373 protein-coding genes, 1 tRNA gene, 3 rRNA genes, 1 other RNA gene and 3 pseudogenes (2 of these 381 only partly in view) are annotated in these 461,373 nt (G+C 69.7%); 148 read left to right on the top strand and 233 right to left on the bottom strand.

Annotated features, from left to right (window positions below):
- Positions 1 to 536 carry the 5' portion of a N,N-dimethylformamidase beta subunit family domain-containing protein gene (locus PZE19_RS23695; RefSeq protein WP_277863076.1) on the bottom strand. Its footprint begins 943 nt before the window's first position, so 536 of the gene's 1,479 nt are visible here — the first part of the coding sequence; it begins with the start codon at positions 534 to 536; its stop codon lies beyond the left edge, outside the window.
- Positions 537 to 1,127: 591 nt separating this feature from the next.
- Here PZE19_RS23695 and PZE19_RS23690 point away from each other — a divergent pair.
- Positions 1,128 to 5,048, top strand: coding sequence for a beta strand repeat-containing protein (locus PZE19_RS23690; protein WP_277863075.1), 3,921 nt, complete (start codon positions 1,128 to 1,130; stop codon positions 5,046 to 5,048).
- Between the two features lie 84 nt (positions 5,049 to 5,132).
- On the opposite strand, the gene PZE19_RS23685 is transcribed toward PZE19_RS23690, so the two are convergent.
- On the bottom strand, positions 5,133 to 5,942 hold the full coding sequence (locus PZE19_RS23685; RefSeq protein WP_277863074.1) for an esterase/lipase family protein: 810 nt from the start codon (positions 5,940 to 5,942) through the stop codon (positions 5,133 to 5,135).
- A 370-nt stretch (positions 5,943 to 6,312) separates the two neighbouring features.
- On the opposite strand from PZE19_RS23685, the gene PZE19_RS23680 reads away from it, so the two are divergent.
- Entirely contained in the window at positions 6,313 to 8,364 is a 2,052-nt protein-coding gene (locus tag PZE19_RS23680; protein WP_277864386.1) for an RNA polymerase sigma factor, read from the top strand.
- Between the two features lie 15 nt (positions 8,365 to 8,379).
- Here PZE19_RS23680 and PZE19_RS23675 read toward each other — a convergent pair whose 3' ends face one another.
- The 4 genes from PZE19_RS23675 to PZE19_RS23660 form a co-directional block, all read right to left on the bottom strand.
- Positions 8,380 to 9,501, bottom strand: a complete 1,122-nt coding sequence (locus tag PZE19_RS23675) for a glycosyltransferase family 4 protein (protein ID WP_277864385.1) — start codon at positions 9,499 to 9,501, stop codon at positions 8,380 to 8,382.
- Between the two features lie 37 nt (positions 9,502 to 9,538).
- Positions 9,539 to 9,808, bottom strand: a complete 270-nt coding sequence (locus tag PZE19_RS23670) for a hypothetical protein (RefSeq protein ID WP_277863073.1) — start codon at positions 9,806 to 9,808, stop codon at positions 9,539 to 9,541.
- Between the two features lie 102 nt (positions 9,809 to 9,910).
- A complete protein-coding gene (locus PZE19_RS23665) occupies positions 9,911 to 11,149 on the bottom strand; it encodes a carboxypeptidase-like regulatory domain-containing protein (protein ID WP_277863072.1) in 1,239 nt (412 codons plus the stop codon).
- 203 nt (positions 11,150 to 11,352) lie between these two features.
- Positions 11,353 to 12,654, bottom strand: coding sequence for a glycosyltransferase family 4 protein (locus PZE19_RS23660; RefSeq protein ID WP_277863071.1), 1,302 nt, complete (start codon positions 12,652 to 12,654; stop codon positions 11,353 to 11,355).
- Between the two features lie 391 nt (positions 12,655 to 13,045).
- On the opposite strand from PZE19_RS23660, the gene PZE19_RS23655 reads away from it, so the two are divergent.
- On the top strand, positions 13,046 to 14,962 hold the full coding sequence (locus PZE19_RS23655; RefSeq protein ID WP_277863070.1) for a hypothetical protein: 1,917 nt from the start codon (positions 13,046 to 13,048) through the stop codon (positions 14,960 to 14,962).
- Positions 14,963 to 14,989: 27 nt separating this feature from the next.
- On the opposite strand, the gene PZE19_RS23650 is transcribed toward PZE19_RS23655, so the two are convergent.
- The 4 genes from PZE19_RS23650 to PZE19_RS23635 all read right to left on the bottom strand — a co-directional run bounded on the left by PZE19_RS23650 (position 14,990) and on the right by PZE19_RS23635 (position 18,733).
- On the bottom strand, positions 14,990 to 16,381 hold the full coding sequence (locus PZE19_RS23650) for a Mov34/MPN/PAD-1 family protein (RefSeq protein WP_277863069.1): 1,392 nt from the start codon (positions 16,379 to 16,381) through the stop codon (positions 14,990 to 14,992).
- Complete coding sequence (locus PZE19_RS23645; RefSeq protein ID WP_277863068.1) at positions 16,378 to 17,577, bottom strand: ThiF family adenylyltransferase; 1,200 nt, start codon at positions 17,575 to 17,577, stop codon at positions 16,378 to 16,380. Before PZE19_RS23645 ends, PZE19_RS23650 begins: the two co-directional genes overlap by 4 nt.
- A 34-nt stretch (positions 17,578 to 17,611) precedes the next feature.
- On the bottom strand, positions 17,612 to 18,373 hold the full coding sequence (locus tag PZE19_RS23640; RefSeq protein WP_277863067.1) for a ubiquitin-conjugating enzyme E2: 762 nt from the start codon (positions 18,371 to 18,373) through the stop codon (positions 17,612 to 17,614).
- A gap of 66 nt (positions 18,374 to 18,439) precedes the next feature.
- Positions 18,440 to 18,733, bottom strand: a complete 294-nt coding sequence (locus tag PZE19_RS23635; RefSeq protein WP_277863066.1) for an EsaB/YukD family protein — start codon at positions 18,731 to 18,733, stop codon at positions 18,440 to 18,442.
- Positions 18,734 to 19,105: 372 nt separating this feature from the next.
- Here PZE19_RS23635 and PZE19_RS23630 point away from each other — a divergent pair, with 372 nt between their 5' ends.
- Positions 19,106 to 20,053: an NAD-dependent epimerase/dehydratase family protein gene (locus tag PZE19_RS23630; RefSeq protein ID WP_277863065.1), complete on the top strand. Its 948-nt coding sequence runs from the start codon at positions 19,106 to 19,108 to the stop codon at positions 20,051 to 20,053.
- 90 nt (positions 20,054 to 20,143) lie between these two features.
- Positions 20,144 to 20,695: an inorganic diphosphatase gene (locus tag PZE19_RS23625; protein ID WP_277863064.1), complete on the top strand. Its 552-nt coding sequence runs from the start codon at positions 20,144 to 20,146 to the stop codon at positions 20,693 to 20,695.
- Between the two features lie 326 nt (positions 20,696 to 21,021).
- Here the strand turns inward: PZE19_RS23625 and PZE19_RS23620 are convergent, their stop codons facing one another.
- The 3 genes from PZE19_RS23620 to PZE19_RS23610 form a co-directional block, all read right to left on the bottom strand.
- The gene (locus PZE19_RS23620; RefSeq protein ID WP_277863063.1) at positions 21,022 to 21,903 is read right to left on the bottom strand and encodes an alpha/beta fold hydrolase; all 882 of its coding nucleotides are present in this window, start codon (positions 21,901 to 21,903) and stop codon (positions 21,022 to 21,024) included.
- A gap of 124 nt (positions 21,904 to 22,027) precedes the next feature.
- Positions 22,028 to 22,843: a glycerophosphodiester phosphodiesterase gene (locus tag PZE19_RS23615; RefSeq protein ID WP_277863062.1), complete on the bottom strand. Its 816-nt coding sequence runs from the start codon at positions 22,841 to 22,843 to the stop codon at positions 22,028 to 22,030.
- 112 nt (positions 22,844 to 22,955) lie between these two features.
- Positions 22,956 to 24,188 (bottom strand): FG-GAP repeat domain-containing protein, encoded by a 1,233-nt coding sequence (locus PZE19_RS23610; RefSeq protein WP_277863061.1) that lies wholly within the window; start codon positions 24,186 to 24,188, stop codon positions 22,956 to 22,958.
- Positions 24,189 to 24,376: 188 nt separating this feature from the next.
- Between PZE19_RS23610 and PZE19_RS23605 the strand changes: the two genes are divergently transcribed.
- A complete protein-coding gene (locus tag PZE19_RS23605; RefSeq protein WP_277863060.1) occupies positions 24,377 to 24,820 on the top strand; it encodes a hypothetical protein in 444 nt (147 codons plus the stop codon).
- A 313-nt stretch (positions 24,821 to 25,133) separates the two neighbouring features.
- Positions 25,134 to 25,499, top strand: coding sequence for a hypothetical protein (locus PZE19_RS23600; protein ID WP_277863059.1), 366 nt, complete (start codon positions 25,134 to 25,136; stop codon positions 25,497 to 25,499).
- 38 nt (positions 25,500 to 25,537) lie between these two features.
- On the opposite strand, the gene PZE19_RS23595 is transcribed toward PZE19_RS23600, so the two are convergent.
- Positions 25,538 to 26,380, bottom strand: a complete 843-nt coding sequence (locus PZE19_RS23595) for a S1 family peptidase (RefSeq protein ID WP_277863058.1) — start codon at positions 26,378 to 26,380, stop codon at positions 25,538 to 25,540.
- A 339-nt stretch (positions 26,381 to 26,719) separates the two neighbouring features.
- Here PZE19_RS23595 and PZE19_RS23590 point away from each other — a divergent pair, with 339 nt between their 5' ends.
- A complete protein-coding gene (locus tag PZE19_RS23590) occupies positions 26,720 to 27,187 on the top strand; it encodes a hypothetical protein (protein ID WP_277863057.1) in 468 nt (155 codons plus the stop codon).
- Between the two features lie 51 nt (positions 27,188 to 27,238).
- Here the strand turns inward: PZE19_RS23590 and PZE19_RS23585 are convergent, their stop codons facing one another.
- Positions 27,239 to 28,648 (bottom strand): amidohydrolase family protein, encoded by a 1,410-nt coding sequence (locus PZE19_RS23585; RefSeq protein WP_277863056.1) that lies wholly within the window; start codon positions 28,646 to 28,648, stop codon positions 27,239 to 27,241.
- A gap of 193 nt (positions 28,649 to 28,841) precedes the next feature.
- Here PZE19_RS23585 and PZE19_RS23580 point away from each other — a divergent pair, with 193 nt between their 5' ends.
- Entirely contained in the window at positions 28,842 to 30,089 is a 1,248-nt protein-coding gene (locus PZE19_RS23580; RefSeq protein WP_277863055.1) for a TolB family protein, read from the top strand.
- Between the two features lie 121 nt (positions 30,090 to 30,210).
- On the opposite strand, the gene PZE19_RS23575 is transcribed toward PZE19_RS23580, so the two are convergent.
- The 9 genes from PZE19_RS23575 to PZE19_RS23535 all read right to left on the bottom strand — a co-directional run bounded on the left by PZE19_RS23575 (position 30,211) and on the right by PZE19_RS23535 (position 39,490).
- Entirely contained in the window at positions 30,211 to 30,765 is a 555-nt protein-coding gene (locus PZE19_RS23575) for a hypothetical protein (protein WP_277863054.1), read from the bottom strand.
- 230 nt (positions 30,766 to 30,995) lie between these two features.
- Complete coding sequence (locus PZE19_RS23570) at positions 30,996 to 32,663, bottom strand: hypothetical protein (protein ID WP_277863053.1); 1,668 nt, start codon at positions 32,661 to 32,663, stop codon at positions 30,996 to 30,998.
- A gap of 381 nt (positions 32,664 to 33,044) precedes the next feature.
- Positions 33,045 to 33,461 carry a hypothetical protein gene (locus PZE19_RS23565; RefSeq protein ID WP_277863052.1) on the bottom strand — a complete coding sequence of 139 codons (417 nt, stop codon included), beginning with the start codon at positions 33,459 to 33,461 and terminating at the stop codon, positions 33,045 to 33,047.
- A gap of 29 nt (positions 33,462 to 33,490) precedes the next feature.
- A complete protein-coding gene (locus PZE19_RS23560) occupies positions 33,491 to 34,294 on the bottom strand; it encodes an inositol monophosphatase family protein (protein ID WP_277863051.1) in 804 nt (267 codons plus the stop codon).
- 79 nt (positions 34,295 to 34,373) lie between these two features.
- Positions 34,374 to 35,954, bottom strand: coding sequence for a hypothetical protein (locus tag PZE19_RS23555; RefSeq protein ID WP_277863050.1), 1,581 nt, complete (start codon positions 35,952 to 35,954; stop codon positions 34,374 to 34,376).
- 102 nt (positions 35,955 to 36,056) lie between these two features.
- The gene (locus PZE19_RS23550; RefSeq protein WP_277863049.1) at positions 36,057 to 37,265 is read right to left on the bottom strand and encodes a S8 family peptidase; all 1,209 of its coding nucleotides are present in this window, start codon (positions 37,263 to 37,265) and stop codon (positions 36,057 to 36,059) included.
- 222 nt (positions 37,266 to 37,487) lie between these two features.
- Positions 37,488 to 38,462 (bottom strand): ComEC/Rec2 family competence protein, encoded by a 975-nt coding sequence (locus PZE19_RS23545; RefSeq protein WP_277863048.1) that lies wholly within the window; start codon positions 38,460 to 38,462, stop codon positions 37,488 to 37,490.
- Entirely contained in the window at positions 38,459 to 38,704 is a 246-nt protein-coding gene (locus PZE19_RS23540) for a DUF3006 domain-containing protein (protein WP_277863047.1), read from the bottom strand. Before PZE19_RS23540 ends, PZE19_RS23545 begins: the two co-directional genes overlap by 4 nt.
- Positions 38,705 to 38,731: 27 nt before the next feature.
- Entirely contained in the window at positions 38,732 to 39,490 is a 759-nt protein-coding gene (locus PZE19_RS23535; protein WP_277863046.1) for a hypothetical protein, read from the bottom strand.
- 377 nt (positions 39,491 to 39,867) lie between these two features.
- On the opposite strand from PZE19_RS23535, the gene PZE19_RS23530 reads away from it, so the two are divergent.
- Positions 39,868 to 40,854, top strand: a complete 987-nt coding sequence (locus PZE19_RS23530; protein ID WP_277863045.1) for an alpha/beta hydrolase — start codon at positions 39,868 to 39,870, stop codon at positions 40,852 to 40,854.
- 210 nt (positions 40,855 to 41,064) lie between these two features.
- Here the strand turns inward: PZE19_RS23530 and PZE19_RS23525 are convergent, their stop codons facing one another.
- The 12 genes from PZE19_RS23525 to PZE19_RS23470 form a co-directional block, all read right to left on the bottom strand.
- Positions 41,065 to 41,451 carry a PilZ domain-containing protein gene (locus PZE19_RS23525; protein WP_277863044.1) on the bottom strand — a complete coding sequence of 129 codons (387 nt, stop codon included), beginning with the start codon at positions 41,449 to 41,451 and terminating at the stop codon, positions 41,065 to 41,067.
- A gap of 142 nt (positions 41,452 to 41,593) precedes the next feature.
- Positions 41,594 to 42,601: a 2-hydroxyacid dehydrogenase gene (locus PZE19_RS23520; protein WP_277863043.1), complete on the bottom strand. Its 1,008-nt coding sequence runs from the start codon at positions 42,599 to 42,601 to the stop codon at positions 41,594 to 41,596.
- Positions 42,602 to 42,647: 46 nt separating this feature from the next.
- A complete protein-coding gene (locus tag PZE19_RS23515; RefSeq protein ID WP_277863042.1) occupies positions 42,648 to 43,019 on the bottom strand; it encodes a response regulator in 372 nt (123 codons plus the stop codon).
- 21 nt (positions 43,020 to 43,040) lie between these two features.
- Entirely contained in the window at positions 43,041 to 44,093 is a 1,053-nt protein-coding gene (gene hisG / locus PZE19_RS23510) for an ATP phosphoribosyltransferase (RefSeq protein ID WP_277863041.1), read from the bottom strand.
- Positions 44,090 to 45,643 (bottom strand): ATP phosphoribosyltransferase regulatory subunit, encoded by a 1,554-nt coding sequence (locus PZE19_RS23505; RefSeq protein WP_277863040.1) that lies wholly within the window; start codon positions 45,641 to 45,643, stop codon positions 44,090 to 44,092. Before PZE19_RS23505 ends, hisG begins: the two co-directional genes overlap by 4 nt.
- Complete coding sequence (gene hisS, locus PZE19_RS23500) at positions 45,640 to 47,010, bottom strand: histidine--tRNA ligase (RefSeq protein WP_277863039.1); 1,371 nt, start codon at positions 47,008 to 47,010, stop codon at positions 45,640 to 45,642. Before hisS ends, PZE19_RS23505 begins: the two co-directional genes overlap by 4 nt.
- Before the next feature lie 207 nt (positions 47,011 to 47,217).
- Positions 47,218 to 47,874 carry an isochorismatase family protein gene (locus tag PZE19_RS23495; protein WP_277863038.1) on the bottom strand — a complete coding sequence of 219 codons (657 nt, stop codon included), beginning with the start codon at positions 47,872 to 47,874 and terminating at the stop codon, positions 47,218 to 47,220.
- On the bottom strand, positions 47,864 to 48,505 hold the full coding sequence (locus PZE19_RS23490; protein ID WP_277863037.1) for a pyridoxamine 5'-phosphate oxidase family protein: 642 nt from the start codon (positions 48,503 to 48,505) through the stop codon (positions 47,864 to 47,866). Before PZE19_RS23490 ends, PZE19_RS23495 begins: the two co-directional genes overlap by 11 nt.
- A 37-nt stretch (positions 48,506 to 48,542) precedes the next feature.
- A complete protein-coding gene (locus tag PZE19_RS23485) occupies positions 48,543 to 49,499 on the bottom strand; it encodes an alpha/beta fold hydrolase (RefSeq protein WP_277863036.1) in 957 nt (318 codons plus the stop codon).
- Positions 49,500 to 49,828: 329 nt separating this feature from the next.
- On the bottom strand, positions 49,829 to 51,976 hold the full coding sequence (locus PZE19_RS23480) for an alpha/beta hydrolase family protein (protein ID WP_277863035.1): 2,148 nt from the start codon (positions 51,974 to 51,976) through the stop codon (positions 49,829 to 49,831).
- Positions 51,977 to 51,995: 19 nt separating this feature from the next.
- Positions 51,996 to 53,126, bottom strand: a complete 1,131-nt coding sequence (gene solA / locus PZE19_RS23475) for an N-methyl-L-tryptophan oxidase (protein ID WP_277863034.1) — start codon at positions 53,124 to 53,126, stop codon at positions 51,996 to 51,998.
- A 143-nt stretch (positions 53,127 to 53,269) separates the two neighbouring features.
- On the bottom strand, positions 53,270 to 56,131 hold the full coding sequence (locus PZE19_RS23470; RefSeq protein WP_277863033.1) for a discoidin domain-containing protein: 2,862 nt from the start codon (positions 56,129 to 56,131) through the stop codon (positions 53,270 to 53,272).
- A 448-nt stretch (positions 56,132 to 56,579) separates the two neighbouring features.
- Here PZE19_RS23470 and PZE19_RS23465 point away from each other — a divergent pair, with 448 nt between their 5' ends.
- Positions 56,580 to 57,584, top strand: a complete 1,005-nt coding sequence (locus tag PZE19_RS23465; protein ID WP_277863032.1) for a tetratricopeptide repeat protein — start codon at positions 56,580 to 56,582, stop codon at positions 57,582 to 57,584.
- Between the two features lie 19 nt (positions 57,585 to 57,603).
- On the opposite strand, the gene PZE19_RS23460 is transcribed toward PZE19_RS23465, so the two are convergent.
- The 5 genes from PZE19_RS23460 to PZE19_RS23440 all read right to left on the bottom strand — a co-directional run bounded on the left by PZE19_RS23460 (position 57,604) and on the right by PZE19_RS23440 (position 63,874).
- Positions 57,604 to 58,038, bottom strand: coding sequence for an RbsD/FucU family protein (locus tag PZE19_RS23460; protein WP_277863031.1), 435 nt, complete (start codon positions 58,036 to 58,038; stop codon positions 57,604 to 57,606).
- Between the two features lie 122 nt (positions 58,039 to 58,160).
- Entirely contained in the window at positions 58,161 to 59,504 is a 1,344-nt protein-coding gene (locus PZE19_RS23455; RefSeq protein ID WP_277863030.1) for a tRNA modification GTPase, read from the bottom strand.
- A 39-nt stretch (positions 59,505 to 59,543) separates the two neighbouring features.
- Positions 59,544 to 61,817 (bottom strand): membrane protein insertase YidC, encoded by a 2,274-nt coding sequence (yidC, locus tag PZE19_RS23450; protein ID WP_277863029.1) that lies wholly within the window; start codon positions 61,815 to 61,817, stop codon positions 59,544 to 59,546.
- Positions 61,818 to 62,037: 220 nt separating this feature from the next.
- Positions 62,038 to 62,805 (bottom strand): metallophosphoesterase family protein, encoded by a 768-nt coding sequence (locus PZE19_RS23445; protein ID WP_277863028.1) that lies wholly within the window; start codon positions 62,803 to 62,805, stop codon positions 62,038 to 62,040.
- 379 nt (positions 62,806 to 63,184) lie between these two features.
- A complete protein-coding gene (locus tag PZE19_RS23440; protein ID WP_277863027.1) occupies positions 63,185 to 63,874 on the bottom strand; it encodes a metallophosphoesterase family protein in 690 nt (229 codons plus the stop codon).
- Between the two features lie 289 nt (positions 63,875 to 64,163).
- Between PZE19_RS23440 and tsaB the strand changes: the two genes are divergently transcribed.
- The 6 genes from tsaB (at position 64,164) to PZE19_RS23410 (ending at position 70,571) form a co-directional block, all read left to right on the top strand.
- Positions 64,164 to 64,877: a tRNA (adenosine(37)-N6)-threonylcarbamoyltransferase complex dimerization subunit type 1 TsaB gene (tsaB, locus tag PZE19_RS23435; RefSeq protein ID WP_277863026.1), complete on the top strand. Its 714-nt coding sequence runs from the start codon at positions 64,164 to 64,166 to the stop codon at positions 64,875 to 64,877.
- Between the two features lie 91 nt (positions 64,878 to 64,968).
- Entirely contained in the window at positions 64,969 to 66,027 is a 1,059-nt protein-coding gene (locus PZE19_RS23430) for a DUF1559 family PulG-like putative transporter (RefSeq protein WP_277863025.1), read from the top strand.
- Positions 66,028 to 66,062: 35 nt separating this feature from the next.
- The gene (locus tag PZE19_RS23425; protein WP_277863024.1) at positions 66,063 to 66,917 is read left to right on the top strand and encodes a class I SAM-dependent methyltransferase; all 855 of its coding nucleotides are present in this window, start codon (positions 66,063 to 66,065) and stop codon (positions 66,915 to 66,917) included.
- A 191-nt stretch (positions 66,918 to 67,108) separates the two neighbouring features.
- On the top strand, positions 67,109 to 68,203 hold the full coding sequence (locus tag PZE19_RS23420) for a DUF1573 domain-containing protein (protein ID WP_277863023.1): 1,095 nt from the start codon (positions 67,109 to 67,111) through the stop codon (positions 68,201 to 68,203).
- Between the two features lie 401 nt (positions 68,204 to 68,604).
- Entirely contained in the window at positions 68,605 to 70,200 is a 1,596-nt protein-coding gene (locus PZE19_RS23415; protein ID WP_277863022.1) for a multiheme c-type cytochrome, read from the top strand.
- A gap of 26 nt (positions 70,201 to 70,226) precedes the next feature.
- The gene (locus PZE19_RS23410; RefSeq protein ID WP_277863021.1) at positions 70,227 to 70,571 is read left to right on the top strand and encodes an Mpo1-like protein; all 345 of its coding nucleotides are present in this window, start codon (positions 70,227 to 70,229) and stop codon (positions 70,569 to 70,571) included.
- Between the two features lie 337 nt (positions 70,572 to 70,908).
- Here PZE19_RS23410 and recN read toward each other — a convergent pair whose 3' ends face one another.
- On the bottom strand, positions 70,909 to 72,615 hold the full coding sequence (recN, locus tag PZE19_RS23405) for a DNA repair protein RecN (protein WP_277863020.1): 1,707 nt from the start codon (positions 72,613 to 72,615) through the stop codon (positions 70,909 to 70,911).
- 411 nt (positions 72,616 to 73,026) lie between these two features.
- Here recN and PZE19_RS23400 point away from each other — a divergent pair, with 411 nt between their 5' ends.
- Positions 73,027 to 74,172 (top strand): carboxylate-amine ligase, encoded by a 1,146-nt coding sequence (locus PZE19_RS23400; RefSeq protein WP_277863019.1) that lies wholly within the window; start codon positions 73,027 to 73,029, stop codon positions 74,170 to 74,172.
- On the opposite strand, the gene PZE19_RS23395 is transcribed toward PZE19_RS23400, so the two are convergent.
- The 4 genes from PZE19_RS23395 to PZE19_RS23380 form a co-directional block, all read right to left on the bottom strand.
- The gene (locus tag PZE19_RS23395; protein ID WP_277863018.1) at positions 74,162 to 74,917 is read right to left on the bottom strand and encodes an alpha/beta hydrolase; all 756 of its coding nucleotides are present in this window, start codon (positions 74,915 to 74,917) and stop codon (positions 74,162 to 74,164) included. The two genes, PZE19_RS23400 and PZE19_RS23395, sit on opposite strands and share 11 nt — an antisense overlap.
- The gene (locus tag PZE19_RS23390) at positions 74,917 to 76,521 is read right to left on the bottom strand and encodes a class I SAM-dependent methyltransferase (protein ID WP_277863017.1); all 1,605 of its coding nucleotides are present in this window, start codon (positions 76,519 to 76,521) and stop codon (positions 74,917 to 74,919) included. Before PZE19_RS23390 ends, PZE19_RS23395 begins: the two co-directional genes overlap by 1 nt.
- Before the next feature lie 25 nt (positions 76,522 to 76,546).
- A complete protein-coding gene (gene metG / locus PZE19_RS33175; protein WP_277863016.1) occupies positions 76,547 to 76,879 on the bottom strand; it encodes a methionine--tRNA ligase subunit beta in 333 nt (110 codons plus the stop codon).
- Positions 76,880 to 77,186: 307 nt separating this feature from the next.
- The gene (locus PZE19_RS23380) at positions 77,187 to 77,453 is read right to left on the bottom strand and encodes a hypothetical protein (RefSeq protein ID WP_277863015.1); all 267 of its coding nucleotides are present in this window, start codon (positions 77,451 to 77,453) and stop codon (positions 77,187 to 77,189) included.
- 290 nt (positions 77,454 to 77,743) lie between these two features.
- On the opposite strand from PZE19_RS23380, the gene PZE19_RS23375 reads away from it, so the two are divergent.
- Entirely contained in the window at positions 77,744 to 79,450 is a 1,707-nt protein-coding gene (locus tag PZE19_RS23375) for a hypothetical protein (protein ID WP_277863014.1), read from the top strand.
- A 107-nt stretch (positions 79,451 to 79,557) separates the two neighbouring features.
- On the opposite strand, the gene dnaB is transcribed toward PZE19_RS23375, so the two are convergent.
- From dnaB to PZE19_RS23310, 13 genes are all read right to left on the bottom strand, one after another.
- Entirely contained in the window at positions 79,558 to 81,000 is a 1,443-nt protein-coding gene (gene dnaB / locus PZE19_RS23370) for a replicative DNA helicase (RefSeq protein WP_277863013.1), read from the bottom strand.
- A gap of 314 nt (positions 81,001 to 81,314) precedes the next feature.
- The gene (gene rplI, locus PZE19_RS23365; protein ID WP_277863012.1) at positions 81,315 to 81,935 is read right to left on the bottom strand and encodes a 50S ribosomal protein L9; all 621 of its coding nucleotides are present in this window, start codon (positions 81,933 to 81,935) and stop codon (positions 81,315 to 81,317) included.
- Positions 81,936 to 82,210: 275 nt separating this feature from the next.
- A complete protein-coding gene (locus PZE19_RS23360; RefSeq protein WP_277863011.1) occupies positions 82,211 to 82,762 on the bottom strand; it encodes a single-stranded DNA-binding protein in 552 nt (183 codons plus the stop codon).
- Positions 82,763 to 82,917: 155 nt separating this feature from the next.
- Entirely contained in the window at positions 82,918 to 83,325 is a 408-nt protein-coding gene (gene rpsF, locus PZE19_RS23355; protein ID WP_277863010.1) for a 30S ribosomal protein S6, read from the bottom strand.
- Between the two features lie 45 nt (positions 83,326 to 83,370).
- Positions 83,371 to 83,949, bottom strand: coding sequence for an aminoacyl-tRNA hydrolase (pth, locus tag PZE19_RS23350; protein WP_277863009.1), 579 nt, complete (start codon positions 83,947 to 83,949; stop codon positions 83,371 to 83,373).
- 107 nt (positions 83,950 to 84,056) lie between these two features.
- The gene (locus PZE19_RS23345) at positions 84,057 to 84,704 is read right to left on the bottom strand and encodes a 50S ribosomal protein L25 (protein ID WP_277863008.1); all 648 of its coding nucleotides are present in this window, start codon (positions 84,702 to 84,704) and stop codon (positions 84,057 to 84,059) included.
- A 202-nt stretch (positions 84,705 to 84,906) separates the two neighbouring features.
- Positions 84,907 to 85,419: a tRNA (cytidine(34)-2'-O)-methyltransferase gene (locus PZE19_RS23340; RefSeq protein ID WP_277863007.1), complete on the bottom strand. Its 513-nt coding sequence runs from the start codon at positions 85,417 to 85,419 to the stop codon at positions 84,907 to 84,909.
- Between the two features lie 131 nt (positions 85,420 to 85,550).
- The gene (locus PZE19_RS23335) at positions 85,551 to 86,594 is read right to left on the bottom strand and encodes a DUF1559 family PulG-like putative transporter (RefSeq protein WP_277863006.1); all 1,044 of its coding nucleotides are present in this window, start codon (positions 86,592 to 86,594) and stop codon (positions 85,551 to 85,553) included.
- Between the two features lie 86 nt (positions 86,595 to 86,680).
- Positions 86,681 to 86,905 carry a hypothetical protein gene (locus tag PZE19_RS23330; protein ID WP_277863005.1) on the bottom strand — a complete coding sequence of 75 codons (225 nt, stop codon included), beginning with the start codon at positions 86,903 to 86,905 and terminating at the stop codon, positions 86,681 to 86,683.
- 414 nt (positions 86,906 to 87,319) lie between these two features.
- Complete coding sequence (locus PZE19_RS23325) at positions 87,320 to 90,742, bottom strand: efflux RND transporter permease subunit (RefSeq protein WP_277863004.1); 3,423 nt, start codon at positions 90,740 to 90,742, stop codon at positions 87,320 to 87,322.
- Between the two features lie 7 nt (positions 90,743 to 90,749).
- Entirely contained in the window at positions 90,750 to 94,430 is a 3,681-nt protein-coding gene (locus PZE19_RS33170) for an efflux RND transporter permease subunit (RefSeq protein WP_277863003.1), read from the bottom strand.
- Positions 94,431 to 94,492: 62 nt separating this feature from the next.
- A complete protein-coding gene (locus tag PZE19_RS23315) occupies positions 94,493 to 95,824 on the bottom strand; it encodes an efflux RND transporter periplasmic adaptor subunit (protein ID WP_277863002.1) in 1,332 nt (443 codons plus the stop codon).
- Positions 95,825 to 95,850: 26 nt separating this feature from the next.
- Complete coding sequence (locus tag PZE19_RS23310; RefSeq protein ID WP_277863001.1) at positions 95,851 to 96,585, bottom strand: TetR/AcrR family transcriptional regulator; 735 nt, start codon at positions 96,583 to 96,585, stop codon at positions 95,851 to 95,853.
- Between the two features lie 264 nt (positions 96,586 to 96,849).
- Between PZE19_RS23310 and PZE19_RS23305 the strand changes: the two genes are divergently transcribed.
- The 12 genes from PZE19_RS23305 to PZE19_RS23250 all read left to right on the top strand — a co-directional run bounded on the left by PZE19_RS23305 (position 96,850) and on the right by PZE19_RS23250 (position 113,616).
- Positions 96,850 to 99,693, top strand: a complete 2,844-nt coding sequence (locus tag PZE19_RS23305) for a PSD1 and planctomycete cytochrome C domain-containing protein (protein ID WP_277863000.1) — start codon at positions 96,850 to 96,852, stop codon at positions 99,691 to 99,693.
- 34 nt (positions 99,694 to 99,727) lie between these two features.
- Entirely contained in the window at positions 99,728 to 101,203 is a 1,476-nt protein-coding gene (locus PZE19_RS23300; RefSeq protein ID WP_277862999.1) for a DUF1501 domain-containing protein, read from the top strand.
- Positions 101,200 to 101,388 carry a hypothetical protein gene (locus PZE19_RS23295; protein WP_277862998.1) on the top strand — a complete coding sequence of 63 codons (189 nt, stop codon included), beginning with the start codon at positions 101,200 to 101,202 and terminating at the stop codon, positions 101,386 to 101,388. Before PZE19_RS23300 ends, PZE19_RS23295 begins: the two co-directional genes overlap by 4 nt.
- Positions 101,389 to 101,488: 100 nt before the next feature.
- Positions 101,489 to 102,394 carry a DUF1559 domain-containing protein gene (locus tag PZE19_RS23290; RefSeq protein ID WP_277862997.1) on the top strand — a complete coding sequence of 302 codons (906 nt, stop codon included), beginning with the start codon at positions 101,489 to 101,491 and terminating at the stop codon, positions 102,392 to 102,394.
- 19 nt (positions 102,395 to 102,413) lie between these two features.
- Complete coding sequence (locus tag PZE19_RS23285; protein WP_277862996.1) at positions 102,414 to 102,857, top strand: hypothetical protein; 444 nt, start codon at positions 102,414 to 102,416, stop codon at positions 102,855 to 102,857.
- Positions 102,858 to 102,871: 14 nt separating this feature from the next.
- On the top strand, positions 102,872 to 103,738 hold the full coding sequence (locus PZE19_RS23280; protein WP_277862995.1) for an extracellular solute-binding protein: 867 nt from the start codon (positions 102,872 to 102,874) through the stop codon (positions 103,736 to 103,738).
- 218 nt (positions 103,739 to 103,956) lie between these two features.
- Positions 103,957 to 106,497: a hypothetical protein gene (locus PZE19_RS23275; protein WP_277862994.1), complete on the top strand. Its 2,541-nt coding sequence runs from the start codon at positions 103,957 to 103,959 to the stop codon at positions 106,495 to 106,497.
- A gap of 147 nt (positions 106,498 to 106,644) precedes the next feature.
- A complete protein-coding gene (locus PZE19_RS23270) occupies positions 106,645 to 107,091 on the top strand; it encodes an ACT domain-containing protein (RefSeq protein WP_277862993.1) in 447 nt (148 codons plus the stop codon).
- A 51-nt stretch (positions 107,092 to 107,142) separates the two neighbouring features.
- Positions 107,143 to 108,324 carry a ribosome small subunit-dependent GTPase A gene (rsgA, locus tag PZE19_RS23265; protein ID WP_277862992.1) on the top strand — a complete coding sequence of 394 codons (1,182 nt, stop codon included), beginning with the start codon at positions 107,143 to 107,145 and terminating at the stop codon, positions 108,322 to 108,324.
- A 429-nt stretch (positions 108,325 to 108,753) separates the two neighbouring features.
- The gene (locus PZE19_RS23260) at positions 108,754 to 109,893 is read left to right on the top strand and encodes a WD40 repeat domain-containing protein (protein ID WP_277862991.1); all 1,140 of its coding nucleotides are present in this window, start codon (positions 108,754 to 108,756) and stop codon (positions 109,891 to 109,893) included.
- Positions 109,894 to 109,997: 104 nt separating this feature from the next.
- Positions 109,998 to 110,654, top strand: coding sequence for a sigma-70 family RNA polymerase sigma factor (locus tag PZE19_RS23255; RefSeq protein ID WP_277862990.1), 657 nt, complete (start codon positions 109,998 to 110,000; stop codon positions 110,652 to 110,654).
- On the top strand, positions 110,644 to 113,616 hold the full coding sequence (locus PZE19_RS23250; protein ID WP_277862989.1) for a serine/threonine-protein kinase: 2,973 nt from the start codon (positions 110,644 to 110,646) through the stop codon (positions 113,614 to 113,616). The genes PZE19_RS23255 and PZE19_RS23250 overlap by 11 nt, the downstream gene beginning before the upstream one ends.
- Before the next feature lie 75 nt (positions 113,617 to 113,691).
- On the opposite strand, the gene PZE19_RS23245 is transcribed toward PZE19_RS23250, so the two are convergent.
- Entirely contained in the window at positions 113,692 to 114,078 is a 387-nt protein-coding gene (locus tag PZE19_RS23245; protein WP_277862988.1) for an Hsp20/alpha crystallin family protein, read from the bottom strand.
- A 773-nt stretch (positions 114,079 to 114,851) separates the two neighbouring features.
- On the opposite strand from PZE19_RS23245, the gene PZE19_RS23240 reads away from it, so the two are divergent.
- The gene (locus PZE19_RS23240; RefSeq protein WP_277862987.1) at positions 114,852 to 116,021 is read left to right on the top strand and encodes a WD40 repeat domain-containing protein; all 1,170 of its coding nucleotides are present in this window, start codon (positions 114,852 to 114,854) and stop codon (positions 116,019 to 116,021) included.
- A gap of 21 nt (positions 116,022 to 116,042) precedes the next feature.
- Here PZE19_RS23240 and PZE19_RS23235 read toward each other — a convergent pair whose 3' ends face one another.
- Positions 116,043 to 117,533 (bottom strand): hypothetical protein, encoded by a 1,491-nt coding sequence (locus PZE19_RS23235; RefSeq protein ID WP_277862986.1) that lies wholly within the window; start codon positions 117,531 to 117,533, stop codon positions 116,043 to 116,045.
- 343 nt (positions 117,534 to 117,876) lie between these two features.
- Here PZE19_RS23235 and modA point away from each other — a divergent pair, with 343 nt between their 5' ends.
- From modA to PZE19_RS23215, 4 genes are all read left to right on the top strand, one after another.
- Positions 117,877 to 118,668: a molybdate ABC transporter substrate-binding protein gene (gene modA, locus PZE19_RS23230; RefSeq protein WP_277862985.1), complete on the top strand. Its 792-nt coding sequence runs from the start codon at positions 117,877 to 117,879 to the stop codon at positions 118,666 to 118,668.
- Between the two features lie 17 nt (positions 118,669 to 118,685).
- Positions 118,686 to 119,357, top strand: coding sequence for a molybdate ABC transporter permease subunit (gene modB / locus PZE19_RS23225; RefSeq protein ID WP_277862984.1), 672 nt, complete (start codon positions 118,686 to 118,688; stop codon positions 119,355 to 119,357).
- Complete coding sequence (locus PZE19_RS23220) at positions 119,354 to 120,466, top strand: molybdenum ABC transporter ATP-binding protein (protein WP_277862983.1); 1,113 nt, start codon at positions 119,354 to 119,356, stop codon at positions 120,464 to 120,466. Before modB ends, PZE19_RS23220 begins: the two co-directional genes overlap by 4 nt.
- A 107-nt stretch (positions 120,467 to 120,573) precedes the next feature.
- On the top strand, positions 120,574 to 122,313 hold the full coding sequence (locus PZE19_RS23215) for a serine/threonine protein kinase (protein WP_277862982.1): 1,740 nt from the start codon (positions 120,574 to 120,576) through the stop codon (positions 122,311 to 122,313).
- Positions 122,314 to 122,316: 3 nt separating this feature from the next.
- Here the strand turns inward: PZE19_RS23215 and PZE19_RS23210 are convergent, their stop codons facing one another.
- Positions 122,317 to 123,726, bottom strand: coding sequence for a spinster family MFS transporter (locus tag PZE19_RS23210; protein ID WP_277862981.1), 1,410 nt, complete (start codon positions 123,724 to 123,726; stop codon positions 122,317 to 122,319).
- 239 nt (positions 123,727 to 123,965) lie between these two features.
- Here PZE19_RS23210 and xerD point away from each other — a divergent pair, with 239 nt between their 5' ends.
- Positions 123,966 to 124,904: a site-specific tyrosine recombinase XerD gene (xerD, locus tag PZE19_RS23205; protein ID WP_277862980.1), complete on the top strand. Its 939-nt coding sequence runs from the start codon at positions 123,966 to 123,968 to the stop codon at positions 124,902 to 124,904.
- 3 nt (positions 124,905 to 124,907) lie between these two features.
- Here the strand turns inward: xerD and PZE19_RS23200 are convergent, their stop codons facing one another.
- The 4 genes from PZE19_RS23200 to PZE19_RS23185 all read right to left on the bottom strand — a co-directional run bounded on the left by PZE19_RS23200 (position 124,908) and on the right by PZE19_RS23185 (position 129,405).
- On the bottom strand, positions 124,908 to 127,463 hold the full coding sequence (locus tag PZE19_RS23200) for a serine/threonine-protein kinase (RefSeq protein ID WP_277862979.1): 2,556 nt from the start codon (positions 127,461 to 127,463) through the stop codon (positions 124,908 to 124,910).
- A 1-nt stretch (position 127,464) separates the two neighbouring features.
- Entirely contained in the window at positions 127,465 to 128,061 is a 597-nt protein-coding gene (locus tag PZE19_RS23195; RefSeq protein WP_277862978.1) for an RNA polymerase sigma factor, read from the bottom strand.
- Between the two features lie 348 nt (positions 128,062 to 128,409).
- Positions 128,410 to 128,646, bottom strand: coding sequence for a hypothetical protein (locus PZE19_RS23190; protein WP_277862977.1), 237 nt, complete (start codon positions 128,644 to 128,646; stop codon positions 128,410 to 128,412).
- Between the two features lie 264 nt (positions 128,647 to 128,910).
- On the bottom strand, positions 128,911 to 129,405 hold the full coding sequence (locus tag PZE19_RS23185; RefSeq protein WP_277862976.1) for a hypothetical protein: 495 nt from the start codon (positions 129,403 to 129,405) through the stop codon (positions 128,911 to 128,913).
- A gap of 479 nt (positions 129,406 to 129,884) precedes the next feature.
- Between PZE19_RS23185 and PZE19_RS23180 the strand changes: the two genes are divergently transcribed.
- Positions 129,885 to 130,160, top strand: coding sequence for a helix-turn-helix domain-containing protein (locus tag PZE19_RS23180; RefSeq protein WP_277862975.1), 276 nt, complete (start codon positions 129,885 to 129,887; stop codon positions 130,158 to 130,160).
- Here PZE19_RS23180 and PZE19_RS23175 read toward each other — a convergent pair.
- From PZE19_RS23175 to PZE19_RS23160, 4 genes are all read right to left on the bottom strand, one after another.
- Positions 130,114 to 131,817, bottom strand: coding sequence for a CRTAC1 family protein (locus PZE19_RS23175; RefSeq protein ID WP_277862974.1), 1,704 nt, complete (start codon positions 131,815 to 131,817; stop codon positions 130,114 to 130,116). The two genes, PZE19_RS23180 and PZE19_RS23175, sit on opposite strands and share 47 nt — an antisense overlap.
- Positions 131,814 to 135,368: a WD40 repeat domain-containing serine/threonine protein kinase gene (locus PZE19_RS23170; RefSeq protein WP_277862973.1), complete on the bottom strand. Its 3,555-nt coding sequence runs from the start codon at positions 135,366 to 135,368 to the stop codon at positions 131,814 to 131,816. The genes PZE19_RS23175 and PZE19_RS23170 overlap by 4 nt, the downstream gene beginning before the upstream one ends.
- Before the next feature lie 150 nt (positions 135,369 to 135,518).
- The gene (locus PZE19_RS23165; RefSeq protein ID WP_277862972.1) at positions 135,519 to 138,731 is read right to left on the bottom strand and encodes an efflux RND transporter permease subunit; all 3,213 of its coding nucleotides are present in this window, start codon (positions 138,729 to 138,731) and stop codon (positions 135,519 to 135,521) included.
- 100 nt (positions 138,732 to 138,831) lie between these two features.
- The gene (locus PZE19_RS23160; RefSeq protein ID WP_277862971.1) at positions 138,832 to 140,484 is read right to left on the bottom strand and encodes an efflux RND transporter periplasmic adaptor subunit; all 1,653 of its coding nucleotides are present in this window, start codon (positions 140,482 to 140,484) and stop codon (positions 138,832 to 138,834) included.
- Between the two features lie 452 nt (positions 140,485 to 140,936).
- On the opposite strand from PZE19_RS23160, the gene PZE19_RS23155 reads away from it, so the two are divergent.
- Positions 140,937 to 142,352, top strand: a complete 1,416-nt coding sequence (locus PZE19_RS23155) for an MFS transporter (RefSeq protein ID WP_277862970.1) — start codon at positions 140,937 to 140,939, stop codon at positions 142,350 to 142,352.
- Here PZE19_RS23155 and PZE19_RS23150 read toward each other — a convergent pair.
- The 5 genes from PZE19_RS23150 to PZE19_RS23130 all read right to left on the bottom strand — a co-directional run bounded on the left by PZE19_RS23150 (position 142,297) and on the right by PZE19_RS23130 (position 147,769).
- On the bottom strand, positions 142,297 to 143,097 hold the full coding sequence (locus PZE19_RS23150) for a CDP-alcohol phosphatidyltransferase family protein (RefSeq protein WP_277862969.1): 801 nt from the start codon (positions 143,095 to 143,097) through the stop codon (positions 142,297 to 142,299). The genes PZE19_RS23155 and PZE19_RS23150 overlap by 56 nt on opposite strands.
- A 19-nt stretch (positions 143,098 to 143,116) precedes the next feature.
- Positions 143,117 to 144,700: an amino acid permease gene (locus PZE19_RS23145; protein WP_277862968.1), complete on the bottom strand. Its 1,584-nt coding sequence runs from the start codon at positions 144,698 to 144,700 to the stop codon at positions 143,117 to 143,119.
- 99 nt (positions 144,701 to 144,799) lie between these two features.
- Positions 144,800 to 145,612: a methyltransferase domain-containing protein gene (locus PZE19_RS23140; RefSeq protein WP_277862967.1), complete on the bottom strand. Its 813-nt coding sequence runs from the start codon at positions 145,610 to 145,612 to the stop codon at positions 144,800 to 144,802.
- A gap of 132 nt (positions 145,613 to 145,744) precedes the next feature.
- Entirely contained in the window at positions 145,745 to 146,707 is a 963-nt protein-coding gene (locus PZE19_RS23135) for an alpha/beta hydrolase (RefSeq protein WP_277862966.1), read from the bottom strand.
- Positions 146,708 to 146,800: 93 nt separating this feature from the next.
- Positions 146,801 to 147,769 (bottom strand): alpha/beta hydrolase, encoded by a 969-nt coding sequence (locus PZE19_RS23130; protein WP_277862965.1) that lies wholly within the window; start codon positions 147,767 to 147,769, stop codon positions 146,801 to 146,803.
- A 63-nt stretch (positions 147,770 to 147,832) separates the two neighbouring features.
- On the opposite strand from PZE19_RS23130, the gene PZE19_RS23125 reads away from it, so the two are divergent.
- Together PZE19_RS23125 and PZE19_RS23120 are read left to right on the top strand one after the other, a co-directional pair.
- A complete protein-coding gene (locus PZE19_RS23125) occupies positions 147,833 to 148,801 on the top strand; it encodes an AAA family ATPase (protein ID WP_277862964.1) in 969 nt (322 codons plus the stop codon).
- Positions 148,802 to 148,888: 87 nt separating this feature from the next.
- A complete protein-coding gene (locus PZE19_RS23120) occupies positions 148,889 to 149,878 on the top strand; it encodes a glycoside hydrolase family protein (RefSeq protein WP_277862963.1) in 990 nt (329 codons plus the stop codon).
- Positions 149,879 to 149,896: 18 nt separating this feature from the next.
- Here PZE19_RS23120 and PZE19_RS23115 read toward each other — a convergent pair whose 3' ends face one another.
- Positions 149,897 to 151,501, bottom strand: a complete 1,605-nt coding sequence (locus PZE19_RS23115) for an FHA domain-containing protein (RefSeq protein ID WP_277862962.1) — start codon at positions 151,499 to 151,501, stop codon at positions 149,897 to 149,899.
- 488 nt (positions 151,502 to 151,989) lie between these two features.
- Between PZE19_RS23115 and PZE19_RS23110 the strand changes: the two genes are divergently transcribed.
- Positions 151,990 to 153,858: a hypothetical protein gene (locus PZE19_RS23110; RefSeq protein WP_277862961.1), complete on the top strand. Its 1,869-nt coding sequence runs from the start codon at positions 151,990 to 151,992 to the stop codon at positions 153,856 to 153,858.
- Positions 153,859 to 154,139: 281 nt separating this feature from the next.
- Here the strand turns inward: PZE19_RS23110 and PZE19_RS23105 are convergent, their stop codons facing one another.
- Entirely contained in the window at positions 154,140 to 155,255 is a 1,116-nt protein-coding gene (locus tag PZE19_RS23105; protein WP_277862960.1) for a Gfo/Idh/MocA family oxidoreductase, read from the bottom strand.
- Between the two features lie 110 nt (positions 155,256 to 155,365).
- On the opposite strand from PZE19_RS23105, the gene ribF reads away from it, so the two are divergent.
- A complete protein-coding gene (gene ribF, locus PZE19_RS23100) occupies positions 155,366 to 156,313 on the top strand; it encodes a riboflavin biosynthesis protein RibF (protein WP_277862959.1) in 948 nt (315 codons plus the stop codon).
- A gap of 9 nt (positions 156,314 to 156,322) precedes the next feature.
- Here ribF and PZE19_RS23095 read toward each other — a convergent pair whose 3' ends face one another.
- The 3 genes from PZE19_RS23095 to PZE19_RS23085 form a co-directional block, all read right to left on the bottom strand.
- Positions 156,323 to 158,152, bottom strand: a complete 1,830-nt coding sequence (locus tag PZE19_RS23095; protein ID WP_277862958.1) for a serine/threonine-protein kinase — start codon at positions 158,150 to 158,152, stop codon at positions 156,323 to 156,325.
- Positions 158,146 to 158,757, bottom strand: a complete 612-nt coding sequence (locus tag PZE19_RS23090; RefSeq protein WP_277862957.1) for an ECF-type sigma factor — start codon at positions 158,755 to 158,757, stop codon at positions 158,146 to 158,148. Before PZE19_RS23090 ends, PZE19_RS23095 begins: the two co-directional genes overlap by 7 nt.
- An 82-nt stretch (positions 158,758 to 158,839) precedes the next feature.
- Entirely contained in the window at positions 158,840 to 159,526 is a 687-nt protein-coding gene (locus PZE19_RS23085) for a 3-keto-disaccharide hydrolase (protein WP_277862956.1), read from the bottom strand.
- Between the two features lie 283 nt (positions 159,527 to 159,809).
- Here PZE19_RS23085 and PZE19_RS23080 point away from each other — a divergent pair, with 283 nt between their 5' ends.
- Both PZE19_RS23080 and PZE19_RS23075 read left to right on the top strand, forming a co-directional pair.
- Positions 159,810 to 160,805: a DUF1570 domain-containing protein gene (locus PZE19_RS23080; protein WP_277862955.1), complete on the top strand. Its 996-nt coding sequence runs from the start codon at positions 159,810 to 159,812 to the stop codon at positions 160,803 to 160,805.
- 25 nt (positions 160,806 to 160,830) lie between these two features.
- Entirely contained in the window at positions 160,831 to 161,202 is a 372-nt protein-coding gene (locus tag PZE19_RS23075; protein WP_277862954.1) for a hypothetical protein, read from the top strand.
- A gap of 106 nt (positions 161,203 to 161,308) precedes the next feature.
- Here PZE19_RS23075 and PZE19_RS23070 read toward each other — a convergent pair whose 3' ends face one another.
- Positions 161,309 to 162,502: a HEAT repeat domain-containing protein gene (locus PZE19_RS23070; protein WP_277862953.1), complete on the bottom strand. Its 1,194-nt coding sequence runs from the start codon at positions 162,500 to 162,502 to the stop codon at positions 161,309 to 161,311.
- Positions 162,503 to 162,871: 369 nt separating this feature from the next.
- Between PZE19_RS23070 and PZE19_RS23065 the strand changes: the two genes are divergently transcribed.
- Positions 162,872 to 163,732: a hypothetical protein gene (locus PZE19_RS23065; protein WP_277862952.1), complete on the top strand. Its 861-nt coding sequence runs from the start codon at positions 162,872 to 162,874 to the stop codon at positions 163,730 to 163,732.
- Positions 163,733 to 163,743: 11 nt separating this feature from the next.
- Here PZE19_RS23065 and PZE19_RS23060 read toward each other — a convergent pair whose 3' ends face one another.
- Positions 163,744 to 163,944: a hypothetical protein gene (locus PZE19_RS23060; RefSeq protein ID WP_277862951.1), complete on the bottom strand. Its 201-nt coding sequence runs from the start codon at positions 163,942 to 163,944 to the stop codon at positions 163,744 to 163,746.
- Positions 163,945 to 164,081: 137 nt separating this feature from the next.
- On the bottom strand, positions 164,082 to 166,616 hold the full coding sequence (locus tag PZE19_RS23055) for a WD40 repeat domain-containing serine/threonine protein kinase (RefSeq protein ID WP_277862950.1): 2,535 nt from the start codon (positions 166,614 to 166,616) through the stop codon (positions 164,082 to 164,084).
- A 138-nt stretch (positions 166,617 to 166,754) separates the two neighbouring features.
- Here PZE19_RS23055 and clpX point away from each other — a divergent pair, with 138 nt between their 5' ends.
- Together clpX and PZE19_RS23045 are read left to right on the top strand one after the other, a co-directional pair.
- Positions 166,755 to 168,032: an ATP-dependent Clp protease ATP-binding subunit ClpX gene (gene clpX / locus PZE19_RS23050; protein ID WP_277862949.1), complete on the top strand. Its 1,278-nt coding sequence runs from the start codon at positions 166,755 to 166,757 to the stop codon at positions 168,030 to 168,032.
- 28 nt (positions 168,033 to 168,060) lie between these two features.
- On the top strand, positions 168,061 to 169,791 hold the full coding sequence (locus PZE19_RS23045; RefSeq protein WP_277862948.1) for an amidase: 1,731 nt from the start codon (positions 168,061 to 168,063) through the stop codon (positions 169,789 to 169,791).
- A 197-nt stretch (positions 169,792 to 169,988) separates the two neighbouring features.
- Here the strand turns inward: PZE19_RS23045 and PZE19_RS23040 are convergent, their stop codons facing one another.
- Positions 169,989 to 172,544, bottom strand: coding sequence for a bifunctional YncE family protein/alkaline phosphatase family protein (locus PZE19_RS23040; protein WP_277862947.1), 2,556 nt, complete (start codon positions 172,542 to 172,544; stop codon positions 169,989 to 169,991).
- Positions 172,545 to 172,768: 224 nt separating this feature from the next.
- Here PZE19_RS23040 and PZE19_RS23035 point away from each other — a divergent pair, with 224 nt between their 5' ends.
- A complete protein-coding gene (locus tag PZE19_RS23035; protein ID WP_277862946.1) occupies positions 172,769 to 173,716 on the top strand; it encodes a hypothetical protein in 948 nt (315 codons plus the stop codon).
- On the opposite strand, the gene PZE19_RS23030 is transcribed toward PZE19_RS23035, so the two are convergent.
- Positions 173,709 to 175,031: a DUF1552 domain-containing protein gene (locus PZE19_RS23030; RefSeq protein WP_277862945.1), complete on the bottom strand. Its 1,323-nt coding sequence runs from the start codon at positions 175,029 to 175,031 to the stop codon at positions 173,709 to 173,711. The two genes, PZE19_RS23035 and PZE19_RS23030, sit on opposite strands and share 8 nt — an antisense overlap.
- 65 nt (positions 175,032 to 175,096) lie before the next feature.
- The gene (locus PZE19_RS23025) at positions 175,097 to 177,454 is read right to left on the bottom strand and encodes a DUF1592 domain-containing protein (RefSeq protein WP_277862944.1); all 2,358 of its coding nucleotides are present in this window, start codon (positions 177,452 to 177,454) and stop codon (positions 175,097 to 175,099) included.
- A gap of 1,164 nt (positions 177,455 to 178,618) precedes the next feature.
- Here PZE19_RS23025 and PZE19_RS23020 point away from each other — a divergent pair.
- The 3 genes from PZE19_RS23020 (at position 178,619) to rrf (ending at position 184,084) form a co-directional block, all read left to right on the top strand.
- A 16S ribosomal RNA gene (locus PZE19_RS23020) occupies positions 178,619 to 180,142 on the top strand.
- A gap of 835 nt (positions 180,143 to 180,977) precedes the next feature.
- Positions 180,978 to 183,781 (top strand): 23S ribosomal RNA (locus tag PZE19_RS23015).
- A 195-nt stretch (positions 183,782 to 183,976) separates the two neighbouring features.
- A 5S ribosomal RNA gene (rrf, locus tag PZE19_RS23010) occupies positions 183,977 to 184,084 on the top strand.
- Together the 16S, 23S and 5S rRNA genes form the textbook arrangement of a ribosomal RNA operon.
- Positions 184,085 to 184,396: 312 nt before the next feature.
- On the opposite strand, the pseudogene PZE19_RS33380 reads toward rrf, so the two are convergent.
- The 4 genes and pseudogenes from PZE19_RS33380 to PZE19_RS22985 all read right to left on the bottom strand — a co-directional run bounded on the left by PZE19_RS33380 (position 184,397) and on the right by PZE19_RS22985 (position 189,364).
- A pseudogene (locus tag PZE19_RS33380) lies at positions 184,397 to 185,635 on the bottom strand (IS701 family transposase).
- 125 nt (positions 185,636 to 185,760) lie between these two features.
- A complete protein-coding gene (locus PZE19_RS22995; RefSeq protein ID WP_277862942.1) occupies positions 185,761 to 186,033 on the bottom strand; it encodes a hypothetical protein in 273 nt (90 codons plus the stop codon).
- A gap of 271 nt (positions 186,034 to 186,304) precedes the next feature.
- Positions 186,305 to 186,769, bottom strand: coding sequence for a transposase (locus PZE19_RS22990; RefSeq protein WP_277864384.1), 465 nt, complete (start codon positions 186,767 to 186,769; stop codon positions 186,305 to 186,307).
- Positions 186,770 to 187,003: 234 nt separating this feature from the next.
- Positions 187,004 to 189,364 carry a sigma-70 family RNA polymerase sigma factor gene (locus PZE19_RS22985; protein WP_277862941.1) on the bottom strand — a complete coding sequence of 787 codons (2,361 nt, stop codon included), beginning with the start codon at positions 189,362 to 189,364 and terminating at the stop codon, positions 187,004 to 187,006.
- A 245-nt stretch (positions 189,365 to 189,609) separates the two neighbouring features.
- Here PZE19_RS22985 and PZE19_RS22980 point away from each other — a divergent pair, with 245 nt between their 5' ends.
- Positions 189,610 to 190,056 (top strand): SMI1/KNR4 family protein, encoded by a 447-nt coding sequence (locus PZE19_RS22980; RefSeq protein WP_277862940.1) that lies wholly within the window; start codon positions 189,610 to 189,612, stop codon positions 190,054 to 190,056.
- Positions 190,057 to 190,183: 127 nt separating this feature from the next.
- Here the strand turns inward: PZE19_RS22980 and PZE19_RS22975 are convergent, their stop codons facing one another.
- The 9 genes from PZE19_RS22975 to PZE19_RS22935 form a co-directional block, all read right to left on the bottom strand.
- A complete protein-coding gene (locus PZE19_RS22975) occupies positions 190,184 to 191,584 on the bottom strand; it encodes a glycoside hydrolase family 28 protein (protein ID WP_277862939.1) in 1,401 nt (466 codons plus the stop codon).
- Positions 191,585 to 191,628: 44 nt separating this feature from the next.
- Positions 191,629 to 192,840, bottom strand: coding sequence for an FG-GAP repeat domain-containing protein (locus tag PZE19_RS22970; protein WP_277862938.1), 1,212 nt, complete (start codon positions 192,838 to 192,840; stop codon positions 191,629 to 191,631).
- Positions 192,841 to 192,963: 123 nt separating this feature from the next.
- The gene (locus tag PZE19_RS22965) at positions 192,964 to 194,181 is read right to left on the bottom strand and encodes an SGNH/GDSL hydrolase family protein (protein ID WP_277862937.1); all 1,218 of its coding nucleotides are present in this window, start codon (positions 194,179 to 194,181) and stop codon (positions 192,964 to 192,966) included.
- Positions 194,182 to 194,224: 43 nt separating this feature from the next.
- Positions 194,225 to 195,673: a DUF1501 domain-containing protein gene (locus tag PZE19_RS22960; RefSeq protein WP_277862936.1), complete on the bottom strand. Its 1,449-nt coding sequence runs from the start codon at positions 195,671 to 195,673 to the stop codon at positions 194,225 to 194,227.
- A gap of 48 nt (positions 195,674 to 195,721) precedes the next feature.
- Positions 195,722 to 197,188 carry a DUF1501 domain-containing protein gene (locus PZE19_RS22955; RefSeq protein ID WP_277862935.1) on the bottom strand — a complete coding sequence of 489 codons (1,467 nt, stop codon included), beginning with the start codon at positions 197,186 to 197,188 and terminating at the stop codon, positions 195,722 to 195,724.
- A 173-nt stretch (positions 197,189 to 197,361) separates the two neighbouring features.
- Positions 197,362 to 198,393, bottom strand: coding sequence for a Gfo/Idh/MocA family protein (locus PZE19_RS22950; RefSeq protein WP_277862934.1), 1,032 nt, complete (start codon positions 198,391 to 198,393; stop codon positions 197,362 to 197,364).
- Between the two features lie 144 nt (positions 198,394 to 198,537).
- Positions 198,538 to 202,452 carry a DUF6797 domain-containing protein gene (locus PZE19_RS22945; protein WP_277862933.1) on the bottom strand — a complete coding sequence of 1,305 codons (3,915 nt, stop codon included), beginning with the start codon at positions 202,450 to 202,452 and terminating at the stop codon, positions 198,538 to 198,540.
- Between the two features lie 22 nt (positions 202,453 to 202,474).
- Positions 202,475 to 203,866, bottom strand: coding sequence for a DUF1501 domain-containing protein (locus PZE19_RS22940; RefSeq protein WP_277862932.1), 1,392 nt, complete (start codon positions 203,864 to 203,866; stop codon positions 202,475 to 202,477).
- 27 nt (positions 203,867 to 203,893) lie between these two features.
- Positions 203,894 to 207,343, bottom strand: coding sequence for a PSD1 and planctomycete cytochrome C domain-containing protein (locus tag PZE19_RS22935; protein ID WP_277862931.1), 3,450 nt, complete (start codon positions 207,341 to 207,343; stop codon positions 203,894 to 203,896).
- A gap of 239 nt (positions 207,344 to 207,582) precedes the next feature.
- On the opposite strand from PZE19_RS22935, the gene PZE19_RS22930 reads away from it, so the two are divergent.
- Positions 207,583 to 207,927 carry a helix-turn-helix transcriptional regulator gene (locus tag PZE19_RS22930; protein ID WP_277862930.1) on the top strand — a complete coding sequence of 115 codons (345 nt, stop codon included), beginning with the start codon at positions 207,583 to 207,585 and terminating at the stop codon, positions 207,925 to 207,927.
- A complete protein-coding gene (locus tag PZE19_RS22925) occupies positions 207,924 to 208,754 on the top strand; it encodes a hypothetical protein (RefSeq protein ID WP_277862929.1) in 831 nt (276 codons plus the stop codon). Before PZE19_RS22930 ends, PZE19_RS22925 begins: the two co-directional genes overlap by 4 nt.
- Here the strand turns inward: PZE19_RS22925 and PZE19_RS22920 are convergent.
- The gene (locus PZE19_RS22920) at positions 208,743 to 209,549 is read right to left on the bottom strand and encodes an IS5 family transposase (protein ID WP_277862928.1); all 807 of its coding nucleotides are present in this window, start codon (positions 209,547 to 209,549) and stop codon (positions 208,743 to 208,745) included. The genes PZE19_RS22925 and PZE19_RS22920 overlap by 12 nt on opposite strands.
- Positions 209,550 to 209,802: 253 nt before the next feature.
- Between PZE19_RS22920 and PZE19_RS22915 the strand changes: the two genes are divergently transcribed.
- The gene (locus PZE19_RS22915) at positions 209,803 to 210,243 is read left to right on the top strand and encodes a BON domain-containing protein (RefSeq protein ID WP_277862927.1); all 441 of its coding nucleotides are present in this window, start codon (positions 209,803 to 209,805) and stop codon (positions 210,241 to 210,243) included.
- 103 nt (positions 210,244 to 210,346) lie between these two features.
- Here PZE19_RS22915 and PZE19_RS22910 read toward each other — a convergent pair whose 3' ends face one another.
- Together PZE19_RS22910 and PZE19_RS22905 are read right to left on the bottom strand one after the other, a co-directional pair.
- A complete protein-coding gene (locus PZE19_RS22910) occupies positions 210,347 to 211,399 on the bottom strand; it encodes a DUF1559 domain-containing protein (RefSeq protein ID WP_277862926.1) in 1,053 nt (350 codons plus the stop codon).
- Between the two features lie 72 nt (positions 211,400 to 211,471).
- Positions 211,472 to 211,735, bottom strand: a complete 264-nt coding sequence (locus tag PZE19_RS22905; RefSeq protein WP_277862925.1) for a hypothetical protein — start codon at positions 211,733 to 211,735, stop codon at positions 211,472 to 211,474.
- Between the two features lie 304 nt (positions 211,736 to 212,039).
- Here PZE19_RS22905 and PZE19_RS22900 point away from each other — a divergent pair, with 304 nt between their 5' ends.
- A complete protein-coding gene (locus PZE19_RS22900) occupies positions 212,040 to 212,201 on the top strand; it encodes a hypothetical protein (protein ID WP_277862924.1) in 162 nt (53 codons plus the stop codon).
- A gap of 239 nt (positions 212,202 to 212,440) precedes the next feature.
- On the opposite strand, the gene PZE19_RS22895 is transcribed toward PZE19_RS22900, so the two are convergent.
- Positions 212,441 to 212,962 carry a hypothetical protein gene (locus PZE19_RS22895; protein WP_277862923.1) on the bottom strand — a complete coding sequence of 174 codons (522 nt, stop codon included), beginning with the start codon at positions 212,960 to 212,962 and terminating at the stop codon, positions 212,441 to 212,443.
- Between the two features lie 332 nt (positions 212,963 to 213,294).
- Here PZE19_RS22895 and PZE19_RS22890 point away from each other — a divergent pair, with 332 nt between their 5' ends.
- Positions 213,295 to 215,841: a cellulase family glycosylhydrolase gene (locus tag PZE19_RS22890; RefSeq protein ID WP_277862922.1), complete on the top strand. Its 2,547-nt coding sequence runs from the start codon at positions 213,295 to 213,297 to the stop codon at positions 215,839 to 215,841.
- Positions 215,842 to 216,426: 585 nt separating this feature from the next.
- Here the strand turns inward: PZE19_RS22890 and PZE19_RS22885 are convergent.
- The gene (locus PZE19_RS22885) at positions 216,427 to 216,801 is read right to left on the bottom strand and encodes a hypothetical protein (RefSeq protein WP_277862921.1); all 375 of its coding nucleotides are present in this window, start codon (positions 216,799 to 216,801) and stop codon (positions 216,427 to 216,429) included.
- An 85-nt stretch (positions 216,802 to 216,886) separates the two neighbouring features.
- Positions 216,887 to 217,201, bottom strand: a complete 315-nt coding sequence (locus tag PZE19_RS22880; protein WP_277862920.1) for a hypothetical protein — start codon at positions 217,199 to 217,201, stop codon at positions 216,887 to 216,889.
- A 196-nt stretch (positions 217,202 to 217,397) separates the two neighbouring features.
- Here PZE19_RS22880 and PZE19_RS22875 point away from each other — a divergent pair, with 196 nt between their 5' ends.
- The 3 genes from PZE19_RS22875 to PZE19_RS22865 all read left to right on the top strand — a co-directional run bounded on the left by PZE19_RS22875 (position 217,398) and on the right by PZE19_RS22865 (position 220,116).
- Positions 217,398 to 217,622: a hypothetical protein gene (locus tag PZE19_RS22875; protein ID WP_277862919.1), complete on the top strand. Its 225-nt coding sequence runs from the start codon at positions 217,398 to 217,400 to the stop codon at positions 217,620 to 217,622.
- Positions 217,623 to 217,732: 110 nt separating this feature from the next.
- On the top strand, positions 217,733 to 218,716 hold the full coding sequence (locus PZE19_RS22870; RefSeq protein WP_277862918.1) for a diguanylate cyclase: 984 nt from the start codon (positions 217,733 to 217,735) through the stop codon (positions 218,714 to 218,716).
- A 398-nt stretch (positions 218,717 to 219,114) separates the two neighbouring features.
- A complete protein-coding gene (locus PZE19_RS22865; RefSeq protein WP_277862917.1) occupies positions 219,115 to 220,116 on the top strand; it encodes a DNA cytosine methyltransferase in 1,002 nt (333 codons plus the stop codon).
- Between the two features lie 10 nt (positions 220,117 to 220,126).
- Here PZE19_RS22865 and PZE19_RS22860 read toward each other — a convergent pair whose 3' ends face one another.
- The 13 genes from PZE19_RS22860 to PZE19_RS22800 form a co-directional block, all read right to left on the bottom strand.
- The gene (locus PZE19_RS22860; protein ID WP_277862916.1) at positions 220,127 to 222,196 is read right to left on the bottom strand and encodes an ATP-binding protein; all 2,070 of its coding nucleotides are present in this window, start codon (positions 222,194 to 222,196) and stop codon (positions 220,127 to 220,129) included.
- A 140-nt stretch (positions 222,197 to 222,336) separates the two neighbouring features.
- Positions 222,337 to 222,678, bottom strand: a complete 342-nt coding sequence (locus PZE19_RS22855; protein ID WP_277862915.1) for a sigma factor-like helix-turn-helix DNA-binding protein — start codon at positions 222,676 to 222,678, stop codon at positions 222,337 to 222,339.
- 158 nt (positions 222,679 to 222,836) lie between these two features.
- A complete protein-coding gene (locus tag PZE19_RS22850) occupies positions 222,837 to 223,067 on the bottom strand; it encodes a hypothetical protein (protein ID WP_277862914.1) in 231 nt (76 codons plus the stop codon).
- A 59-nt stretch (positions 223,068 to 223,126) separates the two neighbouring features.
- A complete protein-coding gene (locus tag PZE19_RS22845; protein WP_277862913.1) occupies positions 223,127 to 223,651 on the bottom strand; it encodes a hypothetical protein in 525 nt (174 codons plus the stop codon).
- Positions 223,652 to 223,723: 72 nt separating this feature from the next.
- Positions 223,724 to 224,848: a phage major capsid protein gene (locus PZE19_RS22840; protein WP_277862912.1), complete on the bottom strand. Its 1,125-nt coding sequence runs from the start codon at positions 224,846 to 224,848 to the stop codon at positions 223,724 to 223,726.
- A 173-nt stretch (positions 224,849 to 225,021) separates the two neighbouring features.
- A complete protein-coding gene (locus PZE19_RS22835; RefSeq protein WP_277862911.1) occupies positions 225,022 to 225,528 on the bottom strand; it encodes a phage terminase small subunit P27 family in 507 nt (168 codons plus the stop codon).
- A 722-nt stretch (positions 225,529 to 226,250) separates the two neighbouring features.
- Positions 226,251 to 227,528, bottom strand: coding sequence for an AAA family ATPase (locus PZE19_RS22830; protein WP_277862910.1), 1,278 nt, complete (start codon positions 227,526 to 227,528; stop codon positions 226,251 to 226,253).
- Positions 227,529 to 227,593: 65 nt separating this feature from the next.
- Positions 227,594 to 228,286 (bottom strand): IS630 family transposase, encoded by a 693-nt coding sequence (locus PZE19_RS22825; protein WP_277858790.1) that lies wholly within the window; start codon positions 228,284 to 228,286, stop codon positions 227,594 to 227,596.
- Positions 228,190 to 228,564 carry an IS630 transposase-related protein gene (locus PZE19_RS22820; protein ID WP_277858791.1) on the bottom strand — a complete coding sequence of 125 codons (375 nt, stop codon included), beginning with the start codon at positions 228,562 to 228,564 and terminating at the stop codon, positions 228,190 to 228,192. Before PZE19_RS22820 ends, PZE19_RS22825 begins: the two co-directional genes overlap by 97 nt.
- Before the next feature lie 38 nt (positions 228,565 to 228,602).
- Positions 228,603 to 229,589, bottom strand: coding sequence for a hypothetical protein (locus tag PZE19_RS22815; RefSeq protein ID WP_277862909.1), 987 nt, complete (start codon positions 229,587 to 229,589; stop codon positions 228,603 to 228,605).
- 889 nt (positions 229,590 to 230,478) lie between these two features.
- Entirely contained in the window at positions 230,479 to 231,132 is a 654-nt protein-coding gene (locus PZE19_RS22810) for a hypothetical protein (protein WP_277862908.1), read from the bottom strand.
- A gap of 109 nt (positions 231,133 to 231,241) precedes the next feature.
- On the bottom strand, positions 231,242 to 232,312 hold the full coding sequence (locus PZE19_RS22805) for a tyrosine-type recombinase/integrase (protein ID WP_277862907.1): 1,071 nt from the start codon (positions 232,310 to 232,312) through the stop codon (positions 231,242 to 231,244).
- Between the two features lie 154 nt (positions 232,313 to 232,466).
- A tRNA-Pro gene (locus PZE19_RS22800) sits at positions 232,467 to 232,541 on the bottom strand.
- Positions 232,542 to 232,649: 108 nt separating this feature from the next.
- Here PZE19_RS22800 and pyrF point away from each other — a divergent pair.
- Positions 232,650 to 233,588, top strand: coding sequence for an orotidine-5'-phosphate decarboxylase (pyrF, locus tag PZE19_RS22795; protein ID WP_277862906.1), 939 nt, complete (start codon positions 232,650 to 232,652; stop codon positions 233,586 to 233,588).
- A 12-nt stretch (positions 233,589 to 233,600) separates the two neighbouring features.
- Here pyrF and PZE19_RS22790 read toward each other — a convergent pair whose 3' ends face one another.
- From PZE19_RS22790 to PZE19_RS22745, 10 genes are all read right to left on the bottom strand, one after another.
- The gene (locus PZE19_RS22790; RefSeq protein WP_277862905.1) at positions 233,601 to 233,849 is read right to left on the bottom strand and encodes a hypothetical protein; all 249 of its coding nucleotides are present in this window, start codon (positions 233,847 to 233,849) and stop codon (positions 233,601 to 233,603) included.
- Between the two features lie 107 nt (positions 233,850 to 233,956).
- On the bottom strand, positions 233,957 to 238,861 hold the full coding sequence (locus PZE19_RS22785; RefSeq protein WP_277862904.1) for a Calx-beta domain-containing protein: 4,905 nt from the start codon (positions 238,859 to 238,861) through the stop codon (positions 233,957 to 233,959).
- A gap of 310 nt (positions 238,862 to 239,171) precedes the next feature.
- Positions 239,172 to 240,326 (bottom strand): DUF420 domain-containing protein, encoded by a 1,155-nt coding sequence (locus PZE19_RS22780; RefSeq protein ID WP_277862903.1) that lies wholly within the window; start codon positions 240,324 to 240,326, stop codon positions 239,172 to 239,174.
- A gap of 112 nt (positions 240,327 to 240,438) precedes the next feature.
- Positions 240,439 to 240,858 carry a cytochrome C oxidase subunit IV family protein gene (locus tag PZE19_RS22775; RefSeq protein ID WP_277862902.1) on the bottom strand — a complete coding sequence of 140 codons (420 nt, stop codon included), beginning with the start codon at positions 240,856 to 240,858 and terminating at the stop codon, positions 240,439 to 240,441.
- 38 nt (positions 240,859 to 240,896) lie between these two features.
- Positions 240,897 to 241,850, bottom strand: a complete 954-nt coding sequence (locus PZE19_RS22770; RefSeq protein WP_277862901.1) for a cytochrome c oxidase subunit 3 — start codon at positions 241,848 to 241,850, stop codon at positions 240,897 to 240,899.
- A 24-nt stretch (positions 241,851 to 241,874) separates the two neighbouring features.
- Complete coding sequence (cyoE, locus tag PZE19_RS22765; protein ID WP_277862900.1) at positions 241,875 to 242,813, bottom strand: heme o synthase; 939 nt, start codon at positions 242,811 to 242,813, stop codon at positions 241,875 to 241,877.
- Entirely contained in the window at positions 242,810 to 243,808 is a 999-nt protein-coding gene (locus tag PZE19_RS22760) for a COX15/CtaA family protein (RefSeq protein WP_277862899.1), read from the bottom strand. The genes cyoE and PZE19_RS22760 overlap by 4 nt, the downstream gene beginning before the upstream one ends.
- Before the next feature lie 91 nt (positions 243,809 to 243,899).
- Positions 243,900 to 245,741 carry a cytochrome c oxidase subunit I gene (locus tag PZE19_RS22755; protein ID WP_277862898.1) on the bottom strand — a complete coding sequence of 614 codons (1,842 nt, stop codon included), beginning with the start codon at positions 245,739 to 245,741 and terminating at the stop codon, positions 243,900 to 243,902.
- Positions 245,738 to 246,571, bottom strand: a complete 834-nt coding sequence (locus tag PZE19_RS22750; RefSeq protein WP_277862897.1) for a cytochrome c oxidase subunit II — start codon at positions 246,569 to 246,571, stop codon at positions 245,738 to 245,740. The genes PZE19_RS22755 and PZE19_RS22750 overlap by 4 nt, the downstream gene beginning before the upstream one ends.
- A gap of 143 nt (positions 246,572 to 246,714) precedes the next feature.
- Positions 246,715 to 247,974, bottom strand: a complete 1,260-nt coding sequence (locus PZE19_RS22745; RefSeq protein ID WP_277862896.1) for a cytochrome c — start codon at positions 247,972 to 247,974, stop codon at positions 246,715 to 246,717.
- Between the two features lie 403 nt (positions 247,975 to 248,377).
- On the opposite strand from PZE19_RS22745, the gene PZE19_RS22740 reads away from it, so the two are divergent.
- The 3 genes from PZE19_RS22740 to PZE19_RS22730 all read left to right on the top strand — a co-directional run bounded on the left by PZE19_RS22740 (position 248,378) and on the right by PZE19_RS22730 (position 251,108).
- Positions 248,378 to 249,223: a CPBP family intramembrane glutamic endopeptidase gene (locus PZE19_RS22740; RefSeq protein ID WP_277862895.1), complete on the top strand. Its 846-nt coding sequence runs from the start codon at positions 248,378 to 248,380 to the stop codon at positions 249,221 to 249,223.
- A 49-nt stretch (positions 249,224 to 249,272) separates the two neighbouring features.
- Complete coding sequence (locus tag PZE19_RS22735; RefSeq protein WP_277862894.1) at positions 249,273 to 250,193, top strand: metallophosphoesterase family protein; 921 nt, start codon at positions 249,273 to 249,275, stop codon at positions 250,191 to 250,193.
- Positions 250,194 to 250,313: 120 nt separating this feature from the next.
- Positions 250,314 to 251,108, top strand: a complete 795-nt coding sequence (locus PZE19_RS22730) for a hypothetical protein (RefSeq protein WP_277862893.1) — start codon at positions 250,314 to 250,316, stop codon at positions 251,106 to 251,108.
- 244 nt (positions 251,109 to 251,352) lie between these two features.
- Here PZE19_RS22730 and PZE19_RS22725 read toward each other — a convergent pair whose 3' ends face one another.
- From PZE19_RS22725 to PZE19_RS22660, 14 genes are all read right to left on the bottom strand, one after another.
- The gene (locus PZE19_RS22725; RefSeq protein WP_277862892.1) at positions 251,353 to 252,453 is read right to left on the bottom strand and encodes a DUF1559 domain-containing protein; all 1,101 of its coding nucleotides are present in this window, start codon (positions 252,451 to 252,453) and stop codon (positions 251,353 to 251,355) included.
- A 100-nt stretch (positions 252,454 to 252,553) separates the two neighbouring features.
- Positions 252,554 to 252,769, bottom strand: coding sequence for a hypothetical protein (locus PZE19_RS22720; protein ID WP_277862891.1), 216 nt, complete (start codon positions 252,767 to 252,769; stop codon positions 252,554 to 252,556).
- Positions 252,770 to 253,039: 270 nt separating this feature from the next.
- Positions 253,040 to 253,633 carry a hypothetical protein gene (locus PZE19_RS22715; RefSeq protein ID WP_277862890.1) on the bottom strand — a complete coding sequence of 198 codons (594 nt, stop codon included), beginning with the start codon at positions 253,631 to 253,633 and terminating at the stop codon, positions 253,040 to 253,042.
- Positions 253,626 to 254,174, bottom strand: a complete 549-nt coding sequence (locus tag PZE19_RS22710; protein WP_277862889.1) for an RNA polymerase sigma factor — start codon at positions 254,172 to 254,174, stop codon at positions 253,626 to 253,628. The genes PZE19_RS22715 and PZE19_RS22710 overlap by 8 nt, the downstream gene beginning before the upstream one ends.
- 479 nt (positions 254,175 to 254,653) lie before the next feature.
- Positions 254,654 to 255,016, bottom strand: a complete 363-nt coding sequence (locus tag PZE19_RS22705) for a hypothetical protein (protein ID WP_277862888.1) — start codon at positions 255,014 to 255,016, stop codon at positions 254,654 to 254,656.
- A gap of 140 nt (positions 255,017 to 255,156) precedes the next feature.
- Positions 255,157 to 255,600: an ATP synthase F1 subunit epsilon gene (gene atpC / locus PZE19_RS22700; RefSeq protein ID WP_277862887.1), complete on the bottom strand. Its 444-nt coding sequence runs from the start codon at positions 255,598 to 255,600 to the stop codon at positions 255,157 to 255,159.
- A gap of 41 nt (positions 255,601 to 255,641) precedes the next feature.
- On the bottom strand, positions 255,642 to 257,081 hold the full coding sequence (gene atpD / locus PZE19_RS22695; RefSeq protein ID WP_277862886.1) for a F0F1 ATP synthase subunit beta: 1,440 nt from the start codon (positions 257,079 to 257,081) through the stop codon (positions 255,642 to 255,644).
- Positions 257,082 to 257,166: 85 nt separating this feature from the next.
- A complete protein-coding gene (atpG, locus tag PZE19_RS22690; protein ID WP_277862885.1) occupies positions 257,167 to 258,048 on the bottom strand; it encodes an ATP synthase F1 subunit gamma in 882 nt (293 codons plus the stop codon).
- A 103-nt stretch (positions 258,049 to 258,151) separates the two neighbouring features.
- Positions 258,152 to 259,858: a F0F1 ATP synthase subunit alpha gene (gene atpA, locus PZE19_RS22685; protein WP_277862884.1), complete on the bottom strand. Its 1,707-nt coding sequence runs from the start codon at positions 259,856 to 259,858 to the stop codon at positions 258,152 to 258,154.
- Positions 259,815 to 260,450 carry an ATP synthase F1 subunit delta gene (atpH, locus tag PZE19_RS22680; RefSeq protein ID WP_277862883.1) on the bottom strand — a complete coding sequence of 212 codons (636 nt, stop codon included), beginning with the start codon at positions 260,448 to 260,450 and terminating at the stop codon, positions 259,815 to 259,817. Before atpH ends, atpA begins: the two co-directional genes overlap by 44 nt.
- Positions 260,447 to 261,169 (bottom strand): F0F1 ATP synthase subunit B, encoded by a 723-nt coding sequence (gene atpF, locus PZE19_RS22675; RefSeq protein ID WP_277862882.1) that lies wholly within the window; start codon positions 261,167 to 261,169, stop codon positions 260,447 to 260,449. Before atpF ends, atpH begins: the two co-directional genes overlap by 4 nt.
- A 133-nt stretch (positions 261,170 to 261,302) precedes the next feature.
- Positions 261,303 to 261,614, bottom strand: a complete 312-nt coding sequence (gene atpE, locus PZE19_RS22670; RefSeq protein ID WP_277862881.1) for an ATP synthase F0 subunit C — start codon at positions 261,612 to 261,614, stop codon at positions 261,303 to 261,305.
- 210 nt (positions 261,615 to 261,824) lie between these two features.
- The gene (atpB, locus tag PZE19_RS22665; RefSeq protein ID WP_277862880.1) at positions 261,825 to 262,625 is read right to left on the bottom strand and encodes a F0F1 ATP synthase subunit A; all 801 of its coding nucleotides are present in this window, start codon (positions 262,623 to 262,625) and stop codon (positions 261,825 to 261,827) included.
- A gap of 60 nt (positions 262,626 to 262,685) precedes the next feature.
- Positions 262,686 to 262,964, bottom strand: coding sequence for an AtpZ/AtpI family protein (locus PZE19_RS22660; protein ID WP_277862879.1), 279 nt, complete (start codon positions 262,962 to 262,964; stop codon positions 262,686 to 262,688).
- Positions 262,965 to 263,722: 758 nt separating this feature from the next.
- Here PZE19_RS22660 and PZE19_RS22655 point away from each other — a divergent pair.
- The 3 genes from PZE19_RS22655 to PZE19_RS22645 all read left to right on the top strand — a co-directional run bounded on the left by PZE19_RS22655 (position 263,723) and on the right by PZE19_RS22645 (position 266,645).
- Entirely contained in the window at positions 263,723 to 264,736 is a 1,014-nt protein-coding gene (locus PZE19_RS22655) for a DUF4912 domain-containing protein (protein ID WP_277862878.1), read from the top strand.
- A 174-nt stretch (positions 264,737 to 264,910) separates the two neighbouring features.
- Positions 264,911 to 265,684 carry a UvrB/UvrC motif-containing protein gene (locus PZE19_RS22650; protein WP_277862877.1) on the top strand — a complete coding sequence of 258 codons (774 nt, stop codon included), beginning with the start codon at positions 264,911 to 264,913 and terminating at the stop codon, positions 265,682 to 265,684.
- 337 nt (positions 265,685 to 266,021) lie between these two features.
- Positions 266,022 to 266,645: a 5-formyltetrahydrofolate cyclo-ligase gene (locus PZE19_RS22645; protein ID WP_277862876.1), complete on the top strand. Its 624-nt coding sequence runs from the start codon at positions 266,022 to 266,024 to the stop codon at positions 266,643 to 266,645.
- Here PZE19_RS22645 and PZE19_RS22640 read toward each other — a convergent pair.
- Entirely contained in the window at positions 266,603 to 267,817 is a 1,215-nt protein-coding gene (locus PZE19_RS22640) for a DUF6807 domain-containing protein (RefSeq protein ID WP_277862875.1), read from the bottom strand. The genes PZE19_RS22645 and PZE19_RS22640 overlap by 43 nt on opposite strands.
- 329 nt (positions 267,818 to 268,146) lie before the next feature.
- On the opposite strand from PZE19_RS22640, the gene rbp reads away from it, so the two are divergent.
- From rbp to hemW, 3 genes are all read left to right on the top strand, one after another.
- Positions 268,147 to 268,494, top strand: a complete 348-nt coding sequence (rbp, locus tag PZE19_RS22635; protein WP_277862874.1) for an RNA-binding regulator — start codon at positions 268,147 to 268,149, stop codon at positions 268,492 to 268,494.
- A 175-nt stretch (positions 268,495 to 268,669) separates the two neighbouring features.
- The gene (locus PZE19_RS22630; RefSeq protein WP_277862873.1) at positions 268,670 to 268,948 is read left to right on the top strand and encodes a NifU family protein; all 279 of its coding nucleotides are present in this window, start codon (positions 268,670 to 268,672) and stop codon (positions 268,946 to 268,948) included.
- Positions 268,949 to 268,962: 14 nt separating this feature from the next.
- Positions 268,963 to 270,126 (top strand): radical SAM family heme chaperone HemW, encoded by a 1,164-nt coding sequence (hemW, locus tag PZE19_RS22625; RefSeq protein WP_277862872.1) that lies wholly within the window; start codon positions 268,963 to 268,965, stop codon positions 270,124 to 270,126.
- Between the two features lie 24 nt (positions 270,127 to 270,150).
- Here hemW and PZE19_RS22620 read toward each other — a convergent pair whose 3' ends face one another.
- A complete protein-coding gene (locus tag PZE19_RS22620; RefSeq protein WP_277862871.1) occupies positions 270,151 to 271,038 on the bottom strand; it encodes a ParB/RepB/Spo0J family partition protein in 888 nt (295 codons plus the stop codon).
- Between the two features lie 164 nt (positions 271,039 to 271,202).
- Here PZE19_RS22620 and PZE19_RS22615 point away from each other — a divergent pair, with 164 nt between their 5' ends.
- Positions 271,203 to 272,090, top strand: a complete 888-nt coding sequence (locus tag PZE19_RS22615; protein ID WP_277862870.1) for an SDR family oxidoreductase — start codon at positions 271,203 to 271,205, stop codon at positions 272,088 to 272,090.
- On the opposite strand, the gene PZE19_RS22610 is transcribed toward PZE19_RS22615, so the two are convergent.
- The 4 genes from PZE19_RS22610 to PZE19_RS22595 all read right to left on the bottom strand — a co-directional run bounded on the left by PZE19_RS22610 (position 272,079) and on the right by PZE19_RS22595 (position 278,784).
- Positions 272,079 to 273,572 carry an APC family permease gene (locus PZE19_RS22610; RefSeq protein ID WP_277862869.1) on the bottom strand — a complete coding sequence of 498 codons (1,494 nt, stop codon included), beginning with the start codon at positions 273,570 to 273,572 and terminating at the stop codon, positions 272,079 to 272,081. The two genes, PZE19_RS22615 and PZE19_RS22610, sit on opposite strands and share 12 nt — an antisense overlap.
- Positions 273,573 to 273,694: 122 nt before the next feature.
- Entirely contained in the window at positions 273,695 to 275,668 is a 1,974-nt protein-coding gene (locus tag PZE19_RS22605; protein WP_277862868.1) for a M56 family metallopeptidase, read from the bottom strand.
- Complete coding sequence (locus PZE19_RS22600) at positions 275,632 to 276,090, bottom strand: BlaI/MecI/CopY family transcriptional regulator (protein ID WP_277862867.1); 459 nt, start codon at positions 276,088 to 276,090, stop codon at positions 275,632 to 275,634. The genes PZE19_RS22605 and PZE19_RS22600 overlap by 37 nt, the downstream gene beginning before the upstream one ends.
- A gap of 399 nt (positions 276,091 to 276,489) precedes the next feature.
- Positions 276,490 to 278,784, bottom strand: coding sequence for a M28 family metallopeptidase (locus PZE19_RS22595; protein ID WP_277862866.1), 2,295 nt, complete (start codon positions 278,782 to 278,784; stop codon positions 276,490 to 276,492).
- Between the two features lie 414 nt (positions 278,785 to 279,198).
- Between PZE19_RS22595 and PZE19_RS22590 the strand changes: the two genes are divergently transcribed.
- Both PZE19_RS22590 and PZE19_RS22585 read left to right on the top strand, forming a co-directional pair.
- The gene (locus PZE19_RS22590; protein ID WP_277862865.1) at positions 279,199 to 279,735 is read left to right on the top strand and encodes an RNA polymerase sigma factor; all 537 of its coding nucleotides are present in this window, start codon (positions 279,199 to 279,201) and stop codon (positions 279,733 to 279,735) included.
- 31 nt (positions 279,736 to 279,766) lie between these two features.
- The gene (locus PZE19_RS22585) at positions 279,767 to 282,601 is read left to right on the top strand and encodes a VWA domain-containing protein (RefSeq protein WP_277862864.1); all 2,835 of its coding nucleotides are present in this window, start codon (positions 279,767 to 279,769) and stop codon (positions 282,599 to 282,601) included.
- A gap of 79 nt (positions 282,602 to 282,680) precedes the next feature.
- On the opposite strand, the gene PZE19_RS22580 is transcribed toward PZE19_RS22585, so the two are convergent.
- The 18 genes from PZE19_RS22580 to PZE19_RS22495 all read right to left on the bottom strand — a co-directional run bounded on the left by PZE19_RS22580 (position 282,681) and on the right by PZE19_RS22495 (position 304,679).
- Positions 282,681 to 283,283 (bottom strand): hypothetical protein, encoded by a 603-nt coding sequence (locus tag PZE19_RS22580; RefSeq protein WP_277862863.1) that lies wholly within the window; start codon positions 283,281 to 283,283, stop codon positions 282,681 to 282,683.
- Between the two features lie 143 nt (positions 283,284 to 283,426).
- Positions 283,427 to 284,740, bottom strand: a complete 1,314-nt coding sequence (locus tag PZE19_RS22575; protein ID WP_277862862.1) for a glutamate-5-semialdehyde dehydrogenase — start codon at positions 284,738 to 284,740, stop codon at positions 283,427 to 283,429.
- On the bottom strand, positions 284,733 to 285,581 hold the full coding sequence (folP, locus tag PZE19_RS22570; RefSeq protein ID WP_277862861.1) for a dihydropteroate synthase: 849 nt from the start codon (positions 285,579 to 285,581) through the stop codon (positions 284,733 to 284,735). The genes PZE19_RS22575 and folP overlap by 8 nt, the downstream gene beginning before the upstream one ends.
- A gap of 20 nt (positions 285,582 to 285,601) precedes the next feature.
- Positions 285,602 to 286,174 carry an LPS assembly lipoprotein LptE gene (gene lptE / locus PZE19_RS22565; protein ID WP_277862860.1) on the bottom strand — a complete coding sequence of 191 codons (573 nt, stop codon included), beginning with the start codon at positions 286,172 to 286,174 and terminating at the stop codon, positions 285,602 to 285,604.
- Positions 286,175 to 286,259: 85 nt separating this feature from the next.
- Positions 286,260 to 287,615 (bottom strand): outer membrane protein assembly factor BamD, encoded by a 1,356-nt coding sequence (locus PZE19_RS22560; protein ID WP_277862859.1) that lies wholly within the window; start codon positions 287,613 to 287,615, stop codon positions 286,260 to 286,262.
- A gap of 73 nt (positions 287,616 to 287,688) precedes the next feature.
- Complete coding sequence (gene recO, locus PZE19_RS22555; protein WP_277862858.1) at positions 287,689 to 288,435, bottom strand: DNA repair protein RecO; 747 nt, start codon at positions 288,433 to 288,435, stop codon at positions 287,689 to 287,691.
- A gap of 91 nt (positions 288,436 to 288,526) precedes the next feature.
- Positions 288,527 to 289,825 carry a hemolysin family protein gene (locus PZE19_RS22550; protein ID WP_277862857.1) on the bottom strand — a complete coding sequence of 433 codons (1,299 nt, stop codon included), beginning with the start codon at positions 289,823 to 289,825 and terminating at the stop codon, positions 288,527 to 288,529.
- Positions 289,826 to 289,843: 18 nt separating this feature from the next.
- On the bottom strand, positions 289,844 to 290,374 hold the full coding sequence (ybeY, locus tag PZE19_RS22545) for an rRNA maturation RNase YbeY (protein ID WP_277862856.1): 531 nt from the start codon (positions 290,372 to 290,374) through the stop codon (positions 289,844 to 289,846).
- Positions 290,375 to 290,376: 2 nt separating this feature from the next.
- Positions 290,377 to 292,617 (bottom strand): HD family phosphohydrolase, encoded by a 2,241-nt coding sequence (locus PZE19_RS22540; RefSeq protein ID WP_277862855.1) that lies wholly within the window; start codon positions 292,615 to 292,617, stop codon positions 290,377 to 290,379.
- Between the two features lie 162 nt (positions 292,618 to 292,779).
- Positions 292,780 to 293,808 (bottom strand): PhoH family protein, encoded by a 1,029-nt coding sequence (locus PZE19_RS22535; protein ID WP_277862854.1) that lies wholly within the window; start codon positions 293,806 to 293,808, stop codon positions 292,780 to 292,782.
- A 142-nt stretch (positions 293,809 to 293,950) separates the two neighbouring features.
- The gene (locus PZE19_RS22530) at positions 293,951 to 294,859 is read right to left on the bottom strand and encodes a phosphatidate cytidylyltransferase (protein WP_277862853.1); all 909 of its coding nucleotides are present in this window, start codon (positions 294,857 to 294,859) and stop codon (positions 293,951 to 293,953) included.
- A 99-nt stretch (positions 294,860 to 294,958) separates the two neighbouring features.
- Complete coding sequence (gene uppS, locus PZE19_RS22525; RefSeq protein WP_277862852.1) at positions 294,959 to 295,771, bottom strand: undecaprenyl pyrophosphate synthase; 813 nt, start codon at positions 295,769 to 295,771, stop codon at positions 294,959 to 294,961.
- Between the two features lie 88 nt (positions 295,772 to 295,859).
- Positions 295,860 to 297,155: an adenylosuccinate synthase gene (locus tag PZE19_RS22520; RefSeq protein WP_277862851.1), complete on the bottom strand. Its 1,296-nt coding sequence runs from the start codon at positions 297,153 to 297,155 to the stop codon at positions 295,860 to 295,862.
- A 119-nt stretch (positions 297,156 to 297,274) separates the two neighbouring features.
- Positions 297,275 to 298,435 (bottom strand): glutamine-hydrolyzing carbamoyl-phosphate synthase small subunit, encoded by a 1,161-nt coding sequence (gene carA / locus PZE19_RS22515; RefSeq protein ID WP_277862850.1) that lies wholly within the window; start codon positions 298,433 to 298,435, stop codon positions 297,275 to 297,277.
- A gap of 76 nt (positions 298,436 to 298,511) precedes the next feature.
- Complete coding sequence (locus PZE19_RS22510; protein WP_277862849.1) at positions 298,512 to 300,221, bottom strand: ABC transporter permease family protein; 1,710 nt, start codon at positions 300,219 to 300,221, stop codon at positions 298,512 to 298,514.
- 93 nt (positions 300,222 to 300,314) lie between these two features.
- On the bottom strand, positions 300,315 to 301,421 hold the full coding sequence (locus PZE19_RS22505; protein ID WP_277862848.1) for an ABC transporter ATP-binding protein: 1,107 nt from the start codon (positions 301,419 to 301,421) through the stop codon (positions 300,315 to 300,317).
- The gene (locus tag PZE19_RS22500) at positions 301,418 to 302,695 is read right to left on the bottom strand and encodes a type 2 periplasmic-binding domain-containing protein (RefSeq protein ID WP_277862847.1); all 1,278 of its coding nucleotides are present in this window, start codon (positions 302,693 to 302,695) and stop codon (positions 301,418 to 301,420) included. The genes PZE19_RS22505 and PZE19_RS22500 overlap by 4 nt, the downstream gene beginning before the upstream one ends.
- Before the next feature lie 7 nt (positions 302,696 to 302,702).
- Complete coding sequence (locus PZE19_RS22495; RefSeq protein WP_277862846.1) at positions 302,703 to 304,679, bottom strand: M28 family peptidase; 1,977 nt, start codon at positions 304,677 to 304,679, stop codon at positions 302,703 to 302,705.
- 182 nt (positions 304,680 to 304,861) lie between these two features.
- On the opposite strand from PZE19_RS22495, the gene PZE19_RS22490 reads away from it, so the two are divergent.
- On the top strand, positions 304,862 to 306,178 hold the full coding sequence (locus tag PZE19_RS22490) for a hypothetical protein (RefSeq protein ID WP_277862845.1): 1,317 nt from the start codon (positions 304,862 to 304,864) through the stop codon (positions 306,176 to 306,178).
- A gap of 27 nt (positions 306,179 to 306,205) precedes the next feature.
- On the opposite strand, the gene PZE19_RS22485 is transcribed toward PZE19_RS22490, so the two are convergent.
- The 3 genes from PZE19_RS22485 to PZE19_RS22475 all read right to left on the bottom strand — a co-directional run bounded on the left by PZE19_RS22485 (position 306,206) and on the right by PZE19_RS22475 (position 310,970).
- A complete protein-coding gene (locus PZE19_RS22485) occupies positions 306,206 to 307,615 on the bottom strand; it encodes a sigma-54-dependent transcriptional regulator (RefSeq protein ID WP_277862844.1) in 1,410 nt (469 codons plus the stop codon).
- Between the two features lie 263 nt (positions 307,616 to 307,878).
- Positions 307,879 to 308,829, bottom strand: a complete 951-nt coding sequence (locus PZE19_RS22480; RefSeq protein ID WP_277862843.1) for a DUF2135 domain-containing protein — start codon at positions 308,827 to 308,829, stop codon at positions 307,879 to 307,881.
- A gap of 389 nt (positions 308,830 to 309,218) precedes the next feature.
- Entirely contained in the window at positions 309,219 to 310,970 is a 1,752-nt protein-coding gene (locus tag PZE19_RS22475; protein ID WP_277862842.1) for a hypothetical protein, read from the bottom strand.
- Between the two features lie 541 nt (positions 310,971 to 311,511).
- Here PZE19_RS22475 and PZE19_RS22470 point away from each other — a divergent pair.
- Positions 311,512 to 311,970 carry a hypothetical protein gene (locus PZE19_RS22470; protein WP_277862841.1) on the top strand — a complete coding sequence of 153 codons (459 nt, stop codon included), beginning with the start codon at positions 311,512 to 311,514 and terminating at the stop codon, positions 311,968 to 311,970.
- Between the two features lie 84 nt (positions 311,971 to 312,054).
- On the opposite strand, the gene PZE19_RS22465 is transcribed toward PZE19_RS22470, so the two are convergent.
- Positions 312,055 to 313,152, bottom strand: coding sequence for a hypothetical protein (locus tag PZE19_RS22465; protein WP_277862840.1), 1,098 nt, complete (start codon positions 313,150 to 313,152; stop codon positions 312,055 to 312,057).
- Positions 313,153 to 313,491: 339 nt separating this feature from the next.
- Between PZE19_RS22465 and PZE19_RS22460 the strand changes: the two genes are divergently transcribed.
- The 10 genes from PZE19_RS22460 (at position 313,492) to PZE19_RS22415 (ending at position 325,788) form a co-directional block, all read left to right on the top strand.
- A complete protein-coding gene (locus PZE19_RS22460; RefSeq protein WP_277862839.1) occupies positions 313,492 to 314,475 on the top strand; it encodes a GDP-mannose 4,6-dehydratase in 984 nt (327 codons plus the stop codon).
- 50 nt (positions 314,476 to 314,525) lie between these two features.
- The gene (locus tag PZE19_RS22455) at positions 314,526 to 315,515 is read left to right on the top strand and encodes a DHH family phosphoesterase (protein ID WP_277862838.1); all 990 of its coding nucleotides are present in this window, start codon (positions 314,526 to 314,528) and stop codon (positions 315,513 to 315,515) included.
- Between the two features lie 161 nt (positions 315,516 to 315,676).
- Positions 315,677 to 316,210, top strand: a complete 534-nt coding sequence (locus tag PZE19_RS22450) for a QcrA and Rieske domain-containing protein (RefSeq protein WP_277862837.1) — start codon at positions 315,677 to 315,679, stop codon at positions 316,208 to 316,210.
- Positions 316,203 to 317,987 (top strand): cytochrome b N-terminal domain-containing protein, encoded by a 1,785-nt coding sequence (locus PZE19_RS22445; RefSeq protein WP_277862836.1) that lies wholly within the window; start codon positions 316,203 to 316,205, stop codon positions 317,985 to 317,987. Before PZE19_RS22450 ends, PZE19_RS22445 begins: the two co-directional genes overlap by 8 nt.
- A gap of 597 nt (positions 317,988 to 318,584) precedes the next feature.
- Positions 318,585 to 319,337: a gamma-glutamyl-gamma-aminobutyrate hydrolase family protein gene (locus tag PZE19_RS22440; RefSeq protein ID WP_277862835.1), complete on the top strand. Its 753-nt coding sequence runs from the start codon at positions 318,585 to 318,587 to the stop codon at positions 319,335 to 319,337.
- Between the two features lie 255 nt (positions 319,338 to 319,592).
- Positions 319,593 to 320,678 carry an HlyD family efflux transporter periplasmic adaptor subunit gene (locus PZE19_RS22435; protein WP_277862834.1) on the top strand — a complete coding sequence of 362 codons (1,086 nt, stop codon included), beginning with the start codon at positions 319,593 to 319,595 and terminating at the stop codon, positions 320,676 to 320,678.
- 2 nt (positions 320,679 to 320,680) lie between these two features.
- On the top strand, positions 320,681 to 321,931 hold the full coding sequence (locus PZE19_RS22430) for an FtsX-like permease family protein (RefSeq protein ID WP_277862833.1): 1,251 nt from the start codon (positions 320,681 to 320,683) through the stop codon (positions 321,929 to 321,931).
- 31 nt (positions 321,932 to 321,962) lie between these two features.
- Positions 321,963 to 323,132: an ABC transporter permease DevC gene (gene devC / locus PZE19_RS22425; RefSeq protein WP_277862832.1), complete on the top strand. Its 1,170-nt coding sequence runs from the start codon at positions 321,963 to 321,965 to the stop codon at positions 323,130 to 323,132.
- 25 nt (positions 323,133 to 323,157) lie between these two features.
- Positions 323,158 to 324,327 carry an ATP-binding cassette domain-containing protein gene (locus tag PZE19_RS22420; protein ID WP_277862831.1) on the top strand — a complete coding sequence of 390 codons (1,170 nt, stop codon included), beginning with the start codon at positions 323,158 to 323,160 and terminating at the stop codon, positions 324,325 to 324,327.
- Between the two features lie 45 nt (positions 324,328 to 324,372).
- Positions 324,373 to 325,788: a neutral/alkaline non-lysosomal ceramidase N-terminal domain-containing protein gene (locus tag PZE19_RS22415; RefSeq protein WP_277862830.1), complete on the top strand. Its 1,416-nt coding sequence runs from the start codon at positions 324,373 to 324,375 to the stop codon at positions 325,786 to 325,788.
- 24 nt (positions 325,789 to 325,812) lie between these two features.
- Here PZE19_RS22415 and PZE19_RS22410 read toward each other — a convergent pair whose 3' ends face one another.
- The 6 genes from PZE19_RS22410 to PZE19_RS22385 form a co-directional block, all read right to left on the bottom strand.
- On the bottom strand, positions 325,813 to 327,267 hold the full coding sequence (locus PZE19_RS22410; protein ID WP_277862829.1) for a glycoside hydrolase family 140 protein: 1,455 nt from the start codon (positions 327,265 to 327,267) through the stop codon (positions 325,813 to 325,815).
- A 150-nt stretch (positions 327,268 to 327,417) separates the two neighbouring features.
- Positions 327,418 to 328,755 (bottom strand): phosphomethylpyrimidine synthase ThiC, encoded by a 1,338-nt coding sequence (thiC, locus tag PZE19_RS22405; protein WP_303652619.1) that lies wholly within the window; start codon positions 328,753 to 328,755, stop codon positions 327,418 to 327,420.
- Between the two features lie 131 nt (positions 328,756 to 328,886).
- Positions 328,887 to 331,709, bottom strand: coding sequence for a hypothetical protein (locus PZE19_RS22400; protein WP_277862828.1), 2,823 nt, complete (start codon positions 331,707 to 331,709; stop codon positions 328,887 to 328,889).
- Between the two features lie 44 nt (positions 331,710 to 331,753).
- Complete coding sequence (locus tag PZE19_RS22395; RefSeq protein WP_277862827.1) at positions 331,754 to 332,062, bottom strand: hypothetical protein; 309 nt, start codon at positions 332,060 to 332,062, stop codon at positions 331,754 to 331,756.
- A gap of 188 nt (positions 332,063 to 332,250) precedes the next feature.
- Positions 332,251 to 334,047 carry a peptidylprolyl isomerase gene (locus PZE19_RS22390; protein WP_277862826.1) on the bottom strand — a complete coding sequence of 599 codons (1,797 nt, stop codon included), beginning with the start codon at positions 334,045 to 334,047 and terminating at the stop codon, positions 332,251 to 332,253.
- A gap of 305 nt (positions 334,048 to 334,352) precedes the next feature.
- Positions 334,353 to 335,681, bottom strand: coding sequence for a Gfo/Idh/MocA family protein (locus PZE19_RS22385; protein WP_277862825.1), 1,329 nt, complete (start codon positions 335,679 to 335,681; stop codon positions 334,353 to 334,355).
- Positions 335,682 to 335,855: 174 nt separating this feature from the next.
- Between PZE19_RS22385 and PZE19_RS22380 the strand changes: the two genes are divergently transcribed.
- Positions 335,856 to 336,893 carry an extracellular solute-binding protein gene (locus PZE19_RS22380; RefSeq protein WP_277862824.1) on the top strand — a complete coding sequence of 346 codons (1,038 nt, stop codon included), beginning with the start codon at positions 335,856 to 335,858 and terminating at the stop codon, positions 336,891 to 336,893.
- A 128-nt stretch (positions 336,894 to 337,021) separates the two neighbouring features.
- On the opposite strand, the gene PZE19_RS22375 is transcribed toward PZE19_RS22380, so the two are convergent.
- The gene (locus PZE19_RS22375) at positions 337,022 to 337,660 is read right to left on the bottom strand and encodes a hypothetical protein (RefSeq protein ID WP_277862823.1); all 639 of its coding nucleotides are present in this window, start codon (positions 337,658 to 337,660) and stop codon (positions 337,022 to 337,024) included.
- Positions 337,661 to 337,962: 302 nt separating this feature from the next.
- A complete protein-coding gene (locus PZE19_RS22370; protein WP_277862822.1) occupies positions 337,963 to 339,345 on the bottom strand; it encodes an RNA polymerase sigma factor in 1,383 nt (460 codons plus the stop codon).
- A 198-nt stretch (positions 339,346 to 339,543) separates the two neighbouring features.
- Here PZE19_RS22370 and PZE19_RS22365 point away from each other — a divergent pair, with 198 nt between their 5' ends.
- The 3 genes from PZE19_RS22365 (at position 339,544) to PZE19_RS22355 (ending at position 342,481) form a co-directional block, all read left to right on the top strand.
- Positions 339,544 to 340,518 (top strand): thioredoxin family protein, encoded by a 975-nt coding sequence (locus PZE19_RS22365; protein ID WP_277862821.1) that lies wholly within the window; start codon positions 339,544 to 339,546, stop codon positions 340,516 to 340,518.
- A gap of 214 nt (positions 340,519 to 340,732) precedes the next feature.
- Positions 340,733 to 341,149, top strand: coding sequence for a hypothetical protein (locus tag PZE19_RS22360; RefSeq protein ID WP_277862820.1), 417 nt, complete (start codon positions 340,733 to 340,735; stop codon positions 341,147 to 341,149).
- A gap of 117 nt (positions 341,150 to 341,266) precedes the next feature.
- Positions 341,267 to 342,481 carry a hypothetical protein gene (locus PZE19_RS22355; protein ID WP_277862819.1) on the top strand — a complete coding sequence of 405 codons (1,215 nt, stop codon included), beginning with the start codon at positions 341,267 to 341,269 and terminating at the stop codon, positions 342,479 to 342,481.
- Between the two features lie 18 nt (positions 342,482 to 342,499).
- Here the strand turns inward: PZE19_RS22355 and mfd are convergent, their stop codons facing one another.
- Both mfd and PZE19_RS22345 read right to left on the bottom strand, forming a co-directional pair.
- Entirely contained in the window at positions 342,500 to 345,775 is a 3,276-nt protein-coding gene (gene mfd, locus PZE19_RS22350; protein ID WP_277862818.1) for a transcription-repair coupling factor, read from the bottom strand.
- Positions 345,776 to 345,872: 97 nt separating this feature from the next.
- Positions 345,873 to 346,766 (bottom strand): ANTAR domain-containing protein, encoded by an 894-nt coding sequence (locus PZE19_RS22345; RefSeq protein WP_277862817.1) that lies wholly within the window; start codon positions 346,764 to 346,766, stop codon positions 345,873 to 345,875.
- Positions 346,767 to 346,995: 229 nt separating this feature from the next.
- Between PZE19_RS22345 and PZE19_RS22340 the strand changes: the two genes are divergently transcribed.
- Both PZE19_RS22340 and PZE19_RS22335 read left to right on the top strand, forming a co-directional pair.
- On the top strand, positions 346,996 to 348,840 hold the full coding sequence (locus PZE19_RS22340) for a sigma-70 family RNA polymerase sigma factor (RefSeq protein ID WP_277862816.1): 1,845 nt from the start codon (positions 346,996 to 346,998) through the stop codon (positions 348,838 to 348,840).
- A gap of 174 nt (positions 348,841 to 349,014) precedes the next feature.
- Complete coding sequence (locus PZE19_RS22335) at positions 349,015 to 350,733, top strand: sigma-70 family RNA polymerase sigma factor (RefSeq protein WP_277862815.1); 1,719 nt, start codon at positions 349,015 to 349,017, stop codon at positions 350,731 to 350,733.
- Positions 350,734 to 350,757: 24 nt separating this feature from the next.
- Here the strand turns inward: PZE19_RS22335 and PZE19_RS22330 are convergent, their stop codons facing one another.
- The gene (locus PZE19_RS22330) at positions 350,758 to 351,699 is read right to left on the bottom strand and encodes a 1-phosphofructokinase family hexose kinase (protein WP_277862814.1); all 942 of its coding nucleotides are present in this window, start codon (positions 351,697 to 351,699) and stop codon (positions 350,758 to 350,760) included.
- Between the two features lie 256 nt (positions 351,700 to 351,955).
- Here PZE19_RS22330 and PZE19_RS22325 point away from each other — a divergent pair, with 256 nt between their 5' ends.
- The gene (locus PZE19_RS22325; RefSeq protein WP_277862813.1) at positions 351,956 to 354,703 is read left to right on the top strand and encodes a right-handed parallel beta-helix repeat-containing protein; all 2,748 of its coding nucleotides are present in this window, start codon (positions 351,956 to 351,958) and stop codon (positions 354,701 to 354,703) included.
- Between the two features lie 9 nt (positions 354,704 to 354,712).
- On the opposite strand, the gene PZE19_RS22320 is transcribed toward PZE19_RS22325, so the two are convergent.
- Together PZE19_RS22320 and PZE19_RS22315 are read right to left on the bottom strand one after the other, a co-directional pair.
- Complete coding sequence (locus tag PZE19_RS22320; RefSeq protein WP_277862812.1) at positions 354,713 to 356,050, bottom strand: MFS transporter; 1,338 nt, start codon at positions 356,048 to 356,050, stop codon at positions 354,713 to 354,715.
- Positions 356,047 to 356,508: an acyl-CoA thioesterase gene (locus tag PZE19_RS22315; RefSeq protein ID WP_277862811.1), complete on the bottom strand. Its 462-nt coding sequence runs from the start codon at positions 356,506 to 356,508 to the stop codon at positions 356,047 to 356,049. Before PZE19_RS22315 ends, PZE19_RS22320 begins: the two co-directional genes overlap by 4 nt.
- Before the next feature lie 553 nt (positions 356,509 to 357,061).
- On the opposite strand from PZE19_RS22315, the gene PZE19_RS22310 reads away from it, so the two are divergent.
- Positions 357,062 to 357,463, top strand: a complete 402-nt coding sequence (locus PZE19_RS22310; RefSeq protein ID WP_277862810.1) for a hypothetical protein — start codon at positions 357,062 to 357,064, stop codon at positions 357,461 to 357,463.
- A 103-nt stretch (positions 357,464 to 357,566) separates the two neighbouring features.
- Here PZE19_RS22310 and PZE19_RS22305 read toward each other — a convergent pair whose 3' ends face one another.
- Positions 357,567 to 358,238 carry a class I SAM-dependent methyltransferase gene (locus PZE19_RS22305; protein ID WP_277862809.1) on the bottom strand — a complete coding sequence of 224 codons (672 nt, stop codon included), beginning with the start codon at positions 358,236 to 358,238 and terminating at the stop codon, positions 357,567 to 357,569.
- Between the two features lie 266 nt (positions 358,239 to 358,504).
- The gene (locus PZE19_RS22300) at positions 358,505 to 359,368 is read right to left on the bottom strand and encodes a sugar phosphate isomerase/epimerase family protein (protein ID WP_277862808.1); all 864 of its coding nucleotides are present in this window, start codon (positions 359,366 to 359,368) and stop codon (positions 358,505 to 358,507) included.
- A 284-nt stretch (positions 359,369 to 359,652) separates the two neighbouring features.
- On the opposite strand from PZE19_RS22300, the gene PZE19_RS22295 reads away from it, so the two are divergent.
- From PZE19_RS22295 to PZE19_RS22285, 3 genes are all read left to right on the top strand, one after another.
- Positions 359,653 to 360,258: an FHA domain-containing protein gene (locus PZE19_RS22295; protein ID WP_277862807.1), complete on the top strand. Its 606-nt coding sequence runs from the start codon at positions 359,653 to 359,655 to the stop codon at positions 360,256 to 360,258.
- 186 nt (positions 360,259 to 360,444) lie between these two features.
- Positions 360,445 to 361,104 (top strand): hypothetical protein, encoded by a 660-nt coding sequence (locus PZE19_RS22290; protein WP_277862806.1) that lies wholly within the window; start codon positions 360,445 to 360,447, stop codon positions 361,102 to 361,104.
- Between the two features lie 125 nt (positions 361,105 to 361,229).
- Positions 361,230 to 361,685 (top strand): VanZ family protein, encoded by a 456-nt coding sequence (locus PZE19_RS22285; protein ID WP_277862805.1) that lies wholly within the window; start codon positions 361,230 to 361,232, stop codon positions 361,683 to 361,685.
- 241 nt (positions 361,686 to 361,926) lie between these two features.
- Here PZE19_RS22285 and glmS read toward each other — a convergent pair whose 3' ends face one another.
- Positions 361,927 to 363,768 carry a glutamine--fructose-6-phosphate transaminase (isomerizing) gene (glmS, locus tag PZE19_RS22280; RefSeq protein WP_277862804.1) on the bottom strand — a complete coding sequence of 614 codons (1,842 nt, stop codon included), beginning with the start codon at positions 363,766 to 363,768 and terminating at the stop codon, positions 361,927 to 361,929.
- A gap of 475 nt (positions 363,769 to 364,243) precedes the next feature.
- On the opposite strand from glmS, the gene PZE19_RS22275 reads away from it, so the two are divergent.
- The 3 genes from PZE19_RS22275 (at position 364,244) to PZE19_RS33165 (ending at position 367,949) form a co-directional block, all read left to right on the top strand.
- Positions 364,244 to 365,173: an NAD-dependent epimerase/dehydratase family protein gene (locus PZE19_RS22275; RefSeq protein WP_277862803.1), complete on the top strand. Its 930-nt coding sequence runs from the start codon at positions 364,244 to 364,246 to the stop codon at positions 365,171 to 365,173.
- 148 nt (positions 365,174 to 365,321) lie between these two features.
- Positions 365,322 to 366,737: a glycosyltransferase family 4 protein gene (locus PZE19_RS22270; RefSeq protein ID WP_277862802.1), complete on the top strand. Its 1,416-nt coding sequence runs from the start codon at positions 365,322 to 365,324 to the stop codon at positions 366,735 to 366,737.
- Positions 366,738 to 366,974: 237 nt separating this feature from the next.
- Positions 366,975 to 367,949 (top strand): redoxin domain-containing protein, encoded by a 975-nt coding sequence (locus PZE19_RS33165; RefSeq protein ID WP_277862801.1) that lies wholly within the window; start codon positions 366,975 to 366,977, stop codon positions 367,947 to 367,949.
- Between the two features lie 10 nt (positions 367,950 to 367,959).
- Here the strand turns inward: PZE19_RS33165 and PZE19_RS22260 are convergent, their stop codons facing one another.
- Together PZE19_RS22260 and PZE19_RS22255 are read right to left on the bottom strand one after the other, a co-directional pair.
- Positions 367,960 to 369,477 (bottom strand): hypothetical protein, encoded by a 1,518-nt coding sequence (locus PZE19_RS22260; protein ID WP_277862800.1) that lies wholly within the window; start codon positions 369,475 to 369,477, stop codon positions 367,960 to 367,962.
- Complete coding sequence (locus PZE19_RS22255) at positions 369,477 to 370,406, bottom strand: ABC transporter ATP-binding protein (RefSeq protein ID WP_277862799.1); 930 nt, start codon at positions 370,404 to 370,406, stop codon at positions 369,477 to 369,479. The genes PZE19_RS22260 and PZE19_RS22255 overlap by 1 nt, the downstream gene beginning before the upstream one ends.
- A gap of 384 nt (positions 370,407 to 370,790) precedes the next feature.
- Between PZE19_RS22255 and PZE19_RS22250 the strand changes: the two genes are divergently transcribed.
- The 3 genes from PZE19_RS22250 to PZE19_RS22240 all read left to right on the top strand — a co-directional run bounded on the left by PZE19_RS22250 (position 370,791) and on the right by PZE19_RS22240 (position 374,617).
- On the top strand, positions 370,791 to 372,506 hold the full coding sequence (locus PZE19_RS22250; protein WP_277862798.1) for a sensor histidine kinase: 1,716 nt from the start codon (positions 370,791 to 370,793) through the stop codon (positions 372,504 to 372,506).
- On the top strand, positions 372,506 to 373,642 hold the full coding sequence (locus PZE19_RS22245; protein WP_277862797.1) for a PP2C family protein-serine/threonine phosphatase: 1,137 nt from the start codon (positions 372,506 to 372,508) through the stop codon (positions 373,640 to 373,642). The genes PZE19_RS22250 and PZE19_RS22245 overlap by 1 nt, the downstream gene beginning before the upstream one ends.
- Before the next feature lie 108 nt (positions 373,643 to 373,750).
- Entirely contained in the window at positions 373,751 to 374,617 is an 867-nt protein-coding gene (locus PZE19_RS22240) for an alpha/beta hydrolase (protein WP_277862796.1), read from the top strand.
- A gap of 223 nt (positions 374,618 to 374,840) precedes the next feature.
- Here the strand turns inward: PZE19_RS22240 and dprA are convergent, their stop codons facing one another.
- A complete protein-coding gene (gene dprA, locus PZE19_RS22235) occupies positions 374,841 to 375,965 on the bottom strand; it encodes a DNA-processing protein DprA (protein WP_277862795.1) in 1,125 nt (374 codons plus the stop codon).
- A gap of 20 nt (positions 375,966 to 375,985) precedes the next feature.
- Positions 375,986 to 377,137: a 3-dehydroquinate synthase gene (aroB, locus tag PZE19_RS22230; protein ID WP_277862794.1), complete on the bottom strand. Its 1,152-nt coding sequence runs from the start codon at positions 377,135 to 377,137 to the stop codon at positions 375,986 to 375,988.
- Between the two features lie 309 nt (positions 377,138 to 377,446).
- Here aroB and PZE19_RS22225 point away from each other — a divergent pair, with 309 nt between their 5' ends.
- From PZE19_RS22225 to PZE19_RS22180, 10 genes are all read left to right on the top strand, one after another.
- Entirely contained in the window at positions 377,447 to 378,529 is a 1,083-nt protein-coding gene (locus PZE19_RS22225; RefSeq protein ID WP_277862793.1) for a site-2 protease family protein, read from the top strand.
- A gap of 16 nt (positions 378,530 to 378,545) precedes the next feature.
- On the top strand, positions 378,546 to 379,010 hold the full coding sequence (locus PZE19_RS22220) for a YkgJ family cysteine cluster protein (protein ID WP_277862792.1): 465 nt from the start codon (positions 378,546 to 378,548) through the stop codon (positions 379,008 to 379,010).
- 45 nt (positions 379,011 to 379,055) lie between these two features.
- Positions 379,056 to 379,613 carry an HYExAFE family protein gene (locus PZE19_RS22215; RefSeq protein ID WP_277862791.1) on the top strand — a complete coding sequence of 186 codons (558 nt, stop codon included), beginning with the start codon at positions 379,056 to 379,058 and terminating at the stop codon, positions 379,611 to 379,613.
- Positions 379,610 to 379,819: a hypothetical protein gene (locus PZE19_RS22210; RefSeq protein WP_277862790.1), complete on the top strand. Its 210-nt coding sequence runs from the start codon at positions 379,610 to 379,612 to the stop codon at positions 379,817 to 379,819. Before PZE19_RS22215 ends, PZE19_RS22210 begins: the two co-directional genes overlap by 4 nt.
- Before the next feature lie 37 nt (positions 379,820 to 379,856).
- Entirely contained in the window at positions 379,857 to 381,026 is a 1,170-nt protein-coding gene (locus PZE19_RS22205) for an aminotransferase class V-fold PLP-dependent enzyme (protein WP_277862789.1), read from the top strand.
- Positions 381,026 to 381,607 (top strand): pantetheine-phosphate adenylyltransferase, encoded by a 582-nt coding sequence (coaD, locus tag PZE19_RS22200; RefSeq protein ID WP_277862788.1) that lies wholly within the window; start codon positions 381,026 to 381,028, stop codon positions 381,605 to 381,607. Before PZE19_RS22205 ends, coaD begins: the two co-directional genes overlap by 1 nt.
- A 124-nt stretch (positions 381,608 to 381,731) precedes the next feature.
- Positions 381,732 to 382,409, top strand: a complete 678-nt coding sequence (locus tag PZE19_RS22195; protein ID WP_277862787.1) for a Crp/Fnr family transcriptional regulator — start codon at positions 381,732 to 381,734, stop codon at positions 382,407 to 382,409.
- Positions 382,410 to 382,561: 152 nt separating this feature from the next.
- Entirely contained in the window at positions 382,562 to 383,158 is a 597-nt protein-coding gene (locus PZE19_RS22190; protein WP_277862786.1) for a cytochrome P460 family protein, read from the top strand.
- A gap of 58 nt (positions 383,159 to 383,216) precedes the next feature.
- The gene (locus tag PZE19_RS22185; RefSeq protein WP_277862785.1) at positions 383,217 to 383,825 is read left to right on the top strand and encodes a cytochrome P460 family protein; all 609 of its coding nucleotides are present in this window, start codon (positions 383,217 to 383,219) and stop codon (positions 383,823 to 383,825) included.
- Positions 383,826 to 383,877: 52 nt separating this feature from the next.
- A complete protein-coding gene (locus tag PZE19_RS22180; protein ID WP_277862784.1) occupies positions 383,878 to 384,375 on the top strand; it encodes a YkgB family protein in 498 nt (165 codons plus the stop codon).
- Between the two features lie 65 nt (positions 384,376 to 384,440).
- Here PZE19_RS22180 and PZE19_RS22175 read toward each other — a convergent pair whose 3' ends face one another.
- The 4 genes from PZE19_RS22175 to PZE19_RS22160 all read right to left on the bottom strand — a co-directional run bounded on the left by PZE19_RS22175 (position 384,441) and on the right by PZE19_RS22160 (position 387,424).
- Positions 384,441 to 385,196 carry a J domain-containing protein gene (locus tag PZE19_RS22175; protein WP_277862783.1) on the bottom strand — a complete coding sequence of 252 codons (756 nt, stop codon included), beginning with the start codon at positions 385,194 to 385,196 and terminating at the stop codon, positions 384,441 to 384,443.
- Positions 385,197 to 385,279: 83 nt separating this feature from the next.
- Positions 385,280 to 386,344, bottom strand: a complete 1,065-nt coding sequence (locus PZE19_RS22170) for a protein arginine kinase (RefSeq protein WP_277862782.1) — start codon at positions 386,342 to 386,344, stop codon at positions 385,280 to 385,282.
- Positions 386,341 to 386,826: a UvrB/UvrC motif-containing protein gene (locus tag PZE19_RS22165; protein WP_277862781.1), complete on the bottom strand. Its 486-nt coding sequence runs from the start codon at positions 386,824 to 386,826 to the stop codon at positions 386,341 to 386,343. Before PZE19_RS22165 ends, PZE19_RS22170 begins: the two co-directional genes overlap by 4 nt.
- A gap of 73 nt (positions 386,827 to 386,899) precedes the next feature.
- On the bottom strand, positions 386,900 to 387,424 hold the full coding sequence (locus PZE19_RS22160) for a UvrB/UvrC motif-containing protein (RefSeq protein WP_277862780.1): 525 nt from the start codon (positions 387,422 to 387,424) through the stop codon (positions 386,900 to 386,902).
- 345 nt (positions 387,425 to 387,769) lie between these two features.
- Here PZE19_RS22160 and trpE point away from each other — a divergent pair, with 345 nt between their 5' ends.
- Entirely contained in the window at positions 387,770 to 389,269 is a 1,500-nt protein-coding gene (gene trpE / locus PZE19_RS22155; protein ID WP_277862779.1) for an anthranilate synthase component I, read from the top strand.
- Positions 389,270 to 389,715: 446 nt separating this feature from the next.
- On the opposite strand, the gene PZE19_RS22150 is transcribed toward trpE, so the two are convergent.
- The 3 genes and pseudogenes from PZE19_RS22150 to PZE19_RS22140 all read right to left on the bottom strand — a co-directional run bounded on the left by PZE19_RS22150 (position 389,716) and on the right by PZE19_RS22140 (position 394,491).
- Entirely contained in the window at positions 389,716 to 390,288 is a 573-nt protein-coding gene (locus PZE19_RS22150) for a hypothetical protein (protein WP_277862778.1), read from the bottom strand.
- A 125-nt stretch (positions 390,289 to 390,413) separates the two neighbouring features.
- Positions 390,414 to 391,598, bottom strand: a pseudogene (gene tet / locus PZE19_RS22145) (Tet(A)/Tet(B)/Tet(C) family tetracycline efflux MFS transporter); the annotation flags it as partial.
- Between the two features lie 145 nt (positions 391,599 to 391,743).
- Complete coding sequence (locus tag PZE19_RS22140; protein WP_277862777.1) at positions 391,744 to 394,491, bottom strand: glycoside hydrolase family 15 protein; 2,748 nt, start codon at positions 394,489 to 394,491, stop codon at positions 391,744 to 391,746.
- A gap of 346 nt (positions 394,492 to 394,837) precedes the next feature.
- Between PZE19_RS22140 and PZE19_RS22135 the strand changes: the two genes are divergently transcribed.
- Together PZE19_RS22135 and PZE19_RS22130 are read left to right on the top strand one after the other, a co-directional pair.
- Positions 394,838 to 395,437 (top strand): DUF3137 domain-containing protein, encoded by a 600-nt coding sequence (locus PZE19_RS22135; protein WP_277862776.1) that lies wholly within the window; start codon positions 394,838 to 394,840, stop codon positions 395,435 to 395,437.
- Positions 395,438 to 395,490: 53 nt separating this feature from the next.
- A complete protein-coding gene (locus tag PZE19_RS22130; RefSeq protein ID WP_277862775.1) occupies positions 395,491 to 396,393 on the top strand; it encodes a sugar phosphate isomerase/epimerase family protein in 903 nt (300 codons plus the stop codon).
- 100 nt (positions 396,394 to 396,493) lie between these two features.
- On the opposite strand, the gene csrA (PZE19_RS22125) is transcribed toward PZE19_RS22130, so the two are convergent.
- From csrA (PZE19_RS22125) to PZE19_RS22115, 3 genes are all read right to left on the bottom strand, one after another.
- Complete coding sequence (gene csrA / locus PZE19_RS22125; RefSeq protein ID WP_277862774.1) at positions 396,494 to 396,679, bottom strand: carbon storage regulator CsrA; 186 nt, start codon at positions 396,677 to 396,679, stop codon at positions 396,494 to 396,496.
- Between the two features lie 250 nt (positions 396,680 to 396,929).
- Entirely contained in the window at positions 396,930 to 397,640 is a 711-nt protein-coding gene (locus tag PZE19_RS22120) for a metallophosphoesterase (protein WP_277862773.1), read from the bottom strand.
- Complete coding sequence (locus PZE19_RS22115; protein WP_277862772.1) at positions 397,637 to 398,323, bottom strand: MBL fold metallo-hydrolase; 687 nt, start codon at positions 398,321 to 398,323, stop codon at positions 397,637 to 397,639. The genes PZE19_RS22120 and PZE19_RS22115 overlap by 4 nt, the downstream gene beginning before the upstream one ends.
- 392 nt (positions 398,324 to 398,715) lie before the next feature.
- Here PZE19_RS22115 and PZE19_RS22110 point away from each other — a divergent pair, with 392 nt between their 5' ends.
- From PZE19_RS22110 to PZE19_RS22085, 6 genes are all read left to right on the top strand, one after another.
- A complete protein-coding gene (locus PZE19_RS22110) occupies positions 398,716 to 399,666 on the top strand; it encodes a DUF1571 domain-containing protein (RefSeq protein ID WP_277862771.1) in 951 nt (316 codons plus the stop codon).
- 431 nt (positions 399,667 to 400,097) lie between these two features.
- Positions 400,098 to 400,628, top strand: coding sequence for a ribosomal protein S18-alanine N-acetyltransferase (gene rimI / locus PZE19_RS22105; protein ID WP_277862770.1), 531 nt, complete (start codon positions 400,098 to 400,100; stop codon positions 400,626 to 400,628).
- A 187-nt stretch (positions 400,629 to 400,815) separates the two neighbouring features.
- A complete protein-coding gene (locus PZE19_RS22100; protein ID WP_277862769.1) occupies positions 400,816 to 401,823 on the top strand; it encodes a hypothetical protein in 1,008 nt (335 codons plus the stop codon).
- Between the two features lie 196 nt (positions 401,824 to 402,019).
- Positions 402,020 to 403,378, top strand: coding sequence for an outer membrane protein assembly factor BamB family protein (locus PZE19_RS22095; protein ID WP_277862768.1), 1,359 nt, complete (start codon positions 402,020 to 402,022; stop codon positions 403,376 to 403,378).
- A gap of 102 nt (positions 403,379 to 403,480) precedes the next feature.
- Positions 403,481 to 405,109, top strand: a complete 1,629-nt coding sequence (gene purH, locus PZE19_RS22090; protein ID WP_277862767.1) for a bifunctional phosphoribosylaminoimidazolecarboxamide formyltransferase/IMP cyclohydrolase — start codon at positions 403,481 to 403,483, stop codon at positions 405,107 to 405,109.
- A 121-nt stretch (positions 405,110 to 405,230) separates the two neighbouring features.
- Complete coding sequence (locus PZE19_RS22085; protein ID WP_277862766.1) at positions 405,231 to 406,526, top strand: ATP-dependent 6-phosphofructokinase; 1,296 nt, start codon at positions 405,231 to 405,233, stop codon at positions 406,524 to 406,526.
- 27 nt (positions 406,527 to 406,553) lie between these two features.
- Here the strand turns inward: PZE19_RS22085 and PZE19_RS22080 are convergent, their stop codons facing one another.
- Positions 406,554 to 409,136, bottom strand: a complete 2,583-nt coding sequence (locus PZE19_RS22080) for a hypothetical protein (RefSeq protein WP_277862765.1) — start codon at positions 409,134 to 409,136, stop codon at positions 406,554 to 406,556.
- Positions 409,137 to 409,375: 239 nt separating this feature from the next.
- Here PZE19_RS22080 and PZE19_RS22075 point away from each other — a divergent pair, with 239 nt between their 5' ends.
- Entirely contained in the window at positions 409,376 to 409,903 is a 528-nt protein-coding gene (locus PZE19_RS22075; protein ID WP_277862764.1) for an FHA domain-containing protein, read from the top strand.
- A gap of 317 nt (positions 409,904 to 410,220) precedes the next feature.
- Positions 410,221 to 412,152: an exo-alpha-sialidase gene (locus tag PZE19_RS22070; RefSeq protein WP_277862763.1), complete on the top strand. Its 1,932-nt coding sequence runs from the start codon at positions 410,221 to 410,223 to the stop codon at positions 412,150 to 412,152.
- Between the two features lie 160 nt (positions 412,153 to 412,312).
- Here PZE19_RS22070 and csrA (PZE19_RS22065) read toward each other — a convergent pair whose 3' ends face one another.
- From csrA (PZE19_RS22065) to PZE19_RS22045, 5 genes are all read right to left on the bottom strand, one after another.
- Positions 412,313 to 412,579, bottom strand: a complete 267-nt coding sequence (gene csrA / locus PZE19_RS22065; RefSeq protein ID WP_165247956.1) for a carbon storage regulator CsrA — start codon at positions 412,577 to 412,579, stop codon at positions 412,313 to 412,315.
- 132 nt (positions 412,580 to 412,711) lie between these two features.
- Positions 412,712 to 413,191, bottom strand: coding sequence for a flagellar assembly protein FliW (gene fliW / locus PZE19_RS22060; RefSeq protein ID WP_277862762.1), 480 nt, complete (start codon positions 413,189 to 413,191; stop codon positions 412,712 to 412,714).
- Between the two features lie 480 nt (positions 413,192 to 413,671).
- Entirely contained in the window at positions 413,672 to 413,959 is a 288-nt protein-coding gene (locus PZE19_RS22055; protein ID WP_277862761.1) for a hypothetical protein, read from the bottom strand.
- Between the two features lie 186 nt (positions 413,960 to 414,145).
- Positions 414,146 to 414,652, bottom strand: a complete 507-nt coding sequence (locus PZE19_RS22050; protein WP_277862760.1) for a hypothetical protein — start codon at positions 414,650 to 414,652, stop codon at positions 414,146 to 414,148.
- Between the two features lie 87 nt (positions 414,653 to 414,739).
- Positions 414,740 to 415,858 (bottom strand): DUF1559 family PulG-like putative transporter, encoded by a 1,119-nt coding sequence (locus tag PZE19_RS22045; RefSeq protein ID WP_277862759.1) that lies wholly within the window; start codon positions 415,856 to 415,858, stop codon positions 414,740 to 414,742.
- A gap of 1,399 nt (positions 415,859 to 417,257) precedes the next feature.
- Between PZE19_RS22045 and PZE19_RS22040 the strand changes: the two genes are divergently transcribed.
- Positions 417,258 to 417,572 carry a hypothetical protein gene (locus PZE19_RS22040; protein WP_277862758.1) on the top strand — a complete coding sequence of 105 codons (315 nt, stop codon included), beginning with the start codon at positions 417,258 to 417,260 and terminating at the stop codon, positions 417,570 to 417,572.
- 15 nt (positions 417,573 to 417,587) lie between these two features.
- Here the strand turns inward: PZE19_RS22040 and PZE19_RS22035 are convergent, their stop codons facing one another.
- Positions 417,588 to 418,199, bottom strand: a complete 612-nt coding sequence (locus PZE19_RS22035) for a TlpA family protein disulfide reductase (RefSeq protein ID WP_277862757.1) — start codon at positions 418,197 to 418,199, stop codon at positions 417,588 to 417,590.
- Between the two features lie 14 nt (positions 418,200 to 418,213).
- A complete protein-coding gene (locus tag PZE19_RS22030) occupies positions 418,214 to 421,066 on the bottom strand; it encodes a fused MFS/spermidine synthase (protein WP_277862756.1) in 2,853 nt (950 codons plus the stop codon).
- Between the two features lie 472 nt (positions 421,067 to 421,538).
- Between PZE19_RS22030 and nifJ the strand changes: the two genes are divergently transcribed.
- From nifJ to PZE19_RS22005, 5 genes are all read left to right on the top strand, one after another.
- Positions 421,539 to 425,117 (top strand): pyruvate:ferredoxin (flavodoxin) oxidoreductase, encoded by a 3,579-nt coding sequence (nifJ, locus tag PZE19_RS22025; protein WP_277862755.1) that lies wholly within the window; start codon positions 421,539 to 421,541, stop codon positions 425,115 to 425,117.
- A complete protein-coding gene (locus PZE19_RS22020; RefSeq protein ID WP_277862754.1) occupies positions 425,114 to 426,121 on the top strand; it encodes a dihydroorotate dehydrogenase-like protein in 1,008 nt (335 codons plus the stop codon). Before nifJ ends, PZE19_RS22020 begins: the two co-directional genes overlap by 4 nt.
- 193 nt (positions 426,122 to 426,314) lie before the next feature.
- Positions 426,315 to 428,108 carry a DUF1559 domain-containing protein gene (locus PZE19_RS22015; RefSeq protein WP_277862753.1) on the top strand — a complete coding sequence of 598 codons (1,794 nt, stop codon included), beginning with the start codon at positions 426,315 to 426,317 and terminating at the stop codon, positions 428,106 to 428,108.
- A 114-nt stretch (positions 428,109 to 428,222) separates the two neighbouring features.
- On the top strand, positions 428,223 to 429,023 hold the full coding sequence (locus PZE19_RS22010; RefSeq protein ID WP_277862752.1) for a TrmH family RNA methyltransferase: 801 nt from the start codon (positions 428,223 to 428,225) through the stop codon (positions 429,021 to 429,023).
- A 143-nt stretch (positions 429,024 to 429,166) separates the two neighbouring features.
- Positions 429,167 to 430,831 (top strand): SpoIIE family protein phosphatase, encoded by a 1,665-nt coding sequence (locus tag PZE19_RS22005; RefSeq protein WP_277862751.1) that lies wholly within the window; start codon positions 429,167 to 429,169, stop codon positions 430,829 to 430,831.
- A 21-nt stretch (positions 430,832 to 430,852) separates the two neighbouring features.
- On the opposite strand, the gene PZE19_RS22000 is transcribed toward PZE19_RS22005, so the two are convergent.
- Complete coding sequence (locus PZE19_RS22000; protein WP_277862750.1) at positions 430,853 to 431,701, bottom strand: DUF2934 domain-containing protein; 849 nt, start codon at positions 431,699 to 431,701, stop codon at positions 430,853 to 430,855.
- A 249-nt stretch (positions 431,702 to 431,950) separates the two neighbouring features.
- On the opposite strand from PZE19_RS22000, the gene ssrA reads away from it, so the two are divergent.
- Positions 431,951 to 432,317, top strand: a transfer-messenger RNA (tmRNA) gene (ssrA, locus tag PZE19_RS21995).
- Positions 432,318 to 432,492: 175 nt separating this feature from the next.
- Here the strand turns inward: ssrA and PZE19_RS33160 are convergent.
- From PZE19_RS33160 to PZE19_RS21935, 12 genes are all read right to left on the bottom strand, one after another.
- Positions 432,493 to 433,737, bottom strand: a complete 1,245-nt coding sequence (locus PZE19_RS33160; protein ID WP_277862749.1) for a tyrosine-type recombinase/integrase — start codon at positions 433,735 to 433,737, stop codon at positions 432,493 to 432,495.
- A gap of 74 nt (positions 433,738 to 433,811) precedes the next feature.
- Positions 433,812 to 434,003 carry a helix-turn-helix transcriptional regulator gene (locus tag PZE19_RS21985; RefSeq protein WP_277862748.1) on the bottom strand — a complete coding sequence of 64 codons (192 nt, stop codon included), beginning with the start codon at positions 434,001 to 434,003 and terminating at the stop codon, positions 433,812 to 433,814.
- On the bottom strand, positions 434,000 to 434,170 hold the full coding sequence (locus tag PZE19_RS21980; protein WP_277862747.1) for a hypothetical protein: 171 nt from the start codon (positions 434,168 to 434,170) through the stop codon (positions 434,000 to 434,002). The genes PZE19_RS21985 and PZE19_RS21980 overlap by 4 nt, the downstream gene beginning before the upstream one ends.
- Positions 434,171 to 434,172: 2 nt before the next feature.
- The gene (locus tag PZE19_RS21975) at positions 434,173 to 434,358 is read right to left on the bottom strand and encodes a hypothetical protein (RefSeq protein ID WP_277862746.1); all 186 of its coding nucleotides are present in this window, start codon (positions 434,356 to 434,358) and stop codon (positions 434,173 to 434,175) included.
- Between the two features lies 1 nt (position 434,359).
- A complete protein-coding gene (locus PZE19_RS21970; protein WP_277862745.1) occupies positions 434,360 to 434,719 on the bottom strand; it encodes a hypothetical protein in 360 nt (119 codons plus the stop codon).
- Between the two features lie 10 nt (positions 434,720 to 434,729).
- Positions 434,730 to 434,921 (bottom strand): hypothetical protein, encoded by a 192-nt coding sequence (locus PZE19_RS21965; protein WP_277862744.1) that lies wholly within the window; start codon positions 434,919 to 434,921, stop codon positions 434,730 to 434,732.
- Positions 434,922 to 435,098: 177 nt separating this feature from the next.
- Positions 435,099 to 435,290 (bottom strand): hypothetical protein, encoded by a 192-nt coding sequence (locus tag PZE19_RS21960; protein ID WP_277862743.1) that lies wholly within the window; start codon positions 435,288 to 435,290, stop codon positions 435,099 to 435,101.
- A gap of 52 nt (positions 435,291 to 435,342) precedes the next feature.
- Positions 435,343 to 435,651 carry a hypothetical protein gene (locus tag PZE19_RS21955; protein ID WP_277862742.1) on the bottom strand — a complete coding sequence of 103 codons (309 nt, stop codon included), beginning with the start codon at positions 435,649 to 435,651 and terminating at the stop codon, positions 435,343 to 435,345.
- A 56-nt stretch (positions 435,652 to 435,707) separates the two neighbouring features.
- A complete protein-coding gene (locus PZE19_RS21950) occupies positions 435,708 to 436,271 on the bottom strand; it encodes a hypothetical protein (protein ID WP_277862741.1) in 564 nt (187 codons plus the stop codon).
- 17 nt (positions 436,272 to 436,288) lie between these two features.
- Entirely contained in the window at positions 436,289 to 436,867 is a 579-nt protein-coding gene (locus PZE19_RS21945) for a TraM recognition domain-containing protein (RefSeq protein WP_277862740.1), read from the bottom strand.
- A gap of 800 nt (positions 436,868 to 437,667) precedes the next feature.
- Positions 437,668 to 438,111: a hypothetical protein gene (locus tag PZE19_RS21940; RefSeq protein ID WP_277862739.1), complete on the bottom strand. Its 444-nt coding sequence runs from the start codon at positions 438,109 to 438,111 to the stop codon at positions 437,668 to 437,670.
- Between the two features lie 333 nt (positions 438,112 to 438,444).
- Positions 438,445 to 439,236, bottom strand: a complete 792-nt coding sequence (locus PZE19_RS21935; protein ID WP_277862738.1) for a ParB/RepB/Spo0J family partition protein — start codon at positions 439,234 to 439,236, stop codon at positions 438,445 to 438,447.
- 543 nt (positions 439,237 to 439,779) lie between these two features.
- On the opposite strand from PZE19_RS21935, the gene PZE19_RS21930 reads away from it, so the two are divergent.
- The 4 genes from PZE19_RS21930 (at position 439,780) to PZE19_RS21915 (ending at position 444,263) form a co-directional block, all read left to right on the top strand.
- Positions 439,780 to 439,998 carry a hypothetical protein gene (locus PZE19_RS21930; RefSeq protein WP_277862737.1) on the top strand — a complete coding sequence of 73 codons (219 nt, stop codon included), beginning with the start codon at positions 439,780 to 439,782 and terminating at the stop codon, positions 439,996 to 439,998.
- Positions 439,999 to 440,142: 144 nt separating this feature from the next.
- Positions 440,143 to 442,077: a ParB/RepB/Spo0J family partition protein gene (locus PZE19_RS21925; protein ID WP_277862736.1), complete on the top strand. Its 1,935-nt coding sequence runs from the start codon at positions 440,143 to 440,145 to the stop codon at positions 442,075 to 442,077.
- 48 nt (positions 442,078 to 442,125) lie between these two features.
- Positions 442,126 to 443,418, top strand: a complete 1,293-nt coding sequence (locus PZE19_RS21920) for an ATP-binding protein (protein ID WP_277862735.1) — start codon at positions 442,126 to 442,128, stop codon at positions 443,416 to 443,418.
- Positions 443,415 to 444,263, top strand: a complete 849-nt coding sequence (locus PZE19_RS21915) for a hypothetical protein (RefSeq protein WP_277862734.1) — start codon at positions 443,415 to 443,417, stop codon at positions 444,261 to 444,263. The genes PZE19_RS21920 and PZE19_RS21915 overlap by 4 nt, the downstream gene beginning before the upstream one ends.
- A gap of 58 nt (positions 444,264 to 444,321) precedes the next feature.
- On the opposite strand, the gene PZE19_RS21910 is transcribed toward PZE19_RS21915, so the two are convergent.
- Positions 444,322 to 445,413, bottom strand: coding sequence for a hypothetical protein (locus PZE19_RS21910; protein WP_277862733.1), 1,092 nt, complete (start codon positions 445,411 to 445,413; stop codon positions 444,322 to 444,324).
- Between the two features lie 235 nt (positions 445,414 to 445,648).
- Between PZE19_RS21910 and PZE19_RS21905 the strand changes: the two genes are divergently transcribed.
- The 9 genes from PZE19_RS21905 to PZE19_RS21870 all read left to right on the top strand — a co-directional run bounded on the left by PZE19_RS21905 (position 445,649) and on the right by PZE19_RS21870 (position 450,707).
- Positions 445,649 to 446,062 carry a hypothetical protein gene (locus PZE19_RS21905; protein WP_277862732.1) on the top strand — a complete coding sequence of 138 codons (414 nt, stop codon included), beginning with the start codon at positions 445,649 to 445,651 and terminating at the stop codon, positions 446,060 to 446,062.
- A 77-nt stretch (positions 446,063 to 446,139) separates the two neighbouring features.
- Positions 446,140 to 446,934, top strand: coding sequence for a metallophosphoesterase family protein (locus tag PZE19_RS21900; protein ID WP_277862731.1), 795 nt, complete (start codon positions 446,140 to 446,142; stop codon positions 446,932 to 446,934).
- A 320-nt stretch (positions 446,935 to 447,254) separates the two neighbouring features.
- The gene (locus tag PZE19_RS21895; RefSeq protein WP_277862730.1) at positions 447,255 to 447,524 is read left to right on the top strand and encodes a hypothetical protein; all 270 of its coding nucleotides are present in this window, start codon (positions 447,255 to 447,257) and stop codon (positions 447,522 to 447,524) included.
- Between the two features lie 234 nt (positions 447,525 to 447,758).
- Positions 447,759 to 448,064 carry a hypothetical protein gene (locus PZE19_RS21890; RefSeq protein ID WP_277862729.1) on the top strand — a complete coding sequence of 102 codons (306 nt, stop codon included), beginning with the start codon at positions 447,759 to 447,761 and terminating at the stop codon, positions 448,062 to 448,064.
- Between the two features lie 50 nt (positions 448,065 to 448,114).
- Complete coding sequence (locus PZE19_RS21885) at positions 448,115 to 448,825, top strand: hypothetical protein (RefSeq protein WP_277862728.1); 711 nt, start codon at positions 448,115 to 448,117, stop codon at positions 448,823 to 448,825.
- Between the two features lie 2 nt (positions 448,826 to 448,827).
- On the top strand, positions 448,828 to 449,025 hold the full coding sequence (locus PZE19_RS21880; RefSeq protein WP_277862727.1) for a hypothetical protein: 198 nt from the start codon (positions 448,828 to 448,830) through the stop codon (positions 449,023 to 449,025).
- Between the two features lie 105 nt (positions 449,026 to 449,130).
- Positions 449,131 to 449,457 carry a RyR domain-containing protein gene (locus PZE19_RS33155; protein WP_368411379.1) on the top strand — a complete coding sequence of 109 codons (327 nt, stop codon included), beginning with the start codon at positions 449,131 to 449,133 and terminating at the stop codon, positions 449,455 to 449,457.
- Between the two features lie 13 nt (positions 449,458 to 449,470).
- Positions 449,471 to 449,893: a hypothetical protein gene (locus PZE19_RS21875; protein WP_277862726.1), complete on the top strand. Its 423-nt coding sequence runs from the start codon at positions 449,471 to 449,473 to the stop codon at positions 449,891 to 449,893.
- 571 nt (positions 449,894 to 450,464) lie between these two features.
- On the top strand, positions 450,465 to 450,707 hold the full coding sequence (locus PZE19_RS21870) for a hypothetical protein (protein ID WP_277862725.1): 243 nt from the start codon (positions 450,465 to 450,467) through the stop codon (positions 450,705 to 450,707).
- On the opposite strand, the gene PZE19_RS21865 is transcribed toward PZE19_RS21870, so the two are convergent.
- Complete coding sequence (locus PZE19_RS21865; protein ID WP_277862724.1) at positions 450,682 to 451,011, bottom strand: hypothetical protein; 330 nt, start codon at positions 451,009 to 451,011, stop codon at positions 450,682 to 450,684. The genes PZE19_RS21870 and PZE19_RS21865 overlap by 26 nt on opposite strands.
- Before the next feature lie 254 nt (positions 451,012 to 451,265).
- Positions 451,266 to 452,165 (bottom strand): hypothetical protein, encoded by a 900-nt coding sequence (locus PZE19_RS21860; protein ID WP_277862723.1) that lies wholly within the window; start codon positions 452,163 to 452,165, stop codon positions 451,266 to 451,268.
- Positions 452,166 to 452,449: 284 nt separating this feature from the next.
- Here PZE19_RS21860 and PZE19_RS21855 point away from each other — a divergent pair.
- From PZE19_RS21855 to PZE19_RS21845, 3 genes and pseudogenes are all read left to right on the top strand, one after another.
- Positions 452,450 to 453,217, top strand: a pseudogene (locus PZE19_RS21855) (DUF932 domain-containing protein); the annotation flags it as partial.
- A 78-nt stretch (positions 453,218 to 453,295) separates the two neighbouring features.
- On the top strand, positions 453,296 to 454,510 hold the full coding sequence (locus tag PZE19_RS21850) for an ISAzo13 family transposase (RefSeq protein ID WP_277864383.1): 1,215 nt from the start codon (positions 453,296 to 453,298) through the stop codon (positions 454,508 to 454,510).
- A gap of 319 nt (positions 454,511 to 454,829) precedes the next feature.
- Positions 454,830 to 455,072 (top strand): hypothetical protein, encoded by a 243-nt coding sequence (locus tag PZE19_RS21845; protein WP_277862722.1) that lies wholly within the window; start codon positions 454,830 to 454,832, stop codon positions 455,070 to 455,072.
- A gap of 15 nt (positions 455,073 to 455,087) precedes the next feature.
- Here PZE19_RS21845 and PZE19_RS21840 read toward each other — a convergent pair whose 3' ends face one another.
- From PZE19_RS21840 to PZE19_RS21820, 5 genes are all read right to left on the bottom strand, one after another.
- Positions 455,088 to 455,486 (bottom strand): hypothetical protein, encoded by a 399-nt coding sequence (locus PZE19_RS21840; protein WP_277862721.1) that lies wholly within the window; start codon positions 455,484 to 455,486, stop codon positions 455,088 to 455,090.
- A 127-nt stretch (positions 455,487 to 455,613) separates the two neighbouring features.
- Positions 455,614 to 455,967 carry an MmcQ/YjbR family DNA-binding protein gene (locus PZE19_RS21835; RefSeq protein ID WP_277862720.1) on the bottom strand — a complete coding sequence of 118 codons (354 nt, stop codon included), beginning with the start codon at positions 455,965 to 455,967 and terminating at the stop codon, positions 455,614 to 455,616.
- A 26-nt stretch (positions 455,968 to 455,993) separates the two neighbouring features.
- Positions 455,994 to 456,389 carry a YybH family protein gene (locus PZE19_RS21830; protein ID WP_277862719.1) on the bottom strand — a complete coding sequence of 132 codons (396 nt, stop codon included), beginning with the start codon at positions 456,387 to 456,389 and terminating at the stop codon, positions 455,994 to 455,996.
- Positions 456,390 to 456,423: 34 nt separating this feature from the next.
- Complete coding sequence (locus tag PZE19_RS21825) at positions 456,424 to 456,858, bottom strand: VOC family protein (protein WP_277862718.1); 435 nt, start codon at positions 456,856 to 456,858, stop codon at positions 456,424 to 456,426.
- Positions 456,859 to 456,885: 27 nt separating this feature from the next.
- Positions 456,886 to 457,530 carry a dihydrofolate reductase family protein gene (locus PZE19_RS21820; RefSeq protein WP_277862717.1) on the bottom strand — a complete coding sequence of 215 codons (645 nt, stop codon included), beginning with the start codon at positions 457,528 to 457,530 and terminating at the stop codon, positions 456,886 to 456,888.
- A gap of 383 nt (positions 457,531 to 457,913) precedes the next feature.
- Here PZE19_RS21820 and PZE19_RS21815 point away from each other — a divergent pair, with 383 nt between their 5' ends.
- Positions 457,914 to 458,393, top strand: a complete 480-nt coding sequence (locus PZE19_RS21815; RefSeq protein WP_277862716.1) for a hypothetical protein — start codon at positions 457,914 to 457,916, stop codon at positions 458,391 to 458,393.
- 39 nt (positions 458,394 to 458,432) lie between these two features.
- Here PZE19_RS21815 and PZE19_RS21810 read toward each other — a convergent pair whose 3' ends face one another.
- From PZE19_RS21810 to PZE19_RS21795, 4 genes are all read right to left on the bottom strand, one after another.
- A complete protein-coding gene (locus PZE19_RS21810) occupies positions 458,433 to 459,599 on the bottom strand; it encodes an ISAs1 family transposase (protein ID WP_277862715.1) in 1,167 nt (388 codons plus the stop codon).
- 304 nt (positions 459,600 to 459,903) lie between these two features.
- Entirely contained in the window at positions 459,904 to 460,611 is a 708-nt protein-coding gene (locus tag PZE19_RS21805) for a DNA alkylation repair protein (protein ID WP_277862714.1), read from the bottom strand.
- A gap of 30 nt (positions 460,612 to 460,641) precedes the next feature.
- Positions 460,642 to 460,995 carry an MmcQ/YjbR family DNA-binding protein gene (locus PZE19_RS21800; protein ID WP_277862713.1) on the bottom strand — a complete coding sequence of 118 codons (354 nt, stop codon included), beginning with the start codon at positions 460,993 to 460,995 and terminating at the stop codon, positions 460,642 to 460,644.
- Positions 460,996 to 461,048: 53 nt separating this feature from the next.
- Positions 461,049 to 461,373 carry the 3' portion of a YybH family protein gene (locus PZE19_RS21795; RefSeq protein WP_277862712.1) on the bottom strand. Its footprint extends 71 nt past the window's final position, so the window shows 325 of its 396 coding nt (coding positions 72–396); the start codon falls outside the window, past its right edge; its stop codon occupies positions 461,049 to 461,051.

Raw genomic sequence — 461,373 nt, 5'->3', positions numbered from 1 at the left:
TTGTCGGAGACCTGGAAGAGGTAGTCGGCCTTGCGGTCGTCGCGCACGACGAAGACGACGTAGCTCTCCAGCCCCTCGCGCTCGGCCTTGAGCTTGCCGAGGTAGACGCCGCTGACCCAGTCGTCGGGGATCTTGACCGAGACGCAGGGCTCCCACAGGCACTCGCGGAGCCGCATCGGGCCGATCTCGGGGTCGGGCTGGACCCGGCCGGGGAACGAGCCCAGCTTCTCGACCAGCCGCGCCCCGCAGCCCTGGTAGAAGCCCATGCGGTACAGCTCGATCGTGAACCGCGAGGCCGGGTTCGTGCTGACGTGGAACGAGATCGTCTCGCCCGGGCGGACGCTGGCCTGCGAGGCGTAGCCCTCGATCCCCGGGCTGCGGTAGTTCGTCTTGGGATCGACGCGCACATTGGTGTTGATCCAGTCGCGGGTCCCCGTCCGCCGGTTCTCGGCGCGGATCCGGTCCGGGTCGGCGGGGGTCGCCGCCCGCGCCGGGGCGAGCCCGGAGGCCAGGCCCGCGGCCGTCGTGGTCTTCATCCAGTCGCGTCGATTCAAGCCGGGAGTTCGTGCCATCGTGGGACGCTCCGAAGGGGTCGTCGCGCCCGCCGCCGGGCGCCGCCCCATCACTATGGCGGCGTCCGGGCCCCGGCCGCAACCCCGGGCCGGTGCCGGTCCCGCGCCGTTGGGTCGTTTGCGTTGTTGTCTGGATGCAACATTGCATTTTGTTTTCTTTGGCACGAAATCGCTTTTGTGTTCGGGAATCGGCGGTTCGACCGCGCGTTCGGTGCAGATCCGGCGAGCCTCGTCTGGCCGCGCGAAGCGTCCGCATGAAATGGGTGGAAAACGACCAGCGAAGGGTGCTAGATTGCGGGGGCCCGACAGGCTCGATCCACCTCGTCCAGGGTCGTCCCCGAATCGCGCCGCGACGCCGCCGTGCCCCCTCCGCAGCCGCCGCGTCCCCCATCCATCATCCGAATCGACATCAACAGCAACGGGAATCGCCATATGTTCGTCGATCGCACCAGAGATCCGCACCGTCGGCCGGGCGCCCCGAAGGGCCCCGCCCGGGCCCCCGCGACGAGGCGACGCCGCGACTGGCGTCCGGAGCGAGAACTGCTGGAGGATCGCGTGGCGCCCGCCTCGGGGGCCTGGTCGGCGGCCGTCGCGACCGGCCCGACGCCGCCGTCCGAGGTCTCGACCGCCTCGAACCCGACGCCGACGCCCCTGGGGCTGCAGTATGCGGCGTCGGAGACGTTCGGGGCCCAGGATCCGGCCTACGCCCTGGCCGCGTCGGGGGCGGGCTACGCGCTGGCGAACCCGACGAACTCGTACACGGGCTACGTCGACGCGGGCGGCCTGCACGTCTCCGGCGGGGGCGACGACTGGTCGCTGGGCCTGGTCGGGGTCGGCTACGGCGGGGCGGCCGCGGGCCTGGGCGCCGCCGCGGCGACGGCGACGGCGGCGAACCGGGTCGAGTACGACTACGGCGACGTCTCGCAGTGGTTCGTGAACGGCCCGCTCGGGCTGCAGCAGGGCTTCACGCTCGACGCGCGGCCGGACGGCTCGGGGGCCGGCGCCCCGCTGACGATCGACCTGGCGCTCGGGGGCGGCCTCGTCGCGACCGCCGACCCGTCCGGGACGAGCGTCACTCTGGCGCGGCCCGACGGCTCGGCCTCGCTGGTCTACGGCGGCCTGATCGCCTACGACGCCGCGGGCGCGGCGGTTCCCGCGCACCTGTCGGTGACGTCGACGGCGGCCGGCGGCCAGGAGCTGTCGATCGTCGTCGACGACGCCGCCGCGCAATATCCCCTGACCGTCGACCCCTACATCCAGGTGGCCAAGTTCACCAGCTCGACCAACGGGCTGGCGCAGTATTTCGGCACCTCGGTGTCGATCACTTCCTCCGGGAATTTGGCCGCGGTCGGCGCCATGAGCTCGGCGATCTCGTCGATCCGCGGGGCCGTGTACATCTTCAGCAACAACGGCACCTTGTGGAGCCAGTCGGCCCGGCTGACCTCCAGCGACGGCGTGGTCGGCGACGAGTTCGGCGACGCGGTGGCCCTCAGCGCCGACGGTTCCACCCTGGCGGTCGGCGCACGCAGCGTCACGGTCGCCGGCAAGGCGACGCAGGGCGCGACCTACATCTTCACCCGCAACGGGACGACCTGGACCCAGGTCCAGAAGTTCACGCCGGCCGACGGCGCCGCCGGCGACCAGTTCGGTTACTCGACTTCGATCAGCGCCAACGGCTCGATCATCGCGGTCGGGTCGCCCCTCGCCGACGTCGGCGGCGTGGCCGACCAGGGGGCGGTGTACGTACTCGTCAAGTCCGGGGCGACCTGGACGCAGGCCACGAAGCTGGCCGCGGCCGACGCCACGGCCAACGCCCAGTTCGGCTACTCGACGGTCGTCAGCGGCAGCGGGCTCATGGTCGCGGGCGGCGCGCCGTTCACGACGGTGGGCGCCAACGGCCAGCAAGGCGCGGTCTACGCGTTCTTCCAGGGCTCCCTGACGAAACTGACCGCCGCCGACGGCGCCGCCAACGACGGCTTCGGCTCGTCGCTGGCGACCAGCGACGACGGGTCGTTCCTCATCGCCGGCGCCTCCTTCGCCGACGTCGGAGGCCGCGTCGACCAGGGGGCGGCCTACGTCTTCCTGCGGTCGTGGACGACCTGGACGCAGTCGGCCAAGCTGACGAGCGCCGCCGGCGCGGCGGGCGATCGCTTCGGCTACGCCGTCGCGATCGCCGCCAACGGCTACAAGGCGGCCGTCTCGGCCCCGTTCGAATCGGTCGGGGCCAACCTCCGCCAGGGCGCCGTCTACGTCTTCGACCGCTCGGCCGGGGCGGCCTGGAACCAGGCGGCCCGGCTGACGGCGTCCGACGGGGTCGCGAACGACCTGCTGGGGCAGGCCGTCGCCGTCACCCCCACGACCGTCATCGCCGGCGCCCCGACGGTCACGCTCGACCAGGCCAACCCCCTCCAGGGGGCGGCGTACTTCTACGCCCAGCCCATCCCGCTGGCCGTGACCGCCAACCCGATCAACCAGTTCGCGACGGTCGGCGTGCCGGTCACCTTCACCGCCGAGTCGGCGGGCCCCGGGAACCGCACCGTGCAGTGGCAGGTGAGCACGAACGGGACGACCTGGACGAACATCGCCGGCGAGACGCTCCCCTGGCTCACGCTGACCCCGACCCTGGCCGATTCGGGCGAGCGCTATCGCGCCGTCTTCTCCGACTCGTCCGGCACCGCGACGACCACGGCCGGCCTGCTCACGGTCTCGAAGGCGAACACGCTGCTGAAGGTGTCGACGAGCGTGAACCCCCGCGGGATCGGCGACCCCTTGGCGATCACCGTCGACGTCGCCTCGGCCGTCGCCGGCCTGGGCACGCCCAACGGCGGCACGGTCTTCCTGAACATCGGGGCGGTCAACCTGACCACCGTTCTGGTCAACGGCCACGCCGTCTTCAGCAACATCGCCGCGCTCGCCCTGGGCACCTACACCGTGACGGCGACCTACGACGGGACGAACGACCCCACCTTCGGCACGTCCCAGGGGACCGCCTCCCAGGTGGTCGTCCGCGCCACGTCGGTGCTGACCGGCGTCGTCCCCACGCAGCCGGCGACCGTGGGCGACGCGGTGACGATCGCGGCCGTGCTCACGCCGCCGGCCGGCGTCACCGACCTGGTCGGCGGCGTGGTGATCCTGGACAACGGCAACCCGATCGCCTTCCCGCAGCTCGTCACCTCGAACGGCACGACGCTGGCCACGATCACGACGACGGGCTTCGCGGCCGGGACGCATCGGTTCCAGTTCGTCTTCCTGGGCAACCCCCAGATCTACGCCGCCTCGACCGGGGTCTACACGCTCCAGGTCAACGCCGCCGGCTTCACCGGCGCAGCCCCGACGTCTCACACGGCGCCGGGCGGGTCCGCGTCGCCGGGCGTCGGGTCGACCTCGACCGGGGCGACCACCCAAGACCTCGGCTTCAATCTCCTCGGCGGGCCCTTGACGGTGACGGTCGGCGTGCCGGTCACGCTCACCTCCGCCGCGAACAACGTGGTGGCGCGCAGCGTGCAGTGGCAGGCCAGCTTCGACGGCGTTTCGTGGGTGAACATCGTCGACGCCAACAGCCTGTGGTACACGTTCACGCCGACGCTCGCCCAGTCAGGCCTGCAGCTCCGCACCGTCTTCTCGGACCTCGTGGGCAGTTATGAGGCGACCACCCCCACCATCCTCACGGTGGCCAAGGCGGCTACGGCGCTGAAGGTCTCGACGAGCGCGAACCCCCGCGGCATCGGCGACCCCCTGGCGATCACCGTCGAGGCCTCCTCGGCCGTCGCCGGCCTGGGCACGCCCAACGGCGGCACGGTCTTCATCAACGTCGGGTCGGTCAACTTCAGCGGCACGCTGGTCAACGGCCTGGCCGTCTTCGGCGGCATCCCCGCCCTGGGCGTCGGCACCTACACCGTGACGGCGACCTACGACGGGACGAACGACCCCACCTTCGGCACGTCCCAGGCGACGGCCTCGCAGGTGGTGGTCCGCGCCACGGCGGTGCTGACCGGCGTCGTCCCCACGCAGCCGGCGACCGTGGGCGACGCCATCACGATCTCGGCCGTGCTCACGGTTCCGCCCGGGGTCACGGACCTCGTCGGAGGGGTGGTGATCCTGGACAACGGCATCCCGGTCGCCTTCCCGCAGCTGTTCAACTCCAACGGCACGATCCTGGCCACGATCACGTCTACGGGCTTCGCCGTCGGGACGCATCGGTTCCAGTTCGTCTTCCTGGGCAACCCCCAGATCTTCGCCGCCTCGACCGGGGTGTATACGCTCCAGGTCAACTCCCCGGCGGGCCTCGCCTCGGCTTCCACGTCCACCGCCGGAGCGACGACGTCGACCTTCGCGACCGCCTCGGCGACGACCGCGGCTTCCAGGACGGCGAGCCCCGACGCCCTGGCGATCGTCGGCGCGTTCGACACGGTCGCGACCGGCAAGAAGTCGCGGGCGTCCTCGGCCCTGGGCTTCTGGGGCCGGGGCATGCGTTGATCGCGATGCCGGGCCAAAACCTCAGGCCCCCGCACCGCCTCGCCGGTGCGGGGGCTTTCTTGTTTCGAATCGCGGCGCGGGGCCTCAGGGCGTCGTCCGGGCGGCCGATCGGACCGGCTCCGGGGCGTCGGCGCCGAACCCGAGGGCGATCAGCTCGTCGATGATGCGGCCGTAGTAGGCGGGGACGTAGAGAGCCTCGGTCTCGTCCTTCGCGTGGTTGAGCCAGTTCATCTGCCGCAGGTGGTCGAGCGGCCACGACGGCAGGGGCTTGCCGAAGGCCCGCGCCGACTCGGCCGGGACGAGGCCGTCGTTCGCGCCTTCCATCTCGCGGAGCGCCTCGTAGAGCCGCCGCAGGGGCCAGGCGACGTCGGCCTCGGCCGGCTCGCCGGCGATGCTGAAGCAGGGCAGGTCGTCGATCAGGCCGTATTTGCGACCGAACCGCCGCGAGGCCTGGCGGGTGACGTCGAGGAACCCCCGATAGTCGATCCCCATGGCGTTCAGAAGCCGGTAGATCCGGCCCACCCTGAGCTTGGCGAAGTCGGCGATGATCGAGCCCAGGTGGGGCGTGCCGATCGTCGTCAGGCTCAGGATGCGGTCGCGCCAGCCGGGTTCGGCGAGGAGCCGGCGGGCGTCGAGCCCGCCCATGCTGTGGCCGATGACGTGGACCGGCTCGTCGGGGAAATAGGTGTCGATGCGATATCCCAGCCGCTGGGCCCGGAAGTCGATCGACGCGATCGGGTGCACCCGGGTCGTCAAGACCCGGTTCCCGGCCTCGCGGAACACCTGCGGGATGCCCCGGAAGTACGAGGTCAGGGTCAGCGGACCGAGGCCGATCCGCGAGAACCCGAAGAGCCCGTGGGCCAGGATGATGGGAGCTTTGAGCCGCCCGATCATGGGAGGTTTCGTCTCGATGCGCCTCGCGGCCGGGCTGGGGTGTCGTCTCAATGAGGCAAGCGGCGCCGCTCGCTGTACCGCTACGCGTGGCTGCCTAGATATTCTAAGGCATGAATCTTGAGGTGAAGGCGAAGAATCCACGCTCGTCATTCGGGGCGTCCGTATTGCGCGGGTTGCGAGGGTTGCATGCGACTCGGCGGACTGTGAGGAGGCGAGTTGCGAAGCCGGGGCCGCGGGTGACGTTTCCGGCTGTCGCGGCGCGGGCGTCCTGCGGGATTCTTGGGAAATCGGGATTGCGCGGGGGGCGGGCCGTACATTCAGGGGTGAAGACGATCGGGACGGGCTTCGGGAGGCGACGCCGGTGGGACGCATGACGGGAGACGCCGGGTCGATCGCCCGCCTGCTGGGCTGGGGGACCGCCGCGGGGGAGGACGACGGCCGCCTGCTTGAGAGGTTCCTCGCGGAGGGCGACGAATCGGCCTTCGCGGCGCTCGTCGAGCGGCACGGGCCGATGGTGCTGGGCGTCTGCCGGCGGATCCTCCGCGACGACCGCGACGTGGAAGACGCCTTCCAGGCGACCTTCCTCGTCCTGGTCCGCCGCGCGGGGACGATCCGCCGTCGCGAACGGGTCGGGCCCTGGATCCACGGCGTCGCCCATCGGGTGGCCGCCCGGGCGCGGGCGGTCTCGGCCCGGCGGTTCATCCGCGAGGGGGCCGGCCTCGACGCCGAGCCGCCGACCGACGCGCCACCGTTCCGCGAGGCCGAGCGATCCGAACTCCGGTCGATCCTCGACGAGGAGCTGGGCCGGCTCCCCGACCGGCTTCGCGGCCCGCTGATCCTCTGCCACCTGGAAGGCCTGACGCACGACGAGGCCGCCGCCCGTCTGCGGCAGCCCGTCGGCACGATCCGCAGCCGGCTCTCGCGGGGCCGCAACCGCCTCCGCGACCGCCTCGCCCGCCGGGGCGTCGCGGCCGACGACGCGGCCCTGGGCTCGATCGTCCTCGCCTCTCCCGTCTCGCCGGCGCTCCTGGAGAGCACCGTCCACTCGGCCCTCGCGTTCGGAACGTCCCCCGTCGCCGCCCTCGCCCTCGCCTCCGCGGGGGCCGCGGCCCTAGCCCAAGGAGCCCTCGACGCCATGATCCTCACGAAAGCAAAGCTCGCCGCCGTCACCCTGGGGACGATTCTCACCCTGGGAGGTGCCACCGGATACGCGCTCCAGCAAGGCGCCGTCGGGAAGGGGGAGTCCTCGGATCCGAAAGCGAAGGAGTCCGCACCCCCGAAACCCGACCAGATCCGCTTGAGGAGGGATTCGATTGCGACGGCTCAGGTGTCGATCCAGCGGCTGGTTGAGGAGCGGGATCGATTGAACGCCGAGATCGAGGAGCAGGCCCAGGCGATCGCACTCCACCGAAGTCTTCTCGACCACGCGACCGGCGCGAGGAAGCCGGCCACCGTCCCGAAAGCCGAGGCGTCGCCGCCGCCGGACATCCCGCTCAACGACAAGGATCGCCTACGCTCGGCCGGGCCGGGGCTCGACGAGCGAAGGCTGGATGTCCAGCGGCTGGAGCCCGAGGCGAAGAGCGTGCAGCTTCGGCTCGAGCTGGCCAGGTCGGAGTATCAGGCCGCTCTCGACGTCCAATCTGGAACGCTGGAAACGGGGCTGAACCTCGAGGAGTCGTCGAACGGAGCCGGGGGATCGATCAAACCGCGTAAGCAAGAGGCGACGAACCCGGGCCCGGTCCCACCGGTCGTCGACGCCCCGAAGACAGCCCAGGCCGTTGCGGCCGGATCGTTCGTTCCGCCCGCGGGGAACTCGCAAGCTAAGTCGAAATCCCCCACGAAGCTGCCGCCTTTCCTCGTGATGCCCGATTTCGTGATCGTCCCTTCCTCGAACGGTCATGTCCTGACCGGTTACAGCACCAAAATCGGAGTTGCGAAGACCCTGAGGATCGTGCCGGAGGGCGAGGCGGACGTGAAGGTCGTCCCCATCGCGGGTCACAGTCTGGCTGCCTTGCATATCACCGGACCGGCGGTCAAGCGGATTGCGGCGTTCAGCTCGTCGGACGGCGAGTGGCACAGCCAGGATTTGCTGGAGCCCACCGAGAAGGCGACCCCGGTGATCGGCCCGGGCGCGGCCGCTTACAAGATCGGCCGGCGCGTCTACGCCTTCAGCGCGACGGCCAACCGCTGGGACGTCCTCGAATGGCCCGAGGGCGACGACGAACCATCTCCGCCCGACGAGGACTCCGTCGCGGGCGTGGGAGGGTTCGGCTCAGCGCCTCAAAAGTTCCCTGCGATGAGTCCCGAGTCGATCACCTGTAAGACCAAACACCAACTCCACATCTTCAGCGTCAAGACCGGGCGATGGACTTCGATCAAGCTCGATGAACCGGAAAACCTGGAACCGATCCCGGCCCCTTGAAACGGTCCACGGGAATCAGCCCGCCCGGGCGATCAGCTCGCGATACAGTCCGACGTACCGATCCACCACCGCCCGCAGCGAGAACTCGGCCTCGACGCGGGCGAGGGCGTTCCGGCCCAGGCGGCGGGCCTCGTCGGGATTTTCGAGCAGGGTCAGCAGGGCGCCGGACCAGGCTTCGGGGGTCGCCTCGGGGACGAGGACGCCCGTCGCGCCGGGGGCGATGAGGTCGGTGTTGCCGCCGACGCCCGAGACGACGCAGGGGAGGGCGGTGGCCATCGCTTCGAGGAGCGAGTTGCTCATCCCCTCGGCCACGCTGGGGAGGACGAACAGGTCGGCGGCGCGGAGGTGCTCGGCCGGGCTCGGGACGGCGCCGACGAACTGGACGCGATCCGCGAGGCCGAGGGATGCGGCCAGCGCCGTGAGAGCCTCGCGATCGCTGCCGGGGCCGACGAGGATCAGGTTCGCGGGCGACCTGCGGGCGACCTCCACCCAGGCGTTCAGGAGGAGCGGCAGGTTCTTCTGCGGATGCAGACGGCCGGTGAAGACGGCCCGCGGCCGGGGGAGCAGGTCGGCCTCGACGAGGCTCGGGCCGGGATGGAAGACGTCGGTGTCGACGCCGCTGGCGGTCCGGGTCAGCCGCCCGGGCGGGACGCCGAGCGCGAGCCATTCCCGGGCGATGTCGTCGGAGATCGCCGCGAAGTGCGTGTTGCGGAGGATCGCGCGACGGAGCAGGGGGGCGCCTCGGGTGCGCAATAGCTCCTGGGCCTCGCCGTAGTAGCCCGAGCTGGCCGGCTGCACGAGCGTCGGGAGCCCGCTAAGGCCGGGCCGGGCCGCGCCGGCGGCGACGGCCTCCCAGAGCGCCTGGTGGGTGTGGATCACGTCCAGCTCGCCGCGGAGCCGACGCAGGGCGCGGACGAGGCCCGAGACGAACGAGACGGCGAAGAGCGGGCCGCGGTCCCACGTGCGGATCCAGCGGTGGATCTGGACGCCGCGATGGTCCTCGTCGGGGATCGGGTAGCCGGGGACGGCCCGCGTGATGACGCGGACCGAATGCCCCCGGCGCACGAGTTCAAGCCCCTGCGCCAGCGCCTGGCGCTCGGCGCCGCTGGCGAACGGGTGGAAGTAGCTGACGACCAGGCCGATGCGGAGGGGGCGATCGGGCCTCGCGGCGCGGTCAGTCGCCGGCCGGTTCGTGGACGTTCTTCAGGTCCTGGAAATGAGGGTAATGCGAGAGGATCTCGAGGGCCTTCCGGGCGTGAGCGGTCCGGACGTAGATGCCGTGGCCCGACTCGAACGGCAGGCCGCCGAAGACGCCGCCGGCCTGGGTCGCGTCGCTCCGGGCCGGGATGCCGTCGCCGTCCAGGAGGCTGACGACCAGGGCCGCCTCCATCTCGTTGGCGACGTCGCAGAGGCGGACCTCGTCGATCTCGTATTCGTCGCTCATCGGATCGATTCTCCCTGTCTCGAACGCGGCCGACGCCCGCCCGCGGGGGAAGGCGTCGGCCGGCGGCGTGATGATGGGCGGGACGGCGTCCCGTCCCGGGCGTCAGCGCGTGATGGTCAGGCTGGGGACGTCCCGGCCCTGGTCGTCGGAGATCAGGCCGTTGCTGACGGTGATCTCGCTGACGGCGTAGACGCGGCCGCTGGGCATGGCGACCTGCACGGTCCAGTCGCCGTCGGGGACGCGGACGGCGAAGCGGCCGAAGGCGTCGGTCATGGCGGTGCGGTCGTCGAACGTGCCGGCCCGGTTGGTCAGCAGGACGCGGACGCCTTCCTCGGGCTCGCTGCTGGAGCGCTCGCGGACCCGGCCGAAGAGGACGTTGCGGCGGGCGGGGTCGATCGCGCGGGCCGGGTCGTAGACCGGGCGGAGGGCCTCGCGGCGGTTGCTGAAGCCCAGGTTGCCCTCGGGGGCGGGGATCAGGCCGTCGGCGCCGGCGGGGCTCGACGGGGCCGGCGCGTCGTCCGCCTTGGGGGCGGGGCCGGCGGGCGCCGGGGCGACCTCGCCCGGCCGGACGGTGCTCTGCTCGCGAGCGGGGGCCTGGGGGGCGGGCGGGCTGGTCGCGCCGTCGGCGGCCGTCGACTTCGGGGTCGACTGGACCGGCGCGGGCTGCACCGCACGCGGCCGGGGGGCCGGCGGCGCCGGGTCGACCGTCGAGGGGAGCGACGGGGCCTCGTCCAGCTCGTCCTCGGCCGTCGCGGCCGCGGCCGGGGCGCGGCGGACCGGCGGGGCCGCGGCGCGGGTCGACGACTCGGGGGCGACCATGCGGACCGACGTCGGCGCGAGCACGGCCTCGCCGCAGCAGGAGCCCGACGACGGCAGGTACGCGGTCGCGACGACCTCGCGGTCGTAGACGGTCGGCGAGACCACGGCCGTCGTCGGCACGACGTAGGACGTCGGATAGATCAGGGTGGTCGGGAAGTAGCTGGGGGTGTAGCTCGTCGCGTAATACGTGCGGCCGGTCGGGATCAGGCGGCGGCCGAAAAGGCTGCGACGGAAGCGGGTCTCGTAGTAGGTCGGCACGACGTAGCTGCTGGGGACGACGTAGCTCGTCGGCGCCAGGGCCAGGGTCTCGGTCGCGTAGGCCGTCGCATAGAAGCTCGGCGCGGCGTAGGTGGTCGGCACGACGTACGAGGCGGCGACGTAGGACGGGACGCTCACGACGCTCGACGTGGGCACCCAATCGACCGTCTCGACCCAGACGTCGTACGCCGAGGCCTCGCGGCCGGCGCCCATCGCCCAGAGAGCCGCCGCCAGCAGGGGCGACCAGAAGACACGGGAGCGCATCGTTGTTTTCCTCGTTTGATGCTCGACGGGACCCCGGTGAACCACCGCGGCTTCATGCCGGGCCGCCGACCTACCATCATAACAAGTTTACAATCGAGACCAAGGAATCCGTCCTTTGGGGGTGCGGTCGAGTTTGTCGCCCGTACGGATTGCGCCGGCGCGGCCCGTAAAAGCGGCGAGATGGGGGATCCGCGACGGGCCGTTCATCGACGGCGAGGGGCCGCGCTGCGACGGCGCTCCACGATCGAGCGGTGGAAGTCGGCCGTCGTCCGGGCGATGTGGTCGGGCCCGAGCTCGCCGTCGGCGTGGGTGCCGGCGGCTTCGCCGAGGCGGGCGGCGAGGGACGGGTCGTCGAGCAGGCGGCCCAGCGCCCGGGCCAGGGCGTCGGGGTCTCCGGGGGGGACGAGGAGGGCCGTCTCGCCGTCCTGGACCATCTCGGAGATGCCGCCGACCCGCGAGGCGACGATCGGGGCGCCCAGGGCGGCCGCCTCGGCGGTCGTGTACCCGAAGGTCTCGTAGCGGGACGGGACCGCGGTGACGAGCGCGCGCCTCCTCAGGTCGTCGATCAGGGTCGCGGGCTGGCTCCCCATCATCTCGATCCGCCCGGCCGCCGCCGCCCGGGGGGCCCTGGCGGCGACGTACTCGGCGAGCTTCCACGATCGGCCCTCGTCGTCGACGACCCCGCGATCCAGGCCGACGAACCGCAGCCGGGCGTCGGGGTGGGTCTCGAACAGCCGGGCGAAGGCGTCGATGATGACGTCGCCCCCCTTGTGGCGGTCGAACCGGCCCACGAAGAGGATCGTGCGGGGGTCGGCCTCGTCGAGCTTCCAGCGGCGATCGGCGGGGACCTGGGGGCACGGGCAGGGGATGACGGCCGCGCCCTCGAGGGGGAGCTTGTAGTACTCGCGGGTCAGCTCGAGGACGCTCCGGGACGGCGCGGAGATCGCGTCGGCCTCGCGGATGCCGCGCAACTCGCGGTCGACCCGATGTCGGTACGCGTCGTCGTCGCGGGCGCCGTTGGCGGAGCCGTTGAGGAACCAGGGCCCGTGCAGGCGGACGAGCACCGGGATCGCGAGCCGGGCCCGCACGTCGGCCGCCCACCCGAACGATTCCTCCATCTCGAGGATCTGGACGCCGTGTCGCGCGACGGCGGCTGCCGCCGCGCGGGCGATCAGGCGGCACCTGCTGCGGGTCCTCGCCGCGTCGGGCGCGATCCGGAGCAGCACGCGATCCCAGAGCCGCGAGGCCCGCGTGCCCGTCGCCGCCCATTCCGACAGGTTCCAGACCGCGAGCTCGTCCGGGGGGGATTCGGCCGTCCATTGCGCGAGGATCAGCGGCCGGCAGCCCATCCTCTGCAAACCGGGCGCGAGATTGGCCACGTAGGTGACGATCCCGTTGCCGCCGGCGGCGCCGGCCGGCCAGAAGGGGGAGATGAAGGCTGAGACGACCTGGTTCGCGTCGCCGTTCGCGCCCCGACCCGGCGGCGACGTCGGGACAGCTCGCATGCTCTCCAACGGTTGTGACCTCCATCGCGACGATCGCGCCCGCCGCGGTCCTGGGGGCGTCCGCCGCGGACGGCCTGTCGTCGTCGCGGCTCGTCGCGACGAGCGGGATCGGCCTCCCCCGCGATGGAGGTCCGAACGGATGGCGGGGCGGGACTTCGGACCCCCTCGCCGCTCAACATGGCGTCGAGTCCGAGACTACAATACGGCGGCTCGGCTCCGCAAGGGAAGGCCGGAGCCGCGGGGGGGCGGCGGAATTCGGGCCGAGAGACGTCTTCCGCGGAGGGGGCGCGACGAACTAGTCTTGTGTCGGAGCCGCGTCTCGCGGGGGCCGACCCGCGGCGGGCGGCGGAGTCTCCGAACTTCATCAAGCCGGATCCAGGATCGATACTCCGTGGAAATCCTGATCTCCATCGCCCTGCTCAGCTGGATCCCCATCTGCCTGGTGCTGTTCCTGGTCTTCCCCCGTCGCCAGGCCGTCCTCCTCGGGATGGTCGGCGCCTGGCTCTACCTGCCCCCCATGGGCATCGCCCTGGCCGGCATCCCCGACTACAACAAGGGGACCGCGTTCTCGTTCGGCATCCTGCTGGCGATGTTGATCTTCACGCCCGAGCGATTCGCCCGCTTACGCCCCTCCTGGGTCGACCTGCCGCTGGTCGTGTACATTCTCTGCCCGATGATCACGTCGAGCGTGAACGATCTGGGGGCCTACGACGGCTTCTCCACGGTCTTCGGGCAGCTGACCGGGTGGGGCGGCCCTTACCTGATCGGCCGCCTGAATTTCGACGAGCCGAGGGACGTCCGCTCGCTCGCCGTCGCCATCGTCGTGGGGGGGTTGACCTACATCCCCTTCTGTTTCGCCGAGGTGGGCGTCGGGCCCATCCTCCTCAGCAAGCTCTACGGCACGATGATCTACGAGGACATCCGGCTGGGGGGCTCGCGGCCTCGCGTCTTCCTGAATCGCGGGCTCGAGCTGGGCGTCTGGATGTCGGTCTGCTCGCTCATGGCGTTGTGGCTCTGGCGGTCCGGGGCGCTCAGGCGGATCGCGGGCCTGTCGTTCGGCGCGGTCTGGCTGCCGATCCTGCTCTTCACGACGCTGCTCTGCCGCTCCAGCGGGGCCCTGATGCTGCTCGCCCTGGCGATCATCGTGCTCGAGCTCTCCGCCCGATTGAATCGGAAAGTGTTCATGATCGCCTGGCTCTCGGTGTCGCTGGTCTACGTGGGCGTACGGATCCCGAACTACTGGGATTACAGCGGCCTGATCAGCTTCCTGGCGAACAATTTCGACCCCGATCGCGCCGAGTCGCTCGAGTTCCGCTTCCGCAACGAAGACATGTTGAGCGTCCACGCGATGCAGAGGCCGGTCTTCGGCTGGGGGGGGTGGGGCCGATCCCGGGTCCACGACGAGAGCGGCAAGGACATCACCATCACCGACGGGCTCTGGATCATCATCTTCGGGGTCAACGGCTTCGTCGGGCTGTTCTCGTTCCTGGGGATGTTCCTGATCCCGTCGTTCGCGTTCGTGAAGAAGTTCCCGGTCAGGAGGTGGACCGAGCCCGACGTCGGGGCGATGGCGGCGATCGTCGCGATGCTCGGCCTGCACGTCTTCGACCTCCTGCTCAACGCGTTCCCGAACGCCGTCTACGTGGCGGCCGCCGGCGCGCTGGCGACCGCGGTCCAGGCGAAGGTCGGCGCGCGCGCAGGCCTGGAGGCGGGAGGCGAGCCGCCGGCCGGCCTCGAAGGGCCGCGGCCGTCGCCGGTCTCGGCCGAGGAACGCCTGGCCGAGCGCTACATCGAGATGGCCCGGACGCTCCGGATCAACGGCGGCTACGAGGCCGCCGCCGACGCCCGCCGCTTCGCCTACGAGACCCTCTCGCAGCGCGCCGGGGAGGGGATCGAGGCGCCCGCCTCGCGCCGCCGCCGCCTGGACTGCGGCAACGACCTGGCCTGGCTGCTGGCGAGCCGCCCCGACCCCAGGCCCGGCGACCGCGAGGAGGCCGCCGAGCTGGCCCGGCGGACCACCGCGGCCGAGCCCGACAACCCGACCTTCTGGAACACCCTCGCCCTGGCCCTGTGCCGCGTCGGCGACGACGACGAGGCCTATGCGGCGGCCCTGCGGTCGATGGAACTCGAAGGCTCCTGGAACGGCTACGACCTGGTCGTCCTGGCGCTCACCGACGCGCGGCTCGGCCGCAAGGACGAGGCGGCTCGCTGGCTCGCGGAGGCCGGCCGCTGGCGCGACGAACGCGACGAGGCCGACCGGACGCTCGACGAGCTGATCCGCGAGACCGAGGCGGCGCTGGACGCCTGAGCCGCCCCGGCGGGATCCGGCCCGGGTTCAGGGGGCGCGTCGCGAGGCGGCGTGAGAGGTCTCGGGCGGCGGGGCGAGCGAGCGGTAGTAGAAGAAGACCGCCGTGAGGCCCATCAGCAGGGCGGCCAGCCCGGCCGCGTAGGTCGTCAGCGTGTAGACCTTCAGCGAGTTGTAGGTGGCGGCCGCGTTCTCGCCCTCCTTCGTAGCCAGGATCGCGCGCTGATCCTTGATCTCGCGGAGGTTCTCGGCGGCCTCGCTCTCGAGCACGGCGATCCGCTCGCGGAGCTTGGGGGCCGCCTTGGCGTCGGCCTCGTATTCCGCGAGGGTCTTCCGGGCGGCGTCGAGCTCGGCGCCGAGCGAGCCGGCGGCCGAGGTCAGGTCCTTCACGCGGAGGCCGAGCGCCTCGTTGACCGACTGCTGGGCGACGAGCTGCTTGCGGGCGTCGTCGCGGGCCCGGGCGAGCTTCTCGTAGCGTTCGACGAACAGCTCGGGAGTCTCTCCGCCGACCTTCTCCAGGAGCAGGTCCACGGCCGCCTTCCGGCCCGACGCCGACTCGTCGACCTCGAGCTTCAGGGCGGCCAGCGCGTCGCCCTGCTCGCCGAGCCGGCCGTCGACCCGGCTCAACCAGAAGCCGGCGGTGGCGACCAGCAAAAACAGCAGCGAGCCCAGGAAACCGAGCAGGACGGCGAGCGCGAGGCGGTCGCCGGGGCCGCCGACGGGGGGGGCGGGTCGACTCAGCATCTTGATCAGCTCCGCCTCGAGGCGAGGAGAAAGGCCCGAGCCGCCCTGGGACGAACCGGGGAGGTTCTCCATCTGGTCGGCCAGCCGCGACAGCGCCACCCGCTCCGAGCGCTCGGCGCAGAGGTGGAAGCCGCCGACCTGCACCATCCGGCCGTCCGCCCACTGGAAGAACCCGCGCGTCCCCTGGATCGGGTCGACGACGTAGGCCGTCTGCAGGGGCTGGGAGAAGAAGTTCTGGTGGATGAACAGGTCGTGATGGGACAGGAAGATCCCGAAGTTCGGGTGGGTGTGGTACCAGCCGACGACGTCCAGGTCGGGGTGGAGGCGGTCCCGCTCGCGGGTGATCTCCTCCCAGGAGTCGTGGGTGTAGGTGAAGCTCGCCTGGGTGTTGGCGTAGTGCTTGGCCTCGAGCGACCGGGTGATCCAGACGAACGGGCGGCCCGACGCCGGGTCGACGCACTCCTTGCCCAGCAGGACGCCCCCCAGCTCGACCGACGTGTCCGACAGCGCGTGCCGCTCGATCGCGTCGGCCGGGGCCGGGTCCAGAAAGACGGGCAGGTCGTCGGGGCCCGGCGTCTGGCAGGCGACGCAGGCGTACCGGGCGTCGCGGTCGGGGCGTTTCAGCCGCGCCGGCTCGCGGAACCGGACCTCGCCGAAGACCATGTCGTCGCCGCTCACCGGCCGCCCTCCCAGCCCGAGGCGAGGCCGTCGCGGTCGCCGGCCAGGAGGAAGAACCGGGAGGAGCCGCCGCCGTCGACCCGGACCACGTCGTAGGGCGGGATGCCGACCTCGGCCAGCGTCCGCGCGGCCAGCGGCGAGTCCTCGGCGATCGCGCTCAGGAGGATCGGCCGGCCGGGCTCGCGGCAGGTCGGGCATTCGGCCTCGGACTGGGCGACGGCGGTCCGCGGCCGCATCACCTCGCGACGGCCGCCGCAGCGGGGGCACTCGACGGCCTCCACCAGCTCGCGGTCGAGCCCGAGGGCCAGCGGCCGCCGCAGGCCCTCGGCGGCCGCCGCGTCGAACAGCGAGCGGATCGTCGCCGACCGGCCCAGCGGCAGCTCGATCGGCTTCGGGTAGGTCTCGTGGCTCAGGCAGTCCTCGCGGAAGGGGAGCTTGGTCGTGTAGAACTGGTTCCCCACGCCGTTGAAGACCATCGCCGACCCCCCCTCGACGGCCATCCCGTGCAGCAGCTTGAGCGCCTCCTGCACCTGGAGCGCCGCCATCATCGACGCGATCGTGGGGGCGGTCGGCACCTTGCCGGCCAGGATGTCGTCGCGCTTCAGCAGCGGGCAGCTGTAGCGCAGGTTCAGGAGCTGGTAGTCGCGCTCGGTCATCGTGCATTCGTAGCAGGCCGAGACCGGCGGGGTGAAGACCTTCACGACCCCCTGGATCTCCTGGATGCCGGCGTCGATCCAGGGGACGCCCACCTTCCAGCACTGGCGGTTGACCCAGAGCCGCGCCTCGCGGTTGTCGAGGCAGCCGATCACCAGGTCGACGTGCGCGAAGAGCCCCAGGCCGACGTCGGTGATGACGTCGCCGTGGATCGGCACGAGGGCGATCTCGGGATTCAGCTCGCCGGCCCGGCGGGCGGCGACGCGGGCCTTCGACTGGCCGCCGTCCTCGGACCGGAAGAGGACCGAGCGCGACAGGTTCGACGGCTCGACCTCGTCGAGGTCGATCACGTAGGTCGTCCCCACGCCGACGAGCGCCAGGTTTTTGAGGACCTCGTTGCCCAGCGCCCCCGCGCCGACGACGAGGATCCTGGCCGCCGCGAGCCGCTCCTGCCGCCACCAGGGGATCAGCCGGAGCCGGCCGTATCGGTCGTCGTCGTCGATGCGCAGCGGGGCGTCGTCGAGGGGCGGCTGCGTCGTCATGGGCTGGATTCCGCCTCGTCCCGGCCGGGCCGGATCACTCGATGAAGAGGATGTCGTCCTGGGCCCGGGGGGCTTCCGGCTCGACCCCGACGACGGCCTCGTCCACCGTCGTCTCCAGGATCACTACGCCCTCCGCCTCGGCCGAAGCCGGCCGCTCCTCGTCGGGCCGGTTCCGCCCTTCCAGGAACCGCCGGACCCGGCCGACGGCCGCGTCGCCCGCGCTCGCCGCCGCGCCCAGCAGGCCACGAGCGGGCCCGCCCGAGCCGGGCCCGGGGGCGACGGTCGGGGCGGGGGCCGAGTCGATCCGGCCCTTCGCCTCGCGGACGTCGCGGATCGGCCGGGGGTCGGTGGGGAAGGGGATCGCGGTCTGGTTGCCGGCCCAGAGCGCGGCGTCGCGGTTGTACGGGCTGCGGACGTCGAAGTTGTGGTAGCGGGCCATGTCCCACAGCATCGTGCAAAGCTCGTCGAGCTGAACGCTGGGGACCCAGTGCGTGCCGTAGCCCCCCAGGCAGACCATCCCGATCTCGGAGATGTTGGGGTGGTGGATGGGCGAGAGCCAGCGGATCTCGGGGATCGAGCGCGGGTACGACGACCCCAGCTTGATCTCGACCTCGTGCGCGGCGGCGAATTTCACCTTGCCGCCGTCGCGGCGCAGGCCCTTCCCGCGGAAGGTGATCCGGTAGAGGTGCGGGGGGTCGCCCTGGGCCCGGAAGTCGAAGACGGTGCTCTCGGCCCGCAGGCGTTCGAGGGCCGTCAGGTCGTTGCGGAGCCGTCGCAATCGCGGCGAGTCGTGCATGGTCTTGGATCCGTCTCGTCTCGTCTGGCCCGCTCGCGTCGGTCCCGGTCCCTCGTCGGCCCGGGATCAGCCGGCGACGACCTCGGGATAGACGATCAGGTGGTCGCCGTCGCGGATGCCGGCGTCGACGAGCGTCCAGTTCTCCAGCAGCCGCCGGCCCCCTTCCTTGTGGTCGAGCGCGTAGCTCATGGGCTGGCCGTCGGGGCTCGTGGCCGGCAAATTCATCTTGGTGATGATGTTCGGGATGATCCGGCTGACGGGGACGGTGAATGCGATCACCGCCTTGACGGATTTGGCACCGGTCTGGTCCAAAAACGTCACCTGTACGCCCGTGGGATCGCTCGTTCCGCCGTATGACATGATCAGGATACCTCCTCACATGCCTTCGATCGCCGCCGGCGATTATTGCGCCGGAGCCGCGCGGATTCCGGTTCGCGATCCACGCCCCGAGGCCCGGGGGCGCATCTCTCGGCCGCGACGCGTGGGGGATCAGGATACCATTTGACCACCATCGACGGAAGGGTCAAGTCGCGCGACGTCGGCACGCCCCTGCCTGCGCCCCCGCGCCTGCGCCGCGTGCAGGGGCGCTCCGAAACGGATCGAGCCCGATCCCCATTTCCCGCGCGGCGGGTGCGGGTGGCGGGGGAATGTGATAGATTGGGGTTTTGCCCCGGCCCGGCGACGCGTCCCATAGGCGGTGGGACGCCCCCGCGTCGAGAGAGGATCAGGACCATGCAGCCCGACCCGACGCAAGACCCGACGGGTGGAGACGAACCCGAAGCCCTGGCCGATGGCCCGCGCTTCCTGCCCCCGCTCCACGGCGGGCTGCCGATCCTCGACCCCGACGAGGCCTACGTCGAGGACGGGGAGGGGTTCGAGCCCGACGAGGAATTCGACGAGTTCGACGTCGACGACGAGCCCCGGACGGTGCTGATCACCGGGGCCTGCAGCGACGTCGGCCGCAAGCTGCGCACGGCCTGGGAGGACGTCTACGACCTGATCCTCCTGGACGCCGACCCCGGCGAGGAGGACGGCGACGTCTTCAAGGTCGACCTCACGGCCTTCGACGAGGAGTGGACCACCCACTTCCACGGCGTCGACACCGTCGTCCACCTGGCCGCCGAGCCCGACGAGGACGCGACCCTGGCCGACCTGGTCCGCCCCGACCTGGACGTGCTCGCCAACGTGCTGAACGCCTCGGCGCTGGCGGCCGTCGAGCGGATCGTCTTCGCCAGCTCGAACCAGGTCATGTCGGGCCTCCGCCAGCGTCCGCCCGAGCTGATCTCCACCGACCTGCCGCCCAACCCCGCGGGCGTGTACGGCGCGATCAAGCTCGCCGCCGAGCGCTTCGGCCGCAGCCTGGCGCACGCCTTCGACGTGACCTTCGTCGCCGTCCGCCTCGGTACCGTCCAGCCCGGCGCGAACCGGCCCGAGTCGCTCAAGGACGACTGGGACCGCAAGCTCTGGCTCTCCAACGGCGACCTCGTCCGCCTCTTCGACGCCGCCGTCGAGGCCGAGATCGAGGACCGGCTCTTCCTGGTCGTCAACGGCGTCTCGCGCAACCAGGGGGCGCTCTGGGACCTCACCGACGCCGCCGAGGTCCTCGGCTACCTCCCCGAGGACGACGCCTTCGCCCCCCGGCACCAGGCCGAGGCCCTCGACGAACGCCACTCGCACTGACGACCCCCCCGCGGCGATCGCCGACGCCGCGGGATTCCCCGCCCCTTCGGGCGCCTCGCGCCCTTCCACCCCCGGATTCGGACCCGTCCCATGCTGCATCCCTGGCACGACGTCACACCCGGCGAGCACCTGCCGCTGGAGTTCAACGCCCTGATCGAGATCCCCATGGGGTCGAGCGTCAAGTACGAGCTGGACAAGCAGACCGGCCTGCTGCGGCTCGACCGCGTGCTCTACTCGGCGGTCTACTACCCGGCCAACTACGGCTTCATCCCCCAGACCTACGCCGAGGACGACGACCCGCTCGACGTCCTGGTCCTCTGCCAGGAGGCCGTCGCCCCCATGACCCTCGTCACGGCGCGGGCGATCGGCCTGATGACCATGGTCGACGCCGGCAAGAAGGATCATAAAATCCTGGCCGTCGCCGTCGGCGACCCCGAGTTCAACAGCTTCCGCGAGGCGACGGAACTCCCCCCCCACCGCCTGATGATGCTGCGGCGGTTCTTCCAGGACTACAAGTATCTGGAAGGCAAGACCGTCGAGGTCGACGAGATCCAGAACTCCGACACCACCCGCCACGTCATCGAAGACTCCCTCCAGCGCTACAGCGCCCAGCGCCGCCGCGGCTTCCACCACAAGCACTGAGCCGACCACCCGGCCGATCCCGGCGGCTTCGGCCCCGGGATCGGGTTTCCTTGGGTTCGTGCGCATCGACGCCCGAACGCAATGAAGTGATGCAAGTGGAATCGGTTGAACAACTTAATCGCAATCTTCGACTCCCGAGTATTGGGTTCGTTGGTCGAAAACCGCATCAATTTCGGGAGCCGCTTCGACGTGTCTCGAAGGCGATGCTGGGGGCCGACGGGCGCGGACCCTTCGAGAGAATATGGTACCGGATGTCAAGTTCGACGATCCGATCGACCTGGAAGTCGATGCCCTCCGGCGCGTGCTGCGTCGGGGGACGCGCGTAGTCAAGCCAGGCAGAACGGCAGCAGGACGTCCAGCAGGGCGTCGGGCCTCTCCTCGGCGACGTAGTGGCCGCACCGATCGATGACGACGCCCTGGACGTCGGTCGCTGCCTCGCCGAGGGAGCGGCCCATCGCCGCGCCCATGCACGCCTCGGCCCCGATCGCCAGCACGGGCATCGCCAGCGGGACGGCCGCGGTCGCCCGGTTCTGCGCGATCGAGTCGAAGATCGACCGATAATACGCCAGCCCGGCGCTCCATCGGCCCGGGGCGGCGTAGGCCCGGGCGTAGATCTCGATCGCCTCCTCGTCGAAGGCCGCGGCCCAGTCGACGGATTTCGTGCGGAAGAGCCAGGCGAGGAAGGCCCGTTCGCGGCCCGCGATCAGCATCTCGGGAAGCTCGAGGACGTAGTTGAAGGCGAAGTGCCAGGTCTTCGCCGCCGTCTCGGGCGTGAACCGGTAGGAGTCCTGGGACGCGAGCCCGGGGATCGCTCCGTCGATCAGGGTGAGGTTGCGGACCCGCTCGGGCCGCCGCGCCGCGTAGGCGTAGCCGACCCAGGCGCCGACGTCGTGCGTGACGAGCCGGCAGTCGCTCGCGTCGAAGGCGTCGAGGATCGGATCGAGGTGCAAGGCGATCGAACCGGTGTCGTGGCCGCCCTTCGCGGGGTCGCTCTCGCCGAGCCCCGGCAGGTCCACGGCGACGACGTGAAACCGCTCCGCCAGTCGTGGCATCACCTTGCGCCACGAGTACCAGGTCTGCGGCCAGCCCGACACCAGCACCATGAGCGGCCCCGCGCCCGTCTCGACCGCGTGCAGCATGACGCCGGACGCGGCGATCTGCTGGTGCTTGAACCCGGCGGGCGTCGCCGCCTCGTCGCTTTTCTCCATGAGGGCGTCTCCCGATACGTCGTCGGCCCGCCGATCGCGTGAGCCTCGGGGAGCATCCCGGCCGGTCCCCGCGAGGATGAGTTCCCTCGTCTCGACGTCCGCGACGCACGCGTTCGTCCGGGGCTCAATCGCGGCGCAATTGCCCCTTGAGCCACTCGGCCTTGTTGGTGGTGATCCCGTCGACGCCGGCCTCGATCAGGCGGCGGGCGATGGCGGGGTCGTCGACCGTCCAGACGTAGAGCGCGAGGCCCGCCGACTTGACGCGGTCGACGAAGGCGCGGTCGATGGGGCCCTTGAAGTCGAGGTCGAGGCCGTCGGCGTTCAGCTCTTTGGCTTTCGAGATCAGTTCGTCGACGGTCGGGGAGACGACGTTGGTCTTGGGGTCGCGCTTGAAGCTGGCGAGGTAATACGCCTTCAGCTCGGGGAGCCGCTTCTTGGCCTCGGCGACCGTGTCGGCGTGGAAGCTGATGACGGCCGTCTGCGCGGGCTTCTTGCCCGACCTGCGGACGGCCTCGACGAGCGCGGGGACGGCCTCGGGGCCGGTCTTGACCTCGATGAAGCAGCGAGCCCCGTCGGGGATGGTGGCCAGGGCCTCGTCGAGCGTCGGGAGGGGCTCGCCGGCGAACTTGGGGTTCTTCCAGCGGCCGGCGTCGAGGCCCTTGAGGTCGCTCCAGGCGGACTCCTTGATCTCCTTCGCGACCCCCGTGGTGCGCTTCGTGTCGCCGTCGTGGCTGACGACGAGGACGCCGTCGCGCGAGAGGTGGACGTCCAGCTCGATGGCCTCGACCTTGCGGCTCCAGGCCAGTTTGAAGGCGGCCATCGTGTTCTCGGGCGCGTCGGCCGACTCGCCGCGGTGGGCGACGATCTCCACGGCTTTCGAATCGGTCTGCGTCGTCGTCGCCATCGTCAGCACCAGCAGCAAGCTCGGTAGGACGGCCATCCGCGTTCGCCTCGCAACGGGCCTCGGAGATTCCTCGTGAGGGGTCGAGTTTCCCAGATCCGCCCGCGATTTCAACCGCCGCGGGCGGGCTTCACGGAAACGTCACGCCGGCTCAGCGGGCGCGATTCCAGTAGATCCGGACGTTGTGGGTGGCGCGGCCGCCGGCGACCAGGTCCATGCGGCCGTCGCCGTCCAGGTCGGCGGCGAGGGCGTCCTCGCAGGCCATGCCGCCGTCGTCGACGTCGTGGCGGTCGAAGGTCGGCCCGTCGTCGCCGGGGCGTGGGGCGAAGACGAAGACGCCGGGGCCGCGGGGGGCCTCGGCCTTCTCGGCGTTGGGGTCGCGCTGGCCGATGATCAGGTCGTCGTCGCCGTCGCCGTCGACGTCCGCGCACCAGACGGCGTGGCCCCAGGCGACGGGTTTCGCGAGCACCTTGCGGGTCCAGAGCGACTCGCCCTCCTTCGGGGCCTTCGGCGGCGTGTAGACGACGACCTGGTTGCCGTGCCAGGGCTCGATGGTCGCGACGTAGCGAGAGCCGTCGGTCAGCCTGCCGACCTTGACCTCGCTGGCCCCCTTGAACGGGTCGCCCGCCTGGTCGCCCTCGCCGATCTTCGTCCGCGACCAGCCGCCCCGGCCGCGGCGGTCGAGCGCGAAGACCCCCTCCCACGCGGCGAGCACGATCTGCTTGCGGCCGTCGCCGAGCAGGTCGACGACCTGGGCGTTGTGGATCGTGTGCAGCGTGTGGTCGGCGACCTCGGAACGCCAGTGGGGATAGGCGGGGTCGCCGGGCACGTCGTAGACGACCACGTTCACGCCGGCCCCCGCACCCCAGTTCGGGCCCTTCGTGCCGCGTCCCTGGAGCGGCAGGACGATCAGTTGGTCCTTGCCCGTCCCCTTGACGTCGCCCCAGCGGATCCGGTGGATCGTGGGCTCGTCGCACTCGATGGGGTGGACCTTCCAGTCGCCGCCGCCGTCGCGGCCGAGCCACTGCAGCGTCCCGGCGTGCCCGGTGTCCGACGGCTTCCAGCCCGCCCCCAGGGTCAGGTCGATGCGGCCGTCGCCGTCGACGTCATGGGCCTGGACGCAGACGTTGTCGCGCTTCGTCCGGCCCCGGATCACGTCGTGCTTCGTCCACGACGGGTTCTGGTACCAGACCACCGCGTCTTCCGAGGCCGCGACGACGTCGGGCTTGCCGTCGCCGTCGACGTCGGCGACCGTCACGGCGTAGCAGACCTCGCCCACGTGGGGGTCGATCTCCTGGGTCTCGAACCGGGGGAAATCGGCCCCGCGCGCCCCGGAGGCGAAGGTCGCGAGGGCCAGGGTCGCGGACAAGGAGAGGATGCGCATGGTCGGCTCCTGGGGTTGAGAGGAACGTCCATGGTACGCGCGGCCGCCCCGGTTTCGAATGGGGAGCCCGCCCGGCGGCCCGGGCCCGCGTCGCCGCGAACTTCCCTCGCCGCGCGGGGTCGAGTATGTTCGCCGGATGGATGAGCGAGTCGTGACGCCTGCCGCCGCGGGCGGGGGGAGGGCCGGGCGTGAGCATCTTGCAAAGAGAAACGACCGTCCGCTACGACTGCCCGCACTGCCGGGCCGCGCTCGAATCGGTCCCGGGTCGCTGGCGGGGCTGGCTCCTCTGCCCGGACTGCGGCCGACCGGGCCTGCCGCCCCCGCCGGGGCTCGTGCTCCCGCCCGAGGAACTCCCCGAGTCGGGCGCCGGCCTGAGGGCCGAGCAATGGATCGCCGCCGGCGACGTCCCCGACGAGGGCTGGCCCCGCTGGTCGCCCGGGCTCCCCTTGCCCACGCCCCGCCCCTCGCCGCTGACGAAGGCCGCGCAGACGGCCGTCGCCGTGGGACTGGCCCTCTCCCTCTTCCTGCTGCTGATCGGCTACCTCGACCAGAGCCCGGGGATGGCGGTCGTCGCCGGCCTGGGGGCCCTCGTCTGCTTCTGGCTCCGGGTCCGCCTCGGGTCCAGGCGCTGAGAGGCGGATTCCCAGACGCGGGCCCCGAATATGCGGCCGGTGGCGCGAGCCGCCGGGCTTTGGTCATTGGAATCTTTGAAGGCCCGCGGATCGAACAGAAGCGACAGGCCTCGCAGACGCCCTGGTCATGTCCGCTGCTTCCATCGTCGCAGGGGTCCCACCAAACTGTCCCGGTTTTGTACGGCGACTCCGCGAGGCGGGGGAGGCGGGGAGACGTCAGTGGTCGAGGCGAAAGCGCCTGCGCCGCGATTTTCGAGCGTCTCGGCGTGGCCGACGCAGAAGTCGACCGGGGGCCGACCTGGCCGAGGTACTCATGAACGCAGCCGACACGTTTTATCTGGTCGCCTGGCTCTGGCTCATGCACGTCGTCGTCGCACTCGTCCTCGGCTCGCGGGGAATCGAGTTCGCCCGCGCTCGCCTGACCCCGCTCGACTCATTGACGTTCGTCGTGCCGTTCGGCATCTGGGCGGCCATGTTTTTTTTCGAGCCGATTCCCAAGAGCCTCGGCAATCTGGCCGAGTCGCTCTTTCTGGGAGCGGCCCTCGGGACCGCGTTCCTGATTCGGCCGTTCCTGGCTTCGGCGGACCGGAAGACGTCCGCAGCCCTGGTGACGTTGCTCGTCATGTGTTTGGCGGCCGTCGCGTTGTATGCGTTCATGCCGCCGCTGGGCGACGAATAGGTCGGCCCGGCCGCCGCGGTCGAGGGGCCCGACGCTCGCTATAGCCCGTGGGGGGACGGCGTCGCGTCTTCTCGTGCAGGAGCCGGTCGGGGCGCCAGGCGGGCCTGGGAGCGGTCGACGAGGGTTTCGAGGTCGTGCTCGCGGATCAGGCGGCGGACGCTGGCGATGGAGGCGAAGACGCCCATGCGGCGATCCTTGACCATCTCGGCGTGGCCGACGCAAACGCCGACCAGCCGGCCCTGTTCGGTGAACAGCCCGCCCCCGGAGCGGCCGTGCTCGGGAATCTTCAGGGTGATCAGGAAGGGCCGCTCGACGTCCTCGCCCTCGAGCTGCAGCCGGGTGGTCTCGACGATCTTGGTGTTCCAGCTCGAAAGCCGCGCGCCGAGGTCGACGCCCAGCGAGGTCACGAGGGTGTCGGTCCTGAGGTCGTTGGAATCGCCGTCGAACAGGCGGGCGACGAAGGGGAGGGGCGAGGGGTCGCGCAGCCGGAGGATCGCGACGTCGGCCGCCGTATCCACGCCGACGACCTCGGCCGGGACGATCAGCGGCCAGGCCCCGCCGCGGGCGTGTTCGAGGCCGATGTTGTAGCGGTGCAGCTCGATCACGATCGACCCCGGCTCCCGCACCACGTGGGCGGCCGTCAGGACCAGGGTCTGGTCGGAGGCCGTCGCGATGATCGTCCCGGTCCCCTGCGAGGTCCCCCGGCGGATGACGACCGTCGGCCGGAACGTGTCGTCGTCCCCCGGGGCGAGGGGGTCGCGGCGGGTCGGCGCCTTCGCGGCCGGGGCGGGCCGGGTGGAGGGCGTCGCGCGGGCCGCGCCGACGCGGGACGCCTCGGCGCTCCGACGCCTCACCGCCTGCGCGGGCAGTCGACCCGGCATGGCCAGGAGTCCCGCGGCGAGGACCGCCGCCACGAACCCGACGCGCCTCGCACCGCCCCGAAATCCGGGAGCCGATCGCCCCATGTCGAGCCGCCGTGGTGAAAAGACGCGTGAAGGGGTAAAGGGTGGGGCCCGCGCAGCCTCCGTCCCCCAGACCCATCCCACGATACCGACTCACGGGCCGGCCTGGCGAGATCCGTCTGCCGTCGCCCTCCCGATCGCTCGCAGCCGGGGGAGCCCTTGCCATCGGGCCGGCCGGCGTGTTTCAATCCGCTCGGCGAAATCAGGGCGCGCGGCGCCTTTCCTTTCCCCTCCCCGCTTCTCATAGAGACCGCCATCATGATCTCGATTCCCAAGTCCTTCCGCATCGCCGCCCTGTCGGCCCTCGCGGCCTCGGCGATCGTCGCCGGCCCGGCATTCGTCGCGTCGCCGGCCCGCGCCGAGGACGCCGTGCTCTCGCCGGCGCTCAAGAGCCTCCAGGGCGACTGGACGAGCCGCGAAGACGCGGAGATCCAGGCCGACTGGACGATCAAGGACGACACCATCAAGGTGACGGTCAACGGCACCGAATACGCCGGCAAGGTCGTCGTCGACGACGCGGCGAAGCCGCACCCGGCGCTCACGATCGAGATCAAGGAAGGCCCCGGCGACGCCGCCGGCCAGTCCGCCAAGGGCGTCTACAAGCTCGACGGCGAAAAGCTGCTCGTGAACATCGGGGCCCCGGGCCAGGATCGGCCGACCGACCTCAACCCGGGCGGGACCGACGTCTACCTCTTCTCGCTGACGAAGAAGAAGGCCGCGAAGTAAGGCGTCCCCGCATCCCCGCGGGATCGGCCCGGCCTCCGGGGGCCGAAGAGGTCAGCGCGACGCCTTCGGCGCCTCCGGCGGCTTCCTCTCCGGCCTCCAGAGGCGGCCCTTGAGCTGCGGGAACAGGGCGAGGGCGTTTTCGCGGAGGATCTGGCGGCCGATGCGCGCGGCTTGCTCCTCGACGAGGTCGCCGCGGACGACCTTCTCGGCGAGGACCTCCGCGAGCACGGCCCGGGTCGTCACGGTCGCGCCGTAGATCCCCTCGGCGTGGTTGCAGTCGGCCCCCCACAGGATCCGGTCCGAGGGCATGACCTCCAGCCATTCGTGCAGCGCGCGGCGGGCCATGGTCGGGCTGATGGTCGGCAGCCAGACCGAGTCCACCCAGACGTGTCGGCCGTGCCGCAGCACGATCGCCCCGGTCTCGGCCACCCACGGATAGCCGCCGTGGAACAGGATGAATTTCGTCGCTGGATTGGCCTCGATCAGGTCCAGCAGCAGGAGCGGGTTGGACCCTTGCAGTTTGCCGTGCCCGGTGTGGATCTGGAACGGCAGCTCGTGTGCGGCGCTCAGGCCGACCAGCCGCCACATGATGAAGTCCTGGAAGTCCTTCACGTCCTGCGGCGAGAGTTCGCCGCGCGGGCGCCCGAAGATCCGCTCGGCCCGCTCCTTCGGGACGTTTTCGAAGCGGAGCGTCCGCTCGTAGGCCCGGGTCGACTTGAGGCAGACCGCGCCCTTGGACTTCGCTTCGCGGAACAACTGGTCGAGGATCGCGAGATAGTCGTCGAGCGTCCCGGCCTTCATGCCCCAATCGCGCGCGAAGTGGTAGGGGTCGTCGGAGGGCAGCTTGAACTCCGACGGGTGGAAGCCGTCGAGCAGGGTGGTGACGTTCAGGACCAGGACTTCGAACGGATAGTGGGTCTGGAAGTCGAACCGGCCCCAGTACGGGTCGTTGAGCATCAGCTCGATGTTGGCCCGCTCGGTGACGACCTGGCGGACCCAGCGGTCGTCGCGATAGTGGTCGAAAATCTCGGCGTCCAGCGCCTTCGCCTGGTCGTCGGTGATCCGGTCGAAGTCGACCCCGTAAAGGTCGCGGAACGCGGGGAGCTGATAACGGTAGAAGCCGGTCGCCCGGGCGTCGTCGAAGTCGTGCCGGGCGCGGGCCCACCAGGGGTCGAACGGCTCCCTGGGCTGGCGGGCGGTCAGCGACCCGACCTGCGGGTAATAGCTGCTGCTCCAGAGGCCGAACAACGTCATGCCCCGGCCCCGGTCCGTCTCCATCAGGCCGGGGAGCCGCTCGAACGGCCAGAGGTGGTCGTGCGTGTCGATCGCGGACACGGCGTCGAGCCCGGCCTTGATGCGGGGGTGCGTTTCCGATCCGACGACCGACTGGGCCTGCGCGTCGCCCAAACCGCAGACGGCGAGCCATGTCGCCCCGACGAGGAGTCGCTGCACGAAGGTCATGACGAGTTCTCGCGAACGTGGGATGAGTTCCTCGGGCCTGGTCTCGCAAGATTGTAAAGCTCGCGGCGGCCCGTGGGATCTCGTCGTCGCCTCGGCCCTCCCACTTCTGCGCGCGGGTTGACCGGTCGCGCGGTTCAGGGTCCGATGGACGGGGACGTCCCGACCGCCGACTCGAAGGAAAGGCTGGATCCTGGTGAAGACCGTTTCGATGCAGGGCCGTCGCGAATTCCTGGCCGCGGCGGGGTTGTCTTCGCTTTTCGCCGGGCTGGCCCGATCGACGCAAGCCGCGGACGACCCCCCCCGTCGCAATCGGCTCTTCTTCACGTCGCAGGGCAAGACGGGGCTCGTGAACGCCGACGGGACCGGCTTACGCTATCTGGAGTTCGATAAGCCGGGCCAGGCGACGTGGCAGCCCGGGGCCGTCTTCCCCGACGGCCGCCGCGTCCTGATCTTGAGCATGGAACCCCGGCGCGACGGCCCGGGTCGGCCGTTCGGCGAGTACTACACGCAGACCCCGACGCACATCTGGATCCACGACCTGGAGACCGGCTCGCTGGAGGAGATCTGCACGAAGGATCGCCTCGCGCCGTTCGAGACGCCGGCGCTCCTCCTGGGCGGATCCGAGCGGATCCTGGTCCAGGTCGTGCGGAAGAACGTCGGCCAGATCTTCAGCATGCGACTCGACGGGTCCGACCCGCTCGAGTTCACGCGGGCCGACGAGGGGCTCCCCTACGGCATGAGCCTGAGCCCCGACGGGAAGCGGGTCGCGTTCCATCTCGCCGGCCCGCAAGGCTACCAGGTCTGGACCAGCGACGCCGACGGCGCGAATCGCGTCCGGATCGCCGCGCAGCCGGGCCACCTCTACTTCGGCACGAGCTGGTCGCCGGACGGCCGCTGGATCCTCTACGTCGACTGCAAGCCCGGCGAGGATCCGGGTCACGACTGGGCCGACGTCTGCGTGGGCCGGGCCGACGGCGGCGAGCACCGGGTGCTGACCCGCGGCAAGTCCATGTGGTTCGCGGCGACCTACGGCGACCCGAAGACCCGGGGCGGCGGGTCGAACGTGCCCGCCTGGGGCCGGGACGGCTCCATCCTCTTCCCGCGCCGCCTCCCGGATTCGAAGCCGGCCTGGGAATTCCAGGCGCAGCGGCCCGACGTCGACCACTTCAACCGCGACTACAGGCCCGAACTCGCCCGGGGCGGCGCGGAGATCTGCCGCCTCGACCCGCGCGACGGGCGCGAGACCCTCCTCACGCATAGCGACCCGCCCGTCTGGGACTTCCGCGCGAGCGAATCGCCGGACGGCCGGTTCGTCGCGTTCTGCCGCGCGACGACCGGCGGGGCCCCGGCGATCTGGGTGATGGACGCCGACGGCGAGAACCCCCGGCTCATCACGCGCGGCGTCGACGACCTCGGCGCGGACCACCCGCGCTGGCTCTGAGCCCCGTCCCGGCGCCGCGGCCCGTCCCGGCCGACGAGATGGGGGAAGGGTGGAAGCCGTCGCCGGGACCGCCTCTCCGCCGTCCCGCATGCCTCCAGCGGCTCGCGGTTGTAGGGGCCGGTCACCGCTTGAACCCGAAGTCTCGCTTCTTGATCTTGGCCTTCCTGCCGTCGGGATGGTGGAAAACGATCCCCTCGACGTCCTTCTCGGCCAGGTAGGCCTTCAGGCCCTCGAAATCACGAGGCACGGATTCCGCGATTCCCAGCGTGTGGACCGTATGCGGGACCAGGATGTCCACCTCGTATTTCTCGGGGTTCTTCTGGGTGTGCGGCCCGACGAGTTCGTAGGTGCCGTCGACCTTCTCGGCGAGGTTCGCGAAGCCCTCTCGGTGCCACTTGTCCTCGGGGCCGTCGCCGACCGGACGCCAGCCGACGCGCTTGCCCGTCTCCTCGTCGAAGCCCGATTCCTCGAAGTCGCCGGGGATCGGTTGGCCCGGCTTGAACTCCTGTCGCTTGAGGAGCGCTCCGTCGCGGATCATGCAGCACGTGCCGTCGATCTTCCGCGTGGCGACGCCTTCTCCCGCGAGGACCCACTCGCAGCCGGGATGGATCCGGTCGATGACCAAGCTGCGGTCGCCCTCCCAGTCGCGCTCGAACATGGTGGGTATCTTCTTCATCGTCAAGCTCCTCCTCGCCGGCCTGGTGATCCCGCCTGCACGGTGCAGCAGCATCCCACTTCGACTCGATCGTCAGCGGCCAGGTTCGATGTGACGAGGCGGAAAAGGCGCGTTCGACACGTCTTCATGCGGCCGGTACGCCAAGGGTGTACCGGTCGTGCCCCTGGACCCAGGAGACGAGCATACGATTGCTCCTCTCGCCAGCGGCACGACGGCGACCGCCGGCGCGCTCAGCGCGGGTCGCGGGGGCGGAAGATCTGCACGTCGCCTTCGCGGTCGACGGGCTCGAACCAGCGGCCGGTCGCGGCGTCGAGGTCCGGGTCGCCGCGCCAGACGACGAGGACGTCGATGGCCTCGTGGTGCGCGTCGAGCACCCGCTCCCAGAGCCGGACCCCTCTGGCGCCGCCCAGCAGGGCGATCTCCTCCAGGTCCTTCGAGTCGGGCTGCGAGAACCCGTCGCGGAACTGGACCGGGAAGTAGTAGTGTCGCGTCTCGTAGTTGTTCCAGACGATGTTCGAGCCGGCGATCCCGAGCCAGCAGGGCGCGTGGAGCGCCGGGTTGACGCGGAACCGCGTTCGGACGTCTCCCAGCAGCGCCGCCACGCGATGCCCGCGGCCCACCCTGGGCGCGGTCTCGGCGATGGGGCCGGCGGTCTCATGCGCGTAGAGCGCGTAATCCCACACGCTCACGGCCTGCAAGACCAGGGCGACGCCCATCGCGGCCGCCCCGAGGCGGGCGAGCGCCGACCGGGACGGTGGGCCGATCGCCGGGATGACCGCGACGAGGCCGAGCAGGGCCACGCGCTGGGGAAGGTACTCGCCGTGCCCCGCGCCCATCGAATCGGGGCCGAAGACGCTGGCCAGCAGCAGCACGGCCGCCAGCCCGAGCCAGGCCCGCCGCTCGCCGGCCGCCGGGCCCGCCTCGCGCGGGATCCGAAGCGTGGCCGCGGTCAGCAGCGCGCCCGCCGCGACCAGCCAGACGATCGGGCTGAAGACGACGAACGGCGCCCACGTCCGGCCGCTGAACGGCAGGCTGCTCTTGATCGCGAACGAGACCGGGTCCACCCATCCCAGCCGGCCCATCCAGCCGGCGATCGAGAAGAATTCCTCGGGCTTGGCGAACCGGGGCGACATCGCCCCCCCTCGTTGGGAGAGACGCAGATAGACGAGGACGAGCACGACCAGCGGCGACAGGCTGAGCGCGAGTCGGCCGCCGCGCTCCCGCCAGAAACGCTCCCGCGGGACGCCCGGCGTGGCGATCGCCAGGAACCCCAGGGCGAACACGGTCAGCCCCAGGCTCACGAGATGGCAGAAGTACCCCAACGTCAGCAGCCCGGCGATCGCCGCCATGCGGCCGCCGCGCAGGCCGTTGCGGCCCTCCCACCAGACTCCCAGGGTGACCGCGAACAGGCAGACGCCGAGCTGGAAGCTCGCGAACCCCATGAGCCACGAGAAGCTCATGGCCGTCAGCGCCGTGAGCGCCCGGGCGGCGAACGACGGCCGCCCGCCGGCGACCTTCCCGTGCAGCCAGGCCGCCGCGAGGGCGACGCCGACCAGGGTGAGCGAGGTCATGATCCGGTCGGCGGCCCGCGGCGGCACGATCGCGAGCAGGCCCATGAGCGTCAGGTGCCCGCCCCAGTTGGGCAGGGGATCCCAGCGGACCTGGTAATAATCGCCGAAGGTCGGCCCGCCGCGGAGCGAGTCGACGAGGATCAAGGCGTTGTAGAGGTGGGCCAGGCCGTCCTGGGTGACGAACCAGGGGACCGCCCAGACGGCCGCCAGCGCGGGCGCGAGCATGAGGAGGTCGACGAGAGCCTCATGCCGCCAGGACGCGGAGAGGGGGGCGTCCGGGGGGGCGGCGGGGCGGCCGGACGCCTGCGGGCTCTTGCCGATGGTCACGGGGGACGTCGATCCGCACTCTCGGGGAATGGGGTCGGGTCGACGCGGGAACGGAAAGCGTCGGCCCGGGCCCCTCTCACTCGATGTTCCCATAGCGTGGCCGCTCGGGGAAGCCGAGATCGAGAGGCCCGGGTGCAGGCGCCTGAAAAACCGGACTGACGATCGAGAGTGAATGTCCCGGCTGTTTCCCGCCGGCTGCGGGTGGTTGATGCTCGCAGGTGCAATCGCTGCCGCCGCAACGCGGCAAGGTCCTAAAGATCATGTCATGCCTGCTCCCGGCGAGAGTGCCGGAGAACCGACGGCGGGCCGCCCCGAGGGGAAACCCGCTGTTGGATGGAGTATACCGCACGGAACGAAGGGAGTCGGAGAAAGCGAAGGCCCTCATCCCCCCGAGGCGCTGCGGAGCATGTCCAATTCCTTCTCGCGGCGAAGGTTGCGCAGGGTGGCCTCGTCCTCCCAGTCGATCTCCTCGGCCTCGAGGAAGGCGATCGCCGAGGCGACGACTTCGGCCGCGACGGGGACGCCCAGCTCGACGTGCCGGACCACGATCCCCGCGTAGCCGAGGCGGTCCAGCTCGTCCCAGAGGTCCCGCTTCGACCCGGCCTCGTCCTCGAACAGGTCGAGCGCGGCGGCGAGCGTGGCCTCGGTCGCCAGCTTCTTCTGGACCTGTTCGAACGTCAGCGGGCTGGAGTCGTCCATCAAGTCGTCGTAGACGTCGCCGTGGACGCGCTCGAAGCCGCGGTCGAGGGCCTCGTGGGCGTCGTCGTTCTCGTAGCTCTTGATTCCCCAGCATCCCATCGTCGACGGCCTCGCCCGATCCGATCCGGTCACGTGAGCTTCGCCGCGGGATACAGCCGCGCGGTCTTGAGCAGGGCGTCCAGCCGGCGCGGGGCCGCGACGAAGGTGGGGGTCGCGATCGGGGTGCGAGCGACCACCGCCGACGTGTCCAGGCGGGGCTCTTCGAGCGTCCCGAACGCGCAGCCGGCCTCGCTGGAGATCACCACGCCGGCGGCGACGTCGTGCGCGTGCTCGCCCAGGAAGACGCAGGCCTGGAGCCGGCCGGCGGCGACGAAGATCTGCTCGCAGCAGGCGCTCCCCAGGTCGCGGAGCCGGCCCGGGACCGTCCGGGGGTCGATCCGCCGCATGGCGTTGGTCCCCAGGCAGACGTTGTCCTGGATGTGGAACGCGTCGGCGTCGCGGACGGCCAGGCGTTCGCCGTCGCGCCAGGCCCCGTGACCCTTCACGGCCCAGTACAGCTCGCCCAGGGGGGGGACGGCGATCACGCCCAGGACCGGGACGCCGGCCTCGATCAGGCCGATGCTGACCGCCCAGAGCGGCAGGCCGTGGACCAGGTTGCCGGTGCCGTCGATCGGGTCGATCGACCAGCGCCGAGGGCCGTCGCCGCCGCCGGGCGCGTATTCCTCGCCCGTCAGGCGGTCGTCCGGGAAGGCGTCGCCCAGGCGGCTGCGGATGAGCTTCTCGAGGTCGTTGTCCAGGTCGGTCACGTAGCTGTGGTTGGCCTTCTCGACCGGCGTGACGGTCCGCGACCGTTTCATCGCCAGCTCGGCGGCCTCGACCGCGAGGCCCTTCACCAGTTCCAGCTCGGCGGCGTAATCCGGCTCGTCCGTCATCGCGACTCCCGCTCGCACCCCGTCCCGCTTCATGCTCCCGCGGCCTTCATCTTCGGGGACGCGGGGGGCCGGCGACAAGTCACAAATCCCAGACTCGCTCGCCGTCGAGGAAGCACGAGACGACCCCGTCCTCGCTGACCTTGAGGACCGGCCCGAAGCGGCTGGCGACGATCGCGGCGGTCGTCCTCGCCCCCTCGGCGGTGTCGCGCGTGGGCGGGCGGCGGCCGCCGCCGACGGGCGAGAGGTCGTGGCGGAGGATCGCGCCGAAGGCCAGCAGGCGGCCCTCGCCGTCGGCCGCCAAGGCGCCGTCGAGCGAGGCCAGGGCCTCGACGATCGCGGGGTCGAGCGTCAGCAGCGAGCGGCCCCGGGCCAGGTAGTGGATCGACCGCTTGGACGGCGCATCGCCGCGGCCGCGGCCCGCGCCCAGGGCGCGGAAGGCCGCGTCGTCGCGGTCGGCGTCCACGCTCGCGGCCGGATCGTCCTCGCCATGGATCGCGAGCCCGGCGAGCGGGTGGTCGAGGACGTCCTCGGGGGCGATGAGCCGGCCGATCACCAGGGCGGGATCGGGGACGACGACGAGCAGGCCCCCCTGGCGCTCCTCGGACAGCTCGAGCGCGGTCTGGAACAGCACCCGCGCAAGCCGCGGGTCGGCGACGGCGTCGCGCCAGAGGGCGAACTTCGACGCCGGGTCGAGGACCCGCCATCGGCCGTGCGCGAAGACGAACGTCTGCACGCCGCCCGCGAAGACCTTGATCTCCTGATGCGGGCTCAAAACCAGGCAGACGTGGCCGCCCTCGCGGGTGGCCCGCGCGTGGGCCTCGTAGAGCCGGGCGCAGGGGACGTCCAGGCCGGCGTCCTCGGCTTCGCCCTCGGGCCGTTCGCGGGCGACCCATTGCCGGACGTCGACCACGTCGACCAGCTTGCCCGCGCGGTCGACCAGAAACAGGGTGCGGCGGCCGTCGCAGAGCCGGTGCAGGCTCTTGAGGCTCGTCAGCTCGACGCCGAAGTCGAGGGCCCCCGGGGGCGTCGGGCGGAGGACCGCCTCGGGCTCGCCGGGCCCGGGGCCGAGGACCAGGGCCCCGGTGGTCACGCGGCGGTTCTCATAAGTCGAGAGGGCCATCGTGCGGAGCGTCAGGATCGCCTCGGCGATCCGGCTCGGCGTCGTGGTCGCCGGCGTGTACGCCGAGGGTTCCAGGCAGGCGGCGACGTAGTGGTCCTCGGGCATCCCCCGCAGCAACTGGAGGATCGACATCCGAGAGCGGCGGAAGAGGATCTGGTAATTGAGGTCGAGGACCGCGCCCATCGACCGGATCAGCCGGACGTCCTCGGCGCCCAGGCCCATCGAGCCGTCGGCGACGATCCGGTACCACGAGCCGAAGAGCGCGATCGAGACCCCTTGCGCCCGGCCTTCGGCCAGCTCCTCGACCAGCCGGAAGTCCATGCCGCCGCCGGGCCTGAGCCTTCGCGAGGCGAATGCGGGCCGCTCGGGGCCCTCGTCGTCGATCGACTCGATGCGGCAGCCGGGATAGAACGACTCGACGTCGCGGAAGAAGACCCCGACGAAGACCCGCACGAAGGCCCGAGGGTCGCGCAGGGCCCCGAATCGGCGATCCTCGGGGCCGCCGGAGGACGGCGCCGGAGGGTGGATCGAGAGTGACATCGCCGGCTCCTCCTTGAGCGTCCTCGAAGCACGTCGCCCTCCCGAGGCGGGCCCGGCATCCTACCCCGACGCCCCCCATGGGGGAAGGGCGATCGTCGCGGCTCATGAGGCTGCGGCCGCGCGCATCATGCCGGGGCGAAAGGCCGGGGCGGCCGGCGGGAAGGACGCGGCGGCCGTCGCGCGCGCCGCCCGCGCCCGGACCGGCCGGAGCCCGCGGGCGGCGACCCGCTGGGTGGTCGGCGGGGGGGCCGAATAAACGTCGCCATGGGGGCCAGAGCCCGCCACGCCGACGGCCTGGGCGGCGTCGACCATCCCGCCCGAGGTCGTGACCCCCGCCAGGCTCGCGAGCGGCCGGACGGTCGACTTCACCCGGTCCACGAGCTGCTCGGCCGACCAGTCGGGGTGCAGGCCCGCCAGGAGCGAGACGACGCCCGTGACGTAGGGGACGGACATGGACGTCCCCGAGAGCGTCGTGTATTTGGCCTTCGAGGTGTACGTGCTGTAGACGTCCACCCCGGGCGCGGCGACGTCGACCGCGCTTGCGCCGTAGTTCGAGAACGAGGCCAGGCCGCCCGACGGGTCGACGGCCGCGACGACGAGGATGTTGGGCAGGTCGAACGTGGCCGGAAACAGGGGGCGGACGTCGAGGTTCGACGCGTCGTTGCCCGCGGCCGTGACCACGACCACGCCCTTGGCGTCGGCGTAGGCGATGGCGTCGTAGAGGTCCTGGCTGTACTCGTCGGTGGCCCAGCTCGCGTTGATCACCCGCGCCCCGTGGTCGGCGGCGAAGCGGACGGCGTCGGCGGCGTCGTCCGGGTCGCCCCCGCCCTGCGCGTCGAGCGTCTTGAGGATCATCAGCTTCGCGTTCCAGTCGACGCCGACGATCCCCTGGCCGTCGTTCGCCGAGGCCCCGAGGATGCCGGCGACGTGGGTGCCGTGGCCGAAATCGTCCTGGACGTTGCCGTTGTCGCGGACGAAGTTCCAGCCGTAGGCGGGCCGCCCCCGCTTCGAGGCCTCGGGGTTCACCCAGAGCCGGCCCTTGAACTCGGGGCTCTTGAGGTCGATCCCCGAGTCGATCACCGCGACGATCGTCGCCGCCGAGCCGGTCGTGACCCGCCAGGCCTCGGGCGCGTCGACGTCGACGTCGGCCGGGTCGTTCAGGCCCCGTTGCCGGCCGAACTGGGGGTCGGTCGGGTAGGACGGCGCGACGGTGGGGAGCCCGACCGCGCTCAGGACCAAGCGTTCGTCGAGCCGCTCGACCTGGAGACGGACCGATCGCGGGGCTCGCCGGGCGGCAGGGCTGCGGTGCATGGTCGAGATATCTCGTCAAGATGCGGGCCGACTGCGACTCTCGCCAAGTCTACACCAGGCATTCGGCCCGTGTCAGAAATAGGGCCGAGACATGCATGCGTGACGCCTGATCTGGCGGAGCGAAGGTCGATGTGGCGTTCGGGCATCCTTGGCGAGGTCGATGGGACCGGGGCCGGCAGCCTGAGACGGCGACGGCCCTCGTGGTCCGAAAGCAGGCCGTCCTCAGCGACGGCGCGAGGAGGAGCGGGAGGGGCCGCGCGTGGGTTCGCCGCCGGCGACGACGGCGTCGCGGCGGGGGGCGGCCTTGCGGCGGGCGAGCATGGAGGAGGAGACGAGGTTCCAGGTCGAGCCGTCGCTGACCAGGGAGATGGTCCCCCATTCGTCGGTCCGGACGAGGGGGATCCGGTCTCGCTTGAGCAACTCGAGGGTCTCGGAGTGGGGGTGGCCGTAGCTGTTGCCCGCGCCCAGGCTGACGACGGCCAGCTCGGGCTTGAGCATGTCGAGCCAGGGGGCGTCGGTGCCGTTGTGGCTGCCGTGGTGGGCCAGCTTGAGGACCGAGCAGTCGCGGAGAAGGTCGGGGCAGTTCTCCAGCCACCAGTTCCGCGAGGGGGGCTCGCTGTCGCCGGTCAAGATCATGGAGAACCCGCCGTACTGGAGGCGGACGCCGACCGAGTTGTCGTTCTCGCTCTTCGGGTCTTCGGGGGGTTGAGGGAACACGGTGAGCGTCGCCGAGCCCAGCTCGATCCGCCGGGGCTTGGCGGTGGGCAGGACGGAGGTGACGTTCTCGGACTTGACCGTCTGGAGCAGCCGCAGCCAGCTCTGGGTGGTGTGCGACGAGTCGGTCGCCAGAAAGTATTTGGGATGGAACTCGCGGATCACGGCGTCCATCCCGCCGTGGTGGTCGAGGTGGTGGTGGGTCACCACGACCAGGTCGATCGCGGTGATCCCCTTCTTCTTGAGGGCCTGAACCGCGCCGTCGCGGGTGGGCCCGGCGTCGATGAGGGCGGTCTTGCCCTCGGGCGAGCGGATCAGGATCGAATCGCCCTGGCCGACGTCGAGCACGTCGACGGTGAGGGCCTGCGGCGACCGGGGGGGGCCGCCGGAGTTCCACTGCGCGCGGGCCGGCGCGGCGAGGGCCGCGGCCGCGAGGGCCAGGGCGGCGAGCTTCAAGAATGGGCGGCGGAGGGGGCCCGTCACAGGGTGATGTCTCCGCCGGGGTCGGTCGCCTTGAGTTCGCCCTGGAGCTTCTTCGTCTCCTCGGCGAGCTTGCGGGTGGCCGCGACGTCGCGGCTGAGGGCCAGGGTCAGGACGTCGCCGGGGGCGGCGTCGGCCGGGAGCCAGGCGCGGGGGACGTCGATCGACGCGCCGTCCTCGGTGGCGAGGACGGCGATCGACGAGTCGGGCCCTTCGAAACGATCGACCGAGAGCTGGACGGGCACGGCGGGGCCTCCGTCGGAAGGACCGGATCAGCGGATGATGAGGGGACGCTCGGCGACCTCGGCGGGGGCGTCGCCGCGGGGCGGCTGGGCGGGCCGAACGGCGGAGTCGCCGGTGCGCCGCGAGGCCAGCACGACGCGGTTCCGCGACGGGTCGGTCCCGGGCTGGACGCGGCCTTCGGGCTCGAGCGCGAACTCGCCCGTGGCCAGCGGGAAGACGTCGACGTCGCGCCGGGCCATGCGGAACGTCTGGGCCGAGAAGAGCCCGGCCTTGCGGTCCCAGACCTCGACCATGAAGCGGTCGCCCGCGCGCCACTCGACCTCGAAGGGCCGGTTCGACCAGTGGGCCGACAGCTCGTCGCGGCCGACGACCGCGAGGTTCTCGCCGAACGGCTTGCTCTCCCACACGACCGACTCGGAGCCGCCGGCGTCGATCTTGCGGACCCGGGCCTGGACGTCGACCGTGCGGCCGGGCGTGAACGCCTTGGGGTCGAGCTGGACCGTGTCGATCGTCACCTTGTACACGCCCGGCCCGCTCGCCGAGGCCGACAGCGCCCCCGCGATGACCGTCTTGAGGGCCGACTTGATCTGCGGGACCTCGCCCCCCGCCTCGCCGGGCTTCCCCAGGAAGAGGGAGACCAGCGGCTGGAGCTGGGGATGGTCCTTGCAGAGCCAGCCGCCGATGCCGGCCCCGCCCCCGGACATGATCATCACGACGAAATACGTGATCCGGCGGAGCAGCGGCGACTTGTCGGCCGACGAGCGCCGGCCCTTCCTTGAGTTGCTCACGAGCGTGGGGCCCCCATCCCTGGCTGGCTGACGGGCCGCATGATCCCGGCGCGACGTCCTCGGCGCGGCGGGGCGGCCGTCCCTGGTAATTTCGACAAATCCGGCCCCCGGGCCGGCATGAAATGCCAATCCGGCCGGGGGGCGATGCGGTGATGCGGACGAACGCCGCTCTTTTAGCAGGCCGGGCCGGGCGGTCAAGTCGACTTGCACGCAGCCCTAATCGGCTCGGGGCCCCGTCGCGGCCGTCGCGACCGCTCCGACCGCGCGTTCGGCGGGGAGACGGCCGGTTTCCGTTCGGCCCTTGGAACGCGCCGTGCTCTAATCAGGGCCCGCAGCGCCGGCGCGTGCCGGCGGGCGATCCACCCCGAGGTTGCTCCATGAGCTGGTCCTTCCGATACCACGCGCCGGCCGCCCTGGCGCTCTCCCTCGCGCTCTTGCCGATCGGTTACGACGTCCTGGGGCGCATCCGCGACCGGATGGCCTCGGCCGCCTCACTGTCTCGTCGACCGGACAAGGGCGGGCTCCGCTACGGGCCGCACGAGCGCAACGTGCTCGACCTCTGGCTCCCCGCGGGGCCGGCCGTGGGGCCGCCCCGGCCCGCGCCGGTGGCGATCTTCTTCCACGGCGGCGGCTTCCTGGGCGGCGACAAGTCGAGCGTGCCGGCCTGGCTGATCCGCCGCTGTCGCGAACGGGGCATCGCGGTGGCCTCGGCCAACTACCGGCTATCCGGGCAGGCCCCGTACCCCGCGCCGATGCGCGACGGGGCGCGGGCGGTGCAGTACCTGCGCGAGCACGCCGCCGAGCTGGGGATCGACGGCGGCCGGCTCGCAGCCTGCGGCAACTCGGCGGGGGCGGGGATCGCGCTCTGGCTGGGGTTCCACGCCGACCTGGCGGACCCCTCGGACCCGGACCCGATCGCCCGACGGTCGTCGCGCCCGGCCTGCCTGGCCGTGATCGGCGCGCAGACCTCGTACGACCCCCGGTTCATCCGCGAGCGCATCGGCGGGCGCGCGCACGAGCATGTCGCGATCCGGCCCTTCTTCGGCCTGAAGCCCGGCGCCAGCCTGGACGATCCGTCGTCCGCCGCGCTCTTCGCCGACGCCTCGCCGCTGACCCACGTCGCGCCGGGCGCGCCGCCGGCCTTCCTGGCCTATTCCGAGCCCAAGGGCCCGCTACCCGCCGACGGCGAGCCGGGGCGGGGCATCCACCACCCGAACTTCGGCGTCGCCCTCAAGGAGCGGCTCGACCCCCTGGGCGTCGAGTGCGTCCTGGTCCACGACGACGACTACCGCGATCGACCCGACCCCGAAGACGGCATGCCGGGCGACCTGGTCGCCTTCCTGGCGCGACACCTGGGGCGATGAGGACGCGGCCCCATGCTCCGCAAGCGGGAGCGGGGATCCGGCCCTACTCGCCTTCTCCCCCGGGGAAGGCGCCACGCAGCGGCGGATGATCGGAGGGCATGCCGGGTCGGGTCCAAATCGGCGACCGCGAAGCGCCGTGACCCTCATCCGGCCCTCCGGGCCACCTTCTCCCGCGGGGGGAAGGAGAAGACTCTGACGGTATTCTTGCTCTCAGATCTCGTCCGACGGGTCGCCCAGCAGCCTGCGCAGCAGCCGCTCGGGGCAGGGCTGGCGGAACTTCATGTGGACGAACATGCCGCCGCCTTCGAGCTGCTCGCGGCAGGCGATCGCCCAGCCCTCGACGACCGTCCCGCCGTGGCCGGGGAAGACGAGGTGGAGGCTGGCGTCCCGGGGCGGGGCCAGGGGGACGAGCAGGCCGGCTCCGCCCTGGCTGAGGTCCACGACGCGGGCGTCCAGCGACGACTCGCTGAAGCCCGAGACCCAGTGCAGCGTGGCGTCGGGGCACTTGAGCTCGCCGCGAGGCCAGCAGCGGCGGTCGAGCACGGGGACGTTGACCTGGGGGGCGTCTCCCCGAAGCCGATGATGGAAGACATTCATGTTCGGCGGCTCTTCGAGGTTGCAGGCCGATCCGGGCCTTCCTTGAACGGAAAAGCCAGGCACCTCGCCCGGCTTCCTAGGAAAGCCTAGGTCAGGCTTCGCGAGAGCGCCCAAAGCTACGGCCGGATTCTCCACGAACGATTCAGAGGACGATCGCCGCGGGGTCGACCTTGTTGGGCAGCGGCAGCCCTTTCTCGAAGTTGGAGAGGCTGTCGACCACGGTCTGGGCGATGTTGCCGATCGCCTCGCGGGTGAAGAACGCCTGGTGGCCGGTGATCAGGACGTTGGGAAACGTCAACAAGCGGGCCAGGACGTCGTCCTCGATCACCCGGCTGGAGAAGTCCTCGAAGAAGTATTGCTCCTCTTCCTCATAGACGTCCAGCCCGAGGTAGCCGAGCCGGCCCGACTTCAGGGCCCCGACGACGGCCCCGGTGTCGATCACGGCGCCCCGGCTGGTGTTGATCAGCATCGCGCCCGGCTTCATCTTGGCGAGGGTCGCCTCGTTGATGAGCTGGTTCGTCGCCGGCGTCAGCGGGCAGTGGAGGCTGACGACGTCGGAGGCCGCCAGCAGCTCGTCGAGGCCGACGTAGCGGACGCCGATCGCCGTGCAGTCGGGATTGATGTACGAGTCGTGGCCGAGGACCTCGCAGCCGAAGCCGTGGAGGATCTTCGCCACGAGCCCCCCGATCTTGCCCGTCCCGACCACGCCGGCGGTCTTGCCGAACAGGTCGAACCCCATGAGCCCGTCGAGCGAGAAGTTGCCCTCGCGGACCCGGTTGCAGGCGCGGGGGATGTGGCGGTTGAGGGCCAGGATCAGGCCGACGGCGTACTCGGCGACCGCGTGCGGCGAGTAGGCCGGCACGCGCACCACGGTGATCCCCAGCTTCTGCGCCTCCTGGACGTCGACCTGGTTGAACCCCGCGCAGCGGCAGGCGACGACCTGCACGCCCCCCTCCTTGAGGATCTGGAGGGCGGGAGCGTCGGCCTCGTCGTTGACGAAGATGCAGACGGCGGCGGAGCCCCGGGCCAGCCCGGCGGTGTCGCGGGTCAGGCGGGTCTCGAAATAGCGGAGTTCGTGGCCGGTCCCCTCGGCGGCGGCGTCGAGGAACCTGCGGTCGTACGGCTTGGTGCTGAAGACGGCGGCGCGCATGACGGCTCCGTGCAGACGGGAGGGGGGGAGGGCGACGGGTTCGGGTTCAGGACTCGCGGGCCGGCGCGCCGCGGACGAGCTTCAGCATGGCCTCGATGTCGACCGGCTTGACCAGGTATCGGGAGCACCCCGACGCGCGGGCGGCGCCGCCGGCCTGGTCCTCGGCGTAGCCCGACATCGCGACCACGAAGGGGGGGGGCTGCTCGCGGTTGAGCGCCTCGGCCACCTGGTAGCCGTCCATCCCGGGGAGCCCGAGGTCCAGCAGGACGACGTCGGGCCGGAAGGTCTTGTCGGCCCGGAGGGCGTCGAACCCGTTGTAGACCGCCTCGGCCTGGAGGCCCTCGGCGGTGAGGAGCATCACCGCGAGGTCGGCCGCGTCCCGGTTGTCGTCGACGATCAGAACGCGGGTCGGTCGCACGGCGCCTCCTGTTCGGGCGTATCAGCCTCGCGATGTCTCGGCGACTTGCGCGGCCAGCCGCTCCTTCAGGTCGTCGAACGTCGACGCCGCGTCGCGGTCGAAGACGAACCGGGCGGGGAGGCCGACGACCCGGCTGGCCCCCAGGTCGAACAGGGCGCGCTGGCAGGCCGTCAGCCGCTTGGCCGCCACCAGCGCCGTCACCCGCCAGCCCGGGCCCCCGCCGTCGTCCCAGACCTCGCCCCGGGCGATGTGCTGGGCCCCCTGGCCGCGGAGGTACGCGGCCACCGCCGCGGCGGTCTCCGTCCCCGGGGCCGCCGGCGAGCCGACGACTTCCAGGTGCAACAGCCCTTCCGAGCGCCTGACGCCGTCCATGGCGTCGAGCAGCAGGGCCAGCGGCCCCGTCTCGCCCTCGGCTACGAGCGATGAAAGGCTCGGCGCGTGGCCGATCAGGCAGGCCGCCGAGTCGAGCACGATCCCGCCGGCGAGTTCCCGCAGTCGGTTGTCCTTGAGCGTCACGCCCGAGCTGGTCAGGTCGACGATCACGTCGGCGATGCCCAGGCTCGGGTGCAGCTCGAGCGCCCCCTCGGAGTCGATCAACTGGTAGTAGTAGATGCCCCACTTGCGGAAGTACTGCCGCACGAGCGCGGGGTACTTGGTGGAGACCCGGAACGTCTTGCCGGCCGCCTTGAACTCCGCCGTCAGGTCGACGAGGTCCATGACGTGGCCGACGTCGACCCAGCTCTCGGGGGCGGCGACCACCAGCCGGCAGCCGCCGTAGCCCAGGTCGGGGACGACGACCGCGGCCTCCTGGGCCTCGAAGGCCTGCTCGGCGTACACGTCCATCCCGGTGACGCCCAGGTGGCAGCGGCCTTCCTGGACCTGCAGGACGATGTCGGTGGGACGCATGAAGACGACGTGGAATCGGGGCTGGCCGGCGATCGTCGCCTCGTACTGGCGGTCGCTGGCGCGGCGGACCTTGTAGCCGGCCGTCTTGAGGATCTCGATGATCCCCTCGTACAGGTGCCCCTTCGAGGGGATGGCCAGGCGGACGGGGTCGATCGGGTCGGCGGTCATCGGGCGTCTCCCCGGACCACCGACAGGCGGCCCCGGATCTGGTCGATCAGCTCGCCTTCCCGGACCGAGCGGACGTCTCCGTGCTCCAGGTTCCAGAGCTCGACCTCGGCCCCGGCGGTGACGATGCGGTCCAGGCCGAGCCCTCGGGCGTAGGCGACGGCGTCCTCGATGTCCAGGTCGGCGACGACGACGGGCAGGTCTAGCCGTTCGCGTAAAAATGCGGCCAGCGCCGCGGCCTCGCGACCGACGCCGCGGCCGCCGCCCGTCACCAGGTAGCCCTGCGGGGCCTTCGCCCGCGAGGCCCGGCCGTCGTCGGGGCCGAGGACCTGGTCGAGGCGTTCGAGCCCGAAGGCGAAGCCGGCCCCGCGGTCGTCGCGGCCGCGCCCGCCCAGCACCCGGGCGAGGCCGTCGTAGCGGCCGCCGCCGCAGACCTCGACGGGACCCCGGGGCGTCGCCGCCGAAAGCTCGAAGATCATCTGGGTGTAGAAGCCGATCCCTCGGCCGAAGCCGAGGTCGAGTTCGACCCGATCGAGGTCGACGCCCTGATGTTCGAGCATGTCGGCCAGCTCGCCGATCGCGGCGACCGACTCGGGGGCCCGGGCGGCGAAGTCGCGGTCGAGCCGGACGAGCACGTCGGCCGCCGGCCCGCGAAGCGCCGCCAGGTCGTGCACCAGGCCGCGGACCTTCTCCAGGGCGTCGTGCAGCGTGTGCTCGAGCGCCCACTTCCGCCGCAGCCGGCCGACGATGTCGCCGCCCGAACGTCGGCCGGTCACGTCGGGGACGAGATGCCGGAAGAGGCGGTCGACGACCGGGTCCGGGGTCGCGGAGGTCGAGCTCGCGGTGCCTTCGGCCGTCCCGTTCGAGCCCAGCCAGGCGGTCAGGCGGTCGAGGGCCGCCTCCAGCGCCTCGACCCCTTCGCCCTCGCTGGCGGCCTCGCTCAGCGACTCGATCAGGGCCGAGGTCGCCGCCGGCGGCAGCCCCGCGCCCCCGAGGAGTTCGAGGATCAGGCCGACGTGGCCGATGCGGATCCGGGGCTCGCGCGCGCCCAGGGCCCGCAACGACCAATCGGCGAGCCAGATGACCTCGGCGTCGGCCGCCGGGCCCCCCGCGCCGATCAGCTCGACGCCCGTCTGGATGAACTCGCGGTCGAGCCCCCGGCCGGTCGCCTGGAACCGGAAGACCGGGCCCGAGACGCTGGCGCGCCAGGGCAGGGGGGGCGGCTCGTCGGCCTCGACGTAGGCCCGCACCACGCCCGCGGTCAGCTCGGGCCGCAGGCAAATCCCGGCCGTCCCCGCGCCCGAGACCTCGAACAGCCTGGCGACGATCCCCGCGCCGCTCTTGCGCTCGTGGAGGTCGGAAAGCTCCAGCACCGGCGTCCGCGCCGGGCGATATCCCGCGCGGGCGAAGCAGTCGAGCAGCGTGCGCTCGTAGCCCAGCAGCCGCGCGTAATCGCCCTGCAGCCAGTCGCGGGTGCCGCGGACCTGGCCGACGTGCCGCTCGGTCGCGCCCGCCGCGATCCGGGGGTCGTCGCTCGATCGGAGGACGGTCATGACTGCAGCCCCCCCTGTTCGAGGATCTCCAGCGCCCCGCGGACCGAGTCTTCCAGGACCGACCAGGCGAGCCCCTTGTCCTCGTGGCGGGTCTCCAGGTAGCGGAGGTTGAAGATCTCGGCGGCGACCTCGTCGGGGCCGATGATCACCGCCAGCTTGTGGCCGTGCTTCGTGCCGTATCCCATCTGCTTGCCGACCTGGATCGGCTCGGGGTAGATCTCGCAGCCGATGCCGGCCTGGCGGAGAGTCGCGGCCATTCGGACTGCCACGGCGGGGTCGGTCCCCGGAAAGTTGGCGAACAGCACGGGCGCGGTCGACGTCGCCGACTTCAGCGTCCCGGCCTCCTCCAGCAGGGCCAGCAGCCTGTCGAGGCCGATCGAGGCCCCGACGCCCGGCAGCCGGCGCGTGGTGTAGAGGCTCGCCAGGTCGTCGTAGCGGCCGCCCGACGCGATGCTGCCGAACTTCTCCCAGCCGTTCACGGTCGTCTCGAAGACGATCCCCGTGTAGTAGTCGAGCCCGCGTGCCAAACCCAGGTCGATCGCCAGGTGTTCTTGAGGCACGCCCCCGGCTTCGAGGAGGTGCAGCACCGTGCGCAGGTCGGCGATCCCCTGCGCGGCCTGGGCGTTGGCCCCCAGCCGCTTCTCGGCCTCGTCGAGCACGGCGGCCGTCCCCCGGCCGGTCTCGGCGAATTCGAGGATCCGCTCGACCTGGCCGGCGTCGAGCCCCGCGCCGCCGGCGTCGGCCGGCCGCTGCAGCTCGGCGGCGACGCCGTCCCGGCCGATCTTGGCGAGCTTGTCGAGCGACCGCAGGACCAGGCTCGACCGGCCCGTGAGCCCGAACGTCTCGAGCGCCCCGTCGAGGATCTTGCGGTTGTTGAGCGTGATCGTGAAGGCCGGGACGTCGGCGGCGGCGAGCGCGCCGTGGATGATCTGGGCGGTCTCGGCGTCGGCCAGGCGGCTGTCGACGCCGATCGTGTCGAAGTCGCACTGCATGAACTCGCGGAAACGCCCCTTGGCCGGCCGCTCGCCCCGGAAGACCGAGCCGATCGCGTACCGCTTGAACGGCACGCCGACCTCGTCCATGTGCTTGGCGATGAACCGGGCGAGGGGGACGGTCAGGTCGAACCGCAAGGCCAGCTCGCCGGGCGTCCCCCCCTTATTGGTGACCTCGAAGATCTGCCGCAGGACCTCGTCCGAGCCGGCTCCCTTGCCGGTCAGGACTTCCATCCGCTCGATGTGCGGGGTCTCGATCGGCACGAATCCGAACGACGCGAAGGTCTCGCGGAAGGTCTGCAGGATCCGCTCGCGGGGGATCATGACGGCGGGGAGCAGGTCTCTCAACCCGCTGGCCACCCGGGGGTCGATCATCGGCTTCTGGCCCTATCGCGGCCCCATCCGGCCCACCGGCCGGAGGCGGACCGCCCTCACAAGTGACGACGAGGAGTCAGCGCATCGCGGACGACCAGCGTAGCAGAACCCCGCCCGTCCCGACAATCGCGTCCGCCCGCGGCGACGCCCCGCGGCCGGCGCAATCCGCGGAGGTCGGGGAATCGTTCACCCGCCGGCCGCGGCCCGTTAGGCCTGCCCCAGCATTGCGGCCACCGCCTCGGCGGTCGTCAGAACCGCATCGGCGACGAAGCCGTAGTTGACGACCGCCGCCTGGTAGCCGTCGCCGATCCGAGGGTGACGCGGGCCGGCGGTCGCGTCCTTGACCACGGCGACCTCGAACCCCTGCTCGATCAGCTCGCGGAGGTGGCTCTCGACGCAGAGGTTGGCCAGCATCCCGGCCAGGATCACCTTGCCGAGGCGACGCTTGCGGAGTTGCAGGACGAGGTCGTTCGTCTGCGGCCCCCAGACCTTGTGGGGACTGACGACCACCGTCCTGCCGTCCTCGATGAACGGCCTGTAGCGGTCGAGCCAGTCGGCGCCGGATCCGGCCAGGCCGTCGAGGCTGAGCGGGTCGGGGCGGAAGAACTCCTTGCCCTCCAGCATCATCCGCTCGGCCGCCCCGCCGAACCGCCACGCCTGGTCGCTCGGGTAGAGGTAGTGGGGCGAGATGAAGACCCCGAAGTCGCCCTCCTTCGCGGCCCGGAAGAGCCGTTCGAGATTCTCGACGGTGCCGTTCTCGCGGACGCTGTCCCCCACCAGGCCCCACGAGACGCCCTTCTCGCTCAGGACGTCGTTCTGGGGGTCGATGACGACGAGCGCCGTGTCGTTCTTGTCAATCTGCATCGCGAGGCTCCTCGACGCTCGTACGGGGATTCGATCGCAGCCGCTGGACTTCCGCTTCCAAGTCGGCGATCCGGGCCTGCATCTTCTCGATCACCGGGGCCATCTGCCGAGGGGTGAAACGGGGGTGGATGTGCTGCGGACAGTTGATGTCCCAGGCTTCGAGCGTGAACAGGATCGCCCGCTCGACCTTGCCGTCGTAGGACGGGTCGCGGAGCCTTTCTTGCAGGTCCCGATCCCCTTCGACGACCCGGGCGGTCCCCCACAGCTTGACCCGCCGGCTGTTCGCGTAGTCCATCAGGAAGATGAACGCCTTGGGGTTCTCGGACAGGTTCCCCAGCGTGATGTACTGGCGGTTGCCGCCGAAATCGGCGAAGCCCAGGGTGTGGTCGTCGACGACCTTCAGGAAGCCGGGCGGGCCGCCGCGGTACTGGATGTAGGGCTGCCCTTCGGCGTTCGCCGTCCCGAGGTAGAACATGTCCAGGTCGGCGAGGAATTCGGCCAGGTCGGGCGTGACGATCGTGCTCCACCCGCCCCCGCGCTCCATCCGGGCGTAGCCCCCTCGGGAGCCCTTCCGCTGCTGGATCGCCTTCACCGCGGGCGTGAAGGCGACGTCGCTGGGGACCTCGTGCATCGGGGAAATCTCCGAAATCGCCGGGCCCGCGCCCGGGCTATTTTTTCTTCACATGGGCGCCGAGGAACGTCCGCATCAGGCCGGCGATCTCGGCGCCGTTGGTCTCCAGGGCGAAGTGCCCGGCGTCGATCAGGTGGTATTCCAGCGTCTTCAGGTCGCGCTTGTAGGGCTCGGCCCCGGCGGGCGGGAAGATCTGGTCGTTCTTCCCCCAGGCGATCAGCATCGGCGGCTGGTGCTTGCGGAAATACGCCTGCCAGCTCGGGTAGAGCGGCGGGTTGCTGCCGTAGCTCAGGAACAGGTCGAGCTGGATCTCGTCGTTCCCCTTGCGGTCGAGCAGGAACTGGTCGTGCGCCGCGCCGTCGGGGCTCACCAGCTCGGGGTCCTTCGCGCCGGTCGTGTACTGCCATTTCGTCGCTTCGTACGTGACCAGGTTCCGGATGGCGTCGCGCCTCGCCTTGCTGGTCGGCTCCTTCCAGTAGGCCTTGATCGGCTTCCAGAAGTCGTTGTCGAGCCCCTCGTCGTAGGCGTTGCCGTTCTGGACGACGATCGCGGTGATCCGCTCGGGATGCTTGACCGCCAGCCGATAGCCGACCGGGGCCCCGTAGTCCTGCACGTAGAGGGCGTACCGGGTCAGGCCGACCTTCTCGGTGAACTCGTCGATCACCTTCGCCAGGTTGTCGAACGTGTACTCGAACTGGTCGTGCAACGGCATCGAGCTGTGCCCGTAGCCCGGATAGTCGGGGGCGACCAGATGATATTCGTCCCCCAGCGCGGGGATCAGCGTGCGGAACATCTGCGAGCTGGTCGGGAAGCCGTGCAGCAGCAGGATCGTCGGGGCGTCCTTCGGCCCGGCCTCGCGATAGAAGACGTCCAGGTCGCCGACCTTAACGGTCTTGTGGTGAACCTCCACCGGCTTCTGGGCCTGTCCGCGGCCGGCGAGGCCGACCATCAGCGCCGCGGCCAGGAGGGGACGAATCCATCGCGAAATCTTCATGCGAATCACGCTCGCGCCTCTTAGGGTGAGGAGTTTGGGCCTGGGAGCCGACCGGATCGAGATCCATCGCCGAGTCGGCGTCGACGGCGGGACGCCCTCGGGCGTCCGATGCAGGCATCATCATGAGGAAGGCGCGAGGTGTCACGGAAATTCCGACGGTTCATGGATCGCCGCGATCTCGTAGTCGTGCCCCAGCCCTCTCGGCCGTCGCAGGCCATTCTTGGGACCGCGTCAAGTCGGCGGCCGTCTCGGCGTCGAGGAATCGAGCGTTCGAGGGGATCGGCGGCCTCGGATGCGTTCCTCGTGTCGCGGGTGGGAGTTGATCGGGCTCAGCGTCCGGCCCCTGCGGCCGGCAGGATCTCGGGCCAGGGCTTCGTCATTCCCAGGTCCTCGGCGAGGATGCGGGACCAGGACCAGGGCTCGACGGGCGAGCCGACGATCCGGACCTCCATGGGGTGGAGGAGCGCGACGGCCTGGGGCATGTCGAGGACGCGTTCCAGGTTCAGGAACGCGGGGCCGTCGCGGACGGTCGCCGGGGGCTGGATCAGGACCGCCCGCGAGACGCCCCCTTCCCAGTACGCGGCCCAGAGCGCGAGCGCGGCGGACTCGCCGCGGCCGACGATCGTCACGGGCGGGGCGTTCTCGCCGCCCAGCGAGCGCAGGGCGCCGCGGACCTCGAAGACGCGATAGCCGTCGAGCGTCTGGCCCAGCAGGGCGAATCGGCGACGGATCGAGACGTCGCGCGACCCCGCCCAGGCGGTCCGGCCGACGCCCCGGGGCGCGACGAACGCCATGCGGGTCCCGGCGTCGACCTTCGCCTTGATCGCCGCGAACTCGGCGAGCGGGGAGGGGTCGCCGGCCTCGGCCTCGAAGGCGTCGAGCAGCGGGCCGTACTTCCGCCAGTCGTCGGGCCCCACGACGAGGAGTTCGAGCCCCGCGGCGGGCCGCCCCCGGCCGGGATTGTGGAACATCCAGACCCGCTGCCTCAGCTGGGGATGCGCCTGGGGCGCGAAGTCATACGCCGTGAGGCCCAGGCCGTGCTTGACGATCTCGGTGGATTTGTCGGGATTCCGCGCCTCATAGGCGGAGTCGACCACGATCGTGGCGGATTGGTCCGAGGGGAGGCCGGCGAAGCCGTGGGTTTCGAGCGAGGCCCGCCACGACTCCTTGTAGGGGACCCACTCCACGGCGGCGTCCGCGGGCTCCAGGCCGGTCAGGACCGTAAATTCGACGGCGCGGGGCACGAAGCTCTCATGGACGGTGTCGTTGACGTTGGGCGGCAGCGGCTTCCCGGGGTCGAGGACCTTGAGCGCCTCGATCGGCACGCGCCGGTCGGGCTCCGCGACGGCGGCGAGGGGCTGCGCGGCGTCGCCCTTCAACCAGCGTTCGAACCAGGCGAAGGCCGGGTGGCGGATCTCCGTGGTGTCCTCGTGGCCCCCCTTGCCGACCACGAGGTCGAGCCTGTCGCGCGTCCCGTACCAGTCGTAGACGGTCTCCAGATGCGTGTAAATCCGCCGCACGCCGGCCTCGGGGAAGATGGGGTCGACGTCGGTGTTCTCGACCAGCAGGGCCTTGGGCGCGACGAGCGCCGCGAGCATCGGATAGTCCCAGCGATAGGTGTTCACGAAGTACATGCAGTCGCAATGGCCGTCGATCACGCCGTCGGGGTGGGCGACCTTGGGGTTGCCGGCGACGAGGTGGTCGTGCAGGTCGGTGATCCCGGCGACGGGGACCACGACCTTCAGCCGGTCGTCGACCGCGCCCAGGTACCACGACATGGCCCCGCCCCCCGACCGCCCGGTGACGCCCAGGCGCTCGGGGTCGACCTCGGGGCGCGAGGTCAGGTAGTCGAGCGCGCGGATGCCGTTCCAGACCTCGACGCCGGCCGGGGTGTAGCCGCGCGAGGCCCACCACCACATCCCTTCGCGGTACGTGCCGTGGTGCAGGCCGGGGACCTCGCCGAGTTGGAGCGTGTCGAGGACCAGGCAGACGTAGCCGTTGGCGGCGAACCAGGCGGCGTGGTGCTGGTAATGCGTCTTGCAGCCGTAGATCACGCCGTCCTTCTCGACCTTGGCGTGGCCGCACACGTAGAGGACGGCCGGCAGCGGCTTCTCGACGACCTTGGGCCGGTACAGGTTGGCCGTGACGTACAGGCCGGGCGACGACTGGAAGAGGAGGCGTTCGACCACGAAGTCGGGCCGCTCGACGACGCCGCGGACCTCGACCTTCAGGTCGGTCCGCGGGGGGAGCGGGTCGAGCCCGAGCATCTCCCGGAGCTGGCGCTGGTGATCGGGCCGGTGCGCCTTCCAGTCATCGGCCGTCCTCACGTCGAGCAGGGGGCGGGCGGCGAGACGCTCGGCCTCGGTGCGGAAATAGGCCTTCAGCTCGGGCGGGATCGGGTCGTCGGCGCGGGCGACGCCCCCCGCGGCCGCGAGGAGCGCGGCGAGGAACGTCGTCCGGACGAGGCGGTTCGACATGTCGTGCTCCGGTTGCGGGTCAGGGGAGTCGCGTCCAGGCGGCGTACGCGGGGTCGGCCTCGCCGGTCGCCGCCATGTCGGCGAGGACGCGGCCGACGAGGTTCGAGAACTTGAAGCCGTGGCCGCTGCACGGGCTGGCCACGATCACGTCCCGCCGCTCGGGGTGGAAGTCGACGAGGAACCGCTCCCCGGGGGCGACCGTATAGATGCAGGTCTCGGTGGCGACGATCTCGGCCCCGGCCAGCCCCGGGATGTGCTTCGCCAGGAAGGTGCGGAGCAGCGCGACGTAGTCGTCGGGGACCGTCGAATCCTGCCGGTCCGGGTCGGTGTCGGGCCCGCCGTGTCGCCCCAGCTTCATCCCCGGCGCGAGGAACTCGGGCATCCCGTAGAACGCGTCGTCCTCGGTCGCGCCCATGTAGATGAACGTCGGGAATCGACCCACCTGGTACGGCGCGGGGTTGACCGGCCGAAAATACAGGACTCGCTGGCGGGTGGGGCGGAGGGCCGCCGCCGATCCGGGGGCGAGCCTCCCCGTCCACGGGCCCGCGGCCAGGATGACCCGCTCGGCCTCGATCGATAGGCCGTCCGAGACGACGACGGGCCGCTCGCCCTCCAGGTCGATCCGGCGGATGGGCCTCTCGGTCAGGATGCGGGTGTCGGGGCCGCGGCGGGCCAGCTCGACCTGCGCCTCGATCGCCTTCGCGGCGGCGAGCATGCCGGCGTCGGGCTCGAAGACGGCCTCGTAGTCCGCCGGCAGCGCGAACGCCGGTTGGACGTCATTCCAATCGGCGCCCGACATCTTGCGATGGGGCACGTCGAGCTCGGCGAGGTTCGCCGCGACCCGATCGACGTAGCCGACCCCGGGCGGGCCGAACGAGACGCCGCCGGTGCGGACGTAGAACGACCGCCCCGCGTCGGCCTCCAGCTCGCGCCAGCTTCGGAAGGCCGCGGGCATGAGCCGGGCGTAGTCGGGATCGGCGTACGAGTGCCGGGTGATCCTCGCCGCGCCGTGCGAGCTGCCCCGGGCGTGGCCGAGCCCGAACTGCTCCACCAGCGCGACCGGCTCGCCCCGCCGCGCCAGGTGATATGCGGCCGCCGAGCCGACCGCCCCCGCGCCGACGACCACGTTCTTCGCGACGAGACGCTCCATGCTGCGGACCTCTTGGGCCGGCGGAGAGGCGACGAGCGATGACGCGCCAGCCTACCCCACCCCGCCTGTCGCCCAAAAGGCCCGAGCGGGTCATTACGCGAACATTCGTGGAGCCGTCACCCGCATCTGCGCGGAGGCGCGGCTCAGTTTCGCGACGTTCGCAGCCCCGGGCGGCCGACGCGGGCGAACGACGGAGCCGGCGCGGGGACTCGCGGGGAGCGGATGGCGAACGCGGCCGCGGGCAGGGCGCGGCGGATCGGCGGCGGCAGGACGGTGAGCGACGCCGGGACGACGGTCGGGGTCGGCGCGGCGAGCGGGGCGGTGGCGACGGGGGCCACGGCGGCGCTGGCGGTCCAGGTCGACCAGGCCGGGGAGTCGGCGGTGGCGACGGCGGCGGAGGTCGTCGTCGCGGCGACGGTCGGCGAGCCGAAGATCTGGACGTCGTACAGCGAGTAGTTCAACGCCCAGTTGAGCCGGGTGCACTCGATCCGCACGAACCGGCCCGAGCCCGAGAGGCCCCCCTGGATGTCGACGCCGGGTTTGGCGTTGCCGACGACCGAGCGGATCGTGGTCCAGTCCTGGCCGTCGTCGCTGACCTGGATCTGGTAGTCGACGGCGTAGGCGGCCTCCCAGTTGAGCACCACCGCGCCCAGGTCGTACTTCGCGCCCAGGTCGATGGCCAGCCAGCCGGTCGTGGTGTTCTGCATCCACTGGCCGCTCGACCAGCGCGACGCCGGGTTGGCGTCGACCGCCATCGAGGGCGCGTAGAAGTTGCTCTCGTTGGTCGACGAGGTCGCGACCTTGCCCGTCGCCAGGTTCGTCAGCGGCTCGCCGTAGACGTTGAAGTCGTAGAGCGAGTAGTTGTCGTTGATCGGGCCGGGATTGAGGCAGAGGATCCGCACGTAGCGGCCGACTCCGCCGAGGTCGGGGAAGTACGCCGGGCCGACGACGCCGGTCCCCTGGACGTCCTGGAGCGTCGTCCAGTTCTTGCCGTCGACGCTCGACTGGATCTGGTAGTCGGCCGCGTAGGCCGCTTCCCAGACGAGACGAACGTCGCGGATGGCCGAGATCGATCCCAGGTCGACGGTGAGCCAGGCCGACTGCGAGCCCTGCATCCACTGGCCGCTCGACCACCGGGTGGTCGCGTCGTTGTCGAAGGCCGCGGGCGGCGTGTACGCCGACGATTCGGACGAAGTGGCGGTCGCGGTCGCGCCTTGCGCCAGGTCGTTCAGGCGCGATCCCGAGACCTGCAGGTCGAACAGCGAATAGTTGTTCGAGCCCGCGCTGGTCTGCGTGCAATAGATCCGGAGGAAACGGCCCTCGCCCGACAGCCCGGATAGGTCCATCACGCCGTACGCCTGGTTGCCGGCGACGGTCTTGATGGTGGTCCAGGTCCGGCCGTCGTCGCTGACCTGGATCTGGAAGTCGACGGCGTAGGCCCGCTCCCAGTCGAGGCGCACGTCGGTGATGGTGTAGAAGTCCTGGAGATCGACGGCGTACCAGGCGGTGGACGTGCTCTGCATCCACTGGCCGCTCGACCAGCGCGAAGTCGGCGAGAAGTCGACGCCGAGCGCGGGGTTGTACGACCAGGACTCGATCGACGAGGAGGTCGCGGGCTTGCCGGCGGCGATGTCCGTGGACGGCGAAACCTCGATCGCGTCGACCGTGGCGTCGCCCCGGATCCCCTTGAACGCGAGCGAGATCCTCCCCGAGCCGTCGGCCTGGACGATCAGGTCGCGGGCCGTCGCACGGTTCTCGCCGCCGGCCGCCGCGAAGACGTCGAGGGCCGAGATCTGGGTGACGCCGTTGACCAGGACGTCGAAGAGCCGCTGGCCGGGCCCGTCGTAGCGGGTCTCGGAGAAGTCGAGCCGGACGTGGTACATGCTCCCGGGCGTCAGGCCGTCGATCGCGTAGGAGAACGCCGATCCCTGACGGGCGGTCTGGAAGACCGTGGCGTCCGGCGGGGACGGGATTCCGCCCAGGTCGACGACCGCCGTGGTGGTCGCGGCCGCGCCCCCCTGGAAGTCGACGTCGCTCGCGGCGCCGGCGTCGATCACGATCGAGCCGTCGGCGGAGGCGAGGGGCTGGACCGCCCGGGCGACGGCCGCGGCGGGGTTCAGCACGCCGCCGGTCTTCGACCACGCGCCGACCGTCTGCGACGTGGGCGTGACGGTCGATTCGAGGACGTCGAGCACCCTCCGCGGCGACGAGCCGTCCGGGAGCAGGTCGGCGACGACGCCGGCGACGCCCGAGGCGTAGGCCGCCGAATACGACGTGGCCCCCTCGGGGCCCGAATACGCCCCCAGGTCGACGTGGACCGCCCCCCAGCTCGACACTGGGGTCAGGACGCCGTTCGCGTCGACGGCCGCCGCGACCAGGACGTTGGTCGGCGTGGGGCGGGTGGTGGAGTAGAGGGGGTCGTCGGCGTAGGGCGGGAAGACGGGGATCAGCTCGATGCTGCGGGCCGCGTTGCCCGGGGCCGTGACGACGATCGCGCCCTTGGACTGGGCGTAGGCGATGGCGTCGACGAGCGTCGAGCCGTCGCGGGGGTCGTCGTGGTCGGACAGGCTGGCGTTGTACGTGAAGTTGACGCTCAGGTTGATCACCGACGCGCCGTGGTCGGCCGCCCAGAAGATCCCCCGGATCACGGCGTTGGGGTCGATGTTGAGGCCCGACGACGTGTCCCGGATGGGCATGATCTTGACGTCGGGCGGGCGCGACGAGGCCGCCGCGGCGGCGACGATCCCCTGGACCGTCATGTTCGCCACGACCGACCCGTGGCCGTGGGTCAGGCTGGTGTCGAGGATCGCCTGGGCCCCGGCCTGGGCGTAGGTGCGCTCGTTGTAGGCGTCGTACGCCGAGGTCAGATCGAGATAGGGGACGACCGAGGAGTCGTTGAGGTCGACGCCCGAATCGACGATCGCGATCAGGGTCGTCAGGAGTCGGCGGGGCTCAAGGGCCAGCAGGTCGGGCAGGCGGACGCGCGCGTCTCGTCGTCGAGTCATGGTGGGACGGCCTCGTGCTCGGGGAGCGTGTTTCCGTTCGGTGTGCCATGGACTCGCACGTCTCCTTGCACTTCCCATCGTCCTACTGGGAATATAGCAGCCGTTTCGGCGGAGGCCGATTTCCCCGCGCGTTCGTCGGGCGGGGGGCGGGCGCATAACCAAAATCGTCGGGACGACCGGCCGACGCGGGGGCGCGTCCGGGCCGGCTCTCTGGGGCGGGTTCCGAAAAGGCCTTCGGGGCCGGCTAGTCGATTGACAGCGCTTGATTGCATTCCTAGAGTGAGGGTGACTCCCTCCCGACTCGCCGCTCCCTCGCACCACGACGCGCACGCCCCGAAGCCCGCGACCCACCTCCTCGGTCGCGGCGCCGCGGTCGGCGGGGCGGGTTGGAATGTCCACCGGCCCGACCCGGGGGCGCGCCCCCATCCCCACCGCGAGACGCCCTGCAATGAGAGGCATCGAGTTCTACGACCGCATCCTCGACATGCCCGGGCCGTCGGCGATCGCGCAGCTGTTCTACGCGGGCATGTTCCTGGTCGTCGCGGCGGTCCTCCTGCTGTCGCTCGGCCGGATGCGATGGCTGGCCCGCGGGCTGGGGATCCTCGGGGTCTTCTGCTTCATGCTGGCCATGTTCCTGATCCACGAGCAGAAGGTCGTCGAGACGAAGGACGACCACGTCACCGTCACCCACTGGCGGTACTCGCCGGCGATGCGGTTCCAGGTCCGCGTCGCCCTCCTGGGCCTGCCGGCCGCGGCGACCTTCCTGATGATGCAGATCTACTGGAGCATGCAGCGCCGGCAGCGGTCCGCGGCCCCCGGGCACATCAAGGAGGGTCGAGTCCGGATCGTCAAGGGCGACCTCGACGGCGCCCTGACGGCCTTCAACGAGGTCCTTCGAACCTCGCCCTACCTGGGCGAGGCGTACTTCTATCGCGGGACCGTCCACCAGGCCCAGGGCCGCAACGACGAGGCCCTGGCCGATTTCGACCAGGCGCTGCGGTGCGACCCCCAGATGGCCGGCGCCTACCTCATGCGGGGGCGGCTGCTCACCGAACGCGGCACGTTGGAGGCCGCCGGGGCGGACCTGGACCGCTACCTCTCCATGCGGCCCAGCGACGTCGAGGGCTACCTCCATCGCGGCCTCTGCCGCGTCAAGGAAGGCCGCGACGCCGAGGCCGTCTCCGACCTCCAGCGCGTCCTGAAGCTGACGAACCACTCGGACTTCGCCGAGCCGGCGCGGGCCGCGCTCGACGCCCTGTACGAAAAGGTCCCCTCGGCCGAGGAGACCGAAGCCCTCTCGCCGCCCGACGTCCCCATCAAGTCCGTCCTCGACGGCCTGCCCAAGTACGACGAGCAGGCCGAGGTCGAGGCCCAGGAGAAGCTCGCCGGCGGGCCGGCGAACGGCTCGGAGTCGCCGGCCGCCAGCTCCGGCCGGACGCTTCCGCCTCACTAGGCGACGCTCGCCGTCGTGATCAAGAGGGCGGGATGATGCCCTTCTTGATGATGATGTTGCCGTACAGGGCGCCCTCGCCGGTGGCGACCACGCCGAAGGTCGTCTTGGCGCGGTCGTAGAAGGCGAACCGCTCGACCTGCTCCATCGCGATGTGCCGGCCCTCGGCGCTGTCGAGGATGCGCTGGTATTCGGCCCAGATCGGCGCGGGGTCGCCGGGCTTGTCGATCCGCCGCATGACGGCCGCCGGGGCCTCCACGAAGCTGTCGAGAGGGAAGAGCTGGAGGATGGCCTCCAGGATCACCGGGACGCCATGGCCGTCGGCCCGCACGAGTCGCTTCGCGCAGGTCACGGCCGGGAAGTTGGCGTCGGCGATCACCAGCTCGTCGCCGTGCCCCATCTGGGCGATCAGGTGCAGCAGCTCCGGGGAGAGGATGGGCGAGATGCGCTTGAGCATGGTCGACGTCCTGGCTGGAACGGGGGAGGGCCCTCGGCCTCGTCGCGACGACCCGCACGGCCCGCGACGCCTCCAAGGATAATCCCCGCCCCCGCCGGACGCCACGAGGCCCCGCCCGCTTCTCATTTCCCGATGCAGAAGCGGGCGAAGATGCGGTCGAGGACGTCGTCGGCGACGACCGCGCCGGTGACCTCGCCCAGTGAGTCGAGCGCGTCGCGAAGCTCGAAGGCGATCAGTTCGTCGCCGGCCGAGGCGAGCAGGGCGGATGAAGCGTCCTGGAGAGCGGCGGCGGCCCGCGTCAGCGCGTCTCGGCAGCGGGCGGACGTCGCCGTCGCCGCATGGTCGCCCTCGCGGCGGCGGATCGCGGCGGCGACGGCCCGCTTCAGCTCGGCGATCCCCGCGCCGGCCGCCGCGCTCGTGACGATCCAATCGTCGCCCGGCGGGCCTTGCAGGTCGCCCTTGTTCCAGACCCGCAGCACGCGATCGTCCTCATCGAGGACGTCGGGGCCGGTCGCGTCGCCGGCGGCGCAGGCGAGGATCAGGTCGGCGCGTTCCGCTTCGGAGGATCTTCGCTCCTGGGCCGCGGCGGCGATCGCGTCGGCGGCGGTCTCGATCCCCGCCGTGTCGACCAGCTCGACGACCAGGCCGTCGCAGGCGCAGGGGGCGGCGAGGTAGTCGCGGGTGGTCCCGGCCAGTGGGGAGACGAGGGCGTGGTCGCCGCCCAGGATCGCGTTGAAGAGGCGGCTCTTGCCGGCATTGGGGGGGCCGACGAGGACCACTCGGGGTCGTTCCTGGGACCGATCGCGGCGGCCCAGGCGATCGGTCAGGGCGGCCAGCGCGGCGGCCTCGCGGGCGAGTTCGGCCGCCAGCGCCGCGCGGCCGATGGGGTCGACGTCGGCCTCCTCGACGAAGTCGAGATCGGCCTCCAGGTGGGCGAGCAGGTCGAGCAGCCGGTCGCGGAGGGCGTCGATCGGCGCGGCGAGGCCGCCGGCGAGCTGGGCGAGGGCGGCGTCGAGCCGGCGGCCGTCGCGGGCGTCGATGACGCCCAGCACGGCCTCGGCCCGCGTCAGGTCGATCCGGCCCGAGAGGAAGGCCCGCAGCGTGAACTCGCCGGGGCGGGCCGGGCGCGCGCCCTGCGCCAGGCAGTGGGCGAGCAGGTGGGCCAGCAGCGGCGGCGAGCCCGGGGCGTGGATCTCGGCCAGCTCCTGGCCGGTGTACGTCCGGGGCGCCGGCCAGAGTGCGACGTCGGCCGGCAGCGGCGGCCGGAGGCCCGGCAGCCGGTAGACGCCCGAAATGATCGCGGCCCGGCGCGGGGGAGGGGCCGGGAGCGGCCGGACGGGCTCGAACCCAGCCAGGGCGATCCGCCAGGCGTCCGGCCCGGAGACGCGGACGATCCCGCGCAGGCCGGGCCCGGGGGCGGAGGCCGTCGCGGCGATCGCGTCTTCAGGGTCGAAAACCGATGACACGGCCGCCGCGCCCTCCGTCCCGGCGTGCGCCGGCTCGGCTCATTTCCGACCGGGGCGGGCCCGGGGCTTGCCCCGGTCGCGGCGGTCGTCGGTGCGCTCGCCGCCGCCGGGGCGGTCCTTCCCTTTGCCTTCCTTGCCGCCGCCGTCGCGGTCGTCGACGATCTTGCGGTAGGTGGGGTCTTTCTTGGCCTCGTCGAGCACGCGGTTCCAGAACTTGGCGATGCTGCCGGGGGGCTTGGCGGGGGCGGTGGGCGTGGGCGGGCCTTTGCGACCGTTGCCGCCGTCGCCGAAGTCTTCGCCTTCCGCCGGCGTCTCGTGGATGATCTTGGGGAGCAGCAGGCGCTCGCCGATCGACCACAGGCTGCTGGTGATGAAGTAGAGGCCCAGGCCGGACGGGACCTTGTAGAACATCACAGCCATGACGACCATCATGTACTTCATCGTCTTCTGCTGCATCTCGGCCTCGGGCGTCGTGGCCGGGGGCGCGAAGAGCTTGGTCTGCACGAGCATCAGGCCGACGACCAGGATCGGCAGCAGGTTGAACCAGTGGCCGAGGAACATCACGTCGACCGGCAGCCGGAAGAGCATGTCGGGCGCGGCGAGGTCGTTGATCCAGAGGAAGGGCGCCTGGCGGAGCCCGACCGACGTGTTCAGCGCCTGCCAGAGGCCGACGAAGATCGGCAGCTGGATCAAGGCCGGGAGGCAGCCGCCGACCGGGTTGACGCCGTGCTTCTTGTACAGGGCGAAGGTCTCGCGGGTGAGCTTCTCCTTGTCGTCCTTGTACTTCTCCTGGATCAGCTTCATGTGAGGCTGGAGCGCCTGGCTGCGCTGGGCCATCAGGGCCTGTTTGCGGCCCAGGGGGAACATCAGCATCTTGACGATCAGCGTCAGCAGGATGATCGCGACGCCGTAGTTGCCCCGCACGCCGCCGAAGAGGGCCGACACCCGCTCGGTCAGGGCGTAGGTGAACGACAGGATCGGCGTGATGACGTAGCGGGCGATGGTGGGGGCCAGGGGGATGATCCCCTTGCGGTAGACCCCCAGCTCCTCCGCCCCGTAGGGCATGAGGGCGGCCTCGGTCTTGGGGCCGGCGAAGACCTGGAAGGCGAAGGTCTGCGGGGCGTTGGGCCCGACCTTGACCGGCTTGGAGCCGATCCGCACGCCGACGTCGGACTTCTGGATGTCCTGGGGGTGGCGGTGCAGGACGATCGCCCGGGTCTCGCGGTCGATCCGGTCCTCGGGGTTCTTCGAGGCCAGGATGGGGGCGACGAGGATCGCGAAGTACTGGTTCTCGACGCCCGTGAACCGCAGGGGCTGGACGGTGGAGTCGACCACCTTGTCGCCGGCCTTGGCGACCTCGTACGCCGTGTGGGCCTCGAGCGAGACGGACCCGCCCGGGGCGGCGGTGCCGAAGAAGACCTCGCGGAAGGTCGAGGTGTACCACTCGCCCTCGATCGGGATCCCGTAGGGGCCGAGCAGGTTGTAGCTGAAGGCGCGTTCCTGGTCGGGGCTCTCGAACTTCAGGTCGAACTCGAAGCCGTCGGCGCCCTGCCAGAGGCGGAAGGTCTTGGTGACGATCACGCCGTTGTCGGCCTTGGTCCGGAACGAAGCCTCCTGGCCCTCGGCGGCCGGGACGCCGTCCCTCGCCTCGCGCTTGAGGTTCCGGACCACCCGCCCTTGCTCGTCGCGGACGGCCTCCCAGAGCTGGGCGTCGAGCATGTCCTCGGTGACGGCCACGTCGGGGTTGAGGTCGGAAAGCTCGGCCCGCTCGATGGGCCGCAGCGCCGGCGCGGCGCGGCCGGGGCCGTCGGGGGAGCTGAGGGTGAGCGACAGCGACGGCGGCCAGGCGGCCGAGAGCAGGGGCTTGCTGCGGTCGCGGCCGATGAGCTGCAGCGGCAGGTGGGGATTCACCCGGCCCTCGAAATCGGCGTCGTACCGCGACGAGACGACGGACTCGACGCCCGCCCCCTTCTGGTCGAGCTGCACCTGGAAGCGATAGCCGGTCGGCGAGGCGTCCCCGAGCGAGCCCAGCACCAGCTCGGCGGCCGGGACGAGGTCGACCTTGGCCTTGGAGTCCTCGCCCTTGGCGGCCGGCTCCTCGGGCTTGACGACGTCCCGCTTCGCGACGGCCGCCTCGGCCTTCTTCGCGGCGGCGAGGGCGTCGGCGTCGGCCTTGGCCTTGGCGACGACGGCCGGGGGCTTCTTGGGCGCGGGCGGCGGCGTCAGGCCGAGCCTCTGCAGGAGATAGGGGAAGCCCATCACCCACACGAAGGTCAGCATCACGAATACGACGAGGCGTCTCTCATTGCTCATGAACCAGGAGTCCCGAAGCGGTTGGACGGGGCGAGTCGAGGGCGATGCGACCAACCGACCTCGGGGCCGGGGATCGACCCGGACGATCCCGGGCCGAGGAGGACGCCTCGGATGCTCGCCTCGATTGTCGCCAGCGGGCGTCCGGTCCGCAAGGCGACCTGCGCGCCGACGCCGGTCCGCCGCCCCCGACGGGGGCGGGGCCGGTACGCCCGCGACGGCCTCAGCGGCCCTGGCGGAGGCGGTCGCCGAGGAAGGGATCCAGCTCGGTGATCGCGTGGATCTTGCGGATGGTCTTCTCGAGGTCGTAGGGCACGCGGCGGTAGGTGATCTTGGGGGGCTTGGAGGAGTCGCCGTCGTCGAGGACGAGGTAGCAGGCGCGGGGGTCGCCGTCGCGGGGCTGGCCGACGGAGCCGACGTTGATCAGCAGCTTGCCGTCGCCCAGGGTGTACTCGTTGTCGATCTCCTCGGGGGCGAAGAACTGGTAGCTCTCGGTGAAGATCCCCGGGACGTGGGTGTGGCCCTGGAAGCAGTAGCGCTCGACGAGCTGGAACAGCCGCTCCATCTTGCGGTGGTTGTAGATGTCCTCGGGGAAGATGTACTCGCTCAGCGGGTTCCGCGGCGAGCCGTGCACGAACAGGAAGGGGGACATCCGGTGCGAGCGGAGCAGCTCGCCCAGGAACTCCCAGCGCCGCTCGTTGTTGGCGCGATCGGTCGAGCTTTCGAGCTGGCCGCGGGTCCAGAAGATGGCCCGCTCGGCGCCGACGTTGAAGCCGTCGGGGTCGAACATGGCCCCCTGGTCGTGATTGCCGAGCAGCGTGACGTGGCAGTTCTCGATGACCAGGTCGATGCACTCGCGGGGGTTGGGGCCGTAGCCGATCACGTCGCCCAGGCAGAAGATCTCGTCGACCGCCTGGCCCTCGATGTCGCGCAGGACGGTCTCGAGCGCCTCGAGGTTCCCATGAATATCGCTGATGATCGCACGACGCACCGCGGGGGATCCTCCGAGGAAAGGAGGGGATCGGCCGCCGGCAGGATCGGTGGCCTGGCCGAGAACGACCGGGGGTGCCGCGAAGGGGCGAGGCTCCCACCAGACTATCTTACTTGACGCACTTCTTGCGGAGGAAATTTCCTCCGGCGCCCTCAATACTAAAGATAAGTCTGGGATCGGCGACGGGTCAAGTTCACCAATCCATGGACGTACTTCGCGACGACCTCGTCGATCCCGTCGAAATCCGGCTTTCCGGGCCTGCAGGGGCCCTCACGCCGCCTCTCGGGGCCGGCGGGATGTTGCGAAATCGCCTCTCGAGAATCCTGAATCGGGTGCCGCTCGGCCCGGCGGACTCCCGTGCGGACAGGCCGTCGCCCCTTTATCGAGGGGAGCTTCGGCGGTAGGTGATCTTGGGGGGCTTGGAGGAGTCGCCGTCGTCGAGGACGAGGTAGCAGGCGCGGGGGTCGCCGTCGCGGGGCTGGCCGACGGAGCCGACGTTGATCAGCAGCTTGCCGTCGCCCAGGGTGTACTCGTTGTCGATCTCCTCGGGGGCGAAGAACTGGTAGCTCTCGGTGAAGATCCCCGGGACGTGGGTGTGGCCCTGGAAGCAGTAGCGCTCGACGAGCTGGAACAGCCGCTCCATCTTGCGGTGGTTGTAGATGTCCTCGGGGAAGATGTACTCGCTCAGCGGGTTCCGCGGCGAGCCGTGCACGAACAGGAAGGGGGACATCCGGTGCGAGCGGAGCAGCTCGCCCAGGAACTCCCAGCGCCGCTCGTTGTTGGCGCGATCGGTCGAGCTTTCGAGCTGGCCGCGGGTCCAGAAGATGGCCCGCTCGGCGCCGACGTTGAAGCCGTCGGGGTCGAACATGGCCCCCTGGTCGTGATTGCCGAGCAGCGTGACGTGGCAGTTCTCGATGACCAGGTCGATGCACTCGCGCGGGTTGGGGCCGTAGCCGATCACGTCGCCCAGGCAGAAGATCTCGTCGACCGCCTGGCCCTCGATGTCGCGCAGGACGGTCTCGAGCGCCTCGAGGTTTCCGTGAATATCGCTGATGATCGCACGACGCATCGAGGGAGTCCTCCTCACGGAATGAGGGAGATCGTCATGAGGCTTCGGCAGCTTTCGGGACCGACGTCAGGGCCCCTCGGTTGTGGGTCGCGGCATGATATGAATCATGAATGAGAATTCGTCGAAAAGAAAGTTGATTCGCACCCGATTTCGCCGGGGAAAGTCTCGACGCCCCCCACCCACTATCGATGGTTTCGAGGAACCGCGGCTGACTCCCGGGCCGATCCCCGGCTATAGTCGGCGGTCGCGTTCCGTCTCGTTCTCCTCGGCCCCGTGAGTCCCCGTCGTCGTGCCCTCCTCCCAGAATCTCCTCGCCCTGGACACCTCGGGAGACCGCTCGACGATCGGCCTTCGGACCGCCTCGGGCCTGGTCTTCGAAGCCGAGACCGACGGTTCGCGGAAGCACGGCCGCGACCTGATCCCCTGCATCCGGACCCTGCTGGAGCAGGCGGGGATCCGGCCGCTCGAACTCGGCACGATCGGCGTCGGCCTGGGGCCGGGCTCGTACACGGGCCTGCGGATCGGCCTGACCGCGGCGCGGACGCTCGCCTACGCGGCCGGCGCGCGGCTGGTCGGGTTCGACAGCCTGGAGGCCCTGGCCGGCAACGCCCCGGAGTCGGCGACCCGGGTCCTGGTCGTCGGCGACGCCCAGCGCGGCGACCTCTACGCCGCCGAATTCTCCCGCGAGGCCCCCGGCGCCCCGCTGGTCGCCCGCGGCCCGACCCGGATCGAGCCCCTGTCCGAGTGGTCGTCGCGGGTCGAGGCCGGGGATTTCGTCCTGGCCTCGGGCCTCAAGAGCCCGGCGATGCGTTCGAGCCTGGCGGCCCTCGCCGCGATCGACCTCGACGACCCGATCCACCGCGCCACCGGCCGCGGGCTCGTCGAGCTGACCCTGCGGCTGGCCGAGAACGGCCCGCCCGGCGACCTCTGGGGCCTGGAGCCCAACTACCTGCGCCGGAGCGCGGCCGAGGACCAGTGGGACGCCCGAGCGGCCCGGCCCTGAGCCCCGGGCTCCCGCCCTCGATTGTGGCCGGACGACGGGTCGACTATGATGGGACCCGTGCGCCCCGTCCCGCCCTCAGGAGGAGCCTGGATTGTCCCCGCCCCGCACCCCCGCCGACCGAACGTCGCGAGCCCCCCGGTTCGCCTTCACGCTGATCGAGCTGCTGGTGGTCATCGCGATCATCGCGGTCCTGATCGCGCTCCTGCTGCCGGCCGTCCAGGCCGCCCGCGAGGCCGCCCGCCGGGCCCAGTGCACGAACAACCTCAAGCAGCTTTCGCTGGCCGCGCTGAACTACGAGTCGGCGCAGCAGGTGATCACGCCGGGCGGCTTCACCCGTCGCGGGACGCTGCCGGGCTCGAAGTGGAACTTCAGCCCGTTCGTCCACATGCTCCCGTTCTTCGAGCAGCAGAACGTCTTCAACATGGTGAACTTCGACCCGGGCGTCTTCACCGCGGAGAACGCGACCCTGGCCGGGATCAGCGTCTCGGCCCTGCAGTGCCCCAGCGACGCGTCGAGCTTCGACCTGACCCCGGTCAACGTCAGCCAGTACGCGAGCCTGCCGACCGGCGATTGGAAGCAGGCCAAGAGCAGCTACGCGGGCGTCGTGGGGTGCTGGAGCCTGATGCTCCACATCGACAACCCGACCTTCGAGGCCCGCCGCCGGAACACCAACGGCGCGATCTACGCCCACAGCTCGACCCGGCTGGCCGAGATCACCGACGGCGCCAGCAATACGATCCTCTTCGCCGAGCACGACCATGGCGCGTTCGACTCGGCCGGCCGGGCGCAGTACCACGGCTGGAATTCGGGCTTCTGGACCGACACGCTCATCGGCGGCTACTACCCCGTCAACGGCACCCTCAAGCTGCTCCGGCTGAGCGACACCACGGCGCGCGACTACATCGCCTTCAACATCGGCAGCCGTCACCCCGGAGGGGCCAACGTCGGCCTGGCCGACGGCAGCGTCCGGTTCCTCAAGGACACCGTCGACTGCTGGCCGATCGACCCGGGGACCAAGACGGCGACCGGCCTGATCTTCAACGGCGACGGCCAGGGGACCATGCAGATGACCCCCGGCATGAAGCTCGGCGTCCTCCAGGCCCTCTGCACGCGGAACTTCGGCGAGGTCGTCTCGGCCGACTCCTACTGATCGAACCGTCCCGAACCGACCCGCGCGGCCCCGACATGACCGGATCCCCCCCCGACCAGGCCCGGACGAAGTCGACCTACGGCCTCCAGTGGAACCGCTTCCGAATCGTCAGGGACGAGGAGGACCGCGCCACCTTCGCCAACCGGACGGGCCTCCGGTCCGAGGACCTGGCCGGCAAGGTCGTGCTCGACGGCGGCTGCGGGATGGGCCGCTACCTGCGGGTGGCGGCCGCCGGCCCCCGCCTGGTCGTCGGCCTCGACCTCAGCGAGGCCGTCCTGGCGGCGCGCGACCTGACCGCGGGGATGCCGAGCGTCGCCATCGTCCGCGGCGACCTGCTGCGGACGCCGTTCGCCGCGGGGTCGTTCGACCACATCTACTCGATCGGCGTGCTCGACCACACCCCCGATCCCCGCGCGGCGTTCCTGGAGCTGGCCAGGCTCCTGAAGCCGGGGGGGCGGATCGCGATCTGGGTCTACGAACGCGAGAGCCCGGTCGTCGAGCGGATCATGAACGCCCATCGGGCGGTGTCGACGCGGCTGCCGCTCGGGCTGCTGCTGGGTCTCTGCCGGGTCTCGGCGCCGATCGGCCTCCTGAAGCGGCGGCTCATGACCAGCCGGCGGCGGGTCGTCGAGCGGGCGGGGGTGGCCCTGCACGCACTGACGATCGGGGTCTCGATGCATCCCGACGCCGAGGTCCGGGTCTGCGACACGCTCGACTGGTACGCGCCGAAGTACCTCTCCCGCCACACCGTCGAGGAGGTGCGGGGCTGGTTCGCCGAGGCGGGGCTGGTCGACTTGGTCGACCTGAGCCGGGGCCAGGTGTTCCACCACGAGGGGCAGGGGAACGGCGTCAACCTCGCCGGGTGCAGGCCGGTCGGGCCGTCGGCCTGAGACGGAGCCGCCGGCCGGCGGGCGGGCGTGGGCCGCTTGACCGCCGGAAGCGGCGATTTCTAAGATAAAAGGTCCCGTCGCGTGAACGCATCGGGGCGGTCGTTCGTAGAAAGCGCATCCGTCATCGCGGCGACGTCACGTCCTGCGCCGGCCGTCACCCTTGCGGTCGCCCTAATCGGAGATTTTTCAACATGTTGCGGTGGGTCATCCTGGTAGTCGTGGTGGTCGGGCTGGCGGCGGGCTCCACGGTGCTCATGAATGCGACGCCGACGAGCACGCCCTGGAACCTGCCGGTCGCCCCGGTCAAGACGGGCCCCGCGCCCAAGGCCGTGGTCGACGGCGACCTCACCTGGGAGTTCGGCGAGATGGGCCAGCAGGCGACGGGCCGTCGGACCTGGAAGCTGACCAACAAGGGGGAGGCCGACCTCGAGATCTGGAAGGGGACCTCCACCTGCATGTGCACCGTCGCCAAGCTCCGCAAGGAGGGCGACAAGCTGGTCCTCAAGCCGGGCGAGTCGACCGAGATCGACATCGAGTTCAAGACGAACTTCGTCACGGGCGACTTCCACAAGGGCGCCAACATCGAGACGAACGACCCCGACCACCCGACCTTCCCGCTCTTCGTCCACGGCAAGATCAACCCGCCCGTCGTGGTCATCCCCGGCGACACGATCGACCTGCGTTCGGTCAGCAGCGACGACCCCAAGAGCGTCTTCGTGGCGGTCTATTCGCCCGACCGGCCCGAAACCAAGATCACCGAGGTCAACACGTCCCGGCCCGAGTTCTTCAAGACCGACGTGGTCCCGATGTCGGAGTCGGAGCTGGCGAGCGGCAAGCTCAAGGCGGGGTACAAGGTGAACCTCAACCTCCAACCCGGCTTCCCGATCGGCCACATGCGCGAGGAGGTCGTGATCCACACCGACCACCCCCACCGGCCCGAGATCAAGCTCACGGTGGTGGGCGCGGTGAGCGGGCCGATCAGCGTCGTCCCCGACCGGGTGCGGATGGTGACGGTCAAGAGCAAGGAAGGGGCCTCGGCCGAGGTCACGCTCCTCGTCCGCGGCGGCAAGGAGGCGAACTTCACGGTCGCCCAGAAGCCCGACAAGATCGACGTCTCGGTCGAGCCCGCCGACGCGGGCGGCGTCAAGGGCCGCTACCGCCTGAAGGTCAACGTCCCCAAGGGGACCCCGCCGGGGCTGATCGACGGCGAGATCGTGCTCAAGACCGACATGGCGAGCGTGGGCGAGCTGAAGGTCCCCGTCAGCTTCCTCGTCGGCTCGAACTGAGAGGCCGTTTCCGAAGACCGAGTGGCGTCCGTTCCGACGCCTTCCCCCCTCGCAGGGGAAGGCAGACCCCGCAGGAGTCGAACGAGGGGGAGGACGCACCAGGCTCCGCCGGAATCGCACGGCAGGCGGGATGTCGAGGCGACGGCTTTCGTGCTCGTCTCCCCCTCATCCGGCCCTCCGGGCCACCTTCCCCCGCGAGGGGGGAAGGCCGTCGTCCGGTGGGCCTGACAGCCTCTGGAACCGTGTTTGAGCGCCTCGGACGTCCCCGGCGGCCGGGGAATTGACCTTATCGGCCCACGACCCGCCGAGTAGACTCCGCGATCGGCCCCGGCCCCGCGGCGGCCCGCACGGCGGGCTCGCCCGGCCGGCGCGGGACGGGCTCCAGCAAGGAGGGAACGACGTTGGCCCGATCATCCTTGAGGCCGCTCGCCGTCGTCGCGACGGCCGCAGCGCTCCTGGCTTACGTGGGATGCACCCGCCCCGACGCGGAGAAGGGGGCTGATGGGACGTCGTCCTCGCCGCCCCCGGCCGCGCCCGCGGCCGACGCCCCGACCAAGTCCTTCAAGCTGTTCGCCCAGTGGCCGACCCCCCAGGGGATCCTCGTCGTCTCGGGCGAGATGGACGGCTATCTCGAACCGTGCGGCTGCGCCGCGGGCCAGCTCGGCGGGCTGATCCGGCGGTTCGACTTCGTGCGGCGGATGAAGGCCCAGGGCATCCCCTACGCCCTGATCGACCTGGGGAGCCTCATCAAGGATCCCGCCGGGGCCCGCGGCGGCTTCGAGCAGGCCAAGATCAAGTTCGGGATCGCCATCAAGGCCCTCGGCGCGTTCCCGTACGACGCCCTGGCCCTGAGCGCCGACGACCTCAAAATCGGCGTCGGCGAGGCCTTCGCGCAGTTCCTCAACGGCCTGGAAGGCTCGACGAAGCTGGTCGCCGCGAACGTCGTCCCCGGGGCCGGCTTCGAGACCCTGATCGTCCCGCACGTCCTCGTCCAGGCCGGCCCGGTCAGGCTGGGCGTCACCTCGGTCCTCGATCCCGGGACGCTGGCCAAGCTGACCGACCCGGACAAGGACGCTTTGCTGCCGACCGTGAAGCGTCCCGACGACGTCCTGCCGGGCGTCCTCCAGGATCTGGAAGGCCGGAGCGACTACCAGGTCCTGATGATCCAGGGCCCCCCTCAGGAGGCCCGTCGGCTGGCGACGGCCTACCCGGGCTTCGACATCGTAATCGCCACCTCCGAGGTCGCCGACCCCGAGCAGGACCCCCAGATGCTCAACGGCGGCAAGACGATGCTGGTCAACGTCGGCCGCCGGGGCAAGTACGTGGGCGCGATCGGCTTCTTCGAAGGCGCCGCCCCGAGGTACCACCAGCTCGGGCTCACCGAGAAGTACAACGGCCCGGGGAGCGAGGTCAAGAAGATCATCGAGGACGAGTACCGCGGCCTCCTCAAGGCGGTCGGCACGGTCGAGAACTTCCCCCGCCACGACTACGTCGGCGGCGCCCCGGGGGCGACCTTCATCGGGGCCGAGTCCTGCAAGCAGTGCCACCCGAACACGTTCCTGAAGTGGTCGACCACCAAGCACGCCCAGGCGTTCGTGAGCCTGGAGCACGACCCCAAGCCCGACGTGACCTTCGACGCCGAGTGCGTCACCTGCCACACCGTCGGCTTCGAGTACAACTCGGGCTGGAAGTCGGCCGCGGCCACGCCGCTGCTGAAGGGCAACCAGTGCGAGAACTGCCACGGGCCGGCCTCCAAGCACGTCGCCGCGCCCGACGACCTGGCCTTCCGCACGGCCCTCAAGCTGACCGCCGAGCAGGCCGACCGCAACCGGCTGTGCATCCGCTGCCACGACGAGGACAACTCGCCCAAGTTCGTCTTCGAGACCTACTGGCCCCAGGTCATCCACAGCAAGCTCGACACGTACACCGACCCCAAGGTCCACCAGGGCGTCGCCGCGAAGCCCGCCGACGCCCCCACCGCCGCCAAGGGCGACTGACGCCCGCCAGGGAAGGCTCGACGACCATGACCCAGACGACATCGACCGCCCCGCCGACCGGCCGCCTCGAACGGATGCGGGCGACCTATCGCGAGGACCACCAGAACCCGATCAACCACGTCCTGCACGTGGGCGTCGGCTGGCCGATCATGGCGCTCGCCGTGATCCTCGCCCCGTTCCGGCCGTGGTGGGCTCTCGGCCTGTTCTGCCTCTCGTACGGGATCATGTGGACCGGGCACTTCGTCTTCGAGCGCAACCTCCCCACCGTCTTCACCCACCCCACGACGCCGTTCGTCATGGCCTGGTCGGTGATCCGCCAGATTTTCGCCGGCCTGGGCCGACTGCTGACCGGGAAGTCCGGGGGGGCCTGAAACCCTGGAGCCCGGCCATCGGCCTGGCCTGGGTCCGTTACGGCTTCGCTCGGGCTTCGTTGGTTTCAGCGTTCGACGATATGGATGGATGTAAAGTCTGTTGAGATGTGGACTTTGGTCCGGTCTGATGGCCCCGCGGATTGGCTTCGTTGGCCCGAATTTTTTGTTTTTCCGTGTTCTCGGGCTTAAGTTGAGGCGGCAAGCGGAGCCGACGGCGCAAGCCTCCTAAGGTAGGATGGTCTCGGATCACCGCTCCGCGAATGGCACCTTCCAGATGGCCCTCGATCCACCTTCTCCCGGGGGAGAAGGGCCGCCACGCCTTAATATGCGGCCGTCGTCAGGAAACCCCGACGGCCTCCCGCGCCTCGCGGAGCATCTCGCGGGCCTCGCGGCGGGTGCTCTCGACGGCGGAGTCGCCTCGGAGCATGGCGGCCAGCTCGGCGACGCGTTCGGTCTCGGCGAGCGGGGCGATGGTGGTGCGGGTGCGGCCGCGGTCGACCTGCTTGCGGATGACCCACTGCTTGCGGGCGTAGCTCGCCATCTGCGGCAGGTGGGTGACGCAGACGACCTGATGGTGCCTCGCCAGGTCGGCGAGCGTCTTCCCGAGCGCCGAGCCCAACCGGCCGCCGACGCCCGTGTCGATCTCGTCGAAGACGAGCGTGGGGACGCTGTCGACGGCCGCCAGCACCGCCTTGGCCGCGAGCGTGACCCGCGACAGCTCGCCGCCCGAGGCGATCTTGCGGAGCGGCTGGGGCACCTCGCCGGGGTTCGCCAAAAAGATCATCTCGACCCGGTCGGCCCCCGACTCGGGCGGCGAGGCGACGGTCGGGTCGTCCCCCAGGTCGCGCGACTCGACGTCGACCGAGAGCTTGGCCCGGTCCATCCCCAGGCACTTCAGCCGCGCCTGGATCGCCTTGCCGAAATCCTTGGCCGTCTTGCGGCGGCCCTCCGAGAGCGCGGCGGCGGCCCGCTTCAGGGTCGACCAGGCCTCGCCGAGGGGCTTGTCGAACTCCTTCAGGTCGGTCTCGGCGCGATCGATGGCGGCCAGCTTGGCCTCGACCTCGGCCCGGAGCGCGGCCAGCTCGTCGGGCTTGCAGTGGAAGTGGTTGGAGAGCTTGCGGTAGAGGGCGAGCCGGGTCTCGACGTCCTCCAGGCGTTCGGGGTCGTCGTCCCAGTCCTTCCCCAGGTCGCGGAGGGTGTAGGCGATCTCGCGGGTCTCGTCGGCGAGGCGTTCGAGGCAGGCGGCGGCGTCGGCCAGCTCGGGGACGTCCTTCGCCAGCGGTTCGAGCGACCGCGCGACGCGGCAGAGGATCTCCTGCGCCGAGCGGTCGGCCTCGTAAAGCAGCCGATGGCCGTCGACGGCGGCCGTGCGGAGGGCCTCGGCGTTGGCGAGGATGTGCGACTCCTGCACCAACTCCTCGTGCTCGCCGGCCTTGGGGTCGGCGGCGGCCAGCTCGTCGCGTTCGAACTCCAGCAGCGAACGCTCGCGCTGGCGGGCCTGGGTGGCGTCGATCAGGGCCTGGCGGGAGCGGCGCAGGCCGTCGTGCTTCGCGCGGGCCTCGGAGTAGGTGAGGTGCAGCTCCTCCAGGCCGCCGAAGGCGTCGAGCAGGCCGCGCTGACGGTCGGGGTCGACGAGCGCCCGGTTCTCGAACTGGCCGTGGAGGTCGATGAGCCGCTCGGCCAGCTTCTGGAGCGTCGCGATCGTCACGGGCATGCCGTTGACCTGCGCCGCGCTCCGGCCCTGGGCCGAGACCCGGCGGTTGATGATCAGCGTGCCGTCGTCCAGGGCGTTGCCGAGGATCTCCTCAAGCTCGACGCGCAGGGTGGGGCTCTCGATCTCGAAGACGGCGCCGGCCCGCGCCTCGGGCTTGCCTGCGCGCACCAGCTCGGCCGAGGCCTTGCCGCCGAGCACCAGGCCCAGGGCCGAGAGCAGGAGACTCTTGCCCGCCCCGGTCTCGCCGCTCCAGACGCAGAAGCCGTCCTCCAGCTCGATCTGGACGTCTTCGATCGTCGCCAGGTTCTGCACCGACAGTTCGCGCAGCACGTTCCGGGCCTCCAAGCCCCCTGTCGTTCCACAGGGTCGGGGTGAAACCCTCTCGCTCGCACTTCATTTTGCCAATCGTCGGCGAACTATCCAGATGTCCTCGATGAAATTTTGAGCACACCTGTTCGGATGGCTCGGATTGCGGGAGCCCGGCCGGATCGTCAAGATCGCCCGCCGCGGAGCGTCCGCACCGGTCCTCCCGACATAATTTAAGACGCCGGTGAGTTTTGCAACTCTCCGCGACGCCGAATCGACGAGAACGTCGCGGCGTGTTTCCGAAGGGCAACGCCGAGCCCGGGCTGGGGACGCCCGCCACGAGGCCTGACCGGCATGGGAAGTGCTACGGTTGGTCCGAACGGCCCCCGGTCCGCGGTCCGGGGGCGATGAACACCATCTCGCGAGGACGCCCCGATGCCGGTCGAACCCTTTCGCGGCAGCTCCCATCCGACGCTGGGCGTGGAGCTTGAACTGCAGATCATCGACGCCGCGACGCTCGAGCTGGCCCCGGTCGGCGATGAGATCATCGAGACGATCCCGGCCGAGCTGTCGGAGTCGGTGAAACCCGAGCTGTACCAGTGCTGCGTCGAGATCAACACCGCGATCTGCCATGACGTCGACGAGGTCGGCCGCGACCTGGCGGGTAAGCTGACGCTGGTCGAGGAACGCGCCCGCCGCTTCGGGGCGCGGGTGGCGTGGGGCGGCTCGCACCCGTTCAGCCACTGGACCGAGCAGCAGATCTCGGAGAGCCCGCGCTACCACCAGCTCATCGACGACATTCAGGACACGATCCGCCGCCAGTTGACCTTCGGCCTGCACGTCCACGTCGGCGTCCCCGACGGCGACACCGCGGCGCGGGCCTGCACGCGGGTCGCGCACTACCTGCCGACGCTCCTGGCCCTCTCGGCCAACAGCCCTTACTGGTGCGGCCGCGACACCGGGCTGAGGTCGTATCGGCTCGACGTGATGGGCACCGCGCCGACGGGCGGCCAGCCGCCCTTCCTCCGCGACTGGGATTCGTTCGTCCGCCTGGCCGAGCGGCTGGCGGAGGTCGGCTCGATCAAGACGACGAAGGAGCTGTGGTGGGACGTCCGCCCGAGCGACCGCCACGGGACCGTCGAGGTCCGCATCTGCGACATGCCGACCGACCTGGCCTCGGTCCAGGGGCTGACCGCGCTGATCCAGTGCCTGATCCACCACCTGGCCCAGGACGCCGGCTCGGAACTCGTCGAGCTGAGCGAGTTCGGCCGCCTGATGATCCGCCAGAACCGCTGGCGCGCCGCCCGGCACGGCCTCGACGCGGTCCTCGTCGACCCCGAGTCGGGCCGCGACGAGGTGGCCCGCGACGCGATCCGCCGCATGACCGAGACCCTGAGCCCCACGGCCGAGAAGTTGGGCTGCACCCGCTGGCTGGCCCACGCCCGGGCGATGGCCGAGCGTCCCGACGGCGCGACCCAACAACGCTCGGTCTTCGAAAAGACCGGTCAGCTCGTCGACGTCGCCCGTTTCCTGGCCGGCGAGCCGGCCTCGGCCGAGGCCGGCTCCGAGGTCAGGGCTTGAGCTTCAGGTTCCGGGCGTGGAAGGCGACGGCCTCCTGGACGTGCTGATCCCAGTAGGCCCAGTTGTGGTCGCCGGGGAATTCCTGGTACTCGTGGGCGATGCGGCGGTCTTCCAGGAACTTGTGGAAGTCGCGGTTGTGCTGGATCAGGAAGTCGTCGGTCCCGCAGTCGATCCGCATCGCCGGGATCCGGCCGTGGTCGATCCGCTCGACGATCGCGAAGGGGTCTTCCGGGCCCCCCTTCGGCTCCTTGCCGAAGATCCGCTCGAACTCCGGGCTCAGCTTGCGGTTCTCGGCGGGATCGGATCGCAGGAAGGCGATCGCGCCCGAGTGCGAGTTGACGCTGCAGAACGTCTCGTGGTGCTTGAGCCCGAGCTTGACCGCGCCGTAGCCCCCCATCGAGAGCCCGCCGATGGCGCGCCCCTCGCGCTCGGCCTTGACGGGGAAGGTGCGGTCGACGAGGCCCACGACGTCCCGGATCAGGTCGTCCTCGTGGGCGTAGCCCTCGGCGGCGTTGGTGTACCAGCCGCGGCCGCCGTCGGGCATCACGACGACCAGGGGCATGTCCTGGACGTAGCGTTCGATGCTCGTGCGGCGGGCCCAGATGGTGTGGTCGTCGGACAGGCCGTGGAGCAGGTAGAAGGTCGACCAGGGGCGGGGGATCGCCGGGTCGTCGGGGAAGATGACGTTGAAGGCCGACGCCTTCGACAGGGAACGGCTGAAGTACTGGATCGTGGCGAAGGCCATCACGACTCCTCGGCGGCTCGGGGGCGGCTCTCGGGCGACGTCGCATCTGGACCCAGTGTCGGGACGCGTTCGCCCGAAAGCAACAGGGCGAGCGGCTCGACGGCCGTTTCGATCGCGGCGGTCGGATCGGCATCCGCGACGCCCAGGTCGTCCCGAAGCGCCACGACGGCCCGCGCGACGAGCGCCCGGCGATCGGCCCGCGCCAGCACGACGGCCAGATCGATCGCCTGGAGCAGGCCCTTGGTCACGGGCCGCTTGGCGTCGGCCGGCGCGAAGGCGCGGAGCAGCCCGAGCGTGATCGGGTCGTCGCCGATCGCCGCGATCAGGGCGGCCTCGGCGGCCGAGCGGCAGGGGATCAGGTAGCAGGTGTCGTCCAGCACCGTCGGCCGGCCGGCGACCGGCCCGACCGCCCGGAACCGCGGGGGTCGGTGCACGCCCGCCACGACCGCCTTGTACGGGGCGAACGTGTACGGGCCGACTCCGAAGAGGGCGAACGGCGGCCGGCCCTCGTAGATCGACGACCGTCGGCGTTCGAAGCGGTCGCGGTGCCCGTCCAGGTAGGCCCAGAGCCTCGGCGCGGTCGTCGCCAGCGTCCGCGTGTCGTCGCCGAGCTTCTCCTGGCAGACGATCAGGGCCCGCCGCGGCCGATCGCCGGCCGGCTTCCTCAGGTCGGCCCCCTTCAGCAGGGGATAGACGTATTCGGGCTCGACGTCCACGACCTCTCCCAGGCCGTTGCACAGCGGCTCGCCGGGGCCGTCGGCGATCAGCTCCATGACGGCGGCGGCGTCGTGCTTCACGCCCTGCCGCCAGTGCAGGGGGCTCGCGCCGAGGGCGAACTCGAAGGCCAGGGCCGTCTCGAAATCGTCGGCGAAGAGGCCACGGATCGCGCCCATCGAACGCGTGGGGGTGGTCGCATCGGGATTGGAGTAGACGTCGACGCGGCCCGTTCCCGCCGTGGTCCCCAGGGCGATCGTGAGGAAACACGCGCCGACGGCCGCGCCGAACCAGCGGCGGGCGTCGATCTCGACCATGTCGGCTGTGAACGCCGTACGCACTTTCGCGAGGTGCTGAAGGATGGCCCGCGCGACCGAGGTCTTGCAGAGCATCGCGATCGTCGCCGCCCGGCCGTCGAGGTCGGCGATCAGCTTGAGCCAGACGGCCTCGCCGAGGTCGAAGTTGGCCGCGCCGGTGCGCGCGGCCAGGCCGCCGAGCTTCTTGAGGTTGCGCTTGGGCGGCAGGTTGCCGCTCTCCAGCCTGCCCAGCTCGGCGTTCGTGACCCACGGAGGATTGCCGACGACCAGGATCGGCCCGTCGCCCTTCCAGGGCAGGTCGACGCCCAGGTCGAGCTGGAAGACGTCGGCGTGGAGGATCGTCGCGCGGTCGCCGAGGCCGGCCCGCGCCTCGTCGCAATAGGCCGATTGCAGCTCGACGCCGATCGCCTCGCGCGGCGGGCTCGGCGAGTCGAGGATGGCCCGGAGGAAGCCCCCGCGCCCGCTCGTGGGTTCGAGGACGCGGGGCCAGCGCCCGCCGATCGGGCCGAGCCTGCGGACCAGGGCGGCGGCGAGTTCCGGGGGCGTCTGGAAGTCGCCGAGGTCTTTACCCAAGCGCAAAAGGCCTCGCTCGGGCGGATTACTTGATCTTGGCCCCGGCGATGCAGTCGGGGTCGTCGACGGTGAGCAGGATCACCTTCTCGCCCGAGGTGGCGGCCAGCAACATGCCGTTGGACGTCTCGCCGCGGAGCATCGCGGGCGCGAGGTTGTTCACGACCACGATGTTCTTGCCGACGAGCTGCTCGGGCGTGTAGTGCTGGCGGACGCCCGCCACGATCTGCTTCGTCTCGCCGCCGACGTCGACCTGGAGCAGCAACAGCTTGTCGGCGTTGGGATGAGGCCGAGCCTCCAGCACCTTGGCCACCCGGAGTTCGATCTTGGCGAAGTCGTCGTACGTGATGGGGTCGGCCACGGTCCTCGGTCTCTCGCATAAAGGGCGGAACGATCGGTCGCAACGGCTCCCGATTGTGCCCGCCCCGGCCCGAGAATCCAAGCCGAAACGCGGGCGAAAGTCACCTTGGCGTAATCCGAGTCGGCGATCGAGACGTTTCAACCGGTTAGAGGCATGGTCGTCGACTCGACGGTGGAAGATGACGGCCGGTCTTGCGAAGCCGTGTCGAAGTCGGTGGGACTGGATTCGCATCGACGATCCAGTTTGGGGGCGGAATCTCTCGACACCCGGGGCAAGGCGACGCGAATGCGTCGGAAGACCTAGGGATTCAACCTCCGATCCTTTGAATGCCTGCGTCGGTGATGTCGATCCAAACGCCTGCCGGGCATTTCTGATCGCGTGCGGCGGCCAGCAGCTCCGCCCAACGCCGATGGGGAATTTCGCCACCCTCGATGAGCAGGCGTATCTCTCCAACGCATAGCATCGCGGCCATCGCCTTCTCGAACCGCTCGCCTTCGTCGAAGAACCCGCGGACGACGACCAAGGGCAGCTCCCCCCCAAGCAACTGGTCCAGTGTCTCAAGCTCCGGCGACATGCACCCCTCGTTTCTTCGAGAGAGGAGGATCCGAAGTCCGCTTCTACTAGGTCGCGCCGTCGACCCGGCATTCGCACCGGGCCGGATTGGGATCGAGGTCGCCGACGTAGAGACGCGTGGCGGCGCACGCCGCCTCGGCCGAGCGGTCGCCCCGGTCGATTACGCGATTCGCCTTCTCATTCGACGCCCACGACGACGCGTCGGTTCGCGCGCCGCCGGACGGGAGGCGTGGGACCCGCGAATGTACGGTAATATGAAACGCGGTCCAACCGGGTGACGGAGCGGCGGCGATGGCGAAGCAGGCGGGAATGATCGCGCGAATCGGGTCGTGGCTGCGGGGGCCGCTGGGACGCTGGGGCCGCGCGGCGCTGGTGCTGGCGATCCTGACGGCGCCCTGGGTCCTGTTCTTCAACCCGGTCGCGCCGTTCGCGAACGGGCACATCCCCCGCGACCCTGTGCGGATCTACCGCGTCTACAGCGACGACTTCGCGTTCGTCTCGGCCTCGCGCGACTTCTCGCGGACGGTCGGCAACCTGTTCTCGCCCCACAACACGCACATCGTGCCCGCGTGGCGGGTGCTGACGTGGTTCCTGGCCGCGTGCGCCGGGAGTCTGGAGCGGGTGCCGGACGTGCTGGCGGTGGCCTCGTACGCGATTCTGGCGGCGACGATGATGCTGATGGGGCGGCTGACCGCACGCGAGACCGGCCGCGAGGACGTCGGCGCCGCCGCGGCCGTGGCGACGGGGACGACGTCGCTGATGCTCGCGCCGGCGACCTGGTATGCGGCCGGCCAGCCCCTCTGGGCGTCGTTCGCGGCCCTCGCGGCGCTCTGGTACGCGCAGAGCTGGCGACGCTCGCAAGCTCGGCCGGCGCTGGCCCTGTGCGCGGCGTCGACCGCCTGCGCCGGCTGGTTCTGGACGATCGGCCACCTGGCGGGGCCCTCGGCGGCGCTCTACCTGTGGCTCGACGGCCGGAGGTCGTGCCGGCGGGCCGCGGCGGTCCCGATCGCGGCGACGGTCTTCGCGGTGGGGCTCTCGCTGATTCTGGGAGCGGGCAAGGTCGACAGCCGCGTGAGCTTCCACGGCCGGACCGCCGCCGAGGCCGCGCAGCCCGTCGAGGGCTTTTTTCACACGATGCAGGCTATCCCCGAGAGCCTCGTCCTCGGCAACCTGGGGCTGGCCGCCGAGACGACCGCGGGGCAGGGGACCGTGCTCACCCTGGGCCTGTTCGCCGCCTGGGCCCTGGGCCGGCTCCGTCAGGGAGGGCTCGGGGCGTTCAATCCCATCGAGATCGCCGGCGCGGCGTTCCTGGGCGGGAGCTACCTCGTCGAGTGGACCGTGCGGGGCTATCTCGATTACAAGTACCTGCGCACGATCAACGTGGACATGATCGTCCCCTGGTACCACGTCGCCCCCCAGGTCGGGGCGGTGCTGTTCGTCGTCGGCTGGTGGTCGGGGCCGAGGACCCCGGAGTCGCGCCGGCTGCCGATGCTCCCGCCGGCTGGGCTCACGCGCGGCGCTTCGCTGGGCGTGCTGGCGTTCGCGGCCGTGCTGGTGGCGCTGAACCGTCCCCGGGTGGAGGACCTCTGGATCAACAGCGCGCCGGCGATGGCGCCGTCGGAGGCCCGGCGGTTCCCGATCCCCGAACTCCAGCGGATGCGGGCGGGCGCGATGATGCTGGAGCAGGCCGAGCACCAGCGCGGGCACTTGCGGCGGTTCGACCTGGCGGAGAAGGCTGCGAAGTCGATGGGGATCGGCCTCGACGCCGTCCACGCCGCGTTCGGGAGGGTCGACGCCCCGCTGCTCCCCGACGCCTATGACGCGGCCGAGCTGCTCGACCTCCCCGCGAAGGGCCGGCCGACGGACCCGGCGCGGGTGCGGCAGGCCCTGGGCCCGTATCTTATCCTGACGCCCCCGCCCCGGCCGGCCTGGTACGAGCCGACCGACCCCTGGCCGCCCCCGAAGCCGAAGAAGGCCGAGGAGCCGGCCCGGAAGTGAGCCTGGAGCGCTCGGAGGGTTCGAGGAGTTGCCGCTCGTACGGCCTTCCCCCCTCGCGGGGAAGGCCGTCGTTCAGCGGCCCAATCGCAGGCATCGCCACGGCCGGTTCAGAACGGCCGGCCCTCGTCGATCGGCTGCTCGATGTTCGCCTTGTTGTCGAACAGGGTGAGGTTCTTGAGGAAGACGAGCTTGGCGGTGTCGGTCCGGCCGCTGCGGTTCTTGGCGACGATGACCTCGGCGATGCCGGGCTGGTCGTTGGCGTCGTAATAGTCGGGGCGGTGGAGCAGCAGGACGACGTCGGCGTCCTGCTCGATGGCGCCCGACTCGCGAAGGTCGGCCATGCGGGGCCGGCGATCCTCGCGGTTCTCGACGGCCCGGTTAAGCTGCGAGAGGGCGACGACCGGCACGTGCAGCTCGCGGGCGAGCATCTTGAGCCGGCGGCTGATCTTGGCGATCTGCTCCTGGCGGCTGTCGCGGGACTCGTCGGAATCGATGAGCTGGATGTAGTCGATCATGATCATCCCCAGCCCCTGGCGCATCTTCAGCCGCCGGGCCGAGGCCGTGATCTGGAGCATGTTGCGCGACGGCGTGTCGTCGATGTGGATGGGGGCCGTCTCCATCTCGCCGAACGCCTTGCCGAGCTTGTTCAGCTCGCGGTAGTCCATCCCCCGGCCGGTCCGCAGCTTGTTCGAGTCGACCTTCGCATGGGCGCTCAGGAGCCGCTCGCCCAGCTCGAGCCGGCCCATTTCCAGGCTGACGATGAGGGTCGGCGTGCGGAGTTGGATCGCCGCGTGGGCGCAGATGTTCAGCGCGAGCGCCGTCTTGCCCATGCTGGGCCGGGCCGCCAGGATGATGAGCTGCTCGGGCTGGAAGCCCGTGGTGATGTCGTCGAGGTCGTAGAAGCCGGTGCCGACCCCGGTGACGACGTGCGTCTCCTCGGTCCGCTTGGTGATGCGGTCCATCGCCTCGGAGAGGACGCCCTTCAGCTCGTAGACCTGGCCCTTGATCTGCTCCTCGGCGATGGCGAAGACCTTGCGTTCGGCCGTCTCCAGGAGCTGCTGCGACGTGTACAGGTTCGAGTAGCCGTCGCGGATGATCTCGGTCGCGCTCTGGATCAACTGGCGGCTGACCGACTTCTGGCGGACGATCTCGGCGTGGTAGCGGGCGTTGGCCGCGTGCGGGACGCTGTTGGCCAGCTCCGAGAGGCCGTCCTCGCCGCCGACCTGGGGCAGCTGGCCGCGGCGGTCCAGCTCGTCGCCCAGCGTGACCGCGTCGATCGCCTTGCCGTCGTCGTACATCTCGCGGATGGCGCGGTAGACGAGCTGGTGGGCGTCGCGATAGAAGTCGTCGGGCGTCAGGAACGCGACGATGTCGTGGAGGACGTCGTTGTCCAGCAGGATGCCGCCCAGGACGCTCCGCTCGGCGTCGAGGTTCTGCGGGGGCAGGCGGTCGCTCAGGCCGCCGCCGTCGGACTTGCCGTACGACCCGTTGCCGTTGCTTCCATCCCTGCCGGTGCCGGCGCCGTTGCTGTAGCCTGGGACGGATGCCATGACCGGGTCCACTCCTTGGAAGGCCGAGCGGGCGACCTCCCGGCGTCGGCGCGCGGGACCTCGCTCGAATATCAATCGCCTGAACGATTGTATCGGCGCCCGCCCTCGGCGGCATCGTGGAAAAGTGGAATCCGCGGTGCGTCGCGGTCGGGTCGCGCGGAGGCGTGGGGATATTCCGGCGTCGGCGAAGAGGGCCGAAGAAACGCGCGAGGGCCGGGACGTTCAGCGACGTCGCCGGCCCGGGCGGAGGCTTCGGGCGTCGGACGCGGTGGCGCGTCGCGACGCCCGGGGGGATGACGGTGGGGGGGAGGCGCTCAGGAGACGCCTTCCTCCGTGTGGGTCGGGACGACCCAGAGCTTGACCTCGGTCTCGATGTCCTGGCCTAGGGCGAGCTTGATCGTGTAGAGGCCCAGGTCCTTGAGCGGGCCTTCGATGCGGACCTGGTCGGTCGCGATCGGGAAACCTTCGGTCTTGAGCGCGTCGGCGATCTGGTCGGCGTTGACCGAGCCGTAGAGGTGGCCTTCCTCGTTGGCGTTGGCCTCGATCGTAAGCGACCGCTGGGCGATCTGGGCGGCGAGGCCCTGGAGGTCGGCGCGGCGGGCGGCCTCGAGGGCCAGGAGGCGTTCGCGGTACTTCTCGACGACCCGCAGGTTGTGGGGGGTCGCGAACGTGGCGAAGCCCTGGGGCAGCAGGTAGTTGCGGGCGAAGCCGGGGCGGACCTTGACCAGCTCGCCGGGGCGGCCCACGTGGGGGACGTCCTGGGTCAGCAGGACGCTCATGTGCCCGTCCTTGGCGCGGAGCGGGTGGTTCTTGCGGCGTTCCACGCCGGGCTGGCGGGGCGGCCCGGCGGGGGCGGCCTTGGCCTTCGATCCGTCGCCCTTCGCCTTGCCCGCGGACTTGGCCTTGGAGGTCTTGGAGGGGGTCGTCTTCGCCATTGTCGATAGTCGCTTTCGATCCTGAAGGCAAGCGCCGGTCGTGGGGGGCGTCGGCCGTCTCCCCCATCCTCTCATCCGCAGAGCCGCGCCGAGCCGTTGACGAACGTTAGGGAAATCCGAGCGGGTCGCTCGACGGGTCGCGGGGCCTCACGCCGGGCGTTCCTCGTCGATCGCGACGCGCAAGCGGTCAATTGAAACCGATCGGGCCGAAAACTCCAAGCGGGACGTTTGTGCGCCATCCCGATTCGGCCGCGACGGCCGGCGGGGCGGTCGGGTCAGAACGGGATGTCGTCGTCCTGGTCGGGGGCGACGGCCGCGCGGCCGCCGGAGTTCGAGGGGGCGTAGCCGCCTCGGGACGGGCCGTTGTCGAAGCCGCGGTCGGCGGGGGCCGCCTCGGGCCGGGCCGGGCGTCGGGCCGCCGGGGCGGACGACTCGCGGGCCGGCGGGGCGCTGAATTCCTCGTCGCCGCCCGCCGATCCGCCGCCGCCGTCGCGACGGCTGTCGAGGAACTGGACGCGGTCGGCCTGGACGCGGACCTTGGACCGCTTCTCGCCGGTCGTCTTGTCGTCCCACTGGTCCATCTTGAGCGAGCCCTCGACGAACACCAGGCTCCCCTTGCGGAGGATCTGGCAGCAGGTCTCGGCCTGGCGGTCCCAGACGGTGACGTCGATGTACAGCACTTCCTCGCGGCGTTCGCCGTCGCGCCCTTGCCAGGAGCGGTTGACGGCCATCCGCAGCTCGCTCACCGCCGTCCCGTTGGGGATGCGGCGCAACTCCGGGTCGAACGTGAGACGGCCCATCAACTGCACGCGGTTCAGGTCCGGCATCGCCCCGCTCCTCTCCAATCCGACGTCTCGAAGCGCGAAATCGCCCTGAAGTCAGGGTAAACGGTTGTCCCCTAGAGTGCAAGTCGTTTCGCGCGTCGATGGATGGGGTGGCGTCGATCGTGCGGGTCGGGTCGGCGGGAGGGCCGGCCGGACGGTCAGTCGTCGCGGCGGCGGCGGCGGGGACGGTCGTCCATGTCGTCGTCGTGGCCGTTCTCGGCGTCGACGTTGGGGTTCGAGGCCATCGCCTGGTTGACGAGCTGCTCCTCAAGCTTCGGGTGCACCTTGAGGATCAACTCGCGGAGGATGACGTCGCTCAGGTGGCAGTCCGAGACGATCTCCTTGAGCTTCGACCCGTCGGTCCGGAAGTAGGTCAGGAGGTACGTCCCCTTCTTGTGGCCCTCGATCGCGTAGGCGAGCCGGCGCTCGTCCCACTGGCGGCTGGCGACGATCTCGGAGTCGTATTTGGTCAGGATGTCGTGGACCTGCTTGACGGTGTCGTCCCAGGCCGCGGCGGCCTTGGTGCTGTCGAGAAGGAACATTCCTTCATAGGTGTTGAGAGGCAAGAGTCGGGTCCTCCGTTGAGTCCGCGTGCGGTTCGGGAATCGGGGTTATTGGGGCGATGGTCCGTTGAATCGGTTCATGACGGCCTGGCCGCCCTGGACGGCCCAGACGGCCACGGCCTGCGAGGCGAGGATCAGGGCGTCGTCGATCCGGGCCTTCTCGGCGCCCTTGAAGCGCCCCAGGACGTAGTCGACGGCCTGGCCTTCGCCGGCCTCGCCGATGCCGATCCGGAGGCGGGGGAACTCGTGGGTGCCGAGGTGGGCGGCGACGTCGCGGAGGCCCTTCTGGCCGCCGTCGGAGCCCCCCTTGCGGAACCGGAGCTTGCCGACCGGGAGGTTCAGGTCGTCGCAGACCACCAGGACGTCGGCGAGGTCGATCTTGTGGAAGCGGACGGCCTGGCCGACGGACCGGCCGCTGAGGTTCATGAAGGTGTCGGGCTTGAGCAGCAGGACGCGGCGGTATTCGATCTCGACCTCGGCGAGCAGGCCCTCGAACTTGCGGGCGAAGGCGTCGACCCTCGCGCCGGCGGCGAGGCGGTCGACCAAATCGAAACCGATGTTATGCCGCGTGCCGTGGTACTTGGGCCCGGGATTCCCCAGGCCCACCACGAGTTTCAAGGTCGCCAAGGCGGCGGCTCCCGACGTCGTCGCGAGGGGACGGCCGGCGACGTCGCCGGTCCCCGGCCCCATATCGGAGCCGGGGGCGACGGCCGGGGTCGGCCCCCGCGCCGCGGTCATTCGGCCTCTTTATCTTTCCGCTCGGGCTTGATGACCTCCGGCTGGACGGCGTCGGCGGCCGCGGTCGACGGCTCGACGTCCTGGGCCGGCGGCACGACGTGGACCAGCAGCACGTCGGGGTCGGCCTCGACGACCACGCCCGCGGGCAGCTGCAGGTCGCGGACGTGGATCGAGCCGTTGAGCGCCAGGCCCGAGACGTCGACCTTGATCGAGTCCGGGATCGCGCCGGCGGGGCACTTGACGGTCAGCGTGCGGACGATGGTCTCGAGCAGGCCGCCCTCGCCGACGCCGACGGGGTCGCCCTTGTATTCCAGCTCGACCTCGGTCTCGATCAGCTCTTCCTTGTTGACCCGGGCGAAGTCGACGTGCAGGATCTCGCGGCCCAGGTGGTCCCACTGGACGTCGCGGATCAGCACGGTCTCGGTCTGGTCGCCCAGGTCGAGCTCGGCCAGGTGGCTGGCGGCCTCGATCATCGACCGGGCGTCGAGCGCCGAGAGGCTGATGGGCACGACGGCCTGCTTGTGGCCGTAGATCACGGCGGGGATGCGGCCCGTCTTCCGCAGCCGGCGGGACGCGCGGGTGCCCGTCCCCTTGTTCTTCTCGGGGTCTCGCGTCTCGACCCGTAACTTGATTGCTTCGGACATCGTCGCTCGCCTTGACCGGACCCTCGCCAGGCGAGGTCCCGTAATTCGGAAAATCCGCGGGCCTGCCGCGACGCATCCTGCGCCGGCGGCCATCCCTCGGGTGGGGCCGGCCGCGAGCGGTCGCTCGTCGCACATCGCCCATCAAAAAATGCGGCCCCTGGGACCGCGCATCCGACCATTATGCGGATCCGCCCCGGATCGTTCAAGACGGCAGGCCGCCCCCCGCCGGCGAATTCCGCCCCTCGACCTGGCGGACGGCCTCGTACAGGCCGACGGCCGTCGCGTTGGCGAGGTTCAGGCTGCGGGCCTCGGGCCGCATCGGGATCCGCAGGGCGCGGTCCTCCGCCTCCTCCAGCCGGCGCGCGGGCAGGCCGCGGCTCTCGGGCCCGAACACCAGGCCGTCGCCGGGCGCGAAGGCCGCCTCGGTGTACGTCCGGCCCGCCCTGGTGCTGAACCACCAGAGGCGGTGGAGGCCGAAGGCGGCGACGACTTCGTCCAGGTCGTCAACCACGACGAGGTCCAGATGTTCCCAGTAGTCCAGCCCCGCGCGGCGGACGGCCCGGTCGTCGAGGTGGAAGCCCAGCGGCCGGACCAGCCAGAGCCTCGCCCCGACCGCCACGCAGGTCCGGCCGATCGCCCCCACGTTGGCGGCGATCTCCGGGCTCGCCAGGATCACGTGCAGGCGATCCGTCGGGGCCGAGCCTTCTCCGTTCATGGGATTTACCACAATGGTGCGACGAGCCGTCGGGGCGGGACGGGCGCGAAGAAACGCTCGACCGCGGGGGGCCCCGTCAGCCGAGCGTTTTCGTCTCAAGCTATGACTCGGAAAGAACTTCCCGCGGCTTCTCAGTAGGCGTCGGCCGAGACGACCTCGCCGCCGGCGCGTGAGGTCAGGGCCTGGAGGACGCCGACCTTGGAGCCGGGCGCGAGGGTCGGGCAGCTGCTGACCCAGGTGATGCCGGTGGGGTCGCCGCTGTTGACGTTGACCGTCCAGGTGTCGACCGTGTCCTTGATGAACCGGACCGAGCCGTCCAGGAACGACGAGTTGACGCCGCCCGGGTGCATGCTCGACAGGAAGATCGGCAGGTTCTCCTCGAAGTCGCTGTTCGTGAAGAGCGACTTCACGTTGCTCTTCTGGGCGTTGACCGGCCAGTAGGCGTCGAACGTGTTGTCGGTGTAGTAGCCCGACGACCACCAGTGGTAGTAGGGACGGATGCTGTCGGCCAGCAGGCTGTGGGCGTGCTCGCTGAAGGCCATCGTGTTGCTGGTGCCGTCGGTGACGCTGGCGATGGTCACCTTGGAGTGGCCGTACATGATGCCCGACATGCTGGCCAGGCGGCCGGCGTAGTTGGTGTTGGTGGTCCGGATCGAGAGCGACCACATGCCGGCGTTGCAGGCGTAGCTGCTGAACTGCATCTTCCACGAGCCCGCGGGCGGGGCGTTGAACGACGAGTCGAGCGGGGCCGCCTGCGAGGCCATGGCGTCGCTCGGGCACCAGAGGCTGGAGATGCCCTGGCCGATGACGGTCAGGTTCTCGTAGTCGGACTGGCAGAGGTTCATGTTCGCCGCGTCGTACACGCCCTTCTGCTCGATGAACGGGGCCAGCCGGAACCAGATGCTCAGGCCGTCCTTGTAGAGCATGTCGCGATACCGCAGCGTCGTCAGGTTGGACGGCGGATAGCAGCCGATGCTCGACTCGTAGTTGGCCGCGCCGAGGGCGAGCTGCTTCAGGTTGTTGATGCACTGGGCGCGGCGGGCGGCCTCGCGGGCCGACTGCACGGCCGGCAGCAACAGGGCGATCAACACGGCGATGATGGCGATGACGACCAGCAGCTCGATCAGCGTGAAGCCGTTGGGCGTGCGACGGGCGGGGCGGCGGGGGTGTAGCATTCGGGGCTCCAGAAAGCGGGCGGCGTGGGGGACGGAGGACGGGGGAAGTCGGTCGAGAAGGCCGATCGAGGATCGCGGCGGACGGGTCAACGGCCGACGCCGGCCGCTTCGCGTGCGCTGACCGTCTTGCCCTTGACCTTGACCGGAGGCTGCTCGATCCCGCCCTTCACCAGGGGGGCCGAGGCGTCGGCCTGGGGACCCTTCGCGTCGGGGTTCCCGACCGTGCCGGTGTCGGCCGGAGTGCAGCCGGCCGCGAGGAGCGAGACGACCAGCGCGAAGGCGGGCCTGCGGAGAGAAGGGCGAGAAGACATGACGTTCAACCTCCCAAGGCGGCCCGCGCCATCGATAAAGATAGGGCGCAGGGCGGGAACGGATGGAGGAGCGGCGATGTCGTCGGCGTCGACGAGGGCCGCCCCGGCGCAAGGTGCATCGAGGCGCAAGGTCTGACGACAGACGACGTAACGCCGACGATGACCGCGAAATCCCGGTTCCTTGAGAGGGGAAGAACCTGTGGAGCCGCGGTCGGCAAGGGTCAATGAGTTCGGGAGCTGATCATACCCCGGAGCCACGGTCGCTTGTCAAGGGACACGACCGATCGGCGCGGGCGATCAACGGTACTTTTTGAAAAAGTCACCAAAAAACGACCGATCGCGCCGCGCCGCGACGATTCGCGCGAAAAAAGCCTCGAGACCGGAGGCGGGCCGGGGTCGCGAACGTTCCCGAGATCATCGCGAGGCGGACACGAGGTCGGCGTCCGGCTCGAGGTCGGCCTGATGGCCGTCGTCGGGGGCGACGGCCTCGGCCCCCCGGCGATCCTGCGCGTCCGGGTCGGCGAGGCCTCGGCGGCGCTCGCCCAGGCGCTGGATCACGTAGAAGAAGACGGGGGTCAGGAAGATGCCGAAGATGGTGACGCCGAGCATGCCGCTGAACACGGCCACGCCCAGGGTCCGGCGCATCTCGGCGCCGGCGCCGGCGGCCAGGATCAGCGGGACGACGCCGAGGATGAACGCCATCGACGTCATGATGATCGGCCGCAGCCGCAGCTCGCAGGCCTCGAGGGTCGCCTCGTAGGCCGGGGCCCCCGACTCGCTCCGCATCTTGGCGAACTCGACGATGAGGATCGCGTTCTTGCACGCCAGGCCGACCAGCACGATGAACCCGACCTGCGTGAAGATGTTCACGTCCATGCGCCACAGGTTCACGCCGATGGTCGAGCAGAGCAGGCACATCGGCACGACCAGGATCACGGCCAGGGGCAGGGCCCAGCTCTCGTACTGCGCCGCGAGGACCAGGAAGACCAGGACGACGGCCAGGGCGAAGGCGAACATGGCCGTGTTGCCGGTCTGGCGCTGGAGCAGGGCCAGCTCGGTCCAGTCGGAGCGCATCGCCTGGGGGACCTCCTCGGCGACGATCCGCTGCATGGCGTCGAGCGCCTGGCCCGAGCTGACGTCGCGGCCCGGCTGGAGGTTGATCGCGGCCGACGGGTAGAGGTTGTAGCGGAGGATCATGACCGGCCCGCTGACGTCGCGGATCTGCGCCAGCGAGCCCAGCGGGACCATCGCCCCCTGCTCGTTGCGGACGCGGAGGCCGGCGAGGTCGCTCATCTGCCGGCGGAAGTCGGACTGGCCCTGGACGTTGACCTGCCACGTCCGGCCGAAGCGGTTGAAGTCGTTGACGTAGAGCGAGCCGAGGTAGACCTGCAAGGTGTTGAACAGCTCGGCGATCGAGACGCCCAGCAGCTTGGCCTTCTCGCGGTCGACGTCGAGGAACAGCCAGGGGGTGTCGGCCCGGAAGCTGGTGAAGAGCCCCTGCAACAGCGGCGACCCTTCGCCGGCGGCGACCACCCGCCGGGCCGCGGTCTCCAGCTCGTGCGGGCCCAGGTCGCCGCGGTCCTCGACCACGATCTTGAAGCCGCCGGCCGTCCCCAGGCCGTCGACCGGCGGGGCGTCGAAGACGTTGACCGCCCCCTCGTGCACCTGATCCTGGAGGGCCTCCTGGAGGCGGGCGGCGATCACGGGGCCGGTCAGGCCTTCCTGGGAGCGGTGGTGGAAGTCGTCGAGCATCACGTACATCGCGCCGAAGTTGGGCGCGTTGGCGTTCATCAGGATCGACTGGCCGGCGATGGCCAGCGTGTGGGTGACGCCCGGCAGCTTCAGCGCCAAAGCCTCGGCCTGCTTCATGACCGCCTGCGTCCGTTCCAGCGACGACGAGTCGGGGAGCTGGACGTTGACGAGCAGGTATCCCTTGTCCTGCGAGGGGATGAACCCCGTGGGCGTCCGCATGAAGCCCCAGTAGGTCACGAACAGGAGGCCGCCGTAGAGCAGGAGCACGAGGAAACTGATCCGCAGCAGGCCGCCGACGATCCGCGTGTACGCGCCGGCCGCGGCGTCGAAGCCGCGGTTGAAGACGGCGAACGTCCAGCCCATCAGGCGATTCAGGGGGATGCCGAGCAGCCAGCCCGCGGCCCCGCCGGCGATGGCGCCGAGCAGGCCGACGAAGCGGTCATGGGGGAGCAGCGTCGACGCCCGGAGCGCTTCCGGCTGCGGGACCAGTCCCGCGAGCATCGGCCCCATCCAGACGGCCCCGACCCAGCAGCCGACCAGCACGAAGGCCAGGCTCGGCAGGGCCTCGTAGGTCCCCTTCTTGCGGGGCTTGAGCAGCAGGGCGGCCAGGGCCGGGCTCAGGGTGAGCGAGTTGAACGCCGAGATCAGCGTCGAGGTGGCGATCGTGAGGGCGAACTGTCGGAAGAACTGGCCGGTGATCCCCGAGATGAACGCGCAGGGGACGAAGACCGCCGTCAGCACCAGCCCGACCGCCACGACCGGCGACGACACCTGTTCCATCGCTTTGATGGTGGCGTCCCTCGGGGCGAGCCCGTGCTCGATGTGGTGCTCGACGGCCTCGACGACGACGATGGCGTCGTCGACCACGATGCCGATCGCCAGCACCAGCCCGAACAGCGTCAGGTTGTTCAGGCTGAACCCCATGGCCGACATCACGGCGAACGTGCCGACCACGGCGACGGGCACGGCGATGAGCGGGATCAGCGCCGACCGCCAGTTCTGCAGGAACAGCAGCACGACGACGGCCACCAGGACGACGGCGTCGCGGAGCGTCTTGAACACCTCGTTGACCGACTCGGTGATGAACGGGGTGGTGTCGTAGGCGATGGCGTAGTCGACGCCCTCGGGGAACCGCTCCTTCAGCTCTTCCATCTTGGCGCGGACGTTGCGGGCCGTCTCGAGCGCGTTGGAGCCCGGCCGCTGGTAGACCGAGAGGGCGACCGTGGGGCGGCCGTCGAGGGTGCAGGCCTGGTCGTAGCCCTGCGCGCCCAGCTCGACCTCGGCGACGTCGCGGAGCCGGACGATGCCGCCCATCTGGTCGGCCTTGAGGATCATGTCGGCGAACTGCTCGCTCTCGCTGAGCCGGCCGAGGGTCGTGATCGTGAACTGGAAGGCCTGCCCGGTGTCGACGGGGGGCTGGCCGAGCTGGCCGGCGGCGACCTGCACGTTCTGCTGCTCGATCGCCCGCACGACGTCGGAGGCGCTCAGGTTGCGGAAGGTCATCTTCTGGGGGTCGAGCCAGACCCGCATGCTGTAGTTGCGCTGGCCGAGATAGGTGATGTCGCCGATGCCGTCGAGCCGGGCCAGCTCGTCGCGGAGCTGGATGGTGGCGTAGTTGCTCAGGTAGAGGTTGTCGCGGGTGCCGTCGGGCGAGAAGACGTTGATGATCATCAGGATGCTGGGCGACTTCTTCGTCACCGAGACGCCGCGGCGCTTGACCAGATCGGGCAGGATGGGTTCGGCCAACGACTCGCGGTTCTGCACCAGCACCTGGGCCATGTTCAGGTCGACGCCCGGCTTGAACGTGACGGTGAGCGTGTAGTTGCCGTCGTTGGTGCACTGCGACGACATGTACATCATGTTCTCGACGCCGTTCACCTGCTGCTCGATGGGCGCGGCGACGGTGTCGGCGACGACCTGCGCGTTGGCCCCGGGGTAGTACGCCGAGACCTCGACGGTCGGCGGCGTGATGTCGGGGTACTGCGCCACCGGGAGCGTCCACAGCGTGATGCCGCCGGAGAGCGTCACGATGATCGAGAGCACCGAGGCGAAGATCGGGCGGTCGATGAAGAATCGGGAGAACACGGCGACCTCACGTCTCGTCGGGGGGAACGGGCTTCCGGGTCTTGCGTGCGTGGCGGACGGTGGCGGCGCCGCGCTTCGCGAGCGTCAATGCGGGCCGCCAGACGATTCGGAGCGTCAGGACGTCGAGCGTCCCGCCCGTGATGAAGCGGACCCACGGCGAGGCGAAGAACCGCGACTCGCTCGCCCTGTCGATCACGTAGAAGAAGACGGGCGTCAGCACGACGCCGAAGATGGTGACGCCGAGCATGCCGCTGAACACGGCCACGCCCAGCGACTTCCGCATCTCGGCGCCGGCCCCGTGGGCGTAGAGCAGGGGGAGCACGCCGAGGATGAAGGCCATCGACGTCATGATGATCGGCCGCAGCCGCAGCCGGCAGGCCTCCAGCGTCGCTTCGCGGACCGAGCGGCCCTGGGTGTGGATGAGCTTGGCGAACTGGACGATCAGGATCGAGTTCTTGCTCGCCAGGCCGACGAGCACGACCAGCCCGACCTGGGTGAAGATGTTGATGTCCGTCCCGGCGTTGTGCACCCCCAGCAGTGCGCTGTTGCGGACGCCGACGACGGCGCTGAGCATGCACAACGGGACCGAGAGGATGACCGCCAGCGGCATCGACCAGCTCTCGAACTGCGCCGCCAGGACGAGGAAGACCATGGCGATCGAGAAGCCGAAGACGTACAGCGCCGTGTTGCCCGCCTGCTGCTCCAGGAAGGCCAGCTCGGTCCACTCGAAGCTCATCGCCTGGGGCAGCTCGCGGGCGGCGAGGTTCTCCATCGCCTGGATCGCGGTCCCCGAGCTGACCCCCGGGACCGCCGAGCCGTTGATCGAGGCCGCGGGGTACATGTTGTAGCGGGTGAGGATCAAGGGCCCGTTCATCTCCTTGACCTGGGCCACGGCCCCGAGAGGGACCATCGTGCCGGCGTTGTTGCGCACCTGGAGCCGGCTGATGTCGTCCTTCTGGTCGCGATAGCGGGGCATCGCCTGGACCACCACCTGCCAGGTCCGCCCGAACAGGTTGAAGTCGTTGACGTAGAGCGACCCGAGGTACGCCTGCAGCGTCTGGAAGACGTCGCGGAGCGAGAGGCCCTTGACCATGCAGGCGTCGCGGTCGACGTCGAGGAAGATCTGCGGGACGTTGGCGCGGAAGACGGCCGTGAGGCCGTCGACGGCCGGCGTTCGGCGTTCGGCGGCTCCGGCGAACAGGTTGCCGAACCAGGCCGCCGAGCCCGGCTTCGGGGGCTCCTCCGGCTTGGCCGCCTCGGGCTTGGCCGACTCCATCGGGATCCGATCGCCCTTCACGTCGATGCCGGGGTTGATCGGGCTGACGTTGGCGGCGGCGACCAGGCGCTCGACCTCGCGCTGGAGCTGCACGGGGCCCAGGTCGCCGCGGTCCTCGACCATCAGCATCCAGCCCCCCGCGCGGCCGGCGCCGCGGATCGGCGGCGGGCCGAAGATCGAGACGTTGGCCTCGGGGACGGTCGACGCGAGCTGGCCGCGGAGCTTGTTCATGATGACCTCGTAATAGAGGTCGTCGGCCCGCCGCTCGTCGAAGGGGTTGAGGGTGATGAACATCGTCCCGAAGTTCGAGCCGAAGGCGCTCAGCAGCAGCGACTGGCCCGAGATCGCGACCGTCGACGCCACGCCCGGCGCTTTGCGGACGATGTCCGCCATCTTCCGAAGCGTCGCGCGGGTCCGCTCCAGCGAGGCCGAGTCGGGGAGCTGGATGTTCGCCAGCATGTACCCCATGTCCTGCGCCGGGACGAAGCCGCGCGGCGTCTTGATGAAGGTGTCGTACGTCAGGAAGAGCAGCCCGGCGTACACCGCGAAGACCAGCATGAAGACCCGCAGCAGGCTCCCCACCAGCCGCGAGTACAGGCTCGCCGAGGCGAGGAAGCCGCGGTTGAACAGAGTGAAGAACCCGCTCAGGATGCGGTTCACGATGCCGGACAGGCCCCAGAGCAGGAGGCCCCCCGCCACCATCCCCAGCACGCCGGCCGTCTGGCCGGGCGTCGCCCCCATGCGGTCGAGGACGTCCCGCGCCGAGTCGAGGACCGCCGCACGGCTGACCGCCTCGCTTCCGGCCCGTTCCAGATAGGGGAGCAGCCGCGGGCCCAGCGTCGTGTAGCCGAACCACGCGCCCATCCCGGCGAGCACAGGCCGGGGCAGGGCCTGGTACTCGCCCTTCTTGCGGGGCTTGAGGAGCAGGGCGGCCAGCGCCGGGCTCAGGGTCAGCGAGTTGATCGTCGACAGGATCGTCGACGACGCGATCGTGAGGGCGAATTGTCGGAAGAACTGGCCGGTGATCCCCGAGATGAACGCGCAGGGGACGAACACCGCCGTCAGCACCAGGCCGACGGCGATCACGGGCGCGGAGACCTCGGACATCGCCTGGATGGTCGCCGCCCGGGGCGCCATGCCGTGCTCGATGTGGTGCTCGACGGCCTCGACGACGACGATGGCGTCGTCGACCACGATGCCGATCGCCAGCACCAGCCCGAACAGCGTCAGGTTGTTCAGGCTGAACCCCATGCCCAGCATGACCGCGAAGGTCCCGACGATCCCGACCGGCACCGCCACCAGCGGGATCAGGGCCGACCGCCAGTTCTGCAGGAACAGGAGGACGACGAGCGCCACCAGCACGACCGAGTCCAGCAGGGTCTTGAAGACCTCCTGGATCGACTCCCGGATGAAGGGCGTCGTGTCGTAGCGGATCATGTAGTCGAGGCCTTCGGGGAAGTCCTTCCTCAGCTCGTCGATCTTGGCGCGGACGATGTCGGCCGTCTCGAGCGCGTTGGCGTCGGGGAGCATGAAGATGGCCATGTTGGCCACGGGCATGCCGTTGATCTCGCTGTCGATGTCGAGGCTGCGGGCCCCCATCTCGATCTCGCCCAGGTCGCGGATCCGGACGAGCCGGCCCTCGGCGCCCCGCTTGACGATCACATCCTTGAACTGGTCCACCTCGTTGAGCCGGCCCAGGGTGTCGATCGTGAACTGGGTGCGCTGGCCGTTGGCCGAGGGGGTCTGGCCGACCGAGCCGGCGGCCACCTGCACGTTCTGCTCGCGGAGCGCGGCGACGACGTCGCCGGCGTTGAGCTTGCGGGTGGCGAGCTTGTCGGGGTCGAGCCAGATCCGCATGCTGTAATTGCGTGTGCCGAGCACGCCGACGTCGCTGATCCCCGGGACCCGCGCCAGCTCCTCGCGGACTTTCATCAGGGCGTAGTTGCTCAGGTAGAGCTGGTCGTAGCGGCCGTCGGGCGAATAGATGCCGATCGACAGCAGGATGTCGGGCGAGCGCTTGCGGGTCGTCACGCCGGTCGCCTTGATGACGTCCGGCAGCATCGGCAGCGCCAGGGCCACCCGGTTCTGCACCAGGACCTGGGCCAGGTCGAGGTTGATCCCCTGCTTGAAGGTCACGGTCAGCGTGTAGTTGCCGTCGTTGGTCGACTGCGACGACATGTACATCATCTCGTCGACGCCGTTGACCTTCTGCTCGATCGGCGAGGCGACGGTGTCGGCGACGACCTGCGCGTTGGCCCCCGGGTACTGGCAGGTCACCATCACCGTGGGGGGGGCGATCTGCGGGAACATCGCGACCGGCAGGCTGTAGAGCGAGAGCCCGCCGGCCAGCGTGATCACGATCGAGATCACCGAGGCGAAGATCGGCCTGTCGATGAAGAAGCGCGTGAACACGGCTGGGGCGTCTCACCTGGGGCGTCGGGGCGGAGGAAGCTCGGGGCTGACGTCGCGGGCCGTCAGTGCGCCTTGGGCGCGGCGGCCGCGGGAGACCCGGCCGGCGAAGATGCGTCGGGAGCCTTGACCGGCGCGGTGGGGCCGGTCGGCGCGGGCTTGGCGGCCGTCGCGTCGGCCTCGGACTCGAAGGCGCGGGCGGCGACGGGCGAGTCCTTGCGGAGCTTTTGCAGGCCGCTGACCACCACCATGTCGTCGGGCTGGAGGCCCTCGGAGACCTCGCGGAAGCCGTCGACCAGGACGCCGATCTGGCCCAGGCCGACGAGCGTGTGGTTGAACTTGGGGATCGGCGAGCCGTCGCGGTTGGCCAGCGGCTTGCCCGTCTTGTCCTCGAAGAAGGCCGGCTTGCCGTCCTTCATCGCCCGGCGCAGGACGTAGACCTTCTTCTGCCCCTGGTCGGACGTCAGCGCCTCCTCGCGGATCATCAGGGCCTTGTGGGGCTCGCCGATCGGCAGCTTGACGCGGACGAACAGGCCCGGCGTGAACAGGCCGGTCGGGTTGTCGAGCCGGGCGCGGAAGCGGAGGGTGCCGGTGTTCAGGTCGACGCGGTTGTCGGTGAAGTCGACGAGGCCCTTGTGGCGGTACTCCTTCTCGTCCGACAGCCCGATCTCGACGGGGACCTGCTTGTCGCCGTCGGCCTTGACCTTGCCCTCGTCGAGCAGGCGGCGGATCCGCAGCATGGCCGCCTCGTGGACGTCGAAGTAGACGTAGATCGGGTCCTGGCTGACGACCGAGGTCAGGGCCGTCGTGTCGGCCTGCACGAGGTTGCCCGGGTCGACCAGGCGGCGGCCGAGCCGGCCGCCGATGGGCGAGGTGACGCGCGTGAACTCCAGGTCGAGCAGCGCCAGGTCGTGGGCGGCCTTGGCCGTGCCGATCGCCGCGACGGACTCGGCGTGGTCGAAGGCGTAGCGGTCGTACTCCTCCCGGCTGATCGAGAGGCCGCGGTCGTAGAGGACCTTCGCCCGCTGGTACTCGTTGCTGCACCGCTTGGCGTGCGCCTCGGCCTGCTCGAGCGCCGCCTGGGTCCGGTCGACGGCCGACTGGAAGGGCCGGGCGTCGATCTGGAAGAGGACGCCGTCCTTCTCGACGTGCTGGCCGTCCTGGAAGTAGACCTGGTTCAGGTAGCCCGAGACCCGCGCCCGGATCTCGACCGACATCACCGCCTCGGTCCGGCCGGGGAAGGTCTCGAAGTCCAGCACCTCGCGGGTGATCGGCTTGTCGAAAAGCACGAGGTCCGGCGGCCGAGCGGCGGGCGAGGTCGACGACGATGCGCTCCCGCATCCCGCGACGCAACCGCACGCCAGCATCGCCAGCCCGAACGAGACGCGACGATTCATAAACCCTGCGCTCCTCACCTTGAGAATTAAGACTTCGCCCGCCCGCCGTCCGCCGCCCGCACCCCGGTGGACTTCGCGACCCGGGGCAGGGGGGGGGCCCCGTCGAGCAGGTCGACGTCCGCCAGCCGGGCCCGCTCGGCGTCCGTGAGGATCCCCCGGAAGACGACGTCGAGGATGTCGCGGGCCTGCTCCGCGACGGGCTTCGCCTGGCCGGCGAAGTAATTGCTGAACATCGTGCCGTAGATCAGGTTGCCGATCACGTCGCTGATCTGCTGGGGGGAGATCTCGCGGAATCTGCCGTCGATCGTCAGCCCCGCGTAGACCTGACGCCACTTCATGCCGTGGGCCTGGCGGTGCTCGATGTACGTGGGCCGGGTCCGGTCCTTGAACTGCGCCCGCTCCTGGATCAGCAGCTCCACGTACTCCGGGTGCTCGGCGAAGAAGGTCAGGAAGGCCAGGATCGCCCGGGCGATGCGTTGGAGCCCGTCTTCTACTCCAGCGATATACGCCTCGACCTGGGCCGACATCATTTGCATAACCCGGTCCGCGGCAGCCAAGAACAGGTCGCGCTTGCTCGGAAAACAGCGGTAGATCGTCCCCTTGCCGATCCCCAGCCGGTTCGCCAACTCCTGCGTCATGGCGTCCGAAAACCCATGCTCCGCAAAGAGTTCCGTCGCCGTGTCGAGGATCTCCTCGCGGCGGGTCTCGACGTCCTTCTCGCGACGTCGGGGCTTCAGCTTGTCTTCGTAGGCCGCGCTCATCAGTGAAACAACCTTAATGGGGACTGACCGGTCAGTCCATGAATTATCACGGGGCGTCGGATAAAGGCAACCTTGAATATTGGGGGTTGATTTCGGGGGCTCGCGCGTCCATGATACAGGCGACGCGGCCCCAAGGGTGATCCGATCCCTGCGCGCCGACGGCCCACCGCTCGCCCCGCCTTGCCGCCCGCGGAACCGCCCCGCCGTCGACGACCGGTCGACTGGACATCCCCCCAGCCTCCAGCCGAAAAAGCGGATCGACTCATGACCATGCATGACGCCTCGCGCGATCGGCTCCGACGCCCCTCTCGAACGACCGTCGCCGCCCTGGCGATGCTGATCAGCCCCCTGGTCGCGAACGGCGAGGAACCGGCGGCGGGCGCGAAGCCCACGGCCGACGCGGTGGCCTTCTTCGAGACGTCGATCCGGCCGGTCCTGGTCGAGTCCTGCCAGAAGTGTCACGGGCCGGAGAAGCAGAAGGCCGACTTCCGCGTCGACAGCCGCGAAGCGATCCTCAAGGGGGGCTCGCTGGGCCCGGCGGTCGTCCCCGGCAAGCCCGCCGAGTCGCCCATGGTCCAGGCCCTGGCGCACGCCGGCGACGAGGGGCTGAAAATGCCCCCCGCCGGCAAGCTTTCGGAACCGGCGATCCAGGCCCTCACACGCTGGGTCGAGATGGGCGCGCCCTGGGGCGACGCCGCGGCCGGCCCGTCGGCCTCGGCCGCCGATCCCGCCCGCGACCACTGGGCCTTCCAGCCGCTGAAGCCCGCGCCCGCTCCCGACGTCCACGATCGCGCCTGGGTCCGGTCGTCGCTCGACGCCCGGATTCTCGCGAGGCTTGAGCAGGAGGGGATGACCCCGTCCCCGGCCGTCGACCGCCGGACGCTCCTCCGCCGCGCCTCGCTCGACCTGCTGGGCGTCCCGCCGACGCTGGACGAGATCCGGGTCTTCGAAGCCGACCCGTCGCCCGACGCCTTCGCGAAGGTCGTCGACCGACTGCTGGCCTCGCCGCTCTACGGCGAGCGCTGGGGGAGACACTGGTTGGACGTCGCCCGCTACGCCGACACGAAGGGGTACGTCTTCCAGGAGGAGCGCAAGTACCCGTACGCGTTCACCTATCGCGACTACGTGATCGACGCCTTCAACGCCGACGTCCCCTTCGACCGCTTCGTCGTCGAGCAGCTTGCCGCCGACCAGCTCCCGGCCGATGGCGATACCAAGCGGCTGGCGGCGATGGGCTTCCTGACGGTCGGCCGGCGGTTCCTGCAGGACAAGAACGAGATCATCGACGACCGGATCGACCTGGTGGGCCGCGGCCTGCTCGGCCTGACGGTCGCCTGCGCCCGCTGCCACGACCACAAGTTCGACCCGATCCCGACCGAGGACTACTACTCGCTGTACGGCGTCTTCGCCAGCTCGATCGAGCCCGCCGAGCTGCCCCGGCTCGACGGCGGCTCGGCGGCCGAGTCGGCCGACGTCCAGGACCTGGAGAAGCAGCTCGCCGAGGCCCGCAAGGCCCGCGACGACTACAAGGCCGCCCGCCGGGCGGAGGTCGTCGACGACCTCCAGGCCCGCGGCTCGCTCTACCTGAAGGCCGCGTACGACGTCGGCTTCGACCCCCGAGCCACGGGGGCGGACGACCGCGCCAAGCGCGACGGCCTGGCCTCGCTCCGGCTGCGGCTGGCCGCCCGGCTGTGGAAGGCCCGCGTCGACGTCCCCGCCGCCGACGCCGACCCCGTGCTCGCCCCCTGGAAGCTCTTCCAGGCCCTGCCCAAGGACGAGTTTACGGCCCAGGCCCCCGAGACGTTCGCGAAGCTCGACGAACGGAACCAGGCGAAGCCGGGTTCGGTCCATCCCCTCGTCCTGGCGGCCCTCCGCGAGGCGAAGCCGACCTCGATGGAGCAGGTCGCCGCCGGCTATGCGGCCCTGCTCGCCGGGGTGGAAGAGCGCCTCCGCGCGGCGGGAGACAAGAAGGGGCAGCCTTTGGCCGAGCCCGAGTGGGAGTCGCTCCGGCAGGCGTTGCACGCCCCCGGCGGGCCGCTGATCCCGGGACCCGGCGAGGACCGCGGGCTGATCGACCGGGCCCAGCGCGCCGAGCTTCAGAAGCTCGAGAACAAGATCGCCGAGGTCGACAAGGCGTCGGCCGGGCGGATCCGCCGGGCGATGGTCATGAACGACGCCCCCCAGCCGACGGACCCCCACGTCTTCGTCCGCGGCAATCCCGGCCGTCCGGGGAAGCCGGTCCCGCGTCAGTTCCTCAAGGTCCTGAGCGGCCCCGAGCGTCAGCCGTTCGCGAAGGGGAGCGGCCGGCTGGAGCTGGCCCAGGCGATCGTCGGCCGGGCGGCCCCGCTGGCGGCCCGGGTGATCGTCAATCGCGTCTGGCGCTGGCACCTGGGCGAAGGGCTGGTCGACAGCCCCAGCGACTTCGGCGTCCGGGCCGACCCGCCCTCGCATCCCGACCTGCTCGACGACCTGGCGGCCGGCTTCGTCGCCGACGGCTGGTCGATCAAGGGCCTGCATCGCCGGATCATGCTGTCGAGCGTCTATCAGCAGTCGAGCGTCCTGCGGCCCGACTGCCTGGTCAAGGACGCCCGCAATCGGCTGGTCTGGCGGTTCAACCGCCAGCGGCTGGACTTCGAGGCCCTCCGCGACTCGATCCTGGCCGTCTGCGGCTCGCTCGACCCGGCGCGGGGGGGGCCGTCGGTCGCCTTCGACGGCTCATCGAACCCGCCCCGCCGCACGGTGTACGGGTTCATCGACCGCCAGAACATGGACGGGGTCTACCGGGCGTTCGACTTCGCCATCCCCGACGCCACCAACCCGCGACGGTTCGTCACGACGGTGCCCCAGCAGGCGTTGTTCCTGATGAACAGCCCGTTCGTGCAGGACCAGGCCCGCCGCCTGGCCGCCGAAGTGGCGACGGCCGACCAGGCCGCGGCCGTGCGGTCGGTCTACGAGCGGGTGCTGGGACGCGGGCCGGACGAGCGCGAGGCGGCGTTGGCCCTGGCCTTCGTGGGCCGTCCCGCCGCCGCGAACGAGCCCACGGCGCCGCCCCTGGCGCAGCTCGCCCAGGTGCTCATGCTCACGAATGAATTCCTCTTCGTCGATTGATCGACCCGGCCGCCCGGGTTTGAGGGCTTTCCCGATGTCGCACGTCCCCAACGGGCTCGAAAACAGGCTCGCCACCCGCCGCGAGATGCTCTGCCGCTCGGGCGTGGGCTTCGGCTCGCTGGCCCTCGGCGCGCTGCTCTCGGAGACCGGCGGCCTCGGTCGCGCGGCGCGGGCCGCCGACGCCGTCCCCGCGCCGGCCGGGATGTCGGCCAACCCGCTGCTCCCCAAGGCGGCCCCGGGGAAGGGGACGGCCAAGCGGGTCGTCCACCTGTTCATGAACGGCGGGATGTCGCACGTCGACACCTTCGATCCCAAGCCGACGCTGACCAAGTACCACGGCAAGGAAGTCCCGACCAACCTGCCGACCGAGCGCAAGACCGGCGCGGCGCTGGGGTCGCCTTACAAGTTCCGCAAGTACGGCGAGAGCGGCCTGGAAGTCAGCGAGATCTTCGCGCGGACGGCCCAGATGGCCGACGAGATGTGCGTCGTCCGCTCGATGCACGCCGACGTCCCGAACCATGAGCCGTCCTTGATGCTCATGAACTGCGGCGAGGCGCGGCAGGCGCGGCCCAGCCTGGGCTCGTGGGTGCTCTACGGGCTCGGGACCGAGAACCAGAACCTGCCCGGCTTCCTCGTCATGTGCCCCGACGGCTTCCCGATCGCCGAGTCCCAGAACTGGCAGTCGGCATTCCTGCCGGGCGTATATCAGGGGACGTACCTCGACAGCCGCAACACCGACATCGAGAAGCTGATCGCCCACATCCGCAACCACGGAGTCGGCCCGCAGGCCCAGCGCGCCCAGCTCGACCTGCTCGCGGAGCTGAACCGCGAGCACCTCGACCGTCGCCGGCACGAGGCCGACCTGGAGGCCCGCATCCAGTCGTTCGAGCTGGCCTACCGGATGCAGTCCGAGGCCGCCGACGCGTTCGACGTCGATCGCGAGCCGCAGCACGTCCGCGACCTCTACGGGCCGGGCGTCCACGCCCGCCAGCTGCTGGCGACCCGCAGGCTCCTCGAACGCGGCGTTCGGTTCGTGCAGCTCTGGCACGGCGCGGGGCAGCCCTGGGACAACCACGACGACCTGGAGACCGGCCATCGCTCGCTCGCCCAGCAGTGCGACCAGGGGATCGCCGCTTTCCTGTTCGACCTCAAGCAGCGCGGGATGCTCGACGACACGCTCGTCGTCTGCTCGGGCGAGTTCGGCCGCACGCCGACCGTCGAGCTGCCCACGCCCGGCGCCAACGCCGGCAAGATGAACGGCCGCGACCACAACCACTACGGCTTCACCGCCTGGCTGGCGGGCGGCGGTGTCAAGAAGGGCCACGTCCACGGGGCGACCGACGAGCTGGGCTTCCAGGCCGTCGAGAACAAGGTCCACGTCCACGACCTCCACGCCACGATCCTGCACCTGCTCGGCTTCGACCACGAGAAATTCACCTTCCACTATGCAGGCCGCGACTTCCGCCTGACCGACGTCCACGGCCGCGTCGTGCACGAGATCGTCGCGTGAGCGCCCGCCTGCTGACCCCTCGACGGCTCCAGGCCCTGGGCATGGTCGTCATCGGCGGCCTGCTCGGCTACGCGATCGCCGCCTCGTGGAACCGGCTCGCGGTCGAACCCGCCGCCGACCGTGAGCCCCCCGCCGCGGCCGCGCCCTCGGCCGGCGTCGAGGCCGCCCCCGCGCCGCGCGAATGAATCGTCGGCCGCTTTCCCCTTGATTGCTCTGACGTTTGTCCCTAGGATCGTTCGCCGGGGACGACGGGCCGAGGTGCATCACCGGGGGGATTGCGTCAACATGGCTGATCGACGTCGTCGGGGGTTCACCCTGATCGAGCTGCTGATCGTCATCGCGATCATCGCGATCCTGATCGCCCTCTTGCTGCCCGCCGTGCAGGCGGCCCGCGAGACGGCGCGGCGGGCGCAGTGCCTCAACAACCTCAAGCAGGCGGCGCTCGGGTTCTTGAACTTCCACGACGTCCGCCGCGGCTTCCCGCCGGCCCGGACGACGATCCCGGCGTCGCACGGATGGTGCGTCGACCTGCTCCCCCACCTGGAACAGCGCCCGCTCTACGACGGCTTCAACCTCGGCCTGCATTTCTACCACCTGGGCAACTCCACCGTGGTCCAGACGGTCGTGGCGACGTTCCTCTGCCCGTCGGCCCCGCACGACGACCTGTTGATGGCGATGGGCGACCAGTCCAACGTCCCGTTCAACACCACCGGGGCGGTCGGCGACTACTTCGTCAACCACCTGCTGAACCCCCAGGGCCTCCCCGCCGGCACGACGCGGAACCCGGCCCTGAAGACGCAGGACGACCTCCAGCCCATCGGCAACATCGTGGACGGCACGTCGAACACGACCCTGATCCAGGAGCAGGCGGGACGTCCCGGCTACTACCTGCGGAATCGGGTGCGGCAGCCCACGACGGTGGGCCTGAACCTGCCGATGTGGTGGGGGCCCTGGGCCGCCTGGCAGCATTTTCAGTTCCAGGGTTACACGGCCGACGGCCGCGCGCTGGGCTGGGCCTGCGCCGTGAATTGCAGCAATTCGCAGGGCGTCTACGGCTTCCACGTCGGCGGGGCCAACGTCGCCTTCTGCGACGGCGGCGTCCGGTTCTTGAAGGACACGGTCGCCGTCCCGATCGTCTTCGCCCTGGCCACGCGCGACGGCGGCGAGATCGTCTCGGCGTCGGAATACTGAGCGAGCCCCGGAGATGCGGATGGACCTACGACGGCTTCGCCCCGCCCTCCTGGCGACGGCGGTCTTCGCGGGCTGCGGCGAGCCCCAGGACGGACCGCCCATCCACCCGGTATCGGGACGCGTCCTCGTCGACGGCGCGCCGGCCGTCGGCGCGGAGGTCGTCTTCCATTCCACACAGACGCTCGGCACCGTCACGCCGCCACCGACCGCCATCGTGGAGCCCGACGGCGCGTTCCGGCCGAGCACCCGGACGGCCGGCGACGGGGCCCCGGCCGGCGAATACCGCCTGACGGTCGTCTGGCGGGGCGGCCCCGGCCTCCTCGCAGACGACGCGGGCGGCGGCGAGGACCGGTTGCGCGGCCGCTACGCCAGGGCGGAAACGTCCGGGCTCCAGGCCACGATCCGTCCCGGCGAGAACGTCATCCCCCCCATCGATTTGAAGGCGGCCAAGTCGCGTCGCTGATCGGGAGATCCGCCATGAGAATGCGTTCCCTCCGTCTTCTGATCGCAGTCTTCGGACTCGCGATCGCGCCCGCGGCCGCCGGGGCCGACGACAAGCCGTCGATCCTCTGCCTGACCGGGCCGAGCATGAAGACGTCGATCGAGGAGCTGGCCAGGGTCTACGAGGAGCGGACCGGCGTCCACGTCGTCGTCGAGATGAACGACCCCCGTTCGCTCATCGAGCGCATCAAGGTCGTCGAGCACGCCGACCTGTTCATCTCCCACGACCCGTTCCTGGCCATGCTGGACCGCGACGGGATCAAGGTGCGACGCGCCTGGAATCCGGCCTCGCTCACGCCGGTGATCGCCGTCGCCCGGGGCAACCCCAAGGGGATCAAGGGCTTGAAGGACCTGGCCCGGCCGGGCGTGCGGATGGGCGTGACCAATCCCGGGACCGCGATCTCGGGGAACATCCTCGCGCTGATGCTGCGGAAGGCGGGCGTCGAGCGCGAGGTCGAGGCGAACGTGGTCAAGCGGGCCGCGGCCGGTCGCCAGCTGGCCGCGGCCCTCGTCGCCGACGAGCTGGACGCGGCGTTCGTCTGGAACGCCGTGGTCTACGCCAACCGCGAGAAGATCGAGGCCGTCGACGTCCCCGCGGAGCAGCGCCCTCAGGAGGGGCCCGAGTCGGTCATGGCGCACCCGTCGCTGGGCCGGATCGAGCTGGACCACGTCCGCGTGACGATCGCACTTCTGGATTCGACCGCTCACGAGGAGTCGGCCCGGAGCTTCGCCGAGCTGGTCGCCTCGCCGGAGGGGGCGGCCGTCTTCCTCGCCCACGGCTTCTCGCCCGCCGATCCCCGGCGGGCGCCCGGATCGGCCGAGGCCCGGTCGTCCGGTCGCTGATCCCGTTTCGAGGACGACGAAGAGATCGCGGTCGGCTTCCCCGGGCGACGTGTTGGCGCGGGATGGCATCAACCATACCATGAGGGTTGATCCGGCCCCCGAGCGCGCTCGTCGGCGAGGGTCGCGGCGGCGTCCGCGGCCGTCGCACGCCGACGCGGGGAGCGCCGGAACGCGGCGTCGCGTCTTGCATCCCGGACACATCCCTGAGGACCGCCCCCGTGCGACGACTCCCGTTCGACCCGTCCCGCACTCCGGACCGCCGGGTCGCCCCCGCCTTGCTGGCGGCGGCGCTCGTCGGGCTCTGCATCCCGGTCGACGCGGCGGCCCAGACGGCGCCCGCCGCCAAGTCGGCGGCCGTCGAGCCGGCATCCCCCGCGACGTCGACCCCCGGCGCGGCCTATGTCGCACGCGACAACCTGGGGATGTACCTGGAATTCGACGGCCTCGACGCCCACGAGGACGCCTGGCGCAAGACGGCCGCGTACCGCATGCTCAACGACACGCCGATGGGCGCCATGCTCCAGGAGGTCGGCGTCCCGCTGTTCGAACGCGTCGCGGGCTGGCTGCCGAATCGGAAGATCAACGGGGCCGACGGGGTGGCCATCATCAAGCACCTCGCCCGCAAGGGCTTCGTCGTCGCCGCCCACGCCGACCCGAGCGCCCCCACGGGAAGGCGCGGGGTGATCGTGCTCAAGGGGGCGGTGACGAGCAAGGAGAGCCAGGCGCTGTTCAGCCGCCTCGTCGGCTCGTTCATGGACCCCGCCGCCAAGCCTCGGCCCGAGCGGAAGGGGGGCCGGGTGATCGTCGTCGTCCCGTCGGCGAAGGGGGATCCCAAGACGCCCGATCAGGGATGGGCCTGGTGGCCCGAGAAGAAGGAAGACCTCGTGATCGGCTTCGGCCAGCCCTCCGACGCCGACGCCGTCGCGGCGACGCTCGACGGCAAGTCGCCCAACGTGGTGGGCTACGAACCGGTGACCGCCCTCGCCAAGATCGAAGCGGGCCTGGTCCCCGTTTTGAGGGCCTTCGTCGACCCCAACGTCCGGCCGGGGAAGCTGGATCAGCCCATGGTCGACCTCGGCGTCAAGAAGGTCGAGTACGTCTGGGGGTTCCAGGACGACGCCCTGGCGAGCGTCACCCGGATCGTGGCCCCCAAGCCCCGGCAGGGCGCGCTGGCGTTCCTCGACCAGCCCGTCTTCGAGGCCAAGAAGCTGCTGCCCATCCCCGACGGCGTCGAATACTTCGCCTCCGCCTCGCTCAAGCCCGAGCAGTGGTCGGCCATGATCAAGTCGGTCGCGCTCGGCGCCGGCGAGGTGGCCAAGGGGAGGTATGAGGAGATCGCCGAGAACGTCCGGACCCGGAGCCGCATGGACTTCGAGAAGGACTTCCTGGGCAACCTGGGGCCGCGGGTGGTCGTCTACCTGTCCCCCAACACCTCCGCCGCGACCGTCGAGGAAGCGCCGGCCGGCAGCCTCACCGACCCCACCGCGCTGCTCAGCATGATGGGCCCTCGGACGCCCAAGCCCGTGCTGGTCGCCGAGGTCGGCGACCCGGCCCGCTTCAGCCGGGCGCTCGACGCGGTCATGCTGGAGGTCAACCGGAAGATCAAGGAGGCCGCCGCCGAGCAGGTCGCCGCGGCGGTCAAGGCGGAGGCCGCGAGGCCCGGCCCGGGCGGTCCCGGCGGTCCGGGCTTTCCCGGCGGGCGGGGCGAGGGCGAAGGGGCCGGCGGCGAGCGCAAGGACCGCCGCCGCGACGAGGCCGCCATCCCCGAATTCCGCCTCCTCCCCAGCCAGGCGGGCGAGAACTCTCGCACCTATACGTTGTACGTCCCCACGTCGTCCCAGGCGAAGTTCGTGACGCCCGGCTTCAAGCCGACCGTCCGCCTGGAGGCGGGATTCCTGGCGGTCTCGACCTCTCCCGAGGCGGCGCGGCTGGCGGTCGAATCGCTGCGGCGCAAGACCTGGACGGCCCCGGAGGCCATCGCCCAGGCCCTCGCCAAGGCGCCGGAGTCCGCCGTCCTGCTCATGTACGGCGACTTCCGCGAGACGACCGCGGCCGTCCTGGCGAGCCTCCCCGGGACCTTGCAGACCGGCATCAACACCGCGATCGCCGCCAGCGAGGTGATCCTGAACCCGCCGGCCGTCGCCAACGCGCCGGGCCAGGGAGCGGCGGGCCTGCCGGGCATCTCCTCGGCCCTGTCGTCCTCCGGCGGGTCGTCGAGCAGCGGCATGATCGCCCCCGGCGGGTCGTCGAACAGCGGGATGTCGTCCAGCCGCGGCAGCAGCAGCGGGATGCGGGGCCCCGGCGGGATGATGTCCCCGGGCGTGGGCAGTTCGTCGATGGGGCCCCAGGGTCCCCAGGGCGGAGGCCCCGGCGCCGCGGCGCCGGGTCCGGGCGACGCCTCGATGATCTCGATCCGCGTCGACCCGGCCCACCTCCCGAAGGCCGACGAATTGAAGGCCCTGATGTTCCCGTCGACGACGACCGTGGCCGTCGACGACGATTCGATCCGGATCGTCACCCGCGGCGCGTTCCCCGACATGACGGCCCTGCTGGGGACCAAGGGGGTGCTCCCCGCGATGCTCGCCCCGGCGATCGCGAGCGCCCGGGTCGCCGCCAGGGCGGCCGCCGCGAACGCGGCCGCGACGGCCGCACCGGCCCAGCCGGGACAGCCCGGCCAGCCGGGGGCCGGACCGGGCCAGCCGGGAGCGGGGGCCATGCCGCCGAAAGGCGGGGCCGGTCGCCGCGGACCGGACCGCTGACGCCCCGGGCTTCGGCCGCGCCCCAGGAATCGTCTCTCGGTCCCGACCTGCGCGACAGCCGCGGGGGTCGGGCCGCGACCGCGAGGCCCGTCGGCCTCGCGGTCGATCCGTCGTCCTGAATCCGCTCTCGTATCGGAGGACGCATCGATGGAACTCGTCAGTGAAGTCACCGCCCGTCTCGAGAACAAGCCCGGCCGGCTGGCGAAGATCTGCTCGGCTCTCGCCCAGGAGAAGGTGGACGTCCTGGCCATCAGCGTCATGGAGTCCGGCGGCGTCAGCGTCCTCCGCCTGGTGACCTCCGACCTCGACGCCGCCAAACGCGTGTTGACCTCACTGGGGACCGAGTCCACCGTCGACGAGGTGCTCGCCCTCCAGATCGAGAACCGCACGGGCTCGCTGGCGGGCGTCCTGGAGAAGCTGGCGGCCGAGCACATCAACATCGAGTACGCCTACGTCTCGTCGACGACGAGCCAGGGCAAGGCCCTGGCGATCCTGCACACCGCGAACCTCAAGCGCGCCCAGCAGATCTTGCGAGAGCCGGGCGCCTCGACCTCGGAGAAGCCGGGCGGCCGGCGCCCGTTGCACTCGCGCTGAGGCCGAATCCGGGCCGCGGCCGTTTCCTCCCCCCCGATCGAAGGGCTCGACTTGGCGAACAAGAAGAAGAAGGTCCGGATCGACCTGAAGAAGAACCGCCAGAAGCGTACGCGGGCCAACGACCTGACGCGCGCGTTCGGCGACGAGAAGCCGGCCTCGTCCGAGTCGATCGCCGGCGAGCGGGTCCGTCCCAAGGGGGAGATGTCGCGCCGTCGCACCATCATGACGGACGTGAACGAGGCGCCGTCCCCGCCGGGGGGCGGCGGCGCCGGGGGCGGCGGCGAGGGGGCGTCCGGGCGGCGGGCGGTCGACGAGTCGGCCTGGGTCGCGGGCCGGGTCGTCCGGATCCACGGCCTGCTCAACGTGGTCGACACGGACGACGGCCGGTCGTTCCCGTGTCACGTCCGCCGACTGCTCAAGAGCATGGCGATCGACGGCCGCAACGTCGTCGCCGTCGGCGACCGCGTCTGGTTCCGACCCCCCGAGGGGGGCGGCGAGGAGGGGGTCATCGAACGGGTCGAAGCCCGCAGCGGGGTCGTCACCCGCGGCTATCGCGGCCGGCGCCACGTTCTGGCCGCCAACGTCGATTCCGTCTTCATCGTCTCGGCGCTCGCCGAGCCCGGCCTCAAGATCAGCCTCATCGACCGCTACCTCGCGGCCGCGGAGGTCGGCGGCGTCCGCCCCGTGATCGTGCTGAACAAGGCCGACCTCGTGGACGTCGCGCCCTATCAATGGGTGGTCGGCCTGTACACGCAGCTCGGCTACGAGACGATCGTCACGTCGGCCCCCGACGGCCGCGGCATCGACCGCCTCCGGGGCCTGCTGCGGAAGGGCGTGACGGCCATCTCCGGCCAGAGCGGCGTCGGCAAGAGTTCCCTGCTCAACGTCATCCAGCCCGGGCTGAACCTGCGCGTGAACGAGGTCTCCGACTGGACGTCCAAGGGCAAGCACACGACGACCACCGCCGAGCTGATCCGTTTGAACGACGGCGGTTACGTCGTCGACACGCCCGGCCTGCGGCAGTTCGAGCTCTGGGGCGTCCTCCCCGCCGAGCTGGAGGGCTGCTTCGTCGAATTCCGCCCCTTCATCCCCCTCTGCCGTTTCCCCGACTGCTCCCATACCCACGAGAACCGTTGCGCCGTCAAGGACGCGGTCTACTGGGGGTGGATCCACGCGGGACGTTACGAGAGCTACCTCAAGCTCTACCACCAGAAGCCCGACGAGGGCTTCTGACCGCCGCGGCGACGACCTCGTCGCAGACCTGAGCGAACCCGCCGGCCCTCGGCCGGGTCGGTAGGGCGCATGGGTTCTCCGCTGGCGGCGGCCTTCCGAGAATCCGCGGCGCTATCGGGGCCGCTTCAACGACTAGTTTCGTGAACGGCGAGGCGAAGCGGAACGGGTCGGGACGGTCGCCGACGGCACATCGCCGGCGAGGCGAGGTCGCCCGATCCTAGGGGGTACGCGCCCGGCAAGGGGCGGCTCGCAGGTTTCTCGGGCTCGGCCGCAAGAAATTCGTCGTCCCCGCGAATCATCACCCGTAGGGCCGCACGATTTCGACCGCCGCGCCGTCGCGAGCAAGGGACGAGAAGGCGGTCGGTCTGCCGCAAAGCCGCGGCGTGGAACGAGTTCGCGCCCTAGCGCTCGATAGGAGATCGGAGAGCCATGAACGACGAACAGTCACTCGGCCGGATCGAGGATGAACGTGCCGAAGGCGGACGCCGGACCCGCGGCGGTCGAGTGCGGTTGTCGTGGGTGAGTTGGGAAGCGGCGGTGTTCCTGCTGGTCTCGGCGATCGTCGCCGTCATCCTCTCGACGCGGCTCGACATCGAGGACGAAGGCCGCGGCCGCAGCCACGGCTCGACCACGGGCGGCCACGACGATCTGCTCGAGGCGCTGGCCCTCGATACCAACCGGGACGTCCTGATCTCGTCCGGCTCCGACGACACGGTCCGGTTCTGGGACCTGGACCTCGGCAAGCCGACCTGGGGCGAAGAGGTGCTCACGCTGCCCCACGACTCGCATCCCTACGCCCTGGCGCCGAGCGCCGACGGCCGCTACCTGGCCGTCGGCGGGGCCAAGCACCTGGCCGTCTGGGAGAACGGGGCCGAGGGATGGAAGCCGTTGGTGGCGAAGGAGGGGAGCGACTATCGCTATTTGGCGTTCGCGCCCGATTCGCGGTCCTTGGCGATCGGCGGCGAGACGGGCGAGATCCGGATCCTTGCGATCCCCTCCATGGAAGAGCGGGTCGTCCTGAAGGGCCTGACCGACATGGTCCACTCCGTCGCCTTCTCGGTCGACGGCGATCGCGTGGCCGCCTCCACGTTCGGCGGCGAGCTGCGGATCTGGGACTGGAAGACGGGGCGCGAGCAGCCGATCGCCCGCAAGCTCGGCCGCGTCCACTGCTTCGCCTTCTCGCCCGACGGCCGCACCATCGCGACGGCCGCGTGGCGGGCGGGCGAGGGAGGGGGGGCCATCCTCTGGGACCTGGCCAGCGGCGAGGTGAAGGCCAGGATGGGCGGCGACGAGGGTTTCAACGCCCTGGCCTTCTCGCCGGGCGGGGGCCTGATCGCGGCCGCCGGCGTGAACCAGACGATCCAGCTCTGGGACGCACGCACGGGCGAGGTCCGCGGCACGCTCGACAAGGGCGTGGGATGGGTCAAGACGATCCTCTTCACCCAGGGCGGCTCACGCCTGGCCTACGGCGGCCGCGACGGGGCCATCCGCTTCTGGGACGTCCCCGCCGCCCCCGCCGACAAACGCCTGGGGACGCGGCACGACGGCCCGAAGTCGCGGGCCGGCTGACCGGAAGGGGCGAGACCTCGGTCGCCGAATCCCTTAAGATCGACACTCCCCGGCGCGGTCGTCGAGAGTGCTGCTGGAAACCGCGGTGCGATCCGGGAGAGACGGTGGCCGATCCCTCGGAGCCCAGCCTGATGAGCCTCGCCGGCGAAACGAGCCCGCCCGTCGAACGCCTGCTGGACGGCGCGCGCGCGGGCGACGGCGCGGCGCTGGGGCTGCTGCTCCAGCGGTATCACAACTACCTCGCCCTCCTCGCCCGGGTCCAGCTCGGCCGGCGGATCCAGGCCAAGATCGACGTGCTCGACCTGGTCCAGGACGTGTCGCTGGAGGTCCACCGCCGGATCGGCGGCTTCCGGGGCGGGTCCGAGGGCGAGTTCCTGGCGTGGCTGCGGCAGATCCTCGGCGGCGTGCTGGCCAACCAGATCCGCCGGTACTTCGGCGCCAAGCGGCGGGACGTCCGCCTGGAGCGCGACCTCTACGAGGATCTCGACCGGTCGTCGAAGGCCATGATCGGGCCGCTGGTCGCCACCCAGAGCTCGCCGAGCGCCCAGGCGTCGCGCCGGGAGCAGGCCGTCCTGCTGGCCGACGCGCTCAATGGATTGACCGCCGACTATCGCGAGGTGATCATCCTCCGCCAGCTCGAAGGCCTCAGCTTCCCCGAAGTCTCCGAACGCATGGGGCGGACGCAGGACAGCGTCAAGAACCTCTGGGCCCGGGCCCTCGCCAAGCTCCGTCGCGAACTGGAGGCGCTCGATGGACTTTGAACGGCCGGAGGACGCGACCGAGGCGTTCAGCGCCGACTTCGCGGCGGGGCCCGACGGCGACGACGACCCCCGCCTCGCCCGGGCGCTGGACGAGTACGAGGCTGCCTGCGCGCGCGGCGAACGGCCCCTCCGCTCGGCCTTCCTCCGCGAGCACGCGGCGATCGCGACCGAGCTGGAGGAATGCCTGGAGGGGCTCGACCGCCTCCGCAGCGCGGGGGTCTGGTTCCAGGGCGGCGTCCCCATGCCGCCGGAGCGCCTCGGCGACTACCGCATCATCCGCGAGTTGGGACGCGGCGGGATGGGCATCGTCTACGAGGCCGAGCAGTCGTCGCTGGGCCGTCGCGTCGCCCTGAAGCTGCTGCCGTCGACGGCGGCGATGGACCCCCGCCACGTCCAGCGGTTCCAGGTCGAGGTCCAGGCGGCGGGCCACCTGCGGCACCCGAACATCGTCCCCATCTACGCCGTGGGCTGCGACTCGGGCGTCCATTATTACAGCATGCAGTACATCTCGGGACGCCCGCTCTCGGCGTGGATCGACGAGATGCGGCGGCAGCGCGACGCCCATCCCGGCTCGCCGCCGTCGTGGGCCCCGCCTTCTCGCGACGGCGACGAGCCGCCCGCCCGATCCTCCCGGCCGGGGGCCACGTTCTTCCGCCGGGTCGCGCGGCTCGGCCTGCAGGCGGCCGAGGCGCTCGACCATGCGCACGGCCTGGGCGTGGTCCATCGCGACGTCAAGCCGAGCAACCTTTTGATCGACGAGGAGGGGGATCTCTGGGTCGCCGACTTCGGCCTCGCCCGGCTGCACGGGGCTTCGGGGCTGACCGCGACGGGCGACCTCGTGGGGACGCTCCGCTACATGAGCCCCGAGCAGGTGATCGCCGACCGGGGCGTCGTCGACCACCGCACCGACCTCTACTCGCTGGGCGTGACGCTCTACGAGCTGCTGGCCCTCGAACCGGCCTTCCCGGGCGGCGAGATGGCCGCACTCGTGCAGCGGATCACCAACGAGGATCCGGCCCCGCCCTCCCGATCGACGCCCCAGGTCCCGCGCGACCTGGAGACGATCGTCCTGAAGGCCATGGCGAAGGAGGCCGCCAACCGATACGCCTCGGCGCGCGAGATGGCCGAGGACCTCAGGCGGTTCCTCGACGACAAGGCCGTCCTCGCCCGCCGCCCGACCCTGATCGAGCACGCCGTGCGCTGGGGGCGTCGGCATCGGCCGATCGCCGCGGCCCTGGCCGGGGTCCTGGTGCTGGCCACGGTCTGCCTGGCGATCAGCACGCTGGTGATCTGGGGCGCCATGTCCCGCATCCGCAGCGAGTCGGACGCGCGGCGGATGCAGCTCGACCGGGCCGAGGTCAATCTCGACGTCGCCCACCGCGCGTTGGAGCTCTACCTGGACTCGGCCGAGTCGTGGTTCCCGCGCGAGTCGGAGGACGATCGCGGCGACGTCGACCTGCTCCGCACCGCCTTGCAGTTCTACGAGCTGATCGCGTCGCGCAACGACGCCGACCGGCGGGTGATCGACCGCACGTTCAACGCCTACAGCCGGATCGGCGACATCCGCCTGACGCTCGGCCAGATCGGCGAGGCGGAAGACGCCTACCGTCGGGCCATGCAGGGCATGCTCAAGCGTCTCGAAGCCGCGCCGGACGACGCCAACGCGTTCCAGCTCGCCGTCATCCTCCGGAAGTACGCGGACCTCCTGCGACGGCAGGCGGTCTACGGGCCCTGCGACTGGGCCGTCGAGCAGTCCGTCCAGCTCTTCCGCCAGACCGTCGAGCACGCGCCGGCCGACCCGTCGAATCGATTCGCCCTGGCCCAGGCCCTGAACCTCAAGGCGAACATCGAGGGCGACACCGGGCGGATCGAGAAGGCTCTGGCGGATACGAACGAAGCCCTCGGCCTGCTGGAGCCCCTGGAAGGCCGGGTCGGACCTGGGCAGCCGCCGGCGATCGACCTCAAGAATGAGCTGGCCTCCGCCTACACGGGCCTGGGGACCTGGCTGCAACTCGGCCGCCGCCGCGGCGAGGCCGAGGCGGCGTATCGCAAGGGCCTCAAGCTCGTCGAGGAATTCCAGGCCGCATCCTCCGTCCATCCGGTCGGCCGGGAATCGCTGGCCCGCTGCTACGCTCGACTCGGGGAGCTCCAGCTCGAAGCCCGCCGGCACGAAGAGGCGGTCGTCTCGCTGGAGCAGGGGATCGCCGCCCTGAAACGCCTCGTGACCGACTACCCGCGCGTCCCGCGGTACAAGCGCGAGCTGGGCCGTTTGTACGAGGTGTTGAGCCGGCTGTACTGGGAGACCGACCGCCCCGAAGACTCCGAGGCCGCACTCAAGACGGCCTCCGAATACGACCCCAAGCGCGAGGCCTTCGAGCAGGTCCGCCTGAACAACATCGCCTGGTACCTGGTGACCACGCCCGACATCGCCGCGCGGAACCCGGCCAAGGCCGTCGAGCTGGCCGAGCTGGTCGTGGCCAACGCCCCGGACGCGTGGGCCTGCTGGAACACTCTGGGCGTCGCCCGCTACCGCAACGGCGACTGGCAGGGCGCCAAGGCGGCCTTCGAACGCTCCCTGGAGCTGAACGCCGACGAGAAGGCGTTCGACGGATTCGGCCTGGCCATGACCCTCTGGAGGCTCGGCCGCAAGGAGGAAGCCCGCGACTGGTACCGCCGTTCCGAGGAATACCGGCGTCGCGAGCGTCCCGACGACCTGGAGCTGCATCGCTTCCTCGCCGAGGCCCGAGCCCTGATGGGCGAGGCGATCGGAGATCCGACCGCCCCTCCCGCGGGCATCGCCGACGTGATCGCCAGCCCGTGGTTCGGCCTCCCCGGACGCCGGATCGGGAGCCCGAGCGAGGACCGGGTCGCGCCCTCGGGCCCCGGCAGGCCCCGGTTCGGCGCGGCCCTCAAACGCCGACGTGGGCCCGTCCCGCACGACGACCCGTTCCTCAGGCCCTGAGCGAACGGAGGCCGGCCCGCGCGTCGGCGGGCCGGCCCTCTTGCGAGGCGGTTCGGATCTCGCGACGTCGCCGACTCAGTCCTGACGGATTTCGACCTTCCTGACGTGCGCCTCGGGCCGCTTGCGGAGCGTCAGGTGAAGGACACCGTCGGCGAGCCGGGCGTCGACCGATTCGGAGTCGACCGACTCGGGAAGCGTCAGCGACCGCTCGAAGCGGCCGAACGTCCGGCCGTTGTAGGCGTAGCGCCGCTCCTCGACCACCGCGCGCTGGGCCTTGATCGTCAGGACGTCCTTGTGGATCGAGACGTCCACGTCCTTGAGTTCGACCCCGGGCAGGTCGACCTCGATATGAAACCAGCCCTCGTCGCTCCAGAGCGAGAGGGGCAGGGGATCGCCGCCCGATCGGTTCAAAGCCTTCGCCTGGGAACCTTCCCCCAGGTATCGCCCGAAAAGGGCTTCCATCTCCCTGTCGAAACGACCGAGACCATGGACTGCCACAGGGAACCGATTACGCGTGAAGGTGGACATGGTTTCACTCTCCTCGATTCAAATCCGTCGAGACGTCGTCCGTCGGGATTCGGGCCTATCGTTTCACTCAGAGGTCTCTCTCTGCGAGAACCTCTTGAAGTTGGGACGAAAGCACGATGGATGCCAATTCAATAGAAAATCGCAAACGATAATCGGATTGAGGTTTAGAGAAAAACGATGGAACCATAGCCTCGAGATCCCATTTGATTACGGCAGTCGATAAGCAATTCGTGATGCCAAATTGGCATTCAAGTGGATTTTGGCCATCTCGGCTGCCATTCGGAGAATGGTCGACCTTGCTAAGGAAAATCGACGCCTAGGTACTAGAGTTGCATCAATGAAGTCACGAGATGATGCGTGGGGAAATTCCGACGAGGGATGTCCCCAGTCCGAATAATCTCGTAGAAACGCTGAAAGGCTTCAGGAGTCGCCCCGACTCGAAGCCTGAAGATCGTGCGAAGTAGGTCGTGACGGCGTCGCCGCGGAAGGCGGATCGCCAGGAAGAGGGTCGCCGACGAGCGACGACCGACCGGGCGGATCGAGCCGATCGCCGCCCTCGGGACCATCGAAATGGCTATTCCGACCCGATCGGCCTGGAACCAGGCCGGCCCTCAAGACCCCGATGGGCGTCTTCGGGCCGCCCCGCGCGCCGACGGCGCCTCGATGGGTCTGACGACTCGAGGCCGTCGTCGTAGGGAGGTAGGCAGATGCAACGCGAGAGGGAACGAGACGACGAGTCGCAGGATCCTTGCGAGGAGCCCGACGGCGGACGTTCGCAGCGTCGGACGGTCCGGCTCTCCCTGTTCACATGGGAACGGCTCGGCGCGTTGGTGGCGGTGCTGGCGCTGGGGCTGGCGTTCGTGGAGGACGAAGCGGTTACGGCCGGAAAGGACGGATTCACCCTCGGCGGCCATCTCGGCCTGATCGAGACGCTCCGGTTCTCGCCCGACGGCAAGACCCTGTTGAGCTCGGGCTGGGATCGGACCGTGCGGGTCTGGGACGTACGCGACCCCCTCGCGGGCGGATTCGGCCAGGAACAGGCGCGATTGTCGATCGTCGGCGAGATCTACGCGGCCGAGTTCTCCCCCGACGGCCGGACCGTCGCCGTCGCGGGCCTCGACGGCCTGACCATCTGGGACTGGCAAGACGACGGTGCCGACCCTCGGACCGTGGAAGCGGTGGGGGCCAATCGGTCCCTGACGTTCTCGCCCGACGGCAAGACCCTGGTCCTGGGCGGATTCGACCATCAGGTCCGCCTCGTCGACGTGCAATCGGGGAGCGTGAAGGCGACGCTCGGCGGCCACCTGGACGTCGTGCGAAAACTCGCCTTCACGCCCGACGCCCGCCGCCTGATCTCGCTGAGCTATGACGGCCGACTCAAGACGTGGGACCTCGGCGACCAGGTCCGCGAGGTCAGATTTTTCCACGACCTCGACGACGCCGCCCGCCCGATCCTGACGTTCGCGCTGAACCCGGTGGGGGACCTGCTCGCCCTCAGTCGGCTCAACGTGCCGTCGTCGGATCAGATCGAGATCTGGGACGCGGTCGGGGGGCGAGCGAAGACGATGTGCGAGGCGGCGGAGCGCGAATCGCACGCGTTGGCCTTCTCGCAGGACGGCGGCGTCCTCGCCTCGTGCGGCTCGGACCTCCGCATCCATTTCTGGAACCCGAAGAGCGGCAAGACCGCCGGGGTCCTGGAAGGGGCGACGGGCTGGGTGAGGACGCTCGACTTCTCGGCCGATGGCCGATGGCTCGCCCTGTCGAGCGTCCCGGATCAGGTCCTCTTGAAGCGGATCAGCCTCCCCGCCGGGATGCCGGTCCATCCCGCGACGGCCGTCGCCCCGCCCAGGCCTTCGCAGCGGCCCCACGCCGTCTGACGAGGGGCCGCCGCGACGGCGTCAGCCGTGACCGTAGCCCCGATCGAAGGCGTCGAGGTCGCGCATGTACGACGCGTAGGTCGTGCGGAAGGTGTCGTAGTCCACCGTCCACCGGGGCTGGTCCTCGGTGTGGCGGTGGCAGTGTTCCTCGATCAGGCGGTGCAGGAACTTGAAGAGGTGGCGAGGCGTCCGGAGGTTGCCGAGGGCCTCCTTCAGGTAGTCGTCGCCGACGGTTTCGTCGATGAACTCTCTCAGCCGGACGCCGCCGCCGACACCGTTCCCGTCGCCGTCGGCCGGCGGGTTCGCCTGGCAGGCGCGGAGCCGGTCGCTGGCCAGGTCGTAGAGCGACGGGCCCGTCCAGCGCAGCGGCTTGATCATGTTGAGCTTGTCCGGCCGGGCGCGGTCGTAGAACTCCTTGTCTTCCTTCTCCAGGTAGTACGCCAGCTCGATCGGCAGCAGCAGTTTCACGCCGATCCCCGGATGGCGCAGGAACTTGTGGTCAAGCAGCGGCCAGATCAGGGCCCGCATCTTGCGGGGGTCGCCCTCGATCTGCTGGGGCTCGTCGACCCGGTCGATGAGGACCACGACGCCGCCGTAGCCCAGGGTCTTGAGCACGCCCTGGAACTTGCGGAGCAGCTCGTAGCGCTCCTCGGCGCGGCCGCGGCTGGCGGTGGGCATCGGCTGTCCGCCCAGCTCGGTCGGCCGGAACCAGAGCAGCTCCCAGCGCAGGGCCGACGGGTCGCGGTCGAGCACCTTCAGCCCCTTGCGGATGTCGCGCGAGTACCACTCGGCGCGCGCGATCCGCCATCCCCAGTAGAGCCAGCCGGCGACCAGCGGCACCAGCAGCCAGGGGAGCAGCGACCAGCTTCGCAGGGCGGGGAAGAGGAAGACCAGGGCGACGATCGCCAGGGTCGTCCCGAAGCCGATCTGCAGGTCGCGGCGCGTCCAGAGCGGGCGGAAGCCCGAACGGCGGCGGAGCCGGCTCCAGCGGCGTTCGATCGGCTCGCCCGTCGAGGCGTCGTAGAGGGCCGACAGCAGCAGCAGGTCGCGGCGCTGGTCGAGGCTGAGGACCGAGAGGTCCACTTTCTCCGACGTCAGCAGGTCGACGAGCTGGGTCACGCCCAGCGAGAGGATCGCGTCCATGTGGTCCTGGAGCTGCCAGCGCTTCAGGACCTGGTTCGTGTCGGTCGCGCGGACGGCCGTCCGGAAGTTGTCGAGGTAGGGGTTGAAGTCGTCGTACGAGATGACGAAGACCCGGTCCGACGGGTTCGCCTGGTTGAAGTCCTCGATCTCGGACGTCACCTGGAGCCGCAGGGCCGTCTTGCCGCTCCCCTTCTCGCCGAAGACCAGGGCCGTCGAGGGGTCGGCCGGGCTGCCGAAGAACTTGTTCCAGGCGGGGTGGTGGATCGTCGTCAAGCAGCGGCGCTTGAAGACGGTGTCGGTCTGGGCGTCCTCCTCGCTGAACGGATTGCCCTTGATGCCGTGGTGCTGGAGAAACTGTTCCGTCTTCATCCTTGGCGGGGCCTTTCCTCGAAGAAAAGACGGCTGCGCTGCGCGTCGCCCCTCGGCGTGGGGGAGGGGCCCGACGATCGCGGCCGTCGCGACGCCGGAAACCGCGCGTTCGCCGTCGCAGGGACGATTTTCCCCCGCTTCCCATCGCGGGATCAAGTCGAGGTGGGATATCGCGGCGCGTGGACGACGCGCGACCGGCCGCGGCGACGGCGGTGCTTCCTCTTAACCGATTCGCTCCCGCATCGCAATCGCAGCGGCGGTCGGGAGGTTATAATGCACTCCGCGACGCCCCGCCTCTCACCGCGCGAGGCGTCGGGTCCGTCCCGACGGCAAGAGAAAGCGCATGAGCCCCGGATCGCATCGCACCGGCCTTCGAATCGTCCCGTTGATCGCGTTTCTGATCGTCGGGATCGGCTGTTCGGGGACGCGCCCGGGACCCGCCGCCGTCGAGCCGCTGCGGATCGCGGCGGCGGCCGACCTCCAGAAGGCCCTGCCGAGGCTGCTTGAGACGTATGGAGATCGGGACGGCCCGGTCGCGCCGCCGACCTTCGGCGCGTCGGGCGACCTGGCCGAGCAGATCCGGGGCGGCGCCCCGTTCGACGTCTTCCTCTCCGCCGACGTGCTTTTGCCGAAAGCCCTCGAAGGCGAGGAGCACGTCGAGAACGGCTCGGTGGACTTCTACGCCCGGGGCGCGCTGGTGCTGCTCGTCCACGCCTCGGCCGCCGCCGAGGTGGGGTCGCTCGCCGACCTGGCGAAGCCGGTCGTCCGCAAGATCGCGATCGCCAACCCCCAGGTCGCGCCTTATGGCAAGGCGGCGCGGGAGGCCCTCGAAAAGGCCGGGCTGTGGGACGCCCTGGGCCCGAAGATCGTCCCCGCGGGCTCGGTCTCGCAGGCGCTGCTGCACGTCGAGGAGGGGAACGCCGACGCGGCCCTGGTGAGCCGATCGCTCGCCGCGGGCGCGGCGTCGAAGCAGATCGAGATCGATCCGGCGCTTTACTCGCCGCGGATCCAGGCCCTGGGCGTCGTCGCCCGCTCCCGTCAGAAGGCGCGGGCGCATCGATTCGTCGACTTCCTGCTGGGTCCGGAGGCGCAGCGCGTGCTGGGCGAGCACGGATTCACCCCGCCGAAATCCTGACCCCGAGGCGTCACCGCGTGCTCCACGACCTCGGCCCGCTGGGGCTGTCCCTCAAGGTGGCGACGACGGCGACGCTGCTCGTGGTGTTCGCCGGCCTGCCCGCGGCGTTCCTGCTGGCGAGGTCGAGGCTGCCGGGCAAGGGCCTGGTCGCGGGCTTCCTGGCGCTCCCCCTGGTCCTGCCGCCGACCGTCCTGGGGTACTTGCTGCTCCAGGTCTTCGGTCGCCGGGCCTGGCTCGGGGCCTGGCTGGAGCGGACTCTCGACGTCGTCGTGGTCTTCCACTGGTCGGGGGCCGTGCTGGCGTCGGCCGTGGCGGCGTTCCCGCTCTTCCTGCTGCCGGCGCGGGGGGCCTTCGAGGCCGTCGACCCCCGGCTGGAAGACGCGGCGCGGCTGCTCGGCCGTACGGAGGCGTCGGTCTTCCTGGCGGTCACGCTCCCGCTCGCGTGGAGGGGGCTGGCGGCGGGGATCGCGCTGGCGTTCGCCCGGGCGCTCGGCGACTTCGGCGCGACGATGATGGTCGCCGGCGACGTCCCGGGCCTGACCCAGACCGCCTCGCTGGCCATCTACGACGCCGTCCAGGCGGGCGACAAGGGGCAGGCCACCTGGCTGGCCGTGTGCATCTCGTCGATCTCGATCGCGGCGCTGGCCTTCGTGCAGCGGACGCTCCCCGCCCGGGGAGGCTCGATTTGAGCGTCCCGGGGCCGCCCCCGATCCTGGACGCGCGGGTCGTCCGCCGAGTCCACGCGGGCCTCACCGTCGACGTCTCGATCCGGCTGGGCGACGAGATCGGCGTCGTCTTCGGCCCGTCCGGCGCCGGGAAGTCGACGCTGCTGCGGCTCATCGCCGGCCTGTCCCGACCCGACTCCGGCCGGGTGACGCTCGCGGGCCAGCCGCTGTTCGACCCGCTTCGCGGCGTGGACGTCCCCCTGCGCCGGCGTCGCGTGGGGATGATCTTCCAGGACGACCTGCTGTTCCCCCACCTGGACGTCGCCGGCAACGTCGGCTTCGGCCTACGGGGGGAGCCGCGGGCCGGCCGCGAGCGGCGCGTGCAGGAGGTGGCCGCGCTCTGCGGCATCGCCTCGCTGCTCGGGCGGCCCGTCGAGACGCTGTCGGGGGGCGAACGCCAGCGCGTCGGGCTGGCCCGCGCGCTCGCGCCGCGGCCCCGGCTGCTGCTCTGCGACGAGCCCGTCTCGGCGCTCGACCTTCCCGGCCGGCGGACGCTGCTCGACCGGCTGCGGGGCGTGCAGCGCGCCGAGGGGGTGCCGATCCTCTACGTCACCCACAGCCCGGCCGAGGCGATCACGCTCGGCACCCATTTGTTCCTGCTCGAAGCCGGCCGACTGGTCGCCCAGGGGCCGCCGGCCGAAGTCCTGGCGGCCTCGCGGAGCGCCGAGTTCCTCCACCTTGAGGGCGTGCGCAACGCCTTCTCCGGATGCATCGCCGAGCACGGCGAGCGCCGGGAATGGACGCGGCTGGCGCTCGACGGCGGGCCTTCCCTGATCGCCGCCTTCGTCGACCTGCCGCCCGGGACGCGGGTGGCCGTGGAGGTGGCGGGCGACGAGATCCTCCTGGCCTCGGGGCCGATCGCGGGCCTGAGCGCGCGGAATCAGCTCGGAGGGACGGTGGAGGCGATCGCGTCCCACGGCCGCGAGGCCGAGATCGTGGTCCGCTCGGGAGAGCTTCGGTGGCTGGTCAGCACCCTGGACTCGACGCCGGACGCGCTGGGCCTCTCGCCCGGCCGGGACGCCTACCTGATCATCAAGGCTCGGAGCGTCCGCGTCGAGCGATCGGCCACGTGATTCTTGCATGGAGCGAGGCATCCGGTTGAGATAGCCTCATGGTGCGGCCCGCGATTCGTCGGACGCCCCGCCGGAACCGCAGTCCGCCCGTTCCCGGAGGCCTCCGCGTGCACGATGCGCCCGACAGCTTCGCGCCTGGAAATCGGGTCGTCGCCGCCGACGCGGCGACGGCCGAGGCCGAGCTTCGCGACCTGCTCCACGACCGGCTGCGGTCCTGCCTGATCGTCCTGACCTCGGCCTTCCTGGTCTTCCTGATCCAGGGTTCGCTGGCCCCGACCCGGCGCACCTTGACCGTCGGCTGTCAGGTGCTGGTGGGCGGTCTCCTGATGCTGATGATGGGCTATCTCAACGCCCCCGTCCGGCCTTCGGTCCGCCGGCTGCGATGGATGGAGATCGTGGTCTTCGGGGGGATCGCCGCGTATACGGCCTGCGACCTGTTCACGGCGATGCGGCTGGGCGTGCTCGATCCCGACGTCGACGTCTGGCGGGTCGCGAGCTTCTTCAAGAGCGACCTGGCGTACGTGACGGCGCTGATCTTCACCTACGCGATCTTCATCCCCAACGACTGGCGGCGGGCGCTGGGGATGATCGCGGTGATGGCGCTCTCCCCGCTGGCCGCGACGGGGCTGCTCCTCGCCGTCATGCCCGAGTTCCGCAGCCTCGTGGGCGCCGAGCCGGCGATGACGTTCGAGAACCTCGGCGAGCATCTGGTGCTGCTGGCCACGGCGGTCGCGACGTCGGTGTTCGGGGTCAGCACCATCAACGGCTATCGACGCGAGGTCGTCCGCCAGCGCGAGCTGAACCAGTATCGGCTGGGGCGGAAGCTGGGCGCCGGCGGGATGGGCGAGGTCTATCTCGCCGAGCATCGCCTGCTCAAGCGGCCCTGCGCGATGAAACTCATCGCGCCCAAGCTCACCGGCAGCGAGACCTCCCGCGCCCGGTTCGAGCTCGAGGTCCGCGCGACCGCCCGGCTCTCGCACTGGAACACCGTCGAGGTCTACGACTACGGCCGGACCGAGGACGGCGAGTTCTATTACGTGATGGAATACCTCCCCGGCCTGAGCCTGCAAGAGGTGGTCGACCGCCATGGGCCGATGCCGGCGGGGCGGGTCATCTACCTGCTGCGCCAGGTCTGCGAGGCCCTCCGCGAGGCGCACCTGGCGGGCCTGATCCATCGCGACCTGAAGCCGCCCAACGTCTTCGCGGCCCTGCGGGGGGCCCGCTACGACGTGGCGAAGGTGCTCGATTTCGGCCTGGTGAAATCGGTGGGCGACGAGAGCTCGCCGCACCTGACGCTCGAAGGGATCGTGACCGGGTCGCCCCTCTACATGGCCCCGGAGATGATCCTCAAGAATAGGGTCCCCGACGGCCGGGTGGACGTCTACAGCCTGGGGGCCGTCGCCTACTTCCTGCTCACCGGCCGGCCGCCCTTCCTGGGCCCGGACGCCATCTCGGTCATGATGGCGCACGCCAACGACCTCGTCGAGCTGATGACCGAGCACAACCCGGACGTCCCGTTCGACCTGGAGGCGGTCGTCCTGCGATGCCTGGAGAAGGACCCCGGCGACCGCTACGCGAGCGCGAGCGACCTGTCGCGCGCGCTCGGCGGGTGCCGCGACGCCGACGGCTGGTCGGCCGACCGCGCCGAGGCCTGGTGGATGGAGCATGAGCCGATCGCGCCCGGGACCGAAGCGGCTCCCGTCGAGGGGCCGCGGGTCGACGTCCTCCCCTCGCTCGACGTCCTCGACTTCCCGGGCGTCGACGATCCGACGGCGCTCTCCGCCGGGCCCCCCGACCCGCTCAACACGATCGGCGAGGAGCCGGAGCCGCCGTCCCGGGCGGGATGACGATCAGTGGTAGGACACCGTCAGGGTGTTCTTCGCGCCGGCCGTCGCGGCGTCGCTGACGCGTTGCTGGTCCTCGGGGAGGTAGCGCGAGCCGAGCAGGAAGAAAAACGCGCCGATGGCCAGGACCGGCGCGACGACGAGCATCGCCACGGTCAGGTTCTCGTCGCCGACCGGCGTGGCGCCCAGCGAGCTGAAGAAGCGGCCGAGCCACGACGCCTCCACCTCCGGCCGGCCGAATTGCGTCGAGATCCAGCCCAGGATCACCGGCGAGCTGATGTCGCCGAAGACGTGGATCAGGAAGATGTACAGGGCGTAGCCCGAAGCCCGCTTGTTCGCCGGGACCACGTTGGCGATCACCGTGTTGCAGGGACCCAGGACCATCGACAGGAGGAGCATCGCCCCGAACAGGAAGCCGAGCGAGATCGCGACGTCCTTCTCCAGGATCGCGAGGAGCCCCAGCGGGACGGCCCCGGCCGTCACGACGGCCGCCAGCAAGAGGTAGGCGCGGCGGGTGAATCGCGTCGTGTAGTCGGCCAGCCCCGAACCCAGGGCGATCCCCAGCAGCCCGGCCAGGGCCGACAGGATGCCGATCGAGGTGGTCGCCTTGGTCATCGACATCCCGCGCACGGTCTGGAAGAAGTTCGCGCCGTGGACGGCGTAGGCGCCGGTGGCGAACGTCACGGCCGCCATCCCGATCGTGTTGAGGACGTACGTCGGGATGCCGAACAGCTTGACGTAATCCCCCATCTTGGGTCGGTCCGCCTTGCCCGCGTGTCGGACCCCCTCCGACGCCCCGCGCCCGGGGTCGTGGATGAGCAGCCCGGCCACCGCGAACAGGAGCCCGGGGAGCCCGACGACCAGGAAGGCCCGCGACCAGCCCCAGTGGTCGCCGATCCATCCGCCGAGGGCGTAGCCGAGCGCTCCGCCCAGCGGCAGGGCGAGGTAGTAGACCCCCATCGCCCGCCCCCGCTTCTCGACCGGGAAGAGGTCGGCGATCAAGGTCGGGGCGATGACGCCGTAACTGGCCTCGCCGACGCCGAGCAGCGAGCGCCAGAAGAACATGTGGTGGAAGTCGAACGAGAAGGCCGAGCCGACCGTCGCGAAGCTCCACAACGCGACGCCCCCCGCGAGCAGCCGCCTGCGGTCGTAGCGGTCGCCCAGCCAGCCCATGAGCGGCGAGACGACCGTGTAGACCACCATGAAGGCGACGCCCAGGATGCTGTACCAGAAGTCGTCGATCTGGAACGCTTCCTTGATCTGCACGCCGACCGCGAAGAACGAGTAGCGATCGATGTAGTTCAGCAGGTTCATGCCGAACAGCACCGCGAGGGCGAAATAGGGGCCGCCGATCGTGGGGAGGCTGCGGCGGGGCGGGGACGCGGCGTCGGCCGGGCCGGGTGCAGGGGACGACATCTTCAAAGAGGGCCTCGTCGGAGAAAAACGCGCGGGAGTCGGTCTTGTGTTATACCCGGCCGCCCCCCCGCCTGACGAGACCGACGCGACGCCCCGGTCCGCCCCGACCCCGCTCGGGCTCCGTGAAGTCGCGACCCGCCGAACGCCGATCCCAGGGGAGCGGGGATCGCGAGCCCTGCCCGGTTGCAAATGCCTCGCCATCGGAGTCGGTCTTCACCTCGAACGCTGGGGAGCCCGCCGTGAAACCCCCGTATCGCCCGGGACGGAGCCAGGATCCGGTCGGCCCCTTCCTGCATTACCTGATGGCCGAATGCGGCGTATCGCCCCACACGCTGGCCGCCTACCGGTCGGACCTGATGCGATTCCTCGGCTGGCGCCGGGATCACGCCCAGGGGCCGGTCGCCGACCTCGACGTCGCGACCTTGCGGGGCTACGTCGACCTGCTGGTGACGTCGGGCCTGGCCCCCAGCAGCGTGGCCCGCCACCTGGCGAGCCTCTCCACGTTCTTCCGCTACCTGGTGCTGGAAGGGAAGCTCACGGACAACGTCGCCAAGCTGCTGACCGCCCCGGCGGTCTGGGACCGGCTGCCCGTGGTGCTGGGGCCCGCGGCCGTCGACCGGCTGCTGTCGTCCCCCGCCGCGGACACCCGCCTGGGGCGACGCGATCGGGCGGCGCTGGAGACGCTCTACGCCACGGGCTGCCGCGCCTCGGAAGTCGTCGGCCTCCGACCCGGCGACCTCGACCTGGAAGGCGGGCTGGCGCGGTGCATCGGCAAGGGGAACAAGGAGCGCTGGGTGCCCATGGGCTCGCGGGCCCGCGAGGCCCTCGTCACCTACCTCAGGACCGACCGGCCGGCGCTCACGGCGCGTCATCCCGACACCGCCACCGTCTTCGTGACGCGGGCCGGCCGGCCGCTCTCGCGGGTCGGCCTCTGGCGGATCGTCAAGCAGCATGCGGCGGCGGCAGGGCTGCAGGGGGACGTCAGCCCCCACACCTTGCGGCACAGCTTCGCGACCCACCTGCTGGCCGGCGGCGCCGACCTTCGCGCCGTGCAGGAGATGCTCGGGCACGCCTCGATCGCGACCACGCAGATCTACACCCGCGTCGAGCTGAGCCGGCTCCGCCAGGTGCACGCCCGGTTCCATCCCCGATCCGCGCCCGAGGCCGCCTCCTCCTGAACCCTACTCCCGGCCGGCGGAGGTCCGGACCCGGCGCGGGCCGCTCTCCGCGGCGTCCTGGAGGATGCGGAGTCGCCGCCGATAGCGGTCCTCGACATCCTTGGGGATCTCGTCGCCGTTCGACCGGGTCAGCAAGAACCAGGCATCCATCGCCGCCTTGGCGTCGCTGCAATCGGCCGCAAGGAGGTCGGCGGCCCCATCCCGCAGGTGGAACTCCCCGAGCGTCAGAACGACCTCGGTGCGCAGGCCGTAATAGAGCGGTTTCAGGAACGTCGGCGTCGACGACTGGCAGACGTCCAGGTCGCCGAGCGCCTTGTCGGCCCAGGAGGCGGACTGTTCCATGGACTTCGAATCGGGGGATCCCGCCAGGCTCTTGGCCAGCATGACGGCGACGCGCGAGCGTTGGAGACGCCATCTCGTGGGGTCGTTCGCGTGGGCGGGGTCGGTCGACGGTTGCGCCTTCTCCAGCATCTTCGTCAGCAACCCGTGCGCGACGTCGTAATTCTTCTTGAACTCCTCGGTCGTCGCCAGGCCGTAGATCGTCTCGCGCGACGACGGGTCGAGGGTCACGGCGGTGGAGAACGCGTGGACGGACAGCTCCATCGCCCGCTGGAACGCGGCCTCGCCCGCCTCGGTCCCCCGATTTTTGTTCGAGGTCGTCTCGTTGAGGAAGTGCTGTCCCAGGCGGCGAAGGTGCTTGGCGAGTTGCTCATTCCCCTTGGCCCAGTCGAGCAGCTCGGCCTCGGCGCCGGGCTGCTTCATCGCGTCGGAGTAGTAGATCTCCGCGGCCGTCTGGGGGCGGCTGTCGATCTCGGAGTGCGCGAAGCCCAGGTAGAACCGGTAGAGCGGGGCCGCAGGATCTTCCTCGACGAGATTCGTGAGCAGGGCGATCGCCTCGGGGTACCGGCCGGAATCCACCATCTGGACCGCATTGTGGAACTCCGGCCGACGCTTCGCCTCGGGCTGGAGCATCGCGGTGACCTGGCGGATCACGAGCGGGGAGAGCAGGGCGAGGACCAGGAGGTAGAAGGCGTTGGCCGCGAGCACGCGGCGGTTGCGGACGCCCCAGTCGCGCACCCGCTCGGATCGCGAGGGGTTGGCGTTGTGGACCATCGGTCGCCGCTGGAGGAATCGCTCCAGGTCCTCGGCGAGGTCTTTTCCGCTCGCGTAGCGATCCGCGGGGTCGTGGCGCAGGCACTTCCGGACGATCGCCTCCAGGGCGTGGGGCGTCCGGGCGTCGTGGCCGCGCACGTCCGCGGGGAGGACCAGGCGGCGGTCCAGCAGCTCTCGAAGCGCCCGGGCCGGCGGCAGCTTCGAATCGGGGACGTCGAGGGCCTGGCCGGTGAGCAGCTCGCGGAGCATCAAGCCCAGCGAGTAGATGTCGGCCGAGGCGCCGACGCTTCCCCAGCGCTCGGGGTTGAGGAAGGCCTCGATCTGCTCGGGCGCCATGTAAGGGAGAGTGCCCCCCTGGATCGCCGATTGGGCCTCGCGAGGGGCGTGGGGCGACTGGGCGAGGTTGAAGTCCAGCAGCTGCGGCCCGTGCTGGATGGTGAGCAGGACGTTGCCGGGTTTCACGTCGCGGTGGTAGGTGCGGCGGTCGTGGGCGTAGGCGAGGGCCCGTGCGACGACCAGCGCGATCCAGGCCGCCCCCTGGGCGAACGTGCCGCGCAGGGGGAAGCCGCGCCAGCCGTCGCTCGTGGGGCCCGCCCGCAGGGCGGCGGCGAATTCCTCGTCCAGCACGGCGTCGCCCCCCTCGATTCCCTCCACGAGGGCGTCCCAGAGCGTGCGGGCCGACGAGGGCCGGGGCTCGAGCCGGCGGACGCGGCGGATCACGTCGTCGAGCGGGAGGCCGGGACGGTAGGGCATCGAGAGGCCCCGGAGGCCGCGGTCGGGCTGGTAGACCACCGAATTGACGGGGACGATGTGGGGATGGTCGAGCGCCCCCTGGGTCTCGGCTTCCTGGCCGCGGTCGCCCGAGATCTTCAGCACCACGCGCTTACCCCCCAGCGAGCGGTCGCTGGAGAGGTAGACTCGCGAGTAGCCCCCCTTGCCGATCAGGGCCAGGAGCGAGAACTCCTCGAAACGCTCGCCCACTTCCGGGAACTTGGGCTTGGGCGGCACCAGCCCCGCCGCCTTGCTCAGGATCCGGTGATAGCCGAGCTGCGAGATCAACGAATCCTTCCACGCCGGGTAGCGGTCGCAGAACGACTCGACGTCGGGCGCGTCGCCGTGCTCCTCGCGGAGGCAGAATTCCTCGTAGACGAGGCTCAGCATCCGGGCGTCGGCCTCGCGGAGCTGGGGGATCTCTTCGAGATATTCCCACACGGCCGGGGCCTCGCCGAGGTCGAAGCGGCGCCGCAGGTCGGCCTTGACCAGGCCGGCCAGGCAGGCGGATCGCTCGACGACGGAGAGCGGCGGGCCGTCCCTCAGCCGCTCGGCCCAATATAGCCGCAGCACCAGCTCGCGATTCGCCGCCGCGGCCTGCTCGAACCGTGCGATCTCGCCGTCGACCCGCTCGACGCCGTCCTGGTCCAGGCCCCCCGAGTCGGCGAAGTCCATGTCACCGAGCCTCGCCGCGGATCGAGTCGTGCAGGTTCTTCAGGAAGCGTTGGACCTTGCGGATGTTCCAGCCGGTCTGGTCGGCGATGTCGTTGTTGTCGTGGCCTTCCTGACGCAGGCGGATGATCCGCCGCTCGATCTCGGTGCGCTCCTCCAGGAGCTTCTCCTCGGCCTCGTTCGCCTGGGCGAACTGGCTCGGCGTCGGCAGGTCGGAGGCGATCTGGACCTGGACGGACTCCGACGCGCCGCCGTCGATCGGCCGCTCCCGCGTCACGTCCCGCTTGAGCGTCCGCCGGCGACGATACTCGTCGATCACCTTCTGCTCGGCGACCTGCGCCAGGAAGGCGACCAGGTGTTCCGAAGAAGGGAAGTCGAGCTGGCTCAGGTTCGCCGCCAGGCTCTTCATCACGTCGCTGGCGAAATCGGTCGAGTCGTAGACCGACCGCATCGACCGGTCGAGCTTCCGGCGCACCACCCGGCGGACCTTGGGATAATACTCTCGGAAGAGTTTCTCCCAGGCCACCTGATCGCCATCTTGAGCTTCTTTGAGAGTCTTCGTCAGAACGTCGTCGATCCCGCGATTCGACAACGGCGTCATAACCGGCCCCCTGCTTCTTGATTAGGGAAGCAATGACGGTCGCCCACGGCGAACGGCTATGGTGGTGTGGATGGTCGAGCCTCGGGGAACTCCCCGATAATGCCATCATTGTACCGCCATCCACGGGCTATGGAAGGGATTGCTGCGGGATTCGACCCCCTCGACCTCCCCAAATTTCAAGGAGCGACCCGTCCGGGTTGGTTAAAGCACCCTCAGCGGCGAATTAAGTCCGGCAATGTAACAATAGGCTCACCTTCCTCGCGGCGGACGTTGATCCCTCGCAACATCCCGATGAACGGGAGGGCGGAATTTGCTTGATATGGCGCGGTTGACTTTTGAGAGGGCGGGTCAGGCGGTGAGGTTGACATCGGTGTGGATGGGCTGGGACGGATCGACGCCGACGTAGGGGACGTCGTAAGGGCCGGGGCTGGGGATGGGGACGGGATCGGTGGGCTGGACGTGGACCGGGGTCGGCTGCGAGGGGATCATGACCGGGGCGAGGGGGTCGACCACCACGATGGTGCTGGGCAGGTCGAGGCGGGGCATGGATTCCATGGAGGGGCGGAAAGCGTGGCGCGTGCGCATGGCTGGACTCCCTTGATTAAGCTTGAGAGCTGTTGAAAACGGGTTTGGTATGTTTGATTAAGCGTCTGAGAATCGAAAGGCCGGGCTGGTTGAGCGCAGGTGGGGACCCGATCGGGATCGACGGCGCCGTCGAACGGGGCGGCGACGTCGCCGCCCTCTTCTCGTTGTCGCGAATCTCGTAGCTCAAATCCATACATGCGACGTACGATCGACCCCGGCCGTCCCTGGCCGGATCGAAGCATTTCGCGGGGCTGCCCCGATTGCTTAGTTGAGTGAATCCGAGCTTGACCGGCCGGAGTGCAACGACTCGGCAGGCTCAGGATCGGTCGGATACTCATCGGCGGAAAGGAAGGAGAGGCTTGCGTTTCGATAGAGCGGGCAGCTCTGATGCTGGGCCGCGGCCCCGCGGCTCCAGTGGTCGGCGAGGTCGCGCCTCAGGGCTCGCTGGGCCACGATGTAGCGGCTCAACGGGGAGATTCGCGAATTGCGGGAGCCGAGCACGTCGCCGAGCGGCCGGCCCCGGAGGATCATGCCCTCGGCGAGCCGGATCTCGTGGTTCAGCTCGGAGCGGAGCTGGCGGACGATCCGCTGGATCCGTTTCCGATACCGTTCCGCGGCCTGCGGAGAGGCCACGTCGGCCCAGGGGTCGGGGGCGTCGCGGTCGACCCGCTGCGAGGCGACGTACAGCTCGGGGTCGACCGGGACTTCCGGGTCGTCCATGCGGCACTGCCAGAGGATCATCGCGGCCGCCGACCACACGCGCGACGTCGAGCATCCTGCGTTCCAGCGGGCACCGCGGCGTTGGTACGCCAGGCGGATCCGCGAGGCCAGATGATCAAGTTCGTGTTGTGAAGCGAGAGCCACGGTAGACACCCCTGATTCCAACGATCGGATTCGAGGTCGTTTCGTCGGGACCGAGGCGTTCGCGGGATCGTCCGCCTCCGCCCGACATGAGGAGTCACCGAGATTCCTCGCCGACGACGTCATGGAAAAACGCCGGCCCGCGAAAAAATCGTCAAGGGGCCTCCGGCTCGCCGCGCCGCCGATTCGGAGTCGGGCGAGAAATCCCGGAGAGGACGGACGCGCGCCCCTCAACCGGCGTGCGATCGCCTGGTACGATGCAAGTCCGCACAGACTTCATCTCTGGAAACAACCCGCTCGCCGGGCCGTCGGGCTCGGGCTCCCCGCGGGCGGACTACGAACCACGGGCCCGCATCACTTTGGTCGGGATGGTCGAGATGGGCGACATCGAATGGCAGCCCGATTGGGATGTGATCAAGCACGATCTGTCCGGCCGCGTTCGCGAGATCCGGATGGAGCTTTACGGTGAGCACGGCGGGCCCATGCTGGCGTCGGCGCTCGAGATCCCCTATCGCAACTGGGTCCGCTACGAATCCGGGGCGAGCATGCCGGCGCAGGCGATGCTCCGGTTCCTCGAAGTGACCGGCACGAGCCCCCACTGGCTGCTCACGGGCGACGGGCCGAAATTCTCGCCGCCTCGGGGCCCGGCCTAGCGCCGGCCGCCGCGGGCTCGTCGGGCGGTCGGGGCGGCGCGGAGCCCTCGACCACGAGGGCCGGCTCGCCCGGCCGCAGGTCCCGCCACGTCTCCAGCGCGCCCCACGGCCAGGAGACTTCCAGAACGTCGATCGCCGTCGCCGCGCCGAGGCCGAAGATCAGCCGGGGCGGCGAGGACGAGAGGTAGCTGCCGCCGCCGATCAGGTCCTGGGCGATGGTCCGGCCCCCGATTCGCGCCCGGACGCGGGCCCCGATCGCGGGGAGTCCGCGGCGGTCGACGAGGTCCACGCGGATCGCGGGACCCGCATCGGTCCGGTTGTGCAAGAGGGCGAACGGGGCGTCGAGGGCGGCCGCCGCGACGTCGAGCCGGCCGTCGTCGTCGACGTCGCCCACGGCCAGCCCCCGCCCCAGCGCGGGCCGTGCGAACCAGGGCCCGGCCCCTCGGGAGGCGTCGTCGAAGCCCCCGTCGCGACCCCGCAGCAGGATCGGCGGCATGGCGAACGGGACGCCCAGGCGGGCCCGATCGAGCACGTGGCCGTCGGCCTGGAGCAGGTCGACCCGGCCGTCGGCGTCGAAATCGGCGGCGACGATCCCGAAGCCGAGCACCTCGCGCGTGGCCCCCGCCAGGCCGAGCCGCTCCGAATCGTCCTGGAACCCGCCCAGGCCGTCGACCGCCCGGAAGGCGACCGTCGAGCGGCGATGGAAGTTGGTGACGGCCAGGTCGGGGAGCCCGTCGCCGTCGAGGTCCGCGAAGGCGACGCCCATGCCCGCCAGCGCCCGGCCGCGGCCGTCGCGGGCGGCCCCGGCCTCCTCGGCGACGTCCTCGAACCGCATCCCCCCGCGATTCGCCAGCAGCCAGCAGCGTCCGCCGTCGTTGGCGACGTAGACGTCGGGCCGGCGGTCGCCGTCGAAGTCGGCGATCAGGACCCCGAGCCCTCGCTCCCGACGACGCGGGAGCCCCGCCTCGCCCGCCACGTCCGTGAAGACCCCGCCGTCGTTGCGGTAGAGCCGGTGGGGCTGGGCCTCGAAGTCCTCGGGCGCGCAGAAGTCGCGGCGGCCGTCGGGTGCGGCGCAGTAGGGGGCGGAATCGGCGTCGTAGTCGACGTAGGCGGCGACGTAGAGGTCGAGGTCGCCGTCGCCGTCGAGGTCGGCCCAGGCGGCGCCGGTCGTCCAGCCCTTCGAGCCGAGGCCGGCGGCGTCCGTGACGTCGGCGAATCGGCAGCCGCCGAGGTTCCGATAGAGCCGCTGGCCGCGCCAGCCCGATACGAAGAGGTCGACTCGGCCGTCGCCGTCGAAGTCGCCGGCCGCGGCCCCCATCGCGTATCCGGGGCCCGGCGCGGCGGCGGTCGCGGTCCGGTCCTCGAATCGCAGGCCGCCGAGGTTCCGGTAGAGTCGGCAGGGCGGATCGTCGCCGCCCGCGCCGGCCGCGACGGGGCCGCCGTTGCAGAGGTAGACGTCGAGGAGCCCGTCGCCGTCGGCGTCGAACAGGGCGAGGCCGCCCCCCATGATCTCGGGAAGGTCGTGCCGGCCTCGCGACCCGGAGTCGAAGCGGAAGGCGATCCCGGCCTCGGCCGCGACGTCCTCGAAGCGTAGGGCCTGAGCATGGGCCGCCGCGACGGCCGTCGCCAGCAGGATCGCCGCGAATCCGCGTCTCATGGGGAGGGGGCGGAGGACTTCCAGAGGAAGACCTCCCCGGTATGGCTGCAAGAGGCCAGCGTCTCGTCGTCCGGCGAGAAGGCCACGGCGTTGATCCGGGCGTGATGGCCTTCGAGGCCCAGGACGATCTGCCGGGTCTGGACGTCGCAGAGGCGGACCCCGCCGTCGTCGCAGCCGGTGGCGAGGGTCAGCCCGTCGTGCGAGAAGGCGAGCGACCGGATCGAGGCCGGATGGCCGCGGACGGGATCGCCGAAGTTCCGATTGCTGGCGTCCAGGACGGAGACCAGCCGCTGGTCTCCGCTCGCCGCCAGCAGGGATCGGAAGGCGTCGTCGACGGGCGAGGACGCCAGGGCCAGCATCGCGCCGTCGCCGCGCTTGGCGTCGATGTTGTCCCCGAGCTGCGGATCCCAGAGCCGCACCTGACGATCGCACCCCGCGCTGGCGAGCTGGCTCGTCGGCCCCGGCGAGAAGGCCAGGGCCGTGATCATCGCCGTATGGGCGTCGGGGATGGTCATCGGCCGGTCGTATCCGGGGGCGCTGTCGAGGAGGATGTCGGGCTTCAGGCCCGAGGCGGCGATCCGGCCGCCGTCGGTCGAGTAGGCCACGCAGCGCAGCTGGCTGAGGCCGGCCGGCCGGAGCGTCCGGAGGAGCTCGAGGCGGGCGCCGCCGCCGGGGTCGTCGCGGCGGAAGCGCCAGATCTTCCAAGCGCCGTCCAATCCCACGCTGGCGAGGTGGTCGCCGGAGGGCGAGAACGCCAGGCCGCTGACGGTCTGTTCGTGGGCCTCGATCGCCGCCAGCTCGGTCCCCCGTTCGACGTCCCAGAGCTTGATCTGGTGGTCGTCGCCGCCGGTCGCGAGGGTCCGGCCGTCGGCCGAGAACGCGAGGGACCAGGCCTCGGCGGCGTGGCCCGCCAGCTCCATCCGCGGGTGCGGGGCCCGGGACCTCGACCAGACGAAGATCGCGTCCTGGTCGAAATTCAGGAAGAGCGACCCGCCCGCCGGCGAGAACTGGAGGCAGCTCGGCGCCCGCAGCTCGCTGACCCGCCGTGGCGCGGCCGACGGCTCCTCCAGGTCCCAGATCTGGACCGGCTCGGTCTCGAAGCCCGCGACGAGGGCCTGGCCGTCGGGCGAGGTCGCCAGGCGCAGCGGGGCCAGGCTCGACTTCGTGAGCGGGCGTCGCGAGGCGTCCCCCCGGAGGCCCCGCACGACCAGCGTCCGCGGGCCTTCCAGGACGACGAGGCCCCGGCCGCCCAGGCAGAACGAGAGGTAGGTCGGCGGGCCGTCGACGCAGCTCAGGACGGTCGCGGGCGTCTCGTCGCGGAGATCCCAGACCACGAGCCGGCCGTCGTCCCAGCCCGTCGCCAGGAAGTCGCCGTCCTCCGAGAAGGCGAGGGTCGTGGGCCGTGCGGGGTCGGGAGGGTGGAGGACGGCGTCCCGGCCTTCGTCGCGTCCCCGCACCACCACGGAGCCGTCGCCGCAGCCGATCGCCATCGCGTCGGCCGCGGCCGAGAAGGCCGCGCAGGTCGTGTCGGAAAGCTCGTCGTCCTCCAGCTCGAACCACTTCCCGCCGTCGGCGGCGAAGAAGAGGGCGCGTCGGAGCGGGCCGTCGTCGCCGCAACGGACCGCGAGCAGGGTCCCGCCTCGGGCGAAGCCGACCTCGTCGACTTCCCGCATCGTCTCGCCGAAGCTCCAGGAGTTCCGCCGGCCCCACCCGTCCCAGATGCGGACGACGGCCGACTCCTCGTCGACGTGGACGGCCGCGTAGGCCAAGGGTCGGCCCCGGGGATCGCTGGCCACGGCGAGCCCGCGCACGGGGATCCGGCTCTCCATCGTCAGGACGGTCGTCGGCGACCGCGACGGGACGTCCCACTCGACGATCTTGCCTTCGACGTCGCCGGAGACCAGGGTCTTGCCGTCGCCCGACGCGGCGATCCGGCCGACCGGAGCCTTGTGCGCCGAGGCGTCGCTCAGGAGCCGCGCCGAGCGGTGGACCAGGCGGTCGACGTAGTACCACTCGAAGCCGAGCTTCGCCGGCGGCGTCCGCTTGAGGACGTCGAACGTCTCGATCGCCACCTCGGACTCGCCCCGCCGGACGTGGTCCTGGATGCGGCCGAGCTGGTGGTCGTAGCGGTTTCGGCGCGCCTGCTCGCTCTCGGTGTCGGCCTTGTTCTTGGAGATCCGGTTCATGTACCGCTGCACTTCGTGATTCGCGAACTCCCGCTTCGACTCCTCGCTGTAGCTCTGGATGTAGAGGCTGTAGACCGCCGAGACGATGAACAGGGTGAGCAGCAGCAGGAAGCTGAGGCTCAGGAACGCGGCGGCCAGCGGCTCGCGGCTGGCCCACTGCATCGCGCGCCGGAGGCGGGGGGTGCGTCGCGCCTGGATGGGCTCGCGGTCCTGGAAGCGGCGGAGGTCGTCGGCCAGCGCCCGGGCGTCGGCGTAGCGGGCGGCGGCGTTCCGCTCCAGGCATTTCAGGCAGATGGTCTCCAGGTCTTCGGGCAGGCCGTGCCGCAGCTTGGAGGGGGGGACGATCTCCCCCTCGGCGACCTGGCAGAGCGTCTCCATCGGCGTCAGGCCGCGGTACGGGGGCGTGCCGGTGAGCATCTCGTAGAGGACCGCGCCGAGGGCGTAGACGTCGGTCTGCGCGCCGACGTTCAGGCTGCCGTCGGAGAGCTGCTCGGGGGCCATGTAAGAGGGGGTGCCCAGCAGCTTGCCCGACTGCGAGGCGCCGGCGTCGGTGAGCAGGAACTTGGCGAGCCCGAAGTCGCCGATCTTCGGCACCCCGGCCTGGGTCATCAGGATGTTGGTCGGGTTGAGGTCGCGATGGACGATCCCCGAGCGGTGCGCCGCATGGATCGCGCGGGCGAGGGTCTCGATCAGGCGGGCCGACCAGCGGATCGGCTGCGGCATGGACCGGAGCATCTGGGACAGGTTGCCGCCGTCGACGAACTCCATGACCAGGAACGGCAGCCCCTCGTGATAGTCGGCGTCGAGGATCTGCACGATGTTGGGGTGCGCGAGCTTGGCCGCGGCCTCGGCCTCGGTGCGCAGGCGGGCCCGCTCGCGGACGTTGGCGTGGTCGCCCGCCAGGATCATCTTGATCGCCACGATCCGGCCCGGGTTGAGCTGGCGGGCCTTGTAGACCACCCCCATGCCGCCGCGGCCGATCTCCTCGAGGATGTGGTACCGGCCGATCCGGCCGCGGGGGACGACGGCGGCGGGACGCGCCCCGTCCCCGTTCGACTCGGAGAGCGTCGTCATCTCGGTGGACAGGAGGCTCTGGAGCGCCCCGCGCCGGCCCGGATCGGGGATCATGCCCCGGATCCGCTCCTCCCACTCCGCGGTCGACCAGGCGTCCCCCATCGCGCGGCGGGCCGTCATCTCGGCGAGGATGAGCTCGAGCAGGGCGTCGTCGTCGTCGACGAGGCCCGGCTCCTCGGCGAGAAGGTCCTCGACGCGCGTGGAGCCCTGCTCCCGGATCCGCTCCTTGAGGCGCTCGCAGGCCGCGCGGCGCTTTCGGACGGATTCGTTCTGCGGCGCGGTGGTGGACATGACCGTGTGGAGATCCCGAGAGCCGGGGACCGGGCGCGGGGCCCGAAAGACGACCGTCGGCCGTAGTGTATCACCCGCGCATGGACGTCGACAAGCGACGGTCCGCCCGTTCCCGGGGCCGCCCGGCGCGCCCGGCGGGGGGAGTCGGGATCAGGACATGTGCTCCTCCTCTTCGAGCCCGCCTTCGGCCGAGGGCAGGGGGTCGGCCTCGGCGACGGGGAGGCTGGGGCCCGGGTCGAACCAGGCGTAGGTGGCCGGGATGAACAGGAGCTTGAGGCCCGTGCTGGTGACCAGCCCGCCGATGACGACCGTCGCCAGCGGCCGCTGGACGTCGGCCCCCGAGCCGGTCGAGAAGGCCATCGGGATGAACCCCAGGCTGGCCACGAGCGCGGTCATGAGGACGGGCCTCAGCCGGCTCATGGAGGCCTCCGAGACCGCCTGCCGCATCGGGACGCCGCTCTCGACCCGCTGGCGGATCGCCGAGACGATGACGAGGCCGTCGAGCACGGCGACGCCCGAGAGCGCGATGAAGCCGACCCCGGCCGAGATGCTCAGGTTCATCTCGCGGAGCCAGAGGGCCAGGATCCCGCCCATCGCCCCCATCGGGACGGAGACGAAGATCAGCAGGCCGAGCTTGACCGACTGGAACGTGCCGTAGAGCAGCAGGAAGATCAGGACGAGCGCCACCGGCACCACGATCGTCAGCCGCTGGGTGGCCGACTGCAGGTTCTGGAAGGTCCCGCCCCACTCCAGGAAGTAGCCGCGGGGCATCTCGACGTGCTCGGCGACGCGCTTCTGGGCGTCGGCGACGAACGTGGCCAGGTCGCGGTTGCGGACGTTGGCCTGGACCATGGCCCGGCGCTGGCGGTCCTTCCGCCAGATCTCGTACGCGCCGTCCTCCATACGGAAGTCGGCCAGCTCGGACAGGGGGATCATGCGGCCGTTGGCGTCGGCGATCTTGAGCCGCTTGATGGAGTCGACGTCGTCGCGGGCCGTGGGGTCGAACCGCACCTGGAGGTCGAACGTGCGCTGGCCCTCGATCACCTGGCCGACCACCCTGCCCCCCAGGGCCGAGACGACGTCGAGGATCGTCGACGCGTTGATCCCGTAGCGGGCGATGTCGTCGCGGTTGATCTGGATGCGGAGGAAGGGGAGGCCGCCGAGCACCTGGGCGCGGACGTCGGCCGCCCCCGGGATGTCCTTGATGGCCGCGGAGATCTCGTTGACCTTGTCCTGGAGAACCTCGAGGTCGTCGCCGTAGACCCCGATCCCCACGTCGGCGCGCACGCCCGCCAGCATCTCGTTGAACCGGACCTCGATCGGCTGGCCGAAGTTGAAGAAGGCGCCGGGCAGCTCGTCGCGGCAGACCTTCTCCATCCTGCGGATCAGGTCGGCCTTGGACGGCCCGTGGTCGCCGCCCTGGAACAGCGACAGCACGGGGTGCAGCGGCTTGAGGGCCATGTCGACGTACGTCTCCGTCGGCTTCTTCAGGTAGACGAAGACGTCGGTCTGGTTGACGCCCGCCGGGTCGATGCCGATCTCGGGGCGGCCGGTCCGGCAGACGATCGAGTCGATGGCGTCCGGCAGCGCTTCGCGGAGCGCCTTCTCGATGCGCGTCGAGTCCTCGAGGCTCTCGGTGAGCGAGGCGCTCGGGGGCCGGGTGACGACGATGAGGACGTCCCCCTCGTCGAGCTTGGGGATGAACTCGCCCCCCAGGCTCATCGCCACCGGCATGGTGGCCGCGAACGCCAGCAGCGAGACGGCGACGACGACGACCGGGTGGTCGATGGCGAACCGCAGGAACGGCCGGTAGATCCACTTGCCGAGTCGCACCGGCGGGGTCTCGACCTCGGACGTCCCCGGCCTGAGAATCAGCGAGGCCAGCACGGGCGTCGCCGTCAGGCTCAGGATCAGCGAGCCGATCAGGGCGAAGACGACGGTCAGGGCCATCGGCCGGAACATCTTGCCCTCGACCCCCTCGAGCGCCAGCAGGGGCAGGTGGACGATCGTGATGATCGCGACGCCGAAGACGACCGGCTTGCGGACTTCGTACGCCGCCTCGCGCACCACGTCGACGGCCGAACGCCGCTTGTCGGCGTGGGCCAGGTGGCTCACGCAGTTCTCCATCATGATGACCGAACTGTCGACGATCAGGCCGAAGTCGATCGCGCCCAGGCTCATCAGGCTGCCGGCGATCCCGTAGTAGACCATCATGTTGATCGCGAAGAGCATCGACAGCGGGATCGCCAGCGCGACGACCAGGCCCGCCTTCAGGTTGCCGAGCATCGCCAGCAGCACGGCCACGACGAGCAGGCCGCCCTCGGCCAGGTTCGACGCCACGGTCGTGATCGTGCGGGTGATCAGCACGGCGCGGTCGTAGAAGGGCTCGACGACGATCCCCTCGGGCAGCCGCGGGCGGATCTCGTCGAGCTTCGCCTTGATCCGGTCGACGACCGCGCGGGAGTTCTCGCCGGCGAGCATCATGGCGGTCGCGGTGACGGCCTCGCCCTCGCCGTCGCGGGTCACGGCGCCGTTGCGGATCAAGGGGGCGAAGCGGACCTCGGCGACGTCGCGGACGTACACCGGCGTCCCCGACGGGGTCGTGTCGAGCACGATCTCCGACAGGTCCTCCAGGCTGCTCACCAGCCCCACCGCGCGGATCACGCGCTGCTCGCCCAGGCGTTCGAGGTAGCCGCCGCCGGCGTTGCTGTTGTTCTGGCGGATGGCCTCGAAGACGCGGTTGACCGCGATGTTGCGGGCCAGGAGCTGATCGGGGTCGAGCCGGACCTCGTAGGTCTTCAGCTCGCCGCCGAACGCGTTGACCTCCACCACCCCGGGGACGCTCTTGAGCGGCCGGGCGATCTCCCAGTCGAGGATCGTCCGCAGCTCCATCAGCGAGCGCGGGCGGGCCGCGTCGGGGGCGTTCTTGACCTCGAACTGGAAGACCTCGCCGAGCCCCGTCGTGATCGGCCCCATCTCGGGCTGGCCGAATTCGGGGGGGATCGACGACCGGACGACCGCGAGCCGCTCGCCGACCTGCTGGCGGGCCCAGTAGATGTCCGTCCCCTCCTCGAAGACGATCGTCACGCCCGAGAGGCCGAACTGCGAGAACGAGCGGACCTCCTGGATCCGGGGGATCCCGTTCATCGCGTTCTCGACCGGGATCGTGATGAACTGCTCGACCTCGACCGGGCCCAGCCCGGGCGAGCTGGTCAGGGCCATCACCTGGACGTTGGTGATGTCGGGCGTCGCGTCGATCGGCAGCTTCACGAGCGACCGCGCGCCCCACAGCCCCAGCCCGACGAGCAGCAACAGGACCATCGGGCGGTTGCGCAGCGCCCAGTCGATCAAGCGGTCGAACATATTCGCGTGGGGGGTTGGAGGGGGCGGGGGGGGGCGGATGCGGCCCGCGGCCGGGCCGAGGCCCGCCGCGAGCCGCCCGTCGACGGGCCGGCGGCCGCGGTCAGGACTCGGTCGACGCCATGCGGATCCACTCGGCCTTGAGCTTGAACGCGCCCCGGGTCACGACGTCCTCGCCGGGCCGGAGGCCGGAGAAGACGGCCGTCCGCTCCTCGCCGGGGCCGCGGGTCTTGACCTCGCGCAGCTCGAACGACTCGGGGCCGGTCCGCACGAAGGCGATCCAGCGCTCGTCGTCGGAGAGCAGGGCGTCGCTGGGCACCGACGGGACCTGCTCCTGCGAGCGCACCGAGAGGGCCACGTCGATGTACATGCCCGGCTTGAGGAACCGATCGGGGTTCTCGGCCCGCGCCAGCAGGGTCACCGTCTGGGTCTTCTCGACGACGAGGTCGCCGGTGTAGAGCAGCCGCGCCTTGAACTGCTTCTCGGGGTAGGCGTCGGACATGAACGAGATCGAGACGTTCTCGTCGTCCTGGATGTACGGCAGGTTGCCGGGGTTGATGTTGGCCTCGACCCAGACCTGGTCCAGGTTCGCCAGCGTGAAGATCCGGTGGGTCACGTCGACCGCAACGCCCGGGACGACCAGCTCGCGGTCGAGGATCGTGCCGGCGAAGGGGGCCTTGAGCTTGTACAGGCTGGCGGGCTCCGCGGGCAGCGGCTTGGGGTCGCTCGGGGCGGCGGCCTTGGTCCCGACCGACATGGCCTCGGCGACGTCCGTGACGGCGCTCTTCTCGCCGGGGATCTTGGACCTGGAGGCCGGCACCTCGGCCGTGATGTTCTGCTGCTTCAGCGTCTTGGGGATGTAATCGTCGTCGTCGGGGTCGACGCCCAGCACCTGGAGCTTCTCGCGCGAGACGAGCACCGAGGTCTCGGCCTGCCGCAGCGCCTGCTGGGCGCGGACGTTCGCCAGGTTGCTCTCGTAACCCATCTGATCGAGGAGCGTCTGGTAGGCGGCGAGGTCGGCGTCGAAGCGGGCCTTGCTCTCCTCCATGAGCTGGCCCCGGATGATCTCCTGGTCGTACAGGTCGTTCTTGCGGGCGAGGTTGGCCTTGGCCAGGCGGTGGGCCGTGTAGGCGGTCATCAATCGCTCGCGGTTCGTGCCGACCGGCTTGTCGGCGAACTTGGCGTTGATCTCCTCGGGCGTGTCCTCGGCCCGGAGCCGGACGACCAACTCCAGCGTGTTCTTGAGGATCGTCTCCTGCCAGCGGGCCTGCGCCAGCGCGACGTCGAGCGACTGCAGGTTCATCAACAGGTCGAGCCGGGCCTGGCCCACCGAGGCGCTCTCGATCGTCGCCAGCACCTCGCCGGCCTTGACGTCCTGTCCGATCCGCACTGCGACGCTCCGCACGATCCCCGGGGCCCGGGGCGTGATGAACGCGAAGCGGTTCTCGTCGGGGGCGATCCGCCCCGGGACGCGGACCAGGATCGTCTCGGGCTCGAGCTTGACCGGCTGGACCTCGACGCCGATGAGCTTCTGCTGCTCGGCGGAGATCCTGACGACCCGGTCGTGCGGGCCCTTGGCCGCGGGCTTCGGCGCCTCGGCGACGGCCTCCCGCGCGGCGTCGGGGCCCGGCTCGGCGGGATGCGACTTGCCCCACGTGTGCCACGCCCCGAAGCCGACGGCGAGGGCCGCGACCAGCCCGACGATCCATCCGGCCCTGGCGTACGTCATCAAGTGCGACGGAAGCGGTCGTAACATATTCCCTCGATGCGGTTCGTGGGCCTGGTACAGCCTGTGGTCGTCGCGCCGCGAGGGAGAGAGCGTCGGTGCGACGGATCCGGCGGGCGGGACGCCGCGACGCCAAGGTCGCGGGACGACGGCCCGGATGGAGGAATTCCGGTGAGAGCGAGGTAGGCGGCCCGGGTCCCGGCGTTCGATCACGCCTCGGGCCTGGCGGGTCGCATGGCATCGGTCGTCGCCGCGGGGGCGACGGCCCAGGATTCATCTCCGTGACAACTATCCGCGTGGACCGAGGGGATTGTCCACCAACATCTAGGTTTGTTATCCATTTTTAAGGTTGCCGGAGGTGCGCCCCGGCAAGATGCCCTGGTCAAAGCGGCGGAAGCGGCATAGAAAGGGGAGCTGGGCGATGCGGCCTCACGCGCGGCGGGGCGGCGACCGGGCAAGAGGTTGGAGGGGGACCGAGGGACATGGCCGAGGTTGACCACGCGACCCGGGGCGGATCGATCGGGCCGGGCCTGCTGAGACGGCTCGGCCTGGACCGGCCCGAGCTTCGCGCCTGGGCGATGTATGATTGGGCCAATTCGGCGATGATGTGCGTCATCATCACGGCCGTCTTCCCCATCTACTATTCCCAGGTCGCGTGCGCGGGCGAGGAGCCCAAGGTCGCCTCGGGGCGCCTGGCCGCGGTCACGACGCTCGGGATGGTGATCGTCGCCCTGATGTCGCCCCTGCTGGGCGCCTACGCCGACCACACGGCGCGGAAGAAGCCGCTGCTCGGCCTCTTCCTGGGGCTCGGCCTGCTCGCGACGGCCGCGATGTACTTCATCCACACGGGCGACTGGATCCTGGCCTCGATCCTCTTCATCCTGGCGAACATCGGCGCGAACGCCAGCTTCGTCTTCTACGACGCGCTGCTGCCTCACATCGCAAGCGACGACGAGATCGACCGGGTCTCGACGTCCGGCTACGCGCTGGGGTACATCGGCGGCGGCCTGCTGCTGGGACTGAACCTGGCCTGGATCACGAAGCCGAGCTGGTTCGGCCTCCCCTCGGGCGAGGGGCTCTCCGAGGCCCAGGCGACGCTCCCGACCCGGCTGGCGTTCGTCTCGGTCGCGGTCTGGTGGTTCGTCTTCTCGATCCCGCTCTTTCGCCGCGTCCCCGAGCCCCCCACCTTCGGCGGCGAGCGCTGGTCGCATTTGAACCCGGTGCGGGCCACTCTCGGCCGCCTCGGCGAGACGGCCCGCGACATCCGCCGCTTCCGTCAGGGCTTGCTGATGCTCGTGGCCTTCCTGATCTACAACGACGGGATCGGCACCATCATCCGCATGGCCACGATCTACGGCGAGGAGCTGCGGATTGACCGGACCGTGATGATCGCGTCGATCATGCTGGTCCAGTTCGTCGGCATCCCCTGCTCGTTCCTCTTCGGCGCGTTCGCCGGCAGGATCGGGGTGAAGCGGTCGATCCTCCTGGGCCTGGCGGTCTACACGGTCATCTGCGTGATCGGCTACTCGATGAAGACCAGCCGGGACTTCCTGATCCTGGCCGTGCTCGTCGGCGTCGTGCAGGGGGGCACGCAGGCGCTCTCCCGGTCGCTCTTCGCGAGCATGATCCCGCGGTCGAAGTCGGGCGAGTTCTTCGGCTTCTTCGCGGTCGTCGAGAAGTTCGCCGGGATCATGGGGCCGGCGATGTTCGCCATCATCAACTTCGCCTCGGGGTCGAGCCGGGGGGCCATCCTGGGCGTGATCGGCTTCTTCCTCGTGGGCGGCTTCCTGCTGGCCATGGTCGACGTCGACGAGGGCCAGAAGCAGGCCCGCGATTGGGAGCTTAGGGAGACGGCGACGGGGCCGGCGGTCGCGGTCGCAGCCAGCCCTGGAGCGTGACGTACCACGACGCCGCCATGTAGAACGCCGGGTAGATCAGCGAGACGTACGCCAGCGCCCGCGTCGCGGTCGAGAACTCCGGGCTGGCCGAGGTGGGCAGGATCCAGAGCAGCCAGACCATCAGCACGCCCCAGACGATCCCCGTGATCGTCGCGAACCGGTTCAGCGGCCCCGGCTGCGACGGGTACAGGTGCTTCACGGGCACGAACGTCAGGATGGCCAGGAAGAGCAGGATCCCCAGGGCCGCGGCCTGCGGGATCGGCAGCACGTACAGGTAGAACGCGACGACGTTCCAGAGCGACGGGAAGCCCAGGAAGTAGCCGTCGGGCGTCTTCACGTCGACCTGGCAGAAGCCGTACGCGCTCGCCAGCAGCGGGGCGATCAGCCAGGCCTCGGTCCCGGGCGGGATCAGCCCGGCGCGCCAGACGAGCATCAGCGGCAGGAACGTGTAGGTCAGGAAGTCGGTGATGTCGTCGAGCCGGCGGCCGTCGAAGCTGGGGACGGCCTCCTTGATCCGCACCGCGCGGGCGAACGTGCCGTCGGAGGCGTCGACGAGCACCGCGACCAGCATCAGCAGGAACGACCAGCGGAAGGCGTCCGGTCCGCCCTCGACCAGCAGCGCCAGGATCACCGCGGCGATCGCCAGCCCCGAAGCGGTATAGGCGTGGACGCACCAGCCCAGGAACCGGCGGATCGGGCCCGGGCGGACGGCGGCGGCGGGCGGCGATTCCAGCGTCTCGACCATCTTCGGCATCCCTTCGAGGCTACGACGATTCCCCGGGCGCGAGCTGGACGATCAATCCCGGCGAGTCGTCGAAGTCCAGTTCGTCGGCCGCGTGCTCCGGCAGGACGCCCGCCCGGAGCCGGCCGACCGCCAGGTAATATCCCGCTCCCACGGCCATCAGCCCGGCGGTCGCGATCAGGGCGGCGTAGCGGCCGACCGGATCCTCGCCGTAGACCTCGGCCCGCGGCCAGCTCATGTTGAGGACGACGAACACGCCCCAGGCCGTCGCCGCGAGGTTCACCGGCAGGCCCCAACGGCCCAGGCTGAACCGCTCGCCGGTCGGAGTTGGGTCGTCGTCCTCGTCGACCTCGCCGAAACGCTCGCGGAGGCGGCCCAGAAGGAGCGGCGTGGTGACCATCAGGTAGGCCAGGTTCGCCCAGACGAGGGCGACCGAGCAGAGCGTCTCGATGATCCGGGGGGCGTTGACGTTCACCAGCAGGATCGCGGAGGCCAGCAGCCCCGTGACGATCGCGGGCGCGATCGGCGTGCGGGTCTCGCCGGTCACGCGGGCCAGCGACTCGGCGAACGGCAGGCTGTTGTCGCGGGCCATCGCGAACATCAGCCGCACCGTCCCGGTGTGGACGGCCAGGGCGCAGACGGCCACCGCGAAGACGACCTCGATCAGGAAGACGGTCCCCAGCTTCGACCCCAGGACCGTCTTGACGATCAGGGGCAGCCCGCCCGACACCTGGCCGAGCGCCGGGTCGGCCGGGTCCGGCGTCGCGAGCAGGCCGACGATGATGAGCAGCCCGCCGACCAGGCCGGCCGCCGCCAGGGCGCGTAGGATCGCCTTCGGCGCGCGGCGGCGGGGATCGGCCGTCTCCTCGGCGAGGGTCCCCGCGGTGTCGAAGCCGTAGAGGACGTACGACGCCATCACCGCCGCCGCCAGGAAGGCCCCGAAGTAGCCGCCCGGCTCGCCGGCGCCGCGGCCCTGCGTCTCGATCAGGATCGCGGGGCCGCGGCAGGCGTGGATCCCCAGCAGGACGATCAGCAGGACCACGCCCCCCAGCTCGGCGCAGACGCCCACGTTGTTGATCAGGGCCATCAGCCGCACGCCGACGGCGTTGATGATCGTCGTCAGGGCGATCAGCGTGCAGCCCAGCAGGACCGCGTTCTTGGCCTGGTCGACGGGCGTCGAGCCGTCGCCGAACCACTGGAACCAGGCCGAGATCTGCGGCATCGTGTTCTGGAGAGCCAGGGCGACGGCCGCCAGCGTGAGGATCGAGCAGGCGAGGTAGACCCAGCCGGTCAGCCAGCCCACCAGCGGCGTGCCGATCTGCTTCGACCACTGGTAGACGCCGCCCGAGAGCGGGTACGCCGAGGCCAGCTCGGCGAAGCAGAGGGCGATCGTGAACTGGCCGAGGAAGACCGTCGGCCAGGTCCAGAAGAACGCGGGGCCCCCCGCGGCGTACCCCAGGTAGAACATCTGGAACACGCCGGTGAGGATCGAGATATAAGAGAAGCCGGCCGCGAACGACGAGAAGCTGCCGAGGGAGCGGTCCAGCTCCTGCTTGTACCCGAACGCCGCCAGGTCTCGGACGTCGTCGCTCGCGCTAGCCGGCATGCCCGCTCGACCTCCCGATCCGCCGACTCCCGCGCACGCGACCGCCCCCGTCGCGCGACGGGAGCGGCGTGAGACCGGCCTCGTATGCTCCATGACGAATCAGGCGGGGCGCGTGCCGAGGTAGATGCCCCACTTCATGTCGCCGGCCTTGCAGAATCCGATCTTCATGTTCCAGCGGTCGACCAGGTAGTTCAGGTCTTCCTCGGAGAAGTGGCCGAGGAAGGTCTGGCGCTCGTCGACCAGCCGCTTCTCCTCGCGCTTGAGGATGTCCACGAAGGTGTCGGTCGCGTCGTCGACGACGACGTCGGTGAACCCGGCCCCTTCCAGGACCTCGCCGTACTGCTCGGGCTCGATCACGCTGTAGCCGGTCTTCTTGATGTAGGCCTCGAACTCGGGCGAGCCCGGCGTCTTGCCGCGGGCGTAGTCGGTGATGATGATCTTGCCGCCGGGGGCGAGCAGGCTGTAGAGCTTGGCGAACAGCCCGGCCTTGTCGGGGATGTGCATGAAGGCGTCGCGGCTCCAGACCAGGTCGAACTTCTCGGGGAAGTCGGTCTTGAGGACGTCGCCGAGGATGAACTCGACCTTGTCGGCCATGCCGGCGGCCTTGGCGCGGTCGTGGCCGACGGCGATCATCTCCTCGGCCAGGTCGATGCCGACGACCTTGGCGTCGTACTTCTCCACCAGGTGGAACGCCGCCCCGCCGATGCCGCTGCCCACGTCGATCACGCGGACGCCGGGCTTGAGGAAGCCCTTCAGCCGGCCGGTCAGGTTGTCGGTCGTCTCGGCGCCGCCGGTGCTGATGTAGTTGTCGCCGAAGATCTTCTCGTAGCGGAGGATCGAGTCACGGCTGTACTGGCCGTTGTTGTCGAACTTCTGCTTCGACGCGTCCGACGCGGCTTGCGTGCCACTCATGATGGATCCAGACTCGGCTTGCGTGAGGGGGGGAAGTACCCGACGCCTCGGCGCGCGGCGGGGGCCGCGTCGGCCGGGCGGGCGTCGTTCAAGACCGTATTGTGGGGCAGGGGGGAGAAGCTTGTAAAGGGATCATCGTCGATCGCGGCAGGCCCCCGCGACGAATGCGACGATCGTCCGCGTGTACCGATCCGGGTCGACGACGGCGAGTTCGTTGTGCCTTGCGCCCGGGAAGACCTCGAGCCGTCCGTGCGTCCGCACGCGCTCGTGGATCGCCTCGGCTTCGGCGACCGTCGCCAGATCGTCGGAACCTCCCGCCAGGATCAGCACCGGGACGTCGTCGGGCACGCCCGCGATCGCGCGGACGGGCGAGATCGCGTCCAGGTGGGGCAAAAGGACGAACGCGGCCAGGCGAAGTCCCAGGTACGCGGCCCGATCCAGGGGCGCCGGCAGCACCTGGGTGCGGTTCCAGACGGCCGTCTTGAGGTCGCGATAGGGGCTCTCCAGGACGTAGCCGTCGACCTTTTCGCCCAGCTCCGCGGCCGCGAACGTCGCCGCGGCCGAGCCGAGCGAGGCCCCTACGACGAAGATCGGGCGTCCGGGCCTCCGAGCCCCGAGGAAGTCGACCGCGGCGACGACGTCGCGACGGGCGCCGTAGCCGATGTCGTCGTAGTCGCCGTCCGAGTCGCCGTGCGCCCGGAGCGTGATGAACATCAAGGCGCATCCGATCTCGGGCCTGAGGAGCGCCGCCCTCCCCAGGCACTGCGCGCGGCTCGCGCCGCTGCCGTGCAGGAAGAGGAGCGCCGGGGCTTCGGCGCGGCCCTCGGCGTACCAGGCCCCGATCCGCAGGCCGTCGCTCGCGAGGAGGCGGTGCTGTTCCATCGGACCCCAGGCGACCTCGGGCGCGGTCTCGGGGATCGCCGGCTGCATCCGCCGCGTGAGGCGAGAGGCGACGCAGAACGAGATCGCCATCCAGGCCGCGAGGAGCACGGCGAAGGCGACCAGGCCGCGACGGACGCGCCGGTACGTCGGGCGACGTCGGGGCGGCGACGCGGGCGTCGCGGCGTGACTCGGGATCGGCTCGGCGTCTTCCATGCGAGGGTCGTCCCGGGCCGCGGCTCGGCTGCGATGTGCAACGTCGACTGAGCCTTATACCCGGCTCGTCGTCGCCGTGTTTCGGGCCGACGATCAGCGGCGATCGCGACGAGCCTGGGCGACGAAACCGACGATCGTCCGCTTGTAGCGGTCCGGCTCGACCGTGGCGAGGTTGTAATGGGTCGCGCCGGGGAAGGATTCCAGCCGCGCGTGGCTCCGAACCCTCTCGAACAGGGCCCTCGCCTCCTCGGGGGTGGCCATCTCGTCGGCGTCGCCGGCCAGGATCAGGACCGGGACGTCCTCGGGGATCGCCCCGACCGCGCGCAGGGGCGAGATCGCGTCGATGTTCGGCAGCAGCACGAGGCCGGCGAGGCGGAGGCCGACATAGGCGATCGCGTCGAGCCCCGGCGGCAGGTACGTGCTCGTCCGGTTCCAGACGGCCGTCTTGAGGTCCTGGTACGGGCTCTCCAGGACATAGCCGTCGACCTTCTCCCCAAGCTCGGCCGCCGCGAAGGCCGCCGCGGCCGAGCCCAGCGACACCCCGAAGAGGACGATCGGCCGGCCCGGACGCCGGGCGAGGAGGAACTCGACGGCGGCGACGACGTCATGGCGGGCGCTGTAGCCGATGTCGTTGAAGTCGCCCGTGGAGTCGCCGTGGGCACGCATCGAGATCAGCATCACGGCGCAGCCGGCCTCCGCTGCGACGATCCCCGCGCGTTCCAGGCAGTGGCCGCGGCTCCCCTTGTTGCCGTGCAGGAAGAGGACCGCCGGGGCGTCGGCGCGGCCCTCGGCGAACCAGCCGCCGATCTGCTGGCCGTCGTCGGTCGTGAGTCGGAGGCCTTCCAGCGTCCCCCACGAGACCGCCGGCGCGGGCTCGGGGAACGGCGGCCGCTTCCGCTGCGTGAGCCGGTACGCCACGGCGAACGAGATCAGCAGCCACGCCGCCGCCAGCATGACGCACGCCAGGGCCCAGCGGCGGGCGCGGTGGGAACGGAAGGGGCGGATGCGGGCGTGGATCGCCGTCTCGGCCGCGGGACTCGGGGTTGGCTGCGGTTCGTTCATGCGTGTATCTTAACGACGTCGTTGAAGATCGGCGAGTCACGCGACGCGGAGAAGGATCGGCCCATGAGCGACGGCGGCAGGACGCGGCAGATCGGCGGCGTGACGCTCCACCTGGGCGAGCCCGCGGCGACCGACCAGGGCTGGATCGGCCAGGACGAGGTGTTGAAGCAGCTCTCGGCCTGCTGGCTCACCGTCGACCCGAGGGACCGCCCGCTCTCGCCCCGCCTGATCGGCCCGCCGGGCATCGGCAAGACGACGCTGGCGACGGCCGCCGCCAAGCTCCGCGGCCGTCCGCTGTACATCGCCCAGTGCACCGCCGACACCCGGCCCGAGGACCTGATCGTCACCCCGGTCCTGGCCGAGAACGGCAAGATCGCCTACCACGCCTCGCCGCTGGTGACGGCGATGCTCGTCGGCGGCGTCTGCGTGCTCGACGAGGGGAACCGGATGAACGAGAAGTCGTGGGCGAGCCTCGCCCCCTTGCTCGACCATCGCCGCTACGTCGAGAGCATCGTCGCCGGGATCACGATCCCGGCCGACCCCGAGTTCCGCATCTGTGTGACGATGAACGAGGACGAGTCGACCTACGAGGTCCCCGACTACATCCTCTCGCGGCTCCAGCCGACGCTCGAACTCGGCTTCCCCGACCGCGACGACGAGATGGCGATCCTCTTCTACCACCTGCCGTTCGCCGAGCCCGAGCTGCTGGCGCTGACCGTCGAGTTCCTGCAGGAAGCCCACGCGCTGAAGCTGGACTTCTCGCCCCGCGACGGCATCCACATCGTCCGCTACGCGCTCAAGCGGATGGCCCAGGACCCCGAACACCCGCTCGCTCGCGACGCCGCCTGGCGCGAGTCGCTGGCGAAGGTGCTGGGCCCCGAGGCCGTCGACCTCGGCGCGCTCGCCCGCCGCAAGCGCCGCTCGATGGGCGGCCAGCACGCCCCCTTCGGCCTCGGCGACCTCTTCTTCGACCCCGACGACCCCCTCCACCCCGACGTCTCGGACGAAGATGATGAGGACGAGGACGACTGACCTTCTTGAAGCCGATGCCGGCTTCGTGCGAGCGGGCGGCGACGGAAGCAGCATCGCCTGCGCCAGGCCAGGCCGAGGAGGCACAAGATGACGAGTCGCCGTAGCCATCGCCTGATCGCCCTCTTCGCCATGCCGCTCGTCGCCTTTCTCCTCGGGGCCAAGGCCAGGTGTCGAGGGCAAGACGAGTCGAAGGCCGAGACCGTCGCCGGCTGGCGGAAATCGCCGAAGAGCCCGGTCCTCGGCGGCGACCTCGGGACGTGCTTCGACGTCTCCGTCCTCAAGGGCGGCGACGTCTACCGGATGTGGTTCTCCTGGCGGCCGAAGAAGAGCATCGCCCTGGTGGAGAGCCTGGACGGCGTCGTCTGGTCGAAGCCGGTCGTCGTCCTCGGCCGCAATCACAGGACCGACTGGGAGGACGACGTCAACCGTCCGGTCGTGATCCATCAAGGCGGCCTCTACCGGATGTGGTACACCGGGCAGGCTCGCGATAAGTCGTGGATCGGCTACGCCACGAGCCGGGACGGCAAGGCGTGGAAGCGCGAGAGCGACCGCCCCGTCCTCTCGGCGGAGAAGCCCTGGGAGAAGGTCGCGGTGATGTGCCCCCACGTCCTGTTCGACGACCAGGCCGGGCTCTATCGCATGTGGTACTCGGGCGGCGAGCAGTACGAGCCGGACGCGATCGGCCATGCGACTAGCAAGGACGGGCTGAGCTGGGTCAGGCACGGCGACGATCCCGTGTTCGGGCCCGGCCCCGGGCTCGCCTGGGAGAAGGACCGGGTGACGGCCTGCCAGGTGATCCGCCGGGGCGACGGCTATCTCATGTTCTACATCGGATTCCGCGACCGGGACCACGCCCAGATCGGCGTGGCGCGATCGAAGGACGGCCTCACCGGCTGGCGCCGTCACCCGGCCAACCCGATCATCCGACCGGGTGAAGGTCGTTGGGACCAGGATGCGGTCTACAAGCCGTACGCGATCTTCGACGGCCGGAAGTGGCTCCTCTGGTACAACGGCCGCCGGGGCGGTTCCGAGCAGATCGGGCTGGCGACCCACGAGGGCGAGGACCTGGGATTCTGACCTCCTGAACCTCGTGCGTCAGTTCGCCGACCCCGGCCGCGCGGGGACGTTCCACGAGGCGAGGACGGCCTCGTCGAGGCTGGGGTAGCAGTCGACCAGCATGGTCAGGCGGACCTGGTCGAGCAGGGCCATGATCCGGGGGTGGGCCTCGCAGATGCGCACCGCGCCGCCGGCCCGGCCGAGGCGGAGGTGGTGGGCCAGGATCACGCCGATGGTCCGTCGCGAGAGCCGGCCGACGAACTCCAGGTCGACGACCACGCGGCGGGGCAGGGGCTGTTCGGCCAGCTCGATCAGGCGGAGCCGGAGCGCCTCGTTGGCCTGCTCGTCGTCGAGGTCGGTCAGCACGGGGGTGACGACGAGGACGTCCTGGACGACCTCGTGCTTGATCCGCGAGGCGGGATCGTCGTCGTCGGGGTCGTAGGTCGAGACCTCGGCCGTGGCGGGGGCCGAGGCGTCGGACTCGGGCGCGTCGTCGACGACGACCTCGGGGGCGGTCCACGAGGGCTCGATCGCGCCCAACTGTTCCATCTCCTCGCGCGAGACGCCGACCCAGATCCGGCAGTGGGCCGGGCCGATGACGACGCGGTCCTGGGTGTGCAGCTCGGCCTCGGCGTCGCGGATCGTCTCGCCGTTGATCTGGGTGCCGTTGGTGCTCCCCATGTCGCGGAGGAAGACCCGGCCGTCGCGGACCTCGATCGTCGCGTGCCGCTTGCTAACCTTCGACGAGCCCAGCCGCAGGTGGCTCCCCCTGTCGCGGCCGATCAGGAACCGCCGCTTCGCCAGGGCGATCATCCGGCCCTCGAACCCCGCGTACTCGACGCGGAGCCAGACCTTGCCTTCCAGGGGGTCGCCCGGGCGGGCGGGCCGCCGCGAGGCGGGGGCGACGCGCTCGACCTCCATCACGCCGCTGTCGGAACCGCCCGCGGCCTCGACCGGGGCCCCGCCGGCGAGCGGGGGCAGGTCGGAGGCGGAGACGAGGGCTTCGAGGATGTCGATCGGCAGCGACCGCGGCGCCGCGCCCGGCCAGGGCCCTTCCACGGCGGCCGCCTCGTCGTCGCAGGCGATGATCCGTCGGCCCATCCCGATCAGGGTGAAGATCTCGCGGAGCTGGGGCTCCAGGCCGCAGATCTTGAGCCGGCCGCCGTCGGCCGCCTCGCAGCGGCGATGGGCCTCGACCACCGCGGCGACGATCCAGCTCCCCAGGCGCTCGACCCTGGCGAAGTTCAGGACGATCCGATTGTTGCCGACGTCGATCAGGTCGCCGAGGTCCTCGGCCAGCTCGTTGATGTCGGCCCGCTGGACGAGCGACGTGTCGGTGAGCCGGACGATCGTCACCCCGCGTTTGTACACGACGCCGAACCGCTCCCAGCAGCCCCGCGACTTGAACCCCTTCTCCCGCCCCTTCGCCGCCTTCGACGGCCGCCGCGACATGGGCAGGTTGCCGATCAATTGCGTCCAGAGGTTCGCGGCCGGGCGGTGGACCTCGGGGTCGAGGTTGACGGTGATCCAGTCCTCGAGGCGGCGGTCGGACGCCGGGCCCTCGTTGGTGGGGGTCAGACGCACCTTGCGCGGCTTACGCGTCGGGGCGTCGTCGGTCGCCAGGGTCAATTCACCTTGAGCCATCGCCTGGAGACTCCCGCGGGGATCGCAATGCGGCCATCGGTCGAGGCCGACGACCAGGACCGGGCGCAGAGACGCCTTCGGGCCGCGGCCGTCGACGGGTCGGGATACGTCAAAATCCGCCGGGGGCGCGATACGGACGCGCCGGCTCGATGCGTCGTCGTGGACGCGGAGGAAAATCCCGACCGAACGCCGGGACGGCCTCCGAAAGGCAGGAAACGGACGGCGGAACCTCTTGGCGAGGGCCCGTTTGCAGCCCGGCTCGGTCGCCGATCACGACGTCCGTCCGGGCCTCACACTCTCTAGGCGACATTCCCGGCTGCGTCGTCCCCGCCTGCTCGCATTTTCTAAGGATGCCACCTTTCGAAACCTGATCGGTCGGGCCGGCCCAGGTCGCGTCGCCCCGACCCGCCGGCCCTGCTAGACTGGTCCGACGTCGACGTCGGCCGCCGCGCGGGGCGGGGGGGCGTCGCCATCATGACGAGGACCGCATGGCCGAGGTTGAGGCGGACGACTTTTTGACCATCGCCCCGGGGATCCGGGTGATGCCGATCGTCCACGGCTCGGGCGACTTCGCGATCCGGGTCCGCGAGGAGCTGCTCGCGCGCCCCTACGACTGCCTGGCGGTGCCGCTGCCGGCCTCGTTCCAGGACGACGTCGAGGCGGCCGTCGAGCGGCTGCCGACGATCTCGGCGGTGCTGCGTCGCGACGTCGAGGCCGAGGGGGGCGACGGCTTCAGCTACGTCCCGATCGACCCCTGCCAGGGCGTCGTGGCGGCGATCCGCACGGCGATCGGCGAGCGGATCCCGCGGGCGTTCATCGACCTGGACGCCCCGCGGTACCAGGCGGTCCACGCCGTCTTCCCCGACCCCTACGCCCTGAAGCGGGTGTCGCCCGAGCGCTTCTCCGCCGCCCTCCTGCCGGCCATCCCCCGACCCGTCGAGGGCTTCCCGACCGATCGCATCGCCTGGATGGCCGCCCGGCTCCACGAGCTGGGCAGGCGCCGCAAGCTGACGCTCCTGGTCTGCTCGATCCTCGACTGGCCCTGGATCCGCGAGGCCTACCGCGCGCGGGTCGAACCGCCCGAGCCCGAGCCGGTCTTCGCGGCGACCTCGACCTTCCGGGTCGATCCCGCGACCCTGCTCTTCTTCCTGGGCGAGCTGCCCTACGTCACGGCCCTGTACGAGCGCGGCCGCCGCGAGCTGACGCCCGACGACAACCTGTCCGTCGATGGCGTCAAGGAGCTGGTCGTGCAGGCCCGCGAGACGCTCCGGGCCGAGCGGCCGAGGCTGGCGCAGCGGGTCACCCCGGCCCTGCTGTCGACGCTCTTCCGGTACGTCCGCAACCTGGCCCTGATCGAACGTCGCCTGACGCCCGACCTGCTGACGCTGGTCACGGCCGCCAAGCAGACCGTCGGCGACGACTTCGCGCTCGCGGTCGCCGAGACGGCCCGCGAGTACGCCTACGCCGAGCCCGTCCCGGACGTCGCCGCGGCCGACGATCCGGGCCTCCTGCGCATGGGCGTCGGCCAGGCCGAGGTCCCCGGCCAGGGGCTCGCCCCCATGGTCAGCCGGCTGCCCGGGCAGGCGATCTCGTGGCGGACCTGCCGGCTGCGGCCGCGTCCCAAGGAGCCCGAGCGGAAGCGCTGGCTCCAGCGCTGGGATCCCTACGGCATGTGCTCGTGGCCCCCCGAGGACGACCGGATCGAGAGCTTCCACCGCCACGTCAAGGAGCAGGCGCGGGCGATCCTGGGCGCGGACCTGGCGCGGTCCGAGAAGTTCACGACGAGCGTCCGCGACGGCCTGGACATCCGCGAGACCCTCCGCAACTGGCACACCGGCGACGTCTACGTGAAGGTGATCCCGCCCGGCCGGGGCTCGATCGAGGTCGTCGTCTTCCTGTTCGACGTCCCCTCCGACCCCAAGGTCTACACCAACCGGGCGACCTGGTACGCCGAGCACTCCGAGGAGTCGACGCTGGCCTTCTACGCCACCGACCCCTTCCAGAACCTGGTGGGGCCCGGGATCGCCCAGGCCCAGTACGGCGGCGCCCTGTTCCTCCACCCCGCGCGGCCGATCCCGGAGATCTGGACCGACCCCCGCCTCGACCGCCACGACACGCTCGAAGAACGGCTGCTGGCCGCCGCCTTCCTGCACAGCCTCGACCGCCACGTCGCGGTCGTCAGCCCGGGTCCGCCGTCGGCGTCGTGGCGCCGGCTCGCCAGGGCGTACGGGCGGAAGATCGTCCACCTGCCGCTCAGGCGGTTCAGCGGCTCGATGCTCGAACGCCTGCGGACCTTCCACGTCCTCAACGGCCGCCACGTCCGTTCCTTCGCCGCCGACTACATTCGCGACCTGTGAGCCCCCGCGGCCGTTGGCTTCGGTTTGGCTTCTTTCGTCCCCGAGACCAACGAAGCCGATCGACGCAAGTCGTTTCGAGTCAGAGGTTTGATCCAGGATTTTCGCGATTTCGCCGGGCCGAGGCCCTTGTGGTTTTTCCTCTCGGCTGGTCTTCGATCGATTCCCCCGGACACACCGATTAGACCTCGAACACGACGAAGTCTCATCAAAGAACATGGGCTGCGATCGTCGATCCGCGACGATCCCGGCGGAAAAATTCGTGGAAAAACCGTGGCGGCGTTTCAGCGTTCGATCGGTCCGGTGCCCACGCCCCGCCCAAGGAGTTGCAACGCCAGGAACCCGATGAGAGCCGGCGGGATGAGGTAAGTCAGGTAGACGGCCGACTCGAATCCCAGGGCTCGGCCGGCCGCCGCGGTCGCGAACAAGGCCACGACGCCGATCAGCAGCAGGCAGCCGACCGCCGTCATCCGCGACTTGAAACCGGCCTCCGCGCCCGTCGGACGGGGGTGCACGCCGATCGTCCGGCCCCGGATCAGGCTCTGGCGGACGGCCTCGCCCAGCTCCATGGCGCGGAGGCCGTCGAGGAGCGTCGGTCTCGCCGTTGCCGCATCGGATCGCAGCGCCTCGAAGATCGCCGCTCGCGGATCCCAGCCCTCGAACGTTTCAACGACTTCGGGCGGACCCGCGCCGATCCGGCGGACGAGTCGCGCGGGGCCTTGGAACTGCGGGTCGTATTCCAGGGCGAGCGAGCCGTCCGCGCCGACGACGGTGAGTCGGCCGAGATCGTCCAATTCCGACGAGACCCGCATCTCGGCCGGCCGGCCTCCCTCGTCGCGCAGCCGAACCACCAGCTCGTGCACGGGGGCCGGGCCTTCGGGGTCGCCGGCGGCGGTCAGGCTCTCGAACTCGCCCAGGAGCGTACGAAGGGCGTCGACCGAAGACGCAAAAGTAGTACGCACGAGATCCTGGCCGGTGACCGTCGGAATGACGTGCCGGATGACCCGGAAATCGCCCAGCGAGCCGTCGGCGATCGCCGTTCGAAGCCGATCGACGCCGGGGTGGAGCCGCAGGGGGAGGTCGGGGACGATCGTGGATCCGGTCACGCTCGCACGCTCGTAAGGCTCGGCGTCGGGGCCCGGGGGATGGAGGGCGACGATCGCAAGGCCCGCCGCCGCGAGTCGTTGCAGGGCCTCGCCGCGACCGGGGGCGGGACCGCCGACGATCACGGCGTCGAGCCCCGGCAGGGCCAGGGCCGATTCGCCGTCCGCGACGACCGCCGCGAGCGAGAGATCGGCCTGCCGTCGCGCCCAATCGGCCCAGGCCCGTTCGGCCTCGCCGTCCCCGATGATCGCGATCCGCATCCGGCGACGCCCCCCCTCGGCGCGACCCGGCCGCATTGACCGCGTCCCCCGGGCCGGGCGATAATTCATCCCAACATGGGCCGACGGCGCGGCGGATTCAAGGGGCGGGGCCGGCCTCGGGGCGAGGCATGCGAGGAAACGCGTCGGTGATCACGATCGAGAACGTCCGCGACTTCCCGGCCCGGGCCCGCGGGGCCTACGTCACGATCGGCAACTTCGACGGCGTCCATCGCGGGCACGCCCGCCTGATCGCCGAGCTGGTCCGTCGCGCCGACGAGGCCGGCGCGCCGGCCGTCGCCGTCACCTTCCACCCCCACCCCGTCGCGCTGCTGCGACCCGAGGAATCGCCCGAGCCGCTCTCGTGGCTGGAGCGCGAGATCGAGCTGCTGAAGGCCTCCGGGGTCGCCGACGTCGCCGTCTTCCGCACCGGGCCCTGGCTGCTCGGGCTCTCGGCGCGGGAGTTCTTCGAGCAGGTCGTGATGGGCCAGTTCGCCGTCCGGGGCCTGGTGGAGGGGCCGAACTTCTTCTTCGGCCGCGACCGCCGGGGCGACGTGCGGATTTTGGGCCGATGGTGCGACGAGGCGGGCGTGGCGCTCCACGTCGCCGAGCCCCTGACCGATGACGGCCGGATGATCTCGTCGTCGCGGATCCGCAAGGTCCTGATGGAGGGGGACGTCGCCGAGGCCCGCCGGCTGCTCGGCCGCCCCCACCGGATCCGCGGGCTCGTCTCCCACGGCGCGGGGCGAGGCGCGACGATCGGCGTCCCCACGGCGAACTTCGAGGCGATCGACGTCCTCATCCCGGCGGAGGGCGTCTACGCCGCGACCGTCCTGGTGCCGGGTGCGACCCCCGGGGCCGAGCCCACGCGCTGGGCCGCGGCCTGCAACGTCGGCCCCAACCCCACCTTCGGCGAGCAGCGCTTCAAGGTCGAGGCCCACCTCATCGGCTTCCACGGCGACCTCTACGGCCGCATGATCGAGATGGAGTTCCTCGAACGCCTCCGCCCCACCCGCGCCTTCGCCGGCCTCGACGACCTGCTCGAACAGATCGCCCGCGACGTCGAACAGGCTAAGCGCATCGGTGAGGCGGGCTGACGGCCGCGATCAGGCCTGGCGGCGGCTCTCGTAGTAGCGGCTGATCGTGCGGATTCGTTTGACCATGCGCGCCACGACGTATCCGGTGAGGGCCAGGCAAGCGACGTACACGTTGGCGTAGGGGAGCGCGTTGGGCCGGGACCAGATCGGCGCGCCGGGGCCCCAGTCGATCCCCGCCAGGATGTACAGGGTCGCGTAGCCGGCGATCGCCAGCTCCGTCGTGAGCCAGACGAGGCCCTCGCGGAACCAGAGGCCCGAGGCGGCGATCATCAGCGGGTAGCCGACCAGCAGCGGCGTGTCCAGGTCGCGCATGATCCAGAGCAGGAGGGTCAGGCAGGCCATATCCCCCAGGATCCAGAACCCGCGCAGCGAGTCGGACTGCCACCCCCGCCGGTGCAACTGCTGGAAGAGCAGGGTCAGCACGGCCCAGATCGCCAGCACGAGCTGGACGCAGCGGTGGGCGACCGGGTCGGGGTGGGGCGAGAAGGCCCGGTAGTTCAGCTCGGTCAGCATGCTCACCAGGCCGAGGCCGGACAGGCGGGCGACGATCTCGGGCTCGCGACGCGCCCAGCGCCTCAGCTTCTGGAGCGGCCCGGTGGCGGCGACGGCGTCGCCCTGCAGGAAGCGGCCCAGCTCGTCGCCGAGGGCGGCGGCCGTCGGGTAGCGGTCCTTGGGGACCTTCTCCAGGCACTTCAGGCAGATGTACTCCAGCTCGCGCGGGACCTCCGGCCGCAGCTCGCGGGGCGGGAGGGGGTCGCAGTAGATGGCCTGCATGACGGTTTCCATCATGGTCGTCATGCGGAAGGGGGGACGCCCGGCGAGCAATTCGTAGAGGATCGCCCCCAGGCCGTGGACGTCGGTCGTCGCGGCGATCGACTGGCGGTCGCCCGACGCCTGCTCGGGGGCCATGTAGCTGGGCGTCCCCATGACGGCGCCCGAGACGCTGAGCGCGCTGGGCTGCTCGGCCTGCCGGGCCAGGCCGAAATCGGTGATCTGGGGCGCGCCGTCGCGGTCGAGGAGGATGTTCGACGGCTTCAGGTCGCAGTGGATGAAGCCCTGCTCGTTGGCGTACTGGACGGCCCGCGCCAGCACCTCCAGCAGGCCGGCGGCGGCGAGCGGGTCGTCGCGATAGGCGTCCATATGGCTCGCGAGGCTCCCCCCCTCGACGAGCCGCATCGAGAAGTAGAGGAACCCGTCCTGCTCGCCGACCTCGTAAATCGGCACGACGTTGGGGTGTTCGAGCTTCGCCGCCAGCGCGGCCTCGCGACGGAACCGCTCGCGCTCGGCCTCGGTCGCCATCGCCCCGCTGAGGATCATCTTGATCGCCACGTCGCGGTTGAGCGCGGTGTCGCGGGCCTTGTAGACGACCCCCATGCCGCCACGGGCCAGCTCGGCGATCAGGTCGTACTTGCCGAACCGCTCGCCGAGCGCCGGCGGCGCCGACGAGGACGAGGAGGCCCGCGGCTCGGACGGATCGGTGAGGCGGGTAGGGGGCGGCCAGACCTCGGTCAGGCCGAGGTCTTCGGCCCGGTGGACGATGTGGAACAGCCGGGCGACGACCTCGGCGTGGGCGGGGAAGCGGTCGAGGTATTCGCCGACCGTCGGGTGCTCGCCGCGATCCCTCCTCAGCTCGATCTCCAGGGCGGCCAGCTCCTCGAAAAGCAGGGGCCGGGCCGGGTCGTCGGGGGCGCCGAGGTAGTCCTCGACGCGCGGCCTGGGGCGGGCCTTCCAGTCGGCCTCGAACCGCTCGCAGGCCGCGTGGACCCGGCGGGCGGCGGCGAGGGAGGCGGCGGAGGCCTCGCTCCGGGTCTTCGGGGGGGCCTCCTCGCCGTTCAGCATGGATCCTCCCCCGAGCCGTGCGACCAGGTCTTGCGGATCAGGTCGAGCCGGCGGGCCACGGTGCGACGGGCGCAGCCCAGGTGCTCGGCGATCTCGTCGCAGGTGTAGCCTTCCATGCGACGGAGGGCGACCTCGCGGAGGCCGTCGTCCTCCAGCGAGTCGAGCAGGCGGCGGAATTCCTCGGCGACCATCGCGGCGAATTCGGGGCTGGGCTCGGGGCCGGCGAGCAGGTCGAGCCCCTTGGGGTCGCGGTCGGCCTCGGTCGACCGCCGGCCGCCGCCGCGCTTGAGGCGCCGCTCGCGGCCCACCTGGGCGAACGCCTTCCGCGCGGTGATGACCACGAGGAGCTTCCACAGGTCCTCGCGGTCGTCGAGCTTGGGGAACTTGCCGCCGGCGGCGCCGGTGCAGAAGCTGTTGAAGGCCGAGAGGGCGGCGTCCTCCTCGTCGCCCTCGGCGCCCGTCTTGTGCAGTGAGCGCAGCTTGGAACGGGCCAGCACCACGAGCTTGCCGAAATAGCGCTCCCAGAGCGGCTGGGCGGCGGCGAGGTCGCCGACCTTCAGGTCGCCCAGCCAGTGCGTCACCGACCCGTGTTCCGCCTCGGACATCGCTCGTCTCGGCCTGGGGAGAGGGGGATGCGGAAGGTCCTTGGGCGCGTCGCGCGAAGATCGGAGCCCCGGGACGATCGGGTCACGGGGCCTCGACGTGGTTCTCGGCGACCTCGGCCGGGGTCAGGCGGCGGATGGCCGCCTTCCGGACCGCGCCGGCGGTCTCCCAGGTGCAGAAGCCCAGGGGCTGGCTGGCGCGGACCTGGATGCGGGTGCCGAGCTGCCGGTCCTTGACGTCGACCTTCACGACCTCCTTGTCGTCGATCCAGCAGCGCACGGCGTCGGCCGTCACGCGGACGCGGAAGCGGTACCAGGTGTCGTCCTTGTACTTGTAGCCGGTGGTCGTCTGGTTCTCGGAGGCGTCGGCGCCGTCGATGCTCGACAGGCCCGTGACGTTGCCGCCCCAGCCGCCGTTGACGAGCGTGAGGAAGCCGTCGCGGACCGGGAACGTGGCCGCGGCGAAGAAGTCGACGCCCTCGGTCCGCATCGCCTCGTACGACAGCTCGTAGTCGACCTTGGGCAGGTCGTTTCGCGTGGTGGTCACGCCGCTCATCGACTTGCCGAGGGGCAGGACGATCGCGCCGTCGGCCACGCGGACGTCGACCGCGTCGGCCCCGTAGAACGGCGTCTTCTTCCAGCCGTCGAGCGTCTTGCCGTCGAACAGGACGATCGATTCCGAAGCCGGCCCGTCCGCGGGGGCCGCGGCGAGGGCGGCGTGGACGCCGAGCCAGGCCGCGAGGGCGAGGGTGCGCGCGATGGACGTCGACATGACCGCCTCCTCCAAACGATCCGCCAGGATCTCCCCGAGCCGCCCGGAGTCGGGCCGACGCGCGCGGGGGCCTCGCGTCCACTGATGCTAATCTACCACAGCCCGGCGGTCGACGAGGGGGCGACCGGACCCGAAGCGGGCACGTCGCCGCGAGGGGGTGGATTTCGACGATTCGAGAGACCGCGGCGAAGTTCCCGGCGGCGTTTCCCGGCCGCGGATCCTACAATCGAGGGGGCGTTGCGACGGGCGCGGCGAGACCAGCCGGGGGGAGGTCGGCGAGACCATGCGAATCGACTCCATCGTCGACGGCCTCGACAGGCGGCGCTGGCTGCGCGCGACGGCCGCCGGCCTGCTCGCCGCGCACCCGGCGTTCGCCGGCTTCCAGGACGCGGCGAAACCGGAGCCCGGGCCGCCCAGGATCCAGGACGCCGACCCCGAGGAGGTCGCCCGCAAGCTGCGCGAGGTCGGCCTGGGCGAGCCCCGGCGGCTGAAGTCGAACCACTTCCTGGCGATCGGCGACGCGGCCGAGTCGTTCATGAGGTCGTGCCTCACCGACTGCGAACACCTCTTGCTGGCCTATCTCCGCCACTTCCAGGACCGCGGCTTCGACGTCCGCGAGCCCGACCGGCCCCTGATCGTGGTGGCCTTCCGCGACGACCGTTCGTTCGGCAAGTATCACCGCATGCCCTCGCTGATGAGCGGCGGAGCGCAGCCGGTCGGGATGTACGATAAGGCGACGAACCTGCTGAGCGTGTTCGACTGGCGGAACGTGCCCATGGCCAGCCGCGCGGCCGTGAAGAACGTGCAGACGGTCTCGCACGAGGGGACCCACCAGCTCACCTTCAACACGGGCCTGCTCGACCGCGCGTCCGACGTCTCGCCCGGGATCGTCGAGGGCCTGGGCACGTACGGCGAGCCCCGCAAGGTGATCGGCCCCAGCGACGTGGGCCGGCTCAACCTCCAACGCCTCGACGACCTGGCCAAGCTGCGCCGGAGCGTCGCCTGGATCCCCGTCCGCGACCTGATCGCCGACGACGCGGTCCTCCGCTCGGGCCTCTACAGCCGGGTGATGCTGGGCTACGCCGAGTCGTGGGCCCTGGTGCACTACCTGCTCAACGACAAGGACCGCCTGCCCGGCTTCCGCGACTACCTGAAGGCCCTCCGCTCGCGCACCAAGCCCGGCCACCGCCTCGACGACGCCAGGGAGACCCTGGGCGATCTCGACGAACTCGACCGCGACCTCCAGGCGTACGCGGTGCGGCTCGTCCGGTCGCTCTGACCGCCGTCCCGGGGAGAGGACGTCGATGCCCGTGCCCGAACGCCTGACCCTCCTGATCGACGGCCGTACGGTCGGGGTCGTAATCGTCGAGGAACAGTCGCCCGGGGGCCTCCGAGGCCGATTCGAACCGGCCGACGGGTCTGAGCCCTTTCGTCCCGCTTTCGACGCGGCGGCCGAACTGTCCGGGCGGCTCGACGCCCTGCCCGAGGATGAACCATTCGACTATCAACTTTACGACGAGTACGTCGCCGCTTGCGATCGGATCGCCCGGCTCCGGCCCTCCTTCGCGGAATCGACCGAACCGATAGGCCAGTTCGCCGTCGAGGCCGACGGCTCGGTGGAGGTCGCGTTCGGGGAAGCCCTGCATCCCGACTGGACGCCGTTCGACGATCCGTGAGGACGCTCGCCCCGGAGGTTCGAAACGGCGACGACGCGAGCCGGCCGGGGTCGCTCCTCGGCCGTCCGCGTCGTCGTGGTCGAATCGGCTTCCGCGTCGGCGGCGCTCAGTTGGCCTTGGGGTTGAGCAGCGACGAGCCGGGCAGGGGGGGGAGCGAGGCCGTGGTCTCCTCGGCGGAGGGCATCAGCTTGCTCGCGGCCTGGCGGACCTCCTGGGACGCGTCGGACTGGGCCATCTCGACGATCCGCCGCTTGACCGAGGCGTCGCCGGCCTTGCGGGCGCCGAGGGCCTCGACGGCGTGGATGCGGACGGTCTCGTCGGCGTCGTGCGTGAGCCGCAGCAGCCAGACGACCGGGTCGATGTCGGTCCGGTCCTTGACGAGCGCGACGACCGAGGCCCGCTGATCGGCGCGGGGGCTGGTCATCAGGGCTCCCAGGCTGATCTGCTCCTGGTTCAGGCCGCGGAGCTTGAGCGCGGCGAAGGCCGCGTCGCGGAGGGCCCCGTCGGAGTCGTGCACCCGCTGCAACAGCAGGTCCTCGGTCAGCAGGGCGGGGCGGCCGGCGAACGAGATCACGCACTGGCGGCGGACCTCGACGGCCGGGTCGTCCAGGTAGGCCATCGCCGGGGCGGCGGCCGAGTCGACCAGCAGGAAGCCCAGCGAGTAGACCGCCGCGGCGCGGGTGCGGACGTCGGCGCTGGCCAGGCAGCGGACGACCGGGTGGTGCATCGCCTCTTTCCACTCGGCGATGTTCCGCTCCTCGATCGCCGTGAGCGTGCGTCCGGGGATCCAGGGCCAGAAGCGACGGGTCTCGCCGAGGGCGACGAAGCGGACCTCGGGCTCGGCGTCGGCCAGGGCGGCGGAGTAGATGTCGTGGATCGGCCGGAGGGCGTCGACGAAGCGGGCGGGGGCCGGCTCGACGCTGATCTTCTCGAGCAGCGACGCGGCCGTGACGGCGGCGGCGGCGCGGCCCGGCGGCGTGAATTGCAGGAAGCCGGCGCGGATCGCCGTCAGAGTGTCGAGGATCTCCGTCGCCTGCTCCTCGGTCGCGGCGACCTTGGGCGCGTCGGCCTTGGGCGTGGCCCGCTTCTGGACGACGTCGAGCGCCCGGACGTCGCCGGCCCGGAGGCCCTTGACCAGCTCGGCCGTGGTGCTGGACTCGCCGTAGGCCGCGGCGCCCGCGGCCGGCTTCGCGCCGTCCGCCGTCCGCCGGCCCGTCGCCGTCCAGTACAGGCCCGCGCCGGCCGCGACGACGGCCATCCCGCCCGTGATCCAAAGTCCCGCCCGACCTCGCTGTGGCATGGTGGCCTCCCTGCCTTGTTCGGAACCGATTCCCTGGTCTCCCCGGGGACTGCCCGTCCTCGGTATTCGGGGTGGATCTTAGTGAGAATCGCCGGGCCGACAAGGCCGAACTGGATTTCGACTTCAGTTTCCCGCCGCCGGGGCCGACGCGCGCTCGAAGGGGCGGAAATGCCCGATCTCAGGGTTTGCCCAAATATCCCGGTTTTGCTCCAGGTCCCGAGATTGCCCGGTTTACTCGGGAAAAGGGCAGGAAACGAAAGGCTTCGGCCGATTTATAGCCCTGGTGGAGAGTCGGGCGTGGACTCGGGGAAGGAGTCCCGGGTGAGCCGTCGCGCCCGACGCGGCCGAGATCAGGATGGAGCGCAAGACATGAGCGGACCTGGCAACGACCGATCACGCTCGGCAGTCGGCAAGGTTCTGGGGATCCTGGCGACGCTCGCCGCCTGCCTGACGCACGCCGCGGCCGGGGCCGGGATCGGCTGGTCCAAGACCGACCCGGCGCAGGTGGTCCCCCTCGAACAGATCCCCGCCGAGTTCCGCGAGCCCGTCAGCGAGGTGATCCGCGACCACACCTTCCACCGCAAGGGGGACGCCGACTCGTTCCCCTGCGACCCCTCGCTCTATCTCGCCCTGGTGAACGAGCCGGCCATCACGCTGGCGCTCTGGAAGGACCTGGCCGAGTCGCCGGTGCGGATCAAGCGGACCGGGCCCGACAGCTACCAGGGCGACGACGGATCGGGCTCGTCGGCCGCCTGGCAGTACATCCTCCGCTCGCCCAAGGTGCACGTCCTGCTGGCGAACCTGAGCTTCGTCAGCCCGCGCGGCAACACCCGCATCGAGGCCCGCGTGGTGCTGGTGGTCCACGCCGGCTACTACCGCGAGGTGAACAAGGAGCCGTACGTCCAGCACGACGTCGAGGCCTTCGTGAAGGTCGACTCCAAGGGCTGGAAGACGCTGGGCCGGACGCTGCGGCCGGTCGTCGAGCGGCTGCTGGAAGACCAGGTGAAAGAGGCCGGCCAGTTCGTCTCGCTGATGACCCGACTGGTGGTCACCTACCCCAACTGGGCCACCGAGGTCGCCGACCGCGAGCCCGAGGCCACCCCCGAGACCCGCGCCCAGTTCCGCACGCTCGTCGCCCAGCACCGCCGGCCCGACGCCTCCGAAGGCCGGCCGGTCGTCATGGCCGACGCCTCCCAGGCCCAGGCCGCGAGCGAGCCGCGCAGGCGGTGATCGACGGTCGCTCAAGCGACGTCGTCGAAGACCGCCTTGCGGTGGGGGGCGTCGGGGTCGATCCCGGCCTGGATCATGGCGAGCCGCTCGCGGTGCGTGAGGATCATCTTCACGATCCCGGTGAACGAGCCGCTCAGGATCGCCGCCAGCGCGATCCAGGCGAACCAGGGCATCGACTGGACGATGCCTCGAACGACCCCGATGCTTTCCATGAGACGGTCCTTATTGAGAAGGGCGTTTTCGTCGAATCCAGGAGTCGGGAAGAGGGACGACGACCGCCTATTCGCGTCGAGGTCCAGAATATTCGCGGGGGCGGGCCGCGTCGACGGATTTCCCGCATCGGCCCGGGCTACTTGACCGGCGGGCCGCCCAGCTCGTGCAGGCGGCGGCGCATCTCCCAGCCGGCGAGGGCTTCGAGCGGGCGGACGACGTCGTCGGCGTCGACGTCCAGGTCGACGGCGACCCGCACCCAGCAGCCGATGCGTTCGACGTCGCCGGCCGCCGGCTCGGGGACCTTCCACGACCGGACCGAGCCGTCGCCCCATCCCGAGGCCAGGCGGCGGCCGTCGGGCGAGAAGGCGAGCGCCAGGACGCGTCCCCCCTGAGCCAGGGGCGGGCCGACGGCCAGCCCGGAGGCCGCGTCCCAGAGCCGGGCGGAGCCGTCGCGGCCCTGGGTCGCGACCAGGATCCCGGCCGGGTGGAAGGCGAGCGCGGCGTCCCGCCCGTCGTGGACGAACGGCTCGCCGATCGGGGCCCCGTCGCGCGACGACCAGAGCCGCGCCTCGCCGAACCGGGTGACCAGCGCGAAGGCCTCGCCGGCGGGGCTGAAGCCGGCCCAGGCGACCTCGTCGTGGAGCGGGATCTCCACCGTCGCCGGCCCGTCCGCCTCCCAGAGTCTCGCCAGGCCGTCGTGGCAGCAGGTCAGAATTCGGTCGCCCGCCGGATGCACCGCGATCGCCGTCACGGCCTCGGGGTGGACCCTCGGCCGGGCACCCCGCCGACGGGTCTCGAAATCCCACGACCAGACCTCGCCCTCCCCGGTCGCGACGGCGAGCGACGACCCGCCCGCGGCGAATCCGGCCGAGCCGGCGATCGCCGCCGAGGCCGATTCGTCCCTCTCGACGTCCCAGATCCAGGCCGGGGCGCCCTCGTCCAGGACCGCGAGACATCGGCCGTCGAGGTCGAGATGCAGGTGCAGGACGGCCGCGCCCAGGGGGGACGACTCGGCGACGAGGGCGGACGTCAGCCCGTCCCAGCGGCGGACGACGCCCCCCTCGCAGCCGGTGACGAGGCGTCGCCCGTCGGGGCTGAATTCCATCGCCCGGACCGGTTGGGGGTGGGCCATCGCCGGCCCGAGCGGCGTCGCCCGCGAAACGTCCCAGATCCGGACGCCCTCCTCGGGCGAGGCCGTCGCCAGCCGCTTGCCGTCGGGGCTGTAGCGGAGGATGCGGACCTCTCCGGCGTGGGCGATGGTCCGTTCCAGGAGCTTGTCGCGGCGGTGCCAGGCGGCCAGGCTGGTGCGGATCCCGCGGTCCCGCTCGGACGGCCCCTGTTCGAGGGCGCGGGCGAGCCAGAGCATCCCCTCGCCGTCGCGGCCCCGGTTGAAGCAGGTCGACGCCCGCTCGACCGCCAGCCGGGCCTGCGACTCGCGGACTTGCACCAGGGCCGACTGCTGCTCGTCGCGGTAGCGGATCGCCGCCAGCCACGATTCCAGGGCGTCGGCCATCACCAGCGGCGATGGGTGGCGGTCATCCGGGCGCGGAGACATCGCCTTCAGGCAGATCGCCTCCAGCTCGGCGTCGACCGCCTTGCGCTCGCGACGGGGCGACGGGAAGACCCCGCGGCGGACCTGCGCGAGGATCTCGTCGACGTCGGCGCCGACGAACGGGGGCCGGCCGACGAGCAGGAAGTAGAGCGTCGCGCCCAGGCCGTAGACGTCGCTCGCCGGGCCGATGCGGTCGGGGTCGCCCTGGGCCTGCTCGGGGCTCATGTACTGGGGCGTGCCGATCGCCGAGCCGGGCCGGGTCATGTAGGGAAGCTCGGACGCGGCCTTGCCCGAGGGGGGCGGGTCGGGGCCCGGCTCGGGGACGCGGGAGTCGAGCGTCTTGGCGATCCCCCAGTCGAGCAGCAGCGTCTCGCCGAAGCGCCCGAGCATGATGTTCTCGGGCTTGACGTCGCGGTGGACGACCCCGCGGCTGTGGGCGTAGCCGAGCGCGTAGCAGACCTCGACGACGCTCCGCAGCAGCCGGCGGAAGGTCAGCTCGCGCTCCTCGGGACGCTGGGTCTTGGCGTCGCCGCGATGGAAACGCTCGACGGCGGCCTGGAACGTCTCGCCCTCGATGAACCGCATGGCGTAATAGGGGCGGCCGTCGGGGTGCCGACCCAGGCCGTAGACCGGCACGACCCCCGGGTGTTCGAGCCGGCCGGTGATCTCGGCCTCCTGGAGGAACCGGAGCTGGCTGATCTCGTCGTGGGCGTGCCGGGGCTGAAGCTCTTTTAGCGCCACCCTGCGGTCCAGCTCGACGTCGATCGCCGTGAAGATCTCGCCGAGGCCGCCGCGGGCGTGGAGGCCCAGCACCTGGAACCGACTCGGCGGCGAGTCGGAGGGGGAAGCCGCCTCCGGCGTTTTCGAGCCGATCGGCGGGCCGGTGTAGGCCACGGTCTCGGACGACTGGCCGGGGGCCGACCCCTCGGCCGCATCGGCCCCCAGGCGCGCCAGGTCGGCCTCGCCGAGCCGCCCCTGGTCGCGGAGGATCTCGACCAGGGTTGACCCGGAGTCGCGCTCCCAGGCCGTGAACGCGGCGAGCAGCGTGGGCGGGTCGACGAGCCCCTCGCGGAGCGCCCGCAGGCCCACGGCCAGGTCCGATTCATCGCGTCGCGGCACGGAGGATTCCTCGGTAACGGTGGGGGGCGGCCGGTCTCGGGGGGCCGAACTCCTCCTCTAGGAGGAACGGCCCCGGATATGAGACAATCCTCCCCCGGAAAAGCTCGACTACCACGCGAAGGGAAGAGTTCGAAGATCATGAGCGAAGGCAGCACGCCCGCCGCCCCCAACCCCCTGGCCTGCGATTTCTGCGGACGATCCGCCGCCGAGGCGGGGCCGATGATCGAGGGCAAGGCCCTCCAGGCGATCGCGCCCGGCAGTGCGATCGCCCACATCTGCAATCAGTGCGTCGACGTCTGCGAGGGCATCTTCCAGCAGCACGAGCGGGCCAAGGTCCAGGTCGACAAGCTCCCCACGCCCCGCGAGCTGGTCGCCCACCTCGACGATTACATCATCGGCCAGGAGAATGTAAAGAAGACGCTGGCGGTCGCCGTCGTCAACCACTACAAGCGCGTGCTCGGCGGCGAGATCACCGACCCCGACCTCCAGGACGTCGAGGTCGCCAAGAGCAACGTCCTCCTGATCGGCCCCACCGGCTGCGGCAAGACGGCCCTTGCGCAGACCCTGGCCCGGCGGCTCCACGTCCCCTTCGCCATCGGCGACGCCACCACCCTGACCGAGGCCGGCTACGTCGGCGAGGACGTCGAGAACCTGATCCTCAAGCTCGTCATGGCGGCCGACTACGACATCGCCGCGGCCGAGAAGGGGATCATCTACATCGACGAGATCGACAAGATCGGCAAGACGAGCCAGAACGTCTCCATCACCCGCGACGTCTCGGGCGAGGGCGTCCAGCAGGCGCTCCTCAAGCTGCTGGAAGGGACCACCGCCAACGTCCCCCCGCAGGGCGGGCGCAAGCACCCCGAGCAGCAGTACTTGCAGGTCAACACCACCGACATCCTCTTCATCTGCGGCGGCACGTTCGTCGGCCTCGAAGAGATCATCGGCAAGCGGCTGGGCCGCAAGCTGATCGGCTTCGGCCGCGGCGAGGTCAAGGACCGCGAGGTCGAGCGCAACGAGCTGGTCGCCCAGGTCACGCCCGAGGACCTCGAACGCTACGGCATGATCCCCGAGCTGATCGGCCGGCTGCCGATCATCGCGACCCTGGATCAGCTCTCGGTCGCCGACCTGGAGCGAATCCTCAACGAGCCCAAGGACGCCCTGACGAAGCAGTACCGCGTCCTCTTCCACGTCGACGGCGCGAAGCTCGAATTCACCGGGGCCGCCATCCACGAGATCGCCAAGCTGGCCAAGGCCCGCGGCACCGGCGCCCGCGCCCTGCGGTCGATCATGGAAAACCTGATGCTCGAGGTGATGTACGAGCTTCCCGAGCGCGAGGCCGGGCAGACCTACACGATCACCGACGCGATCGTCCGCAAGGAAGAGCGGCTTTTCGAGCCTTCCTCGAAGGCGTAACCTCCCAGCCCTCGAACGGACCGACGCCATGGAAAGCCCCGTGCCCGATCCCTCGCCGCGCGGCGACTTAGCCACCCGTCGCCGCGCGGTGCTGAAAACCCTGGCCGGGCTCGGGATCGGCGGCCCGGTCCTGCATCGGGAGCTGGCGGCGGTGGCCGTCGAGGGGGCCGAGATCACCCCCGAGATGGTCCGCCAGGCCGAGTGGATCGCCGGCGTCGAGTTCACCGACGCCGAACGCGCCGAGGTCGCCAAGGCGGTCCGCGAGAGCCTCGACGGCTTCGAGAGCCTGCGCAAGGTCGAGATCGGCTACGACGTGCTCCCGGCCCTCCACTTCAACCCCTCGCCGGCGCTGCCGCCGGCCGCGAGCGTCACGCGCAACCAGGCCCGTCCGCTCCCCGCGCCCGCAATCGAACGGCCGGGTGACGAGGACGATCTGGCGTTCCTGCCGGTGGCGCGGCTGGCCGAGCTGGTCAAATCGCGGAAGGTCACGTCGGTCGAGCTGACGAAGCTCTATCTGGGCCGTCTCAAGCGCTTCGACCCGCTCCTGAAATGCGTGGTGACGCTGACGGAGGACCTCGCCCTGAAGCAGGCCGCCGCGGCCGACGCCGAGATCGCGGCGGGGCGGTATCGCGGCCCCCTGCACGGCATCCCCTGGGGGGCGAAGGACCTGATCGCCTATCCGGGCTACCCCACGACCTGGGGCGCCCCCCAGTTCAAGGACCGCGTGATCGACCGCAAGGCGACGGTCGCCGCGCGGCTGGAGGAGGCCGGCGCGGTGCTGGTCGCCAAGCTCAGCCTGGGCGCCCTGGCGATGGGCGACAAGTGGCACGGCGGCATGACCCGCAGCCCGTGGGATCCCCGCCGAGGGTCGAGCGGCTCGTCGGCCGGCTCGGCCTCGGCGGCGGCGGCCGGGCTCGTCGGTTTCGCCGTCGGCAGCGAGACCCTGGGGAGCATCGTCTCGCCCTGCCGGGCCTGCGGCGCGACGGGGCTCCGCCCCACGTTCGGACGGGTCAGCCGCCACGGCTGCATGTCGCTCTCGTGGTCGATGGACAAGCTCGGCCCGATCGCCCGGTCGGTCGAGGACTGCGCCCTGATCCTCGACGCGATCCACGGCCGCGACGGCCTCGACCCCACGGCCGTCGACCAGCCCTTCGCCTGGCCCCCCGCCGTCGACCTGACCAGGATCAAAATCGGCGTCCCGACGATCCCGGGGAAGTCCGCCGACGATCGCGACGAGGTCAAGACCCTCCGCGCCCTCGGCTTCGAGATGGTGCCGATCGATCTGCCCACGAAATACCGAGCCGGGGCCGTGGCGCTGATGCTGGGGACCGAGGCCGCGGCCGTCTTCGACGACCTGACGCGCAAGCACGTCAGCGAAGGCCTGAACGAGTGGCCCGAGACCTTCCGCGTCGGCCAGCTCACGCCGGCCGTCGAGTACCTCCGCGCGGCGCGGGTGCGGACGCTCCTCATGGAGGAGATGGCGAAGGTCTTCGAGCGGGTGGACGTCTTCCTCGCCTGGGGGGGCCCCGACCTGACCATCACCAACCTGACCGGCCATCCCTCCGCGATTTTCCCCGTCGGCGTCCGCCCGCGCGACGGCCGATTCGCGCCTCAGACCGTCACCCTCACCGGGCGGCTCTACGACGAGTCGACTCTCCTCGCCGTCGCCCTCGCCTACGAAGCCGCCGCCGCCGACCCCGCGCGGCGGCCGCCGCTGGAACGCTACCTCGCCGAGGACGCGCCGCCCGCGACCGCGTGAACCGGCCCTTCCCCCCTCGCGAAAAGGTGGCCCGTAGGGCCGGATGAGGGGGAGACGAGCACGGAAGCCGTCGGCGCATCGTGTTGCGGAATTTCGAATTCCGACGGTCTCTCGCGCGTCCTCCCCCTCATCCGACCCCTGCGGGGTCTGCCTTCCCCCGCGAGGGGGGAAGGCGTCGGGAGAGGCACCTCGGTCGCTCAATCGTCGTCGTCGTCGTCCCGCGCCGGCTTGGGCAGGACGAACGCGGCGCGGACGGGGGGCGGCATCACGGAGTCGGCGCCGCGGACGGCCTTCCAGATGATCTCGTTGAAGACGAGGTCGTCGGCCTTGTCCTCCTCGTCGAGGTCCAGCTTCAAGGAAGCCTCGGCCCCGGGGGCGTCCGGCGCGTTCGTTTCGCGGAGGTCGATCCGCGACGGGCGGTGTTCGAATGGGGCGAGGTCGGGCGTCTCGGCGAACGCGGGCCACATGGGGCGGGCGGCGGCGTCGAACTGGCTCATGGGGTTGAGGCCCAGGATCAGCTCCATCGTGCGGAGCATCGACGAGGTGGAATACATCGTCGAATCCACGGATTTTCGCTTGATATAGGGGCTGATCGCCAGCGCGACCGTGCGGTGGGCGTCGACGTGGTCGGAACCGTTCTGGGCGTCGTCCTCGACGACGAATACGGCCGTCTCCTTCCAGAACTTCGACCGGCTGAGACCCTCGATCACCAGGCCGAGGGCCAGGTCGTTGTCGGCGACCATCGCCCGCACGGTCGGTGCGCCCGGGCGCGTCCCCGAGGTGTGGTCGTTGGGCAGCCGCATCACGATCAGCCGGGGCATCTCCCCCTTCTCGTCGAACTCCTTCAGCTCCGCCAGGAAACGCTCGGCGCGTCGCTGATCGGGGACGGTGAGGTCGTACACCGGATATAGCGGGTCGAAGTGGCCCTGGAGGGCGTCGAGCTTGGTCGTCACGGCCGCGCCCGGCTCGTCGCCCTTGCCGACGAACTCGCCGTACGAGCGGTACGAGACGCCCTTCTCCCGGGCCTTGTCCCACAGGTAGCCGCCCGAGGGGAAGGCGATGGCGAGCTTGCCCTCGGCCGGGTAGGGGACGCGGCGGTCGCCGCGGTAGCTCAGCGGCCAGGTCCGCTCGACGAAGTCGGTCGCGTAAGCGCCCATCGTCCACTCGTGGCCGTCGGCGCTGACCTCGCCGTCGACGTAGAAGTTGTCGAGCAGCACGAACTCGCGGGCGAGGGCGTGGTGGTTCGGCGTGACCTCCTCCGGGAAGAGGCAGAGCTTGGCGTCGCCGTTCCCCTCGGGCATGTCGCCGAAGACCTGATCATACGTGCGATTTTCTTTGATGATGTAGACGCAGTGCTTGATCGGCGAAGGCTCGCCGACCTTGCCGGGGATCGGGTTCCCGGTCGGCGGCTTCGGCCCCGACGCGGTCGCGGAGCCCTCGGCGGCCAGGGGGCACGACTCGTACACCGCCTTGGTATATGCCGCCATCGTCTTGGGCGTCGGGATCGGCAGGGTCGAGAGCGTCCCCCGCATCAGGCCGCCGATGTACTCGCGGATCGAAGGCGTCGGGATGCCCGGCGCGGGTCCTTCGCGGTTGGCCCGCGACGAGGTCCCCTTACCGTTGACGATCCAAAGCGACTTGCCGTCGCGCGACGTGCGCACCGAGGTCGGATACCAGCCGGCGGGGATGAACCCCAGCGGCGCGCTGTGGGCCGGGTCGGCGACGTTGACGACCGCGACGTCGTTGGTGTTGGCGTTGGCGACGAAGAGGATCGACTCGTCGGTCGAGGTCGCCAGCGAATTCGGCGTGCCGCCCGAGGGGGCCTGGGGATGGATCGCCGTGCCGATCGTCGCCAGGGGCCGGCCGGCCTCGGCGTCGAAGACGCTCACCGTGTTGCGGTTGGCGTTGGCGACGAACAGGAACCGCCCCGCCTTCGTCAGCAGCATCTCATTGGGATGCTCCTCGGTCTTCCACGACGCCAGGATCTTCCGCCCGGCCGTGTCGACCACGGCGACCTCGGCGCGGCCCCACAGGCTCGCGTAGAGCCGCCCTCGCGACTCGTCGAGCGTCAGGCCGTACGGATAGCTCTCGGCCGGCAGCGGGATCTCGGCGACGGCCTTGCCGGCGTTGAGGTCGACCTGCACGATCTGGTGGGCGAAGGCGTCGGCGACCCAGAGCGTCGAGCCGTCGCGCGACGGAGCCAGGCCGGCCACCGCCCCTTTGGCCTGCTCGGCTCCCCGGCGGGCGCGGGGCAGGGGAGTGGTCGGATCCTCGGCCCCTGCGGGTCCCGGCCCGTGCAGCGCGAGCGTGCGGCGCTTCGACAGCAGGCCTTCGGCGTGGTCGAAGACGTAGACCACGTCGTCGAACCCGCCCCCCACGAACAGCCGCGTCCCATCGGCCGACCAGGCGAGCCCGCCGTAGGTCTCGGGCACGGCCGCCCGCCCGATCACGCGGTTCGTCCGGGGGTCGAGGGTGACCGCCTCGTGCTCGCCGTAGCCGGCGTGCAGCACGGCGAGCACCGGCTGCGAGGGATGTTCGGCGAGCAGGATCGGGAAGTCGCCGAGCGGCGTCTGGCTCCCGGCCGGCCTCAGCGACCAGCCGTTGGGCAGCAGCACCGACCCCGACGGCCTCACGCCCGGCCAGACGGCCGCCTCGGCCCGCGCCGGCTTCTCCGGGACCCCCTGCGCCGCGACCGTCGCGACCCTCGCCGCTAGCCCGAGACCGACCAGGAACCGCATCATCCGTTGCATCATGACCTCTCCCCACCGACCTTCGTCTCGCCGCCCGATTCGGCCGCATTCTAGCAGGCCGCGATCGGCCCGGCGCTTCTCCGCCGGCCGAATTCACAGGATCTTCCCGCGCCGCTCATCGATTCGACGTCAAAGAATACTTGAGACTTCATTCGACTCCGGCGCCCCTCGCGGCGATCATGACGACGAGAACGCCGGTCGCCGCACCACCCACGGAGGTCCGCACCATGCTTCGATTCCGGGACGCGATCTGGGCCCTCTGCCTGGTCGGATCCACGCCGCTCGCCGCCCTCGCGCAGGTCGCGACCCCCGTCGCCCGCTGGGACGTCGACTCCGAGGTCCGGGTGGAGCGCGCGATCACCGACGCCGGCCTGGGCGCCGCGCAGGGGGTCGTGGTCCGCGACGGCAAGGTCTACGCGTACGGCGACCTGGTCCTCGACGTGCCCCGCGTCGGCGTGATCCGCGAATACGAGCAGGACCTCCGCCCCACCGGCCGCGTGGTCCGACTGACGCGGGCGGGCCAGCCCCTGATCATCCACCCGACGGGCCTGACCTGGCGTGAGAAGTGGGGGACCTTCCTGGGCGACACCGTGGCGTCGAAGGCCAAGATCGTCCGGTTCGACTGGGAACGCGCCTGGCGCGACGGCGACCTCGACGACGCGGTGCTGGACGTCGTCGACGACGACGTCGCCGTCAACGGCTGCCGGCCGACCTTCGTCGAGCTGGCCGGCGCGACCCTGCTGGCGACCGCCGATTACGGCGAGATCCGCCCCGAGATCCGCCTGTATGACCCCGCGGCGCTCCTGGCCGCGCACCGCTCCAGCGCTCCGGGGGTCGTGGTCCACCGCATCCTCGCCGGCCCGTTCAACCAGAACTTGCACTGGGACGCCGAGGGCGGCCGGCTGATCTGCGTGCAGAACGTGGTGGCGGGCCTGGGGTGGCGGCTCGACGCCATCGACCTGGCAAAAGCCGTCGCCGACGGCCGCGTGGACGGCCCGGACGTGCGGGTCCGCCGTGACACCCCGGCGGGCCTCGACGAGCTGGAGGGCTTCTGGCCGCTGGGCGCGGACCGCGCGCTATTCGCCGTCGCCCGACGCGCCGACAACCTTGTGATCGGGACCGTCCGGAAGCCGCCCGTCGCGACTCCCGCGCCGGGCCTGACCGGCGTCAGGTGAGGTCGTTGAGCGGCCCGTCGCCGCAGTGGTCGGGGTTGCCGAACTTCTTGAGGTCGGTGTGGCCCATGCCGTGGGCGATCGAGAGCAAGAGCCGGTTGTGGGGCGTCTTCTTGTACTTGAGCGATCGGCCCATCTTGAAGTCGAGGCCGTTGCCGACGAGCACGAACGGGATGTCGTCGAGAGTGTGCGAGTTTCCCTTGCCCAACTCGTTGGTCCAGACGATCGTCGTGTTGTCGAGCAGCGAGCCCGGCCCGCCCGGCTCGGGAGTCTCGGCGAGCCGCTTGGCCATGTAGGCCAGCTGCTCGCAGAACCATTTGTTGATCTTGATCAGCTTCTCGACCGAGGCCTTGTCGCTGTCCGGGTTGTGCGACAGCTCGTGGTGGCCTTCCGACACGCCCAGCCAGTGCATCTTGGCCATGCCGACCGAGTTCGTGTATTGGAGCGTCGCGATCCGCGAGAAGTCGCCCGCGAAGCTCTGCACCATCAGGTCGATCTGGGTCTTGCTGATCCGGGGGATCTCGTCGTTCACCGACTTGATGCCGGGCTCGAGCTGCGGGACCGCGTGGTCGAGACCCGGGCCGTCGCCGGCCTTCAATTCCTGCTCCATCTCGCGGACGAACGTGGCGTGCTCTTCCAGGATGCGCCGGTCCTCGACGCTCACGGCCGACTCGATCTTCTTCAGGTCGCCGGTCACGTCGTCGAGGATGCTCTTGAGGCTCTCCTGGTCCTTCATCCGGCCGTAGAGCTTCGAGAACATCTGGTAGGGGTCGTCGATCGGCGCGACCGGTTTGTTGGGGCCGTCGTAGACCATCCGCGTCCAGGTGTCGGCCCGCTCGGGGACCATCACGCCGAACTCCAGCGAGCCGAACCGCGTTCGGGTGGCCTCGTCGGCCTGGAATTTCTTCTTGAGTTCCTGGTCGATCGACAGCCCGCTCGCCCAGCCCGCCGGGGTGTCGGAGCCCCCCTGGATGTTGCCGGGGAACAGCTCGATCCCCGTCAGGAGGCAGCCCATCCCACGCATGTGGTTGTCGCCGTCGCCCCGGACCTTGTCGCAGACCCCATGCAGGACCAGCGTCTTGTCCTTGAACGGCTCCAGCGGCGACAGGCTCTCCTTGAGCTTGAAGTCCGCGCCCGTCTCATCGGGCCAGAAGGCGTCCGGGATCACGCCGTTGGGGCTGAACATGACCACCAGCCGCTTCTTGCGCGCCGAGGTCCCCGCGAAGCCCAGGCTCGGCAGGTTCAGGACGAACGGCAGGGCCGCCGCGCTGAGGCCGAGGTCGCGGAAGAAGGCGCGTCGGGAACGGGTCCGGGCCATGTCTCGTCTCCCTGGTTTCGATCGTTCCGTGGGATCTGCGATTCGCTCGCGAGGAAGGCAGTCGTTCAGGGCGTCGCGGCGACGGCCCGCGGGGCTTCTTGATTCTTGTCCGGGGCCTTGCGCGGGGTCAACGCCGAGGTCGCCAGGACGTCCACCATCAGCCGGCGGATGCTGAATTCCTGCTTCTCGAACCCGGCCGTCAGCGTATTCAGCTCGTCGGGCCCGAAGGCGTTGATCGGCTGCTTGATTAAGTTATGGAAGAGCTGCTGGACGAACGCCGTGCGCGTCTCGTCCGTCTCGGACAGGAACTTCGCCAGGTCCTGCGGCCCGTGGAAGACGACGGTTTCGCCCGACCTTGAGGGGTACTCGCCCGTCGGGTCGATGGCCTTGCCGTTCTCTTCCTTGCGGAACCGGCCGACGGCGTCGAAGTTCTCCAGCGTGAAGCCCACCGAGTTGATCATCGTGTGGCACATCTGGCAGGCCTTGGGGCTCGTCTGGAGCACCACCCGCTCCCGCGTGGTCAGCCCCGCGTGCAGGTCCGGGGCCAGCGGCGCGACGGCCTCGGGAGGCGGGGCCAGGGCCCGGCCCAGGAATCCACGCGTGAGGAACACCCCGCGATGGATCGGGGAGCTGGTCGCCGTGTAGGCGAAGCTCGCCATCAGGTAAGGGTGCGTCAACAGGCCCGCGCGGGGCTCGTCGCCCAGCTTGACCTTCTGGAAAGGGGCGTCGGCCGGCAGCGAGGCCCCGTAGACCTTCGCCAGGCGGCCGTTCAGGTACAGCTCGTCCGCCTTGAGGAACCGCCGGAAGTCCGACCCGTCCGTCCAGGCCACGTCGTCCAGGAACATCTCCAGCGACGTCCGCAGGTCGCTCGCGACAGCCTCGTTGAAGTCCGGGAAGACCTTGGGATCCTTCGAGAGGTCGGCGACGCGATCGACCTTGAGCCACTGGATGAGGAACTCGCGCAGCTTGGCCCGCGTGCGAAGGTCGTCGACCATCCGTTCAGCCTGCCGGGCGACCTCCTCCCGGGTCTTCAACTCGCCCTTGGCGGCGGCCTCCAGCACCGTCGAGTCGGGCAGCGAATCCCAGAGCCCGAACGACAGGCGCGCGGCCACGTCGTAGGCGTCGAGCGCCCCGTCGGGCTCGTGGTAGAGGAAGGCCGGCGAGATCAGGGTCGCCAGCACGACCTTCTTGACCGCCGTCTGCAGGTCGATCCCGGGACCGAATCGACGATCCACGTACGCCGCCCTCTCCTCGGCGGAGAGCGGCCGCCGGAAGGCTCGCTCGACGAACTTGTTGCAGAACTCGCGGGCCTTGGCCTCGCGATCGGCGGAGTCCGGCTTGGTCCCGATCAGGCGGTCGAGATGCTCGACGACGTAGCCCGCCGTCTCGAGCGCCGCGTCGGTCGCGGCGTCGTCCCAGGCCTTCGAGACCGACGTCCCGCGCTCGTATCCCATGCTCCGGTCGTCGGGCGGGAAAGGGGTCTGGAGCACGAACAGCTCGGGCGTCCGCTTGGGCGACAGATACCGCGCCGAGAGCGGCTCCATCGCCCCCTTGGGACGCTTCCAGAGCAGGGCGATGGTCGCCTTGGTCGGCGGCGGCGTCACCTTCTTGCTGTCGTCGACCCCCTGCTTGCCCTTAGACATGTCGAGCCGGATCGGATAGACCCGGCCGCCGATCAGGCGGATCGTCTCGCGAAACTCCACGTCCTCGCCCGACTTGACCCAGCGGTCGATAAGCGGCTTCTCCAGGTCGTTGACCCAGAGCTTCGTCGAATGCTCCGTGCGGACCACGAACTCGTAATCGCCCGTGTCGGGCGCGAGAACGCCCCCCTGCCAACGGACGAAGAAGCGATGCCCCACCTCGGTCGAATCGGGCAGGTTCACGCCGAAGTCGAACTGGATCGCGGGGTCGACCCTGTCGATGATCCGGTCGTCCTTCTTCCAGTGCTGATGCGACTTGTAATACTCGCCCTGAAGCCCCTTGGGGCCGTCCCATTCCGCCGGACCTCGGAACGCGCCGATGAGGTCGATCAGGGCGTTCTGATGCTGCCGGACCGTCAACCGGGCCAGGTCGATGCGGGCCGGCTTGTTCCGGGCCCGGGCGATGCTCGAATAGAAGGCTTCGTGGATGTAGCCCGCCACCTGATCGGCGTCTTCGCCGACGCAGGCGCCCGGGTCGTCCTCGGGCATCGTCTTGGCGATGTACTTCGCCAGCTCCTTGATCGACTTGTCGCCGACCAGGGCGTGGGGATACTCCTTGCTCCCTTCGCCCGCCGCCCCGTGGCAGGACAGGCACTGCCTGGCGTAGACCGCCTGCCCCTTCGAGGGCTCGTCCGCCCTGGAAGCGCCGCATAAAAGGAGACCCGCGCACGCAAGAGCCGCGAGACCGAGCCAGCCGACGCGGGATGTCCGAAGGGTTTTCATGGCGTGACGACCCTGCAGAGGCGTGATGTCCGATCCGAGGAGACGCGCGAGACGAAGGATGGCGCGTCGTCGGATCTTCATAGGAGAAGGCGAGGCCACGAGCAGATGGCGGGCAGGCAGCGGGCGAGGCGGGCGGAGGGCCGGTCGAGCCCACTGCAGCGACCTCTCACGAGGATCCTGCGGCTCGCCCTTCGATCATGTTCAACAATTTCTCGACATTAGCTTTTGTACCGTACCCCGCGTCCAAAGGCAAGCCATTCCGGGAGGCACTCCCAGGGATGTCGAGCCTGAGCAGCACCGTAGTAGGGACACACCTTAAGGACGATCGACCACGCCTGACCCAGATTCTGAGGGAAACGACCAACCGGACCTTCACTCGGGCGTCGGGTGCGATCCAGGGTTATGAATTGGACCTCAGCTCCCCCCTCGAATGCCGACTCGGAGATCCCGGATCGAGATCCACCCATCAGAACAGCGATTTCCTAAAGGCTTAGGATATGGGCTCTTGGCGTCGACAATCTCAAGAATCCGGCCGATTTCGCCGCCGGGGTGTTGACCGCGAAAGAAGAGTCGCTACTATTAATCCTGTCGCCAGTGAAAACGTCCTGACAGACGACACGGCCGGCCTGGTCGCCAACGAGCGGCAGGGTCGGCCGAAATCGTCGGAAGAACGTGTGAACTCGCGGGGCGGATCCGGCGTAGGGTTTCCTACGGCGGGTGCGCCGGCCTCGTCTTTGACAATCCGGTCGATCGTGGAAGAGAAGAAGACCGCGGGGCCTTCGTCGTCGTGCCAACGCGACGGGGGTCGAGCGGCGAGCGAGTGAGAAGGTGCGTAGTGATCCGCCGGGGGCGACGAAGGGCCGCGAGGCCCGGGATGTCGAGCCGCGGCGGACGGTGAACCCTTGAGGGGAGCCGGCGTGCGGGATCGTCCCCATCGGGACGTCGCGGGGTCCAGGTCCTGGATCCCATGCAAAAGCGACGTCGGGGCGGCCGCAAGGACCGGCGGCGGGTAGGGCTCGGCGACGACGGCGCGATCCTTTCGGGGGTCGGGTCGGGGACGACGGGCCGGAGACCGCCGCGACCAGTTTTTTTCCTCAGACCTCTTCGAGGATGGGGACCGGAGGACGGGAAGGCCTCTTCGGAGGAGCTACCGGCCCGAGGACCATTGTGAAGGGTTTGATCCTGGCTCAGAATGAACGTTGGCGGCGTGGATTAGGCATGCAAGTCGAACGGGCCCAGCAATGGGCCAGTGGCGCAAGGGTGAGTAAGGCGACGGCAACCAACCCCGAGGATGGGTATAGCCGCGGGAAACTGCGGGTAATCCCCAGCGATGCGAGGGCGTCGGCATCGACGCTTCGCCAAATGGATCCGTCCGCCTCGGGACGGGCCGTCGTGGTATTAGGTCGTTGGCGGGGTAGCGGCCCACCAAGCCTTCGATGCCTACCGGGCGTGCGAGCGCGGCCCGGCACACTGGGACTGAGACACTGCCCAGACTCCTACGGGAGGCTGCAGTCGAGAATCTTCGGCAATGGGCGCAAGCCTGACCGAGCGACGCCGCGTGGAGGACGAAGGCCTTCGGGTTGTAAACTCCTGTCGAGGGGGAGAAAGGTCCCGCGAGGGGCTTGATCGATCCCTGGAGGAAGCACGGGCTAAGTTCGTGCCAGCAGCCGCGGTAAGACGAACCGTGCGAACGTTATTCGGAATCACTGGGCTTAAAGCGCGTGTAGGCGGGTCGGTGCGTCGGCGCCTGAAATCCCCCGGCTCAACCGGGGAACGCGGCCCGAAACGACCGGCCTGGAGGGACGTAGGGGGGACTGGAACTTCCGGTGGAGCGGTGAAATGCGTTGAGATCGGAAGGAACGCCCGTGGCGAAAGCGAGTCCCTGGACGTCTGCTGACGCTGAGACGCGAAAGCTAGGGGAGCGAACGGGATTAGATACCCCGGTAGTCCTAGCCGTAAACGATGAGCACTGGGTAGGGGGCTCGCCGATGGGCTCCCTGCCGCAGGGAAACCGTGAAGTGCTCCGCCTGGGGAGTATGGTCGCAAGGCTGAAACTCAAAGGAATTGACGGGGGCTCACACAAGCGGTGGAGCATGTGGCTTAATTCGAGGCTACGCGAAAAACCTTATCCTGGGCTTGACATGCGAGGATTAGCCGGCGGAAACGTCGGTGACGCCGCAAGGTGGAACTCGTGCAGGTGCTGCATGGCTGTCGTCAGCTCGTGCCGTGAGGTGTTGGGTTAAGTCCCGTAACGAGCGAAACCCCTGTGATCAGTTGCCAGCGCGTCATGGCGGGGACTCTGATCAGACCGCCGGCGTCAAGCCGGAGGAAGGCGGGGACGACGTCAAGTCATCATGGCCCTTATGCCCAGGGCTGCACACGTGCTACAATGGGGCGGACAGAGCGTCGCCAGGCCGCGAGGCCGAGCTAATCGCAAAAACCGCCCCTCAGTTCGGATTGCGGGCTGCAACCCGCCCGCATGAAGCTGGAATCGCTAGTAATCGCGGATCAGCATCGCCGCGGTGAATGTGTTCCTGAGCCTTGTACACACCGCCCGTCAAGCCACCAAAGCGGGGGGCATCCGAAGTCGTCGGAGCCGAAAGGCAGGCGCCGAAGATGAAACCCGTGATGGGGACTAAGTCGTAACAAGGTAACCGTAGGGGAACCTGCGGTTGGATCACCTCCTTTCTAAGGATACTTAGAAAACCAAGCCGGGGACGCCGTCACATGGGGATTGCCGCCAGGCCTTCACCATGGGCGACCCACGGCTCGTCGGCGCCGCCTCGGATCCCGAGGAGACGCCCGTACGCCTGCTCCCCCCGAGGGTTTGAAGAAGAAACGCACCTCCCGCTTGCATCCGGGGCCCGCCGCGGCTAAGGTAGCCACCTTCGGCCGCGGCCGGACCCCCGGCCTCCCCGTCCCCGCCGCCCCGCGCGGCGGGCCGGGCCACGATCGACCGAGACGCGACGCCCCCCGCCCGGGATCGAACCCGGGCGGGGCGGCGTCTCCGCCTCCTCGCCTCTCGCGCACCCTGGGCGCGGGGCGGGGCCGTCCATTTGAGACGGCCTCGCCCCCCGGCCAGGCGCCGGGTCCGGCCCCTCGGGGCCGCGGATCTTTGACAATTCGGTGGTTGGTCGATACACGAATCCGACACGGTCGGGGTCGTCGAAATCCTTCGGGATCGAGGCGATTCTGGAACGGGTCGGGATTCGACACGAGCCTCGACGGAGGGGCCCGGTCATGATGCGTCCTCGGACGGATCGCGGCGGGCCACGACGGAAGAGGCGAGTGGCATACTCCACACACAGTTTCACGCCGCAAAGGCTCCGGCCGATGCGGCGACGAATACCAACACGAACCCTTTGGATCTGGAAGATTGGGCCCAGTGCCGGTCCCCGCGTCGCGAGACGGCGGGATCGAACCACGGGTCCGGCTAGGCGAGGAATCGCAGAGCGAAGCAGAGCGGCGGGACCCTCCGATGCAGGCCCGCGTCCTTCCCAGGGCGCGGGGGCCCGATCGGCGTGGTCAAGCCCCTAAGGGCGCGGGGGGGATGCCTAGGCGTCGTCAGCGAATCGGGCGTGGAAGGCTGCGATAAGTCCGGGGGAGCTGCATCACGAGCTTCGATCCCGGAATACCCGAGGAACACCCGGGGAACTGAAACATCTCAGTACCCGGAGGAAAGGAAATCAACCGAGACTCCCTGAGTAGCGGCGAGCGAAAGGGGATCAGCCCAAACCGGACGGGTCACCGTCCGGGGTCGCGGGCCCGGAATCACGAGGAACCGAAGCGAACCGAAGCCGCTTGGAAAATCGCGCCGCAGCGGGTGACAGCCCCGTAGGTGCAGCGGAAGTTCCTCATCCGGTCGCCCAAGTAGGGTCGGGCACGGGAAACCCGGCCTGAATTCGCGGGGACCATCCCGCAAGGCTAAGTACTCGACGACGACCGATAGCGAACCCAGTAGGGCGACCGAACGGTGGGAAGAACCCCGACGAGGGGAGGACACTGAACCTGAAACCCCGCGCCTACAAGCGGTGGGAGGGCTCTGGCGCAAGCCGGCCTGACCGCGTGCCTTTTGCATAATGATCCGGCGAGTTATCGTGTCCGGCCAGGTTAACCCCTTCAGGGGGGGAGCCGCAGGGAAACCGAGTCTGAACAGGGCGACTCAGTCGGGCGCGATAGACGCGAAACCAGGTGAACTACCCATGGGCAGGTTGAAGCGGCCCTAACCGGCCGTGGAGGACCGAACCCACCAGTGTTGAAAAACTGGGGGACGACCCGTGGGGAGGAGTGAAAGTCTAATCAAACCTGGAGATAGCTCGTTCTCTCCGAAATGGCTTTAGGGCCAGCCTCGGGACATAACGCGCGGGGGTAGAGCGACGGAATCCGACAGGGGGCCTCCCCGGCTACCCTTCGGAACCCAACTCCGAATACCGCGCGCCGGACCCCGGGAGTCAGAGCGTGGGGGATAAGCTTCACGCTCGAGAGGGAAACAACCCAGACCGCCGACCAAGGCCCCCAAAGCGACGCTGAGTGATAAAGGAAGTGGGATCGCCGTGACAGCCGGGATGTTGGCTTAGAAGCAGCCACCATTTCAAAAGTGCGTAACAGCTTACCGGTCGAGCCATCCCGCGCCGAAAATGACGGGGACTAAGCGTCGTGCCGCAGTCGCGGATTCGCAAGAATGGTAGGAGAGCGTCGAGACTGCATCGAAGCCGCACGGGTAACGAGCGGTGGAGCGGTCCCGAGTGCGCATGCCGGAACGAGTAACGACAAGACGGGTGGGAAGCCCGTCCGCCGAAAGCACAAGGTTTCCTGGGGAAGGTCAATCCGCCCAGGGTCAGTCGGGTCCTAAGACGAGGCCCAAGGGCGTAGTCGATGGGCAGACGGTTAATATTCCGTCACCCGGCGGGGAGGTTGATGAGGGGAGGACGCCGGAGGATTTTTGGGTCGGGGTGATAGACGCCCCCGTGCCGCAAGGCCGACAGCATTCGATCTGGAAGCCCAAGAGAATCCGGCCGCGAAAAGCCCCCCTCGGACGATCCGCCGGCCCGTACCGCAATCCGACACAGGTGTGCCAGGTGAGCATCCGAAGGCGTTCGGGAGAACCCTCGTGAAGGAACTCGGCAAAATGGCCCCGTACCCTCGGTACAAGGGGCGCTCCCTCGGCGACGGGGGAGCCGCAGAGAATCGGCACTAGCGACTGTTTATCAAAAACACAGGACTCTGCCAATTCGCAAGAAGACGTATAGAGTCTGACGCCTGCTCGGTGTCGGTAGGTTGAGGAAGCCAGTCAGCGCAAGCGAAGCCGGCGACCGAAGCCCCGATAAACGGCGGCCGTAACTATGACGGTCCTAAGGTAGCGAAATTCCTTGTCGGGTAAGTTCCGACCTGCATGAATGGCGTAACGACTGGTGCGCTGTCTCCACGAGGGACCCGGTGAAACTGTAGTCGTGGTGAAGATGCCACGTACCCGCGGTTAGACGGAAAGACCCCGTGAACCTTTACTGCAGGTTGGCACTGGTCCAATGCTCGCTCTGTGTAGGATAGGTGGGAGGCTTCGACCCGGCGGCGCCAGCCGTCGGCGAGCCATCGGTGAAATACCACCCTGAACGATCGTTGGCCCTCACCGGCGCGAAGCCCGCGTCGGGACCGTGCTCATCGGGCAGTTTGACTGGGGCGGTCTCCTCCCAAAGAGTAACGGAGGAGCGCCATGGTGCCCTCGGCCCGGTCGGCAATCGGGCAACGCGAGCGCAAACGTATAAGGGCGCCTGACTGCGAGACCCATGGGTCGAGCAGGGACGAAAGTCGGCGTTAGTGATCCGGCGGTGCTGGATGGAAAGGCCGTCGCTCAACAGATAAAAGGTACTCCGGGGATAACAGGCTGATCTCCCCCGAGCGTCCCTAGCGGCGGGGAGGTTTGGCACCTCGATGTCGGCTCATCGCATCCTGGGGCTGGAGAAGGTCCCAAGGGTTTGGCTGTTCGCCAATGAAAGCGGTACGCGAGCTGGGTTCAGACCGTCGTGAGACAGGTCGGTCCCTATCTGCCGTGGGCGTAGGAGACTTGAGGGGCTTCTCCCCTAGTACGAGAGGATTGGGGAGGACCGACCTCTGGTGTGCCGGCTGTCCCGCTCGGGGCATCGCCGGGTAGCCAGGTCGGGACGGGATAAGCGCTGAAGGCATCTAAGCGCGAAGCCCCCCCCGAGATGAGGTCTCCAGCGGGATTCATCCCGCATAGGCTCCTGGAAGACGACCAGGTCGATAGGCCGGGAGTGCAAGGCGGGCGACCGCCTCAGCCGACCGGTCCTAACAGCCGAGCGGCTTGACCACCCCGATCCGGCCCCCCCGCGAGGGCGGGCGCAGATCGAGACGGTCCCGAGCCTGCTCCGCTCCCAGAAGGCCTCGCCAGATATCTCCCGATCCAACGGAAATCGTGGACGGTGAGTGGGGTATGCGACAAGACGTATCGACCGACCCACCGAGGAATCGCGGCCGCCGGGGTTGAACCCCCCCGGCGGCCGAATTCCCGGCGACCATACCGGCGGGGCCACACCCGTTCCCATCCCGAACACGGCCGTTAAGCCCGCCGGGCCCATGATAGTGCAATCGCGCGAAAGTCGGTCATCGCCGGGATCCCACACCGAAACACGCCGCACCCCCCCGGGTGCGGCGTGTTTCCGCGCGCGCAACTTTGGTGTACGATGGACCTACGGCCCAATCGAAGTTCCTCAGGACTCGGCGAGCCATGCTCGACTCCAGGCCTTGCTTGAATTCCTGGCCGAACGCCCGGCATTGTATGTCGGCAGGTGTTCCGTCAAAGCCCTAAATGCTACTCCGTTAACTTGTGCCGGTTCATGGTGATCCAGGGCCGGCAATAGGCGCAATCGAGCCGGCTGATCGACGCCAGCATGCGCTGCAATGCTCGCCGGATGGCCGGCACCGTGATCACGGACGCTCCGCGCCCCCCTTTTTGCCCGGCCGGGATCGCCTCCGACGGGCTCGATGACGCTCCAGGGTCAGGAAACCGAGCGCCAGCATCCACCAGGCGGGCGTGGTGATGGAAGCCCCGCCACGACCGGCCTTCGTGGTGGTCCAGCCCCAGTTCCCTCCGCCAGAGCCGCACGGCGCGCAGCCGGCTCGTCTCCGACGGGAGATTGCTGAACGCGTACTTCAGGGCGCCGTCGGCCTGCTCCTCGATGAGGAGCCGGATCGGCCCGGTGCCGGCGCACTCGCCAGTCGCCCAGCCGGAGGCCGACCACACTTGCAGCCAGGCGAAGCGGCCGGCCATCGGGCCTTTCGTCCCTTCCCGCCAGGTCACCTTGCGGCGCGGCGTCCGCGCCGCCAACTCCTTCAGGCTGATCGGCCGGGGCGAGTCGTCGGCCAGGCGAGGCCGCGTCCGCGGGCGGCCCGTCGCCCCGGGGCCGGGCGCGATCCAACGCGGCTCCTCGGCGAAGACGACCATCTCGTCGGTCACGCCGACGACGTCGTGCAGGCCCCGCTCGGCCAGGCCGTCGCGGAATGGGCCCGAGACACCGTAACCGGCGTCGGCGACGACCACCTGACCGGGCGGCCCCTCGGCGCGGACCCGGTCGAGCAACTCGAGCGCGATCTGCCCCTTGGTAAACGATCGCCGCTCGTCGTCGGGCACGCCGGCCTTGTCGAGCCGGGCCGGGCCGGGTGGTCGAGCCAGGAGTCAGGCAGGAACAGCCGCATGTCCAGCGGATGGTGGCCCTTCGGGGCGACGTAATGGACGCTGACGGCGCACTGACAGTCGGCCGTCTTGCCCAGGGCCCCGCAGTACTGCCGCCTGACGCCGACGGAGTGCGTCCCCTGCTTGGGGAAGGTGGCGTCGTCGACGACGAAGATCGCGGCCGGGTCGGCGAACCTCGTCGCCATCGCGGCCCGGTAGCGCCTCAGGACGGCCCGCTCGTCCCAGGTGCTTTGGCCGAGGAACTGCTGGAGGGCCTGGTCGGGGTCGGCGACGTCGAGCCCATCCGACAGCGTAACGCGAGCGGCCATCGACTCGACGCTCTTGCGATCGCCGTCCTGGATCAGTCCTCGGAGGTAGACGCCGCACCACTGAGCCTGGCGCGGGCGGTTGGAGTCGTCGCGGAAGTCCGCGGCGTAGGCGGCGAGTCGGTCGAGCACCTCGGGGGCGAGTTTGGGGGCGTAGGCCCGGTTCATGCCACCTGTACGAACCGGGCTTCCCGGCCGTTTGTAAGATCTAACGGAGTAGCATAAATGGCTCTGTCAAAACCTCCCGGACGACCGACTCCTTAAGCCTGCTCATCGAGCGAGGTTGGACTCAGTCAAGAGTAACGGACCTCGACGGTCGCCCCGGCGTCGGCGAACGCCGCCCGCAGGCCCTCGAATGACTGCGGCCAGCCTCGGGCCAACTGGAACGGCACCGAACGCATCGTGGCCAGGGTCTCCGCAGCGGGGCGGTTGATGGCCTGATGGACGAGGGCGAAGACCCGGGCCGGGTTCGGCCCGATCGCCGTCACCCACAGCGACGGGTCGGGCATGGTGGTCGGCTCACCGACTGGCGGAGATGGCCCGAAGCGGTCACGCAGCGCGGCCATCGCCGTGGCCGAATCCTGTGCCGCCAAGTCGAGGGCTGCCGGGGCGTGCTCCCGACAGAACCATTCCAGGCCCCCGGGTTGGCCGACCCAACCCTCGGGCGGTGGCTGGTAGTTCCGGAAGCGAACCATCTCGCCGCCGCCCCGGGTGTGGAACCACTCGCACCGGAAGTCACGGCCGCATAGCCAACAGTACGCCGGCTTCATAGCCGCCCCCCGACGCCCGGTCACTGCCTACCGGCCTATATTAATCGCCGTCGTGGAGGATACGCAATCAGATGACGCTCACCGCCAGTGTGGCCCAGGCGCCCATGATCACCCCCAGCCGGTCGTATCGGACCCGCAGCCTGCGGAGTCCCTTGAGCCGACTGATCGTCCGCTCTACGACCCGGCGGATTTTTCCCAGGCCGCTGCCGTGCTCGGTCTTACGCTTGGCGATGTGCGGCTCGATCCCCAGCCACCGCAGCAACGCCCTCGCCGCCTCGCTGTCGTAGCCTCGGTCGGCATACGCCTCGTCGGGCAGCTCCTTCAGTCGCCCCGGCACGCCGCCGACCCGGGGGAAGTCCAGAATCAGCGGGAGGATCTGGCGGTGGTCGCTGGCGTTGGCCCCGGCGGTGCGGATCACCAGCGGTACGCCCGCCCTGTCGACCATGACCGTGTGCTTCGTGCCCGGCTTGCGGCGGTCGACGGGGCCGGTCGCCCCGCCGCCGTCGAAGGCCCGCACCGTCACGCGGTCGATAATGACCGTTCCGAGGTCGAGCTTGCCGGCCCGCTTCAGGGCCGCCGGCAGGTCGGTGTGCAGGTGGTCCCAGACCCCGACCTCCTCTCAGGCCCGCAGCCTGTGGTGAGCGGTCCGGCCCGCACATCCGTGTTCCGGCGGGACGTCCTCCCAACGGCAACCGGAACCCCCGACGACCACCTCGATCGAGTCCTGATCGAGCGAACGCAAACCTCGTCTCTGCGCTTTGGGACGTTATTCGGCGCTGTCTGGAGGAGCCGCGAGCGTGGACAGGAAGGCTTCGAGTTGACTCTTGCGTCGAGGGCTGAGGCGTGCGAACCGGTCCGCCGACGGGGCTCCCTGGCCTCCGTGCATGGAGATGGCCTGCGAAACCGTCTCGGCTCGGCCGTCGTGGAGGTAGGGCGATGAATCGCGGAGGCCCCAGAGCGGGGGCGTTCGCCATTCTCGGGTATCCGAGCCGAGGTCGTCGGCTCGATCCCTGACGCCCCTCGGCCGATCGGCCGCTCGAGCGCGGCTTGTTCCGAAGACCGTGTAATTTCCGGCGTCGCCGAGTTCGGGTCCCATATCGTGGAGCAAGAGGTCGCTGTAAATGCCTTCCACATCGCCCAGTTTGGGCAGGTGGCAGCTTGAGCAACCGATCGATCGGAAGGTTTTCGCCCCTTCCTTGATCTCGGCCGTCGACCTCGGGTCGGCCGGGACGATCGCCGTGGGGGAGGGGAGGTCGGCGACGAACGCCACGAGCGCATCGCACTCCTCGCGGTTCATGTCCACCCCGTCGGAGGGGACGCCGAACTGGCGGGGATCGTCGGCCTGGCGACGGCCGGGGACTTCCAGGCCCATCTCGCCTGCGGCCGCGGCGAGCACGAAATCTGCGACGGTCGAGGATTGGGCCTTCCAGCCGAATCGGCCGATCCGCCCGCCTTCGACGCGGCTCACCCGCCCCCGAGGGGACTTGTTCGGGTTGGGACGCCGGGCGGCCGCGAGGATCGCGTCGTCGGGGATCTTCTCGATCAGGCCGACGCCGAAGAGGGGCGTGGGATTGCGCTGGGACATGCGGACCTCGACGGCTCCGTGCCGGCCGGGGATCGTGCTTCGCCAGGCGAGATAGGAGGCGTCGGTGCCGAAGCGGTGGAGCATGACGCTGGACGCTTCCCGGAACGCCGGATGCACGGCCGCCGCCGCCATCGAATCCCTCGGGTTCCGCCGGGTCGCGGCCGTTGGATCGTATCCGAAATGGTACTCGAAACCGGCCCCTCCGAAATTCATGCTGAAGCCGTAGGAGAAGTCGAGCCCTACGGGCGTCTCCGCGGCGGCGGTCGCCACCTCGATATTCCGCATCGTCGACCCGCCGCCCCCCGCGCCGCCCTGGTCGTGGCAGTCGACGCACGAGCGGGCGTTGAACACCGGCCCCAACCCGTCGCCGCCGTGGCTCCGGCGGTCGTTGGGCGACCAGACCCTCTCGAACAACTCGCGCCCGTCGATCTTTGGCTGCGTCGGCCGCGGTGGCTCGGGTTCGTTCCCTGCGAAGACAGGTGAGGGCGAGGCTGCAAGCCGAGCAAGTCCGAGGTGAGGGCCTTGTCCGCCAGCGGTTCCTCTTCCCGTGATCGCGGCGGGAACCGGGCGAACTTGATTGGCGGCCGGCGGACTGGCTTCGGTGCTGTTGGGAGGCATATGCGGTTGGGCTTTCGGGGCGGGAAGCTCGGGCGGCCGATTTTCCGGTGCCGAGCCGCGGCCGGCGTACCAGAGGCCGCCGACGGCCAGGCAGATCACCAGCAAGCCGATCGTCGAGGATGAGAGTGACGGCTCCATCGTCGCCGCGGTGGCGACCGCGAGGTCCGAGACGTCGATGCCGACGGCCCCGCCGGCGCGGGAGCCGGCGAAGCGGACGGCCGCCCGGGAGGTCTCGGCGACCCACTCCGGGCTGGGCGAGGACGGTGAATCCGGGAGGGGTTTCATCATCACGGCGAAGGTGCCGCAGAGAGCGGGGTCGCGCCTCGCGAGGGCCTCGCGAAGTCGTTTGCGGCCCCGATGGAGGCGGGTCTGGAGCGTCCCGTAAGGCCAGCCGAGGACCTGAGCGGCCTTCTCCTGGGTGTAACCCTCGAAGTAGCAGAGGACGATCGGCAGGCGGTAGCGGTCGGGCAGGCGGGCCAGCTCCTCGTGCAGCTCTTGATGGCCGGTGGGGCTGGTCGTCGAGGAGCTTCGCGCCCGCTCGGCGATCGCCTGCGCCGTCTGTTGTTCGGCCCGTTGACGTCGGCTCAGCCCCTCGCGGACGCGGCGGGCCACGCGTAGCGAGACGCCATGCAGCCAGGCCTTGAGCGAGTCCGGGCGTTCGATCGCGCCGGCCCGGCGGGCGAGGACGAGGAAGACGGCCTGCGCGGCGTCCTGGGCCTCGTGGTGATCGCCGAGCACGTCGCGGCAAACCCGCACGACGGCCGGCGCGTGCCGCTCGACGATGCGACGGAAGGCCGATTCGGCCGAGGCGTCGTCGCATGCCAGGAAGGCTTCCAGCAGCCGGCGGTCGGGCGGCCCCGAGGGATCGGGCGCGAGGGCTCGCGTCACCGGATCGGATTCGACGCTCGATTTCGCATACGCCATGAGTTGCGGCTCCTCGACCGGTCCAGTCTCTCCTTTCTAGTGCCGGGAAATCGAGGTCTCATTTCAATATTCCGGAATAGCTCGAGGAATCCGGCGATCGAGGGTGTTTGGGGCGGTGGCATGCCTTGCCCGCAGGCGAATAGGCTCCAGATTGCTCGGTACTCGATGCTCGATTATAAGGGGCGGAGTGGGGCCAACGAGCTTTCCACGACGATCCGCCCAGATATCCCACCGAGTCAATCTCAATGAGGCCAGACACGATCGAACACCTTGACGCCATGTTTGCCGAATGGCCGATCATGCGCGCCAGCGATGCGCCATCGGAGGCCGAGATCACTCAAGCCGAACGGCAGATCGGTGTGCACTTCGACGACGACTTTCGCGAGTTCCTCCTCCGATATGGAGGAGGCATGGTCGGGCCATATCCGATCTTCGGGCTTCGGCCCGTCGAAGTGATGGGAATCGGTCACTGGTCCGTCCTGGATGTCACCCGGCATTATCGTTCCGAAGGGGTGCCGGATGTCGAGCGATGGGTGGTCATTTCCGAAGACCACGCCGGGCACCCGGTGGGCATGGACGCGGAGGGGGCGATCTGGATTCACGACCACGATTTCGGCGGCATCTCGGCGATCGCCGAGTCCTTCGAGGAATATCTCCGAGACATTTGCCTGAAATTGTCAGGGCCCAGCTGACGGCGACGGCGCCCGGTCCCGTGTACGTCAGGGCACAGGAAGGTTGAACCGAGGCCTGGCCAGGTGAAAGCCGGCACCGACTCAGGCGAAATCAACAAGGGCCGCGAGCCGCGATGAAGCCGTGGAGTCATCGCGGGCCGGCGGGGGCGTTCACGACCTCTTTGACTTCGTCCAGGACGATGGGCTCGCCGCCGCCGGCGCGGGGATCATGGCGGAGGTCGTGGACGACCAGGCGGCCGACGTTCTCGCACCGGATGGGCGGCCGGGCGTCGGGGGCGGCCAGGCGGAGGCGCACGCCGTCGAGCACGACTTCGCCGACCCGGTGGGCGTAGATCCCCCACGAGCGGAGGGGGCGGGCTTCGATGGCGGCCGACTTGACCGGACGGCCCGCCTGCTCGGCCGTGCCGCCGCCGGCGAACTCGACGGAGACGTCCCGCAAGACCAATCGGCCGATGGGCTCGTCCGCCCAGCTCTCGGCCGAGATCGCCGCGCCGTAGACTCCGGTGGCCGAGAGCCGTTCGATCGTCACGTCGCCGCAGGTGTTGCCCTTCCTCAGCGAGAGGTGGACCGGGGCCTGGACGTTGCGCATCGTGGCGTCCGAGATCAAAACGTCTTCGAGCCGCCCGCGCGTCGGGTCCCATGCGCCGGGCTGGAGGTTTACGGCCGAGAGCATGTTCGTGCGGCCGGAGGTCCGGTGGGGGTGCTTCCCCGGCCCGTAGAAGAGGCAGTCGTGGACGATCAGCCCCCGGGCGGGGCCGATCAGTCGGATGCCGTTGCACGAGGAGTTGAGCACGCAGCCGGTGATGAGCGTGTTTTCCCAGTAGCGGCCCGCGATCGCGTCGTCGCCCGTGGAGAACCGGCAGTCGACGATCGAGACGTCGCGGCAGGGCTTCCCCTCCCAGCCCCGGAAATGGACGCCGTCCCAGCCGCCCGTGATCGTCACGCCTTTGACGTCGACCTGCGAGCACTCCTCGATCATCACGCCGTAGTTGGCGGCGTCGCGGATGGTCACGTCGCGGATGGTGATGCGGTTGGAGTGCCCGAACAGGATCGCGTGCGGCCCGCGCATCCGCTCCTCGCCGTTCGGGTCGTGGACCTTGGCGCCGTCGATCGTGCCGGCCCCCTCGATCGCCACGTCCTCGACGTCGACGCCCAGCACGATCGCCCGGTGCCAGGCGGGCGGAAGGGTCGCCTCGAACGTGCCCTCGGGCGGGCGGAAGCCCTCGTAGGCCGTCAGGTCGGTCGTGCCGACCAGCACGGCCCCGGCTTCGAGATGCAACGCGACCTTGCTGCGCAGCCGAACCGTGCCCGAGAGGTAGCGGCCCGGCGGGAACCGGACCTGGCCGCCGCCCGCGTCCGCGCACGCGGCGACCGCACGGTTGATCGCCGCCGTGTCGGTCGTCGCCCCGTCGCCTTTGGCCCCGTGGTCGCGGACGTCGTACACGCCCGGCCCGCCGAGGGCGGCCTGCGCCGAGACGGCGATCAGGACGATCGCGGCCGAGAGGAAGCATGAACATCGCGGAATCATCGGCGTCGCGCCCGCCTTCCGGCCCGGGGTCGGCTGGTCCGTGCTCACTCCTCGCGGGGGCGGACCTGTTCGAACAGGAAGACGCCCTTCTTGTTCGCGGTCACGACGTCGAGGAGGTTGTCGCCGTTGAAGTCGAGGACTTCGAACTGGGTGCCGATGCCGCTCTGGTCGTCGATCACCCTGGGCTCGAAGGAGGTCTTGCCGTCGCCGCCCTTCGACGCCTTGAACCAGTAAAGGTAGGCCGGCTTGTCGGACCCCGGCTCGTTCTTGCCGTGGGACCAGAACCGCTTGCCGGTGACCAGATCCTTGAGGCCGTCGCCGTCGATGTCGGCGGCGATCAGGGCGTGGGTCTCCGAGACGAGGTCGGGAAAGAGGTCGTGGGTGGTGAAGGTCGGCGAGCCGTCCTTGACCTCGCCCTGCTCGAACGCCCAGATGCCGAACTGGTGCGCCGAGCTGGCGACGACGTCCGCTTTTTCGTCGCCGTTCACGTCGTAGGCGATCATGTCGGCCACGCTGCCGCCGAGCTTGGCGGGGTGGAAAGCCCAGGCCCCTTCGCGGCCCTTCTCCGGCTGTTCCCACCAGCCGCCGGTGCAGATGACGTCCTTGCGGCCGTCGCCGTTCAGGTCGCCCACGCCCAGCCCGTGCGAGAATCGCTGGGTGCCCGGGACGCCCTTGCCCTGGCTGATCTCGTGCATGTCCCAGGGCCGCGCGGGGTCGCTGCCGGCGGCGAACCAGGCCATCCGGCCCTCGTTTTCCTTGCCCTCGGGCTGCCAGCCCATCACCAGCACGCGCCGGCCGTCGCCGAAGAGGTCGGTGTAGAGCGGCGTCTCGTTGCAGGCGCTCGGCCAGATCTCGTGACGCTCCCAGAAGCCGTGGACCCCCTTGGGGTTCTCGTACCAGGCGGCCGCCTTGCCCGGGAAGCCGATGACGACCTGGTCGGGCCAGCCGTCGCGGTTGACGTCGTCGGCCCAGCAGGTCATGCACTCGCTGTAGGAGTGCAGGCCGTCGCCGAGGTCGCCGGGCTGGCGGATGTCGTGCTTGATCCAGTCGGGGGCCTCGTACCACGAGTCGCCGATGAGGACGTCGCGCTTGCCGTCCTTGTTCACGTCGGCGGTCGCGACCCCCTCGGAGCGGAACTTGGCCTCGATCGTCGTCTTCTTCCAGCCGATCTTGCCCGCGGTCGGATCCGACGCGGAGGCCGACGTCGACAGGATCGCCGCGACGCCGAGGATGGCAGCCCAGTTTCGCACGCCCATGATGGTCTAGCCCCGGCGGGTCCTGAAGGCGGAGAGACCTCCCTCGCCGGGAGGTGATTCCCTACGAAGATACTCCGACTCGCGCGAGATGCCAGGGGTCAGCGCTCGCGAGCAGGCCGCCGATCAAGGCGTGCGCGACGGAGGATCGGCGTCGGGGACGAGGAGCGCGGCGATGATCTGGGCGTAGACGCGGTGGCCGAAGTCGTTGGGGTGGTTCACGCCGTTGCCCGTCTGGTCCCAGTCCTGCTTGAGTTCCAGGAAGCGGGCCCAGGCCGACGTGACGTCGGCCACGGCGACGCCGGGCTTGCGGAGTTCCAGCAGGGCGTCGCGGTACTCGGCGAAGCGTTCGTGTCGGAGCCGCGTCCAGGCCGGGTTGCCGACCATCGAGGCCACCAGGATGAACTCGGCGTCGGGGAGCCGTTCGCGGACCCCGGCGACGACCGTCTCGGTGTTCTTGCGATAGTCCGGGGCCGAGCGGCCCGCCGAGTCGTTCATGCCGAAGGCCACGACGACCAGGTCGGGGCGGGGCTCGACGACCTTGTCGATCATCGTCAGCGCCCAGCCCGTGTCCATCCCGCCGACCGAGAGGTTCGTGAGCCGCACTTCGTCGTGGTAGACCTCCTGGAGGTGGCGACGGACCAGCTCGGGATACGCCGGCTGGAACGGGGCCCCGTCGGCCCAGCCGGAGGCGTTGCAGCCGGTGGAGATGCTGTCGCCCAGCACCACGATCGACACGGGCTGACGACCTTTCAGCTTCGCGACCGTGCGGGGCGACGCCTTCGAGTCGAACGTCGGGACGGGCGCGGGCCACAGGTCCGGCTCGTGCTCATACGTGACGCTCGTCTGCAGCGCGTGGTATTCGAGCTTCGCCCCGAAGAGGATCTCGCCGCCGCCGTCGCGATGGGTCAGCTCGAACATCTGGGTCTTCGGAGCCCGCCGCAGCGCCGAGGGAGGCGAGGCGACGATCCGCGAGCCCGGCGGCAGCGTGATCTCGCGGTAGCCCGGCTTCCAGGCGTAGTCCCGGCCCTCCTCGTACGTGACGTCGCCCGCCGCATTCCGGACGGCTCGCATCTTGCGGATCGGCATGAGGACCGAGGCCCGCGCCTCGCCGGTCTTGTCGTCCTTGATGAACAGGACCGACTCGGCGTCGATCACCTCGCCCTTCCAGAATGGCCGCATCAGCTCGGCCGAGTACTTCCACTCCGGCTTCGCGGGCTCGTCGGCGGTCGCGACGCCCGCGGCCAGGAGCGACGCCCCGACGCAGGCGGTCCTCAAGGCGTGGAGCGCGAGCCTGAACGTTGGTCCTCGGCCGGCTCGTACCTCGTCGTGCTGCGATGTCATCGGGAAGAGTCCTGCGTGGCGGGAGAGGAAAGGAGCCTGAGCGTCAGCCGAACAACTCCACGAGCGGCCGACCGCCGTCCATCACGGCGACCGGACGGCCCAGCGGGTCCGAAACGCGGTCGTCGGGGGCGATCCCCAGGGCGTGGAAGACGGTGGCGGCGAGGTCTTCGGGGGAGACCGGGTGATCGGACGGATAGGCCGCGTCCTTGTCGGATCGGCCGTAGGCGACGCCGCCGCGGATTCCGGCCCCGGCGAGCACGGCGGGGAAGCAGTGGCTCCAGTGGCCGCGGCCCCACGTCGAGGTGTCGGGGCGGGGCGTGCGGCCCATCTCGCCCAGGCAGACGATCAGGGTTTCATCCAGAAGTCCGCGCGCGTTCATATCTTCGATCAGGGCGGAGAGGGTCTGGTCGAGGCCGGGGAGCAGGTGCCGGCCGACGTCGTGCGAGCCGGTGTGGCTGTCCCAGCTGTAGCCGTCGGGGCAGTCCCAGACGACCGTGACGAACCGGGCGCCGGCCTCGATCATCCGCCTCCCCATCAGCGCCGATTGGCCGAACAGGTGCCGGCCGTAGCGGTCGCGGATCCGCTCGGGTTCCTGGCGGATGTCGAACGCCGACCGCATGGCCGTCGAGGTCATCAGCCGAACGGCGCGAGCTTGCAGCCGGCCGAATTCGCGCGTCGACTGGGCCTGGTCGAGGCGAGCCCGCGCCGCGTCGAACTGATCGAGCAGGCCGACCCGGCGGCGGGTGCGGTCGAGCGTCATCAGGGCGGGGCCGTCGAGCCCCTGGATGCGGAAGTCCAGCTCCTCGTCGTCGCAGTCGCGGAAGTAGGGGTTGTCGTCCGGCCCTCGCTTGGCGATGTGGGTGGCGAGGGCGTCGTAGGTGCCGCCCAGCCAGCCCGCGTAGCCCCCCGCGCGATCGTAGCCCTGGATGTGCCCGAGGGGGTTGGGCAGGTACACGTAGCTCGGGAAGTCGCGGCGTTGGTCTTCCGGCCTGTCGGCGTCGCCGAGGCGGTCGAGGTACTCGACGACCGAGCCCATCGCGGGCCAGTCCTGGCCGGTGGCGTCGACCCCCGCCGCGCCGCGCTGGGCCTGCGGCAGGGGGTGGCCGGTCTGGATGTAATGGCAGGCGTTGTGGTCGTTGCTGCGGTGCGTCATCGTCCGGATCACGGCGAACCGGTCGGACAGCTCGGCGAGCCGGGGGAGGTGCTCGCAGATCTGCAATCCCGGCGTCCGCGAGGCGATCGGCCGGTAGGGCCCGCGGATCCCGCTGGCGGCGTCGGGCTTCAGGTCGAAGGTCTCGAGCTGGCTCGGCCCGCCGAACAGGAAGAGGAAGAGGACCGACTTCGCCCGAGGCCCGGCGACGCGGCCGGCCTCCTCGGCGGCGAGGAGCGTCGACAGGCTCGTCCCCAGTAGCCCCGCGCCGCCGGCCCGCAGCACGTCGCGCCGGGTGAGCCCGTCGCAGACGCGTCGCGGACGGCCCTGGATGTTGAGCATGATCTCGACTCCGGTCCAGCGGGGAGAGGCGTTCGCGCGCCGAATCCCTCAGATCAATCCGGGGATCGGCGAACCTTGATAGATCAGGTGGGGACGGTCCAGGTCGTCGCGCCAACTCGCGGTGTCGGGGATGCCGAGCGCCTTGTAGATGGTCGCCGCCAGGTTCTCGGGCGTTTGCGGGGTGGCCGTCGGGTAAGCCCCGATCTTGTCGGAAGCGCCGACGACCGTGCCGCCGCGGACGCCGCCGCCGGCGAACCAGACGCTCTGCACCGCCCCCCAGTGGTCGCGGCCGGCGAACTTGTACGACTCGGGGAGCGTCGACAGCTTGGGGGTCCGCCCGAACTCGCTCCCCATGACGACCAGGGTGGAGTCGAGCAGGCCCGTCGCCTCCAGGTCGTCGAGCAGGGCGCCGAGCGCCCGGTCGGTCGGGGGCAGCAGCTTGTCCTTGAGCCGGGGGAAGATGTCGCCGTGGGTGTCCCAGGTCTCGTTGCTGCCGAGGTTGACCTGGACCAGCGAGACCCCGGCCTCGACGAGCCGAAACGCCATCAGCAGGGTCCAGCCGAAGCTGTTGCGGCCGTAGCGGTCCTGCGTCGCGTCGTCGGCCCGGGTCACGTCGAAGGCGCGGCGGATCTCGGGCGAGGCCAGGAGCGAGACGGCCGACTGGCGATGGCGGTCGAAACGCGCGGCGGTCGCCGTGGCTTCGAGCAGGCCGCGCTGGCGGTCCAGCTCGCCCAGCAGCTCGGTGCGGTGGGCCAGGCGGTCCAGGGTCATCCCGGGCGAGAGCGTCAGGCTCGGGGCCTGGAAGACGCGCTCGTCGGGGCTCGTCGGCGGCTTGATCGACTCGTTCGGGAAGCTGTATTCGGGATAGGCCCCCTTCCAGAAGGGGTTCCCATAAGGCGAGGCCTCGATGAAGAAGGGGTCGCGGCGCGAGCCCATCTGCCCGCCGTACGCCCCGGGGATCGCGCCTCCCGACCAGTGGACCAGGCGGTCGGGCACCACGATCGCCGGCGGCAGGTTGTGGCCCCGGCCGGCCGTCGCGTCGCCGACGACCGAGGCGATCGACGGCCAGTCGGTCGAGCGCGGCTGGCGGTCGCCCCGGTAGTCGGGGTCGGGCTTGCTGCGGCCCGTCAGCATCAGGTAATGCCCGAGCGTGTGGTCGTTCGTCGCGTGCGTCAGCGACCGCACCACGGCCCACTGCCGGCTGCGTCGCGCGAGACCAGGGAGGTGCTCGCAGACCTGCACCCCCGGCGTCTCCGTGGCGATCGGCTTGAACTCGCCGCGGATCCCCTCGGGGGCGTCGGGCTTCATGTCGAAGCTCTCGTGCTGAGACAGCCCGCCCGAGAGGAAGATATAAACACACGACTTCGCCGTGCCGCCCGTCGCCCCGTCCGGAGGCGTCGCCGCGCGCAGCGCCTCCATGTGGTTCATCCCCAGCCCCATCAGCCCCAGGGCCCCGGCCTGCACGGCCGTCCGCCGGGTGACCCTCGGGTGCGAGCCGCGATGCGACGCGTCCATCGAAACGCCTCCAGCCACACCCCGAATCGCCGTCGCAACCGCGATCGCCGCCGACCTTCGCACGCGATCCCCGACCGGGGATCAGGGCCAACTTCGACGCCGGTGCAACGATTGTTGAACACGGGGGGCGGCCTCAACCATACCGGCCGGCGGCCCGTTCGGCAACGGTCCGCTCAGGCGTCGAGGGGCCGGCCGCTGGCCTGGAGCACGGCGGTCTGGACGGCGAGGTCGTGCTCAGGACGGAAGTCGATCGGCTTCTCGCCGCGGATGACGCGGGCGAGGTCGGCGGCGTCGTCGACGTAGCGGGTGTATCGGGGCATGGCGACGTCCTGGTAGCCCTTCTTGGACGGGCCGCGGGGGGCCGAGAGGGCGAGGCGGACGGAGGGGTCGTCGAGGGGCTGGATGTGGAACGTCCCCTCGGTGCCGCAGACGGTGAGGTGGCGGCGTTCGAAGCCCTCGACTTCCAGGGCTGTCGATCGCACGGTGGCGGTCGCGTGGGGGTATTCGAAGACGGCGAGCATGTTGTCGAGGAGGCCGTCGGCCTGCTTCGAGGAGTGGCGGATGTAGGGCGTGACCTTCGCCGGGGCCCCCAGGACGCCCACGACCAGGTCGATGACGTGGCAGCCCAGCTCGAACATGGTGCCGCCGGGGTACTCGGCGAAGGCGGCCCGGCCGACCGGGTCGACGACCTTGCTCATGACCGCCTGGACCTCGAAGACCTCGCCCAGCCAGCCGCGCTTGAGCACGTCGCGGAGCAGCCTCACGCCGGGGTTGTAGCGGTACATGTAACCCATCTGGACCCAGAGATTCTTCTTCGTCGCGGCCTCCAGGATGCGGCGATACTGCGGCAGCGACTCGCCGGCCGGCTTGTCGAGGTGGACGTGGACCCCGGCGGCCACGCAGGCCTCGGCCGCGTCGAGCAGGTCGCGGACGCGGGTCTCGACGAGCACGGCCTGAAGGCCGGGCGTGGCGAGCAGTTGTTCGCGGGTCATCCAGGGGACGCCCCGGTAGACGTCGCTCGACGCGGCCTTCTCGCGCAGCCGGTCGTCGGGCTCGACGACGCCGACGACCTCGTAGTCGTCGGATCGACGGAACACCGCCAGCTTCTCGGCGTGCGCGTGGCCCACGCCGATCTGGCCGACCTTGATGCGCGGCGGCTTCGGGCCGCGGGCGTCTTGTCCGCCTCGCGCCAGGTTTTCGATCATCGGCGCGGCCAGGAGTCCTCCTGCCGATCGAATCAGCCCGCGTCGGCTTGGTCCGTCCATCGTCCCCCCCTCGATCGTACTCGCCCCGGCGTGCGTCGGAAGCCCGGCCGCGATCATAGCACGGGCGTCGCTCCGCTTCGACGATCACTCCCCCAGGCGGAGGATCGTGTTCTGGAGCCGGCCGGCGACGGGCTCGCCGGCGGAGCCCTTGAGGTCGTAGACGACTTCCATGCACTGGCTCGGCGCGAGGTCGCGGATGTGGAGCGACAGCGTCCTCGCGTCGGCCGAGAGGCTCGCGGAGTCGACCGGGATCGTCCGCTCGTCGTGATGCTTCGAGCCGTACTCCGCCGAGCGCCGGAGCGTCCAGGTCGAGACGGAGAACCGGGCGGTCTCGACGGCGGTTTCGCGATCGAGGGGCCCGCTGAACGTGAGGTCGAGCCGGCCCTGGCGGGCGTGCAGGCCGACCGGGACGTGGACGGGCTTGCCGGTGTAACGCAGGCGGTAGAGCCCGCCGGGCTGCTCGCGGTTGCCGGCCCAGGCGAAGAGCCCGCAGACGTAGAGCTGGCCGTCGACCGGGTGGAACCGCCCGCGCATCACGCCGGTCGGGAACGACGCGCCCGGAAGCTCGCAGACGCCCCCCTGGACCTCGCCGGCGACCGTCTCGTGGGGGACGACGAACACCTTGCCCATGCCGTACGAGAGGTTCAGCAGGCTCCCCTTCAGCGGGCCCCACTTCGCCGAGTCGACCCACACGGGCTCGGCCGGCGAACGGTCCATCGCGTTGTCGATCCAGCAGACCGGGGGCGCCATGGCCGAGTCGGACGGGTCGGCGACGTCGTGGAAGCCCCACATGTTGCCGTAGAAGCCGCCGCGGACGACGTGGTTGATCCGGTTCTTGGGGAGCCAGAACCCTTCCTGGTCGGTCGAGAAGAACGAGCCGTCGGGGTTGAGGCAGACGCCGTTGGGGGCGCGGAAGCCGGTGGCGAGGATCTCGGTGCGCGAGCCGTCGCGGGCGACCTTCAGGAGCGTGCCGTGCTGAGGCACTACGGCGGTCTTGCCGTGCCGCGCGGCCCTGGCGTAGTAGAAGCTTCCCTCCACGTCGGTCTGCAGGTCCATCGCGAATTCGTGGAAGTGGTCGGTGACCTGATGGTCGCTGTTGATGTTCTCGTAATAGTCGGCCTCGCCGTCGCCGTCGAGGTCGCGGAGGGCGACGATCTGGTCGCGGCACGAGACGTGGACCACGCCGTCGACGACCTTCAGCCCGAGCGGCTGGAACAGCCCGCAGGCGAACCGCCTCCACCTGAGGCGGCCGGCGGGGTCGTCCAGGCCGTCGACGCGCCAGACGTCGCCGTCCCAGGTGCAGAGGGCGAGGGCCCGCCCGCCCGGGAAGAAGTCGAGGCCCGAGGCCCGCATCCGGCAGTTCCACGGGTTGGCGTCGGGCGGCGTGAGGACGTCGATCGCGAACGGTCCGTCGTCGCGGCCGGGCTGGACGGCCGTCTCCAGGACCACGGGCCAACGTGAAGGCCCGCCCCGCGTGAGCGCGGCCAGGTCGGTCGCGATGCCGTCCTTGAGGGCCGAGGCCAGGGACTTCGCGTCTCCCGCTTTGGGGACGCGGGCGGTCGCGAGCGTGAACCGGAGGGGCTCGGGGCCGGCCGGGATCGTCAGCCTGAGGTCGCCCTCGGCCGTGCTCGACCACGCGACGCCCGCGACGGGGGGCGAGACGCCGGCCAGGACGCCCGCTTCAAGAGGCCGCGGCGAGTCGCCCCGGACGACCCGCCCGTCGTGGCCGTGGCCCGTCACGTCGCGGACCTCGCCGCCCAGAGCTGCGTCCGGCTTCCAGCAGGCGACGAGCCGGGCGTCGTCCGTTCCCGTCGTCATGGCCCCGGCGGCCTCGTCGGGGGCGAGGGCCTTGCCGAAGAGCCGGACCTCGGCGATCCGCCCCTCGAAGTGGGACTTCGGCTGGGGGAAGTCCGGGGCCGTGTAGCCGATGCGGGCGACGCGGTCGGCGAGGGCTCCCTTCGGGGGCAGCTCCTTCGCCTCGTCGCGGGCGCCGTCGACGAAGAGGATCGCCCGGCCGGTCGCGTGGTCGTAGGTCAGGACGACCTCGTGCCACGCGCCGTCGTCGACGTCACGCCCCGATTCGAGAGCGCCGACCCAGCCGATGTCGAAGACCGGGCGGCCGTCGCGGACGCAGAGCGTCCTGCCGTCGGGGACCCACCGCTCGCCGGGGGCCGTCTCGGCGAACAGGCTGCCGCCCTCGCGCGTCTGGAACCGCGCGGCGATCGTGAAGTCGCCGCGCGACAGGTCGATGGCCGTCGTCTTCGCGATCTCGACGTGCGTGCCGCCGTCGAAGCGGACCGGCGGGGCGTCGGGAGGCGAATTCGGGGCCGGTCCCGGCTCGGGCCCGAGGAAGGCGACCGCGCCCTCGGCCCCATCGCCCGAAGGGAAGGTGCGCATCAACCCCGCCGCCCCGCGGGCGACCTGCAGGACCATCGGCTTCGCGCGGGGACCGAGGTTGAAGGTGCGGCTGAAGACGGGCTCCGGCCCGTTCAGGTCGGCGCTCGGCGTTTCCAGGACGTCCGTGGTCCCGACGGTGTAGGCGAGGACGACCCGGTCGCCGTGGCGGTACTGGCCGCGGTAATGGGCCCACGCGCGGGGCAGGGGGCCGTAGGCGCGGCCGTCGCGGCCCCGGAGCCGGGGGTCGACGAACGAGCCGGTCGCCGGGTCGGCCCATCCCGGGCCGGACGGGTTGCCGACCTGGACGACGCCGGCGACGCGGGGGTGGACCTCGTGGCGGCCGTTGAAGTTGATCCCGTTCCAGTCGATGAAGCCGTCGCCGGTCCAGCCCGCGGCGAGGCGGAGGGTGTCGTGCTCGAACGCGGCCCAGGCCCGCCCGCGCGAGACGCCGCCGGGGCCGGCGTCGAGCCGCACCGCGACCCCCTTGTAGGCGAAGTTGGAGCCGTCGTCGCCGACCTCGCAGGTCAGCGAGAGGCTCGGGCCGTAATCCATCGTCAGCCAGGGCTCGACGGCCGTCGCCGCCGGGCCGCGGGTGTCGCCTTTCGGCAGGCCGGCGATGTAGACCGGGTCTGCGGGAACGTATTGCGAAGGATTGCGCGGCTTCAGATAAGCCTCGCGAATGTAATGGATCACGTCGTACTTCTGCTCGGGGACCATCCACGACTGCGGCGTCATCTGGCCGAAGCCGTGCGTCAGGGTCCGATACAGGCTCAGCGGGTCCTTGCCGTTCTTGAACGCGCCCGAGGCGAACCGCAGCGAGTTCGGCAGCGACCCGGGCCGGTCCGGCGTGCCGTGGCAGTTGACGCAGACGCGGTCGTAGATGGCCTCGCCGCGTCGATAACTCTCCGGCCCGAGGCCGGCGATCAGGCCCGCGTGGTCGACGCGCCTTTCGTACTCGGGGAGCGGCGGCGCGGCGAACGCCGATTCGGGGGGCCGCAGCGCGAGCGCGCGGGCCGGGCCGTTCTCGGCGATGTCCAGGACGTAACGCACGAGGTCGAGGAACTCGCGGCGGTCGGCGAGCTGCTCGACGAGCCCCGCCGGCATCACCGACGTCGCGCCCGCCTTGCGTTCCTCGATCTCCTCGCGGGGGACGACGACGACCTCGCCGTTGCGTGCCGGGTCGCGGACCAGGAGGGCTTCGGGCCGTTCGCCCGCGAGCAGCCCGGTGAGCACCGTACCGTCGCGCCGGGCGACGACGACGGGCTCGAATCCCGGCCGGATCTCCTTCGAAGGCGCGAGGATCGACTCGACGACGTGACGATCCGACTTCGGACGGCCGATCGCGGCGAGGTCGGGGCCGAGCGACGGCGGCTTGCCCTTCACGTCGCCGGCGTGGCACTGGGCGCACTGGAGCGACGGCCGGAAGAAGACGAGGGCCCCCCGCGCCGGGTCGCCCGACTCGCGGGCCTCCCTCGCCAGTCGCTCGGCGTCTTCGACGGCGAATCGAGCGGAGACGGCCGGGGCCTCCTCGCCGGACGCGGCCCCGAGCGAGGCGAGCGCCAGGGACGCGGCGGCGACGAGGGGCGGGACGGTTCGTCTCATGGTCCGGTCCGGTGGGATAGGCTCACGCGAGGATCTTCTTCACCACGTTGCCGTAGACGTCGGTCAGTCGATAGTCCCGCCCGGTGGAGCGGTAGGTCAACCTCTCGTGGTCGAGGCCGAGGAGGTGGAGGATGGTCGCGTGGAGGTCGTGGACGTGCACGCGGTCCTCGACGGCGTCCCAGCCGAACTCGTCGGTCGCGCCGTGGACCATGCCGCCGCGGACGCCGCCCCCCGCCAGCCACATGGTGAAGCCGTCGGGGTGGTGGTCGCGGCCGTCCTGGCCCTGGGCCGCCGGGGTCCTGCCGAACTCGCCGCCCCAGATCACCAGAGTCTCGTCCAGGAGACCTCGCGATTGCAGGTCCTGCAGGAGCGCGGCGATCGGCTGGTCGGTCGCCAGGGCGTTCTTGGCGTGGCCGCCCTTCAGGTCGCTGTGCTGATCCCAGGGCTGGAAGCCGCCCGTCGTGTGGTAGAGCTGGATGAACCGCACCCCGCGCTCGCTCAGCCTCCGGGCCAGCAGGCATTGCCGGCCGAAGTCACGGGTCGCCTCCTGGTCGAGCCCGTATCGTCGCCGGGTCGCCTCCGACTCGCCGCCGAGGTCGAACGCCTCGGGCGCCTCCATTTGCATCCGGTAGGCCAGGTCGAAGGTCTCGATCCGGGCCGACAGCCGGCCGTCCTCGGCGCGGCGGTCTTCGAGGTGCATCGTGTTGAGCCGCTTCAGGGCGTCCAGTTCCCGGCGCTGGCGATCGAGTCCGACGGCGACGTTCTTCAGGTTGCGGATCGGCCGGTCCAGGTCGGAGACGAACGTCCCCTGATACGCCGCGGGCAGGAAGGCCGATCCGTACTGGCGACTCCCCTCGATCAGCGGCCCCGGCCCGATCGCGAGGAAGGCCGGCAGGTTCTGGTTCTCGGTCCCCAGGCCGTAGGAGATCCACGAGCCCAGGCTGGGACGCGTCGCCACCCGCTCGCCGGTGTTCATCAAGAGGCAGCCGCCGGGATGGTTGGGGTCGTCGGCCACCATCGAGCGGATGACGCAGAGCCGATCGGCGCAGGCGCCGACGTGGGGGAACAGCTCGCTGACCTCGAGGCCCGACTCGCCGTGCCTGTGGAACTTCCAGGGCGACGCGAGGATGTTCCGGGCCTGACCCTGGTAGAGCTTCGGCGACGGCTTGCCGTGATCCTTGGCGAGCCGGGGCTTGGGGTCGAACGTGTCGACCTGCGACGGGCCGCCGGGCATGAACAGGAAGATGACCCGTTTCGCCCGCGCGGGGAAGTGCGGCTCGCGCGGCGACAGGGGCGTCGCTGGCGAGGCCGCGCGGGCCTCGTCGGCCAGCATGGCCGCCAGGGCGAGCGCGCCGAAGCCGCCGCCCGCTTTCTGGAGCATCCGCCGGCGATTCAGCGAGAAGGCGTCGTCCATCGTCCCACTCCCCCGCCGACGGCGCGGTCAATCGAGATAGAGGAATTCGTTGCTGCCGAGGAGGACCGCGACGTAACGCTCCCAGGGATCGAGTCCCGGCTCCGGCGCGAGCAAGGCGCGGCCGACGTCGACCTCGGCCCCGGTCGGGGGCCGACCCAGCGTGAGGGCGTAGAGGCGGCGGATCCGGGCCTCGTCGTCCGACGCCTCTCGCGCCAGTCGCGCCGCCAGGGCTCGCGCCTGGTCGGCCACGAAGGGGTCGTTCATGAAGAACAGGGCCTGCGGGGCCACGATCGACTGGTCGCGGCGGTCGACGATCGAGCCCGGGTCGGCGCGGTCGAAGAGGCGGCCGAAGTCGGACGTCCCGCCGCCGGTGCGGGTGGCCGAGAGATAGAGAGTCCGTCGCGGCGCGTTCAGTTCGAGGAACGCCGGCCCGCCGAGCCGGGCGTCGAGGCCGCCGGCCGCCGCGAGCAGGCTGTCGCGGATCGCTTCCGCGTCGAGCCGGCGGCGATTCATCCGGCCGAAGAGGCGATTCTCCGGGTCGGCGGCGGCCGGCCCGTCGCCGCCGCGGACGCCCTGCTGATAAGTCGATGAGAGCATAATCAAGCGATGCATCGCCTTGATCGACCAACCGGACGCGACGAATCGGCCCGCGAGGTCGTCGAGCAGCTCCGGATGCGTCGGCCGTTCGCCGCGCGTGCCGAAGTCGTTGGGGGTGCGGACCAGGCCCTCGCCGAAGTGATGCTGCCAGATCCGGTTGACCATCACGCGAGCCGTCAGCGGATGCTCGGCGCTCGTCAGCCATTCGGCGAGCTGGCGGCGGCCGCTCCCCTCGGCGATCGGCGGGCGATACTCGCCCGTCAGGACTCGCGGGAAGCCGCGCGGGACGGTCGCGCCGGGACGCTTGGGATTGCCTCGCAGGAAGACCCTGGCGTCCTGGAACCCCGCGTGGCGAGTCCCCGCGGGGCCGCCGTCCTGGACCACCACGGCCTTCGGGATCTCGCGCGGCGGCTTGGCCTTCAAGCCGTCCAGCTCGCTCTTCAAGTGCGCGATCCGGGTCCGACTCTCGGCGGGGAGGGTCGCCGCCCGCTGCTCGGCCGGAAGCCAGAACGGGCCGCGGGCGGAGAGCCATTCCTCGGCCAGTGCGGCCACGGGATCGCCCGGCGAACCGCCCGGGGCCGCGGGCTGGAACCAGCGGGCGCGCAGCTCGGCCTCGACCTGGCGACGCTCCGCCTCGTCGAGCGGGCGGTCGTAGATGCGAAGCTCGGCGAGGTCTCCGCGGAACCGCGGGCTGCCGCCCGATCCGGGGCCGCCGATGTGAAGCGCCGGGATCGCCGGGTCGGAGGAGATCGACTCGATCCCCTTCTCGGCCGTGCTTGACCCGTTGCGATGGAGGGCCGTGCCGCCCGGTCCCCAGGTCAGGCCGACGACCTCGAACCCCTCGGCGCGCTTCGCGTCGACCAGGTCTCCCGGCTTGCCGTCGTTCCTGAGGATCGCTCGCAAGGTCCCGCCCGGCTCCGGCATCAGGCCGAGGCCGTGTCGACCGGAGTCGGAGTCCTCCCAACCGACGAGCCGTTGGTTCGCCATCGCCGTCTCGGCGTTCCGGAAGACGATGAACAGGCTCCCCGTCGACGGCGCGGGCCGGGAGACCTCCAGCATCGCCCGGCCGTCGAACCGCAAGATCGTGCGGGTTTGCCCGTCGATCGCCACCTCGACGCGGGACGGAACCTCGTCCGGGCCGACCGCCCGGGCGTCGGCGGGCAGGCCCGAATGATTGGGCCAGACCGTCACGCGGCCTCGTTCGTCGACGACGAGGTACGGGTCGTCCGCCCGAAGCTGGACCAGGGAGGATTCGTCCAGCGGGGACTTTACGCCCGCCGCCCCTTCGCGAACGATGACGGCCGCTTGCAGCTCGTCCGCCGCTCGTTCGAGGGCCGCCCCCGTGAGTCGACCGGTCGCGGCTTTCATGATCGCTGCATGGCGAGGGACCGAAGGCTCCGCGGCGACTCGATTCAAGTAATCGACCCATCCGGCCAACGCCTTCGCGTCGAGGCCGCGGCGGCCGGCCAGCTCGCCCAACGGGGGCCGGGAATCCGCGGGGGTCGCCCGATGCTCGCAGGCCGCGACGAGGTAGCGGGCCGACTGCTGGAGCAGGACGTTCTTCAGGTGAGCGAGGAACTCGCGGTCGGCCGCGGCGGGGATCCGGCGTTCCAGCTCGGCCTGGCGCTTCACGTCGTCGGCGGCTTGCGCCTGGATCTCGGCGACCTCGCTCTCGGGCAAGAGCGGGACCCGGACGAGCGGGGTGTTGCCCGCGACGGGGCCGGGGATCAGCCGGGTGCTGAAGAAGATCCCCGCCAGGGCGTAGTAGTCCTCGGTGGAGATCGGGTCGAACTTGTGGTCGTGGCAGCGCGCGCAGGCGAGGCTCAGCCCGAGGAAGGTGCGGCCGACGACGTCGATCTCGTCGTTGACGTAGTCGGCGATCATCTGGTCCTTGTCGACGTCGCCCGGCACGAAATCGGCGATCGCCAGCATGCCGGTCGCGACCAGCCCATCCGCGTTGAAGCCGCCGGGCTCCCGCGCCGGGACGAGGTCGCCGGCGATCTGGTCGCGGACGAACTCGGGATAGGGGAGGTCGCGGTTGAAGGCCGAGACGACCCAGTCGCGATACCGCCAGGCCTCGCGAAAATCGCTCTCGGGCGGGAGCTGGATCAGGTCGCGGGCGTCGGCGTAGCGGACGAGGTCGAGCCAGTGCCGGCCCCAGCGCTCGCCGTAATGCGGCGACGCCAGCAGTCGATCGACGACCCGTTCAAACGCGTCGGCCGCCGCGTCGGCCACGAAGGCCTCGACCTCCTCGGGCGTGGGCGGCAGGCCGATCAGGTCGAAGCTCGCGCGGCGGATCAACGTCCGTCGGTCGGCCGGTTCGGCGGGGGCGAGGTTCTTCTTTTCCAGCTCGGCCAGGATGAAGCGATCGACGGGCGAGCGCACCCAGGCCGCGTCCTGGACCTCGGGGGCCTGAACCGGTCGGATCGGCCGGAACGACCAGAAGTTCTTCTGCTCTTCGCTGTAGTGCGCGTCGGTCTTCGCGGTCGGCGTCGGCTCGGCCGCGCCGGGCCAGGGGAGGCCCTTCTCGACCCAGCGCGAGAGGATCTCGATCTCGCGGTCCTTCAGCTTCTCCCTGGGCGGCATCTTGGGGTCGCTCAGGTAGCGGACGGCCTGGACGAGCGGGCTCTCGTCCGGCTTGCCGACGACCACCGCCTCGCCGCCGTCGCCCCCGCCGAGGACGCTGGCGCGCGAGGTCAGCCGCAGCCCCCCTTTGGGCTCCTTCGCGTCGCCGTGGCACGACCAGCAGCGCTCGATCAACAGCGGCCGGACGTCGGTCTCGAAGAAGGCGGCGTCCGCGGGCGATGGCTCGTCCCCCCGCGCCGAGGCGAGCGTCAGGCTCAAACAGAGAAGTCCGAAGGCCGATCGCAGGATTCGCAAGCTCGACCCCCTTCCCCGAACGACCTGGGCGGGAGCCCGCAGACGAGGTTGAACAGTTGTTGGCCCGGCGTCTGAAGATTCTAAACGGATTCCCCCGGCTTGCCCACGAGCCCGAGCCGAAATCGGGGATCGACGGCGATTCATGCGTAGGCATGCGAATGGCGAGCATCGCCGAACGCAATCCATCTGATCGGCCGCCGACGGTTGACTTCAATACCCAGTCTGTCTAGGATAATCCCATGGGAGCGATCGACGGCGACAAGCTGCGCGGGCACCTGGAGACGATGATCCTGTCCAACCTGGAGCAGGGCGAGGCTCACGGCCTCGAAATCCTGCGCCGGCTGGAGGAGGCGGGCTGCGGGCTGCTGCGGCTCAAAGAAGGCTCGCTCTACCCCGCGCTCTACCGACTGGAAGCGGACGGCGAGGTCGAGGCGGTTTGGGAGGTGGAATCGCACGGCCGTCGCGGCGCCCGGCGGCGGATCTACCGGCTGACGGCGAAGGGACGCGGCAAGCTCGCCGACGGCCGCGCCGAGTGGGGGCAATTCGTCCGCATCCTCGGCGGAATCCTGGGAGCACCCGCATGAACGACGCGACCTCGTCCCGGTTGAAGATCATCGTCGAGCGCGCCGTCCGGCCGGTCCGGGCGAGCGCGTCCCGCAAGCGCGCGATGCGCGAGGAGTTGTTCGCCCACGTCGTCGGCGTCTTCGAGGAGGAGTCGGCCCGGCTGGGCGACGATCAGGCCGCCCTGGCCCGGACGGCGCTGCGGTTCGGCGACCCCGACGACGTGACGGCGCAATTGCAGGAGTCCGTCCCCGCGAGCGACGCCCTGGGCCGCTTCTGGGAAGGCCGGCCCGACGAGTCCACCCTGCGGGGCGCGCTGCGTTTCGCCGGGATCGAGGCGGCGCTCTGCCTCGGCTTCTGCGGCTTTGCCCTCTGGGCCGCGGGATGGATCCACGCCTGGTCGCGCGAGGAACTCGCCGCGTTCGTCGCGAGTTCCGCCTTCCTGCCGTTCTGGCTGTTCGGCCCGCTCTGGTTCCTGGCGACCGCCCTCGTCGCGCATGCGATGGAGCAACGGCTCCTCGGGGCCGAGCCCGTCGAAGCTCGCTCGCGACTCGGGCTTAAGGCGGCGATCGCTTCAGCCTGGGCCGTGCCGGTGATGCGTTGGGCCCTGATCGCCGGGGGCTCGTGCATGGCCCTTCTGGTGGGCGTCCGGGCCGCGAATCGGACGGCGCCGCCGCTGGACTGGGATCGCTGGTCGCTCATCCCAGCGGCGGCGCTGCTCGCGGGACTCTGCGCGGCCCTCTCGGTCGCCTGCGCCTGGAGCCTGGTGCGATTCATCGATGTGCAGCGGCGGCGTGACGAGGAATGGACGAGCCTAAGAGGCCCTAACAAAGTTGCACTATATACATAGGTTCGCAAAGCATATCAGGGAGCAGCCGATTGACAGGAAGGCCTGATGGATGGCTGCGGAGCGGTCTTTCCGGACCCGCAGGCGGCCGAAGCCGTGGAGCCACGAGATGGTCCGCTCGGCGACCCATCGCTTCTTCCCCAGGCCGCTGCCGTGCGGCGTCCGGATCCGGGCGATCTTCGGGCGGACGCCGCGTCGTCGCAGGGCGTCGCGGTTCGCCTTCGAGTCGAAGCCGCGGTCGGCGTACATCTCCTCCGGCCGCCGCCGCGGGCGGCCTCGCGGGCCGCGGACCGGCGGCACGGCGTCGACGGCCCGCTCCAGCTGCGTGACGTCCGGCCTGTTCCCCGGGGCCGTCACGGCCGCCAAGGGGAGCCCGGCGGCGTCGGTGACGACGACGTGCTTGCTCCCCTTCTTCCGCCTGTCCACCGGGCTGGGGCCGGTCGCCTCGCCGCCGCCCCGGGCCCGCACGTGCGACCCGTCGATCGTCGCCCGGCTCCAGTCGATCGCCCCGGCCCACTCCAACTCCGACAGCAGCAGGGCGTGCAGCTTCGACCAGACGCCCGCGGCCGTCCAGGACGCCAGCCGTCGCCAGCAGGTCATCCCCGAGCCGCAGCCCATCTCCCGCGGCAGGTCCTCCCAGTTGATCCCGGTCTTCAACACGAAGAGGATCCCGGTCAAGCAGAGCCGGTCGTCGATCCGCTTCCGCCCCGGCCGGTCGGGCCGCTTCGGCTTCGGTGGCGGCGGCAACAGCGGGCGGATGCGGTCCCACAACGCGTCGGGGAGCAGGGGCTTGGCCATGGCGTCGGTCCTCAGAGTTCGAGTCCGCTACGCCTATCGGTCCGCAATCTCCAGGCCAATTCGGTTAGGGCCTCTAAGCCTCGAACCATCGGAATAAGGTCGCGTCGTGACGGCTGGACGCCTTGGGACGGTCGCCGTGCTTCTCGGCTGTGGGGGTCATCCTCGGTTGGCGCCGCGATTGCGTTTGAAGATGGGCAGTCGACGGCTCGCCAGCCGTTTCTACCAGTCCCCATCTCCTACCGGAGTGTTCCCAATGGTCCGCACGCTCGCCGCCCTGGTCGTCCTCTCCTGCGTCTCGACCGCCCACGCCCAGGGCACGCTCTCTCGCGTCGGGGACGCGCTGGACAACGCCGGCAGGAACATCCGCCAAGGGGTCGAGGGCGCCGTCGCTCGCGGGCAGGTCGTCGCCCAGGAGCGGGACCTGGTCGACCTCGTCGCGACACGCATCCGCACGGACAAGCGGCTGAGGAGCTCGGCCGTGCAGATGGAGGTCCGCTCCGACGGGTCCGTCGTCCTGAGGGGCTCGGTCGTCGACGCCGCGGCCAAGAAGCTGGCGGCGGAGTTGGTCGAGAACACGATCGGCGTGACGACGGTCATCGATGAGCTGGCGATCGTCAAGGAAGTCCGCGTGATCGAATCGAAGCCGGTGGTGGTTCCCGCCGTGCCCAAGCCGGCGACGATCGTGAAGCCCTGAGCGAGTCGGGCATTCCGAACGCCGCTCCGGCGACACCTGTGAGACGGGAAAGCGTGCCGCGCAGCCGATGCGCGGCCCGCTCCTTTTCGAACCTGTGCGACGTTCAATAGCTGTCGCTGCTGACGACCTCGCCGCCGTTGCGGGTGGAGAGGGCCTGGTAGACGCCGACCTGCGTGCCGGTCGCGAACGAGAAGGGGTTGGGGGCGGGGCCGCCGGTGATGTTGGTCAGCGTGCAGTTCGCCTGGCTGAAGGGCGACGTGCTGATCGAGTCCTTGATGAAGCGGACCGAGCCGTCGGCCATGGCGAAGTTCGCCCCGCCCGGGTGGAAGCTGCCGGCCGCGCCGTCCCACACGTAGGACGTGTTGGAGCCGACGGCGTTCGCGCACTTGATCTCGGGGTTGAGCGGGTACGAGGTCGAGAGCGTCGCGTCGCCCGGGTTGTAGCCGCACCACCAGTGCCACTGCGACTGGTCGCCGGCGGGGAGCTTGCCGTAGGCCCACTCGCCGATCAGGAAGGTGTTGCTGGTCCCGTCGGTGACCGAGTTGATCCCCACGCGGGAGAACTGGAAGATCATGCCGTTGGAGTTGCTCGCGCCCGCCTGGATCCCCGTCCAGTTCGGCGGCGCGGTCTCCTGGAACCACGTCCCGGCGTTGCCGGCGTAGCTGGCGAAGTGCATGAAGACGTCGCCGTTGTAGAGCGGGGCGTTGTTCACGCCGTTGTTCAGGCGTTGCGAGACGAGGGCGTCGCTCGGGCAGTGGAAGGCGGAGACGCTGACGTCGTAGCAGGTCGTGTTCTCGGGGTTCCAGATGCACACGCTCTGGTTGAGCGCGTTCCAGATCGCCGTCTGCTCGATGAACGGCAGCTCGACGACCCGCCAGCCCCAGGCCTTGCGCGGGACCGACGACTGGCCCGACGAGTCGCCGGAGTAGGACTCGGCCGTGATGAACATGTTGTTCTGGTCGTGATAGTTGTGCATCCCGAGCGAGAGCTGCTTGAGGTTGTTGGTGCACTGGATCCGCCGGGCCGCCTCGCGGGCCGATTGCACCGCGGGGAGCAGCAGGGCGATCAGCACGGCGATGATGGCGATCACCACCAGCAGCTCGATCAGCATGAATCCACGCGCGCCGGGGCGGCGTCCGCAATCGGTTCGGGGCATGGGGGCCTCGCGCAAGAAAATGAGGACGAATTTGAGGAGCACGCTGGGCTCAGTTCTCAGAGCGGAGCCGCCTTACAGGCTGTCGCCGGGACGGGCCGCGCCGGCCTTGGGGCGACTGGCGCGAGGCCTGGAGCCTGCGGCGGGCTCGGAGGAGCCGCCGGGGTCGAGCATGCCCTTGAGCGATTCGTCCTTCTGTCGCCGACGCGCCTCGGCGTCGCCCTCGGCGACGGCCGTCGCGTCGCCGGAGCAGCCCGCCGTCGCCGCCAGCAGCGACGAGGACGCGATCAGGGCGAAGCCGCCGAAGGCTCGCAGGAACGGGTAGCGGATGCGCGACATCCGTCGACTTCCTTGCAAAAGGATCGACCGCGTCGGAACCCCGCCGCTCGGCGGGCCGCGGGACTCGGTCGTCTCGGGAAGGCATGCGTGGATCGATGGGAGGTCAGCGTATCCGTGGATTAGAGCATGTCAATGAAAAAATGTCAATCGTCTCGACGAAGGAACTCGTCCGATCGGCCCATGGACGGTGATAACCCCTGGTGCGAGGCCGATGGACGGCTTCGGGGACGTGGGCGACGAGGGGAAGGCCGATGTACAAAGCCGTGATGGTTGCGGGCGTGTTCTCACTGATGATGAGCGCCGCGTGGATGGCCCGGGTCGCGAAGGGCTGGAGGTCCTGACCGGCGACCAGGTCGTCCCCGGGATCGTGGGAGGCGTCGCCGGCGGGATCGGCGCGTGGTACTTCGTCCCCTGGCTCTTCCGGCGAGAGGCCGCGAGGAAATCGATCGCGCGGAAGGGTCCCTGAGGGGGGCGATTCCGGGCCGCCGAAATCCCGTGCCGAACAGGATTGCCCGAAGGGCCAAATCCCCCGCGACGGGGACGGCCGTTGTTCGGCGGTATGGACGAACTTCGGGAACGGTCCCTCCTTGGGCGTCGACCTCCTCGGTCACGTCGAATCCCGGGCCGGGACCTCGGCGGGGCCGCATACGACCCGCCGAGTCTCGGCCCTGACGACGCCAAGAAACGCGATCCCTCATCCAACCCTCAGCGAGCGATCGGGTAGTAGAAGTAGCCGCCGGTCGCCGGGTTGTAGTAGAGCGGGTAACGATAGCCGTCACCCGGCTCGTACGTCTGGTTCGTCAGATAGGGAGCGTCGGCGACCGGTGCCGCAACCGTCGTCGGCGCCGAGGAGTAGCCGCTGGAGTAATAGGTCGGTGCCCCACCGTAGCCGTACCCTCCGCCGTAGCCGTATCCGCCGCCGTAGAGGCCGTAGCCGAGCAGCCCGACGCCGCCGAACGGCCCGTAGAATCCTCCTCCATACCCGCCGCCGTAGCCGCCGTGGTGGACATACCCGCCGCCGCCGCCGTGATACCCGCCGCCGCCGTGATAGACGCCGCCGCCGCCGCCGCCGTGCGGACCACCTCCCATGTGCCCGCCGCCGACATGGCCGCCGCCGCCATGCCCACCGCCGCCGCCATGTCCCGCGAACACCGGCGAGGCCGAGCAGGCCATCGCCAGGACCGCCACCGCCGCCGCTCTCGGGACGAATCGACTCAGGAAGTTCATCGCTGGTCTCCTTCGTGTTGAAGGCCCGGGGAGGGGCCGGATCGAGCTCCGTCTCCCGTCCCACGCTCTTCCCTACGGTGCTGATGCAGGGAGGGGTCGGGGCTTCGTGAAAAAATCCTCAGAATTCCTATGGCCACATGGTGAGAGGCTAAATGAGGCTGGATTGCGAAGCTGCGCAGCCAGGAATTCTCCCCTTGAGATCGGTCGTCCGGCGAACATGATCCCTGTCCTGCCGGCCCGGCGACTCGTGGCGGGCGGCGGGGGGGCGGATTACCCTGAGGTGATCCCGCGATCGTTTCGAGGCGGCGGGGTTCACGCTGGGGAGGGCTGTCATGGTTCGAAGTCGGTTGATCGGAGGCCGGTGGGCCGGGGCCTGGTTCATCCTCGCGGCGTGGGTCGCCTGCGACGTGACGCTCCCGGCCGCGGAGCCGCACGGCCCCCCGCTCCCCCTGAGGGTCGAAAAGACGCACATCGTCGACAGCCGCAACGAGCGGGTGCGGCTGCGCGGGGTCAACGTCGCCAGCCTGGAATGGACGAGCGACGGCGAGGGCCACGTCCTGGACACGGTGGACGCCGCGATCCGCGACTGGCGCGTCGACCACGTCCGCCTGCCGCTGGCCCAGGACCGCTGGTTCGGCAAGGCCCCCGAGCAGAAGGACGAGGGCCGGGCCTATCGCGATTTCGTGAAGAAGGTCGTCGACGCGTGCTCCGGGCAGGGGCGGTACGTCATCCTCGACCTGCACTGGTCGGACGCGGGCGAGTGGGGCCGGCGGATCGGCCAGCACGTCATGCCCGACCGCAACAGCGTGGCGTTCTGGAAGGAGGTCGCCGCCGCCTACAAGGACCATCCGGCCGTGATCTTCGACCTGTACAACGAGCCCCACACCGTGAGCTGGCAGGTCTGGCGGCGCGGCGGCCAGGTGACGGAGAAGGACGGGAAGACGGGCCAGGCGACGACCTATGAGGCCGTCGGCATGCAGGAACTCCTGGATACGGTACGCGCGACGGGCGCGAAGAACGTCGTCATTGCCGGCGGCCTGGACTGGTCCTATGACCTGGGCGGCATCCTGAAGGAAGGGCCGCTCGCCGACCCCGACGGGAACGGCGTGGTCTACGCCAACCACGCGTATCCCTTCAAGGGCGACACCGTCGAACGCTGGGTGGCGAAGATGGAGGCGGCGACGAAGACGCTCCCCGTGATCGTCAGCGAGTTCGGCAGCGACCCGAAGGGCGGGGCGGGCCTGAGCGGCGAGCAATGGGTGCGGAAGGTCCTCCATGCGCTCGAAGGCCACGAGTGGAACTGGACCGCCTGGGACCTGCACCCCGCCGCCGGCCCCTGCCTCATCTCGGACTGGAAGTACACCCCGACGCCCTGGTTCGGCAGATGGGTCAAACAGACCCTCGCCGGCACGCCCCCGGCCGATCCGCCCGCGCCGGCCGCGCCCGCGCCCGCCGCCGGGGCGGTCGGGATGTTCGAGGGCCACGGGGACGTGGGCGAGGTGCTCCATCCCGGGGCCGTCGACTTCGACGGGGCCAAATCGACCTACACCGTGGCCGGCAGCGGCGCGAACATGTGGCTCGCCACCGACGCCTTCCACTTCGTCTGGAAGCCCGCGTCGGGGGACCTGGCGATGTCGGCCGACGTCGCGTTCCTGGGCGCGGGGACCGACCCCCACCGCAAAGCCTGCCTCATGATCCGCCAGAGCCTGGACGCCGACTCGGCCTACGCCGACGTCGTGGTGCACGGCGACGGCCTGACGTCGCTGCAATTCCGGGAGGCGAAGGGGGCCGCCACCCACGAGGTCCAGGCCAACGTCTCGGGCCCGCGTCGCCTAAAACTCGTGAAGCGGGGCAAGTACGTGACGATGTTCGTGGGGGCCGAGGGCGAGGACCCGAAGTTCTCCGGCGCGGCGGAGCGGATCACGTTCGCGGAGCCATTCTACGTCGGCCTGGGCGTCTGCTCGCACAACAAGGACGTGACCGAGAAAGCGGTCTTCACGAACGTGGAGTTGACCGCGCCGCTGCCGGCGGCCTCGGCGAAGCCCGTCCTCTACAGCACGCTGGAGACGCAGTCGATGGCCTCGACGGACCGTCGCGTCGTGCACGTGGCGGCGATGCGGTTCGAGGCCCCCAACTGGCTGCACGACGGCAAGACCCTGATCGTCAACAGCGGCGGCCGGATCCTCGCCATCCCCGCGACCGGCGGCGAGCCGCGGCCGATCGACACGGGCTTCGCCACGCGCTGCAACAACGACCACGGCGTCTCGCCCGACGGGGCGACGCTGGTCATCAGCGACCATTCGCAGGGGGACCACAAGTCGCGGATCTACACGCTGCCGGTCGCCGGCGGGACGCCCCAACTCGTCACGCCCGAAGGCCCGTCCTACTGGCACGGCTGGTCGCCCGACGGCCGGACGCTCGCCTACTGCGCCCAGCGCGGCGGCGAGTTCGACATCTACACCATCCCCGCGGCCGGCGGCCCGGAGACGCGGCTCACGACCGCGAAGGGCCTGGACGACGGCCCCGAGTACGCGCCCGACGGCCGCCGCATCTATTTCAACTCCGAGCGTTCCGGGCGGATGCAGATCTGGCGGATGAACGTCGACGGATCCGGGCAGGAGCCCGTCACCGACGACGACTTCAACAACTGGTTCCCCCACCCCTCGCCCGACGGCCGCAGCCTCGTCTTCCTCTCGTTCGAGAAGGACGTGGTCGGCCATCCCGAGGACAAGGACGTCACCCTGCGCAAGCTGACGCTCGAAGGCGACAAGATCGACGTGCTGGGCCGCTTCTTCGGCGGCCAGGGGACCCTCAACGTCCCCTGCTGGTCCCCCGATGGCCGCAAGATCGCCTTCGTGACCTACCAGCTCGTCCCCTGAGCATTTGGGAGCGAGTCCTGCCGGTATGCCAAAAAATACCGGTCGGGGCGACGGGGTGGAAACGACCGAAGCCCGGGTCGGACCGCATGACGCAGGTCCTTCCCGGGCTCCGATTGTCGCTGTTCAGTCGGGCCGAGGGGATTTGAACCCCTGACCTCTAGCACCCCAAGAACCGCCCGCCGCTCCGTCCCCTCGGCGCAAATCCCTCCACGCGCATGCCTTATACCCGATCGAGGGAGGGCCTTGCAACGCGAAAAATACCCGCTTTCGGGGGTGTTTTCGGCCGAAACGGGTAAGCTACCCGCCCATTTTCGACGTCGCTAGGGATCATCCGAAGCGGGCGGGGTACGACCCCCGCGCCCGCCCCGGACGACTGGTCTCCGACCGCCGTATTGTCAAAGAACGTCCGTTGGAATTCACGTTTGTTGATGGAACGAAACGTCGGGAGACGCGGCGCGCCACCTCGTTTGACTTCAGGCGTCGGCCCGTCCATAGTGCCGGTGACTGCTATCCGAACGAGACCGAGGGCCTCCGGGAATCGACCCCCGGAGGCCCGCTCGTCCGCCTGGATTTGCCGGGCCGCGATCAGGCGTCGACGGTCGTTTTCCGCCGTCCACGGCTCGCCTTCGGAGTGGTCGCGGAAGTGGGGACCGTCGGCCGGAATCTGATGACGTTCGCCGACTCGACGACGTGGATGCGTCGGACCGCCGTGATGTCGTCGTCGGGGTCGACGATGATCAACGCCCCGTCGATCTCGGCCGCCGTCGGTTCGGCGAGGGATTCCCACGCGACGCCCCCGCGTGCGAGGTGGATCGCGGCGTAGAGGATCTCTCCGGCCTTCGCCAGGTCGGAGGGGAGGGCTCCGCCGTCCCGCCGCTCGCGATACTCGGCCAGGGCGGCGCGGAGGACGGATTCTCCAGGGGCGGGCGCTTTGCCCGATGCGATGCGAGTGCGTATCATTGGTGCAGATCTCCTGTTGTCGAGACATGGGGCATCGAACCGGGCCGGGGAGTGTTCCACCACTCGCCCGGCCCCTCTCACTTCCTCAGCGTCCAAACTCGTCGAGCATGGCGACCGCGAACGCCGTCCGCTCGGCCTCGGTCAATTCCCGGCCCGCTTGCCGGCGCAAGGTCCCCAGGCCGTTGCGTACGTCCCGCTCCCGCCACTCGGGGTTCTCGGCCATCCAGTCGCGGCCGTAGCGCGTCAGGCGGGTCGACAGGGCGTCCCGGCCGTCCTGACGTCCCAGGAACCGGCAGGCGTCCATCACGAGCGCCTCGCCCGCCTGGGAGGCCTTACGGAGGGCGTTCCAGGCCGCTCCCTCGCTCTGGATCGTCGGCGGGTTCCTAATCAGGTTCGTCATCGGTGGTGGGCTCCGGTGGTGTCGATGGAAGGATCGGCGTCGGCTTGCGTCGACTTCAGCATGATATGGGTACACCAGCACGGTGTCAACACCATATCGGTATAGACACCGAACCGCAAGCGACGTAGACTTCGTGTACGGTGTGCGAGCGTACTGGTATCATCACCCCGGACACCGTTTCCCGGGGGATGCCACGATGCCTCGCAAGAAGTCGCCGGAGGGAAAGCCTGTGAACGCCACCGGGACCGAATTGAAGGCCGTGCGGCTGGAACTCCCCGCCGAGACCCACAAGCAACTCAGGATCGAGGCTGCGAAGAGGGACATGAGCATGGCCGCACTCGTCCGCGGCCTGGTCGAGGATCACTTAAGGTCCAAGTCGACGCGTCGGCCGAAGGGGGGCGAGGACGCGCCGCCGCGGTGAGGCTCGTCGAGGCCCGGCGAGGGAAGTTCCCGCGTGACGGCGAAGTCGTGAACTAGACTTCTGGTCGTTAGCGTCCAAAGAATCATCCTCGCCTAAAGGGCGTTCCAGCGATGGCGACACACTCGACCGCGGCGGGCGGGAAGAGCCGACCGGCCCGGGCCGGCGTCACGGACTTCTTCCAACGCACCCTCGACTCGCTCCTCTCGCACATGGCGGTCCTGCGGCCCGACGGCACCATCGTCGCCGTGAACGCCGCGTGGAACGCGTTCGCCGCCGGCAACGGCCTTGCGGAGAGCCACTGCGGGCCCGGGGCGAACTACCTGGACGTATGCGACGCCGCTGAGGGCGACTGCGCGGAGCAGGCGACGCTGACCGCCCGGGGGATCCGCGACGTCGGCCGGGGCCGGACGCCGAGTTTCCAGATGGAATACCCCTGCCATTCCCCGACGGAGCGTCACTGGTTCGTCGTCCGGGCGACGCGGTTCGCGGTCGGCGCGGAGGTCTTCGTCGTCGTCACGCACGACGACGTCACGCAGCGGAAGGTCGCCGAGCAAGCCCTCCAGGAGGCCAACCGCCTGCTGGAGGTCCTGGCGACCACGGACGGCCTGACCGGCGTGGCCAACCGCCGACGCTTCGACCGGACCCTGGCGCTGGAATGGGAGCGGCACGCCCGGTCGGCGACCCCGCTCTCCCTGCTCCTCGTCGACGTCGACCACTTCAAAAAGTACAACGACTCCCGCGGACACCAAGAGGGCGACCATTGCCTCCGCGAGATCGCCGGGGCGCTCGGGGAGTCGGCCGTCCGGCCGGGGGATCTCGTCGCCCGCTACGGCGGGGAGGAATTCGCGATCGTCCTTCCCGAGACGGGGCGGCCGGGGGCCATGACCATTGCGGAGGCGGTCCGCGGGCGACTCCATCTCAGGGGGCTGCCGCACGGCGCGCCAGGGGCCGGCCCGTTGGTGACGCTGAGCATAGGCTGCGCCACGATGACGCCGGGTCGCGTCGATCCCGCGGACGCGCTCGTCGAGCGGGCCGACCGGGCACTCTACGAGGCCAAGGCGGCGGGCCGCGACCAAGCGAGGCATTCGGACTGAAATCGGAAGCGGATGATGGCTCCGCCCCCAGACCTCCCTGCCCATCAGACGATCCGGGTCAGGAAGCTCCGCCTGAGACCCTGAGCGACTCCCCGTCGACCGGTGTCGTGAGAGCCCAAGTCCGTCGATGGCCCGCGGCAGCGCCGATCACCCAGGCAAGAGCCGTGTTTCCATGACACGTCTTGTTTGGGGCAATAAAGCTAGATCAGGCGCTTTAGGGAATTCTGTTCCTTCTGCACATGGCACGACCTAAGATAGTGGGTCGTAGTGTTCAGACGAGCAGATGCCAGCGACCCTTCGTAACCTGTCGGCGTTGACCGAACCGCTGGTTACGGCTATCGAATGGCGATCTCGTCCAGAGTGCGAAGGAGTCGCACTCTCGCGGGCGGGATGTCATCATGACGGAAACGGCGGACGCCATGAGAAAGCTGGCCGGGAGGCCTACGGCCGTAGAGTTGTTTGCGGGGGCGGGTCTACTCAGTTCCGCATTCGCGGCCGAGGGGTTTCGCTTCTCGCTTGCCGTCGAACAGAACGTCATCGCGGCAGAGACATACAAGAGGAATCTTGGCCCCCACATTCGGGTTGGCGATGTTCAGGAAATCGAGGCCGTCGGCGCGTGCGACGTACTGGTGGCCGGGCCGCCGTGCCAGGGATTCTCGACACTCGGGAAACGTCACGCACACGACCCGAGAAACAAGCTGAGCTTGGAAATTGGCCGTTGGGCCAAGGCTCTCTCTCCAAAGATCGTGGTCGTCGAGAACGTCCCGAAGTTCTTGGAGTCGATCTACTGGTCGGAGCTTCGAAACTATCTAGAAGGACTGGGGTACGACGTCGAGACCCACGTCCTCAATGCCGCTGATTACGGTCTCCCCCAGATTCGACGCCGATGCTTTGCATTCGCCTCACGCATCGGACTGCCCACAATCCCCTCCGCCGGTGGGTTCAGACCTTCGACGGTCCGCCAAGCTTGGGAAGGCCTACCAAGCGAACCCACCGGCCGTGATGGCCACGTAGCCCCATGTCCGAGCCCGATCGCTCTGGCGCGGATGAAGGTGATCCCTCCGGGTGGAGACAAGCGGGACGTACTCAACAGGGCCCCGCATCTCGCACCCAAGTCCTGGTGGACGACTCGGGTCCAGGCGACGGACGTTTGGGGGAGAATGCACTGGGACGAACCATCGAACACGCTCAGGACGGCGCTCCTAAACGCGTCGAAGGGCCGGTACATTCATCCTGAGCAGGATCGCGTCATGACGCTTAGGGAGGCGGCGCGCCTTCAGACGATTCCTGATGATTGGACGTTCGTCGGAACCCCCTATCAGGTCGCCAGGCAAATCGGCAACGGTGTGCCGCCCAAGTTGGGCAGAATCGTGGCACGCTCAGTCAGAGAAACGCTTTGACGCTAGACGTTCAAGGAGCCTTATCTAAAGCTTCTTGGACATTTAGCATATCTTGGTGAGCCGATTGAGTGTCATTCAGAACATCAAGAAAATCGCGAACCTTCCAACGGGTGTCAGGCCCGGCATTGCTGATCCGTCCTCGGAGGCCCACTGCGCCGTAGGCTCTCGAATTCGGGGTCGGCTTCGTGCCTATGAGATGTCCGAAGACCGTATATGCAGCGCGATTGTGCTCGTCAAGCCACTCTTGAGTGCGGGTCATATAGTATTCAAGTTGCACCAGATGGTCAGCCTCTAGCGGCACATTGGACGCCTTTAGCTCTACGATAACAATTTTATGAAGAGATTCATTGCCCAGAAGAAAAACAAGGTCTGGTTCCTTCTTGTCTTCTGGGTCTGCGTACGAACCTATCTTAAGATCTTGTGCCAATCGCTTGTAAACTGTGTTTAACGACACGTCGGCGGCAAGCAGAAATTGAGTGTACGTAGGGTCTACCAGCCAGGTGCAGTTTTCGAATAACTGCTGTATCTGTTTTTCATTCCGCTTTGCCTTGAAGTCCGGATGCTCTATGATTTTCTTCAAGGCATCAATGCCTCTCAGGCGGGCTTTGACCGTGCCTACGAATTGATCGAGTTCATCCTTCGCAAGTCGTACCAATTCGCTGACGAGTTTTCCAAGATCAGGCAAATCGAGATTCGACAGTTGAGAAATCGCCGTCAAGATCATGCCATGGCCAATACCCTTGATTAGCTGTGGGAGGGTGTCTTGATAGGCCGGGTCGTCCACGCTCCGCTTGCATGCCTTTTCAAGAAGTGTAGCGAATCGAAGCGCTAACTTGCGATCTCTGGAAGAGAAGTCGTATTTCTCAAGCTCTGAATTTGTAAATGGATCGTTTTCAACGATCTTAGGAGCTTCGTTGTCGCGCTTTTTTTGATATTGCTTGCACGCCTCCTTCATCACCGAGCTGAGAAAATCGTACATCTGAGATAACAAGGGCGACTCCCACCTGAGCGATTCTCGGTCGGTGGATATATAGTCGGCAAGCTCATCGTCTATGAAGTCCGCGTGAACCACGCCATCCATATAATCAGTCATTCGAAAACCATGCATATTCGTATCCATTCCGAGCAGCGACGGTGCTGAAGCCAGCCGCTTGCGCGCATACACACGAACCCCCCGCTTTGAGGCTTCGAGCGATTGATCCTTCCCCGTGAATCGAACTCGATAAGTAAAGCGAATCTGACCTCCGCCCTCTCTGTCCAGGAACTTCTCCACGAAATCACCGATCGGCCGTAGCTCCGGATCGGGCCAGGCATAGACAAGCTCCCGAGGAGCGGGCTTCACTTGAACCTTGTTCATCATGATCTTAAAGTCTGCTGGATCAATAAGGTCAAAATACTCTGAAATCTCGCTTTGAATAGTGGTCTCTCGGCTCTTGAGCGGATCGTATAGCAATCGGGACAAGATGATCCGTGTGCCACATGGGGCAATACCGCCTCCGTCCTTGAGCTTTTGCTCCTTAATATTAATCTCGTGGACATTCAGCATGGCGACAATATCATCGTAGTCAAGAGTTATGTGAGTGGCGTGGCGTTCACCCTCTTTGCGAGATATAACCTCGACTACTTTTGCGACACCAAAACCGGCGAGTTTGCCAAGCCCCTTTCGTCCCATTAGAGGCCGACCTTTGGGGCTTCGCCCATTCATCTCAGGCTCTTCCCTCCGTCTCCGCCTCCCCGCAAACAGAAACTTGTTATTTAGATCACTGCGGGACATGCCATGGCCGTTGTCATCTATAATTATCCGCACGTCATCTGGAAGAACTCGCGTTTCGAGGGGAGGAATCGTTTTGCCCGGAGGCATCTTGGCTTGCTCTAATTCGTACTCCTTTCTGAGCACCTCTCTCGCCTGTTTGATATCGGTGACATTGAAGTCCAAATTGACTGACGGCGAGTCGGCGTCGTACGCGTTGGCTACGAATTCAACGAGCACTCTGGCCAGCGTCGTGTAGAGGTTGAGTCCCAAGTCTTCAACAATGTGCGGGGCAACCTTGAACTTGAGCGGCTCTGTCATCACTGGCATGCTATGGCCCCCGACCTAGACAATCACGCAACCGGGATCTCGCGGCATAATTGGACCGCTGAGGATCAGATTGTCTTGAAGCGTACCGCGCTGGTTCAGCGCCTGCAAGCAACCTCACCGCGGGCGACGTGGGTCTCAGCTCAGCCCATAACCTCTCTCAACCTCGCTAGGGCGTCGGCCTCGATCCGCCGGATTTCCTCGGTCGCGATCCCGAGCCGTCGGGAGAGAGCGTCCAACCCCTGGGCCCGGCCTTCGACGCCGTAGCGGGACGCTATGACCTCCCGCCACAGGTCCGGGAGGCGGGACAGGCCGGAGAGGACCCCCGCGTTCGTCAGAGTCTTTCGGACGAAGGCGGACCGGCAATACTCCCGCCCGGCGATGTCGGCGATGTCGGCCCCCGCCATGAACCTGCCGACGATGCGGTCATCCAGTTCGGCCTTGCTCTTCCGGACGCATGAGCGGATGGTTCTCTCCTGGCGCATCTCGGAACTCCTGGGGTCGATCGAGAAAGCCCGCCTCCGGCGATGAATCCGGAAGCGGGCTGAGGGGTGGGAGAATCTCGGGCCGCGGTTTCATTGTCCTCACGCTTCGCCGACGACCCGTCCACTCGCGGCTGACAGCGGGGTCGACGCTCGGCCCGTCACCTTGCGGGACGGGTCTCGATCCTCCGGTTGGACCCGGGGGAGCGGACGTCCGGGCCCTGGGCCCCGTCGAGACGCTCGCAGACGCCCCATTCGGACAGGAAGGCCGCCACCGTCGGCGGGACTCGCAAGGTCGCGCCGCGGGGCAGGCGACCCCGTCCGCCGGCCTTCCGGTCGGCGAGGACGCCCCCCTTCAGAACTTTGACCTCGATATCGTTCGATTTGCTCATATCACGATCCTCCATTTCATGTGGGCGGGCGGATGATCCCCCAGGCGCGGTTCCCGGGGTCAATAGGTGGCGTACACCCGCTCGGATTCATTCCTGAGCTTCTCCAGGAACCGCATCCCACGCGGCGAGAAAGCCGCTCCGGGGGCGAGGTCCAGCGAACGCTCCCGATCCGACCTGATGACGTGCCAGGCGGCCTCATCCTCCGGAACGTCGACGACCCCCCCCTTGGACAGCACGAAACTCCCGAACATGGCGTTGTCTTGCCGGGCCTTCATCTTCACGATCGGTACAAGGTCGATGACCGGCGGGACGGGCGGGGTGTACGGCTCCCTGCACCGGCTCGCCAGGTAGGCCCGGCCGCGGCCGGAAAGCGGCACGCCGTCCGGTTCGGCCACGCCGCGGACCATGGCTTCGACGACGTCGCATTCGGGAGCCTCCACGACCTCGCGCGGGGCGACGACCCGCGATCCGATCAGGCCGTGAGCGATCGCCGTCGCCTTGACCAAGGGGCCCCGGGCGCTCTCCGGGGTGGTGTCGGACGCAGACGCTTCGACGACTTCGGACTTCTCTTCAACCTTTGACATTGATGCACTCCCATTGATGAGACGGTTTCAGGAAACGGAAAGCCCATCGACGTCGATGGGCGGAACGGTGAATCAAGCAGTCAATGCGTCGAGGATCGCCCCGAAGCTCGGCGCGTGCAGAAGCTGAACGTCGACGTCGAGGAACGCAGACACCTTGACGACTCCATCCGTGACCTGCTTGTGGGGGTCGATCACCACGTCGACGGGCCCGAACAGGTTTACGACGACGTCCCGGAAGTTTCCGTACCCGATCGCGGAGAGGTTCGTTCCGGACCCCTTCGTGAGGGTCGACGGCGCGTTGTTGCTCGCGACGGCGGGCTTGCCGAGGATGCGATCGTCATCCGACCACAACCACGCGCCCGAGCCGGCGGCGGATCCGTCGGTGAGCCTCAGCTTGGCGCGAGCGTTCGGGCTGGCGAACCAGCCGAGCGCGACGTCGACCGCGGCGTCCCCGTTGGCGATCCCGACGAGCCTCTCCAACTCGACCAGCGCCGCCCGGTTGGGGGCGGCCCCGTTCGCCCCGAGCGGCACGACGTTGATCCCGGCCGTGTAAAGGAGGCCGGTCGGCGTGTTCCCGCCGCCGGTCCCGACGATGCCCATCCGGTCGACTTCGACGGCGAACGACGCGACCATGTCGGCGATGATGCGCAACTCGTGCTCCGCCTCCCAAGCGGATTTGAGAAGCTTCCGGGTCACGGAGACCGTCGAGGAAACCGTCTTGGGCGTGAACTGGACGGCGTCAGTCGTCGGGGACGCGACCGGGGCCGCACCACCCTCCGCGATCCAGCCGACGGATGCGGCGGTCGCCCGCCTGGGAAGCCAGGTGTTGCCCTTCGCGTCCGGAGGAAGCTTCAAGACCTGCGCCCCGAGGCTCCCGAGCACCGACCTCGCCCGTAGGACGTCCAGGATGGCCAAATCCGGGACGTGCGTCCCGATCGCTCCCGAGCCGGACGAAGTGGTCAAGGCCCGGGATTCGCCGGGGAAGGTCGGGATCAGGAACCCCTTGAAATTGACCCCGGGGTGTCGCTTCTCCAGTTCCTTGTGGGTCTCCCCCTCGAGCCCCGGCGGCGGAGAGCCCGGGGGTTCTTTGCGATACGGGTTGGAGACGGCGTTGATGGCCCGAAGCAAGGAGTAGCCGTGTCTTCCGTGCGTGTTGCTTTCGTCCTCATGAGGGAGCGGGTCGTTGCGATATGCCATGGACAAGAGTTCCTTCTTCGATGCATTAGAGGCATCCCGCCGAGTTCGACGGGACCTGAGGAGCCGCGACATCGCGGCGTTGCTTCGCCGGGCCGGTTGAATCCGGCCCTCGTTTGATCAATTTTCGTTTATGGGACTGAGGACCTGATCCAAGGCTCCCTGGGGGGGGCGAATCAAGCCCCGTCTTTCGGGCCGTCGCGCCGTTTTCTCGATCGGTTGCAACCCTCGATGAACGCTTCCAGCGAGTTGGGTTTGCCGGGCTGTTTCGGGACCCGGAGCGACGATCGGGAGGACGGCGTCAGCCCGAATTCGCTGGCCATCCGCCGGAGGTCGTCGCTCGCATCCCTTGCAATCTTGAACCATGGCGAGACGCGGGGGACGCCCTTCGCGTCGGTCAGGACGCGTCCCTCCCGCGTCATGTGGCCTTCCGCCTCGACCCAACGGCCGTAGGCTACGCAGTAGATCGCCAGCGCCACGCCGTCCGTCAGGCTCACCAGGCCGGATTCGTTGAGCAGGGGCAAAATCCTGTCCCATTCGGCACGCGCCGCGGCGCTCAGCGGCACGGGCGGTTCCGCCAGGCCGGGGATCACCGGCGGGGTGTCGGGATTGATCCTGTCCCGCCGCACCCCAGCCTGGATTTTGAGGATGTTCGGCGCAGGCTTCCGACCCCGTTTCGCCATCGCTACCTCCCCTCTAAATGCATGCAATCGGATGAAAAAATCGGTGAATTTGGGCAGCGTTAGCGCGAGATGACACGTCCGCATAGGGGCTAAAGGGTCTACAAGTAAACACCCCCCTATGGGTATCCAGTGCATGCATGCACGTCTACACCTACGACGGTTGCTTATGCATGCATGCGCGTCTGACGTAGGTCAGTTCTCCAAGGGATCGACCAAAGGTCGTAGCTCGACGTCCGGCCCCTTCCGACAGCTGCACAAGCCTCCCTGGGGACGACGGCATGCCGGGTCGTGGGAGTGCCGAAGTTCGTAGCCTTGCCCGGCGCGGAGGCGAGGAACTATGACCGGGCCGTGGTCCTGGGTTCCCGATCGCCGGGCGGAACGCTCCGAGCCTCGGTGTTTGAATAGGTCGCGCGGCTGAGACTTCATGGCCTTGTGCTCCTGAGTGCGGGGACCCCTCGCACGCGAAGGGAATAATTCATCATCTGACCCATCTGACCCTTCTGCCCACTTAAGTCCTTTAATACCAATCCATATAAGAGAGGATGAATTGGTTGTCCTATCTCATCTTCTGACCTGGAACTCATCTTCTGATGGACAAGGGGCGGGGGGCCAGAAGATGGGTTGCAGGTCAGGAGATGAGTTTCGAAGTCGGATTCATCGCCTGACATGTGTGTTGTCCCGAAAGGAGTTAAGTGGGCAGAAGGGTCAGATGGGTCAGATGATTAGATAGGGGCGGGAGGGGCGTTCCGCAGCCCATAGGAAGCGATCCAAACCCAGCCGCTGGCTAGCTGTTTGGCCCTTATGCCGAGCCGATTGCGTGTGCTCTTGATCTTGTCGAAGGGCACGCCTTGATCTCGGAGGAACTTCGTTCCCTCGGAACTAGGCACCTGATTCCGCCCCTCGAAGAGTCTCCCGACGATCGCGTCGATTTGCTCGTCGGTCAGGCGTGACTTCGGCCCGGGCTTGGACGCGCTCCCGCCCATCGCCTCGTCGGCGGTGGTGTCGACCTCCCCCTCCCACTCGATCCGGGCCAGCGCTTCCGTCGGGGCGACCCGGTACGCCAGCCCCTTCTGTTCCGGGCCGTTGTTGTTCTTAAAGGGGATCATCAGCCGCTTGGCGGGGTCGTCGGGATCTTTGACGAAGATCAGGGCGGCCCGGACCGCGTTCACCCAGGCGACCCCGCCGACGACCCGCATGGCCGCTTCGACGTTCCCGCCGCCGGAGGCCTTGTTGATGTGGGTGACGAGGATTATCGCTGCGGCGATCTCCCAGGCCGCCGTGCGGAGCGGCCCCAAGAGGGCTTGGAGTTGGGCGTTCTTGTGGTCGTCCGCCTTGCCGACGAAAGCCGTCGCCGGGTCGATGATGACGAGGGCGACCGAGCCGCCCATCTCTTCAGCGACGACGCGCTTGATCATGTCGACTTCGGCGAGGGTGAATCGGCCGAGATGTTCGGGCCGGAGGATCCAGATCCGTCTCAGGTCCGCGCCCGCCTCCATCAACCGGGGGACGGTCGTATCCTCCGGGTCGTCCTCGCAGTTGATGATGAGGACGTTGCCGACCTCGAAGCACTCGCCTCCCATGCCGGGGATCTCCCCGCCGACGCTGACCCGCGCCGCCAGGTCGCAGAACACGAAGGACTTGCCGAGCCCGCCCGAGCCCGCAGCCGTCGTCAGCTTCCGTTTAGGTATTCGGTTCGGCCAGAGCCACTCGACGGGTCGTGTTTCAAAGTCTCCGGCCTTCTTTGTGAGAGGCCCGGAGACCGCTGGCGTCCCGTTCGGATGGACGGGAACGGCGGGGTGATGCCCGTTGGCTCGCCCATTGGGTCCGGGGATGGTTTTCGGCGTAGCCTTGCCGATCTCGATGCCGTTCGTGATCGCCCGTTCGCCCTCCCCGGGGTCTCCGTCGGTCCCAAGGCCGCAAGCCTTTGCCGCGGAGGCGAGTTTGGAGCGTACCTCATCCTCCCGGAGCAAGCCCGCGCCGACGTACCCCCCGAGTTTCAACGCAGATTCATATAGCTGGGTGTTTCGATCCTGAACCGCGACGGCGACCTTTCCGACCTCCCGCTCTAGAGCGGTTTCTCGTCGGGTGTATCGCTTGATCGGCGGGGCTGATATCCGCTATGGCGGAACCAGCCCAGCACGTCGGCGGGACGGACGGCCCGCAGGGCGTCGCCCATCGCCTCGATCAGGCCGCCGATCGTCCGGGCCTTGGCCGATCGGAGCCAGGCCTTGACCTTCGAGAACATCCGCTCGATCGGGTTGAGGTCGGGGCTGTACGGCGGCAGGAACCGCAGTTCGGCCCCGGCGGCGGCGATGAGACGGGCCGCCTCGGCCGTCTTGTGGCATGACAGGTTGTCGAGGATCACGACGTCTCCGGGCCTCAGCGTCGGCGCCAAGCATCGCTCGACGTAGGTCTCGAAGGCGGCCGAGTCTGTCGCCCCGTCGAACGCCAGGCAGGCCCCGACGCCCCCCAGCCGGACGGCCGCCGTGAGCGTGACGACCTTCCAGTGGCCGTGCGGGACCGGGCCGTCGACGCGCACGCCGCTGGGCGAGCGGCCGTGCGTCCGATCCATCGCCGTGCTCGAGCCCGTCTCGTCGACGAAGACCAGCCGGGTCGGGTCGAGCGTCGCGAACTCGTCGCGCCAGGCGGCACGCTCGGCCTTCAGCCCGGGGCGGTCCTGCTCGGCCGCCCGCCGCGACTTTTTTTGCGAGTGATCCCCAGGCGGACGAGCGCCCGGTGCACGGCCGAGCTGCAGCACGCCACGCCGGCGGCGCGGGCCAACTGCTGCAGCGTGGCGTCGTCGTCGGCCCGGACCGCCTCTCGGAGCCGCAGGGCGGCGTCGGCGTCGAAGGCCGGCGCCCGCCCGCCGCCGCGAGGCTTGGGGGCGATCGAGCCGGTCTCGCGACGCTGGCGGATCAGCTTGCGGATCCACGCGACGCTCACCGAGAAGCGGGCGGCGACCTGCTCGCGGGTGGCGTCGCCGGCGTCGCACGCCGCGACCACCCGCTCGCGGAGGTCGGTCGAGTAGGCTTTCATCCCGGGTGGCCCTCCATAGCCATCTTGGGATAACCGCGTCAACCGCCACAATCAACAGGAAACCGCTCTAAAGCGGCTTCTGCGTAGCCTCCGGCTCCCGGAGGGGAAACCGTCAAGGGGAGCGACAGCGACCCCGCTCCGGGCGAGGGAGAGGTGTTCCCGGGGACGCTGGGGACGGAGACCGCCGTCGGATTCAGCCCGGCCGACGCTCGGAGCAATTCGAGGGGTACGGGGACGACGTCCGGGAGAACGAGGATCTTGGACATCCGGTGGGGGCGTTCGACTGAATGCGGCCCCTTCCTCGCCCATGTCCCCGGTAGCTTGGCTATCCGCTTCGCATCATGTACCCCCGGGTCGATCGATGCGGCCTTGGTGTCGAGAATCGCTTTCCAACCCTTGATGATGCTCCGGAGCGTCTGTTGACCGAACGCGTTGTTCGGGAGATCGACCCGCCAGTACAGATGACCGCCGTTGCCCGAGTCGATCAGGATCGGCGCGGGCCACCCCAGGCGTTCGGCGTGTTCCATCGTCGCGCCGAGGACTTCAAAGACCGCGGCCTTTTCGGCGTCGGTCGCGTTGACCTTCTTTTCCTCGCCCTTCCCCCGGTGGGGGTCGACGTCGACAAGGAACCAAACCCTCCGCTCGATATCCTGGGATCGGAAACCGCCGTTGTCGGGCCGGGTGAATCCTTGGCGGAACGGATTCAGGGTGAGATACGTCCCCGTCCCGTTGCATAGCCCCTCCAAGGCTCCCAGCGACCCGGAGACGTCGTCGGAACGAGCGACCGTCCATTGAGCCGACGGGAGCGATTGGAACGCGTAGCGATAGCCAGGGAGCCACAGAACCCCCATCGCTCTCGCCGCTTCATCGCGGTCGAAGTCACCGCGAGCCGCGGTGACGGTGAGTGACAGTTCGAGCCGCGGCCCGCTCCATACGTAAGGGCGATCGGCGGATTCCGGCTGCGTGATATGGCCAGCGCCTGGTTCGCATCCGGGGAGGCGGATCTCCGGCAGGACGACGCTCATCGGCGTCCCCCTTTCTCGTTCTCGATGACCGCTGCTAATTCCGCGGTCGGCTCGCCTTGCTGGCTTGCCAGGTGGATCTCGCCGCTGGTTGAAACCGCCGACATCGGGGCCTCTTTCGTGGAGCGGCGGTCGGAGACCACGTCGTCTTACCAGCCCTTCGCCCGGAGCAACGCCCGGGCTCTCAGCCCGCGCGCCTCGACCGACTGCGTCGGAGGCGCGTCCACCCGATCGGCGGTCAGCGCCTCGATGAACTCCCGAATCCAAGACTCGGTGGTCAGCCACCCCGCGGGCGAACGAACCGCCCGGAGTTTTATGCGCGAGGTACCCGGCCGGATCGACTTCGATCCGTCGAGGATCGCCCGCATGACGGCTTGGGGGCTCAAACCCCGTCCGTGCGCGGAGGGGAACAGCCGGCCCGCCGCCGCGGGCCCGATGTATTCGAGGGAGGTCATCGCACCTCCCGGCCCGCGGGGAGGGCGGAACTTCGAGACGCCGTCTCGCAACGGTCGCGGGCGGCTGACTCCGAAAGGCGCAGGAGCCGCCTGAGTCGCGCGGCCTCCCGGCTCACCTGGGCCAACCGCTCTCGAACGGCGGGGGGACGCGGAATCAGATCGTCATGTTCAGGCATGATATCCCTCGGATCACGGTTGAACGTGAATCGCTTCCGAGAAACTATACCCATGAACAGTGGACGGGAAGTGGACGGGAAGTGGACGGGAAGTGGACTTCCGTCCTACTCGGGGGAAATCTCGCGGTAGACGCGTCCGGAAGCGAGACGAAACGAAACTCGCCCGCCCATGTGCATCACAGCTTCGTTGGTCCGCGTTATGTTCTTCCGGATCGCTGATTCGGAGGTTTCCCCGCTACAGTGTACGGAGAAGGCGACGTCTTAGACCGACGCATCAGACTTGTCGGCCATGAACTCGATAAGCAGCGCACTTGTGCCCTTCCGCGTCTTTCGCAATCCCGTCGCCAGACTTTCGTAGTCGACCGATCCGGGAGCGAGGCGAGTCGACGACTCGACATCGGAGATGACGCCGGGACTTAGAGAACCAGCGGCCCCCGGGCCGGAAGGGTCGCCGATCAAGCGACACTCGACCTCATGCAAAGCGGGCCGATGGGCCGGGAAGTCCTCTGCGTCGATCTCTTCGCTCGGACACCACATGTTCCGATAGAAGAACCCCAGGCGGGTTACCGCGCGTTCCCCATAGGGGCACCTGTAGAGAGGCCTGGAAAAACCAGTCCTGACCCTGATGACGACCTCGTCCGGGACGCGGAACCCCGGATCGAAAAGCGTCCAGGGGATGTCGCTTTCCGAGTCGATGGTGTAGCGGGGGCCGTCGCCGTCGCCGTCGTCGTCGAAGTCGATGGTGAAGTAGCTCACCGAGTCATGCTCGATCGAACACACGGCCCCGTCGGGTTCGCGGTATCGCAGCATCAACACCCACTTGACGCAATTGCAGGAGTAGCAGGTGAGGCTGTAGGGCCAGACGGGGATGCCGCAGTTGGGGCAGGGCGCGACTTCGTAGGGGAGATCTTTCATGAGTGTGTTCCTTTCTCGGGGCGGCGCGGCCGCCCGGGGAGGAACACGGCCCCGGGCGGCCCGCCGATCGATCCGCTGATCAGGCGGACATAGTGATCATACGCTACCGTCAGCCGACCGCCAATGCCGTCGATCGGGCCTTGGACAGGTCCCGCTCCGCATAGACCTGGGTGACGTCGGCCGCGGAATGCCCCAAGGCGACTTGCGCGGCTTCCAACCCCAGCCGGGCCCGGACCTCGGTGGCGAACGCGTGTCTCAGCTGATTAGGAGCGAACGACGGGACGCCGGCCTTGGCGCAGGCGTTGCGGATCGCCCGTCGGAAATTCTCGATCCGGCTCGGGAAGACGGGGCCCGTCCCGGCCGCGACGATCCAGGGCAGCAAGGCCTCCCGCGCCCGGGGGCCGACGAAGACGACCCGATCCTTGTCGCGATGCTCCGTCTTGTGCGAGCCGGGCCGGTAGGACCAACATCCCGGGTCGGTACGGTCGACCTCCTCGACCCGCATGGAGAGGGCCTCTCCGGGCCTCATCCCGGTCAGCCGCATGAGGCGGACCACGGCGGCGAACCTCGGCGAAAGGAAGGGGAGGGCCGCATCGACCCTCGCGTCGGACACCGCGGCGACGGCCGGTTTCTCCCTCGCCGCGGACCGCCCCTTCTGCAGGGGGGAGAGGGCTGCGAGGTTGGCGACGATGGTCCCGGGGGTCATCTCTTGCGCGACGGCCCAGCGGAAGACGCGGCGGATGCGGCCGACCGCGGCGTTGATGTAGCGACGGCTGCCGCCGCGGCGGATCATCTCATCGCGTACCAGGGCGAGCCGCTTGGGGCCGAACTCGACCGCCAGCGTGAGGCCGTACAGCTGCTCCAAGGGCCTAAGCGCGTACCTGACGACGTCGTGTTCGCCGGTCGGCTCGCCGTTCTTCCGGTAATAGCCCTCGGCGTGGTCGGCGTAACGGAGGATCAACTCGCTGATGGTCAACGAGAGGGCCGAGGGCGACGGGGAGAGGTCGACCGTCGAATCGCTCGACGCCAGGCCGGCGATGAAGCGTGCATAGGCCTGGCGGGATTCGGGGCTGCCGAACTTCCCGGGGAGGTAATGGTCCTTGCCTTGATAACGGACGCGGGCGCGTCCGGTGGCCTTGTGCCTGCGATAGGCGGGGGGCTTGCAGCCGAGCTTCGGCATGGCGGGGTCTCCTGTTTCGCCAAGCGGGTAGATTCCACCCGGTTCGCGTGGAGGAAACGCCGCGCTTCCGAACCCTCGGAAGGTACATCGGGGAGATGTCGGCGAGAGCGGAAAGGCAAGGGGCCCGACGATTTGCGTCGCCGGGCCCCGTTAGTCGGGCCGAGGGGATTTGAACCCCTGACCTCTAGCACCCCAAGCTAGCGCGCTAGCCAAGCTGCGCTACGGCCCGATCGTCGGATGGAAAAAGCGACCGCGGTCGCCCGCGGCGTGTTTCCCATCGACGGGCTTTATTGTAGGGTATCGGGAGTATCTGTCAATCGAGGAGAGGGGGCGTCGCGTGGAATTCGCGGATCGCGTGGTACAGGCGGTGCGGCGCAAGGGGAACCCGGTGGTGGTGGGGATCGACCCCCGTCCGGAGGAGTTGCCGACGGGGTTCCTCGACCGTTTCCCGGGGACCCGGACCGGGGTGGCGGACGCCCTGCGGACGTTCGGATGCGAGATCGTGGACGTGGTCGCCCCGCTCGCGCCCTTGATCAAGTTCCAGTCGGCCTTCTACGAGGCCTACGGCCCCGAGGGGCTGGGCGCGCTGCACGCGACGGTCGAGCACGCCCGCGAGCGCGACGTGCTGGTGATCTTCGACGGCAAGCGCAACGACATCGGCTCGACGGCCGACGCCTACGCGCGGGCGTATCTCGGCAAGGAGCCGGTGGGGGGCTCGTTCGAGCCGTCGTGGCACGCCGACGCGATGACGATCAACCCCTACCTGGGGAGCGACGGGGTCGACCCGTTCGTGAAGATCGCGGCCCGCGAGCACAAGGGGGTGTTCGTCCTGGTGCGCACGAGCAACGCCTCGGCCCGGGAGTTCCAGGACCTCGTCTGCGACGGCCTGCCCGTCTATCGCCACGTCGCGAACCGGCTCAAGGCCTGGGGCAAGGGCCGCGACGGCAAGGAGGGTTACAACCTCCTCGGCGCGGTCGTGGGCGCGACCTACCCGTCGGAGCTGGCCGAGCTTCGCGAGGCGCTGCCGGGCGTCCTCTTCCTCGTCCCCGGCTACGGCGCCCAGGGGGGCGAGGCGAAGGACATCGCCGCGGGCTTCGACGCCAACGGGCAGGGGGCGCTGGTCAACAACTCGCGGGGCGTGACCTTCGCCTACAAGAAGCCGACCTTTCGCGACAGGTTCGGGACCGACTGGCAGCGCGCCGTCGAGCAGGCCGTGCTCGACATGATCGACGACCTGGCCCAGAACACGCCCGCGGGGAAGCTCCGGCCCGCCTGAGGCGGCACGCGCTCACATCTCGGGGAGGATGCCCAGCTTCACGGCCCTGCGGACGGCCAGGCCGCCGACGCTCAGGAGGCTGAAGGGGACGCCCAGCATCACGAGGATGCTCCAGCTGAAGCCGTCGGCCAGGCGGGCCGCGTCGGCCGGCTGGTCGGCGAGCGCCTCCTTGCAGTTCGGGCAGGCCAGGGCCGGGGCCGGGGCCGGGACGAGCAGGGCGGTCGCGAGCGCCCAGGCTCGGAGGCGATTCGGCGACGGCATGGGCGGGATCTCCGGCGGGCGGGGCGGGGTCGTGGGACGCGAGGCGTCCTAACGACACTGTAGGGGCTTCCGCCGCGACGGGCAAGCCGCGGCGTCGGCCGTCGCGGTCATTTCACGCCGGGGATCCGCCGCGCGAGGGCGACGGCCCGGCCCTGGGCCGCGACGGGCGGGCGGCCGCCGCGGGCGGGGGTGGCCGGCAGGCTGCTCGAGATGAACGGCGGGCTCTTCAGGCTGACGCGGACGTCGCCGAACGAGCCCAGGCCCTCGATCGCGTCGATGGGCGTCACGCCGTCGCCCCGGCCCCTCGGCTTCGAAACGCTGCCCGAGAGCGTGGTCTTGCCCGGGACGGCCCCCTGCAGCGTCAGCAGCCGGGCGTCGCCCGAGGGGCCGCGGATCAGGTCCATGAAGCCGCCGCTCTTGACCTGGAGCGACACCGCGTCGCCGTTGGAGTCGGTGTAGTTCAACGTCGTCCCCCGCGCGAAGAGGCCGACGAAATCGACCCCGCCGCCCAGCGGGTTGCCCGCGAGGTCGACGAGCCCCGCCGGCCCCGCGCCCCGGACGACGATGGCGTACTGCCGGCCCAGGGCCATCGGGGCCGCGGGGGTCAGGTAGACGGTCTGGGTCGCCGGGTCGTAGCCCGGGGCCAGGTAGGCGATCGGCGCGTCGTCGCCGTCGCCGAAGACGCCGTTGGGGCCCAGGTCGTACAGCGTGTACGCCGCGCCGTCGAGCGCGGCGGCGCGGTCGAGGGGCTCGCTGAAGGCGATGGACAGGCCGCCGATGGAGTTCGGGTCGCCCAGCAGCCGGACGCGGCCCACGGCGGGCGGGACGTAGTCGGGGTCGACGTCCTGGATCGTGACCGACGCCGTCGCCAGGCCGCCGAGGACGGCCCCGTCGGTCGCCCCTTCCAGGACGATCGCGACCGACTCGTCGCCCCGGTTGTGGGGGTAGGCGAGGACGGGGACCGCGATCGTCGCGAGCGTCTGGCCGGGCTGGAACGTCAGGACCCCGGAGACCGGCACGTAATCGACGCCCGGCGAGGCGGTCCCGGTCGTCGTGCGGTAGCGGACCGTGACGGTCCCCCGCGCGCCGCCGACGCGCTGGACCGGGACGTAGGCGAAACCCGCCGTCTCGGGGACGGCGACCGCGGGGACGGCGAACTGGAGCGTCCCGGGCGGCTCCAGGACGTTGAGGGCGGCCGTCGATCGGTCGTCGTCGGGGCCGGAGTCGAACTGGTCGGCGGCGGCCAAAACGGTCAGGACCGCGGGGCCGACGGCCTGGGGGCGCAGGACGAAGGCGACCGTCGCGTTCCCCCAGGGCCCGATCGTCCCGAGGGCCGCCGTGATCAGGCTGGCGGACGCCTGCACCGAGCCCTGGGTCGTCGCCGACCCGACGAAGATCCCGCAAGCCTCGAAGGGGATGCTCAGGTCGACGCCCGTGGCCGTCGTGGGGCTGGAATTCCAGACCTGGGCGACCCAGGTGACGTCCCCGCCCAGCTCGACGGAGGGCTGCAAAGTCTGAAGCCGCACCATGAGGTCGACGGCCGGCGCGACGTACACGGCGTAGCGGCCGACGTCGTTGCCGGACGCCGGGTCGGGGAGGTCGCTCGTCGCGACGCCCGAGAGCAGCAGGGCCGTCCCGGCGGGCGACGTCGGCCGGACCGTGATGGTCATCGCGGCCGTCGACGACCCGGCGAGGTCCCCCAGGTTGGCGACCACGCGGCCGGAGTCCAGGACGGGCGCGGCGCCCTGGCTGGCGACCGCCGAGACGAACTCGACCCCCGCCGGGAGGGGCGCGGCGAGCTGGACGCCGCCCGTCGCCAGGGGCGAGAGGTTGGCCGCCGTGAGCGTGTACTGGAACGTCGACCGCTCGTGGACCAGGGGGGGAGGGGTGACGTAGACCGCGAGGTCGGCCGCCGGCAGGCCCGTCACGACGGCGCTCGCCGTGTCGTCGGCCGGGTTGAAGTCGATGTCCCAGCCCTGGACGTTCGCGGTCAGGATGAGCGGGCCGGCGGCCGTGGGCCGGGCCGTCAGCGCGATCGTCGCCTCCGCCCAGCCGCCGACGGCGAGCGTCCCCAGCCGGAACCCGACGACGCCGTTCGCGACCGTCGCCGGGCCTCCCTGGGTGGCGACGGCCGAGGCCAGGACGGCCCAGTCGGGCAGGGGGACCGTCAGCAGGGCGTCGGGCTCGGGCGACGGGCCCTGGTTGCTGACGCGGATTCGGAACGTCGCGGCCTGGCCCTGGACAACCGTCGGCGAGTCGGGGGCGATCGTCGCGCCGAGGTCGGCGACGGGGCGGACTTCGGTCCGGCGCCAGTCGGCGTTGTCGCTCGGGTCGGAGTCCGGCTCGTCGCTCGACGCCCGCGCGGCGTTCGTCAGGGTCGCGCCGGCGGCGGCCGTCGGCCGGACGCGGATCCAGAGGGTCGCCGCGGCCCCGGCGTCGAGCGCGTCGAGCCGGGCGGTGACGATGCCGTCGGCGAAGCTCGTCGAGCCGCCGTCGAACCAGGCTGCGTCGAAGGTCGACAGGGCCGGGATGAGGTCGAGCAGGACGACGTTGCGAGCCGCGTCGGGGCCGTTGTTGGCGACGACGACGGCGTAGACCAGGTCGTGGTCGTCGGCCGCGAGGGGAGGGGCCTGCATGGCGACCGCGAGGTCGGCCTGGCCCAGGATCTCGGTCGAGAAGCTCACGGCGTCGTTCGCGGCGTCGGCCTGATACTCGTCGGTCGCCAGGCTCGCCGTGGACGCGAAGACGCCGACGGCGTCGGCCCGCAAGGTGATGACGAACGTCGCCGTCGCGCCGGGGCCCAGCGAGCCCAGGTCGATGATCAGGCGGCCGCCGTCGATCCTCCCGGCCCCCTGGTCGCCGGTCGCGGCCACGTACGACGCCCCCGGCCCGATCGGGAAGGTGAGGACCACGCCGGTCGCAGTCCCCGGCCCGGCGTTCGACGCGGAGAGGACGTAGACGAGCGAGTCGCCCCGGAGGGCCGTCGAGGGGCCGCTCGCCAGCGCGACCGCGACGTCGACGACGGGCGTGAGCCGGGCCGTCGCGACGGCCGATTCGTCGCCCGGGTGGGAGTCGGGCTCGGCGGTCGTCGCGGTCGCCGTGCCCGTGAAGTCGCCGCTGAAGCCGGCAGGGGGCTGCAGGGCGACGACCAGCACGGCCGACGCCCCGGGGGCCAGCGACCCGACCGCGAGGCGGAAGCTCCCGGCCGCCTCGGCGGACATGACGCCCCCGACCCCCGTCGACGAGAGGACGGCCGCCGTCGCGGGGAGCTGGGCCGCCAGCGAGACGTTCGACGCGGTGAGGTGGCCGCGGTTGGTCACGGTGGCCCGGAACGTGACCGCCGAGCCCTGGGGGGCGAGCGTCGGATCCGCCGTCAGGGCGACGTCCAGGTCGGTGTACGGCCGGATCAGGATGGCCTGCGAGAACTCCGAGGTGTTCCCCGCCGCGTCGGTCGCCGTGGCCGACAGGAACCCGCCGTCGGTCGAGGACGGGATCGGGATCGCGAAGCTCGCCCGGCCGTCGTCGCCGGCCGACGTCTCGGTCGAGCCCAGGAGCCGCTCGCCCTCGCCGAAGCCCGATCGGTCGGGGGCGTCGGTCCAGAAGAACTGGATCGTGTAACTCTGCAGGGGCATCCCGGTCAGGCTCCCCGCGGAGGAGGTCACGAGGCCGTCGGTGACGGCCGAGGTCAGGATCGGGTAATTCGCCCAGCCGTTGGGGCCGATGAACTGGCCCGGGGTGTGGTTCGGCGTCGGGCCGTTGTTGAGGTTGATCCCCAGCCCGGCGTTCTTGAAGATCCGGTTCGAGAGGATCGTGTCGCCGCTCACCAGGCCGACCAGCTGCACCCCGGCGCCCGTCGTGCCGACGCCGTTGTAGGCGATCACGTTGCCGGCGCCGGAGTCCTCGCCGCCGACCTTCACGCCGCTCGAGCCCAGCGTCAGGCCGTCGCCCTGGTTGCCGAACGGCCGCGTCGCGGTCGCGTCGACGCCGATCTGGTTCCCCAGGACCTGCAGCCCCGCGGAGTCGTTGCGGGCCCGGACGCCGCTGCCGCGATTGGCGGAGATCTGGTTGGCCTCGTCCGCGACCAGCCCGCCGATCACGTTCCCGGGGGCGTCGTCGACCAGGATCCCGTCGCGGTTGTTCCCCAGCGCGGCCTGGCCGTCGGCCGTCAGCCCGACGACGTTGCCCAGGATCACGTGCCCGGTCGCGCGACCGTTCAGCGTGATCCCATTCCCGAAGTTGCCCGAGACGACGTTCCCCGTGATCCGGCCGTAGCTCGCGCCCGCGAACACGACGCCGTCCTGGCCGTTGCCGACGGCCAAGACGCCGGCCCCGTCGGTCCCGATCAAATTGCCGGTGATGGCGTTGCCCGTCGAGTCGCCCGGCGTGACGATCGCGACCCGGACGCCCGCGCCCCGATTGCCCGAGATCACGTTCCCCTGGCCGGCGGGCCCGCCGATCGTGTTGTTCGAGGAGCCCAGGACCACGATCCCTTCGCCGTTCGCCGCGGCCCCCGGGATCCCGGGGACGAGCCCGACGTAGCTGGACTCGACGAAGTCGCCGCCGGGCCCGGTCAGCAGGATCCCCGCGCCCGAGAAGCCGGTGACCGCCAGGCCGGCGACCAGGCTGCCGCCCCCCGCGACGACCAGCCCGTACGAGCCGCTCGACTGCGCCGAGGAGCCGTCGAGGCGGATCAGGGGCGTCCCGGTGTAACCCGGCTGCGACCGGCCCTCGATCAGCACCGGGCGCGTGATCGGGGCGAGCGGCGACTGCAGCCGGATCGTCTGCAGGCCGGAGCCCGGGATGGCGAACCGGATCGAGCTGGGCCCCGCGTCGAGGTCGGCGTTCGCCTGCGTGATCGCCCAGCGCAGCGACCCGGGGCCGTCGTCGGCCGCCGTCTCGACCGTGAACGTCGAGAGCAGGACCCGGCGTTCGACGTACTCCAGCCGCGGCGTCCCCGCCCGGCGCCCGGGAGGACGTCCCCAACCGCGTCGCAGAGGGAGCGTGAGACGCATGGAGGTCGATTCTGAAAGTTGTCAGGGGGGCGGGCGCGGCCTTCGGGGCCCGAGAACCCGGCCGGACGACGAGCCGGCACGGTGGTTCGACGCGACTCGGCCCAGTTTCTTAGGACTATGTTACGAAGCCGGCGTCGAAAAGATCGCTTCCGACCGAGATGTTTCCCGGAATCGACATCTCCCCGCCGGCCGCGACGACCTAACGACTTCTGTCCGATTGTCCCATCGCCGGATCCTTCCCGTCAAGCGCTCTTTGGTGCGTGGATGGAGTACGGCCCGGGCCCTGGACTTGTGTCAAGCGCGGGCCGGTTCAGGGGGCGGCGGTCGCCAGCGGGAGCTGGTAGAGCATCAGGTAGATCACGACCCCGGTGATCGAGACGTACATCCAGATGGGGAACGCGACCCGCGCCACGCGGACGTGCCGGGCGAAGTCGCCCCGCAGGGCCCTCAGCAGGGTCAGGACGACGAGGGGGACGACGAAGAAGGTCGCCAGCAGGGTGTGCGAGGTCAGGATCGTCAGGTAGAGCCAGCGGAGCCCGCCGCCGCCCGGGAACCGCATGCTGCCGGCGAGGTAGTGGTAGAGCAGGTAGCAGCCCAGGAACACGGCCGAGGTCAGCACGGCCATCCCCATCGCCAGCAGGTGGCCGCGCGTGGCCGGGTCGCCGAGCAGGGAGGCCAGTCGCGAGGGGGCCGTCGGCTGGGCCAGGGCGTCGCCCTCGGCGACCGCGACGACCGCGGGGCTCCCCGGGCGGCGGATGGCGAGCCAGCCGGCCAGCAGCAGGATGGTGCAGAGGCCGTTGAGGGTCGCGTTCACCGCCGGCAGGGCGCGGACCCAGCGGGGCGAGGCCAGCCGGCGGGCCCGGGCGACCAAATTGTCGAGGGCCTGAGCGTCCTGGGACTCGAACAGGCCCAGCACCTTGCCGCGATCGACGAGCGCGAGGCGGTCGCTGTGGATGACGGCCTCGTCGCTGCCGTCGGCCGCCGGCGCGGGGTTGGTCATGGCGGTCAGGTGGAACTTGTCGTGGATCATCGCCAGGATGGCGTCGCGGGGACCGGTCAGGAACCACCAGCGGAAAGGGTCCGCGCCGAACCGGTCGGCGTAGTCGCGGAGCACTTCGGGCGTGTCGTGCTCGGGGTCGACCGAGATGCTGACGAGCTGGACGTCCGTGCCCGCCAGCCGCTCCTGCAGGCTCTTCATGACGCTCGTGATCCGCGGGCACGAGAGCTTGCAGCGGGTGAAGATGAACGAGCCGATCCAGACCCGGTCGGCCAGGGTCGCGTCGGTCACGGCCCGTCCCGAGCGCTCGCCGAGCGAGAACGATCCCAGCGGGGTCGCCCCCGGGCCGAGGTCCTGGCCCGCCGGCGCGGGCGGGCCGCCGGTGCGGATCCACGCGGCGCAGAGGCCGCCCGAGAGGATGATGGCCGTGACGACGATCAGCACGCCGCGTCGATATCCCGATTCCACGGATCACCACCTGACCCCCGGCGGCCGCGGGGAGGGCCCGGGGCGCGGGGGGGACGTCGAGGGAAGGAAGGAGGCGGGACGGCCCGCCCGGGAGCGGAGGTCGGAGGCGTCATCATACCGCGCCGGGCGTCGCCCCGCCCGACGAGGCGGCCGTCGCGGTGGGCTCGGGCTCGTCGAGCGGCTCGGTCCGCATGACGAAATCCGGGAAGAGCAGCGCGGTGAGGATCAGGGCCAGCACGAACGCCGGCGCGATCACCAGGAACACCCAGAGCCGCTCGAACTTCAGGTGCATGAAGTACCAGGCCACCAGCGCCGCCTTCACCGAGGCCAGCAGCACCAGGCCGAAGATCAGGGGGCCCGAAGAGTCCTTGAAGACGCGGGCGAAGCCGTATTCCAGGATCGTCAGCACGAGCAGGCCGAGCAGCACCTTCATGTAGGGGGCGTGCGACTCGACGTCGGCCGCGGCGTCCACCTGGGCGGGCGTCGAGGGGACGACCGGGAGGGTCGGGGTCGCGTCGTTGGGCTCGGTCATGGATCGGTCCTCGAGGCGAGGGCGTGCGGCCCAAAGGGTCAAACGAGGTAGACGATCGTGAACAGCAGGATCCACACGACGTCGACGAAGTGCCAGTAGAGGCCGACGTACTCGACCGCCGCGAAGTTCCGGGCCGAGAAGCGCCCGGTGAGCGAGGCCAGGAAGAGCAGGGCGAGCGTCACGACGCCGGCCGCGACGTGCAGGCCGTGGAAGCCGGTCACGGTGAAGAAGCACGACGCGAAGAGGCTGACGCCGGGCCGGAAGTGCCCCGTGGGGCTGATCCCGGGCGGGTAGGTCCGGCCTTCGAGCAGCTCGTGGTACTCGAAGACCTGAACGCCCAGGAAGATCCCGCCGAGCACCACCGTGGCCAGCAGGAAGAGCGAGCAGCGCGCCTTCCGCCCCCGCTGGATCGCCGAGACCGCGAGGACCATCGTGGCCGACGAGCAGATGAGGATGAACGTGTTGATCGTCGTCAGGTCGATGCTCAGGGGGTTGACCAGGGGGTCGTAGGGCTTGGGCCAGCTCGACGTCTTCAGCGAGATGACCTGCGCTCTCGCGCCGAGCGTCCCGAGCGTCTCGGCCAGGGCGTCCGCCGCCTTCGCGGGGAGGCCGTTGACGACGCCGTGGGGGGCGGACGCGAGGATCTGGGCGACGGCTTCCTCGCCCCGGCCGGTGGCCTTCGCGATCGCCGCCTCGACCTTCGCCGGGTCGCCGCCCGGCGATTCGACGACCACGCCGCGGGCGTCGCGGAGCCGCTCCAGCGGGGTCGTCGGGGGGAAGAGGTTGCTGTAGGCGGTCGGCGGGCTCCCGCCCCGGCAGACGATGTACGAGCCGATCAGGCCCGTGAAGAACATGATCTCGGTCGCCAGGAAGAGCCACATGGCGACCTTGCCGGGCGTCGCCGGCGCGGGGGCCGCCTCGGCCGAGTGGTGGGCGTGCTCCCGGCCCGCGTGCGGGGCGGCGGGGGGCGTCGGGGCGTCCGCTGGGGCCATCGTGGGGGGAACCTCGGGTCGCGGTCAGGCGGGCAGGGGGTTGAGCACGAGCAGGAGCAGGACGGCCGGCAGGTACAGGAACGACGCCCGCAGCAGCCGCCGGGCGGTCGCGTCGTTGACGTCGGCCCAGAAGCGGGCGGCGGCCGTGAGGTAGAAGAGGCCGAACGCCAGGGCGCCGAAGAAGTAGGTCGGCCCGGCCAGGCCCACGACGGTCGGCAGCAGCCCCGCGGGCACCAGCGCCAGGGCGTAGAGCGTCGCCTGCCGGCCCGTGACGACCCCCTGGGGGTCGAACTCGGGCAGCATCCGCATGCCCCCCTTGGCGTAATCCTCGCGGTAGATCCAGGCGATCGCCAGGAAGTGCGGGAACTGCCAGAGAAAGACGATCAGGAAGAGCGTCCAGGCCTCGACGCTCAGCGTGCCGGTGGCCGCCGTCCAGCCGATGACGGCGGGCAGGGCGCCGGGGATCGCGCCCACGGCTGTGTTCAGCGTCGTCATCGTCTTCAGGGGCGTGTAGACGCAGACGTAGAGGATCAGGGTCGTCAACGCCACGCCGGCGGCCATGGCGTTCGCGCCCGCCAGCAGGATGAGCGTCCCGACGACGCCCAACGCCACGCCGAACGCGGCCGCCTCGATCGGCGCGAGTCGGCCGCTGGGCAGGGCCCGCCGCCGGGTGCGCCGCATCCGGGCGTCTCGGGCGCGTTCCAGGTACATGTTCAACGCGCTTGCGCCGCCGGCCACCAGGGCGGAGCCGATCAGGGTCGCGGCCAGGGTCGTCGGATGGGCGCTGCCGCGGGCCCCCAGCAGGAACCCAACGCCCACCGTGATCACCACGAGCAGGACGATGCGGGGCTTGGTCAGCGACAGGTAGGCCGACGTCCGGCCGCCCACGGCGTCCAGGTCGACGACGTCGGCGGGGGGGGCGGCGGCGAGGGCCGTCTGGCCCAACGAGGCGGCGGATTTCAAGCGACGACCTCCAGATCGGCCGGAACGGCCGAGGACGAGGGGGACGAGGACGAAGACGCTTCGCGGAGCGAGGCCGGGCCGAGGTGCCGGTAGGCCCGCAGGACGGTCACCACCGAGGCGGCCAGCAGCACGGCCCCGTTGGTCTGGTGGACGGTCCGGACGACGGCCTGGTAGAAGCCCACCACGCGCGGCATGCCGTCGAACGGCCACAGCATGACGAACGAGGCCACGCCGAGCAAGATCTGCAGGCCCGCCAAGACCTCCTGCACGCGGGCGGCCGACTTCAGCGAGGGCCGGGGCGGGTCGCTCTTCTTGATCGTCACGAACAGGTGGGCCGCGATCCCGAGGATCGCCGTGCCGACGACCCCGTGGAAGACGGCCGCGGCCGTCCCGCTGAAGTGGCGGACCCAGGCGCCGAGGCCGATCTGGGCGAAGACGAGGGCCAGGGTCAGCAGCGCCAGGCCGCGGATCCCCTTCGAGTCGGGGGCGGGCTTCGCGTCGCTCAGCCAGTCGCGGCCGGTGAACGTCGCCAGGGCGACGGTCATGGCGAAGAAGGCCTGGCCCAGGCAGCCGTGGAGCGCGGCCAGCGGGGTCGAGTTCAACGTCACGCGGAACCCGCCCATGAGGCCCTGGATGATCACCACGACCAGGGCGGTCACGCCCAGGGCCTTCATCCAGCCTCGCTTCTCGAACAGGAAGAACCAGACGCACAGGGCGATCATCGTCAGCCCGACCGCCGAGCCGTAGAGCCGGTGGCCGTGCTCGAGCTGGACGCCGACGGCGGCGTTCCAGAAGTTGTACAGGAACATGTTCATGCCGAACGTCGTCGGCCAGTCGGGGACGGCCATCCCGACCCGGTACGTGGTGACCAGGCCGCCGAGGATCAGCAGGGGCAGCGTGAAGACCGCCGCCAGCACCGCCGCCCAGTGCGGGGCGCGGCGGTAGGCCGGGACGCGGTCGGGATCGAGATCCGGGTTCGGGTTCGGGTTCGTCATGGGATCGGGCCTGGCGACCGCGGGCGTCGCCGTTGGGGAGTCTTTCGGGGGATCGAGGCCGGGGACGGTCGGGATCGGGCCGGGTCGCGGCTCAGGCCATGACCGGGTCCAGGGTGATGTTGGGCGGCAGGGGACGGGTCTGGGGGAGGAAGTCGTCCTCGCCCCCGGGCACGCTGAACTCGTAGGGCGGGTGGTAGACCTGCGGCAGCGTGTTGAAGTTGTAGTGCGGCGGCGGCGAGGGCGTCGTCCACTCCAGCGAGTTCGCCTTCCACGGGTTGGGCCCGGCGATCGGGCCGGCGAACAGGCTGTGGAAGAAGTTGCCGGCGAAGAGGAACTGCGTCAGCCCCAGGCCGAAGGCGCAGATCGTCATGAACTGGTTCATCCAGACGATGCCGGGCGCCCGCAGGAACTCGTAGACCGTGGGGTCGGGGATCCGCCTCATGTGGCCGTGCCAGCCGACGATGTGCATGAACAGGAAGGTCCCGTTCAGGAACAGGAACGAGAGCGCGAAGTGGACGTACCCCAGCTTCTCGTTCATCATCCGGCCGAAGATCTTGGGGAACCAGTAATACGTCCCCGCGAAGATGGCGAACGTGCTGCCGCCGAAGAGGACGTAGTGGATGTGGCCGACGATGAAGTAGGTGTCGTGGATGTGGATGTCGACGGGCGTCGCCGCCATGAAGATCCCCGACAGGCCGCCCAGGATGAACATCGACACGAAGGCCATGGCGTTGAGCATCGCCGACGTGTACTGGATCCGGCCCCCCCACATCGTGCCGATCCAGTTGAAGACCTTGATGGCGGAGGGGAGCGCGATCATCATCGTCGAGAGCATGAACGTCGCCCCGAGCGCGGGGTTCATGCCCGACTGGAACATGTGGTGGCCCCAGACGATGAACCCCAGGCCGGCGATCGCCGCCATCGCCACCACCATCGGCTTGTAGCCGAAGAGCGGCTTCCGCGAGAACGTCGAGATCACGTCCGACGCGATGCCCATGCCCGGCAGGATCATGACGTACACGGCCGGGTGCGAGTAGAACCAGAAGAGGTGCTGGAAGAGCAGCGGGGCCCCGCCCCCCACCACGGCCGGCGCGTTGGCGACGGCCCCGGCGACCGGGCTGAAGAAGTTGGTCCCCGCCACCCGGTCGAGCGTCTGCATCAGGAGCGCCGAGGTCAGCACCGGCAGCGCGAAGGCCTGGAGCAGGGCCGTGATGAACAGGGCCCAGACCGTCATCGGCATCCGCAGCATCTTCATGCCCGGCGACCGCAGCATCACGATCGTCGTGATGTAATTGATCGAGCCCGTCAGCGACGAGATCCCGGCGCACAGGAGCGCCAGCAGCCAGAGCGTCTGGCCGTTGAGCGACCCGGGCGCGGCGCGGGGCTGGGTCGAGAGCGGCGGGTAGCTCGTCCAGCCGGCCTCGGCCGATCCCCCCTCGACGAAGAACGACCAGACGACCAGCACGAAGCCCGGCCACATGATCCAGTACGAGAACATGTTCAGCTTGGGGAACGCCATGTCCCGCGCGCCGATCATCAGGGGGATCAGGAAGTTCCCGAAGGCCCCCGTCAGGATCGGGATGACCACGAAGAAGATCATGATCGTGGCGTGCATCGTGAACAGCTTGTTGTAGAACTCGGGCGGCATCTGGCCGCCGAGCGCGGGGGCCGACCAGAGCCACTTCGCCAGGATCGGCATCGGCTTCCAGGGCCAGGCGAGCTGCCAGCGGATCGCCATCGCCAGCGCCCCGCCGATCGCGAAGAAGACCAGGCTCGAGAACAGGAACTGCACGCCGATGACCTTGTGGTCGGTCGAGAAGACGTACTTCGTCAGGAGGTTCGTGGCCCCCGGGTGGGCGTGCTCGCCCTCGCCCTGGTCGGGGTGGGCGACGATCGGGCCGCCGACGCCGGCGACGGTCGGTTCCGCGCTCATTTCTCATCCCCTCCCGGGTCGCCCGGGGCGGTCGCGAGCTGGCTGCGGCCCTGCTCGGCGAGCTTGGCCGCCTGCCACTCCTGGAATTCCCGCTCGGTCTCGTGGACCACGACGTCGCCGCGCATCTTGTAATGGCCCCAGCCGCAGAGCTCGGCGCAGGCCAGCTCGTAGCGGCCCGCGCGGTCGCAGTCGAACCAGACCGGGATGGTCATCCCGGGGACCGCGTCCTGCTTGATCCGCATCTGGGGGAGGAAGAACGAGTGGATCACGTCGGCCGACTTCAGGTGGATGAGGGCCGTCCGGTCCTTCACGAAGTGCAGGTCGTTCACCGTGAAGAGGTCGTCGGGCGTGTTGAGCCGGCCGTCGGGGCCGGGATACTTCATCATCCACTGGAACTGGCGGCCGGTCAGCTCGGCGAGCACGGGCGTCCGGGGGGCGGCCGAACGGAACTTGATGTTCGCCCAGGTGTCCATCTGGTAGAGCGCCAGGAAGACGAGGATGCCGGCCGGGATGATGGTCCAGACGACCTCGAGCCGCTGGCTGCCGTGGAAGTACTGGGCGGGCCGGGCCGGCTTGCCGTCGGCGTCGACGCGGTCGGCGTAGCGGAACTGGGCCCAGATCAGGGCCGCGTGGGTGCCCACGAACACCGCCCCGGTCAGCCAGAGGATGATGACGAACAGCGCGTCGATCTCCCGGCCGAACGTCGAGACGACGTGGCGGGGCTCGCCGGCCGGGTTGGGGAGCCACCAGTCGGCCGAGAACGGCGCGTAGGCGAAGGCCCCGACGCTGAACGCGGCCGCGAGGGCGAAGATCAGGCTCCAGTATCGCAAAAAATGAGGCTCCCACGCACGGTCCGGCGTCCCCGGTCGCCGCGGGGAAAAGGCGGGCGACCCGGGCCGGAGGTTCTTACACGGTCACAGGATATCCGAACGGCGGCCTCGGCGTCGAAGCCGGTCTCCTCGCGGCGCCCCGGTCATCGTCGGACCGCCGGGGCTTCGGCCGTCACGCCCGCCGTCGACGGCTCGTCGAGCAGCTCGGGCTGGTAGGGCAGGGCGAGCACGAAGTTCACCAGGTCCCAGATCTGCGCCTGGTCGATCCCGGGGTAGTGGGCGGGCATCTGGGCGCCGGTGATCCCCTTGGCGATCCGCCAGTAGAGGTCGATGGGCCGCCGCCCCCCCTTGTACACCGCGCGGGTCAGGTTGGCCGGCCGCAGCGGGTTGCCCCACTCGTCGAGCTTCTGCTTCCACAGCTCGCGGGTCTTGTCGTCGAGCTTGGCCACCCGCTCGGGCATCTTGCTGGGGTCGCCGCCGAAGACGACGCGGTTGAACACGCCCACCTCGACGAAGCTGGGCCCGTCGCCCAGCCCCTTCGCGCCGTGGCAGCCGGCGCATTCGAGCTTCTCCTTGGTCCGGCCCAGGAACAGGTCGCGGCCCCGGCCGACGCTCTCGGGCGAGGGGGGCGTGCGGGGCGAGGGCGGGTTCACCACGGCGTCGCGGGCGTCTTCCCACTTGCCGAAGACCCCTTGCACCAGCTCGGCCACGACGTCGTCGCCCAGGGCGTCCTCGTCCTCGTCGTCGCCGATGAAGCCCTCTTCGATCAGGGCCAGCTCGGTCTCGCCGCGGAGGCTCAGGAAGGTGACGTAGTCGACGACCTGCTCCATCTCGGCGGCGGTCAGCAGGGCCTCGAACGCCGGCATCGAGGTGCCGTGCAGGCCGTCGCGGATCGACCGCCGCAGGTCGTCGCGGTCGGGCCGCGCGCCGTTGGGGGTGGAGGTGAACTTGAACAGGCCGCGGCGGAAGTCGCGAGGGGGCGGGAAGACGAATGGGGCCGTCGGACCGTCGCCCGCGCCGGTGACGCCGTGGCAGTGCAGGCAGTGGCGGCGGTAGAGGCCGTAGCCGCCGGCGTGGTCCAGCTTCTTCGGGCCCTCGGGCGTCTGCTCGAAGTTGGCCAGCAGCATGCCGAGCCGGCCCGATTCGTCCTTCGTCAGCGGCGCGCCCTCGGGGACGTGGATCTCCTTGGGCGCGGGGCCGTAGAGCTTCTCCAGCGCCTTGCGGGCCTTGGCCTGGATCTTGGGCTTGCCGGCGAGGTGGGCCTTGCCCTCGACCTCGCGGGTCAGGGCCGGCTGCTCCTCGTAGACGATCGGTCCGGTCAGATCGGCGTCCGAGCAGCCGGCCGCCAGCGTCATCAGGGTCGAGAGGCCGAGGCCGAGCACGAGGCGCCGTCGCACGATCACGCGAACATCTCCAGGGGCAAGCCGGACCTCGTCGCGGGGGCGAAGCGGCGGGGGGCGATCGGGTTCCGGCCCGGGATTCTGCGACGTCGACGGCCGGTCGGGAGCGGTCCGGCTCGACGCCGGCGTCTCCGCCGCGGCTGGCGACCTCAGGGTCATGCTTCGGGCGATGGGCGGGGGCCGTGAGTGGTGCTTTTTCGGGCCGGCCCACGTCGCCGTCAAGCTGACGCCTCGTCCGTATGGTAAGGTAATCGTAGCCGCCTGCCGCTGCACCCACAAGACGGACGGCGATTTCGTATTCTTCGGCCGCTTCGAACAATACGACTCATCCGAACGACCCGTAATCCACGCCCGACCGCCGACGACCCGGCCGGCCGCGCCGGCGCGCCCGGAGAGGAGGGACGAGTTGAAGTCCGCCAGGGACCGTTCGGATCTCCAGCGCATCGAGAAGGCCGGTTCGCGTCAGCGGGGGCTGCGCCGGCTGGTCTTCGTCGAGCCGATCGACCCGCCGCCGAGCTACTGGGCGACGACCCGCAAGCCGCTCCCCTCGCTCGTCCTGGTCGCGCCCATCGTCCTGGCCTACGAGTTCGGGGTGGTCTGGCTGGGGGGAGGCTCGGCGCAGGCCTTGCGGACCGGGGCCGACGCCTGGATCCGCCAGAGCCTGGCGACGGTCGGGCTCACCGACCACTGGCTGCTGCCGCTCTCGCTCTTCCTCGTCTTGCTGGGCTGGCAGGCGCTCCAGCCCAAGGGCTGGAAGTTCTCGCCGGTGGTCGTGGCCGGGATGGTGATCGAGAGCCTGGTGCTGGCCGTGGCTCTGGTGGGGGTGAGCCGGCTGGTGGACCTGGGCTTCGACCTGATGGAGCGGACCCCGCCCCCCGCCGCGCTCTTGCAGGTCGCGCCCGGCTCGGCCGAGGCCGCCGCGGCGCAGCTCGTCGGCTACCTGGGCGCGGGGGTGTACGAGGAGGCCCTCTTCCGGCTGCTCCTGGTGCCGGCGATCTTCTACGCGCTCCGCCTGCTCCAGACCCCCCAGGTCCTCGCGAGCGCCCTGGCGGTGAGCGGCTCGGCGCTCCTGTTCTCGCTGGCCCACCACGCCGGCAACCCGGGCGAGGCGTTCACCTGGTTCGCCTTCATCTTCCGCTGGATGGCCGGCGTCTTCTTCGCCTGGGTCTTCATCCTGCGCGGCTTCGGCATCGCGGTCGGGGCGCACACGGCGTACGATGTGCTGGTCGGTTGGGTCGGCTGGAACGGGTGACGTTCGGGGCCGACCGCTTTCCTACCCCCTCCGTCGCTGGACTCCCGCCTTGCCCGGCTTTCGGCTCGTCCACCTGTCCGACGTCCACGTCTGGAAGTACGAGTTCAACCCGCTCCGGCTGATGAACAAGCGGGCCGTCGGCATGGCGGCCCTGCTGCTGGGCCGGGCGCGGCGGTTCCGGATGGAGCGGCTGCGGCAGGTCGTCGAACGGGTCGAGTCGCTGGCCCCCGACCACGTCCTGATCACGGGCGACTTGACCACCACCGCGCTGGCCGAGGAATTCGCCCTGGCGTTCGAGGCCCTGCGACCGCTTTTGCGATCTCCCGAGCGCGCGACGGTCGTCCCCGGCAACCACGACCGCTACACCCGGGGCTCCGCCCGCGGCCGCCGATTCGAGCGGTCGTTCGGCCCGTTCCTGGGCGGGGAGACGTTCCCCTGGCTCCGATTCGTCGCCGATCGGACGGCCGTCCTGGCCCTCGATCCTTCCAGGCCCCACCTCTCGGCCCGGGGACGTCTGCCCGCCGCCCAGCTCGCCGCCGCCCGTGAGCTTTGGGAGGCCAACCGGGCCGACGTCGACCGTCTCGTGGTCGCCTGCCACTACCCGATCGCCGCCCCTCCCGGCCTTGAGGAGGAACTGGCCTGGAAGCGCCTCGAAAACGCGGACGAGCTGACCGCGTGGCTGGCGACGATCGGCCCGCACCTGTATTGCTGCGGCCACGTCCACCACGCCTGGGCGTTCACGCCGCCGGCCCTTCCGGACGAGGTGTGCCTCAACGCCGGCGCCCCCCTGCTGCTGGACAGGCGCGGGGACGACCCGCCCGGCTTCCTCGAAATCGTCCTCGACGGCGGCGACGTCGCCGTGACCCACCACGGCTGGACCGGCGCTCGCTGGATCGAGCGGCCGATGGCCCGGCGGCCGGGATTCTTCGCTCGGCGGTCGCCGGAGACTTCGATCGCTGCGCCTGGCTGATTCCGGCCGACCGAGGATTCGTCCTCGAAAACGGCGTTGAGAATTTCGCCTTTATGATTCTTAATGGAGGGGCCCTCCCGGCCGTCACGACTCCTTTCGAGGACATCAGAGGTGCTGAGCATGAATTCCCGCCCTCCCGAGGACGAGGGGGCGCGCGAGCCCCTTGCGCAGGCGAAGGCGGACCGGACGGACGTCGCCCCACGTGGCGGCGGAAACGGCAAGATCGTCGCCCTGGCGCTGGTGGCGGGGCTGATCGCGGGCGGGGCGTCGAGCCTGGTCGGCGAGCGGGTCGTGGCCGGCTATCGCGACCGGCTCTTCCCCAAGCTCAAGATCGTCCAGACCCCGGAGGATGCGGCCAGGCTGGAGGCCGCGCGGGTCGGCAGCGCCCGGGCCGTCTACGCGACGATGGGCGGTCTGCTCGGCCTGGCCCTGGGGGCCGCGGGGGGGCTCGCGACGGGGTCGCGGAGGCGGGCCGTCGGGGCGGCCGTCGCGGGCGGCGTGCTGGGCCTCGTCGCGGGGGGCGCGACGGCCTCGATCGCGACGCCGATCTTCTTCCGCGGGCGGGACTCGCAAGCCGACGACCTGATCGTCCCGCTGCTGGCGCATGGCGCGATCTGGGTGCTCGTCGGGGCCCTCGTCGGCCTGGCCTTCGGGCTCGGCCTCGGGCTCCGGAGTCGCGGCGCGGCGAAGGCCCTGGCCGGGGGGCTCGTCGGCGCCCTGATCGCCACGATCGTCTACGAGATCGCCGCCGCCCTGGCCTTCCCGTCCGGCAAGTCGGACCTCCCCCTCCCGGGCGGGGGCCCGCCGCGGATCCTGGCCCAGGTGCTCGTGGCCGTGCTGACCGCCCTGGGGGCGGCCGTCGTCACGACTTCGGGAGGCGGCGCGAGGCCGGAGGCGGAGTCCGACCTCGCGTGAACCGGCCGATGAACGAGTAAGAAGGGTTTCATGCCTTCCCCCCTCGCGGGGGAAGGTGGACCGAAGGGCCGGATGAGGTGGAGGACGCGCGACTTGATTGTCGGCGTAACATCCGGCCGGATCGCGAATTCCGACGGTCCTTGCGCTCGTCGTCCCGCTCATCCGACCCCTGGGGGGGCTGCCTTCCCCCGCGAGGGGGGAAGACGTCCTTCGACCCCGCCGGTCGACCTTCAACAGTCTCCGCTCAATACGAGTCGGAGCTGATCACCTCCCCGCCGTTCCGTGTCCCCAGGGCCTGGTAGACGGACATGTCGATCGAGTCCTTGATGAACCGGACGCTGCCGTCGCTGAGCGCGAAGTTGGCGCCGCCGGGGTGGTTGCTGCTGGCGTTGATGTAGCTCGAACCTTCCATCGCGCACTCCAGGCAGGTCGTCGTCCGGCAGCTGTGCCAGGGATACTGCTTCGAGTTGGGCGGGACGACCGTGTTGAACAGGGTGAAGCCCCGCTCGCCGAGCGCCCAGGTCTGGCCCATGTACTGCTTCATCCCCGCCTGGTCGCAGCCCCCGACCCCGACGCAGGTCGCCATCGCGGGGGTGGCCCAGAACGTGTTGCAGGCCTGGAGTTCCTGGACGACGAACGTGGGGGCCGACCGCGCGTCGAGGACCTCGGCGGCCAGGATCTGATTGGCGCCGGACATGCCGTTGCCGCGATAGCTGGTGGTCTTGGCGTAGTCGCCCGCGAGCCCTTCGCCGAACGCGATCGTGTTCGAGGTGCCGTCGGTGAGCGCCGCGAGGGTCACGGACGACGTCCGATTGCTGCTGTTGTAAAGCAGGAACACGCCCGAGGTGTTGCCGTCGGAGGGGTACTGCTGGGTCGAGGTGCCGATGCTGCCGTAGTAGCTGTTGATGTTCTGCTGGCCGACGACGCCGTCCGACGGGCAGAGGAACGCGGCGATCCGGTTCAGGTAGACCGTCGAATTGATCGAGTCGGCGACGGTGTCGTAGCAACAGTTCCAGTTGAAGTTCGCCGCATTATAGAGCGGCCCCTGCTCGATGTAAGACAGCAGCAACGACTGCGGGCTCCAGGCCGTCCAGGTCGAAAGCTGGCCCGGATCGGCCGTGCCGGGGTAGGCGACCGTCGTGACGATGCCGGGCGGGAAGGCGCCTGTGGCCGAGATGTAGTTGTGGACGCCCAGCCCCAGCTGCTTGAGATTGTTGGTGCACTGGATGCGCCGGGCCGCCTCGCGCGCCGACTGGACGGCGGGCAGGAGCAGGGCGATCAGGACCGCGATGATCGCGATCACCACGAGCAGCTCGATGAGCGTGAAGCCCTTGCGGGGATTCATGAGGGAGACCTCCCTGAGACGGGTGGCGAGACGAATTGCGATGAGAGGAGGATTTTGACGAGGGGGGCCTCGGAGCGACGAGGCCGAGGGGGCGGGCCGATCAGTGCTTCTTCGTCGTGCGGGCCGCCGCCTTCTCCTTCGCGCGGGCCGCGTACGACTCTTTCCTGGCGTTGACCAGGGCCCTGTCCTCGTCGCTGACCTGGACCTGGGTGCCGCCCTGCTTCGAGCTGTCGCAGCCCATGCCGAAGCCTGTCGCGAAGGCGAGCAGACCGAGGCCGAACGCCCTCCCGCCGTCGCGAAGCACGGAGTTCTTCAAGACGTGGACTCCTGGAACCATCGATTTGTCAGGCGGCTTCGCACGCATGGAGAGGTTGGTGCGTGTCCGAAGCCCGTAAGAGTTGGAAGCCCGAATCTACGAAACCTTCGGCGGCCAGACCAGACTCTTGGACGAAAATAATGAAAATCGCGCAAGGATCAGTGACGTGGGTACGTGCGGGCAATGATCCGCCCGGGGGTCGCGGAGCGAGCGGGCGGCGGTCGAGGTGACTCGCCCTCCGCGCCGATCCTTCGGGTGGACCTCCCTCGATCAGGTCTCGGGAAACGGCGGCTGGGCGCGTGATGCCGCCGGCTCGGACCGGACGATCCGGGCTTCGAGGCGCAGGAGCTGTTCCCGGATCGCGAGTTCGGCCTCCTCGATGCGGGCGTTGGTCGCGCCGACGGCGGCGAGCACGAGGAATCCTAAACCGACGCCGATCATGGGAGCGGCGGCCGCCTCCTTGCCCAGCGAGGTCGCCGCAAGCCCCAGTCCCGCCACCGCGAAGAGCGTGAACCCCAGGGCGATCCGCGCGGCCGCCAATCTCTCGCCCGCGAATCCCCCTCGGCGGCGGGCGAGCGTCCAGGCGGCGAAGAGCGTCCACCCTAGACTGAAGAGGGCGAAGAGCCCGAGGAGTCCTCGAATCGCCGGCGGGGTCGAGGCGGGCTCGGTTAGGCTAAGCGATCCGGCGACGAAGAATCCGATCAGGCCCGAGGTCGCGACGATCAGATAGCGGGCCTTCCTCCCCAGGGGCCAGGCCGATCCGAGGCGAGCGTCGAGGATCGCTCGATGGCGTCGCTGCAGTTCGGAATCCTGGGCGTCGAAGTCGAGGAACCCGGGGAGCGGGACGTCTTTCCGATCAGCCATGACAGCCTCCTTCGGGGCCGAGGACGTCTCTCAACGCCCGCTTGGCCCTGTACAGACGAGACTTGACCGTGCCCGGGGGGATCCCGAGCACCTCGGCCGTCTCGGCGATGCTGAGATCGTTCAGGAAGTACAGGGTCAGGACCTCGCGGTCCGGCATCGCCAGCCTCGACAGCCCGGCATGCACCGACTCGGCGTCGTCGAAGCCGTCGAAGTCGTCGCCGCGAACCGGCACGTCGGCCTGAAGCGAGACGGCGCGGGAGTACTCGCGGCGATAATGCGACATCACCGTGTTCCGCGCGACCTGATAGACCCAGACCGGGAAGAATCGCGGCTGGCGAAGCGAGGTGATCCCCCGCAAGACCTGGAGCCAGATCTCCTGGAGGAGCTGCCAGGCCTCCTCCTCGTCCGAGACGAGCTTCCGGATGTAGACGAAGAGCCTTCGCTCCCAGCCTCGGATCAGCTCGTCGAACGCCGCTCGCTCCCCGCGCTGGCAACGGATCACCAGCAGCTCAAGCTCGATTTCCTCGCGCTCGTGGTCCATCCCCACCCCCTTGAACAGCATCGATCAAGGAGTCGGGCGAACCCCTCGCGCGGTTCATTCGGCCGGTAGGGATTTTGCAAGGAGCGCGACGGCCCCTGGGCCCGCCGGAGGGTGGACGTGGCCGGAGGGGTGGTCGATGAGCCCCAGGACGGAACGGGACGCTGGAAAGCGACGGACGGAGCCCCCGCCCATCCACCGGCTCTCCAGGACCCACCGAGATCCGCCGTTCTCGAGCAAGGTTGAGGAAGGGTGGCAGGGGACGCCCGATCTTCTTATTTCAGAAGGTCGAACCACTCGCCTCGAATTCGGACTCCCGAGCCTCGCGACTCGTCGACGGCGAGTCGAGATGCGCTTCTAAACCCAGCGCGGGGCGTCCAGTATGGACGCAAAAAACCATGGGCGAGGAGCTTGCGTAGGACCGAGCAGCCGGGACGTCGGCGGCAAACCCGATGTAAAGCCGGCAATAAGATCGACCGCAGTCAATCCTCCTGAACTTCCTCGATCCCCTCGGCTTCTTCGTCTTCCATCTCTTCTTCGTCGTCCTCGTCGTCATCGCCCTCGAAGGAGATCTCGGCGAGGTCGCCGAGGCGGTACTCCTGGCCCTTGATGGTCATGGCGAGGTCCTCCATGGCGGGGATCTCCTCGTCGGTCACGTCGTCGCGCATGGCGAGCTGTTCGAGGCCGTCGATGGCCTTGTCGAGCGCCTCGGCGAACTCCTCGGAGGAGATCCCGAGCTTCTCGAGGACGTCTTCGCGGGCCATGTAGACGATCTCGACCATGTCGTCGTCGTGATCGTGGTCGCAGTTCTCGTCGTGTACGTGTTCGTGGTCGTGGTCGCTCACGGCGGTTCTCCTGGGCGGGCCCCGGCGTCCGGCCGGGGCTGGGGGAGGGGAGGGTCGAAGGGGACGGATAAGCAAAATCGGGACCGGACGGATCGACGAGGCGATCGTCCGGTCCCGATCGGTGGGCTTGCGAGGCGGCGTCAGGCCTTGTTGCTGACGTGGATCATCGCGCGGTACTGGGCGACGGTCTTTTCCTTCTCGGCGATCTCGGCGTCGGTGACGGCCGGCCGGCGGAGGGCCTCGTCGAGCTTGGCGGCGGTGCCGTTCATCTCGATCTTCGAGGCGGCCAGGGCGCGGTTGGTCAGGACGGTGACGACGTCGTCGCGGACCTGGGCGAAGCCGCCGTCGACGAAGTACGACTCGACCGCGCCGCCGACCTTGATGCGCAGCTCGCCGTATCCCAGGCGGCCGAGCAGCGGGGCGCGGCCGGGGAGGACGCCGAGCTCGCCGTCGAAGAGGGGCAGGGCGACGAAGTCCACGGTCTTGGCGAAGACGGTCTTCTCGGGCGTGACCACCTGGCACTGGAGGAGGCCCGAGAGGAGCCCCGTCCGCGCCGGCTCGGTGGTTTCGGTGATGCTGGCCATGTCGTTGCAGGCTCCGCTGGCGGGCTGGGACCGTTCCTCGTTCAGATCGCGCCCATCTTCTTGGCCTGCTCCTCGGCCTGCTCGATGGCGCCGACGTACATGAAGGCCGACTCCGGCAGGTGGTCCCACTTGCCGTCGCAGATCTCCTTGAAGCTGCGGATCGTGTCGGGGAGCTTGGTGTACTCGCCCGGCTTGTTCAGGAAGACCTCGGCCACGAAGAACGGCTGCGACAGGAACCGCTCGAGCCGGCGGGCGCGGTGGACGATCAGCTTGTCGTCCTCCGACAGCTCGTCGACGCCGAGGATGGCGATGATGTCGCGGAGTTCCTTGTACCGCTGGAGGATCTTCTGGACCCGCTGGGCGACGTCGTAATGCTCCTGGCCGACGTACTGCGGGTCGAGGATGCGGGAGCTGGAGCCGAGCGGGTCGATGGCCGGGTAGATCCCCTTCTCGGAGATCGACCGCGAGAGCACGATGAAGGCGTCGAGGAAGCCGAAGGTCGTGGCCGGGGCCGGGTCCGTCAGGTCGTCGGCGGGGACGTAGACGGCCTGCACCGACGTGATGGCGCCCTTCTTCGTGGAGGTGATGCGCTCCTGCAGGGCGCCCATCTCGGTGGCGAGGGTCGGCTGGTAGCCCACGTTCGACGGCATCCGGCCCAGCAGGGCCGAGACCTCGGAGCCGGCCTGGCTGAACCGGAAGATGTTGTCGATGAACAGCAGGGTGTCGGCCCCGGTGGCGTCGCGGAACCACTCGGCCATGGTGAGCGCGGTGAGGGCCACGCGGAGGCGGGCGCCCGGCGGCTCGTTCATCTGGCCGAAGCACATGACCGTGCTGTCGATGACCGACTTGCCGGTGCTGCCGACCTTGGTCTCCTGCATTTCCAGCCAGAGGTCGTTCCCCTCGCGGGTCCGTTCGCCCACGCCGGCGAACACGGAGTAGCCGCTGTGGACCGACGCGATGCGGGAGATCATCTCTTGCAGGATGACGGTCTTGCCCAAGCCGGCGCCGCCGAAGAGGCCGATCTTGCCGCCCCGGACGAACGGGGTCAGCAGGTCGATGACCTTGATGCCGGTCTCGAACTGCTCGGTCTTGGGCGAGAGCTGGTCGAACGAGGGGGGGTCGCGGTGGATCGGCCAGCTCTCGGTCGTGTGGACCGGGCCCCGGCCGTCGATCGGTTTGCCCAGCAGGTTGAAGACGCGGCCCAGCGACTCCTTGCCGACGGGAACGCTCACCGGCGCGCCGGTGTCGACCACTTCCATCCCGCGGACCAGGCCGTCGGTCGAGCCCAGCGCCACGCAGCGGACCCGGTTGCCGCCGAGGTGCTGCTGGACCTCGCCCGTCAGGTGGATCGGGGCGCCCTTCTGGTCGTTGTCGATGGTGAGGGCGTTGTAGATGTTCGGCAGGTCGCCCTCTTCGAACTCGGCGTCGAAGGTCGAGCCGATCACCTGTGCGATTCGTCCGGTCCTCGTAGCAGTCGCCATGATTGCGAAATTCCTGTCTTCAAGCGCCTGGGACGCGTGGGTCTTCCGATGTCTTCTTCGTGTTCGGGGGCCGGCCGTCCGGCGGTCACTTCAGGGCGGTGGCGGCCCCGACGATGTCGGCCAGGTCGCCGGTGATCTGCGACTGGCGGGCCCGGTTGTACTGCCTGGTCAGGGTCTTCGACAGCTCGTCGGCGTTCTGCGAGGCGCCCTTCATGGCCACCATGCGGGCGATCTGCTCGCTGACGGCCGCGTCGAGGAAGCACTTGAACAGCCGCACCTTGAACGAGACCGGCACGATCTCCTTGAGGATCCCCTGGGCGTCGGGCAGGAACTCGTACTCCGTCCGCTCGCGGTTCGGCTCGGCCGCGGTCGCGACAGGCTCGTCGTTCGTGATCGGCAGCAGGGTCCGCACGACGGCCTCCTGCCGGGACGTGTTGATGAATCGCGTGTAGACGACGTCCATCCGGTCGATCTCGCCCGCGAGGAACATCGCCATGAACCGCTCGGCGAGCACCTCGACCTCGTGGAAGGCGGGCTTGTCCTCGAAGTGGAGGTGGCCGGCGGAGATCGGCAGCCGGCGGTACTTCCAGAAGTTGATCCCGCGCTTGCCCGACAACTCGACCACGACCTCGGCCCCTTCGGCCTGCAGGTCCTGGTAATCGCGGATCGCCGCCCGCAGGACGTTGCCGTTGTAGCCGCCGGCGAGGCCGCGGTTGCTGGTCAGCACCAGCAGCAGGGCCTTCTTGATCGGCTCGCGCTTCTCGAACAGGGGGTGGGGCGTGGACGGGGAGGAGGCGCCCAGGTCGGCGGCCAGCTCGGCGATCTTCTTGGTATAGGCCTCGGCCTCGACGGCCCGGTCCATCGCCTTGCGGTAGCGGGCCGTGGCGATGAGCTCCATCGTCCGGGTGATCTTCCGGATGTTGTCGACCGCCTTGCGGCGTTTGATGATCGCGCGGGCCTTGGCCATTTTGAGGTCTCTCGGGATTCGCTCGGGCGGGCCCCGACGCCGCGCCGGCTGGGCCGGGGGGGCGTCGGGGCCTCGTTCGGAAAGCTCGGTCGCCGGGGTCGGGTCAGGACTTGGCGGCGACGGCGGCCGCGGGGGCGGCCTGGCCGGCGTACTTGAACCCGGCCTTGAAGTCCTTGAGGGCCGCCTTGAGGTCGGCCGTGATCGCGTCGGTCATCTTCTTCTCGCGGGTCAGGTCCTCGACCAGCTTGGCCCGCTGGGCGTGCAGGAATTCGAGGAACTCCCGCTCGAACCGCTGGACCTCGCGCGCCGGGACGTCGTCGAGGGCGCCGGTCGAGCCGGCGTAGATGCTCATGACCTGGTCGATGGCCGAGAGCGGCCGGTACTGGGGCTGCTTGAGCAGCTCGACCATGCGGTAGCCGCGGTCGAGCTGGGCCTGCGTCGCCTTGTCCAGGTCGGTGCCGAGCTGGGCGAAGGCCTCCAGCTCGCGGAAGGCCGCCAGGTCGAGGCGCAAGCTGCCGGCCACCTTGCGGATGGCGGCGATCTGGGCCTTGCCGCCCACCCGCGAGACGCTGATGCCGACGTCGATGGCCGGCCGGACGCCCGCGAAGAAGAGGTCGGGCTGGAGGTAGATCTGGCCGTCCGTGATCGAGATCACGTTCGTGGGGATGTAGGCCGAGACCTCGCCTTCCAGCGTCTCGATGATCGGCAGGGCCGTCATCGAGCCCCCCGAGGTCGGGGTCTTGACGACCTTGTGACCCTGGGCGAACTTCTCCTTGAGGGCGTGCGCGGCCTCTTCGGCGCCGGGGACGCCGACGTAGACCTTCTTGTCGACGCCCGACTCCTCGGTCACGGCCTCGGGCTTGGTCGCCTCGGGGACGATGACGTAGCGGTTCGCCAGCTTGGCCGACCGCTCCAGGAGGCGGGAGTGGGCGTAGAAGATGTCGCCCGGGTAGGCCTCGCGGCCGGGAGGGCGGCGGAGCAGGAGCGAGACCTCGCGGTAGGCGACGGCCTGCTTCGAGAGGTCGTCGTAGATGCAGAGGGTCGGCTTGCCCTGCTCGTACATGAAGTACTCGGCCATGGCGCAGCCGGCGTACGGGGCGATGTACTGCAGCGGGGCCGGGTCGCTGGCGCCCGAGGCGACGACGATCGTGTAGTCCATGGCGCCGTGGCGGCGGAGGACGTCGACCAGGCTGGCCGTCGTCGACTCCTTCTGGGCGATCGCCACGTACACGCAGATGACCCCGGTCCCCTTCTGGTTGAGGATCGTGTCGATCGCGATGGCCGTCTTGCCCGTCTTGCGGTCGCCGATGATGAGCTGGCGCTGGCCGCGGCCGATCGGGATCATGGCGTCGATGGCCTTGATGCCCGTCTGCAGCGGCTCGTCGACGGGCTGGCGCTCGGCGATGCCGGCGGCCGGCGACTCGATGGCGCGGCTCAGGCTGGTGACGATCGGGCCCCCCTCGTCGAGCGGGTTGCCGAGCGGGTCGACGACGCGGCCGATCAGAGCCTCGCCGACGGGGACCCGCAGGAGCTGGCCGGTCGCGACGACCTCGTCCCCCTCCTCGATCTCGGTGTACTCGCCCAGGACGATGACGCCGACCGACGCCTCTTCCAGGTTGAGCGCAATCCCCTTGGAGCCGTTCTTGAATGCGACCATCTCGCCGGCCATGACGCCGGAGAGGCCGTGGACGCGCGCGATGCCGTCGCCGACCTCCAGCACGGTGCCGACTTCCGTCCGGGTGACCTCGGGGGCGAACTGCTCGATCTCACGCTGAATGACTGAACTGATCTCTTCGCTTCTGAATTTCATGCGTCTTTCCTTCGATCAGCCGCTGGCGTATCTGTTCAAGACGGTTCCGCACCGAGGCGTCGAGGACCACGTCGCCGATCTGGACGACGAGGCCGCCGATGAGGTCGGGATCGGTGACGACGGTGAGCACGGGCGTCCCGGAGGTCAGGCGGGCCACCTTGGCGCGGAGGGCCTCCATCTGGCCCTCGTCGAGCGGGGCGGCGGTCCGGACCCGGACCGCCACGCGGCCCTGCTTGCGGTCGAGCTGGCGACGGGCCTCGTCGGCGACGCCGGCGATCAGCCCGAGCCGGCCGTGGCGGTTGAGCACGCGGAGGAACCGGAGCGCGACGTCCGACACGCGGCCGTCGAGCAGCTCCCGGAGGATCCGGTCCTTCTCGGCCGTCGCGACCTGCGGGCTGGCCAGGACCGCGGCGAACCGGGGGTTGGGGTCGAGGATCTCGTCGCGGATCGCGTCCAGGTCGGCGATCGCCGCGGCGGGGCCGTCGCCCGCGCCGGCGGCGCCCAGGAGGGCCCCGGCGTAGGCGCGGGCGGCCTGGGCGTCGTCGTCGCCGAGCGGCCGGCGGGGCCGCTCGGGGGGGGATTGGGTCGTCATGCCTTGGCGCCCCCGGCCTGCAAGCCCTCGGGCAGCTCGCGGATGGCCTCGTCGAGCAGGCGGCGACGGTCGTCGTCGCCGATCTGCTTGGACAGGACGCGGCCGGCGACCGTCACGGCGACGTCGGCGGTGCGGGTCCAGATCTCGGCGAGGGCCTGGTCGCGGGCCGCGGCGATCTCGCGCTGGGCGCGGTCGCGGGCGGCGTCGGCGTCGGCCTGGGCCTGGCGGAGGAGCGTGGCGGCGCGGGCCTCGGCCCCGCGCTGGCCCTGGTAGAGCATGTCGCGGACCTTGTCGTCGGCCTCGGCGATCAGCCGGCGGTGCTCGGCGAGGAGCTGCTCGGCGTCGTTGCGGGCCTTCTCGGTCTGGACCAGGGTGTGCTCGAGGTGCTCCTCGCGATGGTGCAGGGCCTCGATCAGCGGCTTCCAGGCGAACCGGCCGAGGACGACCATCAGGCAGAAGAAGACGGCCAGCGTCCAGATGGCCAGCCCGGGCTGGGGCTCCATCGGGTTGGCCTTGGCGTGCTCGCCCTCGCCGTGCGCCTCGGCCGCCGTGGGGCCGTGGGCGGCGGCGGGGGCCGGGTCGACGTGCGCGGCGGCCGCGGGGGCCGGGTGCGCGGCCGGGGGCTCCTCGGCCCCCCGCGCGGCGGTGGGGGCGAGGAGGGCCGCCGTGGCCAGCGCGACGAGTCCGGACCCCAGGGCGGACTTCAGGAAGCGGAGCATGGATTGGTTCTCGCGTTTGCGGAGCGGAGCGGGATCGAATCGGCCGATCGTCGGGCGGGACCGCGGGGCTCCGGGCCCGCCGGCGCCCCGGTTCGGGCGCCGGCCGGGCCGGATCGGTCGGGGCCGGCGTCGGTCAGGCGATGAGCTGCAGCAGCAGGGCGAAGAACGTGACGCCTTCGATGAGGGCCGCGGCGATGATCATGGCCGTCTGGATGCTGCCGGCCATCTCGGGCTGGCGGGCCATGCTCTCGACGGCCGAGCGGGCGAGGATGCCGATGCCCAGGCCGGCGCCGATGATGATGAGGCCGGCGCCGATCGGCTTGAGGTCGACCGGGGCCACGACGGGGCCCGTGGGGACCGCGACGGCGGGCGCCTGGGCGAGGACGGCCCCCTGGCTCACGAGCAGCAAGGCCAAAGCGAAGAGACCGGACTTGATCAGTTTCATCGAACCCTCGGGTGACTAGATGGTGACGACTGCGACGAGCAGGGGGACGTCGCGAGGCTTCCCAACGCCTCGCCCCGGCGGGGGTTCGGCGTCGGACGCCCCCCTCGCCGGTGTTTCCTTCGACGGACTTCGCGGACCGATCGATCTCGGGGTCCCGCGGGCGGCCGCGACGCGCGCCGGGGACGGTTCCCTCCCAGCCTTCGACGGGCGTCAGTGCGGGTGCACCGCCGAGCCGATGAAGAGCGCGGAGAGGAACGTGAAGATGTACGCTTGCAGGAACGCCACGAACAGCTCCAGCAGGCTGAGCGCGACCACGCCCGCGATGCTGGCCGGCATGACGAGGTAGAACAGCGGCCCCTTGGCGACCAGGATGAACCCCAGGATCACCGCCAGCACCACGTGGCCCGCGAACATGTTCGCGAAGAGTCGCACGGCCAGCACGATGTGCTTGATCAGGAGGCCCACCAGCTCGATCATGAACATCAAGGGCCACAGGAAGTAGTTCATGGGCCAGGGGACGTCGATGTGGGGGACCAGGCCGGTGAAGAAGCCCGCCACCCCCATCTCCCGGACGCCCGCGGCGACCACGACCCCCAGCGTCATGACGGCGAGCATCGCCGTGACGTTGATGTTGCCCGTGGGCGAGGCGAACCCGGGGATCATCCCCAGCAGGTTGTTGAACAGGACGAAGAAGAAGGCCGTCCAGAGGAAGGGGAGGAACTTGTCCGCCCCGTGGCCGCCGATCGCCGGCCGCGCGACGTCGTCGCGGATGTACAGCAGGACGGCCTCGACCGCGTTGGCGAAGCCGCCCCGGGTGACGGCGTTGCGGCGGATGTGCCGGACCACCGGGACCAGGACCAGGACCGCCAGGACCGCCGCGATCAGCTCCATCACCATGAAGCGCGTCAGCGGGTAGGGGAGCTGGATCGTCCACTCCCAGGCCGGCGGCGGCCAGGGGAGTTCCAGGGTCGTGTGGTCGACGACGTGGCTCAGGGGGTCGTGTGCTGCCATGGGGGGGGGAACGCTCTTCAAGGGTCGGCCCGGGCGACGTCCCGCGACGTCGGCCGGAATTTATGCGTCAGCTCGTCCCGCGTCCCCGCCCGAACGCGGGGGGCGACGCCGCTCTTCGGCCCGGGCGAGCTCGCCCGGCAGCCGGAATATGTGCAGCATGCCGATCGCCAGCCCCAGGAACGCGCCGCCGACCGTGAGCCAGGGGGCGGAGCCCAGCCACCGGTCCAGGCCGTGGCCCAGGACGGCGGGGAGGGCGAATTCGAGGCCGATCGTCGTGACGCGAGTCCCCCATTCGAGGCCCTGCGAGACGGACGATCGCGAGTCTTGGTCGCGGGTCACGGCCGCCTCCGGGTCGTCGAATCCGGGCCTCGGCGCCCGGTCCTCGGACGCACCCCGAACCCGGCGCCCGGTCGGCCCAGGGCCGACGCGGGGCATGATCCGAAGACGCCGTCGAGACGGGACGTCGCACGCCCGTTCCATTAAGCAATCCGCCGAGGCCGCTGTCAACCTCCCGGGAGCCGGTTCGCGAAATTTTTCACAAAGTCCGCCGGCCCCCGCGGCGAGCCCCCCCGGGGGGCCGGCGGCGCCGACGCGGCGGCCTGTGCTAAATAAGCGGCGGGGCCGCGGGGGCCGCCGCGAAATCGGAATTGACAGGGTTTGTGTCAATGTGGTATCCCCGATAGCGACGAGCACCCAAAGGGTCGGCGTAACGCAAGTTGCCCGCTCTCCCCGGCTCTCTTTCGAGGGGGATCAGCGATGACGTCGCAGTGGCAAGGACGAGGCGATCCCGGCTGAGCGCAACGGTCTCGACCCGCACGGGTCGACGGCCGTTTTTTTTTGCCCGCCGCTCCCTCGCCTCCCCGCGACCGCCCCGGCCTGTTGCGTCTTGCAGTCGACTAGCCTCATCCGGGACACAGGGAGTTTTCCGGATCGGTCCACTCACGGAAGAATCCTGCTACCCGTCATCCGTCACGGACGCGGCCGGCGCGACCGTGGTGTTGGAGTGGTTCCGTATGACCGTCGACGCGCTCAAAGACTGTAACAAGAAGCACCTTTCGCAAATGGCCAAGGAGCGGGGCATCGCGGGATGGCACGCGATGCGAAAGGATCAGTTGATACGAGCCCTGTCCTCGACCCGGCCGGCGACGCCGCCGCGGGCCAAGAAGGAGCGTCCCGCCCCGCGGGCGCCCAAGAACGTCAAGCGCCCCGCCGCGGCCTCGGACGGCCACGCCGCGGGCCCCGCGCGTCGCCCGGTCGGCGCCCCTTCCGCCGTCGCCCCCGCGCCCCACACCCTGAACCACGCGTCGCAGAAGGACCGGATCATCGTCCTGGCCCGCGACTCCTACTGGCTCCACGCCCACTGGGAGCTGAGCCGCACGACGCTCGCCCGCGCCCAGGCCGCCCTCGGCCAGGAATGGCACAGCGCCCTGCCGATCCTCCGCCTGATCGACGTCACCAGCGAGGACACCACCAACGCCGCCGAGCGGATCGTCCGCGACATCCCGATCCACGGCGGCGTCAACAACTGGTACATCGACGTCGTCAAGCCGCCCCGCTCCTACCGGATCGACGTCGGCTACCTCTCGCGCCGGGGCAAGTTCTACGTCCTGGCCCGTTCCAACATCGTCACCACGCCCAAGGCCGGCGTGACCGACGCCCTCGAGGAGAACTGGGCCAGCGTGCAGCAGCAGTTCGAGCGGGTCCAGAACCCCTCGACGATCAACGCCCACAAGTCGGTCAGCTCCACGTCGGTCGACCTCAACGACCTGTTCGACGAGCGGCTCCGCCGGCCCCTGTCGAGCCTCTCGATGCAGAACCTCTCGCTGGGGGCCCTGCCGGGCCTGGGCCGGCGGTTCCACTTCGAGATCGACGCCGAGCTGATCGTCTACGGCACGACCGAGCCCAACGCCCAGGTCACCCTCCAGGGCGAGCCCGTCCAGCTCCGGCCCGACGGCACCTTCACCGTCCGTTTCAGCCTGCCCGACTCGCGGCAGATCATCCCGGCCGTCGCCGCCAGCGCCGACGGCGTCGAGGAGCGGACGGTCGTCCTCGCGGTCGAGCGGAACACCAAGGAACTCGAGCCCATGATCCACGACAGCAACGAGCTGTAAGCCTCGCCGGGTCCGGAACATCCTCGCCCGCGGGCGTCGTCGCCATCGGCCGACGCCCGCGGGCGATCTCACGCGCGGTTGCCGGCGGGGGGGCTCCGGACGTAGAGTGGAATCGGTGAAGGCGTCGCGACGGCGACGCTCCGGACGCCCGGTCTCGCCGCGGGGAGAGGATCTTTGAGTCTCGACATCAGCGAAGTGCTCTCGGGCTGGGACTTCCATCCCGACGACCTCCAGGTCCGACGGATCCCCGGCGACGACGGCCGCGACAAGATCCAGATGCGTGTGGACCTGGGCGTGCTCCAGATGGAATGCGACGGCCGCCCCGACGGCCGCCGCCCCCACGGCGTCGACTCGCTCCTCGACCACCACGAGGCCCGTCGCAAGGCGGCCATCGAGGCCGAGGAAGACTTCACGATCGACCCGACCGAGTGCGCGGCGTTGATGCGCGAGGGGTTGCAGTACTATCACCGCTACCTCGCCGCCTTCCACCTGCAGCTCTACGACATGGTCGCGCGCGACACCGAGCGCAACCTCCGCCTCTTCGCGTTCGTCTCCCGCTACGCCGCCCGGAATCGCGACAAGATCGAGTTCGACCAGTACCGCCCCTACGTCACGATGATGCTCACCCGCGCGCTGGCCCTGAAGGAACTCGGCCGGGACGATCGCCGGGCGGCCCTCGACCGGATCGACGACGGCGTGCGGCGGATCCGCGAGTTCCTCCACGAGTACCAGCAGGATGACCGCGAGTCCGAGTGCTCCGAGCTGAACTTCCTGCTCCGCTGGCGGACCGACGTCGAGGGCGACCGGACGGCCGACCCGCTCGCCCTGCTGGAGGACCAGCTCCAGGCCGCCGTCGCCCGCGAGAGCTACGAGGAAGCCGCCCAAATCCGCGACCAGATCCGCCGCCTCCGGGCCGGCGAGACCTCCGAACGTCGCGCCTCGAGCTGACTTGCGACGACATGGTCGGACGTTCAGGGACGGGGCGGGTTTCGCTTGATTTCGGGCCGGCCCCGGGTTAGGATGAGGCTGTTCGGTCTCGGCCGGACGAAAGCCTCTGCCATGTTCGACAGGAGGCGGTCCTTTTGGCGAACCAACGTTTAACCCGTAGGGATCCCATATCGGCCTCTTGAAGCTCGTCTTCTCGTAGGTCTGCGGCTCCCACCTGAACTGCGGGTTCTCAAAAGCGCCTCAACGGCATTGCGGCGGAGGTTCATCGGCCCGTGTCCCCCCATCACATGGGGAGCCACGGGCTGCTTTCTTTCCCGGGGGATCCCGAGGCGGTCGCATGGCTTCGTCGCCCGAGAAGAAGCGCCTGCGGGTCGAGACGATCGCCCACGTCCTGAACCTGGACGCCGCCGCCCGGGCCGAGCAGGAGCGACTCCTCATCGCTCGCGTCTCGGCTCTCGCATCCTACCGCAAGGCCGGGACGGTCCTGCTGTACGTGCGGGCCTTCCCGGAGGAGATCGACACGGGCCCGCTGCTCGCGGACGCCCTGGGCTCCGACAAGCGGCTGGCCTGCCCACGCGTCGATCGCCGGGCGGGCGGACTCATCTTGCACGAGATCCGCGACCCCGTCCGGGACCTCCGCGCCGGGATGCTGAACATCCCCGAGCCGAGTCCCGACGCCCCCGTGATCGAGCCGGGCAAGGTCGACTGGGTCCTCGCCCCCGGCGTGGCGTTCGACGTGCTCGGCAACCGCCTGGGCCGCGGGGCGGGGCACTATGACCGGCTCCTGCCCAGGCTCCGGAAGGACGTCGAAGTCTGGGCCGCGGCGTTCGACCGCCAGATCGTGGACGACCTGCCGGTGGAGCCCCACGACGTCCCGCTGGATGGGATCGTCACGCCCACGCGGATCCTGATCCGCGATCAGTCGGCCGCGTCCCACGAGGCCTCGGGCGGCACGGCGTAGAGGGCGAACCGCTGCGCGAGGTCGACCGCGTCGACGCCCCCCCTGTGAAGGATCAGGCGGTACGAGAACTTCAGCGACTCGCCCTTCGCCAGGCTGTGCTCGCCGTATCCATCGACGCCGAAGTCGTGCCCGCCGAACGGATTCGCAGCGAACAGCCCGTAGGTGCGGACGTGCCACGTGGTCGGGTAGCGGAAGCTCTGGGGGTGGTTGAGGATCGCGATCCCCACGGTCTCGTCGCCGACCGGTCCCGAGTAGTCGACCCACGACGAGGGCTTGCCCCAGGCGGCGGCGTCTTCGAGGCCCTCGGCGTTGCGGATCTTGCCGCCGGTCTTCTTGTCGACGTCCATCGTCGAGGCGACCCGGACGCCGAAGGTCCCTTCCTTGGTCTCGCCCAGGACGACGGGACCCTCTGTCGCCTTCAGGGTGACGTCGTAATCGAAAATCCGCAGCGCCCGGGTCGCGTAGACGGTCAGCACCCGTTCGTCCTCGCAGACCTTGGCACCCTTGGGGTCGAGCCAGTCGTCGCGGGTGGTGAGCCGGCCCAGGACCGGACCCGATGCGTCGACCTGGCGGGCGGTCTCGCGGATCGTGCCTTCCTTGACCGTCCAGAAGTCGAAGCCGTTGACCTTGCCGTGGGTGAACCAGAAGGACTCGTGGTGGGGATGGTCGTCGTCTTCGCCGGCGACTTTCTCGATCGGGAAGGCCCGCGTCATCGCCGCGCCGGTGGGGCCGATCAGGGGATAGAGGAACGGTTTGTAGGCGCCGTCGACGTGGTGGATCCCCAGCAGTCGGCCGTCGACCGCGAGCTTGAGGTTCGGCCCTTCGGGCGTGAACGCGACCCCCTCGCCGGGTTTGGGCGTGCGGGTGGAGAGCGAGACCTGGTAGGAGCTGGGCTCGGTGGTCTCGGGCGCGATGAAGACGAACGACCGGCGTTCCCCGTCGGCGACGACGACGCCGTCGACCGCCGGCGCGTCGGGCGTCGATTTCAGGGTGTAGAGCCCCGGATCCAGGTCCTCGGGGGCCGCCAGGACCACCGGCGTCTCGGGCGGGACGCCGTGCTCGCCGCGGAGGATCAGCCGCCGGTCCTGGGCGATCGCCGAGGTGCAGCCGACCGCCAGCGCCAGGGTCGCCAGGCCGAATCGCGCGGGGAACGTCTTCTTGAGATGTCGCATGGCCCATCGGCCTCGCCTGAGGTAGGTTCGATCGTGAGCACCTCAATGTCCATGAGGATGGAGAGACTTGCAAGCGCGAAGATCCGCCGTCGCGAGGCCGGCGGCCGGGCCGGTTTTCTTGGCCGTTTTTTTTATTGAACCCTTCGAACCCACCGGATACATTGCCAGACGCTTCAGACCCGGCGGCGCGGGTCCGGGGTCGGCCGACAGGCCAGCCGCTGGATCTGGAGTGGCGACGTCTCGGGGGTTTCCCCTCGCGGGAACTGCCGGACTCGCGAAGACTGGCACGTCTCGGTCGATCGGTGGAGAGCCTGTAGCGGGCGATTGCGATGGCGAAGAGGCTTTACGTCGGCAATCTGAAGTACACAGTCACCTCCGAACTGCTCCAGGAGCTGTTCGAACAATTCGGCGCGGTCTCCTCGGCGCAGGTGCTCAGCGATCGCGAGACCGGGCGGAGCCGCGGATTCGGGTTCGTCGAGATGCCCAACGACGACGAGGCGCAGGCCGCGATCGAGACGCTCGACGGCCAGGACCACGATGGTCGCCGCCTCACGGTCAACGAGGCTCGCCCGCGCACGCCCGGAGGCGGCGGCGGTGGGGGCGGCGGCGGTTATCGCAACGGCGGCGGCGGGGGCGGCGGCTACCGCGGCGGCGGCGGATACGGCGACGATTATTGAGGACGCGCCCTCGCCTCGCGTCGGTCCCAGGCCTACACTTGTTTATGAGGTCCGATGCGAGGACCGGCCGGCCGGCATCCGCCGGGCGACGTCGGTCCGTCGCGGAGGAAGGGATTCCGAGGGGGCGCGTCGGCGCGGCTCCCTGAATACGCCACGACCCGCGCGAGCCCCGCTGATGAATTCACCCGTCCCGACGCGCGCCTCGGCGCACGACGTCCGCAAATCGCGACTCGAACGCGTCCGCCAGGTCGTCGACGATCACGTCCGCCCCGAGCTCCGGGCCGAGGGCGGGGACGTCGAGATCGTCGGGATCGACGAGGACGACATCGTCCAGATCCGCCTGCTCGGCGCCTGCCAGGGCTGCGTCTCGTCGGTCCACACGACGACCATGCTCGTCGAGCGCGCCGTCAAGGCGGAGGTCCCCGAGGTCCGCTTCCTGGAAGCCATCCCCTGATCGGCCTCGGGACGATGCAGGACCTGTCGGCGCGCGACGCTCCGCCCTGGCTGCGGCCGAGGGCGGCGTACGTCCACGTCCCCTTCTGCGCGCACAAGTGCGGCTACTGCGACTTCGCCTCGCTCGCCGGGGCGGACCACCTCGCCGACCGCTACCTGGACGCCCTGGAACGCGAGACGGCGGCCAAGCTGGGCGAGCCCCACGAAGTCGACACGATCTTCATCGGCGGCGGCACCCCCACGCGCCTGGACGTCGCGGGCCTCGAACGCCTCGTCGCCACGGTCCGGCGCTGGCTGCCGCTGGCTCCCGGGGGCGAATGGACCGTCGAGGCCAATCCGGGCACGCTCGACGCCGACAAGGCCGACGTCCTGGCCCGCGCCGGGGTCGACCGCATCAGCCTGGGGGCCCAGTCCTTCCAGCCCAAGCTGCTGACCGCGCTGGAGCGGAACCACCGGCCCGAGGAGGTCGGCCGGGCGGTCGAGATCGTCCGCGACCGCTTCCCACGCTGGTCGCTCGACCTGATCTTCGGCGTCCCCGGCTCGACGCTCGACGACTGGCGCGCCGACCTGGAGGCGACGCTCGCGCTCGATCCCTCGCACCTGTCGTGCTACGGGCTCGTCTACGAGAAGGGGACGGCCCTCTGGAAGCAGCTCCAGCGCGGCGAGGTCGCGCCGGTGGTCGAGGACGTCGAGCGCGAGATGTACGAGCTGGTGATCGACCGCCTGGAGTCGGCCGGGCTGCACATGTACGAGATCTCGAACTACGCCCGGCCCGGCCACGAGTCGCGGCACAACCTCGTCTACTGGGCGAACGACGCCTACTGGGGCCTCGGCCTGGGCGCGGCCGAGTACGTCGACGGCGTCCGGACGGTCAACACCCGCGACCTGCAGGCCTACCTCAAGCGGATCGAGGCCGGCGAGGCCGCCACCGGCCCCAAGGAGCAGCTCGACCCCGAGGCGCGGGCTCGGGAGACGGCCATGCTCATGCTCCGCCGCACCCAGGTCGGCGTCGACCGCGACGACTTCCGCCTGAGGACGGGCTACGACTTCGACGCCATGTTCGGCCCCGTGCTCGCCCGGTTCGTCGCCGAGGGCCTGCTCGAAGACGACGGCCGACGCGTCCGGTTCACGCACGAGGGCCGCTTCCTCGCCGACCGGGTGCTCTGCGAGGTCGTCTGAACCGACGTCTCGCGGCGATTCGGCTCAGGCCCTGCGGAGCTGGTCGGCGCGGGCGGCGATCTTGATGACGGCTGCGTGGAAGACGCCCCGGGCGTTCGGGCTCGCGGAGCGGTAGCTGTCGACGAAGCCCTCGGCCTGGGTCCAGCCCACGACGTCCATGATCTGCTTGGCCATGACGCCGAGCAGCTCGTCGATCGTGGGCGCGTCGACCTCGACGGGAGCCTGCATGGCGACGATCCGGGGGTCGACGCCGCCGGCGAAGTGGACTTCCTCGGCGATCGGCGGGCCGGACTTGGCGGGGGCCTCGTCGTCCCAGGGGGCCGTCGCGGCCGACATGTTGCGGCGGCCGCGCTCGGCGGACTCGGCCGAGGCCCCGCCCGCCTCGTTGTCGCGGGGGCGGTTCTCGTTGGGGTCCTTGGGCAGGCCCGCCGTGGTGTAGAGCTTGCCGTCGGCGCCGACTCGGCCCGGGTTGTTGGGGATCTGGTTGCCGTCGATCAGCTGCTTGCGGATCTTCGCCACCAGCTCGCGCGAGACGCCCAGCTCCTCGGCGGTGCGGCGGTCCGACCAGTCGTGGTGGAGCTTCAGCTTCACCTCGACGGCCCGGCGGCGCTCGGTGCGCGACAGCGGCAGGCCGTGGAAGAGGTTCACGCTGGAGACGTAGTCGAGCGCGTCGTTGAACGTCCCCGGGCGGATCTCGGCCGGCATCGTCCGCTTGCCGAGCATGATGGCCGCGGCGTGGCGGTGGAAGCCGTCGGCGAGCAGCCAGCGCTCGTCGACCTCGTAGACGGTGATCGGCGGCAGCCGGTCCCAGGCCTCGGCGTAGCGCTCGACGGTGAAGTCGTCCAGGCGATCGCGCAGGTTCAGGTTGGGATCGAGGACCAGGTCGTCGAGGGCTACGTTGCGGATGTCCATCTCGGCCGCTCCCATGTCGCGCGGCGGTCCGGGGCGGGGCGGGTCGCGCGTCTTCGCTTGGTCGTTTTCCGAAGAGATCTCGTCGCCTATGATCGGCGGGAGGCCGCCCGCGTCTTGCGACGCAAGAGGCCGGGATTGCAGGACCGCCGGAGGTTGCGACGGACATGCGGATCGTGTTGACGGGCGCGACGGGACGGATCGGCGCGTATTTGCGCGATCCTCTGAAAACGCGGGGATGGGACGTCGTCGCCTGGGGCGGCGCGACGCCCGGATCGTGGGATGGCTCGCCGACCGTCGCCGTCGACCTCGCCGACCTGGCCGAGATCGGCCGCGCGCTCGATCGCGACGCCCCCGACGCCGTCCTCCACGCCGCCGCGATCAGCGACGCGGCGCGGGTGCGCAGCGATCCGGGGCGGGCGCGGGTCGTCAACGTCGACGCCGTGTCCGCCGTGGCCGAATGGTGCATCGCAAAGGGCTGCCGCCTGGTCTTCACGTCGACCGACATGGTCTTCGACGGCTCGCGAGCGTGGACCCCCGAGGCCGACGAGCCCCGGCCGATCCTGGCCTACGGTGCGACCAAGCGCGACGCCGAGCGCGAGGCCTTGAAAGCCCCCGACTCGGCCGTCGCCCGCATCGGCCTGCTGTATGGGCCGACGCGATGCGGCCGTGAGACGTTCTACGACCAGGCCGTCGCCCGACTGCGGGAGGGCGTGCCGCAGACGTTCTTCGACGACGAGTTCCGCACGCCGCTGGACTACGCGACGGCGGCCGAGGTCCTCGTCGCCCTGCTCGCGTCCGACTTCCGGGGGCTGCTCCACGTCGGCGGCCGCGAGCGGCTCAGCCGGTTCGAGCTGATGAGCCGCGTCGCCCGCGGCCTGGGGCTCGACCCCGCGCTCGTCCGCGGCGACAGCCGGGCCGACGCCGTCTTCGCCGAGCCCCGCCCGGCCGACGTCTCGCTCGACACGGCCCGCCTCGCCGCGCTCTTCCCGACGCTCGAACGGCCCCCGGTCGAGGAGGCCGTCCGGGCGATGGAGCGGGCCTCACGCGGCTGATTCGGCCGCCGTCGGCTTGCGCCGCAGCAGGTAGTACGCCGGGATTCCCAGCAGGATCAGGCCGCCGCCGACGAGGGCCTGCATCCGGCTCTGCTCGTTGCGGAGCATGTCGCCCAGGAGGACCAGCGAGGCGACGACGAAGATCAAGGGCGTGATCGGATAGCCCCACGTCTTGTAAGGGCGGTGCAGCTCGGGGCGAGTCCGCCGCAGCACGAACACGCTGGTGATCGCCAGCAAATAGAAGACGTTGGCCCCGAAGATCACGTAGGTCAGCAGGATGTCGTAGAGCGGCGTCTTGTTGAGGACGGTCCAGGCCGAGGTCAGGAAGCCCGGCAGCGCGGAGTTCGACGGCGGCGGGACGAGGATCAGCACCGTCCCCAGCACGGTCAGCCCGATCGCCCAGATCGCCTGTGAGAGGATCGCGTTGGCCGGGGTCTGGAATCGCGGGTGGACGCGGTCGAACCACGCGGGGAGCAGGCCGTCGCGGGCCATCGCGAAGTACGAGCGCGGGCCGGTCAGCGCGTTGCCGTTGAGCGAGATGAACGTCGAGCACATGACGAGCATCGAGATCGCCATGACGCCTGAGGGGCCGAGGAGGGTCTTGCAGTAGACCGCGGCGACGGCCTTGGTGATCCCCCCTTCGGGCTCGTCGGCCGCGGCGATCTCGGCCATCGGCAGGACGTAGTGGTAGGCGAGCGTCATGGCCAGGTAGATCGCCACCAGGGCCGACATGCCGAAGACCATCGCGCGGGGGATGTTCTTCTCGGGCTCGCGGATCTCCTCGGCCAGAGGCGTGACGTTCATCCAGCCGTCGTACGCCCAGAGCACGCCGACCATCGCCGCCATGATCCCGGTGAAGATCGAGGCGTCGACGCGCGTGGGCATCACCGGCGCCAGGTTGCCCACGCTGCCGCCGCCCATGACGAAGGGCAGGGCGATGAGCGACAGCACGCCGCCGACCTTGAGCGCCGTGCCGACGACCTGGAGCCCGCCGCCGCCCCGCGTCCCCAAAATGTTGATCAGCGTCACGACCGCGATCGCCGAGCACGCCGCGCACGCCTGCCAGACCTGCTCGTTGCTGATGAACGCCGGCGGGTGGACGACCTGCACGAAGTACCGCGAGAAGGCCGCGGCGAGCGTCGCCATCGACCCCGCGCGCGACACGGTCAGCTCGGACCAGCCGAACAGGAAGGCCGGCAGCTTGCCGTAGGCCTCGCGGAGGTAGACGTACGGCCCGCCGGCCTGGGGCATCATCGCCCCCAGCTCGGCCAGCGTGAGCGCCCCGGCCGTCGTGAAGACCCCGCCGATGACCCAGACGGCGATGATCCCGCCCAGGAACGGGACGTCGTTGGCGACCCCCGCCGGCACCAGGAAGATCCCCGACCCGATCACCGACCCCACCACGACGCAGAGCGCGGCGACCGGCCCCAGCACCCGGGGCAAGACCACCGGCTGCGGGGGCGCGGCTGTTTCAGTTCCCATGCAGGCGTTCCTCGGCTCGGATTCCCGGTCGTTCGTTCGCGCGGCCGTCCTGGATGGAGAGGGTGAGGTATTCCACCATAACGGACGGCCCGCGCGAAAGGCCCGGGAACCGGGGCGAGGGCCTACTTCACCAGGGGCGGCGCCGTCGGAACGGGCGCCGCCGCGGCTTCTTCCTCCTCCAGCAGAATGTGGAGCGGCGTGATCACGACGAAGGAGCGGCGACTCCGCGACCCGGCGGCGTTCGCAGGCCGAACGTCCACAGCCGGTCCCGCATCCAGGATGAGACTCGAGCCGTCCGGGACGACGCAGCCCGTCTCGACCTTCCTGTCGACCAGGACCTGGGTCGGCACCAGGCGCCGAGTCGTCGCTTCGGCAGGGACAGCCTGCTGAGGAGGCTCGCTCCTGCGCTTGATCGTATTCGAGACGCGGGCGTCGATGCGATGGCCGGCGGCCAGGCGAGTCCCGTTGAGTTGCACATCGAACTCGCCTGGCACGGCGTTGAGGTCGGGGGGTTTCACAGCCTTCGGCGTGGACGTTTCCACGACCGAAACGGTGTAGCTGTCGATTACCTCCCCAGACGCGACGCTGCCATCATCGCCCGACTGGATGCGGACCGGACTCTCCTCATAGGCCGTGACGGTGGGAGCCTGGAGTTCGCGCGTCTCGCGATCCTTGAGAATTTGATCGAGCGCCGCCTTCAGGGCGGGCGCCTCCAGAGTCCACGCTTCCCGTTTGTTCGACGTCTCCACGGGCTTGAATGCGTCCTTGGCCAGGCGGTTCCAGGCTTTCTCCGACACTTTCACGATGCGCACCTGGTACGCGATCTGGTCAAGCGAATTCAGCTTTTCCCGGTCCTCGGGAGACAGTTTCCTCGGGTCCGAGCTGGTCAGTCGCAGACGCTCCTCCCGGGAGATCTTGCTCCGCGGAACCGACGGCGGAAGAGCGACGCGAGGAGGGGCGGCGACCTGTGGGACGGCTGGAACGTCCTTCGACGCGGGCTCCTGGGCGAGTCCGACGGAGGCCGTGACGATCGCGGCGACGAAGGCCGCGGGAATGGCCGCGAGCGGCCAGAGGGCGAGGCGGGGGCGGTTGGGCTTCATGTCGAGCAGCTCCTGAATGCGGGGTAGGAGGGTCGATCGGTCGCCGCCGATGGCGAGGCCGAGTTTCGAGGGACGAGGTCTTGTCGTGCGCAGTCGTGCGACGGATTCCAGAGCGCGGGCGAGCGCCAGCGGGTCGCCCGTGAGGCGGGCGGCGAGGGCGTCGGCGGCGTGCTCGGACGCGCGGCGGGCGGAGCGGGACAGCCCGTGGACGCAGGGATGGAAGAAGAAGCACGCCTCGATCGCCCGCTGGGCCAGGTTCGCGAGGTGGTCAAACCGACGCGCGTGGGCCAGCTCGTGGGCGAGGACGGCGTAAGTCGACTCGGAAGGGGCCGTTTCGAGCCACCGCGAAGGCAGCAGGATCATGGGGCGGAAGAGGCCGGCGAGGCAGGGCTCGTCGACGCGCGAATGGACGCCGATCGAGGGGATGCGGCGAAGCCGGAGTCGTCTGGCGATCGCCCGGGCGCGGGGCTGAATGGCTTCGATCGGCCGAGCCTCGCGCAGGAGCCGCCGCAGGCTTAGCGAGCCCGTCAGCAGAGCCCCGCCCGTCGCGAGCACGCCGACCGACCAGACGGTCACGGCGTAGGGCCGCGCGGCCTCGACGGCCGGGACGACCCGATCGACGGCGCTCCGAAATCCGGCTTTCCAGCCGTCGAGCGGGACTGCAGCGGGCGCGAGCGGGGTCGTGGTCCCGGCGGGTGCGAGCGGCGTCGAGGTGGGTGCGGCGACCCGCAGGACGGTCGCCCGAAACTGGGCGGGCCTGGCGTCGTCCGAGCGGGTGGATCGTTGCACGATCGCCGCGGCGGGTGAGCCGAGCGCGACGGCGGCCAGCGCGAGGAGGAACAGCAAGTGACGGCCCCGATGCGTCGCGGGCCTTCCGAACGAGGTCGCCAGCGTTGCGAACGAACCCGCGAGCAGGCCGATCCAGACGCTGTGCAGAAGAGTCAGCCAGGCGAGGTCGCTCAGCGCGTGGGCCGCCTGGGTCGCGAGGTCTTGCACGGTCCGCCTCCGTTCGGGTCCGTCGAGGGGGGGCGCGAGGCGTACTGGTCGAGGAGCGCGCGGATGGCGTCGAGTTCCTCGGCCGACGGCGACGACTGGTCGAGCAGGTGGGCGACGAGCAGGCTCGCCGAGCCGTCGTAGGCCCGCCGAAGCGTCTCGCCCAGGAGCGAGCTGAGGGTCTGCTCGCGCGGCGACTCCGGCTCGTAGACGAAGGCCCGCCCCTGCGGCGAGCGCATTAAGAGGCCCTTGTCGGCCATGACGTTCATGAGGCTCATCACCGACGTGTAGGCCCTCGGCTTCTCGGCCTGGGCGTTGACGGCTTCGAGGACCTCCCGGACCGTCGTCGGCCGGGCCAGGTCCCAGAGCACCTTCAACACCTCCAGCTCGCCGGGCGTCGGCTGCTCCGCGCGGGGACGCACCATGGAAATGGAGACTCCTTTCCTGCGTCAGAGGACTTCATGCGTTTCCGCGACCACGTGAACGAGTCTACGGTTTAACCCGTCGATGTCAACGGGGAAAACCGTAGATCGTCGCGACCCGGCGGATGATCGATGTCCTGGGTCGCATTCATGCCGTGCGCAATCGCGCATCCGGATCCATAATGATCACAGGGTTGCTGCGCGCGGGAGGAGGCGAGGACCGATGGGGCCGGACGATCGGGGCGTCGAAATGAAAAATAAATGGGACGACCGAAGCCAATCCCGAAAGCGAAAAAACGATATTAAGGCCATGGCTTCAAAGGGATTGCGTCGATCGGGTTCGTTATCGGCCGATGAGAACGAACCCGATTCGAAGCCAGGCCCCGGCCGATCCGAAATCGGTCAGGGCTGGGCGGCGACGGCGGCTGCGGCGCGGATGGCGGCGGCGGCGCGGGCGATGGCCTGGGTGGTGGCGGGGACGCCCGTCTTGAGGAGTTCGGGCCTGTCGGTCTCGATCCCCTCGCGAACGGCGGGGAGCGGCCAGCAGGCGTAGCCGGTGGTCAGGCCGGGCGCGTAGACCGCGTGCTTGAACCAGGAGCGGCCGGCGAGGCCGTCCGGCATGAGGAAGGCGCGCTCGATCCGGGTGAGGGCCGCGTTGAGCGCCTCCAGCTTCTCGGGCCGCGAGCCGTCCTGGCGGCCGAGGGCGTTCAGGGCGTCGTCGAGCTTCCGGGCGTCGACGTCGAAGGCCAGCACGGAATCGGCGAGCGCGGCGAGGCCCTCGAAGCCCTCGTCGGCGGCCGGCGCGGAGGCCTTGCGGACCTGCCGGGCGCGGAGCATGCGCAGCTCGTCGACGTAGCTGCGGAGGGCGTCGGCGTACGGGGTGAACCGGAAGGGGAGGACGTCGGCCCCGGCGGCCCGCATCACGATCGCGATATACAGCCGCGCGGCGGTGGCGTGCGTGAGGAACTCGGGGTCGCCGAACTTCTCCATCCAGGCGAAGTCGTCGTAGTTCGAGTGATACACCCCGTAGCGGCCCGAGAAGCCGACGTCGAGCGACGGCACGCCCAGGTGGTCGAGGAACGCGGTGTAGTCCGAGCCCGAGCCCAGCGGGGCCATCTGGGGGATGAAGCCGAGCGGGGCGGGGGCCTTGCCGTCGCGGGCCCAGAACGGGTCGGCCAGCAGGAGCGGGCTGGAGGCGACCCAGCCGGATCGCTTCGAGTCCGTCCAGACGTCGCGGAGCGCCTTGCCCGAGCGCGGGTCGGTCACGGCGGCGGCCGATTCGAGTACGAGGTCGCGGAGCGAGGGGACGCCCCCCATGTCCAGCTCGGCGCCGCTGACGGCCGAGTCGACGTTGAGCATGAGCGCGGCCTTGCGGTCGACGTCGGCGGCGAACTGCTCGGCCCACTCGGTCGAGCCGATCAGGCCGTACTCCTCGGCGTCCCAGCTCGCGTAGACGATCGTCCGGCGGGGCTTCCAGCCGTCCTTGACGGCCTTCCCCAGCGCCCGGCAGACCTCCAGCGTGGCGGCGGTGCCGCTGCCGGGGTCGACGGCCCCGTGGACCCAGGCGTCGCGGTGGTTGCCCAGCATGACCCAGCGATCGGGCTCGACGGCGCCGGGGAGGGTGGCGATCACGTTCCAGATCGTCCGGACCTTATACTCGTTCGAGACGGTCATCGTCACCTCGGCGGGCCCCGCGCCGACATGGTACGAGAGCGGCAGCCCGCCCTGCCAGCCGTTGGGGACGCCGGGCCCGGCGAGCCGCGAGAGGATCTCGTTCGCCGATCCGTAGCCGATCGGCAGCGAGGGGATCGTCGCGAAATACTCGGCCCGCTTGAGCTTGGTCTTCGCCTCCCAGTCGGCGACCGCGTCGGCCTCCTGGAGCGGGAACCCGAAGCGGGCGTCGATCGGCAGCCGGGGCGCGCCGGCGATCGAGGGGCCGTTCGGCGTCGACGGGTCGCCGGGGCCGAGGGAGAGGAACTGGACGCTGCCGCGCTGGACGGCCGACTCGGGGCGGAACGGGCCGTCGGGATAGACGTCGCCCTTGGCGTAGCCGTCGTCGCCGGGATCGGAGTAGATCAGGATCCCCCTGGCCCCGCGTTTCTGGGCGTTGAGAACCTTCAGGCCCCGGAAGAGCCCGCCGTAGCGGCAGAGCACGATCTTGTCGCGGACGTCGATCCCCAGGTCTTCGAGCGCCTTGAAGTCCTCGGGCCGGCCGTAGTTCGCATAAACGACCTGGCCCGACGCGGTCCCCGAGACGCCGAAGCCGTGGAAGGCCGGCAGCGCGGCCGAGTTGGCCGAGTCCTTGTCGGCCGCGATCGGCTTTTCTTCGAGGTCCAGGTCCATCCCCTCGGGCCGGTCGATGCCCAGGGTCGGGGGCGCGGAGGGCTGGTTGAGGAGGACCTCGTAGGGGACGATCTCGGCCTTCCAGCCCCACTCCTGGAGCTTGTCGCGGACGAACTTGGCGGTCCGCTCGTCGGCCGCCGTGGCGGCGGGGTGGGGCTCGGCGGTCAGCGTCCGCAGCCAGTTGCGGGCGCTGTTAGGCGTGGGGACGGCCGCGGCCCGCCTCTCGGCCTCCAGGTGCGCCGCGCGCGACGCGGGGGCGAAGCCCAGGGGCGGCGGCTCCTCGCCGTGGAGCCGCGACGTGGGTAGACCAAGGAGGAGCGGCAGGAGGAGGGCGGATCGACGGAAACCGGGCATCCGGGGGCCTCTCGAATCGAAGGAGTCGCGGTCGGGGTCGTTCGGGCGGGCGCCGCAGGGGCGGATGATGAGGAACCTTCAAGGCGGTCGTGGCGTCGAAGGCGAGATGACCGGGGCGTTTCGAAGTCCGCCGGGTCGCGTGCTGGTCCTCCCCCTCATCCGGCCTTCGGCCACCTTCCCCCGCGAGGGGGGAAGGGCGTGATGAGGCCGGGAAGCGCTCGTGGTGGTATCCTGGCAGCTCCGGCCGCAGAGCCAGGATACGACGTCGCCGCGCGGGTTTCCAGTGTCGCCGCGGCGTCGGTCGTTGCGATGCACCCGGGTGGGGCGCGGGTTTTTTCCCGGTCCGGGCTAAGAGAATCCGCCCCGGCCCGTTGTCCTGGAGGAACGGGAACACGTCCCTTATCGAGCACGCCGATGGCAGGTGAACGCGATCCTGACGGCGACGCGTGGGTGCGCGACGCGGTCTCCCGCTTCGAGGGGCCCCTCTCGCTCTACGCGCGTCGTCTCTTGAACGACGCCGAGGCGGCCCGAGACGTGGTGCAGGACGTCTTCCTGCGCCTCTGCTCCCAGGCCCGCGGCGACGTCGACGGCCATCTCGCCGAGTGGCTGTTCACCGTCTGCCGGAATCGGGCGCTGGACGTCCTGCGGAAGGAGCATCGCATGACCCGATTGCACGACGAACAAGTCGACCGCTGCCTGAGCCCGGCCCCCGGGCCGCACGACGTCGCCGAGCGCCACGACCTGGGGACCCGCGTCCTGGCGCTGCTGGACACGCTGCCGCCGAATCAGCGTGAGGTCATCCGCCTGAAGTTCCAGAACGGTTTCTCTTACCAGGAGATCAGCCGGATCAGCGGCCACAGCGTCTCCAACGTCGGCTACCTGATCCACGCCGGGATCAAGACCCTCCGGAGCCGCCTGTTCGACGGCCAGCCCGCCGAGGCGGGCGCCTGAACCCGCGAGCCCCAGAAAGGAGAAACCGAAGATGAGCTTCGACATCGACGACCCCCGGCTCACCGCTTTCGCCCTCGGCGAGCTCGCCGAGGCCGATGCGCCCGAGATCGAGCGCCTGCTCGCGGACCATCCCGAGGCCCTCAGGCAGGTCGAGGAGATCCGGCTCACCGCGCGCTGGCTCTCCGAACGCCTCCACGACGAGCAGGCCCGCGAGTCCGCGGCCCTCGCCGCCGCCCCGCCGGCCCCCCTTCCCGCCCCCGTCCCGGCCCCGCGCCTGACGACCGCCGCCGCGCCTTCGCCGTCCCGCCGGCCCTGGTGGCGGACGCCGGGATCGCTGGGACCGCTCGCGAGGATCGCGGCCTTCTTCATGGTCGGCTCGCTCCTCGGCGTGACGTACTACCGGAGCGGCGACCCGCCCCATCGCGCCCGGTCGGTCGAGCTGGCGATCGAGGATTTCGACGCGACGCCCCCAAGCGTCGCCCTCGACGACTCGGCGGCCTTCTCGGTGGCTACGCCTGAGACGCCCGCCGCGCCCGCCGGGCCCGCCCCCGGATCCATGGCGGGGTACGGCGGAATGAGCGGAATGATGGGCCGCGCGACGGCCCCCGGGCAATCGAGCGGGGGCATGGGCGGGGCGATGGGCGGCATGATGGGCGACATGATGGGCGGTAGGAAGTCGGGCGAGGTGACGGCCCGGTCGCGAATCGCTGCGTCGCGTCCGACCGTCGGGACCCCGCTCTCCGCGGCCCCCGCCCCCCGCGCGAAGGCCGTCGACCACATGTTCGCCAAGCAGCTCCAGGCGGGGGCGCCGATCAAGAAAGAAGAAGGACTCGCTTATGGATACGACGCCGCGCCCTACCGCTTCCAGGCCGACGCCCAGAGGCTCGGAAATCAAGCGTCCTCGCGGGGCGAGCCCGCGGCGTCGCCCGCCAAGCCCGGGAGCCAGTCCGGGAAGCTCGAATCGGCGGCCCGCTCGCCCGAACTGGCGACCAACTACAACCAACTGACCCAGAACGCCCCGAAGGATCAGATGGCCGACGGGAAGCCCGGAGCGCCACCATCGGTGCTCAAGGAAGGGGCGGCTCAAGCGGCGGGTCGCGGCGGGGCGCTCGCCCTCGGCCTCGAAACGGGCCAGGCCGCTCAGGCCCTGAGTCAAGAGGCCCGCGGTATGGCCGTCGCCCTCCGGGACGGCTCCAAGAAGGTCGAGCGCGGCCTGCTCCGCGACGCCCCCTTGAACCGCTCGATGCAGCCCCAGGACGCGAAGTACGGGGAACTCGACAAGAACGACGCCGCCAAGGACTATGCACGGACCGATCCGCTCGCGACGGCTGACGCCCCGGCCCCGGCCCCGGCGTCGGCGGCCGCCCCGCTGCCGGCCCTGGAAGCGAAGGTCGCCCAGGAAGCTCTTGTACACGAGAAGGAAGCTGAGCAGCCGCCCCCGCCGACCGCCGAACCCGTCGCCGTGGTCGCCGCCCCCGAGAACCCCTTCGTCCTCGTCGGCCAGGAAGCCGTCTCGACCTTCTCGATCGACGTCGACACCGCCTCGTACTCGATCGTCCGCCGCTCCCTGATGCAGCAGAACCAGGCGCCGCCGCCCGACGCGGTCCGGATCGAGGAGATGATCAACTACTTCCCCTACCAGGACGCTCCGCCCGCGGCCTCCAGCCCGGACCCGTTCGCGATCCACGTCGAGACGGCCCGCTGCCCCTGGAAGGCCGAGAACCGGCTGGCGCGGATCGGGATCATGGGCAGGCCTATCGTCCAGGCGGCCCGCAAGCCCAGCAACATCGTCCTTCTGGCCGACGTCTCGGGCTCGATGGACCAGCCCAACAAGCTGCCGCTGGTGCAGTGGGGCTTCCAGAAGCTCGTCGAACAGCTCGGCGAGAACGACCGGGTCTCCATCGTCGTCTACGCCGGGGCCTCGGGCCTGGTCCTGCCGTCGACGTCGTGTCTCAAGAAGGCCGAGATCCTCTCGCGGATCGAGGAGCTGAAGGCCGGCGGCTCGACCAACGGCGGCGAGGGCATCCAGCTCGCCTACGCCCAGGCGACCGCCAACTTCATCAACGACGGGATCAACCGCGTCATCCTGGCCACCGACGGCGACTTCAACGTCGGCGTCACCAATCAGGACGAGCTGGTCAAGCTGATCGAGTCCAAGGCCAAGGGCCCCAAGCCGGTCTTCCTGACCGTCCTGGGCTTCGGCATGGACAACCTCAAGGACGGCACGCTGGAGAAGCTCGCCGACAAGGGGAACGGCCACTACGCCTACGTCGACGGCCCCGACGAGGCCTACAAGGTCCTCGTCGAGGAGATGGGCGCGACGCTCGACGTCATCGCCAAGGACGTCAAGATCCAGGTCGAATTCAAGCCCGAGAAGGTCAAGGCCTACCGGCTGATCGGCTACGAGAACCGGGTCATGGCCAACGAGGACTTCGCCAACGACCAGAAGGACGCCGGCGAGATCGGCGCGGGGCACCACGTCACGGCCCTGTACGAGATCGTCCCGGCCGCGCAGGCGGCCCCCCCGGCCGCGAACGCCCCGACGCCCGACTCGTTCGTCGTGCGGCTGCGGTACAAGAAGCCCCAGGAGGACGTCAGCGCCCTGATCGAGCGGCCGGTGGCCGACCGCGGGCTCGACTACTCCGAAGCGTCCGACGACTTCAAGCTGGCCTCGTCGGTCGCCGGCTTCGGCATGCTGCTGCGGCACTCCCCGTCCGTCGGCACCCTGACGTACGACGGCGTGCTCGAGCTGGCCTCGCCGACGCTCGCCCACGACCCCTCGGGCTACCGCAAGGAGTTCGTCGGGATGGTGCAGAAGGCTCGCGACCTTCAGACCCCGGCCCCGGCGGCGCCGGCCGCCCCCTGATCCCCACGCCGCCGCAATCCCGACACCGGGCCGGCCGCCCCCTCACACCGGGGCGGTCGGCCTTTTGCGTTTCGGTCGCTCAGGAGACGGGGACGACGTTCAGGGCGCCGAACTCGGCGACGATCGCGTAGGGGCGACCCTGGCTGACGTCGGTCGGCGTCCAGCGGGCCGGGGCGTAGACCGTGTCGACCTCGGCGAGCTGGATCGCGCTGCGGCGCTCGGCCGTGTCGAAGCTCACCTGGAACGTCGGGGCGCTGTTGAACGGGCCGCCGAACGGGGCGTAGAAGACCTCGCTCTTGCCGGGATTGAGCGTGAAGTCGTAGAACTTCCCGCCCTGGTAGGTCGACGCCGAGACGCTGAAGGCGATCGTCGCCTGCGTCGTGTTCGTGATCGTCACGAGCCCGTAGCTGACGTTCGCGGCCGGAATGGTCGGTCGATTGATCGCCGGACCCTGGTTGCCCAGGAACCCCGCGCCGATGGTCGTCGTCGGGCCGGCGGGGCCGGGCACCGTCACGCCCGGCGTGCGCCGGAGGGGCGGCCGTAGGGCGGGGTTGACCGGCCGCTGGCGGTGCAGAGCCCGCTCGGCGGCCGCCGCCCGCATCGGCGGCAGGGCCGCGGTCAAGAGCCTCCGCTCCACCATCTCCCCGCAGGGACGGAACGCCTGCGATGTCCGCAGCCTCATGGATCGGCCCTCGTCGTGTGGGTGTCTCGCGTCGGCGATGTTTCCCGCAAGTCTTGCAGCGCATTGCGGAATTGTCGAACTTCGCGAGATTTTGACACGAACGGGCAGGCCATGCAAGCATTCTATCGTGAGGGTGTCGACGGCTATTCGCGGACCTGGCCGTCGCCGTAGACGATCCACTTGGTGGAGGTGAGTTCGCGGAGCCCGCAGGGGCCGCGGGCGTGATACTTGTCGGTGCTGATGCCGATCTCGGCGCCGAGGCCGAGCTGGCCGCCGTCGTTGAAGCGGGTGCTGGCGTTGACCATGACGGCGGAGCTGTCCACCTGGGCGACGAACCTGCGGGCGGCGGCGAGGTCGCGGGTGACGATGGCCTCGGTGTGCGACGAGCCGTGGCGGGCGATGTGCTCGATCGCCTCGTCCATCGAGTCGACCACCTTCACGGCCAGGATCTTGTCGAGGAACTCGGTGTCCCAGTCCTCGTCGGAGGCGGCGGCGGCGTCGGGGAGGATCGCGCGGGCCTGGGCGTCGGCGCGGAGGGAGACCCCGGCCGCTCGCAAAGCGGAGGCGGCCTTCGGCAGCCAGGAGGGGGCGATGGCGCGGTGGACGAGCAGGGTCTCGGCGGCGTTGCAGACGCCCGGGCGCTGGGCCTTGGCGTTGACGATGATCCGGGTCGCCGTCTCGGGGTCGGCGGCCTCGTCGATGTACACGGCGCAGATGCCCTGATAGTGCTTCATCACGGGCATCTTCGCCTCGGCGACGACGCGACGGATGAGCCCTTCGCCGCCCCGGGGGATCGCCAGGTCGATGAACTCGGGGAGCGCCAGCAGCTTGCCGACGGCCGCGCGGTCGGTCGTGGCCACGAGCTGGACGCCGTGCTCGGGCAGGCCGTGGCGGGCCAGCTCGTCGGCCAGAACGCGGTGCAGCGCCCGGTTGGAGTGGATCGCCTCCTTGCCGCCCCGGAGGATGGCCGCGTTGCCGCTCTTGACGGCGATGGCGGCGGCGTCGATCGTGACGTTCGGGCGGCTCTCGTAGATCATGAAGATCACGCCCAGCGGCACCCGGACCTGCACGACGTCGAGCCCGTTGGGCCGCTTGCTCGACCGGACGACCTCGCCGATCGGGTCGGCCAGGGCGGCCACCTCGCGCAGGCTGCGGGCCATCTCGCCGATCCGCCTGGGGCTGAGCGTCAGGCGATCCACGGCCGCCGCGTTCAGGCCCAGGCCCGGCGCGGCCTCGACGTCGCGGGCGTTGGCCTCCAGGATCTCGCCGGAACGGGATTCGAGGGCCTTCGCTGCGGCGTCGAGCCAGGCGTCCTTGGCGCCGGGGCCGGCCGTCGCCAGCGCGCGGGCCGCCCGCTTCGCCCGCGAGGCGAGCCCCCGGCAGAGCGCGTCGAGGTCCCCGTCCGTCGCCAGTTCGTCCCGTCCCCGAGCCTCGACCGCCGTCCCCGCCTCAGACATCGCTCGACCCCCAACCCCTCACGAGGTTCCAGACCTTGATCGCGTCGGCCATCGGGCCGACGTCGTGGACCCGGACGACGCTTGCGCCGAGCGTGCAGCCGGCGAGCGAGCAGACGACCGAGCTGGTGAGCCGTTGGTCCATGCCCCGGCCCGTCATCGTCTTGAGCAGCCCCTTGCGCGAGACGCCCAGCACCACGACGCAGTCCAGGGTCTCGAATCGCCGGAGGTTCCGCAAGAGCGCCAGGTTGTGCTCGTAGGTCTTGCCGAAGCCGATCCCCGGGTCGATGGCGATCCGCGCCCGCGCGATCCCCATGGACTGGCACCAGTGGACGCGTTCGGCGAGGTAGCCGAGGACCTCCTCGACCACGTCGTCGTAATGGGGCGCGTCCTGCATGGTCTGGGGCGTCCCCTGCATGTGCATGAGGACGACGGCGGCCCCCGTTTCGGCCGCGACCTCGGCCATCTCCGGGTCGCGGAGCCCGGAGACGTCGTTGATGATGCAGGCCCCGGCGCGGATCGCCATGCGGGCGACCTCGGGCTTCATGGTGTCGACGGAGATCGGGGCGTGGGCGTCGGCGAGCCGTTCGATCACCGGGGCGAGCCGGCGGATCTCCTCGGCGACGGGCACGATCGCGGCGCCGGGCCGGGTCGACTCGCCGCCGACGTCGAGGATGTCGGCCCCGTCCTGCAGGAGCCTCAGGCCGTGCTCGACGGCGGCGTCGGCCGTGGCCCAGCGGCCGCCGTCCGAGAAGCTGTCGGGCGTGACGTTGACGATCCCCATGACCTTGGGGACGGCGTCGGCGACGAGGGTCCGGCCTTGCGACTCCCAGGTGGCGCTCACGGGCCGGTCCCTCCGTCGGGCTACTTCAGGTCTTCCTCGGTGTACCAGGGCTGCTCCATCATATCGATGATCTGCGCGGCCAGTCTCTGGCAGACCTGATACGTGGCGGTCAGCGAGGTCTCGCCGATCTCGGGGACGAAGTTCACCGTGTCCGAGATGATGGTCGGCGCCCGGGTCTTCTCGGTCGTCGTGGGCGGGTTGTGCACCCAGTTGACGCTCACGTTCACCGTCCGCGTGAGCTGCCGCGGGAGGTTGAAGGGGCTCTCGACGACGATGTTCTTGTCGACGAAGTTGATCGTGCCGGTGAGCACGGTGTCGGCGGCGTCGACGTCGTCGACGAGCCGGTAGGGCGTGCGGCGGCCGATCTCCTTCTGGACCATCTCGGTGAGCATCTTCTCGACGTCGCGGGTGAAGGTCTGCGACTTGAACATCGGGACGTAGACGGTCCGGACGCTCTTGTCGTAGGGGGCGCGGAACGAGTAGCCGCAGCCGCACGCCGCGAGGCCGACGAGCGCCAGCAGGGCCCAGGCCGCGGCCGTCGGTCGCCGGGGCGTGGGGGCGGCGGGGTCCCGTCGCTGGTGGAGTCCGAACATGAGGGCAGCCTCTTCCTGGGCCTGGGCGTCCGGCGGCCCCCCCCTTGATCTCGGGGAGGGTCGCCGGGGCCTTCCTTGCCTGCGATCACATCATGCCGCCGCCGCCGCCGCCGCCCATGCCGCCCATGCCGCCGCCCATGCCTCCCATGCCGCCCATCATCCCGCCCCCGGCGCTGTAGTAGGGGTCGGTGGCGCCGGGCTGGGTCAGGATCTTGCTCGGCAGGCTCGCCTTGCGCGGGAGCTTGGCCAGGGTGGCCAGGTCGGTCTTGGCCTTCACGGCCCAGGGGCTGTTGGGCCAGCGCTGGGGGATCTTGCCGAAGTAATACTCGGCCGAGGCCACCTTGCCGACCTTCTTGTAATAGGCGCCGATGTTGTACGTCCGCTCGGCCTCCTGGTCGTTGATGAGGTCGAGCGTGTGGTAGAGCTTCTCGTAGCTCGCCTGGTCCTCGGGGAAGGTCTTCATGGTCTGCTGGACGAGGTCGCGGGCCTTCTCGAGCCCTTCGCCGTCGTAGGCGGGGCCGAGGTAGCCCTTGACCCGGGCGTCGATCGCGGCGAGGTGGGCCCGGTGGAGGAACGGGCTCTTGGGGTGCGTGCTGATCATCTCGTCGTAGTAGATCGCCGCCGACTCGTAGTCGGCGTTGGCCATGTGGTAGTCGGCGATCTGCATCACGGCGTCGTCGGCGAGCGGGCCGTCGGGCGCGTGGTGGCGGACGTGTTCGAGGGCCTTGAGCGCGTTGCCCTGGGTGTCGATGACCGCCTGCTCGCCGGTGAAGTGGGTGTACCAGGCGAGCTTCTGCTCGGGCTTGGCCTTGGGGTCGTTCTGGGCCATCCAGATCTGGGCGATCTCGTACTCGCGGGAGACCAGGTCTTCCATCCGCTGGGTGCCGGGGTAGTCGGCGGCGAGCTTCTCGAAGCTGTCGTGGGCGGCGAGGAACTTGCGGCGCTTGAACTGGGTCTCGGCCAGTTGGTACTGGGCCTTCTCGCCCCAGGGGCTCTCCTTGCGAGCCTTGGCGATCTTCGAGAACGCGGCCTCGGCCTCGGAGAGCTTGCCGGCCTCGTAGAGGGCGAAGGCGGCGTCGAGCTCCTTCTGGGCGTCGGGGTTGGGGGGCGACTTCATGAACGGCCGCCAGCCGTTCGAGCCCAGGATCTCGCCCGTGGGGTTGCGGTCGGCCGCGGCCCCGCCGCCGCCGTTCGCGTCGTTGTTGGCCGAGGGGTCGCGGGGGCTCAGCCAGCGCCTCAGCAGCGAGCCGGCGTCGGTGACCTTCTCGGACTTCGAGCGCGCCAGCTCGTCCTTGGACAGGGGCCGGGCCAGGCCGGAGTCGTAGCTCGAACTCCACTGCGCGAACGGCGCGCGGAAGCTCTGGCAGCCCGCGGCCGATCCCAGGATCAGCGCGGCGCAGGCCCACTTCGCGAACACCATCCGTGGAGACGATCGGCTCATGGTTTCTCGTTCTCGAATCGCGCGGTCGCGGTTTGCGGAGAGGCCGACGATCCATCGTGCCGGGTTCATCGGCTCAGACTCCCAGGAAGGGCCAGACCCTCGGTCGGTGGCCCAGGACGTGACTGACGACGGCGCCGACCGTCTGTCGGACGGCCGCGAGTTCGGAACCGCCCATCTCCCGCTCCCGCCACTCGTTCCCCGGGCTGGCCAGGGCCCTCATGCTCTCGATCGTCCGCCGCGACGTCGTCATGACGTGCGGCTGGCCGGGGCGGCAGGCCGGGCAGAGGGCCCCCCCGGTCGCCGGGCCGAACGCCACCGATTCGACTTCCGGATCCAGGGGCTCGCCGCAGTGGGCGCACCGGTCGAGGAGCGGCATCAGGCCGATCTCCCGCAGGCACGCCAGCTCGAACCGGAGGACCCGCCGCGCCCGCAATCCCGCCTCGCCCAGATGCCGCAAGGTGATCCTCGCCGCGTCGAACAGCTTGGGGTGCGGGTCGTGATAGTCCGTCAGGTCGGTCAGCAGTTCGGCGATGTAATAGCCGGCATACAGGGCCGCCAGATCGCGGCGCAGACATGGGAACCGCTCCACAGGCGCGGACTCGGTCAGGAGGTCCAGCGACTCCGACGCCTTGGGCAGCAGCACGATATCCGAAACGCCCAGCAGGTCAAGGCCACCCTGGAACGGCGACTTCAGCCGTCGCCCCCCCTTGGCGAGCGCGGCGACCTTGCCCAGCTCGCGCGTGAAGAGCGTGACGACCAGGCTGGTCTCGAAGACGTCGACGGTGCGCACCACCAGGGCCAGCGAGCGATTCGCGGGCAAGGTCCCGTCCCCCCATAGATCCGGATCCCCGAGCGACGACCGAGCGGCCGCGATCCATTATATCGAGGCGTGCGATCGACGTCGGGGCCGGTCAGGGGTTCGCGCCGTGGGCCTTCTCGGGGGCCGGCTCGAGGTCGATCTTGATGCGGCGAATCGAGCGGTCGCCGACGGCCAGCACGGTGAACTCGATGCCGTCGCGGCGGAAGCTGGCCCCCGGCTCGGGGAGCCGTCCCAGGGCGTGCAGGGCCAGGCCGCCGACGGTCTGATACTCCTCGTCGGTCGGCAGGTGGACGCCGAACCGCTCGTTCAGCTCCGTCAGCTCGACCCCGGCCGAGACCTCGAAAGTCGAGTCGCCCAGGGGGACGACCGGGTCGTCGGCCGTCGGGGCGTCGTGCTCGTCGTGGATCGGGCCGACGAGCTGCTCGACGAGGTCCTCCATCGTGACCAGCCCGGCGACGCCGCCGTACTCGTCGAGGACGACGGCCATCGGGGCCCGTCGGAACCGCAGGTCCTCCAGGAGCTGGAAGGCGTTCTTGGTCTCGGGGACGTAATAGGCCTCGCGGGCGATCCGGGAGGGGACGACGACCTCGCCCGGCGCGGCGGCGACCATCCGGTCGAGCAGGTCTTTCACCAGGAGCATGCCGACCACGTCGTCGCGGTTCCGGCCGTAGAGGGGGATCCGGCTGCGGCCGGTCGTGCGGAAGGTCTGGGCGGCTTCCTGGGCGGTCACGGTGGACGGCAGCATGACGATCGCCGTCCGCGGCTGCATGATCTCGGAGACCACCGTGCGGGTCAGCTCGACGACGTTGCCCATCAGGTCGCGGGCCTGTTCGGGCAGCTCGGGCTCCAGGTCCTCGTCGTCCTCCAGGTCGCCGGGGACCTCCACCTCGACGCTCGCCGGCCGGGGGCGGCCTTCGTCGCCGCCGGAATACCACTCGACGGCCCGCTCCAGGCCCGCCGCCGCGGCGGTGGCCGGCAGGGCGACGGCCCGGATCAGCCGCGCGGCCGGCCACAGGCGATCGATGAGCGATTCGGCGAAATACGCCCCCAGGACGCCCGACGTCACGTACGTCGCCACCCCCAGCAGGGCCGTGGCCAGGACGACCATCGCGAAGCCGGCCGCCGAGACCTGGCGATCCAGGTAGACGCCCGCCGCCGCGGCCAGCAGCAGCCCGCTAGCGACCGCGACCACCTCGGCGGCGCGTTCGGTGCGGGAGTCGAGGTGGTCGACCTCGTCGGCGCGCCCCGGCCGGCCCCGGGCCTCGGTCAGCTCCTCGAGCCGGCTCCGGGAGTACGACTGGAGCGCCTTGGTCAGGGCGATCGCGACCACGTGCACGAGGAAGGCGGGCGTGCAGACGATCAACATCCAGGTCCAGCTCGGCCCGTCCACTCGCAGGGGTCTCCCGGGTCAGGGTGAGGTTCGACGTCCGGCCGGGAGGAAGGGGTTGGCCAGGCCCACGCGGGCCAGGGCGGCGTCCTCGCGGGCCCGCATCTCGGCCGCCGAGGCCTCGTCGAGGTCGTCGCAGCCGCAGAGGTGCAGCAGGCCGTGGACCACGTACAGGGCGACCTCGTTCCAGGGCTCGACGCCGACCTCGGCCGCCACCCTCGCGGCGGTCTGGGCCGAGACGACGACCTCGCCCGAGAGGCGTTCGTCGTCCTCGTCCGAGAGGAGGAACGTGATGACGTCGGTCGGCTCGTCGTGGGCGAGGTGCTCGCGGTTGACGCGGTGGATGGTCGGGTCGTCGACGAAGGCCACCGAGATCGACGCCGCGGCGACCCCTTCGCCGCGCAGGACCCGCTCGACGAGCGCCCTGACGGCGTCGCGGTCGATCGCGACGTGGCCCTGCGAGTCGCCGACGTCCACCTCGAAATCGGGCGGCGGCGGGGGCTGGGGGTCGTCGCCCTCGAAATCAAGCTCGTCGTCGGCCGGCGGGTGCAAGGTCAGGCGGTCCTCTGCTCGGGATACTTGACGCGGCCGTGGTAGATGCCGATCAGGGACTTGATCAGGCTGTCGCGGATCTCGGCGATCTCGCGGAGCGTGAGGCCCGACTCGTCGAACTGGCCGTCGCGCAGCCGCTTGTCGATCAGCTCGCTCACCAAACCTTCGATCCGCGACGGCGTCGGTTCGGAGAGGGTCCGGCTGGCGCTCTCCACGCAGTCCGACATCATCAGGATGCCGGCCTCCTTGGTCTGGGGCTTGGGCCCGGGATAGCGGAAGGCGCTCTCCTGGACCACCGCGGCGTCGGGGTTGCCGCCGTTGCGGCGGTTGGCCTCGTGGTAGAAGTACTCGACCAGGGTCGTGCCGTGGTGCTGCTCGATCAGGTCGATGATCCGCTCGGGCAGGTGGTGCTGCCGGCCCAGGTCGACGCCGTCCTTGACGTGGCCGATGATGATCAGCGTGCTCATCGCCGGCGCGAGGTTGGCGTGGCGGTTCGTCGAGCCCACCTGGTTCTCGATGAAATAGTGGGGCTTGAGCATCTTGCCGATGTCGTGGAAGTAGGCCCCGATCCGCACCAGCAGGCCGTTGGCCCCGATCCGCTCGGCCGCCGCCTCGGCGATCGCGCCGACGGTGATCGAGTGGTTGTGCGTCCCCGGGGCGCGCCGGACCAGCTCCTGGAGCAGGGGGTGGGTGTTGTCGCCCAGCTCCAGCAGGCTGATGCCGGTGACGATCCCGAAGGCGTTCTCCAGGAACGGCAGGCTGCCGCCCATGAAGAAGCCCGCCATCAGCCCCCACCCCGCGCGCCAGAGGCCGTCGCTGCGGATCAGCTCGATCGGCTGGTGCTCCCAGAGGCCGGCGGCCCAGGTCAGGATCAGGTAGACCGCGGCCGAGGTCGCCCCCACCTTGATCAGCTTGGTCCGCGTCCGCACGTCGTTCAGGCCGAGCACGCCGGCGGCCGTCCCCCCCAGGAGGATCAGGAAGTGGGAGATCCCGGTCCCCAGGGCCATGCACGTCAGGATCGAGAGGGCGAAGGTCGCCATCAGGCCGAAATTCGGGTTGTAGGCGATCGCCAGAATCATGGCCGCCGCGGCCACCGGGATCAACTCCGCGTTCCAGGCCTGGTTCGCCAGCAAGCGGACGACGCCGACGCAGAGCACGACCAGGGCGCAGAGCATGGCGATCCGCCCCAGGTCCGAGGCGATCCGGCGCTCGTGGCGGGCGACGTAGAAGCCGGCCAGGATGAAGAGCGACGAGACCAGGGCCAGCACGCCGAGGGCGCGCTGAAACTTCTCGCCGTAGGTCAGCTCGGAGATGGCGGTGTCGTGCTCCATGCGCAGCAGGATGAGCTGCTCCTCGCCGATGGCCTGGCCCTGCTCGACGAGCACCTGGCCCTCGCGGAAAGGGTCGTATTTCTCGCCCACGGCGTTGCGGGCGATCTCGCGGAGGCGGGCGGTCTCCTCCTGGTCGAACGACAGGGTGGGGCGGCCGTCGAGGCGGTCGGCGACCAGTTGGAACAGGGTCTCGCCGACGCGGCTGGGGGTGAACGCCGCCACGAACTCCTTGGCGACCGGTCCGTCGGGCTTGACGATCCGCTCAGGGACCACGCGCTCGCGGGGGAAGATGCGGGCCTCGTCGGCCGACTGGCCGACGTCGCGGATCGCCAGCGTCCGGCTCGATTCCTCGTTGCGGGGCAGGGCCCCGGGACCGAGCACGCCGGCGTCCAGCAGGGGGGCGAACGCCTTGGCGATCTGGACGTGCAGGTTGTCGCGGCGCTGGGGGGTGTCGGTGGCCGCCTTGACGTCGAGATAGGCCTCGCGCTTGAGCTTCCAGGTCGAGACGACCGTCGGGTCGACGTCCTCGTAGTGCTGGGACTTGGCGATCGTGACCGTCAGGTCGTCGAGCCGTTCGGCCAGGTCCTTGATCGGGGCCGGGTCGTTGATCATGACCAGGGGGACCTGGTCGGCCGCGGCCTGGCGCTCGTTGCTGGTCTTGGTCTGGTTCCGGATCCGGAACTCCTTGACCTTGACGCGGATCTCTCGCTCCGGGCGCTGGCCCAGGCGGTAGACGAACGGCGGGCCGGAGCCGTGGACGATCGCCGAGGTGACGAGGACCGTCAGCGCGATCAGCGAGAAGCTCACGATGCGGGCCCGCTGCCTCGCGGTGCGGTTCTGCTGGAGCGTGACGCTCGGGAAGGATCGCAATTGCGCCCGATTCGGCTTCGGGCGCCGTTTACCGATGCTCATGGATGGCGACTCGAATCGCCGCGGTCGTCGCACGAGGGCGCGCCGCGCAGTTCGGCGTCGGGGCCACGCGGCCTCGAGCGCACTTGGAACGATCCCGTAGGCGGGTCGTCGGCCTTGCCGACGAAGACTCGATCAGGGCGGGGGGAGAGGTGGTTCACGGCGTCACCCCGCCTCTCCGGCCACGGACGCCGGGGCGGGGGGGGGCTCGGCGGGGGCCCGCGGGGGCTTGCCGAGCCGTTCTTCCAGCTCGGCGGGGATCACCTCGACGGCCTCGTAGGCGTCGACGATCGCCTGGACGAGCGGGTGCCGGACGATGTCGGTCCGGTCGAGCATCACGGCGGCGACGCCGGGCACCCGGGACAGCCGTTCGACGGCGTCGGCCAGGCCGCTCTTCGCGCCCGGGGGCAGGTCGACCTGGGTGACGTCGCCGGTGACGATGATCCGCGAGTTCTGGCCCATGCGGGTCAGGAACATCTTCATCTGCGACGTCGTGGCGTTCTGGCCCTCGTCGAGGATGATCACGGAATCGTTGAGCGTGCGGCCCCGCATGTAGGCCAGGGGGGCGATCTCGATCAGGTCGTTGTCCATGTAGCGGCGGATCTGATCGTAAGGCATCAGGTCGTGCAGGGCGTCGAGCAGCGGGCGGAGGTAGGGGTTGATCTTGGCCTCCAGGTCGCCCGGCAGGAAGCCCAGGTGCTCGCCCGCCTCGACGGCCGGCCGCACCAGCACGATCTTCTTGATCCGGCCCTGTCGCAGGGCGGAGACGGCCGTGGAGACCGCCAGGTAGGTCTTGCCCGTCCCGGCGGGGCCGATGCAGAGGACCAGGGCGTTGTCGCGGAGGGCCTGGAGGTAGCGGTTCTGGCCCCCCGTCCGGGGTCGCACGACGCGGTTCCCCTCGCGGATCTCGACCGTCCCGGACCCTTCGTCGGGCACGTGGACGATCTTGTCGATCAGGTCGGCGACGTCGGCCGAGAGGATCGTCCGCCGCACGCGGAAGAGGGAACGAAGGCCCTCGAAGATCTCCCGCGCCTGCTCGACGCGGGCCGGATCGCCCTCGATGCGAAGCTCGCCGTGCCGAGCCAGAACTTTCACCCCGAGCGCGTCGCGAATCTGCCGGAGATGCTGGTCGCGGCTGCCGAAGACCGCGAGTTCCTCGTTCTGGCCCTCGAGCGCTATGGTGACTTCTGGCATACCTCCCCTTTCACCGGCCCAAGCGATCACGACGGCCCGAATCCCACGCGACTCGCGCCCGGCCCGGCCGGTCCCCCTCCGAAACTATGCTACCAATACGAGGGACGAAAACAATACGGCCCGGATCAAGATGAATTTTCGTTCATGGGCCCAGGCAGGCCCACAATCCATAGGCGACCGGCGCGCCGAAGAGGAGCGAATCGAGGACGTCGAGGACCCCCCCGAAGCCGGGGACCGTCGCCGAGGCGTCCTTGCGACCGCAGTCGCGCTTGATCAGCGACTCCATCAGGTCGCCGACCTGGGCGACGACCCCGAGAACCAACCCGAAACCGAGCGCGCCCGGCCAGCTCAGGCCGGTGATCCCCAGTCGGCGGGCGACGGCCTCGACGATCAGGGCGGCGGCGGTCGAGAAGATCAGGCCCCCCACCGCGCCTTCGATCGTTTTGTTGGGGCTGATCGCCGGCCAGAGTTTGCGACGTCCCACGAGCCGGCCGAACGTATAGGCGCCGACGTCCGCCCCCTTGGCCGTGGCGATGAGGAACGCCAAGGGGAGTAATCCGTGCTTGCAGCCGTCGAGCCAGCGCATCTGGACCATGAAGCTGCCCAGGATCCCCACGTAGGCGACGACCAGCAGCGTCCCGGCGATCGCGGCCATGGAGCGACCGGGCTGGTCGTATTTCAGGCTCTCGACGACGAACGTCGCCATCAGCACGGCCGTGAAGCTCAAAAAAGGCCAGGCGAAGACGCTGATGGCCGCACCCGGGTCGAGCACGATCCCGGAGATGGGATCGGACGTTTGGCAGAACTGCGAGATGTGGGGGACCCAGTCGGCGGCCAGGATCGCCAGGAGACCGCCCCCCACGACCGCGGCGGACGGGCGGGCCGGGGTGTGCGCCATGAGCCCGATCAACTCCCAGGCCGTCGCCCCCATGACGAGCGCCGAGAGCACGAACCAGAGGGGGAACCAGGGGGCCAGTGACTGGTCGACGTAGAGGACCAGGACCAATGCGGCGACGATCAGGACGCCGCTGACGACGCGGGTGCGGAGCATGAATCCCAGCGGGTTCCAGAGGGTTCCGGGATGGGGGAGGCCGCGTTCCACGTCGGCGCGGAATGAGGAGCCCCAGCGCGGTCGCGAGACGGATCCACTTTAACCCGCGGAGGTCCCCGCGGCCAGCGAGGAGGCCGGCAGGCCGCCGAACTTCCGCTCGCGGCCGGCGAAGTCGGCGCAGGCCTGGAGCAGGTCGCCGCCCCGGAAGTCGGGCCAGAGCGTGGGCGTGACCCAGAGTTCCGTGTACGAGACCTGCCAGAGCAGGAAGTTGCTGATCCGCATCTCGCCCGCGGTCCGGATCAACAGGTCGGGGTCGTCGGCCCCGGCCGTCTCCAGGTAGCCGGCGAAGGTCGCCTCGTCGAGCGATGCGGGGTCGAGCCGGCCGGCGCGGACGTCCTCGGCGATCCGTCGCGCGGCGTCGAGGATCTCGGTCCGGCCGCCGTAATTGATGGCGAGGCGCAGGGTCATCCCGCCGTTGCCGGCGGTCTCCGCGGTCGTCCGGTCCATCTCGGCCAGGACCTCCGGCGGGAGCCCTTCGCGGCGGCCGATCATGCACACCCGGACGTTCTGCTCCATCAGCTCGGCGCGCTCGGCGACCAGGAAGTGCCGAAGCAGCCGCATCAGGAACCGCAGCTCGCGCGGGGGCCGCTTCCAGTTCTCGACCGAGAGGCAGTAGAGCGTGAGCTGTTCGAGCCCCAGCCGGACGCCCTCCTCGACGACCGACCGGACGCTCTGGATGCCGCGGCGGTGGCCGACGATCCGGGGGAAGCCCCGGGCCTGCGCCCACCGGCCGTTGCCGTCCATGATGATCGCGACGTGGCGGGGGAGCTGCTCGGGCCTGAGGCCCCAGGCTTCCAGCCGCGCCCGGCCCTCGTCGGTGATGTTCAGCGGCGGTCGGTCGTCTGCTCGCATAGGTCGTCTTGAGCCCATTCCGTCCGGGGAATCCTTGCCGTCGGCGACGCTACGGGATCGCGCGAAGCGGCGAGCCGCGATCGTTCCCTCACCGATCCCGCGGGACCAGGATCGTCTGGCTGCGATCGGGGCCGACGGAGACGATCGACGCCGGCACGCCCACGACGCGGCCCAGGAATTCGACGTAGTCTTTCGCGTTTTTGGGCAGGTCGTCCCACTTCCGGGCGGCCGTCAGGTCCTCGGTCCAGCCCGGCAGGGTCTCGTAGACCGGCCGGCAGCGTTCCAGGTCGGCCAGCGAGGCCGGCAGGACGTCGACCTTCCGGCCGTCCCGCTCGTACGAGACGGCGACCTTCAGCTCCTCGAGCCCGCTGAGGACGTCCAGCAGCATGACGGCGATCTCGGTCGAGCCGCTCACCCGGGCCGAATAGCCGGTGGCGACGGCGTCGAACCAGCCGCAACGCCGGGGGCGGCCGGTGACCGTCCCGTACTCGCGGCCGATGCGCCGGATCCGCTCGCCGATCTCGTTGTCCTGCTCGGTGGGGAAGGGCCCGCCGCCGACCCGGGTGGTGTACGCCTTGACGACGCCGATCCAGCGGTCGATGAACCGCGCCGGCACGCCCGAGCCCGGGGCGGTCCCCACGGCGCTGCTGCTGGAGCTGGTCACGTACGGGTAGCTGCCGTGGTCGACGTCGAGCAGCGAGCCCTGGGCCCCCTCGAACATCAGCCGACGGCCCTGGGCGACGGCCTCGTGCAGCTTGGAGGTGGCGTCGCAGACGAAGGAATGGAGCTGCTCGGCGTGGATCAGGTACTCATCCGCCACCCGCTCGTCGTCGAAGGGCTCGAAGTCGGGGAGCATCGCCGTCAGCAGCCGGTTCTTGTAGTCGACGATCCGCTTGAGCCGCTCGCGGAACTCGGCCGGCCGGTACAGGTCGGCGACGCGGACGCCGTGGACCCGGCCGACCTTGTCCTTGTAGCAGGGGCCGATCCCCCGGCGGGTCGTCCCCAGGTGGTCGGCCGCGGACGAGGATTCCTCGGTGAGCCGCTCCTCGGCGAGGTGGTAGGGGAGGATGACGTGGGCGCGATCGCTGATGTGCAGCCGGCCCTCGAACTTCACCCCCTGCGCCCGCAGCGCGTCCATCTCCTTGAGCAGCGCCGGGGGGTGGATCACCACCCCGTTGGCGATGACGGCATGGACGTGATCGCGGAGGATCCCGGTCGGGACCAGCGAGAGCTTGTACGTCACCCCTTCATGGACGACCGTATGCCCGGCGTTCGCGCCCCCCTGATAGCGGACCACCACGTCGTGGTTGTCGCACAACAGGTCCACGATCTTGCCCTTGGCCTCGTCTCCCCACTGGAGGCCGACCACGCACGTCGAACCCACGGCGCACACTCCCGAGCAGACCGCGACCCGGTGGTCGCTTGGTATCGTAAAGTCACAAGGTACACGCCGCGGTCGGCCCCGTCAATGCGCCGGATCCGCGGCCTTCCGGGGCCGTCGGCTCATCCCATGGCGGTGCGGAACTCGTCGAACAGGTACTGGCTGTCGTGGGGGCCGGCCGAGGCCTCGGGATGGTACTGGACGCTGAAGACGGGCAGGCGGGTGTGCCGGAGCCCTTCGAGCGTCTGGTCGTTGAGGTTGACGTGGCTGGCGATCACGTCGGCGGGGAGCGTGGACGGGTCGACGGAGAAGCCGTGGTTCTGGGTGGTGATCTCGACCTTCCCCGAGGCCTCGTTGCGGACCGGGTGGTTCGCCCCCCGGTGGCCGAACTTGAGCTTGAAGGTCTGGGCGCCGAACGCCTGGCCGAGGAGCTGATGGCCCAGGCAGATGCCGAAGATGGGGATCCCGCGCGAGTCGGCGGCGGTCTTGATCAGGGCCTTGATGGCGTCGGTGGCCTCGACGAGCGGGCGGGGGTCGCCGGGCCCGTTCGAGAGGAAGACGCCGTCGGGCTGGTGCTCCAGGACGCCCTCCGCCGGGGTCGACCCGGGCACGACCGTGACCCGGCAGCCGATGTCGACGAGATGGCGGGGGATGTTCCACTTCATGCCGAAATCCATCGCGACCACGTGCGGCCGTTTGGCGCCGGCCGCCACGGGATGCGCCCCCGTCCCGCCCCGGCCCGAGGCGTCGAACAGGAACGACGGGTCCAGGCCCGGCTCCCAGACGGTCGCCTCGCGGGGCATGACCTCGCGGGCCAGGTCGCGGCCGACCAGCCCGGGGCTCTTGAGCGCCTTGGCGACGAGCGAGGCGTCGTCCAGGTCGGTCGTCGAGAGGATGCCTCGCAGGGCGCCCTGGACCCGCGTCAGCCGCACCAGCGCCCGGGTGTCGATCCCCGTGACGCCCACGACGCCGTTCTCGGCCAAATAGGCTTCCAGGGACGACTCCGACCGGTAGTTGCTGACCCGCGGGCTCAGCTCGCGGACGACGAAGCCGCGGACCCAGGGGCGGCGGCTCTCGGCGTCGGCGGCGTTGACGCCGTAGTTGCCAATCTGGGGATAGGTCATCGCCACGATCTGGCCGTGGTACGACGGGTCGGTGAGGATCTCCTGATAGCCGGTCATGCTCGTGTTGAACACGACCTCGCCGTCGATCTCGCCCTGCGCCCCGAACGAGCGGCCCGTGAAAACCGAGCCGTCTTCGAGCGCCAGTTTCGCCGTTCCCATCGTCGCTCCCGGGGCCGTGCGCCGGCCCTCTCCTCCCGAATCCCCGCGAAATCCCGTTTTTCGAATCCCCACGATTCTAGTCGCGGGACGCCCCGGGCGTCGAGGCGATTCGTCGCGCGACGGGGTCGAGGAACGCCGCCGCGACGCTGGCGATCCAGACGACGGCCGCCAGGGTCGCGGCGAGGGCGGTGCCGGCCTCGGGCCGTTCGCGGAGCAGGAGCACGGCCGGGCCGATCGTCGCCGCCTGCGTCGAGGAAGCCAGCAGCACGGCCGGCGCGACGTTGACGGCGGCGGTCGCGATCGTCGCCGCGGCGGCCCGCCACCTCCCCGCGTACGACGAGGCCCGCGCCCGCCGCCGCGCCCGGCCCCGGCCCGCTTCGACGCGGCCGTCCTGGCGGGAGCGGGCCGGGACGGCCCCCGAGGCGTCGCCCTCGCGGCGGTCGTCGAGCCGCGCCGACACGGTCGCCAGCCAGACCGCGAGCGTCGCCGCCGCGAGCGGCAGCCGGTCGCCGGCCAGCCACTCGGCCAGCGCAGCCGGGGCGGACGCCGACCGGCCGGCTTCGGGGTACGCCGCCAGCCACAACCGCAGCAGCCGGCCAAGGGCCAGGGTCACGACCCCCGCCACCAGGGGAGGCGGCGCGGCGGCCCGTGCGAGCCTCCGGAACCGCCCGGACGCGGCCCCGCCGGCGCTCGACTCGAACCAGCCGACGACCCGGTCCGAAACCGCCGTCAGCGCCGCCACCGCCAGCCCCAGCACGAGCGAGCGGACGAAGATCCGACCCATGGCCGGATCGGAGAGCCGTGGGAGGATCGCACCCGCTGGCGCCGTCGTCGCGAGCCCGACCAGCGGGGCCGCGGCCAGGACCGCGAGGATGCCCATCGCTGCGAACACGGCCAGCGTCCGCGCCCGCGAAGCGACGGATCGCTCGCGATTCCCGGCGGGGTCGCGACGAAGCGTGATCGTTCGTCGCGACGGGCCGGTCCAAAGCCGGAGGACCGTCCGGGCGGCCGCGCAGATGATGACCGCGATCAGGCCCAGCACGGCGAGCCTCGGGAAGGGCTCGTCGTCGAAGGCCGTGGTCACGAGCTGATAGCCGAGCGACCGCCGCAGTCCGAGGACCAACGGCGGCCCCGGATCGGCCAGCGTCGCGGCGAAGACGAGGCCGCCCACGCGGCCCATCTCGGGGCGCAGCAGGGGCCAGGCGAGCCGTCGCCATCCCCGGGTCCCCGCGCCGCCGGCCAGCACGGCGGCGTCGCGCCACGACGGATCGAGGCGATCGAGGGCCGTCGCATAGGCCAGCGCGGCGATCGCCGCGCCCGGGAGGACGGCCGCCCCGAGCCACGCCAGCCAGGCCCAGTCGCTCGGCAAGATTCGCGAGGCCGATCCCGCCCGTTCGAGCAGGCCGGCCCAGGCCGGCCCGGCGTTCGCCTCCACGAGGCTCGACGCGCCCAGGGCCAGGGCGACAGGAGGCGTCGCCGCGACCGCCGCGAGCAGGGCGAGGGCGAGGGCTCGAAAGGGAAACCCCCGGTCGCCGATCAATCGGCCGATCGCGACGCCGGCGACCATCGAGGCCAGCGTCGCCAGGCCGGCCGTCGTCGCGCTGTTGCGCAGGCAGGTCCAGACGTACGGGTCGAGCGCCGCGACCGCGACGGGGAAGAGGGACGCGCGGGCCTCGCCGCCCGGCCCGCGATCGACCAGCGCGCAGACCCCGAGCGCGGCCAGGGGCCCGACGACGAGCAGTCCCAGCGCGATCGACGACAACCAGCCTGCGACGAGACGAATCAACGATTTCCCCGGGGCGATCCGAGCGGCCTTCGGACGGCACATCCTAGCAGGCCTCCGACGCGGCAAGCCAGTCGCCAGCGTTCGACGCGCCTCCTACGATCCGCCGCCGACCGCGAACTTGCCGGGCAGCAGGGTCACGTTTTCGGGGGCGATGGAGAGCGTCACGCCCTGGCCCTCGCGGACGTGCGCCGACTGGCTCTGAAGGGCGATGGCGGTGACCGGCCAGTCGCCGGGGCCGCGCAGGAGGATGCGGCGGGTCGAGCCCAGGAAGGCGATCCGCTCGATGGTCGCGGGGAACCGATTGGCGTCGCTGGGGACGCCGGGGCCGAGCGAAAGGGACTCGGGGCGGATGGAGATGGTGACGGGGGTGGTCGCCGAGAGCGAGGGGAAGCTCGTGCGGGCGACCAGCCGGCCGACCGGCGTGCGGACGACGACCTCGCGGCGGGCCGGGTCGTGGCTGTGCCCGTCCACCTGGCCCTGGAGCAGGTTCGTCGGCCCGAGCAGCCGGGCGACGAAGACGTCGACCGGCTGGTTGTAAAGCTCCTGGGGCGTGCCGCTCTGGAGGATGCGGCCGAGGTCCATCACGGCCAGCCGATCGGCGCGGGCGAGGGCCTCGGGGACGACCGAGGTCAGCAGGAGCGTGGTGAGCCCCGCCTCGATCCGGGCGCGGCGGATCTCGTCCCAGGCCTCCTCGCGGCCCTGGGGCTCGATGCCGGCGAGGGGCTCGTCGAGGATGAGCAGGTCGGGCCGTGCGATCAGGGCTCGGGCCAGGGCGACGCGGAGCGACTGGCCCGGGGTGAGGGCGTCGGGGCGGACGTCGGCGAGCGTGTCGACCCGGAGCGCCGCGAGCGTCTCGTCGACCCGTTGTCGACGCTCGCGGGCGGGGACGCCCTGGGCCTTGAGCGGATAGCCGACGTTGTCCCGGACCGAGAGGCCCGGCCAGAGGGCGTGGTCGCGGAAGACCATGCCGACGCCGCGCTCGCGGGCCGGCACCGCCTGCACCATCCGCTCGCCCAGGTAGATCTCGCCGTCGTCGACCGAATCGAGGCCGGCGAGGAGCCTCGCGAACGTGGTCTTGCCCGCGCCCGGGGGGCCGAGCAGGCACGTCAGCTCGCCCGGGGCGAGTTGCAGCGACGCGTGATCGACCGCGGCGACTCGGCCGTAGCGCTTGACCAGACCTTCGGCGATGACGCGGATCATGACTCGCTCGGGACGGGCGGGGGGACGGAGGGCGTCGCGCCCGATGCCGCCAGCCGCGCCACCCAACGGTACCGCTGGCGGGCCCACTGCGTCCATTCCGCCCTAAGCCAGGCCCGGAATCGGGGCTCTCGGACGAGCCTGCCCCGCTCGACGGCGGCGACCTCCGCCAGGACCGCGCGGTCGAGGTCCCGGCTCGGCTTGAGCCAGCTCTGCGCCAGCCAGAGCCGCAGGCTCGGCTCGGGCGCCACCTGGCCGGTCAGGGTCTCGACGAGGGTCAGGCCGGCCTCGCCTTCCTTCCGGAGGAGCTTCTCGATCGACGCCGGCGGCCACGGCGGCGGCTGGGTCAGCCGCTGGACGGCCCAATCCGGCGAGCCCGCCTTGCGGACGGCGGCGACGGCCGTCGCCAGTTCGTCGCGGGCGTCGACGAGCGTCGCGCCAAGCAGGTCGGCGGCGAGGCCCTCCAGGTCTGCGGCGCCGCCCGCGGCCGAGGCCGCCTCGAACTCGGGCCCGGTCCGCGCGCCCTGGTCCGCGACGAGGAACTTCAGGAACGCCCGCGCGGCCTTCGCTCGGAGGGCTCCGCGGGGGATCGCCGCCGCTTCCTCGTAGACGACGGACGAGGCTGCGGTCGCAGCCAGCCGGACGACGGACCGCTCGGCCCGCCCCCGGTCGACGGCCGCGCGTGCCGACGTCCCCCGCCAGCCGGCGGCGACGTCGGCCGAGCCGTAAAGGTCGACGAGGGCCGCGTAGCCGGCCCGCCAGCCGCCTTCCTCGGTCCGCCCCAGGCACCAGGCGAGGGTCGCGGGGTCGACGCGGGGATCCGCCAGCGCCAGGCGGGCGGCGGGAGCCGTCGCGTCGAGGAGGCCGACGGCCGTGCGACGGGCGACGACCCAGTAAGGTCGCGGGGCGCCGTCGCCCAGGCTCTCCAGCCGCTCGCCGACGGCGAGCCGGGCGAAGTCCGCGACCGGGCCGCCCAGCAGGACGTCGGGCGCGGGGTCGAGGCGTCGCAGGGCGTCGGCCGTCGGCTCGTCGTCCGACGTCTCGACCCAGGCGATCGCGACGGCGTCGCCGACCGCCTCGGCCGGGTGCTCGCGGAGCCAGCCTGCGAAGCCCTGGGCGAGCCGCGCGCGGTCGTCTCGCGGCCAGGAGGTCGCGATCCGCAGGGCGTCGCCGCGATCGGCTCGGCCCAACCCGCCGGAGCAGCCGGCGAGGCCCGCGGCCAGCCACGCGGCCGCCGCCAGGCCTCGCCGAGAGGTCGAGTTTTTGAAGGGTCGCATGGACGCCTTATTGCCGGGGCGCGGCGTTGGCCTTGCCCAGCTCGACGGGGATCTTGACCTCCTGGCCGTCGCGCTTGACCAGGACGTCGACGACCTCGCCCGGCTTGTAGCGGCCGAGGCTCTCCATGTAGTCGTAGATCGTGGCGATGGGCTTGCCGCCGATGGCGATGATGACGTCGCCTCCCTTGATGCCGGCCTTGGCGGCGGGGCCGCCGTCGCGGACGTTCGACAGCTTCATGCCCGCCTTGGATTCGTCGGCGTAGTCGGGCATCACGCCCAGCGTCACGCTCATCCCGGTCGAGGCCGACTGCGAGGCCCCGGCGTTGTGGCGGGGCGTCGAGATCCTCGTGAATTCGGGCCGTTCGGGGCGGCGGACCAGGTCGAGCAGGATGAGTTCGACGTAGTCGGCGATCCGCGCCATGCCGCCGTAGTTGATCTTCTGCCAGTCGTCGCTCGGCCGGTGGTAGTCGGGATGGATGCCCGTGAAGGCGAAGAGCACCGGGACGTCCTTGGCGTAGAACGACTGGTGGTCGCTGCCGCCGAAGCCGTCGGTCATGCCGGCGACCTTCTTGATCGTCATCCCCGAGTCCTTGCCGAGCACGTCGACCAGCTCGGTGAAGCCCGGCGAGGTGCCGGTGCCGATCATGGTCAGCTCCTTCTTGTCGTCCATGCGGCCGACCATGTCGAAGTTGACCATCGCGACCGTCGAGGCCAGCGGGTAGAGCGGGTGGTCGACGTAGTACTGCGAGCCCAGCAGCCCGCGCTCCTCGCCCGAGAAGCCGATGAAGACGATCCGTCGCGCCGGCGGGTCGCGGCGGGCCCCCAGGCGGCGGGCCAGCTCCAGGGTCAGCGAGGTGCCCGAGGCGTTGTCGTCGGCGCCGTTGTGGACGTCGGTCGACAGGAAGGCCAGCGAGCCCGAGAGCAGGCCGCCGCGGCCCAGGTGGTCGTAATGGCCCCCGACGACGATCGTCTCGCCCGACTTGGGGCCGGCCCCTTCCAGGACGCCGACGACGTTCTTGGTCTCGACGGCGGGCCGGTCGATCGTGACGCGGCCGGTGAGCGTCACCCCCTTCAGCTCGCGGGAGAGCGGCTTCAGGTCCTTGTCGATCCGCCCTTCCAGCTCGGCCAGGGTGGGCTCTCCGGCGGCCTTGAGGAGCTTGTCGGCGAAGTCGCGGGTGACGTGCACGACCGGCAGCTTGGTCTGCGACTCGCTGCCCGCCGAGCCCAGGTTCAGCAGGACGTCGCGGTCGGACCCGAGGCCGGCCAGGTCGTTGACGACCAGCAGCATCGCGGCCCCGTGCTGGAAGGCGTTGGTGGCCTTGTGGCGGAAGGTGGCGAAGTCGCTGGTCTTCTTGCCGTCGAAGGGGCTGGCCTCGTCGTTCTGCTGGGGCTCGCGGCGGATGACCAGCACGGCCTTGCCGGCCGCGTCGACGCCGGCGTAGTCGTCGTACTTGAGGTTCTTCTCGGGCCTGTCGGCCGTGATCCCGTAGCCCGCGAAGACGATCGGGGCCGCGTCGAGCGCGCCGGTGGAGCCGATGGCGAGGGCGTTGAAGTCGGCCTTGGCCACCCCGCGGATCACCGCGTCGCCGGCGGCCTTGGCGATCAGGTCGGGCGTCTCGCCCAGCCGGGGCTGGCCCGAGATGGTGAACTTCTGGAAATAGCCGTCGCCGCCGGCCGGGGGCTGGAGGCCGGCGTCCTTGAACTGCCGGGCGATGTACTCGGCCGAGGCCTCGATCCCCTTGGTCCCGGGGGCGCGGCCCTCCTGGGCGTCGTCGGCCAGGAACGACACGTCGTCCTTGAGACGGGCCTCGGCCGGGGCGACGAACGTCGAGGCCGCCGCGGCCGTCGGCGCGTCCGAGCCGGCCCCGACCGGGGCCTGCGCCCGCGATCCGACGACGGCCGGGCCGAACGTCAGGGCCGCGATCGTCGCCAGGCCCGACGCGACCCCCGTGACCCGCCGCAGTCCACCGTCGCGATGCATCATCTCCGCTGTTCCTTTCTCGTCGCCGTGTTCGCCCAGGATGGATCGATTCTCGGGGCCGGGGTCGGCAGGGTCAAGCCGTCTCAGGACCGCCGCCGACGCGTTGCACCCCCGCCGACGGCCCGATACACTGAACCGCGACGTGGCTATGACAGTTGTCGCGTACGGCGGGGAGGCTCGGGACGATGATCGCAACGATCCGGCGGCGACGGTTCTCGCGGTGGTTTTCGGCGCTCCTGTTCGCCGCGGCCTCGGCCGGCCTCGGGCCGGCCTCCGCCCAGGAGGCGACCGACGCGGCCCTGCGCGACCGTGTGGCCCAGCTCGTCGAGCGGCTGGACGCGGAGAAGCCGGAGGCCCGCGACGCGGCCGAGGCGGCGCTCAAGAAGCTGGGCGCGAAGATCCTGCCGCTGCTCCCCGACGCGGCCGGGCCCTCGAAAGAGCGCTCGGAGCGGCTCGCCCGGGTCCGCGAGGCGATCCACGAGGCCGGGGCCGACGCCGACCCTTCGAGCCCGTCCAAGGTGACGATCCAGGCCCAGGGGATCCGCCTCAGCGACGCCCTCCAGCAGATCCAGAAGCAGACGGGGAACCCGATCACCGACCTTCGCGAGCAATACGGGGCGGAGGCCACGAATCCCTCGTTCGACCTCGCCCTGAAGGACGTCCCCTTCTTCCAGGCCCTCGACGAGGTCGCCCGGCTGGCGAACGTCGCGCCCACGGCCTTCACCGGCGACGGCACGGTCGGGATCATGGCGGCCGACGCCGCGGCGTCGGCGAAGCCCCCCGCCGAGTACGTGGGGCCCTTCCGCGTGACCCTCAAGCAGGTCGCCCAGCAGCGCGACTTCCAGGCGGGGACGTCGTCCGCCAATGCGATGTTCGAGATCTCCTGGGAGCCCCGGATCCGGCCGATGCTGCTGGCGATCAAGGCCGATGCGATCGAGGTCAAGGACGACCAGGGGCGCGTGGTCAAGCCTCAGGTGACGACGGAGTCGACCGACGTCGTGCTCCGGCCCGAGAACCCCGCGGCCGAGGTCAACATCAACCTCGCGGCGCCCGACCCTTCGGCGGTCAAGCTCGCCACGCTCCGGGTCAAGGCCGAGATGACGCTCCCCGCCGGCGTGAAGACCTTCCGCTTCCCCAGCCTCGCCCAGAAGAAGACGATCCAGCAGGGGGACGTCGGCGTGACCCTGGAAGGCGTCGAGGTCGACGAGCAGGTCTGGAAGGTGGGCGTCGTGCTGAGCTACCCCGGCGAGGGGCCGGCGTTCGAGAGCTACCGCCAGGGCCTGTTCAACAACCGCCTCTGGCTCCAGAAGGCCGACGGCTCCAAGTTCGAGCAGAACGGCGGCTTCTCGAACACCGGCAGCGACGGCGGCCGACTGGGCTTCGAATACCTGTTCGTCGACGCGCCCGGCAAGCCCGAGGATTACCAGCTCGTGTACGAGACCCCCAGCCGGGTCGTCGCCGTGCCGCTCGATTTCACGTTCAAGGACGTCCCGCTCCCCTGACCGGGGTGGCGCGGGGGCGGGGGCGGCCTACTCGAATTTGGGCTTCTTGAACGACTGGCGTTCGAGGCCGTACTTCTGGAGCTTCTGGGTGACGCTCCGGCGCGAGAGGCCGCTGTGGCGGGCGCACCGGGCCACGTTGCCGTGGTACTCCGAGAGCACGCGCTGGAAGTATTCGCGCTCGACCTGGCCGACGAGGTCCTCGATCAGGTGGGGCAGCCGCTCGTCGATGTCGATCAGGTTGGGGCCGCCGCCGGCGGCGGGCGAGACCCGCGGGGCGATCGTCTCGGGGAGCAGGTCGCGGTGCAGGACCGAGCCTTCGGCCATCGCGACGGCCGCCTTGACGGCGTTCTCCAGCTCGCGGATGTTCCCCGGCCACTGGTGGTTCAGGAGCGCCTGCATCGCCGCCCAGTCGATCTCGGTGATCGGGCTGGCGGCCGAGGCGTGCTTCTCCACGAAGTGCATCGCCAGGAGCGGGATGTCCTCCTTGCGCTCGCGGAGGGGGGGCATGTCGATGGAGACGACCTTGAGGCGGTAGTAGAGGTCGGGCCGGAACCGCCTGGCCTTGACCTCGTCCTCCAGCCGCTTGTGGCTGGCCGCGACGATCCGGACGTCGACCTTGATCGGCTCGACGCCGCCGACGCGCTCCAGGGTCCCGGTCTGGAGGACGCGGAGCAGCTTGACCTGCATGGCCTGCGAGATGTCGCCGATCTCGTCGAGCAGCAGGGTGCCGCCGTCGGCCTTCTCGAACCGGCCGATCTTCCGCTTCTCGGCGCCGGTGAACGCGCCCCGCTCGTGGCCGAACAGCTCGCTCTCCAGCAGCGAGTCGTTGAGCACCGCGCAGTTCAGCGCGACGAACTTCCCCTTGCGGCGGGTGTTCACGGCGTGCAGCGCCTGGGCGACCAGCTCCTTGCCGGTGCCGGTCTCGCCCTGGATGAGGACGGTGGAGTCGACCTGGCCGACGTGCTGGATCATGTCGAAGATGCGCCGCATCTTCGGGCTTTGCGAGACCATCGTGTGGAAGCTGTAGGTCCCCCGGAGCTGGTTCCGGAGCTGCGCCAGCTCGTCGAACAGGTGCCGGCGCTTGAGGGTCCGCTCGACGACCAGGCGGAGGTGCTCGGCGTCGCACGGCTTGCGGAGGAAGTCGTCGGCCCCGGCCTTCATCGTCTGCAGGGCCTCGGACGTGTCGCCGTAGGCCGTGACGACCACCACGCCCACCGGCACCCGGCGGTCGCGGATGGTGGAGAGCAGCTCGAACCCGCTCATGTCGGGCATCTTGAGGTCGGTGACGACCAGGTGGAAGACCTTGTCGCGCAGCATTTCGAGGGCCGTCGCGCCGTCGTAGGCCGCCTCGACCTCGTAGCCCTCGGGCTCGAGGATCTGCCGCAGGTGGTCGCAGCTGAGTTTCTGGTCGTCGACCGTGAGGATCCGGCGCTTCATGGTTCCATCCTTCCGCCGTCGTGGGTGCTGATTCCGTGCAGACGGTCCGGTCGTAGGCGATTTTCGCAGTTGCGGGAGCACCTTGGGAAGGTCCAACCCTTCGCCCGGCCTGTTTTCCCGGTTTCTCCCGCCGACGGGTCCTTGACGCCCGGGTCGCCCCCCTGTCCGGGCTGATGAAGATCGCCCCGATCCCGTCGGGCTTGTCGCGAGCCCGCCGCACGATGCAACGGGATCCTCGGGGGGGGCCTGGGCCTCCGAATCGCTCACTGGATCGGGATAGCGTTCCTGGGCTTCGTCTCGGGCTTCTTGGCCTCGGGCGCCTGGTCCTTGGTCTTCTCCTTGTCCTTCTCGGAGCGGTTCTCGAGGACCTCTTCGACGGACTGGCGGACGACGGCCGGGCTGACGAACGGGAGGACCTTGGTGCGGCGGCCGTCCTTGAGGGTGACGACGACGGGCTTGGCCTTGGGGTCGTTGGGAGCCAGGGTGACGGTCTTCTTGACCTCCTTGGCGTCGCCCTCGTGGGTGATCGTCTCCAGGGTCAGGCGGGTGGCCGGCCGGACGGCGTCGTTGGCGATCATCATGATGCGGACGGTGTAGTCGCCGTCGAAGCCCCGAGGGCAGACGTAGATCTCCTCGGGGTGCGCACCCAGGCCGTTCTTGATCAGGGCCCCGCCGAAGACGGACCGCGGCATGGTGTAGGCGACGGTCGCGCCCAGGGGCTCCTGGACGACCAGGTCGTAGTCGGCGTCGCCGTCCCAGCTCAGGCGGATGTAGAGGTCGCGGGCCTCGGCGGCGGGGAGGGAGCCCAGGAGCTTCTCGGCCTCCTCGGTGCGGCCTTCCTCGGTGAGGACCTTGGCGAGCGTCTCGGCCTGCTTGCGGCTCTCGCGGCGGAAGTACTCGTCCTGGCCGGGCCAGCCCAGGGACAGGAGCCTGTCGATCGAGTCGGCCATCCGCTTAGGGTCGCGGGTCTTCTGGGCCAGGTTGATCGACATCGCCAGCGGCTCGGAGCGGTGGGGGATCTTCTCGTGGGCCTCGTCGAGCAGGGGGCCGACGCGGTCGGTGAAGCCCTTGAGCATCAGCTTGTCGGCCGCGCTGACGAGGTGATTCGGGTTGTGCGAGCGCTGGGCGAGGTCGGCGGCGTAGTTCAGGGCGGTCTTCATGTCCTCGGGCTTGCCGCCGTTCATCTCGATCGCCAGGGCGAGGGCCTCGTACATCCAGAACTCGGCGTTCTTGGGCCGCTCTTTGAGATAGCCGAGGATCGCGGCGTGGACGTCGCGGGTCTTGCCGCTGCGGTTGAGGAGGCGGATCGTCTCGTGGACCTGGTCGGGCGTCTCGTCGTGCTTTCGAAAATAGTCCGCCCAGTAGGCGTAGGGATCGCCCCCGGACGAAGGTTTGGCGGACGTCGCCCCGGTGATCGGGATCAGCCCTTCACGAGAAGACCGGCCGGCGGCCGGCGCCGGGACGACCTTGGGATCGATCGGTTTTGCGCCGGGCTTCGCGGCCGGGGACTTCTCTAGAACGCCGGCGGGATCAGCCGCCTTTCGGCCGGACTGATCCCGCGAAGCGTCGTTAGAAGGACGGTTGGAGCCGGTCCTGGGAGCGGTCAGTTGCTTTTTTTTTGCATGAGGGCGCTGGCGGGATCGTCCTGGGCCGGAGAGACCGGGATGGACATCATGCCCATGCCGCCGCCGCCCATGCCGCCGCCCATGCCGCCCATGCCGCCGCCGCCCATGCCGCCCATGCCGCCGCCGCCGCCCATGCCGCCCATGCCGCCGCCCATACCGCCGCCCATGCCGCCGCCGCCGCCGCCCGAGATGAGCGAGATGGGGATGAGCGCCAGGTCGGCCACGGGATAGACGCGGATGTCGGTCTGCTGGTCTTCCGACTCCTGCGACGTGATCATCAGGAAGCCGTCCTTGACCGTGTAGGTCAGGCCGAGCTGCTTGAGCATCAGCCGGAGCGTCGTCTTGAGGGGCACGCCGTCGAGGTCGAGCGACACCGGCGAGGTCATCGTCTTGTCGGCCTCATTGAGGCCGATCGGGTCGACGTAGATCGGGATGCCGTTGTCGCTGGGGGTCTGGGTCGCCTGCTTGACGTACTTGAGGACGTCTTCCAGGGGCGTCTCGTTGGGGAAGTTCATCGCCAGGGGCTCGTCGAGCTTGGCGAGGATCGACTTGGTCTTGGGGTCGCGGTCGAACACGTCGACGGCCTTGCCGTAGCGGGCGATCCGCCGCTCCGAGATGTTGCGGAACAGCTCGGCGTCGGGGTATTCGATGATCTTGTTGTCGGGGAAGGGGACCGCCGCGCGGTCGACGTCTTCCATCGTCAGCATGAAGCGATACTCTTTGAGCGCCTCGTACTGGCGTTCCTGCGACAGGAAGCCCATGGTCGTGGAGAGGAACATGCCGGCGAAGGGGGCCGGGTCCTCGTCGCTGTAGGGGAGGGTCCCCTTGTGCATGAGCGCCCGGGCGTGCTGCGAAAGCAGGCGGGCGTCGTAGAAGGGCGCGGTGGCCAGGGCGATGTTGCCCATGCCGCCGTTGTACAGCGAGTTGTAGGCGCCCTCGCCCATGAGGGTGTCGAACTGGTCCATCATCGCCTTGATGGTCTGCTGGTTGGCGACGAGCTGTGAGAGGCCCCGGTTCCGCTGCTCGGCGGCCGACTGGACCCGCTGGCGTTCGAGCCGCTCGGCGACGAGGCGGTCGGCGTCGCGGACGGTCGCCAGGTACTGGGCCTGGATCCGGCGGTCGAGGTCGTTGCGGACGCTCTCGGGCACGTTCGAGGCCGACCGGACGACGTTCTGGGCGAGCCGGAGGGCGTCGAGGGCCCCCTCGGGAGAGCCGCTGCGGACCATCTCGCGGGCCGCGGTGAGCCGCTGCTCGACGTCGCTGGTCAGCTGCTGGCGGGCGACGGCGTCGGCCCGGTCCGACTCCTCGAGGGTCGCCCGATTGTTCGGGCCGGCGCTCGGCGGGGCGGGGGGCGTGGGCGTCGGCTGGGCGACCGCGGCCGGAGCGGGCGCGGCCGGGGCCGCGGGGTCGGCCGGGGCGTTGTCGAGGCCCGGGGCCGGCGGCGGCGCGGCGGGTTCTTGCAGGGCGACCCGGGCGAGCCGCTCCTGGGCGACCTTGGCCTCGGCGAGGCCCTTGGTGGCGTCGGCGTTGTCGGGATCGATCTCGAGCGCCTTCTGGAAGAAGGAGCGAGCCATCCCGCCGGCGCCCTGGGCGAGCGCCTGTCGCCCCAGGTCGGTCAGTTGGTCGGCAAGCGGCGGGGCGTCGTCGCCGCGCGAGGCGGCCCCGGACAGCAAAACGCCGCCCAGGGTCAGCAGCCCGGCGCCTTTCCACAGTCTCGCGGTTCGCGACATGATCGAGGCTCTCCAGCAGAAGGGATCACCGGCGCCATGACCGGTCTGGGCGCTAGGTGTTTACTCATCGCAATTTACGGAAAACCCGCAGGGGCCGCAAGCCGCCGCCGACGGACGTTCCGGGGTTGAACTCGGGCCGGCCCGACCCGGCCGCGCAAGGCCGGGGCCCCGCGGCCGATCCCACTCCCAGGGCGTTGCTGATCCTCGGTGGTCTTTACGAGTCCCCATGAGGCGGCTCGATGCTGGCTTGGTTCGGCTCGTCGTCAACCATTATGCCACATGGTTTCCGGGGCGGCCAAACCGGGGGCGGCGAATGATCCCCGGCCGGCCGCGCGACTTGCTTTCCCAACAAGACGAACGGGTCGCCGGGTTTCTTCGGTCCCGCTCGCGTTTTCCTCCCGCGACGGTGGACGGCGGTCTCGTTTTGACAACGCAAACCCCGCGTCCTACTGGTTCTTCATGCGGAGAGACGGAGGTCGAGTCGGCCGCCGCCCCTCCGAGCGAAGCAACGCCGTCCCCGGGGCGGCCGGAGGCTCAACAGATGAACGACGCTCAAGACGAATTGAAGTCCGACGCCGCCGCCGGCGAGCCCAAGCCCGAAACCGCGCCGTTCGACTTCGCGGCGTACCCCGCGAACTCGGTCTTCCACGAACGTCGCGAGGGGAAGGAGCGCCGCGGCACGTTCCGATCGCGGGGCCGCTTCGACGGCCCGGACACCCCCCGACCACCCAAAACGATCGAACGCCGGGAGCGCAAAGAACGGCGCAAACGCATCGACCCCACGACTTTCGAGAAACAATACACCGATGACGAGATGGAGTTCATGAACGCCATGCAGCGTTTCAAGGAACTCTCGGGCAAGTCGTTCCCGACTTACGCCGAGGTCATCAAGGTCGCCGTCGGCCTGGGCTACCGCAAGATCGTCGACGACGCCGCGCCGCCGGTCTTCGACGAGGATGCGAGCCTGCTGCTGTTCACCAAGGCCGAACAGGACGCCTGACCTCCGGCCTTCGAAACGACCGCACGCGGCGTGCGCCGGGGGAGCCGACCCCGAGGCACGCCGCGTGTTCCATTTACCGAGGGCTCAGCGGGCGACGGAGGCCGTCCGCGAGACCGTGACCAGGGCCGGGCTCGTGAGCACGTTGACCCAGGCCGAGAGCGCCTCGCGGGTCAGTCGCACGGCCTTGTTGACGTCGGGGGCGACGGTCCGGACCTCGGCGACCGCGTGGGTCGCGACGATCGGCTGCTCGTCCAGGGGGGCGAAGACGTCCTCGGGAAGCATGGCGAGGCCGACGGCCTCGATGGCGGCCGTCGCCGAGGCCGCCACGGGCTCGGGGGTCGTCGCGGCGAGCGCCTCGGGGGCCGGGGCGGAGTCGTCCTGGATCGGCTCGGCGAAGTAGAGGCTGGCCGACTGCTCCATGGCCTCGAAGCCGGGCAGCGGGGCGGGCTCGGCGGGGGCCGGCGCCGCGACGGCCTTCGGCTCGGGGGTCGCGGCGATCACGGCCTCGGGAAGGGTGGGCGTCTCCACCTTGGCTTCGAGGGCGAAGCCGCCGTCGAAGTAGAGGTCGGCGGCCGTCCCCATGGCGGCGAACGCCTGGGCCGTGCGGTCGCGCTCGGCGGCCTCGCGAAGTCCTTCGGCGAAGGTCGCGGCCAGCTTCGCTCCGGTGGGCTCGAAGCTCGACCAGGCCAGCTTCGCCAACTCGTCGGGACGGACGGCGGAGAACATGGGCGCGGGGGCCGGAGCCGGCGAAGCCTCGGCCGGATTCGAGTCTTGGGCCGCGATCAGGAAGTCGTCGAGCTTCGGCAGGCCGAAGGGGATGGCGGGCGGGGTCGAGGCGGCCAGATCGGCCGAGCGTCGGGCGAGCATCTCCGCCCGGTTGCGGGCGGAGGTCGGGTGGGGCAGGGCGATCGTCGCGACGCGGGCCGGGGCCGGCGCGTCGATCGTCGGGCGGGAGCCGGCGCGCCGGGCCTGGCGGGCGGCGTGGGCTCGCTTCATCTCGGCGGTGAGCAGGTCGTGGATCACGACGTACTGGGTCTCGTCCCCGCGACGGACGTCCATGTCGGCGAGGCGGGCGTTCATCCATTTCTGCGCGCCGGCGACACAGCCTTCGATCGTCGGCCAGGCGGGCAGGCCGAGGCCCAATCCCGCCACCAAGCTGACCAAGACAAGCCGCAGGGTCATCGGTCGTTCTCCGGGTCGTGACGATTTCATCGGTCGTCGAGTTCCGTAGGTTCGGGAGGCAAGCCTTGACCGGGCTGATCATGTCTCCGTGTTAAGAGGTATCGACGAGGTTGACGCGTCGCTTTACGTCCTATCGAGAAAATGCGGCTCTTGGAGGCTTTGGGTCCTTCGGGCCTGTCGGGTCGACGTCTCTTTCTGGGCTGACGGGATGCCCCTGGGCGTGTGGAAAGGTGAGGATTACGCGACGGTTCCGGTGGTCAAGACTCGGTCGAAGTTCTAAGATTGGCTCGCATTCGGAAATTCGAAGGCCCCGGGAGGCGGGGCGCGGAGGAGCCATTCATGGGCAAGGCGGTCCTGGTCACCGGGGCGGGGGGGTTCATCGGCAGCCATCTGACCGAGCGCCTGGTGCGGCTCGGGCATCGGGTGCGCGTGCTGGTGCGGTACAACGGCCGCGACGACCGGGGCCATCTCGACGACCTGCCCAGGGACGTCCAGGCCGAGCTGGACGTCCATCGCGGCGACCTGAAGGACCCGGACGCCGTCGCCCGGGCCGTCGACGGCCGCGAGCAGGTGTTCCACCTCGGGGCGTTGATCGCGATCCCCTACTCGTACCAGAACCCGTACGACGTGGTGCAGACGAACGTCAACGGCACGGCGCACGTCCTGGACGCCTGCCGGCGGTCGAAGAAGCTGGAGCGGGTCGTCCTGACCTCGACCTCGGAAGTCTACGGCACGGCCCAGATCGTGCCGATCGACGAGAAACACCCCCTACGCGGCCAGTCGCCCTACGCCGCGACCAAGATCGCCTCGGACGCCCTGGGCGAGAGCTACCATCGCTCGTTCGCGACGCCGGTCTCGATCCTGCGGCCGTTCAACACGTTCGGCCCCCGCCAGTCGGCCCGGGCGATCATCCCGACGATCATCAGCCAGGCCCTGACCCGACCCGTCGTGAAGCTCGGCCGCCTGGATCCCCGTCGCGACCTGACGTACGTCAAGGACACGGCCGAGGCGTTCGTGGCCATCGCCGCGTGCGACGCGGCCCTGGGCCGGGTGGTGAACGTGGGGCGGGGCTCCGACGTGAGCATCGGCGACCTGGTCGAGCGCATCGGCACGATCCTGGGCCGGACGCTGGAGGTCGAGACCGAGACCGACCGCCTCCGCCCGCCCGCCAGCGAGGTCGAGCGGCTGGTGGCCGGCACGGCCCTGGCCCAGAGCCTCTGGCGATGGCGGCCCCGTTACAGCCTGGACGAGGGGCTCGCCGAGACCGTGGGCTGGATTCGCGAGCACATCGACCGCTTCCGTCCCGACGTCTACACCACCTGAACCCTCGCAGACGACCGTCCATCCCCACGAAGAACCTGGACCGACCCGACATGATCGACTGGACCCCGCTCGCCGACCTGGTGGAGAAATACGACCGCTTTTTGGTGACGACCCACATCCGCCCCGACGGCGACGCACTCGGCTCCGAGGTCGGCATGGCGGGGCTGCTCCGCCAGAAGGGGAAGGACGTCCGGGTCGTCAACACCAGCCGGACGCCGCCGCGGTACGACTACCTGGACCCGGACGGGACGTTCTTCGAGCATTTCAGCACGCTCGCGCCGGGGAGCCTGGCCGACCGCCAGGTCGCCGTGATCCTCGACCTGTCGGCGTGGTCGCAGCTCGGCGACATGGCCGACTTCATCCGCGCCTTCCCGGGCCCCCGGGTCGTCGTCGACCACCACGTCAGCCAGGACGACCTGGGCGCGGTGTTCCTCAAGGACACGTCGGCCGAGGCCGCCGGCACGCTCGTGATGCGGGCGGTCAAGGCGCTCGGCGGCAGGTTCACGAAGGAGGTCGCCACCGGCCTGTTCACGGCCATCGCCATGGACACCGGCTGGTTCCGCCACCCCAACACCAAGCCCTCGACGCTGCTGGCCGTCTCCGAGCTGATCGAGGCCGGGGCCGAGATCGACAGCATCTACCGGGACCTGTTCGAGCGCAGCACCCTGGGCCGGCTCCGGCTCACGGGCGAGTTCCTCTCGGGGCTGAAGACCGACCTGGACGGCCGGGTCGCCTACTCGACCGTCTCACAGGCCGACCTGGCGCGGACGGGCGCGATCCCTTCCGACACCGAGGACCTCGTCGACTACACGGTCAGCCTGCGCGGGGTCGAGATCGGCATGCTGCTGATGGAGCTGCCCCGGGGGGGGGGCGTCAAGGGCTCCCTGCGATCGCGGGCGGGCTTCGACTGCGCCCGCATCGCGGCCGAGTTCGGCGGCGGCGGCCACAAGGCGGCGGCCGGCCTGACCGTGGCCGACCCGCTCCCCGTCGCGGTCGACCGCGTCCTGGCGGCGATCCGCAAGGCCCTTGATCCGGCCTGAGGCGCGCGACACGATAGACGCCGAAATCGCGACCGCCCCGCGGCCGACGCGCCGGACGGTCCGCTCATCCCCGCAGGGCCGGGCCCGCAGCCGCTTCGGGCGCCCGGGCCGTCGCCCCGCCCTCCGCCCGCCCGCGCTCCCCACCCCGATGAGGCACCCGCATGAATCGACGCGATTTCCACCGCCTTGGGACGATCGTCCTGGGCGGGCTGATCAAGCTGGCGGTCGCCGTGCCCGCGGCCGCCTTCCTGCTCAACCCCCTTCGCAAGCCGGGGACGGCCGCCGAGGCCGACGTCTTCGAAGGCCTCGTCGCGCTCAGCCAGTTGAAAGTGGGGGTGCCCGAGTCGTTCGGCATCGTCCGCGACCAGGTCGACGCCTGGGTGAAATATCCGAAGGAGCCCGCCGGCGCGGTCTGGCTGGTGCGGCAGCCCGAGGGGGCCGAGCCCGCCGTGATCGCCTACTCGGCCGAGTGCCCGCACCTGGGCTGCGCGATCAACCTGGCCGACGACGCCAAGCACTTCATCTGCCCCTGCCACACCAGCGCCTTCGACCTGGAGGGCAAGCCGCAGAACTTCGTCCCGCCCCGGCCCATGGACCGGCTCGACGTCGAGCTGAGCAAGGACGCCGACCCCATGGTCCGCGTCCGCTTCCAACGCTTCCGGACCCTCGCCGAGGAGAAGATCCCCCTTGCGTAAACTCCTAGCCGACTGGTTCGAGGACCGCACCGGCCTGAGCGGCCCCCTGCGGTCGATGCGCGAAGAGCCCCTCCCCGCCGGCCCCCGCTGGCGGTACGTCTGCGGCTCGGCCCTGCTGGCCATCCTGCTGATCCAGGCCTTCACCGGCCTGATGATGATGACCGCCTACAGCGCCTCGTCGTCGACGGCGTGGGGGAGCGTCTTCTACATCGAGAAGCAGATGTGGATGGGCTGGTTCATCCGGGGCATGCACCACTTCGGCGCCCAGGCGGTGATGGTCCTGCTCTTCATCCACCTGCTCCAGGTCCTCTTCGCCGCGGCCTACCGGGCCCCCCGCGAGGTCAACTGGTGGCTCGGCCTGGTCTTGCTCGTCCTGATCGTGGGCTTCGGCCACACGGGCTACCAATTGCCGTGGGACCAGAAGGGCTACTGGGCCACCAAGGTCGTCACCAACATCATGGGCGGGGCGCCGGTCCTCGGGCCCTACGTCAAGACGGTGGTCGTCGGCGGCTCCGAGTACGGCAACCAGACCGTGACCCGGTTCTACGGCCTGCACGTCGGCATCCTGCCGGTTCTGCTGGCGATCGTCCTCGGCGGCCACCTGGCCCTGCGCTACCGGCACGGCCTGAAGCCGCCCGCCGACGCGGCGGACGTCCCGCCCGACGCCCCCCGGGCGACCTACTTCCCCGACCAGACGTTCCGCAACTCGCTCGTCGTGACGGCGATCGTCGGCGTGCTGATCGGCCTGGTCCTCTGGGAGGGCGGGGCCCCGCTCGACGCGCCGGCGGATCCCGCGAGCCCGGACTACCCGGCGCGTCCCGAGTGGTTCTTCCGGTTCCTTTTCCAGATGCTGAAGTCGTTCCCGGGCCGGCTGGAATGGGTGGGGTCGATCGCGATCCCCGGCGCGCTCATGACGACCATGGCGCTGCTGCCGCTGCTCGACAAGGTCATGCCCTCGAAGCTGCTCCACTTCCTCGCCTGCACGCTGGCCTTCGCGCTGGCCGGCGGCGCCCTCTTCCTGACGATCGCCTCGTTCCGCGAGGACGCGGGCAACCCCTCGTTCCAGGAGGCCCGCACCAAGGCCGACGCGGCCAACGAACGCGCCCTCTACCTGGCCGCCCACCCCGACTTCGGCATCCCGCCGCAGGGGGCGGGCTTCCTGCTGCGGTTCGACCCGCTCACCCGCGGCGGCGACCTGCTCGAGAAGAAATGCCTGGGCTGCCATCGCGTGGACGGGAAGGGGACCGGCGACCAGTCGGCGCCCGACCTGAAGGACTTCGGCTCCTACGCCTGGATCCGAGGCCTCCTGGAGAAGCCCGACGCCGAGGCCTACTTCGGCAAGGCGCCCGAGTGCGACGGCATGACCGAGTGGAAGAAGTCGACGAAGCTCGACGCCGAGCAGCTCGACCAGGTGGCCGAGTTCGTGGCGACCTTCGCCAAGATCCCCGCCGACCAGTCGGTCGACGAGTGGCTCAACACGCCAGGCGTCGCCGACCACCCGGGCAACGCCCTCTTCCAGAAAGACTGCGGCAAGTGCCACTTGATCGACGGCTACACCGAAGGCGGCGTCCGCGACGCCCCCGACCTGTTCGCCTGGGGATCGCCGCGCTGGATGAAGCGGATGATCCGCAAGCCGTCCGAGGCGGGCCTGTACGGCTACCTCGAAGCGAAGCAGCGCATGCCCGCCGCCCCCCCCGACGACATGCCCGAGAGCGACGTCGACATGATCGTCCGCTACATCAAGGGCGACTATCTGAAGCCGGCCGCGAAACCGTGAGTCCCGGTCGCTGAGAAGACGTTTCAGCCCCTCGCGACCCTCGTCCGGCCCGACCGGACGAGGGTCGCGGCGTTTCGTGAATGCTATGGCTTCGCTTCGAACGCAGGTCCCGTCTCCCCGGCAGGCGTCCAGCCGCACGTTTCTCTCCCGGATACGCACCCGCGGTTCCCATCCGGACGACCGGATCGTCGGCCTTCGATCTGCACGCGGTGGCGCTTGAACAGCAGTCGCGGGGCGATTGCGGATACCCGGCTTCCCCTCGCCCTGGGAGGGGCGGGAATCCTCGATTTCCCGGGAAATATGCTTGAAATCCGGATGGGCGGACGGCTAGACTCCACCCGCTTTGAACGCTTGGCCCATGGAGGGGACAGCCGAGTCAGGATGGACTCGCCCCCCTCGATCCGGGCCCACCGGCAATCTCCCGCGACCTTCAAGGTCTTCGCCACGAGCCCGCGGTCGTCCCCCGACCCGGCTCCGTCAAGCCCTCGTCGATTACGCCCCTGCGAGTTTCCCCAGGACGCGCGCCGGACCTCCGTGCGCCGTGGGGGATGGGAACGGATTCTGCCAAGCCTCAATACCAACGGAAGGGACTCCGCCATGAACAACCGACCCCTCATCGGCATCAACATGGATCTCCGGGCTTCGGACAAGAGCCGCAATCCGCACAGCCTCATGCCGACGGGCTACTACGACGCCCTCCTGACCGCCGGCGCCCTGCCGATCATGATCCCGCCGGTCACCCGCGAGAGCGACATGCTGCCCATCCTGGAGCGGCTCGACGGCGTCGTCCTGGCCGGCGGCGACGACCTCGACCCCCGCAAGATGGGCCTGACGCCGCACCCGTCGGTCAACGTCATGAGCGAGCGCCGGGAGCTGTCCGACCGGCTCCTCTGCAAGCTCGTCCAGCAGGAGAAGATCCCGACCCTGGGCATCGGCCTGGGGATGCAGGAGCTGAACGTGGTGGCCGGCGGCGGCCTCTTCGTGCACCTGCCGGAAGACCTGCCGAAGTGCATCCCCCACTTCGACCCCCACGGCGGCGCCCATCGGCACACCGTCGTCATGCGGCCCAAGACCCGGCTGGCCGAGATCTACGGCCCGGGCGAGATCCGCGTCAACAGCTACCACCACATGGGCGTCCGCAAGCTCGCCCCGCCGTTCCGGATCTCGGCCCTGGCCCCCGACGGCCTGATCGAGGCCTACGAGGGCAAGGACCCGAGCTGGTGGGTGGTCGGCGTCCAGTGGCACCCCGAGAACGAGGGCCACATCTCCCTCGACATGCAGCTCATGGAGGCGTTCGTCGAGGCCGCCGCCTCGGCCAAGCAGGCCCCCGCCCTCGCCCGCGTCGGCTGACGCCGGCCGGACGAGTCGCCCCGAAACACCGACGGCCCCCGCTTCCCCACCGAAGCGAGGGCCGTTCGCATTTTCGAAGGTCCGCCCGGCGCGAGGGTTGCATCATGGCCAAGTTCGGAGGGTCGGGACTTGGACGGGGTCCGTCCCGGCCCTAAGATCTCTCCATCGATGGAAGCGGTCGCGTCCCGGCCTCGGCCCGGCCGACCCCCGGGTTCGTCGTCCCGAACCTTCGTCAGTCGCGGAGAAGCCCCCGAAATGTCCCATATCAGCACCGGCGCAGGCGGCCGTCGACCCTCGCGAAGCAAGGCCCTGGCCGCCGTGGTCGTCCTCGCCCTGGTGGCCGCCCGGCCCTCCGACGCGCGGGCGCAGGCCGCGTCCGCCTCGGCCGGCGAATCCCGCGTCCACGCCCTCGCCCGGCTCGAACCGGCGACCGGCCTGGTCACGGTCGGCTCGCGGCCCGGACAGCGGATCGACGAGATCAAGGTCGCCGTCGGCGACGACGTGACCGCCGGGCAGGTTCTCGCGGTCCTCGAAGGCCGCAAGCAGGCCGAGGCCCAGCTCGCCCTCGCCGAGATCCAGAAACAGCAGATGACCTTCCAGAGGAAGGCGAAGAAGGACAAGTTCCTCCTGGAGCGCGAGCAGTTCGACAAGGCCAACGAGCCCCGGCTCGTCGCCGCCACCAAGGTCGCCGACGAACTTCGCAAGCTGCTCGACAAGGCCACCCCTCTCTACAATCTGAGCGGCCTGGCCGGGCCGGTCGACCGGGCGAGGCTGGAAGACGGGGGACGCTACGTCGAGCTGTTCGCCAAGACCACGCAGGCCGAGCTGGACAAGAACCTGCTCGAAGCCGAGAAGGCGCTCACGGTCAAGAAGCGGGCGCTGGAGGACGAGCAACTGGCCGACGCCAACCCCGAGTTCCTCCTCCCCGACGCCCAGATCGCCCTGGCGCAGGCCGGGATTGAGCAGACCCAGGTCCTCGCGCCGCGGGCCGGCAAGATCCTCGACGTCGTCGCCCACCCGGGCGAGGTGGGGACGGGCCAGTTGCTGGTCCTGGGGGACGTTTCGGTGATGGTCGCCGTCGCCGAGGTCTTCCAGAGCGAGGTCCTGCGGGTCAAGGTCGGCGACGCGGCCAGGGTGTCGATCCTCGACCAGTCGATCGCGGGGAAGGTCCAGCGGATCGGCTCGATCGTCGGCCGCAACCAGGCCGCGAACCTGGACCCTCGCGCGCTCAAGGACGTCCGGGTGGTCAAGGTCTGGGTCGCGCTCGACGACCCCAAGCTCGCCGCGCGGCTGATCAACATGGAAGCCGAGGTCGCGATCACACCCGGCGGGGGCGGTTGAACGTGGCGAGGTCGTGGCTCGGCCTGAAGAATCCGCCGCTCGCCTGGCGGAACGTGGCCCACGGCGGTCGCCGGTCGTTCGCGGCGATCTCGGGGGCGGCGTTCTCGCTGACGATGGTCCTGCTCCAGCTCGGCTTCCTCCAGGCGGTGCGGATCACGGCGACGAACAACTTCGACGTCCTGGACTTCGACGTCCTGCTGACCTCGTCGCGGTTCGAACAATTCTACGCGCCCGGCTTCCTGCCGCTGGAACGCCTGCGCCAGGCGAAGGGCGTCGACGGGGTCGAGTCGGCGACGCCGCTCTACGCCACGTTCGCCCTCTGGCGCTGCCCGCCCAACCCGCTGGACGCGCCGCCGGACGACTCGGCGCCGCGGCCGGGCGCGCTGACCCGCTGGATCGAAGGCTCGCGCACGCCCCGGCCGCTCCAGCGCCGGCAGTTGTACGTCATGGGCTTCGACCTCGACCACCCGCCGTTTCGTCAGCCCATCCTGGGATCGATCGAGGCCGCGCGGGGCAAGCTCCGCGTGCCCGATCGGGTCCTGCTGAACGCCCTATCCAATCCCGATTTCGGCTGGCAGGTCCGCGACCGCTTCCACGACTGGGAGCTGGAGGACACGGCCGTCCAGGTCGTCGGCGGGTTCGACATGCTGCGCGGCTTCGCGGCCGATTCTACGGTCCTCTGCTCCGACGACACCTTCGTCCGCGCCTGCGACTACGAGTCGCGCGAGACGACCAACTTCGGGCTCCTGAAGGTGAAGCCGGGCGCGGTCGACGCGACCGTCGCGGCCCTGCGGAAGGCGCTGCCGTCGGACGTCCGGGTCTCGTCGCGGCCGGACGTCCTGGCGAACGAGGTCGACCACTGGGTGAACCAGACCTCGACGGGCCAGCTCTTCGCGATCGGCGTCCTGGTGGCGATGAACGTGGCGGCCGTGGTGGTCTACCAGGTGCTCTCGAACGACGTCCGCGAGCACCTGCCCGAGTACGCGACCCTGCGGGCGATGGGCTATTCGATCTGGCGGCTGGCGGGCATCCTCGTCTTCCAGGCGATCCTGTACATGCTGATCTCCTTCGCGGCGGCCGTGGCGATCGCCGTCGTGGTGTACCTGGCGACCGAGACCCTGGCGGGCATCCCGATGGTGCTCACGCGCGAGAACCTGGCGCTCACCTTCGCCCTGGCCCTGGCGGTCGGCGCGGTCACGGGAGGGCTGACGGTCAACCGGCTGCGGCTCGCCCAGCCGGCCGACCTGTTCTGAACCGGTGACGGAATTCGACGGACCCATTCGCATGCATCTCGGCGGAAGAATCCCCCTGGCCTGGCGCAACCTGACCGAGCACCGGTTGCGGCTGCTCGCGTCCGTCGCCGGCGTGGCGTTCGCGACGACCCTGATGTTCATGGAGAACGGCTTCCGCAAGTCAATCCTCGACAGCATGGTCAACGTCATCGAGCGGATCGACGGCCAGGTCGTGATCCTCAGCCGGACGCTCTACTCGCTCTCGGTCCCCTTCCCGTTCCCGCTGGAGCGGATCGTCCAGGCGCGCGACGTCGAGGGGGTCGCCTCGTCGAGCCCGCTCTACACCGTCACCCGGTCGTCCTTCTGGCGGAACCCCGAGACCGGCGGCGAGGAGCGGATCTGCGTCGTCGCCTACCCGCCCCAGGACGACGTGCTCGACATCCCCGTCCTCAAGCAGAACCGGGCCCTCTGGAGCCGCCCGAACACGGCGATGGCCGACGAACGCTCGCGCGAGCGGCAGTTCGGGGTCTTCAAGACGGGCCAGGTCTCGGAGCTTGCGGGCAAGCGGTTCGAGATCGTGGGCACGTTCTCTCTGGGGATCAACGTCCAGACCAACGGCAACCTCGTGGTCAGCGACCAGAACCTCATGACGGCCTTCCCCGAGCTGGACGGGCCCTCGCTGCTCGACCGCAAGGTCCACGTCGGAGTCCTGCGGACGAAGCCCGGGGCCGACCCGACGCGGGTCCGCGACGCCGTCGCCGCCGCGCTGCCGCCCGACGTCCGGGTGCTCACGCTCGACCAGTTCATCGCCCGCGAACGCGACTTCTGGGACAAGGTGGCGCCGATCGGGACGGTCTTCTACATCGGCGTCGTGATGGGGTTCATCGTCGGCTCGGTGATCTGCTACCAGGTGCTCTATTCGGACATCAGCGACCGGCTGCCGGAGTTCGCGACGCTCAAGGCGATCGGCTATTCCAACTACGCGCTCTACCGCGTGGTGCTGACGCAGGCCTTCTACCTCGCCCTGCTCGGCTACGCGGCGGGCCTGATCGTCAGCTTCTTCCTGTTCCAGTGGGTCCACCGCCTGACCGGACTGCCGATGGACGTGACGCGGAACAACCCGTACTGGATCCTGATCCTGACCGTGCTGATGTGCGTCGGGTCGGGGGCGTACGCGGCGCGTCGGCTGATCTCGGCGGACCCGGCGCAGCTCTTCGCTTGAGAATCACGATTCGAGGGGGATCAGCATGAGTTCGGGCTTGCTCACCACGACGATGACCCGGGCCGTGAACATGCCCGCGGGCGGCGAGGTCGTCATCCGCGCGGTGGGCGTGAACTACGCCTACGGCGCGGGCGAGACGCGCACCCAGGTCCTGTTCGACAACCACCTGGAGATCAGCCGCGGCGAGGTCGTGATCATGACCGGCCCGTCGGGCTCGGGGAAGTCGACCCTGCTGACCCTCATCGGGGCGCTCCGCAAGATGCAGGAGGGCTACCTGGAGGTCCTCCACCAGAACCTGTCCAAGGCCGGCGAGGGCGAGCAGGTCGAGCTGCGCAAGGACGTCGGCTTCATCTTCCAGCAGCACAACCTGTTCACGTCGCTCTCGGCGCTAGAGAACGTGCGGATGGCGACGGCCCTGAAGCCGGCGTCGCCGGCCGAGATGGACCGCCGCTGCATCGAGATGCTGACCCGGCTGGGCCTGGGCGAGCGGATCCACCACCATCCGGCCGAGCTGTCGGGCGGCCAGAAGCAGCGGGTGGCGATCGCCCGGGCGCTTGTCAACGAGCCCAAGATGGTCCTCGCCGACGAGCCAACGGCCTCGCTCGACGCCCAGTCCAGCCAGATCGTCCTGGACCTGCTCCGCAGCCTGGCCGACGGGCCGACGAAGACGACCGTCCTGCTCGTGACGCACGACCAGCGGGTGATCGACAAGGCCGACCGGATCGTCAACATGATCGCCGGCCGGATCGTGACGAACTCGCTCACGAAGGTCGCCGTGCGGATCGTCCGCGCCCTGGCCGCGACGTCGTGGCTGGAAGGGCTCAGCGAAGCGACCCTCTCGCGGCTGGCGAACTACATGACCGTCGAGAATCGGGCCGCGGGCGAGACGATCGTCGCCCAGGGCCAGGAGGGCGACCGCTTCTACGTCGTCGGATCGGGCGTGGCCGACGCCTACAAGGACGGCCAGTACGACGAGGAGAAGTGCTACGGCGAGAGCTTCGGCATGATCACCTCGTACTTCAAGATGCCGGTGCCCGAGACCGTCACGGCCCGGACCGACCTGGAGCTGTACGTCCTCCACAAGGACGATTTCCTCCACGCCCTGGCCGCGGACCAGTCGTTCGAGGCCCGCATCCGCAGCCTCCTCGCCGGGGCGTCGCCCGCCCTCCAGGAGCCGGCGGCGACCACGCCCTGATCCCGTCCCGTCCCGTCACCGCCGAACTCCCCCGAGGGTCCGCCGATGCACCTTCCGTTCCGCGTCCTGATCGTGTTGAGCCTGTCGGGCGCCTGGGCCGTCTCCGGAGAGGTCGCGGTGGGCGTCGCGAAGGTCGACGTCACGCCGACGCACCCCGTGCTGCTCGCCGGCTACGGCCATCGCGTGGGCGAGCACCAGGCCGTCGACGCGCCGCTCTCGGCGCGGGCGCTGGCCGTGGGAGACGCCGACCCGGTCGTCCTCGTCGCCGTCGAGAACTGCGGCGTCCCCGCGCCGGTCGTCGCCGAGGTCCGCCGGCGCATCGCCGCCCAGGGCGGGGTCGACCCCTCGCGGCTGGTGGTCGCCTCGACGCACACGCACAACTCGCCGACCCTTGAAGGCTACGCCCCGCTGATCTGGGAGGGCCGCGATACGCCCGAGCAGCGCGAGCACGTCGCCGCGTACACGAAGTGGCTGACCGACAGGCTCGTCGAGGTCGCCCAGGCGGCCGTCCGCGACCGCAAGCCGTCCGAGCTGTCGTGGGGCCAGGGACGGGCGACGTTCGGCGGCAATCGCCGGCTGATGAAGGACGGCAAGTGGATGGGCTTCGCCTTCGCCGAGAAGGCCCCCGTCGACCACAGCTTCCCCGCCCTCTTCGCCCGCCGCGAGGGGAAGCTCGTCGCCGTGTGGGCGAGCTACGCCTGCCATTGCACGAGCGCCGGCAGCGAGAACCGCGTCGGCGGCGACTGGGCCGGCTTCGCCGCGACCGACGTCGAGCAGGCCAATCCCGGCGCGACCGCCCTGATCACCATCGGCTGCGGCGCCGACGTCGGCCCCCAGCCCACGGGGAGCCTGGCGTTCTCGCGCCGCCACGGCCGGGCCGTGGCCGACGAGATCGCCCGCCTGGCGACGACCCCGCTCAAGCCGCTGGCCGCGCCGACGGAGGTCGTCCACAAGGCGATCGAGCTGCCCCTGGCGAAGGCTCCCGGCCGCGACCACTGGGAACGCGAGGCCAGGCGCGAGGGCTTCGAGGGCCGCCACGCCAAACGCATGCTGGACCAGCTCGACCGTGACGGCAAGCTTCCGGACGTCGTTCCCTACGAGGTCGCGGCCTGGCGGTTCGGCCCCGAACTGGCGATCGTCTTCCTCCCCGGCGAGGTCACGGTCGACTACGCGGTCCGGATCAAGCGCGAGATGGACTGGACGCGGATCTGGATCAACGGCTGGTGCAACGACATCCCGGGCTACATCCCCTCGCGCCGGGTGCTGAGCGAGGGGGGCTACGAATCCGACTTCTCGCAGATCTACTACGGCTGGCCCACCCGCTACGATCCGGCCGTCGAGGACCTGGTGGTCGCGACGGCCGAATCGCTGCTCGGCGACGCCTTCAAGCGGACCGCCGCGACGCCCGAACCGGATTTCTTCACCGTGCCCGAGGCGCTGGTTCCGTCGATGAAGAAGTGACGGACTTAACGCCGGCTGGTTGCGTCATCGGCCTGTGAACCCTTTGCGCTCGATCGAGCCCGGGGCCGGGTAATTCTTGGAGATGTCGTCGAGGACGAGCACCCAGTCCAGGTCCTCGCCCGGGTTGGGGGGGACGAAGCGGCGTTCGCCCTCGTTGGGGAACTCGCCGATCGATTCGGCCTTTCCGGTGCGGGGGTCGAACCACCAGGCGTGGACCTTGGGGCCCTTGATCGCGTTCATGTGGACCGAGAAGGCCCGGCCGATGGGGGCGTAGACCATGGCGTACGAGCCGTCGCGGTCGCGGGTGGCGACGAAGCGGTAACGGCCCGCGCCGGGGACGGAGGTCTTCACGCGGTCGGTGACGATCACCGAGTCGTCGGGGATGCGCGTCGTCATCGGCCGCGACTCCATCAACCTGCGGCCGTGCTGCATCTGGCCGGCGCCCGGGTCGTCGACGGCCTCGGTCCAGGGGACGAGCGGGTTGTTGACCGGGGTGCGGTCTGGGGTCCACATCTGCCAGACCGAGTGGTGGCCGTAGGTGTGGCCGCATGCCCCGGAGAAGAGGTTCCAGTAGAGCGGCCGGCGGACGTCGGCGGCGATCGAGTGGCCGTTGCGGTCGGCCTTGAACGAGATCGGGTGGGCCTCGTAAAGCGGCTCGCCGTCGAGCACCGGCTTGGGGGGCTGGAGGTCGTAGTCGGGCCGGGTGTGGTCGTAGGTGCCGGTGTAGTTGGTCTCGTGGCCGTTCTGCCGCATGTTGAACGACAGCCAGTCGGACTTGTGGAACCACTTCGACGAGCCCTGAGCCCCGGTGGGGTGGAAGGTGATCAGCCGGCCGCCGCCGTCGCCCTTCTTCAGGCCGCGGGCCATGGCCTCGATCACGGCCTTCTGGCCGTCGTTCTCGACGTTGCGGTCGCCGCCGAGGATCCAGACGACCCCCTTTCGGCCGTACCGCTTGCCCAGCCATTCGCCGTAGGTCGCGGCGTTGGCGGCGTCGAACAGGGGCTTGCCGTCCTTGACCGGATCGTGCCAGTAGCGGCCCCAAGTCGGGAGGAGGCCGATCGTCAGGCCGAGGGCGTTGGCCCGGTCGACGACGAAGTCGACGTGGTCCCAGTAGTCGTTCTCGGGCCCGTCCTTCACGGCCGGGCGGGCGGGGTCGAGGTCGGTCAGGGGGAGGTGGCCGTAGACGTTGGGCGTGGCGTCGCCGTCGAACTCGGCGATCGCGACGGCCTGGACGACCGTGAAGCCCTTGGCGGCGCGGTCCTTCAGGTAGCGCTCGACGTCCTCGCGGCTGCAGCGGTGGAACAGCTCCCAGGCCGTGTCGCCGAGCCAGAAGAACGGCTTGCCGTCGTCGGCCGTGAGGTAGCGGCCGTCGCCGCTCACTTTCGTCGGGAAGCGGTGGGCGGGCTCCTCGGCGCGAGCGAGGGGGAGTGGGCCGGTCGCCAGCGTGACGAACAGCAGCAGCGTGGGGAGACGCCTCATGTGCGACGCTTTCCGGCCCGGGGCCGTCAAGGGGGAGGGGCGTCGCGCGGCGCGTTCGGCGCGCGACGCGGGGTCGACGGGCCGGCCGCGCGGCGTTCCCGTCGACCCCTCGGTCGATTCAGCATTTTTTACGCGAACCGGACTCCGACTTCAAGAACCCGCGGCGACGGGCTGGAGTTGCACCAGCGAGGCCGTGGCCTCGGCATGCTTGCGGATGTCCTCGGAGATCCGCATCGAGCAGAACTTGGGGCCGCACATGCTGCAGAAGGCGGCGGTCTTGAAGGCCTCCTGAGGGAGGGTCTCGTCGTGCATCCGGCGGGCCGTCTCGGGGTCGAGCGAGAGGCGGAACTGCTCCTCCCAGTCGAACCGGTAGCGGGCCCGCGAGAGGGCGTCGTCGCGGTCGCGGGCACCGGGGCGGTGGCGGGCCAGGTCGGCGGCGTGGGCGGCGATCTTGTAGGCAACGACGCCCTGGCGGACGTCCTCGACCTCGGGCAGGCCCAGGTGCTCCTTGGGGGTGACGTAGCAGAGCATGCTCGCCCCGTGCCAGCCGGCGAGCGCCGCGCCGATGGCCGAGGTGATGTGGTCGTAGCCGGGCGCGATGTCGGTGACCAGCGGGCCCAGGACGTAGAACGGGGCCTCGCTGCACTCGACGGCCTGCTTCTCCATGTTCATGGCGATCTGGTCCATCGGGATGTGCCCCGGGCCCTCGACCATGACCTGGCAGCCCCGCTCCCAGGCGCGACGGGTCAGGTCGCCCAGGGTCTTCAGCTCGGCGAACTGGGCCGCGTCCGAGGCGTCGGCGAGCGAGCCGGGCCGCAGGCTGTCGCCCAGGCTGAACGAGACGTCGTACTCGCGCATGATGTCGCAGAGGTCGTCGAAGTGGGTGTAGAGCGGGTTTTCCTTGTTGTGGGCGATCATCCACTGGGCCATCAGCGAGCCGCCCCGCGAGACGATGCCCGTGAGCCGGTGGGCCGTCAGCGGGATGTAGTCGCGGAGGATGCCGACGTGCAGGGTCATGTAGTCGACCCCCTGCTGCGCCTGGTGCTCGACCATCGCCAGCAGGTCGCCGGCCGTGAGGTCCTCGACCTTCTTGACCTGCTGGATCGCCTGGTACATCGGCACCGTGCCGATCGGCACCGGGCTGGCCGCGATGATGGCCTTGCGGATCGAGTCGATCGAGCCGCCGGTGGAGAGGTCCATCACCGTGTCGGCGCCGAGGTCGACGGCGAGCTTGAGCTTGGCCAGCTCGTTCTCGACGTTCGAGGTGACGGCCGAGTTGCCGATGTTGGCGTTGATCTTGCACGTCGCCTTGATCCCGATCGCCATCGGCTCCAGGCCCAGGCCCAGGTGCACCGTGTTGGCGGGGATGATCATCCGCCCCCGGGCGACCTCGGCGCGGACCGTCTCGGGGTCGAGGCGCTCGCGGCGGGCGACGTGTTCCATCTCGGGGGAAACGACGCCCTGTCGCGCCTGTTCAATCTGCGTCATCGTGCAACATCCTCTCCGAATCACTCGTGCCCGATCCCGGGGGGCCGTGCGGCCCGAGTCTGGTCTGCGGAAGCGCCCGATCCAGCCAGGTGACGGGCGTCATCCATCGTAGACCGGCGTCCACTCCGAGGTCAATTCAGCGCGGCCCCGCGAGCCGCCGGCGATCGCCCCGCGCGGCCGGCGGCGACGGCCTTCGGCGCCGGTTTCGCCGCCGTCGAGGGGCTCCGCGAGAGCTGGGCCAGCCGGAAGCGGTGCGGCCCGGGGCTGGAGGTCAGGGGGAACTGGTAGTAGCCGGCGGCCCCCGAGGCCGGGTCGATCCGGAAGCCGGGCTCCTCGCGGACGCGGAGCCGGGCGCCGTCGGCGGTCGGCTCGATCGAGTCCAGCGTCCACGAGCGGACGGTTCCGTCGCCGTGCTCGATGAAGAGGGTCCGGCCGGCGACGTCCAGGCCCTCGGGGAGCTTCTCGGGCGTCTGGAACCAGCCCCGGCCCCTCTCGTTCGGGTCGCGTTCGGCGGCCGTGACGGTCCCGCGCACGCTCTTCTGCGAGACGAGCTTGCCGGCCGCCTCGACGTACGTCCCGCCGGCGAGGAAGACGTCCTCGCCGCGGACCCGGACCGCCAGGCCGTCGGTCGACACGAATCGGCCGTTGGCCGTCTTCACTCGCAGGGTCGTCCCGGGCCTGCGGTTGAAGACCAGGTGGTCCGAGCCCTCGGGCGACTCGATCAGCACGACCACCGCGTCGCCGATCGACTCGACTCGGGCCACCCGGTCCAGCGGGGCGACGCCCGGCTCGACCGGCTCGAACACGGTCACGAAGGTCGAGTTCAGGGCCTGGCCGGCGTCGGAGCGACGGCGCACGATCAAGCTGGAGCGGGTCGACTCGGGGCCCGACGTCGCGTCGTCCCCGGCCGGGGCGTCGGCGGAGTCGGCCGTGATGAGCGTCGACGGCATGTCGCCCAGGAGGTGCAGCTTCAGGACCGCGCCGGCCGCCGATTTCTCGCGCCCCCCGTCGAGGACCACGCGGCAGGGCTCGGCCGCGACCCCTCGCAGGCGGGGGCGGAACTCGCCGTACGACTGGACGAACCAACGGCCCTCCTGCGGCCGCGCCGAGGGGAGGAAGGAGATCGACGGCGGCAGCAGCGAGCCCGTCGTCGGCTGGGTCGCGATCAGCGGCCGCCATTCCTCCTTGCGGCCGGGGGCCGCGTGGAAGATCTGGTCGTGCTGGAGCCCGCCGTCGACCTCGAAGATCGACAGCGCGTAGCGCCGCGGGCCTGACCGGCAGGCGACGAAGGTCTGGCGATAGCGTTTCGTGGAGATCGGGTAGGCGAAGCGGTCGGCGACGGTGACCACCTGGAAATCGGGGTCGGCGGCGAAGTACAGGAAGTCGCTCCCCGGGGTCGGGACGCGGGCCGCCTGGGGCGTCTCGCGCTGGTTGAGGCCGTCGACGACGACCGCGTTGTGGCTGGCGGTCGCCAGGTCGAAGCCGTCGGCGGTGGGCGGCCGTTCGTCGAGGTCGTCGAGCAGGGGGACGCCGCCGACGCTGAGGCGGAAGGCGAGCCGCTGGCATCGGCGGTCGGCCAGGCCGTCCCGGCCCCGGATCTCGACGTCGAGCGAGCGACCGGGCTCGCCGACGGAGAGCAGGGCGAGGCCGGCCCCCCCCAGCAGCAGCGGCCGATGGCTGGGCTCGTCGCCGGTCTCGATCGGCCAGGAGGCGCGTCGGACGTCGGGATCGTGGGGCCGCGAGGGGACCGCCGCGCCGGCCGTCCGAGCCAGCTCGATCATCGGGAAGGCCGCCCTCCCGTCGGCGACGTCGCCGGGCTTCGTCAGCAGGCCGTCGATCCAGCCGTCGAGCATGCCCAGGACCCGGCGATGGCTCAGAACGTCGGCCCCCCGCCAGAAGCCGTCGTAGTAGAAGCCGCGGCGGGTGAACTCGTCGAGGCGGCTGCGGGCCTCGACGACGAGGACCTGGCTCCCCAGCAGCTTGCCGACGCTCAGCATCCCCCGGTAGACGGCCAGCGAGTCCTCGGTGTAGTCGTCGGGCTGGCGGCTCGCCAGCTCGGCCGACGCCAGGAAGAGGTCCTCCTCGATGATCCGCTTCGGGTCGGAGCATTCGAGCAGGCGGCCGGCCTCGGCCCAGTCGGCCCCGTCGCGGAGCAGGCTGTAGGCGAGCAGGAGGTTCATGGGGGTCTCGAGGCTGCCGTTGCACTCCCACTTGGCGGTCTGGTAGCCGTGGCGATAGGGCGGCGGCACCCGCGCCGGCTGGAACTGCTTGGCGACGCCGGGCTGGTCGTTGTGCATGGCGTACGCGGGGTAGACCTGGGCGAACCGCAGGATCAGGGCGGCCGCGGCCTGGGCGAGCTTGGGATCGCGCGCGGCGGGCTCCTGGTCGTGCCAGCGGACGGCGGCGTACAGCGCCGCCTTCGCGAGGTAGGCCCGGGCCTCGTAGTCGCGCTTGGCGTGCAGGTAGAGGCGTTCGTCGGGGTACTTGGCCTTTTCCAGCTCGACCGGGTGGTAGGGGTAGAAGTGCCAGCGGCCCGGCAGGACCTCGATCTTCTCGGTCGGCAGCTTCTTGTCGGCCGGGCTGGGCAGGGGGATGGTGTCGTTGGGGAAACTCCCCTTGCACTTGCGGCACACGACGACCTTGGGCTGCTCGATCGACCAGACCAGCGGGTCGCCGCGCTCGGGGGCGTCGCAGACGGGGCAGGCGCAGTATTTCAGACCCGCCTGCACGGGGACGAGGTCGGCCAGCTCCTTGGGCGAGAGCTTCAGGAACGCCTTCGCCTGCGGCGTCGCCCAGAAGCGGTCCTGCCACTCCTTGGGGAGCCGGACCGGGCCGAGCGGCGGGTCGTGGGGCTGCGCGGCGGCCGGGCCGGGGCCGGCGAGCGCCGGGGCGGCGAGGGCGAGGGCTACGAGCATCGCGAGGCCGCGGGCCGATCGAGCCGGTCTTGGGATCATCCTGATCGTCTCCGGAATCCGTCGCGGCGGGCGCGGTGGGGGTCTCAGTCGGGGGGCGGCGACGCGGGGGCGTCTTCGCGGACGCTTTCGAGGTCGGTGTCGCGGCGGAAGGGGTCGAGGCGGAAGACGCGGACGTCGCCCATGGACTCGCCGACCTCCAGCTTGAGGCCGTTGCGGTTGACCCGCGCGCGGGCCAGCTGCGCCTCGCAGTGGGCCGGGCAGGCGAGGCCGTAGTTCTTCAGCTCGCGGCGGGGCCCGTCGCTCCAGGGGGCGCCGATCTTGTAGACGGCCGTCTCCTCGCAGCGGGGCGCGGAGCAGATCGGGCGATAGTGGAAGCGTCTGGGCGGCTCCATCGCGGCGAGACTCCCCTTCGCGTTCCGGCTCGTTCCGGGCCGGGCAGGGGTCAGGATACCCGTGGAGGGCTTCGGGGGCAACGGCGACCGCGGGGGAGCGTGGGTCGCCGGCGGGCGGGGGCGGGAGTTCGGCCGGGGGCGTGTGCGAGGGCGGGGGCCGGAGAGGGCCGGTCGAGGCCGGCGGAGCCTCACCTGCGGACCTGGTTGGGATCGCTCTCGGTGCCGTCGAAGATGGTCTTGATGATGGTCTTCTTGCGGAGCGCCGCCAGCAGGGCCTTGCGCTCCTGCTCGGACTTCTCGACCTGGAGGGCCTGGCGGATCGGGCCCTGCAGCTCGGCGAACGAGGCCGGCCCGCCGGCGCGGCGCGACTCGACGCGGAGGAGGTGGTAGCTGTCCGGGCCCTCGACGACGTCGCTGGTCGTGTTCAGGGGGAGGGCCTCGATCGCCTTGTTGACCTCGGCCACGATGTAGCTGCCGGGCGCGGTCTCCATGAGGCCGCCGGCGGCCTTGGTGCGGGTCGGTCCCTCGCTCTCGGCGGCGGCGAGCCTGGCGAAGTCCTCGCCCTTGCGGAGCCGCACCAGCAGGTCGTCGATCTTCTTGCGGGCCTCGGCCGGCGTCGGGTGCCGCCGCTTGTCGACCAAAATCTCGCGCCAGACGATCGCGGCGGAGCGGTAGTTCTCCTTGTCGTCGATGTGCTGGTTGTAGTATTCGAGCATCTCGGGGAGGCCGACCTCGATCTTGCCGCCGAGCTTCTGCTGCATGAAGGCGTGGGCCAGGAACTCCTGGCGGAAGTTCTGCTGGATCGCCGTGAGCGAGCGGCCCTCCTCCTCGAACTTGCGCCGAAGCTGATACTCGGTCTCGACGGAGTTCTGGCGGAGCAGGGGGGGCAGCTCCTCGTCGTGCCAGAACTTGTCGGCGGCCTCGATGACCTTGGCGAGCTGCTTGTCGCTCCCCTTGAGCTGGTGCTTGGCCTCCTGGATCAGCAAAGACCGCTCGATGAGACCGGCGAGGACGTGCTTGGCGACCATGTTCTGCTCTTCGCGCGAGAGCTGGCTCGCCTTGCCGCCCTGCTTGCGGACGGTCTCCTTCACCGCGTAGACCAGCTCGCGGAGCGTGATCACCTCGTCGCCCACGCGGGCCGCGGAGCGGCCGGCCTCCTTCCACTGCGAGTCGTCGACGTCGGCCGCGAGGGCGGCCGACGTCGCGGAGACCTTCTGGACCGCGCCGTCCCCGCGAACGGGGATCGGTCGCGCGGCCGCCGAGGGACCGGGGGCGGGGGCGGGCTCGATCGGCGGCGGCTCGACGGCCGGGGCCGGCTCGGGCGCGGGTGCGGCCTGGGGTTTCTCGGGGGCCTTGACGCCGGCGGCCGCCGGATCGATGGCCGGCATCAACTCGGGGGCGGGGCCCAGCAAGGGGTCCTCGCCGGCCGGGACCGGTGCTGGCGCCGGGGCGACGGCGGCCGGCGGCTCGGACGCCGGTGCGGCGGCGGGCTCGGTCGCCTCGACGGGCGTGATGACCTCGGCGGACGCGGGCGCGGCGTCCGACTCGGCGGCCGGCGGCAGCGGCGCCGCGTCGTCGGCCGGGTCGGGGAGGGCCGGCATGGCTTCGGGCGCGGCGGCCGCCGCGGGTGCGGCGGCGAGCTGCCGGGGGGGCTCGCTCCAGCGAGTGGTCGCCGGCGCGGGGGCGGCCGTGGGTGCGGCGGCGCCGGATCTGCCGTCGGAAGACGCGATCTTCGGCGCCAGCCCGGTGGCCGGCCGCTTCGAGATGAGGGGGTGGCCCGACCAGTTCGGGTTCGAGGGATCCGGCAGCGTGGCCTTCGCCACGCCGGGGTTGCCGCCCCGGTTGATCGTGTCGTGGATCGACGGGATCGGCACGATCCCGACCGGGTCGCCCTCCGACCCGTCCGGCAGCTTGGCCGACCGCGATTGCGCGCAGCCGCCGACCACGAGTCCGGCCAGGGCCGCCGCGAGGAACTGTCTCTTCATGCTTCCGTCTCCATCCTTGGAGAGCCACGGCCCCGGCGCGCGGCCGGAGACCGGGATCGCCCGGCCCGTCGGGGCCGATCGCGACGCGTCGCGTCCATCTCTTGAAGCTCCGGGGCCGGCCGACTCACGAGATATGCCTGGGCCGGCCCGGCTCCCGTCCGTTCCGTCGGTTCGGAAGCGGGAGGTTCGCGGAATCTCGCGCCGAGCAGCATAGCCGAACGCCGATCCCCGGCAAGGTCGATCGCCGGGCCGCCCGCCGATTCGGGGCGGCCCAGCGCGATTCGAGTTCGGGCGGGCGGGCCCGGTCAGACCCGCCAGGCGTCGCGGAAGGGGCGGCTGCGCAGGCCGTCGGCCTCCTCGTCGTTCAGGACGGCGCCCTTGACCGGGTCGAAGTCGAGCTTGCGGCCCAGGATCCACGACGCGGCCGCGGCGTGGCAGGCGGTGTGGGAGTTCCGCATCACCTCGGCGTTCGCCGCCGGCTTCGCCCTCGACTTGATGCAGTCCAGCCAGTTCCGCGCGTGGCCGCCGACGTCCAGGCCACTGTCGGGCGTGCCGGCCGGCAGGTCCTTGAGCTTCGCCCGCAGCGACTCGGGCTGGATCTCGACGCCGCCGTTGTCGCCGGTCTCGACCCAGCCCTCCTCGCCGACGAACCGGACGGGGCAGGTCCCCAGCGAGGTGATCCAGCCGGTCCGCTCGCCGAACGGGGTCTTGAGGAAGTCGAGGATCAGCTCGACCCCGTTGGCGTACCTCGCCGTGATCTTGTTCTCGGAGGGCTCGAACGAGATCGGCGTGGTGGCGTCGGCGTCGTTGGCCCACTGGCAGAGGTCGACCGTGTGCGCGCCCCAGTCCAGCAGCCGCGCGCCCGAGTCGAAGTCGTACTGCCCGCGCCACTGGCCCTCGACGTAGGCGTGGTTGTAGGGCCGCCAGGGGGCGGGGCCCAGCCAGAGGTCCCAGTCGACGGCGTCCTTCTTCGGGGTCGGCTCGCCGGGGAGCCACTGGGTCGTGAACGACGGGGTGTAGACCGAGGCGTAGAGCGTCTTGAGCTTGCCCAGCTTGCCGCTTCGGGCCAGGTCGACCGCAAACTGGAAGTTGGGGACGCTCCGCCGCTGGGTGCCGGCCTGGAAGACGCGGCCGGTCTCCTTCATGACGTCGGCCAGCTTGCGGCAGAGGTCGATGGTCAGGCCGCAGGGCTTCTCGCTGTAGACGTCCTTGCCGGCCCGGGCGGCCAGGATCGAGGCGTGGGCGTGCCAGCGGTCGCCGGTGGCGATCAGGACCGCGTCGACGTCCTTGCGGTCGAGCAGCTCGCGGAAGTCGCGGAGGGCGACGCAATCCGAGTTCCCGTAGTGCTTGTCGACCCGGGCCTTGGCGGCGTCTCTCCGCTTCGCCTGGACGTCGCAGACCACGCGGCACTGGACGTCGGGCTGGGCGAGCATCGGCCCCAGGTCGTACGTGCAGCGCGGGCCGTAGCCGATCACGCCCAGGCCGATCCGCTCGCTGGCCGCGGCGACGCCCCCCTTGCCGAGCGCCCGCGCGGGGATGATTGTCGGGAAGGCCGCGGCGGCGCCCAGGGTCGCGGCGATGTTCAGGAAGCCTCGGCGACTGGAGCCGTCGCGGGGCCTGGCGTCGTTCGTCATGGCGGGTCCTCGGGGGATGGAAGGCGGACCGTCCTCGCACTGCGCCGACTGTAGCCCGCCCGGGGCCCGCGATCAACGCCCCGCACCGCCGGCTTGACGCCCCCGCCGATCGGGCCTTAGCTTCGTGGTCAGGACCGTCGACGATCGCCCCGAGGCTCGCCCAGGAGAGACGCCTTGTCCCCGACACCCATCCGGACGAGGCTCGTCGGCCTCGCCTTGCTTCTGATCCCGGCCGCCGGCCTCCCGGTCCTCGCGAGGGCCGAGGACGGCTCGGTCGTGGTCTACTCGGCGCTCGACCGCGAGTTCTCGGAGCCGATCCTGAAGGACCTGGCGAGGCGCGAGGCCCTGACGCTGCGGCCCAAGTTCGACGTCGAGAGCACCAAGACCGTCGGGCTGGTCAATGCGATCATGGCCGAGTCGGTCAACACCCGCTGCGACCTCTTCTGGAACAACGAGATCCTCAACACGATCCGGCTCAAGCGGAAGGGCTTGTTGCAGCCCTTCCAGCCGAAGTCGGCGGGCGACCTGCCGGCGACGTTCCGCGACCCCGACGGGACCTGGTACGGCTTCGCGGCGCGGGCGCGGGTGCTGATCGTCAACACCCGGTTCGTCCCCAAGCCCGAGCGTCCTCGGGGGATCGCCGACCTGGCCGGGTTCCGCTGGAACGGCCGCGTGGGGATCGCCAAGCCGCTCTTCGGCACGACCGCCACCCACGCCGCCTGCCTCTTCGCGGCCTGGGGCGACGACCGGGCCAAGGCCTTCTTCCGGAGCCTGAAGTCCAACGACGTCCAGGTCCTCTCGGGCAATCGCCAGGTCGCCGCGGCGGTCGGCTCGGGCCAGCTCGTCTTCGGGCTGACCGACACCGACGACGCCATGCTCGAGATCGAGGCCGGCAACCCCGTCGAGATCATCTACCCCGACCGCGAGCCGGGCGGGATCGGCACCCTGTTCATCCCCAACACGCTCGCCCTGATCAAGGACGCCCCCCACCCCGAGGCGGCGAGGAAGCTGGCCGACGCCATCCTGTCCGCCGAGGTCGAGAACCGCCTGGCCGATGGCCCGAGCGCCCAGATCCCCCTGCTCAAGTCGGCGACCAAGCCCGCCCGCGTCGAGACCCCGGCGACCGTCCACGCCATGGAGGTCGACTTCCAGGCCGCCGCCGACGCCTGGGACCGCGCCGCCGCGTTCCTGGCGAAGGAGTTCGCGGACTGACGTGGTGTTGGCTTCGGATCGGCTTCATTCGTCTCGAGAGCCAACGAAGCCGGTTGACTGAAGTCGATATTATATTAGAGGTTACGTCGATATTTCGGCGGTTTCGGCGGCTCCGGGATTTTTTCTTTTCAGAAGACCGGCGTGGGCGTCGGCCCCGAATAGTTGGCGAGGAAGGTCGGCACCGAGACGCCGACCGACGGCAGCGAGGCCCAGCTCTTCATCCCCGGGCGGGTCTGGACCATGTACGCCCAGTGGCCGATCTGGGTGCCGGACGAGGTGGTCGTGAACATCTGGTTCTCCATGGTCCACTGGCCGTGCTGGCGGGTCATCTCGCCGTAGCCCTGGACGACCCCCGTCGACGAGGTGAACGACAGGAGCACCCGACCCTGCGGCGTGACCGACCCCACGAGCGCGGAGCTGGCCGGCGAGCCGGGGCCGATCTGCGAGACCGTCTCGCCCCAGAAATAGCCGTTGCGATAGCCGCTGATGTGGTACACGGTCTGGTCGAGAACCGGCACGAGGCTCCCCGAGGCCGGGTCGAAGATCGTCGCGGGCAGGTTGGCCGTCGGCACGTACCAGTAGGTGTTCGCCAGCCATCCCCAGCGCGAGGCCGTCGGGCTCGGCTTGCCGACGTGGCTCACGAGCGCCGAGGCGTGCCGCGGGGGCGCCATCGGCGCGGCGTGGGCCATCGAGAGGAGCAATCGGCCTTCGAGCGGTTCCAGGTCGATCCGAGAGGCGCACCGTCGGGGAGGGGGGCGGTCCGTCATGGTCGTCGTGCTCGCGTGGGTTGGGTCGGCCCGCACGCGTCCGTCGGGGACGCGGAGTCGGGACTTCGGACGAGCCGGCCGCGGCCCCGCTCGTCCTCGGCGTCCTCAGGAGGCAGCTTAGAACAGGAAAACGTCGACGTCCGAAACCCTCTCGGATTCTCACGCCGGCCTCGACGACTCCCCGGGCCGCTCGGTGATCTCGCGCAAGACCTCCTGGGGAACATGGTCCACGAACGCGGATCAGAAAATCCCGCGAGCCCGGGTCCTCGAAATTCGTGGGCGTCGATCGACGCACGTCGAGGCTAAAATTTCCGAATCAAGCCTTCGGGCGTCGGCTCGATGATGGAAGGTCGAAACGGCGCGGCATCCAACCTCTTGATCAGGGCGTCGAGCTTCGCCTCCAGGACGTCGATCCGGGCCTCGGCCGTGGCGGCCCGGGAGTCGATCAGGACGTAGCCGTCCTTGATCACGTAACCGAGATTGAGGGTGCCGAGATAGCCCTTCAAGGCCTCGCCCAGGGGCTTCTCCTTGGATATCAGAGTCATCCTGACGGACGACATCGTTTGCTGCGTGACGCCGAGGCCGACCGGATTGACGTAAAACGGGATGCCGTCGTCGTCGGCCGAACTTGTCACCTTCTTGACGTGCTTCAACAGATCCTCCAGATCGATCCCTTCCGGGAAGTCGAGGTCGATCGGATTCTCCAGGGCGGCCTGGATGAGCTTGTTCCTGGCCTCCCGCTCCTCCGGCGTTAGAAGCCTCGGTGGTTTCGGGGTCGAGACGGGTGGTGACTTGCGCCCTTCCTCGGGTTTGGAAGCCGGAGCCTGCTGATGGCTTTCGGCCGAGGAGGGACCCGCCTGCTGGGCGAGCACGACCGAGCCGACCAGGCCGAGCGTGGCCAGCGAGGAGAAGACGATCGGCTTCAGGGACGAGAGCGTCATGGCGAGGATCGCTCCTTTCGCGAGGGACGAGACCGGGACGGGGATGGCCGCGAGCGACACGCCCGCGGCCTGGGCGAGCACGGTTTCGACGAGCAGGGCGGGCGGGGCCGCGGGGACGAGCGACGTCGGCACGGCGACGTCCTGCTTCTTCAGTCGGGCTTCGAGACGCTTGCGGGCGCGATGCAGCCGGCCCCGGAGCGTGGGCTCCGAAACGCCGAGCGTGCGTGCGGCCTGCTCGTAGGACAGGCCTTCGAGCCCGCAGAGGACCAGGGGACGGCGATCGCGATCCGGCAGGCGATCGATCTCGGCGTGGATCATCGCGGAATGGTCCGGGGCGCCGGCCCGGCCGACGACCCGATCCAGATTCGCGGGGTCGACGACGCGGAGGCGCGAGGCCCGCGACCGCGATCGTCGTCGCGCACGCCGGGCGACGCGGATCGCGACGCCGTGCAGCCAGGGGCCGAGCGACTCGGCCTTGCGGACGCCCTCGGCGTGGCGGACCAGGACTACGAAGACGGCCTGGAAGGCGTCGTCGGCCTCGGACGTGTCGCGGACGAGGCTGCGGCAGACGGAGTGGACCATCGCGCCATGGCGTTCCAGCAGGATGCGGAAGGCCTCGTCCCCGCCGGGGCGACGGGATCGATAGAGTTCCAGCAGCCGGGCGTCGGTCTCCTCGCCGAGCACGCCGAAGGTCATCAGCGCGTGCAGCGGGCCGGCGGCCGTGCGTCGTTTCGGGATCGTCATGGTGCGGCCTTCTCCCCGTGTTCCGATCGCCTCCATCCCCATAGTGCCCCGCCGGCCGCGATCCTCACACCGATTCGCCGGCCCGGGGCGGATTTCCTTTCGGGGGCCGGCCTTCGGCCGTTACAGTCGTAGGAGACGAGGCGGACGCGCCGGGGCGGCCCCCGGCGCGACGACCTCGGCCAATACGAGGGCTACGCCATGCTCGTCAGGGGATTCGGATCGGTCGCGCGCGGCGTGTTGCCGGTGCTCTTCGGGGGCCTCGTGATGCTCGGCCCGGCCCGCGGCGAGGACGGCGCCAAGCCGGAGCGGAAGTCGATCTACAACGCGGCCGCCGACGCCCGCGAGCAGGTCGACAAGGCCGCCGCCCGGGCCAAGAAGGACGGTAAGCGCGTGCTCCTGATGTTCGGCGGCGACTGGTGCGGCTGGTGCCACAAGCTGCACGGGCTGTTCGAGAAGGACCGCGAGATCGCCACGCTGCTGTCCAACGAATACGTCCTCACGATGATCGACACCAAGGCCCGCAACGCCGAGCCCCTGCTGGCGGAGACGTCCAAGGGCCAGGACGGCGTCGGCTTCCCGTTCCTCGCCGTGCTCGACGCCGACGGCAAGCTCCTCGTCGGCCAGAAGACCGACCCGCTCGAAGAGGGCGACCACCACGACCCGGCCAAGGTGAAGGCGTTCCTCGCCAAGTGGAAGGCCGAGCCGAAGGACGCCGAGTCCGTCGTCAGCGACGCCCTGGCGCGGGCGACGGCCGAGGACAAGCGCGTCTTCCTCAGCTTCGGAGCCCCCTGGTGCGGCTGGTGCCATCGCCTGGAAGACTTTTTGGCCCTCCCCGAGCCCGCGAAGGCCCTCGCCGACGACTTCATCGTCGCCAAGGTCGACGTCGACCGCATGACCCACGGCAAGGACGTCATGAAGCGCTATCGCCCCGACGACTCCGGCGGCATCCCCTGGTTCGTCGTCCTCGACGCCAAGGGCCAGGCCAGGGGCACGGCCGACGCCTCGTTCGGCAACATCGGCTACCCGGTCGAGCCCCAGGAGATCGAGGCCTTCCTCAAGCTCTTCGAGTCGCAAGGCACCCTGGAGCCCGCCCAGCTCGCAACCCTCAAGAAGAGCCTCGAAGCGGCCGCCGCCCAGATCAAGGCCGACATGGCGAAGCGCAAGGCGGGGTGATGGGCTGAAGGGCTGAATTCACCTTCTCCCCTCGTGGGAGAAGGTGGCCCGAAGGGCCGGATGAGGGGATCCTCAAGGCTGGCCTTCACGTCGCTGGCTTCTAGTCCCGCCCCCCTCATCCGCCGCTGCGCGGCACCTTCTCCCACGAGGGGAGAAGGAGGCCTGGCATCCGCCCTTGAAGTCTTTTTGTCAGGACGCGACCCTGGAGAATCGGATGCGCGCGGCTCGATATGCGACCTTCATCCTGATCGCGACGGCTGGGGTTTTGGGGGTTGCGGGACGGGAAGCGTGCGGGCAGACGGCCTCGCCGTGGGGCGTCAGTTCCTCGGCGAGCGGCTACGGGGACCATGCCGAGTGGCTGCCGAAAGCGGCCGCGGCAGGGGTGCGGACGGTCCGGCTCTTCCCCGAATGGGGGGCCCTGGAGCCGAAGAAGGGGGAGTTCCAGTGGCAGTCGGCCGACACGCTCGTCGGGGCGGCTTCGGCGAATCGGATCGAGCTGGAAGCGGTCCTCATGGGCGGTGCCCGCTGGGCGGGCGGCAAGCCGCACGCGTTCCCGATGGCGAACCTGGCGGACTGGTCCGACTTCGTCGCGGCCGCGGCCGGACGATACCGGGGGAAGGTCCGGCGCTGAGAGGTCTGGAACGAGGGGAACGGCGGGTTCAACGACGACCATCACACGACCGCCGACTACGCCCGGCTGGCGGCCGCGACGTATGAGGCGGCCCGGCGCGGTGATCCGGAGGCCCGGGTGGGCCTGACGGTCGCCAGCTTCGACGCCCCTTATCTGCTGCGGGCGATCCGGGCGATGGCGGACGCGGGCAAGCCCGACGCCTTCGACTTCCTGTGCATCCACCCCTACGAGATCGCCGACGGCCTGTCGGACCCCGACGGCGAGATCCCCTTCCTGGGGATGACCCGGCTCCTCCGCGACGCCCTCAGGGACGCCTCGCCCGGGAAGGCCGACGCCGAGATCTGGATCACCGAGATCGGCCGGAGGCTCGACGGCCAGGCGGTCAAGGAGGTCGACGCCGCCCGGGCGCTGGTGAAACTCTACGCGATGGCCATGGCGCAGGGGGTCGCGCGGACGCTCTGGTTCGAGGCCCGCGACCCGGCCGGCGAGGAGCCGGGGTTCGGCCTGATCGACCGGGCGGGGCGCGATCGCGAGTCGTACAAGGCGCTCCGGATGATGGCGAAGATGATGGGCCCGACCCCCCGCTACCTCGGCTGGCTGGCCCTCGGCGTCGGCGGCCGGGGCTACGGATTCCTCTTTGAGTGTCCCAGCGGGCCGGTGCTCGTGGCCTGGATGCCGGCGGGGGCGACCGACAACAGCCTGGCCTTCGACGGCGACGTCTCGGTCGCCGCCCTGCCAGTGGGGCTGTACTACCTGCTGCGGAAGGGACAGCAGCTGCCGTTGACCAACTCGCCCGTGATCCTCCAGGGCATCCCCCGCGACCTCGTCGCGCAGGCGCAGCGGACGAAGCCCTTCCCCTGGGGCGGCGACCATTCGCGGGCGAAGCGCGTCGTGTTCGAGGCCGACGGCCTGCCGACGACCCGCGGCCTGCACCAGGTCCGTGGCGCGTCGACCCCGCCCCACCTGTTCCCCGACGGCTCGACGGGCGTCCGGCTGGCGAGCAACCAGGCCGCGAGCTTCTACGTCCACCCGTCGTTCGCCGCGCTCAAGGACCGCGAGTTCTACGTCCGAGTCGCCGTCCGCCGCCTCGGGCCCGGAAACCTGGGCATGAACCTTCGCTATGAGGTCGCCGACGGCCAGGGGGCGAACCCCTACCGCAATCGCGGCGATTGGTTCGCGGTCTCCGACGATCCCGGCTGGCAGACCCACACCTGGCGCGTCGCCGACGCCAGCTTCGCGAAGATGTGGGGATATGACTTCAGCTTCGTCCCCGAGCAGTCCGTGCCGTTCGTGATCGGCAAGGTCGAGGTGAGCAAGACTCCGTTCGAGTAGCCGACCCGGTGGGTTGCCTCAGCCCTTACCTCCCAGAAGTTCTTTCACGAGCGCGGCGATCTCGGGCGTCTTGACCGGGTCTTCGCCGAGCGGGACGTAGGCCTTCTTGGCGTCGACGACGCGGATCCGGCCCTTGTTGCGCTTGGCGAGCGACTCGATCTTCTTCGCGTTGCGGTAGGTGAAGACGACGTATTCGCCCTCGACGTGGATCCGTTCGAGCTTCCAGCCGCCGGCGAGGATCCGGATCTCGGCCTCGGCGAGGAGGTTCTCGGCCGGCTTCGGGGGCGGGCCGAAGCGGTCGTCCAGCTCCTTGCGGAAGTCGGCCAGATGGTCGAGGCTGCGCAGGCGGGCCAGGCGGCGGTACAGCTCCAGCTTGAGCCGGGGGGCCGGGACGTAGTCGCGTGGCAGGTACGCGCGCCACTTCAGCTCGACGGAGCAGTCGAACAGGGGCTTGTCCGGCTGCTTCGTCGCCGACCGCACGGCCGATTCGAGGAGCGAGCAGTACAGCTCGTAGCCGACGCTCTCGATGTGGCCGGACTGCTCGGCCCCCAGGATGTTGCCGGCGCCGCGGATCTCCAGGTCCCGGAGGGCGATCTTGAAGCCCGCGCCCAGCGACGTGAACTCCTCGATGGCCTTCAGCCGCTTCACGGCGTTGGGGGTCACCGGGCGGTCGGATTCGAGCAGCAGGTAGGCGTACGCGCGGTGCTTGAAGCGGCCCACGCGGCCGCGGAGTTGGTGCAGATCGGCCAGGCCGTACTTGTCGGCCTCGTTGATGAAGATGGTGTTGGCGTTGGGGATGTCCAGGCCGCTCTCGATGATCGTGGTGGCGACCAAAACGTCGAACTCGCGGCGGATGAACCGCATCATCGTCCGCTCCAAGGTCTCGCCGGTCATCTGGCCGTGCGCGAACTCGATCTTGGCGTCGGGGACGATCGCGCGGAGCTTGTCGACGACGGTCTGGATGTCGTAGATCCGGTTGTGGACGAAGTAGACCTGGCCGTTGCGGTTCAGCTCGCGGTTGATCGCGCGCTTGATCGTGTCCGGGTCGTAGCGGAGGATCCGGGTCTCGATCGCCTTGCGGTCCGAGGGGGGGGTCTCCAGGTTCGAGATGTCGCGGATCCCCAGCAGGCTCATGTGCAGGGTGCGCGGGATCGGCGTGGCCGAGAGGGTCAGCACGTCGACCGTCGACCGCAGGGTCTTGAGCCACTCCTTGTCCTCGACGCCGAACCGCTGCTCCTCGTCGACGACGATCAGGCCCAGGTCCTTGAAGGCGACGTCCTTCTGCAGGATCCGGTGGGTGCCGATCAGGATGTCGACCTTCCCCTCGGCGGCCCGCTTGAGGATCTCCTTGACCTCGGACTTGGGCCGGAAGCGGTTGACGCACTCGATGACGAACGGGAACTCGCCCATCCGCGCGGCGAAGCTGCGGTGGTGCTGCTCCGACAGGATCGTCGTCGGCACGAGCACGCCGACCTGCTTGCCGGCGTCGACCGCCTTGAACGCGGCGCGGATGGCGACCTCGGTCTTGCCGTAGCCGACGTCGCCGCAGATCAGGCGGTCCATCGGCTTGGTCTCGGCCATGTCGGCCTTGAGCGCCTCGATCGCCGAGAGCTGGTCGGGGGTCTCGTCGAACGGGAAGGCGGCCTCGAACTCGGCCATCCAGTGGCTGTCCTCGGCCGGGTAGGCGAAGCCGGGCTGGCTGGCGCGGTCGGCCTGGATGTCGAGCAGCTCCTGGGCCAGGTCGACGACCGCGTCGGCCACCCGCTTCTTCCGCTTCTCCCAGGCCGACGAGCCGATCTTCGAGAGCGGGGGGGTCGCCTTGCCGCCGCCGACGTACTTCTGGACGAGGTCGATCTTGACGATCGGGACGAACAGCCGCGTCCCCTCGGCGAACTCCAGGAGCAGCGTCTCCTCGGCGTGCTCGCTCGTCTTGACGACGAACTGGAGGCCGAGGTAGCGGGCGATCCCGTGATTGACGTGGACGACCAGGTCGCCCTCGTTGAGGTCGAGGAAGCTGTCGATCGCGCGGGTCTCGTACCGTCGCCGCGAGGTCGTGCGGCGGACGTCGGCGCGGGCGAACAGCTCGTGGTCGGCGATGACGAGGGAGTCGGCGGACGTCAGGTGGAAGCCGGCCCGGATCCGGCCCACCGTCGTCGTCAGCCGGCCCTCGCGGGCCAGCTCGGAGTCGGCGAAGACCTCGCGGAGGCGGTCGGCCTCGCCGACGTTGTGGCAGGCGATCAGCACCCGGTCGCCGCCGGCCGCCGACTCCAGCTCGGCCTTCACCCTCGCCAGCTCGCCGGAGAACCGCTCGACGCTCTCGATCCGCAGGTGGCACGTCGCCTCCAGCGAGTCGGCCGCGAGCGCCGAGAGCGCGATCGTCGGCCGCCGGATCAGGCGCTCGAAGGTGGCCTCAACCGAGTACAGCCCGCGGAGGTCGTCGACGCGGCTCAGGTACGACCGCCCCTCCTCGCGGAGGTCGGGCTGCTCGACGAGGACCACCCAGGTCCCTTCGGGGAAGGCGTCGGTCGCCGGGCCGTAGTCGTCGAGGTGGGCCTCGTCGAACGTGGGCGGGACGGCGATCGTCACGTTCCGCCAGCGGTCGAGCGAGCGCTGGGTCTCGGCGTCGAAGGGGCGGATCGACTCGATCTCGTCGCCGAAGAACTCGATGCGGACGGGGTCGGTGGCGTCGGTCGGGAAGACGTCGAAGATGCCGCCCCGCATGCTGAACTCGCCGGGGACCTCGACGACCTCCACCCGCTGCATCCCCCGGTCCATCAGCCAGGCGCCCAGCTCCTCGATCGGGGCGACGTCGCCGACCTCCAGCCGGCGCGACATGCGGCGGAGGACGTCGGGCTTGGGGACGGGCTGGAGCAGGGCCTGCATCGACGCGATCACGACCTTGGGCGGCATCCCGCCCGCCAGCCGGCCGACCGCCCGCAGCCTCGCGCCGAAGACCTCGTCGCGGGCGTCCTGCTCGCGCGGCAGCCGGTCCCAGGCGGGCAGGACCTCGGGCTTGAGCCCCGAGAAGACGGCGACGTCGTCGCGGAAGTCGTCGACGTCGCCGACGTGGGCCATCACGACGACCAGCGTCGTCGGCGCATGCAGCGCGAGCGCGCCGGCGACGAGCCCGGCGGCCGAGCCCCAGGCCCCGTCGATCGTCGCGGCGCGGCCGTTGCGCAGGGCGGCGATGACTTCCGGGAAGCCTTGCGCCTGCTGGATCAGCCGGGTCAGATCCTTCAGCTGTTCGGCCGCGGGGGGGGCCGCGGCGGGTCGACTCGGCGAAACCCTGGGCATCGGAGACTCTTCACGAGGTTCACGTCGCCGCCGATCCCCGCGGATCCGGCCGGTGGGAGGCGTCCTTCTGCATTCTAGGCGCGAACGCGGCCGACGCCTACTCGGCCGCCGCCCTCGGGCCCCGGGCGACCCGGAGCCGGCCGCGGGCCGCTCGCGCGGCCGGGGCGGGGGGCGTGGGGTGGCCGGCCTCGGCGCGGGGGCGGGCGGCCGCCTCCTTCGCCAGGCGGTCGAGGGCGACGATCAGGTCGTCCATCGCGCAGGGGAGGTCCAGGCAGGCCGAGGCCCCCGACTCGCGCGCCATCGAGACCGCGGCGCGGTCGGCGAAGCCCAAAAGCGCCACGACCGGCCCCAGCCGGCTGCGACGCTCCAGCCGCTCGTCCCACCGCGGCTCCAGCACCGGCACGTCCCAGACCGTGAGCCGCAGGCCGTCGTCCCAGGCCGTCGGCTCGGGCGTCGAGGCCAGGTGATCCTCGCCGACCGCCCGGTAGCCGGCGCGCAGGCAGGCCTCGCAGAGGACCTGCCGCAGCTCGTAGTCGGTGCTGACGACGTCCACGCCGATCGCCTCGCCGATCTCGCGGCGATTCCGCCCCGGGATCTGGCCGAGCATGCGATCGAGCTGGCGGGGGAGGGTCTCGGCCGCGGTGGCCTCGGGCGTGACCAGCTCGACCAGGCCGGCGCAGCGCTCGATCTCGGCGTAGCGGACGTAGGGGCTCACGCAGAGGACGATCCGCGGCCAGTTCTCCGGCCCCAGGCCGCGCCGGAGGTCTTCCAGGCGGGCGACGTCGGCCCCGGTGAGCCGCGAGCGGTGCAGGACCAGGATGTTCGTCCGGCCCCCGCCGCCGTCCTCCGCCTCGAAGGCCCGTCGCGGGAGTTCGGACCCGTGCTGCTCGCAGGCGACGACGTCGAAGCGGGAGAGCGCCTGGGCGAGGTCGGCGACCCAGGGGTCGCTCAGGTCGCCCGCGAATCCGATCGTCGGGGAGGTCGTGTCCATCTCCGGAAGTCCCTCCTTGGGGGGCTCGCGCCCGGCCGCGTCGTGCGAGACCAGGGCGCAAGCAGCGAACATCCCTACCAGAATCGCCCGTCGTCGACAACCGGGATTCGGATGTGCATGGCTGGGTGCGAGCGCGTCCCCGGGATCGGGACGCGAATCCGAACATTTTTCGTATCCGGACGGCCCCGTCCAGGCATGATGAAGCGTCCGCCATGTCGAGGAGCCGGCCATGAGCAGCAATCGATGGGTCGCGTCGCAGGTCCAGACCCTGTTCGAGGCGGGGACGCTGAACGGGCTCTCGGAGCTTCAGCTTTTGGAGCGGTTCGCTCGCCACGGCGACCAGGCCGCGTTCGAGGCGCTGCTGGCGCGGCACGGGCCGATGGTGCTGGGCGTCTGCCGGCGGATCCTCGGCGACGCCGCGGACGTCGACGACGCGTTCCAGGCGACCATCCTGGTCCTCGTCCGCCGGGCGACCACCCTGGGCCCCGGCGACGTGATCGCCGCCTGGCTGCACGGCGTCGCCACCCGCGTGGCGCGGCGGGCCCGGTCCGATCGTATGCGCCGCGAGCGCCGCGAGCGGACCGGCCCGGCTCCCGAACCTCCTTCGACCGAGTCGCGATCGCCCGACTTCGCCTTGAAGGCGGTGATCGACGAGGAGGTCGAGCGGCTCCCCTGGAAGTATCGCGCGCCGGTCGCCCTTTGCTACCTGGAAGGGCTCACCCACGAGGAGGCCGCGCGTCGGCTCGACTGGCCGGTCGGGACCGTCAAGGGCCGGCTGGCCCGCGCCCGGGCCTTGCTCGGGGCGCGGCTGGGCCGCCGCGGGGTCGCCACGGGCGCGGGGGCCGTCGCCGGCGCGGTCGCGCTGGAGGGCCTGGCCGGGGCCGCCGTCGTCGAAGCCCTCCGCGGCTCCGTGCTGCGGACGGCCGTCCGATTCGCCGAAGGGGCCGCGTGGCGCTCCGTCATCTCCCACCAAGTCGTCCACCTCTCGGAAGGAGCGATCGCTTCCATGTTCGTCACGAAGATCAAGGCCGCCGCGTCCGGGTTGGCGATCGTCGGCCTGCTGGCCGCCGGCGCGCGGGTGGCGGCCCGCCAGCCCGGCGAGGACCCCCAGCCCGAGCCCAGGTCCCCCGTCCCCGCGGTCGCCGCCAGGCCCGAGCCGGCGCGGCCGGACCTCCCGGGCCTCGCCCCGACGGCGGCGGCCAGGCCCGAGGATCGGTTCCTCGCCGACGCACGGCACGCCTTCCTGGCCGCGTCCGAGGATCACGCCCAGAACCGGGTCTCGCTCGAACGCGTCTACCGGGCCTCGCGGCTCCTTCTGGACGCCCAGAAGGAGCGCGCGAAGACCCCGGATGAACGCCAGGCCGCGTTCGCCGAGCACCGCGACCGCCTCCGCGTCGTCTCGCGCGCCGACCTCGTCGAGAACCGCGACTCCGGGGGCGCGTCGTCGCCCGTCGCCGAGGCCCGCGCCATGCTCGCCGAGGCCGACCTCTGGCTGGCCCGCGGCCGGACCGCCGCCGAACCGCCCATGGCCGACGAACTTTCCCAGGGCGGGGCGACCCCTTCGGACCACCCGGGCGGGAAGAATCTCAAAACGGCCGCCGTCCTGAAGAAGCTCGAAGAGCCGTTGGCGATGAACTTCCCCAACGAGACGCCCCTGGAAGACGTCCTCAAGTATGTCAAGCAGGCCACCGAGACGCCGGACTTCCCGGGCGGCATCCCCGTGTACGTCGACCCGATCGGACTCCAGGAGGCCGACCGGTCCTCGACGTCGCCGATCGTCCTCGAACTGGAGGGCGTCCCCCTCAAGCGGACGCTGCAACTCCTGCTCAGGCCCCTGGGGCTCGTCTACTTCGTCGAGGACGGGATGATCGTCATCACCGCTTCCACCTCGGAAAGCGGCCTCGGCCCCGAGATGAGCCGCCCCTCCCCCCTGGTGGAGGAGGTCGAGAAGGCGAACCGCGGCGAGATGACGATGGACGAGATGAAGAATTTGATCGAGAAGTTGAAGCTCATCCAGGAGATCCGTCAAATCCGGGAGGGGCCCGCCAAGCCCGTCGAGAAGGGCTTCCAGTAAGGGCCCGGCCCCGTCGGCCGGGCGGCGACCCGAAACCTCATTGTTTCGCCCTCCCCTCGCGCGATCCTGGACTAGGATTGAGATGACGGCCCGCGACGCCAGCGGGATCGAAGTCGGTCAGAACCTCCCTCGTCGGCAGAGGGCGGGCCGAGGCCGTCGCGCGGGAGGGGGACCATGAACGGCTCCGAGGAACGACGGTGTCTGGTGGCTATCGCGGCGGGCGGGGATCGGGCGGCGCTCGACGCGCTGCTGTCGCGGTACGGCTCGATCGTGATGGGGGTCTGCCTCCGGACCCTGGGCGACGGGGCCGAGGCCCACGAGGCGTTCCAGGCCGTCTTCCTGGTCCTGCTGAAGCGGGGGCCGAAGCTCCGGCCCCGGACCGACGTCGCGGTCTGGCTGCACGGCGTGGCGTGTCGGGTCGCCTGGCGCGCCCTCGCGAAGCGCCGCCTGAACGGCGGCGAGCGGCCCGGGCCGAGGTCCGCCGAGGGGGGCTTAGACCTGCGGGCCTGGGTCGACCACGAGATCGATCGCCTCTGGCGTCGGGCGCCCGTGATCCTCTGCCACCTGATGGGGCTCTCGCGGCAGGAGGCCGCCGCCCGGCTGGGCTGCTCGGTCCGGACGGTCGAGAAGCGGCTGGCCGCCGCTCGGGGCGCGATCGACGCCCGCCTACGACGCCGCGTCAAGTCCGCGGGACGGCGGACGGTCGCCGGCTTCCTGTCGCTGGACTCGCTCGCCGACGCCTCGGTGCCGGCCTCGACCCGCGAGGCCGTGATCCGGGCGGCGGCCCGCCTCGAGGGCGACCGCGCCTGGGACGCCCTGGTCTCCTCCGACGTCTTGGAGCTGGCCCGGCGGACGGTCGCCGGGATGATCTTGGGGCGGATCAAGGCGGTGGCGGCCGTGACCCTGCTCGTCGGCCTGACCGGGGCCGGGGTGAGCTTCGCGGCCCTCCAGGAGGCCGGCCGAACCAAGGCCGATCCGACGGCCGGGCCCCCGACGACCCCCGCGCCGCAGTCGCCCGTCGTCTCCCGGTCCGTCCTGGCCCGGACGGAACGCCTCCAGTCCAACCTCGTCGAATCGGCGCGCCGCGCCTACCTGGCGGCGGCCCAGGAATTCCACGAGGATCGGGCCTCCCTGGACCGGGTCCATCGCACGTCGCGTCTCCTCCTCGACGCCCAGCTCGATCGCGCCAGGACCGACGCCCAGCGCCGGGACTCGCTGGCGGAGCACCGCGACCGCATGGCCGAGGTCGCCCGGCGGGTCGCCGCCGATTCGCACGCCAAGGGCGACGACGCGCCGATCGTCGCCGAGGCCGACGCGATCCTGGCCGAGGCCGAGCTCTGGTTGACGCGCGGCGGGCGCGAGCCCGCCCGCACCGCGGCGCCCGTCGGGGGCCACGGGCGGAACGACGCGGGCGGCGCCGCGGCCGGCTCGGCCGCGATCTTCGCGAAGCTCGACATGACGCCGGCGATGCACTTCCGCACGCCGACGCCCCTCGAACAGGTCCTGAAATACGTCCGCGAGTCCACCAGCGGCGGCGACGCCACGGCCCTCCCGGTCTACGTCGACCCGGTCGCGCTCCGGAAGGCCGGCGCGACCCTGAGCTCGCCGGTCGCCATCGACGTCGAGGGCGTCCCCCTGCGGCAGACCCTCCAGCTCGTCCTGCGGCAGGTCGGTCTGAGGTATTACGTCGAGGACGGCCTGCTCGTCGTCTCGACGGCCGAACCGGACGAGCCCGCGACGCCGGTCGAGGCCTCGCCGCTCCAGATGCAGAAGGACAAGGCGAACCGCGGCGAGCTGAGCGTCTCCGAGATGAAGGCCCTGGCCGAGAAGCTTCGGCTCCTGCGCGAGATCGAGGAGGGGCACGCCTCGGCGTCGGCGTCGCGGGCCCGCTGAACGACCGGGCTCGACCCCGGCCGATCAGGGGACGGGCTCGAGGCGGACCCTCGGCTCCAGGCGGGCGACCGTTTGCGGTTCGATCGAGCCGGCGTCCCAGACCGCGGCGTTGGCGGCGCCGCAGGCGAGGGCGCGGCGGAGGACCGCCTCGGGCCCGCCGCCGCCCAGCCAGGCGTCGACCAGGCCGGCGAGCATCGAGTCGCCGGAACCGATCGGGTTGACGACCTCGATCTCGGGCGGGAAGGCGCGGAAGAGGACGTCGCCGAACTGGACGAGGGCCGCCGCCGGGCCGTCGGTCACGATCCCGCAGGCGACGCCCCGCCGCCGCCACTCGCGGAGCAGCCCGACCACGTCGTCGTCGCCCACCGTCGGCCGGCGCAGCCGCATCGCGGCCTCGCGGCGGTTCATCTGGATGGCCGTGGGCCAGAATCCCCAGATCGCCTCGAACGCGGGCCCGTAGGTGTCCAGGAAGACCGGGATGCGGCGGGCGCGGGCCAGGGCGATCAGCTCGCTGTAGACGGCGTGGGTCGCGGGCGACGGGCTCGACCCGGAGAGCGTCAACGCCTCCACGCCGGCCTCGTCGAGGGCCTTCTCGATCGCGGCGACCAGCGCGTCGGCCTCGGCCGGGGCGATCGCGGGGTCGGGGTCGAAGAAGGCCGATTGGTCGGTCGTCCCCTCGGTGGCGACCGTCAGGATCACCCGCGTCGCCGCCTCGGTCTCCACGACGATCGGGCCCAGGCCGTCGTCCGCCGTCAGCAGCCTGCGGCAGGTCGCGCCCACGGGCCCGCCGAGGAAGGTCGCCGGCCGCGCCGCCCGTCCCAGCCGAGCGAGCGCCCGGGCCACGTTGACCCCCTTGCCGCCGACGATCTCGCACAGCGACCGGCCCCGGACCGAGTCGCCGGGCCGCCAGGCCGGCGCCCACAGCGTCTTGTCCAGGCAGGGATTCAGGGTTACGCACAAGATCATGAGACTCGGGCCATCCCGGAAGGTGACGGGACCGCCGCCGTGGGCGGACCGATCCCGCCCCGTCGAGCGCCCTGCGCGGGCCGGCGGCCCCCGTCGAAACGCGATGATAAGGCGTCGGCCGGGCCCGATTCCAGACCTCCTCGCGACGGCTCGGGCCGACGGCCCGCGGGGCCCCGAGGCCGCGGGCGCCTATCGGGGGGCCCCGGCGCGCGTTACTGTCCGGGCGGGTCTCCTTCCCGGATCGAGAGGTGTTGCGATGGTCGGTGCGTATCGGGTGCGTCGCGTGGTCGTGCGGTCGCTGGCGGTCCTCGGGCTGTGGCTCGTCGCGGGGCGGCTGCAGGCCGAGCCGCTGAAAGTCTACGTCTCCAACAGGGGCGACGACGCCTGGTCGGGGAGGCTGGCCGAGCCCAGGTCGGGCGGGGGCGACGGCCCGCTGGCGACGCTCGAAAAGGCCCGCGACGTCGTCCGCACGCTCAAGACCAGCCCCGAGGCCCGCGACGGCGTCGAGATCGTCGTGCGGGCCGGCGAGTACGCGCTGAGCCGGACCTTCCAGCTCTCGAAAGACGACGGCGGGACCGCCCGGGCCCCGATCGTCTACCGCGCCGCGCCCGGCGAGAAGGCCGTCATCCGGGGCGGGCGGTCCATCCGCGGGTTCGTCCCGCACGAGGGGGAGGTGCTCAAGGCCGACCTCAAGAAGCAGGGGTTCACGGACTTCACCTTCCGCGAGCTGTTCTTCGCCGGCGCGCGGCTGCCGCTGGCCCGCTACCCGAACGCCGTGGCCGACAACCCCTACGGCGGCGGCTGGGCCTTCGCCGACGGCAAGCCGCTGCCGATGTACGAGGACGTCCCCGGCGAGGTCCGCAACACGCTGAGCTACAAGGCGAAGGACGCCCGCGACTGGAAGAAGCCCGAGGAGGTCGAGGTCTTCGTCTTCCCCCGCTTCAACTGGTGGAACAACATCGTCCCGGTGCGCTCGGTCGACCGCGAGAAGCGGCTGGTCACGCTCACGGCCGACGCCTCGTACCCGATCCGCCCCGGCGACCGCTATTACTTCCGCGGCGGCCGCGAGGACCTCGACGCGCCCGGCGAGTGGTACGTCGACCGCGAGGCCGGCGTGCTCTACCTCTGGCCGCCGGCCCCGATCGATGCGGCTCACGTCGTCGCCGCGCCGGTGGTCTCGACGCTCATCCACGTCGTCGACGGCGCGTCGCACGTGACGTTCCGGGGCCTCACGCTCGAAGCCTGCACGGGCGAGGCGATCCTGCTGGACAAGGTCGAATCCTGCACCGTCGCCGCCTGCACGGTGCGGGGCGTCGGCGACTACAACCACGCCGCGATCGGCGTGCTCGAAGGCTCGCACAACCGGATCGTCGGCAACGACGTGTACGACGTCGGCTCGCACGGGATCTTCCTGAGCGGCGGCGACCGGGTGTCGCTGACCTCGGCCGACAACCGGGCGGAGAACAACTACCTCCACCACGTCGGCGTTTTGTACAAGCACGGCGTCGGCGTCTCGATGGAAGGGGTGGGCAACGTCGCCTCGCACAACCTGATCCACGACGGGCCCCGCATGGGCATCCTGTTCAGCGGCAACAACCTCGTCCTCGAATACAACCACATCCGCCACATGAACCTGGAGACCGAGGACACCGGCGCGGTCTACACCGGCGGGCGGGACTGGATCTCGTCCCGCGGGACGGTCATCCGCTACAACCTGATGCACGACATGCTCGGGTTCGGCAAGGACGCCCAGGGACGGTGGGAATCGCCCCACTTCGCCTGGGGCGTCTACCTGGACGACAACACCGGCGGCGTCGACGTGATCGGCAACATCGTCTACCGATGCTCCCGCGCCGGACTGCACCTGCACAACGGTCGCGACAACCTGATCGAGAACAACGTCTTCGCCGAGAACGGCCAGCAGCAGTTCGAGTACTCGGGCTGGACGGTCAAGCACTCGTACTGGAGGGACCACCTCAAGACGATGCTCGAAGGGTATGCGAAGGTCATCGGCAACCCGGCCTGGAAGAACATGCGGGGGATGTCGACCCGGCCGCAGGACGCCCCGCTGCCCAACGGCCAGATCATGACCGGCGACGTCTTCGTGCGCAACATCATCTCGTACGCCGGCCCCGACGCCGCGCTCGTGCGCACCAACGACGTCCCGTTCGACCACAACGTCTTCGACTCGAACCTCGTCTGGCACCACGGCCTGCCGATCAAGACGGGCGAGCGCAAGCCGGGCCCCGAGATCTCCGACGAGCTGGTCCCCAACGCCGATTTCGCGCGCGGCGAGGAGGGCAAGCTCCCCGCCGAGTGGGAGTGGCAGATCCACACGCCGACCTCGCACGCGGGCCTCGTGCGCGACGGCGGCGAGCCGGCGATCCGGATCGAGGCGGCCTTCGACGAATCGAAGCCGCGGGACAATTATCCGATCGTCGCCAGCCGTCTCTTCCGGGCCAAGCCGGGGAGCAGCTATCGCCTCCGCGCCTCGTTCAAGGCGACCAGGCCCGACGCCCGCGCCCAGGTGATGCTCCAGGGCTACGAGGCCGGCGCCTTCTTCTGGGCGAACTACCCGAACGAGACGAAGGTCGGGACCGACTGGAAGGACGTCGAGTTCGTCTTCACCATCCCCGGCCCCGGCCAGTCGGGGTATCACGCGGCGATGAAGGACTTCCGCGTCCGGGTCGACTTCCCCGACCACGAGGGGGCGCTGCTGGTCCGCAAGGTCTCGCTGCACGAGGTCGAGACGCTCGACGAATGGGCCTCGTGGCGGTCGCTGGGGATGGACGCCCACTCGGTCGTCGCCGACCCCCAGTTCGTCGACCCCGCGCACGACGACTACCGGCTCAAGCCCGGCTCGCCGGCGTTCCAGCTCGGCTTCAAGCCGATCCCCGTCGAGAAGATCGGGCCGTACAAGGACGACCTGCGGGCGTCGTGGCCGATCGTCGAAGCCCCCGGCGCGCGCGAGCATCCGGTGCGGACGCCCGAGGCGGGCGAATGAGCCCCGGAGTCAGATCGAGAGTCGCCGCCGCTGGTCCAGGTAGAACGTCAGAGCGACGCCCCCGGTCGCGAGCGCGACGAACGCCAGAACGGCGAAGGCGCCCGACCAGCCGAACTTGACGGAGATCTGGGCCATGACCAGGCCGGAGAGCATCGCGCCGATGTAGCTGACGCCGTCGATGATCCCGGCCGCCGCCGCCGCGCCCTTCTTGCCCCCGAAGTCGAGCGCCACGGCCCCCGCCAGGAACGAGTAGGGCCCGACGAGCAGGAAGCCGATCAGGGCCACGACGGCCTCGGGCCCGAACGCCGTCCCGTGAGGGACCCTCATCGCCAGGAACATCAGGGCGACCGCCGCCGCCAGCAGCCCGACCACGATCACGAGCGCCCGCCCGCCCCGGCCCAGCTTGTCGCTGAGGAAGCCGACCAGCAGCACCGAGATCCCGCCGAAGAACGGGAACCAGGCGCTCTTGTCGGCGGCCTCCGCGGCGGTCAGGTGCAGGTCCTCGGTGAAGTAGATCGGCGTCCAGTTCTGGAAGGTCTCGCGGAGCAGAGTCAGCCCGATCGAGAGCATGCAGGCGTAGACGAAGACCCGGCTCCGGAGCAGTGGGCCGACCACGTCCCAGAGCCCCCGCGCCTCGGCCTTCGAACCCTCCGCGCCGAAGAGGTTGTCGGGATTGGCCTGGGGCTCGGGCTCGCCGACGTCGGCCGGGCTCTCGCGGAGCAGGAACAGGTTCACCACGAACATCACGCCCAGCACGCCGGCCGTCGCGAAGTACACCCCGCGCCACGAGAAGTCCCAGTCGAGCAGGATCTTCATGAACTTGCGCGAGAGCGCGTCGCCGAACAGGTAGCTCAGGCTGACGAAGCCCATCACGGTGCCGAACTTGCGGTGCGGGAACCATCGCGAGACGACCCGCACCACCCCCACCCAGCCCAGCGACTGCATGAACCGGTTGCCCACGGCCGCGATCGTGAAGAACGGCAGCGAGCCGCCGAACGTGAAGGCGATCGTGCAGAGGATCGAGCCCAGCATCCCCGCCAGGAAGATCCGGCTCCCGCCCAGTCGGTCGGTGATCCCGCCGCCCAGGAACTTGCCCGCCGAGTACGCCAGCGCGCCCAGCGTGATGATCGAGCCCAGCCCCAGCTTCGCCTGGTCGAGGGTCATCCCCCGCGTGGCCAGCTCCTCCTGGATCATCGGGCTGCACACCGGGAAGTTCGACCGGCAGAAGTAGTAGCCGGTATAGCCGGCCGCCAGCAGCGCGACGGTCGCGAACTGGTGGCGGACGAGGCGGGACGAGGCCGGGGCCTCGGTCGGCGTCGGCTCGGGGGCGGTCGGCGTGTCGCTCATGATCGGGGGAACTCCCGGCCTTCCATCTCTTCGATGGCCTTGCGGATCGTCTCGGGGACTCGCGTCGGCCGCTGGTAGGTGTAGTCGAAGATCACCAGCGTCGAGGTCCCCTCGGCGGCGAGGGCCTGCTGGGATCGGCTGAAGATCTTATGTTCGAGCGAGATGCTGGCCACGCCGATCCGCGTGACGCGGACGCCGACGTGGACCGTGTCGGGGAATGTCAGCTGCCGGCGGTAGTCGTTCGCGATCGAGGCCAGGATCGGCCCGATCCGCTCGGCCCGGTGGAGGTGCATCAGGCCGACTCGCTCCGCGTAGGCGATCCGCGACGACTCGTACCAGCGGAAGTAGTGGACGTGGTTGACGTGCCCGAACAGGTCCTGCTCGCCCCACTGCACGGGCTGCTCGATCACCACGCGGTAGTCCGCGAGGAGTGGCTCCATCTCGTCCGGCGTGCTCATCTCGATCCGACGCCCCTCATGCCCTCGGCCCGGCCTCCGGCTCGTTTCGAGCCTCCGATGATAACCGCGGACCCGCGCGGCGTCGACGCGCGGACGCATCGGGCCGCCATCGCCTCGCAGAATGGTGGAACTTCCTTGGGACTTGACGGCGGAATGATGTGGATCGGACCCCGGGCCACGGGGTATCTTCCACTCCTCTCCCGGCGAATAAGGCTGAACGACCCCACGATCGTCGTCCGCACGACGACTTCGGTCACAGTCCGGCTCGAGGTCCCTCTTCCGTAGTCGCGATCGGCCTGGACGGCGCCAAATCTTGAGCGATCCACCCGTCGGTTCCATCCTCGAGCTTGTCCGCGACGCCCCTGACGCGACCCTGGGGTGGAAGCGTCTCCTTGGGCTGTGTCGGCGATCTCGGCCGAGCCGCCTCTGGGACAAATTCGACCGGGTCGATCCGGCGAGGGACGTCGAGGAGGCCCGCGCCTGGCTTCAAGGCCAGTCGACGGCCTCGGGAGGGCCCGATCCGATCCGCGGCCTTTTCCTGGGACTGAGCACCATGGACACGAGCGACGGTCGCGGCGGCAACGTCGAGATCGCCGCCACGTCGAATTGCGATGCCGAGGGCTTCGATCTCAACTGGACGATGGGGTGCGAGTGGTACGGCGAGCCGCATCTAATTCGCGGCCTGCACGAGATGAAGGCGATCTACGAGCGGCCGATATGGAGGAGGCTCTCGGAATTCGCGGAATACAGCCTCTTCCTGGGCTATAGCGGCATCGTCCTCGCCGAGGCGTTCGAGGGGATGGGGCTTGAATCCGAGATCCGCATGGCCTGGGGGTTCCACGACGGGGACCTCTTCCTCCTCGGCCGATCCGGCGCGACGGGATTTCGACGCCTGGTCATCGAGAGCGAGCCACGCCCCGAGGGCCCTTTCCTCCGCATCTGGGATGGCGGGTAGCGGCACTCATCAGGGCTCGACCGGAGAGTCGGAAAAGAAACCCAGCATCGTGGCGAGTCCGGCCGCGGCCTCCGCGATTCCTCGATCATACCCATCCCTGCGTTCAGCCTGGACGCCGCCAGGCCAGCGTCCAGTGGCGGTCGGAGGTCATCGCGACGCAGTCGGCGGGGAGGCCGACCTGGGCGGCGAGGCGGGCGATCTCCGGGACGGTGAGCGCGGCGTGGAGCGAGGCTCGGAAGAGTTCGCGGGCCTCAGGGGACTCATCGCCGGCGTACTGTTCGACGAGGCCGGCGAGCTGCGCCTGGTCGTCGGGGCGGGCGAGGTCGCGGATCAGGAGCGTGCCGCCGGGGGCGAGGCGATCGACCATGGCCGCGAAGGCGGGCAGGGGGTCGGGGATGTGGTGGATGATCGTGTTCGAGACGACGCCCTCGTAGCGGGCCTCGCCCAGAGCGGTCGGGGCCTTGGCGTCGCCGAGGACGAATCGGATGCGGTCGGACAGGCCGGCCTCGGCGACGTTCCGCTCGGCGCGTTCGATCATGGCCGGGGCGAGGTCGAAGCCGACGACCCGCGCCGCCGGGTCGGCGAGGGCCAGGGCGATCGGGATGCGGGCGGTGCCGGTGCCGACGTCGAGGACCTCGCCGCCGCGGCAGGGGCCGTGGGCGGCGAGGAAGTCGGCGACGAAGCGGTCGTTGACCGCCCGATGATCCATCGCGTCGTACTGCGCGACTTCTTCGGGGCCGTCCATGGACTCGGGCTCGAGGACGCGCGGGATCATCGGCGGATTCCTTCAGTCGAGGGCCGCGATCAGCGGCGAAGATCAGGCCTCCCGACGCCTTCCCCCCTCGCGGGGGAAGGCAGACCCCGCAGGGGTCGGATGAGGGGGAGCCCGCGTGAAGCCGCGTGGGAATCCACCGGCAGGTCGGATGTTGGAGTGACGGCATCCGTGCTCGTCACTCCCTCATCCGTCCCTTCGGGCCACCTTCCCCCGCGAGGGGGGAAGGCCGTCGTTCGGCGGCGCGGAGGACTTTGTAATACGGCCTCTCAGTTGGGTTCGAGGGCCTTGAGGGCCTCTTCCAGGCAGACGCGGATGTCGTCGGCCGGGTTCTCCTCGTTCTCCTCGTACTCCAGGGCGACCAGCCCGGTGTAGTCGTTGGCGGCGAGGACCTTGAACAGGCCCGGGTAGTTCAGGTCGCCCTTGCCCAGGATGGTGAAGGTCGTGGCGTCCTTGACGTCCTTCAGGTGGACGCCGAACACGCGCTTGCCGAAGACCTCGGCGGCGCGGACGGGGTCTTCTTTGGAGCGGAGGAAGTGGCCGGCGTCGATGCAGCAGCCGATCTTGGGGCTGTGGTCCTTGATCGCCTTGGCGATGACGTCGATCAGGTCGTAGCGGTGGCCCGGGCCGTGGTTGTGGATGCCCACGCCGATGCCGAACTCCTCGACCAGTTTGTCCAGCTCGTCGAAGCTGTCCGGGTCGGGGTCGGCCGAGAGGTATTCGATGCCCATGGCCTTGGCGAATTCGAACGGCTTGCGGTTGTTCGGGTCGCCCTTCTTGAAGGGGATGACGCCGTAGCCCACCACGTCGACCTGGGCCTTCTTCAGCTCGTCCTGGGTCTTGCGGATGACGTCGGCGTCGGCGGTGATCGGGATGTGGCCGGGGTAGACCTCCCAGTTGCGGATCTCCAGGGCGTTCGAGACCGCCAGGGCCTTCTCCAGGCTCGACTTGCCGTCGACCTTGTAGCCCCGCAGCGAGTAGCTCTGGAGGCCGAGCCGGAAGGGCGCCTTGGCGAAGGCGGCCCCGATCCCCCCCGCACGCAGCGGCCGGCCGACGGCCAGCGCGCCGAGCGCCGCCAGGCCGCCGCCCAGGAGCCCGCGTCGGGAGAGATTCGCGTCGCGTCGCGTCGTCATCGTGTGGTCCCATGGCTTGAGTTCGCCGGGCGGTCGCGCCGCCCGGGGGGCCGGGACGGGACTCCCCGCCGCACGCGCCCTCCGCCATGCGAGGCTAACCCACCCCCGGACCCGTCGCCAGGGACTACTCGGCCGTTCGAGTTTCCCCGGGCGCGGCGGCCGCAACCGCTCCGGCGGGGCGGGAGCGGGCATTTCGCGGGCCGCTTGTGACGCCTCCCGGGCTGGGTTATGATCCCGAATTGACGACGGACGCCTTGCGAGGGCTTTCAAGTCGAGGAGGAACGATGGGACCGACGCGCGAGACCTACGGGACCCTGCTCCCCGTCGGGGGCGGCGACCCGATCCCCCTGGTCAAGACCGAGATCGTGGTCGGTCGTCGGCCGGCCTGCGACATCCGCCTCGACTTCGAGAACGTGTCGGGCAAGCACGCCGTCCTGACGATGTTGAACGGCCTGTGGCACGTCCGCGACATGGGGAGCACCAACGGCACGAGCGTCAACGGCTCGCGGCTCAGCAGCCCCCACTCGGTCATGCCCGAGGACGAGCTGGGGTTCGCCGGCCACCTCTTCACGATCGACTACGTCCCCAGCGGCCCCGAGTCGCTGATCTCCAGCCACGAGACGCTCGACGAGAACGTGCAGGACGAGCGCAAGCGGCACTCGTTGATGGAATTGGCGGGCCTGGACACCGACGACAAGGCCGTGCGCGTCAGCCGCCCCAGGACGGCCCCCGCGGCGATCGAGCGGCTCTCGGTCGACGAGGGCGAGTTCGACGACACCGTCCCCAAGCACTTCAAGTCGAAGCCCGCTCCCCGGCCGACGAAGAAGGCCGAGGACGACGACGACTTCCTCAAGCTGATCGAGGACGAGGTCGTCAAGAAGCCCGAATAATCCGCTTTTCGGGGGCCGACGGCGGGGAAAGTCGGGCCTTCGAGCCGGAGACGACGCCTTAATCAAGAAGGGCGCGGCCCCGGCGATCCCGACTCCTGAGCTTCCCCCCCGCGCCGGCCGTGTCGGCGCAAGACGGTCCCGGATCGTACGGCGACGCATCCACACCTTGTACGGGAGACGAACGCGATGACGACTCTGAGCAAGTCCCTCATGGCCCTGGGCCTGGCCGCCCTGATGACGGCCCCGGCCTCGGCCCAGCAGCGCGGCGGAGGCGGCATGGGGCGCGGCATGGGCGTGGCCATGCTGCTCTCGAACGCCAGCGTCCAGGAGGAGCTGAAGCTGGACGACTCGCAGAAGTCCAAGCTCGGCGACATCGCCGAGAAGGCCCGCGAGAAGTACCGCTCGGGCACCGAAGGCCTCGAAGGCCAGGAGCGCATGGCCAAGATGCGCGAGCTGTCGAAGGAAGTCGACGGCCACGCCATCAAGGCGGCCGCCGAGGTCCTGAAGCCCGAGCAGGTCGCGCGGCTCCACGAGATCCGCTACCAGGTCGCCGGCCCGGCCGCGTTCGAGACCGAAGACCTCCAGAAGAAGCTCAGCATCACGAGCGAGCAGAAGTCGGCCATCGACTCCATCGTCTCGACCTCGAACACCGAGATGCGAGAGCTGTTCCAGGCGGGCGGCGGCGGCGGCGACCGCGAGGCGATGATGGCCAAGATGCGCGACCACCGCAAGGCCACGGTCGCCAAGATCGAAGCCAAGCTCACCGCCGACCAGAAGGCCGAGTACGCCAAGCTCCTCGGCAGCCCCTTCGAGATCAAGATGGAAGGTCGCGGCCCCGGCCGTTGATCGCCGTTCGAGCCGTTGATTGATCGAATCGCGGGCGTCGGCGGGCCGAATTCGGCCGCCGGCGCCCGCGTCGTTTTCCGGCATGCGAGAGGCCAGGCCGGACGCCCACATCGATCGAGGCCCGGGTGAGAACACGATCGAAATGGCCGCCGATCCTGGCCGCCGCCGCGTGGGCCGGCCTCATCTTCGGCACGTCCTGCACGGTCGTGATGCCGCACGATTTCTTCGCGTGGATCGCCGCTCACATCCTACCCGACGCCGAATCGATGCGGCGCTTCCGGGTGTTCTGGGGCCTCGGCTGGTTCGCCGTCGTCAAGGGCTGGCACGCGGCCGAGTTCGCCATCCTGTTCCTGCTCGCCAAGGCGACGCTCGACGCCCTCCGATGCCAGCGATCCTCACGCCGCATCCCGATCGCGCTGGCCTTTTGCGTCCTTTTCGCGATCTCGGACGAGTACCATCAAACGTTCGTCCCGGGTCGCGGCGGGACGTGGACCGACGTCGCGATCGACGTCTCGGGAGCGACGCTGGCCGCGCTTACGGCCTCCTTCAGGCAGCGGCGGCACACCGGCGAGCCCGGGTGAAGGGGGACTTCGCACTCCTCGGTCGTAGACGACGGGGCGAGGCGAATCGTCCTTCTCCCCCTCGTGGGGGAAGGTTGCCCGAAAGAGCCGGACGAGGGGATGCCCACTGGGCCGGCGAACTTCGAGGCCGGCGCAGCGTCGTGAAATGCGGAAGGCCTGGGTCGGCTGATGAGCCCCTCATCCGGCCACCGGACACCTTCTCCCACGAGGGGGAGAAGGACGCTCGTCGACGCCCCGCGCGTTATTCGACGGTCACGCTCTTGGCGAGGTTCCTCGGCTTGTCGATGTCGCAACCCTTGATGCGGGCGACGTGGTAGGCGAGGAGCTGGAGGGGGACGACGGCGAGCAAGGGCTGGACGACGTCGGGGGCGTCGGGGATGGGGAGGACGTGGTCGGAGAGGCGCGTCAGCTCGTCGTCGTCGGCGAGGCCCACACTCACGACCGGGCCCCGGCGGGCGCGGACCTCCTCGATGTTGCTTAGGGTCTTGGCGTGCAAGGGGCCGCGCGGGGCGACGAAGACCGACGGCGTATGGACGTCGATCAGGGCGATCGGGCCGTGCTTCATCTCGGCCGTGGGATAGCCCTCGGCGTGGATATAGCTGATCTCCTTGAGCTTGAGCGCCCCTTCGAGCGCGACCGGGAAGTGGATGTCGCGGCCGAGGTACAGGACGCTCCGCGCCTGGGCGACGCGCTCGGCGGCGGCCTCGATCGCCGGCTCGGCCTTTAGCGCCTCGCCGATCAGCGAGGGGACGGCCTCGAGCGCCTTCAGGACCGCCGTCCCCTCGGAGAACGAGAGCCCGCGCAGGCGGCCCAGGTGCAGGGCCAGGAGGGTCAGTACGGCGACCTGCGCCGAGAAGGCCTTGGTGCTGGCGACGCCGACCTCGAGGCCGGCGTGCAGGTAGACGCCGCCGTCGGCCTCGCGGGCTATGGTGCTGCCGACCGTGTTGACGATCGCCAGGGTCGGCTGCCCGCGGCGCTTGGCCTCGCGGAGCGCCCCCAGCGTGTCGGCCGTCTCGCCCGACTGGCTCAGCACGAAGACCAGCGTGCGGTCGTCGAGCGGGGCGTTGCGGTAGCGGAACTCGCTGGCGTACTCGACCTCCACCGGCAGGTGGGCCAGCCGCTCGATCAGGTACTCGCCCACCAGCGCCGCGTGCCAGCTCGTGCCGCAGGCGGCGAAGACCACCCGGCGCACGCGGCGGAGCTGGCGGGCCGTCATGTTCAACCCGCCCAGGCGCGAGGAGCCCTCCTCGCGGACCAGCCGGCCGCGGCAGGCGTTGAGCACGGTGTCGGGCTGCTCGCGGATCTCCTTCAGCATGTAGTGGGCGTGGCCCCCCATCTCGACGGCGTCGGGCTTCCAGTCGATCCGGTCGATCCGGGGCGTGATCGGCCCGCGCTCGCGATGGCGGATCTCGAAGTCCTTCGGGGTCAGGCGGACGACCTCGCCGTCTTGCAGGTAGGCCACGCTCGCGGTGTGGGCCGCGATCGCGACCGGGTCGCTGGCCAGGAAGTGCTCGTCGTCGCCCACGCCGACGACCAGCGGGCTCCCCAACCGCGCCCCCAGCAGCTCGCCGGGGCGTTCGGCCGTCACCATCGCCAGGCCGTAGGTCCCTTCGAGGCGCGGCAGGACGCGGAGCAGGGCGTCGAGGGGGTCGTCGCCGCGTTCCAGCTCGCGGGCCGTCAGATGGGCGACGACCTCGGTGTCGGTCTGGCTCCGGAAGACGAATCCCTCGGCCTCCAGCTCGCGGCGGAGCGTCGCGTGGTTCTCGACGACCCCGTTGTGCACCACGGCGACCGAACGCTTGCCGCCGCGGCCGCCGACGTGGGGGTGGGCGTTGACGTCGTTGGCCGGGCCGTGGGTGGCCCAGCGCGTGTGGCTGATCCCGTTCGAGGCCCGGACCGGCTGCTGGCGGAGCAGCTCCTCCAAAATCTGCACCCGCCCGGCCTGCTTGCGGACCTCGATCGAGCCGTCCTCGACGGCCGCGACGCCCGCGCTGTCGTATCCGCGGTATTCGAGCCGCCGCAGCCCCGCGACGAGGATCGGGCCGGCCTCCTTGGAACCCGTGTAGCCGACGATCCCGCACATAGGCGACGCCTCCCCGTTGCGTTGCGACGGTCCTCGACGGCCCCGGCCCGGACGCCGTCCGCTCGAACCATACCTACCCGGCCCGCGCCCGATCCGTCAACGCGATCGAATTCGCGGCCGGTTTTCTCGGAAATTCCTCAAGTCGGCCGTCGAAAGTGCGGTTGACATCGAAGGCGGCCCGGCCGATACTCTCGCCGACGGACCGGGGCGACCGGCTCCCTCTCCCGAGCGGCCCTCTCACGGAGGCCCGCAGGGTGGTCGGGGGCCGTCTCGAAGCTCGCCGCCCGTTCCGCAGTAGGACGCTGTTTCGCAACCCATGGACGAGCCCACAAGGACGGGGGCCTGGCGCGCATCGCAACGCATCGCGACGTTGAGAGCCCGTCTCACCTTGTCGGCCGTGCTACCCGTCAACTGACGCACGCTCGATCGACGACGTCCCAGACGCGTCACGACTTCACCAAGGATGGAACCTGCCATGCGAATCCTCGTCACCGGCGGAGCCGGCTACGTCGGCTCCACGTTGGTCCCGATGCTCCTCGAACAGGGCCACCGGGTCCGGGTCTTCGACAACCTCCGCTTCAGCGGCCAGGGCCTGCTCCCCTGCTGCCAGAACCGCTTCTTCGAGCTGCACCAGGGCGACGTCTGCGACCCCGCCGCGGTCAAGAAGGCCGTCGACGGCGTCGACGCGATCATCCACCTGGCGGCCATCGTCGGCTATCCCGCCTGCAAGAAGGAGCCCCAGCTCGCCCAGGCGATCAACGTCGAGGGCACCCGCAACCTGCTGGCCGCCCGCAGCAAGGACACCCGGTTCCTGTTCGCCTCCACCGGCTCCATCTACGGCTCGATCCCCGACTACGTCTGCAACGAGGACACCCCCCGGGCCCCGATCACGCTCTACGGCGAGACCAAGGGCGCGGCCGAGGAGATGGTCCTCAACGCCGGCAACGGGATCGCCTACCGGTTCGCGACCGCCTTCGGCGTCAGCAACCGCATGCGGCTCGACCTGATGCCCAACGACTTCACCTACCAGGCCGTCAAGAACCGCAACCTCATCGTGTACGAGGGCGGCTTCAAGCGGACCTTCGTCCACGTCCGCGACATGGCCCGCTCGTTCATCTTCGCCCTGGAGCGCTGGAACGAGGTCAAGGACGACGTCTACAACGTCGGCCACGAGAGCATGAACTTCACCAAGGAAGACGTGGCCCGCAAGATCCTCGAGCACACCGACTTCTACCTCCACTTCGCCGAGGTCGGCAGCGACGCCGACCAGCGCAACTACGAGGTCTCTTACGAGAAGATCCGGGCCAAGGGCTTCGAAACCACGACCGACCTGGACCGCGGCATCGCCGAGCTGGTCCGCGCGGCCCAGCTGATCTCGTTCCAGAACCCGTTCGCGAACGTCTGATCCTCGGTCCGACGGGGGGCCGCCGCATCAGCGCCCCCCGAGCCCTTCGCCGCCCGGGCCGGGATCCCTCCCTCCCCCCGGCGCGGCGGGTCTCCATTCGCCTCACACCCCCGAATTTCAACTTCTTGGCGGGCCGCGACGGTCCAGGGTGGACGACCTCATGGTGAACCGGAAGCTCTGGTTTCGCGGGGGCCCCGAGCCGGCGCGGCCGGCGGCGGCCCTGCCTGCCCCGCACCTCTTCGCCGACGATCGGCCCTCGTACGGCGCCGAGCCCGCTGCGGCCCGGGTCGAGCCCGGCAAGCGGCTCCTCTTCATCAACCAGTACTACTGGCCCGACCACGCCTCCACGGCCCAGCACCTGACCGACCTGGCCGAGTCGCTGGCCGCACGCGGCTTCGAATGCCACGTGCTCTGCGCCCAGGGCCGCTACCAGCCCGGCGAGCCCACGCCCCCCGCCGAGGAGGTCCGCAAGGGCGTCCACATCCATCGCGTGAAGGCGACCTCGCTGGGCCGCAAGAGCACGCTCAGCCGGATGACCGACTACCTGAGCTTCTACGCCCGCGCGTTCGTCAAGGCCCTCCGCCTGCCCCGTCCCGACGTCGTCGTGACCCTGACCACTCCGCCGATCATCGGCCTGGTCGGCGCGATCCTGCGGCGGTTGAAGGGCTCGACGCACGTCTGCTGGAGCATGGACCTGCATCCCGACGCCAGCCTGGCGCTGAAACGGATGTCGCCGAAGAACCCGATCGTCCGCTCGCTGGCCTGGCTGAGCGACGCCGTGCTGCGTCAGGCCGACCGCGTGGTGGTGCTGGGGCCGTACATGGCCGACCGGATCCTGATGAAGAAGGTCCGGCCCGACCGCATCGTCACGATCCCCGTCTGGAGCCGCAAGGACGAGGTCTACCCCGTCCCGCAGGCGACCAACGGCCTGCGGAAGAAGCTGGGGTTCGGCGACGAGCTGGTCTGCATGTACTCGGGCAACCTGGGCCTGGCCCACACGTTCGACGAGTTCCTCGCCGCGGCGAAGGCGCTTCGCGAGCAGGCCGACGTCGTCTTCCTGTTCGTGGGCGGCGGCCCGAGGCTCGCCGAGGTGAAGGCGGCCAAGGAGCGCGACGGCCTGGACAACGTCCGGATCCTCGACTACGTCCCTCGCGAAGACCTGCACCTGTCGCTCTCGACGGCCGACGTCCACCTGATCTCGATGCGGCCCGAGATGACGGGGATCGTCGTGCCCGGCAAGCTCTACGGGATCATGGCGGCGGCCCGCCCCGCGCTCTTCGTCGGCCCGGCCCATTGCGAGTCGGCCGACCTGATCCGCCGTTCGGGAGGCGGCTTCGCGGTCCCGTTCGGCGACGCCGACGGCGTCGTCGCGGCCCTGCAACGCCTCCGAGCCGACCGCAACCTGGCCCGGCAGATGGGCGAGAAGGGCCGGCAGGCGTTCCTCGCCTCGCACGAGATGGGGCCCTGCTGCTTCCAGTGGTTCGAACTCGCCCGCGGCCTCGTCGCCCCCGCCCCGCGCCGGATCCCCGTCGCGACCAGGGTCGGCGCCATGGACATCGCCTGAACACGAGCCCGCCTCATCTCCCCCTTCTCCCGCCGGGAGAAGGTGCCGCGCAGCGGCGGATGAGGGTCGTCGGAGTTCGGAGGGAGTGCGGCTTGCGAAGGAATCCGCGAAACGCCGCGACCCTCATCCGGCCGTACCGGCCACCTTCTCCCGGCGGGAGAAGGGGGGGGGACAGCCTCCTGGACGTAGTGGCCAGACGTTGGAAACCAGCCGAAATCTTTCCGGGAGGAACGAGTCGTGGAATCTCGAAGCCTGCTCGCCCTGACCCTGTTCGTCGCGGTGGCCGCCGACCTGCCGGCGCAGCCGGCGGCCGCGCCCGAGAGCGTCGCCGAGATCCAGAACCGCCACGACCGCTCGCTCGTCCGCGAGCTGGGCGAGTACCTGATCCGCAACCCCAAGGCCGAGGACCGCGACCAGGCCTACGCGGCGCTCTTCAACAAGGCGATCGAGCACGACTGGTTCGCCGAGAACCAGGAGGCCGCCGAGCGGTACCTCAAGGACGAGCCCGAGGGGCCCGTCCGCTCGCTCGCGCAGGTGATCACCGTCATGGCGCGGGCCAAGGCGAAGCGGTTCCCGGACGCCCTGGCCCGCTACAAGGAGCTGTTGCAGGGCCTGACCATGGCCGACCAGGAGGAGTTCGCCGCCAGCTTCTCCGAGACCTTCGCCACCGCCGCCGTCGCCGCCGGCGAGATCGACGTCGCCGCCCAGGTCTACCAGTCGCTCGCCGCGAAGTTCCCCGACAGCGCGGCGCTCAAGCAGAAGGCCGAGACCGAACTGGGCCGCTTCGCCCGCGTGGGCAAGCCGGCGCCGGCGCTCGAGGCGCAGGACCTCGAAGGCAAGACCGTCCGGCTGGGCGACCTCCGCGGCAAGTTCGTGCTGGTCGACTTCTGGGCGACCTGGTGCACGCCCAACATCGTCGAGCTGCCGCGACTCCAGGACGCCTACAAGAAATACCACGGCGCGGGCCTGGAGATCGTCAGCGTCAGCCTGGACGACACCCGCACGGCCGTCGTCGACTTCGTCAAGGCCCGGAAGATCCCCTGGGTCCAGCTCCACAACACCACCGCCGGCGTCGACTGCGTCGAGGCCTTCGGCGTCAGTTCGATCCCCGCCACCTACCTCATCGACCCCCAGGGGACGATCATCCGCCTGGACCTGCGCGGCGGGGCGCTCGAAGAGGTCCTCTCGAAGCTGATCAAGGCCAAGGGCTGACGACGCACGCTCAGCCGGGCGAGGCGGCCGGCTCGACCTCGACGTCGATCGCCTCGGGCTCGAGCTTGGTCGGAGCGACGTCGGAGTGCTCGACGGCCAGCCGGGCCCGGCGCACGGCCGTGCCGTAGAGCCGGGCGAAGACGAAGGTGAAGAGCAGCGCGAGCGTGATCGTCACCATGACCGGCCCCGATCCGGCCTCGTTCTGGAAGACGCCCGTCGCCGCCGCGATGCCGACGATGGGCGTCGCCGAGAAGATCATGGCCGGTCGCGAGTCGCCCATCCTCGGGCCGATCGAGACGATCGTGATGACGCCCAGCACCAGCGGGAGCGCCCAGGCCACGAACAGGAAGAGGCCGAAGAAGTTCGAAGACCGGCGGCCGAACCGGAGCAGGAAATACTGGTACGACAGGCCGAAATAGGCCACGATCAGCACGCCGTCGGCGACGGCCATCGGGAACCCGGCGGCGGTGGGGACTCCGGACCGCATCGAGCCGTCGACGACCCCGAAGCCCAAGAGAGTGCCCGCGACCAGGAGTATGCCGCAGATCGCCGCCACCGTCGGCCGATTGGGCGCGGCGTCGCTCCAGGCCGACAGGCGGGGGATCCCCAGCTTCCGCGTCCGCCGCAGGCCCTTGTCGTACTCCGCCAGCGTCGGCGTCGTCAGCCCGACCAGGAGCAGGCCCGCGACCGTCAGGATGTACAGGCCGATCAGGTGGATCGTGCCGTCGCCCGACCAGTTGGTCATGCCGCCGACCGCGAGCAGGCCGATCGTCGCCATCGCCGCCATGGCCTGGGGCTTGGTGAGCCCGTGGAGGCGCTCCGAGCCCATCTTCCGCGTCGCCGCGAGCATGAAGAAGAAGAGCACGGCGATCAGGTGCAGCAGCACGAACGCCAGCCACGGCAGCGACAGCCGGAAGAAATCCATGTGCACCTCGCCGTTGAGCAGGCCGTTCAGGTAGCGGAACGACCCGAACAGCGGCCCGACCACGAAGACGCCGATGACGACGGTGAAGCCCAGCGCATTCTGCCCCGTCACCGCACCCTTCATCGCCAGCCCGCCCAGCAGTGAGATCGCGTGCAGCGTCCAGGCCGTGAACAGCATGAGGATCTCGGCCTGGAGCAGGGCCCGGAAATCGAGCGTGCCCATCCAGATGCAGAAGATCATGAACGGGATGGTCAGGGCCGCCAGCAGGTATTCCCGCACCGGGGCGCCGAACAGGAAGCCGCACGCCAGCTCCAGCGGGCTCTGGGGCGAGACGCGATGGAAGTCGAGGATCCCCGAGGCCCGGGCGTTCCCCACCGAGGCCCCCACCTGCGTCGAACCCATGACCCCCAGCAGGATGAACTGCAGCACCAGCAGGGCCGTGAAGCCGTCGCCCGAGCCGAACACGCCCGAGAGATACGTCCCGTACATGATGCAAAGGCAGATCAGCACCGTGACGGCGATCGAGGACGCCAGCGCCTGCGATCGCAGACGCGAGCGGACGTGCTTGACGAAGATCGGGTTGTCCAGCCACTCGCGGAACATCACGACAGCTCCTTCGCGCCGACCTTCAGGAACAGCTCTTCCAGGTTGTCCTTCCGCCGCGAGAACGAGGCCACCCGGACGCCCCCGCCGACGAGCTTCGCCAGCAGGTCGCCGGCCTCCTCGGCGCCCCCGCGGAAGCGGAATTCGTAGACGTTCCCGGCCCGGGGCTCGACCGGGCTGGCGTGCTCGTCCTCGGCGACGATCCGCAGGAAGTCGTTGACGCCCGCGAGGACCTCGACCGAGAGCGACGTGTCGCCCATGATCCGCCGGTTGACCTCGTCGAGCCGGCCGGCCACGACCAGGCGGCCCCGCTCCATGATCGCGACCGACGTGCAGAACTCGTTCATCTCGGCCAGGATGTGCGACGAGATCAGGACCGCCTTGCCCTCGGCCGACACCTGCTTGAGGATGTTCTTGAGGTCGATCCGCCCCTGGGGGTCGACGCCGCTGGCCGGCTCGTCGAGCAGCAGGACGGCCGGGTCGGGGATCAGCGTCTTGGCGAGCATCATCCGCTGCCGCATCCCCCGCGACAGCCCGGTGACGCCCGCGTCCCGCTTCTCGGTGAGGCCGACCATCTCCAGGTGACGGTCGACGATCGCCGCCCGCCGCGATCGCGGGATGCGGTAGCTGGCCGCGAACAGGTCGAGGAACTCCCAGACCTTCAGGTCGTCGTACACGGGCGGGAAGTCGGGCATGAAGCCCACGGCGCGGCCGACCAGCTCGTGGTCCTCGTGGATGCTCGTGCCCAGGATCTTGACCTCGCCGTAGGTCGGCTCGATCAGCCCCAGGATGGTCCGCATCGTCGTCGTCTTGCCCGCCCCGTTGGGGCCGATCAGGCCGCAGACCTCGCCCGGCCCGACCTCCAGCGAGAGGTCGTGCACCGCGCAGAATTCGTCGTAATCGACGCGCAGGTCGCGTATCGAGAGCATCCTTCATCCTCGCCGGATCGACGTTCGTCGGAGACCGTACGATTGTGCGAGGCATGCTCGCACCCTTCAAGGAAATACCGACCGTCCGATTACATTTCGGACGTCGCCGGCCGATATTGCCCGGAGAGCGCGAACGGGGCTTGGAAGGGGTGGACGAGTCGCTTCCAGCCCTCGCGGCGTCTCCCAGACGGCTCGAGCAACCTCAGGTGCAGCCGCCTCGCGCGGGTCCCGGCCTCTGCCCGCGGCGTGCGTGGAGAATCGCGAAGGCGTGGACAATGCGCGTTCCGCGAGCCATGATTCAGGGGGCGCGGGTCCGAATCTCTTCCGACGTCTTCACTTCCGGGAGGGTTCGCGTCGGGGAAGCTCCTGGGGACGGGAGGGCTCTTGAAACCAGAAGGCGACGGGTCGCCCGACCCCGATTCCGCCGCCGGCGGCGGGTGGGCCGACCTGACCGATCATCTCTGGCGGTTCCGCATCCAGTATCGCGACGGCCGCGACCCGGAGAAGATCCTGCGGGGGGCCCTGCGGCTCGGCATGGACCTCTTCGCCGCGAGCGAGGGCTGCGTCGCCGCGCTCCACACCGGGGCGGCGGAGGCGCGGATCGTCCAGCGGACGCCCGAGGACGTCCCGTGGGACCGCCGGCTGCTGGCGGGGTTCCTCCGGGGCGAGAAGGTCGCCGTCCCGCACGACGTGATGCTCGCCCGGATCCGCCGCCACGGCCGGATGTGGGGCGCGCTCGCCCTCCGGTCCCCCGATGCGGACTACTTCTGGGACGCCCGCCAGGCCTTCTCGACGATCGGCGGCCTGGCCAACGAGCTGATCGACCAGGCCGACCTGCAGCGGATCCGCGAGGTCCGGGCCCGGGTCGACCGCAAGGTGCTCGAACAGAGCCACCCCAAGCACCTGTCGTACGAGGTCCTGCACGGCATCCGCTCGCTGATCTCGTACGACCACTCGGCGGCCCTCCTGATCCACGACGCCGAGCTCGGCGTGCTGGAAGTCGTCGCCGAGCAGATCGCCTGGCGCAAGGCCAAGGGCGAGAACGTCGGCCGCAAGTTCCCGCTCAAGTCGTCGCTCCAGGAGGTGCTGGCGCAGCCGGTCGTCCTGGGCTTCGACCGCGACGGCACCGGCTGGGCCGACTGGACCGGCGGCGGCTCGTCGACGCTCGCCGAGCTGCTCGACTACGACCGCCTCCCCCGCCGCGGCGCCTTCGCCCCGCCCGAGGGGGCCATCCTCTGCGCCTCGCTGATCACCCGGACGGGCCTGCTCGGGGTGCTCAAGGTGGCCTCGATCCACCCCGGCTCGTTCTGCCAGTACGAGGTCGACCTGATCTCGCAGTTCCTCCCCCAGGCGGCCGTCTCGCTGCAGAACGCGCGACGGACCGAGTCGCTGGAAAGGCGGATGATCGACGCCGAGCGCAAGCACGCCATGGCCGACCTGGCGCGGGGCGTGGCGCACGACGTCAACAACGCCCTGGGCGCGGTCCTGCCGCTGGTGCAGCAGCTCCTCGACGACCTGGAGACCGACGCCTTCGACCCCGAGCTGGCCGCGGGCGACCTGCTGCAGGTCGAGCGTTCGATCCGGGTCTGCCGGCGGATCTTCGGCGGCATGCTCAACTTCGCGCGGGGCTCCGTCCGGAACCCCAGCGACGTGTCGATCCGGCAGGCGGTGGACTCGGCGCTGGTGATCTTCCGCGAGGGCCTGGAGCGGCGGGGCGTGATCCTGGCGGTCGACGTCTCGCCCGACCTGCCGCGGCTGTTCGCCGTCCAGGCCGACGTCGAACAGCTCCTGCTGAACCTGATCAGCAACGCCCGCGACGCGACCGGACCGGGCGACGGGCTGACGATCCGGGCCCGCGAGGACGGCGGCTGGCTGGTGCTGGAGGTCGAGGACACCGGCTCCGGCATAGCGCCCGAGGACCTCGCCAAGCTCCAGGAGCCGTTCTTCACGACCAAGCGGAACGGCCACGGCCTGGGCATCGCCATCTGCCGCTCGATCGCGGCGCAGCTCCGAGGCCTTTTCGACATCCGCAGCACCCTGGGGCAGGGGACGCGGGTGAAGGTCAGTTTCCCCATCGACGGCGGCCGGGAGGATTTCTGATGGAGACGCGAGACGCCTCGATCCTGGTGGTCGACGACGACGAAGGGGTCCTCCGCGCGGTGTCGCGGATCCTCGCCCGCCGCCAGAACCGCGTCGTCGCCGCCACGAGCGGCCCGACGGCGATCGCGACGGCCCGCGAGGAGTCGTTCGACCTGGCCATCGTCGACGTCCGGATGCCCGAGATGAACGGCTTCGACCTGATGCGCGCGCTCAAGCGCGACCAGCCCGACCTCGACGTCATCCTCATGACCGGCAACGTCGAGGAGCCCGACGAGAACCTGCTGCGGGCGATCGACGAGGGGGCGTACTACTTCATCCAGAAGCCCTTCGACCGCCGGGTGATGCTCGCCCTGGTCAACCGCTGCCTCGAACTCCGCCGGCTCCGCGAGGAGCGCGAGCGGTTCCTCGACCGCGTGGGCCGCGAGCTGGAGGAGGCCCGGCAGTTCCAGCTCAGCCTGCTGCCGCCGCCGGCGTACTCCGCCCGGGGGCTCGCCATCGCGGCCCGATGCCAGGCGTCGAACGAGCTGGCCGGCGACATCTACGACTACGCCGAGACCCGGGGCGGCGGCGTCTCGTTGTTGATCGCCGACGTCGCCGGCCACGGCACCTCGGCGGCGATGGTCACGGGCGTCGTCAAGGCGGGCTTCCGCGCCTCGCACGTCGACGACTTCGAGCCCTGCAAGGTCGTCGAGCGGATCCGCGAGGGGATCCGCGACTTCGACCCCGGCCGCTTCGTCACCCTCTGCTGCGTGCGCATCCACCCCGACCGCGACGAGCTGATCTACGTCAACGCGGGGCATCCCGAGGCGTTCATCCGCGACCCGTCCGGCGGCCTGCGCTCGCTGCACTCGACCGGCCCGATCCTCTCGTCGGCCCTCTGCGACTTCCCCTGCGAGCAGCTCGCGGCCCCGTTCGCGGCCGGCGGCTCCCTGCTGCTCTACACCGACGGCGTGACCGAGGCGCGGTCGCCGCGGGGGATGTTCGGGTTCGAACGGATGCTGCAGGTCTTCCGCCGGCCCGAGCTTCGCGGCGCGGCCCGGCTCGACGCCCTGCTCGACGCCGTGCGGACGTTCGCCGGGGGCTCGGCGTTCGACGACGACGTCACCGTGCTGACCCTCGACCGCGACGACGCCTGACCGGTCGGCGTCCGAATTGACCTCGATCGGATTCGCGGCCCTCATTAAACTTCACGGCCCGGGGCCTTCCCCGCGTCGACCCCCGCCCCCAAGGAGCCCAGGCCAAGGATGACCGCCGTCGGCCAGCGACTCTCCGAATTGACCGTGACCGCACCCGGGGGCCGACGGCTCAGGGGGCGATGGTGGCGGCGCCGCCGGCCCGAAGGCGTGGTGGTCGTCTCCCACGGCTTCGGCGAGCACGGCGGCCTCTACACGCACCTCGCCGAGCACCTGGGCTCCGAGCTGAACCTCGACGTCGTCGCCCACGACTTCCACGGCCACGGCCGCAGCCCGGGACGTCGCGGCGTGGTCCGCCGCTACGAGGACCTGATCGACGACCTGGACGCGGTGGCCTCCTGGGCCCGCCTGCACTTCGCGCACGTCCCCCTGTTCCTGCTCGGCCACTCCAACGGCGGCCAGGTGGCGCTGCGGTACGCGCTCGACCACGGCGACGGGCTCGCGGGCGTGGTCGTCTCCAACCCTTCGATCCGCCTGACCCTCCGGGTGTCGCGGCTGAAGGTCGCGTTCGGCCGCCTGCTGCTGCGGCTGGCGCCGTGGGCCACCCTCCCCGCGATGAGCGACTCGCACGGCAAGAACCGCCATCCGACCGTCCAGGAGGCGTACCGGCGGGACGTCCTGCGGCACAACCGCATCAACCCGCCCTTCTACTTCGGCATGATCGACGGCGGCGAGCTGCTCCTGCGACGGGCCGGCGAATTCCGGACGCCGCTGCTGACGATCGTCGGCGGCGACGATTCGATCGTCGACCCCGCGTCGGTGCGAGCCTTCTTCGACGACGTCCCGATCGAAGACAAGACCCTCATGCTCTACCCGAGCATGACCCACGAGCCCTTCAACGAGCTGGGCCGCGAGCGCGTCCTCGACGACGTCGTCCGCTGGCTGGCCCCGCGGCTGGGCGGTTCGCACTACGGCTGAACGGCGCTCGAAATCGGGGCGATCCACGGCCTTCCCCCCTCGCGGGGGAAGGCAGACCCCGCAGGGGTCGGATGAGGGGGAAGACGCGCGAGGCCCCTTCGGAATCCGCCGGCAGGTCGGATGTTGAAGCGACGGTCCTCGTGCTCGTCTCCCCCTCATCCGGCCCTTCGGGCCACCTTCCCCCGCGAGGGGGGAAGGCCGTTATGGTGGCATTCGGGAGGGCTCACGCTCGGACGAACTGGTGCCCGGGCAGCCGGCGGACCATCCGCTTCAGCTCCAGGACGCTCAGCGTGGCCATGACCTGCGACGCGGTCAGGCCGGTGAGGCCGATGAGGACGTCGACGCCATTGGGGGAGTCGTCGAGGTGGCCGAGGAGCGAGCGCTCCTGGTCGGTCAGGACGAGTTCGGCGGGGTGGCGGACGGCCGGCTCGTCGGGGGCGCGGCGGATCTCGCGGACGAGCGGGCCGAGTTCCTCCATCACGTCGTCGACCGTCTCGACGAGGCGGGCGCCGTCGCGGATCAGGCGGTGGCAGCCCCGGCTGGCCAGGCTGTCGACCGGGCCGGGGACTGCGAAGACTTCGCGGTTCTGCTCCATCGCGTGATGGGCCGTCGACAGCGACCCGCTCCGGGGCGCGGCCTCGACCACGATGACGCCCAGGCAGAGGCCCGAGATGACGCGGTTGCGTTGCGGGAAGAGGCCGGCGAGCGGCCCCTGGGTCATCGGCAGCTCGCTCATCAAAACGCCGTGGCCGGCGACGATCTCGGCGGCCAGCTCCTCGTGCTCGGGGGGGTAGATGGCCGAGAGGCCGTTGCCGAGCACGGCGATCGTCCGGCCGCCGGCCTTGAGCGCCCCTCGGTGCGCGGCGGCGTCGATGCCACGGGCCAGGCCCGAGACGATCGTGAAGCCGGTGCGGGCCAGCGAGGTCGCCAGCCGCTCGGCCGTACGCATCCCGTAGGGGGTGCAGCGCCGGGAGCCGACGACCGCGATGGCGAGCTGGTCGCGGGCCTCCATCGTCCCCTTCACATAGAGCAGAGCGGGGGGGTCGGGGATCTCGTCGAGCGGCGGCGGGTAGCGGTCGTCGCCGCGGGCGATGAGCGATACGCCGTGGCGGCGGCACTCGTCCAGCTCGCGGTCGGGGTCGTTGTCGATCCGCGCGTGCTTGATCCGGTCGGCCAGCTTGGGGCCGATCCCGGGGACGTCGCGAAGCTGCGACGCCGGCGCGTCGAGGACCTTGGCGGGCGTCCCGAAGTGGTCCAGCAGCGCCCGGCTGGTGAGTGGGCCGATGCCGGACGTCAGCATCAGGGCGAGCATGTCGCGGAGGGCCGCGTCGCCCGGGGTCGGTTCCACGGGATCGTCCTCGGGGCCGTTCACAGGGGGGCCGGTCCACAGAGGTCGTCGAGCAGGTTCTTCAGGTCGGCCGTCTCGGCCGCGTCGGTCAGCTCGACGTGGCCCATCCGCCGGGGGAGGACCAGGCGGATCCGTCCCCCCTGGTTCTTCTTGTCGCGGGCCATGGACTCGAGCAGCGGGCCGGGGTCCAGGCCGGCGATCGAGGTCGGCAGGCCGAAGCGGTCGAGAAGGCGGGTCAGCCGGGTCGTGAAGTCGCGGCCGACCCAACCCAGACGCTCGGCCAGGCGGCTCTCGGCGACCATGCCCACGGCCACGGCCTCCCCGTGCTGGAACGCGCCGCCGTAGCCGGCCGTCGCCTCGACGGCGTGGCCGATCGTGTGGCCGAAGTTGAGCACGGCCCGCAGGCCGGTCTCCTCGCGCTCGTCCTTCGAGACCACGTCGGCCTTCAGCTCGCAGCTCCGGGCGACGATCCGCCGCAGGCTCTCGGGCCGGCGGCCCAGGATCGCCTCGGCGTCGGCTTCCAGCGAGTCGAAGAACGCGGCGTCGAGGATGACCCCGTACTTGACCACTTCGGCCAGCCCGCAGCGCAGCTCGCGGTCGGGGAGGTCGTTCAGCGAGGCGACGTCGATCCAGACGGCGATCGGCTGGTGGAACGAGCCGACGATGTTCTTGACCTTCGGCAGGTTGACCCCGACCTTGCCGCCGACCGAGCTGTCGACCTGGGCGAGCAGCGTCGTCGGCACCATCAGCAGCGGCAGCCCGCGCGCGAAGGTCGCCGCCACGAACCCGCCGAGGTCGCCGATCACCCCGCCGCCCACCGCGACCACCAGCGTGTGACGGTCGGCGGCCGTCGCGACCAGCTCCTCGTAGAGGCCGGCGGCCGTCGCCAGCCCCTTGCTCGCCTCGCCGTGCGGCACGACCGAGGTCGTCGCCTCGATCCCGAGCGATCCCAGGGCGCGAGCAACCAATCCGGGGTAGGGGAGCTTCGCGACGTGGTCGTCGGTCAGGATCAGCGCCTTGAGGCAGCCGCGGCCGGCCCAGGAGCGTTCGAGCGCGGGCTTGAGGAAGGCGGGGAGGGCGTCCCAGCCGCCATCGGCGACCGCGATGTCGTAGGAACGCTCGCCCAGCCGAACCGGAACGGTCGTGGGGGCGTCCTCGAGAGAGCGTGGCATGGCGTCGGCCCGGTCCTTCAGACTGGAATTTCGGCCGGCGATCCCGGCCTCGTCCAGTGTACCATAGCTCGGCGTCGCATCGCCGGGCGACGGGGCCGATGCCGGGATTTCGCCGTGTCCCGGACGTCCTCCGGTTTCGCCGGCCTCGGCATGGACGATGCACGGCGGACTAAAGAGCCCGGCGATCGAAGTTTGCGTTCAGGACGAGCCGGTCGGCGGCCTCGACGCTGCTTGACCCGGTTGCTAAAGTTGGATTGGCTCGACGGCCCGCAAACCGCAAGACGGCACTCCCTTTCGAGCACCCCGCACATGAGCGATCTGCTGACGTGGTCGCCGATTCATCTGGGGCGGTGGTTCGGGACGACGGTCAGGGTCCACATCTCGCTGATCGTCTTCGTCGCATCGCTGCTCGTCACCGCCCCGCTGGAGGCCTCGCGGGGCTCGATGGCCTTCCACGTGGGCCAGGCCTTCGCCTGGTCCGCCCTGTTCCTGCTCGCCCTGGCGCTCCACGAGGCGGCCCACGCCCTGGTCGCGCGCCTCGTCGATTGCGAGCAGGAGGACGTCCACCTCTGGCCGCTCGGGAACCTGGTCGGCCCCACGACCCAGTCCCGGAACACCAACTACATGCTGGTCGTGGTCGCCGGCCCGTTCGTCAGCGGCACGCTCGCGCTGCTGGTCGCGGCGATCCTCGGCTTCGCCTGGGACGCCCAGTTCGCCTGGCACCCGCTCGGCAAGGATCTCGACGCCGGCGCGCCCTGGATCAACGGCACCGTCAAGGCCGCGCCGATGACCGCCCCCTGGCTGGTCGGCTGGTTCGGGTACATCAACTACCTGATCTTCCTCGCGAACCTCCTGCCCGCCCTGCCGTTCGACGGCGGCCGGCTCTTCCGGTGGTTCCTGGCCAACACCGCGATCGGCTCGGCCCGCGACAGCATGGTCGCCCCCTGGACGGCCCGCACGACCGCCGCCATCCTCTTCCTCGTCGGCATGGTCCGGCTTTTGATCGGCCAGCGCTGGGACGGCCTGACGATCATCTTCCTGGCGGTCCTGATCGAGATGATGGTCCGCTCGGAAGCCCGGGTGCTGGAGGACGGGGGATACTTCGACGACGGCGTCTTCGGGTACGATTTCTCGGAGGGCTACACGAGCCTGGAGAGCAGCGCGGCCAAGGTCCGCCCCTACCGCGAGAGCGCGATCAAGCGCTGGCGGCGGCGGCGGTCGGATCAGCGCCGCCAGCGCCGGATCATGCAGGAGGTCGCCGAGGAGCGTCGGATGGACGAGATCCTCGACAAGCTCCATCGCGAGGGCCGGTCGGCCCTGACCGACGAGGAGCACCGCTTCCTGGTCCGCGTGAGCGCCCGTTTCCGCAATCGCCAGAACACCCAGGATTGAACCGGGGGACCTTTCGTTGAAGCCGCCCGCCCTCCCGCCGCTCCCCCGCAAGCCCCGTCGCGACGAACTGAAGCCCGGCGAGTCGCTGTGCGACCACTGCACCGGCAAATGCTGCCGGTACTTCTCCGCCCCCATCGACGGCCCGACGACCTGGGACGACTACGACGCGATCCGCTGGTACCTCGCGCACGGCCAGACGATGATCTACACTCACGAGGAGACCTGGTATCTCCTGGTCTCGTCGAAGTGCCAGTACCTGCTCGACGACCATCGCTGCGGCATCTACCACGACCGCCCCAAGATCTGCCGCGACTACACGACGGAAGCCTGCGAGTACGACGACGACTGGTCGTTCGAGAAGCTCTTCGAAACCCCCGAGCAGATCTGGGAGTATGCCGAGGCCCTGCTCCCCCCCCGGAAGAAGCCCGCGGCGAAGCCGGCCCCCGCGCCCGACCTGCTGCCGATCGTGACCCTGCCCTGACGGGATGCCGGGACCCCGCCGTCCCGGCGACGAAAGCTTCCGCCCATGGCCATCCGCTCCAACCACTACGAGGCCGCCTTCGAGGGTTACGTCCGCTCGCTGCGGGTGCCATGCGTGGCGGTCGACGAGGCCAAGCGGGCGATATTCGGCGACGGGGGGGTGAAAAACCCCGACTTCCTGCTGTATCCTCGATTCGCGGACAACCTGGTCGTCGAAGTGAAGGGGAAGCGGGCCAAGAATCGCCTGGGCCGCCGCGACTGGGAGAACTGGGTGACGACCGACGACCTCGACGGCCTGGTCCGCTGGGGTGAGCTGTTCGGCCCCGGCTTCCGGCCGATCCTGAGCTTCGTCTACGCCGAGGCCCCCCAGGAGTTCGGCCTGCCCGACGCCGGGGCCTATTCGTTCCGGGGGCTGGAGTACCGTTTCTGGGCGGTCGGCCTCGACGACTACCTGGCCCACCTGCGATCGCGAGGCCCGGCCTGGAAGGCCGTGGCGATGGCCCGCAAGGCCTTCCGCCGCCGCGTCCGCCCGCTCTCCGAATGGCTCCCCATGCTCGCCGAATCGCCCCGACGCCCCAAACCCGTCAAGGAACGCGAACGATGAACCCCACGAGACGTCGGTGGACCCGCCTGATCGCCGCAAGCCTGGTCGCCCTGGGGCTGACCCTGGCGGCGGGCCCGGTCGCTCGCGCCCAGGAAGAGGCCGGCGGCGAGGAGAAGGCCGAGGGCCGCTCGCTCGACGGCTACTTCGGCACCGCCATCCTGGCCGCCGCGGCCGTCTTCATCATCGGCAAGAGCGCCCGCCGCTGAGGCCGGGCGCGTCGTCAGGCGAGGGGGACGGGACGGGATGGGGATGAACTGGGCGGCGATCCGCGAGGCCGAATTCCCGGTGGCCCGGGAATGGGCCTACTTCGACCACGCGGCGGTCGCCCCGATCCCCCGCCGCTCCGCCGAGGCCCTCCGCCTCTGGGCCGAAGGCCAGGCCGCCCACGGCGCGACCCGCTGGGGCGAGTGGGGGGCCCGGATCGAGGCCCTCCGCACCGACCTCGCCGACTGGATCGCCGCCCACCCCGACGAGATCGCCTTCGTCGCCAACACGACGCACGGCATCGGCCTGGTCGCCGAGGGGTTCCCCTGGAAGGCCGGCGACAACGTGGTCGTCCCGGCGGAGGAATACCCCTCGAACGTCTACCCGTGGATGAACCTGGCCGACCGGGGCGTCGAGACCCGCCTCGTCCCCTCGCGCGACGACCGCATCCGGATCGAGGACCTGCGGGACGCGATGGACGACCGCACGCGGGTGCTCGCCGTGAGCCACGTCGAGTTCGCCTCGGGCTTCCGCAACGACCTGGACGCGATCGGCGAACTTTGCCGTTCGCGGGGCGTCGCGTTCTTCGTCGACGCCATCCAGGGGCTCGGCCCGCTGGAGCTGGACGTCCGTCGGACCCCCGTCGACTTCGCCGCGGCCGACGGCCACAAGTGGCTGCTGGGCCCCGAGGGGGCCGGCTTCCTCTACGTCCGTCGCGAGTGGATCGACCGCCTCCGGCCGCTGGGCGTCGGCTGGCACAGCGTGACGGGGGCGTTCAGCGCCCCCGGCCTCGACTTCACCCTCAAGCCCAACGCCCAGCGCTGGGAGGGGGGCTCGTGCAACATGCCGGGCCTCCAGGGCTTCGCCGCGAGCCTGACCCTGCTCCGCGAGATCGGCCCGCGCGACCTCTCGCTGCGGCTCCTCGACCGGGCCGAGGCCGTGCGCGAGGCCGTCGCCGAGGCGGGCTGGCGGGTGCTGGGCTCGACCCGGCCCGAGGACCGCTCGGCGATCGTGGTCGCGGCGGCCGACGGCGTCGACCCCGAGGCCGCGGCGACCCTGCTGCGGTCGCACCGCGTGATCGCCTCGTGCCGCCGGGGCCGGCTCCGGATCAGCCCCCACGTCTACACCGACGACGACGACCTGCGGCGGCTGCGCGACGGCCTCGCCGCGGCGAGGGGCGTCGCCCCCCCATCCGGAAGAGGTTCTTGATGCGTCCCAGCGAACACCCGCGCGACCCCTTCCGGACGGCGGTGTTCACCGGCACGTTCGACCCGATCTCGCTGGGCCACCTCGACGTCATCCGCCGCGGCCGGCTGCTCTTCGACCACCTCGTGGTGGGGATCGGCGTCCATCCCAGCAAGACCTCGCTGTTCACCGTCGAGGAGCGCATCGAGCTGGCCGAGCGCGTGGTCGCCCCGTTCGACAACGTCTCGGTCGAGTCGTTCGAGGAGCTGACCGTCCAGTACGTCCGGCGGATCGGGGCCCGGGTGATCCTCCGCGGCCTCCGCACGCTGACCGACATGGAATACGAGTTCGGGATGACCCTGACCAACCAGCGGCTCGACCCCGAGATCGAGACCGTCTTCCTGATGGCCGACGGCCAGTACTCGCACGTCTCCAGCTCGCTGGTGCGGCAGGTCGCCAAGTTCGGCGGGGTCGACGCCCTGAAGCTGTTCGTCCCCGAGATCCTGATCGAGCCGATCCTGGCCAAGAACCGCCGCCACCCGGCCGTCGACCCGTACGTCGACTACGACAAGCGCGACGCCAGCCCGCCGACGACGCCCCCCTGAGGACTCGCGCGGGAAGCCGGGGCCGATCGATCTCCAGGAGACGTCCGCACGGCGAGATCCATCCTGCTCGTCCGCACCGCCTCGGGCGTGTCAGGTTCTCGAGGGCCGAGTCGCGAGAGTCGAGATGATCCTTGAGAAAAGCTGGGCCGAGGACTTCGTCAAGGCCGCCGCCCAGGTTCGGACGGCTCGTCGCCGGTCGTTGAAGTCTGCGGAGACGGTCTGCACGGACCCGACGGCGGGGCGCTGCTGGGTTGTGGCGGCCGGATACGTCAAGGTCGTCGACCCGCGGCCCGACGGCGATCACTTCACGAGGCTGGTCCTCGGCCGGGGCGGCCTCTTCGGCGATCGGCCGTTCGGCGGGCGTGCGTTTCGGGGGTTCCTCTCGCCGCAGCCCGAGCTGTCCGTCGCCCACGGCCCCGCCGAGGTCGTGGAGGTGGGACGGGCGGAGCTGGAAGCCGCCGCCCGCGCCGACGCCGGGCTCGCGTCCATGCTGCTCGAATCGACGACGGCCCGGTCCCAGCTTCTCGAACGTCGTCTGCTCTGGCAGATCATCACGCCGCTCCGGGCCCGAATGGCCGCCGCGCTGCGGGATCTCATCTGCTTCGAGGGACAACGCTGCAAGCACGGCCACACGATCGACGTGCGACTCAGCCATCAGGATCTGTCCGAGATCCTCGGCGCGGCGCGCCCCGTCGTCAGCGCCGAGCTGGTCAAGATGCGGCGCGAAGGACTCATCGAGTACACGCGCTGCCATTTCTGCGTGGACGACCTCGCCGGCCTGGACCGCGTCGCCGGCGGTTGATCTCCGCGAATCCTCCGGATTGTCATCTCGATGACATCTTGAACTCCGCGGCCGGGTTAGCATCTCATCCTGAGTCGCCGCAGGCGCGGAGCCGCCGTCGCCCTGCGCGAGGTCTCGCAAATCTCCTGACACCGAAAGGACGAGGCCGCCTTATGGTCGGAACGAATCGTTTGCGCATCGCCCTGGGGACCGCGGTCCTGGCCGGGATCGCCGCGATGACTTACGTGCTGGCCGGGGCCGCGCCGCCCGACGGGCCGGCGTCCCTCGTCGAGTTCGCCCAGGACGGGAAGCTCAGGAAGCCCGAGGGCTATCGCAGGTGGGTGTACGTCGGCACGCCCCTGACTCCCAACGAGCTCAACGGCGGGGAGGCCCCGTTCCCGGACTTCCACGCCGTCTACATCGACCCGGAGAGCTTCGCCCACTTCGAGAAGACCGGCGAGTTCCGCGACGGCGCCGTGATGATCAAGGAACTCGTCGCCGTCGGGGCCAAGGAGGCGACCAGCGGAAGCGGCTACTTCATGGGCGACTTCATCGGCCTGGAAGCCTCGATCAAGGACTCGAAACGATTCCAGGACGAGCCGGGCCACTGGGGCTACTTCAGCTTCGGCCACAAGTACCCGCTCAAGGCCGAGGCCGCGAAGCAGGACGCCGCGGCGTGCAACTCGTGCCACCAGTCCAGCGCAGCCAAGGACTACGTCTTCACCCAGTTCTACCCCGTCCTTCGCGCGGCGTCGCCGAAGACGAAGTGACATGCGGCGCGGCTCGTCTCGTCCGGATCGTGGCCTCCAACCCCAGGCGGTACATCCCATGAGTATCAAGGCCCCCCGCCGGCTCGTCGCCGGCTGCCTGACCGCGACGGCGATCGTCGCGGCGACGATCGCGTCCGGAGCTCCAGGGCCCGACGACCCGCCCGCCCGCGCCGGCGAATTTTCGCCGTACGTCGCGAAAGACGGCGCGATCACGCGGCCGACCGACTATCGCGACACCTTCCAGTACCTCGGCGCCTACGCGGTGGCCACGAAGCCCGGCCAGCCGGTCGACGAGATGCACGTGGTCTATTCCCGGCCGGAGGACGTGAAAGCCTACCGGCGAGACGGCAAGTTCCCCGACGGCGCGGTCCTGGTGAAGGAGGTCGACGGGATCAAGTCGGATCGCATGACGACGGGGCAGGCCCACTGGGAGGACGGCGTCAAGCTCTGGTTCGTCATGGTCAAGGACGCCAGGGGCCGGTTCCCGGACAACGCCCTGTGGGGCGACGGCTGGGGATGGGCCCTGTTCAAGGCCGACGCACCGGATCGCAACGTGGCGACCGACCACGAGATCGACTGCAAGTCGTGCCACGTCCCGGCCAGGAAAGACGACTGGATCTACGTCCGCGGCTACCCTTCGCTGACGAAGGCCGACCCTTCGAAGTAAGATCCCGCTGCGAGAAGCTCCATCCACCCCGATGCTCGAGGAGCCGTCCCCCATGGGCGACCGTCTGAAGTCGATCGGTTTGCACGTCACCCGCTATGGGCTGGTCCTCGTCCTGCTCTGGATCGGCGGGATGAAATTCACCGCCTACGAAGCCGAGGGGATCAGGCCTTTGGTGGCGAACAGCCCGCCGATGCGCTGGGTCTACGACGTCGTGAGCGTCGGCGGCTTCGCCGCCTTCCTGGGCGTCGTGGAGATCGCCGTCGGGCTGCTGATCGCTGTGCGTCCGATCTGGCCCCTCGGCTCGGCCGCGGGGAGTGGGCTCGCGGTGGGGATGTTCCTGACCACCCTGAGCTTCCTGATCTCGACCCCCGGTTGGGAGCCGAGCCTGGGCGGCTTCCCGGCCTTGTCGGCCATGCCGGGGCAATTCCTGCTCAAGGACGTCGTGCTGCTGGGGGCGGCCCTGTTCACGGTCGGGGAAGCGCTCGAGGCTTCGGGCTTCGGACGAGACGTCCGCACCGCCGATGCCTCGGCCGCCGGCCCGCACGCCTGAGGGCCGGTCGATCCCACGGACCCTCGTCCGAAGCGTCGGGGCCGGGTCGCGGGCCCGGGCCCCGCTCAGCTCCAGTTCTTGGGGATGAACAGGTCGCGCGACCACTGCCGCATGCCCAGGTTGCGGGCGTGGAGCCGCTCCTGGAGCATGCGGACCGCCTTCCAGGTGCGGTCGAAGTTGGTGTAGGTCAGCCAGCCGCTGAACCCGTCCTCGCCGGCGTGGCACCGCGAGCTGACGGCGCGGGTCTCCAGCACGAGGTGATCGAAGACCTCGCTCAGCGAGGCCAGGATCTCGGACTCCTCTGCCGCGGCGGTCTGCCCCGGGCCCTGCCCGTCCCCCTGGCCCCGGTCGGGCCACGAGACGTTGACGCTGCAGCTCAGGAAGCGGTCGTCCTCGGACGACTTCTGGTTGAGCCAGAGGTACGAGGCCTGGTCCCAGAGGTAGCGCACGCTGAGCACCTCGACGGCCGCCCGCCGGTGCGCGGGGGTCTGCTTGTCGATGATGCCGGCGTAGACCGACTCGGACTTGGGCTCGGGCCGATGCGGCCCGTGGCGGTCGTGGGCGTGGCGGTCGTGGTGGCCGCCGACGGGCGCGGCCGGCCGGGGCCGCGGGGCCTCGGCGTGGGTCGCCCGCATGACGCGGTTGGTGCTCAGCAGCTCGTACGCCTGCGAGAGGATGCGGAAGGTCCAGTCCTCGCCGCCGACGTCGGGGTGGTATTTCTTGGTCTTCGCCCGATAGGCCTCGCGGATCTCCTGGAGCGAGGCCTCGCTGGTGACGCCGAGGACCTTGTAGGGGTCGATGTCGAAGCTGAAGGATGGCAACGCGTCGATCCTGTCCGGTTGGGGGGAGGGGCGGTTCGACCTCGACCCGGCCCGGGCCGGATTCGGGCGAGGGGGCGGGGCCTCTATTCGTCCTCGACGGCCCGGCCGTTCGCCAGCCGGCTGCGCAGGTAGGAGGCCCGGGCGACGTTCCGCTCCTCGACGCCCAGCTCGCTGCCGCGGAGCTTCTGGAGGAACGCCGGCTGGGTCTGGATGAACAGCTCGTTGACCGTCGAAATGGACAGGTCGTCGATCAAGCCTAGGTTGATTCCCATGCGGACGCTGGAAAGGAGCAGCATCGTCTCCTCGCTGGAGATCGTCTGGGCGGTCTTGAGCACGCCGTAGGCCCGGCTGACCTGGTCGTGGAGGTGCTGGCGGCGGCCGGTGACGAGGTCCTGCCGCGCCGACCGCTCGAACTGGAGGACCTGGGGTACGACGTCGGTGAGGATCTTGATGATCTCCTCCTCGCTCTTGCCCAGGGTCTGCTGGTTGGAGATCTGGTAGAAGTCGCCGAACGCCTGGGAGCCCTCGCCGTAGAGGCCGCGGACGGCGAGGTTGATCTTCTGGAGGGCGCGGAAGACCTTGTCGATCTGCTTGTTGGCGACGATGCCCGGCAGGTGCAGCATGACGCCGACGCGGATGCCGGTGCCGACGTTGGTGGGGCAGGCGGTGAGGTAGCCCAGCGACGAGCTGTAGGCGTAGGCGATGTCGTCCTCGAGCTGGTCGTCGAGCGCGGTGATCTCGTCCCAGACCTCGTTCAGGCGGAAGCCCGAGAGCATGTACTGGATGCGGAGGTGGTCCTCCTCGTTCACCATGATCGAGATGTTCTCCTTGGGCGTGACGGCCACGCCCCGCGGGCCCTCGCCGCCGGCGAGCTCGCGGGAGATGATCTGGCGCTCGACCAGGAACTGGCGGTCGAGGTTGTTCATGCCGTTGACGTCGAAGTAGGCCACGTCGAGCCCGGCGGCGTCGACGGCCGACTTGACCTGCGACTCGATCCCGGCCTTCTCGTTGCGGCTGGCGCGGTTGGTGAACGGGAAGTCGGCCAGGTTGCGGGCCAGGCGGATGCGCGAGCACATCACGATGTCGCTCTCGGGGCCCGCGCCGCGGAGCCATTCGCCGGAGGTTCTCGTCAGGTCGTCCAGTGTCATGCGTGTTGATCCTTGAGGCGAATCTGGTCGCGCAGCCTCGCGGCTTCCTCGTAGTCCTCGCGGGCGACGGCCTGGCGGAGCTGGGAGCGGAGGCGGAGGCGGAGCGACGCCCCGGGGCGGGCCCGGGCCCGCTTGCCGACGTGGCGGGTGGCGCCGTGGAAACGCTGGAGCATGGGGAGCAGGCCCTTGCGGAAGACCTGGTAGTCGTGCGGGCAGCCCAGCCGGCCGCCGGTCCGGAAGTCCATGTAGCGGAGCCGGCAGTCGGGGCAGGTCGACTCGGCCAGCTCGCCCACCAGCTCGCCGACGTGCTTCTTGATGAGGTCCTGGAGCACCGCGTCGAGGCCGAAGTCGGGCGGGGCGTCGGGCAGGCTCAGGCCCGAGGCCCGGGCGCAGGCGACGCACAGGTGGGTCTCCTTGCGCCGGCCGTCGACCAGCTCGGTGAGGTGGACGACGGCCTCGTCCTGGCATCGTTGACACGTCATGGCCGGGTCCGCCCCCTGCAAGTCGCCATCGATCCGGCTCCGGCCCGATCGCCGGGGCCCCGCCGCGGCCCGATCAAGCGGGGTCCTGCTCGATCCCCTGGATCTTGTCGCGGAGCCGCGCGGCGGCCTCGTAGTCCTCGGCGGCGACGGCCCGCTTGAGCTCGTTGCGGAGCTGGATCAGGGTGGTCTGCTGCTGGGTGTTGCGGGGGGCCCGCTTGGGGACCTTGCCGGAGTGCCGGGTGTCGCCGTGGATGCTCTCCAGAAGCGGCATCAGCTCGTCGCGGAAGACCTCGTAGTCGTAAGGGCAGCCCAGCCGGCCCGAGTTGCGGAACTCCAGGAAGGTGATCTGGCAGACCGGGCAGACCTGCTTGTCGGCCGCCGACGCCTCGCGCATCGAGCCCGGGGCCCCGGACGTCCCGGGCGCGGCGGCGAGCTTCGAGGCCAGCTCGCCCATCGTCTGGGTCTCGGCGGCCTCCTCGGGCGGGGCGAGGTGCTGGCGCGCGTGCTCGTCGCAGAAGTGGAACTCCTGATGCTTCCCCTTCTCGACCACGTCGGTGATGTGGAAGGTCGCCGGCTTCGCACACTTCTGGCATTTCATGGGTGGTTTCTCCGCCAGCTCCCGCAAGGCCGGCGACGGACCGTGGTCCGGGGGACTCCCGACGGGCGGGACTCCCGATTCGAGCGTGCGGCGCCCTCGCGATCTCATCTGCATCTTGCCGTATTTTTCATTCTAGTTGACCCCGGTGGGCTGTCAAGAAACCGGAATGCGGGCCGAAGCGCCCTCGGGGCCTCGCGAACCTCCCGCCGTCGCGACCGTCCGAGTCGGCGGCCGGCGCGGCGTCCTCGGTTCCCGGGCCGCCCGGCTTGCCGGGTTTGGTCCGGGCTGCTAACGTATTCACCAACACGCCTTACGGCCCCGGGACCCTGGACTCCGCCACCCGACATGAGCATCCATCGCCCTTCGTTCGAGGACTTCGCCGCCCTCGCCGGCACCGCGGCCTGCGTCCCGGTCTACCGTCAGCTCGTCGGCGACGACCTCACGCCCGTCTCGGCCTTCAGCCGGATCGAGCGGTCGGCGCCGTCCTTCCTGTTCGAGAGCGTCGTGGGCGGCGAGAAGGTCGGCCGCTACAGCTTCCTGGGGACCGAGCCCTTCCTGCGGTTCGAGGCCCGGGGCCGCGAGATCGTCGTCACCGACGCGGCCCATCCCGACGTCGAGTGCCGCTACCATTCCGACGACCCCTTCGGCGAGCTGCAGCACCTGGTCGAGTGCCACAGGGCCGCGCACGTCCCGGGGCTGCCGCGGTTCACCGGCGGGGCGGTCGGCTACGCCGCCTACGACGCCGTCCGCTACACCGAGAACCTGCCGAACGCCCCCGCCGACGACCGCAACCTGCCCGACCTCTCGTTCGCCTTCTTCGACCGCATGGTCCTCTTCGACCACATCCGCAAGACGGTGCTCGTGGTCGCCCAGGCCCAGCTGGATCCCGGCTGCGACCTGGAGGAAGTCTACCGTCGCGCCTGCGCCCGCGTCGACGAGCTGGTCGACCGCCTGGGGACGCCGGCCGCCGTCCTGCCGCTCCGCGACATCGACACCGCCGGCCCGGTCCGCCTCGCCCCCCGCTCCAACTTCACCCGCGAGGGCTACGAGGACGTCGTCCGCCGCTGCCAGGAGTATATCAAGGCCGGCGACGTCTTTCAGGTCGTCCCCAGCCAGCGGTTCGAGCTGAAGACGACGGCCAAGGCCTTCAACATCTACCGCGTGCTGCGGGTCGTGAACCCCAGCCCCTTCCTCTTCTACCTGACCTTCGACGACTTCCAGCTCATCGGCAGCTCGCCCGAGATCCTGGTCCGCGTCGAGGAAGGGCTGGTGACGATCCGCCCCCTCGCCGGCACCCGCCGCCGCGGCAAGGACGAGGCCGAGGACCGGGCCCTCGCCGAAGAGCTGCTGGCCGACCCCAAGGAGCGGGCCGAGCACATCATGCTCGTCGACCTGGGCCGGAACGACGTCGGCCGGGTGGCCGAGTACGACTCGGTGACGCTCTCCGACGTCATGAAGGTCGAGCGCTACTCCCACGTCATGCACATCACGTCGAACGTGACGGGGAGGCTCAAGGCGGGCAAGTCCGCGTTCGACGCCCTCCGCGCGGGCCTGCCGGCGGGGACCGTCTCGGGGGCCCCCAAGGTCCGGGCGATGGAGATCATCGACGAGATGGAGCCGACCAAACGCGGCCCGTACGCCGGGGCCGTCGGCTACATCGACTTCACCGGCAACATGGACACCTGCATCGCCCTGAGGACCCTGGTCCTCCGGGGCGACACCGCCTACATCCAGGCCGGCGGCGGCGTCGTCTACGACAGCGTCCCCGCCGACGAGTACGACGAGACCGTCAACAAGGCCAGCGGGCTCCTCAAGGCCATCGAGATCGCCGAGACCCAGCTCTGAGCGACCTCAGGTTCGGCTTCGATCCGGCTTCGTTATGGCTTCGCATCGGCTCCGTTCGCCGGTCGCAAGAATTGTGGTCTCGTTCTAAGTCCAATCCATTCGGGATTTTAAATCCAATTACGGCGGATAGGAATCGGCTTCGGTCGTCGTTTTGCGTGTGTTTTTTTTCAGGCCCTTCTTCCCCAGCCGGATCGGCGGCATCCCGCGGGGCCCTGAAGTTATTATGCGAGCGGAAGCTCGAATAGAGACGGCCGCCCGGTTCGCGCTCGTGAATCGGCGGGCCGGTCCCCATGCACGCCGTTCCGCGAGGGATCAACCGGACTGACCTTCGTGGGTCCCGAGGAGGTGCGTCGCCGCCGACGCGGAGCGCGTCGGCGAGCCCGCCCGGGGCCTGATGGCGGCCCCGGCGGCCGGCGCGACGTCAAAGGGTAGGTCGGAGCGTCCGGTCAGACGTTCGTCGGTGCGACGAACGAAGCCGCCTTGTGGAGGACGCGAGCCAGGCGCGACCGGCCGGCGTGGCTCACCATCCGGATGCGACCGGTGAGGCCGCGTCGGGCGGCGACCGGGCTGCGGCGGTTGACCAGGCGGGGGAACCAGCGACGGGCTTGCTGCGCGGCGTACGGCTCGGCCGCGGGCGGGACGGGCTTCGAGGCGGCCGGGCCTCGCCAGTCCCTCGCGGCGCCCGGAGCCAGGCCCGGGGGCGTGCGGAAGGCCTCGACGGCGGCGACGGAGGCCCGGGCCACGCGGTCGGGCAGGTAGCGGATCTCCTCGACGGCGGTTTCCGAGGCGCGGGTGACGCGCTCCTGCAGGTCGGCCACCTGTTCCGGCCGGACGGCCGCCGAGGCCAGGACCCACGAGGCCGCCGCGCAGCCCACCGAGCCGAGGAGCAGGGCGGGAGAGGCCGGCGAATGGAAGAACAGGCCGGTCAGCCCGTACATGCCGAGCGCCCCGGCCGCGACGGCGCACGTCGAGGAGACCCTGGTGGCGAAGGCGGCCGATCGCGTCGAAGTCGTGCTCATGAGCCGATTCCCCGGAATGTCGACGATCCCTCGTTCGGTGCGAGGACTGTTGGGTATTCGGACGCCGCGGGCGAATCTTCGATCGCGACTTCCCGGGAATTCTCATGCCCATTCGACGGCGTGTCCGAGACACGGCCTTCGGGCTTCCGCCGGCCGTACCAGAAGATCGGGAAGCAGAGCAGGTAGACGGCCGATCCGCAGATCCAGACGACGCTCGGGTAGGTCGTCTTGGTCCGCTCGTACAGGGTCGTGACCAGGATGGGGCCGGCGATCGTCGCCAGGCTCATGAGGCTGACGAGGGTGCCCTGCAACTCGCCCTGCTTGTCCTCGTCGACCTGCTGGGAGAGCAAGGCCTGGAGCGCGGGCATCGCGATGCCGCCGACCGCGAGGAGGATGCAGATCGCGAACGCCATCCAGCCCTGAGTCGCGAAGGCCATCAGCAGGAATCCCGCGTTGTCGGCGATCAGGGCCAGCAGCAAGGCCCCGCGCTCGCCCCATCGGGCGGTGAGCCTGCCGGTCAGGAACCCCTGGGAGCCCGCGTACAGGATGCCGAAGAAGGCGAAGCTCAGCCCGACCATGCGAGCGTCCCAGCGGAAGCGGTCCTCGCCGTAGAGGATCCAGAGCGACTGCGGGACCTGACCCACGCAGCAGATGATCACGTAGACGAGCACGAACGGCAGCACGCCGCGGAGCCCGAACACCCACCGCAGCGAGCGGAAGGGATTCAGGTGGGGCAGGGCGAACGCCTGTTTCTCCGGGTGGTGCGATTCCGACAGCACGAAGAGGCCGAGCAGGAAGTTCAGCCCGTTGAAGAGGGCCGCCGCCAGGAACGGGTAGCGGGGCGAATACGAGCCGACCAGCCCCCCCAGGATCGGCCCGACGACGAATCCCACGCCGAAGGCCGCGTTGAGGAAACCATAGCGTTTGGCGCGCTCCTCCTCGGTCGAGATGTCGGCGAGGTAGGCCGTGGCGACGGCCATGTTCGCGCCGGTGATCCCGGCGATCACCCGGCCGGCGTACAGGAGCGCGAGCGACGGGGCGAACGCCATCAGGGTGTAGTCGACCGCCGCCCCGGCGAGCGAGAGCAGCAGCACCGGCCGGCGGCCGAAGCGGTCGCTGAGCGCGCCCAGGATCGGCGAGAAGATGAATTGCATCAGCGCGTAGAGCGATAGGAAGTAGCCGAAGTGCCCCGCGACGTCCTCGCGCTGCGAGACCTCGCGCAGGAGGCTGGGCATGACGGGCATGACCAGGCCGATCCCGATCGCGTCGAGCGTGGCCGTGATCAGGATGACCAGGAGCGGGCGATTCATCGAGCCTCGTGCGATCACGCCGATACCTCGCGTCGAGATCGCCCCGCGAGCGGGGCGCAGCAGGATCCGTCCAACCGTCCGGACGGAGGACGGCCGTGCGAGGTTCGCGAAATCGCCGGGCCTGTCAAGCCGAGGCGGCCCGAGATCAGCCCCAGGTCCAGGAGCAGCGGTGGTCGCCGGCCCCCATCGGGAGGGTCCAGGAGAGTCGGCCGGCCTTGGGGTCGAACTCCGGCGCGGGCGAGTCGGGGGTGGACTGCCAGGGGCCGAGTTCCGTCAGGCCGGGGCAGGTGACGGCGACGTCGAGCGTGATCGGCGCCGTGAGCACGGCGTCGAAGGTCAGCCGGTGGACCGCGCCCCCCAGGGGGCGTTCCAGGCGATACGTGACGTCGCCGCAGGGGAACTTGCGCGAGACGCCGGTCTGGGGCCAGGATCCGGCCAGGACCGGGCGGATCTCAAGCCGGCGGGCGACCGCGTCGTATTCGAGGCCCGCCAGGTCGAGCATCGTCTCGATCATCATGGCGTGCAGGCCCCAGGCGGTCCCCCCCGGGGTCGTGGCGATCCGGGCCGATTCGTGCAGCCGGCCGCCGGACCGGAAGAGCAGGCCGAGGGGGCCGAGGCGTGTGAGGAGCGCGTCGATCATCGTGATGGCCCGCGTCCAGTGCCGACCCTGGCCCGATTCGCGGCCCAGCTCGATCAGGTAGCGGATCATCCAGAAGGTCGCCAGGCTGGAGATCTCGGGATGCTCGCCGACGTGGCCGGTGCGGGCCCTGACGACCGGCGGGTAGGACATCCGGGCGAGGACGTTGGGGTCGCCGCTGAGCGGCGTGTTGGCGCGGAGGATCGTCTCGGCCGTCTTCAGCAGATGGGGGTCGGTGGCGGGCAGCAGGTGGAACGGCGAGGCCAGGGCCAGGGTGTTGACGTCGACGGTGCCCGCACGATCGGCGACGAAGGTGGGGTTCTGGGTCCACAGGCCCCGCAGCATCGAGATACCCCTCCCGCTGAGGAAGCGGCCGGTCTCGGGGTCGATCAGGCCCGGCAGCCCCTCGCGTTCGGTCGCGACCGCCTTCATGACGCCGTCGTTCCAGATCCGGTCGGCGAGCGCGTTCCAGCGGTCGGCGGACTCGGTCCGATTCAGGCTCGCGGCCATCCGGGCCGCCGCGCGAAGGCCTGCGACGACCGCCGCGTTCGAATAGAGGAACCGGCCGTAGAGCTGGTCTCCCATGCCGGCGGAGCTGACCAGGTTCAGCGTCTCGTCGAAGAAGAGCCCGGGATGGCCCCCCGAGTCGCCGCCGCAGACGAGCGCGGCCTGCTCGACCATCGGCCAGACGCCGGCGACGAAGGCCAGGTCGCCGGTCGCGCGGTAGTAGCGCTCCAGGCCCCAGGGGATCAGCGCCGTCTGGTCGACCGCCGGCGTCTCCCACTCGGGCATGCCGTCGATCGAGTACTTCTGGAACCAGTAGAGGAACGGGCTGTTCCGGGCCCGGACCCGGTTGAGCCAGCCGAAGACGCCGCGGAGGATCTCGGGGTGGCCGAGCCGCGCCAGGGCGCCGCCGACCCAGATGGCGTCGCGGGGCCAGCAATAGGCGGAGAGCCCTCGGTCGAGCCCGGCCGCGACCGAGCCGGCGTCGATGTCGGCGTGGAGCGCCGCCGCCAGCGCCGAGCGGCGGAGGCTGACGGCGTAGGCGGCGCGCGGCAGGTGGAGCGTCGGGATCGGCTCGACGAAATCGTCCCACTCGCGGGCCGTGCTCTGCTCGACGGCGTCGAGGTCGGTCGAGCGGAACCAGTTCAGGGCCGGCCGCAGCCAGTGGACGAAGGTGCCCTGGTCGCCCCGCCAGCCCGTGAAGGCGCCGCTGACCAGCAGGTCGACGGTCACGGACTCGCCGGGCGGCAGCTCGATCCAGCGGTAGAGGATCGCCTCGTTGGGCCCGGTCGGCTCGCAGGCGACGTCGCCCCGGGGGTCGAGGGCGAGCGCGAACTCGACCGTCGCGTCGCGGGCCAGCTTGCGGTTCGAATGGCCGTGGCCGCGGTTGATCGCCAGCAGGGCCCGGTCCTGGTCGTGCCAGCTCAGGCCGGTGTCGCCCACGCCGCCGTTGACCTCGGCCTGGACGTAGACCCCGAAGATCGCCTGGCGGGTCTCCGGCCCCTCGTTCTTGATCCGGAACCGCTTGATGTACTGGCCCGGCGACTTCTCCATCCCCGCGTTGCTGGGGAGCGTGTCGCCCATCGCCACGAAGTCGGTGATGTGGACGCGGACCGGCCCCTGGCGCCAGGCCAGGTCGGTGGTCAGCAAGTTCGTGGCGCCCGAGTAGTTCTGGAAGGCGTCCCAGGCCGAACGCTCGGTGAACCAGTCGAGGCGGCGGCCGACCGCCAGGCCGCCGACGATCGCCCGGAAGTGCGAGCGGCTCTGGGGCAGGTCCCCTTCCTTCGGCCGGACGTTCGAGTGCAGGCCGACGGTGGGGAAGTAGACGTCGTAGGTCGATCCCCGGCCGTCCACCCGCACGGTCATGTGACGGTTGCCGACCAGCCCTTCGAGCGCGGGCGAGAGCAGGTCGGGGGCCTCGGTGCGGTCGGGCAGGTTGGGGCGGACGATCGAATCTTGATAGGCGCTATAGGCCGTCTCGGAGTCGCGATGCTCGGCGACCGAGCGGTAGTGGAGCCGGACGCCGACGGCCTGGGGCGGGATCGGCGCGTGCCAGTAGCTGTTGCCGGCCTTATTCTCGATCCAGAACGTGGGGATCCGGCCCAGGGCCAGGTCGTCGGCGTAAAGCTCGAGCCAGACGCGCTGGTCGGCCTCGATCGGGTGGGTGCCGACGACGGCGGCCGACCACATGCCTGCCCGGATGGGACCCGCGTTGCGACCCTTCGCCGCCGACTCGATCCACGTCGCCACCATGCCCGGATTGCCTCACATCGTCGTTTGCAGCATGTCGCGGGCGCGGGGGGAGGCGCGCGACGGGGCGATCGACGCCCTCGCGCGATCGCACCACGCGACATTCCGCCGACGTTTCTCGAATTCTCCGGTTTTCCAGGCCTCGCGCCAAGGGGACGCCGGGGGCCGGCTCGCGACATGCGAGGGCCTCGCCGTCGACCGAGCCCAGGGGCCGATCGTGAGGCCTAAGTCTCGTCACGGAGGCGGGAATCACGCAATCCCGGTTGAGGCGATCCGTCGGATCGTCTGCGATAATCGAGGTCGACGAGCGAATCTGCGTGGGGAACGACGCGTATTGGAGAGCAAGACGATGGGCTGGTTCGGAGCGAGTCGGGACGAGGTCTGGCGGACGTTGAGCGACGAGGCGGGGGCCGACTTCGTCGAAGGCGGTTTCTGGAAGCCCAGCAAGGTCCAGGCCCGGGTCGGCCCGTGGACGGTGACGCTCGACACCCACGCCGTCCACACGGGGCACGCCCACATCACCTACACCCGGATGCGGGCCCCGTTCGTCAATTCCGAGGGATTGAAGTTCACGATCTACCGCAAGGGCGTCTTCAGCGATCTGGGCAAATTCCTGGGCATGCAGGACATCGAGATCGGCGATTCCGAGTTCGACGACGCGTTCATCATCAAGGGGAACGACGAGACGAGGATTCAGAAGCTGTTCGATGACAAAAAGTTGCGCTCGCTCGCTCTGGCCCAGCCTACGCTCCGGCTGACGGTCAAGGACAGCGAGGGCTGGTTCGGCCCCGCCTTCCCCGAGGACGTCGACGAGCTGCACTTCCAGGTCGTCGGCGTGCTCAAGGAGGTGGACCGGCTCAAGGACCTGTTCGACCTGTTCGCCGCCGTGCTCGACCGCCTCTGCCGGATCGGCGCGGCCCAGGAGCGAGACCCCGGCGTCGCACTCTGATCTCCCCATCGAGACGGTACTCGGTACTCAGATGTGGTTAAGCGGAGGTCGACGTGTATCCATGCTGGAACGCCCGGGCGGTCGGGCTCGCGCTGACGGCGGAGGCGACGATCGCGCTCGCGGCCGAGGCCGGTTTCGAGGGCGTCGACCTGCTGGTCCGCGACGTCGTCGATTCGGGCGCCGACGCGGCCGAATTGCGACGCCGGATGGACGACCTGGGCCTGCGGGGAGGGGGCTGGACCCTCCCGATGAACTGGAAGAACGAGCCGGCCGCCTTCGAGGCCGACCTGGAGCGGCTGCCCCTCTACGCCGAGACGGCGGCGACGCTCGGCCTGTTCCGGACGGGAACCTGGGTGCGCTTCGAATCCGATCCGGTGGGTCTCGACAGCCTCGACGACGAGGAGCAACGCCGGCGGATGGTCGAGCGAACCACTGCGTGGCAGGCGGAACGCCTGGGTCGCATGGCGACGGTCCTGGCCGAGCACGGCACTCGGATCGGCCTGGAGATCATCGGCTCGCGCGCCGAGCGCACCGGGCGCGGGGTGCCGCTGATCGCGACCTATTCCGAGCTGCTCAGGGCGTTCGCCGATCTCCCCCGCGCGCACGCGAACATCGGCGTGCTCGCCGACGCATACCACCTGTATGCGGCCGGCGAATCGGCGGAGGCCGCGCTGGCCTGGGGCGTGGACGCGATCACCTGGGTCCACGTCGCCGACCCGGCGAACCCGGATCGGGCGTCGATGCGCGACGTCGAGCGGCTGCTCCCCGGCGAATCGCCCGTGGGGATCTGTCGCTCGCTTCTCGAAACGCTGGCGGGACGAGGCTACGACGGACCGGTCACGGCGGAGCCGCTGACGGAGAGCCGATCGTTCCCGTCGGCCGATCCCCTGGAAAGGGCGGGGATGACGCGGGAAGCCCTGCGCGGGGTCTGGCCGTCGCCGAGGACCACGGGATGACGCGCCGCGGAGCCGAGGCACGAAGCCGAGAGGACGTCCCGGCCCGGGTCCAGTCAGCCTGTCGTACGGAAAGGGAGAGCGGGGCGGAGAGGGCGGCTCGTCAGACGGCGACCTCTTCGACCTGGCGATTCGTCCGCTGCGGCGCGATCTCTTCGCGATACACGGGGACGTCGTGGGGCGCTTCGATCCCGATCCGGATCTGGTTGCGGTCGATCTTGACCACCGTCACCACGATGTTGTCGCCGATGACGATCTTCTCTCCCAGCTTCCTGCTTAGAACCAGCATGGTCTCGACTCCCGGATGTCGTCGTGCTCGTGTTGAAGGACCCCGTTGGGTCGCGTTTCGTAAAGATGTAAAGCACATCGCGCGCCGAGAGCTATTCTCAGGTGCATTTCGACGATGTTAAAGGCTTTGGCCGCGATGTTTTAGAAAAAAACTCAAGGTCCTTTGCGTCGGTCCGGCGTAGGACCTAGGACTGTCAACATGCTCACTCCTTCCGGAACGTGCTTGTAAAAACGGGAAGCCAGATATTCACTCAGGCCCCGGCGACCCGGATCGGTCGGAATCCCACGGCGTCGGCGGCGACGCACTGGTAGCGGACGCGGCCGCGCAAACCCTGGACGGCTGCGGACCACTGAGACTCCATGTGGAGATGCCCGTACAGGCAGTGGGTCACGCCGTGGCGTGCGAAACGCTCGATCCACGGGCCGGGCCGGCCGAAGGCGTCGAACGGCGGGAAGTGCCAGAGCAGGATGAGGGGCTGATCGGGACGTGAGCGGAGGAGGGCCGCGGCCGTGAGGGCGGCTTCGAGGCTGGCGAGGGCCTTCGCGACGGCCTTCTCGTCTTCGGGGGCGTCGGGGTCGTCGACGCGCGGGACGGCCGTCGAGCGCGCGCCGGCGATCACCAATCCGTCGACCAGCTCGGCCGTGCCGTCGACGGCCTTGAGCGAGGGCCTGAGCATGGGGCGGATCTTGGCGAGGCTGTTCCACCAACCGTCGTGATTCCCCGGCGCGAGGACCTTCCGGCCCGGGAGCTGGTCGAGCCAGCGGAGGTCGGGCTGGAGCTCGCGGTGGTTCCGCGCCATCGAGAGGTCGCCGGGCAGGAGCACGAGGTCGTCGCGGCCGACGACGGCGCGCCACTCGGCCTCGATCCTGGGGACGTGGTCGCGCCAGCGGTCCCCGTACCGCTCGCGGCCGTCGGGCCGGGCGAGCGAGAGGTGCAGGTCCGAGATGGCCCAGACCGTCATGCCCCGGTCGGCCGCGTCCGGGCCAGGTAGTCGCGGATGAACGGGTTGGTCCGACGCTCCGAGCCGATCGAGGTGACGCCGCCGTGCCCGGGGTAGACGCGGGCCTCGTCGGGCAGGGGGAGGAGCTTGGCGACGATGCCGGACATCAGCCGTTCCAGGTCCGCCGCCGAGTCGCGGCCGAAGTCGGTGCGGCCGATCGAGCCCGCGAAGAGGACGTCGCCCCCCAGCACGATCGGCGGGTCCTCGGCGTCGAGCACGTAGACGACCGAGCCGGGGCTGTGGCCGGGGACCTCGCGGACGAGCATCGAGAAGCCGGCCAGGTCGAGCCGATCGCCCTCGTCGACGAGACGGTCGGCGGGGGGGCTGAGGATCGGCTCGCCGAACGGCATGCTGAGGTTGCTCGCCGCGTCGGTGAGCATCGAGGCGTCGCCGCGGCCGATGATCAGGGGCGCGTCGGGGTGGGCTTCCTTGAGCGCGGCGTTGCCGGCGATGTGGTCGACGTGGCCGTGGGTGTTGAGGATCGCGGCCAGGGTCTTGCCGTCGTTCTGAAGCAGGTCGAGGATCGTCCTGGAGTCGAAGCCGGGGTCGACGACGATCGCATCGGAACGCCCCGGACGCCAGAGCACGTAGGCCATCTGGGCGAACGGCGCGGACTCGACGACGTCGATGGTGTATTCCGCCATGGCGGCCGGACTCCTTCGTTCCGTGGCTCGGACAATCATTTCCAACTTTGTTCGTACGTTGCTCTTGATGCGGGGCCGGCGGCTCGCCGATGATAGACGTCGGGGGATCGTCCGGCGACCGCAGATCATATCGCGAAACCGGGCGAAACGCGAGTCGCGGCGTCGGCCTGCGAATTGCGTGTTATATTCCTGGTGGGCCCGCGTAACGGTATGCGAGAGGGACGTCCGAGGGACGAGAGCCTTGTCTTTCGTCTCGTCGTCTGCGTCGGCGCGCACCGATCCGGGGACTCGCGGGCGTGGCGGCGGGCGTCGTCGGGATCGGGCGATGGGGTGCGGAATTCTTCCAGGGGGGATGCGGGATGATGCATCGGAATCGATCCGGAGGGCTGGCGGTGGCAAGTTCGCGACGCGTCCTCGTCGGGTCGCTGAAGAAACGCATCATCGCGTCGTCCCTGATCCTCTCGCTGTCGCTCGCGGCCGATTCGCCCAAGGGCGAAGAGCCGTCGGCGAAGGCGGCCGAAAAGCCCAAGGCCGGGGCGGACCGCCGCGTCGCACTTTCGGATGCGACGCCCCCGCCCCACACGGCCATGAAGCCCGACCTTTCGGCCAAGGGCCCCGCCAGGGCCGAGGCCGCCTCGATCGCGGCCGAGGCCCCCAGCGCCCGCGCCATCCGCACCATGACCGAATGCCAGGCCCGCTTCGATGCGGTGAAGGACTACACCTGCACGTTTTACAAGCGTGAACGCATCGACGGTAAGCTGTCGGACATGAACGTGATGAGCATGAAGATGCGGAACGCGCCCCACAGCGTATATTTCCGCTTCCATCAGCCCAACAAGGGCCGCGAGGCGATCTTCGTCGAGGGCCGCAACGGCGGCTACGTCCTGGCGCACGACGTGGGCTTCACCAAGCTGCTCGCCGGCACGATGAAGCTCGACCCCCACGGCAGCCGCGCCATGGAGAACTGCCGGCACCCCATCACGAAGGCCGGCGTCGGCAACCTCATCAAGACGGTCGTCGACCGCTGGACGGCCGAGTTGAACGATCGGGAGTCGATCGTCCTGTTCGACTCCAAGATCCGGCTCGGATCCGCCCCCTGCCTCCTGATCGAGGCCATCCACCCCGAGAAGAAGCCGGAGTTCTACTTCCACAAGGTCCGGCTGTTCATCGACGCCGAGATGGGCATCCCCGTCCGCTACGAGGCCTACGACTGGCCCAAGAAGACGGGCAAGGCCCCCGAGCTGCTCGAAGAGTACGCCTACGACGAGATCAAGCTCAACGTCGGCCTCGGCGAGGAAGACTTCGACGCCGGCAACCAGCTCTACTCGTTCGGCCGCTTCTGAGCCTGGGACCGGAAGTCGACAGCATCGGATCCTGCCTAACTAGGTGATCATCGGGGGGCGGCGTGGAATCCCACGGCCGCCCCCGGAAAGTTCATGGCCCGCCCACGCCGAGCCGATACTCGAGATGGCGACCGACCGTCGCCGCCGCGCTTCGGCCCTCGCCCCATCACGTCTCCGGCCCGAAGGGGAGCATGAGGGGCCGCCAAGCGACCTTGGCAGATAGGGTGGGGTTCGCTAGAATCCGGCCCGCTTCAAGGATGGCGAGCGGGTCGATCGCTGGACTCATATCTTCGCGATTTCGTACAGGCGACCGCGTTCTTGCACTTCTTCGCCGCGCCGTCGTGGGTTTAATGTTGCGTCAGGCCGCAGGCCGTTCCAGGGCCGGAACGGCGCCAGGCCTTCGATCGATCCGATCCATGGAAGGAGGCTCGATGAGCACGGTACCAACCTCCCCATTGCAGACTCGCGTGCACGTCCGCTGGATGATCCGCCGCGACATGCCCGAAGTCCTGGCCATCGAGCACGCGAGCTTCGAGTATCCCTGGTGCGAGGAAGAGTTCCTGCGGGTGCTCCGCCAGCGGAACTGCATCGGCATGGTGGCCGAGCAGGGCGAGCGGATCGTCGGCTTCATGATCTATGAGCTGCACCGCAACCGGATCCACGTCCTCGACTTCGCGACCCATCCCGAATTCCGCCGCCAGGGCGTGGGCCGGCAGATGATCGCGAAGCTGGTCAGCAAGCTCTCGACCCAGCGCCGGAACCGGATCGCGCTCCTGGTCCGCGAGACCAGCGTCGCGGCCCAGTTCTTCTATAAGGTGATGGGCTTCCGGGCGGTCGAGGTCATCCGCGAGCACTTCGCCGACACCGGCGAGGACGCCTACGGCATGCTCTATCACCTGGACGAGTCGATCCTGCAGCCGCCGGCGGCCGTCAACCGCATCGCCCGCCAGTACGGCGCCTGATCGCGGGCCGCGGGCTCCGAATCCGAATCACGTGAAGCCGGCGGCGTCGACCTGAAGGGGTCGACGCCGCCGGCTTCACTTTGTGGTTCAAGGGGCCCCCGCCGAGCGACGACTCGCGTCGGCGGTTGGCGGGGGGGATATAATGGACCGCGAGGACCAACATCGAATCCCCCCGGACGCACGGCCCATGACGAACGAAGCGACGGCGACGATCCCCGACCCGAGGCCCCCCGCGGCCCCGGGACTCTGGTTCGAGCAGGCCGCCGATCGGCTCGTCCGGGGCGGGATCGCGCTGGGGGTCGTTCGGGCCCTTCACCTGCTGGCGGCCGGCCGGAGCGGCTGGTCCGACCCGGCCCTGATCCTCGACGCCGCGTACGTCGGGGTTTTGCACGCCGTCGCCGGCCTGGCGCTGGCCACGCCGGTGCGTGCCGTCGGGGCCTGGCTCGACCTGCGGGCCCGCCAAGGGGCCGCTCGAATCGGCGTCATCGAACACCCCTCCGTCGCCGTCGTCCCCTCGGCCCCCGCATACGAGCCCGTCGCCGTCCCCGCCGCCGTCGACCCGCTCGCCGAGATCCGGCGGCTGATCCACGAGGGCGAGTGGGAGGCCGCGGACCAGCGGGCCCGCGAGGTCGCCGCCGAACGGGCCGACGACCCCGGCGTCGCGGCGGTCGTCGCGGAGCTGGAACACGCCCGACGCGAGGCCGGCGACCGCTGGCGAGGCCAACTCCAGGCCGCACGCGAGGTCAACGACCCGACCCGGGTCCTGGAGCTGTACGAAGAGGCGCCCCGGGTGCTCGACGACGAGGCGCGCTATGAGCTGGACCGGGACCTCGCGAAGTGGTTCCTCGACCACGTCCATCGCCGGCTCCGGTCGGGCATCTTGCAGATGGACGTGGTGTCGCTGGTGGACCGGGTCTCGGAGACGTTCGGGCACACGAAGGAGGGGGCGAGCCTCCGCGCCGCCTTGCCGACCCTCCGCCGGGGCGCGGGGTTGTGCGGACGCTGCGGCAAGCCTTACACCGGCTTCGCCAGCGCCTGCCCGGAGTGCCTCGGCGCCCCCGAGCCGCCGCCCCCGTTCATCCCCGAGCTGGAGCCGGTCGACGAGATCGAGACCGTCGCGACCGACGACGCCGAACCGAGCTGGTTCCTCGATCCCGACGAAGGCCCCAACGCCAACGGCCGGCCTCCGTCGTGATGGGATGGGCAAATCGCGACGCGGCTGCGCCTCGGATTGGACCGGCGCGCGTCGGAAAAGATAGAATCAACCGAGTATCCGAGATGCGCCGTCGGGAACCCGGCCCCGCGCAGGTTGACGAGGCCGGGAACGTCGGCTAGGCATACGTATCGGATTCGATCGCGCGCAGAAAACCGGGCCCTGAAAGGAACCGACCATGTCCCGCCGACTCGCTCTGGTCTGGGCGGCCTTGCTCTTATGCTGGGCGGGGCCGATGGCCCACGCCCAATCCGCCCTGCCCAGCAGCGTGGTGCCGTCTCGCACCGCGTTGTCGCGGCTGGGGCTGGAGCGGCAGTGGATCACCGTCGCGCCGGTCGCCGGCTCGGAGCGGATCCTGCGGATCAGCCGGGGCCAGGACCTGCTGTTCGTCCAGACCGACCATGCCCTGCTGCACGTCTTCGAAGCCGAGACCGGCCGGCCGCTCTGGTCGGCCCAGATCGGCGAGCAGTCGCCGACCGCCCTGCCGATCTCGCAGAACTCGTACGCGGTGTTCGCCACCTGCGCCAACATCCTGACCGCGCTCGATCGCAACACGGGGCGGGTGATCTGGCAGACCAACCTGGACGTCCTGCCCTCCAGCGGCACGACGGCCGACGACGACCACCTGCTGATCGGCCTCGAGAACGGCATGACCCGGTGCTACAGCCTGAAGCAGGACCACCCCAAGGGCGCCTCCACGCTCCGCACCAAGCCGGCCATGCTGTGGAACGTCGGCACCGGCGGGCCGATCCGCACCCGGCCCCTGATCGCCGGCCGCATCGCCTGCTTCGGCAGCAGCGACGGCAAGGTGTACGTCAACATGACGCACGAGCCGACTTCGCTCTACCGCATCAGCACCGGCGGGCCCATCGCCAGCGAGCTGGGGACCCACGGCACGCGGACGCTGCTGATCCCGTCGGCCGACGACAGCCTGTACGCGGTCGACGTCCTGACCTCGAAGATCGCCTGGACCTTCCCCTCCGGGGCCCCCATCGATCAGGCGCCGGTCGTCGCGCAGGACGAGATCTTCGTCATCAACGAGTCGGGCGGCCTGAGCGTCATCGACCCCAAGAACGGCTCGCCCCGCTGGACCACGGCGACCGACTCGGGCAAGCTGCTGGGCGCGAGCCCGACCAAGGTCTACCTGCTCTCCGGGGACAACGACCTGATGGTCGTCGCCCGCGACACGGGCAAGGTGCTGCTCGACCCCGCCGCGACCTTCCAGCGCGCCGGGCTCAACCTGCGGGACTTCGAGCTGTCGTTCCCCGAGCACCACGACGACCGCCTGTACCTGGCGACGCCGTCGGGCGTGCTGGTGTGCCTCCGCGAGATCGGCGCGACCAAGCCGCGGCTGCTCCGCGATCCCAACGCCAAGCCCTTCGGCTACGTCCCGCCCGAGGGCATCAAGGACCTGCCGAACCCGTTCAACGAGGTCCCGGCCGACCCGAACGGCGCGCCGGCGGACCCCAACGCCGCGCCCGCCGAGCCCGACGCCGCGCCGGCGGACCCCAACGCCGCCAAGGCCCCGCAGCCCTGACGCCCGGGATCGCCGATGGTTCCTCAGACGACGGGCGGGGCGTCGCCGGACGCCTCCCCGTCGTCTTCGATTTCCCTCACCCGATCCGGCACCGAGAGCAAGATGGCGAAACCTGAGACTCAGGAAGGCTGGGCGACGATCCGTCGCGCGGTCCTCAGCGTATCCGACAAGCGGGGCCTGGTCGAGCTGGCGAACGCGCTCGGCGATGCGGGCGTGGAGCTGATCGCGAGCGGAGGCACACGCTTCGCCATCGCGCAGACCGGCCTGCCGGTGGTCGAGGTCGCGGAATACACCGGCCAGCCCGAGATGCTCGACGGCCGGGTCAAGACCCTGCACCCCCGGATCCACGGCGGCATCCTCGCCCGCCGCGACGTCCCCGAGCACATGGAAGCCCTCTCCGAAGCCGGCATGGAGCCGATCGACCTGGTGGTCGTCAACCTCTATCCCTTCGAACAGACGATCGCCCGGCCCGACTGCACGTTCGAGCACGCCGTCGAGAACATCGACATCGGCGGGCCCTCGCTGATCCGCGGCGCGGCCAAGAATCACGACGGAGTCGCCGTGCTGACCGACCCCGACCAGTACGAGGCCTTCCTCGCCGAGTTCCGCGAGTCCGGCGGCGTGACCCTGGCGACCCGCAAGCGGCTGGCCCGCCAGGCGTTCGCCCTGACCGGATCCTACGACCGCGCGATCGCCGCCTACCTTGAGAAGCAGGAGCACGCCGGCGCGGCCGCGGCTTCGGCCGGCGCTGCCGAGCCGCCGCCGGCGCTCGACCTCCGGCTGCCGCGGAAGCAGACCCTCCGCTACGGCGAGAATCCGCATCAGCAGGCCGCGCTCTACGTCGACCCCACGGCCGTCGGCCCCAACCTGGCGACCGCGCGGATCCTCCACGGCAAGGAGCTGTCGTACAACAACCTGCTCGACCTCGACAGCGCCCTGCGGCTCGTCAAGCTGTTCGAAGGCCCGGCCGCGTGCATCCTCAAGCACAACAACCCCTGCGGCGCGGCGATCGCCGACGACCTGGCCACGGCCTTCGAGGCGGCCTACGAGGGCGACCCCGTCAGCGCCTTCGGCGGGATCGTCGGCGTCAACCGCCGCGTCGACCGGGCGACGGCCGAGCTGATGTGCAAGCCGGGCCGCTTCCTGGAGGCGATCCTGGCCCCGGGCTTCGACGCCGACGCCCTGGAACTCCTGACCACGAAGCCGACCTGGAAGAACAGCGTCCGGCTCGTCGACCTGGAGTCCCCGATCGGCCCGGCGACGGCGGCGCCGTCCGGTTGGGACCTGCGGCGGATCGAGGGGGGTCTGCTCGCCCAGGGCTGGGACGAGCAGCAGCCCGACCCGACCGCGGGCGAGGTGAAGACGAAGCGGGCGCCGACGCCCGACGAGCTGCGCGACCTGGACTTCGCCTGGAAGATCTGCGCGATGGTCAAGTCGAACGCGATCGTGGTGGTCAAGGGGGGCCGCTTGCTGGGCGTGGGCGCCGGCCAGATGAGCCGGCTGGACTCGGTCCGGATCGCCGTGGAGAAGGGGGGGGCCGGGGCGCGCGGCGGCGTGCTGGCGTCCGACGCCTTCTTCCCGTTCCGCGACGGCCCCGACCTCGCCGCCGCCGCAGGGATCACGGCGATCATCCAGCCCGGAGGCTCGAAGCGCGACGCCGTGACGGTCGCGGCGTGCGACGAGCACGACATGGCGATGATCTTCACCGGGCGTCGCCACTTCCGGCATTGATCGCGGACGCCCGGGGCTTGCCCTCGCGCGGGCCCTTTCCTTACAACCAAGGGGGCGGGAGCCGACGGGCGTTTCCGCGGCCGTCGCTTCGCACCCGTCCCACGCGCCCGCGAGGAGCACCATGTTGACGCTGCGGCCCCAGGACCTGGACATCGCGTCGCTCGGCCCCTGCCTGATCCCCTCGCCCCTGATCCGGCTCCAGGACGACGGATTCATCGCGGATTCGAGCCGGATCCGCCTTGAGCACCGGGTCGGGCCGGGGGTCGACAAGCTCGCGGCGTTCACCCTGGAAGAGGCCGGCCCGCGCCGCGACATCTTCTTCGACCCCGCGAAGACGTGCGCGGCGGTCGTGACGTGCGGCGGGCTCTCGCCGGGCCTCAACAACGTCATCCGTTCGGTCTATTCCGAGCTGTCGTACAACTACGAGGTCCCGCGGATCCTGGGCGTCCGCGACGGCTACATGGGCCTCAATCCGATCGCCGGCCAGCCGCTCGTCGAGATGACGCCGGGCTTCGTCGACCACATCCACGACCTGGGCGGGACCGTGCTGGGCTCGTCGCGCGGCCCGCAGGAGCCGGCCGTCATCGTCGATACGTTGGTCCGCGAGTCGATCGACGTCCTCTTCTGCGTCGGCGGCGACGGCACGCAGCGCGGGGCGCTCGGCATCGCCGAGGAGGTCCGCCGTCGGGGCCTCAAGAAGGCGATCGTCGGCATCCCCAAGACGATCGACAACGACATCGAATTCGTCTACACCTCGTTCGGCTACTACACCGCCCTCGAGAAGGCCCAGGAGGTGCTCCGCGGCGGCCACGTCGAGGCCCGCTGCGCCCCCAACGGGATCGGCCTGGTCAAGCTCATGGGCCGCCACGCCGGCTACATCGCCGCCGGCGCGGCGCTCGCCAGCCAGGACGCGAACTTCGTCCTCATCCCCGAGATCCCCTTCCAGCTGGAAGGCGAGGGGGGCTTCCTCGAAGCGCTGGAGCGGCGGATCCTCCACAAGAACCACGCGCTCGTGGTCGTCGCCGAAGGGGCCGGGCAGGACCTGTTCGACGCCGACTCCGTCGGGCGCGACGCCTCCGGCAACGCCCGCCTCCAGGACATCGGTCTTTTCCTCCGGGAGAAGATCCTCGCCTACTTCCGGTCGCGCGCGATCGAGGTCAACCTCAAGTACATCGACCCCAGCTATTTCATCAGGTCGGTGCCGGCGAACCCGTCGGATCGGATCCTCAGCGACCAGATGGCGCGCATGGCCGTCCACGCCGGGATGGCCGGAAAGACCGACCTGCTCATCGGCTCCATGCACAACGAGCTGATCCACGTCCCGATCGCCACGGCGGTCGCGCGACGGAAATGCCTGGACACCCGCAGCGACCTTTGGACCGCCGTCATGCGCGCGACGGGCCAGCCCAACTGGTGAGGCCGCGAGCCTTCGCGGGGCCCATGCTCAACGCATGTGCCCGCCGCTGAACCCCCCGCCGCCGGCGGCTCCGCCCATCCCACCGCCGCCCATCCCACCGCCGCCCATGCCGCCGCCGCCCATACCTCCGCCGCCCATGGCGCCGCCCATGCCTCCGCCGCTGCCGAAGCTCCCGCCGCCGAAGCTCCCTCCACCCATGCCGGCGCCGCCCATGCCGCCGCCGAAGCCGCCTCCCAGATTGGTGGCGCCGAGGCCTCCGCCGCCGCGCATGCCGCCGAAGCCGCCGATGTTGCCGCCGCCGAAGCCGCCGTCGCCTCGCATCCCGTTGAGGCCGAAGCTGCCGGTCCCGCCCATCCCGCCGTTATTGTAGGTGCCGCCGCCGAAGCCGCCGCCGTTGATCAGGCCCCCGGGCTGGCGGACGCCGCCGGTGAAGCCCGAGCCCAGCCCGCCTGCGCCGAGGTTCCCGCCGGCGAGGGAGCTTTGCCGCATCCCGCCAGCGAAGGTGGGGTCGTAGCCGCCGGCCCCGCGCATTATGGCCGCACCATTGAAGCCGCCGAGGCCGTTCATGCTGGGGGCCGGGGCGCTGTGGAGCTGAGGGGCGAAGCCCTGGGAGCCCGCGTTGGCCATCGCCGGGTTCGCATGGGCCGCCGCTCCACCGCGCATCCCGCCGTTCCAGGCGGAGCCCCCGGCCGCGGAGTTCGCGAGATTCGCCGCCCCGGAGTGCATCGATCCGAGTGAGGAACCGTGACCCGCCGCGTTGTTCGTGAACGCCGGCCGCGCCGCCTCGTGGCGTTGCATCGTCGTCGGCGCGACGCCGTTGTAGGCGTGGTTCCAGGTCGCGGCCCGCTCGACGCCCGGGCTGGTGCGCATCGAGCCGCCGGAAATCGCCGCACGCGCATCGGCCGACGCGCCGGACGCGTGGCGTTCGGCGAGCGAGGCGAATGGCCGCGAGGCCGGCGGCGGCTGCACGCCGACGCTCCGCATCCCGCCCAGACCTCGCGAGGCCAGGTCTATCGGGCCCTGCCGCATCGACCCGTGCGAGGCGAGCTGGCTCCCCGCGCCGGCGCCCGGTTGGTTGATCCCGGAGCCGGGCCGGTGGTTCATGTTCGGTTTGCCGTCGGCCGGGTCGCGTCGTCCGCTGTTCTGGAAGGGATACGCTCCCGCCCAGAGGCCGGAGTTCCCGCCCCAGATGAGCCCGGGGAAGCCGAAGCCGCCGAAACCCAAACCGCCGAAGCCGAGACCGCCGAAGCCCCCGTAGCCCAGGCCGCCCCAACCGAGACCACCCAGGCCGAAACCGCCCCAGCCCGAGGTCCAGTTCGGGAAGCCGATGTTCAGGCCGAAGGCCGGGAAGGTGCCGATGGCCGGCCCGCTCCAGCCGTAGCTCCCCCAGTTGAACCCGGGCCAGGTGCCCAGGGCCATGCCGCTCCAGTTCGCCCCGCCCCCGCCCCAGCCATAGCCGTTCATCCCCCAGCCGGGGTAGCCCCACCCCCAGCCGCCGCCCCAGAGGCCCATGTTCCCGAACAGCGGGTAGCCGGCCATGATCGGCAGGAGCCCGTTGCCGAAGCCGTAATAGGGCAACCCCAGGCCGTACGCCAAAGCGCCCGGATACCCGCCGCCGTAGGGATAGATCGACCTGTAATTGTAGTCGAGGGCGGAGGCGTAGTACGGGTAGCCGAACCCGCCGTAGGACGGGTAGTCGAGATAGCCGTAGTACGGGTCGAGCCGGCCGTAGTCGGCGAAGGCGAAGAAGCGGCCATCGCCATCGTAGCTGACGCCGGGATAGCCGTCGTACAGGGCCGTCGACCGTCCGAACGCGCCGTAGAGCTGGCCGTAAAGCTCGGGCGAGACGACCGTGTAGGGCCGGTACGTCAGGACCTCGCCGTCGCGGACCTCGCGGGCGATCTCGGCGGGGGCGAACAGGACCCCGCGCTCTTCCAGCGGGCGGTCCCAGTAGCCTTCCTGGAAGATCCAGCCTTCCGGCTGCCGCGTCCAGCTCGCGGGGACCCACGACCAGCCCGGCTTGGCGTCGGCCCAGAACCCCTTGCGCCAGGCGAGCCCCTCGTTCAGGGGGACGTGCTGGCCGGGCACGTAGAAGCAGTTCGCCTTGGGCGGCGCGCCGGGGTCGTCGGCGGGGCGCTCGGCGGGAGGGCCGTCCTTGCGGTAGGCGACGCGGTCGGTCGCCCGATCGCTCCAGAATCCGGGCGTCCGCCGCCAGCCGTCCTCGCCGCGCTTCCAGAGGCCGTTGACCCAGAAACGCCCCGGCGGCGAGACCCGCCACACGCCCGTCACCCAGACGAACTGGTTGCGCGGGGCTGACCATTCCCAGTAGCCCTCGATCCAGCGGGCCTCGCTGTTGGGCGATTCCGCGGCGGGACGCTCGACGACCGGCGGGGGCGGAGACTTGGGCACGAGGGTCGGCTCGACGTCGCGCCTCGGCGACAGGAAGGCCTCGTGCAGCGGCCCGTCCGACATCGGCCTGAGGTCGGCTGCCGCCGTGGACGTCTTGGGACGGGTCGTCGGCTCGTCGGCTTGCAGGGGCGCGAGGCCGAAGCCCGTCGGCAGCGCGAGGAGGATGGCGAGACGCGTGACGAGGCCCGGGGTGCGGCTCATGTCGATGACTCCTCGCTGCGAGATCCGGCCGCGGTCGACGGGGAAGGACCCCCTCGCCGTCGCTCATCCACGATTATACGACCGTCGACCCCGTCCACGCTCCGAGGAAATTCCGACGACGCCTTCGTTCTCGGCTCGGCGGCCGGGATTTTACCCTTGTTGACGGTGGGTTTTCGTCCTACCATTCCTGGCGTTACGCCACGCGACGAGCCCAGGACGCGAGCACGACCCGGGGGCGCATGAAAGCCGAACTGATCCCCGACAACGGCGACCCCCCGATCACGATCACGCGCGACGTGACGGTCGTGGGCCGCCGCGACGCCGACGTGGTCATCGACCACCCCAGCATGTCGAAACGGCACTGCGTGCTCGTCAAGACCGACGGCCTGCTCGTGATTCGCGACCTGATCACCACCAACGGCACGAAGGTGAAGGGGCAGAAGATCCGCTGGGCCGCCCTCCTGCCGGGCGACCGCATCGCCTTCGGCGGCTACAAGCTGCGGGTCTACCTGGGGCCGGACGACGCCATGGCACCGTCCGAACTCTACCTCAGGCGCGCCGGCAAGGTCGCCGAGCTGAAGCAGGCCAAGGAGGCGCTCCGCGAGGCCGACCCCAAGCAGCCTCAACGCTTCGGCTCGTTCGCCGCCCCGTCGCTCGAAGACATGCCCAGCAGCGCCTCGTTCGACGACCTCGCCCCGCCCCCCTCCGGCGAGTCGAGCGCCGGCCACGCCTTCGTCGACGACGACTCGATCATCGACCTCGACTGACCGTCCCGGAAGGCTAAAACGCGGGCCTTTCGACGCCTTCCCCCCTCGCGGGGGAAGGCAGACCCCGCAGGGGTCGGATGAGGGGGAGGACGCGCGGCGACGCGTTGGAATTTACCAGCAGGTCGGATGTTAGGGCGACGGCTTCCGTGCTCGTCTCCCCCTCATCCGGCCCTTCGGGCCACCTTCCCCCGCGAGGGGGGAAGGACGTCGTTGGGCTTGTTGGCGCCCTTTGGGACAACTCTCACCGTCGCCCCGTCCCGATGAGCCTGCTATCATCGCGGGTCCCGGGCCTGTCCGCCCGGGGAGGGAGCGACCCCATGGCCGGCTGGATCTCGCGGAGCGCCGTTTTCGTCGGATGCTGGATCGTCGCCGTTTCGGTCGGCGCGGCCGAGCCGGCGGACCGTATCGAACTCGACGAGAGGACGCGGGCCCGCTGCCTGGTGATCCTGCGCGAGGGGCTGGACTCGGCCGAGTTCTGGCCGTCGATGCACGCGGCCGAGGCGCTTTCGGCCGAGGGCCTCGGCGACGAGGTCCGCGGGGCGCTCGGGCCGAAGCTGGCGGGCGAGCGCGACGCGCAGCATCGTTGCGGCCTGGCCCGCGAGCTGGCCCGCGCCGGCGACCTCGCGGCGGTTCGCGTGCTCCACGAGGTCCTGGCCAGTCCCGACGCTTACGGTCACGCCCACGCCTGCGAGAGCCTGTTCAAGGTGGGGGAAATCGGCGACGGCGTGCTCCTTCGTCGTGCGATGGCGGCGCGGGAATTCTCGCTGGAATCGCTGATGGCGGCCGCGGCGCTCGCTCGGTGGGGGAATCCGAAAGCGTTCACCGTGCTCCGAGCGGCGACGCGTCTCGACGACGAGGTCAACGCCCGCACCGCCGCCTGGATCCTGGCGCGGGTCGGCGACTCTTCCGACCTGCCTGCGCTGCGGGCCGGCCGAGATCGATTCTCGGCCCCGCTCACCCGCACCTACTTCGAGCACGCCCTGGCCGCCCTGGGCGACGACGAAGGGGGAGAGGCCCTCGTCCGCAACATGGCCCACGAAGCCGCGGCGGTCCGCGTGCAGGCCGCCGAGTTCGCCCACGTTGCGCGGTCGACCGGGGTGAAAGAACCTCTGCGGGGACTGCTGGCCGACCCTGTCCTCGACGTCCGCATCCGCGCCGCGGACGCGCTCCTGAGACTGGCGCGGCCGGGGCCCGCCGGGCGCGGCGACGAGTTCGCGGTCGACGTCTTCCCGGCCGACGAGGCGCATCCTCGCTACAGCGAGGGTTCCGTGGTCGTTCTGCGGGACGGACGGCTCCTCTATGCGACGACGGAGTTCGACGCCAGCTCCTCCGATTTCGCGAAGGCCCGGATCGTCGCCGTCGAGTCGCTCGACGAGGGCCGGACCTGGGGCCCGAAGCGCGTCCTCCAGGAGAACGTCGGCGGCATGAACGTGATGTCGGCGACCCTCCGGCGGCTGCAGCCGGGCGCGAGCCGCGAAGGGCCGATCGGATTCCTCTTCCTGAGGAAGAACTCGCACTCGGACCTCCACGCCTTCTTGCGGATCTCCGAGGACGAGGGGGCGACGTTCGGCCCGCCCGTCCAGGTCACGACGATCCCCGGCTATCACGTCGTGAACAACGACCGGTTGACCGTCCAGTCGACGGGCCGGCTGGTCGTCCCGGCGGCGTCGGCGGCCGACGTCGTGAAGAGCGACCATTTCGCCGCGTCGTGCTTCCTGTCGGACGACCGGGGGAAGACCTGGCGCCGGAGCCGGACGGCCGTCGACTACGCGAAACGAGGCGCGATGGAGCCCGAAGTCTTGGAGTTGGAAAACGGGCGGCTCCTGATGCACTTCCGCACCCAACTCGGCCATGTCGCCGTCAGCGAGTCGGCCGACGGCGGCGAGACCTGGTCGGAGGCGAACTCCTGGGGCGTGTCAGCCCCCGAGGCTCCCGCCACGCTGAGGCGGATCCCCTCGACGGGCGACCTCCTGCTCACCTGGAACAACTCCGTCCGCGTCGGCGCGGATCACGGCGGCCGGCGCACGCCGCTGACGGCGGCCGTCTCGGCCGACGAGGGGAAGACGTGGTCGCGGCCGGTCTCGATCGAGCCGGACCCGAGCCAGACGTACGCGTACACGAGCGTCGCATTCCACCGCGGGCGGGCGTTGCTGACGTATTACGTCGGCCCCGACTCGGGAGATCGGCTGTCTTCGCGCTTCCGTTCCATCCCGATCGCCCGGTTCTACTCGCGGGTCGGGGGGGAATGAAAAACCGGACGCGCGACGACCGAGTGTGGTCGTCGCCGTCCGGCGGGATGCGGGGGGTTGTGGCTGTGGCGGGCGTGGCGGCTCCCGTCGCGTCGGGGCCGCCGGATCCAATCCGGGCGGGTCGTTTAGGTTCTAACCGCGTCCGGATCCGCGCGTCGTCTCAGACCTCGTCGGACCGAGTGCGACGCAGGTCGCGCCGGACGGGCGGGTTGAGGCGTTCGATCTGGCGGGCTTCCTGGGGTTCCAGTCGGCTCGCCTGACGGTTCTCGCGTTGGATCGCCTCGTACACTTCCTGGCGGTGTACGGAGATCTCGATGGGGGCCGCGATCCCCAAGCGGACCTTATCGCCCCGAATATCGACCACGGTGATGACGATGTCGTCACCGATGATGATACTCTCGTCGCGGTGTCGGGACAGGACCAGCATCGTTCTCGGCTCCTTCCTCCTGCCAACGAGGCCTGTGACCATCCCCGATCACGCAGCCCGGGCTCTTGGCGACCACGACGCAGAAGGGGATGGTGAGAAGCCCATGAATATCCGAATGACAAGCCGCCAGGCTCACGCCGTCGCTCGCAACGGCGTCAGGCCGGGCAGCAGGGTCGGGGACTGGTTCGACGAGCCCGTCTCCAGCGGATACCGCACCGGGTACCGGCTGGAGGTGAGGACGAGCTGCCTCCCCAGTCGACGGACGGGATTGAACACGAGCGGGCCCTGGAGGTTGACGGTCAACCCCCCCGCGCCGCCTCGGCTCAGGACGACGTAGATCATCGCGGCCCGTTCGTCGGCCAGTTCCAACGCCGCCCGATCACCGGGACGGATCTCGATCCGGTAGTCGCCGACCGCCAGCGGGGGGGCGACCAGGCCGAAGGCCAGGTCGGGCGCCGTCGCGCTTTGCAGCCACGAGAGGCCCGAGACGACCGGATCCGGGAGGTGGAGGAACTGCGTGTACGAACGGAACCCCAGCAGGCCCTCGGGAATCCGGTAGATCTCCGATTCCGGGGCCTGGATCAGACCGAAACGGGTCGTGATGATGTTCACTTCCTGGTTACCTCCTTGAACGCCGAGCGGGGCGCATGCCTGGTCGATCCTTCGAGCGTCGTCCGGCATGGCCGGGCTTCCTCGCTCCGAGGCGAAGGCCCGGGCGCGTCGCCCCGCTGCCGCCGGCCCGGGCTTCGCGCCGGGCCGCCCGAAGGCCGCCCGCCGATCCGCCCCCGACGATCCGCAGGTCGCACGGCCCGTCCCCGCCGCCTCACGCGGCCACGACGCATCCCGCAGACTCGGCCCGCCGCCCCCCCTCTCGAATCGCTTCGCAGGGGGGAGGCGGGCTTGACCGACCGTAGTATCGACCCGGCTCAGACGGTTTTGTAACAGGTGGTCCGGCGAAATCCCGGGCCGCGCGCACCGCGCAAGGACTGCGCCGGTCGCTCCGCTCGTGACGGCCAGGGCACGGCCCGTCGGGCGACCGGAGGATCCGTCTCGACCCCGTCCGGAGGGACCGGGAGGCGGCCGAAAACCGCCTCAGGTCCGGTAGTTATCCTCAAGGCCCCAGAGCCGCTGGAGCTGACGGTCGCGCTTGCCGGTCTCGTAGCGGTAGATGGCCAGCTCCTCGACGATTTCGTTCGGGGCCGCCTGGTAGTCCTGCAGGCGTCGCTCGGCCTGGCGGAAGACGGGGCCGAGGTGGTCGGAGCAGGCGAAGCCGTAGGTCTTCAGCTCCGCGAAGCTGCCGTCGCTCCACCGCGCGGCGATCTTGTACGACGCCGCCTCCGGACAGCCCTCGAACGAACACTGGACCGCATGCCTGGTCAACGGACGATCCCCGAACTGGTGCGCGAGAGGCCGACTCGACGGCGAGTCGATCCCGGAAAGCCCCGCTCATCGTAACCCGAGCGGGCCCGAACCCGCCAGTCGGGGCAGGCCGACGCCCTCGAAAGGGGAGGGCCGCTCCCGCGGTCCGGGCGAGGGCGGCCCGAGGATGCGCCGTCGGGAGGCGGCTCAGTCGGCGAGCGGGAAGTCGATGGTGTTGCTCTTCGCCTCGACCTTCGCCTTCAGCCCGCCCTTCTCGGGCGACTCGTACTTCTGAGGGATGTCGCTGGGGGCCTTCTTGTAGGCCTTGGCGACGTCCTCCTGGCGATACAACCCGCCGATCTTGTCGGCGTTCTCCTGCGCCTTGCCCATGTCGGGCTTGCGCGCGGTCACGGCCACCAGGTAGTCGCCCGGGAAGGCCCCGTCCTCGTCCCCCTGGGTGGAGAGCGCGTAGTAGCCGTCCTTGATGACCCCGGTGGCGCCTCGCTGGTCCGAGGTCCCGCCGCCGGCCGGATAGAAGGAGATCGATCCGCTGCTTACGGGCTTTCCCTGGTAGGTGACGGTGCCCGTGACCTTGTAGCGCTGGGCCAGCCCGTCGTCGCCGCAGCCCGCGGCGAGCAGTCCTACGGCCACGGCGGCGGCGAGGCCCTTCGTCCTCGTCCATGGCCTTCGATTCGATGCCGAGATGTCGAACATGGGCGGTGATGTCCTGCTAAACGAGGGCGCGAAGACCGCGTCGGCCCCGAGCCTACGTCGGGGCCGACGACGCGATCGGGATCGGGATCAGTAAGCGTCGGAGCTGACGACCTCGCCGCCCGACCGGCTGCCGAGTGCGCAGTAGGTCGGCAGCGCGATCGAGCTCTTGAGGAACCGGACCGAGCCGTCGGCGAAGCCGATGTTGGCCCCGCCGGGGTGCTTGCTCTTGGCCCCCTTGCTGGCGTAGCTGAAGCGGTTCTGCCAGTCGGTGCTGCCGAACGGCGTCGTGCCGTCGAGCGGCGCCCGCAGGGTCTGCCAGTTGATCGGGATCGTGGTGCCGAAGGTCGCCCCGTTGTTGTTCCAGAAGTTGCTGTCGGCCGCCTGCGCCGGCAGGACCTCGCCGACCATGATGGTGTTCGACGTGCCGTCGGTGATCGAGGCGATCGTGACCGCGCCGATGGCCCGGATGCGGTACGAGAACATCCCGCGGAGCTGGCCGCCGCCGGTCGGGTTGCCGACCTGGTCGTCCCAGGCGGTCCCCCAGAAGCCGGGATAGCCGATCCGGGCCTGGCCGGCGGTGAGGCTCGGCGGATAGGGGTAGGTCTCCCAGGGGTTCTGGCCCGACGAGAGCGCGCCGATGGCGTAGTTGTCGCCGAAGCTGCCGGCGTAGTTGCTGACCATCACCCGGGTCTCGGCGACGTTCGTGATCGGGTTCACCGGGCTGCTGCCGTTGGGGTAGTTTCCCCACGCTCCGGTCGACGAGCGGATGCCCGGCCCCTGGCCCTGGTAGTTGTCGTCCGAGGGGCAGATCCAGGCCGTGCTCACCGTCATCAGGGCCGTCCACTGGGCCGAGCTGGAGACGACGTTGTTCAGCGGCAGGTTGAAGTTGATCGCGTTGTAGATGTTCCCGCCTTCCATCTGCGGGATCACCAGCGCCCGCCAGGAGGCCAGGTTGTTCCCGCCGACCTCGCCGCCCCAGTTGGTGCGGTTGTTGCTCTCGTCGGAGACCCCGCCGGGCGGGAACGCGGACTGGGAGCTCTCATAGTTGTGCAGGGCCAGGCCGATCTGTTTGAGGTTGTTCGTGCACTGCGCCCGCCGCGCCGCCTCCCGGGCCGACTGGACGGCCGGCAGCAGCAGGGCGATCAGGACGGCGATGATGGCGATCACCACCAGCAGTTCGATCAGGGTGAAACCGCGACGCTTCATGGTTGCCGCTCCAGGAATCGAGGGGGCCGAATGGCCATGGACGAACGCTCGGCTCCACGCCGTCGAGGCCCGTCCCGTACGCGATGTGCGCAGGAAGGCCCTCGGGCGGGAGCCCTGGGAGGTGGACGCGAGAAGGGACGATCGAAGATTCGTCTGCGAAAGGGGAGGCGGCCGGACGTCGCGCGTCCCGCCGCCTGCGGATTGCGAACGATCAAGCCATCTGAGAGACGTCCCGGTCGTCGCCGCGACAACGCGAAGTTCGCGGCGCATCGACGCCGAGAGAGCCGAATCCGCCCGCGTTCGGACATCCATGGAGGAGCCGAATCAGGCCGACACGAATCAAAACATGCAGCGTGATCAAGGGTTCGTGATTGCGCGCAAGGATGAGCCCGTCGAGGCCTTGCGGCGATTCCGGTCGACCCGAATGGGTCCTGGAATACCTGTTTTTTATCGCCGCATCAGGGTGATGTCAAGAATCCCGAGTGTGAATGATTGTGATTTCGTTCATATCGGTTGATGCAAATGTTTGGGACCCGGCCGGCCTGGGTCGCTCGTCCCGTCCCTAAGGTCTTGCCAGATAAAGCCGTCGATCACGGAGGCTGCGATGCCCCGCTCGCTCCGGTCTGGGAAGGCTCGGCGAGCGGGACGGGGGGATTTTCTCGCCGAGGACGGCCGCCGCCCGGGCCTGCCGGACGCGAATCGAGGCGAGCGGCGGGTCGACCCTTGACTTTGGGGGGACGGTGCGTATTTTGATGATTGTCGATCGTGACGCCATCTGTCCGCGCCTCTCCGATCGACCGAGGCGTCGGCCTCGATCATCCGGCCTCTTCTTCTATTTCCGGCCCCGTCGACCCGAGGATAACCGGGTCGCCGGGGTTTTCGCTTTTCCCGCGGGTGCGACGTCGTGGAACATCGGGATGGGACCGGATGGCGACGCTCCGGCGACGCTTACACGATCGATTGGGCGGGTTCGACGTGGGGCCTCGACCATTCCGGCGGGCGACTTGGCCTCCGGAAGCTCGACGCCTCCGGTGGCGTGTACCTCGCCCTGAGCGGCGTGGCTGCAAGGGCTCGAGGCGACGATCGAGCCTTCACCACCGATGCCCTCGCCGGTCTCGAGATCATCCATTCCCGCTTGATGGCGACCTTCCAGCCCGACGACTGGCACGGTTTGACCGTTCGCGCCGCGTGGGGATCGTGTCGGGACGGCCGGGGTATCGACCTGGAGGTCCAGGCCTCCGCGACTTCGGTCGGAGAGTTGCGACGCCTGGAGATAATGGTCGAAACAAGGCTGACGGATGGTCGGCCGCCCGACGGACGGGGCGTCTTAATCGAGGCGCGCGATCGGTCGGCCGCAGCATTGACGTACGACGGTCGAGAGTCGACGGAGATGCTCGCCATGGCCCAGACGCTCTCGATCCCGCCCGCAGACTCCGGGCTCTTCACCCCTCTCTTCCTGGACGAGCAGGAAGTCGGGGGCGATCTCGCCTATTTCGAGATCGCCCACCCGGACGACGTCTCTCGGAGAAGCCACGAGTACTTCGGGGAGCAGATCGGCACCCGATACGCGCTCTTCGGTCTCGATCTGGAGCGCGGGGTCGTCTTGCGAGGTCGGCTTCGCGGCGTCCACCTCCCGCCGCTTCCCCGCACGAAGATCGTCGACGAGGAGGAACGCCGGTTCCTGGACGAGCCGCCGCCGTTGCGGACCGCCTGACGCGAGCGGCGACGGTCAGGCCGCCGGAGGACGCGGAGGCGCCGCGACGTCAGCCTTCACCCGGGTCGCCGCCATGTCGCGAAGCTTCTTGACGACCTCGGGGGCGTCCCATTCCGAGCTGCCCACGCGCGAATAGGCGAGGCGGCCGTCGGGCGAGACGAAGAAGGTGGCGGGGATGCCGTCGGTAAGGAAGACGGGGGGCAGGGCCCGGGCGTGGAGGATCGTCATCGGCCAGCCCTTGCCGGCGACGAACCGCTTCACGTCTTGAACCTCGTCGTCGGTGGCGATGCAGACGAACGCGACCTTGCCGTCCTGCAGGTCGGGATGGGCGGCCAGACGGGCGATCGAGGGCATCTCGGCGATGCAGGGGCCGCACCACGTCGCCCAGACGTTGACGAACAGGGCCTTGCCGCGGAAGTCGGCGAACGAGACGGTCGCGCCGTCGAGGTTCTGCAGGCTCCACTCGTAGTCCACGGCGGTCCCCGGCCCCGGCGCGTCGAGGTCGTCGACCCGCCTGGGCCCGGCGACGAGGAGGTAGGCGACCCAGAGCGAGGCGAAGACCCCCGCGAGCAACATCCAGGGGACGTCGCGACGCGCGGGGGGCGGGGGGGCTGTTTCGTCGGCCATGGATCCTCCCGGGATCAATCCTTGCCGCGGGTCTCGGCGACCGGCGCGAGGAGCTGCTCGACGGGCGCGTAGTCGTCGGTCAGGATGATCCCCCGCGAGCGGTGTTCGAGCACGGCCTTCTCATCCTCGGGCCCGTACGGGGTGGCGATCGTCTTTCGGCGCTTCTGGAAGAATCGGGGGTCGTCGTCGCGGAGGCCCAGGTCGGACAGGTCGATCGGCTGCTTGGCGGCGACGACGACGAACGTCTCGCGCTGGCCTTCGCCGGTCTCGCTGCTGGTTCCGAAGATGTAGACGTGCGGGAAGGTGAGCTTCGCCGTGGCGGTCCACGCACCCAGGAACCCGCCGTAGCGGTGGGCCGACCGCAGGTGCGACCGGCGGACCAGCTCCTGGAGCGACGGGTCCTTGATCTGCTTGGTCTCGATGACCTTGTCCGCCTTGAGCAGCGCCTGGGCGTCCGACTCGTAGGCGTCGATGATGTTGATCATGTACACGCCGGTCGGCGCCATCATCTTGGCGATCTTCTCGTTGAACTCGCGCGTGGTCAGGTGCCAGGGGACCGAGAAGTCGTTGAAGGCGTCGCCGAAGATGACGTCGTACTGCTTGGCGTCCTGGTTCCGCTCGACGAACTGGCGGGCGTCGCCCCAGATCGTCTTGATCGTGGTGTCGACCGGCAGCCCGGTCGCCGCGTGGTTGGCCCGGGTGACGGCGGGGTCGATCTCGGCGACGTCAACCTCGGTCCCCGGGTAGACGTGCTGGACGTGGCGCTGGAAGGTGTAGGCGCCGCCGCCCAGGAAGAGCGTCTTGAGGGTGGCCTTCTCGACCTTGGGCATCCACGACCGCGAGGGCGACTCGAGGATCTCCTCGTCGTCGGGGGCGATCGAGGAGGTCCTCGGGGCGGTCTTCAACTCGTCGGGCTTGGTGCTCCCCGGCTGGGCGCCGGCGAAGACCTGGTCGGGGATGGTCGCGCCGTCGGCCGTCGGCTTGGGAGTCGGTGCCGGGGTCGCACCGGGGCCGGCCAGGGTGATCTTGCCGGCCGCCTTGGCGGAGCGGTAGGCGACCATGGCGTAGATGTGCTCGTAGTCGTAGTCGAGCCGCTCGGGGTGCCCCAGGATGAAGTAGCCGTGGATCAGGTTGTCGAGCACCAGGGTCCGTAGTTGCAGGTCCTCGCCCTCGGGCTCGTTGTTGACCTTGATGAAGTAGTAGTTGCTCTCGTCGGCGTAGGCGAGGGCGTCCTTGGTGGTCTTGGGGTCGCCCTTGGGCTCGCGGATGCTCCAGGCCTCGCCGATCTCCTGCGTCCAGTGCATCGGCAGGAAGCCGATGACGCAGAGGCCCAGCGGGATGCCCGCCCAGATCGCGTGCAGGACCGAGCCCAGGATCGTCGCCGCCAGGGCCAGGACGGCCGCGAGCAGCAGGAGCACGCCCTTGGTGCCGAGGTGGTCGATGAGCACGAAGCCGGTGAGGAAGGTCCCCAGGATGCTGCCGACCATGCCCCAGGCGTAGACCTGGCCGATGGCCGTGCCGGTCCGCTTGTGCCGCCGCAGGCGGTCGACGGCCAGCTTGGCCACCACCGGGCTGACCGTGCCCATCGTCACCGCGGGCAGGAAGAAGACCATCGTGACCACGAGCAGCACCCGATACGGCCACGACAACTGCCAGGGCACCCCCCCGATCGAGATCTCGCTCCAGACGATGGCGCGGCTGAGCACGCTCGGCGAGATCCCCTGGCCCGTCGCCTCGCGGAACCACTCGGGCATGTTGTCGAGGAACAGGATCCAGAGCAGGGCGACCGACGCGATCAGGAACAGCCAGCTCACCTGCTTCTCGTTGGTGATGCTGTTCGCCAGCCGGCCGCCGAACCAGTTCCCCAGGCTCAGGCCCGCCAGCAAGACGCCGATGATGCTGGTCCAGCCGTAGACGCTCGATCCCAGGTGCCGCGTCACCAACCGGCCGGCCACCATCTCCATCGCCATGAACGCCAGGCTCGCCAGGAAGGCCAGCATGGCCAGGTCGCGCAGGCTCGCCTGCGGCGCGGCCTCCTCCGGCCCCAGGTCGCCGGCCCTGAGGGACTCGACGTCCGCCGCCCGCGCCCGCGATTGGAGGGCCGCCGCGGCGGCCAGCGCCATCGCGAGCGCCGAGACGCCGCCCAGGATCGCCAGGTAGTTGAGCTGATAGCCCCCCAGGTCGACGCCGCCGATCCCCAGCGTGCGGACGAGCGGGCCGATGGAGGCCGCGGCGAACAGGGCGGCGGTCGTCGCCGCCAGGCCGCGGTTCAGCGGGGTCGCGTCGAGGACGGCGGACAGGACGGCCAGGGCCGCGGCCACCACCAGGACGATCACCGATGTCGGGGCCAGGTAGATGAGGACGAACCCCGCCAGGAAGGTGCCGACGATCGACCCGACCGCGCCCCAGAAGTAGACGTCGCCGATGGCGCTGCCGGCCTTGTTCGAAAGTTCGACGGCCATCTTGGCGACGACCGGCCCCACCATCCCCAGCACGGTGGCCGGGAGCAGGAAGTCGAGCGTGACGACCAGGATCGTCCTCAGCTCCCAGTTGATCGCCTGGGCCGAGGGGACGATCGCGGGGATCATCGCGTTGACGGCCAGGGCCCCGAAGGTCAGGAACGAGCCCAGCGCGAAGAGCGGCCCGACGGCCCGGCGGGGCTCGATCCGGTCGGCCAGGCGTCCGCCCAGGACGTTCCCCAGGCAGATGCCGGCCAGGATGATCCCGATCACGCTGTTCCAGACCGTCAGCGACGATCCCACGTGGCGGGCCACCAGCCGGCTCGAGACCAGCTCCAGGACCATGATGCAGAGGCTGCTGAAGAACGCCAGGGCGTAAGGGGACCAGCGGGCTGCCAGGCCGACCATGCGGGAGGCTCTCCGGGAGATCGCCGATCCTGTTTCGGCGGTGGGGGTTCCGTCCTTGGAACGGGGGGCTTCGTCTGCACGCGAGGAGAACCCACGATAAACGTCGGGCCGGGGCCGTACAACCGGCTACCGGGCCCCGCGGGACCGGCGCACGCCGATTTCCCGGCTTATCCGCGCGCGGCGAGTCTCGGGCTCGATTGACTCGGAGCGCCGGGCGCGTTACACCGGAATTGTCACCCCGGCTCATGGCGGGTCGGGGAGAACGCCAGGCTATGAACGCCCCCATTCGCACGTCGTCCGACGCGCGCCGGGGGCTTTTTTTACGCGCGGATCGCGCGGAGCCGCGGGGGAAGCCCTCGCGGCCAATCGCCCGGCACCTCATCGAAGATCCGAGCCCCGCGTCGCGTCGGCCCGAAACAGGGCGGCGACGAGCCGGGCCCGGCGCACGACGTCGTGTCGAAGGAGGCCCGTCTTGAAACGGCAATATGTCACGGTCGACGGCAACGAGGCCGCGGCTTACGTCGCCCACGCGACCAACGAAGTCATCGCGATCTATCCGATCACGCCCTCGTCGACGATGGGCGAGCTGGCCGACGCCTGGTCCGCGGTCGGTCGCAAGAACATCTATGACGTCGTCCCCACGGTGGTCGAGATGCAGTCGGAAGGGGGGGCCGCCGGCGCCTGCCACGGCGGCCTGCAGGGCGGGGCGTTGACCACGACGTTCACCGCCTCGCAGGGCCTCCTGCTGATGATCCCGAATATGTACAAGATCGCCGGCGAGCTGACGTCGGTCGTGTTCCACGTCGCCGCCCGGTCGCTGGCCACGCACGCCCTCTCGATCTTCGGCGACCACAGCGACGTGATGTCGACCCGCGGCGCCGGCTGGGCCATGCTCTGCTCGAACACGCCCCAGGAGGTGCAGGACTTCGCCCTCATCGCCCAGGGGGCGACGCTCAAGGCCCGCGTCCCGGTGCTCCACTTCTTCGACGGCTTCCGGACGTCCCATGAGGTCAACAAGCTCGAACAGCTCACCCGCGACGACCTCCGGGCGATGATCCCCGACGACCTCGTCCAGGCCCACCGCGACCGCGCCCTGTCGCCGGAGCGGCCGATCCTCCGCGGCACGGCGCAGAACCCCGACGTCTTCTTCCAGGCCCGCGAGGCGTGCAACCCCTACTATCAAGCCGTCCCCGGCATCGTCCAGCAGGTCATGGACGACTTCGAGAAGCTCGCCGGACGCCGCTATCAGCTCTTCGAATACGTCGGCGCACCCGACGCCGAATTCGTGGCCGTCGCCATGGGGTCGGGCTGCGGGGCCATCGAGGAGACCATCGCCCGGCTCAACGCCGAGGGCCGCAAGCTGGGCCTGATCAAGATCCGCCTCTTTCGCCCGTTCGACGTCGCCGCCTTCCTCGCCGTCATGCCGACGACGACGCGGCGGATCGCCGCTCTCGACCGCACGAAGGAGCCGGGCGCGATCGGCGAGCCCCTCTATCAGGACGTCGTCACGGCCCTCGCCGAGGGCTGGGCCGACCGCGCCGGCGACGCCCCCATTCCTCGCGTCTACGGCGGCCGCTACGGCCTCTCGTCGAAGGACTTCACGCCCGCCATGGTGAAGGGGGTCTTCGACGAGCTGGCGACCGAGGCGCCGAAGAAGCATTTCACCGTCGGCATCATCGACGACGTCACCCACCTCAGCCTGAAGTGGGACCCGACTTTCAGCACCGAGGCCCCCGACGTCCACCGCGCCGTCTTCTACGGGCTCGGCAGCGACGGGACCGTCGGCGCCAACAAGAACACCGTCAAGATCATCGGCGAGAACACCCCCTTCCACGCCCAGGGCTACTTCGTCTACGACTCGAAGAAGTCGGGCTCGGTCACCGTCTCGCACCTGCGGTTCAGCCCCCGGCCGATCCAGTCGTCGTACCTGGTGTACAACGCCAACTTCGTCGCCTGCCATCAGTTCAACTTCCTGGAGCGGATCGACGTCCTCGAATGCGCCGACCCCGGCGCGGTCTTCCTGCTGAACAGCCCGTACGGTCCCGACGAGATCTGGGACAAGATGCCGATCGAGACCCAGCGGCAGATCCTCGAGAAGAAGCTGCGGTTCTACGTGATCGACGCCGAGGCCGTGGCCCAGAAGGCCGGGCTGGGGCGGCGGATCAACACGATCATGCAGACCTGCTTCTTCGCCCTGTCCGGCGTCCTGCCCCGCGAGGAAGCGATCGCCGAGATCAAGCACGCGATCGAGAAGACCTACGGCAAGCGCGGCGAGGCCGTGCTCGAGCAGAACTACGCGGGCGTCGACCACGCCCTGGCCCACCTGCACGAGGTGACGGTCCCGTCCGAGCCCGCCGGCGACGTCCGCCGGGTGCCGGCCGTGCCGGCGTACGCCCCCGACTTCGTCAAGCGGGTCACGGCGATGATGATCGAGGGCCGCGGCGACCTGCTCCCCGTCAGCGCCCTCCCCGTCGACGGTTCGTTCCCGACGGCCACGGCCCAGTACGAGAAGCGGAGCATCGCGCTGTCGATCCCGATCTGGGACCCCGAGATCTGCATCCAGTGCGGCCTCTGCGCCCTGGTCTGCCCGCATGCGGCGATCCGCACCAAGGCCTACCCCCAGGACGACCTCGTCGGCGGCCCCGACGGCTTCCCGTCGCTGCCGTTCACCGGCAAGGAGCTGCCCGGGTCGCGGCTGACCGTCCAGGTCGCCCCCGACGACTGCACCGGCTGCGGCGTGTGCGTCGACGTCTGCCCGGCCCGCAGCAAGGAGTCGGTGAAGCACAAGGCGGTCAACATGGAGCCGAAGGTCGACCACCTCGACCGCGAGCGCGCCAACTTCGACTTCTTCCTCGCCCTCCCCGAGGCCGACCGCAGCCAGGTCAAGATCGAGGTCATCAAGGGATCGCAGCTCCTGCAGCCCCTCTTCGAATTCTCCGGCGCGTGCCCCGGCTGCGGCGAGACGCCCTACCTCAAGCTCATGAGTCAGCTCTTCGGCGACCGCGCGATGATCGCCAACGCCACCGGCTGCTCGTCGATCTACGGCGGCAACCTGCCGACCACGCCCTACACGACCAACGCCTCGGGCCGCGGGCCCGCCTGGAGCAACTCGCTGTTCGAGGACAACGCCGAGTTCGGCCTGGGCCTGCGGCTGGCCGTCGACCAGCAGGAGATGTACGCCCGCGAGCTGGTGCGCCGGCTGGCCCCGCAGCTCGGCTCGGAGTTCGTCGCGGAGCTGCTCGACTCGCCCCAGCTCGACGACGCCGGCATCGCCGCCCAGCGCGAGCGGGTGACGATCATGAAGCAGGCCCTGGAAGGCGAGGACGCGCCGGGGGCGATCGCCTTGAAGGGGGTGGCCGACTCGCTGATCCGCCGCAGCGTCTGGATCGTCGGCGGCGACGGCTGGGCCTACGACATCGGCTTCGGCGGCCTCGACCACGTCCTGGCCTCGGGCCGCGACGTCAACATCCTGGTCCTCGACACCGAGGTCTACTCCAACACGGGAGGCCAGGCGTCGAAGTCCACCCCCCGCGCCGCGGTCGCCAAGTTCGCCTCGGGCGGCAAGACCGTCGGCAAGAAGGACCTGGGGATGATGGCCGTCGACTACGGCAACGTCTACGTCGCCACGGTCTCGATGGGCGCCAACCCGCTGCAGACGCTCAAGGCCTTCCGCGAGGCCGAGTCGTACCCCGGCACCTCGCTGATCATCGCCTACAGCACGTGCATCGCCCACGGCATCGACATGACCACGTCGATGGCGCACCAGAAGGACGCGGTCTCCAGCGGCTACTGGCCGCTCTACCGCTACGACCCCCGCGTCGCCCAGGGGGGCGCGAAGCCCTTCCACCTCGACAGCCGCAAGCCGAGCACGTCGTTCCGCGACTTCGCCCTCAAGGAGGGCCGCTACGCGATGCTCGCCCGCGCCAACCCGACGCATTCCGAGAACCTGCTGGCGCTGGCCCAGGCCGACATCACCGAGCGCTGGCACTTCTACGAGCAGATGGCCGGCGTCGAGCGCAACGTGAACCCGATGGAGGAGTCCCCCAAATGAGCGCCCGCCTGAAGACCAAGTATCTCGGCTTCGAGCTGAAGAATCCCGTCGTCGCCTCGGCGGGGCCGCTCACGGGCAAGCTGGACGGCCTGATCAAGCTGGAGGAGAACGGCGTGGCGGCGGTCGTGCTGCCGTCGCTGTTCGAGGAGCAGATCGTCCGCGAGGAGGACGAGATCAACAAGCTCTACGAGTACGGCACCGAGTCGTTCGCGGAGGCACAGACCTACCTGCCCGAGATGGAGGACTACCACACCGGGCCCGACAACTACCTGCACCACCTGAAACAGGCCAAGCACGCGCTGACGATCCCCGTGATCGCCAGCCTCAACGGCACCTCGGCCGGCGGCTGGATCCACTACGCCGAGCTGATGCAGGACGCCGGGGCCGACGCCCTCGAACTCAACATCTATTACCTGCCGACCCACCCCGACCTCAGCTCGGCCGACGTCGAGGGGCGTTACCTGAACCTGGTGGCGGCGGTCCGCAAGTCCGTGAAGATCCCCCTGGCCGTGAAGATCGGCCCGTTCTTCAGCTCGCTGCCGAACATGGCCAAGCGTCTGTTCGACGAGGGGGCCGACGGCCTGGTCCTGTTCAATCGGTTCATCCAGCCCGACATCGACCTCGCGACGCTGTCCGTCCAGCCCCGGCTGGTCCTCAGCAGCAGCGACGAACTCCGGCTCCCGCTGCGCTGGATCGCGATCCTCCGGTCGTACTTCGACAAATCGCTGGCCGCCACTTCGGGCGTCCACACGGCGGAGGACGTCCTGAAGCTGGTCCTCGCGGGCGCCGACGTCGCGATGACCACGTCGGCCTTGCTCCAGTCCGGCCCGACGCTCGTCGGCGACATCCTGCTCGGCCTCCGGAGCTGGCTGGACGAGAACGAATACGAGTCGATCGAGCAGATGAAGGGCTCGATGAGCCAGCGCAACATCCCCGACCCCGAGGCCTTCGAGCGGGCCAACTACGTCAAGACGATCGTCTCGTACAGCACCGAGGCCGAGTGACGCGGGTGCGGACCAGGACGGCCCTTCTCCGTCGCGCCGGGAGGACGCGGCCGTCGGGTCCGTACGCTGTGCGAGGCTTTGTTCGAATCTCGCGACCGAGTCCTTGACTTCGACCGGCTCGGACCATGCAATAAGAGCATGCCTGAGACTTTTGTCAGAGCCTCGGGAGTCCGGCCCGCCCGGAGGCATGCTCATGGCGCTCAAGATCGGTGCGATGGTCATCGTTTTCGGGATCGCGTCGTTCTGCGGGGATGCGCAGGCCGCCGCGGACGAGATCGACGTGATCTTCACGGACGGCGGGTACGACCGCTGGCTTTTCTCCGCCAAGACCGGGCAGTCGGGCGGACGCTGGAAGGTCGCCGCAGACGGCCTTCACGCGGTCATCCCCCGCGGTTCGGAGAAGCGGACGCCGATGTGGTTCGTGGCCGAGGCGAACCTCGAGGGGGACTTCGAGGTCGTCGCTTCGTACGACGCGCGCATCCGGCCGAAGCCGCGGGCGAAGCCGGGGACGCCCGACTATGCGGTGAGCAACGGCGTCGAGCTGGGGTTGCGCGTCGGCGAGACCTGGGTGTCGATCTTCGACGCCGTGAGGCCCGGCGGCGAGGAGGTCGGCTACTTCATCCGGCCTCCCGACGGCAAGAACGGATATGGACAGGTCCCGGGGACCAGGCCGGCCGGGAGGCTGGCGGCGAGGAGGGTCGGCTCGACGTTGATCCTCCTGCACGGCCCTCCGACGGGCGATCTCGTGGAGTTGGGGAGATTCGAGGTCGGCGCCGCTCCGGCCGAGGAGGTGGCCCTGGTGCCGAAGCCGTTGAACACGACGGACGCCCTGGAAATCGTCTATCCCCGCCTCGTCCTCAAGGCCGATCGCATCGTCCGCCTCCGCCGGCCCCCGGCCGACTGGACGGCCTGGATCGCGGCGGGTCTGGGGCTGGTCCTGGCGACGATCGTCGGCTGCCTCGGCCTGAGGCGCTGGCGCTCGCGTCGCGAGGAGGAGCCCCGGCTCGCGCCGAGACGGGCCTTCACCTTGATCGAGTTGCTCGTCGTGATCGCGGTCATCGGGCTCCTGGTCGCGTTGCTGCTCCCGGCGGTGCAGGCTGCGCGCGAGGCTGCGCGGCGGATGCAATGCGCCAACAACCTCAAGCAGGTCGGCACGGCCCTCGCCGCCTATCAGTCGACTCATACGGTCTACCCGTTCGGGCTCGGCGGCGGCGCCCCTCCCGGCTCCAAGGGGAGGTGGTCGGCCCATTCGCAACTTCTCCCGTTCGTCGAGCAGCCGAGCTTGTTCGCATCCCTGAATTTTTCGGGGGTTCCCTGGGTCGAAGATCCGATCCCCCTGAGCCGGATGAACCAGTCGGCGCTCCAGGTGATCGTATCCACGTTCCTCTGCCCCTCGGACTCCGCCTCGGGGCCCGCCGACGCCTACGTCCTCGGCCCGAACAGCTACCGGGCCTGCGCCGGGACTCAGCCGACGAACCTCCCGAGCGACTCGCCCGACGGGACCGGCCGCAACGACGGCGCGTTTTGGTATCAAAGCGCGCTTCGCCCCTCGGCCGTGCGCGACGGACTCACGAACACGGCGATGTTCAGCGAGCGCTGCATCCACAGGGCGGGGCTCGTCGACCCGAAGGCCGACTACCTGCTCACGGCCGACTCGCTCGCGTCCTGCACCTCGGCCGACCCGGCGACGTCGCCCGTACTCGACGTGCCGCTCCAGCGCCCCGGGGGCCGCTGGGGCGACGGCAACATTCTTTACACGCGCTATACGAGCCTCTTGCCCCCGGGAGGGGTCTCGTGCGTCCTGGGCGGATCGAGCGACTACGAAAGCCCGATCGTCACGACGGCCTCGAGTCGCCACCCCGCGGGCGTGAACTTGCTGGTCGGGGACGGTTCCGTCCGGTTCGTCAAGGCCGCCGTCGCAGGGGCGGTCTGGCAGGCGCTCGGGACGATCGCGGGAGGGGAGACGATCTCGCAGGACGCTTACTGACAGGGCCCCACGGCGATCTCCCCTGGGAGGCGTCCCGCACTCGACCGGGCGGAAAACCCGTCGCGCGGCTTCGCTCCTCCACTCGGCTTCGGCTTGCGTTACAATCGCCTCGTCATGACGCCGATCCTCATCCACGATCTCGACGACCCTCGGATCGCCGAATATCGCTCGCTGAAGGCGACGAACGCGACCCGTCACCTCGGCCACTTCGTCGTCGAGGGCGAACGGCTCGTCGAGCGGCTGATCGCCAGCCGCTTCCCGGTCGCCTCCGTGCTCGTGACCGACCGTCACGTGGAGAAGCTGGGGACGACCCTCCCCGAGGGCGCGCCGGTCTACGTCGTGCCCTCCGATCGGATCCACGACCTCGTCGGCTACTCGTTCCACCGCGGCGCCATGGCCTGCGGGATCAAGCTCCCGCCGCCCGACTGGCGCGCGCTCTGGGGCGCGGCGACGGGGCCGTTGACGTTCGCGGTCTGCCCGCAGGTCAGCAATCCCGAGAACCTGGGCTCGATCGCCCGGCTCTGCGACGCCTTCGACGTCGCCGGCATCCTCGCCGGCCCGTCCTGTCCCGACCCGCTCTCCCGGCGCGTGCTGCGGGTCTCGATGGGCTCGGCCCTTCGCGTGCCGATCATCGTCGCCGACGACCTGCTCGGCCTGGCCTCGGAGCTGGAGTCGGGCCTCGGCGTCGCCTTCCTCGCCGCCGTGGCCGACGACGGCGAGCCCTTCGGCCTCGTCGACCCGCCGCGCCGTCTGGGCCTCGTGCTGGGGGACGAGGATCGCGGCGTCGACGCCGATTGGCTTCGGCGTTGCTCGCGGGCCATCACGATCCCGATGCCGGGAAAGGCCAGTTCGCTCAACGTATCGACCGCCGCCGCCATCTTGCTCTATCATTTCACCCGGCGCGAGCGAGCGTGAATCCGGGCGCACCATCCCGTCGAAATCACCCGGGCCGGCGCGTGACGCGTAAGTTATCGGGGGCCGCCCCGTTAGTAATTTTTATATCGCGGCGGACCGTCCGCGCGGGGCGGGCCGGTGATCCTCCTCGGAGACGGCGCTCGATGCCACAGGAACCGATCGCGGCCCCGGTGCTGCAAGTGCTCAGCGGACCGACCACCGGCCGGCTGGTCAAGCTGACCGCCGACCTGACCGTGATCGGCCGCAGCCTCGACTGCGACCTCGTCCTGGACCCCAAGACGGTCTCGCGACGGCACGCCGAGATCGCCCGCCGCCGCGACGAGTACCTGATCCGCGACCTGGAGAGCACCCGCGGCACCTACGTCGACGGACACCGCGTCACCCGGCCGACCCAGCTCTGGAACGAGGCGCGGATCCAGGTCGGCGAGGTGACCCTCAAGTTCCTCAGCCGCTCGGTTCAGGTCCAGGCCGGCGACGACGACCAGTCGACGATCTTCGCCGCCATGGACCTGATGGCGGCCGAGGACCGCGTCGCCGCCATCGCCCGCCCCGAGGAGAAACTGCGGGCGCTCCAGAAGATCAGCCGCGAATTCGGCGGCGAACTCGTCCTCGACGCCCTGCTCGGCCGCGTGCTCGACTCGCTCTTCGACATCTTCTCGCAGGCCTCGGGCGGCTTCGTCCTGCTGGAGAACCAGGCGAAGGAGCTGACCCCCGAGGCGGTGAAGTCGCGAACCGGCGCCCAGGGCGAAGGAGTGGTCGTCAGCAAGACGATCCTCGACCGCGTCATGAAGGGCGGCCAGGCGATCCTCAGCAAGAACACGCGCGAGGAGATGGGCGACGTCCGGAGCATCGCCGAGAGCCGCGTCCGCTCGCTCATGTGCGTGCCCATCTTCGACGCCAAGCGCCGGCCCGTCGGCGTGGTCCAGATCTACGCCGACGAGGGCCGCGGCCGGTTCACCGAGGAAGACCTCGACCTCCTCGCCTCGGTCGCCAGCCAGATCAGCGTGGCCGTCCAGAACGCCCGCATGCACCGCGACCTGCTCCAGCAGCGCGAGTTCGAACGCGAGCTGCAGTTCGCCCGCCAGGTCATGCAGGCCCTGCTCCCGGAGCGGCCCAAGTCCGTCGCCGGCTACGAATTCTGGGACTGCTACGAGCCGGCACGCCACGTCGGCGGCGACTACTACGGCTTCATCCCCATGTACGGGTCCGAGGCCGCCCGCCTGGAACCCGTGCGACGCTGGGCGATCGCGGTCGGCGACGTCGTCGGCAAGGGCCTGCCGGCCGCGCTCTTGACGGCGCGGCTGTCCGCGGAGATCAGCCTGTTCCTCCAGGACGCCCGCGATCCCGCCGAGGTCGTCACGAAGCTCAACCGCCGCCTGACCGAGAACGGCGTGCTCGACATGTACATCACCTTCCTGCTGGTGATGCTCGACGTCGAGACCCATACCCTGCACGTCGTCAACGCCGGCCACCCCGCTCCGTTGGTTCGGCGTCGCAACGGCACGGTCGAGGAGATCGGCCGCGAGACCTCCGGCCTCCCCCTGGCGATCGACGGCGAGTCCGTCTACGAGGCCAGCGAGACCCGTCTGGAGCCCGGCGAATTCGTGATGCTGTACACGGACGGCGTCCCCGACGCGATGAACAGCGCCAACGAGCGCTACTCCGACGCCCGGTTCCGCGCGCTACTCGCCCGCGTGCACGATTCGCCCCGCGAGGCCGGCGAGGCCGTCGCCGCGGACCTCCACGCCCACGCCGCCGGCAGCGTCCAGTTCGACGACGTCACCCTGGTCGCCTTCGGCCGCGTCTGATCGCCGCGGCCGACCTCGCCGTCAGGCGAAGAGACGCATCCCGCGACGCCTCGGCCGCTCGCTCCGCTCCAGGGGGAGGAGCCGTCGCGTCGCCGATCGCGCGTCGCCGCCGAAACCGGTCGTGAACGACCGGGCGGGCAGGCGCAGGACCGCCTCGTCCTGGTCCTGATCCCGCGAGCAGAGCGGGGGGGCGATCTCGACGACGTTCGCGCCCGCGACCAGCACGAACACGGCGTAGGGCAGGGGGGCGTCGGGATCCGTCCGCCGCGAGAGCGAGACCCAGGGCACTTCGCTCGCCGCATGCGTCCGGTAGACGAGGCAGCCCGTCCCGCCGAAGAGGGAGCTGTCGAAATCGTGGTCCGGATTCCCCACCCATTCCAGCGTGTCAGCGAAATGCTGAAGCTCACGCGCCGGCATGATCGCAACCGCCATCCGCACCAGGGCCTTGTAGGCCCCGATGGAGACCGTCGCCGGCGGCGGCCCGCCCACTTCGGCCTCGAGGAGCGACCGCCAGAACCGCGCGAAGTCGACGTCGATCGATCCCTCGAACTGCTCGTGGCATTCGTCGCAGATCTCGCCCGTGCGTAGCGTCGTCGCGGCGACGACCTCCGGCACGATCGGCCGGGGCCCGGTGAACTTCGCCCGGGGCGCGCCCCTCTCGCAAAATCGACAGCCCGGCTGCGGCCTCGCCCCCACGAGGACGGGCTCCGCCGAGGCGAGTGGATATTCGGCGGCCGGCCGGTAGTTCAGCTGGAATGCGAGGTCCATCTCGGCGGCGACCCAGTCGTCCTGGTCGGCCCCATGGACCCCTCCCCGGCGCTCCCATCGCTCGTAGGCGGAGCGCTGAATCTGATCCCAGGTAGGCAGCATCGCGCGATCCCTCGACTGTCGACGCGTTTCCGTCCTCGCCCATCCGAGCGTGGCGGGGACCGAGAAGCCCCCCGCCCGGTGCCCCATCATAAACACGAAGCCCTTCGAGAGAAAGAGCGACGTCGGCGGTGCAAACCGGACCTCGTCCCGGCCGGGGACGAACCTCCTTGACGCGGGCTGCGTAGGAACGATAATGACTCTCGGAGCAGTCGGCGGTTCTCCGTCGATGGCTTCGGCCGTCTCCCCAAAGGGGGCGAACCAGGATCGACCGGATGTCCGAAGTGAACGGTGGCGTGCCGAGGTTGGTCAGCAGGCCTCGTAAAAAGCCGACTAAAACTTAACTGCCAACAACACTGTTGGTCTCCGTCTCGCTGCCTGAAAACAGTGAACGGCCCTGCGACGAGTCTTCTCCCGAGAGACTCGGCCAGGGACGCCAATTCGGGATAGCCTGAGCCAAACCGCTTGTTGAAGCCCGGGCGAAATTCATGATGAGCTAAGCCGAAAGGGATCCTGCCGACCGGAGCCCTGACGCCGACAATCAAATGACCGGCTACGCACGTAGATGCCCTCGCTGAAGCTTCTCGGGACGCGGGTGCAATTCCCGCCGCCTCCACTCTTTACCCCAACTGCTAGCTCCTGACTGGCGGTGACAACCAACGACGTAAAGCCCTGCTCCGGCGGGGCTTTGCTCGTTTCTGGGGGTAGAGTTTTACTCCCCCGAGCTGACAACCGCTGAAAGCTTCTGACCCAAGACGCCGCCCGAAACGCAACCAATATGCAACCAACGGCGTTCACCTATCTGTCGATGTCGAGGCCGCCAGCTCCCGGATTTGCCGCCTGATTTCCTCGGACAATCTTGGCCACGCCGTGACTACCGCCTGTAGGTCGGCGTCCTCCACCAGCGCCTCCACTACCGCCGGAGCCAGCGGGAACGGAAGCGCGGCCAACGCCTCCGCCCTGTCCTCCATGCCAATGTGGGTGTACTTGGCCGTCTGGCAAATGTCGGCATGCCGGGCAAGTTCCTTCGCCTCCATGATCGACGCGCCCGACCTGACCAGTCTCGTAATGTGGGAGTGCCGCCCCGCCGCGTGGAAGTCGGCCAGCCCCTCGTGTGTCTCGTAGGGTATGCCAGCCCGCTCCAAATCCTTTTGCACCATCGTGTAGGTCTTGCGCCGAGCGAGGCGATAGAAAAGCGGTTCATCGGGATCGAGCCCCGAGATCCACCCCCGCACCAGCGTGACCAGTTTGGGGTGCATCGGCAGGACGTCCTTGCGGCGGTGCTTCGAGCAGGCGGCATCGACCGTCAGGGTTGGCTGCGGATCGTCTAGCTTGAACGAGTTCGGGGTCAGGCTCGCCAGCTCGGAACGGCGAAGCCCGGTCAGGTAGCTGATCTGGTAAATCCTCGCCCGCATCTCACCGTCGTAACCCTGCACCTCGACGCCGGAATTACGGGCGGCCTCGACCAGCCGGGCGAACTCGTCGGGCGTGAGCGCCCGCCGCTTGTGCCGCACGTCGGTTTCGGCGTTCAGCCGCTCCATGCCCACCAGCGGGTTGCCGGGCAGCCGCTTGGTCAACACCAGCCACTTGCCGAACGCGTCCGCCGCTTGCAGGTAGTGGTTGTAGGTGCGCGCGCCGATGTCCTCCTCCTCGCGGAACTCGTTCAGCCAGTCCACGACCTTCTCGCCGTCCATCTCGGCCAGCGTCAGGAACCCGCAACCCTCGATGACCCGGGTCACCCGGGTCATGGTCAACTTACGGTGCTTCGGAGTGTTGTTCGCCATCGAGCGGTCGAAGGCATCGAGATGCTCGGTGATCGGACTCTGCTTGATCGCCAGCAGCCGCTCCTGGGCCGGGTCGATCATGCCCCGCTTCCGCAGCAGCACCTCGTTTTCGAGTTTCGCGGCCAGCTGCTCGGTGAGCGCCTTGTCGGTGAAGCCCTTGGCGAACTGGCGGTTACCCTCGTGGTCCGTGTACTGGATCACATAGGGCTTGGTCTTCTTCCCCTTGTCCCGACCTCGCTTGAAGATCGCGGCCACTGCTCTGTCCTCCAAAGAAAAAGGGACGGTTGCCCGTCCCTGATTATAAGTTCAGTAGGTGGAGCGCGCCAGGGTCAGCCATGCGGGCACCCCCTCTCGATCCACTCCGTCACCTCGGCCAGCCGCCAGCGGGTGTTGCGCCCGATGCGAACGGGCTGGGGGAACTTGCGGCCGGAGAGCAGCCGCCACAGCGTCCGCTCGGACACCTGCATGAGCTTGGCCAGTTCCTCTGCGTTGATCAGTTTCGGCGCTGCATCTGTGCTCATCTTTCTTGCCCCCTATCCTTCCCCAGCATGCGCGACTTGGCCCGCTCGGTGGCCTCCTTGAGGAACGACTCGTATTCCTGCCCGCTGTCGCGGAGGCGGGCGGCCTCGTAATCGGTCTTCCACTCCTCATGGAGGGAGTTCGGCCGTTTGGGTTTCTCCTCCGGCATGGTCAGACCTCCGGTTCGCGTGACGACTTCTTGTCCAACTCCTCGCGGCAGACGCGATAGAACTCGCGAGCGGCCTCACCCCGTTCCTCTTCACGCAACACGGCCTGGATGATCCAGACGCATCGCTGGGCGATCCTGACGGCCAAGGCGTGCACCGCGGGGTCTGCGCTCTGAATCTCTATGAACATGTTATCTCTCCTTTTCACGGTCTTTGCCCCGACCCGTCGCGGCGGCGGCCTTCTCTTCGAGCATCTCCTGATAACCGTCCTCTGACACCGCCATGTCGATCAGGCGGTTGCGCTGCGTGTCGCTGATCTTGCCTGGGTCGATCTCCGACAGGAGGATATGCCCTTGGTCACGGTTGGAGATGCCGGACCAGTCGACAGCGTCCTGAAGGATGGCGAGCTTGCTCGGCTCTGGCATGTCTTTCCAATCCCGCTCAACGATGCGGTAATTGCTGTCGCGGCCAACCACCGCCGGATAGGTGCCTTCCTTGATCCGCTCGATGTGCCGCACGGCATGGGCGAGTTGTCTTTCGTCACTGGGCATGGGGACCTCCTCAGTTGACCGAGGGCTGAGCGGTGAAGCGCGTCCGCCGCTTGGCCTCCTTGACCGCCTCAAGGCAGGCGACGGTAATGAACGAAACCAACTCCGGTGTGGAGGCATGAGGGCTTGTCTGAAGCATTTCGACGATCAACAGGCCGGCGGCCAAGGCACAGTCGTATTCGATCAACTCACTTTCCTCGGGCATCGTGGCTCCTAATGAGTCAGGCGGGTTGGCTTTCCTCGCCACGGGGTTTTCAGTTGCCGTCGTCGGTGTGCGTCACCGCGAAGGCTGTCACTGCGGCGTCGATCAAAAACAGCATCCACACGAACATGGCGAACTCCCGGGAGGATGCGGGGCGGGTCGCTTTCCCCGCCCCTCGGGTCACTTCTTGAGGAAGGTGCTGAGCACCTTGAGGCCGATTCCGGTAGCCTTGCCGGCCACATTGCCGGCGTCCTTGATGTTGCCCCTCATGTGGTCGTTGATCACGATGAAGTCCTTCAAGCGGAACGTCAGCATGTAGAAAATCCACGCGACCAGCCCGACGAAGACGATCTGCGCGAAACCCTGGTCCATCTGAGACTCCTTGTGCATGGGGTGAAACGGTACGGTCTGTTAGATGGCAGCGCTATCGCTCCATCTCGGCTTCCTTCTGCATGACGGGGGTGCTTGGAGGGGCGTAGCTTTCGAGCATTTGGTCGTAGGAGACACCCAATTCCTGCGTGACCTGCTGCGATGTAGGGCTCAACGGCGTGCCCGGTTCCTCGACCCCGCGTTGGCTTTCAGGGAAGGCCGGGAGGATGGCGTTCTGGAGGTCTTTCAGGCCCTCGCGCCACATAGCCTCGACCTGGCCGGTGAACTGGGGTTGCTCGGAAGCCCACTCGTTCATCTTGTCGACCATCCGCTCCGCGATGCCTGGACTCGATTCATCAGCCATTTATGTGCTCCGATTTGTTGTCTAGCGTTTTCGCCGAGACGATGCGCGCACGCTACCTACCGCCCCTTCTTGAACTCCTCCGCGTAATACTCACCTTCGAGAACTGCGTCGCTCATGTGCTGCACCCGCTTGTAGACGATGAATTTGTCGATGCACATGCACACGCCAAGCGAGACGAAGCCGGCCATGATGAACAGGCCGAGGGTTTCCGACATGGGGCAAACCGCCGCGCCGATCAGGAAGCACATGAACGGCTCGAATCCTCTTGCCTGCTCCACGTCCTTGATGAAGCGGAACTTCATCGCGAGCCATGGATAGCCCCTGTACCGGCTATGCGTGATGATGCCCTTTTGCCTGAGATGGAAGGTCTGGATGCGCCGGACGATCAGAGCGATGAACCACAACATCAGGTAGAGGCCCATGCCGCTGGCCCACCGGCCGCCGGTCAACGCGAGCATCAGAAGGAGAGCCACGAGCCCGTAGGGGTGGAAGGCCTCCGCCCCGAAGCTGTTCCGGATCAGCGGCGTGATCGCCGTCGCGTGGCTGTTGGCGAAGAGATAGATGAGGCCGAGAGAATCGCCGGTGGTGAGCTTCGTCGAGTTGTTCTGTTCCTGAGGCATGGCACACCCCTTTCGGATCAGTCTTTCTGAGAGAACGCGACGATCATCCAGCTCCGACCGTTGCTGAAGGGCTCCGCCGACCGGATGACCACGGCGTCGCAAGTGAGGTCGTTGGCGAGTCCGCCGGTCCTGAGCCCGTGCATGAACACCTTGGGCTGTAACGCGGGCTGGTACTGGAAGGAAACCGAGGTGCTCGCCTTGCTCGCTCCGAAGATGTCCTCGAAGGGATGCTCACCGGGCGAGTTGCTCGTGGAGACGAAGGACTCGAGTTCCCGGCCCAGCATCTCGCTGGCCCACTCCGCTGTTTTCGCGTCGCCGATCGCGTGCATGATCCGCGTCGAGAAGTTGGTGAGGAGGGCATCGGCCTGGTTGCGCCCCGTATCGCCCTTGAGGGCGCCGAAGTACGAGTGCAGCGACTGCGTGAGGAAAACGAGGCAGCCCTTGTGCGAGCGGCACTGCGTGATGAACAGCGAATCGAAGCTGTTGACGAACTGCGCCGCCTCGTCGGCCCAGATGGTGACGACGTTCGACGAATCGTCGGCATGACGGCGGGAGCACCATCTTCTCGGTGAGGAACTTCCAACCCGCCGCGACAAGCGCGCCAGTGTCGCCGTACTCGGCGGGCGCCATGTTCACGATGACCCACTTGCCCTTGAGCATGTCGTCCGGGCTGCAGTTCGAGGTCGTCGAGACGAGCTCGCGCACCACGCCAACGTTGAAGGTATGGAGGATGCCCATGACGCCCGTCAGGATGGACGATCGGGTCTTATCCGCCATCGTCGGGAACTCGGCGAGCCAGTAATCGACGGCAAGACGATAGTCGTGCTCCTCGACGGGGCTCTTGCCCCGCATGTAGGCGGCTTTGAGGCATTGGTTGCAGAAACCGTCCCGCCACTTTTCATCTGTGAGTTGCGCCGGGCTCTGTGGGGCGGCCATGATGAACCGCTGGATGTCGGGCGCGGAGACGCTACCAGTTGCGAGCTTCACCACCTCCACGCCGTTGTAGATCATCCGCTGCTGTTCGCCTTCCCAGAAATCGGCCGACTCGCCGCCCTTGGTATCTGCCGACCGGAGCGTCTCGCCGATGACCGTGATGCAGCGGGTCACGTCCCGCGTGAGCCCGCCCATGGCGAGCACGTAGCCGAGGAAGTTAAACCGCAGGGGCTGCTCCGGCCCGAACACGAGCAGGTCTTCCGAGCGACCCGCCGAGGCGAAGATGGCCTGCCACATCTCGAGGTCTTCGGGCTTCGCCGCGAGGATGAGCCCACCCGATCCGGGCAGTCCGATGATCGACCTGCCGAGGAGCTTCCCCGAGCTGGACGTCTTGCCGGAGCCCGCCCGGCCGATCACGCATACCCCGCCGTTCAGCAGGTCGCGGACGGTGAAGGGGTCGCGTTCAGACCAGCGGAACAGCTTCTGGTCCAGGGGGTCGGACGTCTTCGGGGGCCGCCGATTCTGGAACCATCTCGATAGCAGCGTCATTGCCGTGCCTCCGCATGAAGTCGGGGATGAAGTGCCATACCAGAAGCCGGAAAGTGGGCGGGACGATGGTGGGCAGCACGCCGAGCAGGATGAGGGCGATGCCGGGGAGGACGGTGGCCAGCGAGAATCGCTGAAGCCAAAAGGCTTCTCGATACTTGGCTAACTGTTCGGGAGTGGTGGGGATATCCCTGGGGTCAGGCCGGTCGAAGAAGTCGATATCCAAGTCTTGAATGCTCCTAAACTGCGCCGGGATTGGGCCTCGAGCCTCTTCTAGGCGGCGCAGCGACATCGAGAACGACTGCCAGGCTGCGGCCAGCATGGCGACGCCGAGGATGATGCGGGTGACGATCCTGGCCACGGGTTTCTCCTTGCTCGAATGGGGCGAGTGGGATAGGGTTTCATCATCAGGACGGCGGCCACCATACCGCCGTCATCTTTGCGGGAGGGACACATCGCGCTCTGCGCGTGGGGTTCCAGAGGGCACTGGCGAAGCGATGTTTGGTTCGACTCCCCCCTCCCGCTCCGACTCCTTCAACAGCGGCAGCTTCTGCTCCGGGCGCTTGCACTCACGACAGCCGCAATACGGCTCGTGCTTGTCGTTCTTCTTCACGGCGCTTCTCCTGTGCGCGCACCCTCCACGTCCCCGCCGGAAACGCTCCGGCGGGCTTACCGAATCGAAACCGAAGCGGGTTTACGATCCAGCCAGTGCCATATCGCGCCAGACCGCTTGAGCGGTCTTCGCGTCCAGCCCGGTATCCCGGGCCTTCTGCATGGCCTTGGCGGCTTCCTTCAACGCCTCGATGGCGTCGTCGAGGCTGATCTCATCCCCCGCCACTGTGACGACGGAGCCGCTGACCAGCGGGCACTTGATCTTGCTGGCCCGCACGGCTGGAGCGCTTGCCGCCCGCGTCTTCCGCCCCTGCCGTTCGAGGGTGTCGCGGCTGGCGCCGGAGAGCTTCAAAGCCAAAAGGCCGGGCTGGTCCGCCTGGTCCAGCTTGGACAGCGCGTAGGTGTCGCTGATGGTGATGCGCCCCGCCTTCAGAGCCTCAACGGCCTCGGGAATGCACTTCGACGGCGACATCAGCCTTGTGACGCTCGAAGGGTCGAGGTGCAGGTGTTCGGCCAGCTCCTTGCCCTGCCACTGGTTTAGCTCCAGCAACTCGCGGCAAGCCTGCCATTTCTCGTAGCCCGTGAGGTCGGCACGGTGGATGGCCGTGGTGAGGGCGATCTGAGTGAGCTGGTTGTCGTCCAGATCCTCCTCGGTGATGAACACCTCGACTTCGGTTTCGCCCAGCAGCTTCAACCCTTCGAGGCGGCGGTGACCATCCGCCACGGTGAGGTCGGGGCGGCAGACGATGGGGTGGATAGCCCTTCCCAACCACGACCGGGCGAGGGACTTCAACTCCTCAGCGGAGCCGTTGCCCTGCCGAATCGGCCTGAGCTTCAGGGCGGCGATGGACTTGCGAGCGTGCTTTCCCTTCATTTCTCCTCCTTTGCGCCAAGTTTGGCGCGGTGGGGAGGAGTCGGGTCGAGCTTGGATCGCGCCTACTGGCTGGGGCTACTATCAGAAAAGAAAACGCAATCCCCGTCAAACTGGGTGGCTTGGGAGATTTGTGCGGGCAATGAGTCGTCTCTGAAGCCGGTTTTGACGTGCGGCTTCGCGCGTTTACTGGACAGCAGGCAGCAGACGAACGCGTACCGTCCAATCGGAAGGCTAGGCGGGCAGGCTTTTGAGGTGGGTTCCCATGGGTGTAGTGTACGGACGTATTTAGATTCCACAAGAGGCTACCGGGCGATTCGGCAAGCCGGTCGTCGGCTCACCACGACCTCCTCATGTCCGCCCCAACCGAGGCCTTATCACGGGCACGTTGAACCCGCCACCGGGATGCGCAAGCAGAATGACGGTTTCCCTTCGGGACCCTCCGTAATTCAGCTTGCCCACCGCGAGAGCTTCCCGTCTGGGGCGGCCTCTGAGGGCGTGCCGTAAGGCTCGATGGTCGTGCCGGAAACAAAGAAGGAATTGATTATGAACAATACTCAGCAAGCAGCCAGCACCGATGCAGTAGGCATCATCCAGACCAGCTACACCGTCTCCATCACTTTCACAGCCAAGCCCAGTTTGGAGCAGCGTGCCGAGCTGAAGTCAGCCGGTTATCTCTTCGACAAGGGCCGCTGGTTCCGCAATCAGTCTGATAGCAAGCTCGCTACCAGCGAGGTTGTTGACCAGCTTCTGCAGGCAGCCTAATTGCCTACCGGGGCCGGGTAACACCGGCCCCACTGAATAGATCAATCACTTGTTGCATGAACAATTTTCGCATGATACGAAAATGGGAGCGGTTCGCGCCGCTCCCACCTTCTAAACCACTAACTGCTTTAAGGAATAGTGATTATGTCAAACCAATACATTGAATTAGCCAAACTCGTCAAATCACCGCTCAACGTCCGTAAAACGGCTTCAGCAACTGCGGACGAGGAATTGAAGTCGTCCATCGTCGCCCACGGCCTGATGCAGAACCTGGTCGTCACCGAGGGCAAGAAGGGCAAGTACCTCGTTATCGCGGGTGCTCGCCGCCTCGAAGCCATGAAGTCCCTGCAAGCCGAGGGTAAGCTCCCCGAAGACCACGCCGTGCCCTGTCAGGTCGTGAGCGAGGAACACGCCGCCGAGATGAGCCTTGCCGAAAACATCGTCCGACAGGCCATGCACCCGGCGGATGAGTTCGAGGCGTTTGCGGCGCTGAGTAAGGCCGGCAAATCGGCAGGGTTCATCGCGGAGCGTTTCGGAGTGGAGGAAAAGCACGTCCTGAAGCGCCTCCGGCTGGGCAAGCTCGCTCTGGAATTGCTGGCCGAATACCGGGCGGAAAACCTGACGCTGGAAGTCCTCATGGCGTTTACGGTGACGGACGACCAGACGCGCCAGATGGAAGTGTATAAATCGCTGGATAAGTGGGACAAGAAGAACGAGCATGCCGTGCGCCGGGCCCTGACCGAAGGCACGGTGAGCGGCAATGACAAACTCGCGAAATTCGTCGGCCTTGAGGCGTACACAGCCGCCGGAGGGTTCACGAAGAACGATCTTTTCGGTGACCGGGTTTACTTGGAGAACCCGGATGTGCTGCACCGACTCGCTGGTGAAAAGCTCGAAGCAGCTGCCGAGGAGCTGAGGGGCGAAGGGTGGGCATGGGTCGAAACCGCCATCGAGCATGATTGGGACTTCACGCGTCGGTGCGGATCAATCGAGTCCAGTCCGGTCGACGCGCCTCAGGAGCTGACTGACCTCAAGGCGAAGCTCGAAACCGAGTCTGAAGCCGCGGATCAGGCTTATTACGAAGACGACGGCGAGGACGAGGCCCTGTCGGAAACCCTTGAGGCGAAACGCGACGTATTGGAAAAGCAACTTGGTGAATTGAACGAAAAGCTCGAATCTTACGTTGTGTTTGACCCGGAGGAGATGAAGACCGCTGGCTGCTACGTCTCGATCGACGGCAACGGCACGCTGCGCATCGAGAAGGGACTGGTGAGGCCGGAGGACAAGAAGGCAGCCGCCAAGGCTAAAGGGGCCGACGCGGAGCCTGACGAGCCCGAAAAGCCCAAGGGCATGTCCGAGTCGCTGAAGCGCTATCTCGAAGCCTATCGCCTCAGCGTGGCCCAGGCCGAGATCGCCAAGCACCCGGCGATCGCGTTCGACCTGCTGGTGTTCAAGGCGGCGAAGAACGCCCTGACCGCGCGTTCGACCTACGACGGCCCGCAGGTCTCTTTCAGCCGGAACTTCGCGGGAAACGCCAGCGCGGATGCCAGTGGCTTCATCCGGTCGCAGATGGAGCCGTTGTCGAAGGCACTCCCAACCGATTGGTTGAAGGGCAAAACGGAAGCGGCGCAGTTCGCAGCCTTCCAAGGCCTCTCGGATTACCAGAAGCAAGCCCTTTTGGCCTACTCCGTCGCCCTCACCTTGCAGCCGAAGCTTGATAACGGCGGGGAGCTGACCGCCTATGATGTGGCCCTGTCACAGACGGGGGCGAACGTGGCGGAATACTGGCGACCGACAAAGGATGCCTACCTCGGCCGCGTGACGAAGGATCAGTTGCTCGAGATCGGCAGGGAGCTTGTCGGCGGTGATCGCGGCGAGCAATGGGCCCGGAACAACGCGAATGCCAAGAAGGGCGACATCGCGGGGGAACTGCACAAGGTGTTCAACGAGCCGAACCGTCCGGGCACGACTCCTGAGCAGGGCGAGCGGATAAAGAACTGGCTGCCCGAAGGCATGGCGTTCAGGGAAGCTCCCGAGCCGACCCCCACCAAGGCGAAAAAGGGCAAGAAGGCCGCGTAACGAAACCGGGGCGGGCTCCGGCTCGCCCCACATCAAGGATGATGCACCATGACCACACCGAATCAGGAAGCCCTCGTCGCGGCCGCCTTCAAGAATGTCAGCTATGACGGAGCCCCGCCGAGAGCGGCACCCACCGAAGTACCCCACGAGGCGCAAGCCGCCCCCGAGATGCCGCCCCAGCCTGCCGGCCCCGACGCGATCACGCTCGGCAAGCTCGATGTGAATCAGAACATCGACGTCTCCCTCGACCTCGGCAAGCTCATGGAAGGCCGCCTGCTGATTCTGGGGGCTTCGGGAGCCGGGAAGTCCTGGACGATGCGCCGACTGCTGGAGCAGAGCGCCGGGCGAATTCAGCAGATCGTGATCGACCCGGAAGGCGAGTTCCGAACCCTTGCCGATGAGCTCGGCTACCTCTACATCGAAGGCCATAAGCTCAAGGGAGCGGCTTTAGCCGAAATGGCCCGGCGAGCCCGCGTGAATCGCATCTCGATGGTGGTCGACCTGTCAGACTGCCGACGCGAGGAGCAGATGATGGCCGTGGCCGCCATCTGCCACGCCCTGGTCGAGTGCCCGCAGGAGATGTGGCACCCTGCGCTCGTGGCCGTAGACGAGGCCCACCTTTTTGCCCCTTGGGGGACGCAGGGGCAGGAATCATCGGCCGTGCGAAAGGCCTCGATCGCGGCCATGGTCGATCTGATGAGCCGCGGCCGCAAGCGTGGGCTCGTCGGCGTGCTGGCGACGCAGCGCCTTGCCCGCCTCAGCAAGTCCGTCGTATCGGAGATCCACAATTTCCTGATCGGGATCAACACGCTCGACCTCGACGTGAAGCGGGCGGCCGAGACGATCGGCTGGGACATGCGGAAGGCCTACGACCGCCTGCCGACGCTCACGCCCGGCGAGTTCGTGGCAGCTGGGCCCGCCTTTTCGTTCAGCCCGGTAGAGGTCAGGATCGGTGACGTGAAGAGCCGACACATCGGGGCGGCTCCCCGCTTGGCCGAGGTGCAAAGAGTCGAGGCAAGCGAGGCTCGATCCATGCTGGCGATCGACGAACTGGAGGAGATGAGCCAGACGAACGATCAGGAATCGGCTGCGTCTCCCGGCTTCAAGGCCGTGCGGTCGTTCATCCGCGACGACTCGTTCCCCTTGGCGGCACGGGCGTTCGAGGCGCTCAAGGGCCTCATGCCGGACGGCACGCTGGTCAAGGGGCTTGCCGCGCACCTCGATGTGGCGGAAGACGACGTAATCGCAGCGCTGGCCCTGCTGGAGACATTCGGGGCGGTAGAGATCAACGACGAGGGCGTCCGGGCGAATCCCAAGTTCTTCTGGGAGAAAAGCCAATGACCCTCGAACGCGTCTTCTTCAAAAAGGGCCGGGAACACAAGCCCCGGCTTTCAGCTCCTCGCGTCCCCGGCCATCGCGACGAGCGGTACTGGACGGACGAGGAAAACCAGATCCTGAGCGAACACTACCCGACGAAGGTCTTGTCCTGTTGTGCGAACCTCCTGCCTGCCCGAACGAAATCGGCGATCTACGGCCAGGTGGGGAAGCTCGGTCTGAAGCGCAGCGGTCAACAGCAGAAAAAGAGCCGAAGCCGCGAGGAGTTCGCCGCGCTCGACGCCAAAATCACCGAAATGTGGCCAACCCTGAAAGTTCCGAAGGGCGATCTGAGCGGCGTCAAGGAGCTTGCCCGTCAGTTGGATGAGCCCCGCTGGGTGGTCAGCGACCGATGCACGCGGCTCGGCTTGACCCGCCCGAGAAAGAAAGAGCCGAAGTGGACGGCCGCTGAAGACGAGTTGATGAAACGCGTGCCCCTGCACGACCCTGACAAGTGCTCGGAAATATTCCGCGCCCATGGCTTCACGCGCACGGCGACAGCGATCATGGTGCGGGCCAAGCGGATCAACCTGTCGCGGCGAAACACCGAAACCTTCTCGGCCAGGTCGGCTGCCCTGGTGCTTGGCCTCGATAACAAGACCGTCTCCGAATATTGCCTGAAAGGCATCATCAAGAGCAGCCGGCGGGGGACCAAGCGACTGCCCCAGCAAGGCGGGGACGCACACAGCATCGAGCGGGCCGACCTCCGGCAATTCGTGATCGAGCACCTTGAGTTGATCGACTTCCGCAAGGTCGATAAGTTCGCGCTGGTGGATCTGCTGGTGTCGGTGCAGAATGGCCGTCTGGAATGACGGTAGCTCTTGTCACCAGAACCTTTACTCTGGCCGCTCAACGGTTTCCAACCGATGGCTAAAGCTCAAACATAAATTCTCTTGGATCTTCATCGGAAGGGAAAAAACCAAGAACGCGATAGACTCGTGTCTTTAAGCTCGGTAAATCCACCTGAATGGCCGGAGATTCAAGCAGGAATCCCATGGCCCAAGGCCGATATCCTGAGCCGTTTCGAAATACCGAGTGACCGCGTGCGGCCGATTCCGCTTTCTCGGTTTCCAGTATTTGATTCCATCTCGCAGCTGTAAGCACGTCACCAGTGTCCATGGAGACGCCCTGCAGTGCTGAATCAAGGTATTCTACCGCAAATAGAATATCAGAATTGCGCTCCACAATCTTAATGCAAACTTGATCATCGTGTTTTAGAAGATCGGTTACATCATCCAAGAAGCGTTGATCGAGGTAGAATCTTGAGCCCGAGATACCACTCTTGCTCCCGGCTTGGTCGAGCAAATAGGCCCTCGAAAATGCCGTATTAAGTTGAAGCTGGGAAGGATTCGACACCATAACAGGGTTGCCAAGTGCCTCGGCAACCTTAGAAAGACCACTTTGTTGGTGAGTATAATCGAAAACAAGATCGTCGACTCGCACTTCAGAGTAAGAATGCTCGGCAACCCAACCGGACGATAAAACCGTTCTGGGGCCGGGCAGGTTCTGCGAAAACTCCCTTTGACGGACAAAATAATGGCCTTGAACTGCGGATCTAGTCCAACTTGCGAGACTCGCAACTCCGAATCTAGGACTGCACGTGATGGACCGGACGATCCCATCGTTTAATAACAGCATGTAGCTGCCATCAGGGCCGCTAAGAAACTTGCATTGGTCACGATAAGCGGCACCTACCCGCTCGGCTTGCTGACGCCAGACTTGCGGATTAGGTAACCAGTCCGCCTCCGAAAACGGGCGACCAAACCCAAGCAAGTCAGACCATGCGCAGAACGATCGTTGCAAACGACATTCAGTTGGCGTGCCAACCATTCGCGCGAGCGGATTCAGCCGTGAATCCGCTCTTGAAAGTTCCTCGACCTGCACACTCTGTCTAATTGGGGTATTGATATGCAAACCGATCAATTTTCTGATGAGCCTCACCATCTTCCCGGTGAGAGCCATTGCCGCTATCCCCTTATCTCTTGAGCCATGCTACCGGAGGTCGAAGCCATTCGGCGATTCAGGATTCTAGTGTCTCAAAGCCGCGGGAGCAACGAAATGGCTCGCACTCTCGCATTCCGGTCGCCGTAGGACGCCATGCCAGAGGCCGAGACGCCGGTCGGTGGCCAGTTCGTGCTGTTGTGACCGTCTAGCGCCCTCAACTGCCCAGACGTACAATGGAGCCAAAGGAGGCCCCATGATCGAAAACAAGGCCTACGCGCTGGCCATCGTGCTCGACGCCAGCCTGCTGCAAGTGCCCGAATGCGGAGGCTACGCCGTCGGCGTGACCAGGGCGGACGGCAGTTACGTTGTGTTCCGGGACACCCACGGGGCGATCTACGCCGATGAGGATGCTTGCCTCGAAGACCCCTCCGGCGGCGTTCGGTCCGAATGGCCCCCATGGGGCTCCGGTGAATCATGGGCCGTCGGCTTTGCCACGCTGATCGGCGGCCAGGCCCATGACCGGGGCGGCGAGTGGGAGGTGCTCTACCAGCGGGGAGATAGTCGGTTTTCCGTCATCGGGGCTGACAAGGCCGAGCTCTACCAGAGCCGTGGGCATTACGCGGCGTGCGGGGAGCCCGAGTATTACGGCTGGGACTGGAATGTCTGACGGTCCCCTCAACAACTGCTTGCCCGTCCCGCCGATCCGGCCTACCCTCCGCGGGAACTCCCGAAGGACCCCGCAAGATGAAACGCCTCGCCTGGCTGACCGACATCCACCTGAATTTCCTCCGGCATGCCGGGCTGAAGGCGTTCTTCGCTTCGCTCCCCGAAGCCGACGCCTTCGCCATCACCGGCGACATCGGCGAGGCCCACGACGTGGCGGGCCACCTGCGGGCTTTCGCTGATCGGGCGCCGGTCTACTTCGTTCTCGGGAACCACGACTTCTACCGGGGGTCGATCGCTGGCGTCCGGGCTGAGATTCGCGAGTCGTGCCGCGAGGTGGCGAACCTGCACTGGATGCCCGACGCCGGGGTCGTGCCGTTCACCGAAACCACCTGCCTGGTCGGCCATGACGGCTGGGGCGATGGACGGCTCGGCGATTACCACCGCTCCGACGTGATGCTCAATGATTTCAAGCTGATCGAGGAGTTCGGCGGGTTCTGGGAGAGCAAGGACGAACGGCTCGCTAAACTCCACGCCCTCGGCGACGAGGCGGCGGCTCACTTCCGCGCCTTTCTGCCAGATGCCCTGTCACGGTTCCGGCACGTTATCGTCCTGACTCACGTCCCGCCCTTCCGCGAGGCCTGCTGGCACGAGGGGAAGGTGTCCGACGACAACTGGCTGCCGTTCTTCAGCTGCAAGGCGGTTGGCGATGCGCTCGTCGAGGCGGCGGCGGCCGCCCCGGACCGGCAAATGTCGGTGCTGTGCGGGCACACCCATGGGTCCGGCGAGGCCCAGATCCTGCCGAATCTCCGCGTTCTGACCGGCGGGGCGGTCTACGGGAAGCCGCGCGTTCAGAGGGTGCTCGAAGTCGAGTGATGGCGGTTGCCATGATGTCCCCAGTCGCTGGAACTAACCGCCGAACGGGTTGAAAATGCCGTTCCGGCGGGGTCCCGCCATTCTACCGGCCTGACAATCCCGACGGATCAGGCCGCAGGCCGCGCCATAGCCGGTTCCTGCTCTCGAAACAGACCACCGCATAGAAGCCTTCCGATGCACAGTGAGGCCGCAGCCGTGCATTGCAAGAAAAATGCAGCGCAAGCTCGCATCTTGTTCTTGCAATCCCCGTCTCTTGCAGCCTCGAAAGAGTGCCGGTAAGGCCGATAGGCGGCCTGTAACTCGAAGAAAGGAACTAAATCATGGCTTCACCAGCTCACCAACTCCGCGACGGATGCTTACAAGTCGTCGTATGGCGCAATACGAGCACCGAGGGCAAGACCTACTACACCGCCAATCCCCAGCGGTCCTACAAGGCAGGCGACGATACCTGGAAAAACTCCGACTCGCTCAATGGCGACGACCTGCTGGCGATGGCCGAGCTGCTCCGGGAGGCTTACGTCAGGATCAAGAACCAGCGACGGGCCGATGCGAAGGGCGTCAGGGAACGCGACAACGTGACGGCACGCTAGCAATGTCGGGGGCGGTCACCGATGCCGCCCCTCACATTCTATTTGACATCGGTAAATTTGTTTGTCATTAGTCAATCGCAGTAGGGCAATGAAGCCCGATGCACCTAGAAAGGAATCCCTATGGGAGATAGAGCTTTAGTAATCTTGAAATCTGGCACTGCATACTCACCGGTAATGTACCTACACTGGCACGCACCGCAGGTTCAGAACTACATCAACCGCCTCAAGGAGGTCATGAAAGGCCGCGAAGGCGATATTCAATACGCTTTTGCTCGCCTGCTCGGAATCGCGCATAACGACATCGACGGGAATCTGTCGCTCGGCTGCTGGAACCTTCCGACAGACTTCAGAGAGACCGACGAGTCCTATCTGAGGGAGATGTCCCACGGCGACGGAGGCATCTACGTCGTTGATCTTCTGAACTTCACCATTGCAACCCATGCAGGGTATGGGCTGAAGCACCAGAACGAACGTGATGGCGGTGAAGCCGATCGGGTTGCTGCCAAGGCGATCACTGAGAGCCGTGGCAAGGCAGCATAACAAGACCGGGGAGGGCATGGACGCTCTCCCCATAACTTCATGGAGGATTTATGGGATGCGATATCCACTTTTACGTCGAGAACAAGGTTAACGGAGACTGGCAATCAGCCGACCGCTGGGAACCGAGCGAGGCCTCCGGTCATGAGGTTGAACCCGCTTCGTCTATTCACTACAAGAAGCGATTCTACTCGGACCGCAACTACAGCCTGTTTGCGATCCTTGCAGACGTGAGGAACGGACGCGGTTTTGCTGGTTGTGACACCGGCAACGGCTTTGTGCCGATTGATGACCCGAGAGGCCTGCCGGACGATGTGTCCGATATGGTCAAAGCCGCTTCTGATTGCTGGGACGGCGACGGTCATAGCCACTCGTGGTTCACCGTCGCGGAACTGCTCGAGTACGACTGGACGCAGACGACCAAGCATCGGGGTTACGTGAGCGCAGCACAATTCTACGAATGGAACCGCTGGCGCCGTGAGGATGGCGAAGGGCCGGAAAGCTACTGCGGAGACGTTGGCGGCGGTTCGGTCGAGAAGGTCTCCGAGGCTGAGATGCGTCGCCGCATCGAAGAGGTTACCGCCGGAGACTGGTATCGCAGCGAGGAGAAGGTTCAGGAACAGCTCCCGAGCGTCTACTGCCAAGTCGAGTGGGAACAGCCCTACTACAAAGCCGCTCGTGGATTTCTGTCGGACACCCTGCCACAGCTCTGGCGACTCGGGAAGCCAGAGGACGTCCGCATCGTCTTCTGGTTCGACAACTAATGTTGGCCGACGAGTTCTACAAGCTGGTCCTCGCCCTTTGGGGCGAGGACTGGCGGCCACGGCTCCTGGCGCTCCTAGAGGAGCACGGGCATAGCTACTCGAGGCAGACCCTCTGGAACTGGAGGAAGGGCAAGGCACCGGTGCCAGAGCCAGTGGCGGTGATCCTGAGAAAGGAAGTCGAGCGGCAGGGTTCCGCATGACGATCGGGACGGGCTTCGGCTCGTCCCTTTCCTTTTGACATGTATGATTCACTGCGCTAGCCTCCTGCCGAAACAGCAAGGAGGCACCATGAATTACTCTAACGAATCGATTGCAAAGTTTGCCACGAAGCGAACAAGACCTACTGCCATAGCATCGGCGATAATAGCCAACTCCCTTGGGAAGAAGCAGCCGCATGGCAGCGTGAGAGCGCCATTAAGGGCGTTGAATATGCCATCGCAAATCCTGATGCTCCAGCATCTGCACAACACGAGGCATGGCTCAAAGACAAGTTGGCCGACGGCTGGGTTTACGGCGAGGTGAAGGACGCCGAACAAAAGACCCACCCTTGTTGTGTCCCCTATGAGCAGCTTCCGGTAGAGCAGCAGAAAAAAGACGCCTTGTTCAAGGCCGTCGTCGCAGCCCTAGCGTAGAGAAGGCCCGACGATGCCACGCAAGAGCCGCAAGAAAGGCCAAGTCGAAGCCCCAGCCGCCGAACCCACGCCCGTCGCTGAGGTCCTCGAGCAGTCCCCCATCGCGGCCATCCTCGCCGATCCGAATTCCGGGCTCGTCACCGCCGACCAGCTGCCGATTCCGTCGCGGTCAGCATCCCCAGCCGTGGAAACAGTGGTGGCCGAGGAGCTCGTCGAGAGCCAGAAGCCGAAATCAACCCACGTCGAACGTCTGACCGGCCTGCGCCCCACTCCGTCGGGTTTTGTGGGCTTGGAGAGCTTCAAGAACGCCGGTATCAGACTCAGCCGTTCCTTGGACAAGAACGTCGTCGCGATCCAGTTCGCGGACGACCAAAAGCCTTCCCGCGACGGGCTGAACCCCGAAAATGAACGTCTGAGAGACCGTGGATTCCTCTAAGTGCCGATGAGGTCGCAATGGGAACGGGTCGATCGGCTGAGGCCCGCCGAGAATTACCAGGATGCCAAGGCGTTCGTCGCCATGCTCGTGAATGATCGGCTGGCGGTCGCTGGGGCTGACGTGGGGCGGTCGTGAGCTATATGCGAGATACCGTTCCTCCTATGAGCAAACCGAGGCCCTCGAATATCGACAAGCCGCTGGATTGCTTAGGAACGACGGACGAAGTCGGGAAGCACGACTTCCGGCCGAGTCCGACCGAGCCGATCGTTCACGGGGTTGGCCAGCCGCCGGTGGTTGGCCTGGTCGAGGAACTCGCCGCGGTGACGAGGGAGCGGGATGCGTTGAAAGCTTGCCTCGACAAGATCGCGTGCTGGGACCAAGGGCCGCGTGTCACAAGCTTATTCGACGAGCCCGGGGCGGCTGAGGAGGCGAGAGAAGCCCTTACCGCACTCGCGTCCGGCGAACTCAGGAAACCCCGCACTTGACCTGACGCCGCCTCGACCGATTGGCGCTGCCCTCGCAAACGAGCTACCATGACCGTCTGGAAGTGATTCCCACCAAGGAACCAGCGATGACCAGCTTTCGCTACCGCGTGAAGGACATCAAGCCGGGCGACCTGGTGCAGTACCGTCCGCTGGGAATGGCTAGGACGGAGCAGAACGCCGCCCTGTTCGTTGCCCTCGGCACCGTCGCCGACACCGAGCTTCTCACCAGCAGCATGGCCGTCACCGTCGATTGGGACACGCCCAGCATCCCGCAGGTCATAGACGTGAACGACGTCGAGGTGCTCAAGGCACGCACAGGCCACGCCTGACGGCCTTCCAGAGCGTTCCTGATTCGCCCTTCCGCATCCCCATGGCCCGCAGCTCGTCGACGACCTCCGTCATCGGGCCGTGGTCATGCACCATGTCATGATAGAGCGAGAAGCGGACCAGGACGTCGAAGAGCCGATCGGCCGGAGGCGGCTCGCTGAACAGCTCCAGCAGCTCGGCGGTCGGCTCGACGCCTACGGTGATCCCGTCCTCCTTGATCGGGGTGAAGAGCCCGCCGTCGATGAGCACGCGGCCTTGTGTCCGGGCATGGGCGAAGGCGAAGCCATCCGCTTCGGTGTAGAGCATGGCGATCCTCCTGGTGGGATTTTACCAGAAGGGGGCCGGAGCGCGCCAGATGATGGGCGTCCCGGCTGGCGCCGTCGCGGAGCTTCAGGGTTCCGTCCCTCTGGGACCGGCTTCGCCGCCTTCCGCATCGCTGACGCGGGGAGGGTCACGATGAATACCGGGAGCAACTCAGGGCCGAGGCCGCCTCTGGAAAGCGTCTCACCAAGGCCCCCGACGGGCGAGCTGGTCGTTTCGACCGTGGAGGTACAGGCGGCTCAGGCGGCAGGCGGAGCCTCAGGAGCGCGCGGGGGAACGTCAACAGCAGGAAACAGATTGGCGGCGGCATGAATCGCGGAATGAAATGCGAGATCGGCGTTCTCGACCTGAAATGCGCGCACGCCCTCCTCAGTCGTTTCAGGCTCCAGCAGGTTTTGCGGCTGGACTGCCGCATTCACTGCATGACCGGCCTCTAACAGGCCCGCCTGGGCAGCAGGGTTGTCTCTGACCAATTCGGTCAAGGCAGCCAGTTCTTCGGCCAGATCTAGGAGGAGTTCCTGGACCGGGCCAAATGGTTCCTGAGGATCGAGGAGCGTGCCACGTTCCTCTCGATAAAGATAAGCAAGGTGGCCGATGCGGGCGGGGTGATCGTAGTAGACGGGCGCCTGCTCGGCGGTGGGCTCGTCGCCCCGGATGAAAGCCTCCGACTCTCGTAGCAGGCCGCTCATCAGTTCAGCAAACGCTCGTTCTCTACCCCTGGAGCGAGCCCGAAGTAGAGGATCTCTGACCGCCTGTTCCTCCTGGTGACGATGGTGATCAGCCATGTTCTGGTAGAGCGACAGCCGATGCTGCAGCCCCAGCGCACGCTCCGCCCGCTGGGTGGCCTGCTGCGAGTCGTGCAATTCGCGACGCTGCAGCAGGACGGCATAGACAACCCCGACGAATGCGGCCCCGGAAAATAAGCAATTCAGCGCCCCGAACATGTCTCCGAATGTACCGAGTTGGCTTAGGACCGATTCGACCCGTTTCACTTCCTCCTCTTTATCCAGCTGGAACCAGAAACAATTCAGCGCGATCTTCGGCATGAACGCCAATACGACCCAAAGCACGAACCCGGCGATGCTGATCCCCCAAAGGATCTTGCGGTCGTGCTTTCCCGGAACTGTTTTCGCTGCCACGAGTTACGCCCCTATCCGCGTGGTTGCCCAATTCTTGGAAGCGGCCATCTTAGCGTCTCCGGCTGACGGCGTCTCCCTTCGGGGCGGGCTCTCCCGGGCTCGCTAGACGCTCGGCCGCTGAAGCGGCACCTTCGGCCCCTCCCGATCTCTGACGCGGGGGACTAACCCGGCTGCCCGGAGGCGGCTTGTCAAGGTCGTGGCGCGCCAGCTTCATCCGCTTCGCTACTTGCAGCCGTCACTGCTCCCTACAGCCCGGGTACGGGTGACCGCGCCGCCCAAATTCTATGGGGGGAGTCTTTCGCCCCGTTTGCCAAGTGAATTGCCGCTCGACGCGACAACCCCAGGCAAACAGGCATCTTTCAGGAGGCTTCCCGATGGTCAGCTCAATCATCACCCGCGACCAGCTCCGCACCCTCACTCCCTCGGTGTTCGCCACCACCCCGTGGGAGGGCATGAGCCAGTCCTACCGGTTCATCCCAACGGCTGACGTGCTCGACATGATGTCCGAGCAGGGCTTTCGGGTCACCTCGGCCAAGCAGAGCCGCAGCCGCGTTCCCGGCAAGCGGGACTTCACCCGCCACATGCTCAGGCTCCGCCACAACAGCTTCCTCGACGGCCAGGGCGAGGTGCCCGAGGTGGTGCTCGTCAACAGCCACGACCGCTCCTCCGCCTACCGCGTTTTCAGCGGCGTGATGAGGTTCGTCTGCGAGAATGGGATGATCGTCCAGTCCAGCGACTTCGGCAGTTTCTCAATTCGCCATTCGGGCAGCCGGGATCTCCGCAGCCAGATCATGGCCGCGACGACGCAGATCATGGAGGGCGTGCCCACCATCATGAACCGGATCGCCGACTGGAAGGAGATCATCCTGCCCCGGCCCGTTCAGATGGACTTCGCCCGCCAGGCTATGGAGCTGAAGCCGAACCCGAATATCCCGGCCTCATGGCTCCTGACCGCCCGCAGGGACGAGGACATGACCCGGCCCGATTGCAGCCGGGACCTCTGGCGGACGTTCAATTGCGTTCAGGAGGCTCTCCTGCGGGGTGGCCAGACCGGACGTAAGGGCTCGCGCCAAAATAAGTTGCCGGATACGGTCTTGTTGTGGTCGCCGGCTTTCTGCGACAGTCCGGCGATGCAAGATCCTGACATCGTGGAAGCCCTTCGCAGCAAGTACGCGGCGCTGCTCGACGACCTGGATGAGCGTGGGCGGCGGCGTTGGGCGGCCGTCGAGGCCCGGGCCCTGGGGCGCGGCGGGATCACGGCCGTGGCCCAGGCCACGGGCCTGTCCGATCGCACGGTGCGGACGGGCCTGAAGGAGCTCGACGATCCCGAGCCGCTCGCCGGCCATCGCCAGCGGCGAGCCGGCGGCGGCCGCAAGCCCCACGCGGCCACCCAGCCCGCCCTGCGAGGGGCTCTGGACCGGCTGATCGAGCCGACGGTCCGGGGGGCGCCGACGAACCCGCTGCGCTGGACGATCAAGAGCACCTATCGCCTGGCCGACGAGTTGTGCCAGCGAGGGTACGCGGTGAGCCCGACCACGGTGCGGCGGATGCTGGCGGCGATGAACTACAGCCTGCAGGGAAACCGCAAGACGCGCGAGGGGAAGCAGCACCCGGACCGGGACGGCCAGTTCCGGCACATCAGCGATCGGGTCCGGGCCCGTCGGCGACGCGGCGAGCCGGCGTTGTCGGTCGACACCAAGAAGAAGGAAGTGCTGGGGAACCTCAAGAATCCCGGGCGGACGTATCGTCCGCAGGGTGATCCGATCCCGGTGAAGACGCACGACTTCCCGGACCCGGCCTTGGGCAAGGCGGTGCCGTACGGCGTGTACGACATCCATCGCGACGAGGCGGGCGTGTCGGTGGGGATCAGCCACGACACGGCCGAGTTCGCGGTGGCGGCGATTCGCCGGTGGTGGGAGAAGCTGGGCCGGGCGAACTATGGCCGGGCCAGGCGGGTGCTGGTGACGGCGGACAGCGGCGGCAGCAACGGCTCGCGGTGCCGGCTGTGGAAGGCCGAGTTGCAGAGGTGGGCCGACGAGACGGGGCTGATCGTCGAGGTCTGCCACTATCCGCCGGGGACGAGCAAGTGGAACAAGATCGAGCACCGGGTATTCTGCCACATCACGCGGAACTGGCGGGGGACGCCGCTGGAGACGCTGGAGGTCGTGGTCGAGTCGATCGGCGCGACGACCACGGGGACTGGACTGGAGGTCCACGCCTGGCTGGACGAAGGCACCTACGAGAAGGGCCGGAAAGTCAGCGACCAGGAGCTGGCGGGATGCACCATCAAACGACACGCCTACCACGGCGAATGGAACTATGAGATCCATCCGAGGCGGCACTAATATCCCGGCAAGTTATTTTGGCGCGACTCCTAACGGGCGGGGACGCCAGGTCACCACTCGCCCGGTGAAGGCCGTCGATGCCGACCTGCGAATCAACCGCCGCCTATGGGAGTTGGCGGAGACGTTCAGCCGGAACTGAGCCGCGACGGGGCCACGGACGGCCCCTTAACCGCTCCGCGCACGGATGCGCAAGGGAAACTCGTGTCGTTACAGTCGTCTACAGCACGGCGCGCGCGAAAAACCGCTTTTTGACCATTGGCGACCCGAAACCCAGACTGACAGCGGCTTTGACCGTGCGCACCACCCTGGAGCCCACCCCATGACCTTCCGATTCCTCAGCCCCGGCCACGACGGTGCCGTGGACGACTTTGCCGTCGAGGCGATCACCCTGGGAGCCGCGTTCGAGCAGTTCAAGGCGAGCAACCCGGGGCACGGCTGGTACGCCGTTTGGTGCGGCCGCCGCCTCGCCGGTCATGTCCGCATCGATGAGGACGGGGCGGAGCTGGTCGACCTGAAGACCGAGCCGCCCAGCCACGCGAATCCGTTCGCGTGCGGGGATTGACCACCGACCCGCCCGCTACACCGGAAGGTGCCGGAACGCCTGCCATGTGAGAACGACGCCGAGCACGCTCATCACAGCCCCGACCACGCGGAAGACGCTGTATGCCTTCTGCCACCGGTCGGCGTTGTCGATCATCCGGTTGGGGACCGCCGGGAAGATCAGATAGATCGTCGCCTTGATCGTCATGCCCCACCCGAAGACGGTGACGAACACCGGCCAGTCCCAGACCCACAGATTGTGACCGATCAAGATCAGCAGGCCGGTGGGCAGGGTGTACATCCCGATGATCAGCGGGGCGAGGCCGGTCCGCTTCATGGCGTTGAAGAAGTCAGCCCAGAGGCGGGGCTGAGCCGCATGCGAGAGGCCGATGATCACGAGGGTCAGGGCGAACCAGGCGTCGATGTACGGGGCCACGGTCGGTCTCCTGGAAGGGTTGGTTTCCAAGAGGATAACCGGTGTCTTGGTTTAGCGAAATATAATTTTTGGGCGTCCAAAATTATCGGATCGCCGTCGAGTTCCCTCATGGCGGCACCTGATCAACTCAGCCCTGCGTCTTGCGCCGGGTTGATCGCGATTTGTCGTTCTTCTGCACCCGCAGGTTCCAAGCGAGATGGATCCCTTTGAACAACTGCTCCGGCGACGCCTCCGCCAGGCGGATATGCGTCATGCCCATTCTCCCCCAGCCACCAGCAACGGGGAGGAACACCTCCGGAGCCTCGGCGATAAGCGATTGCTGCAGTTCGGGGGACAACATCAGGTTCCCGAACCCGAGATTCTCATGAGCGAGGGTCGCGAAGATGCGGCCGCCCACGCGGAAATCGGCAGCACCCATGTGGGAGCTTTCCTCGGCGTCATCGAAGCCAAGGGCCAGCTCCCGGAAGTCGTTCGCGGTCATGAAACCGACCTCTCTGGCATGGACTCTCAAGGCTCGACGACCGGGGACACCGTATTCGCATCACGGGCCAGGAGCCAGCGGCCGTCGGGCTGTTTGCGGTAGATCGTCAGGCGATCACCGGCAAGCCGACTTTCCTCTCCGCCGGCGCGTGGCGATACGGTGAGCGAGTCCCGGCTCCGCGTGTAGGCAACCTCGCCGACGACCACGACCTCCTTCAACTCGCTGACGCAATGGATCAGAAGCTCTTCGTGAGCGCCCGAGGACTTGGCGGCGAACCCATCCCGACCAATGCACACCTCGCCCGGAATGATGAGCACGACGTCGTCCGTCGTCATGGGGAGCAACCGTGTCAGGTCACCTGCGTTGATGCCGTCGATCCAGATGGAATGAACCTCGCGGATGGCCTGCTCATCAGATCGCATTTGCTACCTCCTTGGCTTAAATCCTCGGCATCTTCTATCCAAGCTGCTCGGCAAGCCCGACGATGATGCCCTCGGGCCCCCGGATGTAGGCCAGCCGGTACGTGTCCCCGTACTGCATCTCGCCGATAAGCTCGGCCCCGTGGGCGACCATGCGCGCGATGAGAGCGTCGATTTGGTCCACGGCGAACATGACGCGGCGGTAGCGCAGCGCGTTCACCGGTGCGTCCACAGGGCCCAACCTGACCGCGTCCGGCGTGTGGAACTTGTCCAGCTCGATGCCTTGCCCGTCCGGGGTCCGCATCATCGCGATGGTGGCCCGGACATCATTCAGCCCGATCAGTCGCCCGACCTCAGGCCCTTCGACGGTCGCCTCGCCTTCGAGCGTGAGGCCTAGCTCGAGGAAGAACGCCTTGGTGACTTCGAGGTCGTCGACGACGAGCAGGACGTTGTCCATGCGTTTGACTGACATGTTCTTCCGCTCCTCGCTGGTGCCGCCTCAGCCCTTCTTCACGATCCGGTAATGCACGGCGGCCTCGGATGCCTCGAAGCCGGCCACCTCGTAGTCCTCCTCAACCCCCACCCCGCCCAGGAGCCGCTCGCCTTCCCCCACGAAGGACGGAGCCATGACCAGGTGCAGCTCGTCGATGAGCCGGGCTTTCCAGAAGGCCCGGACGGTGGCGGTGCCGCCGTTGATCTTGACGTCCTTGCCACCGGCCGCGGCCTGGGCCTGTTCCAGTATCTTTTCCGGCGAGCCGTCTACGAAGTGGAAGGAGGTGCCGTTCTCGAACTCGAGCGTGGGCCGTGGGTGGTGCGTCAGCACGAAGACCGGGTGCTTGAAGGTAGGGTTGTCACCCCACCAGCCCTTCCACTCCTCGTCGACCCAGGGGCCGCGGAGGGGGCTGAACATGTTCCGCCCCATGATGGAGGCGCCGATGCCTTCGAAGGCCCTGGCCGCGTAGCTGTCGTCCAGCCCCGTGCTGCCCACCTCGCCGCCGATCATGGTCTTGAAGGTCTGGGTGGCCTTGAACCAGTTCATGATCTGCATGGCGTTTTTGCCGAAAGGCTCGGACTGGGTTTGCTGCAGGCCGGCTCCGAAACCGTCCAGGGAGCACGCAAAGGAGCGAACCACGACTTTAGGCATTCAAGGCCCTCCGAAGAACCGTAGCGAGGATAGGTCGATCGACTGGGCCGACCCGGATTCGGGGATTGGAACCATTTATCGGCAGGAAGTAAACGGACGTACAGTAATTTTCGGGATTGGGCGATCCCTACCGGGCCGGGCTCTACTCGCTGCTCTCCCGGAGCCTCTTCGAGTCTCCGCCGAAGGTGACGATCCCTATCGCTGCTCCGCAGGACGCTGCGCGTCCAAGAAAGGGGCATCCATGGGGGAAGTTGGGGCTTCTGTCGAGCAAAACTGCACCGTCTGGGGCGTGGTGATTCTCTTTCCACAAAGTGTATTTATTCGCTTGACCGAAAGCGGGAACCGCGCTACACAAGGTGTATCAACAGCAAGGAGGCTGCAATATGGAAACAATCGAATACCGCACTCTGGACAAGAGCCAATGGGGCAACGGCGAATGGCAGGATGAGCCGGACAAGAAGCAATGGCAGGATACGTCAACAGGTTATCCCTGCCTCATCGTACGTAACCGTTTGGGGGCGCTCTGTGGATATGTGGGTGTTCCGAAAGAACATCCTCACTTCGGAAAAGACTACGACAGGCCACACGTCGAAGTTCATGGCGGGCTGACCTTCGCCGACACGTGCCAGCCGAGTGACGACGAAAGCCACGGCATCTGTCACAAAACGGAGGGCGATGACCACGTGTGGTGGTTCGGCTTCGACTGCGCACACGGCTGGGATTATGTCCCTGGGATGGCGGTTTACCGGGGAGAGACCGGGCATAGCGGGTTTTTTAGCGAACACGAGACCTACAGAAACCTCGCGTATGTGACACGCGAAGTCGAGTCGCTGGCCCGCCAACTCAAGGCCATCGCAGCATGACCGACGAGTTGACGCCCGAGGAGCCAGGGCCAGCGCTCACTAACATGTCGATCCTCTAACGACTTCCATCAAGTAGTCGTCGCTCCATCCGCATCCGCGTCGCTTCATGGCGACGCTGTCCCGCCCGGGGTGCCGCTTGAGCAGGGACAGGCAGAAGCGATTCAGCCAGGCCATGTTCTGGCGCAGGTGCTCCTCTCGGATTCGCGACTCGTCCTCGCGGAAGGTCACGTCGAGGGTCCAGTGGCAGCCGTTCTCGATCCCCCAGCGCGAGCGGACCGCGTGGGCGAACGCCTTAGCGTCGGGCTCGACCGGCAGGCTGCTGATGTAGTAGCGGACGTCCTCCGCCGTCTTTCCCTCGCGGACGACCTCGGAGATCGCCACGCCGATCGACCTCAGCCCCCGCCACGCCTCGAAGCCGGGGAGGTCCTTCGGGGCCTCGAGCTGGATGTACGTCCGCGACTCGCGACGGCCGTGGGCCGCCTCATCGACCTGGAGGCGGCCGACCGGCTCCCCCGCGAACCCTTCGTCCCAACGCCCCAGGACGTGGGCGACGGCCGCCCGATGCAGCGTCCCCTGGTTCCCCTTCAGCGCCAGCACGTAGTCGCCGCCGGCGGCGACGACCGCCCCGGCGACCTCCCTCTGGCAGCCCATCGCGTCGATCGTCACGACGCCGCCGGAGACGTCGATCAGCTTCAGCAACTCGGGGATCGCAGCGATCTCGTTCGACTTCTCATCGCAAGCGACCTGGCCCAGCGACAGGCCGTACTCGCTCGCCCAGGCGGTCACCGAGTGCAACGCCCCCAGGCCGTTCTTGCGGTCGTGGCTGCGACGCAGGGTCTTGCCGTCGATCGCCAGCGTGGGCCGCTCGACGCCCGTCTCGGCCGCGGCCTCGTCGCGCAGCGACCGCAGCCAGGCGGCGAAGCACGGCTGGAACGCCTCGGGCCGCAGGGCCATCAACACGCGCCGGAAGACGTCCTTGCACGGCACCCCGTTCGGCAGCGGCAGGATCGACTCGAGCAGACCCCGCTTGAACGCCGCCCACCGCGCGATCGCCGTCGGCCCGGAGGCCCCCGCCAGGACCGCGACCAGGGCGATCACCACCACCGAGGCCAGCGGATGCTTGCGATTGATCTCCGACCGCGGGTCATCCAGGTCCTGGAAGAACGCCGCCACCTCGTCCATACCGAACCGGCTCGCATCCGCCATCGACCGACCCCCGTCCCCCGCGCCGTGACGCCGCCTGGAGATGGTCTAACCGATGACTCGATCCGGCGCAAGCCGCCAGACTCCGCCGAATCTACCTATAAGTGCGCGCTGGCCCTGCGTTTCGATAGGAACTCACGAGGGCCGCGCAGAGAGTGGCGACGGCGAGGACCAGGATCATCAGTTGCCGTAGCGTCGGGCTCAAACAGGCGGCGCGGGGTGTGGGCATAGCTGATGATAGCAGATGCGGATAGGCCGGTGGGTTCTCAGCGATTCACGTGCATCGACGGGTCTCCTTGCCGACGCATCAGCATTTGACCGTCTTCCGTTTCTTGCCGAGCTTTCCGGCCGCCCGGATCTTCTCGATCGACTCGCGAGCACCAGGGACCTTGCATGCCGTTTCGCCCATGTTGACCTTCACGAGACCGATCCTGTCCGACACTTCGAGCGACCGATCCGTCAGTGCAGCCACGAAGGAACCCGCGTCAATCACGAATCCGTTCATCTGAAGGCGCACGCGATTGGGCTGGTCGTGGATCGTCCCGGCGACCCTGTCCAGCAACTCGCCGATCTTCGCCAGCTCGAGTTCATGGTCCGGCTTGATCTTGAGCACGGCCCCCAGGGTCGACCAGCCGGCGGCGGCGATCGTCTCGGTCTTGGATTCGATCCATTCCAGCCCCATCGCCCAGCCGTGCGGGCCTTCGGACGCGACCCACGGGACGGTCGACTCGCTGAGCATGGACCAGGAGGCAGCCTTCACCCAGCGATTGAGGTCCGCCTTTGTCATCCTGGCGTCGTCGACGATCAATCCGGCGAGATACATCGCGTCGGAGATGCCGGTTTCGTAAAGCTCCAGCGCCAGTGCGTGGTCCTTCTTGATGCGTTTCTGGATCTTCTTGATATCCTCGACGCTGACCCCGAAGAACGGCTCGCAGGCCCCGTGGTTGATCAGCACCTTCTTGATGGAAGGCTTTCCCAGGGTTTTGAGTTCATCGAGGACTTCCTGGGCGGTCATGGGCGTCTCCGGGGAATGGGCGTGACGTGCTCAACCCTTCGTCTTTCGCTTGGGGGCTTTCGATTTGCCGTTCTTCTGAACCCGCAGGTTCCATGCGGTCTGGAGTCCTTCGAGTAATTGCTCAGGGGTCGCCTCCGCCAGGCGGATGTGCGTCGCTCCCATTCTGCCCCAGCCGCCGGCGACGGGGAGGAACACTTCCGGAGCCTTGGCGATGAGCGACTGCTGAAGCTCGGGGGAGAGCATCAGGTTCCCGAGCCCGAGATGCTCATGGGCAAGGGTCGCGAAGATGCGACCGCCGACGCGGAAGTCGGCAGCCCCCATGTGTGCACTTTCCTCGGCGTCATCAAAGCCGAGGGCCAGCTCCCGAAAATCGTTCGCGGTCATGAGACTGACCTCTCTGGGAAGGGATGTCGCCGCCCCCTTCACGACCGACCCTCTCAAGGCTGAACGACCGGGGACAGCACATTCGCATCGCGGGCCAGGAGCCAGCGGCCGTCGGGCTGTTTGCGATAGATCGTCATGCGATCACCGGCGAGTCGGCTCTCTTCCCCACTGGTGCGTGGGGACGCGGTGAGCGTGTCACGGCTCCGCGTGTAGGCAACCTCGCCGACGATCACGACCTCCTCCAGCTTGCTGACGCAGCTGATCCGAACCTGTACATGGGCGGCCGCGAAATGGGCGGAGAACCCATCCCGGCCGAGCGTCGAAAGGCCCGGATTGAGGAACAAGACATCGTCGGTCGCCATGACGAGCAACCGGGCC

The sequence above is a fragment of the Paludisphaera mucosa genome (genome assembly GCF_029589435.1).
Classification (GTDB): Bacteria; Planctomycetota; Planctomycetia; order Isosphaerales; family Isosphaeraceae; genus Paludisphaera; species Paludisphaera mucosa.
This window is presented reverse-complemented; position numbering and strand designations above follow the sequence as displayed.

Bases quoted from the DNA above. Each gene is read 5' to 3' on its own strand.
- PZE19_RS22895 (WP_277862923.1), bottom strand. From the start codon at position 212,962: ATGAACTTCCTGAGTCGATTCGTCCCGAGAGCGGCGGCGGTGGCGGTC.
- PZE19_RS23590 (WP_277863057.1), top strand. From the start codon at position 26,720: ATGATCTCGATTCCCAAGTCCTTCCGCATCGCCGCCCTGTCGGCCCTC.
- PZE19_RS22460 (WP_277862839.1), top strand. From the start codon at position 313,492: ATGGGCAAGGCGGTCCTGGTCACCGGGGCGGGGGGGTTCATCGGCAGC.
- PZE19_RS22340 (WP_277862816.1), top strand. From the start codon at position 346,996: ATGAGCAGCAATCGATGGGTCGCGTCGCAGGTCCAGACCCTGTTCGAG.
- thiC (WP_303652619.1), bottom strand. From the start codon at position 328,755: ATGACGCAGATTGAACAGGCGCGACAGGGCGTCGTTTCCCCCGAGATG.
- uppS (WP_277862852.1), bottom strand. From the start codon at position 295,771: ATGCGAGCAGACGACCGACCGCCGCTGAACATCACCGACGAGGGCCGG.
- PZE19_RS23670 (WP_277863073.1), bottom strand. From the start codon at position 9,808: ATGAGCGACGAATACGAGATCGACGAGGTCCGCCTCTGCGACGTCGCC.
- PZE19_RS23665 (WP_277863072.1), bottom strand. From the start codon at position 11,149: ATGCGCTCCCGTGTCTTCTGGTCGCCCCTGCTGGCGGCGGCTCTCTGG.
- PZE19_RS23505 (WP_277863040.1), bottom strand. From the start codon at position 45,643: ATGACCGTCCTCCGATCGAGCGACGACCCCCGGATCGCGGCGGGCGCG.
- PZE19_RS23235 (WP_277862986.1), bottom strand. From the start codon at position 117,533: ATGAAGACGGAACAGTTTCTCCAGCACCACGGCATCAAGGGCAATCCG.
- PZE19_RS22485 (WP_277862844.1), bottom strand. From the start codon at position 307,615: ATGAAGCGCCGGATCCTCACGGTCGACGACCAGAAACTCAGCTGCGAC.
- PZE19_RS23470 (WP_277863033.1), bottom strand. From the start codon at position 56,131: ATGACTCGACGACGAGACGCGCGCGTCCGCCTGCCCGACCTGCTGGCC.
- PZE19_RS23520 (WP_277863043.1), bottom strand. From the start codon at position 42,601: ATGCGCGCCGCCGTCTTCAGCACCAAGCCGTACGACCGCAGGTTCCTC.
- atpD (WP_277862886.1), bottom strand. From the start codon at position 257,081: ATGGCGACTGCTACGAGGACCGGACGAATCGCACAGGTGATCGGCTCG.
- PZE19_RS22790 (WP_277862905.1), bottom strand. From the start codon at position 233,849: ATGCCGTCGCCGAATCGCCTCCGAGCCTGGGCGCTCGCGACCGCCCTG.
- PZE19_RS21890 (WP_277862729.1), top strand. From the start codon at position 447,759: ATGAAAGGCCGCGAAGGCGATATTCAATACGCTTTTGCTCGCCTGCTC.
- PZE19_RS23630 (WP_277863065.1), top strand. From the start codon at position 19,106: ATGCAGCCCGACCCGACGCAAGACCCGACGGGTGGAGACGAACCCGAA.
- PZE19_RS22500 (WP_277862847.1), bottom strand. From the start codon at position 302,695: ATGCGACCCTTCAAAAACTCGACCTCTCGGCGAGGCCTGGCGGCGGCC.
- PZE19_RS22400 (WP_277862828.1), bottom strand. From the start codon at position 331,709: ATGATCCCAAGACCGGCTCGATCGGCCCGCGGCCTCGCGATGCTCGTA.
- PZE19_RS22320 (WP_277862812.1), bottom strand. From the start codon at position 356,050: ATGAGCGACACGCCGACCGCCCCCGAGCCGACGCCGACCGAGGCCCCG.
- PZE19_RS23440 (WP_277863027.1), bottom strand. From the start codon at position 63,874: ATGCGTCGTGCGATCATCAGCGATATTCACGGAAACCTCGAGGCGCTC.
- PZE19_RS23345 (WP_277863008.1), bottom strand. From the start codon at position 84,704: ATGTCCGAAGCAATCAAGTTACGGGTCGAGACGCGAGACCCCGAGAAG.
- PZE19_RS22335 (WP_277862815.1), top strand. From the start codon at position 349,015: ATGAACGGCTCCGAGGAACGACGGTGTCTGGTGGCTATCGCGGCGGGC.
- PZE19_RS23635 (WP_277863066.1), bottom strand. From the start codon at position 18,733: ATGTCATACGGCGGAACGAGCGATCCCACGGGCGTACAGGTGACGTTT.
- PZE19_RS21965 (WP_277862744.1), bottom strand. From the start codon at position 434,921: ATGCCCGAGGAAAGTGAGTTGATCGAATACGACTGTGCCTTGGCCGCC.
- PZE19_RS23170 (WP_277862973.1), bottom strand. From the start codon at position 135,368: ATGTCCACCACCGCGCCGCAGAACGAATCCGTCCGAAAGCGCCGCGCG.
- PZE19_RS22940 (WP_277862932.1), bottom strand. From the start codon at position 203,866: ATGGACGACGCCTTCTCGCTGAATCGCCGGCGGATGCTCCAGAAAGCG.
- PZE19_RS22850 (WP_277862914.1), bottom strand. From the start codon at position 223,067: ATGAGCAAATCGAACGATATCGAGGTCAAAGTTCTGAAGGGGGGCGTC.
- PZE19_RS23260 (WP_277862991.1), top strand. From the start codon at position 108,754: ATGAACGACGAACAGTCACTCGGCCGGATCGAGGATGAACGTGCCGAA.
- PZE19_RS22645 (WP_277862876.1), top strand. From the start codon at position 266,022: ATGGCTTCGTCGCCCGAGAAGAAGCGCCTGCGGGTCGAGACGATCGCC.
- PZE19_RS21935 (WP_277862738.1), bottom strand. From the start codon at position 439,236: ATGAAGGGAAAGCACGCTCGCAAGTCCATCGCCGCCCTGAAGCTCAGG.
- PZE19_RS22965 (WP_277862937.1), bottom strand. From the start codon at position 194,181: ATGACATCGCAGCACGACGAGGTACGAGCCGGCCGAGGACCAACGTTC.
- PZE19_RS22815 (WP_277862909.1), bottom strand. From the start codon at position 229,589: ATGAGCGTCGTCCTGCCGGAGATCCGCCTCCCCGGATGCGAACCAGGC.
- mfd (WP_277862818.1), bottom strand. From the start codon at position 345,775: ATGCCCAGGGTTTCGCCGAGTCGACCCGCCGCGGCCCCCCCCGCGGCC.
- PZE19_RS22580 (WP_277862863.1), bottom strand. From the start codon at position 283,283: ATGAGGCTGCGGACATCGCAGGCGTTCCGTCCCTGCGGGGAGATGGTG.
- modA (WP_277862985.1), top strand. From the start codon at position 117,877: ATGAGCCCCGGATCGCATCGCACCGGCCTTCGAATCGTCCCGTTGATC.
- PZE19_RS23490 (WP_277863037.1), bottom strand. From the start codon at position 48,505: ATGCACGAGGTCCCCAGCGACGTCGCCTTCACGCCCGCGGTGAAGGCG.
- PZE19_RS22490 (WP_277862845.1), top strand. From the start codon at position 304,862: ATGATCGCAACGATCCGGCGGCGACGGTTCTCGCGGTGGTTTTCGGCG.
- PZE19_RS22415 (WP_277862830.1), top strand. From the start codon at position 324,373: ATGCACCTTCCGTTCCGCGTCCTGATCGTGTTGAGCCTGTCGGGCGCC.
- PZE19_RS22000 (WP_277862750.1), bottom strand. From the start codon at position 431,701: ATGCTGCCTACCTGGGATCAGATTCAGCGCTCCGCCTACGAGCGATGG.
- PZE19_RS23120 (WP_277862963.1), top strand. From the start codon at position 148,889: ATGACGAGTCGCCGTAGCCATCGCCTGATCGCCCTCTTCGCCATGCCG.
- PZE19_RS22190 (WP_277862786.1), top strand. From the start codon at position 382,562: ATGGTCGGAACGAATCGTTTGCGCATCGCCCTGGGGACCGCGGTCCTG.
- PZE19_RS23085 (WP_277862956.1), bottom strand. From the start codon at position 159,526: ATGTCGACGTCCATCGCGCGCACCCTCGCCCTCGCGGCCTGGCTCGGC.
- PZE19_RS22325 (WP_277862813.1), top strand. From the start codon at position 351,956: ATGGTCGGTGCGTATCGGGTGCGTCGCGTGGTCGTGCGGTCGCTGGCG.
- PZE19_RS23130 (WP_277862965.1), bottom strand. From the start codon at position 147,769: ATGAACGAACCGCAGCCAACCCCGAGTCCCGCGGCCGAGACGGCGATC.
- PZE19_RS23290 (WP_277862997.1), top strand. From the start codon at position 101,489: ATGGCTGATCGACGTCGTCGGGGGTTCACCCTGATCGAGCTGCTGATC.
- PZE19_RS23585 (WP_277863056.1), bottom strand. From the start codon at position 28,648: ATGACCTTCGTGCAGCGACTCCTCGTCGGGGCGACATGGCTCGCCGTC.
- PZE19_RS23565 (WP_277863052.1), bottom strand. From the start codon at position 33,461: ATGGGATGCTGGGGAATCAAGAGCTACGAGAACGACGACGCCCACGAG.
- PZE19_RS22035 (WP_277862757.1), bottom strand. From the start codon at position 418,199: ATGGCCGACGAAACAGCCCCCCCGCCCCCCGCGCGTCGCGACGTCCCC.
- PZE19_RS21900 (WP_277862731.1), top strand. From the start codon at position 446,140: ATGAAACGCCTCGCCTGGCTGACCGACATCCACCTGAATTTCCTCCGG.
- PZE19_RS22070 (WP_277862763.1), top strand. From the start codon at position 410,221: ATGGCCGGCTGGATCTCGCGGAGCGCCGTTTTCGTCGGATGCTGGATC.
- PZE19_RS23165 (WP_277862972.1), bottom strand. From the start codon at position 138,731: ATGTTCGACCGCTTGATCGACTGGGCGCTGCGCAACCGCCCGATGGTC.
- PZE19_RS23460 (WP_277863031.1), bottom strand. From the start codon at position 58,038: ATGCTCAAGCGCATCTCGCCCATCCTCTCCCCGGAGCTGCTGCACCTG.
- PZE19_RS22760 (WP_277862899.1), bottom strand. From the start codon at position 243,808: ATGACGAACCCGAACCCGAACCCGGATCTCGATCCCGACCGCGTCCCG.
- PZE19_RS23280 (WP_277862995.1), top strand. From the start codon at position 102,872: ATGAGAATGCGTTCCCTCCGTCTTCTGATCGCAGTCTTCGGACTCGCG.
- PZE19_RS21905 (WP_277862732.1), top strand. From the start codon at position 445,649: ATGATCGAAAACAAGGCCTACGCGCTGGCCATCGTGCTCGACGCCAGC.
- PZE19_RS22455 (WP_277862838.1), top strand. From the start codon at position 314,526: ATGATCGACTGGACCCCGCTCGCCGACCTGGTGGAGAAATACGACCGC.
- PZE19_RS23080 (WP_277862955.1), top strand. From the start codon at position 159,810: ATGCGAATCGACTCCATCGTCGACGGCCTCGACAGGCGGCGCTGGCTG.
- PZE19_RS23465 (WP_277863032.1), top strand. From the start codon at position 56,580: ATGAGAGGCATCGAGTTCTACGACCGCATCCTCGACATGCCCGGGCCG.
- PZE19_RS22810 (WP_277862908.1), bottom strand. From the start codon at position 231,132: ATGAAAGATCTCCCCTACGAAGTCGCGCCCTGCCCCAACTGCGGCATC.
- PZE19_RS22560 (WP_277862859.1), bottom strand. From the start codon at position 287,615: ATGAGCCGATCGTCTCCACGGATGGTGTTCGCGAAGTGGGCCTGCGCC.
- hisG (WP_277863041.1), bottom strand. From the start codon at position 44,093: ATGACCGCCGACCCGATCGACCCCGTCCGCCTGGCCATCCCCTCGAAG.
- PZE19_RS22330 (WP_277862814.1), bottom strand. From the start codon at position 351,699: ATGATCTTGTGCGTAACCCTGAATCCCTGCCTGGACAAGACGCTGTGG.
- PZE19_RS22955 (WP_277862935.1), bottom strand. From the start codon at position 197,188: ATGGACGCGTCGCATCGCGGCTCGCACCCGAGGGTCACCCGGCGGACG.
- solA (WP_277863034.1), bottom strand. From the start codon at position 53,126: ATGGAGCGTCTCGTCGCGAAGAACGTGGTCGTCGGCGCGGGGGCGGTC.
- PZE19_RS22390 (WP_277862826.1), bottom strand. From the start codon at position 334,047: ATGAAGAGACAGTTCCTCGCGGCGGCCCTGGCCGGACTCGTGGTCGGC.
- PZE19_RS23395 (WP_277863018.1), bottom strand. From the start codon at position 74,917: ATGGCCTTCGCCACGATCCAGTACTTCAGCCGTTCCCTGTCGAAGGCG.
- PZE19_RS21920 (WP_277862735.1), top strand. From the start codon at position 442,126: ATGACCACACCGAATCAGGAAGCCCTCGTCGCGGCCGCCTTCAAGAAT.
- PZE19_RS22505 (WP_277862848.1), bottom strand. From the start codon at position 301,421: ATGATCCGCGTCATCGCCGAAGGTCTGGTCAAGCGCTACGGCCGAGTC.
- PZE19_RS22140 (WP_277862777.1), bottom strand. From the start codon at position 394,491: ATGGTGGCGACGTGGATCGAGTCGGCGGCGAAGGGTCGCAACGCGGGT.
- PZE19_RS23620 (WP_277863063.1), bottom strand. From the start codon at position 21,903: ATGGAGAAAAGCGACGAGGCGGCGACGCCCGCCGGGTTCAAGCACCAG.
- PZE19_RS22725 (WP_277862892.1), bottom strand. From the start codon at position 252,453: ATGAATCCCCGCAAGGGCTTCACGCTCATCGAGCTGCTCGTGGTGATC.
- PZE19_RS23110 (WP_277862961.1), top strand. From the start codon at position 151,990: ATGGCCGAGGTTGAGGCGGACGACTTTTTGACCATCGCCCCGGGGATC.
- PZE19_RS22290 (WP_277862806.1), top strand. From the start codon at position 360,445: ATGACGACTCTGAGCAAGTCCCTCATGGCCCTGGGCCTGGCCGCCCTG.
- PZE19_RS23210 (WP_277862981.1), bottom strand. From the start codon at position 123,726: ATGTCGTCCCCTGCACCCGGCCCGGCCGACGCCGCGTCCCCGCCCCGC.
- PZE19_RS23175 (WP_277862974.1), bottom strand. From the start codon at position 131,817: ATGAGACGCGGATTCGCGGCGATCCTGCTGGCGACGGCCGTCGCGGCG.
- PZE19_RS23495 (WP_277863038.1), bottom strand. From the start codon at position 47,874: ATGCAGATTGACAAGAACGACACGGCGCTCGTCGTCATCGACCCCCAG.
- PZE19_RS22910 (WP_277862926.1), bottom strand. From the start codon at position 211,399: ATGCCCCGAACCGATTGCGGACGCCGCCCCGGCGCGCGTGGATTCATG.
- PZE19_RS22755 (WP_277862898.1), bottom strand. From the start codon at position 245,741: ATGAGCGCGGAACCGACCGTCGCCGGCGTCGGCGGCCCGATCGTCGCC.
- PZE19_RS21895 (WP_277862730.1), top strand. From the start codon at position 447,255: ATGGCTTCACCAGCTCACCAACTCCGCGACGGATGCTTACAAGTCGTC.
- PZE19_RS21825 (WP_277862718.1), bottom strand. From the start codon at position 456,858: ATGTCAGTCAAACGCATGGACAACGTCCTGCTCGTCGTCGACGACCTC.
- PZE19_RS23040 (WP_277862947.1), bottom strand. From the start codon at position 172,544: ATGATGCAACGGATGATGCGGTTCCTGGTCGGTCTCGGGCTAGCGGCG.
- glmS (WP_277862804.1), bottom strand. From the start codon at position 363,768: ATGTGCGGGATCGTCGGCTACACGGGTTCCAAGGAGGCCGGCCCGATC.
- PZE19_RS22785 (WP_277862904.1), bottom strand. From the start codon at position 238,861: ATGCGTCTCACGCTCCCTCTGCGACGCGGTTGGGGACGTCCTCCCGGG.
- PZE19_RS22295 (WP_277862807.1), top strand. From the start codon at position 359,653: ATGGGACCGACGCGCGAGACCTACGGGACCCTGCTCCCCGTCGGGGGC.
- PZE19_RS23530 (WP_277863045.1), top strand. From the start codon at position 39,868: ATGAGCTGGTCCTTCCGATACCACGCGCCGGCCGCCCTGGCGCTCTCC.
- PZE19_RS23200 (WP_277862979.1), bottom strand. From the start codon at position 127,463: ATGGACTTCGCCGACTCGGGGGGCCTGGACCAGGACGGCGTCGAGCGG.
- PZE19_RS23140 (WP_277862967.1), bottom strand. From the start codon at position 145,612: ATGAGTGGCACGCAAGCCGCGTCGGACGCGTCGAAGCAGAAGTTCGAC.
- PZE19_RS23680 (WP_277864386.1), top strand. From the start codon at position 6,313: ATGACGGGAGACGCCGGGTCGATCGCCCGCCTGCTGGGCTGGGGGACC.
- PZE19_RS23335 (WP_277863006.1), bottom strand. From the start codon at position 86,594: ATGCTACACCCCCGCCGCCCCGCCCGTCGCACGCCCAACGGCTTCACG.
- PZE19_RS21865 (WP_277862724.1), bottom strand. From the start codon at position 451,011: ATGCTCTACACCGAAGCGGATGGCTTCGCCTTCGCCCATGCCCGGACA.
- PZE19_RS22610 (WP_277862869.1), bottom strand. From the start codon at position 273,572: ATGGGAACTGAAACAGCCGCGCCCCCGCAGCCGGTGGTCTTGCCCCGG.
- PZE19_RS23555 (WP_277863050.1), bottom strand. From the start codon at position 35,954: ATGTCACTCTCGATCCACCCTCCGGCGCCGTCCTCCGGCGGCCCCGAG.
- atpG (WP_277862885.1), bottom strand. From the start codon at position 258,048: ATGGCCAAGGCCCGCGCGATCATCAAACGCCGCAAGGCGGTCGACAAC.
- PZE19_RS22715 (WP_277862890.1), bottom strand. From the start codon at position 253,633: ATGGCTGATCGGAAAGACGTCCCGCTCCCCGGGTTCCTCGACTTCGAC.
- PZE19_RS22310 (WP_277862810.1), top strand. From the start codon at position 357,062: ATGGACACGAGCGACGGTCGCGGCGGCAACGTCGAGATCGCCGCCACG.
- PZE19_RS22890 (WP_277862922.1), top strand. From the start codon at position 213,295: ATGGTTCGAAGTCGGTTGATCGGAGGCCGGTGGGCCGGGGCCTGGTTC.
- PZE19_RS22730 (WP_277862893.1), top strand. From the start codon at position 250,314: ATGAATTCCCGCCCTCCCGAGGACGAGGGGGCGCGCGAGCCCCTTGCG.
- PZE19_RS23105 (WP_277862960.1), bottom strand. From the start codon at position 155,255: ATGCGGCCGGGTCGCGCCGAGGGGGGGCGTCGCCGGATGCGGATCGCG.
- aroB (WP_277862794.1), bottom strand. From the start codon at position 377,137: ATGCCACGCTCTCTCGAGGACGCCCCCACGACCGTTCCGGTTCGGCTG.
- PZE19_RS22440 (WP_277862835.1), top strand. From the start codon at position 318,585: ATGAACAACCGACCCCTCATCGGCATCAACATGGATCTCCGGGCTTCG.
- PZE19_RS22165 (WP_277862781.1), bottom strand. From the start codon at position 386,826: ATGACGTGTCAACGATGCCAGGACGAGGCCGTCGTCCACCTCACCGAG.
- PZE19_RS23065 (WP_277862952.1), top strand. From the start codon at position 162,872: ATGAGCGGACCTGGCAACGACCGATCACGCTCGGCAGTCGGCAAGGTT.
- PZE19_RS21800 (WP_277862713.1), bottom strand. From the start codon at position 460,995: ATGACCGCGAACGATTTTCGGGAGCTGGCCCTCGGCTTTGATGACGCC.
- PZE19_RS23240 (WP_277862987.1), top strand. From the start codon at position 114,852: ATGCAACGCGAGAGGGAACGAGACGACGAGTCGCAGGATCCTTGCGAG.
- PZE19_RS22420 (WP_277862831.1), top strand. From the start codon at position 323,158: ATGAGTTCGGGCTTGCTCACCACGACGATGACCCGGGCCGTGAACATG.
- PZE19_RS23030 (WP_277862945.1), bottom strand. From the start codon at position 175,031: ATGGCCCGGACCCGTTCCCGACGCGCCTTCTTCCGCGACCTCGGCCTC.
- PZE19_RS23060 (WP_277862951.1), bottom strand. From the start codon at position 163,944: ATGGAAAGCATCGGGGTCGTTCGAGGCATCGTCCAGTCGATGCCCTGG.
- PZE19_RS21910 (WP_277862733.1), bottom strand. From the start codon at position 445,413: ATGGCTCTCACCGGGAAGATGGTGAGGCTCATCAGAAAATTGATCGGT.
- PZE19_RS23095 (WP_277862958.1), bottom strand. From the start codon at position 158,152: ATGCTGAACGGCGAGGAGGCCCCCCCGAAGACCCGGAGCGAGGCCTCC.
- PZE19_RS22300 (WP_277862808.1), bottom strand. From the start codon at position 359,368: ATGACGACGCGACGCGACGCGAATCTCTCCCGACGCGGGCTCCTGGGC.
- PZE19_RS22535 (WP_277862854.1), bottom strand. From the start codon at position 293,808: ATGCCAGAAGTCACCATAGCGCTCGAGGGCCAGAACGAGGAACTCGCG.
- PZE19_RS22870 (WP_277862918.1), top strand. From the start codon at position 217,733: ATGGCGACACACTCGACCGCGGCGGGCGGGAAGAGCCGACCGGCCCGG.
- PZE19_RS21820 (WP_277862717.1), bottom strand. From the start codon at position 457,530: ATGCCTAAAGTCGTGGTTCGCTCCTTTGCGTGCTCCCTGGACGGTTTC.
- PZE19_RS21875 (WP_277862726.1), top strand. From the start codon at position 449,471: ATGCCACGCAAGAGCCGCAAGAAAGGCCAAGTCGAAGCCCCAGCCGCC.
- PZE19_RS23550 (WP_277863049.1), bottom strand. From the start codon at position 37,265: ATGCACCGCAGCCCTGCCGCCCGGCGAGCCCCGCGATCGGTCCGTCTC.
- PZE19_RS22115 (WP_277862772.1), bottom strand. From the start codon at position 398,323: ATGGCGGAATACACCATCGACGTCGTCGAGTCCGCGCCGTTCGCCCAG.
- rbp (WP_277862874.1), top strand. From the start codon at position 268,147: ATGGCGAAGAGGCTTTACGTCGGCAATCTGAAGTACACAGTCACCTCC.
- PZE19_RS22855 (WP_277862915.1), bottom strand. From the start codon at position 222,678: ATGCGCCAGGAGAGAACCATCCGCTCATGCGTCCGGAAGAGCAAGGCC.
- PZE19_RS21925 (WP_277862736.1), top strand. From the start codon at position 440,143: ATGTCAAACCAATACATTGAATTAGCCAAACTCGTCAAATCACCGCTC.
- PZE19_RS22100 (WP_277862769.1), top strand. From the start codon at position 400,816: ATGACGAACGAAGCGACGGCGACGATCCCCGACCCGAGGCCCCCCGCG.
- PZE19_RS23160 (WP_277862971.1), bottom strand. From the start codon at position 140,484: ATGTTACGACCGCTTCCGTCGCACTTGATGACGTACGCCAGGGCCGGA.
- PZE19_RS22150 (WP_277862778.1), bottom strand. From the start codon at position 390,288: ATGAGCACGACTTCGACGCGATCGGCCGCCTTCGCCACCAGGGTCTCC.
- PZE19_RS22775 (WP_277862902.1), bottom strand. From the start codon at position 240,858: ATGACCGAGCCCAACGACGCGACCCCGACCCTCCCGGTCGTCCCCTCG.
- PZE19_RS22620 (WP_277862871.1), bottom strand. From the start codon at position 271,038: ATGGACATCCGCAACGTAGCCCTCGACGACCTGGTCCTCGATCCCAAC.
- PZE19_RS22945 (WP_277862933.1), bottom strand. From the start codon at position 202,452: ATGAGACGAACCGTCCCGCCCCTCGTCGCCGCCGCGTCCCTGGCGCTC.
- PZE19_RS22975 (WP_277862939.1), bottom strand. From the start codon at position 191,584: ATGATTCCGCGATGTTCATGCTTCCTCTCGGCCGCGATCGTCCTGATC.
- PZE19_RS21915 (WP_277862734.1), top strand. From the start codon at position 443,415: ATGACCCTCGAACGCGTCTTCTTCAAAAAGGGCCGGGAACACAAGCCC.
- PZE19_RS22980 (WP_277862940.1), top strand. From the start codon at position 189,610: ATGAGGCCAGACACGATCGAACACCTTGACGCCATGTTTGCCGAATGG.
- PZE19_RS22180 (WP_277862784.1), top strand. From the start codon at position 383,878: ATGGGCGACCGTCTGAAGTCGATCGGTTTGCACGTCACCCGCTATGGG.
- PZE19_RS23610 (WP_277863061.1), bottom strand. From the start codon at position 24,188: ATGCGCATCCTCTCCTTGTCCGCGACCCTGGCCCTCGCGACCTTCGCC.
- dnaB (WP_277863013.1), bottom strand. From the start codon at position 81,000: ATGGCATCCGTCCCAGGCTACAGCAACGGCGCCGGCACCGGCAGGGAT.
- PZE19_RS23525 (WP_277863044.1), bottom strand. From the start codon at position 41,451: ATGAATGTCTTCCATCATCGGCTTCGGGGAGACGCCCCCCAGGTCAAC.
- PZE19_RS23245 (WP_277862988.1), bottom strand. From the start codon at position 114,078: ATGGAAGCCCTTTTCGGGCGATACCTGGGGGAAGGTTCCCAGGCGAAG.
- PZE19_RS22410 (WP_277862829.1), bottom strand. From the start codon at position 327,267: ATGAGGCGTCTCCCCACGCTGCTGCTGTTCGTCACGCTGGCGACCGGC.
- PZE19_RS23305 (WP_277863000.1), top strand. From the start codon at position 96,850: ATGACCATGCATGACGCCTCGCGCGATCGGCTCCGACGCCCCTCTCGA.
- PZE19_RS22345 (WP_277862817.1), bottom strand. From the start codon at position 346,766: ATGGACACGACCTCCCCGACGATCGGATTCGCGGGCGACCTGAGCGAC.
- PZE19_RS23625 (WP_277863064.1), top strand. From the start codon at position 20,144: ATGCTGCATCCCTGGCACGACGTCACACCCGGCGAGCACCTGCCGCTG.
- PZE19_RS22905 (WP_277862925.1), bottom strand. From the start codon at position 211,735: ATGTCGCGCATCCGCTACCCGTTCCTGCGAGCCTTCGGCGGCTTCGCC.
- coaD (WP_277862788.1), top strand. From the start codon at position 381,026: ATGCGTCCCAGCGAACACCCGCGCGACCCCTTCCGGACGGCGGTGTTC.
- PZE19_RS23145 (WP_277862968.1), bottom strand. From the start codon at position 144,700: ATGCCGGCTAGCGCGAGCGACGACGTCCGAGACCTGGCGGCGTTCGGG.
- PZE19_RS22480 (WP_277862843.1), bottom strand. From the start codon at position 308,829: ATGTACGAGGCCCTCGCCCTGGCGATCGAGATGAACGGCGGCAAGCCC.
- PZE19_RS23190 (WP_277862977.1), bottom strand. From the start codon at position 128,646: ATGCGCACGCGCCACGCTTTCCGCCCCTCCATGGAATCCATGCCCCGC.
- PZE19_RS22395 (WP_277862827.1), bottom strand. From the start codon at position 332,062: ATGGAGCCGCCCAGACGCTTCCACTATCGCCCGATCTGCTCCGCGCCC.
- PZE19_RS21830 (WP_277862719.1), bottom strand. From the start codon at position 456,389: ATGCGATCTGATGAGCAGGCCATCCGCGAGGTTCATTCCATCTGGATC.
- PZE19_RS22575 (WP_277862862.1), bottom strand. From the start codon at position 284,740: ATGTCTGAGGCGGGGACGGCGGTCGAGGCTCGGGGACGGGACGAACTG.
- atpE (WP_277862881.1), bottom strand. From the start codon at position 261,614: ATGAAACTGATCAAGTCCGGTCTCTTCGCTTTGGCCTTGCTGCTCGTG.
- PZE19_RS22050 (WP_277862760.1), bottom strand. From the start codon at position 414,652: ATGTTCGACATCTCGGCATCGAATCGAAGGCCATGGACGAGGACGAAG.
- PZE19_RS21950 (WP_277862741.1), bottom strand. From the start codon at position 436,271: ATGCCTCAGGAACAGAACAACTCGACGAAGCTCACCACCGGCGATTCT.
- PZE19_RS22360 (WP_277862820.1), top strand. From the start codon at position 340,733: ATGCGCGCGGCTCGATATGCGACCTTCATCCTGATCGCGACGGCTGGG.
- csrA (WP_165247956.1), bottom strand. From the start codon at position 412,579: ATGCTGGTCCTGTCCCGACACCGCGACGAGAGTATCATCATCGGTGAC.
- PZE19_RS22770 (WP_277862901.1), bottom strand. From the start codon at position 241,850: ATGGCCCCAGCGGACGCCCCGACGCCCCCCGCCGCCCCGCACGCGGGC.
- PZE19_RS23340 (WP_277863007.1), bottom strand. From the start codon at position 85,419: ATGAACGGAGAAGGCTCGGCCCCGACGGATCGCCTGCACGTGATCCTG.
- PZE19_RS23375 (WP_277863014.1), top strand. From the start codon at position 77,744: ATGGCGAAGCAGGCGGGAATGATCGCGCGAATCGGGTCGTGGCTGCGG.
- PZE19_RS22845 (WP_277862913.1), bottom strand. From the start codon at position 223,651: ATGTCAAAGGTTGAAGAGAAGTCCGAAGTCGTCGAAGCGTCTGCGTCC.
- PZE19_RS21970 (WP_277862745.1), bottom strand. From the start codon at position 434,719: ATGCCCAGTGACGAAAGACAACTCGCCCATGCCGTGCGGCACATCGAG.
- PZE19_RS23330 (WP_277863005.1), bottom strand. From the start codon at position 86,905: ATGTCTTCTCGCCCTTCTCTCCGCAGGCCCGCCTTCGCGCTGGTCGTC.
- PZE19_RS22075 (WP_277862764.1), top strand. From the start codon at position 409,376: ATGAAAGCCGAACTGATCCCCGACAACGGCGACCCCCCGATCACGATC.
- PZE19_RS22880 (WP_277862920.1), bottom strand. From the start codon at position 217,201: ATGACGAACCTGATTAGGAACCCGCCGACGATCCAGAGCGAGGGAGCG.
- PZE19_RS22015 (WP_277862753.1), top strand. From the start codon at position 426,315: ATGGCGCTCAAGATCGGTGCGATGGTCATCGTTTTCGGGATCGCGTCG.
- devC (WP_277862832.1), top strand. From the start codon at position 321,963: ATGCATCTCGGCGGAAGAATCCCCCTGGCCTGGCGCAACCTGACCGAG.
- PZE19_RS23380 (WP_277863015.1), bottom strand. From the start codon at position 77,453: ATGTCGCCGGAGCTTGAGACACTGGACCAGTTGCTTGGGGGGGAGCTG.
- PZE19_RS21980 (WP_277862747.1), bottom strand. From the start codon at position 434,170: ATGCCGGAGGAGAAACCCAAACGGCCGAACTCCCTCCATGAGGAGTGG.
- PZE19_RS22860 (WP_277862916.1), bottom strand. From the start codon at position 222,196: ATGCCAGTGATGACAGAGCCGCTCAAGTTCAAGGTTGCCCCGCACATT.
- PZE19_RS22040 (WP_277862758.1), top strand. From the start codon at position 417,258: ATGGCCCAGACGCTCTCGATCCCGCCCGCAGACTCCGGGCTCTTCACC.
- PZE19_RS22135 (WP_277862776.1), top strand. From the start codon at position 394,838: ATGGGCTGGTTCGGAGCGAGTCGGGACGAGGTCTGGCGGACGTTGAGC.
- PZE19_RS22215 (WP_277862791.1), top strand. From the start codon at position 379,056: ATGGCCATCCGCTCCAACCACTACGAGGCCGCCTTCGAGGGTTACGTC.
- PZE19_RS22495 (WP_277862846.1), bottom strand. From the start codon at position 304,679: ATGATGCATCGCGACGGTGGACTGCGGCGGGTCACGGGGGTCGCGTCG.
- PZE19_RS22840 (WP_277862912.1), bottom strand. From the start codon at position 224,848: ATGGCATATCGCAACGACCCGCTCCCTCATGAGGACGAAAGCAACACG.
- PZE19_RS22920 (WP_277862928.1), bottom strand. From the start codon at position 209,549: ATGGCCAAGCCCCTGCTCCCCGACGCGTTGTGGGACCGCATCCGCCCG.
- PZE19_RS23645 (WP_277863068.1), bottom strand. From the start codon at position 17,577: ATGACGACGCAGCCGCCCCTCGACGACGCCCCGCTGCGCATCGACGAC.
- PZE19_RS22925 (WP_277862929.1), top strand. From the start codon at position 207,924: ATGAACGACGCGACCTCGTCCCGGTTGAAGATCATCGTCGAGCGCGCC.
- PZE19_RS23300 (WP_277862999.1), top strand. From the start codon at position 99,728: ATGTCGCACGTCCCCAACGGGCTCGAAAACAGGCTCGCCACCCGCCGC.
- trpE (WP_277862779.1), top strand. From the start codon at position 387,770: ATGAGCATCCATCGCCCTTCGTTCGAGGACTTCGCCGCCCTCGCCGGC.
- PZE19_RS23070 (WP_277862953.1), bottom strand. From the start codon at position 162,502: ATGCCACAGCGAGGTCGGGCGGGACTTTGGATCACGGGCGGGATGGCC.
- atpF (WP_277862882.1), bottom strand. From the start codon at position 261,169: ATGCTCCGCTTCCTGAAGTCCGCCCTGGGGTCCGGACTCGTCGCGCTG.
- PZE19_RS23425 (WP_277863024.1), top strand. From the start codon at position 66,063: ATGACCGGATCCCCCCCCGACCAGGCCCGGACGAAGTCGACCTACGGC.
- PZE19_RS23400 (WP_277863019.1), top strand. From the start codon at position 73,027: ATGCCGGTCGAACCCTTTCGCGGCAGCTCCCATCCGACGCTGGGCGTG.
- atpC (WP_277862887.1), bottom strand. From the start codon at position 255,600: ATGGCCAGCATCACCGAAACCACCGAGCCGGCGCGGACGGGGCTCCTC.
- PZE19_RS22885 (WP_277862921.1), bottom strand. From the start codon at position 216,801: ATGATACGCACTCGCATCGCATCGGGCAAAGCGCCCGCCCCTGGAGAA.
- PZE19_RS21955 (WP_277862742.1), bottom strand. From the start codon at position 435,651: ATGGCTGATGAATCGAGTCCAGGCATCGCGGAGCGGATGGTCGACAAG.
- PZE19_RS22960 (WP_277862936.1), bottom strand. From the start codon at position 195,673: ATGCTCAACATCCAGGGCCGTCCGCGACGCGTCTGCGACGGGCTCACC.
- PZE19_RS21975 (WP_277862746.1), bottom strand. From the start codon at position 434,358: ATGTTCATAGAGATTCAGAGCGCAGACCCCGCGGTGCACGCCTTGGCC.
- PZE19_RS23090 (WP_277862957.1), bottom strand. From the start codon at position 158,757: ATGTCCGAGGCGGAACACGGGTCGGTGACGCACTGGCTGGGCGACCTG.
- atpB (WP_277862880.1), bottom strand. From the start codon at position 262,625: ATGGCAGCACACGACCCCCTGAGCCACGTCGTCGACCACACGACCCTG.
- PZE19_RS22835 (WP_277862911.1), bottom strand. From the start codon at position 225,528: ATGGCGAAACGGGGTCGGAAGCCTGCGCCGAACATCCTCAAAATCCAG.
- hemW (WP_277862872.1), top strand. From the start codon at position 268,963: ATGCAGGACCTGTCGGCGCGCGACGCTCCGCCCTGGCTGCGGCCGAGG.
- PZE19_RS21845 (WP_277862722.1), top strand. From the start codon at position 454,830: ATGACCTTCCGATTCCTCAGCCCCGGCCACGACGGTGCCGTGGACGAC.
- PZE19_RS22435 (WP_277862834.1), top strand. From the start codon at position 319,593: ATGTCCCATATCAGCACCGGCGCAGGCGGCCGTCGACCCTCGCGAAGC.
- PZE19_RS23685 (WP_277863074.1), bottom strand. From the start codon at position 5,942: ATGATCGGGCGGCTCAAAGCTCCCATCATCCTGGCCCACGGGCTCTTC.
- atpH (WP_277862883.1), bottom strand. From the start codon at position 260,450: ATGACGACCCAATCCCCCCCCGAGCGGCCCCGCCGGCCGCTCGGCGAC.
- purH (WP_277862767.1), top strand. From the start codon at position 403,481: ATGGCGAAACCTGAGACTCAGGAAGGCTGGGCGACGATCCGTCGCGCG.
- PZE19_RS22805 (WP_277862907.1), bottom strand. From the start codon at position 232,312: ATGCCGAAGCTCGGCTGCAAGCCCCCCGCCTATCGCAGGCACAAGGCC.
- PZE19_RS22595 (WP_277862866.1), bottom strand. From the start codon at position 278,784: ATGCCCGGTTTCCGTCGATCCGCCCTCCTCCTGCCGCTCCTCCTTGGT.
- PZE19_RS22655 (WP_277862878.1), top strand. From the start codon at position 263,723: ATGCGAAAGGATCAGTTGATACGAGCCCTGTCCTCGACCCGGCCGGCG.
- carA (WP_277862850.1), bottom strand. From the start codon at position 298,435: ATGGGAACGGCGAAACTGGCGCTCGAAGACGGCTCGGTTTTCACGGGC.
- clpX (WP_277862949.1), top strand. From the start codon at position 166,755: ATGAGCGAAGGCAGCACGCCCGCCGCCCCCAACCCCCTGGCCTGCGAT.
- PZE19_RS22240 (WP_277862796.1), top strand. From the start codon at position 373,751: ATGACCGCCGTCGGCCAGCGACTCTCCGAATTGACCGTGACCGCACCC.
- PZE19_RS22475 (WP_277862842.1), bottom strand. From the start codon at position 310,970: ATGTCGCGAACCGCGAGACTGTGGAAAGGCGCCGGGCTGCTGACCCTG.
- PZE19_RS22600 (WP_277862867.1), bottom strand. From the start codon at position 276,090: ATGGTGCGTCCCCGCGCGGAGCAGCCGACGCCCGGCGAGCTGGAGGTG.
- PZE19_RS22045 (WP_277862759.1), bottom strand. From the start codon at position 415,858: ATGAAGCGTCGCGGTTTCACCCTGATCGAACTGCTGGTGGTGATCGCC.
- PZE19_RS21985 (WP_277862748.1), bottom strand. From the start codon at position 434,003: ATGAGCACAGATGCAGCGCCGAAACTGATCAACGCAGAGGAACTGGCC.
- PZE19_RS22080 (WP_277862765.1), bottom strand. From the start codon at position 409,136: ATGAGCCGCACCCCGGGCCTCGTCACGCGTCTCGCCATCCTCCTCGCG.
- PZE19_RS22225 (WP_277862793.1), top strand. From the start codon at position 377,447: ATGAGCGATCTGCTGACGTGGTCGCCGATTCATCTGGGGCGGTGGTTC.
- PZE19_RS22315 (WP_277862811.1), bottom strand. From the start codon at position 356,508: ATGAGCACGCCGGACGAGATGGAGCCACTCCTCGCGGACTACCGCGTG.
- PZE19_RS22020 (WP_277862754.1), top strand. From the start codon at position 425,114: ATGAGCGCCCGCCTGAAGACCAAGTATCTCGGCTTCGAGCTGAAGAAT.
- PZE19_RS22365 (WP_277862821.1), top strand. From the start codon at position 339,544: ATGCTCGTCAGGGGATTCGGATCGGTCGCGCGCGGCGTGTTGCCGGTG.
- PZE19_RS21850 (WP_277864383.1), top strand. From the start codon at position 453,296: ATGCAAGATCCTGACATCGTGGAAGCCCTTCGCAGCAAGTACGCGGCG.
- rimI (WP_277862770.1), top strand. From the start codon at position 400,098: ATGAGCACGGTACCAACCTCCCCATTGCAGACTCGCGTGCACGTCCGC.
- PZE19_RS22095 (WP_277862768.1), top strand. From the start codon at position 402,020: ATGTCCCGCCGACTCGCTCTGGTCTGGGCGGCCTTGCTCTTATGCTGG.
- PZE19_RS22615 (WP_277862870.1), top strand. From the start codon at position 271,203: ATGCGGATCGTGTTGACGGGCGCGACGGGACGGATCGGCGCGTATTTG.
- PZE19_RS23135 (WP_277862966.1), bottom strand. From the start codon at position 146,707: ATGGAAGACGCCGAGCCGATCCCGAGTCACGCCGCGACGCCCGCGTCG.
- PZE19_RS23150 (WP_277862969.1), bottom strand. From the start codon at position 143,097: ATGGTCGAGACGCTGGAATCGCCGCCCGCCGCCGCCGTCCGCCCGGGC.
- PZE19_RS22710 (WP_277862889.1), bottom strand. From the start codon at position 254,174: ATGGACCACGAGCGCGAGGAAATCGAGCTTGAGCTGCTGGTGATCCGT.
- PZE19_RS22450 (WP_277862837.1), top strand. From the start codon at position 315,677: ATGAATCGACGCGATTTCCACCGCCTTGGGACGATCGTCCTGGGCGGG.
- PZE19_RS23575 (WP_277863054.1), bottom strand. From the start codon at position 30,765: ATGAAGAAGATACCCACCATGTTCGAGCGCGACTGGGAGGGCGACCGC.
- PZE19_RS22305 (WP_277862809.1), bottom strand. From the start codon at position 358,238: ATGATCCCGCGCGTCCTCGAGCCCGAGTCCATGGACGGCCCCGAAGAA.
- PZE19_RS22385 (WP_277862825.1), bottom strand. From the start codon at position 335,681: ATGACGAACGACGCCAGGCCCCGCGACGGCTCCAGTCGCCGAGGCTTC.
- PZE19_RS23250 (WP_277862989.1), top strand. From the start codon at position 110,644: ATGGACTTTGAACGGCCGGAGGACGCGACCGAGGCGTTCAGCGCCGAC.
- PZE19_RS22970 (WP_277862938.1), bottom strand. From the start codon at position 192,840: ATGGGCGTGCGAAACTGGGCTGCCATCCTCGGCGTCGCGGCGATCCTG.
- PZE19_RS22205 (WP_277862789.1), top strand. From the start codon at position 379,857: ATGGGGATGAACTGGGCGGCGATCCGCGAGGCCGAATTCCCGGTGGCC.
- PZE19_RS22375 (WP_277862823.1), bottom strand. From the start codon at position 337,660: ATGACGGACCGCCCCCCTCCCCGACGGTGCGCCTCTCGGATCGACCTG.
- PZE19_RS23155 (WP_277862970.1), top strand. From the start codon at position 140,937: ATGGCCGAGGTTGACCACGCGACCCGGGGCGGATCGATCGGGCCGGGC.
- PZE19_RS22590 (WP_277862865.1), top strand. From the start codon at position 279,199: ATGGCAGGTGAACGCGATCCTGACGGCGACGCGTGGGTGCGCGACGCG.
- PZE19_RS21930 (WP_277862737.1), top strand. From the start codon at position 439,780: ATGAACAATACTCAGCAAGCAGCCAGCACCGATGCAGTAGGCATCATC.
- PZE19_RS22085 (WP_277862766.1), top strand. From the start codon at position 405,231: ATGTTGACGCTGCGGCCCCAGGACCTGGACATCGCGTCGCTCGGCCCC.
- PZE19_RS22010 (WP_277862752.1), top strand. From the start codon at position 428,223: ATGACGCCGATCCTCATCCACGATCTCGACGACCCTCGGATCGCCGAA.
- PZE19_RS23075 (WP_277862954.1), top strand. From the start codon at position 160,831: ATGCCCGTGCCCGAACGCCTGACCCTCCTGATCGACGGCCGTACGGTC.
- PZE19_RS22210 (WP_277862790.1), top strand. From the start codon at position 379,610: ATGAACCCCACGAGACGTCGGTGGACCCGCCTGATCGCCGCAAGCCTG.
- atpA (WP_277862884.1), bottom strand. From the start codon at position 259,858: ATGAAATTCAGAAGCGAAGAGATCAGTTCAGTCATTCAGCGTGAGATC.
- PZE19_RS23035 (WP_277862946.1), top strand. From the start codon at position 172,769: ATGCTTCGATTCCGGGACGCGATCTGGGCCCTCTGCCTGGTCGGATCC.
- PZE19_RS23560 (WP_277863051.1), bottom strand. From the start codon at position 34,294: ATGACGGACGAGCCGGATTACGCCGCCGAGCTGGAACTGGTGAAGGGC.
- PZE19_RS22640 (WP_277862875.1), bottom strand. From the start codon at position 267,817: ATGCGACATCTCAAGAAGACGTTCCCCGCGCGATTCGGCCTGGCGACC.
- PZE19_RS23045 (WP_277862948.1), top strand. From the start codon at position 168,061: ATGGAAAGCCCCGTGCCCGATCCCTCGCCGCGCGGCGACTTAGCCACC.
- PZE19_RS22985 (WP_277862941.1), bottom strand. From the start codon at position 189,364: ATGGCGTATGCGAAATCGAGCGTCGAATCCGATCCGGTGACGCGAGCC.
- PZE19_RS22585 (WP_277862864.1), top strand. From the start codon at position 279,767: ATGAGCTTCGACATCGACGACCCCCGGCTCACCGCTTTCGCCCTCGGC.
- PZE19_RS21960 (WP_277862743.1), bottom strand. From the start codon at position 435,290: ATGGACCAGGGTTTCGCGCAGATCGTCTTCGTCGGGCTGGTCGCGTGG.
- PZE19_RS22370 (WP_277862822.1), bottom strand. From the start codon at position 339,345: ATGACGATCCCGAAACGACGCACGGCCGCCGGCCCGCTGCACGCGCTG.
- PZE19_RS21835 (WP_277862720.1), bottom strand. From the start codon at position 455,967: ATGACCGCGAACGACTTCCGGGAGCTGGCCCTTGGCTTCGATGACGCC.
- PZE19_RS22865 (WP_277862917.1), top strand. From the start codon at position 219,115: ATGACGGAAACGGCGGACGCCATGAGAAAGCTGGCCGGGAGGCCTACG.
- csrA (WP_277862774.1), bottom strand. From the start codon at position 396,679: ATGCTGGTTCTAAGCAGGAAGCTGGGAGAGAAGATCGTCATCGGCGAC.
- PZE19_RS21805 (WP_277862714.1), bottom strand. From the start codon at position 460,611: ATGACCGCCCAGGAAGTCCTCGATGAACTCAAAACCCTGGGAAAGCCT.
- PZE19_RS22540 (WP_277862855.1), bottom strand. From the start codon at position 292,617: ATGAGCATCGGTAAACGGCGCCCGAAGCCGAATCGGGCGCAATTGCGA.
- hisS (WP_277863039.1), bottom strand. From the start codon at position 47,010: ATGATCGACCCCCGGGTGGCCAGCGGGTTGAGAGACCTGCTCCCCGCC.
- PZE19_RS22820 (WP_277858791.1), bottom strand. From the start codon at position 228,564: ATGAAAGCCTACTCGACCGACCTCCGCGAGCGGGTGGTCGCGGCGTGC.
- PZE19_RS22470 (WP_277862841.1), top strand. From the start codon at position 311,512: ATGAACGACGCTCAAGACGAATTGAAGTCCGACGCCGCCGCCGGCGAG.
- PZE19_RS23410 (WP_277863021.1), top strand. From the start codon at position 70,227: ATGACCCAGACGACATCGACCGCCCCGCCGACCGGCCGCCTCGAACGG.
- PZE19_RS22950 (WP_277862934.1), bottom strand. From the start codon at position 198,393: ATGATCGAAAACCTGGCGCGAGGCGGACAAGACGCCCGCGGCCCGAAG.
- PZE19_RS23125 (WP_277862964.1), top strand. From the start codon at position 147,833: ATGAGCGACGGCGGCAGGACGCGGCAGATCGGCGGCGTGACGCTCCAC.
- PZE19_RS21885 (WP_277862728.1), top strand. From the start codon at position 448,115: ATGGGATGCGATATCCACTTTTACGTCGAGAACAAGGTTAACGGAGAC.
- PZE19_RS23420 (WP_277863023.1), top strand. From the start codon at position 67,109: ATGTTGCGGTGGGTCATCCTGGTAGTCGTGGTGGTCGGGCTGGCGGCG.
- PZE19_RS22160 (WP_277862780.1), bottom strand. From the start codon at position 387,424: ATGAAATGCCAGAAGTGTGCGAAGCCGGCGACCTTCCACATCACCGAC.
- PZE19_RS23660 (WP_277863071.1), bottom strand. From the start codon at position 12,654: ATGCGAGCTGTCCCGACGTCGCCGCCGGGTCGGGGCGCGAACGGCGAC.
- PZE19_RS22005 (WP_277862751.1), top strand. From the start codon at position 429,167: ATGCCACAGGAACCGATCGCGGCCCCGGTGCTGCAAGTGCTCAGCGGA.
- PZE19_RS22245 (WP_277862797.1), top strand. From the start codon at position 372,506: ATGGAGACGCGAGACGCCTCGATCCTGGTGGTCGACGACGACGAAGGG.
- PZE19_RS22930 (WP_277862930.1), top strand. From the start codon at position 207,583: ATGGGAGCGATCGACGGCGACAAGCTGCGCGGGCACCTGGAGACGATG.
- PZE19_RS22275 (WP_277862803.1), top strand. From the start codon at position 364,244: ATGCGAATCCTCGTCACCGGCGGAGCCGGCTACGTCGGCTCCACGTTG.
- PZE19_RS23310 (WP_277863001.1), bottom strand. From the start codon at position 96,585: ATGAGCGCGGCCTACGAAGACAAGCTGAAGCCCCGACGTCGCGAGAAG.
- PZE19_RS21870 (WP_277862725.1), top strand. From the start codon at position 450,465: ATGACCAGCTTTCGCTACCGCGTGAAGGACATCAAGCCGGGCGACCTG.
- PZE19_RS22630 (WP_277862873.1), top strand. From the start codon at position 268,670: ATGAATTCACCCGTCCCGACGCGCGCCTCGGCGCACGACGTCCGCAAA.
- rplI (WP_277863012.1), bottom strand. From the start codon at position 81,935: ATGGCGAAGACGACCCCCTCCAAGACCTCCAAGGCCAAGTCCGCGGGC.
- PZE19_RS23480 (WP_277863035.1), bottom strand. From the start codon at position 51,976: ATGTCGAACCGCCTCGTCCGGACGACGTTCCTCGCCGCGCTCCTCGCG.
- PZE19_RS23615 (WP_277863062.1), bottom strand. From the start codon at position 22,843: ATGGCCGTCCTACCGAGCTTGCTGCTGGTGCTGACGATGGCGACGACG.
- PZE19_RS23285 (WP_277862996.1), top strand. From the start codon at position 102,414: ATGGACCTACGACGGCTTCGCCCCGCCCTCCTGGCGACGGCGGTCTTC.
- PZE19_RS23025 (WP_277862944.1), bottom strand. From the start codon at position 177,454: ATGAAAACCCTTCGGACATCCCGCGTCGGCTGGCTCGGTCTCGCGGCT.
- PZE19_RS23315 (WP_277863002.1), bottom strand. From the start codon at position 95,824: ATGAATCGTCGCGTCTCGTTCGGGCTGGCGATGCTGGCGTGCGGTTGC.
- PZE19_RS22875 (WP_277862919.1), top strand. From the start codon at position 217,398: ATGCCTCGCAAGAAGTCGCCGGAGGGAAAGCCTGTGAACGCCACCGGG.
- PZE19_RS23485 (WP_277863036.1), bottom strand. From the start codon at position 49,499: ATGAAGATTTCGCGATGGATTCGTCCCCTCCTGGCCGCGGCGCTGATG.
- PZE19_RS22120 (WP_277862773.1), bottom strand. From the start codon at position 397,640: ATGACGGTCTGGGCCATCTCGGACCTGCACCTCTCGCTCGCCCGGCCC.
- PZE19_RS23180 (WP_277862975.1), top strand. From the start codon at position 129,885: ATGGGCGACATCGAATGGCAGCCCGATTGGGATGTGATCAAGCACGAT.
- PZE19_RS23115 (WP_277862962.1), bottom strand. From the start codon at position 151,501: ATGGCTCAAGGTGAATTGACCCTGGCGACCGACGACGCCCCGACGCGT.
- lptE (WP_277862860.1), bottom strand. From the start codon at position 286,174: ATGTTCGGACTCCACCAGCGACGGGACCCCGCCGCCCCCACGCCCCGG.
- PZE19_RS22260 (WP_277862800.1), bottom strand. From the start codon at position 369,477: ATGTTCCGCGAGTGGCTGGACAACCCGATCTTCGTCAAGCACGTCCGC.
- PZE19_RS22170 (WP_277862782.1), bottom strand. From the start codon at position 386,344: ATGACACTGGACGACCTGACGAGAACCTCCGGCGAATGGCTCCGCGGC.
- PZE19_RS22195 (WP_277862787.1), top strand. From the start codon at position 381,732: ATGATCCTTGAGAAAAGCTGGGCCGAGGACTTCGTCAAGGCCGCCGCC.
- PZE19_RS22030 (WP_277862756.1), bottom strand. From the start codon at position 421,066: ATGGTCGGCCTGGCAGCCCGCTGGTCCCCTTACGCCCTGGCGTTCTTC.
- yidC (WP_277863029.1), bottom strand. From the start codon at position 61,817: ATGAGCAATGAGAGACGCCTCGTCGTATTCGTGATGCTGACCTTCGTG.
- PZE19_RS22185 (WP_277862785.1), top strand. From the start codon at position 383,217: ATGAGTATCAAGGCCCCCCGCCGGCTCGTCGCCGGCTGCCTGACCGCG.
- PZE19_RS21810 (WP_277862715.1), bottom strand. From the start codon at position 459,599: ATGGCGGATGCGAGCCGGTTCGGTATGGACGAGGTGGCGGCGTTCTTC.
- PZE19_RS22995 (WP_277862942.1), bottom strand. From the start codon at position 186,033: ATGGCCGCGCTGCGTGACCGCTTCGGGCCATCTCCGCCAGTCGGTGAG.
- PZE19_RS22530 (WP_277862853.1), bottom strand. From the start codon at position 294,859: ATGCTCCGCACCCGCGTCGTCAGCGGCGTCCTGATCGTCGCCGCATTG.
- PZE19_RS22915 (WP_277862927.1), top strand. From the start codon at position 209,803: ATGGTCCGCACGCTCGCCGCCCTGGTCGTCCTCTCCTGCGTCTCGACC.
- PZE19_RS23600 (WP_277863059.1), top strand. From the start codon at position 25,134: ATGAACGCAGCCGACACGTTTTATCTGGTCGCCTGGCTCTGGCTCATG.
- PZE19_RS23270 (WP_277862993.1), top strand. From the start codon at position 106,645: ATGGAACTCGTCAGTGAAGTCACCGCCCGTCTCGAGAACAAGCCCGGC.
- PZE19_RS21815 (WP_277862716.1), top strand. From the start codon at position 457,914: ATGGAAACAATCGAATACCGCACTCTGGACAAGAGCCAATGGGGCAAC.
- PZE19_RS23195 (WP_277862978.1), bottom strand. From the start codon at position 128,061: ATGACGCCGTTGTCGAATCGCGGGATCGACGACGTTCTGACGAAGACT.
- PZE19_RS22255 (WP_277862799.1), bottom strand. From the start codon at position 370,406: ATGCTCTCGATACGCGACCTGCGCGTCGATTACGACGAATTCTGCGCG.
- PZE19_RS23640 (WP_277863067.1), bottom strand. From the start codon at position 18,373: ATGCACGACTCGCCGCGATTGCGACGGCTCCGCAACGACCTGACGGCC.
- PZE19_RS23360 (WP_277863011.1), bottom strand. From the start codon at position 82,762: ATGCCGGACCTGAACCGCGTGCAGTTGATGGGCCGTCTCACGTTCGAC.
- PZE19_RS23595 (WP_277863058.1), bottom strand. From the start codon at position 26,380: ATGCCGGGTCGACTGCCCGCGCAGGCGGTGAGGCGTCGGAGCGCCGAG.
- PZE19_RS22465 (WP_277862840.1), bottom strand. From the start codon at position 313,152: ATGACCCTGCGGCTTGTCTTGGTCAGCTTGGTGGCGGGATTGGGCCTC.